Source organism: Citrobacter amalonaticus Y19 (assembly GCF_000981805.1).
GTDB lineage: Bacteria > Pseudomonadota > Gammaproteobacteria > Enterobacterales > Enterobacteriaceae > Citrobacter_A > Citrobacter_A amalonaticus_C.
The window spans coordinates 3280086-3741458 of sequence record NZ_CP011132.1; the positions used below are offsets into that span (position 1 = coordinate 3280086).

Genomic DNA, 461373 nt, shown 5'->3' on the forward strand with positions numbered 1-461373 from the left:
GAGCCCCTCGCGGTCTCTACCGAATATGGCATGAACCTGCAAAACCGCGAATCCATTGGCCAACTCATTAGCGTGTTGCATCGCCGTCATTCTGACATTGTGCGGGCAATTTCGGTGTATGACGAAAATAACAAACTTTTCGTCACCTCCAATTTCCATCTCAATCCGTCGGACATGCAGTTGCCTCCGGGCTCACCGTTCCCGCGCCGACTGAGCGTTGAGCGCCATGGCGATATTTTAATCCTGCGAACGCCGATCGTTTCGGAAAGCTATTCGCTTGACGAATCTCCGGCCACTGACGCGAAAAACGCGGGCAATATGTTGGGATATGTGGCGCTTGAGCTCGATCTCAAGTCGGTTCGCTTGCAACAGTATAAAGAAATCTTCATTTCAACGGTCATGATGCTGTTCTGTATCGGTATTGCGCTGATCTTTGGCTGGCGTCTGATGCGCGACGTGACAGGGCCGATTCGCAACATGGTCAATACGGTTGACCGCATCCGACGTGGGCAACTCGACAGTCGCGTTGAGGGCTTTATGCTCGGCGAACTGGATATGCTGAAAAATGGCATTAACTCGATGGCCATGTCGCTCGCCGCTTATCACGAAGAGATGCAGCACAATATCGATCAGGCCACCTCCGATTTGCGTGAAACGCTCGAGCAGATGGAGATCCAGAACGTCGAGCTGGACCTGGCGAAAAAACGCGCGCAGGAAGCCGCGCGCATCAAGTCTGAGTTTCTGGCCAACATGTCCCATGAGCTGCGCACTCCGCTGAACGGCGTGATCGGCTTTACGCGCCTGACGCTGAAAACCGAGCTGAATACCACCCAGCGCGACCACCTGAATACCATCGAGCGATCGGCAAATAACCTGCTGGCGATCATCAACGACGTACTCGATTTCTCAAAACTGGAAGCCGGTAAACTCATTCTTGAAAGCATTCCTTTTGCACTTCGCAATACGCTCGATGAAGTGGTGACGCTGCTGGCGCATTCATCGCACGACAAAGGGCTGGAGCTGACGCTCAATATTAAGAATGATGTGCCCGATAACGTGATTGGCGACCCGCTGCGTTTACAACAGGTGATCACCAATCTGGTCGGCAATGCGATCAAATTCACCGAGAACGGCAACATCGATATTCTGGTGGAGAAGCGCTCGCTGAGTAACACCAAAGTGCAAATTGAAGTACAGATCCGCGATACCGGCATCGGCATCCCGGAACGCGATCAGTCGCGCCTGTTCCAGGCTTTCCGTCAGGCTGATGCCAGCATTTCCCGTCGCCACGGCGGCACCGGGCTGGGACTGGTGATCACGCAAAAACTGGTTAACGAAATGGGGGGCGATATCTCCTTCCACAGCCAGCCGAATCGCGGCTCAACCTTCTGGTTCCATATCAATCTCGATCTGAATCCAAATGTGATCAACGACGGCCCGGCCACCGCCTGTCTGGCCGGGAAACGCATTGCCTACATCGAGCCGAATGCCGCCGCCGCACAGTGCACGCTGGATATTCTCAGCGAAACGCCGCTGGACGTGGTCTACAGCCCAACGTTTTCCGCGCTGGCCGTTGAACATTACGACTTTATGCTGCTCGGCGTTGCCGTCACCTTCAAAGAGCCGCTGACGATGCAGCACGAGCGACTGATTCAGGCGACCAAAATGGCCGAGTTCCTGATGCTGGCGCTGCCGTGCCACGCTCAGGTGAATGCCGAGAAACTTAAGCAAGACGGCGTGGCCAGTTGTCTGCTAAAACCCCTGACCTCCACGCGTCTGCTGCCAGCACTGGTGGATTTGTGTCGTCAGAACCCCCACGAAAGCCTGCTGACATCAGACGAAAGCAAAATCGCCATGACTGTCATGGCGGTCGATGATAATCCGGCGAACCTGAAGCTGATCGGCGCACTGCTGGACGATCTGGTTCAACACGTTGAGCTGTGTGACAGCGGCCAGCAGGCGGTCGATCGCGCGAAACAAATGCAGTTTGATCTGATCCTGATGGATATTCAGATGCCGGATATGGATGGTATTCGGGCCTGCGAACTGATCCACCAGCTCCCGCATCAGCAACAAACCCCGGTGATCGCCGTCACAGCGCACGCGATGGCAGGTCAGAAAGAGAAATTGCTGAGTGCCGGCATGAATGACTATCTGGCGAAACCGATCGAAGAAGAGAAACTGTATAACCTGCTGCAGCGCTATAAACCTGGCACTACCGCCCCGACACGCCAGCTTAGCGCAGAACCGACTGAACCCGTTTTCAATCCAAATGCCACGCTGGACTGGCAACTGGCGCTGCGTCAGGCTGCAGGGAAACCCGATCTGGCACGCGATATGCTGCAAATGCTGATCGATTTCCTGCCGGAAGTGCGTAATAAAATCGAAGAGCAACTGGTGGGAGAAAACCCGCAAGGCTTAATCGATCTGATTCATAAACTGCATGGCAGTTGCGGCTATAGCGGCGTACCGCGCATGAAGAATCTGTGTCAGTTGCTGGAAAGCCAGTTACGCGAAGGGACGCCAGAAGAGGATCTGGAACCCGAGTTTCTGGAACTGCTTGACGAGATGGATAACGTGGCGCGTGAAGCGCGCAAATGGCTGTTATAAGGCCGGACAGGCATCGCGCCATCCGGCCGACTGTTCGCTTCAGCGTAGCGTCTGTCCCATTTTGAGTGTTGCCGCGACGTTGCGCGCGGTCATGCGCACGTTCTCGGCGGCGTTTTTTAACGCGTCGTCCAGCGTACAGATGGTATAAATCACGCTAAATACGGCATCAAGTCCATGCTCATGGACGATGCCAACATCGGCCGTCAGGCTACCGGCAATACCGATCACCGGTTTGTGGTAGCGCTTCGCCACCTTCGCCACGCCTACCGGCACTTTGCCGTGGATTGTCTGGCTGTCGATGCGCCCTTCTCCGGTAATGACCAAATCGGCGTCGGCAACGCATGCATCCAGTTGCAGCGCATCGGTAACTATCTCAATTCCACGTCGCAGTTGCGCACCGCAAAACGCGTACAACGCCGCCCCCATACCGCCTGCCGCGCCGCCGCCAGCCAGTTCAAGGACATCCACCCCCAGATCGCGGGCGATAATCTGCGCATAATGCGCCAGTGCCGTGTCCAGACGGTCGATAGTTTCTGCCGTTGCCCCTTTCTGTGGGCCAAACACTGCCGAGGCCCCCTCTTTACCGATCAACGGATTGGTCACATCACACGCCACTTCGATACGGCATGCGGCAAGACGCGGATCCAACTGGCTGATATCAATTTTTGCAAGCGCGTCGAGCGCCGCACCGCCCTTACCAATGTCATTGTGCCGGGCATCGAGCAATTCTGCCCCCAGCGCCTGTACCATGCCCGCGCCGCCGTCGTTGGTCGCACTGCCGCCGAGTCCGATAATAATATGGTCTACGCCAGCATCCAGCGCATGACGAATCAACTCCCCGGTTCCCCAGGAGGTTGTTTTTAATGGATCGCGTAACGCGACAGGCACCTGCTCCAGACCGCTGGCCGCCGCCATCTCAATAAAGGCCGTGCGCTCGTCACCGGATAAACCATAAAACGCGGTGACCGGTTCCCCAAGTGGGCCCGTAACATCGACTTCAACAATGCGTCCCGTCGTTGCCTCAACCATGGCTTCGACCGTACCTTCTCCCCCATCAGCAACCGGAAGTTTTACGTAATCCGCATCAGGCCAGATTTCGCGAAAACCTTGCTCAATGGCATTCGCCACCTCAAGAGCACTCAAACTTTCCTTATACGAGTCCGGTGCGATCACTATTTTCATAAGCCGTCCTTACGCATGTTGACTCAGCTAAGCATACACCCGGTTTACCGATAAAAAATAACCGGTCCTTTTGGGACCGGTGTACATCTTAACGAACCATACACGGACGTTTGTTATCGAACGTCCAGTTCGGGATCAGATACTGCATCCCCATCGCGTCATCACGCGCGCCCAATCCATGCTTCTGATACAACTCATGGGCTTTCATCACCTGGTCCATATCCAGCTCAACACCCAGACCCGGTTTCGCCGGAACCTGCACCATGCCGCCTTTAATTTCAAACGGCTCTTTGGTCAGGCGCTGGTTGCCTTCCTGCCAGATCCAGTGGGTATCGATCGCCGTGATCTTGCCCGGTGCCGCCGCCGCGACGTGGGTGAACATCGCCAGTGAAACGTCAAAGTGGTTGTTGGAGTGTGAACCCCAGGTCAGACCGAACTCATGACACATCTGCGCGACGCGCACAGAGCCCTGCATCGTCCAGAAGTGCGGGTCAGCCAGCGGAATATCCACCGACTGCAATGACAACGTATGGCCCATCTGACGCCAGTCGGTGGCGATCATGTTGGTGGCCGTCGGCAGACCGGTAGCACGACGGAACTCCGCCATCACCTCGCGGCCTGAGAAACCCTGCTCAGCACCGCACGGATCTTCCGCGTAGGCCAGCGAACCTTTCAGGTACTTACCGATTTTGATCGCTTCATTCAGTGACCAGGCACCGTTGGGATCCAGCGTGACCCGTGCCTGCGGGAAGCGTTTTGCCAGCGCCACAATCGATTCTGCCTCTTCTTCCCCTGCCAGCACGCCGCCTTTCAGTTTAAAGTCGTTGAAACCGTATTTTTCATACGCGGCTTCAGCCAGACGGACGACCGCATCGGGCGTCATCGCCTCTTCATGACGCAGACGATACCAGTCGCACTTCTCATCCGGTTGGCTCTGATACGGCAGCGGCGTGGCGTTGCGGTTACCGACGAAGAACAGATAGCCGAGCATTTCCACTTCACTACGCTGTTGACCGTCGCCCAGCAGCGAAGCCACGTTAACGCCCAGATGCTGCCCCAACAGATCCAGCAGTGCAGCTTCAATCCCGGTGACGACGTGGATGGTGGTGCGCAGGTCAAACGTTTGCAGGCCGCGACCGCCTGAGTCACGATCGGCAAAGGTATTGCGTACCGCATTCAGCACGTTTTTGTACTCGCCAAGCCGTTGACCCACCACCAGCGGGATCGCATCTTCCAGCGTCTTACGGATTTTTTCGCCACCGGGGATTTCACCGACGCCAGTATGACCCGAATTATCTTTGATAATCACAATATTACGCGTGAAGAATGGCGCGTGCGCACCGCTCAGATTCATCAGCATACTGTCGTGTCCCGCAACCGGGATAATCTGCATGGCCGTAACCACCGGGGTGGTAAATTGTGCGTTCATTGTTGAGTCCTTATACAAAATCAGTGACGGCCGAAAACGGGACGTTTACGGTCAAAAGTCCAGCCGGGGATCAGGTACTGCATCGGGCCTGCGTCATTTCGCGCGCCGCCTGGCAGTTTTTTGTAGGCTTCATGCGCCTTCTGAACCTGATCCCAGTCCAGTTCAACACCCAGTCCAGGGGCGTCGGGAACGGCAATTTTTCCGTTTTTAATCTCAAGAGGATTTTTCGTCAGGCGACAGTCGCCCTCCTGCCAGATCCAGTGCGTGTCGATGGCGGTCGGTTTACCCGGCGCAGCGGCGCCAACGTGGGTAAACATCGCCAGTGAAATATCAAAGTGGTTGTTAGAGTGGCAGCCCCAGGTCAGCCCCCAGTCGTCGCACAACTGTGCTACTCGCACCGCACCGGAAAGTGTCCAGAAATGCGGATCGGCGAGAGGGATGTCGACGGCATTGAGCATCACCGCATGGCCCATTTCGCGCCAGTTAGTGGCGATCATGTTCGTCGCCACCGGCAACCCTGTGGCCCGGCGGAATTCCGCCATCACTTCGCGACCGGAGAATCCCTGCTCTGCGCCACACGGATCTTCTGCATACGTGAGCACATCATTTAGCCCTTTACACAGCGCGATGGCTTCATCAAGCAGCCAGGCTCCGTTTGGATCAACGGTGATACGCGCATCCGGAAAACGCTTTTTCAGCGCACGGGCGGTGTCGATCTCTTGCTCGCCCGGCAGCACGCCGCCTTTGAGTTTGAAATCTTTAAAGCCGTAGCGATCCTGCGAAGCTTCCGCCAGGCGCACCACGGCGTCGCTGTTCAACGCTTCCTGATGGCGCAGGTGATACCAGTCGTGATTGCCCGGCGTGGCCTCCAGATAGGGCAGATCGGTTTTGGTGCGATCGCCGACGTAGAAGAGATAGCCGAGCACGGTCACCGCATCGCGCTGTTTGCCAGGTCCCAACAGTTCGCAGACCGGCACGTTGAGCGCTTTACCCAGCAGATCAAGCAGGGCAGCTTCCAGCGCGGCCACCGCGTTTACGCGCAGTTCGAAAGTCCATGCGCCTTTGCCGAAGGTATCAAAGTCAGCCGCCTGATTGCCTTTGTGTACCTTCTGAACCACATTGTTCAGCCGGGCCACTTCCTGGCCGAGCACCATCGGAATGGCATCCACCAGCGTCTGGTAGATCACCTCACCGCCCGGTGCTTCACCTACGCCGGTGTTGCCGGCGTTATCGGTGAGAACCACGATATTGCGGGTAAAATACGCATTATGCGCGCCGCCAATGTTGAGAAGCATACTGTCATGTCCGGCGACCGGAATGACCTTCATGTCCGTGATAACGGGACTGGATTGCGTCGTCATGATAGTTGTCCTGCGACAGGTTTCAGTTCGATACGTTTAATATCCCCCACCAGCACCAGATAGCTCAGTACCGCCACCAGGGCATGCACGCCCACATAGATCAGCGCGCCGTTAAAGGAGCCTGTCGTGCCGACGATATAGCCAATCGCGATGGGCGTTACGATACCGGAGATGTTGCCGAACATGTTGAACAGACCGCCACTCAGGCCGCTGATCTCTTTCGGTGCGGTATCGGCCATCACCGCCCAGCCCAGCGCGCCGATGCCCTTGCCAAAGAACGCCAACGCCATGAAACCGATGATCATCCACTCAACGTTGACGTAGTTACAGAACACCATCACCATCGACAACAGCATCCCCATCACGATAGGCGTTTTACGCGCAATGTTCAGCGAGCCGGTCCGACGCATCAGCCAGTCGGAGATAATGCCGCCCAGCACTCCGCCGACAAATCCGCACACGGCCGGAACCGAGGCCACGAAGCCCGCTTTCAGGATCGACATGCCGCGAGCCTGCACCAGATAAACCGGGAACCAGGTAATAAAGAAGTAAGTCAGCGCGTTAATGCAGTACTGGCCGATGTATACGCCGATCATCATGCGGGAACCCAGCAACTGCTTGATCTGCCCCCACCTCACGCTAAACGGCTCTTTGGCTTTGGTGTCTTTCTGATCCATGTTGATCAGCGCACCGCCTTCTGCAATATATTCCAGCTCTTTCTTGTTCACGCCCGGATGCTGGTTTGGTTCGTGGATCACTTTCAGCCAGATAAAGCTGATAACAATCCCGAGGCCGCCCATAAAGAAGAACACGTGCGACCAACCCACTTCATGCGTCAGCCAGCCCATGATCGGGGCGAAAATAACGGTGGCAAAGTACTGTGCAGAGTTGAAGATCGCGACTGCCGTTCCCCTCTCCTGCGCCGGGAACCAGGCCGCGACAATACGACTGTTGCCGGGGAAGGACGGTGCTTCCGCCAGACCGACGAGGAAGCGCAGGGTAAACAGCGCAACGATAATGCCGAATCCGCTGAAGATATCGACGAAGCCCTGTAACAGGGTAAACATGGACCAGATGAAGATGGACCAGAAGTAAACACGTTTGGAACCAAAACGGTCCAGCAGCCAGCCGCCCGGGATCTGCCCGATAACGTAGGCCCATGAGAACGCAGAGAAAACGTACCCCATACCGACTGGATCCAGACCAATGTCTTTGGCCATCTCCGAACCGGCAATGGATAAGGTGGCGCGGTCGCCATAGTTGAAGGAGGTGACGATAAACAACATCACCACTATCCAGTAGCGGGCATTTGTGCGTTTTTCCGCACTGCTCGCAGCCTGACTTAATGAACTCATTGTTGCACTCCTGAATTTTCGCGTTAGTCACGCTCACTCTGAACAGCACAACTGGTAGGGGATCAGAGGTGACGTTTCGTGTTTTTTTGCAGCTTTTATTAGGTCGTTCGCCTTGCTAACTGCATTTTTTTATTACTGGCAGGAGAAGTATAAAAAGCACCAGGTTCTTGCTCACCGTGCAAGAACCCAACATTTAGGCAACGTATCACTTATGTTTATGGCAAAAGCCCAGGGTGATGGAAGCGACTTCACGGAAATGAAAACATATAACGGAAATCGCGCGGGGCTTACGTGGAAAAGGCAGGAGTGTGAAACAGGTCGCTTGACCCTATGAAAACGCCCCTAAAAACCCTTCAATAACGAAGGCTTTTAGGGGCGTTTGCCTGAGGCTAACACGATTCAGTATTGGGTAGACTAGAGGCAGGTCGTTCCCGCGCCTGGTGTCACAAAGGAGTCCCTCCCGGTAGGGGGAGGGTTAACTCTCAGGGTAAAAGGGTGCCCCAATGTTCAACCCAGGGATTGGATTCGCTTTCAGGCTCCGGGTGCTCGCTGGCATCAATCAGCAGCATTTCACCCACGCGCTGTGCGCTCTGTTCCTGCAACAGGGCGTCAAACTGTTTACCGCCGTTGCAGAAATTGACGTAGCTGCTGTCACCCAACGCAATCACGCCGTAACGCAGATTGGGCTGAAAACCCAGTTGGTCTTTGATCCCCTGAAACAGCGGCACAATACTGTCAGGTAAGTCGCCCTGCCCGGTCGTGGAGGTGACCACCAGCACGATTTTGTCCTGATATTCCTGCCAGTCCGTCAGTTCAGGATCTTCAAAAACGGTCGCTTTGTGCCCCTGAGCCGTCAGGATCGCTTCGGCCTCTTCGGCAACCAGCAGCGCATTGCCATACATCGTCCCGACAAAAATCCCAATTTCCGCCATGCTTAATTACTCCCTGGATGAAGAACTTATTCCTTCATCCTGACCTGCTGGCTCACTTAACTCAACCCTTTCATTCTCAGGGAGAAGTCCCTGCCAGCCAAAGTGTGATAATGCCTGCATCCAGACCGTATCCAGCCCCGCATGAATCGTCAACGGTTCACCGGTAAACGGATGCGTCAGCGAAAGCTGACTGGCGTGCAGCATCAGCCGGTTGCAGCCAAAGTATTCCGCCGCGCTGCGGTTCTGTCGCAAATCGCCATGCTTGCTGTCGCCAATAATCGGATGGCGCAGGTGCGCCAGATGACGTCTGAGCTGATGTTTGCGTCCTGTTTGTGGATCCAGTTCCACCAGTCCGTAACGCGTCGTCGGATAACGTCCGGTCGCCACGGGCATTTCAACGGTAGCGAGACCGCGGTAATGGGTCACGGCAGGCTGCGGGTCCTTGTTTTCGCGGGCAAACTTATCGGCGATTTTATCCAGTTCTTCCACCAGCGGATAATCGAGTACCGCCTCCTCCATCAACCATCCACGGACAATAGCGTGATAGCGTTTTTGCATCTGATGTTGCTCAAACTGCTGCGCGAGACGGCGTCCGGCTTCGCTGGATAACCCCATCAGCAGCACACCGGATGTCGGTCTGTCGAGGCGATGGGCGGTAAACACATGCTGACCAATCTGGTCACGCACGGTTTGCATCACCACCACTTTTTCGTCGCGATCCAGCCAACTGCGGTGCACCAGCCAGCCGGATGGTTTGTTGACCGCAACCAGCCACTCGTCCTGATACAAAATTTCCAGCATCAGGATTTATCTTGCGCGAAAAGCGCATCCAGTGCCTGCAACGCCGCCAGCAGGATTTCACGCTGCGGATGATCGGCGGTCAGCGCCATTTCGTAGTATGGCGTGACGGCAAACGCCTCGGGCAGCGGTTGCGCGCTGTCCAGTAGATCATGCATACGGGGGATCAGAACCCATTGCAGCCACTCAAGCGGCTCCATCGTATCCATACAAAACGGTTGGGTGCTGGTAAACAGGTGGGTTTCGGGTTCATCCATCCGCCAGTGTTGATGTTCACGCAGCAACGCTTCAAGTGCATGGAGCTGCTGACGCACACGGTCATGAGTCGTCATGAAAGTCACCTCAATGATGAAAAATCTGGCGCGAAGGATACCACCAGTAAAAAAAGAAACAAAAAAAAGGGAGCACTGTAAAAACAGTGCTCCCGGTTCGTTTCGCAGCATTCCAGCTACTTTTCGTGCTCCCTGCTCATCCGTGACAACTTTTCCTGTGGTCTTGCGACCTGTTGTTCATCCTGAACATTTGCATCCTGCACCACACCACCCCGATGTGATTACTTCATCCTGAAGCATCCTGGCCATCCTGACCCACCGACTATCCTGACCGGCTCTCGTTCTCCTTCCTGGAGGTGTCCTTTAACGCGCTCCTGCGTTTTCCACTTCACTTCATCCTGAAGCCTTTCCCTGTAACACCGTCCTGGTGTGTCCTGCCGAAGTGCCATCATCCTGATGTTCACTTCGTTGTGCGACTCCCTGTCGACGTAGATAGAATCGCCTTTTTCACGCCGTCTTACAAGGTGCTTATAGGCAATGCCTTAAGGAAAATTTCATATGAAAGTTGACAGAAAATGATTAACTTGATGATTTATTAGAATATTAGCGTTTTTTGTTTCGCAATGTCTTCATTTATCACCTGGCGATCTCCTACAGGGCTTGTAAGAGATCTCTCACACGCTGATGGGGTAAATGGATTACAGAAGAGGCTTAAGTCGCGTAAGGAAATCCGCAAGAGAAGGCGCCAGAACGGAACGATTACGGGTTCCCAGCGTTTCTTTGATCACTTCACCGGACAGATTGCACAGTGAAATCACCTCCAGTTCATTGTCCAGCGTGGCAATAAAGAGGGTCGGCGACAGTTTCAAACGTTTCTGCGTCACCAGATGACCAATCAGGTTCTCCTGAACCCGTCTGAAATCATCCGCGCTCCAGGTCTGCAACAGCATCAGCGTTTCACTGGCCAACTGCGCGCGCATGTCCCCGGCAAACTGCGTGGTATAAAATGCATGAAGCGCTGGTTGTATCACAATATCGAAGGCACGTTCAACCGCGTTTACATTCTGTTCACCTTCGAACGGCTGCGGTTGCCAGTAAACGGCATCACGGGTGGTAGAAATAATGCACGGCGAAGGCACGCCATATAGTTCTTCACTCATGGGCCAGCTTGCGTGTTTTTCGTGCCATGCGTCGCAGTAGCGCGTCGTAAAGTCCTTCAGGGCCAGGGCTGTCTGTTCGTCCACCGGTTTCTCTCTTCATAAAAGCCAGGATACACTTGTCGCATAGTGTATCTGGTTTATGACGGTGAAACATGTCTTCTTATGAAAACCATCAGGCTCTTGACGGCCTGACGCTCGGTAAATCAACGGATTACCGGGATCTTTACGACCCCAGCCTGCTACAGGGCGTGCCCCGCAGTCTGAATCGCGACCCGCTGGGACTAAAAGCAGACAGTCTGCCGTTTCACGGTGCCGATATCTGGACGCTGTATGAGCTGTCATGGCTGAATGCCAGGGGATTACCGCAGGTGGCGGTAGGCCATGTAGAACTGGATTACACCAGCGTTAATTTGATTGAATCCAAGAGTTTTAAGCTGTACCTGAACAGCTTCAACCAGACGCGGTTTGACTCCTGGGAAGCGGTACAACAGACGCTGGAAAACGATCTGCGCGCCTGTGCCGAAGGGGATGTGACCGTAGCGTTGTACCGTCTCGACGAACTGGAAGGACAACCTGTCGCGCACTTTCACGGCGCCTGCATTGATTTTCAAGACATCGACATCGATAACTACCAGTTCACCACTGACCCTCTGCAGTCCGCCGCCAGTGGGGAAAAAGTGGTGGAAGAGACGCTGGTAAGCCATCTATTGAAATCAAACTGCCTGATCACCCATCAGCCGGACTGGGGCTCCATACAAATTCAGTATCGCGGACGTAAAATTGACAGAGAGAAGTTGCTCCGTTATCTGGTTTCTTTTCGCCATCATAATGAGTTCCACGAGCAGTGCGTGGAACGCATTTTCAATGATCTGCTACGCTTCTGCCAGCCTGAGAAACTGAGCGTTTATGCGCGCTATACGCGCCGTGGCGGTCTGGATATTAATCCATGGCGGAGCAACACCAACTTCGTTCCGGCAACCGGCAGATTAGTTCGACAGTAAATTATTTCACCATTTTGCGTGTCCGATTCCACGCGCAAGGTTGTGAAAGGTCATAAGCCAGGGCTATTGTAATCTACAGGGAATGACGTTTTGCGTCCCATAAGGAGTTTACTTGATTACACATATTAGCCCGCTTGGCTCAATGGACATGTTGTCGCAGCTGGAAGTCGATATGCTTAAACGCACGGCCAGCAGCGACCTGTATCAACTGTTTCGTAACTGTTCGCTTGCCGTTTTAAACTCCGGCAGTCTGACTGACAACAGCAAAGAGCTGCTGTCCCGCTTTGAAAGTTTCGACATTAACGTGCTGCGTCGCGAACGCGGTGTGAAGCTGGAACTGATCAACCCGCCAGAAGATGCTTTCGTCGATGGTCGTATCATCCGTGCGCTGCAGGCAAACCTGTTTGCCGTGCTGCGCGACATTCTGTTCGTTAATGGTCAGATTCATAACGCGGGCCGTTTCCAGCATCTGGATCTCGAAAGCTCCGTGCACATTACTAACCTGGTGTTCTCTATTTTGCGAAATGCCAGAGCGCTGCACGTGGGCGAAGCGCCAAACATGGTTGTCTGCTGGGGCGGCCACTCCATTAATGAAAACGAATACCTGTACGCCAGACGCGTCGGGACGCAGTTAGGTCTGCGCGAGCTGAACATCTGCACCGGCTGCGGACCCGGTGCGATGGAAGCGCCCATGAAAGGCGCGGCGGTGGGTCATGCTCAGCAGCGTTATAAAGACAGCCGTTTTATTGGGATGACCGAACCATCGATTATCGCCGCTGAACCGCCGAACCCGCTGGTTAACGAACTGATCATCATGCCGGACATTGAAAAACGTCTGGAAGCTTTCGTGCGTATCGCCCACGGCATTATCATCTTCCCGGGCGGCGTGGGAACGGCAGAAGAGCTGCTGTATCTGCTGGGGATCCTGATGAACCCGGCGAACAAGGATCAGGTTCTGCCACTCATCCTGACCGGCCCGAAAGAGAGTGCCGACTACTTCCGTGTGCTGGATGAGTTCATCGTGCATACGTTGGGAGAAGCCGCGCGCGCGCATTACCGCATTATCATTGATGACGCGGCTGAAGTGGCGCGCCTGATGAAAAAAGCGATGCCGCTGGTGAAAGAGAATCGTCGTGACACCGGTGATGCCTACAGCTTCAACTGGTCGATTCGTATCACGCCGGATCTGCAAATGCCGTTCGAACCGTCCCACGAGAACATGGCCAACCTGAAGCTGTACCCTGACCAACCGGTTGAGGTGCTGGCGGCAGACCTGCGTCGCGCCTTCTCCGGGATTGTGGCGGGTAACGTCAAGGAAATGGGCATCCGCGCTATTGAAGAGTTTGGTCCATACAAAATCCATGGCGACAGTGAAATGATGCGTCGCATGGACGATCTCCTGCAAGGTTTTGTCGCGCAGCACCGTATGAAGCTACCCGGCACCGCGTACATCCCCTGCTACGAAATCAGCGCCTGACGCGAAACGCGTTTCATGAACCGGGAGCGGCTGATGGCCCTCCCGTTTTTTTATGATTACCAAAGAGATAACGTCTTTGCTTTATTAAGGCTGTTAATACATCATACAAAAATTATCGCAACGCAAACGATTACCCACCTAATGCAACCGCGTTTTATCAGCCGAAATTTAACTTAGTCATCACAAACCACCAGAAATGACGCGTTTTACAACGCAACCTCCGTATCTGCCTTGCGATGCTTTCGGTCGATATGTCGTTAATGCTAGCCTTCGCGCGCGTAAATTCGCTGTGATGATTTTTTAACAGACTAATGATCCAAACATATCCACGTTAGAAGTGGATTATTGCATTTGGGATCGCGATCACTGATAGATTCATTAGTTAAATGTATCTTTCTGCCCGCAAATTACTACGGTTAAAAATTTTATAAAAATCGTCATTGCAAGAATTTCGTTTTACGGTCAGGAATTTTTTCCTGATTTTTAGCTTCCTCCAGGAGAAACAGATGGAAACCATTCAAACCAGCACGATTGCTTCGACTGAAACACGAAGCGCATGGCGCAAGACTGATACCATGTGGATGCTGGGCCTTTATGGCACGGCTATCGGTGCGGGCGTATTGTTCCTGCCAATCAACGCAGGTGTCGGCGGGATGATCCCGCTGATCATCATGGCAATTATCGCCTTCCCGATGACCTTTTTCGCCCACCGTGGTCTGACTCGCTTCGTGCTGTCCGGCAAAAACCCGGGCGAAGACATTACAGAAGTGGTTGAAGAGCACTTTGGCGTCGGTGCAGGTAAGTTGATTACCCTGCTCTACTTCTTCGCGATTTACCCGATCCTGTTGGTTTACAGCGTCGCGATTACCAACACCGTTGAAAGCTTCATGACCCACCAGTTGCAAATGACTGCGCCGCCGCGTGCGATTCTGTCGCTGATTCTGATTGTCGGTATGATGACCATCGTCCGCTTCGGTGAGCAGATGATCGTGAAGGCGATGAGTATCCTGGTGTTCCCGTTTGTTGCGGCGCTGATGCTGCTGGCGGTGTACCTGATCCCTCAGTGGAGCGGTGCGGCGCTGGAAACCTTGTCCTTTGACACTGCCGCGTCAACCGGCAATGGCCTGTGGATGACGCTGTGGCTGGCAATTCCGGTGATGGTTTTCTCCTTCAACCACTCTCCGATCATCTCCTCTTTCGCCGTGGCGAAACGTGAAGAATACGGTCAGGGTGCGGAGAAGAAATGTTCCAAAATTCTGGCTTGCGCGCACATCATGATGGTGCTGACCGTTATGTTCTTCGTCTTCAGCTGCGTACTGAGCCTGACTCCGGCAGACCTGGCGGCGGCAAAAGCACAGAACATCTCAATTCTGTCTTACCTGGCGAACCACTTTAACGTCTCGTTCATCGAATGGATGGCGCCAATCATCGCCATTATCGCTATCACTAAATCCTTCCTCGGCCACTACCTGGGCGCCCGTGAAGGCTTTAACGGTATGGTGATTAAGTCTCTGCGCGGCAAAGGCAAGTCCATCGAAATCAACAAACTGAACAAAATCACTGCGCTGTTCATGCTGGTAACAACCTGGATTGTCGCCACCCTGAACCCGAGCATCCTCGGTATGATTGAAACCCTGGGCGGTCCAATCATCGCGATGATCCTGTTCCTGATGCCGATGTACGCTATCCAGAAAGTACCGGCAATGCGTAAATACAGCGGTCACATCAGCAACGTATTTGTTGTCGTGATGGGTCTGATTGCTATCTCCGCGATTTTCTACTCCCTGTTCAGCTAAGTTGTTTAGCGCCGCTTTCGGGCGGCGCTTCCTCCCTGATATAACCGCAATGGATGCCCTATGATTAGCGTATTCGATATTTTCAAAATCGGCATTGGCCCTTCCAGTTCACATACCGTTGGACCAATGAAAGCCGGCAAACAATTCACGGATGATCTGATTGCCCGCAATATTCTGACGGATGTCACCCGCGTCGTGGTGGATGTGTATGGCTCCCTGTCGCTGACGGGTAAAGGCCACCACACTGATATCGCGATTATCATGGGTCTGGCGGGAAATCTGCCGGATACCGTCGACATCGACGCCATCCCGAGTTTTATCCAGGATGTGAACACCCACGGGCGGCTGCTGCTGGCGAATGGTCAGCATGAGGTCGAATTCCCGGTTGATAAGTGCATGAATTTCCATGCCGATAACCTGTCTCTGCATGAGAACGGGATGCGCATTACCGCGCTGGCGGACGATAACGTCCTCTACAGCCAGACTTACTACTCCATCGGCGGTGGTTTCATCGTTGATGAAGAACATTTCGGTTTAACGAACAGTTCGCCGGTCAACGTGCCGTATCCGTACAAATCGGCTGCCGATCTGCAAAAACACTGCCAGGAAACCGGGCTTTCCCTTTCCGGCCTGATGATGCAAAACGAACTGGCATTGCACAGCAAAGAAGAGCTGGAACAGCACTTTGCTAACGTCTGGGAGGTGATGCGCGGCGGCATTGAGCGCGGCATTACCACCGAGGGCGTGCTGCCAGGAAAACTGCGAGTACCGCGTCGTGCGGCGGCGCTGCGTCGTATGCTGGTGAGCAGCGACAAAACCACCACCGATCCGATGGCGGTGGTTGACTGGATCAACATGTTCGCGCTGGCGGTGAACGAAGAGAACGCCGCTGGCGGACGCGTGGTCACCGCGCCAACGAACGGCGCCTGCGGTATCGTGCCGGCAGTCCTCGCCTACTACGACAAATTCATCCGCGAAGTGAACGCTAACTCGCTGGCGCGCTATATGCTGGTCGCCAGCGCAATTGGCTCACTGTACAAGATGAATGCCTCTATTTCCGGTGCGGAAGTGGGTTGTCAGGGCGAAGTCGGCGTGGCCTGCTCGATGGCGGCGGCCGGACTGGCAGAACTGCTGGGCGGCAGTCCGACGCAGGTGTGTATTGCGGCGGAAATCGGCATGGAACATAACCTCGGTCTGACCTGCGATCCGGTTGCGGGACAGGTTCAGGTACCGTGCATCGAGCGTAACGCGATTGCTTCCGTTAAAGCGGTCAACGCGGCTCGTATGGCGCTGCGTCGTACCAGCGAACCGCGCGTCTGCCTCGATAAAGTCATCGAAACCATGTACGAAACCGGTAAAGACATGAACGCCAAGTATCGCGAAACCTCTCGCGGCGGCCTGGCCATGAAGATTGTCACCTGCGATTAATCGTGCACACAGAGGCCTCATTTTGCGAGGCCTCTTCTTGTTTTGGCCTCCCGCAATAGCCTGCTTCTGTCCTGAATGTTACCCTATACGCTGACTGGTAAGGGAGAACACCGTGGCTGTCCATCTGCTCATCGTCGACGCGCTCAATTTAATTCGCCGGATCCACGCCGTTCAGGGTTCGCCCTGCGCGCAGACCTGCCTGCATGCGCTTGATCAGCTGATTGTCCACAGCCAGCCCACTCACGCCGTGGCGGTGTTTGATGATGAAGCGCGGAGCAGTGGCTGGCGCCATCAGCGCCTTGCGGACTACAAAGCCGGTCGTCCCCCCATGCCTGACGAACTGCACAATGAGATGCCCGCCCTGCGTGACGCCTTCGAACAGCGAGGCGTCGCGTGTTGGGTGTCGAGCGGCAATGAAGCTGATGACCTGGCGGCAACGCTGGCGGTCAAAGTCACGCAAGCGGGCCATCAGGCCACCATCGTGTCGACTGACAAAGGCTATTGCCAGTTGCTCTCCCCAACCTTACGCATTCGTGATTACTTTCAGAAACGCTGGCTGGATGCGCCGTTCATTGAAAAAGAGTTTGGCGTTCAACCGCAACAATTGCCGGATTACTGGGGACTGGCGGGGATCAGCAGTTCAAAAGTGCCAGGCGTCGCTGGCATTGGCCCGAAAAGTGCCACCCAACTGTTGGTGCAGTTTCAGACGCTGGAAGGTCTCTACGCGCATCTGGATGAGGTGCCGGAAAAATGGCGCAAGAAACTGGAAGCTCACCAGGAGATGGCCTTCTTATGCCGTGATATTGCGCGTTTGCAAACCGATTTGCATCTTGACGGTAACCTGCAACAGTTGCGCCTGGCGCGGTAGTGCTGTGGGCCAGATGGCGCAAACCATCCGACCCAGCACACAAACCGCGACGGACTCCCCGCCGCTTATTCTTCAATACGTAATCCGTAGGTTTTAAACTTTTCGAGCACCACGGCGATCTCTTCATCGGATAACACCGGCACCGGATCCACCACCGCCAGCGTCTTCATATAGAGTTGCGCCAGCACTTCCACTTCGTGCGCCAGCCACAGCGCCTTTTGCAGATTCTCCTCACAGGCAATTAAACCGTGATGTTGCAGCAGTGTGGCTTTGCGATTTTTCAGTGCCACGACGACGTGTTCAGAGAGTTCGCGAGTGCCGAAAGTAGCGTAAGGCGCACAGGGAATAGAATTTCCCCCGCCGCGGCAATCATATAATGGATTGCCGGGATCGGCCGGTTGAGAATAGACACCGCAGTACAGTGAATGGCATGGTTATGCACAACCGCATTCGCCTGCGGGCGAGTCTGATACGCCGCCAGATGAAAACGCCATTCGCTGGACGGTAATTTCCCCTCTTCGTATTTGCCGTCGTTATCCACGTAGACAATCATCTGTTCGGTCATTCGCTCATAGGGAATACCGCTCGGGGTAATCAGCATACCGTCCTGATAACGCGCGCTCACATTTCCCGCCGTCCCCTGGTTTAAACCCAGGCGCGTCATTTCAAGACAGGTTTCGATAATTTCTCGAGATAAACGAGTTCTTTCCATCTCAGTTCTCCGGGGTAATCGGTTCAATGACTGATAACGCTCTTTTTGTCGCGTATATTATTTTTGTCTTAAGCGCTTAATTAATTTCATTTCCACTTTTACCGTCTCATGGACGGGACGATCTTCAATGGCGTTGAGCATCATCGCGAAGGCTTTTTCCGCCCAGGCATTCTCATCCTGCTGCATTGACCACACGTTATTAGACAGAAATCCCAGCATGGGATGTTCATCGAACGTGCCGATATTGATCTCGGACGGGATAACGCCAAAACGGTCGCGGATAGCTCTTACCGCCCCTTCCAGCACCGGTAACGACGAGGCGATAAATGCCTGCGGGCATCCCACGTCGTCGATCAGCGTCTGCATAATCTGGTATCCCCCTTCCGGGGTGTTTACCGGTCCTTCACGCACCCAGTCGCGGTGATGAATCCCTTTTTTACTGAGCGCATTCAGGTAGCCCGACAGACGGTCGCTGATACTGGGCAAACCAGCATCGCCAACCAGAAACCAGACTGGCAGCTTTTCTGCATCCAGTAAATTTTGGGTTAATTGCTCGCCGCCAGACATATTGTGACTTTCCACCAACGCGTTATCCGTATATTTAAAATCACGGTCCAGCAATACCATCGGTTTTCTTACCTGACGTAAATGATGCTGCTGGTTTTCTAACGTTGACGGGACAATAAACAGGCCATCAACATTACGGGCAATTAACGCTTTGGTTATTTTGTTTTCGTAATCGACATCATCATAGGTACAGCTAATCATCAGTTGGTAACCAGAGCGGCGACAACGCTGTTCCAGCTTCTCCGCCAGCGTGGCAAAGAAGACGTTAGAAATATTGGGTACGATAAGACCTAGCGTATCGGTTTTATTCAGCTTCAGACTGCGGGCGGAATGGTTAATCACATAACCATATCGCTCAACATATTCATTAATACGCGTTTGCGTTTTGAGGCTGATTCGATACTGTTCAGCTTTTCCATTTAGCACCAGTCTCACGGTTGTCACCGATAAATTCAGGTCGCTGGCTATCTGTTCTACTGTTTTAGCCATATATGTGCCCCAGTCACCGTCCACGCGTCAATTGACAATCATAAAAGCATTTTACACTTTTGTCTTACCGCATCAGTCGGTTAAGCGCACGCTGTTGATCTCACCAGGTAAGCGGGGGCGCAGACGTCGCCCCCCTGCCTGTTTATTTCTTGCCGAAAGGATGTAACAGCTTGTCAATTTCCGGCGTATTGATGTTTTGGGCGCTCACGAATTTCACCGGGATATCGATCTCTTTCGCGACCGTTTGCCCTGACAGCGCCGCATTCAGGGTTTTGATCCCCTGATAACCAATCTGATAAGCGTCCTGGACGACAAAGCCCTGGATAACGCCGGTGTTGAGGAAGTTAATAATGGCTTCGGTGCTGTCGAAACCAATGACTTTCACCTTCCCTTTCAGATTCTGGCTGTCGATAGCGTTAGCGACGCCCAGCGTTGAGCCTTCATTGGTGCCATAGATCCCGGCCAGATCGGGGTTGGCCTGAATCATGTCAATGGTCTTATCCATTGCTTTTTGCGGATCGCCATCACTGTACTGCACGGGCAGCACCTTGATATCCGGATACTTTTCCTTCATGCGGGCAATAAACCCTTCCGAGCGCTCTATCGCCGATGACGTCCCGGCGACGTGCGCGATAATGCCGACTTTACCTTTGTTATTCACCTGCGCCGCCAGCGCATCCGCCGCTTCAGCGCCCGCTTTACGGTTATTGGTCGCCACGAAGCTGACTGGAATATCGGAGTTCACGCCAGAGTCAAAGGTGACAACCTTAATGCCACGCGAATTTGCCGTTTCCACCAGCGGGGCAAGCGCATTCGCATCCAGCGCGGCCAGCAGCAGGCCGTTCGGTTTTTGCGCCATAGCGTTTTCAACCAACTGAATTTGTTCCGCAATCTGGGTTTCGTCCGCAGGTCCGACATAGCTGGTTTTATCACCCAACTCTTTCGCCGCCGCTTCCGTCCCCATTTTCACGGTTTGCCAGAATTCATGCTGGAAACCTTTACTGATGACCGGAAGGTTCAAATCTTTCGCTAACGCGCTGGACGTGATGCACGCCAGCAGGGATAACGCGTAGACAAAATGCCTGGTTTTCATTGTTGTACTCCGTTGTAAGTGTGTCACCCTTAACGTCAGGGTCAGTGTTCCCCGTGACTGCCGGGAGCGTAAATCAACGAATCTTTTTGCGTAACGTATCGAGGTAGACGGCGGCGACGACCACAACCCCCATCGCCACCATTTGCCAGAACTGGGAGACCCCCATCAGGTTCAGGCCGTTTTTCAACACGCTCATAATGAAGGCGCCAATGATGGTGCCGCCGATGGTGCCAATCCCGCCCATCAGGCTGGTGCCACCAATCACCACGGCGGCAATGGCTTCCAGTTCATAACCAACGCCGACCGTTGGCTGACCGGAGTTCAGGCGTGAGGCCAGAATTACCCCGGCAATGCCAGTCAACAGTCCGCAGAAGGCATAGACAAAGATTTTGACGCGCTGGACTTTGATCCCGGAAAGGTGCGCCGCCACTTCATTACTGCCTACGGCATAGACGTAGCGACCAATCACCGTCTTCTTGAGGATGTAACCAGCGACCAGGGCGACAATCACCAGATAGAACACCGGATACGGCAGCACATCGAATAAACGCCCCTGCGCCAGCAATTTAAAGGTGGGGTAATCGGCAAAATAGATGGCGCGACCGTCTGTCATCACCATGTTGATACCCCTGACGGACATCATCAGACCCAGCGTGGCGATGAACGGCGGAATCGTCATTTTGGTTACCAGCAAACCGTTCACGTAGCCGCACAATCCCCCGGCCAACACGCCAGCCAGGATGCAGACTGGCAGCGGCAATCCGAGTGTCGCGCAGATACCCACCGCGACGCCGGAAAACGCCACCACCGAGCCTAAGGAGAGGTCGATCCCTGCCGTAATAATCACAAACGTCACGCCAATGGCCATAATGCCGATAACCGACGTTTGCAGCGCAATCGTCATAATATTTTCGGTGTTAAAGAAAAACGGCGAGCTGACACTGAAGAAGACAACCAAAATAATTAAACTAAACAGCGGCGCAAGGCGCATTAAAAGTTCTTTATTAATTTTTATTTTCTTATTGTTGCTGTCTGAAGAGGTTACAGAGACGGTCATGATTTAATCCTCTAACGTCGCATATTGCATGATTTTTTCTTGGGTGGCGTTATCAGCAGTTAATTCTCCGGTAATACGACCACTGCGCATGACTAAGATACGATCGCACATGCCCAGAACCTCCGGCAGTTCAGAGGAAATCATAATGATCGACTTCCCTTTCGCCACGAGACGATTCATTAATTCATAGATTTCCAGTTTTGCGCCGACATCAATTCCCCGCGTGGGTTCATCAAAAATAAGAATATCGGTATCTTTGCATACCCAGCGGGCAATAATAATTTTTTGCTGATTTCCTCCGCTCAAATTCAGGGCCGCCTGTTCAAGGTGTGGCGTTTTGATTCTGAGCGCCCTGACCTGTTCTTCGCTCGTTTGCTGGCAACGTTTCGAATCAACGTTACCAAAACGGTCGGCGTATTCAGGGTAATTCCCCAACATGATATTGCGCTCAACGGACAAATTAAGCGCCAGCCCCTCTTTTTTGCGGTCTTCGGTTAAATAGCTAATGCCTTGCGCGATGGCGTCAGAAATACTCTTTATCACAATGGCCTTGCCGTTCAGCGTAATGGTTCCGCTGTCGATAGGATCGGCGCCAAAAATGGCCCGCGCCAGTTCCGTACGCCCGGCGCCCATCAGGCCGGCAAAGCCCAGGATCTCTCCCCGATTCAACGTAAAGTCGATGTTATTGAGAACGCCTTTGCGCGTAAGGCCGCGGACTTCCAGCACCGGTTCCTGATGCGCCCGCGCTTCGCGGCGAGGATAGATATTTCCCAGTTCGCGCCCGACCATCATCGCAATCAGGTCGCTTATCTTCACGTTTTCATAATCCACGGTATCGATGTACTGGCCGTCGCGCATAACCGTCGCGCGATCGGCAATCAGCGCCAGTTCTTCCAGACGATGCGAGATGTAGACAATCCCGGTCCCCTGCGCTTTAAGCAACCGGGTCACCTGGAATAAACTTTCTATTTCCGTTTCCGTCAGCGCCGCCGTAGGTTCATCCATAATCAGGATTTTGGCATTGACGGATATCGCTTTCGCGATTTCCACCATCTGCTGTTGTGCCACCGTCAGGTCTGCCACCAGCGTTTCTGGCGAAATATTCAGGTTTAATTTCTGCAAAATCTCGCTTGCCGCCTGTCGCTGTTGTTTTTCATCCAGCCGCCAACGATTATTTTTACAAAACTCTCTGCCGATAAAGATATTTTCTTCCACGGTTAATTCCGGAAAGAGATTAAATTCCTGATGAATAATGGTGATCCCGGCATTCTGCGCGCTGAGTGGGTCGCTGAATGACACAGGACGATCCTCAAATATAATATCCCCTTCATCCGGTTGATAAACACCGGATAAAATTTTCATTAGTGTGGACTTTCCTGCACCATTTTCGCCTAATAGCGCATGCACTTCGCCTTTGCGAAGAGTAAAGTTCACATTACTCAACGCTAATACGCCGGGAAAGCGTTTGGTAATATGATTCATCTGTAAAAATGTTTCGGACATTGCTGCTTTCCTCAATAATCAGAAACTGCAGGCAGTGAATCAGGCGAAGTGCATTCTCAGGGAGCGAGCGTCACCATGAATGTGAATACTTCCTGAAAACACGTATACGTCACGTCGATATGTTGCCAGATATTGCTAACTCGAGTTAGCGATTTGCCCTTTAAAGCTATTTTAGCCACCAAAAATAGCCAAATCATTTGGGTTAAAATTGTGATGCCGGACAGACATTTATTTCTAATTGTCTGATTTTAAATATTTTAATAAAGTTGACTGCCAATTAATTATTTGATGCAGATCGAATTTTAACCACTTCTCGTGAAGCCCCTCACAATCCCATCAGAAAAAAGTTGTGTAAAAAACGCGCCAATATCTAAGCTAACTCGAGTTAGCAATTTAATCTGTTTCAGCCGCCTGCTGCGGTGGCGCTCTTTCATCCGCCTGAGCAGCGCGCCAATACGTGAGATGAGGAACCCCGAATGAAGAAGAAAAACCTGCCGAAAATTGGTATTCGTCCGGTCATTGATGGACGCCGAATGGGCGTTCGTGAATCACTGGAAGCACAGACGATGAACATGGCAAAGGCCACTGCGGCCCTGCTGACAGAGAAGCTGCGCTACGCCTGCGGCACGCCGGTTGAATGCGTTATTGCCGACACCTGTATTGCCGGAATGGCGGAATCCGCCGCCTGTGAGGAAAAGTTCAGTAGTCAAAACGTCGGCCTGACAATCACCGTCACGCCGTGCTGGTGTTACGGCAGCGAAACTATCGATATGGATCCTCTGCGCCCGAAAGCCATCTGGGGCTTTAATGGCACCGAACGCCCGGGCGCGGTCTATCTGGCTGCGGCGCTGGCGGCGCATAGTCAAAAAGGGATCCCTGCATTCTCTATCTACGGCAAGGATGTACAGGATGCCGGCGATACGTCGATCCCGGCCGATGTTGAGGAAAAACTGCTGCGCTTCACCCGGGCAGGACTTGCCGTCGCCAGCATGAAGGGGAAAAGCTACCTCTCTCTGGGCGGGGTGTCGATGGGGATCGCCGGTTCCATCGTCGACCATCACTTCTTTGAGTCCTGGTTGGGGATGAAGGTCCAGTCCGTCGATATGACAGAGTTGCGCCGTCGCATCGATCAAAAAATCTATGACGAAGCGGAACTGGAAATGGCGCTGGCATGGGCGGATAAGCACTTCCGCTATGGCGAAGATAAAAATGCTAAACAGTATCAGCGTAACGCCGAACAAAGCCGGGCGATCCTGCGGGAAAGTCTGCTGATGGCAATGTGCATTCGCGACATGATGCAAGGGAACCCTAAGCTGGCAGAAAAGGGACGCGTGGAAGAGTCACTCGGCTATAACGCGATTGCCGCGGGCTTTCAGGGGCAACGTCACTGGACCGATCAGTATCCCAACGGCGATACCGCCGAAGCGCTGCTGAACAGCTCGTTCGACTGGAACGGCGTGCGTGAACCGTTCGTTGTCGCCACGGAAAACGACAGTCTGAACGGCGTCGCCATGCTGCTTGGACATCAGTTGACCGGCACCGCACAGGTCTTTGCCGATGTGCGGACCTACTGGTCGCCAGAAGCGGTTGAACGTGTGACGGGTCAACCGCTGACCGGACGAGCAGAACACGGCATTATCCATCTGATCAACTCCGGTTCCGCCGCGCTGGATGGCACCTGTAAACAGCGCGACAGCGAAGGAAAACCGACGGTGAAACCACACTGGGAGGTGACACAGCAGGAGGCTGACGCCTGCCTGGCGGCGACCGAGTGGTGTCCGGCGATCCATGAGTATTTCCGCGGCGGCGGCTATTCATCACGCTTCCTGACCGAAGGCGGCGTACCGTTCACCATGACCCGCGTGAACATCATCAAAGGTCTGGGACCGGTACTGCAAATTGCGGAGGGCTGGAGCGTCGAACTGCCGAAAGCGGTGCATGACACCCTCGACAAACGCACCGATTCCAGCTGGCCCACTACCTGGTTTGCCCCCCGCCTCACCGGTAAAGGGCCGTTCTCTGACGTCTATTCCGTGATGGCGAACTGGGGCGCGAACCACGGCGTCCTGACCGTCGGCCACGTCGGCGCTGACTTTATCACCCTCGCCGCCATGCTGCGCATTCCGGTCTGCATGCACAACGTGGAAGAGACGAAAATTTATCGCCCTTCCGCCTGGGCCGCACACGGTATGGACACAGAAGGCCAGGATTACCGCGCCTGTCAGAATTATGGACCGCTGTATAAACGTTAAGGACCGCGTAATTGCCTGATGGCGACGCTGCGGCATCTTATCCGACCTACGGGTAAACAACCTGTAGGCCGGATAAGCGCAGTGCCCTCCGGCAACGGGAGTCATTATGAAAAATGAAATCATCCTGGTTCTCGACTGCGGCGCGACAAACGTGCGGGCCATCGCCGTTGATCGTCAGGGACACATTGTCGCCCGTGCTGCGGTTGCCAATGCCAGCGAAATTGCCGTGGAAAATAGCGCCTGGCATCAGTGGTCGCTGGACGCCATCCTGCAACGTTTCGCACAGTGCTGCCAGACACTATCCGCTGAACTCTCAGGCTTTCAGATCCGCGGCATCACGGTCACCACCTTCGGCGTTGACGGTGCGCTGGTCGATGAACGCGGCGAGTTACTCTACCCAATCATTAGCTGGAAATGCCCACGCACCGCCACGGTGATGGAAAGCATCCGTCGTTTTATGTCGCCACGTCAACTTCAGACCCTTTCCGGCGTCGGCGCATTTAGCTTCAACACCTTGTACAAGCTGATATGGCTAAAAGAAAATCACCCACAACTGCTGGAGCGGGCCCATGCCTGGCTGTTTATCTCCTCACTCATTAATCATCGTCTGACCGGCGAATTCACCACAGACATCACCATGGCTGGCACCAGCCAGATGCTGGATATCCAGCAGCGGGATTTCAGCGCCGATATTTTACAGGCCACTGGACTGCCGCGACGGCTCTTTCCGCGACTCGTGGAAGCAGGTGAGCAGACAGGTTCTCTGCAGCCTGCAATGGCAACGATACTCGGTCTGCCACCGGGCATTCCCGTGCTCTCCGCCGGACACGATACCCAGTTTGCGCTGTTTGGCGCTGGCGCGGAGCAAGACGAACCGGTTCTCTCTTCCGGCACGTGGGAGATCCTGATGGTGCGTAGCGCCAGGGTTGATACATCGTTATTGAGCGGACATGCGGGTTCAACCTGTGAACTGGACAGCCAGTCAGGACTTTATAATCCGGGGATGCAGTGGCTCGCTTCCGGCGTACTTGAGTGGGTGCGCAAACTGCTGTGGACACCCGAGACCCCGTGGCAAACGTTGATTACGCAAGCGCAAGCGATTCCTGCCGGGTCCGATGGCGTGCAGATGCAGTGCGAACTGCTCTCCTCTGCAAACGCAGGCTGGCGAGGCGTTACGCTCAATACCACCCGCGCGCATTTCTATCGTGCGGCACTGGAAGGATTGACGGAGCAACTGCGGCATAACCTGCATACGCTGGAAAAAATTGGTCAGTTCCGCGCGACGGAACTGCTGTTGGTCGGCGGCGGGAGTCGTAATGCGCTGTGGAATCAGATCAAAGCCAACACCCTTGAGATCCCCATCAAGGTGCTGGATGACGCCGAAACCACCGTTGCCGGCGCGGCGATGTACGGCTGGTATGGCGTCGGCGCGTTTTCCAGTCCGCAGCAGGCGAGAGAACAGGTGCGCTACCAGTACCGCTATTTCTATCCCCAAACACAATAAAGGAATATGCATGCTTAAAACGATTTCTCCCCTCATCTCGCCGGATCTGCTTAAAATTCTGGCGCAGATGGGTCATGGCGATGAGATTATTTTCTCAGACGCGCACTTCCCGGCGCACAGCATGGGGCCGCAGGTGATCCGTGCCGATGGTCTCAACGTCAGCGACCTGCTGCGAGCCGTGATCCCGTTATTTGAGCTCGACAACTATGCGCCACCGCTGGTCATGATGGCGGCCGTCGAAGGCGACACGCTCGACCCGAGCGTTGAAACGCGCTATCGCGATGCACTTTCCGCACAGGCACCGTGTCCGGAGATCGCGCGTATCGATCGCTTCGCCTTCTACGAGCGCGCGCAAAAGGCCTTTGCGATTGTCATCACTGGTGAACGAGCAAAGTACGGGAATATTCTTTTAAAAAAAGGGGTAACACCGTAATCTCAATCGCGGTCGGCGCATTTGATTGAGAGGTGATAAGAGATGAAAGCGGCACGTCAGCAGGCGATCGTGGATCTGCTCAGTCAGCATAAAAGCCTGACCACCGAGGCACTGGCCGTTCAGCTCAGTGTCAGTAAAGAGACCATCCGCCGCGATCTCAGCGAACTGCAGATTCAGGGCAAAATACTGCGTAACCACGGGCGTGCGAAAGGGATCCTGCGGGAAAATCCGGACAGCGGCGATCCCTTTCATATTCGCCTGAAGAGCCATTACGCGCATAAAGCCGATATCGCCAGGAAGGCGTTGAGCTGGATTGAAGAAGGCATGGTCATTGCGCTGGATGCCAGCTCTACCTGCTGGTATCTGGCCCGGCAACTGCCGGATATCAATATTCAGGTCTTTACCAACAGCCAGCCCATTTGCCAGGAACTCGGTAAGCGCCAGCATATTCAGCTCATCAGCTCTGGCGGCAGACTCGAGCGCAAGCATGGCTGCTACGTCAACCCGGCACTCATTTCACAGCTCAAATCCCTTGATGTCGATCTGTTCATATTTTCCTGCGAAGGGATTGATCGCCACGGCGCTCTGTGGGATTCCAGCACCTTTAACGCGGATTTCAAATCGGTCCTGTTGAAACGCGCATCGCAGTCGCTATTGCTGATCGACAAGAGTAAATTCAATCGTTCAGGAGAAGCCCGACTCGGGCATCTGGATGACGTAACGCATATTGTGTCGGACAGTGCGTCGATGTAAGCAGGTCATCGCATTCAACGAATAAAATCCAGAACTCGCGCTACCGCGGCAATCCCCCTGGCAATATCATCTATCACATCAGAAACAATCATAAGAATAATTAACCATGAAATTATTACTTAACATATTAAATTAAAATAGTTCATTAATCCAACATCCCTGTAAAATACAAAACAAGAAAAAAACCATTAAAAACACATAAAGATAACCATCTTCTTTTTGATTGATTGCAACCCTGGATCTTGTGGGCTCAACAGAGGTAATAGCCTGGCGCGTGGAGTGGCTGTCGGAAGATGAAATACGCCTTCATCTCCCCGATAAAACGGTTTCCGTCAATATTTCTCTTCGCTGACAAGATGGGATAGATAATTCGGTCATTGTCCCAATGATTAAAACACTTCGCCCTTTCATTCACATCATCAGTTTCAATCAATGAAATTCAGGCAAAAGTTGAGTTTTTACTGGGTAATAGTAACGTGGTACTTATGCATTGATCTGCTGGATACAAGAATGTTTTCACGGATAAGACAGATGTCTGAGCCAACCAGAGCGGTTGGCTCAGACAGAGGATTACTGATCTACAGGACCACAACCGCCAATCATTTTAGAAATAGAAATTGCCGGGTGTAACAAATAATCGTAATCACAATTTTTCTGTTTGTTATAGACACTACCTGTGCAACCAGAAATCACAGAAATAACAATTGCAAGCAGCGAGAATTTAATTACCTTTGACATGTTGTCTCCTTGGTATAAAAAATGATGCCAACCTAACGTTTTTAGCCATTAAGCTTTGGCAATTTAACCTGCCATATCATGGCATTTGACATTACGCTTTATCCTTAACATCAAAAAATCCAGAGTACTACGATTGTTCGCATTCAATACAATGTCAGTTTTGCTGTTTTTAGATCAGATAACAAACCCGACCGGGAAAACGTGTCACTATTATTATCAGCAAGATCTGACGAACGCAATACATGAAAGAAAATTAGGACAATATAAACATTATCGACTTTATCTGTTTTTTGGATAATTATATTACTGTCAGACTAATAACATTCCTTGATGAATACATAAATATCTTACTCCATGGCAACATTCAGTGTTTTGTCCATTAAAAACAACGTAAACCAGCGCTTTTATCTTTAGGATATTGATTATCCATATTAAAGAAAATAATTAGCATTTCAATGATATCAATATTGACGCGTCCTGTTCTCAGGGCTGATCAATGCCGAAGAAAATCAGAAATATAGATGGGGAGAACAGCGCCTGACGGCGCTGTGGTGACGCTACCAATAAGATAAAAGCAGACGCTAGCGCTCGTCGCGACGTCCACCGACCGCTGCCCACAGGCGGCGGACGTGCACCGTCACTTCTTCACGGTCATGATACAACTGACGCGCCTGAATCTGCGCATTCACGCCATGCTCGTCGAGCTGCGCCTGGATATAGGCCAGGTTCTGCGAAACCTCTTCGTAGCGCTTTTTCATCGGCAACTTGAGGTTAAAGATAGTTTCCCGGCACCAGCCGTTGACCAGCCACTGCGCCATCAACGCCGCCACTTTCGCCGGCTTCTCAACCATGTCGCACACCATCCACGAGATGTTGTTGCGGTTGGGGCGATACCTGAAGCCGTCTTCGCGAAGCCAGGTGACCTGCCCGGTATCCATCAGGCTTTGCGCCATCGGGCCGTTATCGACGGAATACACCCACATATTGCGTTTGACCAGCTGATAGGTCCAGCCGCCAGGGCAGGCCCCTAAATCCACCGCGTACATCCCGTTTGCCAGACGCTCATCCCACTCATCTTGCGGAATAAACACGTGCAGCGCTTCTTCCAGCTTCAGCGTCGAACGGCTTGGCGCATCGGACGGGAACTTCAGGCGCGGAATGCCCATATAGTACGGCGAGTTGTTAGTGGCGTAAGAGTAGCCGGTATAACAGCAGCCTGGTGCAATAAAGAAGACGTGCACCACCGGGCGCTTCGGCGTCTCATAATTCGTCAGAACGCCAGCGTCGCGCAGCGCAGCACGTAGCGGTACCGTAAATTTGCGACAGAACTTCATCAGCTCTTTGCTTTCATTCGTATCCGCCACTTCCACGCGCAAATCGCCGCCCTTCTCCACCACGCCCTGCAACATGCCGACAATCGGCGTAATGCGGTCTTCCGGTGGTAAATGCTGGAGCAACTCGCCCACCACAAACCACTGACGAGCAAAAATCAGTGAACTGAACGGCAGCTCGCTGATAATTTTTTCGGCGTCTTCTGCCTGATAGCACTCATAGATGACATAGCCCGCGTTCTCTTTGACGCGAGCAAAACCGAAGCGCTCCCGACGCCCTGCTTTATCGGTAATTTCGGCAGCACACTCTTTTTCAAAGCCCGGGCGACACAACAACACAACCTTATTCATGAACAACGCCCTTACGCTTCAAACGGATGGCACCGATTAACATCAGCACCCAACCTGCCAGGAAGCTCACGCCGCCGACAGGGGTAACAAACGCCCACAGGCGCAGATGAGACAGCGCCAGGCAATACAGGCTACCGCTAAAAAGCACCGTACCTAACGCGAGGAAAACGCTACTCCAGTAAAACCAGATGCTGATCCGGCGTTGCATCGCCACCGCCAGCCCGAAGATCGCCAGCGTATGAAACGCCTGATATTGCAGGCCGGTCTGGATCCAGCCCATTTCAACCACACCAAGGGTTTTGCTCAGGACATGCGCACCGAAAGCACCCAGAGCGACATAAATAAAGCCACTGATAGCGGCAAAAATCAGCATAAAACGGCTGGTCATGGTAATACCCTAAGTAAGTTATTGTTCATAACGAAAGCGGAATTTCTCTTGTTCCGTGGCCGCTTTCGCCAGTATCCACTGACGGAACGCGGCTATTTTACCCAGTTCTGCCTGACTGTCATGACAAACCAGATAAAATGCATTTTTACTGACCAGAACATCATTAAACGGGCAGACCAGTCGCCCCGCTTCAATTTCTGACTGCGCCATCACGTTATTCGCCAGCGCCACGCCCTGTCCGTGGATAGCAGCCTGGAGCACCATCGCGCTATGGCTAAAGATAGGTCCCTGCTGCACGTTGATGTGATTCAACCCCAACTGTCGCGTATAGGTTTGCCAGTCACGACGTGAGGCATCATGCAGCAAAGTATGCGAAGCCAAATCCGCGGGCGATTTCAGGGGTTTATCCCCCGTCAGCAGCAGCGGCGAGCACACCGGCAGCAGATATTCGGCGTACAATTTTTCTACGCGTAGTCCAGGCCAGTTGCCGCGGCCATAAAAAATCGCCACGTCGACGTCGTCCGCCAGTTTATCTTCCTGACGGTCCACCGCCTGGATCCTGACATCAATTCCCGGATAAGCTGAGTTAAAGCTAGAGAGTCGGGGCACCAGCCACTGAATCGCAAAACTGGGCAATAAACTGACCGTCAGCGCCCCCTTTGCACTCCGCGCCTGAAGTTTACGCGTCGCTTCGGTTAATTGCGAAAAAATCTCTTTTATGTCGAGGAAGTAGCTCTGTCCTTCTTCGGTAAGAAGAAGAGAACGGTTGCGTCGACGAAACAGCTTCAGCCCCAAAAAATCCTCAAGTGACTTGATTTGGTGGCTTACTGCGGCCTGCGTCACAAAAAGCTCTTCTGCTGCGCGGGTGAAGCTCAAATGCCGTGCGGCGGCATCAAAAACACGTAATGCGTTCAGAGGTGGAAGTCGTTTTGACATGGCTTTTAAACTTTGATGTTAAAAGAATTTAACAATTAAGCTACACTATGTAACCTATTAGTTTTTTTAATCTGAGCCATTATAATTTGTCCGTTGAGGAACTACCAGCAAATACCTATAGTGGCGGCACTTCCTGAGCCGGAACGAAAAGTTTTATCGGAATGCGTGTTCTGGTGGGCTTTTGGCTTACGGTTGTGATGTTGTGTTGTTGTGTTTGCAATTGGTCTGCGATTCAGACCACGGTAGCAACGCTACCCTTTTTCACTTCCTGTACATTTACCCTGTCTGTCCATAGTGATTAATGTAGCACCGCCAATTTGCGGTGCTTTTTTTTACCTGCTATCTGGCGACTACTGATCCAACTCGACCATCTCTTTCACATCGGTACGATTGATCTGCTGTTTGTTGCCATTAGCGTCTTTGTACGAAATCATCCCGGTTTCATCATCGGTTTTCGGCTTACCGTCCGCGACGATGCTACGCCCGTCATTGGTGTGCATCACGTAGTTCGGACCGGAACAGGCGCTCAGGGCAAAAGTCAGCATACATGCAGAGATAATTGCGGCAGTCTTTTTCATCTTTTTCTCCTAAAAGCTGTTTATGCTATTTAAAACGTACTCCGTAACAGGCATAAATATTTGCCTAACATAATTCAGCATAAGCTACTGGTCTGATTTCGCCACAACATCCAGAGGATTCCTGGTGGCCGCACAATCCTTGAATCAGCGACCAATTTGCGCCACGATCGGATCACTGAATCGAGGAATCCCATGAACGCTTTCAATCCCGCGCTATTTCGCGCGCAATTTCCCGCATTAGCTGACGCGGGCGTCTATCTGGATAGCGCCGCGACGGCCCTCAAACCGCAGGCCGTTATTGAGGCGACCCGACAGTTCTATAGCCTGAGCGCTGGCAACGTCCACCGCAGCCAGTTCGCCGAAGCCCAGCGCCTGACCGCGCGCTATGAGGCCGCGCGGGAGAAAGTGGCGCGTTTGTTGAATGCGCCGGATGATAAAACCATCGTCTGGACCCGTGGCACCACGGAGTCCATCAACATGGTGGCGCAGAGCTATGCCCGTCCTCGCCTGCAACCGGGCGATGAGATTATCGTCAGCGTCGCGGAGCATCATGCGAATCTCGTGCCGTGGCTGATGGTCGCGGAGCAAACCGGGGCGAAAGTGGTCAAGCTGCCGCTCAATACCCAGCACCTGCCTGATGTCGAACGTCTGGCGGAGGTAATCACCCCGCGTAGCCGAATTCTCGCGCTGGGGCAGATGTCGAACGTTACCGGCGGCTGCCCGGACTTAGCCCGTGCCATTACGCTTGCCCATGCCGCTGACATGGTGGTGATGGTGGATGGCGCACAGGGAGCGGTCCATTTCCCGGCGGATGTCCAGGCGCTCGACATCGACTTCTACGCCTTTTCCGGACATAAGCTGTACGGCCCAACCGGTATCGGCGTGCTTTACGGCAAACCAGCGTTGCTGGCAGCCATGTCGCCCTGGCTTGGCGGCGGTAAGATGATCAACGACGTCAGTTTCGAGGGCTTCACTACGCAGGCAGCCCCCTGGAAGCTGGAAGCAGGCACCCCTAACGTCGCTGGCGTGATTGGCATGAGCGCCGCGCTGGAATGGCTGGCCGATGTTGATATCATCCAGGCGGAAAGCTGGAGTCGCGGGCTGGCCACGCTGGCGGAAGAGGCGCTGGCTCAGCGCCCGGGATTCCGTTCGTTTCGCTGTCAGGACTCCAGTCTGCTGGCCTTTGATTTTGCCGGCGTTCACCATAGCGATATGGTCACCCTGCTGGCGGAATATGGCATCGCACTGCGTGCCGGGCAGCACTGTGCGCAGCCGTTGCTGGCTGAACTTGGCGTCACAGGTACGCTACGCGCCTCATTTGCGCCGTATAATACCCAAAGTGATGTGGATGCGCTGGTCAATGCCGTTGATCGCGCGCTGGAAATACTGGTGGATTAATGACTAGCCCAATGTTTGCCGGACACCCGTTTGGCACAACCGTAACCGAAGAGACGTTGCGCCATACCTTTCTCCCGCTGACCCAGTGGGAAGACAAATATCGTCAGTTGATCCTGCTCGGTAAACAGCTTCCGGCATTGCCAGACGACCTCAAAGCGCAGGCCAAAGAGATTGCTGGCTGCGAAAATCGCGTCTGGCTGGGATATACGCGCTCAGAAAAGGGCACGCTGCATTTCTTCGGCGACAGTGAAGGTCGCATCGTGCGCGGACTGCTGGCGGTATTGCTGACCGCTGCGGAAGGGAAAACGGCGGCGGAACTTCTGGCCCGCTCGCCGCTGGCGCTGTTTGATGAGCTGGGATTACGCACGCAGCTCAGCGCGTCGCGCAGTCTGGGGTTAACGGCGCTGAACGAGGCGGTCATTAATGCGGCTCATTCCGCCGGATGACGACGCTGAAGCGTCTTATCCGGCCTACCCCTGACGCGCCGCTTTTGCCATCATCTTTTTCAACGCATGGGATACTGCCACGAAACCGAACGTGGCGGTGACCATCGTTGCCGCGCCGAAACCCGACGCACAGTCCATTCGCTTGGGTCCTTCTGCCGTCGCCTTCATGGCGCACACACTTCCGTCAGACTGCGGATACACCAGCGCTTCGGTTGAAAACACGCAGTCGACGCCGAGTTTGCCTTTGCTGTTTTTCACTACGCCAAAATCGCTTTTCAGTCGTTCGCGCAGTTTTGCCGCCAGCGGATCCTGAATGGTTTTCGCCAGATCGACGACCTGAATTTGTGTCGGATCGATCTGCCCGCCCGCGCCGCCGGTGGTCACTAACGGGATCTTATTGCGTCGACAGTACGCAATCAACGCCGCTTTGGGCCGCACGCTGTCAATAGCATCAATGACATAGCTGAATCCCGCGCTCATGTATTCCGCAACGTTATCCGGCGTAACAAAGTCATCGACCACCGTCACCCGGCACTCGGGGTTGATCAGGCGAATACGCTCGGCCATCACTTCCGCCTTCGCCAGCCCGACATTGTCGCGCAGCGCATGGATCTGGCGGTTGGTGTTCGTCACGCAAACGTCATCCATGTCGATGAGCGTAATCGCGCCGATCCCGGTTCGTGCCAGCGCTTCCGCCGCCCAGGAGCCGACGCCGCCGATCCCAACCACGCAGATATGCGCATCGGCAAACAGCTGTAGCGCTTTTTCACCATACAGACGCGCGGTGCCGCCAAAACGCTGACGCCAGGCATCACTTATTACAACAGACATAACACCTCAAATTCATTAATACCGAGCAGTGTGACTGCCTGATGGCGGCTGCGCCTTATCAGGCCTACTCGAGGATGTAGGCCGGATAAGCGAAGCGCCCTCCGGCGACTAGCCGCTAAACACGTTGCCCGCGCCAGGCGCGCTCTTCAGCACCCATACGCGACCATAGTGATTATACCAGCCCGCACGGTGTCCCGCGTCCGGCCCAATGCCCTGGTAAATGTCGAAGTGCTGGCCTTTAATCGCCCCACCGACATCCAGCGCCACCATCAGACGCAGCTCATACTGGCCGTTAAATTTCCCGTTGTTGTCCAGCAGCGGAACTTCGGCGAGCAGCGTGGTGCCCGCCGGGATAATACTGCGGTCAGACGCCACCGACGCGCGGCCAATCAACGGTACCGCACTGGCTCCTTTCACCGGGGCAAAAGATTGCGGTTTAAAGAAGACGAATGACGGGTTCTGCTCAAGCAACTCACGCACTTGTGCTTCGCTGTGCGTTTCGCCCCAGTGGCGAATTGCCTGCATCGACATATCTTCTTTCTTCACTTCGCCGCGATCGATCAGCACCTTGCCGATACTGCGATAGGCGTGACCGTTTTTCCCGGCATAGCTAAAGAAGTTCAGCGGAGAACCGTCGCCAAAGTCGATATAGCCGCTACCCTGCACGTCCATGATGAAATTATCCATCAGGGAGTTGCTGTACGCCAGGATATAGCTGTCGCTCAGCGCACCAGAGTAGATCTCGGCGCGTGACGGCAGACGACCGCGCTTCGGCGGCATACGATAGATAGGGTACTGGAACTCGCCCTGACGTGTATGACGCGCCTGGATCACCGGCGTGTAGTAACCGGTAAACTGCACGTTGCCGTAGTTGTCAGCGCCTTCCATCTGCCAGGCATCAAGGCCAAACTGGCGCATGGTACGCGTATCGCCACCGGCGCGCAGCCAGTCTTGTACGGCGTTATAAACGTTGCTTTGATTGCCGTACAGGCGCGGAGATGCGCTGCGGATCTGATTGACCTGTTCGGCAAAATCGCCGGCGTTGATCGGCGCGCCGATGGCATCCGGCTGGTTCACCAGTGAGAAAGGCTGGGTAAACTTCCCGTCTTTATACTGCTGTCCGCGATCGGTTGGTTTGGAGGAACAGGCAGCCAGCATTGCCACTACCGCGCCCACGAGAAGGTAACTGACCCAACGTCCTTTCATTGTTCTCTTCTTTTAGCTGTAAATCATGCGCAATGAAGATAACAAACCCGGCCCGCTAATGAAACGAGCACCGCTACCCTGACGCAAATTTTGCACATTAATTAAACTGAAATGCCTTGTTTTTGTTCATTTTCATCCCGAAAACGTGATCCAGGTGAAAAAAGGGTTGCATGAAAATGCGAGCAGAGTATAGTGCGCATCCACGGACGCGGGGTGGAGCAGCCTGGTAGCTCGTCGGGCTCATAACCCGAAGGTCGTCGGTTCAAATCCGGCCCCCGCAACCAATTAAAATTTGATGCAGTAAAGCTTCTGCATAGCAGTTCGAACCACAGGAAAGCTAACGTTTATGTGGTTTGAAATGTACAGCAGAAAGACGGACGCGGGGTGGAGCAGCCTGGTAGCTCGTCGGGCTCATAACCCGAAGGTCGTCGGTTCAAATCCGGCCCCCGCAACCAATCAAATTTAAAGTAGTAAAAGTTTCTGCATAGCAGTTCGAATCACAGGAAATGTGGTTTGAAATGCGCAGCAGAAAGACGGACGCGGGGTGGAGCAGCCTGGTAGCTCGTCGGGCTCATAACCCGAAGGTCGTCGGTTCAAATCCGGCCCCCGCAACCAACATCAAACACCTTAACGGGTGTTTTTTTGTTTCTGTAGTCCAGAAAAAAAGCGCTTTTCAGCGCTTTTTTATTACCCTCTCCTCGCCAGCGTCGCGCCATCGGCGAAGTACGCTTTGATCCCTGCCAGAATCGACTCCGCCACTTCCTGCTGGAAGGTTGCCGTTTTCAGCTTCCGCTCTTCTTCGATATTACTGATAAACGCGGTTTCGACGAGAATCGATGGGATATCCGGCGCTTTCAGCACCGCAAACCCGGCCTGTTCCACCTGATTTTTATGCAGATTGTTAATCCTGCCGAGCTTGTTGAGCACCGCTTTACCAAACTTCAGGCTATCGGCAATGGTCAGCGATTGCACCATATCGAACATGGTGTGGTCGACATAGCGGTCGCCGCTTTTACTTACGCCGCCGATCAAATCCGAGGCGTTCTGCGTCTGCGCCAGATATTTCGCCGCCGTACTGGTTGCCCCTTTGGTCGACAGCGCAAACACGGATGAACCGCTGGGTTGCCGACTGGTGAAGGCGTCCGCATGAATCGAGACAAAGAGATCCGCACGCTGCTTTTGGGCTTTCGCCACGCGCACCTTCAGCGGAATGAAGATATCTTCATTGCGCGTCATGTAGACCTTCATGTTGCCTTCTTTCTCGATTAAGGCTCGCAGCCGCCGGGCTATCTGCAACACCACATCTTTCTCACGCGTGTTGTACTTACCGACGGCACCGGAATCCTCACCGCCATGCCCAGGATCGAGCATGATCACAATCGGGCGATCGCGACCGGCTTTACCCGGCTGCGGGCCACTTTGCGCGGGGGGAACCTGCCTATCAAGATCGCCTTTGTTGTAATCTTCCAGCAGCGCCAGCAGAGGATCCTGCATATCCTGCGCATTGGCCGGATAGAGATCCATCACCAGACGTTCTTTGAAACCCGCCACCGGTGCCAGCGCAAACAACTGGGGTTTTACGTCTTGCTTCAGTTCAAACACCATGCGTACGGTCTGCGGATCGAACTGCCCCACGCGCGCCGACTTGATATAAGGATCGTCGGGACGAATCTGCGCCGCCATACCTTTCAGCACAGAATTCAGGTTCACACCTTCAATATCCACCACCACGCGCTCAGGATTACTCAGCGCAAACTGTTTGTACTTCAGCTGTTGATTCGATTCCACCGTCACACGGGTGTAACTGGATGCTGGCCAAATACGAACCGCAACGACCTGACTGACCGCAGCCAGACCGACCTGACTGACGCTCAATAGCCACATGGCGCCCGCCCCTTGCAGTAAACGACGGCGGCTGATAGGTGGATTGGATCCTGACATGCTTCTCCCGAGCAAAATAAAACGTAATGGTGATGAGATACTAAACGTCTAAATTGACCGGAAACTTTAACGAATGACGCATAATCTGTCATCTATAAAAGGGTAAACATTGTTATTGTATTCACGGTATTACTGAGAAAAAACTTTGTCAGGGTCAAAATTTGCACTTGCACGCGGCAGTAAAACAGAATAAAAATACACTAATTACGAATAATCATGCAATGAGGATATGCCGTGGTGAAGGAGCGTAGAACCGAACTGGTACAGGGATTCCGCCATTCTGTTCCCTATATCAATACCCATCGGGGAAAAACGTTTGTCATTATGCTTGGCGGCGAAGCCATTGAGCATGAAAACTTTTCCAGCATCGTCAACGACATTGGGCTTCTTCACAGCCTCGGCATTCGCCTGGTGGTGGTCTACGGCGCGCGTCCGCAAATCGACGCCAACCTCGTCACCCATCACCATGAACCGATGTATCACAAAAATACCCGCGTCACAGACGCCAAAACGCTGGAGCTGGTAAAGCAGGCGGCGGGCACGTTGCAACTCGATATCACCGCACGCCTGTCGATGAGCCTGAACAACACGCCGCTACAGGGCGCGCATATCAACGTGGTCAGCGGCAACTTTATCATTGCGCAGCCGCTGGGTGTCGATGATGGTGTGGATTACTGCCACAGCGGGCGTATCCGTCGTATCGATGAAGAGGCAATCCATCGTCAACTGGACAGCGGCGCCATCGTGCTGATGGGCCCCGTCGCGGTGTCTGTCACCGGCGAAAGCTTTAACCTGACCTCAGAAGAGATCGCCACACAGTTGGCTATCAAACTGAAAGCCGAAAAGATGATCGGCTTTTGCTCTTCGCAGGGGGTGACCAACGACGACGGCGATATCGTCTCTGAGCTGTTTCCGAACGAAGCGCAGGCGCGCGTAGAAGCACAAGAAGTAAAAGGCGATTACAACTCGGGCACCGTACGCTTCCTGCGTGGCGCGGTGAAAGCCTGCCGCAGCGGTGTGCGTCGCTGCCACCTGATCAGCTATCAGGAAGATGGCGCGCTGTTGCAGGAACTGTTCTCGCGCGACGGTATCGGGACGCAGATTGTGATGGAGAGCGCCGAGCAGATCCGCCGCGCCACCATTAACGATATCGGCGGGATCCTGGAGCTGATCCGCCCGCTGGAGCAGCAGGGGATTCTGGTGCGTCGTTCGCGCGAACAGCTGGAGATGGAGATCGACAAGTTCACCATTATTCAACGCGATAACATGACCATCGCCTGTGCTGCGCTATACCCCTTCCCGGAAGAGAAGATCGGTGAAATGGCCTGCGTGGCTGTCCATCCGGACTACCGCAGTTCTTCAAGGGGAGAAGTGTTGCTGGAGCGGATCGCTGCCCAGGCGAAGCAGATTGGCCTGAGCAAGCTGTTCGTCCTGACGACCCGCAGCATTCACTGGTTCCAGGAGCGCGGCTTCACGCCGGTGGATATCGACCTGCTGCCGGAAAGCAAAAAAGAGATGTACAACTATCAGCGGAAATCCAAAGTGCTGATGGCGGATCTGGGTTAGCGGTTAGTGAATGGCCGGATGGCGGCGTACCGTCATGAGCTCAACGTAGGCCGGATAAGCGCAAGCGCCATCCGGCCCCCGGTCATTTAAACAACGTCGACAGCCCGCTGCGACGTTCGGTTCGGGTGGCAACCGCACTGGCAAGAATGCGTTCATCGGCATATAACGACAGGCGGCGACGGGCACGGGTGACAGCGGTATACACCAGTTCCCGTGTCACCACCGGCGTACGCTGTGTGGGTAATACCAGCGCGGCATGCTCGAACTCCGAGCCCTGCGATTTGTGCACCGTCATTGCCCAGGTGGTTTCATGTTCCGGCAAGCGACTGGGCTGCACAGATTTAATGCTGCCATCCGGCATTGCAAACCAGACCCGTAATCCTTGTCCACGATCGAGCGCCACACCGATATCGCCGTTAAACAATCCCAGCGCGCTGTCGTTGCGGGCAATCATTACGGGCCGCCCTTCATACCAGCGGGAATGGGGCAGACGATGAATTTTACGCTTTTTCTGCATAGCCAGTTCGATGCGTTCATTCAGTCCGCTCACACCAAACGGTCCTTCGCGCAGCGCGCACAGCAGTTGGAACTCATTGAATGCCTGAATGATTAATGCAGGCTCCGCGCGCGTCTGAAGCAACTGCAGGTAGTGTCCGTAACCTGTCAGCGCGTCTTCAAGCATGGCGGTGTAATCTTCACTGCTCTCCAGCGTCCGTTTATCGATATCGCTAAAGCCCTGCTGGAAAACGCGGTTTATCGCAGCCTTATCGCCACGGTTGATCGCCGCAGCCAGTTGTCCAATGCCGGAATCACTGCCAAAACGGTAGCTTTTTTGCAGCAGACAGAGACTGTCCCGCAGCATGGCGGCGTCATTGCCCCTGCCTGCCGGAACGGGCATTCCCGTCAGACGAGTCAGCTGCTGTGCCCGTTCTGGGGTATAGCCCGCGTTCACCCAGGCGCAGATATCGCCCAGCACCGCCCCCGCCTCGACCGAGGCAAGCTGATCGCGATCGCCGAGGAAAATGACGCGCCCGTGCGGCGGCAATGCATCTATCAGTCGCGACATCATCGGCAGGTCAATCATCGACGCCTCATCCACCACCAGCACATCCAGATGCAACGGGTTGCCTGCGTGATGGCGTAAGCGCTGACTGCCCGGCTGCGCGCCCAACAGTCGGTGTAAGGTGCTGGCCTCATCCGGGATGCGTTTCTTTTGTTCATCCGTCAGCGGCAACTGCCGTAGCGCCTTGCCTAAAGACTCTGTCAGACGCGCGGCGGCTTTACCCGTCGGTGCCGCCAGACGAATACGGCAACGCTCGCCTTCCGCCATCTGGATCAGCGCCGCCAGCAGTTTCGCCACGGTCGTCGTTTTCCCGGTCCCCGGTCCGCCGGAAATCACCGAAATGCGGCGGGTCAGCGCCACCGCGGCGGCAACTTTTTGCCAGTTGATTTCGTTTGTCGTCGGGAACAGCGCTTCCAGCGTTTGCGTCAGCAAGACTTCATCCACCGCGATGGGTTGATTCACCTCGCTAAAGAAACGGGCGACCGTGCGTTCGTTGCGCCACATCCGGTTCAGATACAGTCGATCGCCGTGGAGGATCATCGGCGATGGCCGCTCACCACGACTGACGGCATCCGATGCGAGCAGACATTCCGCCCAGTCCGCCGGTGCGCCTGACTCACTCAGCCAGGCTGCCAGCAGAGGCGGCAGATCGGCATGCATCGCCAGTCGGGCGAGCGGTAAACAGATGTGCCCTTCTCCGGCGTCCCGACTGAGTAACGCCGCTGCCAGCGTCACCGCAGGTTCATGTTCGCCGGTCACCGCCAGCGCAAATTGCGCATCCAGAGGGCGCAGTTGCTTCTGCTCTACGGCCTCAAGTAATCGCTTTTGTAGCGTCACGATGCCTCCTCCAGTGCCACGCCGGCAAACATCTCGTCCATCCGGGCAACCAGTTCCTCAGACGGGCGGGTGGTGTAAATTCCCTGCTGCGGCTGTTCGCGGTCCACACCGCGCAGGAACAGATAAATCACGCCGCCAAAATGGCGCTCGTAGTCGTAATCCGCGATGCGATGGCGCAAATACCGGTGCAGCGCGAGGGTATAGAGCTGATACTGCAAATCATAGCGATGCGCCTGCATGGCCGTCGCCATCGCCTGTGGGGTGTAAGCCGAGCTGTTTTCACCCAGCCAGTTCGATTTGTAATCCAGCAGGTAATAGCGTCCGTTGTGACGAAACACCAGATCGATAAAGCCCTTCAGCATCCCGCGAACCTGGGCGAACTCCAGCGGCGGACAGCCTGCTGAGAGCGGGTCATACTGGCGGATCAGCGCATCCAGTTTTTCTGCGATAAGCGGTTGACTAATGGGCAGATAAAACTCCATCTCGACCTGTTTTTCACGCGCAGAAAGCTGGCTCAGACTGATGCCGGTCTCATTAAGCGGCGCATGAAGAATGGCCGTCACCCACGCGGTGATGACCGGTTCCCAACTGGCGTCATAGCCGCCAAGTGTGAGTTTTTCCTGCACCCAGGCAGCCTCTACCGGTTGGGTAAAATCGAGATCTTCAAACAGGCTGTGTAAAAACGTCCCCGGCGACGCGCCACGCGGAAACTGGTGCGGCGTCAGTTCCGGCTCTTCAACTACCTCACCGACGCCTGTCGCATCGATGTCCAGTCGCGGCATGAGATCCTGAGCAATACCGTGACCACGCTGTTGCAGGCCAGAATAACTGGTCACCCGCCAGCTATCGCCCGGCGTTCGTTGTAGCCGTCGGGCATTCAGTGCTGCCCCGCTCGCAGCGGCAATGGGCAACGGTTCCATGCTGGCCGCTTCCGGGATACGACAGACGATGTTCTCATCGCAAACTGCGTCTATCGCCGCACGCAGTCCGGCGGCGTCCATTGGTTCGCCTTTTTGCAGCAGACGCCCCAGCGCGCTCTGATGCACATCGGTATCGCCCTTTTTATCACCCCGACGACGAACCAGAGGTGCGACGCCCAGACTACAGTGCCAGACTGAACGGGTCAGCGCCACGTACAGTAAACGCAGATCCTCCGCCAGCCGTTCGGCTTCCGCCAGCGCCACGCTTTCGTCCGAGTCGCTCAGATCCAGTACCGCTTCAAACGAGCTGCGGTCGTGATAAAACGCCTGATCCTGAACGCGGAAATGCGTGATAAACGGCAGCCAGACCAGCGGATACTCCAGCCCTTTTGACTTGTGGATGGTGACTATCTGCACCAGATGGCTATCGCTTTCCAGACGCATTTGCTGGCTGGAGGCGTTGCTGTCGGGCTCAAGAATATGCTGCGAAAGCCAGCGTACCAGCGCATGCTCGCTTTCCAGTTGCGAAGCCGCCTCCTGCAACAACTCGCTGATGTGCAAAATATCGGTCAGGCGACGTTCGCCGCCCGCCGTTGCCAGCAGGTTTTCCGCGATCTGTCGCGCCGACATCAGCGCGCGCAACATTGGCATCACGCCTCGTTTCTGCCAAATCTGGCGGTAGCCGACAAACTCTTCGACTACCTGATCCCAGGCATTTTCATTGTCGTTGAGCAGGTCAATATCGCGCGCGTTCAACCCCATCATGGAGGTCGCCAGTGCGCTACGTAGCGTATTTTCCTTCTCTGGTGCCATCACCGCCTGTAGCACCCAGAGCATCTCCTGCGCTTCCAGCGTTTCAAACACGCTGTCGCGGTTGGAAAGATACACGGACGGAATCGCCAGTTGTGTCAGGGCATCGCGCACCAGCGCCGCTTCCTGGCGGCTACGCACCAGCACGCTGATATCCGCCGCGCTCACCGGACGCGCGTCGTGACCGCGAATAAGCATTGCCTCTCCGCTCAGCCCGGCCTTCAGCCAGTCGCGGATCTGCGCGGCGCACACCTGCGCCATATAGCTTTGGTAATCCCCTATCCCACAGCTTTCCCCTTCCATCAGCCACATCGTCATCGCGGGCTGAGTTTCGCCATGAAATTCAAAACGCAGCGACTGATTTTTATCGGCGTATTTCACCGGCTGGAACGGGATCTCGCGGAACATAAAGGCATCGTCCATCAGGCTGAACAGTCTGTTGACGCTGTTCACCATACCCGGCGCGGAACGCCAGTTGGTATCGAGGGTATAGTGCGCACTGACCTCACTACGAGCCTTCATATAGGTAAAAATATCCGCGCCGCGAAACGCATAAATCGCCTGCTTCGGGTCGCCTATCAGCAACAGCGCGGTGTCTGGCTGATGCTGCCAGATGCGACGGAAAATACGGTATTGCTGCGGATCGGTATCCTGGAACTCATCGATCATCGCCACCGGGAAGCGGGTTCGAATCGCCGCCGCCAGCGCCTCGCCGCTTTCACTGCGCAGCGCACCATCCAGTCGGCTGAGCATATCGTCAAATCCCAGCTCACCCCGGCGACGTTTTTCTTTCGCCACCGTCTCACGGATCTCCGCCAGCGCACGGGTGATCACCAGATCTCTGAGGGTCAGAGGTTCCGCCAGCAGTTCATCTATCGCGACAAACAGCGGATGCTGCGGCACTGCGCCACCTTCTTTAGTACGATCCTCAAGAAAGCGCTGAGAGAACTTCTCCAGCGCCTCGGGCAACTGGTAGCTTTGCGTCCCGGACTGAGCCCAGGCGCTGATCTTCTCGATCCATTTGCCCTGGTTGCCACGGTTAAATTTACGCCGGTCGATGCCGGAGGCTTCCATCAATCCTTCAAGCTCCCCCACCGCATCGCACCACTGCTGCTTAAGCGCGTTGATTCGCTGCACGATCTGTTGATGGCGGGACGCCAGCGTTTCGTCATCCGGCGGCGGCGCTTTGATAACCGGTGCTTCCCCTTGCAGGTAGCGGTTAATATCTGCCAGCAACGCCTGCGGTCCTTTCCACGTTTCAAACACCACCTGGGCAATTTCACGCGGTAAGGGGTAACAGTGGCGACGCCAGAAATCCGCACAGGCCTGGTAGCGCAGCAGAGATTCATCTTCGATCAACTGTTGCTCAAACAACATGCCGGATTCGAAGGCATTCAGACTCAGCATGCGCTGGCAAAAACCGTGAATGGTGAACACCGCCGCCTCATCCATCTGTCTCTCGGCGAGCAGCAGCCACTGAGCCGCCTGTTTTTTATCGTCGATTTCGTCCAGCAGACGGGCATAAAGGGGATTGTCGGTTGATTCACGCAGACAGGCTACCCGCAGCTCATGAATATTACTGCGGATGCGACCGCGCAACTCGTCGGTGGCGGCCTCGGTAAAGGTCACCACCAGCAGTTCTTCAACGGTCAGGGGACGGGAAAAGGCAGTGGAACCGCCAAGTCCGAGTAGCAGACGCAGATAGAGCGCCGCGATAGTAAAGGTTTTGCCGGTGCCCGCAGAGGCTTCAATCAGGCGCTCGCCCGTAAGGGGCAAGCGCAGGGGATCAAGGGACTCAGCGACATCATTCATTCTGTTCTCTCACCAGGGGCAAAGTTTGCTGCAACGCGCTGACGTTGTCCCACACTTTCCAGCCTTCCGGGTGCACATAGTGCGGCTTCCCGTTTTGACCGCCGGAAATCTGCGACAGTACCGCCATGCCTTGCGGCTCTACCACCGCCTGATGGAAGAAATCAGCAAGTTTTTGCGGCGTCAGCTGTTTTATCTGAGCCACAATTTTATCACGTGAATCGAAGCGCATATTGCCACGATCGAAATCTTTGCTTAATTTCGATGCCTCTTCGCCCAGCGTTTGCGGTGCCTGCAACATCTGCGCGACAACAGCCTGTTTAATCTGAGCGAACTCTTCCGGTTTCATCGACCGCAATTTCTCCTCCGCCGTGGGGAAAAATGCCTTGTAGCGATCCCAGAGATATGACGGCTGTTTATCGCTGCTTTGCAGCAGGAAGCCCATCCCCCACTGGCGTCCGACGCTCATCGGGAAGGCAAACACCGCATATCCTAACTGCTCTTCCGTACGCAGTTGATTGTAGAACCACGGTTGAACAATCTGGCCCAGCATGGCGCTGTAGGCCGAGCTGGCATACTCATCATAGCCGGTGGGGACAAAGACCGCCGCCAGCGCGGAGTCGGTGCTGCTGCCCGCTTTTTCAAAAATGACCGACTGCTTCTTATCCACCAACACATCTTTGTTACGACACCATTCAGAACCGTTCGCGCCAAGCTGCTTCTGGATATCCCGCGCCATCGTCATGACCTGCGCTTCGCTCATGTTGCCAATTGCCAGGAACTCCGGGCGGGCACCCGATTTTAACGCTTCACGGTAGGCCATCACCTCTTTCAGGGTGATCGACGGCAGCAGCGCGCGCCGCTCATCGCGGGAGAAATAGGGCACCTGAGAGATCATCTGCACCGGCATAATCGCCTGCTCGTAAGCTTTCCCTTTTTCTGCGGAATCCATCATCTGGCTATACCAGGATTTCGCCTGCTCAAGCTGCTCGTCGGTGGCGGTGTAGCTGAAATAGCCTTCAAGCAATGCCTGGAAAAGCTGCGGCAGACGCTGCGTGTAGCCGTCAGCATTGAGCATTAAGCCATTGTTGGCGTTGGTTGAAAAACCAATGCCGCCCACTGCCGCCTGATTACTTAACTGGTCGAGCGCAATCCCCGCCAGATAGTCGTTCAGCGCAAACATGACCTGGTTTTTGGCGCTGTCCATCGCCTGCGGATTACGCAGGATGACGCTCACGTCTGCCTTTGGCTCGCTGGCAAAATGCTGGCTCGGGGTGTACACCACGCGCAGATCAGGCTCATCCACAATCAGCGCCGGACGGTCATATTTCTTTTCCGGTTTAATCAGTGTGAAATCGTCAGGAATATAGGGGTTTAGTTCCGGCAGCGACAGCGCAATACCCTGCGCTTTTATCTGCCAGTCGCTAAAGGTCTGCTCGCTGATTTTATTGACCTGATAAGGGGCATCAACAAAGTAAGCGGTCTTGTTGTGCGGCTCTTTCGAACTGATGTACCAGATACGCGCATTTTGCGGCGTCATCATCTCCAGACGCGCCTGAATGGCTTTCGCATCGTATTGATCGGCGATGTTCACCGCATCCAGCGTATGCGCCACCGGCACGCGGATCATGGTATCCGCCAGCCACTCGACGTAGTCCATATCACGGGTGATCGACGGGTAACGGAAGTCGAGATCAAGCACATGCGACAGCTCGTCAAAGTAGCGTTTATCCACGCCCTTATCACGTAACAGATTGAGATAGCTGAAAATAGCCGCAACCACCTCTTCGCGGTTCGCCAGGCCTTTATCGGTCAGCGTGGCGGAAATGGCTAACACACCGCTGTTGCCGTTGACTACCGGATCGGAATCCGCGCGAATGCCTTCCACCAGCCCTTGTTTTTGCAGCCAGTCAGAAAGCGTACCCGGACTACGGTTGCCAATCAGATACGTGATCAGCTCGTCGGTTTTACTGCGAAACTGGGCGCTGTTGTTGTCAATTCGGAACTCAACGCGCAGCACTTTACGCGGCAGCGCAGGAACGTAATGAATGATGACGCCCTTCTGCGCATCAGTGACAACCGGCACGGTAATTTCCGGCTTTTCGATATTCTTGTTTGGCACCCGCCCGAAGGTCTCTGCAGCAATCTTTGCCAGTTCCGGCAAAGGCTTATTGCTGTAGATAACCGCTTTCATCAGGTTGGCGGAGTAATACGTGCTGTGAAAATCGCGTAACGCCTGCTGCACCGGGTTACCCGGTTTGTCGCTTAAGGTTTCCAGATTACCGCCGGAAAAACGTGAGCCAGGGTGCGCCGGGTTGATAGTTTCCGCACTCACCTGCGCCATCCGCATCCCGTCACGGGTGCGCGCCATCGTCAGCTCAGCGTTTACCGCGTTGCGCTCGCGATCGGCATATTTTTTATCCAGCAGCGGTTCGGCAATGGCATCGGCCAGGCGATCAACAGCACCGGTAAGCGCGTCGTTCTCCACTTCCAGATAGAACGCCGTACGGTACGGCGCAGTACTGGCATTGTGGCTGCCGCCGTGCAGTTTCAGGTATTCTGCCAGACTGTCGGCCTGCGGGTATTTTTTCGACCCCATCAGACACATATGTTCAAGGTAATGCGCCAGTCCCTGATGCGCGTCCGGATCTTCCAGCGACCCCACGGGTACCACCAGCGCAGAAAGCGATTTCACCGCCTGCGGGTCGGATACCAGTAATACCACCATGCCATTATCCAGGCGAATAGCCTGATACTGGCGGGTATCTTTGTCGCTTTTACGGATGGTTTCCGCAAGGGGTTGCCAACCGGTGTCTGCCTGACTTAAGGGCGCCCAAAAGGCGACCAACAACAGTAACGCTTTGAACCAGGTGCTGCGGGGCATTCAAGAACCTCATCATTAACTTTCTTTCTGCGCAAAGACGCATTGGATGCTTCTATGAGCAGGGCAACGCATCATAAAGGAAGCATCAAAATTGCGCAATTTTTATACAATCATCACGACTGATTAAATCTGAAAAGCGGAAGCAGGTAACGTTGTGACTGCAAAATAATGGACTCCAGGGTCTCTGAGTCCAGTTGCCGCCACAGGCGCTGATACCAGATATCTTCGCCTTCGCCACGCACGACCATGTTGCCTTCATAAGCCTGCATAAACTTCACGCGGGCTTTTTGTCGCGTATCATCGTCATCTAACATGGCATCATTTGCCGCGTCATAACAGGTTTTTATCCACGCGCCGCCGCTTTCAGGTAGCACCAGCAGCGGTGCTGACATCCCTTCGCGATATCCGTCAATCAGTTGCGCCAGATAACCCAATGCCTGCTCTTGCTCCAGCGGTGGGAAACGCCACTCTCCGTCTTTTCGCAAAAACAGCCGACTTTCACCTTTTCCCCCGCAGGCACAATAGACAAGGTGTTCGAGCCAAAGTTGCACGCCTTGTGAAATGCTGATCAGCGAAGGCCGCCAGCGCAGCAGACCATCTTCCTGCACCTGCGGCAGCCAACCGGTCAACTGTACGCCGTTGCAGTGCAGATCGACCTCCAGGCTTTGGCCCGGCTGACGGCAGGCCACGACCCTGTCTGCCAGCGTCTGCATTTCCTGATGTTGAACTTCCCAGAGGATCTCGCCATAAGCCCCATACGGCAGATCCCCCGCCGCGCGGAAGCGACGGAACAGACGTTCGGCATCCTCCTGTTCGACCAGCGCATTCAGTAACTGCTGGTTGAGCTGATAACGGGTCAGCCCTTCCAGGGTAAACGGTTCGGTATCCGGGATCTCACTCTCTTCGGAGCGGAAATTAACCTGCAAGCGCTGCTGGAAAAATGCCCGTACAGGATGGGCCCAGAAGCGTTGCAGCGTTTCCAGACTCAGCATTTCTGGCATGTCAAAGGCTAACGGCTGCACAAAATCGCTATGGGCCTCTCCGCTGCGGCTTGCCGCCGGTAACCACTCGCTGGCGTAGCTCTGCTGCTCGCCGGGCAGGAAATTTTGCGCATCAAACGGCATACGGGTATGCAGTCGGGCGACATGCGCTTTGACCCGTTTCTCGCTCTCATCGCTGGTCAACGCTTCGTCACCCGGCAAATAGTGGCTTTGTCCAATGTAATCGAGCAGTTCCTGAACCAGCACGGAAGGGAAACGCTCGCTGTTATCCTGAATCGAGCGCCCGATGTAGCTGATGTAAAGCGACTGCTGGGCAGAAATTAAGGCTTCAAGGAACAGATAACGGTCGTCATCACGACGACTGCGATCCCCGCGCATTGGCTTCTGGCTCATGAGATCAAAACCGAGCGGCGCAAGCTGGCGCGGATAGACACCGTCGTTCATTCCCAACAGGCAGACAACTTTGAAGGGAATAGAACGCATCGGCATCAGAGTACAGATGTTCACCGGCCCGGCTAAAAAACGCTGGCTGATCCGCTCCTGATCCAACCGCTGCGCCAGTTCGTCACGCAGCAGCGACAGGGGGACCGCGTCATCATATTCAGCCTTCAATCCTTCATCGATCATCGCCTGCCACTGCTGCTCGATCAGCGTCATGGCCGCCTCGGTTTCAGTGTCAGGCAGGAAAAAGTCGTTGAGCATCTCACGACATACCGGCAGCCACTCTTCCAGCGGACGCGCCTGCGCCAGGCCACGACGCCAGAGATTAAGCTGCATCAGTAATGACGCCAGATGCCCCACCAGCTCGGCGATCAGTCCGCTGGATTCGTCGTAAGGCAGAACGGACTGCCACTCGCCCTGCGCACTTTCCATGGCATAGCCCAGCAGCATGCGCGTGAGGCCAAATTGCCATGTATGCTGCCCCGTTGCCGGAAGCTCCAGTTCCCGCACGTTGTCATCATCAATTCCCCAGCGAATGCCCGACTCATTGACCCACAGCCGCAAATAGCGCAGCCCTTCTTCGTTGATATTGAAGCGCGCCGCCAGCACCGGGACATCCAGCAGCGCCAGCACATCCTCAGAAACAAAGCGACTGTCAGGCAGTGACAGCAGGCTGATGAACGCCTGCAATACCGGATGCGACTGACGCGCCCGGCGGTCGGAAATGGCATAGGGCAGATAACGCTCTGCAGGGGCGCTGCCAAAAACCGCCTGAATAAACGGGCTATAACTGTCGATATCCGCCACCATTACGATGATGTCGCGCGGGGTGAGCGTTGGATCCGCCTCCAGCATCGCCAACAGACGATCGTGGAGAACTTCAACTTCACGCTGCGGGCTATGACAGATGTGGAAGGTGACGCTGGCGTCGTCCGGATCAAGGCGTCGCTTGTTGTCGCTGCGCGAATACTCTTCCAGGCTCACGCCCGCCACGGCGTGGTTTTCCAGCTCAAGGATATCGGCCTGAATGTTATGCAGCAGGTTATCCGGGGTTACGTCGACAAACGCATCGAGCTCCTGACTGTTTTCCAGTTCAGAGAGCAGATAAATATAGTCGCGTCCCAGTTTCCCCCACGAGGCCAGCATCGGGTTACCGACATCCTGTTCGCCATCGCCGTTAAACAAACTTTCGGCATTCGAATTGTCACGGAACAGCGGTAAATGACGATCTTCAAAACTATGTCGCCGTTGACGCGCCAGCAGCTTTGCCAGATACGCCGGATCTTTTATATCGCCCCAGTAGTAGCGGCAGGGATTGGTGAAGAGCAAATGAATGTCGATATGTTTGCCGAGCGCCTGCAATGCCTGTAGATACACGGGCGGCAACGCAGAGATCCCGCAGATAAACACACGGGAAGGGAGTCCTGGCGGGCAGGTGTCGGCGCTTTCCAGGGTCCGGATAAACCGTTGATAGAGATTGGCACGATGCCAGCGCGGCTGCCCCAACGCATCGGTGTATTCCACCAGCGCTTTCCACAGCGGTGCCTGCCAGCATTGCGCCTCGCCCAGCCCCTCGACTGTTCGTCCCGCTTCCCACTGGGTTAGCCATTCTGGTCGGTACACCAGATACTGATCGAAAAGATCCGCTGCGCGTGACGACAACTGGAACAGCTTACGTTTGTCGGTATCGTCCGTCAGATAGTGGCGTAACAACGCGAAGTCGTCATGATCCAGCAGTTGTGGCAGCAACGTCATCAACTTCCAGCTCATACTCTGCTTGTTGAAGGCGCTCTCTTTTGGGATTTCCGGCAGTACGCGGACGAACATATCCCAGATAAAGCTTGCCGGGAGCGGAAACTCTATGTTGGCGGCGATACCAAATTTCTGCGAAAGGGTCATCTGTAACCACTGCGCCATCCCGGTACTCTGCACCAGAATCATTTCTGGCTCAAAGGGATCGTCCAGCCGTTCGCGTTCGACGATAAACTCCATCAATGCTTCCAGCACATCCAGACGGTTTGAGTGGTAGACCCTTAACATAGAGACTCCTGACGACTAACGGTTCGGGCAATGCAGACGCGTCATTTTTCCCTGCCTGCCCTGAGGTGAAGATAGCGTAACGCTGATGCTGACACATCCCGCCTGCGTTGTCTGCATTCGGTTAACCTGCCAGTTAACAGGTGGCGAAAACGAACGCAGTTGCGTCTGTTGCCAGCCCTGCCGCCAGAGCTGAAGATACTGACCTCTGATGAAAAAACTGTTCATCAGCGCGCGCTGATACCCGGAAAGCGCCGTCACCACCATCACCATGAGGACCATCGCCAGTATGACTTCCGGCAAGCTAAACCCACGCTGTCGGCTCAGGGGATCTGGCATAGTGCGACCTCCCTTAGCGGACAGAAATCGCTCCAGCCATGAGGAGAAAAAACGACGCGTTCCTCCTTTTGTTCGCCTTCTCGCCATACGGACGTTCCCTGATAGTTGGCAACAAGCAACGCGCGACCGTCAGCGAGCCTGCGCAGGCAGACAGGGACATTGTCCTCGCCATAATACCGACACGGTTGTTCTGAGCTGACCGACCATTGCTGCATCCTGCCCCACTCCATGGCTGACTGCACGACAGCCTGGCGCTGTAAAGCCTGACTTTCTATCGCTACCCGTGAAGCAAAACTGCTCTGCTGCTGATTAACGCCCTGCAACAAGAGGCTGCCGAGGACCAACAGCAGCAGAACCAGCGCCAGAGAGGAGACGCCCCGCTCGCGATTCATAAATTAAAGCCACTGACGCTGTAGCGCGCGTCAGCCACGGTTTGCGGATCGGCCCGACTGCTGCCGCGCAAATGTAAGGTCAGTTCGGGCGCAAAACCCGCGATATCCTGGCGCGTGACTTCAAATGCCGTAATCTGCACAACGTCAGGATCGGTCATTTTATCCCATCCTTTTCCGCTGCACGTTTTCGCGCCGCGCAGCGTCTCCAGTACCTTGTCATTCAGACGAAATCCGGTTTGTTCAGCCTCTTTTGCCGGCTCACTTTCCCAGATGCCATTCGCATTTGCGTCCCACTGTACGATAACGCACTGGCCAGACTCGGCAATGCTTACCCCTTCGCCGCTACAACTACCGTGACAATAGCCCGCGCGTTGAAGGTGTTTTGCGACGGTATACACGCGCTGCCACACGTCATCTTCCAGCGCGAGCTTGCGGGTCTGCTGCAAAATATCGCGCTGTAACGCCGGTAAAAACCGGGCGGCCCCCAACAACAGTACGCTACTGATTGCCATCGCAATTAACACCTCAAGCAGAGAAAAACCGCGTTCACTCACTGGCAGCCCTGGGTATCGTCGCGCTCGCACAGGCGAATGCGTCCCCAGGGCGAAACCACCACCCGCCACTCCCCTGCCGTATTTTTCAGGCGAATATTCCCCGGCCACGCGGTATTGCGTTGACCATAAAACGCCAGCGAGGCGGTGATCCCGACGAGGTCGACATCGCGCCAGAGCGGCACAAAAACGAGCGCAGAGCGCGGCGTACAGGTATTTCGTGAGGCTGTCGAACTGACAAGACACCATGACGCGTCCTCCCTGATGGCGGTAATGATGTGGTCGCGATTATGCCAGTTGGCGTCCTCCCGTAGCTGCAGCAAGAAATCGCGCAGCTGACAGGCGGTCTGCCAGAGATGTTGCTGTTGCTGCCACTGCTGCCAGCCGTAGAGTCCTGTTGCACTCAGGCTGACAATAATAAGCATCGCGACCAGCGTTTCGATGAGCGTATAGCCCTGTTGTGTATTCATGGCGGCAGTATGACGCGTCGGGAAGTTAAAACGAGGCGAGAATTCAGGTTTTTCGGCGCGTTACGAGGGAAATTTACCCTGTTGCAGCAGGTTGCAACATTTCAGGAATCCACGCCGAAAAACCAAAACTGGGGTAAAAAAAACCGACGCGCAATGGCGTCGGCTATGACAGGATAAGGCCAGTTTAGATAGCAACCGGCGCTTTAATCCCCGGATGCGGGTCGTAGCCTTCGATTTCAAAATCGTCGAAGCGGTAGTCGAAGAGAGAATCGGGTTTACGTTTGATCACTAGCTTCGGCAGCGCGCGCGGCTCGCGAGTCAGTTGCAGGTGCGTCTGCTCCATGTGGTTGCTGTACAGATGCGTGTCACCGCCGGTCCAGACGAAGTCGCCAACCTCCAGATCGCACTGCTGCGCCATCATGTGTACCAGCAGAGCGTAGCTGGCGATGTTAAACGGCAGACCGAGGAACACGTCACAGGAGCGCTGATACAGCTGGCAGGAGAGCTTGCCGTCCGCGACATAGAACTGGAAAAACGCGTGGCACGGTGCCAGCGCCATTTTGTCCAGTTCGCCGACGTTCCACGCCGAAACGATAATACGGCGCGAATCGGGATCATTTTTCAACTGGTTCAGCACGGTCGCGATCTGGTCAATGTGGCGACCGTCCGGCGTCGGCCAGGCACGCCACTGTTTACCGTATACCGGGCCCAGATTGCCGTTTTCATCCGCCCATTCGTCCCAGATGGTGACGTTATTTTCGTGCAGATAGGCCACGTTGGTGTCACCTTGCAGGAACCACAGCAGTTCGTGGATGATGGAGCGCAGGTGGCAACGTTTTGTCGTCACCAGCGGGAATCCTTCCTGCAGGTTAAAACGCATCTGATGACCAAAAATGGAAAGCGTTCCGGTTCCGGTGCGGTCGTTTTTCTGTGTGCCTTCATCCAGCACTTTTTGCATCAGTTCTAAATACTGTTTCATGGTTCCTCAGGAAACGTGTTGCTGTGGGCGACGGCGATAGGCCCACATCATCATGACAACACCAGCGACAATCATCGGAATCGAGAGGATCTGTCCCATGCTGATGTACTGTACCCATTCGCCGGTGAACTGCTGATCCGGCTGACGGAAGAATTCAACGATGATACGAAACGCGCCGTAGCCAATCAAAAACAGTCCGGAGACGGAGCCCATCGGGCGCGGTTTACGAATAAACAGGTTAAGAATGATAAACAACACGACCCCCTCCAGCGCCATCTCATAGAGTTGGGAGGCGTGGCGTGGCAAGGAGCCGTAGGTATCGAATATGGATTGCCATTGCGGGTTGGTTTGCAGCAGCAGAATATCTTCGGTGCGTGACCCTGGGAACAACATGGAATAAGAGAAATTCGGGTCGACACGGCCCCACAGTTCGCCGTTGATAAAGTTGCCCAGACGCCCGGCCCCCAGGCCAAAGGGGATCAGCGGAGCAATGAAATCAGAGACCTGGAAGAAACTGCGCTTCGTGCGTTTGGCGAAAATAATCATCACCAGAATCACGCCAATCAGGCCACCGTGGAAGGACATGCCCCCGTCCCAGACGCGGAACAGGTAGAGCGGATTATCCAGGAACAGCGGGAAGTTATAGAACAGCACGTAGCCAATACGCCCACCGAGGAAGACCCCGAGGAAACCTGCGTAGAGTAAGTTTTCGACTTCAGTCTTCGTCCAGCCACTGCCAGGGCGATTGGCACGGCGCGTCGCCAGCCACATCGCGAAAATGAAGCCCACCAGATACATTAAGCCGTACCAGCGAAGTGCAACGGGCCCAATTGAGAAAATGACCGGATCGAATTCCGGAAAATGCAGATAGCTACTGGTCATCTGTCACCACAAGTTCTTGTTATTCCGCTGAAAAGACTCAGCGAGCGATATGCGCACCCACTGCTTACAGGCGCTCCAAAGGAGCGAATGATAGCATAAGGGGGTTAACGAGGCTGCGCAGAAGATGTAAAAGATCTGTATAGCGCTTTTACATCCCTCCACGGATCAGACCGCCCATCCCGCGACGCTCCATAAACGCCGCCACCTGATGGCGCACTTCCGTTGCCAGTTGCGCCTCAAGGCTACGCTGGGCAAGCGTTTTTGCCTCTTCGTAATCAATGCGGCGCAGCAGGTATTTCACGCGCGCCACAGAGCGACCGTTCATTGAGAGATGGCGGAAACCCAGCCCAATCAGGATGGTCACACACATCGGATCGCCCGCCATTTCGCCACACACGCGCAGGTCGATATCGCTGCGCTCTGCTTCCTGCGCAATCATCGATAGCGCACGTAACATCCCCGGATGCAGGCTGTCGTAGATGCTGGCGACGCGCGTATTATTGCGATCCACCGCCAGCACGTACTGGGTCAGATCGTTCGTGCCGACGGAGATAAAATCAACGCGACTTGCCAGATTCGGCAGCATAAAGACCATCGACGGCACTTCAAGCATGATGCCGATACGCGGTTTCGGGATCGCGTAACCGATCATCTCTTCCACTTCGCGCCCGGCACGTTCAATCAGGCGGCGTGCTTCATCCACCTCGTCGATACTGGTTACCATCGGCAGCAGAATACTCAGATTACCCGTCGCCGCATTGGCGCGCAGCATCGCGCGAACCTGAACCAGGAAGATCTCTGGCTGATCGAGCGTAATGCGGATCCCTCGCCAGCCCAGGCAGGGATTCTCCTCGCTGATTGGCATGTACGGCAACTGTTTGTCCGCGCCAACGTCCAGCGTTCGTAGCGTCACCGGCTTGTCGTTAAACATCTGCAACATACCCTGATACTGCGCCACCTGCTCCTCTTCAGAAGGAAAACCGCTTTGCAGCATAAAGGGTATTTCGGTGCGGTACAGGCCAATCCCGTCGATACGACTGCCCAGTTTTTCTTCATGCTCCGGGCTAAGCCCCGCATTCAGCATGACCTTAACCCGTTCGCCGCTTTTCAGTTGTGCAGGTAAATTGACGTCATCTTCCGCCAGACGGCTGAGTTCGTTCTCTTCACTGATAAGCCGCTGATATTCCTGGATCAATACCGGTTCGGGATCGACCAGCAGCTCACCGCGATAGCCATCGACCACCAGCGTACGCCGGTGCAGCACCGACGGCTGGATATCAGCCCCCATCACGGTGGGAATACCCAACGCACGCACCATGATGGCAGCATGAGAGTTGGCCGCCCCGTCACGGACAACAACCCCTGCCAGTCGGTCCTGCGGCAGTTCCGCCAGCGTCGTGGCGGAGAGTTCGTCAGCGACCAGCACGAAGCGTTCTGGCCAGGCATTTGGCCCTTGTACGGAATCATCAAGATGAAACAACAGGCGCTGGCCCAGCGCACGCAGATCGCCCGCACGCTCTTTGAGGTAGTTGTCACTCAGCGCGGCAAACTGTTCAGCAAACTTTTCGATGATCGTTTTGACCGCCCACTCCGCCACCGAGCCGTTATCAACTTCGGTAAACAGCTCGCGTCGCAGGCGGGCATCGGAAAGCAGGTGCGAATAGAGATCGAATATCGCGGCGGTCTCTTTCTGCGCGCCAGCGGCAAACCGCTTGCTGTAACGGCGAAACTCATTTGCCGCCTCTTCCAGCGCGCCGGTCAGGCGCTCACGCTCCAGCGCAGGATCCAGCGTCGAGGCCTGATACACCTGCTCCATCAGCGGCAGCGTCGCATCCTGCCAGCCTTCTGCTATCGCCACGCCCGGCGCCGCCGGTAATGCACGAATACGCGTCTGGCGATACTGGCCAAACAGAGCGGTAAGCTGAGATTGTGACAGGATTGCCGCCATCTGCGTGGCGAGCGTCACGAGGAAGGATTCTTCGCTTTCATCATACTGGCGCAGTTCGCGCTGCTGTACGACGAGGACACCCAGCAGTTGACGACGCTGAATGATCGGCACCCCGAGGAAGGCACGGAAGCGCTCTTCTTTTACCGAGGGGATGTATTTAAAACTGGGATGTTTTTGCGCATCGGCGAGGTTGATAGGTTCCGCCAGCCTGCCAACCAGGCCGACGATACCTTCATCAAACGCGAGTGCGACAGTTCGACCACGCGGTTTTTTAAGCCCCCGCGTCGCCATGAGGTAATAACAACGCCGGTCATGATCGGCCAGATAAACCGAGCAGACCTCTGTATCCATCGCAAGACAGATGTCAGTAACCAGAATATTCAGCGCTTCATTAAGACGCGGAGCACTGGCCACCTTTTCGACTATTTCGCGCAGGCGGGTGAGCATAATTTGCGTGGCTTAACCTCTTTTACGTCGATAAGCAGGTGTACTTTGCGGCTTCGGCGCCGCTTCCTGAAGCGCCATCACAACACTTGCGAACTCTTTCATCACCCTGCGATAGACATCGCGTTTAAATGAAACCACTTGCCGAACCGGGTACCAGTAACTTACCCAGCGCCAGCCGTCAAACTCAGGAGTGCTGCTGGTTTGCATATTGACTTCCGCGTCCCCGCTCATCAACTGCAAAAGAAACCACTTTTGTTTCTGGCCGATACACACCGGCTTTGTATCCCAACGCACCAAACGTTTTGGTAACTTGTAACGCAACCAGTTGCGAGTAGAGGCAAGGATTCGCACATCTTTACGGCTTAACCCTACTTCTTCAAACAGTTCCCGGTACATCGCCTGTTCTGCTGATTCTCCTGGGTTTATCCCACCCTGTGGGAACTGCCAGGAGTGCTGACCAAACCGCCGGGCCCACATCACCTGCCCCTGACGATTACAAATTACGATACCTACATTTGGGCGGTAGCCATCGTCATCAATCACCGGACTACCTCAATATAAACCTTATATGAGAATGATTGTTTCACACTCCTGACAGACGGTAAACCACTGAGTTAAAGCGGTGTGCATCTAATAACAATTGAATAACCCACAGTTAAAGACAAAGTTATAAACAGACACTCACCCATTTGGGCGATTTTATTCACCTTTTCTGTGGATAGAGTTGTGAAGAAGTACGGAATTACTCCGGGAAAAACCGGTACAGTCTGAATAACCAGCCGTCAGGATGAAAAAAATATTTTCTTATATTCATGAGGTTATCCTGACATTTTGCCTGTTATCAGGCAAAAAGGTGACAAACATCACACTGACGATCCTCAGGCTGATGAAAGATCGAACAGTGCCGACTTTATCCACAGATTGTGCCAATAAGTTAGACACAAATTGTGTGAAAATTCGATTTTCGTCGCACGTCAAGGCTGTAAATGGAAACAGTAGTCGTGGTTTTTCACAGTTATCCCATCTTTCTGTGGATAACATGGTGTAAGATCCTGTTTAAATTCAGTGACCAGAAATGGAAAACCCGTTCTGACGTTGCGCAACACGTTATGCCGGAAACTAAAAATCAATATAAATCATGGCATTGAATATCGCATGTGGAAAACGATAAACTTCTTTCCCACGGTATAAAATCCTTGTTCATTTTTTCACCTAAGGTATGACGCATGTCCGGACTCCATCCTTTACGCTTTCCGCCGGAATCTGAAGCCCTTCTGCTCCAGCAGGCGCAGCAGCTTTCGGGCTATTCGTTAGGTGAACTGGCAGCGCTGGCGGGCATCGTTGCGCCGAAAGATCTCAAACGGGACAAAGGCTGGATCGGCGTGTTGCTGGAACTCTGGCTGGGGGCCAGCGCCGGAAGTAAGCCTGAGCAGGATTTCGCCGCGCTCGGCGTTGAGTTGAAAACCATTCCTGTCGATAGCCTCGGGCGACCGCTCGAAACCACCTTTGTCTGCGTCGCGCCGTTGACGGGAAACAGCGGCGTGACGTGGGAAACCAGCCACGTACGGCATAAGCTGAAGCGAGTCCTGTGGATCCCGGTGGAAGGCGAGCGCAGTATTCCTCTCGCACAACGGCGGGTAGGATCGCCGGTGCTGTGGAGTCCAGATGAAGAAGAAGACCGTCAGTTGCGTCTGGACTGGGAAGAACTAATGGACATGATTGTGCTCGGTCAGGTTGAACGCATCACCGCCCGGCATGGCGAATTTTTACAACTGCGACCGAAGGCGGCAAACGCCAAAGCGCTCACCGAGGCCATCGGTGCCCAGGGCGAGCCAATACTGACGCTGCCGCGGGGTTTTTATCTGAAAAAGAACTTCACGCGCGCCCTGCTGGAACGCCACTTTTTGTTACAACAGCGTTAGACTTTCGCCTGCCGCCCGGGAAGCATATAATTGGCGTTTCTTTTTTGGCAGGACTTTGTTCAATGTTATTTGCATGGATAACCGATCCTAACGCCTGGCTTGCGCTCGGTACGCTGACGCTGCTGGAGATCGTGCTTGGGATCGATAATATTATTTTCCTCTCTCTGGTGGTTGCAAAACTCCCGACAGCACAACGCGCACACGCCCGACGCCTCGGTCTGGCGGCAGCGATGATCATGCGACTGGCGCTGCTGGCCTCCATCGCCTGGGTGACCCGGCTGACCAATCCGCTGTTTGACATGTTTGGGGAAGCCATTTCCGCCCGCGACCTGATCCTTCTGCTCGGTGGATTGTTCCTGATCTGGAAAGCGAGTAAGGAGATCCACGAATCCATTGAAGGTGAAGAAGAAGGGATGAATATGCGCGTCACCTCCTTTCTGGGGGCGATCGTGCAGATCATGCTGCTCGACATCATCTTTAGTCTGGACTCGGTGATCACGGCGGTCGGCTTGTCCGATCACTTGTTCATTATGATGGCGGCGGTGGTGATTGCTGTTGGCGTGATGATGTTTGCAGCGCGTCCTATTGGCGAGTTTGTCGACCGACACCCGTCCGTGAAGATGCTGGCGCTGTCGTTTCTGATTCTGGTGGGTTTCACGCTGATACTGGAAAGCTTCGACGTTCACGTGCCGAAGGGTTACATCTATTTTGCCATGTTCTTCTCGATTGCGGTCGAGAGCCTGAACCTGTTGCGGAACAAAAAAAACCGCTGTAATTGCCTTTTTCGCTCCCTGTGGGGAGCGAAATTCTTTCCTTCTCTCCTCTCAGTTTAAGATTTTCCTGCTTTTCCTGCCCATAACGTCAGGCTATTACTAGACTATTATCAGACGCAGGCCACGTGAGGATAAATGGATGAAAAAATGGGCAGTGATAATTTCCGCAGTTGGACTGGCTTTTGCTGTTTCCGGCTGTAGTAGCGACTATGTGATGGCGACCAAAGATGGTCGGATGATCCTGACCGACGGGAAACCCGAAATTGACGATGATACCGGTCTGGTGAGCTACCACGACCAGCAGGGCAACGCCATGCAAATTAACCGTGACGAGGTTTCTCAGATCATTGAACGTTGAGGGTTGAGGTCAGCCACGCTGCTGGCCTTAACAATTTTTCTTCCCTTTTTCCCTTCCCTCAGCCATTTTTATAATCCTTATGTCGTGATTATAAAAAGGAAACGGCTATGCAATATCACCGTATACCCCACAGCTCGCTTGAAGTTAGTACACTGGGGCTGGGCACAATGACGTTTGGTGAACAAAATAGCGAAGCCGACGCACATGCACAGCTCAACTATGCCGTCGCCAACGGCATTAACCTGATCGACGTGGCCGAAATGTACCCGGTCCCGCCGCGCCCGGAAACCCAGGGGCTCACCGAAACTTACGTCGGAAACTGGCTGGCCAAACAGGGCAACCGTGAAAAACTGATTGTCGCCTCCAAGGTCAGCGGCCCGTCGCGTAATAACGACAACAGCATTCGTCCGAACCAGGCACTGGATCGCAAGAACATCCGCGAAGCGCTGCACGACAGCCTGAAGCGTCTACAGACCGATTATCTGGATCTCTACCAGGTTCACTGGCCGCAGCGCCCGACCAACTGTTTTGGCAAGCTCGGTTATAGCTGGACCGACGCCGCGCCGGTGGTGTCGCTGCTGGATACGCTGGATGCGCTGGCCGAGTTTCAGCGCGCGGGTAAGATTCGCTACATCGGCGTCTCAAATGAAACGGCCTTTGGCGTCATGCGCTATCTGCATCTGGCGGATAAGCATGACCTGCCGCGTATTGTCACCATCCAGAATCCTTACAGCCTGGTCAACCGTAGTTTTGAAGTGGGACTGGCGGAAGTGAGCCAGTATGAAGGCGTCGAACTGCTGGCCTATTCCTGTCTGGGATTTGGCACGCTGACCGGTAAATACCTGAACGGTGCGAAACCGGCCGGGGCGCGCAATACGCTGTTTAGTCGTTTTACCCGCTACAGCGGCGAGCAGACGCAAAAAGCCGTGGCCGCGTATGTGGAGATAGCCAGACGCCATAACCTCGATCCGGCGCAGATGGCGCTGGCATTCGTTCGTCGTCAGCCGTTTGTTGCCAGTACGCTGCTTGGCGCCACCACGATGGAACAGCTGAAAACCAACGTTGAGAGCTTACATCTGCAATTAAGCGAAGAGGTGTTGGCGGAAATTGAAGCGGTGCATCAGGTTTACACCTATCCTGCACCGTAACAGACGCGCGCCGGAGGATATTCCGGCGCGTTGATTATGCCTGACGGCGCTGCCAGATCCACAGCGCCGCAATGGCCAGCGCGAACAGACCGCCAAAACCGATCCCCACGGCAATGACCGGGATCCCTACCCACACCGCCAGCGAGTAGAGCCCCAGCATCAACAGCATCGCGCTGTTCTCACCGAGGTTCTGTACCGCGATAGCATTACCCGCGCCGACGCTCTTCTTACCGCGCTCCTGCAACAGCGCATTCAGCGGTACCACAAAGAAACCACCCAGTACGCCGATCAGCATCAGCAGCGCATAAGCAGGTAGCAGCGCGTGTTGCAGAGAAAAAATCAGCACGACGACGCCAATCAGGATCCCCGCAGGCATGCAGCGCACCACGGTATCCAGCGTCACCAGTCTGGCAGCGGCCCCCGCCCCGGCCACAATACCGATCGCGACCATCGCGTTAAGATAGGTTGGCGTGGCGTTATCGGTAATACCTAACGCCACCGGCACCCACAGCACCAGCAGGAAACGCAGCGTCACCCCCGCGCCCCAGAACAGACTGGTGCCCACCAGCGAGAAACGTGTTTCGCCGTTGCGCCACAGAGAAACACAGGCGCAGAAGAAACTGCGGGTCATTTTCGCCAGATGCCAGGACTGCCCAGGACGCGCGGCGGGCAGTTTGGGAATAGAGAGGTTTGCCACCACGGCACCGGCGTAGGCCAGCGCACAGGCGACCAGTGCAGCAATGACATGCCAGTCGGCCAGCACCCCACCCGCCACCGAGCCAAGCAGGATCGCCGCAATGGTGGATGCTTCCATCAGACCGTTAGCTTTCACCAGCTTATCGCCGGTCGTCAGTTCACCCAGAATACCGTATTTGGCCGGTGAGTAAGCCGCTGCGCCAACCCCCACCAGCGTATAGCCGATAAACGGATTGAAGCCAAAGCAGATGCTTGCCGCCCCCAGCAGTTTCAGGCCGTTGGCGAACATCATCACCCGGCCTTTGGCAAAGCTGTCAGCGACCTGACCCACAAACGGCGCAAACAGGATGTAAGCGCCCACAAACACCATTTGCAGAATCGGCTGACTCCAGTCCGGATAGAACTGCTCCTTCAGCAGCGCCAGCGTGGCAAACAGCAGGGCGTTATCGCCAAACGCCGAGAGAAACTGCGCCGCGATAACCGACATCATTCCTTTCGACCAGACAGAGGTATTGGTATGTACTGACTCAGGCATTTTGTTTTTCCGGATCATCAACCCAGCTTTTCAGCGTCACGAAATCCGGCTTACCGCTGCCGAGTAACGGGAGTTGTTTCAGGTAACGGATATCGCGCGGCACCGCCAGTTCCGGGATGCCGTGCGCGCGGGCGTACTGCTGTAAAACGTCACGCGTCAGTTCGCTGTCGGTGGTAAAGAGCACCAGCGCTTCGCCTTTGCTGGCATCACTCTTGATAGCCGTTGCATGCATTTTCTCCGGCGACACGCCGAGCGCCAGCTGCTCCACCATCTCCAGTGAGACCATCTCGCCGGCAATTTTCGCAAAGCGTTTGGCGCGTCCCTGAATCTGCACGAATCCCTGTTCATCAAAGCGCACGATATCACCGGTGTCATACCAGCCGCGCTCCAGTTCTCCCGCGGCATTTTCCGCCGCCGGCACTTCCAGCACGCCCGGTTTTTCCACGCGCAGGTAACCGTTCATGATGTTTGGCCCTTTCAGTTGCAAACGACCGCCTTCTTCAATGCCGGGGATAGCCAGCAGGCGCGCATCCATGCCGGGCAGGATCCGCCCAACGGTACCGGGCTTCGCTGCCATCGGGACGTTAATCGACACCACCGGCGCGCATTCCGTCACGCCGTAACCTTCGAGAATGCGCAGACCAAACTTGTCCTGCCAGAGCTGTTTTGTACTCTCCTGGAGTTTTTCCGCTCCCGCCACCACATAGCGCAGGCGATAAAAATCATACGGATTGGCAAAGCGCGCATAGTTCCCGAGGAACGTGGAGGTGCCGAACAGCACCGTGCAGTTCCGGTCGTAAACCAGTTCCGGCACAATGCGATAATGCAGCGGACTGGGGTAGAGGAACACGTCAGCGCCGGTGAGCAACGGCGTAAACAGCCCCACCGTCAGGCCGAAGGAGTGAAACAGCGGCAGCGCCGACATAAAGCGGTCATTGGCGGTGAAGTCAGCAATGGTTTTGATCTGCTCGACGTTAGCCAGCAGGCTCTTGTGGCTATGCACCACGCCCTTTGGATGGCCTTCAGAGCCCGAGGTAAAGAGGATCACCGCCGCCTCTTCCGGCTGCTGTTTGACCTGCGCCCGATGCGGCATCAGCAGGTGCGCAAAGATCCACAGCTTGTCTGCCGTGGTCACATCAGCTTTGAGATCTTCCAGATAGACCCAGCGAACCTGCGTCAGTTGCTCCGGCAGGTGCCAGAGTTTGCCTTTATCCAGGAACTGACGGGAGGTAAAAATGGTTTTGATATCCGCGGCGGTGATGGCGCTGGTCAGCCCTTTGACGCCCGCCGTGTAGTTCATCATTGCCGGGATACGACGGCGAGACACCGCGCCGAAAATCACCGCCGCGCTGATGGCTGCATTCGGCAGCATCAGGCCAATTTTTTCGCCTTCAGCGCTGTATTTCTCCAGAATACGCCCGACAAACAGCGTCTTAGTGAGCAACTGTCGGTAGCTTTCCGGCTTGAAGTTGATGTCTTCGATACAGTGTTTACCTGCGCCATAGCGATGCTTCGCCGCCAGCAGCGATTCATACAGCGTTTCGCGTGGGCGCACCGCCATTCGCGCTTCCATCATTTTTTGATGCAGCATTTCGCCCGCAATTTTACGACGATCGCGTGCGCTCGGCGCGTCGGGCATAGGCAGATGGGTTGGCGGTAAAATATGCAGATGGATCTGCGGGAAGAATCGACGTTTCACCAGCCCTTTCAGGCGACTAAAATGGGTGAGCTCAGCCCCTTCAATTCGTACCGGCACCAGCGTCGCGCCGGATTTCGCGGCGACAAATCCGGCACCGTCGTAGATTTTCATTAGCGAGCCGCTTACCGAAATGCGCCCCTCCGGGAAAATCACCACCGGTCGCCCCTGCTCGATCAGACGAACCAGATGTTTAATCGCCATCGGCTTCGTCGGATCGAGCGGCACAAAATCAATCAGCGAGGTTAACCAGCGCATGTACCACTTCTGGCTAATCGAGGTGTAGACCGCAAACACCGGGCGTACCGGTAGAAACAACGCCAGCAGAATACCGTCGATGAAAGAGACGTGGTTGGGGGTGATTAAGACGCGCTCTCCTTGCAACGCCTGCATATCCCCCGTCACGCGTACCCGGTAGAGCACACGGCACAGGTTACGGAAAAAGCCAAATAACATTTCAACTCCCTTTGCGCACGATTCGGTAAAATAATGGTGGCAGATTACACGAACAAGGCAACAGGAGCGACAGTAAAGTCGGGGCGAAAAAAAACCTGCGCATCCGCGCAGGTTGGTGCAAGAGACAGAGTACGAAGAGCGTACCGAATAATCTCACCAATCAATACCTCTGGGATCTTGATTGTGGTCGGTACGTGACCGCTTCGCCAGCGAGAAAACGCAAAGGAATGAAGGGAAATGCAACCAGTTGTGTAAATTATCGCTTACTGTTACAGATTGCGGAAATCGCAAAAAAAAACCTGCGCAACTGGCGCAGGTTGGTGTAATTCGTGTGCTCAACCCGAAAGTTGACTTCACCTATCAATACCTCTGGGATCTCAACTTTATCAAGCCGCCAGGAAACGTCGCCAGCGAACAATCGCAACAGCCCTTCGCAAAGTGTAACTAATGGTTTGCATCTTTCGATTTTTGTCTTAATTCCGAGGGTGTTGCTCACATTTGCCGCGTCGTAACAGGCAATCTGCTTGAACCAGCAGACGTTTTCCGTAACACTGACTGAATGTAAGCGTTTACCCACAATAGGTACTGTCATGGCGACCATAAAGGATGTAGCCCGACTGGCTGGTGTATCAGTCGCCACCGTTTCCCGCGTCATCAACGATTCCCCCAAAGCCAGCGAGGCGTCGCGCCTGGCGGTGACCAGTGCGATGGAGTCACTCAGCTACCATCCCAACGCCAACGCGCGTGCGCTGGCGCAGCAGTCCACCGAGACCATAGGTCTGGTGGTTGGCGATGTTTCCGACCCTTTTTTCGGCGCGATGGTGAAAGCCGTGGAGCAAGTCTCCTATAACACCGGCAATTTTTTACTGATTGGCAACGGCTACCATAATGAACAAAAAGAGCGTCAGGCGATCGAGCAGCTCATTCGTCACCGCTGCGCCGCGCTTGTCGTTCACGCCAAGATGATCCCGGATGCCGATCTGGCGTCATTAATGAAGCAAATTCCCGGCATGGTGCTGATCAACCGGATCCTGCCTGGTTTCGAACAACGCTGCGTGGCGCTGGATGACCGCTACGGCGCCTGGCTGGCGACTCGTCACCTGATCCAACAGGGCCACACTCGCATTGGCTATCTCTGCTCGAATCACTCCATTTCGGATGCGGAAGATCGTCTTAAAGGCTATTACGATGCCCTTGAAGAGAGCCATCTCCCGGTGAACGATCGCCTTGTGACGTTTGGCGAACCGGATGAGAGCGGCGGAGAGCAGGCGATGACCGAACTGCTGGGTCGCGGCAGAAACTTCACTGCAGTAGCCTGTTATAACGACTCCATGGCCGCAGGCGCAATGGGCGTGTTGAATGATAACGGTGTGGACGTCCCGGCGGAGATCTCGCTGATAGGCTTTGATGATGTGCTGGTTTCACGTTACGTTCGCCCGCGACTGACCACCGTGCGTTATCCCATCGTGACGATGGCAACGCAGGCCGCAGAGCTGGCGCTCGCGCTGGCGGAAAAGCGCCCGCTGCCGGATGTCATCCATGTCTTCAGCCCGACGCTGGTCCGCCGCCATTCCGTGACGACGCCAGTGGAGTCGGGCAATGCGCCATCAAACGAGTAATCAGGAACGCGTCATGATAACAATGCTGGATGTTTCCCGTCGTGCCGGTGTCTCGAAAGCCACCGTTTCTCGCGTGCTGAACGGCACCGGTCAGGTTAAAGAGAGTACACGTCAGAAAGTGTTTAAGGCGATGCAAGCGCTGGATTATCGTCCAAACTTTCTGGCTCGCTCGCTGGCGAACCGAACCAGCAACAGCATTGGACTGGTGGTGTCGACCTTTGATGGTTTCTACTTTGGCCGCCTGCTACAGCAGGCCTCACGGCAGACTGAATCTCACGGCAAGCAGTTGATTGTCACCGATGGTCACGATACGCCGGAGCGCGAACAAGAAGCGGTGCAGATGCTGGCTGACCGGCAGTGTGACGCCATCATTCTCTACACCCGCTATATGAGCGAAAAGGCGATTCTGGCGCTGGCGGATTCGATTACGATGCCGTTGATTATCATCAACCGCGACGTCAGCCTCGCCCGCGAACGCGCCATCTTTTTTGAACAGGAAGACGCGGCATTTCAGGCGGTGGACTACCTGATTTCCCAAGGGCACCGCGAGATCGCCTGTATTACCGTGCCGGGACACACGCCGACCGGGAAGTCACGTCTGATGGGCTATCGTAAGGCGCTGGAGAAAAACGGTATCGCCTGGGATCCGGCGAAGGTGAAGTATGGCGATTCCAGCATGACGCGCGGCTATGACGCCTGTAATGAACTGCTTCAGGAAGGAGTGACGTTCAGCGCCCTGTTCGCCTGTAACGACGATATGGCGCTGGGCGCATCGAAAGCCCTGCATCAGGCCGGGCTTAACATTCCGCAGGATGTGTCGCTGTTTGGGTTTGACGATGCGCCGAGTGCAAAATGGCTTGAGCCGGGACTGTCGACGGTTTATCTCCCCATCGACACGATGATCACCACCGCAATCGACCAGGCGATCCGCATGGTCAATGGCGAAGACGTTGAACCGATCCCGCCTTTTACCGGCACGCTGGTCTTGCGCGACTCGGTGACCACCGGCCCCTGGTTTGGCTTAAAATAACTCCAGCGCTAACAGCTCTTCAATGGTCTGGCGACGGCGAATCAGTCGCGCCTGACCGTTGTCAAATAGCACCTCCGGCAGCAGCGGACGGCTGTTGTAATTCGACGACATCGACGCACCGTACGCGCCGGTATCATGCAGTACCAGGTAATCTCCCGGTGCCACCACCGGCAGCGCGCGGGTCTCCACCTTGCCGCCCTCCTGTTGGGTAAAGACGTCGCCCGATTCACACAGCGGTCCTGCGACGACCGTGTCAACCTGCGGTGCATTTTCCAGTGAGCGACCATCCGCCGCCAGCGCGGTAATATGGTGATAACTGCCGTACATCGCCGGGCGCATCAGATCGTTAAAACCCGCATCCACCAGCACGAAATGGCGACTGCCCATCTGCTTCACGCTGCGAACCTGGGTGACCAGCACGCCTGACTGAGCAACGAGAAAACGTCCAGGCTCAATTTCCAGCTTCACATGATGCCCCAGATGACGGGCGATCTGCTCGCGCGCGGCGTTCCACAGGCCAAAATAATGCCGGGTGTCCACCGCCTCTTCGTCATCGTGATAAGGAATCGACAGGCCGCCACCAGCGGAGATCGCCTCCAGATCCTGACCAAAATCAACCACCTGACTCACCATCGCGCCGCACACCTGCTCCAGATGGCCATAGTCAACGCCTGAACCAATGTGCATGTGAATACCGACAAGCTTCAGTTGATGACGCTGCATCACCGCCAGCGCCTGCGGCAAATCGGTATGCCAGATGCCGTGTTTACTGTTTTCGCCGCCGGTATTGGTTTTCTGGCTGTGACCATGACCAAAGCCCGGATTAACGCGCAGCCAGACGCGATGGCCCGGCGAGACGTGCCCAAGCTGATCGAGCATATCGACAGAACCGGCGTTGACCGGAATGCGCAATTCGCTGACGCGGGCCAGCGTAGCGCTATCAATCACATCGGCGGTAAAAACGATGTCATCCGGATGCGTTTGCGGATCGTATCCCGCCGCCAGCGCACGCTCGATTTCGCCTAATGACACGGAGTCCACTTTAACGCCCTGCTCACGCATTAAACGCAAAATATGAATATTGGAGCAGGCCTTCTGCGCGAAGCGCACCACATCAAACTGCTGTAACGCCGCAATCTGGCGACGAACGATCTGTGCGTCGTAAACCCAGACCGGACAGCCAAATTCAGCCGGCAACCTGAGCAGGTTTTCCGCGGTGAGATCGGTATCGGTGCAATACAGTGAATGAGGCATAACGGGCTCCGGACATGACGTTTTTTATCATTACGCCACAGTGCGAAGAGAATAAAAAATATCGTTTTATATCGACTCTATGCAAAAATGATATGGATTGAATCAAACGAGGTGACTATGGCTGCCGTTAACTTACGTCATATTGAAATTTTTCATGCGGTCATGACCGCCGGAAACCTGACCGAAGCCGCGCGGTTGCTGCATACGTCACAGCCCACCGTCAGTCGCGAACTGGCACGCTTTGAAAAAGTGCTGGGATTAACGCTGTTTGAACGCACGCGCGGCCGCCTGCATCCGACAGTTCAGGGGTTACGTCTGTTTGAAGAGGTTCAGCGATCCTGGTACGGGTTGGACAGGATTGTCAGCGCGGCGGAAAGCCTGCGGGAGTTTCGTCAGGGGGAGTTGTCGATTGTCTGTCTGCCGGTCTTTTCGCAGTCGCTGCTGCCTGCATTGATTCAGCCGTTTCTCGCCCGCTATCCTGACGTCAGCCTGAACATCGTGCCGCAGGAATCACCGCTGCTTGAAGAGTGGCTTTCCGCTCAGCGTCACGATCTGGGGTTGACGGAAACACTGCACACGCCAGCGGGCACCGAACGTACAGAACTCTTCTCGCTCGATGAAGTCTGCGTGCTGCCGTCTGGGCATCCGCTGGCGGAAAAGCCGGTATTAACGCCGCAGGATTTTCAGGGGGAGAACTACATCAGCCTGTCGCGCACGGACAGTTACCGGAAGCTGCTGGACACGCTGTTTAATGAGCACGACGTTAAGCGGCGAATGGTCGTGGAGACCCACAGCGCGGCGTCAGTGTGCGCGATGGTACGCGCCGGCGTCGGTCTTTCCGTCGTGAACCCGTTTACCGCGCTGGATTATGCGGCGAGCGGCGTGGTGGTGCGCCGATTCAGTATTTCCGTGCCGTTTACCGTAAGCCTGGTTCGTCCCATCCACCGACCTGCTTCCGCACTGGTCGAGGCCTTCAGCCATCATCTGCAAACCCGCCATCACCTCCTGGTGACGGCGCTGGAGCAGATCCTCGGGCCGGTTACGACAACATAAATGTCACGGCGTCTGCGGCATGGATAGCGGCGGTGTCGAACACCGGAATCGGGCTACGCTCTACCGGTACCAACAGGCCAATCTCCGTGCAGCCAAAAATGACGCCCTCTGCGCCTTGCGCCGCCAGGCTGTCAATCACCTCGACATAGTACTGACGTGAGGTCTCGGTAAAGTGTCCGAGGCAAAGCTCATCAAAGATTATCTGGTTGATCTTCGCCCGCGCATCCGCATCGGGTATCAGGCTCTCAATGGCAAACTGCTGTTCCAGGCGACCGCGATAAAAATCCTGCTCCATGGTATAACGCGTTCCCAGCAGCGCAACCCGGCGCATTCCCTGTGCGGAAATGACGCGACCGGTCGCATCGGCAATATGCAGAAAAGGCAGCGAGCATCGCGATTCAATGGCCTGCGCCACTTTGTGCATCGTGTTGGTACATAAGACGATCCCTTCCGCCCCCGCCTGCTGTAGCCCAATCGCGGCTTGCGCGAGTATGTCCCCGGCTTTGTCCCACTCGCCGCGGCTCTGACACGTTTCGATCTCATGGAAGTCAACGCTGTGCAACAGCAGGCTCGCAGAATGAAGTCCGCCCAGCTGCTGTTTGATCCCTTCGTTAATTAACCGGTAGTACGGGATCGTCGATTCCCAACTCATCCCGCCTAACAAGCCGATCGTCTTCATTACCTGCTCCTTCATCAGTGATTTACAGCAGTGAAGCAAACTTGTGATCAAGTTTCCAGTTCATTCGCTCTGCCATTTTCTTTGTCACGCGCCTGAGTTAGCTTGAATGAAACATTGTTTCAAACAATAGGATCCCGCATGTTTGTTTTCCATAACGAGACGACGCTTGAAGATCTGGGCAATGGCGTCACCCGCCGCATCCTCGCGCATAACGGCAAAATGATGGCTGTCGAGGTTAATTTCGAACAAGGGGCGATTGGCCCGCTGCATCACCATCCGCATGAGCAACTGACCTACGTGTTATCCGGTGAATTTGAATTTACCATCGGTGACGAAAAGCAGGTGGTACGCGCAGGGGATACATTATATAAACAGCCGAATATTATTCACGGCTGCGTCTGCCTGAAGCCGGGAACCCTGCTGGATACCTTTACGCCGGTTCGCGACGATTTTCTCAACGCCTGATTCCATCAATAAAAAACCCTGCGCGAAGGCAGGGTTTTCTCAACCAGCAGCAACGAATTAACGCGCCAGCCAGCCACCGTCAACAGCCACGGTGTAGCCGTTGATGTAATCCGATGCGCTGGATGCCAGGAACACCACCGGCCCCATCAGATCGCTCGGCAGACCCCAACGTCCTGCCGGGATACGGTCGAGGATTTCAGCGCTACGCTGCTCATCGGCACGCAGTTGCTGAGTGTTGTTGGTCGCCATGTAACCCGGTGCAATCGCGTTGACGTTGATCTTGTGCTTCGCCCATTCGTTCGCCATCAGACGGGTCACGCCCATTACGCCACTTTTGGAAGCCGTGTAAGACGGGACGCGGATACCGCCCTGGAAGGAGAGCATGGAAGCGATGTTGATGATTTTGCCGCCGTTACCCTGCGCGATGAAGTGTTTTGCCGCCGCCTGAGACATAAAGAACACGCTTTTGATGTTCAGGTTCATCACGTCATCCCAGTCTTTTTCGCTGAAATTGATCGCGTCTTCACGACGGATCAGGCCCGCGTTGTTAACCAGAATATCGATATGACCAAACTCAGCAACCGCGCGCTCCAGCAGCGCCGGGATCCCGTCGATCTGACGCAGGTCAGCCGTCAGGCTCAAAAAGCGACGGCCCAGTGCGGTCACACGCTCGATGGTTTCGGTCGGTTCAACGATGTTAATCCCGACGATATCGCAGCCCGCTTCCGCCAGACCGAGCGCCATGCCCTGGCCCAGACCGGTGTCACAACCGGTCACGACAGCGACTTTACCTTCGAGAGAGAATGCATTCAAAATCATTGTAAATCCTTAGTTTTTCATACCTGTCACGGACAGGCGTTATGAGCGCCCGCGACTAGCGCAGATCTTTCACCGCAACGTGGTCCATGTCATCAAAGACCTGGTTTTCACCCACCATGCCCCAGATGAAGGTATAGGCTTTGGTGCCCACCCCGGAGTGGATCGACCAGCTTGGCGAAATGACCGCCTGTTCATTGTGCATCACGATATGACGCGTTTCCTGAGGCTGCCCCATCATATGGAAGACGCAGGTGTCTTCTTCCATGTTGAAATAGAAGTACACTTCCATGCGGCGTTCATGGGTATGGCACGGCATGGTGTTCCACAGGTTGCCCGGTGCCAGTTCAGTCAGGCCCATACTCAGTTGGCAGGTTTCCAGCACATCCGGCACGAAATATTTATTGATCGTACGGCGGTTGCTGGTGAGATTGTCACCTAACGTCACAGGCGCAACATCGGCAGGCGTCACTTTTTTGGTTGGGTAGGTGGTATGAGCCGGCGCACAGTTGTAGTAGAACTTGGCTGGCGTCGCGCTATCCACGCTGGCGAAGACCACTTCTTTTGCCCCTTTGCCAACATACAGCGCATCGCGGTGGCCGATTTCATAGCACTGACCGTCGACGGTGATGGTGCCCGCGCCGCCGATGTTGATCACACCCAGTTCGCGACGTTCGAGGAAATAGGTTACGCCAAGCTGCTTACCGACTTCACCGCCGACGGAGACCGTTTTCGCCACCGGCATAATGCCGCCGACGATAATGCGGTCAATGTGGCTGTAAACCATCGTGTATTCGTCAGCCACGAACACTTTCTCAACCAAAAACTCCTTGCGTAGCCCCTGGGTATCCAGTGTTTTGGCGTGCGCGCTGTGAATACTTTGTCTTACGTCCACATTTACCTCCAGTGATGTACTGAGCGGGAATCCCTCAACGGAGAGCGAAACGCTGTTCCGTTTTACGTTATGCGCCCATGATAGTCTTCCGGGGATCCGTTTTCAATTGCAAATAAAACGTCGTTTCACTTTTTCTGCATCTTATTATCAAAAGTGTAATTCCGATCACGATCGATTCATTCCGTGATTAAGTGCAGGGGGAAAATCGTATAGTAAAACAAGGAAATAGGACTTACGCCTGAATCTGCGGCACCACGGTTACCGGACAAACCGCTGTAAGTTCATTCGCTTAGTTCATCTGTCTGGCGCTAAAAACGGAAGGAATGTAAAACAAAACACAGTCATGCCGCCACGATGCATCGCGCGGCATAACAGGGATGGATGTAGAGGGAGGAGAAAAAAGAAGCGTTAATCGCGCTCGATGGCTAATGCCACGCCTTGCCCACCGCCAATGCACAGCGTCGCCAGACCTTTGCGGGCATTGCGTTTGACCATTTCGTGCACCAGTGAAACCAGAATACGACAACCGGAAGCGCCAATCGGGTGTCCAAGGGCGATCGCCCCGCCGTTGACGTTCACCCGGCGCTCGTCCCACTCCAGCATTTTGCCCACGGAAAGCGCCTGGGCGGCAAACGCCTCGTTCGCTTCAATGAGATCCACATCGGCCAGTTGCCAGCCGACCCGTTCCAGACAGCGGCGAGTGGCATAGACGGGGGCGATCCCCATTAGCGCGGGATCCACGCCGACGCTCGCAAAAGCGCGAATGCGCGCCAGCACAGGCAAATTCAGCTCCTGCGCTTTGGACTCGCTCATCATCATCACCGCCGCCGCGCCATCATTAATCGAGGAAGCATTACCCGCAGTCACCGACCCTGACAGTTCGAAGGCGGGATCCAGCCGCGCCAGACCTTCTGCGCTGGCATCAGTTCGCGGCTGCTCGTCGGTGTCAATGATCACGGTTTGCCCATTGCGCTGAGTTGCAACCGGGACAATCTCCGCTTTAAAACGACCGGCATCAATGGCCGCACGCGCCTTTTGCTGCGAACTGAGGGCATAGGCATCCTGCAATTCCCGGCTGATGCCATATTCACGGGCCAGATTCTCGGCGGTCACGCCCATATGGTAATCATTGAAGGCATCCCACAGGCCGTCATGCACCAGGCTGTCAACGAGCTGGCTGTTGCCCAACTGCGCGCCGGTTCGGCTGTCGGTGAGGACATGCGGCGCGCGGCTCATGTTCTCTTGCCCACCGGCAATCACAATGTCCGCTTCGCCGCACTGGATCGCCTGCGTGGCGAGATGCAGCGCTTTCAGCCCGGAGCCACAAACGTCGTTGATGGTGATAGCAGAAACGGTGTTCGGTAATCCCCCTTTGATTGCTGACTGACGCGCCGGGTTTTGCCCCGCCCCCGCCGTCAGCACCTGCCCGAGGATCACTTCATCAACGGCATGCGCATTCACGCCGCTGCCTTCAATCAACGCTTTGACCACCATACTGCCCAGCTCAACGGCAGAATGACGCGCCAGCGTCCCCTGAAAACAACCAATAGGCGTACGCAACGCCCCGACGATTACCACCTCTTTCATTACGACCTCAGCGCAAAATAACACCGCAATAGTAGAGGATTGTTAAAAATAGTTATCTTGATTGTTTAAGAAAAGTGAGTTTTATCACAAAGGAAATCGTGATAACACCCCTCAGTCCGGGACACTACCTTGCTGTAAATGGTATCTCAGCCAGTTCCCCGCCGCGCCGGGGGGTGATTTTTTGTTCCAGAGCAGATCGATCGCAATGGCTTTAGGCCATCCCGGAACATCCAGTTGCACCAGCGGTTTTTCCGCGGCGAACTCCTCCACCAGCGCACAAGGCAGCGCGCACCAGCCAAAACCCTGTACTGCCATACTCAACAACAGCAAATAGTTCGGCGCAGACCACACAGGACCACGGGCAAGTTGAGCGCCGTGATCGATGTAGGTATTGAGGCGCAACTCACGCCAGGTGTGCAACTGATCCCACTGCAGTTTTTTCTCTTTCGCCAGCGGATGGGAAGCGGCGACATAAAGCCCCATCCACGTTTGCATCGGCAGACGCGTCGCACCGATATCGGTAGGATAGTGGTCCCTGGCTTCAATCAAACCGACCTGCGCCCGCTCTTTTTGCAACAGATCGATGACGTCCACATCCTCGCCAATCAGACATTCAAACTCGGTATACGGAAACTGGCGATCAAACTGCACCATCAGTTCCTCCAGCACATCAGGGTGCAGGGTGTCGGAGAGTACAAAGGTCAGACGCGCTTCAGTTTCACCGGCCAGTGAAAGCGCCACCTCATCAAGACGTTCGCTGGCCGACAGAATCGCCTGAACATAGCCAAGCACTTTCTTTCCTTCTTCTGTCAGCACCGGCTGACGCGAGGAACGATCAAACAACTGAACGCCAAGATCGGCTTCAAGATGGGCGATCGCCGTGCTGATGGTGGACTGACTTTTGCGCAGTCTGCGCGCCGCGGCCGAGAAGGAACCACAGGAAACGGTCTCGACAAATGCGGTTAAGGCTTCGGGTGAATAACGCATGGACTATCTACTTTATCGATGGATACTATCTTTTAGATATCACATAAAACGATAAAATACTGCCTATTCCGTTATCCGGGCGTTTTTGAGAAAGGTAAGTTATGCAACACAATGCGGTTCAACGTCGTTCGTTACTGGAGCGTGTCTTCCACGCCGTATGTTTTGAAGGGATCGCCACGGCGATCCTGGCACCGACCACAGCCTGGTTGATGCAGCGTTCGGTGCTGGAAATGGGCGGACTGACGATCCTGCTGGCGACCACGGCGATGATCTGGAACATTATCTACAACGCGCTGTTTGACCGTTTCTGGCCTTCACATCTGGTGAAACGAACGGCGAAAGTGCGTGCGTTTCACGCGCTGGGATTTGAAAGCGGGTTTATCGTCATTGGCGTAAGTATCGTGGCGTACGTGCTGAACGTCAGCCTGATGCAGGCCTTTACGCTGGAGATTGGCTTCTTCCTGTTCTTCCTGCCTTACACCATGTTCTACAACTGGGCTTACGACACGTTACGCGTACGCGTTGTGAAGCGTCGCGAACAGCGTGTGACTGCCTGATAACTCACACATTTGCCGGAATCACCAGGGTTCCGGCAAGGCTCGTTGCCACCCCTTCTCCCGTTCAACCCTCACGCCCACCCGCTCATTTATGGTAAATTGCGCTTCTTTTTGTTTATTTTATAGTTGATACGTTCAAGAAATGTCTAAAATTTGGTCAAAAGAAGAGACGCTCTGGAGCTTTGCGTTATATGGGACTGCCGTGGGTGCAGGAACCCTGTTTCTCCCCATCCAGCTTGGCTCTGCGGGCGCGATAGTATTGTTTGTCACCGCCCTGGTCGCCTGGCCTCTCACATACTGGCCGCATCGGGCCTTATGTCAGTTCATTCTCTCGTCTAAAACCTCCGCGGGAGAAGGGATCACCGGTGCGGTGACGCACTATTACGGTAAGAAGATCGGCAGCCTCATCACCACGCTGTACTTTGTTGCCTTTTTTGTTGTGGTACTGATTTATGCTGTCGCCATCACCAACTCTCTGACAGAGCAGTTAGCCCGCTATCTTGAGATTAATCTGGGCATCCGCATGGGGGTCAGCCTCGGCGTGGTGTTAATCCTGAACCTGATTTTCCTGATGGGCCGCCATGCGACCATTCGGGTGATGGGATTTCTGGTGTTCCCGCTGATCGCTTACTTCTTATTTCTCTCGCTGTATCTGACCGGCAGTTGGCAACCCGCGTTGCTCACCGAGCAAATGGCGTTCGATCAGCACACCTTGCATCAGGTCTGGATATCGATTCCGGTGATGGTTTTTGCTTTTAGCCATACGCCTATTATCTCCACGTTTGCCATCGACAGACGTGAGAAATATGGCGAGCTGGCCATGGGTAAATGCAAAAAAATCATGAAGGTAGCCTATCTGATTATCTGCTTAAGCGTGCTGTTCTTCGTCTTTAGCTGCCTGTTATCGATTCCACCTTCGTACATTGAAGCCGCCAAAAATGAAGGCGTCACGATTCTTTCAGCCTTATCCATGATGCCTGCCGCCCCGGCGTGGCTCTCTGTCTCGGGTATCATCGTCGCCGTGGTGGCGATGTCGAAATCCTTTCTCGGCACCTACTTTGGCGTCATCGAAGGGGCAACCGAGGTGGTCAAAACCGGTCTGCAACAGGTTGGGGTGAAGAAAAGCCGTGCCTTTAACCGCGCGGTGTCCATCATGCTGGTGTCAGCCATTACCTTTATTGTCTGCTGCATCAACCCGAATGCGATCTCGATGATTTACGCCATCAGCGGACCGCTCATCGCCATGATTTTGTTCATTATGCCGACCCTGTCGACATACCTGATCCCGGTGTTAAAACCGCACCGCTCTGCGGGCAATCTGATCACCCTGATTGTCGGCCTGCTCTGCGTATCCGTGATGTTCTTTGGCTAATACGGGAGTAAACGGCTCGTCCGGGCCGTTTACTCACTACTGCGGCATAACAGCGAGGGCGCGCCGACCGTCGTAAAGACCCACCCTTCCTGATAGCGTTTAACCAATAGCGAGAAAGACGCGCGTTCAGAGAGATAGATCGAGGGCAGCGAGCGGTATCCTTTTTTCGCCTCTAAATTATCACTCGGAAACCGCACGAGGTTATTGCTGCTAATAACATAGTTGTCCCGCACCTGGTAATAAGTGAAATAGATAATCCGGCTAATTTTATAATTTTCAGCCTCTGGCGTATGCAAATCACCGGTGATGGTGACTATTCCCTGATTATTCTGCATCTGGTAGGCGACGTCCCCCCGGAACTCCTCATTATTAATTTCCCATACCACGCGCCCCTGGCAATCAATTCCATTTTTGCCTTTATGTGAATACCAGTAGCCTACGCCTGCTAATACCATCACTACAACCAGTAAAATAAGTATTACTATTTTAGTTTTTGTCATTAATTGAGTACCACGTCGTACATTTTGTCTGAGGATTTTCTCTTATATCTAACTGACAGGCGACGGCCGCAATATTTTTCGCGCTGTTCAATCCTGACAGATACACATATTTATGACTTTGACAGATATCCGGGTGTCTCGTCAGGAATGTTGCATAGCGAGTATTTATCGTACCTTTGCCTTTCAATAACAGGGTACAGGATGAAAAGGAGGTGGTATCAATAATCGTATAGGAAGAAAACAGCGATTCTGCCGTCGGATATAACAGGCCAAAAGAGAGGCCAACACCGATCAGCACAACCGACAGTAAAATGGCCCCCACCATTAACACGTTCCTGGAAGGCCACATTTTGGGCGGAACCGCCGTCAGCGCAGGTTCCTCCCCAATCTCGCCCTCACTCTCATGATCAACCGATTCCGTCTCCGTACGTTGAATATCCGCTGTCATTATCATTCCGCGCCGGGCTACAGTTTTAATCAGATCGCGTGGCAATCCGACTTCAGTTAACGCATTTCTGAGCATGAGCACCGTCTGGTATAACGTATTGACGGAGGTGATAGTATTTTTATCCCCCCAGCCCGCCTCTACGAGCTGAGCTTGCGGAATAACAACCCCACAATTTGTAAGGAGATATAAAAGAATGAAACTCGCAGGGTTTTGAAGAATGACCGTTTTTTGTGTATTTTTATTCGTCAGCGTTCTGTCACCCGGGTGAAAGTCAACCAGGTTATTAATTGTGTATAATGTTGTGTGTGTGTACTTCTCAGGCACAGTGTGCATTCTCGCATTTACATGATGAATATCATGCTACAAAAATCTTATACAGAGATCACCAAATATATAATGGATATGTCAGTGCGATCATAAATCAAAAATAAAAATTCTTATAAATCAAGACACTTCAACCTGAAAAGGATCATGTATTCTTAATTAAGACCATTTTAGATGCTTTATCACTCAGCACTCATTATTATTGTTTCACGTTTAAAAAACGGACAAACAGATAAATAGCATTACTTAATAAAAGACATAAGCATTGTTACAATTGTTTCAGACAATTTAACATAAGATCAACTTTTTGCCATTAATGCCATTTAGCGATAAAACTTAAACATTTTTGCAATATAGATTTTCCTGGTGGTTGTTACAAAATTCCTGGGGACGTTTTTTCATGCTTCGTCAGGTGGGCAATAACCCCTATAGAAACCTGAATTGATACAGAGAGAACGCCCTAAAAAAAAACTCAACTAAGAATAATAGCAATAAATAAACTTTAGGATTTACTCTCTATCAAAGTTGCATTTTGTAGAGTATTGACATGTTTTAAAACGGATGAAATTATGAAATCATCTACGGATAGGGAGGCTCTCAATATGGGGCTGGACGTTAAATTAAAGAATTTGACATGCAGCAGTTGCACCTTGCATTGCAAAATAATGCCCGAAAAATCACCCCGCTTACAGTATTGCGCCAATGCTTGCTTTTGCATGTGGCCAGAAGAAAGCATCTATTTTAATAAAGGGGTCATTGAAGGGATTTTAAATAACAATCACAACGCCAGACTTAGCGGTTATATTTTTGTAGATTTCTCTATTAGCTTTTTACGTCTGTTTTTGGATACAGAGTGGATAGAATATCTCGCAAGCACACGCATGGGTATTATTTTGATAAGCGATCGCAACATGCAGTCGCTCGCCAACTACTGGCGTAAAAAAAATCCAGCGATTTCCGCCATCATTTACCACGATGACGGACTGGATGTCGCCAATGAGAAGATCCGGCAGGTGTTTATCGGACGGCATTTGTCGTTCACCAAGGGGAATACGTTGACGCAGATGGAGTTCACCATTCTGGGCCATATGGTTGCAGGCAGTAATCCGCACCAGATCGCTCAACTGTTGGACATGGACATCCGCAGCATCTACGCCTACAAGCAAAGAATTGAAAAAAGAATGGGTGGACGAATCAATTCGTTGTTTATTCACTCGCATCCGGTCTCTGGCGATAAGTCATCTTACCCGCTGTTACTTAAAGAGACGGATGGTACAGCAGTGCATTTGCAAAGACGCAGATGAGTCCGACAACAGGGAACGAAATGGACAAGGTAAAAAAAGTGGGATACTACGAAGAAGAAACGCGCGCGCTGAGTGCGATATTGTTATCGCTCTTTACAGCACGTAATGAGATTGCCTTCGGAGAGTTGGAGCGCTCTCTGCAAAAACTCGCCTTTCCACCTGCCGTGCGCAGGTTATGTGAAGAGGCGTTGCAAAGTCATAGTGAAGACGATACCGATCGAACGAATGCCAGGGCCGTTTGCTGCCTGTTGCATGCGCTGGAATCCATTAGCGGCTATAAGCACGTTGAGCGCTATATTTCCCAGCGGAATCAGGCGGTAGTGTATTGCTAAGACACAGAGTCGGGACAACGTTCCCGGCTATTTTATATAAGAATCCAGAACCTTAAGAACCACGTCCAGATCTTCTTCTCGCTTCTCTTCATCACCCTGATGAACGATATGCTCGGTCAGATGCCCTTTAATCACTTCCCGCATTAATCCATTTACCGCTCCGCGTATCGCGGCGATCTGCTGCAACACAGCGGCACACTCATGGGGTTCGTCAAGCATTTTCTTCAGCGCAACCACCTGCCCCTGAATTTTGCTGGTTCGGGCTTTTAGTTTCTGTTTATCGCGGATGGTATGTGACATTGCAACACCTCGTTAACACAAATCGTTGTGGATTATAGCATTACGCGGCTACTGGAGGGTAGTATTTGGTACTGGGGGGGAGTAGAATCGGGCGAAACAGGCAACTAAGAATCATTATCATGGGTGAATTTTCAACACTTCTTCAGCAAGGTAACGCGTGGTTTTTCATTCCCAGCGCGGTTCTTCTCGGCGTACTGCATGGGCTGGAACCCGGCCACTCAAAAACAATGATGGCGGCATTTATCATCGCCATTAAGGGGACGATCAAACAGGCAGTGATGCTGGGACTGGCGGCAACGCTCTCTCATACCGCCGTGGTCTGGCTGATTGCTCTCGGTGGCATGTATATCAGTCGGGCGTTTACCGCAGAGTCCGTGGAACCCTGGCTGCAGCTGATTTCCGCGTTTATTATTCTGGGCACTGCGACCTGGATGTTCTGGCGGACGTGGCAGGGGGAGCGAAACTGGCTCACCGATATGCAGCATGACGATCGCGACCATCATCATGACCATGACCACCATCACGATCATCATGCTCACGATCATCATGACCATAACGAACACCATGATCATGCGCATCACGATCACGAGCATCATCACGATCACAGCGCTCTGGCGGGACTGTCGGAAGGATCAAAAGCCTGGCAGGACGCCCACGAACGCGCACATGCCAGTGATATTAAGCGCCGTTTTCACGGCAAAGAAGTGACCAATGGGCAAATCTTGCTGTTTGGTCTGACGGGCGGCCTGATCCCCTGTCCGGCGGCGATTACCGTGCTGCTGATTTGTATCCAGTTGAAAGCCTTTACGCTCGGCGCAACGATGGTGCTCTGCTTTAGCCTGGGGCTGGCCATTACGCTGGTAACCGTTGGTGTGGGTGCGGCCGTTAGCGTCCATCAGGTCGCTAAACGCTGGAGTGGATTCAACGCACTGGCAAGGAAAGCCCCCTATTTTTCCAGCCTGCTGATCGGTCTGGTCGGCCTGTATATGGGCATTCATGGCTACATGGGGATTGTTCACGCCTCCTGAAAACGGTTTTCTGACGCACAGCGCTTGTCGCTGTGCTCACTAATCTTTCCAGAAAAACGTCATCCTCCTCGTTGTGAAGCGAGTATTTTCTCAACCTCCCCCCTCCTGCTCGTGCCGCAGAGCACACGTTGCTGGTGAAAATATCGCCGCAGGTCTTCTCTTCCTGGGGCCGAGCCTGCATTTTTTGCCATGAACATGATAAAAATGACGTAACATCAATTGTAGAGTAAAAAGAATTTTCTTGTTTTTTGATGTTGAGCAACCTGTAGTTATTGGAACTCACGGCATTAAGTTTCCAAAAACACATCTGTAATACAATAAAATTCTCATCCCAACCTGTCATCAACAAAACGGTTAGCACGATTAACTATTCATTTTTTCTTATGCATAAAATGTGAATATTCCTGGACTGACAGCGAGTCAGTCGGAAATACGCCTTTCTCCCGGCTAAACACTTCAATATTAATCATCTAATAATATAAAATTCCTAACAAAGCCACCGCCATTTCATTTCCAAATTTCAATAGATTAAACCTATCATCCGCAATCTATCTGTTCGTTTTAAACGATTTTCCTCTTTATGGATATTCTCGGTAATATCCGCACAGACAAATTAACTGATTAACCAGGGTGAACTTAGCCTCGCTAAGAAAATATAAATATTGCCGTTACGATATTCCTGACGCGGGAAACATTCACCGTTTAAGAAAATTACCAATAATTTTATTTATTCCCCCATTCCCGCACAGAGCCATCACGATAAATGTCCCTGAGCATGGAAGAACCCTGTCTCGCAGGGTAAATCAACACGACTGAAAAAAAATGGAGTTTATATTATGACCTTGAATCGTGCCTTCCTATCGGCGCTGGTGGCTTCTGCGCTCTTTTCCACAAATGCACTGGCCTCTGACAATACCATTACGTTTATGGGTGAAGTGAGTGACGAGACCTGTTCAATATCGGTAAATGGCTCTGATGCCTCTCCGGTGGTATTGCTGCCGACCGTGACGGCCACCGAACTGAATGCCAATCAGGTGGCTGGCGCGACGACATTTGATGTTGGCGTGAGCAACTGTACCGGCTCACCTTCCGGCGTGGAGATCTCCACGGTCTTCGTTGGCAACAACATCAGTTCAGTCACCGGAAACCTGGGCAGCACGGGCTCGGCGGTAGATGTGGAGATCCAAATCCTCGACACCAGCGGCGACGAAATTGATTTCCGCAACGCCTTTACCGGTACGGGTGACCTCTCTCTCGCCGCTAACATGGACTCGGCGAGCGCGACCTATAAAGCCCAGTATTTCACTAGTGGTACTGCCTCTACCGGTACCGTACAGGCCTCACTGCAATACGCTGTTTCTTATCAGTAAAAGTCGTTCTGGCGGGAATGTATTCCCGCCATTCACCTTCAGGGAAAATGTTATGCGAACCTCTCATCGCCATCGTCCGTTTATTTCAGGCTGCCTGTTTCTTTTTTTTATCGCATGCTGTAGCCACGTGAATGCCAGTATTACGATGACAGGAACGCGTATCATTTATAATGGCGCCGCGAAATCTACCGATGTGCATCTGAAAAATAAAGATGGCATTCCCTATGTTGTCCAGAGCTGGTTTGATAACGGCAATATGGCCGATGGTCCGGATAAGTCTGCGCAAGTTCCGTTTATTGCCACGCCGCCGGCATTTCGCATTCAGCCTGGAGAAGGGCAAATCATTCGTATTGTTTACACCCAGGGAAAAGAATTACCGCAGGACAGAGAATCACTGGTCTATTTTAATTTCATGCAGATCCCTCCTGCCAATGCCGGACAATCAGCAAGCCAAACCGAAAAACAAAACAGTCTGCTGATTATGTTACGCAATCGGGTCAAACTTTTTTATCGCCCGGCAGGGCTGGTTGGCGATCCGCAAAAAATGCTGGAAAATCTGCAGGTCAAACGGATTAGCGGAAATAAAGAACTGGCGATAAGTATTACAAACAACCAGCCTTATTTCGTCACCGTCTCGGCCCTGCAACCCGGCGGATCGTCGCAAATCCAGCACCCCAAAAATGACATGATTTCGCCCTTTGCCAGCGAAACGTTTCACTTTTCGCGTGCCTCTGACGCTAACGCACAGCGCGTACGCATCACCTTGATCAACGATCAGGGAGCACGCATCAGTGCCGACTATCCGCTATAACGTCGTCGCGCCCCTGGTCGGCCTGGCGCTAGTCCCGGCGACGGCGTACGCGGAATATTACTTTGACCCGGCGCTTTTGCAGGGTTCCGATGTGGGCAAGTCACTGGATCTGGGTCGCTTTAATCAGCAAGATGACGCGCTTTCAACAGGCAACTATGTGCTCGACGTCTATCTCAACAACCAGCTGATTCGTCACCAGGCATCGATCACGCTGGTCAAACCGGAAGGCGACAAGGCGCGGGTTCAGCCCTGCCTGTCACCAGAGCTGATTACCGCCAGCGCCATTCGTACAACGCAAAGTGCGACGCCCTACGCGTGTCTGCCGATCGACAGTCTGGGACAGAAAATCAACTGGGAAGTGGATTTACGCACGTTACGCCTGAACATGGTGATTCCTCAGGCGGGGCTGTTACATTCGCCGAGAGGATTCATTCCGGTATCCGAATGGGATGCTGGTGAAACCGCGCTGTTTCTGCGCCACAACACCAATTTTTATCACACCGAAAACACGGACAGCCATCTGCGCTATGACTATCTGTGGAGCAATATCAACGCTGGGATCAACCTTGGCCTCTGGCAAGTTCGTCATCAGGGTAACCTGCGTTACGCCGATGATCATCAGACAGGCGGCCACTACAAATATAACGCGGTCGCCACCTCGGTACAGCGGCCTTTGCCGCACATGGACAGCATCATTGCCTTCGGTGATAACTACACTAACAGCAGTCTGTTTGGCAGTCTGTCATTCAACGGCATTAAGCTCAGCACCGATCAGCGCATGTGGCCGCAGGGCAAACGGGGTTATGCCCCGGAAGTGCGCGGCGTCGCCACCACCACCTCCCATGTGGTGGTGCGTCAGCAGGGAAAGGTCATCTACGAGACCACTGTCGCGCCCGGTGCCTTCGTGATTAACGATCTGTACAACACCCGCGGTCAGGGCGATCTGACGGTCGATGTCATTGACGCCGGCGGTCAGATATCGCGCTTTACCGTCCCCTACTCCGCCGTACCGGACTCGATTCGTCCCGGTAACTGGAACTACGAACTGGCGATGGGCCACGTTCGTCAGTACTACAGCGTGGAAAATAAGTTTATTGAAGGCGTGTTGCAGCGCGGGATGAGCAACGTGTTGACGGCCAACATGGGGTCGCGACTGGCGGATAATTATCAGGCCATTCTCGCCGGCGGCGTGCTGGCGACTTCCGTCGGCGCATTCGGTCTGAACACGGTTTTTTCCAACGCCCATGTAGAAAATGACGAGAAGCAACAAGGCTGGCGCGTCGAGGCGAGCTACAGTAAAACCTTCACTACCGGAACCAACCTGGTCCTCGCGGCCTATCGCTACTCCACCAGCGGCTATCGCGATTTGCAGGATGTGCTCGGCGTGCGTCGCCAGGAAAAAAACGGCACCGCCTACTACTCCGACACGCTCAATCAGCGGAACAACTTTTCGGCGACCCTCAGCCAGCCGATGGGCGACTGGGGGATGTTGAGCTTTACCGGCAGCACATCGGATTACTACAACAACGCCTCACGCATCACCCAACTACAGCTCGGCTACAGCAATAGCTGGCGGGATATCAGCTTCAATGTCAGCGCCGCACGCCAGCGGAGTACTTATTCCAGCCGCTACTTCAGCAGCGTCAACGATCGCGATTTCGATAACGAGAACCAGCGCAAATACACCGAAAACACGGTGTCGCTGGGGATTTCGATTCCGTTCGACTTTGGCTCCAGCCGTTCGCAGATCAACCTGGACATGAACCGCAGTCGCGACAGCCGGACGGCAACGGTCGGGATGAGTGGGACAACGGGCGAGAAAAGTACCACCTCGTGGGCGCTCTACAGCGGTATTGAGCACAACAATGATAGCGGCGACAGCTCAACGTGGGGCGGCAATATTGAACGCCGCACCTCTGTCGGCGCCTTCCGCGCCTGGGCCTCCCGGGGCGAAAGCTATCAGCAGTATGGGCTGGGGATGTCCGGCACGCTGGTTGCCCATCGCGGCGGGTTGACTGCCGGTCCATATACCAGCGACACCTTCGCACTGGTGGAAGCCCCCGGCGCACGCGGTGCCGAAATTCGTAATGGGCAGGGCGCGACGGTAGACCGTTTCGGCTACGCGATCCTTCCGTCCTTAACGCCCTACCGCTATAACACCATTAGCCTCGACAGCCAGAATATAGCCGATGACGTCGAACTTCAGGGCGGCAGCAAGCGGCTGGTCCCCTATGCCGGCGCAATTTCCCGCGTAACGTTCAAGACCACTCGCGGTAAAGCGACGTTGATTAACACCACCCTGCCCGACGGCAGCCAGCCACCGATGGGTGCGGACGTCACGGACAGCAACGGTGACGACGTGGGCATCATGGGTCAGGGCGGGCAAATCTACGCCCGAATCGCCGCGCAGTCCGGCGTGCTGTTCGTTAAGTGGGGTAAGAATGCCGCCCAGCAGTGCCAGGTCTGGTATCAATTGCCGACGACGCCCGACGCGCCGCTGTATCAACTTACGCTACCTTGCCGCCAGGAGTGATGGCTCATGAAATTATCCTCTTTTCTCCCGCTGCTGTTGGTCGGTGTCGTACTGACGCCGCCGGCATGGTCTGCCTGTAAAAGGGTAACGTCTGCCAACGATCTGTCTCAGGTGGCGAAAGATGCCGGTTATATCGGCGCCAGTTGGGGTGGGGTTGGCGATAGCGAAGTAAGGGGCAAGCTGGGGCTGCCCGGCGTTATCAGCTTAAGCAGCGGCACCGGCTTTCAGAGCGAAGGCACGTTGCTCGCCAGCTCAACGGCCAGTTTTGTGCCTAACGGCCGCACCCAGGGCGTCAACGCCAACCAGATCTATTTCCGCTGCGATGTCGCGGAAATCGGCAAGGTATATGAATATTACGCCACCAACGGCGATGACGCCTCGGGTGGCAGAGAGGCCGTTGCAGGTATTGAAGGCGCTTACTACACCTACGTCAAAAACGTGGCGCTCAGGCTGACCAACCTGAAAACCGGGCAATACTACTCGCGCTACTGGCAAACACGCCTCATCCCTGAAAGCGAGATGTTTAATGACGGAACCTATATTTACATCCCGGGCAGCGCCTTCAGCGATGTTTTCGTTGAGCTTTTTCGGGTTGATGATGCTTCAAAAGGCGTGAACAGTTCAAATCGCTATGGTTATACCTACGCGGGACCGGCAGGCTATATCGCCTTTCACGGCGGCGGTATGAGTTCCGGGCTGTTTGACGGCGCCGACAGCCGAACCAACTACGACGGCTGGGGCGCCATGCAGTGGCCCGGCGGCTGGGCGCTCACCAACCAGAGTTTCTTTGTGCGCGGCGCGGCCTGTCGGATCGACGACTATCCCGCCATTGTCCGCCTGCCGCCGATAAGCGTCGGTGAGCTGAGCGGCGGCGGCACGGCGCAGACACCCTTTAACATAACCGTTGAATGCGAAACCGGCGCGATTTCCAGTACCGCAGTCTCAACAACCAGCAAAGCGAACGTGGCGATGGGCTTTCTGGTAAATAATCAGACGGCGGCAAATGCGGCGAACCAGTTAGGACTCAAAACCGGATCGGGAGCCTGGACCTGGCTGCTCGATAACCATTATGGCACCAGCGGCGTGGCGTCCGGCGTGGGTATTCGCATCTACAGCGAGAAGCTGGGCGGTAGTGCCATCAACCTTCTGCCCAATCTGACGTCAACCGCCACGGGCAACGCCGGGGGATGGTACGGCTATGCCGATTTAACCTCTAAAACCTCAACAAGCGGTTCGACCGAATTTTACAACGGTGAATTCACCGCTTCGCTGGAAGCAATTCCTGGCGAATCCATTACAGCAGGATCGGTTTATGCACAACTTCAGGTGGTGGTTAGCTTTCAGTAGCGCGTTACTGCTGAACGTTCTGCCGTTCTCCACCCACGCGGTGGTGAATAGCGAAGTGACCCGGGTTATTTTTAATGCTGGTGAGAAAAGCACGTCGCTGGCGCTGATCAACTCTCCGCAACAACCAGCCCTGGTTCAGGTCTGGACGGATACAGGCAATCCCTCGAGCCAGCCCAACGAGGAGACGACGCCTGTCATCGCGCTGCCGCCGGTGTTTAAAATGCAGCCCGGTGAGCTGCGCAGCATTACGCTGCAACTGACCGATACCTCCGCCCTGCCGCGCGATCGCGAAGCGCTTTACTGGCTGAATGTGTATCAGATCCCCCCCATGACGCAGACCGATGCGCAGGCGGCACAAAAAGTGGTACTGCCGTTACGCATCCGCATGAAGCTGTTCATCCGCCCACAGGGCATTGGTGCGCTTCGGGAAAGTGACGCAGAAAAGCTGCGCGTGGCGTATGTCGGGCCGCAAAATCAGCTACAGATAACCAACCCTACCCCGTGGCATATCACGCTGGCCGGGATAAGCTGCGAAGCTGGCAGTGCAAGCGGCATCATGATTGCGCCGCTTTCCACGCTGTCGGTCTCGCTACAGGGACATGGGGCGCCGTGTTCGTCGGTTCGCTATGACGCTATCAACGATCACGGCACCTTCTGGCACTACGAAAAAGCCGTCTCGCGACTACCGTAGCGGGCTACCCCCCGTTTAGCGAGTGACGCTTCCCCACACCAGTTGTCCCTTATGGAACGTGGCGTGTCGTGGTGAAATACGCGCAACCGCCTCGGCAGAACAGGAGGCGTCCACCAGCACAAAGCTGGCGTTATCCTGCGCTTTCGGCCAGACACGCTCGCCTTTCTCGTCAAGCGGCAGCACATCGCCTGTCGCGAGGAACAGCGCGCGAGAAAGACTTTGCTCATTGGGACGAATGTAGAGCTGGGCGTAAAGATTGGCCTTCTCCAGCATGTCGCCCAGACCGTAAGGCGACCAGTGGTCGATCACGCTGTCCGTGCCGGTCATCACCCTCACGCCTTTATCGTGTAACTGCTTCAACGGCATATGCAGCGTGCCAATCGGCACCGTTGAGGCGATGGAAATTTGCTGCGCCACCATGCGAGCGGCAATCTCATCAACCTGCTGCTCATTCATCGTCGCCAGCGCAAAAGCGTGGCTGATGGTCAGCTTGCCCTTCAGTTGCGGCGTTTTCTCAACCGTTTCAACCATATACTTCACCGCCGCGACGCCCGCCGGGCTGGTTTCATGCAGATGGATGTCCACGCCCTTGTTATAATCGAGGGCGATCTGAAACATGGTATCGAGGGATTTTTCCATCGCGCCGTCGACGTTAGTCGGATCCAGCCCGCCGACATAGTGCGCGCCGGCCTGCATGGCTTCACGCATCAATGGTTCTGATTTCGATAACAACAAACCATGCTGTGGGAACGCCACGATTTCACACTCGAAGCCCGCTTTACGCCGTGCCAGTACCGCCTGCAAATCCTCAAGATTTTTGAGGCCAGAGACCGGTTCGATATTGCAGTGGCTGCGTGCCACGGTGGTTCCTTTTGACTGCAGCAAGTCGATCAGCTTTTCGGCATGTTCCTGAGTATAAGGCTGCAGTTCTGGCAACAGCTTTTGCTCAAGTTTAATCATGTCCTGAATGGTGGTGCCTGCCGGACGGTTCAGTGAGCGCCACGGCCCGCCGTAGAACGTTTTATCGAGGTGAATGTGCATGTCGCGCGTGGTCGGCAGCATCAGTTTGCCGCCCGCATCGTAATGCGGCAGCGTGGCGTCTGGATGGCTCTTGTTGTCGCGCAGCGCGACAATTTTGCCTGCCTGAATCTCCACGGTTTGCAGCGCCGTACGCGTGTGAACCGCGACCGTGCCCTCATAGTCAAAGCCCGTCTCAAGCAGGACGTTGTCGAGGTAGTAATGGGTATCGTTAATCGTCATGGTGCCTCTGGCGTCACAGGTTGTTGCACCAGAGGTTGCCGCATAGGCGACCGGTGCGCCAGCACTCAATAGCGCGGCGGCGGTGACCATCTTCCCGCTCTGGCTCAAAAACTCACGGCGGCTCTTGTTTTCCTTCATCGTTGCTTCCTGTTATGAATGGACGATATGGGTGCCCGTCTCGCCGCGAATGGCCGCGGGCAAGCACTCAGGCGTAGTGATAATGACGCGTTTGCCGCCGTGCTGGAGAAACGCCAGACTGGCGACAATTTTTGGCAGCATGCTGCCCGGCGGGAAGTGACCTTCCTGCATATAACGGGTCATCGTGGGAATGTCGACCCAGTCCAGCGCCTGCTGTTCGGGTTTGCCAAAGTGAATGCACACCTTCTCAACGCCGGTGGTGATAACCAGAATGTCCGCCTGGATCTCCCGCGCCAGCAGCGCGGTAGAGAGATCTTTATCGATAACCGCATCGACGCTTTGATAATCGCCCTGCTCGCCGCGCACCACCGGGATCCCGCCACCGCCCGCGCCAATAACCACAAAGCCCTTCTGCGTCAGTGCCTTAATGGCTTCCGACTCCACAATGCGCTTCGGTTCAGGTGACGCAACAACCCGACGGTAGCCGCGCCCGGAATCTTCCACAAACCGCCAGTCGGGGTTGACCCGCTGTAATTCATCACGCTGGGCTTCACTAAAGAACGCGCCGATAGGCTTAGTAGGATGGGTAAATCCCGGATCGTTTTTATCCACCTCGACCTGGGTGACGACGGTGACGGCTTTCTGCTCGCCGCGCTTCGCCAGCCGGTTATTCAGCGCCTGCTGGATCAGATAGCCAATTCCACCCTGCGTATCGGCGACACAGTTTGCCAGCGGCGTAAGCGGCAGCCCTTCACGTTCATGAGCGATCTCCGCGCGGCGCAAGTCCAGTCCAACCTGCGGGCCGTTGCCGTGGGTCAGAACAATATTGTAGTCCGATGCCAGCATCTCCAGTACGGTATCGGCAACGGCTTTCACCGCCTCGGCCTGATGTTCAACCGACTGGCTGGCGTTATCTTTGATAATGCTGTTGCCACCAATGGCAACGACCACAAGTTCTTTCATCGTGTAGGTTTCCGGTACAGAGTGTGATGGGATTATTGTGTGTGTTGAGAAAGAATCCCCGGCTCAGAAAGCGCCGGGGAGTGCGTGGTTATGCGCTGTAGCGTTCGCACCAGCTCAGGATTGCTTTTTCGAAGCAGGCAAACGGCGGGTGGACAATCCCGGCGCCAATCATGCCGATACCGGCATCTTTATGCGCGATCGCGGTATTGATCACCGGCAGAATGCCGCTGCTACCGACGCGGGTGATGTCGATCGCCGTCGGTATGCCCATAAAGCCCAGTAACGGGATGGTGACGTTCGGGTTTTCGCCCAACGTGATTTCACGCATCTGACGGGAGAAATCGACCGCTTCTTCCACCGTTCCGCCGACCAGCGCAACAATGGCCGGTGCCGTCGCCATCGCAAAACCGCCGATGCCGTAGGTTTCGGTAATCGCGCTGTCGCCGATATCCAGACCGGAATCTTCCGGCTTGTACCCTGCGAACATGGGGCCAATCACCTGCTGCGCTGGTCCGGTAAACCACTGCCCCGGCAGGCCGCTAACCCGCAGACCAAACTCCACACCGTTACGTGCCATCGTGGTCACCACCGTGCTGTATTCGATGCCGTGCGCCGCGTCCATTGCCGCCTTACACAACGCCATCCACGTCGGGCCGGAGAAGTAATCGCTGCTGGCAACAAAGTCGAACACTTCACGCTGTTGTTCAACCGGGTAACCGGCCTGAATGATGCCCGGCGTCAGCGCCTGAATCAGCAGCGTAGTGCCCGCATTGTTGCGGTTGTGACACTCATCGCCCATATGCAGCGCCTGTGCCAGCATTAAGCGCAGATCGATTTCACCGATAATCTTCATCGCATCGCGCAGCATGGGGCCCTGCACGTCACGCATCCAGTTCAGACGGTCGATCACGCTCTGGTCGTTGGCTCCCATGCGCAGGATCTTCGCCATCTGCTCACTCATGTTGGTGTACGCAATGTTGCCGTAAGTTTTGTTTTCGACAATGTGCATAAACATGGAAGCAGAAGTGACACCCGCCATCGAACCGACGCAGTCATGCTCGTGGCACGGCGAGAAGGTAATCTCACCGGAGGCTGCCAGTTCAGCGGCTTCATCAATATCTTTTGCCAGCCCTTCAAACACCAGTGCGCCGGTGACCGCGCCTTTCATCGCGCCGCACATTTTTTCCCAGCTGACCGGCGGACCGGCGTGGAGAATCGTTTTCGCGGTCATGCCCGGCACCACGTTGATCGCCTGATCGAAACCGACCAGCACCGGATGCGACTGGATAATCCGCTCCAGCGCCTGCTGGTTCGCAGCGGCGATTTTCTCCGCCAGTGGCGAATCGGCAATGCTGTCCAGCGCCTTCACCACCTGCATGTTGCCCTGGCCCGGCGGCGTCCAGTCAAGTTGGGTGACATCGACATGCTGTTTTTTCAGATCGTCGCTAAACATCGCGATACCCACGTTGATGACGTTCAGCGGTTGGGTAAACAGTGACTGGCTCATCAGGCTTCCTCCCCTTTGCAGATAAATTCACGCGCCAACAGACCGGTATTGGTGCTGCTGCTTGCCAGAATCACGCCCGCGTCGCTCAGCATCTGGCGCTGTTTTTCCAGTGACGGGGTATCAAGATCGGTGCCTAACACATAGGCGAGGATCGTAAGCTCACGCCCATCCGCGGCGGCGATCGCTTTCGCCTCTTTGATAGCGTCGAGCGTCGAACCAACCGGATCCTCGTGCGAGCCAAAGCCGAGCACAAAATCCATCACGATCACGCCCACTTGCGGATCGTTAGCCTCCTGCAACAGGCGACTGATACGGTTGGTAGGGTCGATCATTGGGTGTGGCTTACCGTTGGTGAAGTCGTCATCGCCAAAGTCGAGGAAGGTGTGTTTAACGCTGCGATTCAGATCCGCCAGGCGGAAGGCCGGATCGGGCTGAATATTGCTGTAGACATCGCCGTGTTTTTCCATCACCGCAAACATGGTCTCATCACACAGCGTGCCGCCGCAGAACAGACCGCGAATGTACTTCTGTTGTGGCGTCAGACGCGCGCGCACTTCGGCAATCAGCGTCTCGTTCAGCGGATGCAGGTTTAACGATGCTTTCTTCACGCCACTCAGCAATACCGCTTTCAGCGCAGCCTCTTTTGTCCCACGCGCATACTGCAGACCCTGTTCGTCAGCAGGCGGTTCTGCGCGACCAAGGAAACAAGCCACGACGGGCTTACGGCAGGCACGCGCACGCTCCAGTACCTTACGCGCCACTGCCGGGGCAGGCGGTTTTGAGATCAGCGCGATGATTTCCGTTTCCGGGTCTTCTTCCAGCATCGCGATGGCGTCCAGCATCATCAGGCCGCCGATTTTCTCACTCAGATCGCGTCCGCCGGTGCCAATCAGTTGTGAAATGCCGCCGCCAAATTCATGAATGCGTACGCTCAGCTCCTGGCTACCGGTCCCCGAAGCGCCCACAATGCCAATGTTGCCGCGACGGACCGCATTGCCAAAGCACAGCGCGGCGCCATTGATGATCGCCGTCCCGCAGTCCGGCCCCATCATGAGCAGCCCTTTTTCGTGCGCCAGTTGTTTGAGCGACAGTTCGTCTTCAACAGAGACGTTGTCAGAAAACAGCATCACGTGCAGATCGTTTTGCAGCGCCTGACGCGCTTCACGGGCAGCAAACAGGCCGTTAACCGAAATCACCGCCAGGTTGCTGTCCGGAATATGTTTTTTCGCACTGCTCAGCGTGGCATAGCGCGCTTCGTGCGAGCCGCTTTCCGCTTTTTTGGTGAACAACGTTTCAATGGCCGCCAGCGTCTGATCGTTGTCTGCGCCCTCTTTACCGTTGATCACAATCATCAGGTCGCCGTTTTTCGCCTCAGCCAACTCCGGCGTCAACAGCCCCAGATTTTTTAGCACCCCTTTGTTCATCTCGGTCGCCATCGCCACAAACGCCTGCTCGACGCCGTCGAGTTTATTGGCGCGGGTGGAAATGGACATAAGTGACACGGAATCAAAATAGGTATTCTGTTTAATGACTATCTTAACTGACATAATTCCCTCCATATATTTGGCTCAGCGCGCAGGCATCTGCCATGCCATACAGCATGTCGCAGCCGGAACTTGAGCCAATACTTTTAATATTGGCAATAGACTGGATAGAAAAGCAGTTGGGTTCATTAATCATGCGGCTAATAAACCCGGCAATATTTTCGCGATAGCGTTGTTTAAATGCCGCCTCCAGCGTAATCGCGCTAAGCAGCGTGGTATTTTCTCTGCCCGATTGCAGTGCCGAACAAAATGCCTCCTTGTATTTTTCTGCCGGGTGGCCAGCAATAAATAAAATAATGCTCAGGCCAACCAGATAATCGTCTGCTGAGGGCGTCAGGCCAATGCCTAACCCCATCATCCGGATTACGGCGGGCGCAATTTCGGTCCCTTTTCGCATTGCACGTAATAATGTATTTCGTCGATGCTGTAATTCGTGACACATCGCCTGATAAAATGGATTCTCGCCGCGCCAGAGAAATAATGTCTCATTCTCCCGTAACTGTTGATGGATAAGTTCGCTCCACCGTTGCCAGGGAATTTGCCGGAACCTTTCGGGACTCAATAGCAGTGTCGGCATGTGCCAGTCGTGACAGGATGTCGTGTCTATCCATTTATCATCACCAACAGTGATTCCCGAAGGATGAAACTGAACCAACTCACCAGGCCGGAACAGGCCGTCAAAGTGGGTGAGTGCTAACCGGGCGCTGTTGGGCGCGTTGTCATACTCTTCACACAACAGCGTCAGTAGCTGGCGCTGCGCCGGGAAATACAGATTAACTGCCCGGGAAAAGACCTGTTCAACCCGCCCGCTGCCGCGTTCGCAGAGAAAGCCCGCATCCGCAGTTAGCGCTTGCACACACCGCCGTAATGGGGTGTCGATAGCGTTTCTCCTTCATCAGGCTCCTGCGGCAATCAGCAATTGGGCGATCGCCTCAAAGCCTTTTTCCCGCGCCAGTTCCAGCGGCGTTTTGCCGTATTTATCCGTCATATGCGGACTGGCGCCATTTTCCAGCAATAGGGCAACAATCGCCTGCTGTGTGGCGCCGCCGTCATTCAGCACAATGGCTTCCAGTAGCGGCGTCCAGCCAACAAAGTTGGTATGATTCACATTAATCGTCGTCTGCGTGAGTAGCTCGTTGACGATATCAAGATGGCCTTTTTCACAGGCAGGCGTTAATCCCACGCCGCCAAAACGCGTTAATCGATTAAGATCGGGCCTGGCCGGTAAAATTAAACGCAACAGTGTGAGATCGTTATTCAGACAGCTCAATAAAAAAGGATTCAAACAAGTCTGATCCTGCTGATTAATATCCGCACCTGCGCTAATTAACGCAGCAACACAGTCATATTTTTTATGCAGACTCGCCAGAATAATTGCCGTCTGTCCCTGGCGGTTACAGGTATTCACATCCACGCCCTGTTCCAGACAGAAAGTTAATTTTCCTACATCACCCTGCTGCGCAGCCATTAGGTAGTCTGTCATCAGACTGGTATTTGTCATGATCATTCCCCTGATTTTTGTGGCTGTATCTGATGGACTGAGAATAGCAACGAAATTTATAGAAAAGAACCCGCTTAAATTTTATTCGCTATAAGCGGATTAATTATTGAATGGTTTTTAACAATCCGCACAGACTGTGCTGTAGTGCACCCTTTATTTCTTTGCTGTTATTCCCCTTAACTCAATCGGGTTTTCTTTCTATATAGTTGCCGAACGAAACCACGCTATCCAGACGTTTATGACGAGAGGGGATAAAGATGAACGGACTCACCGCAACAGGCATTACTGTCGGCATTTGTGCAGGTCTCTGGCAGATGGTGTCCTCGAGGGTTGGGCTGGCTCCAGGCTGGGAATTACTGGGAACTATCGGCTTTGTCGCGTTTTGCAGCTTCTATGCTGCCGGGGGGAGCAAAGCGGGCTTTGTGAAAAGCCTGTTTGTGAACTACACCGGCGCCGTCTGGGCTTTTCTGGCAGCACTGGCCTCCGGATGGCTGGCGTCCGCGAGCGGGCTTTCTTCGTTCTGGGCAAGTGTGGTTATGACCGTGCCGTTTTCCGCCGTTATCGTCTGGCAGGGGCGTTTCTGGTTAACCTCGTTTATTCCTGGCGGTTTCCTTGGTATGACGCTGTTTTTCGCCACCGGACTGAACTGGACGGTGACGCTACTCGGCTTTTTAGCCGGGAACTGCGTGGGTTTTATCTCGGAGTACACCGGGCGGAAACTGAGTGAATCCACATCGAAAGACAGTGCCTGAGCCCGACTCAGGTATTAAAAGTTATTCAAAAGTGATTGCCCAATGGCAAGCCAAGCCAATACAGTCATCTCCGGGGAGACGCGACAACCGCTGACCAGAACAGGAACCTGTGCATGAATTCAATTTTTACGGAAGAAAACCTGCAGGCTTTTACCACCGCCGCCCGTTTTGGCAGTTTCAGCAAGGCGGCGGAGGAACTGGGCCTGACGACCTCTGCCATCAGCTATACCATCAAACGAATGGAGGCGGGTCTTGATGTGGTGCTGTTTACCCGCAATACCCGCAGCATTGAACTCACCGAGTCGGGACGCTACTTTTTTCGCAAGGCCACCGACCTGCTGAACGATTTTCACGCCATCAAGCGCAGCATTGATACCATTGCGCAGGGCATTGAGGCGCGGGTGCGTATTTGCATCAATCAACTTCTGTATACGCCAAAACATACCGCGCGATTACTCCAGGTGCTGAAGAAGCAGTTTCCGACCTGCCAGATTACGGTCACCACTGAAGTGTATAACGGCGTCTGGGACTCCATCATCAACAACCAGGCCAATATCGCCATCGGCGCGCCCGATACGCTGCTGGACGGCGGCGGTATTGATTACACCGAAATTGGCGCCATTCGCTGGGCATTTGCGATCGCACCGGATCACCCGCTGGCTTTCATGCCTGAGCCGATCGCCGAAAGTCAGTTGCGTCTCTACCCGAACATCATGGTGGAAGATACCGCGCATACCATTAATAAAAAGGTGGGCTGGTTGTTGCATGGTCAGGAATCCATTCTCGTGCCGGATTTCAATACCAAATGCCAGTGTCAGATCCTCGGTGCAGGAATTGGCTTTTTACCGGACTACATGGTGCGTGAAGCGATGGAAGATTCGCTGCTGGTCACGCGACAGATCCATAACCCACGTCAGGACTCGCGAATGCTGCTCGCTACTCAGCATTCCGCCACCGGTCAGGTGACTCAGTGGATCAAAAAGGAGTTTGGACCGCAGGGGATATTAACCGGTATCTATCAGGATTTACTGCATCGGGAAGGGTAAATGTAGCCGGACTGCTCAGGCGCATTGTCCGGCAGGTTTTCAGGCCCGAATATCGTCATACTCGCGCGTTTTATCAAACTCGTGTTTGGCAAACGGACAAAGGGGGATAACTTTGCGATTCTCGCGGCGCATTTTTTCCACCACTTTCGCCACCAGTTGTTTTCCGACGCCTTGTCCTTTCAGACTGGCATCGACATCAGTATGCTCAATAATGCTTAAATGTTCACCGGTCGGAACAAAAACAATTTCAGCGACCTGATTCCCCTGCGCATCATTGACATAGAATTTATTACGGCCTTCCAGTATTTCCATTTTTCCCTCGCTTATTTACGACGATATTGCAGCGCCCCGCTTGGGCAGGTATCGATGACCCTGGTAACCGTTGAAACATCAACCTCATCAGGCATAATCCACGGTTTGCGCTTCAGATCGAAAAGTTTAGCGCTACCGCGAACACAATTTCCGGAGTGCTGGCAAATCGCCGTATTGAAGTAGACATCAATTTTCTCGCCGGTATAGACGCGATAACCCGCATCCTCAAGTTGCTTATCCATGACATTGCCTCTTTTTTGTTTATCCCTTAAGCATAGCGTGTGAATGTCCCCGTTACGATTTTAATGTTAGATGAGTAAATGCTCACCTATCTCTTATTCATAAGTATAAAAAACCAGTTACGGAGATATTTAAGGCTTTATATTATGTATTTAATGATATTTAAGGTTATTTGCTCTAATTGACTATTTGATGCAAGGTCGGCATAATAATTTTTCTAATAAAACGATTTAAAAACCCTTGTTTTCATTAAAAAATACTAATCAAGAAGCGTGATTACATAAAGGGGCATCTGTCTGATGACGGATCTTAAATCAACGTGTTGAAACCGTTTTCTACTCCGTTTTCTCCACGCCGTTGAAAATCAGACAGTGGAAATGACGTATTTATCAGCGGAAGTCATCGACTTACGCCATTTAGGGACAAAATATCAGCAGGAGTCACTACGAAATGAACATGACAAACATAATATATTTATCTGCGCCCACAGGTCGGTGCCTAATAATTAATCTAACTGGTTGAGTTTTTTGACATAAAACCGATATCTCCGCAATACGGCAGTAATCTGTCCAGGATGATTACCTGAGATTCCAGGAAGATTACACCACCGAATTAAACATAGCGGCAGAAACCACTGGTTTTGTTAACAAATCACCTTATTGTCTATATACATATGTAAAACTACAGAACAAAAACAATAGTTTCATAAATCAACCGGCTTACAGTGTTCACATAAGTATATGCAATACTATGTCCAGAATTTTCTACACTTAAGTCGTTACTGTTTATCACTTTCGTACACCGTGAACCTATATGCACTGGATTATTAACGATAATATTGAATTCAGACCAGACAGTAAAAAGTTAATTTCGGTTACTAATCCGGAAATTAACGTCGTTTTGACAACGCCTGCCAGCCGTTGTCTGCTTTTGCTGCTCGAAGCGTCACCGGACGTGGTCACTCAGCAAGAGTTTTTCAAAAAGGTGTGGGAAGATGAAGGTATGCTGGTTCCGGCAAACACCCTTTATCAGAACATCTCTATTGTCCGTCGTGGCCTGCGTGCCGTCGGTGAGACCGACCAAATCCTGGTCGCCACCGTACCGCGCAAAGGGTTTCAAATCGATAAAAGCGTTAGAATCACCCGCGTTGCGGCCGCTCAGGCTACTGAAGCGACCGATACTCTGCAGGGTGAAGATGAACTGGATGTGGAGTACGACACTGACGCCGGGCCAGAGTTGACGCCAGAAGATACTGCCCTTCCCGCCCGTACGGTAACGGTAAGTCAGCGCAGCAGACTGCCCTTCTTCGTTGGCATCATCGCCATGTTAGCGGCATTTTTCATTGGTGCGATCGGCACGAACGTTGTCTGGCACTTTAATGATACGAAGCCTTTCTTCGCTGGCTATACCTTCGTCGAGCAGGACAAAGGTTGCCACTTCTATACCACGGATGACAGCCACGATAACAAAAACAGTTATGCACGCTTTAAGGCGTTGATTCTGGGTTCTGGCCTCGATTGCGAAAAGTATCCCTGGGTGTATTTCCCGCTGTCACAAACGTCTCCCGGATTAGCCGTTCTTGTCTGTCGCAAGAATTACCTGAAATCAGCCGTTCCGGGTTGTATCACACTCTCTTTTCGTGGAGCAGGAAGTGAGTAAAAAAACAATCATGATGATGAGTGCGGTGTTTTTACTCGCGGGTGTGCTCATCGGCGCGATATACAATGTTCTGATGTCTAAACATTACGATAAACAGGAATGTTCGATGTCGTTGGTGGTGTATCATGAAAACGCGCGCGCAAATATTACGCTGAATTACATGTATTCCCTGAAGAATCAGAACGGCATCGTGGCCGTCAGCGGGACCTACATTGAAGATAACAAACTTAAAGGACGAATCAGACGAGATGTCGCCTATAACTGGACAGAAAACCAGGATTCGTACCACTTACACTCAACCCGAATCAATAAGTTCGAAATTATCGAGACGTTACCGGATGCGTTATTAGCCAATATTCTGCCTGATTTCTACGTCTATCCCGATAAAAATGTGAGTTACTCTATTCTCAATCAGGGCAACCACGGATTCTTGTTTACCATCGGAAAACGCCCCCTGTTGTACTGTGCCCGCTAAGCCGGATACCACCGTCAGCTCTGTGCTTAACAGAGCTGACGCGTGTTAAAGAAACATACTCTCTTCCAGTAAATTATCTTTGATTAGCAGCAGATCGTGGACCCTGTGACCACCCAATTTCTTGCACGCGAGATTGCGATAGGTGTATACCCGTTTCGGCGGCAATGCCAGTGACTCGGCAATCAGGTTAATATCTTTACCCTGCAGTGATTCACAAATGATCATTTTCTCGACGCGATTGAGAATATGATTCCTGATAACCTGCCGTTTTTCCATGCTCGCCAGACGCGTAATAATCATCGTCAGCGCCAGCAGAGATTGTCGGGCACTGACAATCATGTCGGCATCAAAGACCAGGGCACTTCGTTCAGAATTCAAAATAATCAATAGCTTACATTTTTTGTTAAGACTGGATATTTGCCTGGCGCAACCTTTGTTGAACAAATTAAGATGCAAAATCACGGTATCGTCGAAAGTGAGTTTGTCTACAGGCAAATGGTGCATGGTTTCTTTCACGATGTCCAGGTTGGCCTCTTTTGCCAACAATACGATGCCGTCCTGCAAATAATTATTATTACTTATGATATATATTGTCATCGCTTTTACTTCCGTATTAATAATCCATTTAGCTTGCCGTTGATTTCCGTTCTGCTATATCATCTGGCGCGACATTAAAACTATATTGGTAACTAATTAAATACTTCAATTAAAAAGTCTTAACTGACATGATTTTCATAACCCATTGAAAATATAGAATTTAGTTTAAATTCTTAAATATTCTTAAATGGACGACAATTCGTCTCTCTGTATTCAGTCTCTTTCTCTATGCTATGTTGTGCTACTGGCGAGCAGGCAGATGGGATGGGAGGGAACAATGACCAGGCGTATCGATTATCTGATTGAGAAATATCATTTCACTGAAATCAACGAGTCGCCGCGCATTACCAGCCAATGGAAGGACGTTCTGGCGGAGTGCCAGCAAGAGAATGCCGGCGTTGAAGAACGACTGCGTATTGCGCTGCTCAATGTCGATTACGTGACCAGCTTCGAACTGCCCTTTCGTTTACTGCTCACCCGCACCCCGCAGCTGATTGATAAACTGCGCAAAGAATTTGCCCTCACCCAAAAAAATGTCCTGATTAATGATAAACGCCGTGGGCAGGTTTACAGCATCAACGCCGATCTCAGTCGCGTCCCCGATGCATTTCGTTATCGTCTGTCGTCGCGTATCCGCCGTATGGATGAGGAAACGATCACCACCGCGCCCTATCAGCAGGTAGCCAGTCAGACAAAGCGTCCCGAAGAACGGCTTCGTCTGGCGCTGGAGAGCGGTTTAGAGGTTAACGCCCTTGATGGGCTGTTCTGGCTGGGGATCCAGCGAATTGCCGCCGATATACAGCGACTCCGCGCATCGGGGATGCCTGTTCAGGCGTCGGATGTCGAGGTGTTCGATTCACTGACCGGGACGCACAGAACCGTAACGGCATACCATCTTTAACCCGTTGTCAGTTCCTGAAAGCGGGATAAAAAGAGCGCTCGCGCCTGCCGTGGCATCAGCGGATTGACGGTCAGTCGCGTCGTGGGCGACACGCCTGCCAGCATCGGCCAGTCATTTCCGGGATCCAGATTGAGGTCGCGCCGCTCGGTCGCCAGCATCATCAGATCCACTTGCTTAATCACCTTGCTCGGCGTGAGAGGAAGATGAAAGCGCTGGCGAATGGCGTTGTCCAGTCGTGCTTCAATCTCTTTGTACTCAGGAAGCAAACGCTTTAGCGGCGAGGGAAGATCCTGGCAATAAGCCTCAGCGGCATCGTGCAACAGCGCTTCAAGCGCGAACTCTGGCGGCGTCAACTGACTGCACAGCACCACGTGCTGGGCAACGCTGTAAAATTCAGGCACATGCCCGGCAAAGCGACAGATGTTCGAAAGGGCGACGGCGATATCTTCAATCGCGATATGCTCCGGTCGAATATCGCTGAAATCAATGTGTTGCCCGGTTAAGGTGGCGATAAATTTCATCCGTTCTCCTGCTTCCTTGCCGTTTTTGCCCGCGTCGGCGGCACCTGGTTCTCCCTGAAGACACTACGTATTTACATTCACGCTGTAAATATCTTTTAACGTTCACCGCACATCGTGCAGAGAGGCCGGTTCATTCAGCGTGACCGCCGTGATAATCCAGCGTCGCACTGCTGTTACTGCCCAGCCCCCTGGAGCGGCGCATTGCCTTATTTCTGGCTCGCCGTCCACTTGGAGGCGGGCGGCGTGTACGTCGCAAAATACTCAACAATTTCCGGCAAGGAATCGGAGAAAAACAGCATATCCACGTAGCTCTGCTTCATAAAACCTTCATCGGCCATCTTCTGTACCATAACCTGCAACGGTTGATAAAAATCGTTCATGTTATAAAACGCGCAGGGCTTGTTATGAATACCCAATTGCCCCCACGTCCACTGCTCAAAAATCTCTTCCAGGGTGCCCGCCCCGCCGGGTAAGGCGATGAAAGCAGAAGACAGCGCCGCCATGCGATCTTTACGCTGGTGCATATTTTCAACGACCTGCAAATCTGTCAGCCCGGTATGCGCAATTTCACGTTCAACCAAAGATACAGGCATCACCCCCGTCACGTGCCCACCGTGTTGCAGAGCAGAATCCGCCACGGCCCCCATCAATCCGACCCGGCCACCGCCATAAACAATCCCCAGTCCAGCCTGAGCCAGAAAGGTTCCGGCTTCGCGAGCAGCCTGCATGTAAACCGGAGAATGGCCTTCAGATGAACCGCAAAAAATACCGATAGACTTCATATCATTTCCTTTAGTAATCAATAAATCTTCAGTCGCGCAATGGGGAAACAGCATAATTCAAAGGGACTCAATACACTATATGGGACTGAAAAAGTGAAAGTACCGACCACATGAGTTCCCGTCATCACCAACAATGAGGCGTCGCGGTAACTATCGGGGTCACGTCACAGAAAATATCGACGGTTGTGGGGGAAGTCCATTTTGTCAGGCAACAAGGCAGGCTATACTGCTTATTCAGACACTTATTTCAGAGGCAGCAGCTGGCGTGAAGGATATGTATTACAGCGATGAAGGGATCAATGCGGTCATCCAGAATGAACTGAATGCGTTCATTAAGGACTACAAAAATATTGTGTATGCATATGCGATCATGAACAAGAAAGATCCCTCGCAAATGCAGATTATCAATAATAATCCTGAGTGGTTTAACATCTATCTCGAAAGAAAATATCAGTTTATTGACCCTGTTATTATCAGGGCATTAAGCAGCGTCGAAGATTTTTTCTGGGAGAACAAGGTCCTGCTGGCGAGCGGTTATAGCCTTACACGCATTTTCAGTGAAAGTTCCGAACACAATATTTTTCAGGGTCAGACGTTTCCCCTGCATGACTATCAGAATAATCTTGTCGTGTTGTCCATCATCAGCCAGAAAGATTCGGGTATTGAGATGGAAACCTGCCGTGCGCATTTCATGCATTTTCTTATTCAGTTACATCAGAAGACACTCGATCTCTACAGTAAAGTTCATCAGAAAAAGAACGTATTTTTGTCGCCGCGTGAACGACAGATTTTGAAATGGGTCAGTGCAGGTAAAACGTATGCGGAAGTCTCGGTAATTTTATCAATTGCAGAGCGAACCGTGAAATTTCATATGGGCAATGCGATGAAAAAGCTGGGCGTGAACAATGCCAGACATGCGGTAAAACTCGGCATGGAGCTCAGATTACTGGATAACTGAACTCCGTGTGGGATTACATACGCCGAAGTTGTTGAAGTATCTCACGGAGCCAGTGGCTGGCCTTGTCTTTGCTGATGATGCTTTCGACCGCGCTTTCACTTGCCGGCATAAAAATATAATAGATAGTTTCACCTTTCTCAGAGAGACCTTTCTGAATCACGTCTATTTTCCAGTTAGCATGACGAAAGATGGCGTACATGCCGCGACTGGCAACGGCGTACATACCCCGGTACTGTTTTTTCATGCAATAGATGATCATCGCGAGGAACAGCGCCTTACTGGCGGGCATCCCGCGAAGGTTTCCGGAATCACGTCTGGCTTTATCTAAAAACAGGCGACTCACTTCGCAGCAGGGAATATCCGTGGGGAGGGAGATATTATCAAAGTACTCATGGAATATTTCGCTGATCATCGTCGGTTGCGTCGCGTCGATAAATCGGGCGCCGCACAGGATCTCTCCCCCATGCATGCCTAAAAGGTAAGTCGTGTTTTCGTTATCAAATTGATCCTTTTCCAGGCCATCACTACATTCCACTTTCCAGTCGAGTCGCTCACGAAATGTTCGGTTTCGCAGCCGGTAGAGTTCAGTGGCAAAACCTGACGGCAACTTATCGCGATCAAGCAAAAAAAACTCAACAAAAGAGTTCATTTATTCATTCCTGATAATAACATTCCGAAATTATTATCCCCTGTCTTTTAGGACAGCTTTTTTTTAGGTCAGCTCTTCCTTATACTTAAAAAATACCTGACTAATAGCGCTCGCGGCGCATACTAGTCAGGCGGTCAAAGACCAACGTAACACCAGGGATAAATCCACCCGAGATTATCTAACATTTAATCTCCCGGGTACAGAATGCAATAAGCACTTAATCAATAAAAAACCATTAAAACACGACGAATATCAAATATTCTTCCTTATTATATTGCCCCTTGTATTTTCAAGGGGTAATATTTAGGGTTGCATTCATTCAAAAATTCAATGCTGTCCAACTCTTGTTTCAGTCCCTTCTTAAAACGGCACTCAATCTGTTCTTATGCCACCTTCGGCAACAAAGCCGCTCAACGCTAACGCCATCGCGACCTTCAGGCAGAAACCTGCAAGTCACCATGAAAGACGAATCTTCTCTGCTGGTGATCCCTGTCCAGGCAAAGCGTGGTAAAAATGATCACAAAATAATTTCTTAATAATTCTTAGCGATGCATCGTTTTTTCCTAACGCTGTTCGCCCCTTTACACAGAAGAAACGCATGCCTCTTCTCTCGCCACAAGTCGGATAACGACGACCTCTGCATTCCCACAGATCATCAGCGGGTTAAAAAAATCCACAGGGTTAAAGGTGATATTCCTTTATCAACGGCGCTGAAGCGTCTGTATTTTCCGTGACGATTTATATATTGACGCATTTCAACCTCAACAGACCCACGATAAGGTTCCTCTCATATTGAGTGACCAATACGTCATCAGATAGCTAAACCTCATTTGCCTGTCCTTTAACATAAAGTGCTATTTTCTCTTTCGGATCCCCGTCAGATCGTTGCAATAATGACTCAGTGGCTGAAATAAATTCTTATTTTACTCGCGTAAAAGAATAGTTTTATTTGCATATATTGCATGGAATGCATCGCATATCACACTTTCTTTAAATATAAGAATTTTACCCTTTATGGTATTTTTACCTGCATATCTTAAAGACTCAATTCAATTCCAGAACTATTGACATCACGTAATATTGACTTTACTTTTCATAAAAGTAATAAATATGACATATTGAATGGTCACGTATCAATTAGTTTTACTTTTTATTATTCCCCCTTAAGGACAGGAAATGAATTCTATTTTCAAAAAATACTTTCCTGGTGCGTCAGGTGTTTACGTGACGCCTTTTCCTCTGTATCACGCCCCCCAGATGCTCTGTATTGTATTCGATTCTTTAATGGAATCTGGTCCGGGAACCGGTTTGCCTGGGCTCATTCAGGTGTCTATTTCACCAACGAGCACCAGGATAATTACCAATAAAACGATGACACTCTCCTGTATGTGGCAAGGGAATACCCATACGTTCTCTGTTCATGGCAGGGGCCTGACGACCAGTAGTTCGGGTATGGAACCTTTGAATACGCCTCTCCCACTGGAAGGACTTTTTTACACGGGTGGTTTCCTGGCATTTTTTGGAAAAATCTCAGGCGTGTATAGAAACTTAGCAAATGAATGAGAACGATTTGGGAGAATTTATATATGAATGCGTATTTAAGAAAACAGATTCATTGTATTAGCTGTGAGACGTCATGTCTTATTTCCCCTGAGAAGAGCGTCTGTTCTCTGTATTGTGAACATATCCCATTCGCAGTATGGCCGGAGGTGAATATTTATTTTAAAAATGGAGTCATTGAGAAGTTTTTAATGAAGTATAAAAACTATTTGCCAAGTGGCTTTATCTTTATCGATTTCTCCTTTGCTAACCTGAGGTATTTTGTTAAACCGGATTGGGTTGATTACCTGATCAGTACAAAAATGCATATCATTCTGATTGCCGATAAAAGAATGAGTTCCTTGGCGAATTACTGGCTTGTCAACCGCCAGGAGATCAGAGGGGTTATTTATTCCTGTGATAAAGAAGAGACTATTGAACAAAAAATCAAGCGATTATTCAGAGGTGAATTGGCCAATCGTCGGAGGGGAGAAACGCTGAATCGGGCGGAGTATTCCCTACTGGCTCATTTTATTGCTGGCAGAGGGTTTAAAGAAATCGTTGAACTTGATCAACTAAAACCCAAAGAAGTTTATGTCAGAAAACTCCGTCTGGAAAATAAATTTGGCTGTCGAACCAATGCGATTTTCTGTCAGATTGCGGGTCAGTAGCTGTCATTCATGATGGCTCAGAAATAGACCACCCAATGACTGGATCTTTGCGTTCCCCTTTTTACATTGGGTACAGTTGTGGTTGTGATTCCCCTTACTCTGTATTGGCTACAGAATGTCATAGGTTACTGGATTTTCTGCTCAACATCGAGACACAGAGCAACCTGACCGGCTTGCAGGCATTCAGGCTGTAACCGTTTACCGGCGAAGAGCTGGGATATAACCCTCCCCCCGACAGCCAGAAGCGGCGTCGGGGGGATTCCATTTGCCGCTTATTCCGATGAATAATCACGCAGAACGTGTGCCACACGGATTCGGTAAAACGAAAATATCGACTCCCGACCTTCCATTTGAGCAGCCCGATGTTTCATGTTGTTTTTCCACACCGCAACGGCTTCTTCACTCTCCCACCACGACAGCGATAAAATCTTTCCTTCCGTACTCAAGCTCCTGAAACGCTCAATCGAGATGAAACCCTCCATATTAACGAGTTCCGTCCTGAGTTCAGCGGCGAGTTGTAAATATCGTTCCTGCTGAGCGGGCACCGCATCCGCTTCAAAAATCACAGCAATCATAGCAACCTCCAACGTTAGCATTTTCGCCACTGTAGAGGGTAATGGCGGGCAATACTTCGCTGGAGAGCCAATTATGAATGATTGGGGATCATGACAGCACATCCGCATCAGCATCCGAATCGAGCTTACTGTAAAACCCTTGCTCCAGTTTTGCTTCCAGTATCGAGCGGACTTCAACCGCCAGTTGTTTATAGAACTCAGACAGTTCGTCGTCCTTACACAGCAGGACAATTTTGCGCCGCTCTTTGCGGTTGTTGATACGGATGATCTTCAGCGAGTCAGTAAACGCGGGAATGGTGGTCATAAACAGCGGCGTGGTCAGCGTCCATCCATAACCGTAAGAAATGAGTTTCAGAATGTCATCAGCATTGTCCATTTCAAACTGTATGGATGGAGACAGATTGTTCCATTTCAGCCAGTTGAGCGTCTGGATGCCGGTCGGCGTATTGGGGGTGTAGGCGATGTAGTCCCTGTTTTTACACAACTCTTCCAGTCGCGTCTCCGGCCAGGCTTTGGGGCAAACACACAGAAACGCTTCCTCAATCAACGGGTACATTCTGACGTTAGGCGGCATCTCAGTATGCAGCATGGTGATGGCCAGGTTAATGCTGCCCATATTCAGCGCGGAAAGCAGTCCCGATGCCGTACCGGTAACCTGAAAAATATGTTTCACCTGCGGTTGCAGAAACTTAAGGATATCCAGGCCGATGGATTTACCAATCGAATCAACGAAACCAATTTTCAGATGTGAAATATGCCCGTGACTGATCGCGTTAATATGTTCCTGCAAATAGACACCGCTATCGATAATCTTTTTCCCCAGCGGATACAGCGCCTGCCCGGCGATTGTCATCTGGATGGGCCGCTGTGAGCGGTTAATCACGTCTGTCTTCAGACCATTTTCCAGATTCGCAATCTGCTGAGAAATCGAGGATTGAGTCAGGTTGAGCTTCTTTGCCGCAGCGGTAAATGAACCGGTCTCAATCACCGCTAAAAACGCCTGTAACTGTTTAAAATCGAAGTTAATATCCTTCATCTCCGCCTCTACTATTACATTTTTTAATAATGAGTATTTATCTTTTCAATGCTTTTTTTTCTTTGAGCCACTTCAAATTATCCGGACTGTCAGCGAATTAAGGTAGCGACACACCTTAATACAGGAAGAGAAACGACGATGCGTGAAGAAAAGGATCTATTAGGAACGTTAATGGTGCCGGATGAAGCCTACTACGGTATTCAAACGCAACGGGCGGTACTGAATTTTTCAGTGTCAGGACAAACGGCCGGGGATATTCCGCATTTCCTGTGGTCAATCGCCGCAATCAAACAAGCAGCGGCTCAGGCAAACGCGCAAATTGGCGCGTTGGATCAGCAGAAAGCAACCGCCATCGTAGCGGCGTCGCAAGAGGTGATGAAGGGCGATTTTGACGCCCATTTCCCGATTGATATTTTTCAGGGCGGCGGCGGCACCTCGACCAACATGAACATGAATGAAGTGGTCGCTAATCGCGCGAATGAACTTCTCACCGGCGCACGGGGGTATGACGCGGTTCATCCGAATACGCACGTCAATATGGGGCAGTCGACTAACGACGTCATTCCTGCGGCAATGAAAATGACCAGCCGCATGAATATTAAACATTTGCTCGTGCAACTGGAAAAACTGGAAGCCGTGTTAGCGGATAAAAGCCGTCTGTTTGCCGACAAGGTGAAGCTAGGCCGCACCTGTCTACAGGATGCCGTGCCGATGACGTTTGGTCAGCAATTTGGCGCGTATCGCACGCAGGTCAGCAGACTCAGGCAAAAGCTGGCCGACGTTAACGAGGAGGCGTTGTATTTACCGCTCGGAGCAACGGCTATCGGCACGGGGTTGTCCACCCATGAGGGATATCTTCCGGCCGTTTATCAGTGGCTGGAAACCCTCACTGGCGAGAAATATCGCCCGGAAGCGGATTTCTTTGATGGTTTGCAACACGGTGATTTTTATATTGAATTTTCCGCACAGCTCAAAAAAATCGCCGCCTTTCTCTCCAAAATGGCGACCGATTTTCGTATTCAGGGTTCAGGGCCGCGCGCAGGCTTTAATGAAATTATCGTCCCTGCCGTACAACCGGGCTCGTCCATCATGCCGGGCAAAATTAACCCGGTCATGCCCGAACTGATAAATCAAATTGCTTATCAGGTCATAGGCAATGACGTCACGGTGACCATGGCCGTTGAAGGCGGCGAGCTTGACCTGAACGTGTGGGAGCCGGTGCTACTGAAGGCGCTCTTCGAATCCTGTTCGTTACTGAGTCGGGGGATACCGTTATTTATCGATAAATGCCTGAAAGATATTGCGATCAATGAAGAAGTGAGTGCTCGCTACGCAGGGGAAAGTACGGCACTGGCCACCGTCGTGGCCACGCTGTTTGGTTATCAGGTGGGATCGCGAATTGCGAAAGTGGCGTACCAACAACAGTGCAGCGTAAGGCAGGTCGTGCTGGCAGAAAAACTGCTGACACCGGAACAGGCGGATTATCTGCTGGATCCGATGAATATGACCGACCCGCAAAAGAGTACGGCAGCGATTAAACGCTATCAAACAGAAATGAATATGTTGTAATCATCTGTTTTCGAAAAATAAGCGTTAACTGCAGGTAATGAATATTCTCTATTCATTACCTCGCCCTCTTGTTGCCGATAAATAAAATATAACAAAGAGCAGGTTAATTATATGGTGATATTACATGTCGTTTTATTGCTGGGAACCATCATGCTTGCCGCCCGCTGGGGCGGAATTGGCGTCGGGTTTGCCGGTGGGATCGGATTAGCGATTTCGGTATTTATCTTTGGCGTTCCGGCGGGATCTCCGCCTGTCGACGTGATGCTTATTATTCTGTCGACCATTGTGGCGCTCTCGGCCATGCAACAGGCCGGTGGAATGGATTATCTCGTCACCCTGACAGAAAAGTTATTACGCCATCACCCCGGCTACCTTAATATTCTCGCCCCTACCGTGACCTTTATTTTGACGATACTTTCCGGCACCGGTTATACCGCGATGTCGGTGATGAACGTGATTCAGGAAGTCGCGAAAGATAACGGTATCAGACCCAGCCAGCCATTAAGTTCGGCGGTTGTGGCGTCACAATTGGGGATTACCGCCTCCCCGATCTCTGCCGCCACGGCGATTATGTACGGCACCGTTGAGGTGATGGGCGTCAGTTTCGGCGATGCGATGCTGGTTATCCTGCCCACCGCGTTATTCGCCATGCTGATTGCGGCCTTTATTGCCAGCAGACAGGGGGCAAAACTGGCCGACGATCCTGTGTGTCAAAAAATCATGCAGGAGAATAAAATTGTACTGAACAAACATACCCACCGCACTATTCCCGCCGGAGCAAAATCCTCGGTTGCCATATTCCTGGCGGGTGTGGTCTTCGTGGTCTGTATGTTGCTGTTTAAATCGCTTATCGGACATACCATCAACTCCCGCGACTTAATCATTATTACGATGTTTGTCGTGTCCACGATCATTATTTTTACCTGTAAAGTGGACATGAAGGATCTGAAAAACTCACCGATATTTAAATCAGGCGCAGAATCGCTGGTGGTCGTGTTAGGGATTGTGTGGTTGAGCAGCACGCTTATCGGCGCCCATATCGATGAGATCAAAATGGAAGCCAGTGACATATTACGCGCCTGGCCGGTCTTATTAGCCGCCGTATTTTTCTGTACCAGCGCGATGTTGTTCAGTCAGGGGGCAACCAGTGCATTACTGATGCCTATCGCCGCGTCTATCGGCATTAGCGCAGATGCCATATTAGCCAGTTTTGTCGCGGTCAGCGCACTCTATATCACGAATATTTATCCGACAACCGCATTTGCAATAGCCACTGATGACACCGGCTCCTTTCTCAGTTCACGCTGGAATGGCTCAAAGATCATTAATCATCCCTTCTTCCTGCCAGGATGTTTGTCGATTATCTTCTCGGTACCGTTTGGCTTTTTACTGGCACAGCTAATTTTGTAATGGCGAATAGAGAATAAACGGCCGTTGGCGGCTTTCTCTTTCAATGTGTCGTGATTAACAATCCACACAGAACAGGTTGACGTTAACCTGTTCTGCTGTTCACTCGCCGTTACTGGTATGTCATCGTAAAAGACAGCATGCCATTCGCCGCCCCGGTGGTGATGCGATCGCCCGTCTGGTAGTAACGCGCCTTAAGCGGTACCGCGAATCCGCCTCCTGTGTTCGATGTCCCAACCGCCACATCTGAGCCCAACCTCATCGGCTGGTTGTCATAAAGCAGTTGGATCCCGACCCCTGTGGCAGCGTTACTCCCGCTGGCCGTATTGATAACGCCTTTCGTTGCGTCATAAATATCGCCTTCCATCCTGACGCTGACTGCGGTTCCGGCATTGCAGGTCATCGGCAGAGTGAATGACTGGGTATACGCCTCTCCTGGCGTCGTACCTTTGCCATTAAAGGCGTTTTTATCAACCTCTTTCATATCGACAGGAATGGATGCCGTGGTCAGTTTGCAGGCTGGCGTGGTCACCGTGAACGCATTGATATTGACGGCGGCATCCGGGGATTGCCAGAGCAGCGAGTTATTCAGCAATACCAACGCCCCAACCGTTCTTGCCGATATAGTACCTGAACCGGTCTCCGTCGCCGTTTTATAAAACGTCACCGTCACGGAACCATTCAATCCGGGGCTTATCATTCCCGCGGTATTTTGACAAAGCCTGGCGGTGTTAACATCGCCTCGAATCGTATTCGTCCCCGTAACGCTGGCACTCCCTCCGGCACACTTTGCCGTTGTAGCGGAAATCGCATAGCCAATACCATCAACGTTGGTTTTATAGACGCGTACCCCATTGACCATCGAATCGAAGGTCCCTGTCGCCTTCACGCCAAATGTTTGATTGGAAATGACCCCTTCCTGTGAATCAAAACAACTGAACGCATTCACTGTCGGCGTCATCATCTGCGTACCAATAACGGCTCCCACCGGCAGATCCCTGGAGATAGTGATATTCTGCGGCGATAATGTTGTTGATGGCGTGACCGTCGAACAATCCCACGCCAGCGCAGTACGTGAAAACAGTCCCAGAGCCACCAACAGTAAACTCACAATAATTCGATTCATCTTACTCTCCACTTACCTGCACTCCGCGGTGACGTTATGTGTTTTGTCGGAAGCCTGCGCAATCTGATAACGTGCCAGACAACTTTCCCCTGCCCAGCTCACCACCACGGAGCCTTTTTCCGGTGCACCGCTAAGCCAGACTCGCTGACGATCGTCAACAATTCCTTCTGGCGTATTGTCGCGGTGGTTAATTTTTGCCGTCGCCCCAAACGGGATCGTTTTGCCCGTCAATTGCAGCATGATGCGGTAGCCGGTAACGGTCGGGAAATCAGCCAGCGCCAGCGCCCCTTTTGTGGGTACGACGGTCTGCGTGTCATTCAACACGTCAGTATTGGCGTTCAGCGCGTCGGTATTTAACGTCAGACTGTTCTGCCGATACGGCGCAACATACGGCACAACGGCAAAACCTTTACTGTCCGTGTAAATGCCACTGTTATTCGCGACTTTCGCCTCTGCCGCATTCTCGGCCTTCACCAACGCCATCGTCTCGCCTAGCGGCTGAGTTGCAGAGACGCCATACGGATGAACCACCAGTCCCCCCATCGCGCCAACCGACACCTGACGGTTATCGCGAGAGTAGTTATAACCAAGCTGATATTCACCATGACGGCCCTTATAATTCGCCGACGCACTGCCCGTCACATCCGACCCCTTACTGTTGTATCCCTGCTGTACGTTCCAGCTCAGATTTCTGTCTTCCAGCGCGGAACCCGACAGCCCCACCTGTGAAGTGGTGTCGCCTTTTTTATTCGTGTTTGCCGATAGCGTCATCCAGCTATTTGGCAAGAAACGTGAGAACGGAATCTGCATCGTAAAAGAGACGATATGATCATTGTCGTTGTGCCAGGGACCACGGGAATAGCTATAGTTCAGGCCATAATTAATATTGTTAATACTGGTGTTGTAACCGAGGCTGACGTTACGTTCGGTATCACCCCCCCAATAGTCCTGGTGCCAGGCCGACAGGTTGAGATTTCCGAAATCACCAAGCTGCTGGTTCAACGTCACCTGTGCTTTACTGCGTTTGTTACGCTGATAACGCCAGTCATTTCCTTCCAGAGCGTTATCGCTCGCCATCCGGTATTTATTCACATCGCCATTCGCTTCCTGAAAATCATGAAAACCGGAAGAGGAATACCGATACCCCATCAGACTCAGCGAGGTGCCTGTGGATGAAAAATCTTTGGCATACTGCGCACGAAGCGAGATACCGCCTTCCGTTTTGCCTGGCAACTGTGTATGGGCAAAGGTGGCGTCAAAAGAGAACGAACCGAAATCACCCAATCCTTTGCCGATACCGACTGCCCCTGCCTGGTAATCTCCCGACGCCAGCATGCCGCCGTAAAGCGTGGTGTCCCACGGCAACCCGTAACTCATGGTGGCCTGAAGAAATTCCGGTTCCTTATCCGTGCTGTTTGACGCACGATATTTCCCCGCGGCCAACGCATACTTAAACTGGCCTTCACGCTGCATGATCGGCACAGCCGAAAATGGCTGAATAAACTGATGCACCGAACCATCTGCTTCACGCACAACCACCGTAAGATCGCCGCTGGCGGCAGTAGGATAGAGATCATCAATCACAAACGGACCAGGCGGAACATAAGACTGCCAGATAATATTCCCGCCCTGACGAATGGTGACTTGTGCGTTACTTTGCGCAATACCGCGGACCACAGGCGCAAATCCCCGTACGCTTTCCGGTAACATGGTGTCATCCGAATAAATTTGCGCGCCGCGGAAATGAACACTGTCGAATACGCCGGCCTGCGTATAACCGTCACCCATACTGAACTGGCTTTTCAGCACTTTGATATCACGCTCCAGTGACGTACTGAGGGTGTTCCAGTGCCCGTCTCCGTCGTTATTGTTATACGTTGAGTAATTACGCAACCGCCAGGGACCGACGTTAATCCCACTGCGCAGGTTCAGATAGCTGTCATTTCGCGAATCTCCCTTGCCATGGCTGTTGGCAGCAGAGAAGTTATAATTCAGGAACAACATATTCAGTCCGTCGTCCCACTGCTCCGGTGAGACTGAACCGCGTGGATCGCGCTGCATATATTCTTGCGGCACCGAAATATCCAGACGCATGCCATCAAACTGAAAATTGAGTTGGCTTCCGGGGAGTAACGCACCAATATTATCGATGGTTGCGGAATCCTCCATACTCATCCAGTCAGGCTGCGCGTTACGCTTCACACCCCATTTCACGAAATCGGCATAGGTTAACGATGGAGCCAGTTCACTCTCTTTACCCAGAAAGCGGATATCACGAGATTCGACATAATTTCCGTTCAGATAGACATCAACGTGATAAACACCGGGAACCTGTCCGTCAGTTTTGCTGAAACGAGAGATATCAATATCACGGGGAATATTTCCTCGGGTTTCAATGAAATCGGGTGAAAAATAATCCTCAGCTAACACGGTTGATGCATGTGTAAACAGATAGACCAGGACTGATAATTTCGTTAACGTTGCAAAACCTGAAACCGCATTGAGCTGGAGCATAAGTACTTAACCTACATTTTAACTTTTTGTTCAGTCGTGACGCCTCCAAAATCATTAATCGCACGCCACGATACGTCTCCACCTGTTATCCCCGATAGTGGTAGCGTGACGGTTTGAAATGGTAATACCATTGGAGGTTTCGTTATCGTTTTACCGTTCACCTTTACTTCATTAAGCGACACACTATAAGGTGTTGGATTATTTACAGTTAACTTCCCACCCTCGCGTGAAAAAATTAACTGTTGGTATGCCAAAGACGGATCGCCTTTTAATCCAGCGGGACGATAAAATAGCTTCATTTTGCTTTTTACGGCGATCAATAATTCATTTTTCGCATCCGGTGACGATGAAGGAATCGCTTTAATATTCAACCAGTAAACACTTTCCCTGTCCGACGGTAAGTTGTTTCCTGCCAGCATGACGCGAACAGAGTTCTGTGAATTAGGATTTAATTTAAACAAGGGTGGCGTCGTGGTAAATTCGCTGCCACTGTCATCACTATTTTCGCTTTTACTCACCCATGACTGGATCAGATACGGTTTATTGTCCGGGTTTTTGACGCTTATTGTGGCCTGACTGGCATTACTATTGTAAATAAGACGAGTACCGCCTATTTCAACCCCACTGATTGCCGCTGTTGAGATAAAGATCATCCCCACAGCAAGCGTTTTATATAATTGCTGAAGCATGAGAGTTCCTGATTGATTACTCAGGGCCACAGGTGGCCCTGCTTTTACTGATAAGTCACCGTGAAGGAGGTTGACGCGTTTGCGGTCCCCGCGCCGACAGTCCCTGTGGCCATATATTTTGCGAAATAGGTCAACGTATTATCGACGTCTTCCAACAACGCCACGCTAGCCGAAGACGAGCCAACCGGGATCAATGTGGCGCTGTCCTGCTCATAAATAGCGACGCCGACATTCGTTGCCGTTTGACCCGTGGTCAACGCCAGAATCGAAGGATTAGCCGTGTTAGTGGTACCGTCAAACCGAATACTGGCGCTGCTCACACTCGCCGGACAGGATTTCAGCACAATATTAAAGCGCTTGGCTGCCGCTGTTGCGCCATTCCCGCCAGAAAATGCCGCCGTTGAGACGGTTCCCAGATCAACAGGCTGCGCAATCGCAGAAGGGTCAACCACACATGCCGTTCCTGTAATCGTTCCGGTAAAGTTAATGACGCCATCGGCTGCATTAGCGGCTTGCAGAGCAGACAGCGATAACATCGCAGATATCAGTGCTATTTTTTTCATAGAGTTAAATCCAGATAGTTAAGTTAATATTTAATTAAAAGCGTTGATGTTAAAAACAATTATTCCTGCATTCACCTCCTCTGCCTATTTTCACTTCCCGACATTAACGCAATAATTTATGTAAAGTCAGACTCATGAACAGACGGTTTGCACATTCTTACTCGCGCGATATTTCGATACAGAGAGACTCGATTACCGAGTTGCAGTTTAAATATTAAGCTGCGACGGTGTGCATAAAATGTCTTCATCGACATGCCCAATAGCTCACCAATCTCATTCGCATCCATTCCTTTTTGCATACAAGCAAGAACTTCACTTTCCCGGAATGAAAGCGTGTATTTCACCCGATAAGCATACCGAGATTCATTAACAAACAGGCACGAGAGGATTTCGTTTATCCGCCGTCTCTTATCAATGAAAGTGATATCTCTCAAATGGCATAACGCATAGTAGTCGAGATCATTGGTGATAAATGCAATGATTTTCCTGTCAGGAGACAAATACTCAGTGCCCCATTGAAAATTGGACTCATTAATATCGACTATAGTGTAATTTTCATCAATCAACTCCGGCGTTAACAACGCACTTATGCCGACAATAAAAAAATAATCATCAGAAAAAACAGAGTCTGATAATTTCATAGAACTTCCTTTTTCGACACTTCCTGCTTGCTGTTTTAACGTCAGTAAATCACCTCATGTTTCGCTGTAAAATTTACAGAAATTCATTCAGCATGACATCACAAAAGTCGTGGATTTCGTCAGAAAACATAAAAACGATCGTTTCTACTATCTTTTTACTTTCAAAAGAACAACGATCCATATTTATCTATTTTTATCAAAACAAAAACCCATAACACACAATAAAAAACAGAATTAAACACTATCTATATGGATAGGTTTGGTTTAATGATCCGAGCATATTTGATAGCTGAAACTTGTAATAAACCAAAACATGGATTTTTCTTAGGAAATATACCAGGTTTAATTAACTCATTTTATTCTGTTGGAACAGGGCTTATTTTACCTGGTTAACACAGGAGCAACATCAGCGGCGCCTTATTATTCTGTCAGGCGCCGCCTACACATGTAGGAAGGGAAATTAAGGTGTGAATTTCTCGATTGCCCGCTCCAGTTCGTCCAGCAATGTCTGGATATGCTCAAACTCAGCAGGCAGTTCGGTAACCGTAATCGCATCCGGGAGTTTATCCTCCAAAGACTGTGCCGCCTTCATTAAGGTCTCAACCCCTAATAGCTGTGCTGTCCCGTTAATGCGATGAATATGATGTTTAACCAGACGATAATCACCAGACGCACTGGCTTGATAAGCCGCCGTTAAATCGCAGCGATTTTCTACCTGCGCCTCTTTTAATGCGCGAAGCATCAATGCCCGATTCCCTTGCGCGAGCATCGCCAGTCTTTCGAGATCAAATACAGTGTCGTGGGTGTCACTCACCCCGGAGAGTAAATGAGAGAGCTGCGACAACGTGATCGGTTTGAAAAGACAGGCATTCATCCCCGCCGACAGACAACGTTCGCGCTCGTGCTCCTGCGCCGTTGCCGTGAGCCCCCAGATAACAAGCGTCGTAGTAAATTTTCTGACCTGGCGGGCAAGCTCAGTACCATCCATAACCGGCATATTGAGATCGGTAATCAACAGGTCATAATTTCCTTGCTGAAGATAACGTAATGCCGTCTCGCCATTGTCGGCTTCATCCGCCATGATACCCAGCGTCATAAGCTGACGTTTCAGGAGTAATCGGCTGAAAGGAAGGTCATCCGCAATTAATACCCGTAATGTTCCTTGAAAGGCTGGCAGAGGCGAGTCAACGTCCGTAACGGTGGGGGTAATATCAAACGACGTCTGGACTGGCAGGCTCAACGTAACGGTCGTCCCCCGATTGACCACACTTTGCAGTTCGATTGTCCCTCCCATTTGTCTCATTAACGCCCGACTGATTGCTAATCCAAGCCCCGAACCACGATGATGTTCTCCCGCTTTTCCCTGGCTAAAGGCGGTGAATAAACGTCGTTGCTCTTCTTCGCTCATCCCCGGCCCGGAATCACTCACCGAAATTACCAGCGTTTGCTCATGCTTCGCCGCTGAAATTCGCACATCACCGCGTTCGGTAAATTTCACCGCATTACCGATAATATTGGTGAGAACCTGCCCCAGTAATTGGGGATCCAGTTGCATCGCTTCACGCGCATCTAAACGAGAATCGTAATGCAGCGCGATCCCTTTTTGCGCCGCCAGCGCGCTGAATAATGCCATTTTTTCTTGCACCAGACCGTCCGGATATTTCCACTGGGGAACCGCCTCTAATAAACCCGATTCGATCTTCTCCAGATCGAGGATCTCGCCAATAAGTTTTAATAACGAACGCGAGGCCTGAGCCGCCTGGTCCACTGAGGCTTTATCTTCCGGGCTAAACTTCGCAGGAGAAAATTGCAGCAGTTCAAGAAATCCCATTATGGCACTGACCGGGGTTCGTATTTCATGACTCATATGAGAAAGAAATTCCCGTTTCTCTTCATTAGCCCTGAGCGCTCTGTTCCGTTCCTCTTTCAGTAAGCGTTGAGAACGTTTTCTGACACGAACTTCCCGCACCAGATAAACTGCCCATAACAAGGTGCTAAGTACCAGTAGCGACGCTAACGTAGCCACCAGATAAAAAGGCCTGTTATATAATTCCCAGGTATCTATTTTGACATCCGGCAGACGAATCCATTTACCGACGATCTGCAGGACCTCTTTTTGTGGAATATCATCCAACGCTTTATCCAGAATTTGCCGTAGCTCCGGTTCAGAACGAGGCACCGCGAAACTAATTGCCGCGGGCTCTTCTCCGGTAAGCGGTATCCAGGAAAGCTGATCGGGATAGTAATGCTCACTCAGATAACGCGCAGTCAGTTGATTCGAGATGGCAGCATCCACTTTTCCTGTTGCCACCAGATTCAATGCCACGCTGGAATTTTCCACCTCTTCCCACACAATGTCTGGATAGTGCGCCTTCAGTTTGGCCAGTAAAGTGTGATCGCCGCTGATGGCGACATGATTGCCGGGTCGCAGCGCATGTTCTTTGTTTTCCTCTTTTCTGATCACGGCCACGAATTGTGTGGTAATAAAGGGGTGAGTAAAAGAGAGATAATTTTCTCGGCTGAGATCATAGGTAGCGGCCTGCACAATATGCCAGTTGCCTTTCTTCATCTCAGCGATCATCTCTTTATTCGATTTGACGACAACGGTCTCAAACTGAATCCCCGTTTGCAGGCCAATCAGATTAAGGACGTCGCCAACAATACCTCGCGTCTGCTGGCTTCCATCAACCATCGTGTAGGGAGCAAACCAGGGATTAATAATCACACGGAGTGTTTTGTGATTATTCAACCACTGCTTTTCGCGTGGCGTCAGGTTCAGAGGCTCAATCAGGAAGGAGAGATTGCCTTTATCAATCATCGACTGAGCAATTTGCCCATGGATGTTTTCATCAATTGCGCTAAGGGTATTGTTCACAATTTCCCGCAACCGTTGCTGCGCGGGTAGAAATAATAAGTAGCTCTTTCTCTGCGGTGCAGGCCAATACTTCACGGTTGTCAGCGCAAGACTGAACTCCTGGGAAAGCCAGGTGCTGGTCGTGAGTGAATCACCGAAAAACCAGGCGTTGCGCCCATTGTTAACGGAATTCAGCGCCTCCTGGTAGTTGCTATAGTTATCGATCTCGGCATCGGGAAAGGACTGGCGGATAAAATCGGCATCCGGATAGTGGTTAACAATCGCCACACTCGTACGTTGCGCGCTCTGCAATGGTGCCATCACGTTGCCCAGGGAGGTCACTAAATTTGGCCAGGAATGAATCAGCGGCTGAGAAACCTGAACACTTGCGTCATGCCAGGACTGGCTCTCCAGCCCGGTTAATACCATATCGACGTCGCCCTTTTTGAGCGCCGCGACAGCATCAGCCTTGCCCGGATACGCCATTACACTTATTCGTGTATTAAGGGAATGTTGAATCAATGCCAGATAATCAGCATTCATTCCCCGATAACGTCCCGTCAGCATTGTCAGAACCAGCGGTGGCTGAACGGGTTCATAAACGGCGACGCTGAGGATTTTTTTCTGTTGCAGCCAGCGTTTGTCATCCTCACTCAGGTAAACCGGCACGGGCGATATGTAATTGAACCCTGATAGTTCAAGCTCAACAGGGGTTTTTTGCTGCGCGTAAACGGTACGCCCGCCTATTGATAAAATAATAAACACCACTATCAGCCAGTTATTCATCATCATGTCAGCTTGTTCTGATGAGCAAAAGAGAGCAGTTCGATTAATGATTTACAGCCGAGTTTTTCCATTAGTCGCGTTTTATAAGTACTGACGGTTTTACCACTAATATGCATCGCCTCACCGATTTGCGAATTGTCCAGACCGTTAAGCACATGTCCCATGACTTTCATCTCTTGTGCCGAAAGGGACTCCAGACGCTGCGAGTCGGTCAGGATTTCGGAGGCTTCTTCGCTGAAAAAGGGAAAATAGGTATACCCATTCTGCGCGGCAGTAATGGCCGCCAGAATGTTATCCATGTTCTGCTTTTTACTGATAAACGCATTCGCCCCCGCCTGCGCGCAGCGCTTGCTGAAATAACGATCGTTTTTCGCTGAAACGACAACTAACACACCGGCGTAATGATTCGCTCTGAGCTTTTCCACCAGCTCCACACCATTGACACCGGGGATCTCAACGTCAATAACCACAATATCCGCTGTCGTTTTTACCAGACTCTTCAGTGCAACCGCGCCGTCTTCATATTCTCCGAGAACAGTAATGTGATCTTTCTCCAGCACGCTGCGAATAGCCATACGCGCCAGCGGATGATCGTCCACGATAATTGCCGTGCGAGAACGCATTCCACTCATAATTACCCCAAAGACCGTGATGCATTAAACACGCTATGTTATTGAGAATAGCGTAAACGATACGGCAGATTACTCTCCACATTAACCTTTGCGGTGAGGCGTCGCTCACTCATACGCGGTCGCGATGACCGTGGCTTTCGCCTACCGCGAAGAATGCCGTTGAATTGACTTTCGTGACAAGTACAGAGGGAGAATTTATCCAGCGCCATTAAAACCAGCCGGAAACAGGCTGGCGGTTGAATGCCCACACTTTCTGCCGCGTTATGCAAGAAACGCATAGCGCGAAACATTCTTGCATTTTCCCCTTATCCCTTCGACTGGTAAGGTCATTACGTTCGGGCCTCTTTTGGCCTGTCGCAACAAACACACATCATCAAAAAAATAACGGGGTTCGCTATGGCGCAACAAGGGGAACAGGCGGCGCTGCCGCTTGCGACAGAAAAAGTCGGACTTAAAGGGTATCTGGCATTTTTTCTGACCATCATTTTCTTTTCCGGCATCTTTTCCGGGACAGACGGTTGGTGGCGTGTTTTTGATTTTACCGTGCTGAACGGTTCATTTGGCCAAATCGCGAATGGTGCTGGACAAGCGTCTGTAACCTTCCGTGGTGCGAGCGGTACTGGCGCAAAAGATGGTTTTCTTTTCGCGCTGGAGCTCGCGCCGTCAGTCATTTTGTCTCTGGGCATTATCTCTATCACCGACGGTCTTGGCGGACTGCGTGCGGCTCAACAACTGATGACGCCCATCCTGAAGCCGCTGTTGGGCATTCCGGGCATTTGCTCGCTGGCGCTCATCGCGAACTTACAAAACACCGATGCGGCGGCGGGTATGACGAAAGAACTGGCGCAGGATGGCGAAATCACCGAGCGTGACAAAGTCATTTTTGCGACATACCAGACCAGCGGCAGCGCGATTATTACTAACTATTTTTCCTCTGGCGTTGCCGTTTTCGCGTTTCTGGGAACGTCTGTTATCGTCCCGCTGGCCGTCATTCTGCTGTTTAAATTTGTCGGAGCCAATCTGCTACGTCTGTGGATCAATTTTGAAGAACGCCGTAACCCAACGCAAGGAGCGCAAGCATGACCACTCAGGTACGCAAAAATGTCATGGACATGTTTATCGACGGTGCCCGCCGTGGCTTTACCATTGCCACCACCAACCTGCTGCCGAACGTGGTCATGGCGTTCGTCATTATCCAGGCGCTGAAAATTACCGGTTTACTTGACTGGGTGGGCCACATTTGCCAGCCGATCATGGCATTCTGGGGACTTCCCGGTGAGGCCGCGACGGTGTTATTAGCGTCGCTAATGAGTATGGGCGGCGCGGTCGGCGTTTCCGCTAGCCTGCTCACGGCGGGAGCATTAAATGGTCACGACGTCACGGTTCTGCTCCCGGCGATATACCTGATGGGTAACCCTGTACAGAACGTGGGGCGCTGCCTCGGTACCGCCGAAGTGAACGCCAAATATTATCCCCACATCATTGCGGTATGTGCCATCAACGCATTACTGTCGATCTGGGTTATGCAGATTATTGTTTAAAAAGGGAATTATCATGCCTGATTTATCCTTCGCAGAGTTTACGTTACTGCAAGGCGCACACCTTTACACCCCTGAAGACCTGGGGATTTGCGACGTGTTTCTCGCCAACGGCAAGATTATTGCCGTCGCACGCGATATCTCGCCTCAGATCGTGCCGAATTGTAAGGTTATCAATCTCAAAGGACGGATCCTGTGTCCTGGCTTTATCGATCAGCATGTTCACCTGATTGGCGGCGGTGGCGAAGCGGGCCCCACAACCCGAACGCCAGAAGTCAGACTGAGCAGGCTGACCGAAGCCGGGGTCACGACCGTCATTGGCTTGCTCGGCACCGACTCCGTGACCCGTCATCCGGAATCACTGCTGGCGAAAACCCGGGCGCTGAATGAAGAAGGGATCACCGCCTGGATGTTAACCGGCGCTTATCATGTCCCTTCACCGACGATCACCGGTTCCGTAGAAAAAGATGTGGCGCTGATCGATCGCGTCATCGGCGTAAAATGCGCCGTCTCCGACCACCGCTCTACCGCCCCTGGCGATTATCAACTGGCGAACATGGCCGCGGAATCCCGCGTGGGTGGCCTGCTGGGCGGAAAACCAGGAGTCAGCGTGTTCCATATGGGCGACAGCAAAAAGGGACTCAAACCGCTGTACGACATTCTGGAAAATAGCGATGTGCCGATGAGTAAGCTGCTTCCCACTCACGTTAACCGCAATGAGGCGCTGTTCGAAGAAGCTCTGGCCTTTGCTCTCAAAGGCGGCACCATCGATATCACCAGTGGTATTCCCGATCCGGTCGCACCGGCTGAGGGCGTGGCTCGGGCAGTGAAAGCCGGCATACCGCTTGCCCGGATAACGGTCAGTTCTGATGGTAACGGTAGCCAACCGTTGTTTGATGACGCCGGAAAACTCACCGGAATTGGCGTGGCGGGCTTCGAGAGTTTGCTTGAAACCGTACAATCGCTCATAAACGATTACGAATTTACCCTGACCGACGCACTGCGTCCGCTGACGACCAGCGTGGCTGCCTTTCTTAACCTTTCCACTAAAGGCGAAATCGCCCCAGGGAAGGATGCCGATCTGCTGGTGATGACACCGGAATTAAGTATTGAGCAGGTTTATGCCCACGGCAAACAGATGGTGGTTGACGGTAAAGCCTGCGTGAAAGGGACCTTCGAGTAAGTGCAATCGGTTGTCAGCCGTGTGAATGCCCGTACAATGGCGCAGACAGACGGCTGACAGGTGATGGTAAATGGATGTGAGTGGTGCAGGTTTGTATAACATTGAAACGAAATGGCTTTATGACTTCCTGACCCTGGAAAAGTGCCGAAACTTCTCCCAGGCAGCGATTATTCGTAATGTCTCGCAACCCGCCTTCAGCCGTCGTATTCGCGCACTGGAAAACGCGGTAGGGGTTGAATTGTTCAATCGTCAGGTCTCGCCGCTACAGCTCTCCGAGCAGGGAAAAATCTTTCACTCTCAGATACGCCATTTGCTACAACAACTGGAAAGCAACCTGGCTGAACTCCGTGGCGGCAGCGATTTCACGCTGCGTAAAATCAAGATTGCTGCGGCTCACTCTCTGTCGCTTGGGTTATTACCCGGTATCGTTAGCCAGATGCCAACCCAGTTTACCTGGTCGGTTGAAGCGATCGATGTCGATCAGGCAGTTGATATGTTGCGGGAAGGGCAAAGTGATTTCATCTTCTCTTATTATGATGAAAACCTGCTCCAGCCTCCGTTTGCCAATATTCCCCTGTTCGAGTCGCAACTGTTTCCCGTCTGCGCAAGCGATGTGAACGGAAAACCGCGATACACGCTAGACCAGCCCTCTTTCCCGCTGCTCAACTATAGCCAGAACTCCTACATGGGGCGGCTTATCAACCGAACGTTAACCCGTCATACCGGGCTGAGTTTCAGCACATTTTTTGTCTCTTCGATGAGTGAGTTGCTTAAGCAGGTTGCGCTGGACGGTTGTGGAATCGCCTGGCTCCCGGAGTATGCGATTCGTCAGGAGATTCGTCATAAACAGCTCATTGTGCTGGACCAGGACGAGTTGATCATTCCTATCCAGGCTTATGCTTACCGGATGGATACGCGGATGACGCCCCTGGCGGAGCGTTTCTGGAAGGAGTTACACCACCTGCACACGGTCCCCTGATCTCCATTCACACGCAGGCAACCTGTTGCACAGGCTCATCCACCTGCGTATCCGGCCATGACTCATACCAGCGAATCGCGGCGTTGACCAGAGACGCAGTTGAATCAATAAACCGGCGCCCAAACTGGTTCTCATGCCCGGCCACAATTAACGGGATCTCGGTGCAGCCCATAATAATTATCTGCGCGCCATGGGAAATCAGTCGTTCAATTTGTGGAAACAGCAACCGTTGCGCTGCGGGTTTATCTCCGCTTTTCAATGCGTAAATGGCCTGCATCACCTGCGCCTGACCGGCCTCTTCTGGCTGAACCAGAGAGAGTCCCTGCGCAGTCATTTTCTTCTGGTATAACCCCGTCGCCAGCGTGGCGTTCGTTGCCAGCAGGCCGACGCGGGTCACGCCGGGAGGAATCTCACTCAGCGTGGCATCCAGAATGCTGATCATTTCCGCCTTTGCCACTGCCCGTAAATCATCAAACCAGTAGTGCGCGGTGTTACAAGGTATGACGATACATTCAGCCCCCGCATCTTCCAGCATGTGCAGATAACGCTCAAGATAATGCAAGGGAGAGGGACCGCCAGAGAGCAGGCAGGCTGTACGATCGGGAATGTCAGGAATGGAGCTCACGATAAGCGGAATATGCTGCTGATCGCAGCTGGCACGGCGCAGTTCAACAAATTTTTCCAGCATATCCGCCGTTGCAGCAGGCCCCATGCCGCCCAGAATCCCAATGGTATGTTTCATTACCCGCACCGCGCTTTCTCTGATATTTCAAATGACACTATCACCCTGATGCATAGGTAAAAAATGCCATTTTCTTAGCAGCTATGCGTAAAAGTTATCACTCGAGAAACGCGAATCTGTTGACACAGACTTCTCACCGCGCCGCCCGGCGGTCTACGACGTGCCGGTTTCTGAGCCTTGCGCCGCTAAACAGTGACTAAACAGCGAACACCCCGTTTCTGTTTTGTAACACCCAACCGTAAATTAGCGATGCCCGCCACAAAATTCACATATCACTCACGTTGATGAAAGGAAGCATATTGCATTTGCACAGTGAGTCGGATAGCGTCTGTAACGTTACACTAAAACGTTACAGAAAACAGAATAAGCGACTTTTTCGTTAAACCAGATGGCCATGTCAGCCTTGCCAGATGGCGTTATCGCGACCTCTACACTGTGAGAAAGGATAATCATGATGAAAACAACACCGTTTCGTTCAGCCAGACGTTTTCTGGCTCTCGCTTGCCTCAGTAGCGCCCTGATTGCAGGTAGTGTGCTGAGCGCTTCAGCACAGGCAGCACTCAATTTTCGTGTTTACTCGTCTCTGCCAGGAGATGACTCCTCTGCACACTACATCTGGTTCAACCGATTCCAGGAAAACCTGAATAAAAACGAGAAGTTAAAAGGACAGATTAAGCTTAATTATTTCGCCAACGCGATGCTGGGAAAAGAAGCCGATGCCACACAGCAGGTCCGTATCGGCGCCATTAACATGATGATTTCAGGCACCTCAATCTGGGCCACTCTGGTCCCTGAAGTGGGCGTGCTGGATCTGGGTTATCTGTTTAAAGACTATGACCAGGTTGGGAAAGCGCTGGACGGCAAAGCCGGTGAGCAGCTTTCTAAGTTGATGATGGATAAAGCGAACGTGATGGTGCTCGGTTATGGCTATAACCTCGGCGCACGTAACGTGTACACCAAGAAGGCGATTGAAAAACCAGAGGATTTAAAGAATCTGAAAATCCGCGTGCTGCCGGTGCCTAACTTTATCGCCACGCTGAATCACATGGGGGCGGTGGCCATTCCCATGCCGGGCGGGGAAGTTTATTCCAGCCTGCAAATGGGTGTGATCGATGGCGTCGAACATGATGCGCCCACCATCTACGCCAGCAAATATTATGAAATCATCAAGAATGGCACGCTGACCCGCCATAGTTATAACCCGCTGATGATTGCCATGAACAAGAAGAGCTTCGAGCAGATCCCGGAATCACTGCGTGCCGACGTGCTGGCCGCCGCGAAAGAAGCCACGGAATACGAACGCCAGCAGGCCAGCCAGAAAGAGCTGGAAGCGATTAAAAACCTGGAGGCCAAAGGCGTCACTTTCCGGGAAACCGATCGGGCGTTCTTCGCGCAGGCCGTACAGCCTGTCTGGAAAACTTTCCTGGATAAATACCCGGATCTGAAACCGATGGTGGACGAGATCAGCGCTGCGGCGCCGAGCGACAAGCAATAAGCCGTGCATCGTCGGCCTGCGGAGTTCTGCGGGTCGTCGATGTTGCCCAAACAAACCATGAAAGGAGTTCACCATGGCAGATATCTCGATGAAAACAAAGGATGAAAATACTTTGTTGACGCTGTTGGGGCGGCTGAGTCGATTTTTGACAACCTTAACGTCGTGGGCCGGGGCGCTGGTGTTGTTTATCAACGTGCTGGTGGTATTCGCGTCGGTTATCTGGCGTTACGCCCTGCATTCACCGATCCACTGGGCGGAAGAAGTGGCGCGCGCGCTGATGATTGCGCTGGTTTTTTTTGGCGTCGCCACCTCGACGGGCAGAGGCGGACACATTGGTGTCGATCTGTTCTTACGCTTCCTGCCTGAAAGCGTTCGCCCTTACGTTATCCATGCCAGCCGCTGGATCCTGTTTCTGGTCTCCGTCGGGCTGGTGATTTCCAGTTATGACCTGGTACAGGCCGCGCGATTGCAAACCACCGAGACGGGGCTGCCACAGACCATCTACGTGATCCCGGTGTTAATCGGCTCTGTCGTCATGATGGTGGCCGCGCTGGAACATGCCCTGCATGAACGCGCCAAAGTGGTGTTACTCAGCGGTGTTGGGATCCTGGTGCTGGCGGCGCTGGGTTATCTGAAACTGTCGCTGATGGCCGATCCTGCCAGCGCTGCGGCGGGCCTGATGCTGATTTGCTTCGTGCTCGGCATTCTGGCCGGTGTGCCAATAGCCTTCACGCTCGGCATGTCCGCAATGGTCTTTTTTATCTGCGACCCCTCCCTGCCGTTTGTCTTTTTCTCTCAACAGGTGGCGGCGGGCGTTGACCACTTTGTTCTGTTGGCGATTCCATTCTTCTTGCTCGCCGGGGCCGCGATGGAAATCAACGGCATGTCCACGCGACTGGTCGAACTGATTGTGCGCGGTATGGGACGGTTTCGCGGCGGTCTGAACATGACAACCGTGCTGTCGATGGCCTTTTTCTCCGGCATCTCCGGTTCCAAACTGGCGGATGTGGCAGCCGTCGGTGGGGTGTTAATGCCAGCGGTACGCCGTGCGAAACAGGACAGTGAAGAAGCTGCCGGGGTATTTGCCGCCTCCGCAGTGATGGCGGAGACCATTCCTCCCTGCGTGAACCTGATTGTGATGGGCTTTGTCGCGAATATTTCCATCGGGGCGTTATTTATCGCCGGCCTGGTGCCTGCGGCCTGCCTGTTGGTGCTGTTAATGGTCGCCGCCAACCGTTTCGGCGGGAAAATTAACGTCAGCGAAGCCTATCCGGTATTACGCCCACGGACTCAGCTTTACCTCGGCGCCGCTGTCGGCCTGGTCATGATCTTCATGATTGGTCGTGGCGTCATGATGGGGATCGCCACCTCCACGGAAATTTCCGCCTTCGCGGTTATCTACGCCATTGTGGTGGGCCGTCTGGCGTTTGGCGAACTGACGCTGAAAGCCACGGTTAAAATGTTCGTTGATATTGCGGCGATGTCCGGCGTCCTGCTGTTCATCGTGGCCTGTGCAACCAGCCTCTCCTATGCCCTGACCATTCAGATGATCCCGCAGCAGATCGCTGAGTTGCTGGTGGGAATTGGTATGGAGCAAGGTGCCTGGCTGTTCCTGATGTTAACCATCGTCATTCTGATCATCTTTGGTGCGGTTCTCGAAGGTGCGCCTGCGCTGATCATATTCGCCCCTATTCTGGTGCCGATTGCGATTCAGCTTGGCTTTAACCCGCTGCACTTTGGCATTGTGATGATTATGGCGATGGGCTTTGGCCTGTTCTCACCACCGATCGGCCTGGGTTTGTACACCACCTGCGCCATTTGCGGGGTGGAAATGAAACATGTCATCAGACCGATGGCGAAATATCTGGCGGTGATTTTTGTCGGCATCATTATTGTCGCCATGGCGCCACCGTTAACCACCTGGCTGCCTGGGCTGGCCGGTTACTGAGTGTTAAGTGCTGTATTTGCCACCTTCAGGTGGCAGGGATATCCACGCGCAAAAAACGGCAAAACGACGTCACGTCATTGCCTGATGCCGTTTAAATATGAATAACGGGAGTATGAAATGGGATTATTAACGGGTAAAAAAGCGTTTATTACGGGTGCAGAGCAAGGCATTGGTAAAGAGAGCGCAAAAAAACTGATTGAGGCGGGATGCGATATCTATATTCATTATTTCAGTGGCGAAGAAGGCCCACGGGAATTAATGGCTCTCGCCGAACAACAGGGCTGTCTGGCGGCCTGTGGTTTCGCCGATTTAACCGATGAAGAAGATGCCGCCCGCTGTGTGGCGCAGGCGGCGGAATTCCTCGGCGGTATCGATATTCTGGTTAATAACGTCGGCGGCATTATTGCCCGCAAATGGCTGGGTGAGATTGAGCCACATTTCTGGCGCACGGTTATCGATGTCAATATGACGACGATGCTGAATGTCACTCAGCAGGCATTACCGTGGCTGAAAGCCGCGCCAGACGGCGCCAGCATCGTCAACCTGGCTTCCCTGGCCGGGCGCTCTGGCGGCCACTCGGGTTCTCTGGTGTATTCCACCACCAAAGGCGCAGTGCTGACCTGGACACGCTCGCTTGCCGCAGAACTTGGCGAACACGGCATCCGTGTCAATGCCGTGGCACCGGGGTTGATTCTGGGCACGCGTTTTCATAATCAACACACCACGCAGGCCTCTGCCGACCAGACCATCCAGGCCATTCCTCTGGGAAGAGCGGGCACGCCGGAAGATGTGGCAAGGGTCATCTGTTTCCTCGCCTCTGAATATGATGGTTTCGTTTCCGGCGCCACCATCGACATTAACGGTGGTATTTACCGGGCATAAAAATGTGGCGGGCAATAATGCCCGCCAGCGTTAAAAAGGTATGACATATGATCAAGTCAGATATTATTCATCCTGATTTATTACAGGCACTGGCACAGTGCGGACATAAGGCGAATATTTTAATCACCGATGCCAATTACTCTTTTTTAACCAATACCTCTGCGCAGGCACGGATTATCTGGCTTAATTTCACTCCGGGAATGATCGGCAGCGTCGTCATTCTGGAAAAAATCCTCGGCTATATTAATGTGGAAAAAGCCACGTTAATGGCAAGCCCGGCGGATTTTGATAATACCGTTGAGCGCGAATACCGCGACATGCTTCCTGAGGCCATCGAGTTTGAGTATGTTGAACGTAACGCGTTTTATTCGCGGGCCAAATCGTCCGACACTATCCTGGTCATCGCGTCCGGTGAAACCCGCCGCTTCGCCAATATCCTGCTGACCGTGGCCCCAACGCTGGTATGACAAAACGAGAAGAACGTGCTGTTCTTCTCGTGTCACGCCGTTACCGTACCGATTGCCGGGAAACCAACGACGGAGGGAACAGAAACTCCTCTGGCGAAATGGCCGGGTTTTCGATCCGGTCAATTAACCGGTCAACCATCACCTCGGCCATCTCCCGAAGCGGCGGCATGATGGAAGTCAGGCCAGGGAAAACCAGCCCGGAGAGTGGGATATTGTCGATACCCACAATTGAAATTTGTTGCGGCACATGGATCCCTGCCTGGTGCAGACCGGCCATCAGCCCTATCCCCAGCGCGTCGTTGATCGCCACGATGCCATCCGGAAATTCCGGCTGTTGGCTGATTTTTAACGCCAGCGCCCGCCCAAGTTCTGTCATTTCCGTGTCGCCATAAGCGGCCATGGCCTGACCTTCAATGATCATCCCTTCCCGATAAAGTCCGTGCTCTTGCACCGCGCGAAGAAAACCTTCGATTTTGTGCGCACGACTGGGCGTCATCCCTTCCACCGTGGCAAATGCGAGGCGACGGCATCCCTGTGCGATCAGATGTTCTGCCGCCATTCGCCCGGCATCAATGTTGTTCATGGATACGCTGTCCAGCGCAAAATGGTCAGACTGAGCGCCAACAGGCATGCGGCCATCATAGTTCACCATCACCATGCCCTGCTCTGCCGCTCGCGCAAAATGCGCTTTTTCAATATCGCAGGCGGCAACGATAATCCCGCGGACACCGTGGGAAAACATATCGTCCAGAAAGGCCTCTTCTTCTTCAATCTGTCGGTAGGTATTACCAATCAGCACCCGGAACTGACGCTTTTTGGCTGCCAGGTCGACTTCACGCGCCAGGGCGGCAAAGCTGGGATTCACTATGGACGGCACCAATAGACCAATCATTTTGGCCTGCCCGGTCTTGAGCTGCTGCGCCACCCGGTTTGGAAAGTAATTCAGCGTCTGCATGCTCTGCTGGATGCGCGCCAGCGTTTCAGCCCGCATTTGATCGGTACGACCGTTGAGCACATTGGATACCGTACTGACGGAAACGCCAGCATGCTTTGCGACATCACGAATATTCGCCATACATCTCCTTTGCGGCAATTGATGAATGGCGGAAGACACTAACCCCGGCATCACCATCTTCTTGAGAATTATGAGCTACAACGGTTTAGTGTAACGTTACAGATATTGCTGTCAATGTAATGTGCTGGCGAAAAGAAGACGGCGTTGAGTGACATACGATGAATAACACGAGAAGTAACAGAAAAGGGGACATCCGCCCCCCAGTGTTCACTTCACTCTTTGGCCCGCTTCATTAACTACGTTCTCGCCATCTTCTTTCGTGAAAGCCCCTTTCTGCGCCTCCGGGAGGATATCCAGAACGACTTCTGAAGGACGGCACAGTTTCGTTCCCAGCGGCGTCACCACAATCGGACGGTTAATCAGGATCGGATGCTGCAACATCACGTCGATGAGCTGGTCGTCAGTATAGTTATCTTCCGCAAGTCCCAGTTCTTCGTAAGGCTCGACGTTTTTACGCAGCAACGCCCGGACGGAAATGCCCATATCCGCAATGAGTTTGACCAGCTCATCGCGTGACGGAGGGGTCTCGAGATAAAGAATCACGGTCGGCTCAGTACCGCTGTTGCGGATCATCTCCAGCGTATTCCGCGACGTGCCGCAGGCCGGGTTGTGATAAATGGTGATGTTGCTCATATCAGTATCTCATTACAACGTGAAAGAGAGACGTAGCGCCAGCGCGACCAGCGTTACAAACAGCACAGGCAGCGTCATGACGATCCCGGTGCGGAAATAGTATCCCCAGGTGATGGTCATGTTCTTCTGTGAAAGGACATGCAGCCAGAGCAGCGTTGCCAGGCTGCCAATAGGCGTGATTTTCGGCCCCAGATCGCAGCCAATCACGTTGGCGTAAATCATCGCCTCTTTGATAACGCCGGTTGCGGTACTGCCATCGATAGAGAGCGCGCCAACCAGCACGGTTGGCATATTGTTCATAATAGAAGAGAGGAATGCCGTCATGAAGCCCGTACCCAACGTCGCAGCCCACAGACCTTTATCTGCCAGCATGTTCAGTACGCCAGAGAGATATTCTGTTAGCCCGGCGTTACGCAGGCCATAGACCACCAGATACATCCCCAGAGAGAAGATGACTATCTGCCAGGGCGCACCGCGCAGCACTTTGCCGGTGTTAATCGCATGACCGCGTTTCGCCACCGCAAACAGGATGACTGCGCCAACAGCCGCAATCGCGCTGACCGGGATACCGAGCGGCTCAAGAACGAAAAAGCCCACCAGCAGAAGAATCAACACTACCCAACCGGTGCGGAACGTAGCCGGATCTTTAATCGCGTTTACCGGTGTTTTCAGGAGAGCCAGGTCGTAAGTCGGCGGAATATCTTTGCGAAAGAACAGATGCAGCATCACCAGCGTGGCAATAATGGCGGCAATATCCACCGGCACCATAACAGACGCATATTCCGTGAATCCCAGACCAAAGAAATCCGCCGAAACGATATTCACCAGGTTCGACACGATAAGCGGCAGGCTGGCTGTGTCGGCAATAAACCCGGCAGCCATGACAAATGCCAGCGTGGTGCCTTTACTGAAACCTAATGCCAACAGCATGGCGATGACAATCGGTGTCAGAATAAGCGCTGCGCCATCGTTGGCGAACAGTGCCGCCACCGCAGCACCGAGCAGAACAATATACGTAAACAGCAAACGACCACGCCCGTTACCCCAGCGTGAAACGTGCAGCGCCGCCCATTCGAAAAAGCCGGATTCATCGAGCAACAGGCTGATGATAATCACGGCAATAAAGGTCGCCGTCGCATTCCAGACGATATTCCACACCACCGGAATATCGCCTATGTGTACAACGCCAGAAATCAACGCCAGTACCGCGCCCAGCGTCGCACTCCAGCCGATCCCTAATCCCTTCGGCTGCCAGATAACCAAAACGAGGGTCAGGACAAAAATAGCGCCTGCCAATAACATACTTCCTCCCTACCATTCACATTCGAAAAATCATATGTATTCAGGTAAATTTTTTAGAGACAAACAGCCTTACCGCTGCCAGAGCAGTTGGCTGATGCCAGTTTGCGAGCGATGGCCTGTACGTCGTCCTGTTGGCTTAACCAGGCCTGCTCAATCACCTGAGCAGCCCAGGACGGAATATGCGGGGATAAGCGGTAATGAACCCATTTCCCCTGTTTGCGATCCAACAACAATCCGCTTTCACGAAGCATCGCCAGATGGCGGGAGATCTTGGGCTGCGACTGTTCCAGCGCGGTGCAGAGGTCGCACACGCACAGTTCTCCCATCTCCCTGAGCAACAACACGATGCCGAGGCGGGTTTCATCGGAGAGATTTTTGAAGAGTTGAATTGATGATAATTGCGGCATAAGTCCTCCTGCTTCTCTCTGGCAGTCTCTCTCTGCATCCATTAAATGTCAAAATTATATTTGGATTTTCATATATGAGATGAATGAGATGGTTGAATATGCAGCCCGACACCATTACCTGCTCTTACGGATCTCCTCCGCTGCACCCGCGCTTCTATTCCATCGGTTGATATTGTTGGCTGGACGGTGTCTGAAATTCAGTACGTGTTGGTATGCAAATCCCTTTGCTTAGCGACAGATCCTGGTTTCCTCTATGCCTAAAAGTAGTCAACATCCTCTGTGGTCATTTTTTCCAGGAGGGACTGGTAAACCGTAAAGGGTTAATGACTGGAAAAAACATCAGAGGTTAACCAATTGAGCCACTGGCGTTCAAAGTCATTGAACGACAATGTCCCCCTTTCGCGACAATTTCTCGACCAGATTTGATATTCACTGGTAGTCCAACGAATACAAATCATCCTTTGACGATCGACCTGTGTTTCCGGGCGAAAACGCCAGGACTGGAGTGGTCCGCGAATGCTTTGAGGTGCAATCCCCGCTTCAGCGTCATAAATCGCGCGTGCTCCCCGGCTTCCTCCACCCTGGTGAATATAAAACTGCAAAGAGAGCACCACTGCCAGCGCCAGTCTGGCGCTTTGTTGCCACTGGAACGAACGGGTGAGACTGTTTTCATCAGACTCAATGCCAGACTGCTGGATATCGTCACACAGTTTGCCAAGAGTCCTTACAGCCTCTGCAATACCTTCAGCCTGACAGAGAATGGCGGCGTGGGTGCTCATTGTATTCTGAATGCATGTTCGTACATCATCACGTTGCAAAGCCTGGGGAGCGGATTTCAGGTGCTTTTGCGCCTCATTAATCACCGACAAGATCTGGTGGCGATCAACGTCCGGGCACTGGATGAGTTGCGGCTGGTGCGCAATATGTTGTGCACAGCGGCGAGCAAAAACCTGGCCGGCATTCAGCGCGGCGCCACCGGGGCGTGTTACACCGTGCGTACCCGCGTTTTCACCCGCAGCGTAACAACCGGTAAGCGATGTTTGCCCCCAAATATCAACATCGATACCGCCGTTCAGGTGCTGGTTGTTGAGGGTGAATTGCAGCGGAGCCTGGCTGATATCCTGCCCATGTAGCTGATAAAGTCGGATGGCGAGCGGGTTCATGCGCTGTAGCCGGATAAGCGGTGTTGCCAGCAGAGCGTCGTTATTTTTCAGGTAGGAAATAACATCGTCATCCAGCGTATTCAGATCAAAGGGAATGCCATCCGCAGCCGGATCGGGTTCAGACAGAAAATCGAGAAAAACGTCGCGCCCTTTTTGGGTTTCTTCATAGACAGCGACATCCAGCAGGCTGGAACCATAGTCCAGCATCCGCTCGGCATGAAACGGCCACTGGTAGCCTTTGCGGAAAATAGCGGAAGCGAGCATGCGGGTGGTGGGGTAATACTCCGCCAGAAAATTGTACTGTCGACCTTCGCTATCCTGCGAGAAGATGCGGGGCATTGCCTGCATGTACGTCCCCGAAAGATTCCACGGAAAACGCGTGCGCGGCGTACCAATACCGAACTGACTTTCAGTCAGATTAACCAGGGTGATCCCCGCGTCCAGCGCCATACCCAGTCCGCTAAAGCAGTTCACCGGATACACGCTTTCCCGATAAAGCTCACCAGGACCACCGGTTGCAAATACCAGGTGCTGACAGCGGATAACGACCATACGCCAGGGGTTCTCCCGACAGGATTTATCGATGGCGACCACCCCCGTCACGCGTCGTGTCTGCCCCTCGCCCGCGGTCAGTATTTTGATTGCCGTTGTATGGTTGAGCAGAGGAATGTTCAGGCGCATCGCTTCCTGCGCCAGAACTTTCACCATCAGCCGCGACGTCCGTGGGCCACAGCTGGTGGCCCGACCGAACTCATCGTGATCGGTTTGATAGCGTAATGTCGCACCGAGCGTATCTTCTGGCAGATCCAACCCAAGGTATTTCAGCACTTCGCAGGTATTCACCGAACCGACGGCTTCAACATAGGCCGTATCTTTATCCATCGCCCCGCCCGCCGAGAGCGCATCGCTCAGCGCCAAAAAGCGATCGCCATTACCGCGTGTATTTGCAGTGTGTAAGGTTTGCTTATCGGAACCTGAGCAGGCTGATGTTCCCCAGAATGCCTTACTGGATGCCACGATGACATCAACATCGCGGCGTTTCAGTTCGACGGCGGCGCGCCAGCCCGCCGCACCGCTGCCCAGCACTAACGTATTGCAGTGATATTCCGGCAACACGTAGTCATCAATGTCCAGACTCCCGCTGGCTTGCGCCAGCGGAGAGTAATGAGGCATTTTTACATCGGTAAGGTTATCAATAATGGCGCTGGACACATTATGCGTCATGATATGACTCCGAGGCGCTGTGACGTGCTGCGGTCGTGTTCACCGTCGCGTCAGCCAGATCATCCAGGTCACGATCGCGCGTTTCTGGTGCAAAGAACGTGGCAATAACGGTTCCCACGGTGAGCAGGCTGAGGTAGATAGCAATCGGCATCCAGGCGGCAATACCGGTTGGGTCGTTGGTGTGAATAACCCAGGTAATGATGGCTGAGCCGATCAGCGGCGCAATTCCGCCTGCGATAACCGCAGAGACTTCTCGTGCCAGGGCAACGCCAATATAACGATGACGCGCGCCAAACAATTCCGGCAGGAAGGCGCCTTGTGCGCCAAACATTCCCCATGCGCCCACCCCCAGAGCGAGCGAGAGAGAGACGATAGTGACGGGTACATTACCGTGGCTGAACGACCACCACACCGGGAAGGTGATCAGCAACTGGAAAATCGCCAGACTACGGTAAACAATTACCCGACCGAAGCGGTCAGTCAGCCATCCTGCAATGGGTACCATAATGGCGCCAACCACCACGGCGGACATCAGGCACAGCGTACCGACTGATTTATCCAGTCCGACAACGCCCACGATATAACTGATAGCCAGTGCCTGATAAATCGAGGAACCGCCGTTTTCGGCCAGACGCAAGCCAATACCGACAAACACATTGCGACGCGAGGTTTTCAACAGATTGCGTAACGGTGAATCGGTCACCTGCTTACGGGCTTCCAGCCGGGCAAACGACGGGGATTCTTTCAGGTGCAAACGGATATAAATCGCCACGGCAATGATCAGGACACTGGCGAGGAAAGGCAGACGCCACAACCAGGATTCAGCAATATTGGTGACATTATGCAGCAGGATGAAATAAACCGCTGATGCCATGAAAGTACCGATCTGAATGCCCAGGAACGGTAATGCAGCATAGTAGCCACGTTTTCCTCGTGGGGCATATTCCGTCATCAATACGGCGGCCCCTGCCTGTTCCGCACCTGCGCCTAAACCTTGCAACAGGCGCAGGGCCACCAGCATGACCGGCGCCCAGACGCCAGCGGTTTCATAGGTGGGAAGCACGCCAATCAGCGTACTGGCGGTCCCCATCAGTAATACGGTCGCTAACAGGACAAATTTTCGTCCAAGCCTGTCGCCTAACGAACCGAAAAGAATGCCGCCAAATGGTCTGACGGCAAAGCCCAGGAAGTAGGTCCCAAAGCTGGCTATCAGGGCAATACCGGGTTCCTGATTCGGGAAAAAGAGTGGTCCAAAAATAATTGCTGAGGCCAGGCTGTACAGCGCAAAGTCGTAATATTCCAGGGCGCTGCCCAGCGAGCAGGTCCATGCCGCGCGGCGGAGATCCTGTGGTGTTACATGTCCTTTCTCAGCCATTTTTTCTGATGATGCTACATCTGGATTCTGTGACTGCATGATGAAGTCTCCTTTCGGGCGGGAGGGAAAAGACCCACTCGAAATTAATGGGTAACGTTTTGTTTTAAATGCAATCCTTCGGGATTAGTCAGGCATGGCGCTATCTGGCAGTAAAGTGAGGCTGCCGTTTATCCCTGAATGCCTGCCCACCCTCAATAGCGTCTTCAGTTGCCGCTGAGCAGGCACCAGCCAGCGCTTCCAGCGTCCGTCCTGTCGCGATGCCTTCACCCGCGTCGATCACTTGTTTGGCGATCTGTACGGCGATGGGGGCTCGTTGCGCGATTTTCTGCGCCAGATTTTGTCCAGCAGTGATTAGCTCTTCCATCGGCGTGACACGACTCACCAGGCCACATGCCAACGCACGCTGAGCATCCAGCGGCTCACCGGTAAACACCATCTCCTTGACCAGAGAGCGCCCCAACAGAGCCGTTAATCGTTGAGTGCCAGACCAGCCCGGAACCGTCGCCAGACCGGTTTCCGGCAGTGCCATGCGAGCCTCTTCGCTGCAAAAACGGATATCGGCAGCGGCAGCCAGTTCCAGGCCGCCGCCATATGCCAGACCCTGTATCATTGCGATAACCGGCTGCGGCAGTTGGGCCAGTGCGTCAAATGCCTGATGTCCCAGGCGAATCCAGCTTCGCCACATGTCCAGGGGAGAGAGCGATGTCCAGCGATGGATATCCGCACCAACACAAAACGCTTTTTCGCAGGCGCTGGCGAGCAGAACCACTCTGATTTCAGCATCCGTTTCAATAGTGCGGCAATGGACTAAAAGCTGCTCGAGCATCTCGGGGGTTAAGGCGTTGAGTTTCGTTGGCCGATTAACCGTTAAGGTTGCCACGAAGCCATCACGATGAAGATCAATTGTGCCGTTACTCATGAGAACCTCCTTGTCTGAAATAGCGAGCGTTCATGGTTTTCAGGTTGGCCGCCAGGCGCAAAGGGGCCTCGCTTTGCGCCTGGATATCGCGCTCAGGGTCCACTCCCGGGGCGATTTCGGTGACAACCAGGCCTTCTGCCGTTAATTCCATTACGCAACGCTCAGTGACATATTGCACCTGTTGCCCGCGAGCCAGTGCGCGTTTACCTGAGAATGTGACGTGTGAAACTTCCTGCACCAGCTTTTTGGCTTTTCCTTCTTTGGCGATATGGAGCTGCCCTCCTTCCAGACTGAGTTGCGCCCCCGCGTTGAAAAAGCCCGAGAAAATAATGCGCTTCGCATGAGAGGTAATATCAATAAACCCGCCACATCCTGCGGTCACGTGCGGTCTTGCAGGCAGATATGAAACGTTAACAGAACCGTCCGCACCGATTTGCAGGAAGGACATCAGCGTCAGATCAAAACCGCCCCCCTGGAAGTAGGTGAACTGTTGTGGGGAAGGAAGAAAGGCTTCGGCATTGGATGCACAACCGAACTGAAATTCCAGCAACGGCACACCGCCAATCGCGCCCTGTTCCAGCAGCCAGGTGACATCACCGTGACGACCTTGCTCAAGTAAAATACGCGGGACGTTGGCGGAAATACCAAAGCCAATATTGACGGCATCACCGGCTTTTAACTCCTCGGCAACGCGCAGGGCAATAACACGCGCAGGACCGTTCTCCATCAGGCTAAAGCTTTCGAGAGGGCGGACGATTTCTCCGCTAATTGCTGGCTCATAAACGGTCTGTGTGGTTTGGGTCTGTTCCGGCGCAACCACGATGTAATCCACCAGCACGCCCGGAATCCGAACGTCTTTTGGCTTCAGACTGCCCGCTGCGACCTGGCGTTTGACCTGGGCAATCACAATCCCGCCGTTATTGCGTACCGCCATGGCCTGTTCCAGCGGGCCAAGGTAGGCGCCTTCGTGTTCATAGCTGAGATTGCCGCGTTCGTCGGCAGTGGTTGCCCGAATAATCGCTACCTGTGGCACGATACTGGGGAAAAAGAGCCACTCGTCGTTGGCAAATGTGATTCGCTCAACGAAGGGGTCCTGCGCCGCTTTTTCATTCATTGCGCCGCCTTGCAACTGCGGATCAACGTAGGTATCCATCCCCGTTTGTGTCAGGACACCTGGACGATGCGCGGCCGCTTCCCGGTGCATGTCAAATAAGATCCCGGAAGGGAGGTTCCAGGCAGGGATCTCATTGTTGTTGATCATTTGCCAGATTGCCGGTGGCGTCATGGATGAAGGGCCTGAGGGATATGATCCCGCAATCACCTTCGCCAACAGACCCGGCTGCGCCAGATGATCGATCCCTTTCACGCCATACATATCGCCCGCAGCAATCGGGTGCAATGTCGTAATTGCCTGTGGATGTCCTTCATTTTTAAATCTTTCGCCAATTGCTGCCAGAACGGCATCCGGGCATCCCATACCGCTGGAAGAGGAAACCGTCACGATAGCGCGATCGGCTATCAGTTCAGAGGCTTCCGCAGCGGAGATTGTTCGTACAGCACACATAACATCTCTCCTTGTTTCGATATAATTAATTAATGATTAAACGCATTAAAACATATAGTTAGTGTTTTTACGTTTATTGGAACGTTCCAATTTATGTGTGATTTGTACGATTCAGAGGAATAAAACACAACACGGGATGTGCAAAATTGTGATCGATTCCGCGATCTCTTTACGATCCTGGTCGGATCGTTTACCTTGCGCCTGAGGAGAATATGGTAAAGTGAGCGCCTTTGATCTGAAGGCAATTTGGGAGCAGGTATGGTAAGGGCGGAGACAGGAAGAAAGCGCGTTACCTTAACGGATGTCGCCCGCGCGGCTGGCGTGTCGAAATCGACAGTCTCGTTGGTACTCAATGATAGCCCTTTGATCAAAAAAGAGACGCAGGAGAAAGTCCAGCAGGCGATGGAGGAACTGGGCTATGTCTATAACCGCTTTGCGGCAAACCTGCGCTCGCAGAAGTCGCTCACCATTGGTGTGGTTATCGACGACCTGACCAACCCGTTCTTCGCCGAATTTACCATGGGACTGGAAACGACCCTGGCAGAACAGGGGTACATCACGGTAATGGCAAATACGTCACAGCGCAGCGATCGACAAAAGCAGGTTCTGGATGCGTTACTGGAACACCACGTTGCGGGGATTGTTCTCTGCCCAGTGAACAGCTCATCGGAAGCCGATCTCCAGCGCTATGCCAATAGTTCAACGCCGTTGCTCATTGCGATGCGCCCTCTGGACTGGCAGCGTTTACCGGCGGATTATGTCGGCGTCGATAGCTATGCCGGCGTAAGAGAAGCAACGGAATACCTCATCCAGCAAGGGCATAAGGTGATCGCATTTATCGGCGGCCCTGCCAATTATTTACGCTATCAGGGCTATCTTGACGCTGTGACAAGCTCTGGTTTACAACCCTGGGGCATTGATGATGCGTCTTTGCGTTGCGAGCCGACACGAGCGAATGGATTTTTGCTGATGCAGCATTTGCTGGATAGTGCAACGCCGCCAACGGCGGTTATTTGTTATAACGATTTAATGGCATTTGGCGCATGTTCTGCGCTGGGCGAACGAGGGTTGTTTGCTGGTAAAGACATCTCTCTGATTGGTTATGACGGCGTTGCTGCCTGTGCCTACAGTAATCCCCCCCTGTCGACCATCGCGGTTGAACCGATGGCCTTAGGAAAACAGGCTGCCCAACAAATTATTCGGCGGATAACGGATCCCACTATTCCTCTCAACCATTACGTGTATCGACCGACTCTCCAGATCAGAGCGTCAACCGGTCCGCGCTGACGTTAAATGGCTGTTGCAGAAATCGCCATACTCTCTTGCCCTTTTTGAAGCAGGTAACGCCGTTCACTATGGCTGGGAATCCCCCATCCCCCACATTCGAGTTGCTACTGAGAGTCGTTTTGTTGCAATCTATTGAATGAAAAGCGCTATAACTGCTGATTTATCAAGGGAAAGTTGAGTTTGGTAAACTTCAGGGGAGTTGAGTCTGGCGCGGCGAAGCACCTGGGCGACTTGCCACAAGCTGTCGCTGACGAAAAAGCGGAGGTGCAGAATCTACAGTCCAGGCTTGAGATTATTGACGTATCGCAAAAGCTCGCCCTCTCTGAAGCAGTAAGCAGTAAGCAGAATTGAAAAACAACGTGACGAACTGAAGCGTGGACTTGTTCGATCAGAGCGGAATACACATCAGAACTAATTTACGATGATCATTAAATCTATAGCAATCTGGCTGCTTATCGTACCACTTGCGGTTTTGAATGGTACATTGCGCGATAAAGTCATAAGCCCCTTAATAGGTGAAGTCTGCGCGTTGCCGTTGAGTGGTGTAACACTATGCCTGCTCATCTTTGTCGTCTGCCGGTTTCTCTTCCCTTTTTTACCCAAAGGCACCCAAAACGATTACCTCATGGCAGGATTAATATGGATGTTGTTGACGGTGTGCTTCGAATCTGCCATGGGCTATTTTTTCATGCATAAGTCATTGCTGGAACTGGTCAAAGCATACGACTTTACGACGGGAAATCTCTGGCTGTTTGTCACGTTGTTTACTGGCATCGCTCCATGGTTAACAGGAAAATTGAGCCATCTTTTTGTTGCCAGTCGCTAGTTCTGGATGTCCTGCTTCGCAGGGTGATCAATCTCCCTGAAACGAAACCGTCGGGCAAACTGTTTAACAGACACCGCAGAGTCCAGTGAGACAGCGCGAGCAGGGTAAACAGCGCTCCTGCCAGAGCGCACACAGACGCCTTTTTATCCGCCTCCCTTTTTTGCCCATTGTCAATTGCTCGACTATGATCGTAAATCATGGTTGTCAGTCATTCGGAGCACATGCGTATGAATATCGTGACATCTTTACAGGATTTTTTTAAATACTCTGAAAGACATCCTCTATTTCATTTGCTACAATCTGTAAATCGTGATTCAGGATTTACTCATGGTTGAACTTCTCCCTCTTTTTAACAGTGGATAGATTGGCAGTTAACCTCAACTGTTTAATTGTCTTTGTATGGAAAAAGCCAGAAACTTTTATCTGCTTCTTTTCACGCCTTGATCTTTGTCATTTAAAAAACGATGTAACCAGAGCCTTTTACTCCGCCAGGGGTCTCCCCTCGCACATGCATAAAATAGCTCAAAGATTAATCAAAATGACACAAAATACAGAACAATCTTATTAAGGAATAAGATAAAAAATGCTTAGCCATCGTATCAGAATTAAGCGGCGAGGATATCCTATTGTTGCCAAACTCATTGATTTTTTATCAATGAATTTTTCATCAATATTATTTTTCTACTTATTTTCGCAACAAGATTTTTACAATGGCATAATCTTTAGCGTTTTGTTTTCAATTGTTTTCCTGCTAATCGGCGAATATACCAGCGTTTATAGTTATCGAATTAAAAGCCTGCATCCTCAGGAGTTTACGCGTCTGGCAGGCACTTGCGTTTTGTCGTTCGGTTTTATGGAAGTACTTCGCGTTTCATTCAGCTACTTCAATGACTTGCATCTTACAGGTCTTTGGGACTTCTCGCTTTTCCCACCGCCCATTTTGCCGTACGCCGTTCCACTTTTGACGCTATTAATTATCAGACTCATATTACTCAGACAATTCCGTCAAAAAACCATGCGCGTCGCGATTGTAGGTATGACCCCAGCTGGCTTAGCCGCCGAAAATGAATTGTTAAAAGAATATAGCAGCGAGAAAATTGATCTTTCCTATTATGACGACCGCGATGAAAGTCGTTTTGGTTATCTCACTCACGCGCCTTATCGTGGAAAAGTAGAGGATCTGCTGGAACGTGCGCGCAAAGGTGAACTGGACGAAATTTATATTGCATTACCGATGGCCGCCGTTCAGCGCATCCGTCATTTTATTGCAATGCTGTCAGATACCACCGTTGATACCTTTATTGTGCCCGATATTTATTCCTACAGCACCCATACCACCGAAGTGCGTATGATTGGTAATATGCAAGCCATCAGTATTCTCAGCTCACCCTTTGATGACGGCGGTGCAATAATTAAGCGAGCGGAAGATTTAATTCTCGGCACCATAATAACGATTCTTATTTCCCCGCTCATGTTAATTATTGCACTGGGGATTAAGCTCACTTCGCGCGGCCCGATTATTTTCAAGCAGGATCGCTACGGTTTAAGCGGTCAAAAAATAACGGTGTATAAATTCCGTTCCATGCGTGTAATGGAAAATGCGGACGTTGTCATCCAGGCCACCAGGCAGGACCCGCGCGTGACGCGCTTTGGCTCTTTCCTGCGCCGTAAATCACTCGACGAGCTGCCGCAGTTTATCAACGTCCTGCAAGGCAGAATGTCGATTGTTGGGCCACGCCCGCACGCCGTCGCCCACAATGAGGAATATCGTAAGATCGTCGATAACTACATGATTCGCCACAAAGTGAAACCGGGCATTACCGGGCTGGCTCAGGTCAGCGGCTATCGTGGCGAGGTGGATACGCTGGATAAGATGGAAAAACGCATCCAGTACGACATCGACTACATCCAGAACTGGTCGCTGTGGCTTGATATCAAAATCATTTTTAAAACCATAACCAAAGGCTTTTCCGGTGAGAACGCCTACTAGCGCGCTGCTGATAGCCGGTCTGGCGGCGGTACCTGCGGCATGGGCTCTGCCCGTACCGAAGTCGCACATCGGCGTGGCCGGTATTGATTTTCAAAGCCAGGTCGCCGTCGATTACGGACAGGTAAGCAACGTTACCTATCAGCCGTGGGCGCAAAACGAAATCAGCTCGTCGTTTTACCACGTCAGCCCGCTGCTGCGCATGATTGGCGAGCGCGATGAAGATCGCTATCTGCTGATGTATTCCGGCGATTACCGAACTTATACGCAAGATAGCGCGGATAGTTACACCAATCATTTCTTCAGGTTTAACGGCCAGTGGCGCTATGGTCAAATGCACGGCCTGAGCTTAGACCTTCAGGATACGCTTGGTCACGAAGAGCGTGGGCGCGGTATTTCGGAAGGTTTTCTTCCGCAGCAGTTTCGTGAGTTTGGCATCAACAAACCGCTGAAAACCCGTTTTCTCAGTAACGAAGTGCGCTACAGCTACGGCGCACCGGAAGGTCGAGGCAAACTGGAAACCGCCCTACTGTACAAGCAGCTGCGCTTTACCGACCTCGATGATGTCCGCAACGCCGACGGTGATTTCTATCAATACATCCGCGATCAGGAGTGGCATGAACCGAGCCTGGTGGTGGAACTGTTTGATATGTACAGCAAGAAAAACCGCTTTCGCTATAGTTTTATTACCAACCAGCGACGCTATGAAACCAGCTCGCTCAAGGATAGCAACGAGTACTACCTGCTCTACGGCTATAAAGGGCAGGTCACCGGTAAAACCAGCATCGATGCCAACGTATCGTGGCTGTATAAGCAGTTTATCAATGAGCCCGATGCCCATGATTTCAACGGGCTGAACTGGGACATCAAAATGGAGTGGAAACCGCTGAAGCAGTCGGCGGTCGCCCTGCACAGCGCCCAGCACATTAAAGATCCTTCCGAAGTGGGCGGCTATGTTCAGGTCACTGAAAACGGGCTGTCATGGACGCATCACTGGTGGGTCGACCGGTTCTCTACCACCGTCGATTACACCTACGTGATGGAGGATTACAAAAAACAGGCGAACAATCGCAAAGACCGCGACGGGGTGGTGACCCTGAGCGCGAGCTATGATTTCCGCCCCTCCATCAATTTCGAACTGAAGTACCAGATGGATACGCTGCGTTCTAACAAGAAGACCGATTCGTTTTTTATTGGGCCAAACTACGATCGGGAAGTGGACAGAACGCTGGGTTACGACAACCAATTGATTATGTTAACGGCCAGGGTACAAATCTAACGTGAAAAATATACTCGCGACGCTTCTTCTTTTTTCCAGTTGCCTGCTCACGGCCTGCAGTACGCCAGTGCCGTTAATGGATACCCCCTCCCAGGACAATCGTTACTGGCTGGGCGAAGGCGATCAAATCAACATTGCCGTTGCCGGTGAGCCGGACATGAGTATGCGCTTTTTGCTCGACAGCAGCGGCACCATTACCTACCCATACATCGGACAGCTGCACCTGCTGGGTAAAACCCCGGAAGACGTGAGCGCAGAGCTGACTCAACGCCTGCGCGGCGACTATCTGCAAAACCCAATGGTGACCGTCACCGTAACGCAATTCCGCAATATCTTTATCCTCGGCGAAGTGGAGAAACCGGATGGCTACCCGTGGCAGCCCGGCCTGACCGTCGAGAAAGCCCTGGCGCTGGGCGGTGGCTTCACCGACCGCGCGGATAAGCACGATCTCAGCATTCGCCGCTCGGGCAGCAATGAACTGCTGGAAAACGTGGACGTTCGCCATTCGCTTCGCCCTGGGGACACCGTCATCGTTGGTATGAGCTTCTTCTGATATGAAACTATCCATGGTTGAGCAAGGAAAAAAGCTGGAAAACGTGGTTGAGTTCTCCAGATACACCCAGCAGATTCGCCGTAAGATCTGGCGTCTGCTGATCGTGATGGCAGTGGCCGCCGTCGTCGCGTTCCCGCTGATTAAGCTGATTCCGTCAAAATACGTGGCAACCTCGGCGGTGATGATCAAGGCGCTGCAGGACGATGCCACGCCGCTCCCGCAGCTGAGCCGCTACGACGCGACCCGCAGCGACTTCTATGAAACGCAGTACGCACTGGTGCAATCCCGCGTGGTGCTGCAAAAGGCGATAACCGAACTGCGGCTGGACAATGAACCGACCGTTAACGGCGGCTTTGATGCCTCGCAGAGCACGGCGGATAACGCCGCGCTGCGCATGGAAAAAACGCTGAAAAATGTGGTGAACAATCTGTCAGTGAGCGGCGTGCGGAACACGCAACTGATTGATATCAGCTACCAGTCACCTTCCGCTGAGATGGCCGCTCGCGTCGCTAACGGCGTGGCGCAGGCCTACATCGACTACTCGGTGGAACAGAAACGTAAAGCGACCGAAGAGGCCCAGCGCTGGAACCAGCAGCAGATGGACCGCGTTCAGCAGCAAATGGTGGCGCAGAAGGCCGCGATTGATGATTACCTGAAAAAGGAAAACATGCTGACCTTCCGCGGTGTGGATGGTTATGAAACCGAAGAGCTGGGGATTATCACCAATCGCCTGGCCGACGCCACCCAGCGCCGTATTGCCGCCCAGTCGCAGTACGACGAGGTGCAAAAAGCGCTCGCCAAACACTCACCGGAAGACATTATCTCGCTGCCGGATTTCTCCGGCCACGCGCAAATTCAGGATCTGCGCATTGCCCTCACCCAGACGCGGCGTAACCTCGCCGAACTGCGTAAACGCTACGGGCCGAAGCATGACAAAATTCTGGAAGCCCAGGCCCAGGTCGGGGCGGTCAATGCCCAAATAGGCCAGGTGATTAGCGAACTGGCGCGCGGCGCGCGTCAGCAGTATCAAGCGGCGGTCGATGACGAAAAACGCTACCAGACGATGCTTGATGGCCAAAAAAGCAACTTCCAGCAGTTGGCGAGTAAACGCGACCAGTACAACACCATGATGACGGCGTTGAATAAAACTCAGGAGCTGTATCAGACGCTTTATCAACGCGCGCACGAACAGGCGCTCTCGGTATCGCTTGATCAGCCCGACGCAGTGATCTCCGACCCGGCCGTCCCGCCGGAACGTCCGGCGAAACCGAACAAACCGATGCTGTGGATTATCATCGTCGTGCTGGTGACGCTGGCCTATCTGGTGTGGATTATCGTCGATGCAGCGCTGAATAATGCGGTCACCCGCATGAGCCAGTTGGCCAAAAATCTCAACCTGACGCCGCTGGGTGAACTGCCCGCGTTCGCGGCGGGCGGCACTCGCCAGCAAAGGGTACAGCGTCTGCTTAGCGATCCGCTGCGCGCCGATCTGGTGCATGCGATTCGCACCCAGCTTCAGCTGAGCGCGCCGTCGCCGCAGGTCATCACCATCGCGTCCAGCGAAGCCGGTGAAGGCCGTTCGCTGGTCGCCGCAGCGCTGGCCGCCTCTTTCAGCATCGACCAGAAAACCCTGCTTATCGATACCGACTTTCTGAACGGCAACGGGCTATCGGCAGCCAACGCGCCGGGCCTGGCCGAGGTGATCCTCGGTAGCAAAACGCTGGATGAGGTGCGGGTAAAACAAAGTGAGCGGCTGGATTTATTGCCGCACGGCCAGCTTAGCGGCTCGGCGCTGCTGTTGCTTACCTCGCCACAGCTGGCCTCGCTTCTCGCCACATTACGCGAGCACTATCAGCGCATCATTATCGACACCTCGGCGGTCAACCAGGCGCAGGATAGCCAGCTAATTGGCCGTCAGTCGGACGGCGTGGTGCTGGTCATTCAATCCGCACGCTTGCAAACCAGCGAGCTACAAGCGGTGCTGGCGACCCTGAAGCGGGAACAAAACGTCGTGACCGGCGCGGTGCTCAACCGGGTCAGTCACGATAGTCTTGAAAGCAAAGAAGGCCAACGCCTGCTTAGCCAACAGGTCGGTGAGCTGATGACGCCGGCGAAATCACGATGAATTTGCTGCGTAGTATTACCACCATTGCCAGCTCGTCGGTCATCTCGCAGTTGATCGGCGCGCTGTCGATCTGGTTTATCTCCCACAAATACGGCATGGCGGAAGTGGGGATTTACTCACTGATCTACAGCATTGTGCTGGTAGGCGCGCAGGTGTGTACCTTTGCGTCGCAACTGCTGATTCCACGCCAGCCGGATGATGAACAGCTAGCGCGGAACGTGGTGTTTTGCGTGGTGCAAAGCGTGATTATCGCCACGCCCTACGCGTTCCTGACCGCGTGGCTGTTCCACCTCGACGTACTGTTCCTCTACCTGTTGACCTTAAGCTACGCGCTGGTACTGGTGGCGGAAAACCTGTCGCTGCGTACCGGCAATTACCGCTTTCTGGTGTTCCAGCGCATGATGGTCTCCGTGGTGGTGATCGCCGCCTTGCTGATCACCTCGCGAACTCAGGCGTTCTACTGGCTGTGGACGGCCTCAATGCTGGTGCTGATTGTCGGCTGCATCGTGCGCACGTTTCGTCTTAGCACGCTGCGCTGGTCACACTGGAGCGTGCGCAGCAACGTGGCGTTCTTTTGCGAACACCGCCAGCACCTGAGCAAAGTGGGCACCGCGGAAGTGCTGGCGATGGTCAACAACAACCTGCCCATTATGCTGATTAACTTCTGGTTCTCGGCGCTGGTCGCTGGGTATTTCTCGGTGGTAATGCGCTTTTGCCTGTCGCCGGTCACCATTGTCGGCAACGCGGTTCGCAACTCAATCTTCTCAAAATGGTCGATGGATTTCCGCAACCACACTTTCAACTATCCGGAATACAAAAAAGTCCGCCGCCTGCTTCTGGCGTTGGCGATCATTTGTACCCTGGGCGTATTGATCTTCTATCCGCTGGTGATGAAACTCGGCTTTAGCCAGGAGTGGATAGCCTCGGTGCCGTCCTCTCGCTACATCCTGCCGTATCTGTTCCTGGCGCTGGCGATTAGCCCGCTCACCGTCATCGAGCTGATTTTTGGCTCCCATTTTTACTTCCTGCGTATTCAGGTCGAGCAGCTCGCCATTACCCTGCTGGCGTTTTTGGTGCTGCCTTACTTCGGCCAAAGCTATCCGATTGCCGTGCTGACCTTCTCGCTGCTGACGCTGCTGCGCTACCTGTTTATCTGGCAACAGATGAACCGCCGCGCCTTTTCTCTTAGCCAACAGATGACGCCGCCATGAGTATCAACAACGCACTCTGGATCCAGATCTACGCCATCGTCACGCTCTGCTTTTGCGGAGTGGTGCAGTACTTCACCGGTATTCTTGCCGTGCTGTGGCTACCGGTGATCATGGCGTTTGTAACGACCGGAATGCTGTTGATGCAAACCCAGCGCACGCCGCTGGCGCTCGACCTGTCGGAAATGATGGTCCTGGTGATTTACCTCTGTTTTCTGGTGCTGGCCCTCATCAGCACATTTTTACAGGGTGGCGTCACCGTCACCATTATCGGGATTAAAAATGAAGTCGGCATGTCGCTGGTACTGTTCTGTCTGTTGCTGGGATTCTGCCGGGAATCGCAAATTTATCGCATCAGCCGCGTGCTGTACTGGATTTTCTACGCCCAGTTTCCGCTGGTCATCTATCAGGTACTGATTGTGCTGCCCCAGCGCGTGGCAATGCGCGGCGAAGATGAAAAGTGGGACTCGGTGGTCGGCACCTTCGGCGGTGACCCGATGGGCGGCGGCAACACGGCGGTGATGGGGATGTTTTGTCTGCTGATTATGCTGATGAAGCTCTCTGAGCTGAAACACGGTGTCACCAGTTGGCGGTCCGCTGCGCTGCATATTGGCCTCGGGTTCTTGCTGTGTATTCTCGGCGAAGTGAAATTCATCATCCTGCTGTCGCCGTTTATGCTGGCGCTGGTCTGGAGCATGCCATCGTGGGTTAACGGCGTGAGCAAAGTGACGATGAAAAACCTGTTGGTCATTTTCGTGGTGATGGGTGGGCTCATCACCCTGGCGATTATGGTTCTCGCCGCCGGTTACTCGTCGGCCTTTGGCGGCGACGCGGGAAAAAGCTCGTTCAGCATCTTCCTCGACTCGCTCGACTACATTTTTGATACCAACTACATCATGGCCGCCACCGGTGAACTGGGCCGTCTGACCACCATTTTCTTCTGGGCACGCCACAGCGACATGTGGGGCATTTCCAGCATGCTGTTTGGCTACGGCCTGAACGCCACCAACAGCGGCAGCGCCGTCTCCGCTGGCTACCTGAACCTTATTTTCCGTCTGGTGCTCGACTCCACTTCGCTGAGCATGCTGTTGTGGGAAGTGGGCATTGTCGGCACTACGTTGTTTATCAGCCTGCTGCTGTGGATTGTGCGCATCACCTGGCCACGCCCAATGCTGGCGCTCAGCCAGCTGGATAAAGAGGATGTGCAGCTGCTGTGCTACGGCCCGGCGTTTACGGTATTTATCATCGCCTGCCTGCTGAGCCTCCCCTACAGCCAGACATTAATGATTATCCCTTTATTACAGTTCCTGTTTTACCTGACGAGCGGCTCGGCACTGGTTATCCGTCGCACCGTCTGTCGTTCTATCCGGAGAGAGTATGAATAACTCGCCTTTTATAACCGCCAGCATTAAGACATTTAATGAGGCAAAGGGCATTGAGAAAACGATCGACAGCATTGACCGCCAGCTGGCGGCCTACCCTCACGAAATCATCGTGGCGGATAGCCTGTCGACCGACAACACTCGCGAACTGGCCAGCGCCAAAGGCGTGATGGTAGTGTCGCTGGTACATCCGGAAGAGCGCTGCTGCGGTGTCGGCCACCAGCTCGGCTATATACACAGCCAGGGCGAGTTTCTGCTGCTGATGGACGGTGACATGGAGCTGGAAGAGGGCTTCATTGACGCGGCGGTGGCGTTTTTACAGGCTAACCCGGAGTACGCTGGCGTGGCCGGTCGGGTGACGATGGACGAAGGCAGCAACTACGAGTTTAAATCCCGTAACCAGCGCATTCATAAAATCTATCCGCTGGGTGATTGCGACCATCTGGGCGGCGGCGGGCTGTATCGCCGTAGCGCCATCGAAAAAATCGGCTATCTGACCCATCGCGGCCTGCACGGCTATGAAGAGGCAGAGCTTGGTCTTCGCTTGCATCACGCAGGCTACAAGCTGCATCGGCTCGATGTCCCTTATTTCAGCCATACCTCACACGTGATGTCGACCTTCACCATGCTGCGCTACCGCTGGCGCAGCCGCTTTCTTAGCGGCCCGGGCGAACTGCTGCGCAGTTCGTGGGGCAAACCGTGGTTTCGCGACGCGCTAAAAATCACCCGTAACGAAGCGGTTTTCACTCTCTACTGGCTGGCGGTACTGGTGGCATTACTGAGCGGGAACCTTGCGTTATTCGGCCTGTCCCTGCTGCCGCTAATGCTGTTTATCTTGTTAAAAACCGTTAAAAACCGCTCGCTGCTGGCTGGCCTGCACAGCGTGCTGAATCTAAGCGCCTTTTCCGCCGGGCTGATTCGCGGCCTGCTCACACCGCTGCCAGACCCGCAGGAACCACCCGAAAATACCGTTGTTAGTCATCAGGATATCGAAAAATGAAAGTGCTCCTCGTCAATAAATTCTTTTTCATCAAAGGTGGCGCGGAGACCGTCTACTTTCAGGAGCGGGACCATTTAAAAGCGGCTGGCGTTCAGGTGATGGATTTCTCCATGCAGCATGAGAAAAACATCCCTTCTGACTATGCAAAATGGTTCGTCAGCAACGTCGACTACCACGGCAACAGCGGAATTGGCGGCAAGATTAAGACCGCCATCGATTTTATTCACAATGCCGAAGCCTGCCGCAAATTCAACAACCTGTTGCTGAGCGAAAAGCCGGATATCGTGCATTTCCACAATATCTATCATCAACTGACGCCGTCGATCATCGCCATCGCCAAACGCTTCGGCTGTAAAACCCTACTCACGGCGCACGACTATAAAATTGTCTGTCCGTCTTACACCATGCTGCGCGACGGGCACGTCTGCGACGCCTGCCTGAAAGGTTCGGTGTGGAATGCCTTCCGCTATCGCTGCCAGGAGGGCTCCGCGGGCAAAAGCCTGCTACTGTCGCTGGAAGCAACCTGGCAGGATATTGCGCGTAACTATCACAAACTGGACGCGATTGTTTCGCCAAGCGCATTTTTGCGTGAACAGGTCATCCGCAAAATCACCGACGTTCCCGTCGACGTCATCGTCAACGGTATTGATGACACTCTGCCGATTGGCGATACCCGCGATGACGGCTACTTCCTGTTCATCGGCCGACTTAGCCGCGAAAAAGGGGTCGCCACCCTTGCCCAGGCACATCAGCAGATGCAGCATCCGCTGCCGTTGAAAATCGCCGGCGATGGCCCGCTATATCAGGATCTGCGCACCCGCTTCCCGCAGGCGGAATTCCTCGGTTATCAGCAGCAGGGCGAAGGGCTCAACGAACTGATTCGCCATGCCCGCGCGGTGATTGTCCCGTCCGAATACTATGAGAACTGCTCGATGTCGGTGCTGGAGGCGATGTCCTTCGCTAAGCCTGTCGTCGGCGGCAACATCGGCGGCATTCCCGAACAGATTCGTGATGGCCAGGAAGGACGCCTGTTTGAGCCGGGTAACGTCGGCGAGCTGGCGGCAATCCTTGATGATTTGGCGCAAGAGCCTGAACTCGCCCACGAGATGGGCCTGCGCGCACGCCAGCGACTGGAAAACAAATACTCTCTGCGAGTGCACATGGACGCGCTGATGGATCTGTATCAAAAACTGTTAAAGGGAAGCGCACATGACTAAGCGCATTACGGTGCTCGGGACACGCGGGATCCCCGACGTGTTAGGCGGCGTAGAGACGCACTGCCAGAATCTCTATCCGGCCATCAAAGCGCAGAACGATGTCGATATCTGCGTTATCGCCCGCTCTCCTTATGTCCCCTATCGCCGCAGTAGCTATAAGGACGTGAAAACGCGGGCCATTTGGGCGCCGAAGAAAAAATCGCTAGAAGCCATCATCCATTCGACGCTTGCCGCCATCGCCTCGCGCTTTGATGGCTCAGACATCGTGCACGTGCACGCCATCGGGCCAGGCCTGGTGGTGCCGCTGCTGCGCCTGATGGGCAAAAAAGTGGTCTTTACCCATCACGGCCCGGACTACGACCGGCAAAAATGGGGCGGTTTTGCCCGTAAAACGCTGATGCTGGGCGAGCGCTGGGCGGTGAAATACGCCAACGAAGTCATTGTTATCTCTGAAGTCATCAACAATTTGATCAAAGAGAAATATGGCCGCGCCGACGCGCATGTCATCCCCAACGGCGCCAATCCGCCGGCATCGGCCAACCCCGATACCCTTGATAAGATCTTAGCGAAATACGGTTTGCGCCGCGGCGAATACGTGGTGGCGGTCAGCCGCTTTGTCGAAGAAAAAGGGCTACACGATCTGATTGCTGGCTGGAAACAGGCCGATGTCAGCTGGCCGCTGGTGCTGGTTGGCGATGCCGATCACCCGACGCCGTACAGCGAAAAACTCAAACATCTGGCGCAGGAAACGCCGGGGGTGATTCTGACCGGGTTTGTCAACGGCACCACGCTGCAGGCGGTGTTCTCACAGGCGCGACTGTTTGCGATGACCTCCTACCACGAAGGGCTACCTATCGCGTTGCTGGAGGCCTTGTCCTACTCGCTACCCGCGGTGGTCAGTGATATTCCCGCCAACCTTGAAGTCGGGCTGGAAGCTGACGCCTATTTCCCGGTCGGTGATGTCGCTGCACTGGCGCAGAAAATTGCCGAGCGTATCGACCTGCCTCGCCAGGATTACCAAAACTACCTGACCCGTTATAACTGGGATACTATTGCTATGCACACCATGCAGGTTTATCAACAGACACTTAATAAATCAACAGGTTAACTTTGGATAATTCTGACAAACAGCAACGCGTTCTGGACAGCTTTTACCGTTCACTGGACCCAAAAACGCTCGATTCTTTGAGCGATGAACAGAGGCATGCGGTGGAAAATGCCGTGCTGGATATCACCCTGGTGACGCCACACAAGGTCGATTTCCGCCGCAGTATTCCGCTGTTCTCCCGACGCTACTATCTGGTGTTCTTGTTCGGTCGCGATTTCCGTCGCCGCCCGCGCGAAGAGTCCACCCTGCGTCGTCTGCTGGTCTCTTTGCTGGTTGTATTGGCACTTATTCTCGGGCTGGGATCGCTGTTTATCACGCTGTATCTGATTAAATCCTGGCTCGGTATCGATATTTTCCAGAACTACCATCTGGGACTTTGGGACTGGATATTAAATCATCGCCAGTCTCTTTAACTTGTAAGGAGTGCACCATGCGCTGCCAGACTCTCGGTTCAGGTAGAATCATTCCGCTCATCTTCGCGCTGGCCTTTGCTTCCTCATCGGCCAACGCGCAAAGCGCTGAGAATCAAACCACCGTACAGCCGAAGGCCATCAGCGGCCCGCTGACCAATCCCGGCACTGGGGTGGCAAGCTTCCACGACGGCTACGGCGAACGCCTGCCCCATTCTCTTTATCCGGATACCGGTATTGAGTATCAGCGCTATTACTGGAGCGACCTCGAACCCGTTGAGGGGCAGTACAATTTTGCGTTGATCGATAGCGCCTTTGCGGTGGCGGCACACCATAATCCCGCCATGAACGTGGGCCTGCGTTTTATGACGCTGGAAGAGCCGGACTCCGGCTCGCGCATTCCTGACTGGCTGATTAAAAAAGGCATTAAAGGTAGCTGGACCGCGGATGGCAAAACCTTCGTTCCCGACCTCGACGACCCGCTGTTCATCAGCTATGCCCAAAAGCTGTTGAATGCCTTTGGCAAACGCTATGACGGCAATCCAGAACTTGCCTACCTCGATATTGGCATGGTGGGTTCGTGGGGCGAGTGGCATAACAGCAACTTCCCGAACGTGAAACCGCTGCTGGAGCGCTACACGCCCGCGCAGCTGAATCGCTATGTGGATATGCACGTTGCCGCCTTCCCAAAAACGCCGAAAATCATGCTCATCAGCGGCGGTGAAACACTCGCCTACGCAGCGAAAAAAGGGGCTGGCTGGCGCGCCGACTGCTGGGGTGACTGGCACAACTTCACCCGTGACTGGAGCCATATGCGCGATGATTATCCGCAGCGCCTCGCCGCCGCGCAGACCTCCTTCCCGGGTTTCAACGACAGCTGGAAAAAAGCGCCGATAAGCCTTGAGATTTGCGGCTACATGGCGGAGTGGCAGTCGGTGCAGCACTACACGCGTGAACAGGTGCAGGCAACTTACGATTGGGCGCTGAAGCATCACGCCAGCACGCTGAATCTGAAATCCCGCGAAGTTCCCGCCCAGTATCGCGACATTGTCGATAAAGCGCTGGAAAAAATCGGCTACCGTTTCCGCGTGGCTTCCCTGACTCACGACGCTCTTGCCCATGCAGGACAACCGCTGAAGCTCACGACTCAATGGACAAACGACGGCGTTGCGCCTGTTTACCTACGCTATCGCGTGGCGTGGCGGCTGCAGGATGCCAGCGACAATACCGTTGAGCAGTCGATGACCGATGATGATATCCGCCAGTGGCTACCCGGCCCGCAGGCCACCCAGTTCACCCTGCCGGTGCCCAAAAACCTCAAGCCCGGTCGTTATCATCTTGATGTTGCGCTCGTTGATGGCAACCAGCAGGCGCGCATCAAGCTCGCGAACGAAGGACTGCGCAGCGACGGCTGGTACCGCCTGTCGATTGTCACTATCCAATAAGGAGACCTGAACATGGCAACCAACATGCAGCGCGCCTGGCAGGAAATTGCCGGTGCTGGCGCCTTAAAATCTAAACTGGTGATCCTGCTCTACCGCATGTCTACGCTGTGGCGCAGCCGCAACCCGCTGGCCAGGCTGCTGGGGCTGCCGTTTGTCATCCTCAATAAGCTGATCGCTGAATGCCTGTTTAGCGTCGAAATCCCGCACCACGCGCGCATTGGCTACGGGCTGAAAATTTTCCATCCACACGCGATAGTGATTGGCCGCGACGTGGTGATTGGCGAGAACTGCACGTTACGCCAGGGGGTGACCATCGGTAATATCACCCACCGCGACGGGCGCGTCAGCGCCAGCCCGGTACTGGGTAACGACGTCGAGTGTGGTGCTAACGCGATGGTGATTGGCAGCGTGACCATTGGTGATGGTGCGACGATTGGCGCAGGTACCGTGGTGACCAAAGATCTGCCTGCGGGGGCAGTTGCCGTTGGCGCGGGTTTTCGCGTGCTGTCATCACGGGTGGACGCATAGCGATCTCCTTCATTGGCAGATTGATTATGCCGGAGGATCGCTAAATGTGAATGGCACGATTATGCTGGAGACTTACAATGAATGAATACCCCATGAAATAACTACATTCATCCTTGTACCCGCTCTTTCTGAATTCCCTTGCTAGCTTGTTATTCAATATCCACATTTTATCGACAGAAAGAGAACACGTTAGTGGTGTAACGCCACCAATAGTAATATGTGGAGCATCCTCTCCATATATTTCCTCAAGTGGATTGAGACCGATTTTCGAGACTATATAAAGATTTTGTATCAGCACGTAAAGATTTCTATAAGATGAATATTACCCTTCCCACTGACTGGACTGATTTTATCATATTTCAATTAGGCATCACCAAAGCGTGTTAATGATATGATCAGTACTTTAACCGATGGCCATGTTTTAATATAATGTTGATATTATAACCATTCTAAGGGAAGTTATTATGCTTCCCTTAATGCACACTTTAAGAAATTTGCAAAACTATTCATATAAGATACATATTCATTTTATTCAATAGGCAAATTGTGCTGTTTTAAGAAAGATAGCTTATCCCAGTAGCCCCTTTGAAATAAAATCTTATTGTTTACTATGTGAAAAAAACCGCAACCTCTCAAACCTAATGGATCACGCCACTCTAAAATTGCCCATTGTCCATCTTCGAAAATGTTTTCAACGATACAAACCATTTCTGGGAAAGAAAAGTCTTGTTCAAACATTTTCTTTATAGCCTCTTTCCCAATAACTGGCTCATTGGCAACCTGATGGTTTATTGCATTATCATCATATAATTCTGAAATAATTTCTAAATCAGCATTATTAAATGCGTCAACCCATTGGCAAACTATTTCTTTTGGCTTCATGTGATTTTCCTCCAAACCTGTAAATATTCCCTTTTCCTTACCGTAGCATCAAAAACTTGTCAAGTTCAACATTAATTTAAAAGATAGCCTAACCAATTAGCGATCAGTAAAGGGAACCCATACGGATTCCTTTTTTTAAGCTGTCTTGATTTTTTCTAACTGGATTGACCCCACAACGCTGGCGAACCTTGCGGACCTTTTCAATTACCCCTCGCGCTTCTGTCTTTGAAAGAACAGCAAGCAACTCCATCGGCTTGATATCTTTGATTGGTCGGTGACCGATATAAGGAAACACATCCTTTTCAAAGGTTCTCAGCATCTCTTCACGGTAGGAAACAGACCAGCGGTCAGCTTCATTGGGGGTACCTCTCAGCAGAGGTACAATTATGCCCCATCCATACCCCCACATTAAGCTTGACCCTGAGGGAGTACTATTGAGTTCAATACACTAATAAATTGCTATAACTGCTGATTTATCAAGGGAAAGTTGAGTTTGGTAGACTTCAGGAGAGTTGAGTTTGGAGCGGGCGAAGGGAATCGAACCCTCGTATAGAGCTTGGGAAGCTCTCGTTCTACCATTGAACTACGCCCGCTTTGGAGTGCGTAAGGCATTATAAACCTTACTTTCTTGTTGGCAAGGGACAGACCGGCTGACTGGCGATTAATTCGCCGTCAGCATTTTGGTTTGCTGCCCTGCGGCGGTAGATAACGCTGCGGATCGATAGCCGTTGCGCGATAACGAATCTGAAAGTGCAACCGCACCGAGGCCGCATCAGTACTGCCCATCGTGGCAATTTTCTGTCCGGCCTTCACGCTTTGCCCGTTATTCACCAGCATCGTGTCATTGTGCGCGTAGGCAGTAATGTAATCTTCACCGTGTTTGATCATGATGAGATTACCGTAACCGCGCAGCTGGTTGCCCACATAGACCACCTTCCCTGCCCCGGCGGCATAAACCGGCGTACCACGGGCAGCGGAAATGTCGATCCCTTTGTTGCCACCTTCCGCCGTGGAGTATGGCAGGACCACCTTACCGCTGGCAGGCCATTGCCAACAACGTTGGCCCACCGGGGGCCAGGACGATTGCGGCACAGAAGAAGACGGTCTGACCGCTGCCGTTTTGCTGGATGCTTTTTTAGTCGATTTCGCCGAGGCCGTTTTCGATCCGCCAAGCTTCAGCTTTTGCCCAACCTCAATGGTATACGGCGGAGAAATGCCGTTCAGACGCGCAAGGTCTTTGACACTGGTACCGGTCGTGCGTGAAATACGGTAAAGGGTATCCCCCCGTTTGACGGTATAAACGGCGCCAGAATAGGATCCAGAATCAGACGATTTGCTCCCCGAGCAGCCTGCGATCAGCAATCCTGCACAAAGCAGCATGGCAATACCCAGGCTATTTTTCTTCAGGCGTCCTGCGCTCAAAACCGTTCCTCGCTACATACACAGACGCCATATGATAGCAGCCATAATCCGGATGCCAAATTTATTGCGTCGGTTAGTATCATCACGGACTGCCAGATAAACCCTATCACTGCCACTTACCGTGTATCACAATGAGTTGATTAAACTCATAATGATACGCAAGACATCCGTTTTCCCCGGTCTGTTATCCCCTTCAACAGGTCATATTATTATCTCCATCACACTTCCCTTCTCTCGCAGCACAACTTTGCGCTTCTGGCGTAATTCTTGCCTGATTTAACGGTTGTTCAGGATCCGAATAGTCAAATCAAGGGGACGTTTATGGATGCGCGGGAAGCAACCGCTACCGGTGAGTCATGTATGCGCGTGGATGCCATTGCTAAAGTGACCGGGCGGGCTCGATATACTGATGATTACATGATGGCGGGCATGTGTTATGCCAAGTACGTTCGCAGCCCGATTGCCCATGGTTACGCCACCAGCATCAACTGTGACGAAGCGAAAAGCCTGCCCGGGGTGTTGGCCGTGTTTACCTGGGAAGATGTACCTGATATTCCATTCGCCACGGCAGGACACGCCTGGACGCTGGATGAAAACAAGCGCGACACCGCCGACCGTTTACTGTTGACCCGTCACGTACGCCATCATGGCGATGCGGTCGCGATTGTCGTGGCAAGAGACGAGTTAACCGCGGAGAAAGCGGCCCTGCTGGTGAAGGTGGAATGGGAAACACTCCCGGTGATTACCACACCAGAGGCCGCCCTGGCGCATGATGCTGTCCCCATTCATCCCGGCGGTAATCTGCTCAATTGCAGTGAAATGACCACCGGGGATGTGCAACAGGCCATTGATGCCGCAGATTATCAACTCCAGGGACATTACCAGACGCCGGTTATTCAACACTGCCATATGGAAAGCGTCACCTCATTTGCCTGGATGGAAGATGACTCACGTATTTCCATCGTCTCCAGTACGCAGATTCCGCACATTGTACGGCGGGTTGTGGGTCAGGCGCTGGATATTCCCTGGTCATGCGTGCGGGTGATCAAACCGTACGTTGGCGGCGGATTTGGCAACAAGCAGGATGTGCTGGAAGAGCCAATGGCCGCGTTCCTGACCCGTAAACTGGGCGGTATACCGGTGAAAGTCTCGCTGAGTCGCGAAGAGTGTTTTCTCGCTTCCCGTACCCGCCATGCGTTCACAATTGATGGACAGATGGGGCTCAATCGCGACGGCACGTTGAAAGGCTATCGTCTGGATGTCCTGTCAAATACCGGTGCTTACGCCTCGCACGGACACTCGATCGCCTCGGCGGGCGGCAACAAAGTGGCCTATCTCTATCCCCGTAGCGCGTATGCTTACCGTTCCACCACCTGCTATACCAATCTCCCTTCCGCTGGCGCGATGCGCGGCTACGGCGCGCCGCAGGTGATCTTTGCCGTGGAATCAATGCTGGATGACGCCGCGACGGCGCTGGGACTCGACCCGGTCGAGGTTCGGTTGCGTAATGCGGCCTGCGAAGGCGATAAGAACCCAATTACCGGCAAACGCATCTACAGCGCGGGACTCCCGGAGTGTCTGCAAAAAGGTCGCGCACTGTTTGAATGGGACGCCCGTCGTGCTGAATGTCAGCACCAGCAGGGCAATATCCGCCGGGGTGTCGGCGTCGCCTGCTTTAGCTACACCTCCAACACCTGGCCGGTTGGTGTGGAGATCGCCGGTGCCCGTCTGCTTATGAATCAGGATGGCACGATCAACGTTCAGAGCGGCGCCACGGAAATCGGTCAGGGGGCGGATACGGTCTTCTCGCAGATGGTGGCGGAAACCCTCGGCGTACCGGTCAGCGATGTACACGTTATTTCGACCCAGGATACCGATATTACCCCGTTCGACCCCGGCGCATTTGCCTCTCGCCAAAGCTATGTCGCCGCACCGGCGCTGCGCAAAGCAGCAATACAACTGCGCGATAAGATCCTTCATCACGCGGCCGACATGCTGCATCAGTCCGTCATGAGCCTGACGCTGACGGCAGGTAGCATCGTCCTTATCGATCGCCCGGACTCTCCATTGCTGTCATTAAAAGAGCTGGCGATGGATGCCTTTTATCACCCGGAACGCGGCGGCCAGCTGTCAGCAGAATGCTCCGTGAAAACCACCACCAATCCACCGGCGTTTGGCTGCACGTTTGTCGATCTGAGCGTTGATATCGCGCTGTGCAAGGTCACAGTCAACCGCATCCTCAATGTCCACGATTCCGGTCATATTCTGAACCCGCAACTGGCGGAAGGACAGGTGCATGGCGGGATGGGGATGGGCATTGGCTGGTCGCTGTTTGAAGAGATGATCATCGATGCGGAAAGTGGCCTGGTGCGAAACCCGAATCTCCTCGATTACAAAATGCCAACCATGCCCGACCTGCCGCAACTGGAAAGCGCATTCGTTGAAACCCAGGAGCCACAATCAGCGTATGGGCATAAATCCCTCGGCGAGCCGCCTATCATCCCGGTTGCTGCAGCCATTCGTAACGCAGTGAAAATGGCCACAGGCGTTGCGATTGATACGCTGCCCCTGACGCCAAAACGGTTGTATGCGGAGTTTCACCAGGCTGGCTTGATTTGAGGATAAGACCATGTTTGACTTTGCTTCTTACCATCGCGCGTCAGGCATTGCCGAGGCTATCAGCCTGCTGGCGCGCTATCCACAGGCGAAACTGCTCGCCGGTGGAACCGACGTTCTGATCCAACTTCATCATCATAATGCGGGTTACCGTCATATCGTCGACATCCATAATCTGCCCGAACTGCGGGGTATTACGCTGACAAAGGAGAAGGGGTTGCGCATCGGTTCCGCCACCACCTTTAGCGAGATTATCGAGAATCCCATCACGCAACGATATCTGCCTGCCCTGTGCGCCGCTGCCGCCTCTATTGCCGGACCGCAAATCCGCAATGTCGCCACCTACGGCGGAAATATCTGCAATGGCGCAACCAGCGCAGACTCGGCAACGCCAACGCTAATTTATGACGCCACACTTGAGATTTACTCGCCGAAGGGGGTGCGTTTCACCAGCATCAACGGCTTTCACACCGGTCCCGGAAAAGTCGCTCTTGAGCAAAATGAAATCCTTGTCGCCTTTCATTTCCCCCCGCAGCCCAGAGCCCATACCGGCAGCGCACATTTTAAATATGCCATGCGCGATGCGATGGACATTTCGACCATTGGCTGTGCGGCACGATGCCAACTGGATAACGGCGGTGTTAACGAACTTCGCCTGGCGTTCGGCGTTGCGGCGCCCACGCCAGTCCGCTGTCAGCATGCGGAGAACGCGGCAAAAAATGCGCCATTGACCCTGCAAACGCTGGACGCGATCGCTGAATCCGTTCTGCAAGACGTCTCCCCGCGCTCTTCCTGGCGGGCCAGTAAGGAATTTCGTCTGCATCTCATCCAGACGATGACCCGGAAAGTGGTTACTGAAGCCGTTGTCGCGGCGGGAGGAAAGCTGCAATGAATGACACTAACCGAATTACGCTGGAATGCGTCGTTAATGGTCACCCTTTTCAGCTCAGCATTCAGGCGGGAATGCCGCTTTCTGAACTCCTGCGCGAACAAGGGTTGCTGAGCGTTAAACAGGGATGCTGTGTCGGTGAATGCGGTGCCTGTACGGTTCTGGTTGACGGTACAGCCATTGACAGTTGCCTGTATCTTGCCGCGTGGGCAGCAGGAAAAGAGATCCGCACACTGGAAGGCGAATCGGCTGGTGGCCAACTCTCGCAAGTCCAGATGGCTTATGCCAGATCCGGTGCCGTGCAGTGCGGTTTTTGCACACCGGGTTTGATTATGGCGACCACCGCGATGCTGGCAAAGCCGCGGGAACAGCCGTTAACCATTCTGGAGATCCGTCGCGGACTTGCGGGAAATCTGTGTCGTTGCACCGGTTATCAGATGATTGTCGATACCGTACAGCGCTGTACTGAGCCGGAATAATTAACGCCCCTCCCTTCAGGTTGCCTCCGGGGAGGTGGCATTCGCCCGCTTGCCCCCCTGATGCAACCTGAACGCGTTGGCGTGTTGAGTTAAACGCTCATCAGTTCGTACTTTTTGATCTTGCGATAAAGCGTCGCAATCCCGATACCTAGCTCATCCGCCACCTGTTTTTTATTGGAGTGGCGGGATAGCGCTTCGCGGATCATCTGCTTTTCCATCTCTTCCAGCGCGGTTCCACCAGTGTCATCAGACAACAACTGCGCCATATGAGCCACCACACCAACCGGTTCTGGCGCTTTACCGTTGTTGATCAGATTTGGCGGTAAGAGCGTACTGTCGATCACCTCACCCGAAGGAACCACGTTGACCAGATACTCCATCAGGTTGCTTAATTCGCGCAGGTTACCTGGCCATTGATGGTGTCTGAGCAGGGTCACAACATCCGGTGCAATACCCGGGTAAACCAACCCTAAGCGGCGAGTATGCAGATGCAGAAAATAGTGCACCAGCAGTTCAATATCGTCCTGTCGCTCACGTAGCGGCGGCAGGGTCAAAGGGATAACGTTCAATCGATAGAACAGATCTTCGCGGAATTTACCTTCGGCGATGAACTGCCCGAGGTTTTGATTGGTGGCTGAAATAATGCGGATATCGACCTGAACCGGACTGCTCGCCCCCAGCGGCAACACCTCTCTCGCTTCAATAGCCCTGAGTAGTTTAGCCTGTAACATCAATGGCATATCGCCAATTTCATCGAGAAAAAGCGTTCCACTGTTCGCCGCCTGAATCAGGCCGGTTTTACCATTGGCGGAAGCGCCGGTGAATGCGCCTTTGACATAGCCAAACAGTTCGCTCTCCAGCAACTGTTCCGGTATCGCCGCGCAGTTAATGGCGATAAACGGTTTATTGCGTCGTTCACTCAGTTTGTGAATGGCGCGCGCGACCACCTCTTTCCCGGTGCCGCTTTCCCCCACAATCATGATGCTGGAGGGACTGGGCGCAATACGACTAATCAGTCGCTTAAGCTGGCGCATGACCCGGCATTCACCAACCAGTTGCTCAATATGCGGCTCATCGGTGGCAATCGACACAGAGGAACTGGTATGCGACTGATGGAAGGCCATCAGGAATAACTGCCGCCCTGCAACATGATGCAACTGACCAATAATCAGTTCACTTTTATCATCCCAGGAGACAATATGTTGCATATGCCCGTGGGTGAAATTACTTTCAAACGTTAATGGCCGGAACCTGACCGACTTTCCCATCATATTATTCTGCACCGCGCCGAGAATTTTTAACGCGGTTTGATTCGCGAATTGTACGCGGTTATCTTCATCAATGACTAACACACCTTGATCCATATTCTCGATCATTGTCGAAAATATTTTACTGATGTTGTCACTCCCACTCTGATCTTCAAGAAGCTTTGAAACAAAAATGGTGGATATATGGCGAACATAATCTGAAAATTCGCGCAGGTTGTCATTGATATGCTCCTGCTGTTCATGCGTTACGGCAATCAAACTGATCACGCCGACACAGCGGTCCTGCATAATGACCGGCGTTCCCAGAAACGCTTTCTCACGACAGTTCTCCTTGCTATCGCAATCTTCGCACAGCGGATCAAAGCGGGAATGCGTCACAACTTTTTCTTTTTTACTTTCCAGTACATAGCGCAACAATCTGGAGTTGCCGCTCAATGGGCGTCCGAGGTATTTACCGTAAGCGCCGGTTCCCGCGACACGGCAGAGGTTGTCATCAACGATCTCAACTTCGAGTTGCAAAACGCTGGCAAGCATTCTGGCGAAACGCTGAATTGTAGGTTGAATCTGCATCAAAACGGACTGCGTTGTTGCAAGCACCATAGTCTTACCTTCCGGAATCACTTAAATGATTGATCATTGAAGACATTGATGGTTCGTAGAATATAAGGATACTAACTCAGACAAAATTTGCTTTGATAAAAACACAGGCTCTTTATCATTTTATAATGAAAATATGCAAGAGAAATCACATTTCCATATCAATATGAGAATCAACGGGGGGAGTTTATCAAACTGGCGGTATTTACTCCCCTCTCTGGTATTATTCCGCCCGTAAATTCATTGACAGATTGCGATATTTATTAAGCCAAACGTTTTCGTATTTTCATAACGAATTACAAATAGCTTTATTCTGTGATCAGGACCACATATTGCCGGATTAATTCCCGTTTATCCGCCGCCGGATTCACTTTGGCACACTTATTGTTAGTCCCTAGTATATCGGTAATGCCGCTTGTCATTACCGCGGATAAGCCACCTTGCCGTCATTCCACTACCAGGATCTTACAATGAAAACTGTTAATGAGCTGATAAAGGATATCAATTCGCTGACCTCACACCTTCACGAGAAGGATTTTTTGCTTACATGGGAGCAGACGCCGGATGAACTGAAACAAGTCCTGGACGTCGCTGCCGCACTGAAAATGCTGCGTGCCGAAAACATCACCACCAAAGTCTTCAATAGTGGATTAGGAATTTCCGTCTTCCGCGATAACTCCACCCGTACCCGTTTCTCCTATGCCTCCGCCCTTAACCTGCTCGGCCTGGCTCAGCAGGATCTGGACGAAGGGAAATCACAGATCGCGCACGGCGAGACCGTCCGCGAAACGGCCAACATGATCTCCTTCTGCGCCGATGCCATTGGTATTCGCGACGACATGTATCTTGGTGCGGGCAATGCCTATATGCGTGAAGTCGGCGCCGCGCTTGATGACGGCTACAAACAGGGCGTACTCCCGCAGCGTCCGGCGTTAGTTAACCTGCAATGCGATATCGACCACCCGACGCAGGCGATGGCGGATCTGGCCTGGCTGCGTGAACACTTCGGCTCTCTGGAAAACCTCAAAGGTAAAAAAATCGCCATGACCTGGGCTTACTCACCCAGTTACGGCAAACCCCTCTCCGTGCCACAGGGCATTATCGGTCTGATGACCCGCTTCGGTATGGACGTCACCCTCGCGCATCCGGAAGGTTATGACCTGATCCCTGACGTGATTGAAGTGGCGAAAAACAACGCGAACGCGTCCGGCGGCAGTTTCCGTCAGGTCACCAGTATGGAAGAAGCCTTCAAAGACGCCGACATCGTCTATCCGAAGTCATGGGCGCCTTACAAAGTGATGGAAGAGCGTACTGAACTTCTGCGGGCCAATGACCACGCGGCCCTGAAAGAGCTGGAAAGACAGTGCCTTGAGCAAAATGCGAAGCATAAAAACTGGCACTGCACTGAAGAAATGATGCAACTCACCCGCGACGGCGAAGCGCTGTATATGCACTGCCTGCCTGCGGATATCAGCGGCGTCTCCTGCAAAGAGGGCGAGGTCACCGACGCCGTATTCGAAAAATACCGCATCGCGACTTACAAAGAAGCCAGTTGGAAGCCCTACATCATCGCCGCGATGATCCTCTCGCGCAAATATCCGAAGCCAGGCGTGCTGCTGGAACAACTGTTGAAAGAAGCGCAACCACGCGTGAAATAACCCCCTGAGCCGACCTGCCGGTCGGCTCTCCTTTCCGGAGGCCAAAAGGATAGGATATGTCCGTTTTCTCATTGAAGATCGATATTGCCGATAACCGCTTTTACAACGGTGAAACGTCGCCCCTTTTTTCGCAAAAGCAGGCCAAAGCCGCTCGCCAGTTCCATCAAAAGATCGACGGCTACCATCCAACGCCGCTCTGCGCGCTGGATGACCTTGCCTGCCTGTTTGGCGTGAAGAAAATCCTCGTCAAAGATGAATCAAAACGCTTTGGACTGAACGCGTTCAAGATGCTCGGCGGGGCCTGGGCCATCGCCTGCCTGCTGTGTGAGAAATATCATCTTGATATTGAGACGCTCTCTTTCGAACAGCTCAAAAACGCCATCGGCGAAAAAATGACGTTTGCCACCACCACCGACGGCAACCACGGTCGCGGTATCGCTTGGGCGGCACAACAGCTCGGACAAAATGCGGTGATTTACATGCCGAAAGGCTCTGCGCAAGAGCGCGTGGACGCCATTCTCAACCTCGGTGCAGAGTGTATCGTCACCGACATGAACTATGACGATACCGTTCGTCTGACCATGCAGCACGCCCAACAAAATGGCTGGGAAGTGGTGCAGGACACCGCCTGGGAAGGCTACACCAAAATTCCCACCTGGATTATGCAGGGATACGCGACGCTGGCCGATGAAGCCGTTGAGCAAATGCGCGCCATGGACGTCACGCCGACCCACGTGCTGTTACAGGCTGGCGTTGGCGCAATGGCGGGCGGCGTGTTGGGCTATCTGGTGGACGTCTATGGCCCGCAAAATCTGCACAGCATCATCGTCGAACCGGACAAAGCGGACTGCATTTATCGTTCCGGCGTGAAAGGCGACATCGTCAACGTCGGTGGGGATATGGCAACCATCATGGCCGGTCTGGCCTGTGGTGAACCCAATCCGCTCGGCTGGGAAATTCTGCGCAACTGCGCCACACAGTTTATCTCCTGTCAGGACAGCGTTGCCGCGCTGGGCATGCGCGTACTGGGCAATCCTTTTGGCAACGACCCGCGCGTGATCTCCGGAGAGTCCGGAGCCGTGGGGTTAGGCGTTCTGGCGGCCGTCCATCATCACCCACAGCGTCAGGCCTTAATGGACAAACTGGCGTTAGATAAAGACGCCGTTGTGCTGGTCATCAGTACCGAAGGCGACACCGATATGAAGCACTACCGCGAAGTGGTCTGGGAAGGCAAACATCCGGTCGCACTGTAATTACCCCCTATTGGACAACGCTCCCCAGGAGATTCGGGAGCGAACACTGGAGAAAAGTCATGGCTAAGCACATTCCCTTTAAACTGATCCTTGAAAAAGCAAACGACTACAAAGAGGACATGACGCGTTTCCTGCGCGACATGGTCGCCATTCCCAGCGAGAGTTGCGATGAAAAACGTGTCATCCATCGTATCAAGCAGGAAATGGAGAAAGTCGGTTTTGATAAAGTCGAGATCGACCCGATGGGCAACATTCTGGGGTACATCGGCCATGGTCCGCGCCTGGTGGCGATGGACGCGCATATCGATACGGTTGGTATTGGCAACATCAAGAACTGGAATTTCGATCCCTACGAAGGGATGGAGACCGACGAACTGATCGGCGGACGCGGCACGTCTGACCAGGAAGGCGGCATGGCGTCCATGGTTTACGCCGGGAAGATCATAAAAGATCTCGGTCTGGAAGATGAGTACACGCTGCTGGTCACCGGTACGGTACAGGAAGAGGACTGCGACGGCCTGTGCTGGCAGTACATCATCGAGCAATCCGGTATCCGCCCGGAATTCGTCGTCAGCACCGAACCAACCGATTGTCAGGTCTACCGTGGACAGCGCGGACGCATGGAAATACGCATTGATGTGCAGGGGATCAGTTGCCACGGTTCCGCCCCGGAACGCGGTGATAACGCCATCTTCAAAATGGGCCCCATCCTCAACGAGTTACAGGAATTGTCACAGAATCTGGCCTGGGACGACTTCCTCGGCAAAGGAACCTTAACCGTTTCCGAAATCTTCTTCACGTCACCCAGCCGCTGCGCCGTGGCGGACAGTTGCGCCGTCTCCATCGACCGTCGTCTGACCTGGGGCGAAACCTGGGAAGGTGCGCTGGAAGAGATTCGCGCCCTGCCGGCGGTGAAAGCAGCCAATGCGGTGGTCTCGATGTACAACTATGACCGCCCCTCCTGGACCGGACTGGTTTACCCCACCGAATGCTACTTCCCGACCTGGAAGGTGGAAGAAGATCACTTCACCGTCAAGGCGCTGGTCAATGCCTATGAAGGACTGTTCGGCAAAGCGCCGGTGGTCGACAAGTGGACCTTCTCCACGAACGGCGTATCGATTATGGGACGTCACGGTATCCCGGTGATCGGTTTTGGTCCGGGTAAAGAACCCGAAGCCCACGCGCCAAACGAAAAAACCTGGAAATCGCATCTGGTGACCTGCGCTGCGATGTACGCGGCCATTCCACTGTCCTGGCTGGCAACGAAATAACAATCCCTCTGCCTCCCCCGGCTTACCGGGGGATTTCTGGAGTGTGCTATGCACGTATTGATTAAAAATGGCCTCGTCGTTAACGCCGACGGACAGGCAAGACAGGACTTACTGATTGAGAACGGTATTGTTCGCCAACTAGATGCGGAGATCGCACCGCCTCCCTCTTGTGAAGTGATTGACGCAGCGGGATGTTACGTTTTTCCCGGCGGCGTGGATGTGCATACACATTTCAATATCGACACAGGCCTCGCCCGTAGCTGTGATGATTTTTTTACCGGCACCCGCGCGGCGGCGTGTGGCGGTACAACAACCATTATCGATCATATGGGATTTGGTCCGACAGGCTGCCACTTGCGCCACCAACTGGAGGTTTACCAGGGGTATGCCGCACATAAAGCGGCGATCGACTACAGTTTCCACGGTGTCATTCAGCACGTCAATCACGCCATCCTCGATGAGATCCCGATGATGGTGGAAGAAGGCATCAGCAGCTTCAAGCTCTATCTAACCTACCAGTACAAACTCAACGATGATGAAACCTTGCAGGCGCTGCGCCGTCTGCACAAGTCCGGCGCGCTAACCACCGTCCACCCGGAAAACGATGCCGCTATCGCCAGTAAACGGGCCGAATTCATTGCCGCTGGCTTAACCTCGCCGCGCTATCACGCCCTGAGCAGACCGCTGGAATGTGAAGCCGAGGCCATCGCCCGGATGATTAACCTTGCGCAGCTTGCAGGTAACGCGCCGTTGTATATCGTTCACCTGTCCAACGGTCTGGGGCTGGACTATTTACGCCTGGCGAAAGCAAATCATCAGTCCGTGTGGATAGAGACCTGTCCGCAGTATCTGCTGCTGGATGAACGCCGTTATGACGCCAAAGACGGCCTGAACTTCATTCTCAGTCCGCCGTTACGCAATGTTCGTGAGCAGGACAAACTCTGGTGCGGCATCAGCGACGGAGCCATCGACGTGGTGGCAACCGACCACTGCACCTTCTCAACAGCACAACGCCTGCAGATCTCAGGCGGTGATTTTAGCCGCTGTCCGAATGGTTTGCCCGGCGTGGAAAACCGCCTGCAACTGCTCTTTTCTGAAGGCGTCATGAGCGGACGAATTACCCCTGAACGTTTTGTCGCGTTGACCAGTGCGATGCCCGCCAGACTGTTCGGTCTGTGGCCGCAAAAGGGGCGACTGGCACCAGGCGCTGATGGCGACGTAGTCATTATCGATCCCCGCCAGAGCCAGGAAATCCATCATGCCCGCCTGCACGATAACGCTGACTATTCGCCCTGGGAGGGTTTCCGCTGTCAGGGAACGATTGTCAGAACGCTGTCGCGTGGCGAAACCGTCTTCAGCGATGGCGTCTTTACAGGGAAAGCAGGCCGGGGCCGCTTTTTACGACGTAAACCGTTTACCCCGTCCTGCGTTTGTGAAACAGACAACTGTGTATGACAAGTGAGGAAAAATGAGGAAGAAAATTGTTCTCGCGCTGGGGGGTAACGCCCTGGGCGACGATCTGGCCGGACAGATGCAGGCCGTCAAAATCACGGCGCAGGCCATTGTGGATCTCATCGCGCAGGGTCATGAAGTTATCGTGACCCACGGTAATGGGCCGCAGGTAGGTATGATAAACCAGGCATTTGAAGCGGCGGCAAAAACAGAAGCGCACTCTCCCATGCTGCCGATGTCCGTCTGCGTGGCATTAAGCCAGGGCTATATCGGTTACGATCTGCAAAACGCGCTGCGCGAAGAATTACTCTCACGCGGGATGCACAAACCTGTCGCCACGCTGGTGACGCAGGTTGAGGTCGACGCCAACGATCCTGCGTTCCTGAATCCCACCAAACCCATCGGTTCATTCTTCACGCAGCAGGAAGCGGAACAGCTTGAGAAACAAGGTTATACGCTCAAAGAAGATGCGGGTCGCGGTTATCGTCGCGTCGTTGCTTCGCCTAAGCCAGTGGACATTATCGAAAAAGAGACCGTCAACGCGCTGGTTGAGGCCGGACAGGTGGTCATTACCGTGGGCGGAGGCGGAATCCCGGTGATTCGTGAGGGCAACCATCTGCGTGGCGCCAGCGCGGTGATCGACAAGGACTGGGCCAGCGCCCGCCTGGCAGAAATGATCGATGCGGATATGCTCATCATCCTGACGGCTGTCGAAAAAGTCGCGATTAACTTTGGCAAAGAAAATGAGCAATGGCTGGATCGTCTGTCGTTGAGTGACGCGGAACGCTTTATCAGCGAGGGGCATTTTGCCAAAGGTTCTATGCTGCCAAAAGTCGAGGCCGCGGCGTCGTTTGCCCGCTCCCGTCCCGGCCGGGAAGCCCTGATTACGGTGCTGAGTAAAGCGAAAGAAGGGATTGAAGGAAAAACCGGAACCGTAATCTGCCAGTAGTCTGGTGCGTTTGCCGGGCGCGCGTCGTTCGCCCGGCCTACCATTGACTCCCCGTAGGCCGGATAAACGCAGTGCCATCCGGCAAACCGTTCTACGCCACTTCAAGTACCTCATTCGTTGACGTCACACCCTGATGCATCAGCATCATTAGCGCTTCCAGTACACCGCCGCCTATCGCTCTTGCCTTATCGGAGACGCTGGTAAAATCGGCTGTCTCGCCACGGGGATCGATATCGCCAATCTTAAAGCCGCCCACCACCGCCAGCCCATCGCTTAACAGACCGCGCACCATACCCGACAGCGGCGCTTTGATTTCGTGCTCCCCAATCCAGGCTATCACCTCTCCCTCTTCCACCAGATCGCCTAATTTCACTCTGGCACGCATAATGCCTGCGGCAGGCGCACGGATCACCCGTCGTGCGGTATGCCCCATGATATTGCCAGGAATACCGGTATTTTCCTGCGCACAACCGGCGTAAATCACCTGTCCCAGCCAGTGTCCGCGATTCGTTTCAATCACCGCATGGCAGTCTTCACCCGCAGTAAATCCCGGCCCCAACGCAAGGGTCACGGGAGCCATCTCTTTGCGCGTGCCCAGATTCTGTTTTGCCAGGATAGCATCCACCACGCAGATGGGTTTCAGTGCGTCAATCAGCGAACCGGCGGGATCAACCAGAATGGGAATGAAGCCGCGTTCGGCTAACGCCGCCGCCTCTGCTGATGAGGTGGCCAACCGGGCCGTCACGCCTTCCACGATCATTTCACCATCAAAGACCGCCTGCGCGAACGCCACGCTGCGGCGAATGACGGTCGGTTTCTCCACTTCAAGCATGATCACTTTAAAACCAGCATGGAACAGACGCAGCGCCACGCCGCTGGCAATATCCCCCGCGCCGCGGATCACCACGCGTTGATGACCGGATGGGTGTGCGGCTCGCATCATCAGTCCGCCCGGGGCATTGTTTTTAACCTGTAGGATCTCCGCCAGCACGCTGATCGCAATTTCCTGCGGCGTTTCCGCACCAATGTTGTAACCAACAGGCGCATGCAGACGAGCAATGTGCTCCTCACCGACGCCCTTTTCCCGTAACTGACGCATGAACAACTGCACTTTTCGACGGCTCGCCAGCAGACCCAACCACGCGACGGGCTGTTCGATCAATTTATCCAGCGCTTCCCGATCCTGATTATTCGTCGCGATGAGCACAAAGTTGTCTGGACGGATCTCCAGCGCATCTACCGCTGCGGAAAAAGAATCGACATGTAACAGTTGTACCGAAGGGGGGAACGCGTCCGGATTGACGCTCTCGCGATAAACATCCGCCACGGCGATATCAAACCCTAACAGCGCCGCACTCTGCGCAATCGCCCGGTTCACATGTCCGCCACCGATTAACACCAGTCGTGGACGCAGGCCGTGGACGCTAATAAAGACCGACATCGCGCCGCCGCAATCCGAGCCGACGGCATCGGCACCGTTGCGGGCCATCCGGCCATGGAACATGCGCGGCTTTCTCTCCTGTAACGCCAGCAGCGCCTCATCGATCACCTTGCGCTCCACCATGCCCCCGCCGATAGTCCCGACGATAGACCCATCCTGATGCACCAGCATCTGTGCCGAATGGCGGGGCGTGGAACCCCGGCTATCGACAATCTGCGCCAGCGCAAAGGGGCGGTTTTGCTCTTCAAGTTTTGCAGCCTCTGTGAAAATATTCATACGAACCTCAATGGATATCCTTTCAGTAACCCGGTGTTTCCCGGCGTCGCTATCTCACAAATCTGCGCGCGATTGCAGGCGTTTCTTGGGCATTTCCCAGCCAGATAGCCTCCACATCACCGTCTGACAACGGCTGGATGAGCTCACGTTCCTCAATAGCATTCTCAGATTGAGAAAAACGATTGAGAAACCAGACTCGTCGACTGGCAGGCGGGGCATTTTTGAATGCCCCCTGTGGATGCTGAACCAGTCGGATAAGCGCCTTCAGCGTTAAGGGGGATCCCTCCGTCAGGCCAGTAATCCCGGCGAACTGCGGCCAGCGATGCACCAGCTCTGCCCCTACGCTTTTCCCCAGAAGGTGTCCACCCATAACGGCAATCACGCAGCAACTGCTTTCAGGTATGCAAGGTTCGTGCTCATCTGGCGCTTTGAGCGGCATTCCGCGGGCACCGTCTGCCTCGACGAGAACCACATCACATTCCGCTCGCCTGGCCAGCGCATCTATGGCGTCTGGCGAGAAGCCACTCGCTTTTCCCAATGGCGCTTTCCATGACTGAAAGCAGGTTATGATGGGTTGCATTAAGGTGTGATATGGCAAGCAAGCGGGTTCCCGGCAGAAAAGGGTTGGCCAGGGCGGATCAGGCAGAAACATATGCGTCGTGGTGGTGATAAATACCCGCCGACCTGATAATTGAAAGCGGCGAGCGAGCCAGAAAAGGGTACTGGTTTTCCCACCCGCGCCGACAACCGAAATAACCGTAGGCCGTTTCTGTGCACCTAAATCAAAGAATAAAGAAGCATGACCCGATATACTCATAAGCCTCTCTGAAGTGACACAACGTCTAATAGACATTATGGAATCGCTATGCCTGTGGTCGACTGTATAATTACTGCTGCTGGGTTATCATCCAGAATGGGAAAATGGAAAATGATGTTACCCTGGCATGGGGGAACAATTCTTGATGCAAGTATCAAAAACGCGCTGCAATTTTGCAACAGAGTGATATTAGTTTCCGGTTATCGCGCAACGGAGATACATAATCGCTATGCGAATCAGCCCAATATTATTATTACGTACAATCCGGATTACGCGCAGGGCTTATTTACGTCAATTAAGGTCGGCGCAGCCGCTGTGTGCAGTGAATACTGCTTCATTACCCACGGTGATATGCCAGAACTGAACCGCGATATCTTTCGTAAAATCTGGGCGTTACGCAACGAGAGCGCCATTATCCCCTGCTATCAGGGTCAGCCGGGGCATCCCATTTTACTCTCTAAAAAATGCCTCTTGCAGGCCATATCACAACCGAATGTCAGCAGCATGCGTCAGGCATTGCTGCGCGGAAAACATAATACCATTGAAATGAACGATTCCCGTATCACTCTGGATATTGATACTCCAGAGGATTTTATCAACGTGCAGAGTCGATACAAATAAATAGCAAGCCTGTAGTTAAACGATTGCGTTCAAATATTCTCCCGATTCATTTTCTCACTTATCATAATGATAAGCGCTCGCCATTTTTGAGAAAATAGAATGTGGCGATGAAATACCTTATTGCAATAACTCTCCCGGCTGATTTTCATTCTCATTTAGCGTTTGTGAAATATTTCACAAAGCAGACTAAAGATTAGAACCATCTCACAAAATTATATTTTTATGGCGCTGTTTTGGCAGAGTGGTGTGAATGTTGCTCTATCTCTCCAAACCGCCGGCTTTATCAGTCCCGGTCAACCAATAACATCTATGAACACGCGTTCCTTCCCGTTGTCTTGCAACGATCTGAAGGAAGCCGAGTAAAGCTAAGGAGAGGGTTATGGGGGATATAATGCGTCCGATTCCGTTTGAGGAACTTTTGACGCGCCTATTTGATGAATATCAGGAGCAGCGCTCGATTTTTGGTATTCCTGAGCAGCAGTTCTATTCACCGGAAAAAGGCAAATCGGTAAGCGTATTCGGTGAAACCTGTGCCACCCCCGTCGGCCCCGCCGCCGGCCCGCACACGCAACTCGCACAAAATATCATCACCTCCTGGCTGACCGGCGGTCGGTTCATTGAACTCAAAACAGTCCAAATTCTCGATCGGCTGGAGCTGGAAAAACCCTGTATCGATGCGGAAGATGAGTGCTTCAATACCGAATGGTCAACGGAATTTACCCTGCTGAAAGCATGGGATGAGTATCTTAAAGCCTGGTTCGCGCTGCATTTGCTGGAACAACTGCTGCAACCTTCCGGCGCTGATAAGTCGTTCATTTTTAATATGAGTGTCGGCTATAACCTTGACGGCATCAAACAACCACCGATGCAGCAGTTCATCGACAACATGATGGACGCGTCGGCGCATCCTAAGTTCGCGCAGTATCGGGACACGCTGCAGCAGTGGCTGCACGATGAGACGTTCCTGGCGCGCCACGGGTTGAACAAACATAGGGAACGTCTCCAGGCGCTACCGGCGCGCATTCCCGCAAAACTGGTGCAGGGCGTCACGCTGTCCACGATGCATGGTTGTCCGCCGCACGAAATAGAAGCCATCTGCCGCTATATGCTGGAAGAGAAAGGGTTAAATACCTTTGTGAAGCTGAATCCGACGCTGCTGGGTTACCCGCGCGCGCGTGAAATTCTGGACCGCTGCGGCTTTGGTTATATCGGCTTAAAAGAGGAGTCATTCGAGCACGATCTCAAACTCACCCAGGCGCTGGAGATGTTGCAGCGGCTGATGACGCTGGCAAAAGAAAAATCGCTGGGTTTTGGCGTCAAACTCACCAATACCCTCGGTACCATTAATAACAAAGGCGCGCTTCCCGGTGAAGAGATGTATATGTCCGGCCGGGCGCTGTTCCCTCTCTCTATCAACGTAGCCGCCGTGCTTTCCCGGGCGTTTGACGGCAAATTGCCCATCTCCTATTCCGGCGGCGCCAGCCAATTGACCATCCGCGATATCTTCGACACTGGCATTCGCCCGATCACAATGGCGACCGACCTGTTAAAACCCGGCGGTTACCTGCGTCTGAGCGCCTGTATGCGCGAGCTGGAATCCTCGGATGCGTGGGAGATGGCGCATGTCGATGTCGCTCGCCTGAATCGGCTGGCTGAAGAGGCCATCACAATGGCCTACACCCAGAAACACTGGAAGCCTGAAGAACGCATCGACGTGGCCGACGGCTTGCCGTTGACCGACTGCTACGTGGCGCCCTGTATTACAGCTTGCGCCATCAAACAAGATATTCCGGAGTATATTCGCCTGCTTGGCGAGCAGCGTTATGCCGACGCGCTGGAGCTGATTTATCAGCGAAATGCCCTCCCCGCGATCACTGGTCATATCTGCGATCATCAATGTCAATACAACTGTACCCGTCTGGACTACGACAGCGCGCTTAACATTCGTGAACTGAAAAAAGTGGCGCTGGAAAAAGGCTGGGAAGAGTACAAACAGCGCTGGCATAAACCCGCAGGCTCGGGGTCACGTCATCCTGTCGCGGTCATCGGCGCGGGTCCTGCCGGGCTTGCCGCCGGTTACTTTCTTGCCCGGGCCGGACATCCGGTGACGCTATTCGAGCGCGAAGCCAATGCGGGTGGCGTGGTAAAAAATATCATTCCCCAGTTCCGTATTCCGGCAGAACTCATCCAGCACGATATCGATTTTGTCGCCGATCACGGCGTGAAGTTCGAATATGGCTGTGCGCCTGATCTGACCGTACAGGGCTTAAAAGATCAGGGATTCCACTATGTTTTGGTCGCAACCGGTACGGACAAAAACAGCGGAGTAAGGCTCGATGGCGACAACCCCAACATCTGGAAATCGCTTCCTTTCCTGCGTGAGTACAACCTGGGAGCCGCATTGACGCTCGGTAAACATGTGGCGATCGTCGGCGCGGGCAACACGGCGATGGACTGTGCCCGTGCGGCACTGCGCGTGCCGGGTGTGGAAAAAGTCACCGTGGTCTACCGTCGTTCGTTGCAGGAGATGCCCGCCTGGCGTGAAGAGTATGAAGAAGCCCTGCACGATGGGGTTGAGTTCCGTTTCCTTAATAATCCGGAACGCTTTGATGCGGATGGTACGCTCACCCTGCGCGTCATGACGCTCGGGGAGGCGGATGAGAAAGGGCGTCGCCGTCCGGTTGAAACCGACGAAACGCTGACCCTGCACATCGATAGCCTGATTACCGCCATTGGTGAACAGCAGGATACGGACGCGCTGAACGCAATGGGCATACCGCTGGATAGCAAAGGCTGGCCTGCGGTGAACAGCAACGGCGAAACCCGCCTCAGCGACGTGTTCATGATTGGCGACGTCCAGCGCGGTCCATCATCCATTGTTGCCGCCATCGGCTCGGCGCGTCGGGCTACGGATACCATCCTCTGGCGGGAAAATATCCGCTCTCACCACGGCGATAAGCGCTGGAATAACGTCAGCGCCACTGAAATCTATCAGCGTAAAGGCGAGATTGCGGTCGCGACGGTCGATAAAAACGACCGTGACGCTTTTGTCGCCCAGGAAGCGGCCCGCTGCCTTGAATGTAACTATGTCTGCAGCAAATGCGTGGATGTCTGTCCGAACCGCGCCAATGTGTCGATTCCTGTTCCTGGCTTCCAGAACCGTTTCCAGACGCTGCACCTGGACGCTTACTGCAACGAATGCGGTAACTGCGCCCAATTCTGCCCGTGGCAGGGCAAGCCATATAAAGACAAAGTCACGCTCTTTAGCCTGCCGCAGGATTTCGACAACAGCAGCAACCCAGGTTTCCTGGTGGAAGACTCTCGGGTCAGGGTCCGGCTGAATAACCAAAGCTGGGTGTTAACCATCCGCAATGATGGGCAGTTCGCCAGCATCCCGCCGGAACTGGATGACATGTGCCGCATCATCAGCTATGTCCACCAGCATCACCATTACCTGTTAGGCCGCGTGGAGGTGTAATCATGTTGATTCTGAAAAATGTCACCGCCGTACAGCTTCATCCGGCCAGCGTGCGCGAAGGCGTGGATATTGCTATCGATAAAGACGCGATCGTTGAAGTGGGCGATGCGCTGACGCAGCGCTACCCGCAGGCGCAATGGAAAGAGATGCACGGGCGAATCGTGATGCCAGGCCTGGTCTGCGCGCATAACCATTTTTACTCCGGTTTATCTCGCGGCATCCAGGCCAATATCGCCCCCAGCCCGGACTTTATCTCAACGCTGAAAAACCTGTGGTGGCGTCTGGACCGGGCTCTGGACGAAGAGTCGCTCTACTACAGCGGGCTGATTTGCTCAATGGAAGCGATTAAGAGCGGATGCTCTGCGGTTATCGATCACCACGCCTCGCCGGGCTACATACAGGGGTCGCTCTCTACGCTACGTTCAGCCTTTTTAAAGGTGGGCCTGCGGGCCATGACCTGCTTTGAAACCACCGACCGTAACGAGGGAATCAAAGAGTTGCAGGCAGGCGTCGAAGAGAATATCCGCTTTGCCCGCCAGATTGACCACGCGCGGGAGACCGGTAACGAGCCGTACCTGGTGGAAGCGCACATTGGCGCGCACGCCCCGTTTACCGTACCCGACGCCGGTCTGGAGATGCTGCGCGAGGCCATCAACGCCACCGGACGCGGGCTGCATATCCATGCGGCGGAAGACAGCTACGATGTCTCTCATAGTCATCACCTGTACGGTAAAGACCTGCTGGTGAGGCTGGCGGAATACGGGCTTATCGACAGTAAAACGTTGGTGGCGCACGGTCTGTACCTGTCTGCGGAAGATATTGCGTTGCTGAATCAGCACGATGCCTTCCTGGTACACAATGCCCGCTCCAACATGAATAACCATGTCGGTTACAACCACCACCTAACCCACATTCGCAATCTGGCGCTGGGGACGGACGGCATCGGCTCCGACATGCTTGAAGAGATGAAATTTGCCTTCTTCAAACATCGCGACGCGGGCGGTCCTCTGTGGCCTGACAGCTTTGCGAAAGCGCTGGCGAACGGCAACGAGCTGTTGCACCGCAACTTTGGGGAAAACTTTGGCCAACTGCAAGCCGGTTATAAGGCCGATTTAACCCTCCTCGACTATTCGTCGCCAACACCGCTGATCGCTGAAAACGTTGCCGGGCATATCGCCTTTGGCCTCGGTTCAGGCAGCGTGCACAGCGTGATGGTGAATGGCGTGATGGTGTATGAAGACCGTCAGTTCACTTTCGATACCGATTCAATTTATGCGCAGGCCCGAAAAGCCGCCGCCAGCATGTGGCGGCGAATGGATGCGCTGGCATAGCCCATACCCTCTCCTGAACGGGAGAGGGAGTGATGAGGAATGATTGATGATTGAACAATTTTTCAGGCCCGACTCCGTTGACCAGGCGCTGGAACTCAAGCGCCGCTATCAGGAGGAGGCCGTCTGGTTTGCCGGGGGCAGCAAACTTAACGCCACGCCAACGCGTACCGATAAGCAGATTGCCATTTCATTGCAGGATCTGGAACTGGAGTGGATCGACTGGGACAATGGCGCATTGCGTATTGGGGCGATGACTCGCCTGCAACCGCTACACGACGCCCGCTATCTCCCGGCGGCACTGCGGGAGGCGATTGGCTTTATCTACTCACGCCATTTACGCAACCAGTCAACCCTCGGCGGTGAGATTGCCGCACAACAGAAAGAGTCCGTGTTACTTCCCGTCCTGCTGGCGCTGGACGCTAAACTGGTTTTTGGCGATGGCGAAACCCTGTCGCTGGAAAGCTATCTCGCCTCCCCGCACGATCGCCTGATCACCGAAGTTATCATTAAAGATCCCTTCCGCCCTTGCGCCACCCGCAAAGTGAGCCGTTCACAGGCCGGACTCACCGTCGTGACGGCGGCGGTCGCGTTAACCGAACACGGGGGGGTTTGCATCGCACTGGACGGCGTGGCGGACAAAGCACAACGCCTGCGTGATGTGGAAACACAAACACGCGAAGGTACGGAACTGGAGCAGGCGGTCGCTAACGCCATATTCCCACAGGATGATATTCGGGGCAGCGCTGCCTATAAGCGCTACATCACCGGCGTGGTCGTGGCCGATCTGTATGCCGACTGCCTGATGGCCGGGGAGGACGTTGTATGATAATTCACTTCACATTGAACGGCACGGTCCGTGAAATGAAGATTAACCCAGGCGAGAACGTACAGAAACTGTTGTTCAACCTCGGGATGCACTCGGTGCGCAACAGCGACGACGGATTCGGCTTCGCCGGTTCAGATGCCATTCTCTACAACGGTCGCATCGTCAATGCCTCATTACTGATTGCCGCGCAGTTGGATCACGCGGAGATCCGCACCAGCGAATCGCTCGGTAAATGGAATTCGCTGAGCCTGGTACAACAGGCGATGGTGGATGTCGGCGTCGTGCAGTCCGGTTATAACGATCCTGCCGCTGCGCTTATCATTAGCGATCTGCTGGCGCGTATCGCACTCCCCACGCGTGAAGAGATTGACGATGCGCTGTCCGGTCTGTTCAGTCGCGACGCGGGCTGGCAGCAATATTATCAGGTGATCGAACTGGCGGTGGCGCGTAAAAACGATCCGCAGGCCCGGATTACCGTCGCCCCCACTTTCCGCGACGATCTCACGGTCATTGGTAAGCCCTGGCCAAAAACCGATGCCGCCAAGATGGTCCAGGCCAAGCCCTGCTATGTGGAAGATCGCATCACCCCTGACGCCTGCGTGATTAAAATGCTGCGCAGTCCGCACGCCCATGCGTTGATTACTCATCTCGACGTCAGCAAAGCCGAAGCGCTCCCCGGCGTGGTTCACGTTATCACCCACCGTAACTGTCCCGATATCTACTATACGCCCGGTGGGCAAAGCGCACCGGAACCCTCCCCGCTCGACCGTCGCATGTTCGGTAAGAAACTGCGCCACGTCGGCGATCGTGTTGCCGCTGTGGTTGCAGAAAGCGAAGAGATAGCGCTGGCCGCGCTGGCGCTTATCGACGTGGAATATGACGTGCTTAAACCGGTATTGTCGATTGACGAAGCGATGGCGGACGATGCACCGGTCGTACACGATGAACCAGTGGTGTATGTCGCTGGCGCGCCGGAGACGCTGGAAGAGGACAACCGCCATGCCGCTCAGCGTGGCGAGCACATGATCATCAACTTCCCGATTGGTTCTCGCCCGCGCAAGAATATCGCCGCCAGCATTCATGGTCATATTGGCGACATGGAGAAAGGGTTTGCCGAAGCGGATGTGATTATTGAGCGCACCTACCATTCCACGCAGGCGCAGCAGTGCCCGGCAGAGCCTCACATCTGCTTTACCCGCATGGACGGCGATCGCCTGATCATTCACGCTTCAACGCAGGTACCGTGGCATCTTCGCCGCCAGGTCGCCCGTCTCGTCGGCATGAAGCAGCACAAGGTCCACGTCATCAAGGAGCGCGTCGGCGGCGGCTTTGGTTCCAAACAGGATATCCTGCTGGAAGAAGTCTGCGCCTGGGCGACCTGCGTGACCGGACGCCCGGTCTATTTCCGCTATACCCGTGAAGAGGAGTTTATTGCCAATACCTCCCGCCACGTTGCAAAAGTCACGGTTAAACTGGGCGCGAAGAACGATGGTCGCCTGACGGCGGTCAAAATGGACTTCCGCGCCAATACCGGCCCTTACGGCAACCATTCGCTGACCGTGCCAAGCAACGGGCCGGCGCTCTCGTTACCGCTGTACCCTTGCGACAACGTCGATTTCCAGGTCACCACGTACTACAGCAACATCTGTCCGACCGGGGCGTATCAGGGCTATGGCGCGCCAAAAGGCACCTTTGCGATGACGATGGCGTTAGCCGAGCTTGCCGAACAGCTGCAAATAGACCAACTGGAGATCATCGAGCGCAACCGGGTTCACGAAGGACAGGAACTGAAAATCCTTGGGGCAATTGGTGAAGGGAAAGCGCCAACGTCTGTTCCTTCCGCCGCCAGCTGCGCACTGGAAGAGATCCTGCGCCAGGGGCGGAAGATGATCGACTGGTCTTCCCCCAAACCGCAGGACGGTGACTGGCATACCGGTCGCGGGGTCGCCATTATTATGCAGAAATCCGGGATCCCGGATATCGATCAGGCCAACTGCATGATCAAACTGGAGTCCGATGGCACCTTCATCGTCCATTCCGGCGGTGCGGACATCGGCACCGGACTGGATACCGTTGTCACCAAGCTGGCGGCGGAAGTGCTGCACTGCGCGCCAGAGGAAGTGCATGTCATCTCCGGCGACACTGACCATGCGCTCTTCGACAAAGGCGCTTACGCCTCATCCGGCACCTGCTTCTCGGGGAATGCGGCACGTAAAGCGGCGGAAAACCTGCGTGAGAAAATCCTCTTTCACGGTGCGCAGATGCTGGGCGAACCCGTTTCTGACGTTCAACTGGCGGCCCCTGGCGTCGTGCGCGGCAAGCAGGGAGAAGTGAGTTACGGTGAAATCGCGCATAGAGCGGAGACGGGGACCGGTTTTGGCACGCTGGTCGCCACGGCCAGTTACATCACCGCAGACTTTGCTTTCCCCTATGGGGCGAACTTCGCCGAAGTCGCGGTGAATACCCGCACCGGCGAAATCCGTCTCGACAAGTTCTATGCGCTGCTGGATTGCGGCACGCCGGTCAACCCGGAACTCGCGCTGGGGCAAATTTACGGGGCGTCAATGCGGGCCATCGGTCATAGCCTGAGCGAAGAGATCCTCTATGATGCCGAAGGCCATCCGCTGACCCGAGATCTGCGCAGTTATGGTGCCCCCAAAATTGGCGATATCCCCAGGGATTTTCGTGCCGTGCTGGTGCCGAGCGACGATAAAGTCGGCCCCTTTGGCGCCAAATCAATCTCTGAGATTGGCGTAAATGGCGCCGCGCCTGCCATTGCCACCGCGATTCATGATGCCTGCGGCGTGTGGTTGCGCGAATGGCATTTCACACCGGAGAAAATACTGACCGCGCTGGAAAAAGTGTAGCGACGTGGGCCGCTCAGGCGGCCCGAGTTCATGACTCAATAATGATTAAATGCCGTCTGCGGAAATGAGATAAGCCGTTCTCAGGGCAACCTGCGCCTCAAATTCGCAGAATTTAATTCTGCTGATTCAGATGATCAAATTTACTTATTAAGGAGTGAAGGGATGTCTGATATATCACGTGCAGGCTCGGATCTGATTTACGAACTGGAGGATCGTCCTCCCTTTCATCAGTCGATTATTGGCGCAATCACCCACCTGCTGGCCATTTTTGTTCCCATGGTAACGCCAGCATTAATTGTCGGCACCGCGCTACAGCTCTCGGCGGAAACCACCGCCTATCTGGTCTCAATGGCGATGATTGCCTCCGGCATCGGCACCTGGCTGCAGGTAAATCGCTATGGCATGGTCGGTTCCGGTTTACTCTCGATTCAGTCGGTCAATTTCTCATTTGTCACGGTGATGATTGCACTGGGCAGCGGGATGAAAAACGACGGATTTCATGAAGAGTTGATCATGTCATCGCTGCTCGGCGTCTCCTTTGTCGGGGCATTTCTGGTGGTGGGTTCGTCTTTCATTCTGCCTTACTTGCGCAGAGTCATCACCCCGACCGTCAGCGGCATTGTGGTTCTGATGATTGGTCTGAGTCTGATTAAAGTCGGGATCATCGATTTTGGCGGCGGCTTTGCGGCGAAAAGCAGCGGCACCTACGGGAATTACGAGAACATTGGCGTCGGGTTGCTGGTGCTGATCGTGGTGATCGGTTTTAACTGCTGTCGCAGTCCGTTACTGAGAATGGGCGGCATTGCGATCGGCCTGGGCGTGGGCTATGTCGTCTCCCTGTGCCTTGGCATGGTGGACTTCAGCAGTATGCGCAATCTGCCGTGGGTCACCATCCCTACTCCCTTTAAGTACGGTTTCCAGTTCAATTTTCATCACTTTCTGGTCGTCGGGACCATTTATCTGCTCAGCGTACTGGAAGCCGTCGGCGACATTACCGCAACCGCAATGGTGTCCAGGCGTCCGATTCAGGGGGATGAATATCAGTCGCGCCTGAAGGGCGGCGTGCTGGCGGATGGACTGGTCTCCGTCATTGCCTCTGCGGTAGGGTCACTCCCTTTGACGACCTTTGCGCAAAACAACGGCGTTATCCAGATGACCGGCGTCGCCTCACGCTATATCGGACGCACCATCGCCGTCATGCTGGTGTTGCTTGGCCTGTTTCCAATGATTGGCGGCTTCTTCACCACCATTCCCTCGGCGGTGCTGGGGGGCGCAATGACGTTGATGTTCTCGATGATCGCGATCGCCGGGATCCGCATCATCATCACCAACGGGCTTAAGCGCCGTGAAACGCTGATTGTCGCCACCTCTTTGGGTCTGGGTCTGGGCGTCTCCTATGACCCGGAAATTTTCAAAATCCTGCCTGCCTCAATTTATGTGTTGGTGGAAAACCCCATCTGCGCAGGCGGTCTGACCGCCATTCTACTGAATATTATTCTCCCTGGAGGTTACCGGCCTGAAGAAGTGCTGCCGGGCATCGCCTCCCCGGAGGAAACGGATTAACGGGAAAGGAGTTTACGATGTCTGGAGAACACACGTTGAAAGCGGTGCGCGGCAGCTTTATTGATGTCACTCGCACCGTCGAAGACCCGGAGGAGATTGCCTCAGCGCTGCGATTTGTGGAAGACGGATTGCTGCTGATTCGCGAGGGAAAAATCGAATGGTTTGGCGAGTGGGAAGAGGGGAAACACCGGATCCCTGACGCCATCCGTATCCGTGACTATCGCGGAAAACTGGTCGTGCCGGGATTCGTTGATACCCATATCCACTACCCCCAGAGCGAAATGGTCGGTGCCTATGGCGAACAGTTACTGGAATGGCTGAATAAACACACCTTCCCGACCGAAAAACGCTACGAGGATCTGGAATACGCCCGCGAGATGTCGGCGTTTTTTATCAAGCAGCTGTTGCGTAATGGCACCACCAGCGCGCTGGTTTTTGGCACGGTCCATCCACAGTCCGTTGACGCGTTGTTCGAAGCCGCAAGCCATATCAATATGCGCATGATCGCCGGCAAAGTGATGATGGATCGTAACGCACCGGATTACCTGCTGGACGACGCCGAGAGCAGCTACCTGCAAAGTAAGGCGTTAATTGAGCGCTGGCATAAAAATGGCCGCCTGCTGTACGCCATCACACCGCGCTTTGCACCGACCTCTTCCCCGCAGCAGATGGCGATGGCGCAGCGTCTGCGTGAGGAATATCCCGATACCTGGGTGCATACCCATCTCTGTGAAAACAAAGACGAAATTGCCTGGGTTAAGGAACTCTATCCTGAACATGACGGCTACCTGGATGTGTATCACCAGTACGGGCTGACCGGCAAAAACTGCGTCTTCGCCCACTGCGTACATCTGGAAGAGAAAGAGTGGGATCGCCTGAGTGAAACCCGCTCCAGCATCGCCTTTTGTCCCACCTCTAACCTCTACCTCGGCAGCGGTTTATTCAACCTGCAAAAAGCCTGGCGCAAGAAGATCAGCGTCGGCATGGGAACCGATATCGGTGCGGGAACCACCTTCAACATGCTGCAAACGCTGAACGAAGCCTACAAAGTGGTGCAATTACAGGGTTACCGACTCTCGGCATACGAAGCATTTTACCTGGCGACGCTCGGCGGCGCGAAAGCACTGGGTCTCGACCCTCTTATTGGCAACTTTATGCCAGGTAAAGAGGCGGACTTCGTGGTGCTGGAACCAACGGCGACGCCGCTGCAGCAACTGCGCTATGACAACTCTACAACCCTGGTCGACAAATTGTTCGTGATGATGACGCTGGGCGACGATCGCTCTATTTACCGCACCTACGTCGATGGGCGTCTGGTGTACGAACGGACCTGACAGAACGCTAACATCCTGCTGAGGACATTATTATGTCTGGAGATATACTGCAAACCCCCGGCGCGTCGAAACCTCGCGGCGCGCTGGATAACTACTTCAAGATTACTGAACGTGGCAGTACCGTGCGTCAGGAGATACTGGCCGGGTTGACCACCTTTCTGGCGATGGTCTATTCGGTCATTGTGGTGCCCGGAATGCTGGGGAAAGCGGGATTCCCACCCGCCGCCGTCTTTGTCGCCACCTGTCTCGTTGCAGGCTTTGGTTCGCTGCTGATGGGACTCTGGGCCAACCTGCCGATGGCGATCGGCTGCGCCATTTCTCTGACCGCCTTTACCGCGTTCAGCCTGGTGCTGGGACAGCACATCTCGATTCCTGTCGCCCTCGGTGCCGTTTTCCTGATGGGGGTGGTTTTTACCGCCATCTCGGTTACCGGAGTCCGGACCTGGATCCTGCGAAACTTACCCATGGGCATCGCACATGGCACAGGGATCGGCATTGGGCTGTTCCTGTTGCTGATCGCGGCAAACGGCGTCGGCATGGTGATTAAAAACCCGCTGGAAGGACTTCCGGTGGCGCTAGGCGCATTCACCTCATTTCCGGTCATCATGAGCCTGCTGGGACTGGCGGTGATCTTCGGTCTGGAGAAATGTCGCGTCCCTGGCGGGATCCTGCTGGTGATTATCGCCATCTCCATTATCGGTTTGATATTTGACCCTGCCGTCAAATATCACGGTCTGGTCGCCATGCCCAGTCTGAGCGGTGAAGACGGTAAGTCTCTGATTTTTAGTCTTGATATTATGGGGGCCTTACAACCCGCGGTGCTGCCCAGCGTACTGGCACTGGTGATGACAGCGGTATTTGATGCCACCGGCACCATCCGCGCCGTCGCCGGACAGGCGAATCTGCTGGATGAGGACAACCAGATAATCAACGGCGGTAAAGCGCTGACCAGCGACTCCATCAGCTCCGTATTTTCCGGGCTGGTCGGCGCGGCACCGGCGGCCGTCTATATTGAATCCGCAGCGGGAACCGCCGCCGGAGGAAAAACGGGACTGACCGCCACCATCGTTGGCTGTTTATTCCTGCTCATTCTGTTCTTATCGCCTCTCTCTTACCTGATCCCAGGCTATGCGACTGCCCCTGCGCTGATGTACGTCGGCTTGCTGATGCTCAGTAACGTCTCAAAACTGGATTTCGATGACTTCATCGATGCGATGGCCGGTCTGGTCTGCGCGGTCTTTATCGTTCTGACCTGTAATATCGTCACCGGCATTATGCTCGGTTTCGTCACGCTGGTTGTGGGTCGCGTTTTTGCCCGGGAATGGCAAAAGCTGAACATCGGTACCGTCATCATTACCGTCGCGCTGGTGGCGTTCTACGCCGGCGGATGGGCAATTTAAGCGATGCTCCGCGCAAACGCGCGGAGCTGTTCTATCGGCCTCGCCCTTCAGGAGAAAACGCATGAGCGCCATAGATTCCCAACTTCCCTCACCGTCGGGGCAAGGCCGCGCCACCGATGAGGTCGATCGTATATTATCGCCCGGTAAGCTGGTCGTACTCGGTTTACAGCATGTGCTGGTCATGTACGCGGGCGCGGTCGCTGTACCGCTGATGATTGGCGACAGGCTCGGACTCAGTAAAGACGCCATCGCGCTGTTAATCAGTTCCGATCTCTTTTGCTGCGGGATCGTTACCCTGCTGCAATGTATTGGCATCGGCCGCTTTATGGGGATTCGCCTGCCCGTGATTATGTCGGTGACGTTTGCCGCCGTGACGCCGATGATTGCGATTGGCATCAATCCGGATATCGGTCTGTTGGGCATTTTTGGCTCAACCATCGCCGCAGGGGTGATAACCACACTCTTAGCGCCGCTTGTCGGTCGCCTGATGCCGTTATTTCCGCCGCTGGTGACGGGCGTGGTGATCACCTCGATTGGTCTGAGCATCATTCAGGTTGGCGTTGACTGGGCAGCCGGCGGGAAAGGTAATCCTGAATATGGGAACCCGGTCTATTTAGGGATTTCGTTTGCGGTCTTAATTTTTATTTTATTAATCACCCGATTTGCTAAAGGCTTCATGTCCAACGTCGCGGTCTTGCTGGGGATCATCTTTGGTTTTGCGCTCTCATGGATGATGAATGAAGTGAATTTGTCAGGCCTGCACGATGCGTCGTGGTTCGCGATTGTCACACCGATGGCCTTCGGGACGCCCGTCTTTGATCCGGTGTCGATTCTGACCATGACCGCCGTGCTAATCATTGTGTTCATTGAATCGATGGGGATGTTCCTGGCGCTCGGCGAAATCGTCGGTCGCAAACTCTCTTCGCAGGATATCATTCGCGGCCTGCGCGTGGATGGCGTCGGGACCATGATTGGCGGCCTGTTTAACAGCTTTCCCCATACCTCATTTTCTCAAAACGTTGGCCTGGTCAGCGTCACGCGCGTGCACAGTCGATGGGTCTGTATCGCCTCCGGCGTCATCTTAATTTTGTTTGGCATGGTGCCTAAAATGGCGGTTCTGGTCGCCTCCATTCCCCAGTTCGTCCTCGGCGGCGCCGGTCTGGTGATGTTTGGCATGGTACTGGCGACCGGGATCCGCATTCTCTCGCGCTGCAATTACACCACGAACCGTTACAACCTCTACATTGTGGCCATCAGTCTGGGCGTGGGCATGACGCCAACGTTATCGCATGACTTTTTCTCTCGCCTGCCAGCCGTTCTCCAGCCGCTGCTGCACAGCGGCATTATGCTGGCCACTTTCAGCGCGGTGGTACTGAATCTGTTTTTCAATGGTTATCACCACCATACCGGGCTGGTACAGGAATCCGTTTCGGATAAAAACCTGAAGGTCAGAACGGTGCGAATGTGGCTGCTGATGCGCAAGCTGAAAAAAAATCAGCAGGATGAATAGCATGAATCTCTTTTTGCGCTGCCTGATAACCCTGCTGCTGCTCATGCTGATGTCGATACCCGCTATTTCAGACGGCATTGCGCTGGGTATCGAAAGTCGCTTCCAGTTCATGCTGTTGTTTTTCTAAAATCGTTCCATGCTTCCGACATCCGTACCGCAAGTTGCGGATGTCGAACTTCGCCGTTAAACGCTCCCTGAGCTAATCATTGCGTCGTGAGATCTCATATACTGGTACGTGCTTAAGAGTAACAGTGAGACATTATGCGACAGGAACACGTCATTTTGCTGGATGCACAGGACTCCCCGTCCGGCACGCTGGAAAAATACAGCGCCCACACCGCCAACACACCATTGCATCTTGCCTTCTCCTCCTGGCTGTTCAATGCAGAGGGACAGCTTTTGGTCACTCGCCGTTCGCTCGTGAAAAAAGCATGGCCGGGTGTATGGACGAACTCGGTTTGCGGCCACCCTCAACAGGATGAAAGCCACGAAGAGGCCGTTGTCCGCCGCTGTCGTCATGAGCTGGGCGTGGAGATCGCCAGCCTGACCCCCGTCTTCCCGACATTCCGCTATCGGGCGATCGATCCCAGTGGGATCGTTGAGAATGAGGTTTGTCCGGTCTATGCGGCACGGGTGACCAGTGAACTGCAGGTCAATCGCGACGAAGTGATGGATTATCAGTGGAGCAGTCTGGAGGATGTTTTACGCGGAACTGACGCGACGCCGTGGGCCTTCAGTCCGTGGATGGTGATGCAGGCTGCTGATGATAATGCGCGCGAGCGGCTGCGAGAATATTGCCGACGTTAATTGACGCCGGATGGCGCTACGCTTATCCGGCCTACGGCAAGCGTAACGCTATCCGATATTTCACCGCTTATTTTACCGGGCGCATCGCCGGGAACAGGATCACATCACGGATGGTGTGGCTGTTGGTGAACAGCATCACCATACGGTCGATACCAATGCCCAGACCCGCCGTCGGCGGCAGACCGTGCTCCAGTGCAGTCACATAGTCTTCGTCGTAGAACATCGCTTCGTCGTCACCGGCTTCTTTCGCGTTCACCTGATCCTGGAAGCGCTGCGCCTGATCTTCTGCATCGTTCAGCTCGCTAAAGCCGTTACCGATCTCACGACCGCCGATGAAGAACTCAAAGCGATCGGTGATTTCCGGATTCTCATCATTACGACGCGCCAGCGGAGAGACTTCTGCCGGGTATTCGGTAATGAAGGTCGGCTGAATCAGATGCGCTTCGGCCACTTCTTCGAAGATTTCAGTCACGATACGGCCCAGACCCCAGCTCTTCTCTACCTTGATACCGAGAGATTCAGCAATCGCTTTGGCGGAGTCAAAGTTATCCAGTTCAGCCATTTCCGTTTCCGGACGGTATTTCTTGATAGCTTCGCGCATGGTCAGTTTTTCGAACGGCTTGCCGAAGTCGAACACTTCATCACCATAAGGCACTTCCGTTTTACCTAACACATCTTGCGCCAGGGTACGGAACAGAGACTCGGTCAGTTCGATCAGATCTTTATAGTCCGCATACGCCATGTAGAGTTCCATCATGGTGAACTCTGGGTTATGACGAACGGAGATCCCTTCGTTACGGAAGTTACGGTTGATTTCGAACACGCGCTCGAAGCCACCGACCACCAGACGCTTCAGGTACAGTTCCGGTGCAATACGCAGGTACATATCCAGATCCAGCGCATTATGATGGGTGATAAACGGACGCGCAGACGCGCCGCCTGGGATCACCTGCATCATCGGGGTCTCAACTTCCATAAAGCCGCGACCAACCATGAACTGACGGATGCCCGCCAGGATCTGAGAACGCACCTTAAAGGTGTTACGGGATTCATCGTTAGAGATGAGATCCAGATAGCGCTGACGGTAACGCGCTTCCTGATCCTGCAAACCGTGAAATTTATCCGGCAGCGGACGCAGCGCTTTGGTCAGCAGACGCAATTCGGTGCAGTGGATAGACAGTTCGCCCGTTTTGGTTTTGAACAGTTTCCCTTTCGCGCCGAGGATGTCGCCGAGGTCCCATTTCTTGAACTGCTCGTTGTAAGTGCCTTCCGGCAGATCGTCACGGGCAACGTACAACTGAATACGACCACCCACGTCCTGCAACGTAACAAAAGACGCTTTACCCATGATACGACGGGTCATCATGCGGCCTGCAACGGACACTTCAATGTTCAGCGCTTCCAGCTCTTCGTTCTCTTTCGCATCAAAGTCAGCGTGCAGTTGGTCTGAGGTGTGATCGCGACGGAAATCGTTCGGGAAGGCGATACCCTGCTCGCGCAGTCCAGCCAGCTTCTCACGGCGCGTTTTCAGTTCGTTGTTAAGATCGGCTACCGCGTCAGCGCCCTGTGCGTGTTGTTCAGACATGTTGGTTCCTCATAACCCTGCTTTCAAACTTGCTTCGATAAATTGATCCAGGCTGCCGTCCAGCACGGCCTGCGTGTTGCGGGTTTCAACCCCGGTACGCAAGTCTTTAATGCGGGAGTCATCAAGGACGTAAGAACGAATCTGGCTTCCCCAGCCGATGTCGGATTTAGTATCTTCCATCGCCTGTTTCTCGGCATTCTTCTTCTGCATTTCCAGTTCATAAAGCTTCGCTTTCATCTGCTTCATGGCCTGGTCTTTGTTCTTGTGCTGGGAGCGGTCGTTCTGGCACTGCGTCACTAACCCGGTCGGAATGTGGGTAATACGCACTGCGGATTCGGTACGGTTAACGTGCTGACCGCCCGCGCCGGATGCACGGTACACATCGATACGCAGGTCTGCCGGGTTGATTTCGATATCAATATCGTCATCCACTTCCGGGTAAACGAATGCAGAGCTAAACGAGGTATGGCGACGACCGCCGGAGTCGAACGGGCTTTTACGCACCAGACGGTGAACGCCGGTTTCCGTACGCAGCCAGCCATAAGCATATTCGCCAGAAATTTTAATGGTCACGGATTTGATCCCGGCCACTTCCCCTTCTGACTCTTCAATAATTTCAGTCTTGAAGCCGCGCGCTTCTGCCCAACGCAGATACATGCGCTCCAGCATGCTTGCCCAGTCCTGCGCTTCAGTACCGCCGGAACCGGCCTGGATATCGAGGTAGCAATCGGCGCTGTCATACTCGCCAGAGAACATGCGACGGAATTCCAGCTGCGCCAGTTTTTCGTCAAGCAGATCGAGTTCCGCGACGGATTCGTTAAAAGTTTCTTCGTCGTCGGCTTCTACAGCCAAGTCCAGCAGGCCGGAAACATCTTCCAGCCCCTGAGTCATTTGGTCGAGGGTGTCGACAATCGCTTCAAGCGAGGAACGTTCTTTGCCCAGCGCCTGCGCGCGTTCGGGGTCGTTCCAGACGTCCGGCTGTTCCAGCTCGGCGTTTACTTCTTCCAGGCGCTCTTTCTTGGCATCATAGTCAAAGATACCCCCTAAGAACGTCAGAGCGCTCCGTGAGGTCCTGAATGCGGTTTTTTACCGGATTAATTTCAAACATGGTCTGATTTCTTTTATTGAGCTTGTCAAAATGCGGTGATAAGAGCGGGATTGTACCCAATCCACGCTCTTTTTTATAGAGAATAGTGACGGGAAATTGGTCAGATCACACGGGCCAGATATTATCGATGATTAACTGCAAACTGCGGTTGCCGCGAAATTCGTTAATATCCAGTTTGTAGGCCAGTTCGACTTCGCGCACACCGTTATCCGGCCAGCAGGCGGTATCAACGTTAAAAGCAATGCCATCCAGCAGCGGTCCCCCGCCAACGGGTTCGACCATCACTTTCAAATGCCGCTCGCCGACCAGGCGTTGCTGAAGCAGGCGAAAATGCCCGTCAAACAACGGTTCCGGGAACATTTGCCCCCACGGACCGGCGTCACGCAGCAACTGCGCGACCTCCATCGTCATCTCCGCCGCGCTCAGCGGGCCGTCAGAGACCACTTCCCCCTGTAATAGCGACGGATCCAGCCATTCGGTAACCAGCTCGCCAAAACGCTGCTGGAAGAGGTCGAATTTCGTCTCTTCCAGCGACAGTCCCGCTGCCATCGCATGACCACCGAATTTAATCATCAGCCCCGGATGCAGCGTATCCAACCGCTCCAGCGCATCACGCATGTGCAGCCCCTGAATGGAACGCCCGGAGCCTTTCAGCGTGCCGTCGCCTGCCGGTGCAAAAGCGATCACCGGGCGGTGAAAACGCTCTTTAATGCGCGAGGCGAGGATCCCAACCACCCCCTGATGCCACTCAGGATGATACATCGCCAGACCGCCAGGCAGCGTCTCGCGACTGCGTTCCAGCTTCTCGCACAGGGTCAGCGCTTCCGCCTGCATCCCCTGCTCAATCTCTTTACGCGTCTGGTTCAGCGCATCCAGCTCATTGGCCAGTACCCGCGCTTCGCCGATGTTATCGCACAGCAGCAGCGCCACGCCGACGGACATATCATCCAGCCGACCTGCGGCGTTCAGACGCGGGCCGAGCGCGAAACCTAAATCACTGGCGGCGAGCTTTTGCGCATCACGATTGGACACTTCCAGCAGCGCTTTGATCCCCGGACGGCATTTCCCGGCGCGAATACGGCTTAAGCCCTGCCAGGTGAGGATCCGGTTATTGGCATCCAGCGGCACCACGTCCGCTACGGTGCCCAGCGCGACCAGATCGAGCAGATCCGCCAGGTTTGGCGGCGTAATGCCTCGTTCATCAAACCAGCCCTTATCGCGCAGGAAGGTGCGCAGGGCGAGCATCAGGTAGAACGCCACGCCCACGCCGGCCAGCGACTTCGACGGAAAATCACAGTCAGTCAGATTCGGGTTAATGATGGCTTCGGCAGCCGGCAGCGTCTCGCCCGGCAGGTGGTGATCGGTAACCACCACCGGGATCCCCAGCGCCCTGGCGTGATCCACGCCGGCATGGGAAGAGATACCGTTATCTACGGTGACGATCAGCTGCGCGCCGCGCGCATGGGCCTGATCGACCACTTCCGGACTTAAGCCGTAACCATCCTCAAAACGGTTTGGCACCAGGTAGCTGATGTTATCGCAGCCCAGCGAGCGCATCCCCAACACGCTCAGGGCGGTACTGGTCGCACCGTCCGCATCGAAGTCGCCAACCACGATGATGCGCGTCCCCTCGCGAAAGGCGTTATAGAGGATTTCGACCGCTTTTTCGACGCCGCTCAGTTGCTGCCAGGGCAGCATACCTTTTACGCTACGCTCGAGATCCTGGGCGCTGCGTACACCACGACTGGCATATAAGCGGCGTAACAGCGGCGAGAGGTCGGCAGGCAGTTCTGCCGACTCATCGACTTCCCGCCGACGAAGTTGTATCTGTTGTTTCACGTGAATTACTTACCACTGGTCTGTTTTTGGTGCTCGTCAAGAAACGCTTTCATCTCTTTCGGCCCCTGATAACCGGGTACGACATAGCCGTTGCTCAGCACAATGGCGGGCGTGCCGCTCACGCCAAACTGTACGCCCAGCGCGTAGTGATCCGCGATATTCACATCGCAGGTTGCTGCTTTCACGCCTTTGCCTGCCATCGCGTCATCAAATGCTTTGGCTTTGTCTTGTGCACACCAGATGGACTTCATATCCTGCTCGGCCTGGCTTTCCAGTCCCTGGCGCGGAAAAGCGAGATAGCGCACGGTAATGCCCAGCGCATTGTAGTCCTTCATCTCTTCATGCAGTTTGTGACAGTAGCCACAGGTGATATCGGTAAAGACGGTGATAACGTGTTTTTCCTGAGGCGCTTTATAGACGATCATTTCATTTTCCAGCGCGTTCAGGTGCTTCATCAGCAGCTGATTGGTCACGTTGACCGGCGTTGCGCCGCTGACGTCGTACATCGGCCCCTGAATGATGTGTTTACCGTCTTCCGTCACGTACAGCACGCCGCTGTTGGTCAGCACCGTTTTCATCCCGGCAATGGGGGCGGGCTGAATATCCGTGCTCTGTACGCCCAGTTTCGTCAGAGACTGGCGGATCGCGGCGTCGTCGGCGTGTGCCAGGCCGGAAAACGCAGTGGCCAGCAGGGTAAACAGCATTAAACCTTTTTTCATAACCTTTCCTGTTCGCTCAGCATTCACGCTCTTGGGTGATGCTGTTGATGAAGTTGACGCAAGCGCGCTGTCGCAACATGCGTATAAATCTGGGTGGTGGAGAGATCGCTGTGACCCAGCAACATCTGCACCACGCGTAAATCGGCGCCATGATTGAGCAAATGCGTGGCAAATGCGTGGCGTAAAACGTGCGGTGACAGCTTTTCACTGTCGATTCCCACTAATACGGCATAGTGCTTAATGCGGTGCCAGAAGGTCTGGCGCGTCATCTGCTGGGCGCGCTGACTGGGAAACAGCACGTCAATCGACACGCCGTTCAGCAGCCACGGACGTCCATGCTCCAGGTACGTCTCCACCCAGTACACCGCCTCTTCGCCCAATGGAACGAGTCGTTCTTTATTGCCCTTACCGATCACCCGAACCACGCCCTGGCGCAGACTGATGTCACTCATCGTCAGCCCGACAAGTTCAGACACACGCAGCCCCGTGGCATACAGGATCTCAAGCATGGCTTTATCGCGTAACTCCAGCGGTTGGTCAACCACTGGTGCCTGTAATAATCTCTCAACTTGCGCTTCACTGAGATCTTTCGGTAAACGCTGGGGCAATTTAGGCGACGCCAGCGTCACTGTTGGATCGTCTGAACGGATCTTCTCACGATAAAGATGCTGGAAAAGCCGCCGCACCGCGCTCAGCAGTCGTGCGGTACTGGTCGCTTTATATCCGCCGTCCATCCGTTCGGCCAGTAATGCCTGCAGATCGTCACTTTGCGCAGTATCCAGCGACACCTGACGGTGGGCGAGCCACTCCACCAACATGGTCAAATCGCGGCGATAGGCGCTCAGCGTATTTTCCGCCAGATTTTTCTCCAGCCAGAGCGCATCAAGGAATTGTTCGATGCGTGCAAGATCCTGTTCCACATCAGCCTCTTTGATTCTGCAACCCGCCATTATGACTCAATGATACGGGTTTCTGGTACACTACGCGCAAAGTCATAGCAAGTATTGAGACGTTTACGCGATGAATATTGGTCTTTTTTACGGTTCCAGCACCTGCTACACCGAGATGGCGGCGGAGAAAATTCGCGACATCATCGGACCGGAACTGGTGACGCTGCATAATCTGAAAGATGATACCCCGGCCCTGATGGAGCAGTACGATGTGCTGATCTTAGGCATTCCCACCTGGGATTTCGGTGAAATTCAGGAGGACTGGGAAGCCGTCTGGGATCAACTGGACGAACTCAACCTCGAAGGCAAAATTGTCGCGCTTTACGGCATGGGCGACCAGTTAGGCTACGGTGAGTGGTTCCTTGACGCACTGGGCATGCTGCATGACAAACTGTCGACCAAAGGGGTCAAATTCGTCGGTTACTGGCCTACCGAAGGCTACGAATTCACCAGCCCAAAACCGGTCATTGCCGAGGGTCAGTTGTTCGTCGGTCTCGCCCTGGATGAAACCAATCAATACGATCTCAGCGATGAGCGTATTCAGGCGTGGTGTGAACAAATTCTCGGTGAAATGGCCGAGCACTATTCCTGATACCGATTCCTGATACCGATTTCCTGCCTCGCCGGGCTGACGGCATATCCCGTCAGCCTTGCCTGCGTATTCCGCTCATCACGCCTATCCCAGCGTCGACGTTTGCATCATCAGGCGGCGTAAATCCCGCCATTCAGCGTCGTCCATACTGTCTGCCGCGAGCCACAAATGCTGGCGTTTACCGGTCTCAGAACGCAAACGCAGCATCATGCCGGTGCTGATCATCCACGGTGCACTGACGATAAGCCAGTCATGCCCCTGCCAGCGGAGCCGTCCGTCCATCAGAAGTTTAACCTCTCCCTGACGGGCGTTAATTCGACGCTGGCTGCGAACACAGTCAAACACAACCAGCGAAAGTAGTATCAACCACAGCGGCGTGTAGCTCAGAGGCCATGGCATTAATAGAATAACCGCCGCCACCAGCCCATGCAGGAGTAGCGATAGCCATTGTGCGCGCCATGAGACGCGGAGATCAGATTGCCACAGGACCACGATCCCGATTCCGTGTCTGAATGAGTCGTACCATCTGCTCCAGTTCAGCATCTGCCGGTTTACCGTGATTCATCAACCAGTTGAATAAATCCGGGTCATCACACTCCAGCAGACGAATAAAAATACGTTTTTCATCATCGCTCAACGTGTCGTACTCATGTTCGAAAAACGGCATGATGGAAATATCGAGTTCACGCATACCGCGTCGGCATGCCCAGTGAATACGTGCTTTATTGTTAATATCCATGTTTTTCTTCCTGTCTCACTCAAATGAACTGCCCGGCTATTGTAACGTGTTTTTCATCCTGTTTTGCGGGAATATCCGTAACCACAAGCGCGATCGCTAATTAAATCCCCAATAACTCAATGGGTTCATGTTTTCTGGATGCCGCCTCGCAATCTATAACATAAGGCACAAATGGGACTATCAAAGCACTTGCATTGGGCACTAGCTCTTTTACCATTAGTCATTATCACTGCGTTAAGCAAATCAGGACATTTTTATGGCATTTACTCCATTTCCACCTCGTCAGCCGTCAGCTTCTGCGCGTTTGCCCGTGACGTTAATGACGTTAGATGACTGGGCGCTGGCCACGATTACCGGGGCTGACAGCGAGAAGTATATCCAGGGTCAGGTGACGGCTGACGTGAGTCTACTGACTGAGCACCAACACGTTCTGGCCGCCCATTGCGACGCTAAAGGCAAAATGTGGAGCAACCTGCGACTGTTCCGCGACGGCGACGGTTTTGCCTGGATTGAGCGTCGTAGTCTGCGTGACGCGCAGGTCACCGAACTGAAAAAGTACGCCGTGTTCTCGAAAGTGACGATTGCCCCGAACGATGAACGCGTGCTGCTGGGCGTGGCGGGTTTCCAGGCGCGTGCCGCACTGGCGAATCTGTTTAGTGAACTGCCTGACGGCGAAAAGCCCGTCACGCGTGAAGGGGCAACCACTCTGTTGTGGTTTGAACATCCGGTGGAACGCTTCCTGTTAATTACTGATGTAACAACAGCGGAAACCGTGACGGAAAAACTGCGGGGCGAAGCCGAACTGAATAACAGCCAGCAGTGGCTGGCGCTGGATATTGAGGCCGGTCTTCCGGTTATCGATTCCGCCAACAGCGCGCAATTCATTCCGCAGGCAACCAATCTTCAGGCGCTGGGAGGGATCAGCTTTAAAAAAGGCTGCTATACCGGGCAAGAGATGGTGGCGCGAGCGAAATTCCGCGGGGCGAACAAACGCGCGTTGTGGTCTCTGGCGGGTAAAGCCAGCCGGGTACCCGAAGCGGGTGAGGATCTTGAGATGCAAATGGGTGAGAACTGGCGTCGTACTGGCACTGTCCTCGCGGCAGTGCAACTGGATGACGGTCAGCTACTGGTACAGGTGGTGATGAACAACGATATGGAAGCCGACAGCGTATTCCGCGTACGCGATGATGCCAACACGTTGCACATCAAACCACTGCCCTATTCACTGGAAGAGTAAGAGAATAACGCCTGATGGCGCTTCGCTTATCAGGCCTACGAAGATATCCCTCTCGCCCCGTAGGCCGGATAAGACGTTTACGTCGCCATCCGGCATCTCTCACCTGATGGTACGTCGCTTATCAGGCCTACGAAGATATCCCTCTCGCCCTGTAGGCCGGATAAGACGTTTACGTCGCCATCCGGCATCTCTCACCTGATGGCACGTCGCTTATCCGGCCTACGAAGATATCCCTCTCGCCCTGTAGACCGGATAAGACGTTTACGTCGCCATCCGGCATCTCTCACCTGATGGCGCTTCGCTTATCAGGGCTGCATAGAGGTACCTGTAGGCCTGATAAAACGTCAAACCATCACATCACGCCTGTCCTACGTACAAGTAGATCGCCAGAAAGTGGCACACGCTGCCGCCCAGCACAAACCCGTGCCAGATAGCATGGTTGTAGGGAATGCGTTTACTGACGTAGAAAATCACCCCCAGTGAATAGACCACGCCGCCGACGGCCAGTAGCGTTACGCCTCCCGCCGCCAGTTTGATTGCCAGTTGATACACCACAATCAGCGACAGCCAGCCCATCGTCAGATAGGTCACCAGCGACAGCACTTTAAACCGGTGGGCTATCGTCAGTTTGAACAAAATACCGAGCAGCGCCAGGCTCCAGATCACAATCATCAGCCCACGCGCCAGGGTTGAATCCAGCCCCACCAGCAGAAACGGCGTATAGGTCCCGGCAATGAGCAGGTAGATAGCGCAGTGGTCGAACTTTTTCAGCCAGATCTTCGCCCGCTGATGGGGAATGGCGTGATACAAGGTCGACGCCAGAAACAGCAGAATCATGCTGCCGCCGTACAGGCTGTAGCTGGTAATCGCCGTTGCGCTGGCGTTCATATCCACCGCCTGCACCAGCAACAACACCAGACCGACGATACCAAACACCAGTCCGATGCCGTGACTGATGCTGTTGGCGATTTCCTCTGCCAGTGAATATCCCTGTGCGATTAATGGCTTCTGGACCATAACTTACTCCGGTGAAACGAACACGTTCGTGATTGCGCTTCTAGCGTAACTGAGAATGGTTCCAGTGAACACCTGTTAGCTAAAATAAATATCGCTATAAGAATAATCGTTATAAATCATAATATTGAAACGTAATTTTCAACTAACAGTTGTTCATTCAATTCAAAGGCATTTAAAATCAATCACATAAAACTGTGACTGATTCGGGTAAATCTCGCCAATCACCCGCTTCAGTTCGTCCAGCGTCATGTTTTCCTGCTGTGCATGTTTTTCCGTCAGTGTGTCGAGCGTGACGGTTGACGTTCCCTGCACCTCAATTGTGCAAAAATAGCCGTCGTCCTCAAAACGTCCTACCCGCAGAATGTCGCCGGTCCTGAAGTGAGATTCAGACTCATCGCGAATGGTGATCGTTTTACGCCCTGCCAGAATGTCGTCCTGGAAACGCTGAAAAAAAGTGATGTCATTTGGCTGCATGTTATTATTCCCTGTAGATATATCTGATGAGTGAGTATTGCCATTGTGAGTATGTTCTCCCACGCTGCCATCGCCAGTCTCAACAACATTGAGATGTTGGTCTACAACTATGTCATCAGAAACCGTGACAAAGTCATGTATATGACCATTCGGGAACTGGCTGAAGCGGCGGGCGTATCGACCACCACCGTGCTGCGTTTCTGTCGCAAGCTTAACTGTGAAGGCTACTCCGAATTTCGCGTACGCTTTAAATTATATTTAGAGCAGAATGAACCGCAACAGGCTAATTTTGGCGCCAGCGAGATTATTAGTTTCTTTAAAGGGGTCAATAACGATGAATTTGATCAATTACTTGAAAAGGCGGTAGACATTATTTTATCGTCCGAGCGGATTATATTTGTCGGTGCCGGTACCTCAGGAGCCTTAGCGAAATATGGCGCGCGTTTTTTCTCAAACGTTGGAAAATTCAGTAATCATATTGACGATCCTTATTTCCCGGTCACTAACGACATGGCGCGTAATGCGCTGGCAATTGTGTTATCAGTTTCTGGCGAAACTGAAGAGCTCCTGCGCTTTGCCAGCCAGTTCAGCCTGCATAACTGCAAGGTGCTCTCGATTACCAGCCATGAACACTCTCGTCTCGCCAAACTGGCGGACTTTAATCTTTCCTGGCATGTGCCGCAAACCCGTATTGCTGGCGTGTACGATATTACCACGCAAATTCCCGTTATTTATATTCTCGAGTCTCTCGGGCGAAAGCTGGCGAAAAAATTAGCGTAAAAAAACAGACTGTTTTTTGGCGGTAACAAATTACCGTTTCGCTATTTTGTTATATCGTGACATTTACCTTCCCTTTGTTAGACTCAAATCAGTTTGTATTAATTTGAGATGACGCAACGATGAAAAAACTCACCTTACCGAAAGATTTTCTCTGGGGCGGCGCGGTTGCTGCACATCAGGTTGAAGGCGGCTGGAACAAAGGCGGCAAAGGCCCCAGCATTTGTGATGTTCTGACCGACGGCGCACATGGCGTACCCCGTGAAATCACCCAGCACGTGGTACCAGGTAAATACTACCCGAACCACGACGCGGTCGATTTTTATGGTCACTACAAAGAAGACATCCAACTGTTTGCCGAAATGGGCTTTAAATGCTTTCGCACGTCCATCGCCTGGACCCGCATCTTCCCACAAGGCGACGAAACGCAACCAAATGAAGAAGGGCTGAAATTCTACGACGACATGTTTGACGAGTTGCTCAAGTACAATATCGAGCCGGTCATTACCCTTTCTCACTTTGAAATGCCGCTGCACCTGGTGCAGCAGTACGGCGGCTGGACTAACCGCAAGGTCGTTGATTTCTTTGTTCGTTTTGCCGAAGTGGTGTTTGAACGCTACAAGCATAAGGTCAAATACTGGATGACCTTCAACGAGATCAACAACCAACGCAACTGGCGTGCGCCGCTGTTTGGCTATTGCTGTTCCGGCGTGGTCTATACCGAGCACGAAAACCCGGAAGAGACCATGTACCAGGTGCTGCACCACCAGTTTGTCGCCAGCGCGTTAGCGGTGAAGGCGGCACGTCGCATCAACCCGGAGATGAAAGTGGGCTGCATGCTGGCGATGGTGGCGTTGTATCCGTTCTCCTGTAAACCAGAGGACGTCATGTTCGCCCAGGAGTCTATGCGTGAGCGCTATGTTTTCACCGACGTTCAACTGCGCGGCTACTACCCTTCCTATGTTCTCAACGAGTGGGAGCGTCGCGGCTTTAACATCAAAATGGAAGATGGCGATACCGCGATTCTGCGTGAAGGCACCTGCGATTACCTTGGTTTCAGCTACTACATGACCAATGCGGTGAAGGCCGAAGGCGGCAGCGGCGATGCCATTTCGGGTTTCGAAGGCAGCGTACCGAACCCACACGTCAAGGCCTCCGACTGGGGCTGGCAGATTGACCCGGTGGGCCTGCGCTATTCACTGTGCGAACTGTATGAGCGCTACCAGAAACCGTTGTTCATTGTGGAAAACGGCTTTGGTGCCATAGATAAAGTGGAAGAAGACGGCAGCATTAACGATGACTACCGCATCGACTATCTGCGCGCCCATATCGAAGAGATGATGAAGGCGGTCACGTATGACGGTGTGGATCTCATGGGCTACACGCCGTGGGGCTGCATCGACTGTGTCTCTTTCACCACCGGCCAGTACAGCAAACGCTACGGTTTTATCTATGTGAACAAACACGACGACGGTACGGGTGATATGTCGCGTTCACGTAAGAAGAGCTTCGACTGGTACAAAACGGTGATCGCCAGCAACGGCGAGGCTCTCTAAGGGATTGCCGGATGGCGCTGCGCTTATCCGGCCTACAGGTTCTGTTTCCGCAGGCCGGATAAGGCGTTTATGCCACTATCCGGCATTCCTTGTCTTACTTTCCGCCTGCCAGTTCCAGAAAACTGCCCGTGACATACGACGCTTTCTCACTCAGCAGCCAGACAATGGCCTGCGCCACCTCTTCCGGTTGACCACCGCGCTGCATGGGTAACATTGACTTCACGCGATCCACCCGCCCAGGCTCGCCGCCGGAGGCGTGGATTTCGGTGTAGATCAGCCCCGGACGCACGCCGTTAACCCGGATCCCCTGCGCCGCCACCTCCAGCGCTAAGCCGGTGGTCAGTGAATCCACGGCTCCTTTTGACGCCGCGTAGTCAACATATTCCCCCGGAGCCCCCAGACGCGACGCCGCTGACGACACGTTCACAATCGCCCCGCCGTGACCGCCGTGTTTGTGCGACATGCGCTTTACCGCTTCGCGACAGCAGAGGAAATACCCCGTCACGTTGGTCGACAGCACGCGGTTAATCCGCTCGGCAGAGAGATTTTCGATGGTACTTTGTTCAAATAAAATTCCGGCATTATTGACCAGCGCCACCAGTGGCTCATTTTCACGATCGATAGATTCAAACATCGCCACGACCTGCGCTTCATCACTGATATCTGCGCGCAGGGTAAACGCGTTTCCCCCGGCGGCGATAATGTCGTTCACCACCCCGGTGGCGGCCCGAATATTGTGATGAAAGTTGACGGCAACCGTGTAACCTTCCAGTGCCAGCAGCAAGGCTGTCGCGCGCCCGATACCGCGACTGCCACCGGTAACCAATGCTATTGCCATGCCCTTTTCCCCCAAAAAGAATAAAGGCGCCGAAGCGCCTTTAAAAGATAGTCGAATCAGCAGATTACTGGTATTCGCTCATCGGTACGCAGGAGCAGAACAGGTTACGATCGCCGTAAACGTCATCAAGACGCTTCACGGTTGGCCAGTACTTGTTCGCCACGCCCGCCGGGAAGACGGCGACTTCACGGCTGTAACCGTGATTCCACTCCGTCACCAGCTCATTCTGGGTGTGCGGTGCGTTAACCAGCGGGTTATCTTCCAGCGACCAGACTCCCGCCTTCACGCTGTCAATTTCCGCGCGAATCGCCAGCATGGCGTTGATAAAGCGATCCAGTTCCACTTTGCTTTCCGATTCCGTCGGTTCAACCATCAGCGTACCCGCGACCGGGAACGACATGGTTGGCGCGTGGAAACCGTAGTCGATCAGACGTTTGGCAATGTCCAGTTCACTAATGCCAGTCTCTTCTTTCAGTGGGCGAATATCGAGAATACACTCATGCGCCACGCGGCCATCGCGACCGGTATACAACACCGGGAACGCGTCTTTCAGCCGACTGGCGATGTAGTTGGCATTCAGAATCGCTACCTGGCTTGCTTGCTTCAACCCTTCCGCGCCCATCATGCGGATATACATCCAACTGATCGGCAGAATCGATGCGCTGCCGAACGGTGCGGCAGAGACCGCGCCCTGACGGGTCAGCATCCCTTCAATCTGCACCACGCTGTGTCCCGGTACAAACGGTGCCAGGTGCGATTTCACACCAATGGGTCCCATACCCGGACCGCCGCCGCCGTGCGGAATGCAGAAGGTTTTATGCAGGTTAAGGTGTGAAACGTCAGCACCGATAAAGCCCGGAGAGGTGATGCCCACCTGAGCGTTCATATTTGCGCCGTCGAGATAAACCTGACCACCGAACTGATGGACTATCTCGCACACTTCGCGGATCGTCTCTTCGTAAACACCGTGGGTGGACGGATAGGTCACCATGATGCAGGAGAGGTTTTCGCCCGCCTGACCGGCTTTGTCACGCAGATCGCCGAGATCGATGTTGCCATTCTTATCACAGGCCACGACCACCACCTGCATACCCGCCATCTGTGCAGAAGCCGGGTTCGTCCCGTGTGCAGAGGCCGGGATCAGGCAGATATCGCGATGCCCTTCGTTGCGGCTTTCGTGGTAATGACGAATCGCCAGCAGTCCGGCGTATTCACCCTGCGCACCGGAGTTTGGCTGCATACAGACGGCATCATAACCAGTCAGTTTAACCAGCCAGTCAGAAAGCTGACCGATCATCTGATGGTAGCCTTCCGCCTGTTCTGGCGGGCAGAACGGATGCAATTCAGCAAATTCCGGCCAAGTGATCGGGATCATTTCCGCTGCCGCGTTCAGCTTCATGGTGCAGGAGCCCAGCGGGATCATCGCCTGATTCAGCGCCAGATCTTTACGCTCAAGCCCGTGCATGTAGCGCATCATTTCGGTTTCGCTGTGGTAGCGATTGAACACCGGGTGGCTCAGGATGGCGTCATCGCGCAGCATACTTTCCTGAATCGAACGACTGTCGTGCGCTACCTCTTTATCCAGCGTGTCGACGTTCAGACCATGGCTATCGCCCAGCAGAACAGTGAACAACTGCACAATATTTTCACGGGTGGTGGTTTCGTCGAGCGTAATGCCTACCGCGCTATGGATATCACTACGCAGGTTGATTTCTGCCGCTTGCGCACGCGCCAATACCGCCGCTTTGTCCGCCACCTCCACGCACAAGGTGTCGAAGTAATGAGCGTGACGCAGTTTCAGCCCTTTCTGTTGCAGGCCGGCCGCCAGAATGTCGGTCAGACGGTGAATACGATTCGCGATGCGTTTCAGGCCAACCGGGCCATGATAAACGGCATACAGACTGGCGATGTTCGCCAGCAGCACCTGAGAGGTACAAATGTTGGAGTTCGCTTTCTCGCGGCGAATATGCTGCTCACGAGTCTGCATCGCCATGCGCAGCGCGGTATTGCCTGCCGCATCTTTCGATACGCCGATAATACGGCCCGGCATGGAGCGTTTAAATTCATCTTTCGCGGCAAAGAATGCCGCGTGTGGGCCGCCGTAGCCCATCGGTACGCCAAAGCGTTGCGCAGAGCCGAAAACAATGTCCGCACCCTGTTTGCCCGGCGCGGTCAGCAGCACCAGGGCCATAAAGTCGGCAGCAACGCTGACAATCACTTTGCGTGACTTCAGTTCGCTAATCAACGCGCTGTAGTCGTGGACTTCACCGGTGGTTCCCACCTGCTGTAACAGCACGCCGAACACATCCTGGTGATCCAGCACTTTCGCCGCATCATCCACAATCACGTCAAAACCAAAGGTTTCTGCACGCGTACGCACAACATCCAGCGTTTGCGGATGCACATCCGCGGCAACGAAGAAACGGTTCGCGTTTTTCAGTTTGCTGACGCGCTTCGCCATCGCCATCGCTTCAGCCGCCGCGGTGGCTTCATCGAGCAGCGAAGCAGAAGCCATGTCCAGACCGGTCAGATCCAGCGTCACCTGCTGGAAGTTCAACAGCGCTTCCAGACGACCCTGAGACACTTCCGGCTGATAAGGCGTATAGGCCGTGTACCAACCTGGGTTTTCCAGCATGTTGCGCAGGATAACGGGCGGCAGCTGCACGGCGGTGTAACCCATGCCAATGTATGACGTGAAGCGCTTGTTACGCCCGGCGATGGCCTTTAATTCTGCCAGCGCAGCATATTCGGTCGCCGCCTCGCCGACCTGCGGTGGGGTCGCGAGCTGAATATCTTTCGGCACAATCTGGCCGATCAACGCATTTAACGACCCGGCGCCAACCGCATTCAGCATCTCTTGCTGCTGCGCGGCGTCCGGTCCGATGTGGCGTTCAATGAAAGCGCCGCTGTTTTCAAGCTGGCTTAACGTCTGTGTCATGGGCGATGGTTCCTGAAACGTGCAGTGAATCGTGATTGTCTGACTGGTTTGCCCGGTGGCGCTCTCGCTTACCGGGCTCATCGACTATGGTCGATACGCAAAATCATTCGCGTTGCAGGAAGGCGGCGACACAGCGAATCCCCAGGAGCTTACATCAGTAAGTGACTGGGGTGAGCGAGGAAGCCAACACACCTGCAGCGTGAAGGATGACGCGTATTTATTCGTCTTCGAGCAGAGCTTCGTACGCTGTCGCATCCAGCAGCGAGTCCAGTTCACTCTCATCGCTGGCTTTGATTTTGAAGATCCAGCCACCGGCATACGGCTCGCTGTTCACCAGTTCCGGGGAGTCGCTCAGCGCGTCGTTAACGGCCACGATCTCGCCGCTGACCGGCGCATAAATGTCAGAAGCGGCTTTGACCGATTCGGCAACCGCGCAGTCGTCGCCCGCGCTAACGGTCGCGCCGACGTCTGGCAGGTCAACAAAAACCATGTCGCCCAACAGTTCCTGAGCGTGTTCGGTGATGCCAACGGTGTAAGAGCCGTCAGCTTCTTTGCGCAGCCATTCGTGTTCTTTGCTGTATTTCAGTTCTGCTGGTACGTTGCTCATCAATCAATCTCCAGAAAAGGATGAATCACGCGACGGCTTTGCCGTTACGCACAAAAACAGGTTTAGTCACTTTTACCGGCATTTCGCGGTTGCGAATCTGCACAATTGCCGTTTCGCCAATGCCTGCTGGCACGCGCGCCAGCGCAATGCTGTAGCCCAGCGTCGGTGAGAAGGTACCGCTGGTAATAACGCCTTCCAGTTGATTACCCTGGGCATCAGTGAAACGTACCGGCAGTTCGTTACGCAGAACGCCTTTTTCAGTCATCACCAGACCAACCAGTTGTTCGTGGCCTTTTTCACGCTGGACTTCCAGCGCCTCACGACCGATAAAGTCGCGATCGGTCGGTTCCCAGGCGATGGTCCAGCCCATATTGGCCGCCAACGGGGTGATCCCCTCATCCATCTCCTGACCATACAGATTCATACCGGCTTCCAGGCGCAGCGTATCGCGCGCGCCCAGACCACACGGTTTCACGCCCGCTTCCACCAGCGCACGCCAGAAATCCGCCGCCTTTTCATTCGGCATCGCAATTTCATAGCCCGCTTCACCGGTGTAACCGGTCGTGGCAATAAACAGGTCACCCGTTTGCACGCCGAAGAACGGTTTCATGCCTTCGACGGCTTTGCGCTGTTCGTCAGTAAACAGGGATGCCGCCTTCGCCTGCGCGTTTGGCCCCTGCACGGCAATCAGCGACAGGTCATCACGTACGGTAATGTCGATGGCATAAGGTTCTGCGTGTTGGGTAATCCAGGAGAGGTCTTTTTCGCGGGTGGCGGAGTTGACAACGAGGCGGAAGAAGTCTTCGGTAAAGTAATAGACAATCAGGTCATCTATCACGCCGCCTGAGGCGTTGAGCATACCGGAATAAAGGGCTTTGCCGGTTTTCGTTAACTTTGCCACGTCGTTCGCCAGCAGATAACGCAAGAACTCCCGGGTGCGACTGCCGCGCAGATCGACGATGGTCATGTGTGACACATCAAACATCCCGGCATCGGTGCGGACCGCATGGTGCTCATCGAGCTGAGAACCATAATGCAGCGGCATCATCCAGCCGTGGAAATCGACCATGCGAGCACCGCATAGCGTGTGTTGTTCGTACAAAGGAGTCTGTTGAGCCATCTTGTCCTCATTGAATAAGCGGGGCTAACTACCCTTTCGCGGCGAAAATTGTCGCCACGAAATCCGGCATCGACGCCACTGCTGGGCCCCGACGCAAACGTTCTCTTTGCCCCTGAACTTACCACCGAAACCCACGCTAAACCATAAAACAAAATTAACCATCACATTAGCTTATGGCCAAAAATCACCAAAATACCGTCAGCATAAAAAACCACAGTTAACGTAAATCACGCAGACAGAAAACTATCATTAATCTATTACAGGCAAAGATAACCACATTAAACGCTAAAAAAATGTCAAAACTGGCGTTATGAGAAAATCACGACATTAGAAAATATAATGCGAAAAGAACAGTGAAATTAGTTTATTTCAAATGAGGGAATCCCCCCGGCGAACACGCCGGGAGAAGGAAATGTGACGGGTTTCAAATTCTTTAAAAGAGGTGAATGCTTAACGAAGCCACTCAGGCAAATCGTTGAGTCCCATTGCCTGACGGAGAAGTTGCGGTTTAACACCCGGAAGGGTATCAGCCAGTTTCAGCCCCATATCACGCAGCAGTTTTTTCGCCGGATGCGTCCCCGCAAACAGCTCGCGGAACCCCTGCATACCTGCCAGCATCATCGCCGCGCTGTGCTTACGGCTGCGCTCATAGCGACGCAAATAGAGGTACTGACCAATGTCTTTACCCTGACGATGCAGACGTTTGAGTTCATCCACCAGTTCCGCTGCATCCATAAACCCGAGGTTCACGCCCTGTCCGGCCAGCGGATGGATGGTATGCGCAGCGTCACCCACCAGCGCCAGCCGATGCGCGGCGAACTGACGCGCATAGCGTCCCGTCAGCGGAAACACCTGGCGTTCGCTCTCCACGCGACACAGCCCCAGACGATTATCAAACGCCATGTTCAGCGCCTGATTAAACTGTTCATCGCTTGCCTGCTGCATCCGCTCAGCTTCTTGTGGCGCAAGCGACCAGACGATGGAGCACAAATGCGGATCGCTAAGCGGCAGGAACGCCAGAATGCCTTCGCCATGAAACGCCTGACGGGCAACGGCACCGTGGGCTTCTTCGGTACGAATGGTCGCGACCAGCGCATGATGGCGATAATCCCAGAAGGTCAATGGAATGTCCGCTTTATTGCGTAGCCACGAGTTTGCCCCATCAGCGCCAATCACCAGACGCGCCGTGAGCATTGCGCCATCCTTCAGCGTCAGGAAGGCTTCATTTTCGCCCCACGCCACCTGCAGTAATTCGGCAGGCGCCATCAGCGTGATATCGGAGGATTGCTGCGCTTTTTGCCACAGCGCGTAATGGATAACCGCGTTCTCCACGATATGGCCCAGATGGCTGTAGCCCATGCTTTGGTCATCAAATTCGATACGACCAAAGCTGTCTTTATCCCACACTTCCATCCCGTGATAGCAACTGGCGCGACGAGCCACAATGTCTGACCAGACGCCCAGTCGGGTAAGCAGTTTTTCACTGGCGGCATTGATCGCCGACACGCGAAGCGCGGGATCGGCATCCGCCGCCAGCGGTTGCGGTTCGCGCTGTTCGAGCACGGCGACACGTAAACCGCTGCCCTGCAGTCCACACGCGACAGCCAGGCCAACCATGCCTCCGCCCACGATTGCTACATCAACACTTTGCACTGTTTACTCCTGGAAATCGGAAACCGCCATCGGGCGTCATGTTCGTATAAATACCGGATGGCGCTTCGCCTGTCCGGTCTGGAGATGATGTTTACCGCGCCACCCAGCCTAACGTTCGCTGCGCAAACGCGTCGCGGGCGGGAGGGCATAATTCCATGGTCATCAGCCCCACGTTGCGCCCGACAACCAGCGGTGCCCAACGGTTGGCAAACAGATGGACCAGACTGTCCGTCACGCTGACCGTGGCCTGGCGATCCCCCTGACGACGATGTTGATAGTGCGCGAGTACGGCATAGTCGCCGATGTCCTTGCCCGTCGCCTGCGCGGTTGTAAGCGTTTCGGCGAGGCTCATGACATCACGCAGTCCAAGGTTGAACCCCTGCCCTGCAATCGGGTGCAGCGTCTGCGCGGCGTTGCCCACCAGCACGGTGCGGTGCGTAAATGCCTTTGCCGCCGTGGTGAGGGAAAGTGGATACGCGCTCCGTTTGCCCGCGTGCGTGATTTTCCCCAACCGCCAGCCGAATGCGGTCTGGAGTTCACGGCAGAAGCGTTCGTCTGACCACCCCAGAATCTCCTCACGTTGATCCAGCGGATGACACCACACCAGCGAACAGCGCCCTTCAGACATCGGCAACATCGCCAACGGTCCATGCGCCGTAAACCGTTCAAACGCACGGCCGTTATGGGCAACCGCAGTTGAGACGTTCGCGATCACCGCCAGTTGCTCATAAGGCTCCTGCTGCCAGTCAACGCCGCAGGCGGTTGCCAGCGCAGAACGCGTCCCATCTGCCGCCACCAGAACGCGTCCGGCGATCGTTTCGCCCGTTTCCAGCGTGACGTTCACCTGTTCCTGGGTACGCGACACGCTGGCAACCCGGTCCGGGCAGTGCAGCGTGACGCCGGGCGCTTTACGCAGCAGGGCAAACAAGCGCAGCCCCACGTCGTGCAGTTCAACCACCTGTCCCAGCGCTGGGATGCGATAATCATCCGCGTCGAGCGTCACAAACCCGGCATGGCCCCGATCGCTGACATGAACCGTATGGATCGCGGTGGCACAATCGGCAATCGCCTGCCATACGCCAATTCGCGCCAGTTGTTGGCAAGTGCCCGCCGCAAGCGCAATCGCCCGGGCATCAAACCCGGGATGACTGTCCGCTTCAGGGGCGGTCGCTTCTATCAGATGAACCGGCAGTGTCCCCTGACTTAACCGGGAAATAGCCAGCGCCAGCGTCGCGCCCACCATGCCACCGCCAACAATGATCACGCTCATTACGTTCTCGCCGCCGCCATTAACGCTTCAATCTCATCCGCCTTTTTGACGACGCCGGCGGTCAGATTTTCGTTGCCGTTTTCCGTAATCAGGATGTCATCCTCAATGCGGATCCCGATCCCCCGATACGCTTGCGGTACATCAGCATCGGGTGCGATGTACAGTCCCGGCTCAACGGTAATCACCATTCCCGGCTTCAGAATGCGGGAACGATCCTGCTCATATTCACCGACATCATGGACATCCAGCCCCAGCCAGTGGCTCAGACCGTGCATGAAAAACGGTCGATGCGCGTTATCGGCGATCAGTTGATCCACTTCGCCCTGCAAAATACCCAGCTTCACCAGCCCGGTAATCATAATACGCACGACTTCACCGGTGACCTCCTGAATCGACGTACCCGGACGGTACAGACGCAGGCTGGTTTCCAGCGATTCCAGCACGATGTCGTAGATCTCACGCTGCGCCGGGGTAAACTTGCCATTCACCGGGAAGGTGCGCGTGATATCGCCCGCATAACCTTTGTATTCACAGCCTGCATCAATCAGCACCAGGGAGCCGTCACGGAGTTCACTTTCGTTTTCGGTGTAATGCAGAATGCAGCCGTTTTCACCGCTGCCCACAATGGTGTTGTAGGACGGATAACGCGCGCCGTGACGAGTAAACTCGTGATGAATTTCGCCTTCCAGATGATACTCAAACATCCCCGGACGGCATTTTTCCATCGCCCGGGTATGCGCCAGTGCCGTAATTTCTCCGGCACGACGCATCACTGCAATCTCTTCTGGCGACTTAAACAGGCGCATTTCATGCACCATCGGCCGCCAGTCGATCAGGGTTGACGGCGATTTCAGGTTCTGGCGCGAACCTTTGCGCAGTTTCTCCAGCGCGGTGAAGACGACCTCATCCGCATACGCATATTCGCCCTGCGCGTGGTAGACCACGTCCAGACCGTTAAGCAACTGAAAAAGCTGTTGATTGATTTCGCTGAAGGCCAGCGCACGATCCACCGCCAGTTTTTCCGGCGCGGCATCTTGTCCCAGACGACGACCAAACCAGATTTCCGCAGTCAGATCGCGAACGCGGTTGAACAACACGCTGTGGTTATGGGTATCGTCGCTTTTAATCAGTACCAGAACGGCTTCCGGTTCGTTAAAACCTGTGAAATACCAAAAATCGCTGCTCTGGCGATACGGGTATTCACTGTCCGCGCTGCGCGTAACTTCCGGCGCGGCAAAAATCAGCGCGGCGCTGCCTGGCTGCATTTGCGCAAGCAGCGCCTGGCGACGACGTTGGTATTCCTGCGGTGTCATGGCGTGGCCTCCATTATCGTTTTACTTTTTAGTGTAGGGTTGGTTTACGCACTTCCGGTGCGGTCGGCGACTGACGGGTAAAAGTGTCGTGACACAGCAGCGCGGCGACACGCACATACTCGATGATCTCTTCGAGCGACATCTCCAGCTCTTCCTGATCTTCATCTTCGTCATAGCCGAGCTGTGCGATATTGCGCAAATCGTCAATGGCTTCACCCGTCTCGCCAGCCACTTTATCGAGCTTCGGCTGCGTAACGCCAAGACCAAGCAGGAAGTGGTTAACCCATCCCGCCAGCGCATCTGCGCGATCGAAGACACTTACGTCATCACCTTCAGGCAGATAAAGCTGAAAAAGGAAACCGTCATCTTCCAGCGCGTCGCTGGTCGCGGAGTGCATTTTACGCAGCGCCTGAGCCAGTTCATGACCGAAGGCCAGCCCTTCATTCGTCAGGTCGTGAAGCAGCGGCTGCCAGGAGCTGTCGTTATTGCCACCGCAAATCATCCCACTGATCAAACCGTGCATTTCCGCCGGGGTCAGTCCGGCCCCTTGTTGGTTCAAATACTGGTTCATTTCACTGTAACCAGGCATTTCGTTCTGTATAGACATAAGCATTCGTCATCAAAGGGAGGATATTCATGGTATGCTACCACTTTGGACCCTGGTGAACCAGAATAGGGCTTGTATCTTCACATCAGGGTAGCTATAGTGTCGCCCCTTCGCAGACTCAGGGTCTGGAAACGAAGGCAGCGCAGTCAATCAGCAGGAAGGTGGCATGTCTGCACAACCCGTCGATATCCAAATTTTTGGCCGTTCACTGCGAGTGAATTGCCCGCCTGAACAACGGGATGCGTTGAATCAGGCTGCGGACGATCTGAATCAGCGGTTGCAAGATCTGAAAGTTCGCACTAGAGTCACAAATACTGAGCAGCTGGTATTCATTGCCGCACTGAATATTAGCTATGAACTGACTCAGGAAAAAGCGAAGACCCGCGACTACGCGGCGAGCATGGAACAACGTATTCGGATGCTCCAACAGACCATTGAACAGGCACTGCTTGATCAGGGTCGCATAACCGAAAAAACGAACCAAAACTTTGAATAACACTTTTCGGTTTACTATGGTAGAGTGACCGTGAAGACAAAATTTCTCTGAGATGTTTGCAAGCGGGCCAGTCCCCTGAGCCGATATTTCATACCACAAGAATGTGGCGATCCATGGTCGGTGAGCACGCTCGGTTCGTCCGAGAAGCCTTAAGACTGTGACGACGCATTCACCTTGAACCAAGGGTTCAAGGGTTACAGCCTGCGGCGGCATCTCGGAGATTCTCCTTCTACCTGGCAACAGCCATGACGTTACTTTCTGAACTCCCTTTATCACGACAAGAAATTCGCCAGATGATTCGGCAACGCCGTCGTGCGCTTACACTCTCGCAACAAATCGCCTTCGGTCAACAGGCCGCGTCACGCATGCTTGCGTATCCACCCGTCGTGATGGCACAGACGGTTGCCGTCTTTCTGTCATTTGATGGCGAACTCGATACCCAGCCGCTAATCGAACAACTCTGGCGGGCGGGAAAGCGCGTCTATCTCCCGGTTCTACACCCGTTCAGCCCCGGTAATTTGCTATTTCTGCACTACCACCCGCGCAGTGAACTGGTCACTAATCGGTTAAAGATTCAGGAGCCTAAACTGGATGTTCGTGATGTCCTGCCGCTTTCGCAACTGGATGTACTGGTTACGCCTTTAGTGGCGTTTGATGAGCAGGGTCAGCGTTTAGGTATGGGCGGCGGATTCTACGATCGCACCTTACAAAACTGGCAACAGCATGGGTTGATACCCGTGGGGTACGCCCACGACTGTCAGCGCGTGGAGAAACTGCCGGTAGAAGAGTGGGATGTTCCCTTACCGGCCGTTGTGACGCCGTCAAAAGTGTGGGCGTGCCAGGCGCTTCTTTGTTGATTGACACCGCTGTTTTTTTGACCTAAATTCCTCGGTAAAGGGTGAGGGAGGCGAACCTCCCTCCTGCTTCCTCTCTGTTAATATGCTGGGTAGGCTATGATTAATAGGATTAGCAGCATGATGACGTATCTCATCATCGTCCCTTTCCTTTTTTAAGCCCCTGCTTCGGTAGGGGCTTTTCCGTTTCAGCCCTATGCTGAAGCCTCTATCGTAAATTCCTTTTTCTGATGCTCAACGCGCCACGATGCCTTTAATTGCCGATTGCGGCAAGACTCGAAAACAGGATGTATGCGTTACAGAAAGGGATGAAGAGAAAACGGAGGGAAAAGGAAGAAATGACGGGCAGACTGAGCGCCTGCCCGTACAGCTGATTAGTACAACAGACGCGCGCGAATAGTACCTGGAATAGCCTTCATCGCTAACAGCGCTTTCTCGGCGACCTCTTCATCCGCTTCAATATCGATAACGACATAGCCCATTTGCGCCGATGTTTGCAGATACTGCGCGGCGATGTTGACGCCCTGCTCGGCAAAAATCTGGTTCAGGGACGTCAGCACGCCGGGACGGTTTTCGTGGATGTGCATCAGACGACGCCCGCCGTGCAGCGGCAGCGACACTTCCGGGAAGTTAACCGCAGAAAGCGTAGAGCCGTTATCGGAATACTTCGCCAGCTTACCCGCGACTTCCAGACCGATGTTCTCCTGCGCTTCCTGGGTGGAGCCCCCAATATGCGGCGTCAGAATCACGTTATCAAAGTCGCACAGCGGCGAGGTAAACGGATCGCTGTTCGTTGCCGGTTCGGTCGGGAATACGTCGATTGCCGCCCCAGCCAGATGTTTGGTCGCCAGTGCATCACACAGCGCGGGAATATCTACCACCGTGCCACGTGCGGCGTTGATCAGCAGCGAACCTGGCTTCATCAGGGCGATCTCTTTTGCGCCCATCATGTTCTTCGTTGAGGCATTTTCCGGTACGTGCAGACTGACCACGTCGCTCATGTTGAGCAGTTCGGAGAGATGCTGAACCTGGGTAGCATTACCCAGCGGCAGTTTGTTCTCAATATCGTAGAAGTAAACGTGCATCCCCAGCGATTCGGCCAGAATACCTAACTGAGTCCCGATGTGGCCGTAGCCAATAATGCCGAGTCTTTTACCACGCGCTTCAAACGAACCGGCGGCCAGTTTATTCCACACGCCACGGTGTGCTTTGGCGTTTGCTTCCGGTACGCCGCGCAGCAGCAGCAGCAGTTCGCCAATCACCAGTTCCGCTACAGAACGGGTGTTGGAGAACGGCGCGTTAAACACCGGAATACCGCGTTTGGCCGCAGCAGTCAGATCAACCTGGTTGGTGCCGATGCAGAAACAGCCGACAGCAACCAGTTTTTCCGCCGCGCTGATCACTTCTTCTGTCAGATGGGTACGGGATCGCAGGCCAATGAAGTGGGCATCACGAATGGACTCTTTCAGCTGTTCAGCATCCAGCGCCCCTTTGTGAAATTCGATGTTGGTATAACCTGCCGCCCGAAGGCTATCCAGCGCCTTTTGATGCACGCCTTCAACCAGCAGAAACTTAATCTTGTCTTTCTCCAGCGATACCTTTGCCATTTCCCGACCCTGTCTTTTTATGCAATCTGATGTTGTGTGTGTGGATTTGCATCCGCCTTTCAACATATCAAAAATAATGATTGCGGCAATATGAACGTTTGCGTCGCCCTGTTGAGGAGCGTTCATTCAGAGGCAAATGCCAGAGGAAAATGCTGGGGATAAGTTTTTCTTTGGAGAGATCAGCAGGGCAAGATTCAAAACGTGATACATGTCACCAAATTTGCCCTGTAAAAAAATTTTAACCGGGGAAGCGCTCCCCCGGTAAGATCATTTCACGATGGTTTTGACGCCGTCAGCGGTCCCGATTAACGCCACATCCGCGCCACGGTTGGCAAACAGGCCGACGGTAACCACGCCAGGAATGGCGTTAATGGCATTTTCCATCGCCACCGGATCGAGGATCTCCATGCCGTGCACATCGAGGATCACGTTGCCGTTATCGGTGACCACGCCCTGGCGATACTCCGGACGCCCCCCCAGCTTAACCAACTGGCGAGCCACTGCGCTACGCGCCATTGGGATAACCTCAACCGGCAGCGGGAAGTTACCCAGGATATCCACTTCTTTGGACGCATCAGCGATACAGATAAATTTCTTCGCCACGGAGGCAATGATCTTTTCACGGGTCAGCGCCGCGCCGCCGCCTTTAATCATCTGCATGTGGCCGTTAATTTCGTCTGCGCCGTCGACGTAGACGCCAAGGCTGTCCACGTCGTTGAGATCAAACACAGGGATGCCGAGGCTTTTGAGTTTTTCGGTTGAGGCATCCGAACTGGAAACGGCACCTTCAATCTGACCTTTCATGGTGCCCAGCGCGTCAATAAAGTGCGCGGCTGTTGAACCGGTACCTACCCCTACAATGGTGCCGGGCTGTACATACTGAAGTGCCGCCCATCCTACTGCTTTTTTCAGTTCATCCTGCGTCATGATCGTCTCGCCTTTGTGGAGAAAAATTCACGCGCATTATAGACCATTGCGCGGAAAAATCTTCCCGACCCGCTCCCAGGCTACGGATTTCGTCTTTACCCAATGCAAATTTATGTCATAGTGCAGGACAAGCAAATATTTCAGGAGTGTGTCAGAGCAATGAAACGTCCGGACTACAGAACACTACAAGCACTGGATGCCGTCATACGAGAACGCGGGTTTGAGCGCGCGGCGCAAAAGCTGTGCATCACCCAATCTGCCGTTTCGCAACGCATCAAGCAGCTTGAGAATATGTTCGGACAACCGCTGCTGGTCCGTACCGTTCCGCCGCGTCCGACGGAGCAGGGACAAAAGCTGCTGGCGCTGCTTCGTCAGGTGGAGTTACTGGAAGAGGAGTGGCTGGGCGATGAGCAAACCGGCTCCACGCCGCTGCTGCTGTCGCTGGCGGTCAACGCCGACAGTCTGGCAACCTGGCTGCTGCCAGCCCTGGCACCGGTACTGGCCGACTCCCCTATTCGTCTCAACTTACAGGTGGAAGATGAAACCCGCACCCAGGAACGCCTGCGTCGCGGTGAAGTGGTAGGGGCGGTGAGTATTCAGCATCAGGCGCTGCCCAGCTGTCTGGTGGATAAGCTCGGCGCGCTCGACTATCTGTTTGTGGGATCCAAAGCGTTTGCCGAACGCTACTTCCCGAACGGCGTCACCCGCTCCGCGCTGCTGAAAGCGCCTGCGGTGGCGTTTGACCATCTGGATGACATGCACCAGGCCTTCCTGCAGCAGAACTTCGATCTCCCGCCGGGCAGCGTCCCGTGTCACATCGTCAACTCTTCTGAAGCCTTTGTGCAACTGGCGCGTCAGGGCACCACCTGCTGTATGATCCCGCACCTGCAGATTGAAAAAGAGCTGCAAAGCGGCGAGCTTATCGATCTCACGCCGGGCCTGTTCCAGCGCCGAATGCTCTACTGGCATCGGTTTGCGCCGGAAAGCCGCATGATGCGCAACGTCACCGACGCGCTACTGGCCTACGGTCACAAGGTGCTGCGTCAGGACTGAGGCGCGCTCACTCCACGCTGTAGAAGTGTCTGAGCTCATCGAACTGCATGGCAAATTCGATGTAGCTCATTAGCGCAGGAGAGTTCAGCTTACGGCTGGGATAAACCAGCCACAGATCGTTTCCCGCCACCGTCCATTCCGGCAGCACCGGTATCAGGTCACCCTTTTCGATTTTATCTTCCAGCATGAATGCCGGCAGCAGCGTGATCCCAGCCCCTGCGATGGCGCTTTCGCGGGCATATACCAGATTATCCGTCAGGTGAACACGATCAGGCAGGTGCTGGTAATCTTCATCATCCCGATGGAATAGCCACTCAGACCAGGCCTTGTGTGCAATACAATGGTGTTCGACCAGTTGACGGGGATGGTTCAGCGGCGCGAAACGTGACAGGTAATCGGGCGAGGCCAGCAGATAGCGCGGACAATGGCCAATCATACGCCCAATCAACGAGGAATCCTGCGGCTTACCGGTGCGCAACGCGACGTCAAAACCGCTGTCCACCAAATCCAGCATCTCATCGGAGATACTGACATCCAGATAAACATCGGGGTAGCGCTGCTGGAACAGCGTGTTCAGGCGCGCCAACAGCGTCGCGCCAATGCCTGCTGGCGATGTGATGCGCAATCGTCCGCTGGGGTTGTCACGCAGCCGCTGAACCGCGTATTCTGCGCGTTCGCTGGCTGCGAGAATTTCCCGACAGTGCACCAGGTAGTGTTCACCGGCGTAGGTCAGGTTCAGTTTGCGAGTGGTACGGTTGATCAGGCGAATGCCGACGTGCTGCTCAAGCTGGCTGATGCGCTGGCTGACGCTCGACTTCGGCAGCCCTGCCTTCTGCGCGGCAACGGTAAAACTGCCGTGTTCGGCGACCAGGGCAAACAGCGCCATATCCTGCAAGTGCTTAAACATCGCATTCACCCTGCGGCGTGGGTCACCCCTGCTCGCCCATCATCTCTTTGACCAGTTCAACGCAGCGCAGAAAACGGCCATCGTAATCCGCCTCTTCAACATGCACAAAGTCGATGTTGTTTTCGCGCAGCATCTCCACCAGCAGCGTCTGAAACTCTTTGCGATCCACGGAGCTACCGAGGCTGCGCAAACCGTCTGCCACCCACGGCGTGTTATTTTCCAGCAGGATCACCAGGTCAAAGCGATATTCATCAATCAACGCCTGTACAAACGGATGCTCCCGCCCTTCGTACTTTTTGCAGAAAGCCTGGGTGGTCACGAAGTCGGTATCGATGAACGCCACTTTATTGGCATATTTCACTGCAAAATCAATATATTGTGCTTGTCCCAACGCGATTTTATCGTAGTCGGAATACTGTAGCGCCATCTCATCACCGCCGAGGTGCGAGAAAACATAGTCGCGGCCATATTCCCATGCACTGGTGGTATTGAAGATATTGGCCAGCTTGTTGACCAGCGTCGACTTCCCGCTCGACTCTCCGCCCAGCACCGCCACGGTACGTACGAAAAACGGCTTCACTTCGGTCGGAATGTATTCCCAGTAGCGGAACGGGTTTTCACGAATTTGCGCGCCGCTGATGCTCATAAAGGTACGTTTGGGATCGACGAGCACCGTTTCGATGCCCAGATGTTCCAGGTACTGCGGCGCATCTGCTTCCTCTGAGGTATAGATCCAGTTCGGCGCGATTCCCTTCTCTGCCATGAACGCCTTAGTGCCTTTGCTCCAGACGTCCCAGCCGTGCGGATACGGCTCCATTCCCTCTTCGTTGAAGGCATGAATGCGGATATTTTTCTGATACTTGAACGTTTGTAACAGCCAGCGCAGGCGATCGGAAACGGTAGGCTGTTGAGACATCGCGCTGTCTTCAAACAGCGCGCGATCACGGGTATCGTCATAGCCCATGATGATATGCAGTTCGTCCACCTGGCTACAGGCGCGCTGAATCAAATAAATATGACCGGTGTGCAGCGGATAAAATTTGCCAAACACCACGCCGATATTTTTCTGCTGGCGGGGAAACTCCAGCCCAAGAAAACGATGCAACGCCTCCAGCTTTTGCGCGCTGGGGCTTTTGATCTTGGCATTGAGGAGCTGGCTGAGATAGCCCTTGGTCATTCCACTGGCATCCGCCACTTGTTGCAGGGTACAGCCCTTTTGCTTAATCGCGGTTTTCAGATATTCAAATGACGACATGGGTAACCTCCGTTTCACTCATTATAAGTCGTCAAATACGTTTAACGCATCCGTCAGCTTCTTAACGCCGAAAACCTGCATCCCTTCTGGCGGTTTTTTCGGCACGTTGGCCGCCGGCACAATCGCGCGACGAAAACCGTGTTTTGCCGCTTCCGAAATACGTTCCTGACCGCTGGGCACGGGGCGAATCTCTCCTGCCAGCCCCACTTCGCCAAACACCACCAGATCCTGTGGCAGCGGTCTGTCGCGCAGACTGGAGACCATCGCCAGTAGCAACGCCAGATCCGCACTGGTTTCCGTGACTTTGACGCCGCCGACCACGTTAACGAACACATCCTGATCCGCCATTTGCAGGCCGCCATGACGGTGTAGCACCGCCAGCAGAATCGCCAGACGGTTCTGCTCCAGACCCACCGCCACCCGTCGCGGGTTCGCCATCATGGAATGATCGACCAGCGCCTGGATCTCCACCAGCAATGGTCGCGTCCCTTCCCAGACCACCATCACCGAACTGCCGGAGGTAACCTCATCGCCGCGGCTCAGGAAGATCGCCGAAGGGTTACTCACTTCGCGCAGCCCCTGCTCGGTCATCGCGAAGACGCCTAACTCATTCACCGCACCAAAACGGTTTTTGTGGCTGCGCAGGGTGCGAAAACGGGAGTCGGCATCGCCATCCAGCAATACCGAGCAGTCGATGCAGTGCTCAAGCACTTTTGGTCCAGCCAGCGAGCCGTCTTTAGTGACGTGACCCACCATGACAATCGCCACACCACGCGTTTTGGCAAAGCGTGTCAGGTAGGCTGCAGTTTCACGCACCTGCGCCACGCTGCCGGGCGATGACTGGATATCCGCCATGTGCATCACCTGAATGGAGTCGATCACCATCAGCTTTGGCTGCTCTTCTTCCGCAATCAGGCAGATCTGCTCAATGCTGGTTTCCGAAAGCATGTTGAGGTTGCTGGTCGGCAGACCGAGACGGTGCGCGCGCATCGCCACCTGCTGCAGCGACTCTTCCCCGGTGACATACAGGGTTTTCATCTGCTCTGCGAGCTTGCACAGCGTCTGCAACAACAGCGTGGATTTACCCGCGCCAGGGTTACCGCCGATCAGAATCGCGCTACCAGGGACGACGCCGCCGCCCAGCACACGGTCGAACTCTTTAAAACCGGTGGAAAAACGCGGCAACTCTTCCAGGCTGATGTCGGAAAGCTTCTGGACTTTTGCGACGCCCGCGTTCCCGGCATAACCACTGAGTCGCTCATTACGCGCCACCGTCGGCGACGCGGCCAGGCGCACCTCCGTGATGGTGTTCCAGGCGTTGCAGGCACTGCATTGCCCCTGCCAGCGCGGATAATCCGCCCCGCATTCATTACATACAAAGGCGCGTTTTGGAGCTTTTGCCACGTTCTACCTCGTTATTTCTGGTTCATGCTGCCGGAGAGAATGCAGAACACCCCCATCAGATCAGCGTGACGGATAGTGATCTCCGTCTTTTCATTGACTTTCGGCTTGGCATGGTACGCGATCCCCAGTCCTGCCGTTTTGATCATCGGCAGATCGTTAGCGCCATCGCCAATCGCCACCGTCTGCGCGATCGGGATTTCATACTCCTGCGCCAGTCGGGTCAGCGTTTTGGCCTTATACTGCGCGTCGACGATATCGCCAGTCACGTTGCCGGTGAATTTACCGTCCATGATCTCCAGTTCGTTCGCTACCGCCGCCGTCAGTCGCAGTTTCTCACGCAGATACTCGGCAAAGAAGGTAAAGCCGCCGGAGGCGATCGCCACTTTCCAGCCCAACGTTTCCAGCTTCAGCACCAGTTGCGTCAGGCCCGGCATCAGCGGCAGGCTTTCACGCACCTGATGCAGAATGTTGGCATCCGCGCCTTTCAGCGTCGCCACACGGCTACGCAGGCTGGCAGTGAAGTCGAGTTCGCCGCGCATCGCGCGTTCGGTCACTTCCGCTACCATGTCACCGGTGCCGGCCAGTTTGGCTATTTCATCAATACACTCGATCTGAATCGCGGTGGAATCCATGTCCATCACCAGCAAACCAGGGGTGCGCAAATGCGGGATTTTCCCCAGCGGCGCGACGTCCAGTTGCGCATCGTGCGCCAGTTTCGTGGCGCGAGGCGTGAGCGACCCGGCCAGACGAATGACCTGATAATCCTCGACGCACCACGCCGCGACAATCACCATCGCCGCCCCCAGTTTACTCTGGTACTGGGTCAGGCGTTGCTTATCCAGCCCGCGTCCGTACAGCAGCCAGCCGCTACGTCCAGCGTGGTAATCGAGTGGCATCACCTCGTCACCACTCAAAGAAAGGGGCAAACCTGGCCATAAAGAGACATCTTCAGGCAAATCGCACCAGGTAATGTTAGGCATTAAAGCTCCTGTAAAATCATTCGGGCCGGAAAGGATCTGGGGAAAATAACGCATGAGGCTACCTTGTAACCATCGCTTCTGGCAACATTAAGCCTCAAATTTTCAGCAGGTGGAATATGGCTCGCGCAAAACTGAAATTCCGACTTCATCGTGCAGTGATTGTATTGTTCTGTCTCGCACTGCTTGTTGCGCTCATGCAGGGTGCGTCCTGGTTCAGTCAAAATCACCAGCGGCAGCGAAATCCGCAGCTTGAAGAGTTGGCCCGTACGCTGGCACATCAGGTGACCCTGAACATCGCGCCGCTGATGCGAACCGAAACGCCCGACGAAAAACGCATCAAGACCATTTTGCAGCAGTTGACGAAAGAAAGCCGCATTCTTGATGCCGGGGTTTATGATGACCAAGGCGGTATGATCGCCCGGGCAGGCGAAAGCGTAAATGTGCGCGACCGTCTGGCGCTGGACGGTAAAAAAGCGGGCGGCTACTTCAACCAGCAGATTGTCGAACCCATTCAGGGGAAAAATGGTCCACTGGGCTATCTGCGCCTGACGCTGGATACCCATACCTTAGCCACCGAAGCCAAACAGGTGGATAACACCACCAACATTTTACGCCTGATGTTACTGCTTTCACTGGCCATCGGCGTGGTGCTGACCCGCACCCTGCTGCAGGGTAAACGTACCCGCTGGCAGCAATCGCCTTTCCTGCTAACCGCCAACAAGTCGGTGCCGGAAGAAGAAGAGAGCGAGAAAAAAGAGTAAATCATTACAGGAAAGGAAAACTGACATGTCGACACTTCGCCTGCTTATTTCTGACTCTTATGACCCCTGGTTCAACCTGGCGGTCGAAGAGTGTATTTTCCGTCAAATGCCCGCCACCCAGCGCGTGCTGTTTTTGTGGCGCAATGCCGATACGGTCGTCATTGGTCGTGCGCAAAACCCGTGGAAAGAGTGTAATACCCGGCGGATGGAAGAGGACAACGTGCGCCTGGCGCGTCGCAGCAGCGGCGGTGGCGCGGTGTTCCACGATCTCGGCAATACCTGTTTCACCTTTATGGCCGGGAAGCCGGAATACGATAAGACCATTTCAACGGCAATTGTCCTGAATGCGCTTAACGCGCTGGGCGTGACGGCAGAAGCCTCCGGGCGTAACGATCTGGTAGTGAAAACAGCGGATGGCGACCGTAAGGTTTCCGGCTCCGCCTATCGCGAAACCAAAGATCGTGGTTTTCACCACGGTACGCTGTTGCTGAATGCGGATCTCAGCCGACTGGCAAATTACCTGAATCCGGATAAAAAGAAACTGGCGGCCAAAGGGATTACCTCTGTTCGTTCGCGAGTCGCGAATCTCACCGAACTGCTGGAGGGGATCACACATGAACAGGTTTGCGCAGCGGTGACCGAAGCCTTTTTCACGCATTACGGTGAACGCGTTACGCCGGAGATTATTTCTCCGGACAACACGCCAGATCTGCCGAACTTCGCCGAAACCTTTGCCCGCCAGAGCAGTTGGGAGTGGAACTTCGGTCAGGCGCCCGCTTTTTCACATCTGCTGGATGAGCGCTTTACCTGGGGAGGCGTTGAACTGCACTTTGACGTTGAGAAAGGACACATCACCCGTGCCCAGGTCTTTACCGACAGCCTCAATCCGGCACCGTTAGAAGCGCTGGCAGGACGTTTGCAGGGCTGTTTGTATCGTGCGGACAGACTGCAACAGGAGTGCGAAGCGCTGCTGGCCGATTTCCCGGAACAGGAAAAAGAGCTACGGGAACTGTCGGTGTGGATTATGAAAGCGGTTCGATAATCTACTGCAAGAATTGCCGGATGGCGGCTGCGCCTTATCCGGCCTACAGCGTTTGTAGGCCCGGTAAGCGTGAGCGCCACCGGGCACAAAACAAAATTACGTTTTATCGCCCAGCAGAACGGATTCCAGTGCGATTTTGATCATATCGTTGAACGTGGTCTGACGTTCAGCAGCCGTGGTCTGCTCGTGAGTACGGATGTGGTCAGACACGGTGCAGATAGTCAGCGCTTTCGCACCGAATTCTGCCGCCACGCCGTAGATACCCGCCGCTTCCATTTCCACGCCCAGGATGCCGTACTTTTCCATGACGTCGAACATTTCGCCGTCCGGAGAGTAGAACAGATCCGCAGAGAACAGGTTGCCGACGCGCGCATCCACACCCAGTGCTTTCGCCGCTTCCACCGCGTCACGTACCATGCCGAAATCAGCAATCGCGGCAAAATCATGGTCTTTGAAACGAATGCGGTTCACTTTGGAATCGGTGCAGGCCCCCATACCGATCACCACGTCACGCAGTTTCACATCGGCACGCACGGCACCGCAGGATCCTACGCGAATGATTTTCTTCACGCCGAAATCGGTGATCAGTTCTTTGGTGTAGATGGAGCAGGACGGGATACCCATACCGTGACCCATCACGGAGATCTTACGGCCTTTGTAAGTCCCGGTGAAACCTAACATGCCGCGAACGTTGTTCACTTCGCGCACATCTTCAAGGAAAGTTTCCGCAATGTGCTTTGCGCGCAGCGGGTCGCCCGGCATCAAAACAACATCAGCGAAATCGCCCATTTCTGCATTAATATGTGGGGTAGCCATCTTCAGTTCCCTTTTAATTTGAGTTTTTTTGCCCGGTGGTGCTTCGCTTACCGGGCCTACGGTTTTGTCGGCCGGGTCAGGCGCAGCCGCCACCCGGCAATGACCTTAGAACATGGCTTTGCCATATTCCATGTCGGACGTACCAAAGTATTTCGCCAGCGTCTGACCGATATCCGCAAAGGTCTCACGGTGACCTAACGAGCCCGGTTTCACTTTCGGGCCGTACACCAGCACCGGAATGTGTTCACGGGTATGGTCAGTTCCGGTCCAGCTCGGGTCGCAGCCGTGGTCAGCGGTCAGGATCAGAATGTCATCTTCACCCACCAGTTCCATCAGTTCTGGCAGACGGCGGTCAAACAACTCCAGACCGGCGGCATAACCGGCGATATCGCGGCGGTGGCCCCAGGAGGAGTCGAAGTCCACGAAGTTGGTGAAGACAATCGTCTTGTCACCCGCTTCTTTCATCTCTTTGACGGTAGCGTCAAACAACGCGTCCAGCCCCGTGGCTTTCACTTTTTTAGTGATGCCGCAGTTGGCGTAGATGTCCGCGATTTTACCGACGGAAACCACGTGGCCGTCTTTCTCTTCGACCAGTTTTTGCAACACGGTCGGCGCGGGCGGTTCAACGGCCAGATCGTGACGGTTGCCGGTACGCTGGAAGTTACCCGCTTTGTCGCCGATAAACGGACGCGCGATCACGCGACCGATGTTGTAGCCACCTTCGGTCAGCTCTTCACGGGCGATTTCACACAGCTCGTAAAGTTTATCCAGGCCAAAGGTCTCTTCGTGGCAGGCAATCTGGAACACAGAGTCCGCGGAGGTATAGAAAATCGGTTTGCCGGTTTTCATGTGCTCTTCACCCAACTGGTCCAGAATCACCGTACCGGAAGAGTGGCAGTTACCGAGATAGCCTGGCAGGTTCGCACGCTTGACCAGCTTATCCAGCAGTTCCTGCGGGAAGCTGTTTTCGTGATCGCTGAAATAGCCCCAGTCGAAAAGCACCGGCACACCGGCGATTTCCCAGTGGCCAGACGGCGTATCTTTACCGGAAGAGAGCTCATGCGCCCAGGCGTATGCGCCAATCACTTCCGCGTTAGCGTCCATACCGGCTGCAATTTTGCCAGTAGACCCTTCATGCGCTTTCACCAGACCCAGGCGGGTAAGGTTCGGCAGATTCAGTGGGCCTTTACGGCCTTTGTCAGCCTCACCTTTGGCACAGGCTTCAGCGATGTGCCCCATGGTGTCGGAACCGACGTCGCCAAAGCGATCCGCGTCTTCCGTCGCACCAATACCAAAGGAGTCCAGCACCATAATAAATGCACGTTTCATCTTGTTCTCCATTCATCTGCGCTGCAAAAAAGCGATCAGATCAGTATATCGCTATTCGGTAATGCGACGATAGACCGTTGGTGTGCTTTCCGGCGCTTTATCGTCAAGTATAATTGCCGCTTTGACGGCTTTCGCCGCTTCCTGCCAGCTGGCTTCATCTTTCGCGTGGATCACCGCCAGCGGACGCTGTCCGTCTACGCTGTCGCCCAGACGAGCCATATCGGTAAAGCCGACGCTGTAATCGATCGTATCCGAAGCCTGGCGACGACCGCCGCCCATCGACACTACCGCCATGCCCAGCGCGCGGGTATCCATCGCGCTGACAAACCCTTCGCTATCAGCGTAAACCGCTTTGCTGAGCATTGCCGTTGGCAGGTATTTCGCGTAGTTCTCAACAAAGTCGGTCGGGCCTTTCTGGGCGGCAACCATACGTCCAAAGACATCAGCCGCTTTACCGTTATCCAGCACCGCCTGCAATTTCGCGCGCGCGTCGGCGTCGTCTTTCGCCAGGTTGCCGGAAATCAGCATTTCAACACACAGCGCCATCGTTACGTCGAACAGGCGTGGGTTGCGGTATTCACCGGTCAGGAACTGCACCGCTTCGCGCACTTCCACCGCATTGCCCGCGCTGGAGGCGAGCACCTGGTTCATGTCGGTCAGCAGTGCGGTTGTGCGCACGCCCGCACCGTTCGCCACGCCAACGATCGCTTCCGCCAGCGCTTCAGAGAGTTCATAGGTCGGCATAAACGCGCCGCTGCCGACTTTCACGTCCATGACCAGCGCATCCAGCCCTTCCGCCAGTTTTTTCGCCAGAATAGAGCCGGTGATGAGCGGAATGGAATCCACCGTCGCGGTGATATCGCGGGTGGCATAAAAACGTTTGTCCGCCGGTGCGAGCGAGCTGGTTTGCCCGATGATCGCCACACCCACGTCCTTAATGATTTCGCGGAAACGGTTGTCGTCCGGGAAGATATCAAAGCCCGGGATCGCCTCCAGTTTGTCGAGCGTACCGCCGGTATGGCCCAGTCCGCGACCGGAAATCATCGGAATGTAGCCGCCGCAGGCCGCCACCATTGGACCAAGCATCAGCGACGTCACATCGCCCACGCCGCCGGTGGAATGTTTATCCACGATAGGGCCATTCAGATTCAGACTCTTCCAGTCCAGGACGGTTCCTGAATCCCGCATTGCCATGGTCAGCGAAACGCGTTCTGGCATAGTCATATCGTGGAAGAAAATGGTCATCGCCAGGGCGGCGATCTGCCCTTCAGAGACAGTGTTGTCACGAATACCGTTGATAAAGAAACGAATTTCTTCATCACTCAGCGCGTGGCCATCACGTTTTTTACGAATAATTTCTTGTGCGAGAAACAAGGGAACCTCCATGGGGAAAAGAGTTTGCAGGCGGTTTTGCCGGATGGCGGCTAACGCCTTATACGGCCTACGGTGATATGTCGTAGGCCTGATAAGCGAAGCGCCATCAGGCACTTAGCACCTTAGTAGCTGCTTGCGCTCTTACCGTCGCCGTGACCCAGCGCTTTCAACAGGCTTGCCAGCAGGCTGGATGCCCCAAAGCGGTAGTGACGGGAATCTGCCCAGTCAGCGCCAAACAGTTCATCCGCAATCGCGAGGAACTGCTGAGCATCTTCTGCGCTACGCACGCCGCCTGCCGGTTTGAAACCCACAGTTTTGGCAACGCCCATATCGCGGATCACTTCCATCATGATGCGTGCGCTTTCCGGCGTGGCGTTCACGGGCACTTTACCGGTAGAGGTTTTGATGAAATCCGCACCGGCTTTAATCGCAATTTCAGACGCTTTACGAATAAGTTGCTCTTCTTTCAGCTCACCGGTTTCGATGATCACTTTCAGCAGCACGTTTGCCGCCGCGCAGGCATCTTTACAAGCTTTAACCAGATCGAAGCCGACCTGCTCATTACCGGCGATCAGCGCGCGGTACGGGAAAACCACATCCACTTCGTCCGCCCCGTAGGCAATCGCCGCACGGGTTTCCGCCAGCGCGATCTCAATGTCGTCGTTGCCGTGCGGGAAGTTGGTAACCGTCGCAATACGGATATCCGGGGTGCCCTGCTCTTTCAGCGTCTTACGTGCAATCGGGATAAAACGCGGATAGATGCAGACTGCAGCGGTGTTGCCGACCGGGGTTTTCGCCTGATGACACAGCGCGATCACTTTTTCATTGGTGTCGTCGTCATTCAGGGTGGTCAGGTCCATCAGTTTCAGTGCACGCAGGCTGCTTGCAGTTAAATCGCTCATAACATTCTCCAACGGCGTTGCCGTATAAAATTCTCACCTTGCGAGTCTGTTAGTATTCTAACATCCACTCGCCATTACACTTCGATATACATCACAGTTAATGAAAACTACGTACAAATTTGCATTACTGTAATGAGATCAACTTCAAATAATAGCCTTTCTCTGTCGATTTCTTCTCCACTCAGGCGCATCAGGATCAAAGTGCCAGCAGCACATCTTTCTACAATGACGTTATGATCTTCGGCCGATAAAGGAATTCCGATGCCTACGCCCCATGAAACCGCGCTGCAACAACGTTGCCAGCAAATCGTCACCAGCACACTCCTCAGTCCAGAGCAGAAACGCCATTTTCTCGCGCTGGAAGCAGAGAACAACCTGCCTTACCCCGCACTGCCCGCCGGGGCGCGCCAGGCGCTGGACGACGGGGTTATCTGCGATATGTTCGAAGGTCACGCGCCGTATAAACCACGCTATGTCCTTCCCGATTACGCCCGTTTTCTGGCTAACGGTTCAGCCTGGCTGGAACTGGAAGGGGCGAAAGATCTGGACGATGCGCTGTCCCTGCTGACCATTCTGTATCACCACGTACCTTCCGTGACATCAATGCCGGTTTACCTGGGGCAACTGGATACGCTGCTGCAACCGTATGTGAAAATTCTAACACAAGAAGCGATCGATATTCGAATAAAACGTTTCTGGCGTTATCTCGACAGAACGCTGCCTGACGCCTTCATGCATGCCAATATTGGCCCCGCCGATACCCCCATCACGCGAGCCATTTTACGCGCCGATGCCGAATTAAAGCAGGTTGCACCTAACCTGACGTTCATTTACGACCCAGAGATCACCCCCGATGATCTGCTGCTGGAAGTGGCAAAAAACATCTGTGAGTGCAGCAAGCCGCATATTTCCAACGGGCCTGTAAATGATAAAATTTTCACAAAAGGTCGCTATGGTATCGTTAGCTGTTACAACTCGCTGCCCCTTGCCGGCGGCGGCAGCACGCTGGTTCGTCTCAATCTGAAAGCCATTGCCGGGCGCAGTACCTCTGTTGATGACTTCTTTAACCGCACGTTGCCGTACTATTGCCAGCAGCAAATCGCCATCATTGATGCGCGATGTGAGTTCCTCTATGACAAATCACATTTCTTTGAGAATAGCTTCCTGGTGCAGGAAGGGTTGATCGATCCGCAACGGTTTGTGCCGATGTTCGGTATGTATGGTCTGGCGGAGGCGGTTAACCTGCTGTGCGAAAAAGCGGGCATGAATGCGCGCTACGGCAAAGATGAGACGGCAAACGATCTGGGTTATCGCATCAGCGCCCAGTTGGCGGATTTTGTCGAAAACACGCCGGTGAAATACGGCTGGCAGCAGCGCGCCATGCTGCACGCCCAGTCGGGGATCAGTTCGGATATCGGCACCACGCCAGGAGCGCGTTTGCCCTATGGTGATGAACCGGATCCGATCACCCATCTACAGACCGTCGCGCCGCATCATGCCCATTATCAGTCCGGGATCAGCGACATTCTGACGCTCGATGAGACCATCAAACGTAACCCGCAGGCGCTGGTGCAACTCTGTCTGGGTGCGTTCAAAGCGGGAATGCGCGAGTTTACCGCCAACGTTAGCGGCAACGATCTGGTCCGCGTCACGGGGTACATGGTGCGCCTGTCCGATCTGGAAAAATACCGCGCCGCTGGCTCGCGGACGAATACCACCTGGCTGGGTGAAGAGGCCGCGCGCAATACACATATTCTGGAACGCCAACCTCGTGTCGTGAGTCATGAACAGCAGATGCGCTTTAGTAAGTAAGGTTATTCCTTTTTCTTGTGTGGACGGGCCGGGCAGTCGTCTGGCCCTGTTTCTGCAAGGGTGCAATCTGCGCTGTAAGAATTGCCACAACCCGTGGACGATGGGGCGCTGCAACGACTGCGGCGAGTGCGTTCCGCAGTGCCCGCATCAGGCGCTGAGTCTCAGTGCCGGGAATGTTGTCTGGCAGGCCGATGTCTGCGAACAGTGTGACACCTGTTTGCAGATGTGCCCGCAACAGGCAACGCCAATGGCGCAGACGATGAGCGTTGACGACGTGCTGCGCCAGATCCACAAAGCATCATTGTTTATTGAGGGGATCACCGTCAGCGGCGGCGAAGCCACGACGCAACTGCCTTTCATGGTGGATTTATTTACGGCGATTAAGGCCGATCCGCAACTCCAGTCGCTGACCTGTCTGGTTGACAGCAATGGGTTGTTGAGCGAAACCGGTTGGGAGAAATTACTGCCAGTTTGCGATGGCGCGATGCTCGATCTCAAAGCCTGGGATAGCGCGCGCCACCTTGCACTCACCGGTCGGGATAACGCGCAGATCAAGCGCAGCATTACGCTGCTGGCACAGCGGGGAAAACTAGCGGAACTGCGTCTGCTGGTGATTCCCGGACAGGTGGATTATTTGCAGCACATCGATTCGCTTGCGATCTTTATTTCGCAATTGGGCAATGTGCCAGTGCGGTTAAATGCGTTTCATGCGCATGGGGTCTTTGGAGAAGCGAGTGAATGGGCGAGCGCTACGCCGAACGACGTGCAGCAACTGGCAACGGCATTACAGCAACGCGGCGTGGATAATCTGATCTTTCCGGCGTTGTATTTATGACCTGCCGGATGGCGGCTGACGCCTTATCCGGCCTACAAAAGCGACATATGCCGACCGTAGGCCTGATAAGCGAAGCGCCATCAGGCATGCAACTACTGGATGGTGGGCCAATCAATCGTATGATCGCTTATACATCAAACAATGTGGTCGTATTGCGATACAGCGCGTCTGCAATCTGTTCCGCAGGTTCCGGGCGTAATTCACACAGCACCCCGAACACTCTCGCCACCTGCTCCGGGCGATTTGGCTGCCCCTGAAAACCACTCAGCGGCATATCCGGCGCATCGGTCTCCAGCAGTAGCGATTCCAGCGGCAATCGCGCCATCACGTCGCGGGTTTTACTGGCGCGCGGATAGGTGATCGTTCCGCCCACCCCAATCTTATAGCCCAGTTGCACAAAACGTTCTGCCTGCTGCAGACTGCCAGCGAAACCGTGCACCACGCCGGTTCGCGGCAGATCCTGACGCTTAAGATGCATTGCCAGCGTGTCATGCGTGCGCCGGGAATGCAGGATCACCGGCAAATCGTAGCGCCTGGCCAGCTGTAGCTGTGCTTCCAGAAACCGTTCCTGCTTCGCGAACTGCGGATCGTCGCGATACCGATCCAGACCGATCTCGCCAATGGCGATCACCTTTGTCGGACGCGTCTCCAGCGCCTGTTGCAGACGCGCAAGATCGTCATCGGTATGTTGCTCAATCACAATGGGATGCAGTCCCAGTGCGGCATACAGCGGGGAAAAACGTTCCGCCAGCGCCCGCACGCGGGCAAAGTTTTCCGCTGCGGTGGCCGGAATAATGATCGTCTCAACGCCCGCTTCGCCAGCGAGTTGCAGGCTGTGGGCTTCATCCCCCGTAAAAGGCGGGAAGTCGAAGTGACAGTGGGTGTCGATAAAGCGAAAACTCACGCCAGATCCTCATTACTGAATGTCGTATCGTTAGCCTGCGGCGCATCGCTCAGCGCCGCTACATGGGTATCGTTGGCTACCGGTGCTGGCGGGACCACCACCGGCGTTGGCGTGACCGTCTGCAGCGGGTGGCGTGATAACGGCGGCTCGGCGGCCAGCAGTTTTCCTACGGTCGCCAGGAAGTAGCGCCCGCACAGTCGCCCAATTTTATAGTCTTCCCGTAGCGCCGGAATGCGACTTCCCAGCGCCATACTTTTCAGCGGTTTCGGCGGGTAGATTTCAAAGATCTTCAGCTTGCCCGGCGGTTTTTCAATGAATCGCTGAATTTCCGTATAGCTGGCTTCATGATGCTGGACCAGATTGACCAGTGGTTGCAGGCTACTTTCGCCCAGCCAGCGCTCCATCCGCCTGAACCACTGCGGGGTGTAATACATTTGCGAAGGCACAGTCCGAATCACCACCAGCGTTTTCGCCCCTTGTTTCACAGCCTCGCGAACCGGGATTGCATCGCTGATCCCGCCATCGAGGTAATTGATCCCCTCCAGGGACACGCCGCTGCGATAGAACCCCGGGATCGCACTGGACGCCCGGATCAAATCGAGCCAGTTCTGAGTATTGGGAGAGAAATAGTTCGGCGTGTAGTCATCACCCCGACAGGCGCACATGTAAAACGATTTCCCCGTTTCGAACAGGCGCGAGGCGGTATCCATCTGCAACGGCATCTGGCTCGCCGTGGACTCCACCAGCCAGTCGAGATCGATCAGATTTCCACCACGCACAAAGCGTACCGGGTCAAAGAATTCCCGTCTGGTGGTATAGCGCATAATGACTTTGCGCCCGTAGCCGGGCTGGTTGCACAGATAGGCCGACAAATTTTGCGCCCCCGCAGAGGTGCCGTAATAGAGATCGAACGGATTAAACTGCGCGCGCATGAACTCGTCCAGCACACCTGCTGTAAAGATGCCACGCTGCCCGCCGCCCTCGCAGACCAACGCCAGGCGACCCGGTTTGAACGTTCTTAATGACAACGGCGCAATATTGCCGAGCGTGACGGGTATACGCTGTCCCAACTCTGCTTTCCTGTTTCTTATTACGTAATGTGCCAAAATAACGCAAATAGGCGGCGGCTAAAACCGAAAAAGCCAGTCCACCGGACTGGCTTGACAGCAAAATCGTTGTACGCTTTACGCGCTAGGGCCGCTTACGCCCTGTAAACAGGCTGACCAGGAAGAGAATAATCCCGACGACGAAGACAATTTTCGCCGCGCCCGCTGCCGTGCCGGCCAGTCCACCAAATCCCAGAGCGGCGGCAATTAACGCGATAACCAGAAATATAATGCCCCAACGAAACATACGCTTCTCCTTTACCATAGTTAATGTCGACCGCTTGATATGAGCGCTCAGGCCACTCATTCACGCTATTGTTTATGTGGTGCTCATGACGTCCTCCGACCCAGGCCGGAGGAGAAAACGAAGACTTATTGCGCTTTCAGATCGTTTTTGACGCTTTTTACGCCATCAACGGCTTTCGCGATGCTCTCAGCGCGCTCGATTTGCGCCTGAGAATCCACGGTGCCGGAAAGCTGGACCACACCATCGGTCGTTTCAACTTTCACTTTGCGGGAAGGAACGATGTCATCCGCCAGCAGTTTCGCTTTGATCTCGCTGGTCGTTGCCGTATCGCCGGCATAGCCTTTCACGGTGTCTGATTTACTGTCGCGAACGTGGAGCTTGTCGCTGACGGAAGTGACGCCTTCAACGCCTTTCGCCACGGTCACGGCCTCTTCCGCCTGCGCCTGGCTTTCGACGAAGCCACTCAGCGTCACCACTTTCTGATCGGTTTTGACGGAAATATCGGTGCTCTTAATGCTTTCATGATCCACCAGTGCCGCTTTCACTTTCGCAGTAATGGCGCTGTCATCCATGAAATTACCGACTTTATTCATAGAGCTATCGACTTTCTGCCCTGCGCTTTCTACACCGGATTGCGCTTTATCCATGGTGGTGTTTTCTGCATACGCAGAACCCGTTGCCACAGCGGAGGTCAACATCACGGCCAGCAGAGTTTTAGAAATCTTCAGTCTTGTCATAGTCATCGATTAATTCCTGTATGGTTTGCTCATAATTTGAGCTCAGGCAACATAAGGTTGCATTGCTGAATGTGGTGAAAAATTCACCCAGCTCAGAAGTCAATGGCAGCGGTCACAATCACAAAAGGTGATGATGATGCGCTGACAGGTGGCTCTCTGAGTCAGTTATTAATATCGTAACTACAATAGACATTAGCTTTAAGCACTTAACTTCACGCATTGAACGGTATTTAAAGCCAATATTTATGTCATCACTTTGTTAAATATAGATCACAATTTTGAAAAAGCGCGGCGAATTGCGCAAAAAACAGGCAGTCATAAGCAAAACAGAGGGATTTAAGAACATTCCGCAACGGGCTAATAAGGCAGGAAAAGTCGCAGGGCGCAGCGGCTGCCGCGCCCTGAAGGAGGGATTAGTGTTCGCGCGTCTTGCGGAACTGAACGTCAGGATAACGCTCTTGCGTCAGATTAAGGTTCACCATCGTTGGTGCGATGTAAGTCAGGTTATCGCCGCCATCAAGCGCCAGTTGAACTTCGTTCTTACGTTTAAACTCTTCGAATTTCTTCGCGTCAGCGCATTCCACCCAGCGAGCGGTCGCCACGTTGACGGACTCATAAATGGCCTCAACGTTGTACTCGCTCTTCAGACGGGCAACCACCACGTCGAACTGCAGCACACCGACCGCGCCCACAATCAGATCGTTGTTGGCGATTGGGCGGAAGACCTGCACCGCGCCCTCTTCGGAGAGCTGAACCAGACCTTTCAGCAACTGTTTTTGCTTCAGCGGATCTTTCAGGCGAATACGACGGAACAGCTCCGGCGCGAAGTTCGGGATACCGGTGAACTTCATCATTTCGCCCTGGGTGAAGGTATCGCCAATCTGGATAGTACCGTGGTTGTGCAGACCGATGATGTCGCCCGGATAAGCCTCTTCCACATGCGAGCGGTCGCCTGCCATGAAGGTCAGCGCATCGGAAATCACCACGTCTTTGCCGATACGGACCTGACGCAGCTTCATGCCCTTTTCGTACTTGCCGGAAACAACGCGCATAAATGCCACGCGGTCACGGTGTTTCGGATCCATGTTGGCCTGAATTTTAAAGACGAAGCCGGTGAACTTCTCTTCTTCCGCTTCCACCACGCGGGTATCGGTCTTGCGCGGCATTGGCGCAGGCGCCCACTCCACCAGACCATCCAGCATGTGGTCAACGCCGAAGTTACCCAGCGCCGTACCGAAGAAGACCGGGGTAATTTCGCCTGCCAGGAACAGTTCTTTATCAAACTCGTTAGAAGCGCCCTTCACCAGTTCCAGTTCGTCGCGCAGCTGCTGTGCCAGATCGTCGCCAACGGCCGCGTCGAGATCCGGGTTATCCAGACCTTTAACAATACGCACTTCCTGGATGGTATGGCCTTTACCCGTCTGATACAGATAGGTTTCATCTTTATAAAGGTGATAAACCCCTTTGAACAACTTGCCGCAGCCAATCGGCCAGGTGATCGGCGCACAGCCGATTCTCAGCTCGTTCTCCACTTCGTCCAACAACTCCATCGGGTCACGGATGTCGCGGTCGAGTTTGTTCATAAAGGTCAGGATCGGCGTATCACGCAGACGGGTGACTTCCATCAGCTTACGGGTACGATCCTCGACGCCTTTCGCGGCATCGATCACCATCAGGCAGCAGTCCACCGCCGTCAGAGTACGATAGGTATCTTCGGAGAAGTCTTCGTGCCCCGGGGTGTCCAGCAGGTTGACCAGACAGTCATGATACGGAAACTGCATGACGGAGGTGGTAATGGAGATCCCACGCTGCTTTTCCATTTCCATCCAGTCCGATTTCGCATGCTGACTGGAACCACGGCCTTTTACCGTACCCGCAGTCTGAATCGCCTGTCCAAACAGTAACACTTTCTCAGTGATGGTCGTTTTACCGGCATCCGGGTGAGAAATAATGGCAAAAGTGCGGCGCTTGGCCACCTCCTGCAAATAAGGAGACAACGTCATAGTTCATTCTTCTTGAGTAAACGCGGCATCGCACCGCGCATGTTGAATACGAAAAATTGCGGCTATTTTACCCATCAGCGGGGGGGAGGCAATCAGTGTTTACACAGGAGTTGCTCCAGTTCGTGTAATGACGATACGGTCCAGGTCGGCTCGATGCCTTCCGGCTGCTCGCGATGATGCGCATTCAGCCAGCAGGTAGAAAGCCCGGCGTTGATGCCGCCGAGAATATCGGACGCGACGGTATCCCCCACCATCAGCACCCGAGCGCGATCGGGATTACCCGCCTTCGCCAGGGCGTAATCAAAAATCTTCGGATCCGGCTTTGCCACGCCCACTTCTTCGGAAATGACCAGCAAATCAAAGTAGTCGCGAAGTCCTGTCCGTTCCAGGCGGATCTGCTGTAATGAGGTGAAACCATTGGTAATAATGCCAATTTTGGCTTTGCCGCGAATCGCATTGAGCAGTGAAACAGCCCCCGGCAGCGGCGCGCAAATTTCGGCCATGGCGTTCATAAAGGCATCATTAAGCGAGCCTGGCTCTACCTTTAACCGTTCAGCCCAGCTCTGGAAACGGGCATGCTGAAGCTGTAATGAGGTGATCGCGCCGTTCTGATAATCCACCCACAGTGGTTTATTTACGGCCTGGTAGTCCTGAAAATCTTCAGCGGTAAAGGTGATGCTGTAATCGAGAAACATCCGCTGTAAGCCAGTAAACGAGTCAAACGTGAACAGCGTTTCGTCGGCATCAAAGAAAATCCAGTCCCACTTCATCATTACACCTTCTTTTACATACTGATTGGCAGTGCCATTATGATGGCGTCCTCACGACCGTCAGCGGTCGGATAATAATTGCGGCGAATCGTTGCCTCGTTAAAGCCTAAGCTTTCATACAATGCGATGGCGGCAACGTTGGAGGCGCGAACCTCCAGCCACAGCGTCAGGACGCCGCGTTTTTCTAACTCATCAATGAGATGTTCCAGCAGCGCTTTGCCAAATCCCCGGCGCTGAAAATCGGGATCCACGGCAATGTTGAACAGCGTAGCTTCATCCAGCACAACCTGCGTAATCGCAAACGCCGCCATTTTCCCGCCTACCGTCAATTGATAGTTGAGATAGCGCTCCCCCTGATTACTGGCAAAAGTCTGTTCGCTCCAGGGAAACGCGTGGGCGCGCTTTTCAATCTGAAACGCGGCGGGTAAATCACTCTGACTGAGGGAAGAAATCGTGTTCATGTGTGCAGATTTGTTGCCATAGTGCGGCACGTGCCGTTGGGTTTGCCCGCAATTCATCAAAAGCCGGCGTTACAACCTGCGCACCTTCCAGTGACAGCGGCGCTTCTGTGCCCAGCCGCCAACTGTTGCAGCGACTGCCCTGTGGCAGCATCGCAACGCGTTCCGGCGTCACCTGCAAGACCTGATCGGGGCTCAGAGTTAATGCGCGCAGAATATCGCTTACCAGAGGTTCCGTCAGCGGCGGCAGTACTTCACCTACCATCACCAGACGGACGTGTGCAGGAATGGAAATCGCGATCTCTCCCTGCAACGCACCGGGGCGACGCAGCGACCACTGGGTTATGCCCAGTTGCTGTAACTGCCAGTCTCGTCGGGTTGTCATAGCGAATCGCTCCTGTATTCAGGGGCGCAAATATAGCAAATTAGTCGAATAGACGCCATCAAACGTCTATAATCGCCCGCTGTATGAATTAAGGAGTTTTCCATGTCTGCTTTTACCCCGGCAAGTGAAGTCTTGCTGCGCCACAGTGATGATTTCGAACAAAGCCGTATTCTGTTTGCCGGAGATTTGCAGGATGACCTGCCCGCGCGTTTTGAATGCGCCGCCAGCCGCGTACATACGCAGCAGTTCCACCACTGGCAGGTGCTGAGCCGCCAGATGGACGACAACGCGCGCTTTAGCCTTGTTGCACAAACGCAAGACGTTGCCGACTGCGACACCTTTATCTACTACTGGCCGAAAAACAAACCGGAAGCCCAGTTCCAGTTGATGAATATTCTGTCACTGCTTCCCGTTGGCACTGACATTTTTGTGGTCGGCGAAAACCGCAGCGGCGTGCGCAGCGCTGAGCAAATGCTGGCCGAATATGCCCCGCTGAACAAAATCGACAGCGCGCGTCGCTGTGGGCTGTATCACGGTCGTCTGGACAAACAGCCAACGTTTGACGCGGAAAAATACTGGGGCGAGTACCACGTTGAAGGGCTGACGATCAAAACCCTGCCGGGCGTATTCAGCCGCGATGGTCTGGATGTAGGTAGTCAGTTACTGCTGTCCACCCTGACGCCGCATACCAAAGGCAAAGTGCTGGATGTCGGCTGCGGCGCAGGCGTACTTTCCGCAGCCCTTGCCAGCCACTCGCCGAAAGTCCGCTTAACCCTCTGCGATGTCGCGGCACCGGCGGTTGAAGCCAGTCGCGCTACGCTTGCGGCAAACGGCATTGAGGGCGAGGTCTTCGCCAGTAACGTCTTCTCCGACGTGACGGGCCGGTTCGATATGATAATCTCCAACCCGCCATTCCATGACGGTATGCAAACCAGCCTTGACGCCGCGCAAACCCTGATTCGCGGTGCCGTGCGTCACTTGAACAGCGGCGGCGAACTGCGCATTGTAGCTAACGCCTTCCTACCGTATCCGCAGGTGCTGGATGAGACCTTCGGCTTCCACGAGGTCATCGCCCAGACCGGACGCTTCAAAGTGTATCGCACGGTCATGACCCGCCAGGCGAAAAAAGCGTGACATCACAATGACGGCCATGCGAATGGCCGTTTTTGCAGCAATCACCGTTATCCCTCGTAATTAACTATTGACGAATAGCTGAAAACCACTAGAATGCGCCTCCGTGGTAGCGATTCTTTTTAAGAATCGATGGTATGCGAAGGTGGCGGAATTGGTAGACGCGCTAGCTTCAGGTGTTAGTGTCCTTACGGACGTGGGGGTTCAAGTCCCCCCCTCGCACCATAAACCACGTTGATATTGCTCGCACTGGGCGAAGGTGGCGGAATTGGTAGACGCGCTAGCTTCAGGTGTTAGTGTTCTTACGGACGTGGGGGTTCAAGTCCCCCCCTCGCACCAACGAGGCGATATCAAAAAGTAAGATGACTGTGCGAAGGTGGCGGAATTGGTAGACGCGCTAGCTTCAGGTGTTAGTGTCCTTACGGACGTGGGGGTTCAAGTCCCCCCCCTCGCACCAATTATCTTACATCCCTTTCTGTCGTATTCCGGCTTTTCATCCCTGATTCCAGTTCATCATCACCAGCATCATTCCGCCGATCAACACAACACATGATGGCAACAGTACGAAGTGTCGTAATTGTTTGTGATAGAGCATCGCCGGTGTCAGCAGCAACCCGAATACAATAATGGTCTTCCATGCCCCGAGGGAAAGATCGGCAAACGCCAGCCCGGCAATCACGATCCCCGGCAGCAACACTCCCCAGCCACTGCCCAGCGCCCGTTGCAACATGGTTTCACCTCTCACATTGATAATGATAACCAATATCATATGATAAGTTTTCTCATTTGTCAGCAACTCATACACCACTTACATGAGCTTTACTTAAGCAATGATGACACGAATTATTTAAGGTGATAAATTGCACAGCGGTAAACATAAAGACACAATAATCTGATCTTAAGCGAGCATCTTCTCGCCCATTATTTGTGTGACCTGAACAGTGTAATTGTTAGATAAATAATGACGTTAAGACATGACTGCACAATCCTGGCAAACTCTGCGCACTAAAAAATACCAACTCTCTCTGCGACTCTTTTTGTTTCTCAACGCTATTTCCGCGTTGTTTGCTGTAGCCTTTCCGATCTATCCCAGTCAAACCCTCTCTATACCTGGGTTCCTTATCCTTGGACTGAGCACTGCGTTGCTGACATGGCATGTAAGGTATGCGAAGAAACGAATCAATCTCCATGCTATTTCAATACTCTTTGGTGGGTTATGGGCCGCGCACATTACGCTGAAATACCAGGCGTTGCAGAACCCTGGCGATTCCTTTCTGCTGATCGCCCTGCTGACCGTGCTTTTTATTGGATCAATTGCTTTTGCCAATAATATCATCGCATTCACCCTCCATTCGCTGCCATCCTTATTGGCCTGTTTATGGCTAAACGGCAACGAACACGGTCTGCGGTTGCTATTTTTTATGGCCCTGCCCATGGCCGGTATCGCGATTCAACATGTGATTCAAAAGCGCTACGACGATTTCGCCCAACAGTTGATGTTCAAACTGCTCGCCGAAAAAGAGACGCTGACCGACCTGAGTATGCTCGATCCGTTAACGGGCCTGTACAATCGGCGGGGACTCCAGCATAAGCTGAAAGTCATACTGGAACTGGATACGCATGAGCATTACGTTTTGCTGATAGACATCGACCATTTCAAAGCCTACAACGATCACTATGGGCATATGATGGGCGATCAGGCGCTGATCCGCGTTTCCGCCGCAATCCGCAACGCCGTGCGTTCACGCGATATTGTCGCCCGTTTTGGCGGTGAAGAATTTATGGTGTTATTGACGGCGAGCGACCCACTGAAGGCCCGCGAGGCAGCAGAACGCATCCGGCAGAATGTTTACGATCTTAAAATTCCCCATATGTTCAATGAGAACGTCGCGACTCACGTCACGATCAGTATCGGTATTGCGCCTCTGGAGGGGAGAGATGTCGAAGGGGCGATTTTTCATGCTGATAAAGCACTTTATAAAGCGAAAGGTCTGGGTCGCAACCACATTTTAGTCAGTGGCGATCCAAGTATCGCCTGACACGCCGTGGCATATTCGTGCGCCGTTGAACGCCAGACTGACAAAGATCTTGCTATCGGTTATGCCTGTCGCTAGGATTAGTAATCATTATCATTTAGATTACTATCTAACTCATGGCCTATCGTTCCGCACCGATTATTGACGATGTCATCTGGCGAACGCATCTCCAGCCGCAGATGCCCTCGCTGGCTGAGGCCGTGCGCGCAACCATAGCCCAGACGCGTGAACATCTGCTGGATTTCATCCGTCTGGATGAACCCGCCCCGCAGAGCGCAATGACACTGGCGCAGTGGCGTCGCCCCAGCGAAATCCGGTCTCTGCTGGCGGTTTACTCCGATCATATTTATCGCAATCATCCCACGCAGTCGCGAGAAAATAAACCGCTGATCTCACTGTGGGCGCAGTGGTATATCGGTCTGATGGTGCCCCCACTGATGCTTGCCCTGCTCACCCAGGAGACGGCAATTGATGTTTCGCCCGAACATGTCCACGTGGAGTTTCACGAAACAGGGCGTGCCGCGTGCTTCTGGATAGACGTGCATCAGGATCATCTGGCGACGCCGCAATCACCGCAGGCGCGCATGGAAACGTTGGTTAAGCAGGCGCTGACTCCGGTCATCCAGGCGCTTGAGGCAACCGGCGAGATCAACGGTAAACTTATCTGGAGCAATACCGGTTATCTGATTAACTGGTATCTCACTGAGATGAAACCGCTGCTGGGTGAAGAATTGCTGAACACGCTGCGGCAGGGCTGTTTTTTTGAAAAGCAGTTGTCCTGTGGTGCTGACAACCCGCTCTGGCGCACGGTCGTCCCTCGCGAGGGGATTCTGGTACGCAGAACATGCTGTCAGCGTTATCGTCTGCCAGACGTTCAGCAGTGCGGTGACTGTACGCTGAAGTAATCAGGGGGCGTTCGCCCCCTGATAATTACAATGCAATCTGTTCGTTTTCCGCGTCTGAACGCTGTGCCTCTTCCGCCTCTTGTTCCAGCAGTTGCTTCTCGTACACTTTAAAGAACGGGAAATAGATGACGGCAGAAACGATAGCCAGAAGAACGACCAGAATCGCAGCGCGATAATCCCAGCCAAGCGCCCACGCCGCACCAACGGGTGCCGGTGCGGTCCATGGAACCACCGAAATCACGCGACCAATCAGATCCAGTTTCATCGCCGCCCAGGCCAGCACGGCATTCACCATCGGTGCCACCAGGAAAGGAATAAAGAACACCGGATTCATGACGATCGGCGTACCGAAAATCACTGGCTCGTTAATGTTAAAGATGCTGGGCACCACGCTCAGTCGGCCTATCGAGCGCAGATGTACGGAACGACTGCGCAAATAGCAAATCACCAGCCCCATTGTTGCGCCCGACCCGCCGATCACGATGAAGAATGTCCAGAAGGCCTCCATGAAAATATGCGGTAACGGCGCGCCCTGCGCCAGCGCAGTCTGGTTCATACCGAGGTTGGTCAGCCAGAACATTTGCAGCATCCCGGAAACGATCGCCGCACCGTGAATACCGGCAAACCACAACAAATGGCCAATCAGTACCGCCAGTAAAATCGCTGGCAGAGAATCGGCTGCCGATACCAGCGGTTTAAAAACAGACATAATAGCCTGCGGGATGAGCATGTCGAACTGTGACTGAATCAGCAGGCTGAGTGGGTACAATGTCAGCACCACCACCAGTACCGGGATCAGCAGATCGAATGAGTTTTTGATCATCGGCGGAACCTGATCGGGTAAACGAATGCCGATGTTATGTGCCTTCAGAAAGCGCATCATTTCAACGCAATAAATCGCCACCAGAATCGCCGTAAAAATCCCTGTTCCGCCGAGGCTGTCTACAGGCAAAGTGCCTTTTGTTTTAGGCGCGGCGACCAGTAAGAACGCCATGATAGAGAGCATGGCGCACATGAACGGATCCAACTGATGTGACTTCGCGTAATGTTTGCCCAGGTTATAGGCAATAGCGGCACAAATGTAGATCGACATGATCCCCATCGTCATATCAAAAGGGGTCAGGATCTGCCCTTCAAACTGTTTCGCCATATCCAGCCAGGCCCGGGCAAATCCCCACGTGGTATCCGGCGAAAACGGAGGATAGGCAAATACCAACAGAAACGATCCGACAATCATAAATGGCATCGCGGAAATAAAGCCGTCACGGATAGACATAACATGACGTTGTGAAGAAATGCGCCCGGCTATCGGGCTGACATAGTTTTCGACAAACCGGAAAATCACATTAAAGACTGCATGGTTGGTAGATTTCATAAGTGGCTCTTTTTATGTGATACAGAGGAAGTGACAACTCCAGTATTAATCGCTCTTTCACAGACTGCAACCGGTTACGGTAACCGGTTTCCGTGATTGTGAAGAGGATCGAAAAATCACTCATGTTGCTGGTTTGTTACACTAAAACATTTAGTGTACAGAACGACGTATGCCAAATTACACCTGCCGTTTTCTGAAGCGTCGGGGACTGAAGAAAGGGTATCAGGAGAATCGAATGCGTCTGCCACGCGACGGGGACTCCGTGCCGGGGTTTGCCCTTTCGGGCTGGAAACCCCGTTGCTGGTTTACTGTGACTGACTTCAGCATGTGCGTCAGTCATCGTCCGTTCTTTGCTTTCGCGGCGGCTAAAGCAAAATATCCGCTGCATGCAGTAAACCGGCGTCAGAATTGACGCCCAGTTTCGACATCACATTAAACTTGTGCGCCCGGATGGTCTTAATATTCCGCGCCAGTTCAATCGCAATTTGCGGCATTGAGTAACCATTAGACATAAAGCGCAAAATCTCACGCTCAGTTGGGCTCAGCATGCGACTCTGATTGAGATACCAGAGATTGCTGTTACTTTCGCTGATCCGCCGCGTGCCGCTCAATGCGGTAAATAACGCATCCTGTAGCGCAGGGAGCGAGTTTTCTTTACTCAGCACACCATCTAACGGGGAGGGTGACAGCGCGCTGATTAAACGCGCTTCAACATCATCTTCCGCAATAACCAGACGACGCATCCCAGGATAATTTTCGGCCAGTTCGATCAGGCTCATTAGCCCCACTCGCCTGGCTTTTCGGATCGAGGAGAGAGAAAAAATAACGGCAGAAAAAACTGTCGTACTCATCGCCTGTTGAAAATCATCCAGTGTCAAATAAAGATGCAGTTTATATTGGTTATCTGAGGCTACGTTAAATAGATTCTGAATACCAATACCACTCATGACACATTTTTCTATGAGTGCGACATTTCGCGTACGTTTTCTATTTTCCATTCCGCTGACTCTCCATATACTGAAGGTAAATTCAGCTCTCTGACTCCCTGAGAACTGTTAATCCATGCGTACAATTCCGCATTACTGTGTAGTGATAATCGACGCATGGCGCTGTTTTTCTGGGCACTGATGGTTTTATTACTTTTCTTAAGTAACGCTGCAATCTGATTGATCCCCCAACCTTTCCCCAGCAGGCGCAATACTTTTCGCTCTGATAGCGTCAACAGGATAGCGTGAGAACTAAATGCCAGATGTTCTAACAGGGGTGGCGACAGCAACGTTTTGCTGATTCGGTCAGGACTGTTATGCCCAGAACGGATGGTGCTTACCAGACTCTCAATCGGTTCGATATCAGACAGCAGCGTACTAGAGGGACGCATCAGCAATTCGACCGCCTGCGCGTAATACGCGCGCGACACCAAGAAAACCCAGTGGATATCGCGATATTGAGAAAGGAGTGTATAGAATCGCTCACAGACAGTGCGAGGGTGTTGACACTCACCGGTTAAATCCACGATCGCCAACTCTGCTCGCCGTAGCTGTAGTGGCGTGAGTTCTTCTACACCCCCGCAAGAAGTAAGCTCATACTCTGGCAAATGCAGTCGCATAACTCCGTGGAATCCCGCCTGTATAACAGGGACCTTACTGATGACAATTCCGTTTTTGCAGCATCCTGGCAACATATATCCTCCACATTCATATGAATTTATCTACTATTAAATGGATCGCGTTTGTATTAATACATACAAAAATGCAATGCACAAAAATAGAATAATAGACAATATGAATTGTTTATCCTTGGTGTTTTTCTTTAATTTCGCAAGGGGTGGTTATACAACTTTCAGAGGGTATAACACAAGTCGATATTGTTAATATGGTCGTTATACTCCTGAACGGGACATTAAACATTCTTATTTTATATAGGATTTTTCTATTCATCCAAATTTGGACAAATTATTTATTCTTAATTAATTCCCGATATGCCTTCGGAGACAACATTAAATGCTTTTTAAAGAAACGGGAAAAATAAGTTACATCACTGAATCCCAGATAATCGGAGATCTGGCTTACGGTCATGCTGGTATATTGCAGGCTGCGTTTGGCTTCAAGCAGCAACCGCTGATGCAAAACGTTTAATGCGCTGCAATGATGAAATTCACGGCATAACTGATTCAGATAATTTGCAGAGAGGCCGATTCGTTGCGCGTATTCTGTAAGAGGAAGATGCTCACGATAGTGGCTCTCAATCTGCCGGGCAAAAAGACGTAGCGCGCTACGCCGGCGCGCCAGGGCGTCATTCGATTGCAAAATAGGCTGACTCTGCCGACGAAGCCAGACCAGCAGCGCACTCAACAACGAAAACAACATCATTTCCCGCGCCTCATTATCCGTCTGATACTCCTTCTGCAAGGCGGAAAAAAGCGTACGGATGTGACTGCGGGACTGAGCCACCGGTACGCACTGCGGGCTATTCAGCAAAGGGAGCGGCTGTGGAAACTGAGACTCCAGACGGCCAATCAGCGGCAGCGCCAGAGAAAGAACGTAGCCCTGGGTTCCGGGGGAAAAGCGAAAGCCGTGGACACAAAGCGCAGGGACGACCTGAATACAAGCATCGCGCCTCACCGTTGTCTGCCCCTCGATTTCAATCGTTGCCTCACCCCGATGCAAGTAAAGCAACTGGACTATTTCAGCATGTTGATGCACCCGAATATGCCATTCATACAAACTGCTACGCTGATGAATCGACTCACAGTGCAGCAGATCGGGGGTTGGCCATCCCTGTTGTTCACCATACAGTTTAAAAACGGGAATAACGTCAGCCAGTTGCATCATTTTTCCTCATCATTCACCGACTGTCTCGTAAGGCAGTCCGACGTAGTTTTCCGCAATCGTCGTCAGTCCGGCCTTCGAGCCCAGATGGTACTGGCGATCCGCCTCCTGCATCTTGCGCTCAAAGTCGCTTTTGTTCTGGAAATCATGCAGCAGGTGGGTCATAAACCAACTGAATCTCTCTCCTTTCCACACCCGGTTAAGGGCCAGACGGGAATAGGTCGCCAGCAGGTCACTGCGCCCGTGTTGATAGTACTGCATCAATATACGCCATAAATAATTCACGTCGGACGCGGCAAGATTCAATCCCTTTGCGCCTGTCGGCGGAACGATATGCGCCGCATCACCGACCAGAAAGAGCCTGCCATATTGCATGGGTTCCACCACGTAACTGCGTAACGGTGCAATGCTCTTTTCAAGTGAGTGACCAGTCACTAACTTTGTGGCGAGATCATCAGGCAGCCGCCGTTTCAGCTCGCCCCAGAAGCGGTCATCGCTCCAGGATTCCACCCGCTCGCTGAGCGGAACCTGCAAATAGTAGCGACTTCTTGTTAGTGAGCGCTGACTACAAAGTGCAAAACCGCGCTCATGATGCGCATAAATCAACTCCGGATTGACTGGCGGTGTATCGGCAAGCAACCCCAACCAGCCAAAAGGCCAGATACTTTCATACTCGCGGATAAGATCACGCGGGATACTTTGTCGTGAAATACCGTGGAATCCATCACACCCAGCAATGAAATCACACTCAATGCGGCACTTCTCCCCCTTTTTCTCAAACGTGACTGAGGGGTGGTCACTTTTGGCATCGTGAATATCAACCTGCTGGACGCCATAAATCGTGGGCGCACCACACTCGCTACGTGCCTGCATCAGGTCTCGTGTCACTTCCGTCTGCCCGTAGACCATTACGCTTTTGCCGCCGGTTAATTCGCTCAGCGCGACGGGAATGCGTTTGCCATCAAAAATAAACTCAACGCCATGATGTACCAGACCTTCGCTGTCCATACGCTGCGCCACGCCAGCTTCCCGCAAGAGCGAGACCGTCCCACTCTCAAGGATCCCCGCCCGGATACGCCCCAGCACATACTCCGGCGTCTGACGTTCAATGATGAGTGTGCGGATCCCCGCCTTATGCAACAACTGACCCAACAGCAGCCCGGAAGGTCCTGCTCCAATAATTGCGACCTGAGTTTTCATCACATTCCTCGTCTGCATGGTTGATTATTTGTTTAATCAATGTTGAATAAAAGTTTCAAATTGCATTTTTGATAAGCAGTCACAGAAAAAGAAGGTTCAAATGCGGGCAAAAATTGCACTTTTCACCGATTTGGCAAAACTGTGGAGCGGTTCAAATTCTGGTAACCATATGGCCGGTTCTTTTTTCAACAGAAAGATTGATCTCAGCCGGAGCCAAAAAATGCGCGCTTCGTGATACAAAGGAGTCATTCGACAGTACGCAACGCGTCTTTTCAGCCAGGGCGAGTCATGCAAGAAGAGCAGTCATTACAGCGAACGGTTACACGGTTATGCATTCAGTGTGGGCTTTTTTTACTGCAACACGGCGCGGAGAGCGCATTGGTTGATGAACTTTCTACCCGACTCGGGCTGGCATTGGGGATGGACAGCGTCGAAAGCGCAATCTCCTCCAACGCTATCGTTCTGACCACCATTAAAGACGGGCAATGCCTGACCTCCACGCGAAAAAACCAGGATCGCGGCATTAATATGCACGTGGTCACCGAGGTTCAGCACATCGTCATTCTCGCCGAACACAAACTACTGGATTACAAAGACGTCGAGAAACGTTTCAGTCAGGTCAGACCCTTGCGCTATCCGCGCTGGCTGGTCGCGCTGATGGTCGGCCTCTCCTGCGCCTGCTTCTGTAAGCTCAATAACGGTGGTTGGGATGGCGCGGTGATTACCTTTTTCGCCAGTATGGTGGCGATGTATATTCGCCAGTTACTGGCGCATCGTCATTTGCATCCGCAGATCAACTTTTGCGTTACCGCGTTTGTCGCGACCACCATTTCCGGTCTGATGCTGCATCTTCCCACCTTTAGCCAGACGCCCACAGTGGCAATGGCCGCCAGCGTCCTGCTGCTGGTTCCCGGCTTTCCGCTGATCAATGCGGTGGCAGATATGTTTAAAGGACACATTAATACCGGTCTGGCGCGCTGGGCTATCGCCAGCCTGCTGACGCTCGCGACCTGCGTGGGCGTGGTCATGGCACTAACGCTTTGGGGGCTTCGCGGATGGGTATAATCGATTTCATTCTCGCGCTGATGCAGGACATGTTGCTTTCCGCAATCCCCGCGGTCGGGTTCGCAATGGTCTTTAATGTCCCGCACCGCGCGCTGCCCTGGTGTGCGCTGCTTGGCGCACTCGGTCACGGTTCGCGGATGGTGATGATGACCGCCGGATTTAATATTGAATGGTCCACGTTTGTCGCCTCGCTGCTCGTCGGTAGCATTGGCATTCAGTGGTCGCGCTGGTATCTGGCGCATCCCAAAGTGTTTACCGTTGCGGCGGTGATCCCAATGTTCCCGGGAATTTCAGCCTACACGGCGATGATTTCGGCGGTGAAAATCAGCCACTTCGGCTACAGCGAACCGTTGATGATTACGCTGCTGACCAATTTCCTGAAAGCCTCGTCGATTGTGGGCGCGCTTTCGATCGGACTCTCCGTGCCTGGCCTGTGGTTTTACCGTAAACGTCCGCGCGTTTAATCGCTGCGGCAGGCGCATCCCTGCCGCTCCTCCTCATCGGTGTGTTACTATAGAAGCAGTGTCCCTTCCCGGTTGCAGTCGGTATTGAGAAACGTTATGTCATCCAGAATTTTGACCCCGGACGTCATTGGTATTGACGCCTTATTACACGATCATCAGACGGTGCTGGCGAAGTCAGAAGGCGGCGCGGTGGCGGTGTTTGCCAATAACGCCCCGGCCTTTTACGCGCTGACCCCCGCTCGTCTGGCACAACTGCTGGCGCTCGAAGAAAAGCTCGCCCGACCGGGGAGCGATGTGACGCTGGATGCGCAGTTTTATGAAGAACCGCAACCTGTGCCGGTCGCCGTACCGCTGGGAAAATTCGCCATGTACCCCGCCTGGCAGCCGGATGCCGACTTTCAGCGCCAGGCCGCGCTGTGGGGCGTGGCGTTAAGAGAGCCGGTCACCGCCGAAGAACTGGCCTCATTCGTGGCCTACTGGCAAGCGGAAGGCAAAGTTTTTCATCACGTGCAATGGCAACAAAAACTGGCGCGCAGCGTCCAGATCGGCCGCGCGAGCAACGGTGGCCTGCCAAAGCGCGATGTAAACACGGTCAGCGAACCAGATAATCAAATTCCACCGGGTTTTAGAGGTTAACCATGAAAAACGTTGGCGATCTGATGAAACGTCTGCAAAAAATGATGCCAGCCCATATCGAACCCGCGTTCAAAACGGGTGAAGAGCTACTGGCCTGGCAGAAGGAGCAAGGTGAAATTCGCGCCGCTGCGCTGGCTCGCGAAAATCGGGCAATGAAAATGCAGCGCACCTTTAACCGTTCTGGCATCCGTCCATTACATCAGAACTGCTCATTCGATAACTATCATGTTGAATGCGAAGGCCAGATGAATGCGCTGAGCAAAGCGCGCCAGTATGTGGAAGAGTTCGATGGCAACATCGCCAGTTTTATCTTCTCCGGCAAACCAGGGACGGGGAAAAACCACCTCGCCGCGGCAATCTGCAACGAACTGCTGCTGCGCGGAAAGTCGGTGCTGATTATCACCGTGGCGGACATCATGTCGGCGATGAAAGAGACGTTCAGCAATCGCCAGACCAGCGAAGAACAGTTGCTGAACGATCTCAGCAATGTTGATCTGCTGGTCATTGATGAGATCGGCGTGCAAACCGAATCGCGCTATGAAAAGGTCATCATCAACCAGATCGTCGATCGTCGTTCCTCCTCAAAACGTCCGACCGGCATGCTCACCAACAGCAATATGGAAGAAATGACCAAACTGCTGGGTGAGCGCGTGATGGATCGCATGCGACTGGGCAACAGCCTGTGGGTGATCTTCAACTGGGACAGTTTCCGCAGCCGGGTAACCGGCAAAGAGTATTAAGACCATTCTTAGACTGAGCGGCGCTATACTTCGACGAAGGTCTATACACGAGTAATCATAATGAAAACGACAAAACGTTTGCTGTGCTGCGCGATCGCGGCCAGCGCCTGCTTCGCAGCCAATACTTTCGCCGCCTCCTGGCAAGACTCTCTTTCCAGTGCTGCCAGTGAACTGAGCAAGCAGAGTACCACTTCGTCGCAAAACGGCACGTCGCTCTCTTCCCTGACCAGCCTGCTCAATGGCGGCAACCAGGCGCTGAGTGCGAACAACATGAATAACGCGGCCGGGATTTTACAGTACTGCGCGAAGCAGAAGCTGGCTTCCGTTACCGATGCGGAAAATGTGAAAAATCAGGTACTGGATAAACTGGGTCTCGGCGCAACCGAGCAAAAACAGGACACCAACTATCTGGATGGTATTCAGGGTCTGCTCAACACCAAAGATGGTCAGCAGCTTAACCTGAACAATATCGGCAGTACGCCACTCGCAGAAAAAGTGAAAACCAAAGCCTGCGACCTGGTGCTCAAACAGGGTATGAACTTTATTTCCTGATTTCCGACGCCGCGTTTTGGCCGTTTTCCGCCAGACGCGGCGCTTCTTGCCCCTTTTCGCCCTTCTCTTTTGCCCATCCCAGGGATGACGGGAAGTGACGACGATCAAAAAAAGTCTCTTTCTAAACCAATTCTGAATAACAACGTAATTAAATGTCACTAGAATTGCAGCTAAGTGACAACCCCATTACATTGTACGTTCTGTAAACGCTGAGCTGCCAGTCGAACGCCTGGTTTAGAGCCTTATCGCAAGGCTATTTGTGAGGATCGTCCGTTGTCTGAGTTACTCTCCATCGCGCTGTTTCTTGCCTCTGTACTGATTTATGCCTGGAAAGCGGGTCGCAACACCTGGTGGTTTGTCGCCACCCTGGCGGTGCTGGGACTTTTTGTGGTTCTGAATATCACACTCCTCGCCAGCGACTATTTCACAGGTGATGGCATTAACGATGCAGTACTCTACACGTTGACGAACAGTCTGACGGGGGCCGGTGTCGGCAAATACATTCTGCCGGGCATCGGCATTGCGCTGGCGCTCGTGGCGGTCTTTGGTACGCTGGGCTGGGTGCTGCGTCGTCGCCGTCATCATCCTCACCATTTTGGTTACAGCCTGCTGGCGCTGCTGTTGGCGCTGGGTTCCGTCGATGCCAGTCCGGCATTTCGTCAGATAAGCGAACTGGTCAAATCCCAGACTCGCGACGGCGATCCCGATTTCGCGGCCTACTATAAAGAACCGGCGAAAAGCATCCCCAACCCGAAGCTGAATCTGGTGTATATCTACGGTGAAAGCCTGGAGCGTACCTATTTCGACAACGAGGCCTTCCCGGAACTCACGCCGGAACTCGGCGCGTTGAAAAACGAAGGGATGGATTTCAGCCACACCCAGCAGTTACCGGGGACAGACTACACCATCGCCGGGATGGTCGCCTCCCAGTGCGGCATTCCCCTGTTCGCGCCGTTTGAAGGCAATGCGTCAGCATCGGTCTCCAGTTTCTTCCCACAGAATCTCTGTCTTGGGGATATCCTGAAAAACTCCGGCTACCAGAACCACTTTGTGCAGGGCGCAAACCTGCGTTTTGCCGGGAAAGACGTGTTCCTGAAGTCCCACGGTTTCGATTATCTGTATGGTGCCGAAGAGTTAAAAAGCGTCGTCGCCGATCCAAATTACCGCAACGACTGGGGCTTCTATGACGATACGGTACTGGATGAAGCGTGGAAGAAGTTCGAAGCACTCTCTCGCTCCGGCCAGCGTTTTTCACTGTTTACCCTGACTGTCGATACCCATCATCCGGACGGCTTTATCTCGCGCGCCTGTCAGCGCAAACGCTATGATTTTGACGGCAAACCCAACCAGTCCTTTAGCGCCGTCAGCTGTAGCCAGGAAAACATCGCGGCGTTTATCAATAAAATCAAAGCCTCGCCGTGGTTTAAAGATACCGTCATTGTGGTTTCTTCGGACCATCTGGCGATGAACAACAGCGCATGGAAATACCTCAACAAACAGGATCGCAACAACCTGTTCTTCGTGATACGTGGCGACAAGCCGCAGCAGGAGACGCTGGCGGTCAAACGTAACACCATGGATAACGGCGCGACGGTGCTGGATATTCTCGGCGGCGATAACTATATCGGTCTGGGGCGCAGTAGCCTGTCGGGTCAGTCGATGTCGGAAGTATTCCTCAACAGCAAAGAAAAGATCCTCGCCATGAAGCCGGACATCATTCGCCTGTGGAACTTCCCGAAAGAGATGAAAGATTTCACCGTCGACCGGGATAAAAATATGATCGCTTTCTCCGGCAGCCATTTCCGTCTGCCGTTGCTGTTACGGATATCAGATAAGCGCGTCGAACCCCTCCCGGAAAGCGAATACTCTGCCCCGCTGCGCTTCCAGCTTGCCGATTTTGCCCCGCGCGATAACTTTGTCTGGGTCGATCGCTGCTACAAGATGGGCCAGTTGTGGTCACCGGAACTGGCCCTCTCAACCGACTGGTGCGTCTCACAAGGTCAGCTTGGCGGAGAGCAAATCGTCCAGCATGTTGATAAAGCACAGTGGAAAGGCAAAACGGCCTTTAAAGACACAGTGATCGACATGGAACGTTATAAAGGCAATGTCGATACCCTGAAAATCGTCGATAACGACATCCGTTATAAGGCCGACAGTTTTGTCTTCAACGTGGCGGGCGCGCCGGAAGAGGTGAAGCAGTTTAGCGGGATTTCTCGTCCGGAATCCTGGGGACGCTGGTCCAACGCGCAGTTGGCGGAAGAAGTGAAGATCGAGTACAAACAGCCGCTGCCGAAAAAATTCGACCTGGTGATCACCGCGAAAGCCTTTGGCGACAATGCTAATCGTCCGATTCCGGTACGCGTTGGCAAGGAAGAGCAGACGCTGGTGTTAAGCCACGATGTCACCACCACCACGTTGCATTTCGATAACCCGACGGATGCGGATACACTGGTGATTATCCCGCCCGATCCGGTCTCGACCAACGAAGGCAACATCCTCGGCCACTCGCCGCGTCAACTGGGGATCGGGATGGTGGAAATCAAAGTGGTCAGCGCCCAGGGCTGACCACCGGTGATAAAAAAAACAGCGCCCAACACAACTCCGGGCGCTGCATGGCAATCGTCAGAACGTAATCACCCCTTTGATCAACGCCCGATTGTTAATCACATCGCGTTCGAAGATCTCCGCAAGCTGGCTAAACGGATAGCGATGCGTAAGCATCATTTCAGCGTTCAGTTTGCCTTCCGCCATCAGCCGTCCCACCTTCGCAAAATCCTCCGGCGTGGCGTTACGACTCCCCATCATGGTGGTCTCTTTCTTGTGAAACTCCGGGTCAGAGAACTGTAAATCGCCTTTGAACAGCCCGACAAAGACAATGGTGCCGCCGTGGCGGATCAGGTTAACGGTATTGTTCATGGCATGCTGGTTGCCCGTCGCATCGAGCACTTTCTGCGCCAGCGAACCGCCAAATTGCGCACGCAGCTGAGCCTCAAAATCTTCAGTTGAGGGATCCACCACCGGCAGGCCGAGACGGGAAGCCACATGTTCGCGACGAGCGCTACTGGTATCGGCCACCACCACCTGCGCACCATCGGCCCTCGCAATCGCCGCCGCCCCGATCCCAATCGGCCCGGCCCCGACGACCAACACCTGATCACCCGGTGCGATCGCTGCCCGACGCACCGCATGAGCGCTGATCGCGTAAGGCTCGATCAACGCTGCCGCCTGAGGATCAATCCCCTCCGCCTGCAACAGATTAGTCGCCGGAACGCTGAGATACTCGCTAAACCCCCCATCCTGATGCACGCCGATCACAGAGATCTTCTCGCAGCAGTTCGTTCGGCCCCCCAGACACGCCGGACACTGCTGGCACGCAACATAGGGAATTACCGCCACCTGCTGACCCACGTTAAACTGCGTCACCTTCTCGCCGAGCGTCACAATATCCCCACATATTTCATGGCCTAATACGCGTGGATAACTAAAAAAAGGTTGATTACCTCCCCAGGCATGAATATCGGTTCCACATATACCGACAGACTTAATTTTTATTAATGCTTCATGTTTTTCCGGAATCGGAATGTCACGTTTCTCATGAATTAATTTTCTGGGTTCCTGGCAAATCAACATATTCATTGTGGACATCGTTATGCGCTCCTGTTTCTTTGTTGCTCCAGATATTGATGAAAATAGAAATAGCCGCGTAACGAGAAAGCTAATTTGTGAAACCCTGCGCATTAAAATGTTTTAAATCGGGTTTTAATGCAGTCAAAAGGAGATCCCGATGAGCCGTTCGCAAAATTTACGTCACAATGTCATTAACCAGGTGATCGATGATATGGCGCGCGGTCATCTTCCTTCCCCGCTGCCGTCGCAAAGCGCATTGGCCGAAATGTACAACATCAGTCGCACCACGGTGCGCCACATGCTCAATCACCTCAGCGAGTGCGGCGTATTGACTCTGGTCGGCAACGACCACGTCATCACCCGTAGCCCCGAACATGATGATGGTTTTGCCTGTACGACCGCCTCCATGGCGGAGCAGAACCGTATTTTTGAGCAGGCGTTTTATACGATGATTAACCAGCGCCAGCTTCGCGCCGGCGAGACGTTTTCTGAACTTCAACTGGCCCGGATGGCGGGCGTCAGCCCGGTAGTGGTGCGAGAATACCTTTTAAAATTTGGACGTTACAATCTTATCCAGAGCGAAAAGCGCGGTCAGTGGAGCATGAAAAAGTTCGATCAATCCTATGCCGAACAGCTTTTTGAGCTGCGTGAAATGCTGGAAACCCATGCGCTACAGCACTTTCTCAATCTGCCGGATGACGATCCGCGCTGGCTGCAGGCCAAAATGCTGCTGGAACGCCACCGCATGCTGCGCGACAGCGTCGGTAGCAACTTCCGCATGTTCTCCCTGTTAGACCGTGATTTTCACGCGCTGCTGCTCTCTGCCGCCGACAATATATTTTTTAATCAATCACTTGAGATAATCTCGGTTATCTTCCATTTCCATTACCAATGGGATGAACGCGATCTTAAGCAACGCAATATCATCGCCATTGATGAGCACATGACTATCCTCAGCGCGCTGATTTGCCGCAGCGATCTCGATGCGCTTCTTGCGCTGCACAACCACCTGAATACGGCGAAGCAATCGATGATTCGCTCCATCCGACAAGAAAATGAATGAATTAAAAACACATTAAAAACAACAAACCTTTAGCAAGAGCACGATTTTATACAACACATACAGCACCATGATGACTTTCTGCTTACTTTCTGATTAGGCAGGATTCATTCTGAATTTTTCCGCCAGTACAAAAGTTGGTTTTATTCGTTGATCCCTGGGAGCAAGTAGAAAATGAACAAGATAATAGCCGTGCTGATTACTGTTTGTACTTTTTTTCTGCCATTCACCATTCAGGCTAAACCGCTTTCTATTAAAGTCGCCTACGAAAATAATCCAGGCGAACCATTAGATGTGGTAATGCGCTACTGGGCTGAGATTCTGAATAAAAAAAGTGATGGAGAAATAACGCTGGTTCTCTATCCCAGCTCACAGCTAGGGTCAAAACAAGATGTGACTGAACAAGCCATGATGGGAATGAACGTCATCACGCTCACCGATGTGGCTTTTCTTGCCGATTACGAACCTGATTTAGGTATTTTGTTTGGACCTTATTTGACCGATGACCCGCAGAAACTCTTCAAAATTTATGAGAGCGACTGGTTTCGTCAAAAAAATGAAGACCTGAAGAAAAAAGGGATTCATGTGGTGATGAACAATTATCTGTACGGCACTCGCCAGATTATTTCTAAAAAACCGATTCGCAAGGTGGAAGATCTTGCGGGAATGAAAATCCGCGTACCGAATAACGTGATGCAAATTAAAGCTATTCAGGCAATGGGTGCAACCCCGACGCCGATGCCGCTGGGTGAAGTTTACCCTGCGCTGACTCAGGGCGTTATTGATGGTGTCGAAAACCCGATTTCCGTTCTGCAAGGGCAAAAATTGTTTGAGCAGGCGAAATATCTGTCGATGGTAAATTACCTGACCAACACCTCGGTATGGATTGGCGGCGAAGCCTTTTTCAGTACGCTTTCTCCTGAGCAACTGGAATTGATTCATTCAACGGGTTATGAAGCCGGCCTTTACAGCCAGAAATTAACGATTGAACGCGACGCCGAAATGCTGAAGAGCATGGAAGCGGAAGGCGTCGAAGTTATTTACCCGGATACCGAAGCATTCCGCCAGAAAGCACGCGAAGTTTACTCGCAATTCCCGGAGTGGACGCCGGGCTTGTATGAAACCATTCAACAGCAACTGCAATAAATACAGGCACAGATCGCCCGAAGCCTTTCCTCTCAAGGCCAGGGCGACTCTCTGAAGGAGGATTAATGCGTTTCTTTGGCAAGCTTGTAGAACTGAGCGCAGCACTGGCTTTGTTTATCCTGGTGGTAATGACCATTGCCGCCGTATTCATGCGCTATTTTGTAGGACAGCCCATTCAATGGACTGAAGAAATGTCCGGACTGCTGATGATTTGGGTGGTGATGCTGGGCGGTGTGGTGGCTGAACGTGACCGGGCGCATCTGACTATTCCTTTTGTCGTCGATATGCTCCCGCATAACGTTAAACGCATTATTGCCTCGCTGGTTGCCCTGCTTTCCATTGGGTTGCTGGTTTATATGGCCTGGCTGGGTTACCGACTGGCGGAAATGGCGCAGTATAAGGTCACGCAAATATTGAAAGTTTCCTGGTTCTGGATTGATATCGCTGTTCCCGTCGGTACTCTGGCAACGGCAATTTATACGCTCTACTGGTTAATAAACGATTTTAAACAGGTAGATGTCGGCGAGGAAAAACAATGAGCTGGTTATTGATTATTCCACTGATGATCGTGTGCTTATTTCTGAATATTCGTGTGTATCTGGCAATGTTTATCGGCATTATTGCCTATTTCCTCTTTTTTTCCACGGTTCCGATTGAAATTGCGGTCCAGCGGTTGATTGCGCCGACCCAAAGCCCCTCCTTGCTGGCGATACCCTTTTTTATCCTGTTGGGTACGCTGATGAGTTATACCGGTATTGCAGAACGTATCCTGCAAGTGGCGAATATTCTGGTGGGTAAAATGCGGGGCGGACTCGGTGTCGCCAATATTCTGGTCAGTACGATGATGGGGGGGGTCAGCGCCTCAAACCTGGCCGACGCGGCGATGCTGTCGCGCATGATGGTTCCCGAGATGGAACGGAAAGGCTACAACCGTGCCTTTGCTGCTGCGATCACCGCCGGGGGATCCCTCGTCACCCCAATTATCCCGCCGGGGATTGCCCTGATTATTTATGGCCTGGTGGCAGACGTCTCCATCGGAAAGATGTTCATGGCCGGTCTGATTCCGGGTCTGCTCTGTGCGGTGCTGTTAATGTTTACGGTTTATCTGGTTGCCCGTAAAACGAACGCGAAGCCCTCACGCGACACCTGGCCTACCGGTAAGGAAGCCCTCTTCTCTATTGGACAGGCCTGGCCCGCGCTGTTTTTGATTTTTGCCGTCGTCGGAGGGATTCGCGCCAACATCTTCACCCCAACAGAAGCCGGTGCGGCAGCCGTACTCATTGTGTTGATCATCGGTTTCTTCATTTATCGTCAAATGACCCTTGGTCACGTCGTGAAAGCGCTGGGGGAAACGGCGCGGGCAACGGCATCGGTCATGTTAGTCATCATGGCAAGTGCCGCTCTCGGTTGGATCTTCTCAATGGAACATGCCGGCGTCGCGGTGGCGAACTTTGTCACGACGCTGACAGAAAACAAATACATGTTCCTGTTAATCATCAATATTCTTTTGCTGACACTGGGGATGTTTCTTGAAGGGAATGCCATTCTGCTGATCCTGGTTCCATTGCTTAAACCTGTCGTGGCGCATTTTGGTATTGACCCGGTACACTTCGGTATCATCATGATTTTCAACCTTTCTATCGGCGCCTTCACGCCTCCGGTTGGCACCGTCATGTTACTGGTCTGCAATATTACTCAGGTTTCAGTCGGACAGTTTTTCCGTCAATCTCTGCCGCTGCTGGGCACCTTGTTACTCATGCTGTTGCTGGTGACCTACATACCGGCCATTTCCTTATTACTCGTCTGACCCGTTAACAGCGTAAAGTCCCCGCTAGCGGGGACTTTTCCCTGCGACCGGACACCGCGTTATACTGCCCTCACTGTCACCTTAATCCCGGTATCGTTATGCACATCACCTTCCGCCCAACCACACTGGCAGATGCTGACGCCCTGTCCGCCATTGAACGCTCAGCAGGACAGCGCTTTTTAGATGTGCCTGAGCTGGCGTGGATCGCAGACGATCACATCGTCAGCGCGGATCAGCATCGGGACTATGCCGGTAAGGGGATGAGTTGGCTGGCGCTGGCTGACGATCGACCCGTTGGATTTCTGCTGGGCGAAGCAATGGGATCGTCGCTGTATATTGCCGAATTTTCACTGCATTTGACGTGGCAGGGTAAGGGCATTGGCCGTCAGTTAATCGACACCGTCGCGCAGTGGGCGCGCGAGCAGGGCTTTACCTCTCTGACGCTCACCACGTTTCGCCATGTCGACTGGAACGCGCCGCTGTATCAACATCTGGGATTTGAAATACTGGAAGATGGCGCGTTGCCGGCAGCATTACGCCAGAAGCGAGAGGAAGAGACGGCGCATGGCATCGCGTTTGAATCACGTTGTGCCATGCGCCTGATGCTTAATTAAAACGTTTCCCAGTTATCCCCGGTCTCCGCCACAGCGGCTTTACGCGGTTGAACCGTTGTAGAAACGGGCTTAACGCTGGCAACGTCACGCGCACGCCGTTGTTCCTGCTGGATGTGGAACACGGCGACGGCCTGAGTCAGACGACTGGCCTGCTCTTCCAGCGCGGCGGCGGCGGCGGCGGACTCTTCCACCAGCGAGGCGTTCTGCTGGGTGACGCGATCCATTTCCGCTACGGCCAGACCCACCTGGTCAATCCCACGACTTTGCTCATCGGAAGCCGATGCGATTTCACCCATGATGTCGGTCACGCGGGTAACCGCATTCACGATCTCATCCATAGTTTCACCGGCGCTTTCGACCAGCGTAGAACCGACATCAACACGGCTGACGGAGTCTTCAATCAGGCTTTTGATCTCTCGCGCGGCCTGCGCACTGCGCTGGGCGAGGTTGCGCACTTCACCAGCAACCACCGCAAAGCCGCGCCCTTGCTCACCGGCACGGGCCGCTTCTACCGCCGCGTTCAGCGCCAGAATGTTGGTCTGGAAGGCAATGCCGTCGATCACGCTGATAATGTCAGCAATTTTCTGCGAACTGGAGGCGATATCACGCATGGTTTGCACCACGTTATCGACCACTTTCCCGCCTTTCTGCGCCGTTTCGGACGCGCTCAGCGCCAGATGGCTGGCCTGACGGGCGTTTTCGGCGTTCTGCTTAACGGTGGCCGTCAGCTCTTCCATGCTCGCCGCCGTCTCTTCCAGAGACGCCGCCTGCTGCTCGGTACGGGAAGAGAGATCGTTGTTACCCATCGCGATTTCGCTGGCGCCGCTGTAAATGGCGTTCGCGCCGTTACGCACGTCGCCCACGGTACGCACCAGCTCACCCTGCATGTGGCGCAGGCTTTCCGCCAGTTGGCCCATTTCATTGGTGCCTTCCACATCAATACGCTTCACCAGATCGCCACTGGCAATATGACGAATGCTCGCAATCAGGCGATTCATTGGTGCGATCAGCGACAGCTTGATACCAAACCAGACGGCAATAATAACCACCAGCACCGCCAACAGCACGCTGCCCAGAATCCACATTGCCTGGCTGTAGGAGCGGTTGTTGTCCCCTACCGCCAGGTCATACAGACGGTCGTTCTGTTGCAGATAGTTCACATACTGCTTCTCAAAACCGTCCTGATATCCCTGGGTCGGCTGATCGAAAAACTCGTTGATCTTCCCGGCGCCCAGCAACTGGATCAGTTCAGCTAACGCGTTGTGATAGATGTCATAATTGCGTTTGATCTCCGCCGATGCCGCTTCGCTTTGACGCGGGTCGCGCGGCAGCGCTTCGTAATCCGCCCAGTTTTTTTCCGCCTGTTTCAGGGAGGTGCTGGCAATCTGCATCAGATCCGCAACGGTCGCGCCGCTACCAATATTGCTCTGATCCATCATGTAGCGGATACCCGCACGGTTAAGGGTGTTACGCGTTTGCAGCAGCGCTACCCAACTGCCATTCAGCGTGGACTGCTGCTGACGAATAGTTTGCAGCACGGTGAAGTTCTCTTTGTCATTTTTCAATGCATTAAAGAACAATCCGCCTGAAGTGAGTTGTAAAAGGCCAAATAAAGCCAGAACCAACAGTAGGCTGGTCACAATCTTGATACGTTTTAACATGTTTTCTCTTTCCGCTAGACAGATACTCTGGTTGTCGGCCCGGAATGAGAAAACTTTATGTAATCGCGAGGGGTATCACAGGAAATTTGTTCGATTAACTGGCAAAAAATGCGATTACCCTCTACCCGAACGGGAATCAGGCGAGGATGCCTCGCCCATTCTGCCTTATCTCAGCGCGGAAATGTCCTCAAACAGAGAGCGGGTGATCGTCACGCCTTCCAGCAGCGATTTCTCCCGCGTACTGAAGCGTCTTTCTCCCGGCAGTCGCGCCCCCTGCGCCTGCATCGCGGCAAACAGGGTTTCTGCCCGCTCCAGATGGAGATGCGCCTCATCCCCGAGGAATCGGGACGGATCAAGCGCCAGAATCAGCTCGCCGCCGTACGGCAAACCACCCGCCCCTTCATCCCAGGCCAGCGATTCCGCGCTGGTCATGTCACCGATGAGCGGCCCTGCCAGCAGTTCAACCATTGCCGCGAACGCCGAGCCTTTGTGGCCGCCAAAGGTCAGCATGGCGCCGTTTAATACCGCCTGCGGATCGGTTGACGGTTGCCCCTCGCTGTCGATGCCCCACCCTTCCGGGATCGCTTTTCCGGAACGCTGATGCAACTGGATCTCGCCGCGCGCCGCTGCGCTGGTTGCCATATCAAAAAGGTAAGGCGGTTTGCCTTTACGCGGCCAGCCAAAGGCGATGGGGTTCGTGCCAAACAGCGGACGCGTACCGCCTGCCGGGGCGACCCAGGCGTGGCTTGGCGTACAGGCGTAACCCACCAGTCCGGCGTCCGTCAGCGGTTCAATATCCGCAAACAACGCGGAAAAGTGAACGCAGCGGTTGATCGCCAGCGCCGCAATTCCGCATGTGCTGGCTTTACTGATGAGCAACGGCAGCGCCTGTTCATAGGCCACCAGCGAGAACGCGCCGCCAGCGTCCGCCTTGACGATAGCGGGCGCCTGATCGGAAATCTGCGGACGTGCATCAGCGGAGACTTTTCCTTTACGCAGGGTCTCGACGATCCCCAGCAATCGCCATAACCCGTGAGACGCGCAGCCGTCACGCTCGCCCGCCGTCACGTTACGCGCGATGGCATCCGCATGTTCCGCGCTAAAGCCGTTGATGCTTAACACCTCACGCGCCAGCGTGTAAGCCTCAGATAAAGTGAGGTTTACTGTTTCCATGTTGTTCTCCTTATGATGTTGTCGGCAATAAGCGTAGTCGGTATTCGCCATTCGTTGACGAATTTTTCTTTGTGATCTCAGTCACATAATATTCGCCGTTCTGCGATCCTCTTTACCGCTTACTGACACTTCTGACCGCTTAACTCACCATTTGACCGCTCACTTATTTACCGTACTTTACGCGCGCGACTCTCTGGCAAGATCGTCACCAGCATAGCAGTCCCATTACCTCTTCAAACGCAACCCAAACCAAACGGCTTCGGCCAATTATTAATCTTATAAAACCAGGTTTTACTATGGATACGAAAAAGATATTCAAGCACATACCCTGGGTGATCCTCGGGATCATCGGGGCATTCTGCCTCTCGGTTGTCGCCTTACGCCGGGGTGAACACGTCAGCGCCCTGTGGATCGTGGTCGCTTCCGTGTCGGTATATCTGGTGGCTTACCGCTACTACAGCCTCTACATCGCCCAGAAGGTGATGAAGCTCGACCCTACACGCTCGACACCTGCGGTCATCAATAACGATGGCCTGAACTACGTTCCAACCAACCGCTACGTCCTGTTCGGACACCACTTTGCCGCCATCGCGGGCGCCGGTCCGCTGGTCGGTCCGGTACTGGCCGCGCAGATGGGCTACCTGCCAGGTACCCTGTGGCTGCTGGCGGGCGTCGTGCTGGCGGGTGCGGTTCAGGACTTCATGGTGCTGTTTATCTCTTCTCGCCGTAACGGCGCGTCGCTTGGCGAGATGATTAAAGAAGAGATGGGCTCCGTACCTGGGACAATTGCCCTGTTTGGCTGCTTCTTAATCATGATCATCATCCTCGCGGTACTGGCGCTGATCGTCGTAAAAGCGCTGGCCGAAAGTCCGTGGGGGGTCTTCACCGTTTGCTCCACCGTGCCTATCGCGCTGTTCATGGGGATCTACATGCGCTTCCTGCGTCCAGGGCGTGTGGGTGAAGTGTCGGTAATTGGTATTGTTCTGCTGGTAGCATCTATTTACTTCGGCGGCGTGATTGCTCACGACCCATACTGGGGTCCGGCGCTGACCTTTAAAGACACCACCATTACCTTTGCACTGGTAGGCTATGCGTTTGTGTCTGCGCTGCTGCCGGTATGGCTGATCCTCGCCCCGCGCGACTATCTGGCCACCTTCCTGAAAATCGGTGTTATCGTCGGTCTGGCGCTGGGTATCGTATTCCTCAACCCTGAGCTGAAAATGCCGGCCATGACCCAGTACATCGACGGTACCGGCCCGCTGTGGAAAGGTGCACTGTTCCCGTTCCTGTTCATTACCATTGCCTGTGGCGCTGTCTCTGGCTTCCACGCGCTGATCTCTTCCGGTACGACCCCGAAACTGCTGGCCTGTGAAACTGACGCCCGCTTCATCGGTTACGGTGCGATGCTGATGGAATCCTTCGTAGCGATCATGGCGCTGGTTGCGGCTTCTATTATCGAACCGGGTCTCTACTTTGCAATGAACACCCCACCGGCAGGCCTGGGCATTACCATGCCGAACCTGCATGAGATGGGTGGTGAGAACGCGCCGCTGATTATGGCGCAACTGAAAGACGTGACCGCGCATGCGGCGGCAACCGTCAGCTCCTGGGGCTTCGTGATTTCACCTGAGCAGATCCTGCAAACGGCGAAAGACATTGGCGAACCGTCCGTTCTGAACCGTGCCGGTGGTGCACCGACGCTGGCGGTTGGTATCGCGCACGTGTTCCACAAAGTCATGCCGATGGCTGACATGGGCTTCTGGTACCACTTCGGTATTCTGTTTGAAGCACTGTTCATCCTGACCGCACTGGATGCCGGTACGCGTTCCGGCCGATTCATGCTGCAAGACCTGCTGGGTAACTTCGTCCCGTTCCTGAAGAAAACCGACTCTCTGGTTGCCGGTATCGTCGGTACGGCGGGTTGTGTGGGACTGTGGGGCTACCTGCTGTATCAGGGCGTGGTCGATCCGCTGGGCGGCGTTAAGAGCCTGTGGCCGCTGTTCGGTATCTCTAACCAGATGCTGGCAGCCGTGGCGCTGGTTCTGGGTACCGTGGTACTGATTAAAATGCAGCGCACCAAATACATCTGGGTGACCGTTATCCCGGCTGTCTGGCTGCTTATCTGCACCACCTGGGCGCTGGGTCTGAAACTGTTCAGCACCAACCCGCAGATGGAAGGCTTCTTCTATATGGCTAGCCAGTACAAAGAGAAGATTGCCAACGGCGGCGAACTGACCGCACAGCAGATTGCCAACATGAATCACATTGTTGTGAACAACTACACTAACGCAGGCCTGAGTATTCTGTTCCTGGTGGTGGTGTACAGCATCATCTTCTACGGTTTCAAAACCTGGATGAATGTGCGCAACGTGGACAAACGTACCGATAAAGAAACCCCGTACGTTCCGATTCCTGAAGGCGGCGTGAAGACCTCTTCACATCACTAAGCTGATGCCGGGTAACGCTTCGCTTACCCGGCCTACAGAATGCTGTAAGCGTAGGCCGGATAAGGCGAAAGCCGCCATCCGGCTTTAATCATTCACGAGGCGGCACAATGTTTGGTAACTTAGGTCAGGCAAAAAAATATCTCGGCCAGGCGGCAAAGATGTTGATTGGTATTCCAGACTACGACAACTACGTCGAGCATATGCAAACCAACCATCCGGACAAGCCGTACATGAGCTATGAAGAATTCTTCCGCGAGCGCCAGCAGGCGCGCTACGGCGGCGACGGTAAAGGCGGCATGCGCTGCTGTTAGAAGGAGAAGTGAATGACCCCGATTGCAGTCACCCTACTCACCGGTTTTCTTGGCGCAGGTAAAACCACTCTGCTGCGCCACATCCTCAACGAAGAGCACGGCTACAAAATTGCCGTTATCGAAAACGAATTTGGCGAAGTGTCCGTTGACGATCAGCTGATTGGCGATCGCGCCACGCAGATCAAAACCCTGACCAACGGCTGTATCTGCTGTACGCGTTCGAACGAACTGGAGGATGCGCTGTTAGACCTGCTCGACAACCTCGATAAGGGCAATATCAGCTTCGATCGTCTGGTGATTGAATGCACCGGCATGGCCGACCCCGGCCCGATTATTCAGACCTTTTTCTCCCATGAAATCATTTGCCAGCGCTATCTGCTGGATGGCGTTATTGCGCTGGTCGATGCGGTCCATGCCGACGATCAGATGAACCAGTTCACCATCGCCCAGTCGCAGGTCGGCTATGCCGATCGCATCCTGCTGACCAAAACCGACGTCGCTGGCGAAAGCGAGAAACTGCGGGAACGTCTGGCGCGCATCAACGCCCGCGCGCCGGTTTATACCGTGACACATGGCGATATCGACCTCTCCCTGCTGTTCGACACCAACGGCTTTATGCTGGAAGAGAATGTCGTCAGCGCCAAACCGCGCTTCCACTTCATCGGCGACAAGCAGAACGATATCTCTTCCATAGTGGTGGAACTGGATTACCCGGTGGATATCAGCGATGTCTCCCGCGTGATGGAAAACCTGCTGCTGGAGTCCGCAGAAAAACTGCTGCGTTACAAAGGGATGCTGTGGATTGAAGGCGAACCGAACCGGCTGCTGTTCCAGGGCGTCCAGCGCCTCTATAGCGCCGACTGGGATCGCCCGTGGGGCGATGAACCGCCGCACAGCACGCTGGTGTTTATCGGCATTCAGTTGCCTGAAGACGAGATCAGAGCCGCGTTCGCGGGGCTTAAGAAGTAAATTTTATTGCCCGATGGCGCTTCGCTTATCGGGCCTACGATTCTCCCCTTATGCCACCGTCCGGCACGCATTCACCCCACTTACTCCGTAATCACAAACCGCGTTGCCGCAAAGCAGTTGAGCACGCGGTGGACCAGAAACACCATCGTGAGCGTTGCCAGTAGCGCGACGGTCACTGAGGTGATGCGATACAGATCGCTGAACACTAAGTCGCTGTCCGGGTGCAGGTTCTGGCCGAACATAATGCCGATGGTGGTGATGCTGGCGAAGCCAACGCCCGCGCCCACTTTTTCCATCACGTGCAGACGGGCGCTGAAGGCCAGCCCGAGGCCAATTAGCGGCATCATCAGTAGCATGTGGTTACTGAAATCATAAATAAGTAACTGCACCACCAGAATGTAAAGACAGGCCAGCACCACGCCGACGACGCGCCAGATAGAACTCAGGACCGCGCCGCGATAATGCATAGGAAACAGAATCAAAATCCCCGTCATCAGCGCCGACAGCGAATCGCTCAGATCGCAGACCTGAAAGATGACAAAAATCATCGTCGCGACACTCCCGGAAAGCAGCGATTCGTGGCGAATGCGGGCGTCATCTTTCTCAATGCGCGGCGGCGGTTTGCGTGGTTCCACGTCGGGAATGAGATAGTGCAGCAGCGCGCTTAGCGCCACCGCCATCACGCAGGCTTCCATGTTGGAAAACATCAGCGTGTGCCAGTTCGTGGTGGGATAGCTCATAAAGTTGAGCATCGTGCTCTGGCAGACCACGCCCATTGATCCCAGTAGAAACAACGGTCCCTTGCTCATAAAGCGAAAACGCATCACGTACAGGCCAAACACCACCAGCGTCATGATCACCGGCCACTGCGAGAGATAACCGACAATCAGTACCATTTCGACGCAGTTCACCGCCGCACTGAATACAAACTGCTTCGCCACATGGCGGTTAAATATCGGCACTAGCGACATCAGCATCAGTGGATAAACCACGAAGAAAACGCCGTACTGCACGTTGTAAAAGGTCGAGATACTCAGCGCGATCGTCCCGGCAACGGCTATCCGCAGCGTCTGGCGAAAATCATTGGCCGTATAGACGATGTTGTCATGTGGCGTAAACACGCGCGCCAGCGTGTTAATAGACATAATGCAGCCAGCTAACCAGATGGATTTGCGCCCCCGCAAAGGTGCGGGCAAACGGCCCTTCACTGTTGTACAACTGCACCGTAGCGCGGGCACCGGTCGGCAACGGTTTGTCCAGCGGCTCACTCAGAGTCACGTGAATACGCATCCGCCGGGCATCGCGCACCCAGCGCGTGGATTGCTCCGGCTGCGACAACTGGCCGTTGACCTCTTCTTGTCCGGCGAGGATCCCCGCATCGCTGCTGGTGACGCGTGCACGGAACACTTTGCCCGGCATGGCATCAAATACCACGGCGGCATCGGTGTTCACGCGGGTATGGCGCAGGCTCTTCTCGCGAAAATCAGCCACGATATCCGTCTGATTGCTGACCAGCGCCAGCAGTGGCGTGGCGGCAGTGGCATAAAGTCCGGCGTTAAGCTGGAGATTACTCACCGTCCCGTCCGTCTCCGCATACACTTTTGTCCATGCCAGATTCAGCTGCGCTTCTTCCAGCGCATTGCGATATTTTTGCAGCGTCACGTTATGGTTATCTTCACGCTCGCCGCGCTGGATCAGCAGATTCTGGATGTTGGCATGCAGGGCGGTTACCGACTGCTCGCTGGTCTGCCAGGTCGTCCGCACCTTGTCGAGATCCGCCTGCGACACGTTCTGCATCGTGCTTAACCGCTGATAGCGATCGAACGTCAGTTTGTCATTACGCGCAGTGTATTCGGCAGTACGCAGGTTAGCGCGGGCAGAAGCAATCTGCGCATCCAGTTGCTGATTGCTCAGTCTGGCCTGCGCAAAGGCGATTTGCGCGGCTTCAACTTTATTGATAAATGGCGTGGGATCCAGCTCATAAAGCAGATCGCCTTTTTTAACCGGGCTGTTGTTACGCACATAGACGTGCGAGACGTAGCCGGAAACGCGCGACGAAACCGGTGTAACGGTGCGCATCACCGTGGAGTCCGGCGTCAGCGGGATCCAGATATCGGCAACGATAAACCAGGCGAATATAGCCAGGAAAGCGGCAATACTCACCCTTACCCAACGGGCAAACTTCTGTTCTGGGGTCATCATAGTTTTTAGTGTTGATTATCTTCTTCGCGGATTGTCCGCAAATTGCAGGCGATTAAATTTAAGGTGGCACTGAATGAAGCGAGATCCGCTTCAGGAATGGCACGTGTGACGCGATGTTGATAGGCCTCAATCACCCGGTTCAGCGCTTCCAGCCGGGCACGACCTTCCGCGGTCAGCATGAGCAGGCGGATGCGTTTGTCATATGGCGATGTGGAACGCACCAGATAGCCCTGATTTTCCAGTTGCGTGAGCGTGCGCATCAGCGGCGGCAGTTCAATGCCCTGCACCTCCGCCAGTTCGCTGACCGAGACGTTATCACCCAACTGATGCAGTTGCATCAGCACCGTCCAACTGGACTGAGTCAGGCCCGTATCGGTAATAGCCGCATCAATAATGGCACGCCATTGACGCACTACCATCGCCATACGCATCCCCATCGGGCGACGGGCAAACCGCTCATCTTCAGTCATGTGTCTTTCCTCTCATAGCGAAAGGGAAAGTAATACTTATCAGGGTAAGTATCAAGAAACATGCGGTCAGGAAGCATAAATTGATAAATTTGCTGAATGTGAAAAAGGCCGGATGCTGATAACGTCCGGCCTCTGTCTTTTCAACAATGCACTAGTTGATCTGATCCCGGCGTAACCCCAGATCCTTGAGCCGTTCATCACTCATCTGTAGCAGGATCCGTCGGGTTTGCACCTGCAGCCGCCATTTTTTAAACGCTCGCCAGATCAGGACAAAGCCAATAAACGGCTGCTTTGCTTTGTTTTCATGAAATTCCATGCTCCACCCCCTCTCATACCAGAGCCTTTATTCTGGCGGTTTTCGGGTGGTTCAATACAGATTCAAAAACAGCTTTTATTTAACATACAGATTCGCTAAAACAGTCTCTGCACCGCACATTTTGCACCTGTCTGTACTGATTTTTATATCTGTATGGCATCTTCGAGGGATACAGCATGACGCGTTACCAACATCTGGCCAATCTGCTGGCCGAGCGTATTGAACAAGGGCTGTATCGTCACGGAGAAAAACTGCCGTCGGTGCGCAGTCTGAGTCAGGAGCACGGTGTCAGTATCAGCACCGTGCAGCAGGCGTATCAGGTACTGGAATCACTGCAACTCATTACGCCGCAGCCCCGTTCAGGTTACTTCGTCGCGCCGCAAAAAGCGCAGCCGCCAGTTCCCCCGATGTCGCGTCCGGTACAGCGTCCGGTTGAGATAACCCAATGGGATCAGGTGCTGAATATGCTGGAAGGCCATCACGATCCATCGGTTATCCCACTGAGCAGTGGTATTCCGGATGTCAGCCAACCCAGTCTGAAGCCTCTCTGGCGCGAGCTCAGTCGCGTGGCGCAACACAATCTGAGTGCGATTCTGGGCTACGATGAACTGGCTGGCAGCCTCGCACTACGCCAACAAATCGCGAGGCTAATGCTCGATGGCGGCTCAGTTGTTAACGCCGATGATCTGGTGATTACCAGCGGCAGCCAAAGCGGCATGTCACTGGCACTGCTGGCCGTCTGCCAGGCTGGAGACATTGTGGCCGTGGAATCCCCGGCGTATTACGGCACCATGCAATTGCTGCGCGGCTTAGGGATCAAAGTGATTGAGATCCCGACGGATCCGGATACCGGCATCAGTATTGAAGCGCTGGAGCTGGCACTGGAACAATGGCCCATCAAAGGGGTGATCCTGGTTCCGAATTGCAATAATCCGCTGGGATTTATCATGCCGGATGCGCGCAAGCGCGCCGTACTGGCGCTTGCCCAACGCCACGACATTGTGATTTTTGAGGATGATGTGTATGGCGAGCTGGCGACAGAGTATCCCCGTCCCAGAACCCTTCATTCCTGGGATATCGACGGTCGGGTTATCCTTTGCAGTTCATTCACCAAATCGGTCGCCCCCGGTCTGCGCGTCGGCTGGGTCGCACCGGGTCGTTATCATGACAAACTGCTGCACATGAAGTACGCCGTCATTGGCACTAACGTTCCCGCCACACAGCTGGCCGCGGCAGCGTTTGTCCGGGAAGGTCACTATCACCGCCACGTCCGGCGAATGCGGCAGATTTATCAGCGTAATATGGAGATATATACCTGCTGGGCGCGAGAATATTTTCCCTGTGGGATCTGCGTTACGCGACCAAAAGGCGGTTTTATGTTGTGGGTCGAACTCCCGGAGCAGGTCGATATGGTTTGTGTCGCCAGACAGCTCTGTCGCCTGAAAATTCAGGTCGCGCCGGGCTCACTGTTTTCCGCATCCGGGAAATACCGCAATTGCGTGCGCATAAACTGCGCGCTCCCGCCCAACGAAAAGCATCGGGACGTGATGCAGAAACTGGGCGAGGCGTTAAAGGTGGCGATGGAGGAGGTTGCGGCACCAGGGACCGTTATCCTGTGATATAACACATCATCACTTTGTCGGAGGCGCTGACCGTGACCCACACCCGAGATATTCCGCAATCGTTCTGGCGCGATGAACGGCTGACGTGGCTGGAACTGCGCAGCACCTGGCGCAGTCATCAGGCGTATAAGCGTCATCATCATCCGCAACTCTCTGTTGGGGCCATTCTGGAAGGTGAAACCTGCTGCGTCAGCCACGGCACAGAATATCGCCTGCAGGTGGGCGATCTGATTGTGATCCCGCCACTGGTGCCCCACAGCTGTAATCCGGTCGATGGACAGTTTCGCAGCTACCATATGCTCTACCTGGACGCCGACTGGTGTCTTGCTCAGTTGCCAGAACCGACGCCCAACACGCTTTTCGCACCGAATCCGGTTATCCGCAACCCACTCCACTTTCAACGCTTTCTGGATCTTGTTGCGTTAATGGAGAAGCGGCAAACCGCACCGCTTGTCGATGCCGCCCGCCTCCTGTTGCGCACACTCCCCTTGCAGCCAGGAAATCCGCAGCGTCCGCGCGCGACCAGTCAGTTTCTGAAAGAGCGACTGCAACGCAATTTGCTTTCTCCTCCGTCGCTGGATGACATCGCACAAGAGTTTGGCATGCGTAAAGAGACGCTGATCCGCACCTTTAAGCAGGACACCGGCCTGACGCCGGGCAGCTATCTGAACATCGCACGGATTGATTTTGCCAGGACGCGACTGCGCGCCGGAGACGACATCGCCGACGTCGGCTATCAAAGCGGCTTTGCCGACCAGAGCCATTTCCACCGCACCTTTGTCAGCTATACCGCCGCCACGCCGCGCCAGTATGCGCGGGGACGATCAATATCAGACAATAATTAGCGTTTCGCCAGGCGTAGCGTGAACTCAGGTTTGCACACTGAGGTCACTATGGAACCGTTGTCTGTACTCTTTCCCCCTGCGTTTCCCGCACTGGCGCTGGCGCACTTTGTGGCGCTGCTCAGTCCCGGACCGGATTTCTTTTTACTGGTGGGTTACGCCGTTCGCTATCGGCTGCGCGGCAGTGCCGGACTGTGCCTGGGGATCGCCGCCGGTAATGGCCTCTATATCCTGCTGGCGATTGCCGGCTGGGGGATCCTCCGACAACTCCCCCAGCTCTTCACGCTGATCGCGCTGTTGGGCGCACTCTATTTGCTGTGGATTGGCAGCCTGCTGCTACGCAGTCGTCCACAAACGCTGACGGGCGCAGATGCCCAGTCCACGTGTCCAGGGTTGGGTAAGCAGGTGCTGCTGGGACTAGGCTCGTCGCTGCTCAACCCGAAAAATGCCCTGTTCTATCTGGCGCTGATGACCGCCCTGCTTGGCCCGTCAGTGACGCTGTTGCAGCAGGCCGTCAGCGGCGTCTGGATGACCAGCGTCGTGCTAGGCTGGGATCTGTTGATTGTGATGGGAATTGGCCTGCCGTTTGTCCAGCGACGGCTCAGTCACGGGATCGTGTGGATCGAACGCATTGCCGGGGCCGTGCTGATCGCCTTTGGCTGCGGGATCGTCTGGCGTTTTCTCTTCCCGTAGACCATTGGCGCAGGGAATGTTTTCAGCTCAATCTATTGACTAACATCAAATTATAATGACACTTAAGGTGTATATTTTCCGTTCAACTTACTTTTCCCGAGGTGTGATGTGCTGATAACCATCTGTAATCGATACACATTCTGACACAGGTCAGAATGTGTTCCCTCTGTCTGTGGTTCTCCATGGACAGCGCTTTTGATTACATGAAATTCAGTACATCCGCGGTCTGCTGTTCTCTATTTTCTGCCTGATGTCCCTGTGACAGTATTGAATTTCGTTGTTCCCGTTAAGGGGTTCTCCACATGGAGTTCGTTTTGTATGCAATGGATTATTGAGTTTTTCAAGCGGCACGCCACGACGCTGTTCTTTCCGATGGCGCTGATTCTGTATGATTTTGCCGCCTATTTGTCGACGGATCTGATTCAGCCAGGCATCATCAACGTCGTGCGAGAGTTTGATGCCGATGTCAGTCTGGCACCGGCGGCGGTCAGTCTTTATCTCGCGGGTGGGATGGTGCTGCAATGGTTACTTGGGCCGCTTTCCGACAGGATCGGTCGTCGTCCGGTACTGGTCACCGGGGCGCTCATTTTTGCCCTCGCCTGTACCGCCACGCTATTCACCACCTCAATGACACAGTTCCTGGTGGCGCGCGTGGTACAGGGCACCAGCATCTGCTTTATCGCGACGGTCGGCTATGTCACGGTACAGGAGGCGTTCGGACAGACGAAAGCCATCAAGCTGATGGCGATCATCACCTCTATCGTACTGGTGGCACCCATCATCGGCCCGCTTTCCGGCGCGGCGCTGATGCACTTCGTCCACTGGAAGGTGCTGTTTGCCATTATTGCGGTGATGGGCTTTATCGCCTTTATCGGCCTGTTGCTGGCGATGCCGGAAACGGTCCAGCGTGGCGTAGTGCCGTTTAGTGCAATCGGCGTTATACGTGATTTCCGCGATGTCTTTCGCAACCGCGTTTTCCTCTTTGGGGTCGCCACGATCTCGCTGAGCTACATCCCGATGATGAGCTGGGTCGCCGTTTCCCCGGTGATCCTGATCGACGCAGGCGGCATGACGTCCTCACAGTTCGCCTGGGTACAGGTCCCGGTGTTCGGTGCGGTAATCGTCGCCAACATGGTCATTGCACGTTTTGTGAAAGATCCGACCGACCCGCGCTTTATCTGGCGTGCGATACCCATTCAGCTCAGCGGCCTGTTTGTCCTGATTGCCGGTAACCTTTTCTGGCCCCACGTGTGGCTGTGGTCGGTACTGGGCACCAGCCTGTATGCATTTGGTATCGGGCTTATTTTCCCGACGCTGTTTCGCTTCACGCTGTTTACCAACAACCTGCCGAAAGGAACCGTGTCGGCCTCGCTGAACATGGTTATCCTGGCGGTCATGGCCGTTTCCGTCGAAATCGGGCGTGGACTGTGGTTTAACGGCGGCAGGATCCCGTTTCACCTGCTGGGGGTGATTGCGGGAGTGGCGGTGGTATTCACGTTGAAAGGGTTGTTAACGCGGGTGCGTCAGTATCACGCAACGGAACTGGCAACAGAGAAGTAAAATCAGGCCCCGCCATGCGGGGCCGTTTTTTTAAGCAATACGGGCAAATCCGGCTTCTAGGTCAGCAATCAAATCGCCAACATCTTCCAGACCGATATGCACCCTCACCAGCGTTCCGCTGAAATCGACATCCCCGGCCGGGCGAATGCTGTTCAGCTCTTCCGGCTGGTTTGCCAGAATCAGCGACTCAAACCCGCCCCATGAGTAAGCCATGTGGAACAGCGAGAAGTTATCGAGGAAGTTCGCTAACTGTTCATCCGTCAGTCGCTGTTTCAGTACAAACGAGAACAAACCGGAGCTGCCGCTGAAATCACGCGTGAAGTATTCGTGCCCCGGACACTCCGGCAGCGCCGGATGGTTCACCCGCGCCACTTCCGCTCGTGCCGACAGCCAGCGTGCAATCTGGATGCTGCTCTCCTGATGCTGCTTCAGGCGTACCGACAGCGTGCGCAGGCCGCGACTGCCGTTATACGCGGTATCCGCATCCAGCGTTTGCCCCATCAGATACGAGTTCTCGCGCAATTGATCCCAGCAACGGGCGTTGGACACCGCCGTTCCCAGCATGCCGTCCGAGTGACCGATCGTGTACTTGGTGCCTGCCTGAATCGAGATATCCACCCCAAAGTCCAGCGCCTTAAACAGCACGCCCGCCGCCCAGGTGTTGTCGATCATAATGACAATCTCCGGGTTCACTGCGCGGATCGCTTTCACCATTCCCGGCACATCCTGCACTTCCATGGTGATCGAACTCGGTGATTCAAGAAACACCACTTTGGTTTCCGGGCGGATCAGATCGACAATCCCGGCGCCAATCATTGGATCGTAGTACGTTGTTTCGACGTTGAATTTACTCAGGATCTTATTGCAGAAATCCTGTGTCGGTTCATACGCCGCCCCGGTCATCAGCAGATGATCGCCGCGCTGCACAAACGCGAGGATCGCGTTTGTCACCGCCGCCGCGCCGCACGGGTAGAGCGCGCAGCCAACGCCGCCTTCCAGTTCACTCATCGCCTTCTGGAACGCGAAGTGGGTGTAAGTGCCGCGACGACCATAAAACAGCTCGCCGTTTGCGCGATTAGCGGTGGCGAATTTTTTGTCCTTCACGGTATCAAACACCAGCGAAGAAGCGCGCTGGATAACCGGGTTTACCGCGCCCTGGGTATAGCGTTTATCGCGTCCGGCGATGATCAACTGGGTTTCGAGTTTCACTGAATCTTTCATAACCTTTTTTATCCTTAATTCTGCGTTAAACCTCGGCTACCGTAGCCGTCGCATTTATCTCAGCATTCACCGATTTTTTCCCGGAGAAGCGTTCTACAATTTGTGCCGCATTCAAATCATGAATCACGTTAATCAGCGTCGCTGGCGCATCAGTAATGGTGCCCAGCACCACTAGCATCGGAATGGTTTCCATCGGCAGCCCCAGCGTGGTGACGATAAAGATCTCCCCGAGGAACGCCCCACCCGGCACGCCGCCAACGATGATCGCGGACAGCACGGCGATCAGCATGGTCAGGAAGAAGGTTTCCGTGGTGAACGGAATCCCCAGCACCGAGTAGATAAAGACGATCTTCAGCGCCGCGATCATCGCCACGCCGCCTTTGTTCAGGTTGACCAGTAGCGGGATCGAGACATCGACAATTTCCGGGTTAATCCCCATCGCTTTGCCCGCGCGCAGGGTCACCGGCAGCGTTCCCAGCGAAGAGCAGGTGCCCAGCGCCGTCACGGAAGGCTCAATGGCGTGACGCCAGAAGGCCTTCACCGCCGGTACGCCGCCGCCAATGTAAGAGTAAAGAATAGAACCCAAAATGTAGTAACCCAGCGTGGCAACCATGAACAGACCAATCGCCCGGGCAAAGGTAAGCAGCAGTCCGGAATCCTGACTGGCCATCGTGGCGGCAAAGTAGCAGCCAAGCCCCAGCGGCGCGACCTTCATGATGATCGATACGATCTTCATAATGACGGTGTTGGCATCTTCCAGCAGCGAAGCAATGCGTTTACCCGCCTGTTCTGACTGACCAATCGCGATCCCTGCAATAATCGCCATCACGATCAGCGCGAGAATATTCGACTTAGAAAACAGGCCAATAAAGTCGTTAGTGGTGATCATGCTGACAAAATCCATCTTGCCGCTGCCCGCCTGCACGGACTGCGAAAGATCGATGGTGACCCCCTGCGCCGGGTTGTACCACAGGGCTAACGCCACGATCCCGGCCGCCGGAATAAACGCCATTGCGATGGAAACGATAAAGATAATCGCCATAATTCGCCCTAAGCGTTTCAGGTCGGTCATGCTGGCGATGGAGGACATTACGCTGATTCCCACCAGCGGAACGATAATCATAAATAACAGGTTCAGGAAAATCTGACCTATCGGCTGGAGTTTACTGGCAAACGCGGGGGCATAAATCCCTAATAAACCACCAGCCACCAGAGCAAGTAATAAAATAATTGACGATTTGTAGGGTTCGAGTCGTGTCCACATAATCGGTACCTTTTATAAGAATGGAATTAAATGAGAGTAAATTCACAATTTGGCGACGTTCTGTTTTTGCCTCCTTATTATTTGTGACGCAACTCACTTAAGTTGTTATTTTTTCATTTTGTGCGTAGGTCGTTTCCTGTGATTCAATAGTTACATGTTTCAAAACCCAATGTAACGGTCTATTCGTACCGTTTTTGCAAATCACTTGTGAGTAAAAGGAAACAATGAGCACACCCATTTCTCTCAAGCATTTAGAGTTTTTTGTCCGGATTGTGGACTGCGGAGGATTATCTGAGGCTGCGGTGCAACTGAATGTGTCGCCGTCGGCGGTCAGTAAAAGTCTGGCGGCAATGGAAGATACGCTGGGGACAACATTAATTAAGCGCACAACCCGCAGTATTACACTGACCGACGCCGGGCAATATTTGTTTAACCGGGCTAATAAATTACTGAAAGAGTTTGATGAAACGCTAAATACCACCTCCGGTTATTATCACAATCCACAGGGCGAATTACGCATTACCTGCTCGATTGCCTTCGGCTATTCCCGGCTGGTCAATCTGGTGGACAAATATCGCACCCAGTACCCGGATGTGAATCTGTATATCGATCTCAACGATAACTTCGTCAATCTGAACGACTCGGATTTCGATATCGCCCTGCGCATCTCCACCGCGCCACCACAAAACTATGCCACGCGCAAACTGGTGCCGATTCGCTGGGCGTACTGCGCCTCTCCCGGTTACCTCGCAAAGAAAGGGATGCCGCTGCGGCGTACCGATCTGGTGAATCATGACTGTCTGGTTTACCCCGGCCTGACCCCGGTTCTGAAGGTTGCCGACGAGCAGGATCGCCTGCATCAGTTGAAACTGCATATGCCTATCCAGGCCAACAGCAGCCTGGTGTTGCTGAAATCGGTGCTGGAAGATCAGGGCGTGGCCTATCTGCCCACCTATCTGATTGGCGATCATATCCAGAAAGAGGAGATCACCCCGCTGATGCTCGACGGCACCATCGCCTGCGAAACGCACACCCTTTATGCGCTCTATTTCCCCAGCAAATACAGCAACCCGAAGGTGCGTTCATTTATTGATTTTCTGGTCGTGGAGTTAGGGACGCTACCGGCGTGGGACAACTGGATCCCCGACTGATCCCCGCTTGTTTTTGCACGATCCCCCCGTCTGGCTCTATCCTTAACCCTATGAATAAAATCGCTGAACTCAAACGCGCCAAACTGTTGGCGCTCTCGTTACTGCTGATCGCTGCCACCACGTTCGTCGTCACCCTCTTCCTGCCGCCCGGCTTTTGGGTCAGCGGGATCAAAGCCATTGCCGAGGCGGCGATGGTCGGGGCGCTGGCGGACTGGTTTGCGGTGGTGGCGTTGTTTCGCCGCGTTCCTCTCCCGTTCATTTCGCGGCACACGGCGATTATTCCCCGCAATAAGGACCGGATCGGCGAGAATCTGGGTCAGTTCGTGCAGGAGAAATTCCTCGACACTCAGTCCCTGGTCGCGCTAATCCGCCGCCATGAGCCCGCGCTACTGATTGGTAACTGGTTCAGCCAGCCGGAAAACGCACAGCGAGTCGGGCAGCATCTGTTGCAGATCATGAGCGGCTTTCTGGAACTGACTGACGATGCCCGTATTCAGCGCCTGCTAAAACGTGCGGTACATAAGGCGATTGATAAGGTCGATCTTTCCGGCACCAGCGCCCTGATGCTGGAAAGCATGACCAAAAACGATCGCCATCAGGCGCTGCTCGACACGCTGATCGCCCAGTTGATAGCCCTCCTCCAGCGCGACAGTTCCAGGACCTTTATCGCCCGGCAGATTGTCCACTGGCTGGAGACCGAGCATCCGCTGAAGGCCCGAATTCTGCCCACCGAGTGGCTGGGCGAACACAGTGCGGAGCTGGTGTCAGAGGCGGTGAACTCGCTGCTTGATGACATCACTCACGATCGCGCCCATCAGATTCGCCACGCCTTCGATCGCGCCACCTTTAAACTCATCGATAAACTGAAAAACGATCCCGAGATGGCGAACCGGGCGGAAAGCATCAAGGATTACCTGAAAGAAGATGAGGCCTTTAACCGCTATCTCGGCGAGCTGTGGGCGGATTTACGCCAGTGGTTGAAGCAGGATATCAACGCCGAGGATTCCCGGGTGAAACAGCGAATCGCCCATGCCGGGCAGTGGTTTGGCGAAACGCTGATCGCCGACGATGCGCTACGCGCCTCGCTCAACGGCCATCTGGAGCAGGCCGCCCATCGGGTGGCGCCGGAGTTTGCCGCCTTCCTGACCCGCCACATTAGCGACACGGTGAAAAGCTGGGATGCCCGCGATATGTCACGGCAGATTGAACTTAACATCGGTAAAGATTTGCAGTTTATCCGCGTCAACGGCACGCTGGTGGGAGGGACTATCGGGCTGGTGTTATATCTGTTGTCGCAAATCCCCTCACTGCTGCCCGCACTGTCCACTTTTTAAGGAGAAAAAATGGCTGACATTACCCTGTCCCCGGCGGAACGCGACGGTCTGCGCGAGGCGCTCAGAGACTACTGCCGCGATCATTTCGAACTGGAACTGGAACAGTTCGACGCCGAGTTTTTTATTGATTTTATTAGCGAAAAATTGGGCCCGGCGTACTACAACGCGGGCATTGAGGAGGCGATTCGCACCCATCTTGCCTGGAGCGAACGCATCCAGGAAGAGATGGATCTGAAGAAAATTTTATAGTGCCTTATCTGGCGGGAGATCAATAATCCCACAACAATGACATGGTTATAATGCGAACACTTTTAACATCTCCCGTGTCACGGGGAAGGAAAATCCATGTCGCTTATCACCGATCTGCCCGCCATTTTCGACCAGTTCTCTGAAGCCCGCCAGAAAGGCTTCCTCACCGTGATGGATCTCAAAGAGCAGGGAATCCCGCTGGTGGGAACCTATTGCACCTTCATGCCGCAGGAGATCCCGATGGCGGCGGGGGCGGTGGTGGTCTCGCTATGCTCAACGTCCGATGAAACCATCGAAGAGGCCGAAAAAGATCTGCCGCGCAACCTCTGCCCCTTGATCAAAAGCAGCTACGGCTTCGGCAAAACCGATAAATGCCCCTATTTCTACTTTTCTGATCTGGTGGTGGGTGAAACCACCTGTGATGGCAAAAAGAAAATGTACGAGTATATGGCGGAGTTCAAAGCCGTTCACGTCATGCAGTTGCCAAACAGCAGCCAGGATGCCGCCTCCCGCGCGCTGTGGAAAGCAGAAATTCTGCGCCTGCAACAGGCCGTGGAAGCGCGCTTTGGAACGCCGGTAACCGAAACGGCGCTGCGCGAAGCCATTATCCTCAAAAACCGTGAACGTCGCGCACTGGCGAATTTCTATCGTCTCGGGCAGCTTAATCCCCCCGCGTTGAGCGGCAGCGATATCCTGAAAGTGGTGTACGGTGCCACCTTCCGCTTTGATAAAGAAGCCCTTATTGACGAACTGAACAGCATGACCGAACGGGTGCGCCAGGCGTGGCAGGACGGTAAGCGACTGGACGCCCGTCCGCGCATTCTGATCACCGGTTGCCCGATTGGCGGCGCGGCAGAAAAAGTGGTGCGCGCCATTGAAGACAACGGCGGTTGGGTGGTGGGATACGAAAACTGCACCGGCGCGAAGGCAACCGAGCAGTGCGTTGCGGAAACTGGCGACGTGTATGACGCGCTCACCGACAAGTATCTCGCCATCGGCTGTTCGTGCATCTCTCCAAACGATCAGCGCCTGACGCTGCTTAGCCAGATGGTGGAAGAGTACCAGGCAGACGGCGTGGTGGATGTGATTTTGCAGGCCTGTCATACCTATGCCGTTGAGTCACTGGCCATTAAGCGTCATGTTCGCCAACAGCACAACCTTCCCTATATCGCCATTGAAACTGACTACTCCACGTCGGATATCGGCCAGCTCAGCACCCGCGTCGCGGCCTTTATTGAAATGCTGTAAGGAGCAGGCGTGACGTATTCGATAGGGATTGATTCCGGCTCGACGGCGACCAAAGGTATCTTACTGGCAGACGGCGTGATTCAGCGCCGTTTCCTGTGCCCGACGCCATTCCGCCCGGCCGACGCCATCCGCGAGGCCTGGGACGTTCTCGCACAAGATCTGGAAACGCGGCCATACCTGACCTTAACCGGCTATGGCCGCCAGTTGGTTGATTTTGCCGACAAGCAGGTGACCGAAATCTCCTGTCACGGACTGGGCGCACGACTACTCGCTCCCGCCACCCGCACGGTCATTGATATTGGCGGACAGGACAGCAAGGTTATCCAACTGGATGACGACGGTAACCTCACCGACTTCCTGATGAATGACAAATGTGCAGCGGGCACCGGACGTTTTCTGGAAGTGATTTCGCGTACCCTGGGCGCCAGCGTGGAGCAACTCGACGCCATTACCGCCGGGGTTGCTCCGCACGCCATCAGCAGCATGTGCACCGTTTTTGCCGAATCCGAAGTGATTAGCCTGCGCTCTGCGGGTATCGCCCCGGAAGCGATCCTCGCAGGCGTGATCAACGCAATGGCGCGGCGCAGCGCCAACTTCATCGGCCGACTCTCGTCACAAGGACCGCTGCTGTTTACCGGCGGCGTCAGCCACTGCACGGCCTTTGCCCACATGCTGGAAGGCCATGTCGGCATCCCGGTACACACTCACCCGGACGCGCAGTTTGCGGGTGCCATTGGCGCGGCGCTGATTGGTCAACGGCAGAGAAAACACGGATGACGGAGTATCTGTTTTTGTTCCATTCGACGGTGGGCGTGATTCAGACCCGCAAAGCGTTGCAGGCCGCTGGTATGACCTTTCGGGTCGCTGACATCCCCCGCCAGCTGCGCGGGGGCTGTGGGCTGTGCGTCTACCTGCATTGCCAGCCCGGAGAAGAAGAACGGTGGGTGATCCCCGGTCATACCGAATCTATTTACCGCCTTGAGCAGGGCGACTGGCACTGCGTGGCAACCTTCGATGCGCCAGCACGCTAACCCGCTACACCGCGATAAATTTCGTCATGCAATTATCGCGCGTTTAAGGATTCATTAAGATTAATCCTTATACTTTCTCCCTTAATGTCTTTGATTTTATTTAAGGAAGAATAATGAGATTGTCCGCCCGATACCTGAACTCACCTCTGCGAGTCATGCTTCTTCTTGCTCTACTCATTGCGGGAATGAGTTATGTCATGTCGGGTGGAGCCGCACCCGACAACGACAATAACTCCCTTGCAGATTATCGCGCGACGATAGACGGGGAACGAATCGACGGCGTGAAGAAAAATGTCTCCTCACTCACCTGGTCCGATAAAAGTGATACGTTGTTCAGCACGATCAATAAACCTGCCGCGATTATTGAATTGACCAAACAGGGTCAATTGCTGCGTACCATCCCACTCGATTTTATTCGCGATCTGGAAACCATCGAGTACATTGGTGACGACATGTTTGTCATCAGCGATGAACATGACTATTCCATTTACGTTATTACTATCAATGCACAGTCGCAGGTAAACATCCTCAAAAAGTTAAAGCTTGATCTGTATGAAACCCCGACCAACGACGGCTTTGAGGGACTCGCCTGGTCACGAGAGAAAGAGACATTCTGGTTTTTCAAAGAGAAGAGACCGATTGGGATCTATAAAGTAACGGGGCTGCTCAATAATGACCATTTAACCATTAGCAAAGACAGTGCGCTGCAACAACAGCTTGATATCAAGGATATTTCAGGCGCGGAATTTAATACCCAAAAGAACAGCCTGCTGATCCTGTCTCACGAATCCCGCGTGCTCAAAGAGGTCAAAACCGACGGCGACGTTATCGGCGTCATGACGCTAACCGAAGGCCACCATGGGTTGGCGCACACCATCCAGCAGGCAGAAGGGATAGCGATAGATAACCAGGGTTCGCTGTTTATCGTGGCAGAGCCCAATCTGTTTTACCGCTTCACGTCTGAAGTCGCACAATAAATTCCCCGTCACCTTACCCATTTGTTATAAATTTGTTACTCTCGCATTTCGCACACGACAAATAACAATGGGTACGGCATGAGCCAGCAACCGCACATCGCAGACCGGTATTCACTCAGCACCGCCCTTTTCGGGATGATGGTCCTCGCGCTGGGCATGGGGATTGGCCGTTTTCTCTATACCCCGATGCTGCCGGTGCTGCTGGCCGAGGGGCGCTTCACGTTTTCCGAACTGTCGTGGATAGCCAGCGTCAACTATGCGGGATACCTGGTCGGCAGCCTGCTGTTCTCCTTCGGACTTTTTCATCTGCCAGGCCGTTTACGCCCTATGCTGTTGAGTTCAGCGGTGGCGACCGGCGGACTGATCCTCTCGATGGCGCTATTCTCTGCCCCCATGGCGGTGATGCTGGTGCGCTTTCTGGCGGGCGTCGCCAGCGCCGGGATGCTGATCTTTGGCTCCACGCTGGTGCTGCAACATACCCGCAATCCTTTTGTCATTGCCTCACTGTTTTCTGGCGTCGGCGTCGGGATTGCGCTGGGTAATGAGTACGTGATTGCAGGACTGCACTTTGCGCTCTCTTCCCACGCGCTGTGGATCGGGGCGGCGGTCTTCTCCGCCGTGCTGGCGATTCTGCTGGCGCTGCTGCTTCCGTCCCACGCTCACGCGCTGCCTGGCGCAACACAGGTAAAAAATGAGCCGCAGCCGATGCGCTGGTGGCTGCTGGCGCTGCTCTACGGCCTGGCCGGATTCGGTTACATCATCGTCGCGACCTACTTGCCACTGATGGCGAAAGATGCGGGGTCTCCGCTGCTGACGGTCCATCTGTGGACGCTGGTTGGCGTCTCGATTGTGCCGGGCTGCTTCGCCTGGCTGTGGGCCGCAAAACGCTGGGGCGTACTGCAATGTCTGACGGCGAACCTGGTGATTCAGGCCGCCTGTGTGCTCCTGACGCTTGCCAGCGGCTCCCCGCTGTTGCTGGTACTGAGCAGCGTGGGATTTGGCGCGACGTTCATGGGGACCACATCGCTGGTTATGACCCTCGCACGCCAGCTTATTGTGCCGGGAAACCTCAATCTGCTGGGGTTTGTCACACTGACCTACGGCATCGGGCAGATCCTGGGGCCGTTGTTAACCACGCTGTTGGGCAGCGGCACGCAGGCCATTACCGATGCCACGCTGTGTGGTGCGCTGGCGTTATTTATCGCCGCGACCATCAGCGCTTTGCAGTTCTATAAACAAAAGCGGTTGTTGTCGTGTCGCATCAACGACATGCGCTAACGCGCCATAATGCAGTGACCGTCATACACGCCATGGCGCGCCAGAGGGGTAAAAACATCATCCTGTAAAACCTGCCCGCACTTATTTGCCACCGCCTTCATGGGCGGTGCGATGAAGCATAAGCGCTTCGGCAATAATATCCTGTTTGCTTTTACGCGTTTCTAAAGCCAGTGTCCGAACATAGTCCCAAAGCGGGGTTTCAACACGGGCGCTTAACAGCACCATCTCTTTAGAACGGGTTCCTCTGGCTTTACGGATATCGGGATAATCGCGGGAAGGCATCGTCAGCTCCTGAAGGCTATTTCGTCTTAACTGGGGAGGAATATGCAGTTGGCCGAATAACAAGTCAACGCACAGTATTTCAGCAGGCGGGTGATGGAAATGTTAAGAAAACGTCTAAAAATGGAACGTCGTTTCAAGTGAAAGATGACCTGTAGCAGGCTAATGATGTCAGGGTTTATTGACATGCGAGGATTAATTCAGTGTATTTCGGCCCTCATTCCCCCGGTAAAACATTCATCGCAATTATTGAAAATTCCTATCCGCCAATACGTTACTTCTGAGATAAATGTTTACATTGAGGACAATAACTGGCTTTTTTAGAGAGAGTTACGACGTTCTCTTTCAATTATTTTCGCTAACGCAGCACATCCTTTTTGTCATCCGACGTCTTACCACCGCCACCGCAAACGCAAAATAAGTAAACAAGTCGTAAATAAGGACATTTTTTAACGACGCAAATTAAGTGTGTATTAATTGATATTCATCAATTTTGAAGAGCTGAATTTGCCAGCTTTTGGTAAGAATCTGATGAAGTGCACAAATACCCACTGTTTTTGTACACTAATTTTTACGTCACAAGGTCATCGTGTAATCAGAGGGTGATATTGACTTCGCGTTTCATCGCCAGACCTCCAGTACGACCGAACCAAAATTATTCCAGTACATCCCTGAAATATCATTCGCAAAGACCACTAACTCACCGCTGCGAGGCGCAATCCAGCCGTTATTTAGTCGGGCACCGTCACCAATCACAAACATGGTATCGGTTGATTTATCGATAGTGCCAATTAAGGTAAACCAGGTCGCCGGATCGTGGCGGCACCGCAGCCAGATTCGGGCAAAATTCAGATAGTCGACGGTGTAACCGTTCGCATCACAGCAATGGCTCATATCGCACCACTTACCGGTGACACAAAAAAAATACCTGACGCCCTGCTCAACAAACAGATCCGTCTCAGCCCATTTATCGCGTGAGCGAATTTGGGTTCGCTTCACTCGTCGTGAAGCCAGCGGCGGAACGTACATTCGATCAACCATACATCATCACCTTTGCGCAAACACCGTTATGCAGGTACAGAAAGCCGCTCGTGTAAAACGATGACGAACCGGAGGGAAGTAACACTAATTTTTATGAACTCTGTGCTCGCGCTCCATAACAGGAAAGTCGTAGTCAGCGCGTGCAGTTTCATACCTTTCATTGACCTGGCGCGATCGCGCCTACAGATGCTCCGTCCATTTACTGAACCGCGACTGGGGTTGCCCCCTGGCGTTGATGGCACGACCATCCGGCAACCAGCGCTCGGGGTCGTGGGCCAGACGACCGTGGACATAGCGTTGTCGCAGGGCGCAGGCGCCATCGGGGTAGAACTGTTCACTCTGTTGATGACGCAGACCGTCCTGCCACTGTTCGCGCATCTGCATCTGCCCGGACGGATAAAAGCAACGGCACTCACCGTGCAATTGCCCTTCCCGCCAGTGCTCCTCACGGATCAACACGCCCTCTTCGCTGAAGTAGCGCGCCACGCCCTGCAACCTGCCGTGATGATATTCCTGTTGCATTGCCAGTTGACCGTTGGGGTGCCAGCTTTCGGTGACGCCGTGCAAAACACCCTGCTGATAATTCATCGCCATCAGCCGACGCCCATGATCCTCAATATGCATCTCGCCACAGAGTTGGCCGTCCGTCAGGCCAGCCTGTAGCCGGGTGGTGTCCTGCTGATAGTCCAGGCGCTCACTCATTAGTTGATCTTCACCATCCCACCCTTGAGCGTCAGCATCCCGCCGCCCTCCACGGTCTGCATCGCGCTGGCTTTGCTGGTCAGCGTGGCTTTCGCCTCCTGGCTAATCGTTGCGGCTTTCTGGGTGAGCGAACTCTTCGCTTCGCTGGCGATACTGGTAGCATCAAGATTCAGGCTCGCGGCCGCACTGGCTTTCAGATCCGCCCCGCTCTTCAACGTCAGCGTTTTACCGCTCTCCAGCGTCAGCGTGCCGCTGACCTTAATGGTCAGATTGCCATCGACGTTCAGCGTGTAGTTACCTTTGACCTTGTGCGTCTCATTGCCCTCAATCGCGTGTTCCTGATCGCCCTTCACCATCACGCTGCGCTTATCTTTGACCGTCAGCGTTTCGCTCCCCTTCTCAATGTTGACTGTCCGGTTACCCTGTTTCAGCGTGACCGTTTCATTGCCCTCTTCAACGGTGCGCGTGCGGTCGTTTTTCACGCTCTGAATGTCATCGTGACCGACTGTCGTTTTACTGTCGTTCAGCACGATAAGCTGGAAGTCCTTTTGCGCCTGCATCGCCAGCAGTTCGGCGTCTTTTTTGTCGTCAAAGCGCAGCTCATTAAACCCTTTTTCACTTTTTGTTTTAATCCCGGACTGGGTCTGATTCGCCGGAAGCGGATAGGGCAGCGCGTTGACGCCGTTATAGACGCAGCCGGTGACGAGCGGTTTGTCCGGCTCGCCGTCGATAAAGCTCACCACGACCTCCTGACCAACGCGCGGGATAAACTGTGTACCAAAGCCGTTGCCGCTCCAGGCGGTCGCCACCCGCAGCCAGCAGGAGCTGGTCTCATCACATTGGCCTTCCCGATCCCACGGGAACTGCACTTTTACCCTGCCGAGTTTATCGGTCCAGATCTCCTCGCCGTTTTTACCCACTACCGTTGCCGTTTGCGTGTGCATAAACGGTTTCGGCGTGCTGCTTTGCGGTCGATAGAGCGTGGCTTTCGGGATGGCGGTAAAGCGGTTGCGGTAACGTTCACCGTCGTAGTCATGGCTGACGGCGATGACCAGCCAGTCGCCATTCAACGCTTTGTCATCGTGATCGGTTAAGGTGAACCCGTGTCCGGCCACCAACGCCGCGCAGTCGCTTTCGCCTACCAGTTGTTTCGCCTGTGACGTCAGGGCATTGACCTTCCACGCCGCCAGCGCGTCGCCGTCGGCTTTGACGCTAAACCGCCCCGGATGCTGATAATGCACGCCGCCTTTCTTCTCACCCGCCTGCGAAAAGAGCGCGGCCTTCGGCTGCTCGTAGTTGAAATCGCTGGTCTGAAACCCTTGCGCGGTAGCTTGCAGGCGCAATGCCGCCGAACGAATCGCCCCGGTTTCCCGCTCACCGCTCTGCGCCGCCAGATACTTCACCTTTTTCTCGCCGGGGGTTGGCGGAAACGCGCTGTTGTCATCCGCCAGCACCAGCGTGTGTTTTCCCGCGACATGGGTGAAGAACCAGAAGATCCCCTCCTGTTCCAGCAGTCGCGACACAAAATTAAAATCGCTCTCGTTGTATTGCAGGCAGTACTCGCGCTTTGCCGGTTTGGCGTTGAGCTGAAATTTATAGTCAGTAAAGCCACCGTCCTTAAACACCTTCTCGACAATCTCCTGCGCGCTGAGGTTTTGAAAGACGCGATTATGGCTGGAGAGCGTCAGCCACCACAGCCAGGGACGCAGCACAAACTGATAGCGGTCGGCATTGCGCGTCGCGGGGAGTTGATGAATCTCGGCAATCAGCCCGTCATAGTCGGCGTTGTTGATGGTGGCGGTAAGATGGGTCGCCAGCGCGGTATCAAGCGTTAACGGCGCAGAGGTGGTTACGGTAACCGTGGCGGTGGTCAGTCCGTTAAGTTGAGATTCAGTATAAACGGTCGCGGCAGTCAGGTCGGTAAACGCCGGGGCGGTGAGTTTGATAAGGGGGGTGTCAGACATCGGGAAATTCCTTTTATTTTTTGCCGATAGCGGATTGCCGGGTGGCGGCTACGCCTTACCCGGCCTACAAAAGCAGTTGACGTTTTTATTCCGGTGATACTGTGCTTACACTGTGCTGTATTCTTTCAAAATAAACCCCTTGCCCTCACAAAGAGTCCATTTTTCACTCCGTGTCGGTTCAAGTATTTTCTTAATGCTGTGATCCGAAGAGATAAATCCCAGGCGATCATAAAAATTCCCGCCAGACATATCCGTAAGCATTAATTTTCCCATATACCCAAAATCGGATGAAAAATTGACGGCATGCTGAATCAGCGCCAGCCCGACTCCCTTTGTACACGGATGAGTGCAAACATCTTCAACTTTAAAGCATTTTTCATCTTTGTTGTCAGACAAAATCATCAGCCCTACCACACCAGCCACGCCCTCATAGTCAGTGACGATAAATTTTGTTCCTGCCGTTTTATATTCATCAGCAATCCGTTGCGCACTTTCTATTCTTTCTTTTGATACCGTTTTTGCCTTTAATAAAATATCCATCGCGGCAATAAAAGACCTGGCGCTGGTATCATAGGCATCCGGATCAACACGACTAATTCGCATTTTGAGACCTCCCGTCTATCTATCGCCCATCATCACTTCCCCAACCACCAGGTTTTCCACATCCCTGGCCCCTGCGCCCTGGCATTTCTCCATAACGCGCGCGATCAACCCCTCATCCATAGTTAACCGCTCCCCCGTCGCCACTAAATACCGCTGCGCTAATTTCTCCAGCTTCGCCAGCACAATGCCCTGCAATATTTCTTCATCTAAAGCGCGATAGGCCACCGTGGTCATTCGCGCTAAAAACGCCGGACGAAAATGACGTAACAGCGCCTCTCGCAATTCTTCGTTAAACCGCTCGCTATTTAATTCAGAAACTGGCGTCTCCAGAATCAGTTCCGCCCCGATATTGCTGGTCGCCAGCATCACTGTATTTTTAAAATCAACAATCAGCCCGGTGCCGTCTTCCATTAGCCCTTTGTCGAAAACGTTATAGAACGCCTCCAGCACATCCGGATGCGCCTTTTCGATCTCATCCAACAGCACCACCGAATAGGGGCGACGGCGCACGGCTTCGGTTAATGCCCCACCGCTGCCGTAGCCGACGTAACCCGGCGGTGCGCCTTTGAGCTGGCTGACGGTGTGTGCTTCCTGATACTCGGAAAGATTAATGGTGATGAGGTTACGTTCACCGCCGTACAGGGCGTCGGCCAGCGCATACGCGGTTTCGGTTTTGCCGACGCCGGTTGGCCCCACCAGCAGGAACACGCCGACCGGCTTCTGCGGGTCGGTCAGGCCGCTGCGATACGCGCGCAAGCGCTGAACGATGGTTTCCAGCGCCGCCTGTTGCCCCATCACCCGTTCACTCATCCGCTCGACCAGCGTACGCAGGGCGTGGGCTTCATCGGTCAGCATCTGCCCGAGCGGGATCCCCGTCCAGCCGCTAATCACGGCGGCGACGGTGGCGGCATCCACGCAATCGGCCACCAGTGGCACTTCCTCGCGCAGCTGTGCGGCAGCGGTTTCCAGCTTGCCAATCAGCGCCGCGCATTCCACCAGTTGCTGCTCCAGTTCTTCATCATCTTCATCGAGCCGTTCGCTCAGATTCAGCATCCGCTGACGGGCGGCGAGCAGTTCGCCGACCCGCTGGCGCTCATCCTGCCAGCGCCCTTCCACTTCCCGCGCCTGAATCTGGAGTTTCTCCGCCTGCACCGCCAGCTCGCACAGCCGGTCGTGATGATCGACACCCACCAGCAGTTCGCGATTCAGCCGCAATCCCTCTTCATCGATCGCCGCCCGTTGCTGGCGGATCTCTTCGAGCGCGGGCGGCACATCATGCTGCGCCAGCGCCACGCGCGCGCAGGCAGTGTCGAGCACGCTGATGGCTTTGTCCGGCAGTTGTCGTCCGGAGATGTAGCGCTGCGACAGGCGCACCGCTTCGCGGATCGCACTGTCGAGGATCTGTACGCCATGATGCGCTTCCAGCTTATCGGCGACCGCCCGCAGCATCACCACCGCGCGATGCTCGTCCGGTTCTTCAATCTGGATACGCTGAAAGCGCCGGTCCAGCGCCGGATCCTTCTCGAAATATTTTTTGTACTCCTGCCAGGTCGTCGCCGCGATAGTGCGCAACTCCCCTCTCGCCAGTGCCGGTTTCAGCAGGTTGGCGGCGTCGCTGCCGCCCTCTGTACCGCCCGCGCCAATCAGCGTGTGGGCTTCGTCGATAAACAAAATGATCGGCTGCGGGGATTTTTTGACCGCATCGATCACCCCTTTCAGCCGCTGCTCAAATTCGCCCTTTACGCCCGCGCCGGCCTGTAGCAAGCCAAGATCGAGCGCCAGTAGCGCCACGTCGCGCAGCGGCGGCGGCACGTTGCCTTCAGCGATGCGTCGCGCCAACCCCTCGGCAACGGCGGTTTTCCCCACGCCTGGCGCGCCGACCAAAATCGGGTTGTTCTGCCGACGACGCAGCAGAATGTCGATACACTGGCGGATCTCGTTGTCACGACCGATGATCGGGTCGATCCGTCCCTCGCGCGCATCGCGGGTCAGGTCGTGGGTAAACTGATCCAGTACGCCGCTGTCATGGTCTGGGCGATCGTCAGACTGCGGCGCATTTTGTTCCTCCACGGAAAGTCGACACCAGTTCCGCCACTGGTTTTCCAGCGTCATGGCCTGGATGCCGAGCAACAACGGCATCCCCTGCGCCAGTTGGCTACGCAGTCGTTCGCGGGTCAATAATGCCAGCAGCAATAACGCCGAACGCACCTGCGTAAGACGTTGGAAGGTCGCCAGCAGAATCGCCCCTTCCAGCAGTTCCACTAACTGGACGGAAAAGACCGGCATGCGCGTACAGCCGGTTTTAAACTGCGCCTGCGTGCGCTGAATCTCTTCACGCAGCCTGTCCGCAGGGATCGCCGCTTCGCTAAGGCAACAGGCCAGATCGCCCTGTTCCTCATCCAGCAGAGCCAGCAGCAGATGTTCCGGCTCAACAAACCAGTGTCCCTGCGCCCGGCTCCGCTCAGCCGCCTGCTCCAGCGCGCGAAAGCAATTCGGGTTCAGTCGCTGTACCAACGCTTTTAAATCCATGTTCATCCTCCCTGAAAAACAGACGACAGCAACACGGCGGCGCTTTGCGCCCCTGTAGCTGTGCGGTACGCCCCAGGCGCGGAGGCCGCGCGCGGGACAGATGCGTGTCGAGCGTCAACGTCCCACGCATCACCAGTTCCAGTGAAATCGCGGCGCCAAACCAGAGGCGTCCGGCCAGGCTCAGCGTGGTGAAGCCTTCGCCACCGGGTAAAAATGAGCGCCACTGCGCGGCATTGCTGGCGATCAAATGGATCCGGATGCCCGCGTGTTGATGCCAGGCATGGCGGCCTGCCACGCTGTTGCGCCCCAGCCGACAGCCGGTGCGGCTCTGCGCGTCGGCGGGCAGCGCCTGCCAGCGCCCCACAAACTCCTCCACCGACACGGTGATGTTCATCATCGCCGCCGCCAGTGCAACAAATCCTGCGCCACTGCGCCTGCGGTTTGCCAACAGACCACTTTGGATCAGCGATAACGGCACCTGCGCCGGACGCGCCCTGGTCAAAAAACCAGACAGCGCCTGTATGAGCTCGCCCCCTGCCGCCTGCTCTCGTCGGGCATACGGCGTCGCCAGCCGATATACGCTCCGGCTCCGGCAGTCGTGTTCAATCATCCGCTGCTCAAACAGGTTGAGGAAATCCTGTGCCGCCTGCGGCAACGCCTCCAGTCCGTCGTAGGGTAAAACGCCGTCCGCGCCGCCCAGACCGAGGCTTCGCACCTGTACGCGCGCCCCCTGTAAACGGCCAATCTCCGCCGGGGCAAAGGTCAGCCCCAGCTCACCGCGAAGTTCAGGCGACACGCCGCTCAGTTCGAGCAACCGGACGCATTGTTCCAGCGAAAAGCGCCAGGGTTCGCGCCGTAGCTGCGCTATCACACTATCGGCAGGGTGGGATCGGTATCGCGCCATAGCGGGATCTCCTCGCTGTCATCCTGCAACACGGTATGCACAAAGCAATTCGCCGTAGCGTTACGCGCCAGAAAACGGGCGATAATCGCGGCAAAAAGCAGGCGACTGCTGGCGGTGAACGCCTGAGGATCCAGCGTCAGCGTGACCCGAATGCCGTTACGCCAGCCACGCCACGCATCGCGGCCAGAATGCTCGCTGACCCGCTCACAGCGCATCGCACGGATGCCGTCGATCTGCTGCCAGACCGCCGCCGATTCTCCCGAAGAGGCATACAAAGAGAGCATCTCTTTCAGTGACGCCAGTGACTCCTCGCTTTCGGTCAGCGACACATGATTGAGCACCAGTGAGGAAACCAACTTCCAGCGTGCGTTCCGCTGCCTTACGGACTGACCCGGATTCGTCGGCGTGCCCAACAAACACACCTGCGCTATCGGCCCCGGAAACTCAAAGGCCAGCGGGGTTCCTGCCGCCAGCGACGGCGCGCGCTCACCGTTGGTGCACAGAAGCGTTGCCGTCAGCGTGGACGATTCATCGGCGGCAAAGGGATCAAAACGACTGTCCACCAGCGTCAGCCAGAGATCGTTCTCCTGACGATAATGTCGCCGCGCATGCCAGAACCAGCGGGCATCAGCATGCTGCTGCGCGCCGTAATAGGCCGGCACCGGCCAGGCGTCATCACGTCGGCTCATCCACAGTTGCACAACGCGGTAGATTTGCATCTCTTTGTCGTAGAGATCGGCAACCAGCCGGTATTCGCTGTGTGTGTGCCCGACGGGCAGCGGTTCCGAGGTTCGCGTAAACAGATTCACCACCGGTACGCAGTCGAGACGCACATCGTCCCGCGTCAGATGCAGCGCCATGTCCGGAGCGCGACGAAAAGGAATGCAGAGCGTTATCGTGTCGCCGTCCTGATCCTGCGGGATCGGCAAATCGAAATACATCAGCGCCTGCGGGCAGTGCATCCAGGCGCTCAACGCCAGCCCGCTGGACTCAACGCCCGGCTCGCTCGCCAGCAGGTGTTCCGCATTTTCGAGCCCTACGGGTTGTGGGCGCTCTGGGCCTATCGAGTGGGCATAGAGCAGGTCGAAAAGCGCGGCGTTAATCTGCGAAGCCCCCGCAAGGTAAATGCGCAGCGTGCGCATCGCCAACGTGGAAAACTGCCAGGGCGATAAACAACGAAGGCGAATCGACAATGCGCCCCGCGCCTGGCTTAACCCGCACGCCTGACGAGCCGCGCTCGCGTCGAGCCAGGTGAGGTCATCGATCACGACCGGCCACAGCGTATGCTGCAATGCAGTGCGCCACCAGACCGTTTCGCCCTCTGCCGTCAGTGCGTACAGCGGCGTACCGGCGGGCAGCGTGTAGCCCTGGGTCAGATCGCCCGCCAGCGGATCGGGCGTAAAGCGGGCGGTGGCAAATGAGGGATAGGGTCGCAGCAGATGCGGGGTGAGCAGTTCCAGAAGCGATTCGCTCAGTTCGCTAAACCCCTCGTCCAGTCGCTGGTTCAGGCGCGCGCTTTGCAGCGCGAACCCTTCCAGCAGCCGTTCAACGTGCGGGTCAGGACAGTCAAATTCGCTTAACCGCAGGCGGGCGGCGATCTTCGGATGCTGGCGGGAAAATTCACCGCTGGCGGCACGCAACCACCGGAGTTCCTGCAAAAAATCCTCCAGCAACCTGTCGTCCATCGTTCTCTCCTGTTGGCGTTACCACCAACGACCATTTCGATATGCCAGGTCCAGCGCCAGCAGCGCATCGTCATCCCTCAGTTGCGCTTCGAGATGAAGTGCCAGCGTGGTGTGGCGCGCCTCTTTGACACTCACCGTCAACGCTTTAATACGGGGTTCAAGATGCAAAATCGTGCGTCTGAGCTGGCGACAAAACCAGTCGAGCACCCGATCATCATCCGCATGGATGCCGTGCCATTCGGGCACGCCCCAGGCGAGCAGCGCGGGGAGTGACGCGGCGTCTTTCGGCGCACGGCTGTTGAACAACCTGCGCAGTTCCCGGTAGACCGACTCGCGAGGTGAGAGAGTCTCATCCGCCAGCCTGTCGAGTAGTGCAACCGGTATGGAGGCGCTCATCATCAGCTCCCTTTCTTATTCATCGTCATATCCCAGACCGAAGAGCTGGTTCCCTGCTGAGTCCCCTCCGATTTCTGCGCGGTAATTTCCCATTTGATTTTGGTGAAATTCAGCGACATCGTTTCGACCGGTTTTCCGCCGGACCCGCCGCTTACGCTCAGGTGAGAAATGATGACATTGGTCAGGGTGTAGACGATAAAAGGCAGCATTTTGCCGTCATCATTGCGGCACAGCGTCAGCTTTGCTTCTTTGATCATTTTGCCGCTACAGCAGTATTCGTTGAGCACCGGGGTGGCGAGATCGACAAACTTGGTCAGCGACATCTCCCCTACGTGCGCGCGCCCGGAGGTGCGCTCGGTGTTGCTGACATCGTTGGTCACCTGCATCGCCACGTTGTGGCTGAAGGACATGATCTCAATCTGATCGGTAAAGCCATCAGCCTGACTTTCACCCTTGATATCGTCCAGTTTTAAAAAAATAGCATCCATGATTTATCTCCTTTTAATCAGGCAACTGCCGGTGGCGGCAGCTCAGCAACCAGACGAATTGAAGTGGTCAACTCTTCCAGTTGGAAATGTGGGCGCAGAAAAACGACGGCCCGATAAACACCCGGCTTACCGGGAACGTCACTGACGTCAACCCGCGCTTCGCGTAGCGGGTAACGGGCTTTGATCTCCTGCGGCGCGCTGTCGCGCAGCAGAACGTAGTCGGCAATCCAGTTATTGAGATAGCTTTCCACCTCGTCGCGGCTCATAAAACTGCCGACTTTGTCGCGCATAATGACCTTGAGATAGTGAGCGAAGCGGGAGGCGGCAAGGATGTAAGGCAGCATCGCGGAAATGCGCGCGTTGGCGTTAGCTTCCGGCGTGTTGTAGATCCTCGCCTGATTCGTGGTTTGCCCGCCAAAAAAAGCGCCCGTGTTGCTGTTCTTCTTGTGGCACAGGGCAACAAACCCCAGATCGTTCAGCTCTTTCTCCCGGCGATCGGTAATGGCAATCTCCGTTGGGCAGCGCAAACTGATATCACCGGAAGGCGTGCTGAAGGTATGCGCCGGAAGATCTTCCACCAGCCCGCCGCCTTCCGCACCGCGAATCGCCGCGCACCAGCCGTACAACGCAAAGGCATCGGTGATTCGGTTTGCCAGCTTCCACGCCGCGTTGCCCCACAGGTACTTACTGGCATCCAGACCGTTGACGTCCTCAACAAAGTTGACCCCTTCCACGGGTACGGTATCCGGGCCATAGGGCAAGCGCTGCAATACATGGGGTAACACCAGCGTCACATAGCGGGACTCATCGCTTTCACGAAATGCCCGCCATTTGATCAGCTCAGCACTTTCGAAGATCTTCGCCAGATCGCGCGGCACGCCCAGCTCAGCAAACGATCCCATATCAAACAGACGTGGACTGGCCGCAGCAATAAAGGGAGCATGCGCCGCCGCCGCGACCTGCGAAATTTTCTCCAGCAGCGCCACGTCCTGCGGATGGCGACCAAATTCATAATCGCCGACCAGCACGCTATACGGGTTGCCGCCAAAGGTGCCGTATTCATCTTCATACAGCTTTTTGAACAACGTGCTTTGATCGAACTCCACCGCTTTTTCGAGGTCGTTTTGCAGCTCTTTACGCGAGACATTGAGCAGGCGCAGCTTGAGTCGGGAACTGGTCTCGGTGTTCATCACAAACTGATGAAGCCCGCGCCAGGACGCCTCCAGCCGCTGCATGTCCGGATGATGTAGCACCTCATTAAGCTGAGCGCTGATGAGCGCGTCAATTTGTGCGATACGATGGTTGATCATGGCGACCGTGTCGCTTTCCACCGCCATGCCTTCATCAAGGATCTGCGTCGCCAGTTCTTCCAGCATGTCGCGGGCGTAGGTCTGCTGCAGTTCATCGCGCGCCATGCGCCCTTCCTGAATGATGCGATCCAATACGCTCAGCGTGACCGTTTGCCCGCCCGTTTCAGCCTGTTCCTGAACCGTTTCCATTGTTCGTTCCTCTTCGGTTACGCGTTTTCTGCCGGTTTGTCTTCCGTTATTGGCCGTAACGCCTGAAGTTCAGCGTTGTCATTGACCACCTGCTGGAGCAGAGCATCCAGATCGTCGTTACCATCCAGTTTGGTCAGCAGATCGCGCAGGCGCTGGCGAGCCAGAAACAGACGCTGAAGGGGTTTCACTTGATCAATAATGTTAAGCGGAGAGAAATCGTCGATGGTTTTGAAATGAAGCTCGATGTTGAATTTGCTGTCATCATTCGCCAGCCGATTTTCCACCTGGAGCGCCAGGCGAGGTGCGATCGACGCGAGCACATCATCAAAGTTATCACGATCGATATCGACAAACCGCCGGTCACGTAGCTTTTCAGGCGGAGAGGCTGGCTGGCCGGATAAATCGGCTAAAATACCGACAACAAGAGGCAATTCCTTTTTTTCTATTGCTCCACCCGTTTCCACGTCATAGGTAATTTGTACCCGTGGAGGTCTAATTCGACTGAGTTTATGTTGAATACTCTCTGCCATAACTTGTCCTTTTTCACAATAAGAATCCCTGGTGCAACCTTGCGTGCACCTTTATTTGAAAACGTTATTTCAGAAAATCAATCGCCATTATAAAAAACACAATGGAAAATAAATATCAACCAATTTTTGTTTTCAGGATAGGAATCTTCCTAGTTGATCAATATCACATATATCGAATAATAACGTTATTATTCAACACCATATAAAAAAGTAGATGATGGGGTGAATATTCCATATGGTATATTCACTCTACGGGCATACTCTATTTTCACCTGTTTATTTAATGATTAACGCCGAATAATGATTTAAATCAACTAAACAAACCTCACCATTAATTATTTTCTTAAGGAGGATATAAAAGGAATTTATATGACTAACGGCAGAAGCCATTTGGCCAGAATAATATTTATTACTTGTTTAGCATTACTTAATAATGGCTGTTCATTCTGGTCAAATCAGGTGGAATTAAAGACGGTGGTCATTGATACCGTCGCGGACGCTAATGATAACACCCCTGTCGCCGTGGATATTGTCGCCATTGCCGATGCCTCGCTTGTGCCTGTGGTACAGACGCTGTCGGCAACGCAGTGGTTTAACGCCAGAGCGCAACTGCAGCGCGACTACCCTGGCGGTTTACAGGTGTGGTCTCTGGAGCTGGTTCCCGGCTCCCGCTTTATCGCTGATGACAATCCGCTGAGCGGTGTCCCGGCAGAAGCCACGCTGCTGTTCGCCCGCTATCGCAGCGAAGGCGAGCACCGCCTGCGACTGGACAATATCACCGCCCTGCATCTGCGACTGATGACGGACGAGGCGGTACTGGCTCCTGAACAAGGAAAGTAATATGACGACAATTCCGGCAATGGTCTGCTGGTATGAAGGGATGGCGATGCTGCCGCAGCATTTCCAGTTACAGTCGCTGCGCCATGACGCCCTCGCCGCCGCGCTTGCAGGTCATGCTAACCCGTGGTTCTGGGGTGTAACCCATCTGGAGGTTGACGATGCCGCGCTTTGCGCCGGCACTCTGCGACTCTTACGCCTGACGGCGATCATGCCCGATGGCTTACCCATTGACTACGATGTCCAACGCGATCCGCCGCTGGAATTTGACTGCGCTCGCCTGCTTCCGGCCGCCGCTGACAGCGAACACACGCTCTGGCTGGCGCTACCGTCGGCAAACCGCGGTGGTCAGTGGCAGCCGTTTACCACGCGCTTTCGTTCCGTCACCAGCGCGCCGCTGCCCGATTTAACCAGCGGAGAGTTTCCCGAATCCATTGCCAGCTGGCGGCCCGCACCGCGTCTGGTCAGTCGGGATGAACGCGCCGATCTCCTCTGCCTGCCGCTGATTCAGGTGGTCTACACCGAAGGGGGATTTCGCCGCAACGACTGGTTTCCCCCGTCGCCGCAGGTGATTGAGGGCAGCACGCTCTGCCGACAGACTCGTGAGCTTTGTTTGCTGGCCAGAGAAAAGATCCTGTTTCTCAGCCGTGAAGCGCAACTTGCCAGGCAGAACGACAAGACTCACAACTGGCTCTGGCTGACGCTTTGCCTGCAAAGTATTCAGGGCGTGCTACCGCTGCTGGAATGTCTGGTAAACAGCGGGAAGCCCCATCCGGCGGATCTGTTTCGCGCGCTGTGTTTGTTCTGCGGTCAGACCGCTATCCTGACGCCGGATAAACCCTTACCCTGGCTACCCGGTTTCGACTACGAAAATATGCAGCCCGGATTTACCGCGCTGTTTACGCTGCTGCGCACGCAACTGGCACATATCCACCGCCGCCGACTGCGGCTGAATTTTACTGCCGGGGAAGACGACTTCTCCCTGGCGCTGCCTGACGGGATACGCGCGGGCGAGCAGGTAGTGATAGGTATCCTGATGCCTGACGGCAGCCCGCTGTCGGCGGCTGACTGGTTACAGGCGTCGCTGATTGCCTGCCAGCCGTTTCTGCCGATCTTACGCCGCCAGCGCATGCACGGCATGTCCGTCGCACCGCTTGCGGCACAACAGCGAACGGAGTGGGAAACCGACAGCACCATCGCACTGTTTACCCTCACACTCACCACGCAATGGTTTGAACACGACGCCCCGCTGGTCATTGCCCCACTGCATGAGACCAGCGTCAGGCCTGAGCGGATCATGCTCTATCGGCAGGAGGCGCAACATCATGCCGATGGCGACTGACATGCCCGCAAGCCGTCTGTTTGATACGGTTTTTACCCGCTGGCTGGCGCAATTTGAACGCTGGAAAACCAGCACGCTGGCACCGGAAATACTGTATCAACAGGCGTTCGACTGGAGTAATCAGGCCGTCGCGGACTACGCGCAGCGCCTGAACCGGGAGTTAGGCAGCCCGTTTCAGGCGCAGATCGATGCCGCCGTGTATGCACTGGTCGCGCTGATTGATGAAACCGTACTCTACACGCCATGGCCTGCGCACCTTCAGTGGCAGGCGTGTCCGCTGGAATATCACCTCTGGCAAACGCATCGTGCGGGGGATGAAATTCCACAACGCATTCAGCGCCTGCTCAGTGAACGTCAACCGGGCCAGCGCGATGTCGCCGCACTCTATTTACGCTGCCTGACGCTGGGCTTTGGCGCCAACCGCGACGCGTTCAATGAAACGGCGCATCAGGAGACCTGCCGGTTACTGTGGCATTTTGCTTTTCAGCAGGCCCCCCAGGACGATGACATTGCCGCACGCCTGAATGCCGACTCGCTGGGGACGCCGCTGCAACTGCCTCCCCGCCGCCGTCTTCCCGATCACTCCCGACTGCATCTGGTCGCGCTGATCGTGCTGCTGGCGCTGTTATTGCTGAGCCAACATCTGTGGCTGGGCCTCGAAGAGGCCATTGGCGTGAATACGCTACCGACCTTTTCCGCAACGCAGCTTTGCGCGGAGGAGACGCCATGATGCAGCCGTGGCTGTCGCTTGCGATCGTTGTGCTGGTACTGCTGGCGATCACGCTCTGGTGCGTCTGGTGGCAATGGCAATATCGCAACGACACCTTTATCCGCGCGCAAAAGGAGATCCAGCGCGCCAATGGCGGACAGGATCCTTACGACAGCACCCGGATCCTGATGCTGGGTAACGAGGAGGACAACCGTCTGCTGTGCCGCACCTGGTCATTAACCGACGGTACAGAGTCCTGGTTCGGGCAGTGGTGGTTTGATGCGCAGTGCAGCCTGCTGTGCGTGTCACATTCACTGCAAACCACGGAGAAAAAACGGCTTATCCGACAGAACGACTGGCAAAAGATGGTGGCGGCACTGGTGAAAAGTCGCCCTCAGCGCCCGCTGGATGCGCTGATCCTGACGCTTCCGCTCGCGGATTTACAGGAGGATGCATACGCTTATCTGTCAGAACGCTGCCAGCAGATCCAACAGGTGTGCGGCCTCAGCCTGCCTGTTTATCTGTTAATCAGCGGTATGGAGGCGCAGGATGGCGTGCGGACGCTGCTGCGCCAGCTCCCGCCCCAGGCTCAGGGAAGCGCCATCGGGAGTGCGATTTCGTGTCCCCGGGAGGCCGTCTGGAAACCGCAGTGGATTGACGATGCGCTGGAGAACACCCGCTTCTCACTACGCCAGGCGATCACTGAACTCGGCGCGCTCAGTGGCAGCACGCCAGCATCGCTGTTTCGCCTGCCGGAGTTTTTTCCGTCGCTGGCACCGGCGCTGCACGCCGGTTTCGACAAGCTTCTGAGCAGCAATGCCCGCGATGAACCGCCGCTACTGCGTGGGATCTGGTTTGTCGCACATCACATGGTGGGCGAAAAGCCGCAAATGGCGTTCTGCCAGTCTCTTCTGCACGACAAAATCATCGCGGAACGGGGGCTGGCGCTGCCGGTGCGCCGCCTGCTACGGCTTAATCTGCGTCGTCATTTTATTGTCCTCGCGGGATACAGCGCGCTGTGCATCGTCTGGCTGGTCGTGATGCTCTGGCGCTGGCCGTCTCAGCATGCCAACGCACTGTTGCTGCATAACCAGTTGCAGAGCCTCGCGACGCAAATTGCCCCCAGCGATACCCCAGGTGAACGTGCTGCCGCGCGATACTGGCGGATGGTGAATGACGTCCCGCAGTGGCATTTCCGCTCGCTCATCTGGCCGGGATCGCTGTTCAGCCGGACTGACAGCAAACTGAGCGAGACCTTTCATAACGTCACGCTGAGCAGCCTGCTGGCACCGGCGATGAACAACATCTGTCTGCAACATCAGAGCGCGACGCGCGGCGATGGCCTGCGCGAGCGGGACGATCTGCTGGCGGAAGATCGTTACCGGCAGATCCTGTATTTACTCGAGCAGACGAAACAGATGGAGACCCGCTATCTGCCGTTGCTGCAACTGACACAGGTCAAACGCCCCACGGTGCAGACGCTGGCCGAAGTCTCTTCCACCGTCTGGGGGAGCAACGTGGAAGTGGCTGCCCTGCCCGCCACGTCTGAGCTTAATGAGATGCTCGCCACACTCCCCGTTAGCCAGATGAACCTGCCCGATGCCAGCGAACTGACCCAGCGCAACAGCGAACAGTTTACCCGCGAGACCCGGCGCTGGCTGGCGCAAATCTACGATAACGCCAGTCTGGAGACCTATGCCGGGCAGCTTGACGAACTGCTGCTGACCTTCAGCAGTGACGAGGAGATCAACGCGGATGTCGTGCGCCTGCTGATGCGGCAGATCAGTCGGCTGCAAAACGCCCTGACCACGCTCAATAGTCTCAGTCAGGACGCGGCGCACTCCCCTGCGCGGATTGCCCTGGACACCTTGCTGACTCAGGCGCAGGCGCTGCGCCTGCTCGACCGGACGACCATTCACGATCTGCTCAACGATGAGAAACAACTCCGTCAGCGGTTGATGCTCCAGATTGACCGCTCCCCACTGCATTTTTCCACGCTGACCGCGCAATCCACAGAGGGCGAGTTTCATGTCTCCCCCGACATTCTGGCGCTGCAAAAAAGTTTACGCGATCTGCTGAATCAACCGTTCTGGCAGCGAGGCGCGGGGCTGCCGCTTCCTCAGAGCCCCGGCTATCCTGGTGATCCGCAGCTTCAGCAGGCTGCAACGCTGTTTGCCGGCTATCAACGCTATAGCGAACAGCTCCCTGACAGCCTCTGGCGCCCCCGGCTCAATGAACTGGCGCAGAATGCCGTCGAACGCGCCATTCGTCAGACGCTCTATCGCGGCGTCCCCACCACTGCACCGGCGCGAGAGCTCGACACCGGGAACGCCGATCGCGTCATCGCGGCGCTGACGCAGATCAATCGCCCGGCCCTCGCCAGCGCGTTGCGCCAGCAGGTTGCCGCACAGATCATTGCGCGGGTAAACGATGAAGGCGGCGCACGCCTGCCCGACATCCGCCCGCCGTCGGTCAGCGCTGCGACACCGGAGCAGGCGCAAGCGAGCGGACAGCAGGTGATGGGCTGGGCCGCCGCCCAGACGGAGCAGATTTCCGCAACGCTCACCCGCTACCAGCAACCGATAGAATGGCTCAGCACGCAGCGTCCGTGGCTGAGCGCCGCGCAAAATCAGCAAATCGCCCGCTGGGTCAGTTCGCAGGAGACATTAATGCGTCTGCAACAGCAGGATCCCACCAGCGCACCGGCACAACTGCAAACCCTTGCCGCAACGTTACCCACATTAACCGCCCAAAATTGTCAGAGCGAACTGGCCTCGTTTCGTGCAGCGGGTCAGCAGGATTTTTACAGCGCCTCGCTGAACGCGTTGCTCAGCGCCTCGGTGCAAAATTGTCAGCAGCTACGCCAGCAGGGCAGCGTCGGTGTGGTGCAGAACATCTTCACGTTGTATAACAACTGGCTTGCCGGGCGTTTCCCTTTCACGGCGCGGCCCCATGCCCCGGATGCGGATGTGGATCGGGTTCGCGAACTGGCGTCGCTGCTGGCGAAACTGCCGCCGGAAACGCTCGCAGACCAACCCGCGCTGATTCGCCAGCTAGCCGCCGCACAGCCGTTGCTTTCCGCGCTGGTCTCGCCAGACGGCGTGGTGGTACGGGTGAACTGGCGGATGCAGCGCAATCAGGAAGCCGGTGCGGATCAAATTGTCGACTGGCAGTTAAGCGGGAATCAGCAGACCCTGACCTGGCCCGGTGGCGACAGCGCCGATCTGCACTGGCGCAGCGGCGATAACCTGACGTTCAGCCTGCGCTGGGCGGCAAATTCCGCGTGGCGTCCCGTGCAGGATGCCGCTGTCGTCGGCCTGAGCGTGGCGGGTGGCACCGCGCGCTGGCGCTGGCAAGGGGCATGGGCGCTGCTGCGCATGACAGACCAGCAGCGTGTCGGCGGCGCACTGGCGCAGCCTGTGCCGCTTCGTTTTTCACTGCCGGTGAGCGACGGACAACAGCGCTCGCGTACAACCGTCAATATCCAGTTTGCGTTACTGAATGCGCAAGACAATGCACCGCTGCCCTGGGTCATCCTGACTGAACAGGGATTTTCGGGAGAACATCAATGGAACAGATAGACGCGTTACTCATTCCCATTAGTCCGGACAGCCCTTGTGGGGAGTCCATCCGCTATTCGCCCGAGTTCGATCAACTGGTCAGCGCGCGCCAGGAGGACGATGAGTCATTGCCCACTGGCGTCTGGCAAAGCGCCCCCCGACGCGCCGACTGGGAGGACGTCGCCAGACTGGCCAGCCATCTGACCACCACGCGAAGTAAAGATCTGGTGGTAATGGCCTGGCTTGGTGATGCCTGGATCCGCTTGCACGGACTGTCGGCCTTGCCGCGCGCGCTGGCGCTGCTGACGTTGGCGCTGGAACATTACCCGGGAGAGTTGCATCCGCAGATTAGAGACGGGGATTATGATTATCGCGCCGCCCCGCTCAGTTGGGTGGCGCAGCATTATGCCGCGCTGGTTGCCGATACCCCACTGTTCGAGGTCAACGGCGAACGCATTACGCTCAACCAGTGGCAGCAGGGTCATCATCCCAGCCCACCGTTCAGCGAGGCCAGCCGCCCTGTTGCCGAGGCGCTGGCGACCAGTCTGCAATGGCTGCAGCGCCTGAACGCAGTCTGCCAGCACTGGCCGGATGCGTCCGCGCCCTCTTTTCACGTACTGGAACAACGAATCAAAACTTGCCAACAGGCGCTGGGCAACGCACCACCTGAAAACACGCAGATGGCGGCCGTCAATGAACCGCCGACGGTATCGTCCCCCGTCACTTTCGCCAGCCGCGAGGAGGCCTATCGGATGCTTCGCCAGGTTGCCAGCTATCTGCAACGCACGGAACCACACAGCCCGGTACCTTATCTGCTTGAGCGCGCCTGGGCCTGGGGACACACGCCTTTACCTGAGTTACTTCAGGAATTAATCAGCGGTGATGAATCCGCCCGCCGACTCTGGCGGCAACTGGGGGTGCTACCATGAGTTGTCCCGCCGTTTGTACCGGAGCCCTGATGCAGTGCTCGTTCGGCATTGCGCCCTCGACGCTGAACGTCCTGCCTGTCAACCGTACGCTGGTCAATAGCCTGCCGATGGCAAACATTATGGATAACCGACCGTTCGTCAACATTCTGCCCTTTGGCATGTGCAGCAGTATAGCGAATCCCACGGTGGCGGCGGCCACCGCCGCGGCGCTGGGCGTGCTTACCCCCATGCCGTGTATTCCCGCGACCGTTGCGCCGTGGGCGCCCGGTTCGCCAACGGTCATGGCCGGCAACGCCCCGGCACTGAATGCGCAGTCCAGACTTATGTGCGCCTGGGGCGGAGTGATTCAAATTAGTTTTCCGGGACAGATGACGACGGTGGTGAGTTAAACACGCGGACGGCGAAGTGCGGGTTAGCCCATGTGCTTACCCGCACTTCATCACGCCGGTTACCGGTAGTTGACCTTCATATTTTTCGACAAGGGTTCAATGACCGTGGAGACCAGAATAAAACACAGAACACAGAACCCGGTCATCGCCATGAACACCGCATCCCAGTTGTAAGCATCCAGAATAATGCCCACAATCAGCGGCATACACATTCCGCCTAGCTGTCCGCCCATGTTGATCACGCTATAAGCGATCGGGTAAATGTCTTTATTCGCCCGTCCCATCGCGTAGACCGAGTAAGCCGAATAGCCCAGCGACAGCATCAGCCCCAACAGGAACAGCATCAGCGACAGAACGATTTTGCTTTCCGGCGCATAAACCAGCGAGTACATGGTGAAAATCGTCGCCCCGGCACTGAGCAACATCAGCGGTTTACGACGCTTGTTCAGTACCCGGTCAGAAAGAACGCCGCCAATAAAGTTGCCCATTACCGTCCCGAGGAACGGGGCCGCTGCCAGTGCAGCAGAACTCGTCAGATCGAATCCGCGCTCGGTGATCAGATACTTGGGCAGCCAGGACATCAGCACGCTGACGATCCCCACCATCGAGAAGTACCCCAGCGCGACGCCGTAAATATCCCAGCAGCGGAAGACCTGCTTCGAACAGGACAGTTCTTCCACCTGTTTTGTGCGAATCAGCTTGTCGAGCCAGCAATAATTGAACTCTGGCGCGACCGGTGCAGCGGTTTCCTGGGTCGTCGCCGGAAGCTGTTCTTCGCGGATATAAGCGACTTCTTGCTCATTAACGAAGCGGCTTTCTTCCGGCTTATTGCGAACCATCAGATACCAGAAGATCGCCAGCAGCATGCCAGGAATAGCGAAGAAGACAAAGATATAACGCCATCCCCAGACGGTGATTATCCATGCGCACAGCGGTGGAACAATCAGCGGACCAAACTTGGATCCCGCCAGAAACAGCCCGGTCGCCGTCCCTTTCTCCTTCGACGGGAACCACTGGTTAATGGTCACCGTCGAGCCAATGACCACCGGCGACTCACAGACGCCCACCATAAAACGCAGGATCTTCAGCAGGAAAATGTTATTCACCACCCCCATCAACCCCGTGAACACGGAGGTTAATAACATCCCCATCGCAAAAGCATTACGCATCCCGAATTTCTTAATTAAATACCCGGCTGGGATCTGAAAAAATGCATATCCGGCAAAGAACAGGCTGATTAACAACCCGGCCATGGTATTCGATATTTGAAACTCTTCCTGTATAAACGGAATAGCAAAGCCGATATTCGCGCGGTCGGCGTTTGCCACGGTGTAGGTAACAAAGATAAAACTCATGACCCACCATCTGTAATGGGTCATCTTCGGTTTCCCGATATTATTATTCATCATGTTTGTTTCCGTTTCAGAGGTCAGATTTTTTCGCTGCAAAAATCAAATTCACTGTAGGTTCGGGCACGCGAAAGACTGCTCAACAATGTCGGCTCGATCGTGCTGCGGATAAGGTTTGCGATATCCAGCAGGTCAGGCAGGGAAATACCGGTATCGAGCCCCATTCGGTTAAACATATTCACCGCATCTTCGGTGGCAGCATTGCCGGCGGCGCCTGGCGCGAAAGGACACCCGCCCAGTCCACCGACGGCGGTCTCAAAGCGCGTGATGCCTGACTGGACGCCAGCAAACATGCAGGCCAGCGCCATGCCGTGGGTGTTATGCAAATGCAAACCAATGTCCATTTTGGGGAATTTCTGCTGGATCCCGCGCAGGACGGACAACGTCTGGGTCGGGTTGGCGACGCCGATGGTATCGCACAGGGTGATCGCCGAAATCCCGAGGTCATCCGCAAATTTGATCATATCCATCAACGTTTCACGGCTCGTCTCGCCAATGAACGGGCAGCCAAATACCGTCGCCAGCGACAGCGTGATGGTCATGTCCGTAAAGGTGTGGCGAATGTTATAGAGATCCTCCAGCGATTCGGCATGCGTGCGGTTAATATTGGCCTTGTTATGCGCCGGGCTGACCGACACGACATAGTTAATATTTTTAATGCCCGCCTCACTGGCAAGATTGGCTCCCTTTACGTTCGGTACTAACACGGAGGGAATAATATGTGGATGCGCGGTCAGAACATGCTGAATAACCTCACGGGCATCACGCATTTGTGGGATCGCTTTCGGGCTGACCATCGAGGTGATTTCCATTGCCCCAATACCCGCCTCGACCAGACGATCGATAATTTTTATTTTTAAATCGGTGGGGATAAACGTTTTGATATTCTGAAAGCCGTCTCTCGGTCCCACTTCCGTAATCTGGATAAATGTCGACATGGTGAAATCCCTTACAGAATGCCTGAACGAATGAGCTGCTCAATTTTTTCATCTGAATAGTTCAGACGTTCTTTAAGCACTTCGTAATTGTGTTGACCGAGCGTGGGCGCAGGCATTCTGATGGTTGCCTTGTTATGCGTGAATTTAACCTGATTGCCGGTCATGGTAATTTTCCCGGCGACGGGGTGCTCAATATCGACAAACATTTCGCGGGCACCGGCAATATGCGGATCCTGCGTCACGCGGTCGATGGTATTGATCGGTGCAGAAGGGATCCCGGCATCCAACAGCAACGTCACGATGGTGTCGATATCTAAATCGCGGGTCCAGCATTCGATTATTTCTTTCAGTTCGGCGTGGTGGGCGACACGGTCGAGGTTGGATTTAAATTTCTCATCCTCCAGTGCGCTGATTTGCAAGACGTGTTTCAGCAGACCGTATAATTTGTCGTTACCGCAGGCAATAATGACGTAGCCATCACGCGCCTGGAAAGAGTCATACGGATAAATCGCTTCATAGCGGTTACCAATACGCGTCGGAATACGTCCGGTATTAAGGTAAATAATGTTGATAATTTCCAGTGACGACACCATCGAGTCAACCAGCGCAATATCCACTTTTTCACCGACGCCGGTTTTCAGGCGATTAACGTAAGCGGCAAGTACGCCGATGGCGCAGCTCATTCCGCCAACCACATCGGCAATGGCTGTCCCGGTGCGGGTGGGCGGCGTATCAGGCCAACCGGTGGTGCTCATCAGTCCACTCATGGCCTGGCCGATAATGTCGTAGCCCGCGCGTTTCGAATACGGTCCGGTATGACCAAAGCCGGAAACCGCGCCGTAAATAATTGCCGGATTCACCTTGCGTAAATCCTCATAGCCGAGTCCCAGCTTTTCCATCACGCCCGGACGATAATTTTCCAGCACCACATCGCTGTCGCGGACTAAATCGAGGAATATCTGCCGACCTTCTTCCGATTTAAGATTCAGCGTCATCCCGCGCTTATTGCGGTTTAAATTCATGAAATAGGCACTTTCGCCATTAATCTGCGGCGCGTTGGCCCGTGAATCATCCCCTTTTCCCGGTAATTCGATTTTAATGACATCTGCGCCGAAATCCGCCAGCATCATCCCGCAATAGGGGCCAGCCAGTACCCGGGTTAAATCCAGAACGCGAACCCCGCTTAATACACCAGACTGTTTACTCATTCTTTCCCTCACTTTTTATTGGACAGTGCAACAAGGCTTCTCGCCTGTAGCCTGTGCAATCCAATATGCGTGCCAGAAATGAATGAAACAGAAACTAACATCATAACCAGATGATATTAATGATCTTATTAAACGTTGTTATTTATCTGATAGAGGAAGAAACGCCTTTCAATTTTGAAATCTATAACAGTTGTGATATTGATTTGTGATAGCCACAAATTTTATATGGTGATTTATGTCACATAAAACATTACCCAATCTGGCCCTGATTACCCCCTATCCGGCACTGGCCGCCGTGGTGACTGAACAATGCGCCGGTATTTTTAATTGCCATGTCTTTCACGGCAGTCTGGAAAAAGCGGCGGGGATCGCCCGCAATCTCGATCCTGATTTTTATGACATCATTATCAGTCGTGGCGGTACGGCGGACTATATCGATCGCGTGACTAAAATTCCCGTGGTGCGTATTCTCACCTCCGCGCTGGATTTACTTAAATCACTCACGCCACTGAAAAAACATCCGCATAAAATCGCCTTTTTTAATTATCAGAACTATTTATCGGACGTAAATCTGGTGGCGACGGCGCTGGAAGTGGAGATTGAAGAATTTATCTTTCTATCGCACGCCGATATGGTCGATAAACTCAAAAAATGCCGCGCGAGAAATTTCCAGACCGTCGCGGGAGGATTACCGGTCTCAGACACGGCGGAGCACTATGCGATGCAGGGGATCCTGATCGAAAATGGTCTGGAATCGGTGAATAGCGCCCTGCGCGAAGCGATGGCTATCGTTGAAACGACCCACCGCAAGCAGCAGGATATGGCACGACTGGAGATTATCCTCTCCTCGATTACGGAAGGGATCATCGTCACCAATGAAAATAACGAGATTCAGATCTTCAATAAATCCGCAGAAAACATATTTGGCCTGATGGCCACGCAGGTAATTGGTAAACCGGTGGATACCGTCATCAAAAATACGCGGATTAATCAGGTACTGCTGACAAAATCTGCCGAAATTCGGGAGATTATGGATCTGGACAACACCTCGATCATTACCAGTCGGGTGCCGATATTTCGTGGCACGCAGTGTATCGGGGTAGTGTGTTCGTTTACCGATACGCCGCAAATTCAAAAAGTGGAACGAATTATTCGCGGCAAGCTGATGAAAAAAGGCTTCACCGCCCGTTACCGGTTTGAGCATATTCTCACGCAAAATAAACACATGGAGTCGGTGATTCATCTGGCAAAAATTTATGCCAATACCCACTCCCCGGTGATGATTTATGGAGAATCCGGCACCGGCAAAGAGTTATTCGCGCAAAGTATTCATAACCAGAGTAAACGCCACCGGGGCCCTTTTGTCGCCATTAACTGCGCCGCCATCCCGGAAACCCTGCTGGAAAGCGAACTGTTTGGTTATGAAGGCGGCTCCTTTACCGGTGCACGGCGCGAAGGAAAAGAAGGTCTGATCGAACTGGCGCACCAGGGAACCTTATTTCTCGATGAAATTGGCGAACTGCCGCTGCCCATTCAGAGCCGTTTATTACGCGTCTTACAGGAATACGAAATCATGCGCGTGGGGGGAAAGGACATTATCCCTGTCGATGTGCGGATTATTGGCGCTACCAACCGCTCGCTGGAGAAAATGGCGGAAGAAGGCTCGTTTCGCGGCGACCTCTATTACCGTCTGAATGTCTTACCGCTAATGGTGCCTCCGCTGCGGGAACGAGAGGGCGACGTCCGTTTTCTGGCTGATCACTTCCTCGAAAAATCGGGCTGTGGGCATAAGCTGGCGCAATTCATCGCCCTGTTTTCCACCTACAACTGGCCGGGAAACGTGCGTGAACTGAATTTTATTATTGAACGACTGGCGCTGTTATCCGCCGGATTCCCCGACGCTTCGCTGTTTGAAATATTAAATCTGACCGGCTTTAACGCGCTTAAATCCTTCAACTCGTCATCGGCGACCGGGACGATCGTCGCGGATCTGAGTAAGGGACAACTGAAAGCCGTAATTAAAGATCTTGAGCGACAGATTATTGCGTTCTACATGGATCTTTTTGAACAGGATCAGGAGAAAGTCGCCACCCATCTGGGGATCAGCAAAATGAGTTTATGGCGCAAGTATAATCAGAACGTTCTCGATGCGGGGGAGTAATGATATGTTCCAGGATAATTTCTGAAGCATCGGGCAACCCTGCACTTCTTCGGCCAAAAACGTGCATTACGCAAGCGTGTCCGGCATTGCTTTTCCCCAACGAAAATAGTACGGTCACACAAGAAAAATTCTCCGTGGACGATGAAAAATTATGCCAATAATTCAGTCTGTTGAACGTGCTTTGCAGATCCTCGACCTGTTTAATGAACAGGCGACGGAACTCAAAATCACCGAGATAAGCAAACTGATGGGATTGAGCAAAAGTACCCTCCACTCGCTTCTCAAGACGCTTCAGCTGCATGGCTATATCGATCAGAATCCGGAAAACGGGAAATACCGCCTGGGAATGAAACTGGTCGAGCGTGGCCACTTTGTTGTTGGCACGATGGATATTCGCCAGAAGGCGAAAAGCTGGTTGACCCGCCTGTCGCAGGAAACGGGACAGACCACGCATCTGGGCATTCTCGATGGCAGCGAAGGCGTCTACATAGAGAAAATTGAAGGCAAGCAGGCTGCCATCGCCTATTCGCGCATTGGTCGCCGTTTGCCTGTTCACGCCACGGCCATCGGCAAGGTATTGCTCGCCTGGCTGGATGATGAAGAACTTGCCGCAGTGTTAGAGGGGTATCAGTTCAACGGCTTTACCCCCGCCACCATTACCGATCGCGCCTCGCTGCTTGCCGCGCTGAAAGAAACCCGTCACAACCGGTATGCACTGGATAACGAAGAGAATGAGCCAGGCGTACGCTGCGTCGCGGTACCGGTCTGGAATCATGAATCGCGGGTTATCGCGGCTCTGAGCCTCTCAACCCTCACCTCTCGCGTTAGCGACAATGAGCTGGCAACCTGCCGTCAGAAACTGATGGATGCCGGGCTGGGGCTGTCGATAACGCTGGGCTACCGTCAACCCTAGACCGGCGTTCCGCTAGGCTTTTGGTTGATAAGAGAACGTGTCGAAATCGGCGTAGCAGCCGTCGCCGCTGATATCCTCACAGTGCAAACCGACAAATGCCCCGGTAAAGAAGCCTCTGCCGCCAATATAGTCATCCGAAAGTTTCCACGCCTCAAACGTTAACGGAATGGTCTGCCAGTGGTCACCATCGAATGAATAGCTATAGCGGTATTCCAGATTGTCCACATCCACGCGCAGCCAGACGTTTTCCGCATTCTCCGGCACCAGAATCGGATTATCGTAAAGATGCCAGTGCGCCACGTTGTGGTCGAGTTGAATAATCTTCAGCGTCCGCCCGCGCCCCTCTTCCCAGTCCATAAAACAGTATGTCCAGTTTTTACTGTTGTAATAACAGGTTAGCCCCGCGCTTTGTTGGAAGTAGTGAGGGGAAAAAGCCATCTGCGTTTCAGCACGGAAACAGAAATGCTGCCAGCGGCGGGCGACCGTTGACTGGGTAAAGGTGGAATTCAGTGAATCGTTGCCGTACAGACGTAAAAATCCGGGTCTGGCGGTAAGCGATCCAAGCTGGTCATCAAATGGGATACGCAGGGTCTGCAATTCCGGGTCGAGCCTTTCACTGTCAAAATCCGTCCGCCACGCCCCCGTTCCGGCGGCAGCCTGCTCCGCCATCCGCGGCCCCGGTACCGTCAGCGCCGCATGTTTGCCCCCTTCAACATAAGGCCAGCCGTCACGCCACTCGATACGCGCAATCCCAGTCTCACGACCGAGCGGACAGTATCCCCGCCCACCCGCCGCTAATCGCGGGATACCCGGAAGATGCAGCGGGCGGCTGGTCAGGTATGCCAGATACCATTCGCCGGTATGGATTTCCAGTAGTGAACCATGACCACTCTTCTGTAACGGATTTTCCGGCAGATGCCAACTGGTCATCATCGTCACATCAGGATGCAGCTCGTAGGGCCCCTCAATATTTTTCGCCCGCAATACCACTACGGCATGTTCGTAGCTGGTACCGCCTTCCGCTACCACCAGATAGTAGTAGCCCTCGCGACGATAAATATGCGCCCCTTCGGTATAACCCAACGGAGTACCAGTAAAGAGCGTTGAACGGTGCGGCGAAAGGGTTTGTGTGTCAGCGAAAAACTCTTGCAGCACAATGGTGTTATGGGGATTACTGTGATGGCGTGGCCCCCACGGACGATAGATGTAATACTTTCTGCCATCCGCGTCATGGAAGAGTGAAGGGTCAAACCCGCCGTTACCCATTGGAACGGGAGCGCTCCACGGCCCTTCAACAGACGGCGCGGTGACCAGGAAGTTGCGGCCATTTTTCCATGGCGAATCAACGATTTTAACGTCGGTATATAGCAGCCAGAATTTGCCATCGGCATAGCTCAGGCAAGGTGCCCAGATGCCGCCAGAGTCCGGGTTGCCTTTCATATCCAGTAGCGCCACGCTGTCGAGCGGCGTGCTGACCAGAGACCAGTTTTTCAGGTCGCGAGAATGATAAATACGCACGCCGGGAAACCATTCAAAGGTTGAGGTGGCGATATAGTAATCCTCCCCCACGCGGCACATAGACGGGTCCGGGTTGAAGCCGGTCAGGATCGGGTTTTCAATCTGATACATGGTTCTCTCCTCAGTTCACCGCTACAGCGGCATCGGCAGGATTTTTCTCAGGCTGCACGGCGCGCTGACGTTGCAGTTGCTGGCTGATCTCTTCCACACGCTTGCTGCTCAGTTTGTAGAACGAAAGCAGCGTAAACATACCGACGTAAAGCACGACCGGTACGATGCAGAAAAGGATTTTGATGGTCGTCAGGACGTTATCTGGCTGCACGGCGTTGCCTGCCGAGTAGCTGGAGAAGGCAAGGATCCAGCCCACCAGCGCGCCGCCAATGGCCAGACCGATTTTCAGGCTGAAGAGATAGGTCGAGAATACCAGGCCATCAAGGCGACGCCCGCTTCGGCTCTCTTCGTAATCCACCACATCAGAGGCCATCAACCATTGCAGTGGGGTGGTGGTGTTAAAGACAAACAGGAACAAAATATTCAGCGCAAATATCAGCGCGATATTGTCCGATGGAATAAAGAAAATACTCAGGCTGATCAGTGAGTAAATGCCGATAATCCACTTAAACGACGTGACGCGGTCAAAGCGACCGAGCAGACGAGACGAACAGAGGGAGCCAAACATGGTCGCCAGGCTGCCATAGAGCAGAAACTGCGTTGCCAGTTCAGGATGGTCCATTACGTATTTGACAAAATAGAGCGTTGCGCCACCGCGAACGACGTTCGAACCGGTTGCCATCATTTTAAAGACGCACATAATTCGCCACTGGCTATTGCCCATCAGCAATTTAAGGTCTTTCTTAACAGAGGATTCAGGTTGAATCTCGAACGTATAACGTTCTTTGGTCGTAAAGAAGCACACAAACAGCAGTATTACGCCGCAAATACCTAGTACACACATCGCGCCAAAATAGCCGACCTGTTCATCACCCTTGCCGATAATTTTCACCAACGGTAAAGCAATGCCGCTAATGGCTAATGAACCGGCAGCGGCAAGGAAAAAACGCCACGACTGTAAAGCATGACGCTCTTTTGGATCAGCGGTAATGGCGCCGGGCATCGCACAATAAGGGACATTAACGAAGGTATAAACCAGCGTCAGTAAAATATAGGTGACAGAAGCATAAATAATTTTACCCTGAGCGGAGAAATCAGGCGTATAAAACGTCAATACACAGACGATGCCAAACGGGATCGCCCCCCACAACAGATAGGGACGAAACTGGCCGTAGCGGGTACGCGTTCGGTCGACCATTAACCCCATTAATGGATCGGTTATCGCATCCAGCACGCGCGAAATCAGGAATAATGTGCCCATCACGCCTGCCGACAGGCCAAAAACATCCGTATAGAAATAGGCCAGTAAAAACATCGTGGCCTGCCAGACAAAGCCACAGGCGGTGTCCCCTAGTCCATAACCAATTTTATCTTTCATTGTTAACTGCATTTCTACCTCCAGATCATATGAGAGAAATACGTTCCGAATGACCGGGACCTACAAAATTAAATATCTGAACGTGAACTTTGTGAGGAATACACCCTTTATCCGTGTGCTTATCAGATGATGCTTACGAGGAAGATTGTAGAGAGGGATTAGATGAAGCAACAATTGTCATATTTGCTTTAGTGATTATGTATTTTAACTTCTGTGATAACGATTCACTTTCCCAGAAAATGAAAAAAAGTCATCCTCCCGTGCAGGATAATATATTTAAGACTCATGTTATCAGTCGCCGAAAATAGTTCTTCGGCGACTCAATAAATTAATGTTAATTATTCAAAGTCCAAGCGCTTTTTTTCCGGCGTTAATCACCTCAATAATTTTATCAGTATCGTAGATGCACCCTTTCCAGGTGCCACCACTGACGGCCTGCAGCGCCGCCCACAGTCGCGTATCGTCAGGCAGATAGTCATGAGCCTTCAGGTCGGGATGTAACTCGCGCTCCGCCAGTACCGTCGCCCCCTCTTCCGGCGTCAGTCGCGCTTGCGCGCTGCCGATAAAGTTCACGCTGCCTTTCAATGACAAGCGATCGACTACGATTTCAATCACATCACCCGTGCGCAGTTTGCCGATCGGCCCTCCCGCCAGCGCTTCTGGCGCAACGTGTCCCAGGCAAGCACCGGTCGATACGCCGGAAAAACGGGCATCGGTAATGAGCGATACGCTTTTCCCCCAGGAGATATGCTTCAGCGCCGAGGTGAGCTGGTAAGTCTCCTCCATGCCGGTGCCGGATGGCCCGCCGCCGATGATCACCATGATATCGCCCTGCTGGATCTGGCCCTGTTTGATGGCTTTGATCGCCGCTTCTTCCGAGACGAATACGCGTGCCTCGCCCGTATGGCGATACACACCGTCCTCATCCACCACTGACGGATCAATAGCCGTCGCTTTAATAACCGAACCTTCTGGCGCGATATTGCCCACCGGGAAAGCCACCGTGGAGGTCATCCCTTTCGCCTTTGCCCCTTCCGGCGACAGGATCACATCATCCGGCTCCACGCCGTCCCGATCGCGCAGGCACTGGCGGAATTTCGCACGTCGTTCAGAGTGCTCCCACCAGACGAGGTTTTCACCGAGCGTCTGCCCGGTCACCGTCATCACATCTTCATGCAGTAGCCCCAGTCGACGCAGGTGCAGCATCACCTCCGGTACACCGCCCGCCAGGAATGCGCGCACCGTCGGGTGATAATCCGGCCCGTTGGGCAGCACGCTGACCAGGCGCGGCACCTTGCGGTTGATGGCGCTCCACTGCGCCACATCCGGCAGGCGACATCTGGCTGCATGGGCAATAGCCGGTATATGCAGCAGCAAATTCGTCGAGCCGCCAAAAGCCGCATGCACCACCATCGCATTCTCTATCGCTTTATCGGTGAGGATGTCACGGGCGGTAATCCCCTTCTCATCCAGCGCCATCACGGCCCGTGCCGACTGACGCGCAATCTCCAGCCACACGTCCTGACCCGATGGTGCCAGCGCCGAGTGCGGAAGCGCCAGCCCTAACGCTTCTGCCACCACCTGTGAGGTCCCCGCGGTACCCAGGAACTGGCATCCGCCGCCGGGCGACGCGCAAGCGCGACAACCCAGTTCGGACGCCTCTTTCAAACTCAGCTCATTATTGGCGTAACGCGCCCCGATGGTTTGTACCTTTCCGGCATCTTCACCGAAGGTAGGCGGTAATGTCGCCCCACCCGGCACGAGGATCACCGGCAGATCGTGCATTGACGCCAGCGCAATCATCGTCGCGGGCAACCCTTTATCGCAGGTTGCCACGCCAATGACCGCTCGCCGTGTCGGCAGTGAACGAATCAACCGGCGAAAGACAATCGCCGCGTCGTTACGATAAGGCAGCGAATCGAACATGCCGTGCGTGCCCTGCGAGCGACCATCACACGGGTCGCTGACAAACGCCGCGAACGGAATGCCACTCAGGCGGGTGATCTCTTTCGCCGCCGCCGACATTTGCAGGCCAATCTCCCAGTGCCCGGTGTGATAACCGAGTGCGATGGGACGACCGTCAGAGTGGCGAATCCCCCCCTGCGTGCCAATCAATAGCACTTCTCTGCCAGTAAGCTTGTTAGCATCCCAGCCCATTCCGGCGTTCTGCGTCATGCCGAAAAGATTGCCGCTGGGCGATTCCAGTAACATCTGCGGTGTTAGCGGCAGCGCCCCCTGGGGGCCGGCTGCGTGGGTTTTCACCGCATAGAACTGTTCATCCTGCGGCGTAAAAATGGTGTTGATAGACATCTTCTCACTCTCCCGAGCAACGGGGTTCAGGCGCTCCATTGCTGTTCTACATTATAGAACAACGTTCTTATTTATAAATTCACTGTAATGCAGGCCGTGCGTAGAGGTAAATCAGAGAGAGGAGCAGGCTGTGTATTTTTTAGCCTTGATCACAAAATGGTGAGCAACACGATGTAACAACCAGGGGATCGCAACGAAACAGTCGGATAACAAATGGCTATCCGACCGTTGATGTCTGTTTATTAATAAATCCCAAAAACTAATACCCGGCCGGTTCGACAGGATGGCTGTCACCCGGTATATGGGGGGATTTCACAAAGACGCCTTTCCACGGCACATCCCCGTTGTTCACCAGAAAATGCGCTTCACCGGGATCGCAGTGCAGAACATCCCCCGAGCCTAACGTGTAGGGCTCACCGTTCAGGTACAGCGTCACTTCGCCTGCCAGGGTATAAAAAATTTCACAGGCTTCGATGTGCTGATGATTGGGAAAAGACTGACCGGGCTGGAGCATGACGACGCCCATGTCGCATACCGGACCGCGAATGAGGTATTTCGGCCCACTGTCGCCAAAACGGTACTCATGCTGCGCTTCATTCGATTTAATCATGACGATCTCCTGTTATAAACCCGGCGCTTTCCACAACGAGGTGGTCAACCCGTGATCGACCAGACCTAACTGCTCCTGATATACCGCCTGCCATTTCTCACGCGATTCCTGATAAAGCGCATGCTTTTCTTTGTCCGGCACATGCTCTCGCTCCCAGCGCACCAGTCGCTCGCCGGTTTCGGCCATGGATGACCAGATCCCTGCCCCGACGCCGGCGGCAATCGCGCAGCCCAGCGCCGTTGCCTCTTTGACCACCGGAACGTTGACCGTCAGCCCTGACACGTCTGCCAGAATCTGGCTCCAGAGTTTGCCTTTCGAGCCTCCCCCGGCAAACACCAGCGACGTGGGATGGATCCCGGTAAAATCAGCGATTTGCTGCAAGTTGCAGGTCGATACAATGGCCGCATTCTCTTCCAGCGCGCGGAACAGCGTGGCCTTATTGCATTTTTCCGGATCGATAGACAGGTTGATGAACGAAGGGGCAGCGTGATACCAGCTTTTGAAACGCATCCGGTCAGAGAAAATCGGCATCACCCCCCATGCGCCTGCCGGTACCCGGGAAGCCATCTCCTCCAGAAGCGTGTAGGCGTCGATACCCAGACGCTCGGCTATCAGCTTTTCTTCGGCGCAGAACGCATCGCGGAACCAGCGCATCGTCAGGCCGGTAAAAAAGCTGATGGATTCGGTTTGTACCATCCCCGGAATGACGTGCGGATTAATACGCACGTTCATCTCAGGATCGACAATCGGCGCGGGTAAATTCACTACCTGCTGCCAGAATGTTCCGCCCAGGACGGCGGTTTGCGCCGGACGTACGACCCCAAGGCCGAGGCAGCCCAACTGAACATCCCCGCCGCCCACCACCACCGGCGTGCCTGCTTTCAGCCCGCACTGGGCAGCAGCCTGCGCCGTCACCCTTCCCAGCAACGTCCCGGTCTCTTTTACCGGTGAGAGAATATCCGACCGCAGTCCGGCCATCTGTAGCAATGACGGCTTCCAGTCGCGCGTTTTGAGATCCAACAGGCCCGTGGTTCCGGCATTGGAAGGATCCACCGCCAGCTCGCCGCTGAGCATGTAGGCCATCCAGTCGCTGATCATCGTTACCGTCGAGGCGCGACGATAGATATCCGAACGATGATGTGCCAGCCAGAGCAGACGCGGGATGGCGCTCAACGCCAGCGTCTGACCGGTGCTGCGATAGACCTCGCTTTCGAAGGTGTAGTCGTGGATCTCCTTAAGCTCGCTGACTTCCCGTGCCGCTCTGGCATCGACGTTGGCACAGGCCCAGACGGGCGTTCCCTCTGCGTCATAGACCACAATGCCTTCGCGCATCGAACAGGCGGAGACGGCGGCAATCGCTTCCGGCGCAATCCCGGCGTTATGTAATGCCTGACGGATGCATTCACAGGTCAGCTGCCAGTTTTTCCCCAGATCAAACTCCATTGAGCCGGGAACATCCGGTACGGCAAGGTGCCGCCATTCCGCTTGTCCCGCCGCGATTTGTTTGCCTTCCAGGTCGAAAATCACAGCGCGGACGCTTCCGGTTCCGGCGTCCAGTGCCATCAGGTAATGTGCTGATTCAGAGAGGGTACAGAGTCGGGCCATCGTTTTTGTCCTCGGCTTATTATATCTGTCAGGTCGTCAATGCTTTCTCCATGGTACAAACGGAAATTCTGTTACTCCCCCGCCGCGCGCCTGCACGGCAGATACGCATTACTGCCCGCTGACAATGGCGGCGGCAGTTTCCTGGTCGGTGACCAGTGCGTTGATATAACCCCCTTTCATCGCTGCCGCGATCGCTTCTGCTTTATTCACTCCCCCGGCGACGCCGATCACGGTCGGGATCGTCTTCAGGGTATTGAGGGTTAATCCGATCAGTTCATCGTGGATCTTCATCTCCGGGATCACCTGCCCTTCGCCATCGAAGAAGTACCCCAGAATGTCGCCCACCGCCCCTTTACGGCCAATCATCAGTTGTTCACCCTTAGTGATATAGCCTGAGCGAATAATGGTGGCCTCATCTTTCTGGTTGATTGCGCCGATACCGACAATCGCCGCATCGGCAGCCTGGGCGGCCAGCAGGACATCCTGGACGCTGTTTTCATTTTTTAACGTCTGGGCAATCTCCGCAGAGGAAGCCCGAAGCGGCGCCGGAATAATACTGACCGGACAGGCCGCGTTGAGTTGCCCAATCCCGGTCATGTAAGGTCCCACGCCACCCGACAGCGTCACCAGGCGAATTTGCTGAGCAGAGATAAACCCACTCAACCGTTTTAAGGTATTCATGGTCGCCTCGCCGAAGCCTGCCGCCAGAATCTGCTGCGGCTGAAGTGACTCCATCAGCATATGCGCGGCGCCGATACCCAGGCGAACGCACGCATCCGCGCCGGGGAGTCCCGGGATGACCCGCACATTGTTCAGGTCAAAACGGCGACGTAATTCGGTTTCATATTCCAGACAACCTTCAAAGCGAGAATTAATCTGCACGCGAATAATCCCGGACTGATGCCCCTTCTCCAGCAGCCGCGACACCTTAAGCCGCGTCAGCCCCAGCCTGTTGCTGATGTCGCTCTGCGTCATACCGTCGTGGTAATAGAACCACGCAATGCGCGCCACCAGCTCTTCTTCACACATCCCTTGCTCGGAAATCATCGGGTCATTAATAGTCATCATTCTGTCTTCACTTTGAACATATCGAATTTCTGAACACAATTGTTCATTCATTGGTCGTTAATAACTGTGATTAAACCCACATTTCAGTGGCTTTCAATTGAACAAATTTAATTTTGATGATCATTTTAGCATAAAACGTGATCTATTCGTCGGTTTTATGAGCAGTTAGGTCATAAGGTTATGAACAATTCGAATCGCACAATACATTTGTTCAACCTGATTCTACCCAGGCCGAACGGAGGTGGCATGCAAATGAGTCAAGAAAAGATCGCTCCGCTGCTCAGCGCTCAGTCTGTGAGCAAGCAGTATTCCGGAGTCAAGGTACTGAAAGGTATTGACTTTGCTTTGCACAAAGGTGAAGTCCATGCGCTCCTGGGAGGGAATGGCGCCGGGAAATCCACGCTGATGAAAATCATCGCCGGGATTACTCCCGCGGACAGCGGCATTATTGAGATTGAAGGATCCCGCTGTACAAAACTGACGCCCATCCTGGCGCATCAGTTAGGGGTCTACCTTGTGCCGCAGGAGCCGCTGCTCTTCCCCAGCCTGACGGTAAAAGAGAACATTCTCTTTGGTCTGCCCAAACACCAGAACTCAACGCAAAAAATGAGCGCAATGCTGGCCGCGCTGGGCTGCCAGTTTGATATCAACAGCCCGGCGGGTTCACTGGATGTCGCCGACCGACAAATGGTTGAAATCATGCGTGGGTTGATGCGTGATTCGCGAATTTTGATTCTCGATGAACCCACCGCCTCACTGACGCCTGCGGAAACCGATCGCTTGTTTAGTCGTCTGCGTGAATTGTTGAGCACCGGCGTGGGGATCGTCTTTATCTCCCACAAGCTGCCAGAGATACGCCAGATAGCGGATTACATTAGCGTGATGCGGGACGGCACCATTGCGCTCTCCGGGAAAACGGCGGATCTGACCACTGACGAGATTATCCAGGCCATCACGCCCGCCTCACGCACAAATGCGCTGAGTGCGACACAGAAACTGTGGCTGGAACTGCCCGGTAACCGTCCGCAGCACGATGCGGGCACGCCGGTGCTGAGCCTCGAGAATCTGACCGGCGAAGGGTTTATGAACGTCAGCTTCGAGGTCCGCGCCGGGGAAATTTTAGGCCTGGCCGGTCTGGTCGGCGCCGGGCGCACCGAGCTTGCCGAAACGCTTTACGGGCTACGGCCTCTGCGAGCCGGAAGCGTGGTGCTCGGCGACAAAGATATCTCCACGCTTTCCACCCGCGAACGTCTGCAACACGGTCTGGTGTATCTGCCGGAGGATCGGCAATCGTCAGGGCTGAATCTGGATGCCTCGCTGGCGTGGAATGTTTGCGCGTTAACCCACAACCACAGCGGTTTCTGGGCAAATCCGGCAAAAGACAGCGCCACGCTCGAACGCTATCGCCGCGCGCTCAATATCAAGCTCAACGATCCCGAACAGCCTGCGCGTACGCTCTCCGGTGGTAATCAGCAAAAAATTCTGATCGCCAAATGCCTCGAAGCCTCGCCGCAGGTGCTGATTGTCGATGAGCCGACGCGCGGTGTGGACGTCTCTGCCCGTAACGATATCTATCAGTTGCTCCGCAGTATTGCGGCGCAGAATGTCGCGGTGCTGTTCATCTCGTCTGACCTGGAGGAGATAGAACAGATGGCCGATCGCGTTTACGTCATGCACCAAGGGGAAACGGGCGACGATGCCCTGCAAGGCGATGAGATTAATGTCGACACCATCATGCACGTGGCGTTTGGCGACCGTACGTCAGGGACAACACCACATTCCGGGGAGGCGCCATGCTGAAATTTATCCAGAATAACCGCGAGGCAACCGCACTGTTAGCCGTGCTGCTGCTGTTCGTGATGCCAGGGATGATTGACAGCCAGTACCTCAGCGTTCAGACGCTGACGATGATCTTCAGCAGCGCCCAAATCCTCATGCTGCTGGCGATGGGCGCAACGCTGGTGATGCTGACCCGCAACATCGACGTGTCGGTCGGATCGATAACCGGGATGTGCGCCGTGCTGCTGGGACTGCTGTTGAACGCGGGATATCCCTTGCCTGTAGCCTGCGTCGCGACGCTATTGCTGGGACTGCTGGCAGGATTTATCAATGGCGTGCTGGTCGCCTGGCTGAAAATCCCGGCGATTGTCGCCACGCTGGGCACGCTGGGCCTGTATCGCGGCGTCATGCTGCTCTGGACGGGCGGTAAATGGATTGAAGGACTACCGGCACAGCTTAAGCAACTCTCGGCTCCGGTTTTCCTTGGGATCTCCGCCATCGGCTGGCTGACCCTGCTGCTGATGCTGCTGATGGCCTGGCTGCTGGCAAAAACCGCCTTTGGACGCTGTTTTTATGCCACCGGGGATAATTTACAGGGCGCGCGGCAACTGGGCGTGCGTACCGAAGCCATCCGTATTCTGGCCTTCTCGCTCAATGGCTGCATGGCGGCGCTGGCCGGGATCGTCTTTGCCTCGCAGATTGGCTTTATCCCTAATCAAACGGGAACCGGGCTGGAAATGAAAGCCATTGCCGCCTGCGTGCTGGGGGGAATCAGCCTGCTGGGCGGTTCCGGCACGATCGTTGGCGCCGTGCTCGGTGCCTATTTCCTGACGCAAATCGACAGCGTGCTGGTCCTGCTGCGCATTCCGGCGTGGTGGAATGATTTTATTGCCGGTCTGGTTCTGCTGGCGGTGCTGGTATTTGACGGCCGGCTGCGCTGTGCGTTGGAACGTAATATCCGTCGGCAAAAATATGCCCGCTTCACTCCGCCGCCCCAGCCGCGTCCGTCGGCAAAAAGCGCAGCGGATACCGTGCGCACCGCCAAAAAACGTGAGGTAGCCTGATGACTCGTTTACACCGTTACGGCTGGGAACTGGCGCTCGCCGCGCTGCTGGTGATTGAAATTCTGGGATTCGGCGCCCTGAACCCGCGTCTGCTGGATCTGAACGTACTGCTGTTCAGCACCAGCGACTTTATCTGCATTGGCATTGTTGCTCTGCCCTTAACCATGGTGATCGTCAGCGGCGGGATCGATATCTCCTTTGGCTCCACGATGGGGCTGTGCGCCATCGCGCTGGGCGTGATGTTCCAGGGCGGCATCCCGCTGCCGCTGGCCATTATCCTGACGCTCGCATTGGGCGCGCTATGCGGACTGATCAATGCCGGGCTGATTATCTACACGGGTGTGAACCCGCTGGTTATCACGCTGGGGACGTTGTACCTGTTCGGCGGCAGTGCGCTGTTGCTTTCGGGGATGGCTGGGGCGACCGGTTACGAAGGTATCGGCGGCTTCCCGCAGGGCTTCACCGATTTTGCCAACCTCGATGTGTTGGGCCTGCCCGTACCACTGATCTTCTTTCTCGTCAGCGTGCTCTTTTTCTGGTTACTGATGCACCGAACTCACGCCGGACGAAATGTCTTCCTGATTGGGCAGAGCCCCCGCGTGGCGCTGTATAGCGCTATCCCGGTGAACCGGACGCTGTACGCGCTGTACGCGATGACCGGTTTTGCCTCGGCGGTCGCCGCGGTGCTGCTGGTCTCTTACTTTGGCTCTGCGCGTTCCGATCTGGGCGCCTCCTTCCTGATGCCCGCCATCACGGCGGTCGTCCTCGGCGGCGCCAATATCTACGGCGGTTCAGGGTCAATTCTCGGTACCGCCATCGCCGCGCTGTTAGTGGGCTATCTGCAACAGGGGTTGCAGATGGCTGGCGTGCCCAATCAGGTATCCAGCGCCCTCTCCGGCGCATTACTTATTGTCGTTGTCGTAGGTCGTTCTGTCAGCCTGCATCGTCAGCAAATTAAAGACTGGCTGGCGCGTCGTCGCGCTATCCGGCAGGCCTGAAACCCACATTGCCCTAAAGGAAAAGTACATGACTATTCAGAGCATTAAAAAAATTGCCGTAATCAGTACCCTTAGCCTGGCGGCGTTCACCCTCAACGCTTATGCCGCAGAGCGAATCGCGTTTATCCCGAAACTGGTTGGCGTGGGATTCTTTACCAGTGGCGGTAACGGCGCCCTGGAGGCGGGCAAAGAGCTGGGCGTCGATGTCACCTATGACGGCCCGACGGAGCCCAGCGTGTCCGGTCAGGTTCAGCTCATCAATAACTTTGTTAACCAAGGGTATAACGCCATTGTGGTTTCCGCCGTGTCGCCGGATGGCTTATGTCCGGCGTTGAAACGCGCCATGCAGCGCGGCGTGAAGGTGCTGACCTGGGATTCTGACACCAAACCGGAATGCCGTTCGTACTACATCAACCAGGGCACGCCCGCGCAGTTAGGCGGCATGCTGGTCGATATGGCCGCAAACCAGGTCAAAAAAGAGAAAGCCAAAGTGGCCTTCTTCTACTCCAGTCCGACCGTGACCGATCAGAACCAGTGGGTGAAAGAGGCAAAAGACAAAATCGCTAAAGATCATCCGGGCTGGGAAGTTGTCACCACCCAGTTTGGCTATAACGACGCCACCAAATCACTGCAAACCGCAGAAGGCATTATTAAGGCGTATGCCGATCTTGACGCCATCATCGCGCCGGATGCCAACGCCCTTCCCGCCGCGGCTCAGGCTGCTGAGAACCTGAAAAACACCAGCGTGGCGATTGTCGGTTTCAGTACGCCAAACGTGATGCGCCCTTATGTTGAACGCGGCACGGTGAAAGAGTTTGGCCTCTGGGACGTGGTCCAGCAGGGCAAGATCTCCGTGTACGTGGCTGACGCATTGCTGAAAAAAGGCGACATGAATACTGGCGACAAGCTGGACATTCCGGGCGTGGGCCAGGTCGAGGTCTCGCCGAACAGCGTACAGGGCTACAGCTATGAGGCGAAAGGCAACGGCATTGTGCTTCTGCCTGAACGCGTGGTGTTCACCAAAGAGAACATCGACAAATACGATTTCTGAGTTTCATTCCTTAACCGTGGAGTAAAAAATGGCTGATTTAGATGACATCAAAGATGGTAAGGATTTCCATACCGATACGCCGCAACGCAATACCCCGTTCACACTTAAGGGATGCGGCGCACTTGACTGGGGGATGCAGTCCCGACTGTCGCGCATTTTTAATCCTGAGACGGGAAGAACGGTCATGCTCGCGTTTGACCATGGCTATTTTCAGGGGCCGACGACAGGGCTGGAGCGTATTGATATCAATATCGCCCCTCTGTTCCCGCTCGCCGATGTGCTGATGTGCACACGCGGCATCCTGCGCAGTGTCGTGCCACCCGCCACTAACAAGCCGGTGGTACTGCGTGCCTCGGGCGCTAACTCTATTCTGACCGAGCTAAGCAATGAGGCGGTCGCGCTTTCCATCGATGATGCCGTTCGTCTCAACAGTTGCGCCGTGGCGGCACAGGTGTATATCGGCAGTGAGTACGAGCACCAGTCGATCAAAAATATCATTCAGTTGATCGATGCGGGCATCAAAGTCGGCATGCCAACGATGGCAGTGACCGGCGTGGGGAAAGACATGGTGCGCGATCAGCGCTACTTCTCGCTCGCCACCCGTATCGCCGCAGAGATGGGGGCGCAGATCATCAAGACCTACTATGTCGATAAAGGTTTTGAGCGCATCGCCGCAGGTTGCCCGGTCCCGATTGTTATCGCCGGCGGTAAAAAATTACCAGAACGTGAAGCGCTTGAGATGTGCTGGCAGGCCATCGACCAGGGGGCATCCGGTGTGGATATGGGACGTAACATCTTCCAGTCCGATCACCCTGTTGCCATGATGAAAGCCGTCCATGCGGTGGTGCATCGTAATGAAACCGCTGACCGCGCGTATGAACTCTATCTGAGCGAGAAAAACTGACCGAACGTGGGTCCGCCTGGCGGACCCACACGGCTTAAGGAGAACAGTATGCATGTCACTCTGGTGGAGATTAACGTCCACGAAGATAAAGTCGCCGAATTTATCGACGTATTTCGCCTCAATCATCTGGGGTCTGTGCGTGAAGAAGGGAATCTGCGTTTTGATGTGTTGCAGGATCCGGAGGTTGAGAGCCGCTTTTATATTTATGAAGCCTATAAGGATGAAGCCGCCGTGGCGTTCCATAAAACAACGCCCCACTACCTCGCCTGCGTTGAAAAACTGGAATCGCTGATGAGCTGCCCACGAAAAAAACGCGTCTTCAATGGATTGATGCCATAAGGATCTCAAAAATGAACCGTCCCTTTTCCGGTTTGAATCGCGCAGAGTGCATCTCGTTGATGAAGCGCTACCCGTTAAGCATCGGTATTCTTGCCGGCCAGTGGCTCAAACTCGGTGAGTACCAGCAAACGCTTCGCGCGCTTGAACAACCTGTTCTTCACCTGGATCTGATGGACGGCCATTTTTGCCCTCAGTTCACCGTCGGTCCCTGGGCAATCGCGCAACTGCCACAACAGATGATTAAGGATGTTCACCTGATGGTGGATAATCCCTGGCCCGTCGTGCAGGCAAGCGTAAAGGCGGGCGCGCACTGCGTCACGTTGCAGGTGGAAAATACGCCGCATCTGCACCATATGCTCCATTGGCTGGGTGAGCAAACGGCTGACGTCTCCGGTGGTACGATGCCGGTGTTGCGGGGGATTAGCCTGTGCCCCGCAACACCACTGGAACACATTCTGCCGGTCATTGAAGACGTTGAAATAATACAAATTCTGGCGGTCAATCCTGGCTACGGTAGCAAGCTCAGCAGGCAAGCTTTGCTGAGGCGCATCGCCCAGGTTGTCGCATTACTCAATGCATCCGGCAAGCGAGATTCCATTCTGCTGGCCGTTGACGGTTCACTAACCCTGGAAGAACTCCCGGAGATCATTGCCAGTGGCGTCGATCGCGTGGTATCCGGCAGCGCCCTCTTCAGAAACGATGCTCTGGCGGAAAACACTACACGCTGGCTAACGACGATACATTCAGCGAAGGGGTGTTGAGGGGGTAGCTACTGGGTGGGGCGTTTCTGGATATTACCTTGATGAATTCGTTGAAGTTTGTCGGCGTGGATGAGGAATGGTTATTGTTGAAAGAGAAATCTTATGTGGCGCGGACTTAGGGCATAAAAACTGCTTTTGAGGACGTTATTTTATTTTTGGTGCGAAGGCTGGACTGACAATGGCCTTCAGCACATCTGACTCCTGTCTGTTGATGCAACACTTTCTCGCTATTTCAGTAAGACTGAACAAATCCATTAGTCTTACTTATCATATGCACAAAATTAATAATGTTATTTACAAAATCTTACTAATGCCTTATTTTCTCGTTCAATTTTCATACAACCCTCCCTTAAGGACAAGCAATGGGCAGGAAGCCAGTACGCGGATTTTCCGTCGTCACGCGCCTCTTCTGTATCACCATTCTGGCGGTAGCGTGCGTGCGTGCCACAGCGGCTCCGCTCTCTCCGGCCGACCGCGATACCATTCAACAGCAGCAACAACAGTTGCTTGAGCAGAACCAGCGTCAGCGTGATGAACTGGAGCGCAGCACACCGCTACCCCACCCGTCCGCGCCTGTCGTGCCACCGACCACTGAAGGTCCGTGCTTTACCATCTCCCGTATTGAAGTGCGCGATGCCACCCTTCTCTCTCCACGCGACGCCGCCACCGTTACCGCACCCTGGCTGAATCAGTGCCTGGACATGACCCGGCTGACGCAGGTCACTAACGCCGTCTCCGACTGGTATATCAGCCGGGGATACATCACCAGTCGCGCGTTTCTGACCGAACAGGACCTCTCCTCCGGCGTGCTGACCCTCACTGTGCTGGAAGGCCGTTTACAGCAAATCCGCCTGGAAGGCGTACCGCAGCGAACGCTCGCCATGACGTTTCCCGGGATGGAAGGAAAAATCCTTAACCTGCGCGACATCGAGCAGGGTATGGAGCAATTAAACCGCGTGCGACAGGTTCCGGTGGAAATTGAAATCCAGCCGGGCGAGTCGCAGGGCTGGTCAGTTGTCAATCTCACAGCAACGCCGGAATTTCCGCTTAGCGGTTCGGTAAGCTTTGATAACAGCGGGCAGAAAAGCACCGGTACCGGCCAGTTCAGCGGCGCCATGACCGGCAATAACCTGCTTGGGCTGGCGGATAAATGGTTTATCAGCGGTGGGCGCAGCAGCGATTTTTCAAACTCGCATGATGCGCAGAATTTTGCCGCGGGTGTCAGCGTGCCGTATGGCTACGGCCTGCTCGATTACAGCTACAGCTGGAGCAATTACCTCAACACCATAGATAACAATGGCTGGCCGTGGCGCTCAACCGGCGACAGCGAAACGCACCGGCTTATCGGCTCATGGGTGGTGTTTCGCAACGGCGATATAAAAACCGGTCTTACCACCGGCATCACCCACCGTATCAGTCGCAATTATCTTGACGACGTGCTGCTGGAGTCCAGTAGCCGCAAGCTCTCCAGCGTGATGCTCGGCATCAATCACACGCAAAAAATGTTCGGTGGCGTGGCGACCCTCAACCCATCTTTTACCCACGGCGTACCGTGGCTGGGCGCGGAAGACGATCACGACAAATATGGCGATGTGCCGAAAGCGGAGTTCCGCAAATGGAGCCTCAACGGCAGCTTCCAGCGACCTGTCGCAGCCGATCTCTGGTGGCTCAGCAGCGTTTACTTTCAGTGGTCACCGGACCGGCTATACGGAGCTGAACAACTCACTCTGGGTGGAGAAAGCTCTGTCCGCGGTTTTAAAGAACAGTATCTCTCCGGCAACAATGGCGGTTATCTGCGAAATGAGCTGAATTACTCGCTGTTTACCCTGCCGTGGATGGGGCAAATCAGCGCGATGGCGGCGCTGGATGGCGGCTGGCTGAAACAGGACGACCAGGATCCGTACGCCAGCGGCACGCTGTGGGGCGCGGCAGTCGGGCTGACCAGCGCCAATCGCTGGTTTTCGACACAGTTTACCGTGGGAACTCCTGTGAAATACCCGGACTGGCTGGCCCCGGATCATCTCATTATTTATTACCGCATGGCGGTGGCGTTTTAAGGGACAAAAACGATGGATAACAATCAGACCCGTTTTTCTCAGCGTGTACTGAGCTGGCTGCTGAGTACCCTGCTGGCAACGCAACCGCTGCTGCCCGCGGTGGCAGCGACCGTCACCCCTACCGGTAACACAACGATGGACAAGGCCGGAAACGGTGTACCGGTGGTGAATATTGCCACGCCCAACGGCGCGGGGATCTCGCATAACAAATACAACGACTATAACGTCGGCAAAGAGGGGTTAATCCTCAATAACGCCACCGGTAAGCTGAACCAGACGCAACTGGGCGGGCTCATTCAGAGTAACCCGAACCTGAAAGTCGGACAGGAAGCGAAAGGCATTATCAACGAAGTCACCGGCGCTAACCGTTCACAGCTTCAGGGTTATACCGAAGTGGCGGGCAAAGCGGCGAACCTGATGGTTGCCAACCCTTACGGCATTACCTGTAACGGCTGCGGTTTTATCAACACTCCTCAGGCGACACTCACCACGGGTAAACCGGTGATGAACGCCGACGGCAGTCTGCAGGCGCTGGAGGTCACTAAAGGCTCCATCACCATCAATGGCGCGGGTCTGGACGGAAGCCAGTCAGATGCCGTGTCCATCATTGCCCGCGCAACGGAAGTGAACGCCGCGCTGCACGCGAAAGACCTGACGATCACCACCGGGGCTAACCGCGTCACAGCGGATGGCCGCGTCAGCGCGCTGAAAGGTGAAGGCGAGGTGCCGAAAGTCGCCATTGATACCGGTGCACTCGGCGGGATGTACGCCAACCGTATCCGCCTGACCTCCACCGAAAGCGGTGTCGGGGTGAACCTCGGCAACCTCAACGCCCGCAGCGGCGACATGACCCTAAACAGTGCCGGTAAACTGGTCCTGAAAGACAGCCTTGCCAGCGGCAACACAACGGTCAGCGGGACGGAGGTCACACTGTCCGGTGATAACAAAGCCGGTGGCAATCTTAACGTTACCGGGACAACCGCTCTGACGCTGAATCAGTCCCGCCTGGTGGCGGATAAAAATCTGGCGTTGTCCTCGTCCGGGCAGATTACCCAGAACGGCGGAGAACTGACCGCCGGACAGAACGCCACGCTCAGTGCACAACGTCTGAACCAGACCTCGGGGGCAGTGAATGCCGCCGGAAATGTCACCCTCACCACCACGGGTGACGCCACGCTGAAAGGCCGTACCGTTGCCGGGAAAACACTTACTGTCAGCACCGGCAGCCTGAACAACGGCGGCACACTGGCCGCCGGGTCAGATGCTGTAGTGAATACCGGCACACTGACAAACAGCGGTACAGTCCAGGGCAACAGTCTGAAGGTCACAGCCACCGACCTGACCAGCACCGGCAATCTCAAAAGTGCCTCAGCGCTGAATATCAACGCCCGTGACATTACGCTGTCCGGAGAGACCGTTGCGGATGGCTCCGTGATCGTGAAAGGCAACCGTCTGACAACCACCTCCACCGCACAGACCCAGGGCAACAGCATCAGCGTGGAGGTACAGAACGCGCAGCTTGACGGGATACAGGCCGCCAGAGACAGCTTCACGCTGAAGGCCAGTGACAGTCTGACTCACAGTGGAAAATCCTCAGCCTCCACGCTGAACACCGAGAGCGGCAGCCTCAGCAACAGCGGTACACTGACCGCCTCCGCGCTTGCGATCAACAGCACCACGGTAGTCAACAGCGGCCTGATCCACGGTGAACGGACGCTCGCCCTGGTCTCCCGTCTGCTGGACAACCACGAGAACGGTGTGGTGTACAGTCCGGCCGCGCTCTCCCTTTCAATACCTGAGCTGAAAAACGCCGGGATTATCACCAGTGATGCCGCGTTGTCCCTGTCAGGTTCTCAACTGACCAACAGCGGAGAGGTAAGCGGTGCTTCACTCGATGTTGATTACAGCACGCTGAATAACAGCGCGGGTGGTCTGCTGCTGGCACAGGGGGCGAACCGCATCACGGCGCAGTCACTGTCGAATGCTGGCAGCATCGCAGGTGACACGCTGACGCTGAGTGCAGACCGTCTCACCAGTTCTGGCCTGTTACAGGGTGATACCACCCTGTCGCTGACTGGCGGAATACTGGATTTACTGGCAGGCTCCCGCACGCTCACGGGCGGGGATCTCACACTTTCAGGCACCACGCTGGCTACCGCAGGGCAGACACAGGGGCAGAACGTCAGCGTTAATGTCCGTGACTGGCAAAACAGCGGTAGCGTGCTTGCAACCGGCAACCTTACCGCTTCGGCAGCCGGGATGCTCAGCAATACCGGCGATCTGATGAGTCAGGGCGACATCACGCTGAATGCAGCCACAACCGACAACCGGGGCAGTCTGCTTTCTGCTGGCGACCTTTCCCTTTCGGGTCATTCTCTGGATAACCGCGGTACTGTCCAGGGTAATCATGTCACGGTTCGTCAGGACAGTATCACCAACAGCGGAACGCTCACTGGGATCGCCGCACTCACGCTGGCCTCACGACTGGAGATGGCGGCACCATTGCTGACGCTGGCAAATAACAGTGGTGGAAAGTTACTCACAACCGGTGAGCTGAACATCACCGCAGGCAGCACCAGTAACGCGGGCCAGTGGCAGGGACAGCGGATACTGATTGACGCCGGAACACTGACTAACAGCGGTGCAATTCAGGCGTCAGAGCGGTTGGATGCGCAAATCAGCAACCGCCTCACCGGCCTGTCCGGCAGCAAAATCACCTCAAACGGAGAGTTGGCCTTATCGGCACTGACGCTGAGTAACAGTGGACAATGGATTGCGCAAAACCTGACGCTGGATGCGGATTCGCTGACGAACAGCGGTGAGATAACCGGCGTGGATGCGCTTGCGGTCACCCTGAACCAGACTCTGAACAACCAGGCCAGCGGTAAACTGCTGAGTGCCGGTCATCTGACGCTCAACGCGAGCGATATCACGAACGGCGGGCAACTCCAGGGTCAGACGACCTCTGTCACCACGGGGCAACTGACCAACAGCGGGCGACTTCAGGGTGAAGCGCTGACGCTGGCAGTCTCCGGGGGACTGAGCAACCGTTCCGGTGGCGTCTTACTGAGCCAGAATGCACTGAATGTCACCTCAGCGACACTGAACAACCAGGGCACAATACAGGGCGGTGGCGAGTCTTCCGTGCAGGCCACCACCCGCCTGCAGAACGACGGCAAAATCCTCTCCGGCAGTAAACTCACGCTCACTGCACCAGAACTGGCGAACAACAGCAGCGGACTGGTACAGGCCGTCACGCTGTTGCTGGATGTGGTGAACGCCGTGAATGGCGGACGCGTACTTGCGACCGGCAGTGCTGAACTGCAAGGCACATCGTTTAATAACAGCGGCACGCTTCAGGGCGCGGACCTGCTGATGAATTACAGGAACACGACCAACAGCGGAACGATTCTGGGGGCAACGACTCTCACCGTTAAGGGAGACTCGCTGGCGCAGACCGACGCCGGTCGTCTGTACAGCGCAGGTAATCTGTTGCTCGACGTGCGGGACTTCAGCGGTAGTGGTCAGGTGGTGGCGCTCGGTGATACGACACTGAAACTGACTACAGCGCTCGCTAACACCGGCACGCTGGCGGCCGGAAGAACGCTTTCCGTCACCTCACAGAACGCCGTTACCAACAACGGTGTGATGCAGGGGAATGCGATTACGCTCAGTGCCGGTGGCGCATTTACCAATAACAAAACGCTCACCATCGGTAACGGCAGCAGTAGCTTCAGCGCACAGAGTCTGTTGCTGAATGCCTCCGGCTCGCTCCAGGCGGGTGGAGATGTACAGCTGACTTCGCGTGGCGATATCACCGCAAACGGTTTTACTGGTACTGCTGGTAGTCTGACGATGACAGCCGCAGGGACGCTGCTCAATACTGCACTAATTTACGCGGGTAACAACCTGAAGCTGTTTGCTGACCGCATTCATAACACGTATGGCGATATCCTGGCCGGAAACAGCCTGTGGATGCAGAAGAATGCCTCCGGCACTGCGAATACCGAAATCATCAACCGTTCGGGCACCATAGAGACCACACGTGGTGATATCACCATTAATACGGGGCATTTGCTGAATCAGCGGGATGGATTACAGGTAACAGAAACGAATATTAGTGGTGGGCAAACTATTCCGGGAATAGGGGATGCCACTTTGTCTGTGGATATCAGTCTGCTGCCGGAGGGCACCTACGGAATACTGAAGAAAATCCGTGACTACGAAACAGGCCCCTGTGGTACACATAGTGCCTGTAACTACTTCCACGTTATGCAGTATTACTACGCAGCATTTGAGGATGTTGCTGATCAGAAATTTATAACCAGCCAGACTGGGGTGACCGTCACCAGCAACGGTGGATCTGCCCGTATTGCTTCCGGGAAAAATTTGGTGATCGAAGCTGAAAACCTGAGTAATCAGGCCAGTAATATTTTTGCGAACCAGGATATTACCCTGACAGGAAATGTGCTCAATAACCAGAGCTGGCAGTCCGGTATATCAACGGAGTACCTTGTTTACAGCTATGACTCTGGGTATCTGGGTTATGCTACCGATACAGTGGATAACCTCCCGGAACAATATTCAGAGGATCCGGAAACAGGACGGGACAACCGATTACCGGAAAGTACCAAACTGACTTATATCCTGAAAGGCCATGAGACTGAGCTGGCGGAAGGCGAGAATTTCCGTTCAGTTATCCAGGCTGGCGGAAAAGTGAAGGTTAACTTTGCCAGTAATATCAGTAACACTACAACTACCGCAAATGCAGGGGGTATCAGTAATACCATTGATACACCATCATTAAACCCTCTCAGTTCACAGGCAACAGGTGCGGGAGAACAAACGCAATCGCTTACCGATGCAGGCACTGTTACGGTGAATTCTCCCGAGTGGCGCGATGAAGTCTCCGGCGCATTGCAGAACATCAGCGGCGGTAAATCGCTGGATAATGCGCAGGGTAGCGGCGGTGATACCAGTGCGTATCCGCTCCCTTCCGGGAATAACGGTTATTTTGTTACGTCCACCAGTCCCGACAGCCCATATCTGATCACCGTGAACCCGAAACTGGACGGGCTGGGGCAACTGGATCAAAGCCTGTATAGCGATCTTTATGCGTTGCTGGGCATGAAACCCGGCCAGGCGCCGCACGAAACGAACCTGGTGTATACCGATGAACAACAGTTCCTCGGCTCATCATACTTTCTTGATCGCCTGGGTCTGAAGCCGGAGAAGGATTACCGCTTCCTCGGGGATGCGGCCTTTGATACCCGGTATGTATCAAATGCGATGCTGAACCTGACCGGTTCACGTTATATCAATGGCATGGGTTCTGATCTCGAACAGATGCAGTACCTGATGGACAGTGCCGCCAGCCAGCAGAAGAATCTCGGACTGCAGTTCGGCGTGGCGCTGACCGCTGAGCAGGTGGCACAACTCACGGGCAGTATTCTGTGGTGGGAATCTGCGACCATCAATGGTCAGACCGTGATGGTGCCAAAGCTGTACCTTTCCCCGAAAGATATCACCCTTCATAACGGCAGCGTTATCAGCGGGAACAACGTGCAGCTTGCGGGCGGCAATATCACCAACAGCGCAGGCAGCATCACTGCACTGAACGGTCTCTCGCTCGACAGTGCCGGCAATATCGACAACCTGAATGCGGGGCTGATTAGCGCGGGCGGCAGCCTGGACCTGAGCGCCATCGGGGATATCAACAATATTGGCTCTGCTATCAGCGGTAAGACGGTGGCGCTCGAGAGTATCAGTGGCAGCATTAACAATGTGACCCGGACTCAGCAGTGGAGCGCTGGCAGTGATGGTCGTTATGGCAGTGTGCATGTCAGCGGCACGGACACCGGTCCGGTGGCGACCATTACCGCCACAGACGCTCTTTCACTGGATGCAGGGAAAAACATTAACATTACCGGGGCAAATGTCTCATCCGGTGGAACCCTCGGGATGTCTGCGGGTAATGATATCAACATTGCCGCAAACCAGATAAGCGGGAGCAAAAGTCAGTCCGGTTTCTGGCGCACTGAAGACAACAGTTCATCATCCACCACCTCACAGGGCAGCAATATCAGCTCTGGCGGAAACCTGGTGATGGTCGCAGACAATAACCTGAATGTCACCGCATCAGACATCAGTGCGAAAGACAGTGCCCTGCTTTCTGCGGGTAACGACCTGAACCTGAACGCAGCCCGTGAAGGTGAGTCTCACCGCAACGGCAACAATGAAAGCCACGAAAGCCACGCAGCGGTGTCCACGGTAACAGCAGGTAATAATCTGACACTTGCTGCTGGTCGGGATATCACAAGCCAGGCCGCCGGTATTGCAGCGGAAAACAACGTCGCCATACAGGCCGGGCGTGATGTGAACCTGATGGCGGAGTCTGCCAGCGCCGGCGACAGCTATACGTCGAAGAAAAAGAAAGCGATTAACGAGTCCGTTCGCCAGCAGGGAACGGAAATCACGTCCGGTGGAGACACCACCATTGTGGCCGGGCGGGACGTGACCGCACAGGCGGCAGATGTATATGCCAACGGAAACGCAGCCGTGGTGGCCGGACGGGATATCACCCTCACCACTGCCACCGAAAGTGACTATGAGTACCGGGAGAAGAAGAAAACCTCCGGTGGCATGTTCAGTAAAAAGACCACCCACACCATCCACGAGGAAAGCCACACTCGCGAGAAAGGCACACAGTTTTCTGGGGAAAACGTGGTACTCAGCGCAGGTAATAACCTGACGGTACAGGGGGCATCCGTTGCCGCTGAACGCGACGTGGCACTGAAGGCCGGCAACAACGTGACCGTGGAAGCTGCCACCAACACCGACACGTATTACGACATGAAGAAGACGAAGAAATCCGGCATCTTCTCCAGTGGTTCGGGTCTCGGTGTAACCATTGGTTCGCAGTCGTCAAAAACCACCCGCCAGGGTGCGGAGACCACGCAGAGCGATGCACGAAGCATGGTGGGCACCTCCGGCGGTAACGTCATTATCAGCGCCGGAAATCAGGTCACGTTAAGCGCCGCCGACGTCATTGCCGGACGGGCAAAGGACGACACGTCCCGTGCCACCGGGCATATCGATATCACCGGCAGTGACATTGCCATTATCCCCGGACGGGATACGGTCACCGAATCGGTGAAACAGGAGACAAAATCCTCCGGCATCACCGTCAGCGTGAAAGCGCCGTTTGAGGACACGGTACGCAATGTACGCGACATCGTGCGCGGGAAAGACGGCAGCGGTAACAGCACCGTTGATAAGGTGAAGTCACTGGGTGCGGAAGGTGCCGCCCTGGCCCTTGATGGTCCGGGACAGATGGTCGCTGTCTCCGCAGGCAGCAGCAAGTCGTCCTCTGAATCACACTACCAGGGCGAATTTAACAGCGGAAGCCAGCTTGCAGCAGCAGGCAATATTCAGATGACCGCCACCGGCAAGCAGGGTGGCAACAGCGGCAATATCCTGATTGCAGGCAGTCAGGTGAATGCCGGTGAAGCGGTGATACTGGATGCGAAGCGTGATGTGAACATCACCACCTCCACGGATACCGAAACCTACAGCAACAGCAGCAAATCCAGTGGCTGGAACATCAGCTCAGAAATGCCGACCGCAGGCAGTGCCACCCGGGCCACCACCGGGGGCGGCAAACACGGCAGCCAGCTTCTGCCGGGCGGGATGAGTCAGTCTGAAAGCAACAGCAGCGGCACGCGCACGACGGAAAACGCATCCGTCATTCAGGGTTCGGATATTTACATCAACAGCCGGGAAGGCAGCGTGAACATCAGTGGCAGCCATCTGACGGCCACAGAAGACCTGATGCTGTCAGCGGTAAAAGGCGACATTAACGTGACCGCCGGACGTGACACGTCTCACAATGAAAACAGCGGCAGCAGCAAAACCATCGGTACGCTGGGGGGAGACGGTTACAGCGCCACGGCAGGCTACAGTCGTGAGACACACAGCAGCCGTGATGACGCGACCACTGAAAGCGGACAACGCAGTCAGTTAACGAGCACAAACGGCAACATTATTGCCCAGGCCGGAGGCGATCTGTCCCTTTCTGGTACAGATGTCAGCGCCGGTAAATCGGTTTCACTCAGCGGTGAAAATGTCCTGTTTGACGTGAGCCGCGACACCCGTGACGGGGAAGCCCACAGCAGCAGTTCACAGTACGGGGTGACCGCCTCTGCCGGTGGCTGGGCTGTTGATGCGGCGAAGGCAGCTGAAACGGCTGCCCGCAGCGCGGAAAACGGCGACGATGCCCGACTCACTGCCATTAAGGCGGGTCAGGCGGGCACCACCGCCGCACAGGGTATGATGACAGACTCGGCTGTTGTGAAGGGCAAGGTTTCTGTCACGGCAGGTTCTTCCTCACAGGACAGCCGGTATCACAGCACTGACACACAGGGCACCACCATCAATGCCGGTGAGAACGTCATTATTAACGCCCGTAACGATATCGCCGGTCAGGGCGTACAGATTGGCGGGAAACAGGTGGTACTGGATGCAGGGCAGGATATTCTGCTGACCGCCTCACAGAACACGCACAACAGCCAGAGTAAAAACAGCGGCAACCAGGTCAGCGCCGGCGTGGGCGTCAGCCTCATCGGTTCACAGAACGGTATCAGTATTGAGCTGGGGGCCTCACAGCAGAAGGGTAAGGAAAACAGCCAGTCACAGAGCAACACCAACAGCGTTATCCGTGCCGAAGAGCAACTGACCGTGAACAGCGGACGCGACACCACCCTGAAAGGGGCTGAGCTGGAAGGCAACCGTGTGGTGGTGAACACCGGGCGCGACCTGACCATCAGCAGCGTCCAGGATACCGCCTCTTACGACAGCAAACAGTCCTCATCCGGCGCGGGCCTGAGCCTGTGCGTTCCTCCGCTGTGCTATGGCGCGTCTTCCGGTAACGTCAACACCTCGGGCGAAAACGTCACCCAGAGTGGTAAGAGCGTCACTGACCAGAGCGGTATCTATGCCGGAAAAGGTGGTTTTGATATCACGGTCGGAAACCATACCCAACTTGATGGCGCGGTGATTGCGTCCACGGCAACGGACGACAAAAACAAACTGGATACGGGAACGCTTGGCTGGAGCGATATTCACAACGAGAGCAAAACCTCCGGTGACAGCCACACCGTGGCGATTTCGGGCAGTGCGGGCGGCAGCGGAAGTGGTGAAAACCGCAACGTGGCTCCGGCCATCGGTACCGGTCATGCAGAAGAGAGCAGCAGCGGCACCACGTCGTCGGCCATCAGTAACGGCACCCTCATCATCCGCGACAAGGATAACCAGACGCAGGATATTGCTGACCTGAGTCGTGACACCGACAACGCCCACCACGGAGTGGATGTAAACGGTGATGTACAGAAGGTGAAGGATAACCTGGCGGTACAGAGCGAAGGTGCGGCGCTGGCAACCTCTGTGCTGGATGTGTACGGCAAGTATGCAGAGAAGAAGGCGAAGGAATCCAACGCCGCGCTGGAAGCGAAGCTGACTGCGGAAGGGAAAATGCAGGGTGAAACGGCACAGGAGCGGGAAGCTTTTCTGAAAACGCAGCCGGGTTACCAGAGTACCGATTACGGTCCGGGGAGTGAGTTCTGGACGAAGGGCAGCGCAGCGGCGGGCCTGCTGGCCGGTGCGCTCGGTGGCAACCTGAAAGCAGGTGCGGCAGCCGGTGCGGCTCCCCTGCTCGCCGAACTGGTCAGTAAACAGGATGACCCGACTCTCCGTGCAGTTCTGCACGGTATCGTGGCGGCAGCACTGACGCAGGCGAGTGGTGGCAGCGGCTCTGACGGTATGAAGGCCGGAGCCATTGGGGCCATCACGGCCTCAGCGATGACGGACCATCTGGTGAGCGCACTGTACGGTAAGGATGTCAGCCAACTCACCGCCGATGAAAAACGTCTGGTCAGCAGTCTGGTGACTATAGCGGGTGGTCTGGCAGGGGCTGCTGTGACAGATGGTGATCTGTCGATGGCTGCGCTTGCGTCCAACACCGCGAAGGTGGAAGTTGAGAATAACTCGCTCAGCGAAGATCAGATCAATGGATTTGCAGCAAAGGCCAAAGGCTGTGAGGCCCGTGGCGACTGTCAGCAGATTGTGAAAGAAATGGAAGATCTTAGTCTCAATCAGCAAAAGGAAATGATTGCGATCTGCTCTGTTAATCCTAAAGCCTGCAAAGAGAAGTACGGGGATATCCCGGCTAATGGGATGCTGGTACGCCAAGCCCTTGATCAGCTTTTTGATGCAGATGTGCCGTCAGAAATGAAGAATGATATTTCGTCATTCTGGGCACAACAGATGGAGGCTGAAGGTGTCGTTACCAGTACCGAGTTTGCGAGCCAGCTGGAAAACCGGTATGGCATGGACAAACAGCAGTCCGAGATCCTTGCAATGGCGGTGTTGGGTGCAGTGACCGGGGGAATGGGGAAAGCTGGCGCTTCAACATCAGGTAAAACAATATCGGCCAAGCCTGAGTGGTTGCAGAATGTTCAGGCTGGTAATAAGTTTAACGCGGAACAGTCTAAAAATTATCCGTATAATGAACTGTATGTAAACAAACCCAACGGAAACGGCTATTATCGTGTAGATTCGTATAACCCGGCAACAGGTGAGATAGTGTCGCGTAAGTTCACACAATTTGCTGATATTACAGAGGCTACGGCGACCAGTTACATTAGGGAAGCTGTGAATAAATACCCGGCAGGTGCATCTATAGCGCAAGTGCCATCCAGTGGAGCGTTAGGTGGTAAGCAATTACAGGGTTCAAATATTCTGGAAATTCCTCCGCAAATTAAACCAATTCCACAATCTGTTCTTGACTCAGCTAAGCAATCTAACGTGATAATCCGTGATACTAACGGAAAGGTATACAAATGAGGCATAATATTTTTTATTGCAAAAAATGGTCTATTGGTTACAAAGAACCAATAACCCCATTGACTGAACATGAGGCCCAGAAACTGCATTCTCGCGGCCTTCCATATACAGTGCTTATTGATTCGGATAAAGAGCCAACGTGTTTTTTAGAAGTGATAAAAAACAAAAAATGGTAGGGGTTGGTTTTTTGGATGAGCAGCAAAAAGAGTATCTAATGTACCAGTTTCAGTTGGTAGAAAGTGGAAAGCTTTTTCTATCAATGGCTGTTTATCGAGAGTTTGCTGAACATGATGGCGAAGGTGCAGGTATATTAAATGTATCGCATGGCACTACATATATCTTTAACGAAGATGGTAGTGCTGTGGTAAGAGAAGAACAGTTTAATCCCTATAAACTCGAAGAGAGTCAAACAACAGTCGATGTGACAGGGAATTATGACATATTCCCTGAGTTTGGGGAGTATGATTCTTTGATCCGTAAGGAACGATAAGTAATATACATCTTTAAAATGGCCTCTGGTTATTGTAGAGGCTTTTTTATTCCAAGGATCGATAGCCTTCTTAACCAGAAATCCTGAATCCGCCCCGGCTGAATCTTTTACAATGGCCTGCTTCTTACCTCAAAATCCTCCTCCTTGAATCGCCATGAAAAAAATAGAAAGGTTGGTAAGGTTCCGCGGAATTCGCATTGACGATCAGGTATCGATTGTGCTGACGTTTCTCCGGCTTGTAGGGACTGGCGGTCAACTGTGTCAGGTTGTGGAGTGCTGAGTCAGTCCTAAGCTCAGCCAGAGTAAACCCGGTGCAGGGAACTGGTCAATCAAGCCCTCCGATCTTCGCCGGGGCGGTAGCGTGTTCAGGCGAAAAAGGCGCGTCGGGGCCAAAAGTTGTCACGCCGGAAGTGCTGCAGGCAAGAACGGCCGTAACTGAAGGAAAGCACAGGGAAAAATCGCCCCACTACAATCTGCGTCAGAGAGAGCTGTTGTTGAGAATAACTCGCTGAGTGGTGATCGGGCCCGCGAAGCGGCAAAACAGGCTGCTGAATCCCTGAAAAATCAGGTCAGGGAAAAGTTGGGTAAGCCTTCGGCGCAGCCATACAGTTCGCGGGTGTTCTGGGTGGTGATAACGATGCAGTCCGGCATCACCCGGATCTTAATCGGTATCCCGTCGGTAAATCCCGCCAGCGCTACCCATCGCCACGCAAAAATATCGCGTTACGAGATGACCGGCCAGGTTCACAGAACGGTATCAGTATTGAGCTGGGGCCTCACAGCAGAAGGGTAAAGAAAACAGCCAGTCACAGAGCAACACCAACAGCGTTATCCGTGCCGAAGAGCAACTGACCGTGAACAGCGGACGCGACACCACCCTGAAAGGGGCTGAGCTGGAAGGCAACCGTGTGGTGGTGAACACCGGGCGCGACCTGACCATCAGCAGCGTCCAGGATACCGCCTCTTACGACAGCAAACAGTCCTCATCCGGCGCGGGCCTGAGCCTGTGCGTTCCTCCGCTGTGCTATGGCGCGTCTTCCGGTAACGTCAACACCTCGGGCGAAAACGTCACCCAGAGTGGTAAGAGCGTCACTGACCAGAGCGGTATCTATGCCGGAAAAGGTGGTTTTGATATCACGGTCGGAAACCACACCCAGCTTGATGGCGCGGTGATTGCGTCCACGGCAACGGACGACAAAAACAAACTGGATACGGGAACGCTTGGCTGGAGCGATATTCACAACGAGAGCAAAACCTCCGGTGACAGCCACACCGTGGCGATTTCGGGCAGTGCGGGCGGCAGCGGAAGTGGTGAAAACCGCAACGTGGCTCCGGCCATCGGTACCGGTCATGCAGAAGAGAGCAGCAGCGGCACCACGTCGTCGGCCATCAGTAACGGCACCCTCATCATCCGCGACAAGGCTAACCAGACGCAGGATATTGCTGACCTGAGTCGTGACACCGACAACGCCCACCACGGAGTGGATGTAAACGGTGATGTACAGAAGGTGAAGGATAACCTGGCGGTACAGAGCGAAGGTGCGGCGCTGGCAACCTCTGTGCTGGATGTGTACGGCAAGTATGCAGAGAAGAAGGCGAAGGAATCCAACGCCGCGCTGGAAGCGAAGCTGACTGCGGAAGGGAAAATGCAGGGTGAAACGGCACAGGAGCGGGAAGCTTTCCTGAAAACGCAGCCGGGTTACCAGAGTACCGATTACGGTCCGGGGAGTGAGTTCTGGACGAAGGGCAGCGCGGCGGCGGGCCTGCTGGCCGGTGCGCTCGGTGGCAATCTGAAAGCCGGTGCGGCAGCCGGTGCGGCTCCCCTGCTCGCCGAACTGGTCAGTAAACAGGATGACCCGACTCTCCGTGCAGTTCTGCACGGTATCGTGGCGGCAGCACTGACGCAGGCGAGTGGTGGCAGCGGCTCTGACGGTATGAAGGCCGGAGCCATTGGGGCTGTCACGGCCTCAGCGATGACGGACCATCTGGTAAGCGCACTTTACGGTAAGGACGTCAGCCAACTCACCGCCGATGAAAAACGTCTGGTGAGCAGTCTGGTGACGATTGCGGGTGGACTTGCAGGAGCAGCGGTCACTGACGGCGATCTGTCGATGGCTGCTCTGGCGTCCAACACAGCGAAGGTGGAAGTCACCAATAATAGTCTTGCCGGAGATAAGTCCAGAGAATCGGTCAAACAAAGTGCTGAATGGTGGAAAGAACAGTCAGGGACAGGCTGGGTGATAATATCGCTTCGCAGCTTGCAAATGGGTTGGTTAATTTAGCCGCTGAAACTGGTGATCTGGCGATGCTGGGCGGCGATACAGCGTTTGATGTGATAGCGGCGCTGGCGACCTGCGCAACAGGAGACAGTTACTGTAGTCAGGCACAGAGTGACATTGCAAAAAAAGATGCAGCGGCGGCTAACGTGCTGAATGGCATCATGAATGGTGATGCCTGGGAAGGGATTAAATTCACACTAATAAAGGCGGCCAGTGGAGATCAGAATGCACTGGAGAATATTGCCGGGATAATATCTGGCGTTTTGATGCCAGCGAAGGTTCTACCAGGAGGGAGCACAACCGGTAAAGTAACCGTTAAACCTGTTACACCTAAGGCGGGAGCCGGTGGAAACTGGAATGTACTGGATGAAATCGCGGACCCAGATGTGGTTAAACAAGCAACACCAACAGGTTGTGGTGGTGCTTGCGGTGAAATGCTACTGAAAGACAGGAATATCTTTGTTGATCAAACTCAGATTGGAACGGGTCTGAAAAGCCCTGAACAGCTAGCTAGAGATTTAACCAAGAATAGTGAAGGTAGCTGGAGTGGAGGATTTGTTGGTTTTGAAGCATATGATGCTCTGAACCAAACAGGTTCATGGAGTGCAATGATGTGGGATCAGGGGAGTAAAATTGGGCATTGGGTTGTTGTGAAAGGTACAGATAGTAAAGGAAATGTATCTATCTATGATCCATGGAAAGGAACCAGTTATAAAATGACAGACAAAGAATTTAAGGGGACCTGGAATGGAAATGCAGTCTTCAACCAATAGCTCGTTATATATAGATAATATTTTATATTCTAAAGAGGATAGGACTGTTGTTTTGTATTTTAACTGCATTAACAATAAAGAGGTCTTCTCTGCAGAAGTGAAAAAAGTTGGGGAGATTAAAGTAGTCAGTTCCGACAAATTGCATTCGTTCTTAATGAAATTTATGCCTTATAAATCTTCAATTTTTAATGAGTTACATAAAATAATATGGGATTACATCGAAGGTCGTGAAGTGACCTTCCCGACTCAGTTAGTTCCCTAGATATCAGCAAGCTCTGGCTCGATTCTGGTGATGTGATTGTTGTGCCTGGTGATCTTCACCGGGGCGGTAGCGTGTTCAGGCGAAAAAATCGAGTCGGAGCAAAAAGTTGTCGCGCCGGAGGTACAGCAGGAAAAAACGACGGTAACTGACGGAAAGTACAGGGAAAAATCGTCTCCACCACCACAATGCACGTCAGAGAGAGCTGTTGTTGAGAATAACTCGCTGAGTGGTGATCGGGCCCGCGAAGCGGCAAAACAGGCTGCTGAATCCCTGAAAAATCAGGTCAGGGAAAAGTTGGGTAAGCCTTCGGCGCAGCCATACAGTTCGCGGGTGTTCTGGGTGGTGATAACGATGCAGTCCGGCATCACCCGGATCTTAATCGGCATCCCGTCGGTAAATCCCGCCAGCGCTACGCATTGCCACGCAAAAATATCGCGTTACGAGATGACCGGCCAGGTTCACAGAACGGTATCAGTATTGAGCTGGGCGCCTCACAGCAGAAGGATAAGGAAAACAGCCAGTCACAGAGCAACAGCAACAGCGTTATCCGTGCCGAAGAGCAACTGACCGTGAACAGCGGACGCGACACCACCCTGAAAGGGGCAGAGCTTGCAGGCAACCGTGTGGTGGTGAACACCGGGCGCGACCTGACCATCAGCAGCGTCCAGGATACCGCCTCTTACGACAGCAAACAGTCCTCATCCGGCGCGGGCCTGAGCCTGTGCGTTCCTCCGCTGTGCTATGGCGCGTCTTCCGGTAACGTCAACACCTCGGGCGAAAACATCACCCAGAGTGGTAAGAGCGTCACTGACCAGAGCGGTATTTATGCCGGAAAAGGCGGTTTTGATATCACGGTCGGAAACCACACCCAGCTTGATGGCGCGGTGATTGCGTCCACGGCAACGGACGACAAAAACAAACTGGATACGGGAACGCTTGGCTGGAGCGATATTCACAATGAGAGCAAAACCTCCGGTGACAGCTACACCGTGGCGATTTCGGGCAGTGCGGGCGGCAGCGGAAGTGGTGAAAACCGCAACGTGGCTCCGGCCATCGGTACCGGTCATGCAGAAGAGAGCAGCAGCGGCACCACGTCGTCAGCCATCAGTAACGGCACCCTCATCATCCGCGACAAGGATAACCAGACGCAGGATATTGCTGACCTGAGTCGTGACACCGACAACGCCCACCATGGTGTGGATGTAAACGGTGATGTACAGAAGGTGAAGGATAACCTGGCGGTACAGAGCGAAGGTGCGGCGCTGGCGACCTCTGTGCTGGATGTGTACGGTAAGTATGCGGAGCAGAAGGCGAAGGAATCCAACGCCGCACTGGAAGCCCGGCTGACTGCGGAAGGTAAAATGCAGGGTGAAACGGCACAGGAGCGGGAAGCGTTCCTGAAAACGCAGCCGGGTTACCAGAGTACCGATTACGGTCCGGGGAGTGAGTTCTGGACGAAGGGCAGCGCGGCGGCAGGACTACTGGCCGGTGCGCTCGGTGGCAACCTGAAAGCAGGCGCGGCAGCCGGTGCGGCTCCCCTGCTCGCCGAACTGGTCAGTAAACAGGATGACCCGACTCTCCGTGCAGTCCTGCACGGTATCGTGGCGGCAGCACTGACGCAGGCGAGTGGTGGCAGCGGCTCTGACGGTATGAAGGCCGGAGCCATTGGGGCCATCACGGCCTCAGCGATGACGGACCATCTGGTGAGCGCACTGTACGGTAAGGACGTCAGCCAACTCACCGCCGATGAAAAACGTCTGGTAAGCAGCCTGGTGACGATTGCGGGTGGACTTGCAGGAGCAGCGGTCACTGACGGCGATCTGTCGATGGCTGTTCTTGCGTCCAACACTGCGAAGGTGGAAGTTGAGAATAACTCGCTGAGTGGTGATCGGGCTCGCGAAGCTGCAAAACAGGCTGCTGAATCCCTGAAAAATCAGGTAAGAGACAAGCTGGGTGAAGGTACAACCTCTTCCATCGCGAACGGTATCATCAATGCCCTCGCAGATACTGGTGATGCTGCATTAGGCTCGGCGGACTACGCCGCTGATGCGGCTATGGCGCTGGCTTCCTGTGCTGTGGGTGACAGCTACTGCACTAAGGCCATGAGTGACCTGGCCGGGAAGAATCAAGCGATGGCAGATAATGTAGCTGCTCTGATGCAAAGTGAAACCTGGTCAGCGGTTGCGGATATGGTTAAACAGGCGGCTGGCGGAAATCAGGCGGCGCTGGAAGCCACTGGCGGAATGCTGGCGAGCATTATATTGCCGGGCAAGAAACTTTCGAATGTCAACGTAAATAGTGGGTATAAAATTTCCAATGGCGCTACCAAAATAATAGAGAAAGCGGACTTGGAACATCCAATCGTTCAGTCCCGTATCAATGTTCAGAATGGTAACTCAAAGCAAGGTTGGGAACACGTTGTTCAACGCCATTTCTCAGATAAAAATGCAAGTCAATTTACGATCAGTCAGTCTGAGGTCAAAAATATTCTACAAAGTAAGGAGGTTTCGAGCGTACCAATTAGTCGAGTGATTGAAAGCGCTGATGGACCACGCTACGAACGAGTTATCACCTTAGATAAAAGCATTGGCATTGATAAATTTAGTGGAAAACCAACGAATACTATGACCATCTTAACAGATGAAAAAGGTAATCTGATCACAACAACTCCGGGAAGGATAAAATGAAATTAATAAACTCCAGAACAGAAAATTTGATTCGAGAGAGATTACTAAAGTTTGAAAGCATCATTTTAAAAAATGATGCAATAAATGATTTACTAGCCCATCAATTTTCGCAGATTGATAGTGTTTACTGCCTGAATCAAGTGATCGAACAGGGCGAGGACATATACACACTACTCGTTAATAATCAATATATTATTGAGTTTGAACTATCAAGAATCGATGGTGTAATTAGCAAAATAAATATACAATCGTTGAACCAGTATAAAAAAGAAGTTAAAGACAAATCATCAAGATTAACACTTAGTATTGCAATGGATTTAAGTAATAAAACATAGGTACGTGCAGTCCTGAACGGTATTGTGGCAGCGGCTCTGACGGTATGAAGGCAGGGGCCATTGGAGCCATCAGCGCATCGGCGATGACGGACCATCTGGTGAGCGCACTGTACGGTAAGGATGTCAGCCAACTCACCGCCGATGAAAAACGTCTGGTGAGCAGTCTGGTGACGATTGCGGGTGGACTTCAGCGAAGGTGGAAGTTGAGAATAATTCCTTACGTGACAAGCTCAATCCGCCGATAAAAATTATTGACATCAATCAATTAGGGCCGAAGGTTCTTGATGAGAATGGTGATCCACTTGTAGGTGGCGGTGGGATTGGGAAATTAATACCAAGAAATGCTACGAACTTAAAAGGAGGACCTTTAGAAAGAGCAAGCCAGGTAAGTGGTAGATTCAGCATTGAAAATGGCCCAGTTAACGGAACCGTTTATCGTGCAGATAACAAAGGAAATATCACAAGTTATGCAACTTATGACGCAAACGGAATGATCATTAAAAGGGTCGATGTAACCGGGACTGCTCATGGTGGAATATAGATACCCCGCATGTTATAGAGTATGGCAGAAATATACTACCAAATGGACAGGTCAGGGTTCAGTCCCCACCATCCAAATCTCTCCCCAGACCTATAAGGCCGGATGAATTGCCATGAAAACAATAGCATTGATAGAACCGCCACATGACTTAAAAAAATATGAGGAATGGAAATCTCAGTGGTTGGATGTTGATTCCATTGGCATCGCTAATTACATCAGTGAATGTTGTCACCCAGAGGACTTTCTTATTTGCAGTCAATTATTAATACCTAGCTTTATTGAAGTTGAAAACAGCATTCTCATTAAAGAGAGATATCAGGAAGAAAACTTTCTTGCATGGAAGAAATATTTCTCTGGAGAGATGCCGAAAGTTGAAAAAATGTTAAACAACATTACTATGTATGATGTTTTTTTGCATACTGGAAACGATGTCTCAAATGTAATATTTGAGCAAATATGTAACATGATGAAGATTTCATGGGGATTGATTTTAAAAGAATTATTCCCATGCAGACAATTTATAATTGAAGTTTATTTATCTACACAAGATGATGGTCCTTCAATAACATTTTACCAAAAAAATGACATTGTGAATAATTAAAATTCAAACGATGGTGGTTAAAAACATGTACCTTGTTGCTAACATACGGCAAACTCACATTGATAGATCGGGATTCGCATTTCCGGGATTGATAGAAAAATATCGGTAGTTACAACGCAAAAAAGCTAAAGATTATGCTCAGGCTAATCGTGCTCAAAAGATGTTTGATGCGTTAGGGATCAAGAATATAGAGGTGAAAACTGTCAAAGAATAGCGAAATAAAATTGGCTAAGATTGTTGCAGATCTGGCTATCTTTTTAGAGTTTACTAATGAAGACTCGCTCGATCCTGATTTGGCTGTAGAAGCGATGGAACAGGTGGCTGCAGAACTTCAATTACTGGATGATAAGGACAAAGAGAATCTGACCGCTATATTTATTGATTTATCGCATGAGTATAAGGGGGAACAATCAGAATATGTCAAGGAATTACCAGAATTTTTAGGGTTGGTATAACTGAGAAATTGAATCTGTGTGAATATTATTTATTTGATTATAAAAAGGAGGCTCAGACAGTTAATTTCTTAGCCGTCTGAGTCTCTTGGCTGTCAACCTGCACCATCGCAGGCTTCTGAAGGGCGCAAGACATAACGCTGATTAGCATGGTTCATCCTCCTGAACTGTGCATAATCCTCTGCATTATGTTGAACAGCTGCAGGCAATTTATCAGGTAGGTGGGTTCTTCACCGTGGCGGTAGTGTGCTCGAGGCGAAAAAGGCACGTCGGGGCAAAAAGTTGTCGCACCGGAAGTACGGCAGATAAAAACGAAGATAACATACTGAAAGTAAAGTGAAAAATCAACTTCATCTCTGCAATCCACGTAGGAGAGAGTTGTTGCTGAGAATAATGGCCTGGTACATCTTCTAGTCGCGGTGGAAGTAAATAAGCCGGGAACAGTTGATTCCTGGACAAAAGAACAGCAGGTAGCGATCAAAGAAGTATATAGCGGGGGTACACCTGTATCATGTCAGACAGTAGTGACTGCAATGGGTAGTGCAACAGTCTGGCCATTTTTACCAGAGATTATGGTTTGTGGCAGAAATACAGTCAGAATATAGCGATTGCTGCCGATAAATAACATCGGACTTCTGTAAAACAGCCTACAGATAGTCGTTGAAAAGGTCATTTTTGCTTAAAGGGAAATTTTATGAAACTTTTATTACCCCTGGTGCTTCTGGTGAGCACGATGGGGATCGCACAAGCAGAGTCGCTGCCCGGAAGCCTGATGCACTGCGACAGTCGCTTCTTCTCTGAACTGTACAACCAACGGGCAGCTTTCAAGCAAGCCGCACCTATGACGACAGATAAAGCCCAGCACGCCTGGTATGCTTCAAAAGACGGTAGCGAAGCTACCTGGTTTGCCCACCCGGTTAAAGCTGGACAGTTGACGATTTCGGGCTACTGGCAACAAAAAAGCGACCTGGAAGAGATGGGGAAATATTATTTCTGGGGACTGATTTTTGATGAGTCGCCCGAAGCCGTGATGCAGGCTCTTTCTCAAGTTAACTGGCACAAAAATGATGACGTCTATATGACAAACCCGATGATTAAACTGTCTGGCACCGGTGACTGGCAGGTGAACTCAGGGGCCGCCAGTGGCATTGCGCCAGCGAAAGGCAGTGTAGAACGACTCGTATTGCTGGATGCATTTAACGGTAAATCCCGTTTGCTCTGCTCCGTTCAGGGGAACGTCACGGATGCCGATCTGCTACCGCTGCGCCCGGATCTGCAAGGAGCGGCAAAATGAAGCGTCTCCTCTTTTGCGTGACGCTGGCATTGCTGGCAGGTTGCACCAGCCAGAACAAATCTCAGGCGCCTCAATTTACACCTCAGCCCGCCGGGCTGGTGAAATTGCTGGAAGATGATACCGGCGGCACGTATGCCGACATGCGTACCGTTTCCAGTTACCAGGGTAATACGCAATTGCGCCGTTTTTATCTGATCAATAACTACATCGGCCCACGCCAAATGCAATCTAACCCGCCGGTTTATATTGCCAGCTCGTCAGTCATCAATGTCGTGAACTGTGAGACGAAACAGCGCGCACAGTTTGAACGTATCTACCTTTCTCAATACTGGGCGAAGGGAGATGTTATTGCGAAGCGTGCGCCAATTGGTCAGTGGGAGCCTTATCCGGAAGAGTCACTGCTTGGCATCATCGCCACCAGCGTCTGTCAGATTAAAGCCGCGACGTTAAAACCTGAACCACCCAGAGATACCCGTATCCCGCTTCTGGGGGATTTTAACTAAAACTTAGCGCTATCGCTGCGTATCGTAGCCATCCTGCATTACGCAGCGTAAATTATGACACCATACGGGGAACAAAGGACACAGAGGAAGAAAAGGATGAGATTGATTTTAAGGGATTTTTTCATCATAAATGGGACAGCTAAAATTGCGAGAATGCGGTATTTTATTTATAACTTGGTTATTCTCGTGATTGTATTCTCTCTGCCCTTTCTTCCGGAATTATTTAACGTCGAGTTCAACTTCAATTACTTCATATTCACAATGGCTTTCGTCGTCATTTTTTCTTTTATCTCCATCAACCTTTGCGCTAAAAGATTCAGAGATATAGGCATATCCACCCCCTATAATCTCGCCATTATTTACACATTTGTCGATCTTCTGTTTACCCTTAAATACAATAATTTTGCATGCGACGCTCTCTCGTACGCGGTGATGGCTTTAATTTGTATCATCCCCTCAGGATACATGAACAAAAGTACTGACTAAACCTCTCTTCTGGCTTGTGCTTTCAGCTTTTTCTAATTACCCGCATCATAAACTCGACTCTTCATGGACTCTGTGTAAGCTCGCGGGAAACTGTAACGTTGTGACCTGCCCCCACGATTAGATACAACACTCAGTTAGTAACGTCGGAATCTTCATTCTCAGAATGACCCTTTCTCCAGCCCGCTGCAAATTCAGACGGTGTCTGATAATTCAGCGTGGAGTGCGGGCGGCATTCGTTATAATCCTGCCGCCAGTCATTAATAATTTTCCTGGCATGAACGATATCGCTGAACCAGTGCTCATTCAAACATTCATCGCGAAATCGTCCGTTAAAGCTCTCAATAAATCCGTTCTGCGTTGGCTTGCCCGGCTGGATTAAGCGCAACTCAACACCATGCTCAAAGGCCCATTGATCCAGTGCACGGCAAGTGAACTCCGGCCCCTGGTCAGTTCTTATCGTCGCCGGATAGCCTCGAAACAGTGCAATGCTGTCCAGAATACGCGTGACCTGAACGCCTGAAATCCCAAAGGCAACAGTGACCGTCAGGCATTCCTTTGTGAAATCATCGACGCAGGTAAGACACTTGATCCTGCGACCGGTGGAAAGTGCGTCCATGACGAAATCCATCGACCAGGTCAGATTGGGCGCCGCCGGACGGAGCAGCGGCAGACGTTCTGTTGCCAGCCCTTTACGACGTCTTCTGCGTTTTACGCCCAGGCCACTGAGGTGATAAAGCCGGTACACGCGCTTATGATTAACATGAAGCCCTTCACGGCGCAGCAACTGCCAAATACGACGGTAGCCAAAACGCCTGCGCTCCAGTGCCAGCTCAGTGATGCGCCCTGATAAATGCGCATCAGCAGCCGGACGGTGAGCCTCATAGCGGCAGGTCGACAGGGATAAACCTGTAAGCCTGCAGGCACGACGTTGCGACAGACCGGTCGCATCACACATCAACATCACGGCTTCCCGCTTCTGGTCTGTCGTCAGTACTTTCGCCCAAGAGCCACCTGAAGCGCCTCTTTATCCAGCATGGCTTCGGCAAGCAGCTTCTTGAGTCTGGCGTTCTCTTCCTCAAGCGACTTCAGGCGCTTAACTTCAGGCACCTCCATACCGCCATACTTCTTACGCCAGATGTAAAACGTGGCATCGGAAATGGCATGCTTGCGGCAGAGTTCACGGGCGGGTACCCCAGCTTCGGCTTCGCGGAGAATACTGATGATCTGTTCGTCGGAAAAACGCTTCTTCATGGGGATGTCCTCATGTGGCTTATGAAGACATTACTAACATCGGGGTGTACTAATCAACGGGGAGCAGGTCAGTTGCGGCGATCTCGCATTGACGAGTTGGTGCCGATTGTGCTGACGTTTTCCGGCACGCAGGGACAGGCGATCAAAGAGGTCAGGACAAAATAAAAAGCGATTATGACTCTGTACAGGAGCAGAGCGGTATCTATGCCGGGAAAGGCGGCTTTGATGTCACCGTGGGAAATCATACCCAGTTAGATGGTGCAGTGATTGCATCCACCGCGACAGAAGACAAAAACTAACTGGATAGCCTCTGGGATTGCAAGTGGACTGGCGGGTAACAGCACAGAATCAGCAGGGACCGGTGCACAGACGGGTAAGAACGCAGCCGAAAATAACTCGCTCAGTGACTTAACCGAAGCCGCATCGCAGAGTAAGACACCTCGGCAAGTCACGAAAGAACGCGTTGAAGCAGAAAATGAGCGCTATAAGAAGGAAAACTGTGCCGGGATGAGCGCGGAAGCGTGCTCGGTGAAGACGTACACTCAGTGTCAGGAAGAACTGAAAGATATCCTGTCAACGGGCGCAGATTTTATGCCGGTGGTCGGGACCATCAAAAGCTGGCGTGTGCACCGGGAAAACCTCAACACGTTCTTCGGCTATCCACCGGATATCCGCAAAAGCTATCTACACCACGAATGCTATCGAATCGTTGAACAGTGTAATCCGTGCCGCGATTAAGAAACGCAAAGTGTTCCCGACCGGCGACTCGGTACGTAAGGTTATTTATCTGGCAATCAAGGACGCGTCAAAAAAATGGAGTATGCCGTTCCAGAACTGGCTGCTGGCAATGAGTCGTTTTATTATCGAGTTCGGTGACCGCCTGAGCGATCACCTTTAACGAGTGGGCAGTTACACAGAATTACGGACAGGCTCGATTAAGTTTAACATCTCCACCAATATCGGTTACCGTCCGTGTTCTTGCTCGCTATCTTTTTTCTGTTCTTTCGGGTAATCAACTTTTGATGCCATTATCCTGAATCCGGTTAAATGTGGTCCACAATTAATCCCGGCGATCTACCTATCTGCGGAGTTGTATTACCTGCGCCAGCATGACTGGCGCTAATTTCCTTCATGCCTCTCCGTTATTCCCCGGAAGATGATTTTTGATATACCTTTTTCCCCATCATACTAACCTCGTAATTACATTCACTTATATCCCATTCTGGCGCAGGTGTGTTTTTTCCGTCGGTAATATCCATTATCATAACCGGCTGTATATAATACCCACCAGTCAGAGTATAAGCCTCATATGAATGACCGGCTTTAGGGATAAAAGAACGATATGAAGAGTGAACCTGCTGACTATATGTACTCTGACTCGTGGTGCGGTATCCAATTTGAAGATATTGCTCTGATTGTATGCTATACTCCATAACATCTACCATTATTAATGGAGAGCCTTCTGGTGAAGATTTAATGCCTTCAACCTTTTTTGATTTTGTGGATTTGACACCAAGAATATTAACGCCGGTCACTAATGATTTAGAATCGACTTCCTGAAGACAATTTCCAACTTTCTTGAAAAATTTCAAAGACAAGGGGTCAACATTATTAGCAATTCTTATCTTCGCAGAGTCATTTCCTGCATAGTCAGAAAGTGGCGACAGTGAAATGACACAACCAGATAAAAGTAAAGAGCATGGTACTATGTATAGAGTTTTAGTTAGGTTTCGCATAAATAATTCCCTTATATGCATAATCGAGACCGGTTCTGGCATACAGTCTTGAAAGGTTCAGATTTACCGGTTTTGAGATGAGTTCGAATCCTTATATTAAATAATGAGAGAACTCTCATGTTTTATACTACCAATCCCATCATCAAACGCAAAGCCTGTTTGCCTAATCTGGCTGAAGAACTTACAAACGTATCCAGAGTCTGCCGAATCATTGGTTCTTCACGCTGGTACTGGCATAGCGACCGGCAACAGAATCTTCTGTTGGTCAATCCTCTTGAAATGAGACACTGATCAGCTTTGTCCATATCCGTTCCGCTTTGAAGTGGAAAACAATTGTCTACATACTTTTGTTTGTCAGCATTACTCTTAATTTCGAACATTATCGGATCAATATAAGTGATTAACGAAATGGTAATGAATGACACAGGTAACCAGTAAGTTCAACTTGCCAATACCATGTGATGACGGTGATGCCCACATTTCCCACCCTTTTAAGGAGTGGACTGAAAAGAAAAACAAGATCTGTCGATACCTCAAGGAGTTTATATGCTTTCTGCACGTTCTCTGCTTGTTGCTTCATTTTCTTTGCTCGCCACTGCCGCCGCAGCGCAAACACAGTTCGCCTGGGTGGGTACCTACAATCCTAATGGCGAAGGGCTATATCGTTTTTCAGTTGATCCACAAACTGGCGCACTCAGTGATAAAACGCTGGTCAGTACGTTGCCTAATGCCGCACAGCTTACCATCTCCGCAGACGGGAGGACGCTTTATGCTGCCAGTGAAGTTGAGAAAGGCGTCGTACAGGTATGGCGTATCAATGACAAAGGTGAACTAAGTGAGCTTAATCAGACAGCTTCTGGCGGTGCCGGACCTGTTTATCTTTCACTGACACCAGACGAGAAACACCTGTTGGTAGCGAACTATGTCAGTGGTTCGATTTCCGTATTGCCGGTTAAAGCGGATGGTAGTCTGGGTGAAGCAAGTGATAAATATCAGGATGAAGGTCCGGCTGGCGCAGAAAGGCCAGAGGGCGCCGTTGAAGGCAGTTTTGCCATCAGCGACCATAACGGTCCGCATGCTCATATGATTGCCGCAGACCCCAGCGGGAAATATGTTTATTCTACCGACCTGGGACTGGATCGCATCTATCAATACCGGTTTGACGCAACAAGCGGCAAACTCACGCCAAACAACCCGCCGTTTGTGTCTGCTTCTTCGGATGGTGCCGGCCCACGTCACTTTGTATTTACACCTAAAGGCGATGGACTGTGGCTGATTAACGAAGAGGCCTCCACGCTAACTTACTATCAGTTGAATACTGCCACTGGTACGTTGCGGGAGGGTAAAACAGTGTCAGCATTACCGGATGGCTATAAAGGCACAAGTTTTGCCGCTGGTCTGGTATTAAGCCAGGACGGGAAACAGTTGTATGTTGCCAACCGTTTGCACAACAGCATTGGCCACTTTACTGTGGCGGCTGACGGTGCACTGACACATCAGCAGGATATCTGGACGCGCGGCGACTATCCGCGCACCCTGACGCTTGATGCACAGGGCCGCTGGCTGTATGTGATGAACCAACGTAGCGACAATATTACTCGTTTTAGCGTATCGGCGAACGATGGCAAGTTAACCTTTGTGGAGGACTACACTGCGGTGGGTAGTCCATCACAAATGGTCATATCGTCAAAGCCATAAATCTCAGGGAGCAGATTTTTCTGGTTATTCATGCGAGATCGCGCATGAAGGAAGAATCCCCCTCCAGACTCACGTCTGGAGGGGGAATGCACTGTTGCAACTAGCGAATTTATCAAATAGGTGGATGTAATGGATAGAACAACTGTAATGGCGTATTTTTCTATCTATGGAGAAAAATTCGATACGGAGGATGTTACTATTCGCCTGGATATTTCTCCGACTGAAACCAAGGTGAAGGGAGTCATTCCTGAAGGAAAAAAACGGCCAAGTATTGAAACTAGTTGGAAAATTTGCACTAAGGAGGAGGTTTCATTAGATCTCAATGATCAACTTTATTATCTTGTTGATTTATTAGAGGACAAAGTAAAACTACTTTGTGACATTAAATCTTCACTGGATGTTAACTTTGTTTTCTCATTTATAGTGAAAATAGAAAATGGTGAGAAGCCAGCAATGCACTTTTCCTCAGATAGCTTGAATTTTATTAGTAGCATAGGAGCAGAGATCGATATAGACCTCTACATTTACAGCTAAACACACCATTTTTCGTGGGTTACCATATGATAGTGGTGCGGTAGACCAGTGTGCCACGGCAAAGTCGTAGCGTTTGTGGGCGTAAGCGGTTGTAAAAAAAGTAGATTGAACAACCGTGTTCATCACAACAGGTCACATCGGTGGCGTCAGCCCGGTGCCATTCGAAAAGACCTCGCCGTGTGGACAGAAACTGTCTACGGATGTGGGGTCAGTCAGTCCACAGAGCCTATTAACAAAAACAACTATGACAATGAGATATAAGTCCTCTTCTTTCGAGCCTTACCCCCTCACAAATTGCCTTTTCTCATGGCATCCGGCCCCTTCCCCCATTACAATCATCGTTTGTTTTTTTACGAGCTGCATAGCAGTCTTCAGAGGGTAGATATGACGATGAAAAACGACAAGGCATGGATTGGAGACCTGCTAGGCGGGCCGCTGATGAGCAGGGAAAGTCGAATCATCGCTGAGCTCATGCTTACCGCTCCCAATGAACAAACCTGGCAAGAGCAGATCGTGGGTCATAACATTCTCCAAGCTTCCTCTGCCAATACGGCGAAGCGCTATGCCACAACGATAAAACTACGCCTGAATACGCTTGATAAAGCGGCGTGGTCACTTATTGCGGATGGGAGTGAACGCGAGCGTCAGCAATTGCTGTTTGTAGCCTTGGTACTCCATTCACCGGTTGTTAAAGACTTCCTGGCTGAAGTGGTAAACGACCTGCGTAGACAGTTTAAAGAAAAGCTCCCTATGGATAGCTGGGATGAGTTTGTAACCAGCCATCTTCGCCAGCAGCCCGTACTCACCAGTTACTCAGATTCATCCATCAAAAAAATGGGTAACAACCTGGTCAAAGCGCTGGCTGAAGCGGGTTATCTGGATACGCCGCGCCGACGCAATCTACAGTCAGTCTTTCTTTTACCAGAAACCCAGGCAACCTTGCAGCGCCTCGGGCAACAAGAATTGGTTTCTATTCTGGAGGGGCAACGGTGATCGATCCCGTGCTTGAATACCGCCTGTCACAGGTTCAGAGCCGCATTAGCGAAGAGCGCTTTCTCAAAAACAACGGCTCAGGTAATGAGATTGGGTTCTGGATTTTTGATTATCCTGCTCAGAATGAGCTACAGGTACGTGAACACCTGAAGTATCTGTTGCGTAATCTGGAAAAAGACCACAAGTTCGTGCATCTCAATATCTTCCAGATCATTATCGACATGCTCACTGAACGTGGCCTATTAGAGCGCGTCTGTCAGCAGGAAGTTAAAATAGGTACAGAATCACTGAAGAAACAACTCGTTGGCTTATTGAATCAGAAAAAGATCGCGGATTACATAGCAAAAAAAGTCGATCTTCAGAATCAAGAATTTGTCATCCTGACAGGCATGGGTAATGCCTGGCCGCTGGTTCGTGGCCATGAGCTGATGAGCGCCTTGCAGGACGTGATGGGTTTTACCCCTCTGTTGATGTTTTATCCAGGAACCTATAGCGGACACGATCTCTCCCCATTGGCGGGCATTGATTCCCGAAATTATTATCGCGCCTTCAGGCTGGTACCCGAAAGCGGGCCTGCGGCGACATTGAATCCTCGTTAAAGAGCACAGCAATGAATATTGAACAGATCTTTGAGAAACGTCTGGACCGAAATATTAATGGCGTTGTGAAAGCCGAACAGACGGACGATGCCAGTGCCTGGATTGAGCTTGATGAATACGTCATCACCCGGGAACTGGAAGGACATCTTCGCCATTTCTTTGAATCTTATGTTCCGGCAACCGGCCCGGAGCGCATACGCATGGAAAACAAAATTGGCGTATGGGTTTCAGGGTTCTTTGGCTCAGGTAAATCACACTTTATCAAGATTCTGTCGTATCTATTGTCTAACCGCAAAGTCAGCCATAACGGTACAGAACGTAATGCATACTCCTTCTTTGAAGACAAAATCAAAGATGCTCTGTTCCTCGCTGATATCAACAAAGCGGTCCATCATCCGACGGAAGTGATTCTGTTCAATATTGATTCTCGTGCTAACGTCGATGACAAAGAAGACGCCATCCTTAAAGTCTTCCTGAAGGTGTTTAACGAACGGGTTGGCTACTGCGCTGATTTTCCGCACATCGCCCATCTGGAGCGCGAGCTGGCTAAACGCGGCCAATACGACGCATTTAAGACCGCATTCTCCACTATCACTGGTTCAAGCTGGGAAAAAGAGCGCGATTCCTACTATTTCATCAGCGATGAAATGGCAGAAGCCCTAAGCCAGGCCACCGGCCAAAGCATTGACGCCTCGCGTCAATGGGTGGAACAGCTGGATAAGAACTTCCCATTAGATATCAATAATTTTTGCCAGTGGGTCAAGGAGTGGCTGGATGAAAACGGCAAAAACATCCTCTTCATGGTGGATGAGGTCGGCCAGTTCATCGGTAAAAATACGCAGATGATGTTGAAGCTACAGACTATCACTGAAAACCTGGGTGTGATCTGCGGTGGACGCGCATGGGTTATTGTTACCTCCCAGGCAGATATCAATGCGGCTATTGGCGGCATGAGCAGCCGCGACGGACAAGATTTTTCTAAAATCCAGGGCCGTTTCTCTACCCGTCTACAGCTTTCCAGCTCCAACACTTCCGAAGTTATCCAAAAACGTCTGTTGGTGAAAACCGATGCTGCAAAACCCGCGCTGGCTAAAGTCTGGCAGGAAAAAGCCGACATTCTACGTAACCAGCTTGCCTTTGATCCCACAACAACAGCTTCTTTGCGCCCCTACACCAGTGAAGAAGAGTTTATTGATAACTATCCGTTTATCCCTTGGCATTACCAGATTCTGCAGAAGGTTTTTGAATCTATCCGTACCAAAGGTGCCGCCGGTAAACAGTTAGCTATGGGTGAGCGCTCACAGTTAGAAGCCTTCCAGACTGCGGCGCAGCAAATCGCTCCACAAGGACTGGATTCTCTGGTTCCCTTCTGGCGTTTTTATGCCGCGATTGAGAGCTTCCTCGAACCGGCCGTCAGCCGCACCATCACTCAGGCCTGTCAGAATGGCATTCTTGATGAGTTCGATGGCAACTTATTGAAAACGCTGTTTCTGATCCGCTATGTCGATGTGCTGAAAAGTACACTCGATAATCTGGTCACCCTTTCCATTGATAAAATCGATGCTGATAAAGTCGATCTGCGCCGTCGCGTTGAAACAAGCCTGAACAAGCTGGAACGGGAAATGTTGATTGCACGTGTCGAAGACAAGTACGTGTTCCTGACCAACGAAGAAAAAGAGATCGAGAACGAGATCCGCAATGTTGAAGTCGACTTCTCTGCGATCAACAAAAAACTGGCTTCGATCATCTTTGATGACATTCTGAAAAACCGCAAATATCGCTATCCGGCAAATAAGCAGGACTTCGACATCAGCCGCTTCCTGAACGGACACCCGTTAGACGGCGCAATGCTTAACGATCTGGTGGTAAAAATTCTTACCCCCAAAGATCCGACCTATACGTTCTATAACAGCGATGCCGCCTGCCGTCCTTATACTTCGGAAGGTGATGGCTGTATTTTGATTCGCCTCCCAGAGGAGGGGCGCACCTGGACCGACATTGATTTAGTCGTTCAGACCGAAAAATTCCTCAAGGACAACGCCGGACAACGCCCGGAACAGGCCAGCCTGCTTTCAGAAAAAGCCCGCGAGAACAGCGTTCGCGAAAAAATGCTGCGCGTCCAGCTAGAGTCGCTTATTGCCGAAGCAGACGTCTGGGCGATTGGCGAGCGTTTACCGAAGAAATCTTCGACGCCGTCCAGCATCGTGGATGAAGCCTGCCGCTATGTGATTGAAAACACGTTTGCCAAGCTAAAAATGCTGAAGCCGTTCAACGGCGATATCGCACGTGAAATCCATGCGCTGCTTACAGTAGAGAATGATACAGAGCTGGATCTAGGCGAGCTGGAGGAATCTAATCCTGAGGCGATGCGGGAAGTGGAAACCTGGGTCAGTATGAACATCGAGTACAATAAACCGGTCTATTTACGCGATGTCCTGAACCACTTTGCTCGTCGACCTTATGGATGGCCAGAAGAAGAAGTGAAGCTGTTGGTTGCTCGCCTGGCACGTAAAGGCAAATTCAGCTTTAGCCAGCAGAATAACAATATCGAGCGTAAGCAGGTGTGGGAACTGTTCAATAACAGTCGTCGCCACAGCGAGCTGCGTCTGCACAAAATTCGTCGTCACGACGAATCACAAATTCGCAAAGCCGCACAACTTATGGCGGATATTGCCCAACAGCCGTTTAGCGAACGTGAAGAACCCGCACTGGTCGAACATATCCGTCAGGTCTTCGACGACTGGAAGCAAGAGCTGAATGTCTTCAGAGCGAAAGCGGAAGGTGGAAACAATCCAAGCAAAAATGAGATTGACTCAGGTCTGCGTCTGCTGAATTCCATTCTTAGCGAAAAAGAAGAGTTTGCTCTGATTGAGAAGGTCACCACCCAGGCAAACGAATTGCTGGATTTCAGTGAAGATCGCGAAGATTTGGTCGATTTCTACCGCAAGCAGTTCTCCACCTGGCAAAAGCTGGGGGCTGCGCTGAACGGAAGCTTTAAATCCAACCGCAGCGCGCTGGAAAAAGACGCTGCGGCGGTAAAAGCGTTAGGTGAGCTGGAAAACATCTGGCAGATGCCGGAGCCTTACAAGCATCTGAATCGCATCACGCCGCTGATTGAACAGGTTCAGAACGTTAACCAGCAGTTAGTTGAACAGCACCGCCAGCACGCCCTGCAACGTATTGACGCCCGCATCGAAGAGAGTCGTCAACGCTTGCAGGAAGCGCATGCCACATCGGAGCTGCAAAACAGCGTTCTGCTGCCAATGCAAAAAGCCAGAAAGCGCGCTGAGGTCAGCCAGTCGATTCCGGAAATTCTGGCGGAACAGCAAGAGACGAAGGCGCTGCAAACGGATGCCGAGAAGAAGATTAACCAGTGGATTGACGAGCTGCGTAAAAAGCAAGAAGCCCAGCTGCGAGCAGCGAATGAAGCTACACGCGCTGCAGAATCACAACAGACCTATGTTGTGGCAGAAAAACCCGTTATCCAACCGGTACCGAAAAAAACGTATCTGGTGAATGTCGCCAGCGAGATGCGCAAAGCCACCGGTGGTGAAGTGCTGGAAACCGCTGAGCAGGTTGAAAAAGCGCTTGATACGCTTCGTGCTGCCCTGCTGGCAGCCATTGAGGCAGGTGACCGGATTCGTCTTCAGTAACCCCCATTTCAGGGCAGCGCTCTGCTGCCCTTTGCAGGATTTTCTATGAATACTAATAACATCAAAAAATACGCTCCACAGGCTCGTAATCAGTTCCGCGATGCGGTGATCCAGAAGCTAACCACGCTGGGGATTTCCGCCGATAAAAAAGGCAATCTGCAGATTGCAGATGCCGGGATCGTTGGCGAGACCGTGCGCTATGGTCAGTTCGACTACCCCAAGTCCACCCTCACCCGCCGCGATCGTCTGGTCAAACGCGCCCGCGAGCAGGGCTTTGACGTGCTGGTTGAGCACTGTGCCTACACCTGGTTCAACCGCTTATGTGCCATTCGCTATATGGAGATCCAGGGTTACCTTGACCACGGCTTCCGTATGCTCTCGCACCCGGATAACCCGACCGGTTTTGAAGTATTGGACCATGTGCCGGAAGTGGCAGAAGCCCTGCTGCCGGAGAAAAAGACACAGCTGGTCGAGATGAAGCTCTCTGGTAACCAGGACGAAACGCTATACCGTGAACTACTGCTAGCCCAGTGCCACGCCCTGCACCGCGCGATGCCGTTCCTGTTTGAAGCAGTCGATGATGAAGCTGAACTGCTGCTGCCAGATAACCTGACCCGTACTGACTCTATTCTGCGCGGTCTGGTAGACGGTATTCCGGAAGAAGATTGGCAAGAAGTTGAGGTTATCGGCTGGTTGTATCAGTTCTATATTTCTGAGAAAAAAGATGCCGTTATTGGCAAGGTGGTAAAGAGCGAAGATATTCCTGCCGCCACCCAGCTGTTCACCCCAAACTGGATTGTACAGTATCTGGTGCAGAACTCCGTCGGCCGCCAGTGGTTGCAGACCTACCCGGATTCCCCGCTGAAAGGCAAAATGGACTACTACATTGAGCCAGCTGAACAGACGCCAGAAGTACAGGCACAACTGGCAGTCATTACGCCTGCCAGCATTGAACCGGAAGGCATCAAGGTGCTCGACCCGGCCTGCGGCTCCGGGCATATTTTGATTGAAGCCTACAATGTACTTAAAAATATCTATGAAGAGCGTGGCTATCGCGCTCGCGATATTCCACAACTGATTCTGGAAAATAATATTTTTGGTCTCGATATAGACGACCGTGCCGCCCAGCTTTCCGGTTTTGCATTATTAATGATGGCTAGACAGGATGACCGCCGGATATTCACCCGCGACGTACGCCTGAATATTGTCTCCCTGCAGGAGAGCCTGCATCTGGATATTGCTAAGCTGTGGCAACAGCTGAACTTCCACCAGCAGAACCAGACCGGCAGCATGGGCGATATGTTTGCCGAAAATACCGCATTAACTCACACCGACAGCGCGGAATATCAGCTGCTGATGCGCACGCTGAAACGCTTTGTAAACGCCAAAACGCTGGGCTCACTGATTCAGGTCCCGCAGGAGGAAGAAGCGGAACTGAAGGCGTTTCTCGATGCACTATATTGCCTGGAACAAGAAGGAGATTTCCAGCAGAAGGCCGCAGCGAAAGCGTTTATTCCGTATATTCAACAGGCGTGGATACTGGCGCAGCGGTATGATGCGGTGGTAGCGAATCCGCCGTATATGGGTAATGGTGGAATGAATAGTGATTTGAAAACATTTGCTAAGACTTACTTCCCTGATAGTAAATCAGATCTCTTTTCAATGTTTATGCAACGTGCTTTTTCTTTTCTAAAAGACAATGGGTTTAATGCACAAATAAATATGCAGTCATGGATGTTTTTATCAAGCTATGAAACTTTACGTAGCTGGTTATTGGATAACAAAACATTTATCACGATGGCGCATCTAGGTGCTCGTGCATTTTCTCAGATTTCTGGAGAAGTTGTTCAGACAACTGCTTGGGTAATTAAAAACAATAATATCGATTCATATCAATCGATATATCTCAGATTAATTAACGGCAATGAACAAGAAAAAAGAGAAAAATTAATATCAAAAAAAATAAATTTAAAAACATTAAACAAAGTGATTTTAAAAATATCCCTGGATCTCCTATTGCTTACTGGGTTACCAAAGAATTATTACAGACTTTCAGAAACTCAATCCCACTTTCTGAAAAACTTACTACTCGCTTAGGCATGTCAACAGCCAACAATGATAATTTCTTACGGTATTGGCATGAGGTCTCTATAAATAATATAGGATTTGACTGTAAAGACAGAGAAGAAGCAAGTAAGTCATTAAAAAAATGGTTCCCTTATGCTAAAGGCGGTAGCTATCGAAAATGGTACGGCAACCATGAGTATGTAGTTAATTGGGAATCTGACGGAAAAGAAATAAGAAATTTCGGGACTGACGATGGAAAAATCCGATCGCACAACTATAATTTAGAGTATATTTTTAAAAAAGGGATTACTTGGTCTGATGTTGCTTCAGGTGACAATGCTTTTAGATTGCTTCCACAAGGATTTCTCTTTGATGGTAGAGGCTCATCTGGTTTTTGTAAATCAGATGAGCAATCAACTATTCTGAGTTTATTAAACTCCAATTTAGCAAATTCAATAATAAAGATAATCAACCCTACAATAGCAGTTAATGTCGGTGAAATAGCCAAAGTCCCATTTCATCAAAAATTACATGATATCAAACCCGAAATTGACGGTTTAGCCAATGAACTTATTACGTTACACAAAAGAGACTGGGACGAGCAGGAGCTATCATGGGATTTTGCTAAGAGTGTAATTACTGAAGAAAGGCATAATTCATTAAAAATAGCTATTGACAACCTCTACAATAAAAACATAGTAGAAATAAGTCTCTGTCACAATTTGGAAAACCAACTAAATACAAAAATAAACAGTTTGTATGGATTAAATAATGAAATTGAAAACTCTGTAACTATAGAGAACATAACATTATTTAAGAATTTACACTATAAATTGTCAAGAATTGAAAATGAACAATTATTGTTTATCTCAAAAACAATTATGGATTTATTGTCCTATACCATCGGCTGCATGATAGGCCGCTACTCTCTCGATCGCGAAGGCCTGGTCTACGCTCATGAAGGCAATAAAGGCTTTGCCGAACTTGTCGCTGAAGGCGCGTACAAAACCTTCCCGGCGGATAATGACGGCATCCTACCGCTAATGGATGACGAGTGGTTTGACGATGACGTCACCTCTCGCGTCAAAGAGTTTGTCCGCACCGTTTGGGGCGAAGAACACTTGCAGGAAAACCTCGATTTTATAGCCGAAAGTCTCTGTTTATACGCGGTCAAGCCGAAAAAAGGTGAATCTGCGCTGGATACCATCCGTCGCTATCTTTCCATCCAGTTCTGGAAAGATCATATGAAGATGTATAAAAAGCGCCCAATCTACTGGCTGTTCAGCTCCGGCAAAGAGAAAGCGTTTGAGTGCCTGGTTTATCTGCATCGCTACAACGACGCGACGCTGGCGAGAATGCGTACCGAATATGTTGTACCACTGCTGGCGCGCTATCAGGCTAATATCGATCGCCTGAATGAACAGGTCGATGGTGCCTCCGGCGGAGAAGCGACGCGTCTGAAGCGCGATCGCGACAATCTGAGCAAGAAATTCAACGAACTGCGCAGCTTCGACGATCGCTTACGCCACTATGCTGATATGAGAATCAGTATTGATCTCGACGATGGCGTTAAGGTTAACTACGGTAAGTTTGGCGATCTGCTGGCAGATGTGAAAGCCATTACCGGCAATGCGCCTGAGGTGATTTAATCAAATAACTTACCTTCCCACACCACCGGGCTTTAGCCTGGTGGTGGTCTCGATATGGGAAACCGACCTTATTCAGGCATCCGTCACCTCCAGTTCATGATAAAATGCGGATTTGTGTCAGAACGAGGAACAGGGTTTCCAGGCGTTCAGACATCTTAAAATTTACCGAATCAACATGGGATTGTGACCTTGCAAAATCAGGAATTTATTGCCGGCCTTAAAGCAAAATTCGCCGAACATCGCATCGTTTTCTGGCACGATCCCGATAAGCGTTTCCTCGAAGAGCTGGGCAACCTCGAACTGGAGAACGTCACGCTGCTCGATATGACCGACCAGTCGCAGCTGGCGGTAAAAAAGCGCATTGAAATTGATGAGCCTGAACAGCAGTTTTTGCTGTGGTTTCCCCACGATGTGCCCCCAAAAGAGTTCGACTGGCTGCTGGATATTCGTCTTTACAGTACGGAGTTCCACGCCGATTTCGCCGCCATCACGTTGAATACGTTAGGTATTCCTCAGCTTGGCCTACGCGAGCATATCCAACGTAGGAAGGCATTTTTCAGCACGAAGCGTCTTGCTGCCCTAAAAGGCCTGGTAACTGAGCAGGAAAACGAAGCCTCCCTTAATAAGAAGATGGTTGCGGTCATCGCTGGCGTAAAAACAGCAAAAACGGAAGAGATTCTATTCAGCCTGATTACCCAATACGTTAATCAGCAAAAAGATGACGACAGCGACCTGGAAAACACGCTGGCAATGCTGAAACGCCACGACCTGGAAGGCGTGCTGTGGGACATTCTGAATCAGGAAATGGGCTATCAGGCCGAACATCCGACCCTGGAAAACCTGATCCTCAAGCTGTTCTGTACCGATCTCTCTGCGCAGGCTGATCCGCAAAAACGCGAATGGCTGGAAAAGAACGTGCTGACCACGCCGTCAGGCAGAGCCTCCGCGCTGGCCTTTATGGTCACCTGGCGTGCCGACCGTCGCTACAAAGACGCCTATGATTATTGTGCGCAACAGATGCAGGATGCGCTGCGACCAGAAGACCAGTACCGTCTCAGCTCGCCGTATGATCTGCACGAGTGCGAAACCACGCTGAGCATTGAACAAACCGTTATTCATGCGCTGGTGACGCAACTTCTGGAAGAGAGCACCACGCTTGACCGTGAAGCCTTCAAAAAGCTTCTGTCCGAACGCCAGAGCAAATACTGGTGCCAGACGCGTCAGGAATACTACGCTATTTATGATGCGCTTCGTCAGGCTGAACGGCTGCTGAATCTGCGCAATCGTCATATTGATGGTTTCCACTATCAGGACAGCGCAACGTTCTGGAAAGCGTACTGCGAAGAGCTGTTCCGCTTTGACCAGGCCTACCGCCTGTTTAACGAATACGCGCTGTTGGTTCACAGCAAAGGCGCAATGATCCTGAAAAGCCTGGATGACTATATCGAAGCGCTGTATTCCAACTGGTATCTGGCAGAATTAAGCCGGAGCTGGAATAAGGTTCTGGAAGCCGAAAACCGTATGCAGGAGTGGCGTATTGCGGGCGTTCCACGACAGCAGAACTTCTACAATGAGGTGGTTAAGCCGCAGTTTAATAATCCACAAATCAAGCGCGTGTTCGTGATTATCTCCGATGCGTTGCGTTATGAAGTGGCAGAAGAGCTGGGCAACCAGATCAATACCGAAAAACGCTTTACTGCCGAACTGCGTTCCCAGTTAGGGGTGTTACCCAGCTATACCCAGCTGGGAATGGCGGCATTATTGCCTCATGACGAGATGTGCTACCAGGCAGGTAATGGCGACATCGTCTATGCGGACGGGTTGTCTACTTCAGGTACGCCTAATCGCGATACCATTCTCAAGAAATATAAAGGGATGGCAGTAAAATCGGACGATCTTCTGAAATGGAAAAATCAGGAAGGACGGGATCTTATTCGCGATTATGAAGTCATTTATATCTGGCATAACACCATTGATGCCATGGGCGACAGTGCATCGACGGAGGAGAAGACCTTCGAAGCGTGTCGCAACGCGGTGGTTGAACTGAAGGATTTAGTGACCCGTGTGATAAACCGTCTCCACGGTACACGCATTATCGTCACAGCGGACCACGGTTTCCTGTTCCAGCAACAGCCCCTTTCCGGTCAGGATAAAACCACGCTGCAGATCAAGCCAGACAATACGATTAAAAACCACAAACGCTTTATTATCGGCCATCAGCTTCCTGCCGATGATTTTTGCTGGAAAGGAAAAGTGGCGGATACCGCAAGCGTCAGCGATAACAGCGAGTTCCTGATCCCGAAAGGGATCCAGCGTTTCCATTTCTCGGGCGGCGCGCGGTTTGTGCACGGTGGTGCCATGTTGCAGGAAGTCTGCGTTCCCGTATTGCAGGTGAAAGCGCTGCAGAAAACCGCTGCCGAGAAGCAACCTCAGCGTCGTCCGGTAGATATCGTGAATTACCATCCGCTGATCAAACTCGTCAATAACATTGATAAAGTCAGCCTGCTGCAAACCCATCCGGTAGGTGAGTTATACGAACCGCGTACTCTGAACATCTTCATCGTCGACAACGCCAATAATGTGGTATCCGGTAAAGAGCGAATCTGCTTTGACAGCGATAACAACACAATGGAAAAACGCGTGCGTGACGTTACGCTGAAGCTGATTGGCGCGAATTTCAATCGTCGTAATGAATACTGGCTGATACTGGAAGATGCGCAAACGGAAACGGGTTACCAGAAGTACCCTGTGATTATCGATCTGGCATTTCAGGATGATTTCTTTTAAGTGAGGCGATATGCAAACCCATCATGACTTACCCGTTCCAGCCGTTTCCGAAGGGGAACTCGTCGCAGAAGGTTACGATCTGGACGCCTTGCTGAATCAGCATTTTCGTGGTCGGGTGGTGCGTAAAGATCTAACCAAGCAGCTCAAGGAAGGGGCTAACGTCCCGGTCTATGTGCTGGAGTATCTGCTCGGTATGTACTGCGCTTCCGACGATGACCAGATCGTCGAGCAAGGGTTGCAGAACGTTAAGCGCATTCTGGCTGATAACTACGTCCGCCCTGATGAAGCAGAGAAGGTGAAATCGCTCATTCGTGAGCGAGGCTCCTACAAGATCATCGATAAAGTGTCGGTAAAGCTCAATCAGAAGAAAGACGTTTACGAAGCCCAGCTCTCCAACCTCGGCATTAAAGATGCACTGGTTCCGCCGCAGATGGTCAAGGACAACGAGAAGCTGTTGACCGGTGGCATCTGGTGCATGATCACCGTGAACTACTTCTTTGAGGAAGGACAGAAAACGTCCCCCTTCTCTCTGATGACGCTCAAACCTATCCAGATGCCCAATATGGACATGGAAGAGGTATTTACCGCACGTACGCACTTCAACCGCGACCAGTGGATTGACGTCCTGCTACGTTCCGTGGGTATGGAACCTGCCAACATTGAGCAGCGAACTAAATGGCACCTGATCACCCGCATGATCCCTTTCGTGGAAAATAACTATAACGTCTGCGAACTGGGCCCGCGCGGTACCGGTAAAAGCCACGTCTATAAAGAGTGTTCGCCAAACTCACTGCTAGTTTCCGGCGGACAAACCACGGTAGCAAACCTGTTTTACAACATGGCTAGCCGCCAGATTGGCCTGGTCGGCATGTGGGATGTGGTCGCGTTTGATGAAGTGGCAGGGATCACTTTCAAAGACAAAGACGGCGTGCAAATCATGAAGGATTACATGGCGTCTGGCTCGTTTTCACGCGGCAGAGATTCAATTGAAGGCAAAGCGTCGATGGTGTTCGTCGGCAACATCAATCAGAGCGTTGAGACGTTAGTCAAAACCAGCCATCTGTTAGCCCCCTTCCCTGCTGCGATGATCGACACGGCGTTTTTCGATCGCTTCCATGCCTATATACCCGGCTGGGAAATCCCGAAAATGCGCCCTGAATTCTTTACCAATCGCTACGGACTTATCACGGATTACCTCGCCGAATACATGCGGGAAATGCGTAAGCGCAGCTTCTCCGACGCAATCGATAAGTTCTACAAGCTGGGTAATAACCTCAACCAGCGCGACGTTATCGCAGTAAGGCGCACGGTTTCTGGTCTATTGAAACTTCTTCATCCCAATGGCTCTTACAGCAAAGAGGACGTCCGGGTTTGTCTGACCTACGCAATGGAAGCCCGTCGGCGTGTCAAAGAACAGCTTAAAAAGCTGGGCGGACTGGAATTTTTCGATGTGAATTTCAGTTACATCGATAATGAGACGCTGGAAGAATTCTTCGTCAGCGTGCCAGAACAGGGCGGCAGTGAATTAATTCCTGCTGGCATGCCAAAGCCAGGCGTAGTGCATTTAGTGACGCAAGCGGAAAGTGGCATGACGGGTCTGTATCGCTTCGAAACTCAGATGACCGCAGGCAATGGTAAGCATAGCGTTTCCGGTCTGGGATCAAGTACCTCGGCTAAGGAAGCTATCCGGGTTGGATTTGACTATTTCAAAGGCAACCTCAGCCGCGTTAGCGCAACAGCGAAATTTTCTGAACATGAGTACCACCTGCACGTAGTCGAATTGCACAATACTGGACCAAGTACCGCGACCAGCCTTGCAGCACTTATTGCGCTGTGTTCCGTTTTACTTGCGAAACCCGTTCAGGAACAAATGGTCGTCTTAGGTAGCATGACGCTCGGTGGAGTAATCAACCCTGTTCAGGATCTGGCGGCTAGCTTACAACTTGCTTTCGATAGCGGCGCGAAAAAAGTCCTTCTGCCGATGTCTTCCGCGGTAGATATCCCGACGGTGCCAGCCGAGTTGTTTACCAAATTCCAGGTCAGTTTTTACTCTGAACCTGTAGATGCGGTGTATAAGGCGCTGGGAGTAAACTAAATATATCGAGGAGTGGGTCACACTCCTCAGTTAAATAATCCGTAAGTCTTTTTTTGTTTATTTTTTTGAACTATATTATTCACCTTGTTTTTATCTGGAATGATGTACGGTTAGAAAATAATGAAACTAATTGCAAATGGATTGAATAAACAGTTTTTTAGATCTTTTTTACCTCCTCCGGATTGCGAAATTGACGGTGTCGTTGCAGCAATAGCCTATGGTGATGATAAAACAGCCCTTCTTGATCACTGCCTAAAAAACCATCACCGATTAGATATCTGGATGCGCTATGATCATACTGTTCCTGTTGCACCTTCTTTTTTATCAAAACTGCTTATTAATACTAAAAAAAATATCTTTTGTAAGTTGGTACCCGACTGCCTTCACAGCAAAATCATTTGGTGGAAAGGCTATGGTGCATATATTGGCTCAGCAAACCTAACCGATCGCGCGTGGAATTCTAACATTGAAGCTGGTATTTTCTTTAGTGAAAGTGATTTGTACAACTCGGATTTAATCTTACAAATAGAAGAATTTTTCGATAATTTAGCATCTCTTGATTGTTGTATTGACCTCAGCCAAGAAATAATTGATGAACAAAGACAGTTACAAAAATTAAAGAAAGAGAAAGATAAAAAAGAAGAAGAAATTATAAGAAAGCGCATTGTGCCAGTATGGGGCGGCGTCAGTAATTATGAAAAACCGAAGGCAAATGATAAAAGAAAAGATAGCTTTCATAAAGAATGGGACAGCACACTTACTGTAATACGAAACATATCCAGCCAGATAAATGACTTCAGACCGTATTGGATCTTAGAGGATACACCTATTTTCTGGCAAACCGATCAGTTTTTACATGCGTATTATTACAATCAGGTTCATCAAAGTGATAACACATATCCTTTTGAGGATTATCATCAGACAAACAGTAAAGATCCCCAAGCTGCACTAATGAATATGTTATCATGGTGGAAGAGCCTCTCTGCGCCCCCATCGAATGAAGATACCAACTTGGGAATTTACGCACCTTATATTCGTGAACACTTATCAAAAAACAATATTAATTCATTGACTCAGGATAATTTCCATAAAATATTCTCCTATACGCATGCAACGATGGACCATGTGATAAAAATGAGTGCTGAGACATTTGGTCATTCAGCCAAAACTTCCTTAAATAAGGAAGAACGTGCCATTTTGTTCACAAAATGGCTCATGGATCAGACCAATCAAAAAGGTATGAATATTGCTGAATTACTCAATTATGTCCTCTACGGTGGAAAACCTTCATTAATGTGGGAAAGGATCTACCGGGCAGGAAAAGATGAAGAGTACAAATTCCAGCATTACGGTATTAACTCTATTGCTGAAGTGGTCGGTTGGGCAAGACCAGAAGATACGCCCCCCAGAAATGGTAGAACGAATAAAGCGTTACGTGCATTAGGCTATCCAGTCCGCGTAAATATTTGAATACTTACTTTCACACTCTGGTAAGCAAAACCCAGAAATTCATGCCCACCCGAAGAAGCAGTTCAAAGGCGTGCTCAGTTTACTGAAACACGCCTCACAATGACCAAGCGTGTCAAATAAAAAAGTTTGCATCGCCACACACTCTCTAATCAGCTAGGATCACTCTTCATATTACCTTGAACCAAGATGATTTTCCCATTTAAGCACGCTTTGCTTTAGTTACTTCAAGGCATTTATGTGATTTTATGGAAGAAATTTACTCTCATACTGCAAGTTTCTCTGAAACTAATTTGTCACATAAACCTCTTTTCTTACATGGATCTTTGCAAAATAAACGGGCTAACACCCTTCATCCTATTCGCATCCAGATAATCCGCCCACCACTGCAACATCAACCTCCTCTCCCCCAGATGCTCCGCCTTATGGATATAAGCCACACGCACAGAGTTACGCTCCTGATGGCTCATCTGCCTTTCTACCGCATCCCTCGACCACAATCCCGACTCAATCAACGAACTACACGCCATTGTCCTAAAACCATGCCCACACACTTCCGTTTTCGTGCCATAACCCATCACTCGCAGAGCTTTATTCACCGTATTCTCACTCATGGGTTTACGAGGATCGTGATCGCCAACGAAGATCAGCTCTCGATTCCCGCTCATACTTTTGATCTTTTCCAAAACCGCTAAGGCCTGACGCGATAAGGGAACAAGATGTGGAGTCCGCATCTTCGAACCACGCTGAGAATGTTTAACACCTTCCAGCGGTTCACGCTCTCCGGGAATCGTCCACATAGCCGTTTCAAAATCCACTTCTGACCAGCGCGCAAAACGCAGTTCGCTTGAACGAATGAAAACTAACAGCGTGAGTTCCACAGCCAGCCGAGTTAATGGTCTTCCAGTATATGTATCAATACGATGAAGCAATTCAGGAATACGACAGAGGTCTAGCGCAGCGCGATGCTGCCGTTTAGCAGTAGCTATCGCTCCAGCAATATCTTGTGCGGGGTTGTAATCGATTAAACCGTTCTGTACCGCAAAGCGCATTATTGCCGTTGTTCGCTGTTGAAGACGCGCAGCTACTTCAAGACGTCCTGACTTCTCCACAGCTTTAATTGGAACCAGTAAATCGCGAGTACCAATATCTACTATATTTCGTTTCCCTACTGCGGCAAATAAATTGTCTTCCAGACTTTTCAACACCCTAGCACTATGCGATGCCGACCACTTCTGATTGCTGGCGTGCCAGTCTCTGGCAACCACTTCAAACGTTATCGCCTCTTGCTCCTGCTCTACCTTAACGACCTTCTTGTTCTCACTGGGATCGACGCCATTCGCTAATAGCTTACGGGCCTCATCCCGCCGCGCCCTGGCATCTGCCAGCGAGACTTCAGGGTATTTCCCAAGCGCAAGCATCTTCTCCTTACCGCCAAAACGATAACGCAGCCGCCAGTATTTGGAACCGTTAGGGTGAACCAGCAAACCATGCCTTCACCGTCAGTAAGCTTATATGCTTTTGCTTCAGGCTTAGCCGAACGAACCTTCACATCACTCAGAGCCATGATGAGTATCCTTTCAAGGGTTCTGTGTGGGTACAAACATTATCGAACCGGGATATACCCGCAGTTGTACCCGCATTAGTAAGTTGATGTAGATTGAATCAGGTTGACTTCTGTTGAAAGGAAAATCGAGGAAAGCCTTGCGGATACTGGATTTCAGGCACAAAAAAAGACGTCCGTTGACGTCTATTGATGTTCCGATGGTGCGAAGGCCGGACTCGAACCGGCACGTATTTCTACGGTTGATTTTGAATCAAAGAACACCTGGTAATTAAATCTCCAAAAATCAGCGTTTTCGCGTTCCGACAGTAAGACCTTTTTCAAATAACGAAAAAGGCACTGGTTATGAAAAACGCACAGACACAAGCTCTACCCACGCTCATCGCCGCGATTCTTTCTACCAAAGGCGGTGTGGCAAAAACGACCGATACGGCCAATCTTGGCGGCTACCTGGCCGATCAGGGATTAAAAATCCTGATGATTGACGCCGATATCCGGCAGCCCACACTCAGCAGCTATTACCCTCTCGATAACGAAGCCCCCGGCGGGATTTACGAGCTTATAGCGCAAAATGAGCTGGATCCAGACATCATCATCTCGCACACCGCCGTTCCCAATCTGGATATCATTATCTCCAACGATCCTCGTGGTGAACTGATGAGCCTACTTCAGGCTGCGCCGGATGGCGTGATCCGCCTGCGCCATCTGGTTCGTCAGATCCCTGGCTATGACATCATCCTGATCGACACCATCGGCGCACGTACCATCGCGCTGGAAATGGTTCTACTGGCGAGCGATCTCATTATCTCCCCGGTTCTGCCGGAGATGCTTTCCGCACGCGAGTTTCTGCGCGGCACGCTGCAAATGTATCAGGATCTCCAGCCCTTTACTCGCTATGGCATTCCTCTGCCGCCATTAAAAGCCGTTATTAACAAGCTCGATCACACCAACGACGCCCGCGAAATCCATCACAACCTGCTTCAGGTTTTACGTCATAAGCTGAAAGAACAGGAACTGCTGGTACCCACTGAAATCCTGATGACGCCCGTTTATGCCAGTGTGGCCTACCGCCGTGCGGCATCGCTGGGACTACCGGTACACCGGCTGGATAACTCGCGATCCAGAGGGAGAATAACGCCTTGCGCAGCAGAAACCATGAAGATGCTGGCCGAAGAGTTGTTCCCGCAGTTTCTCGCCTTGCCACATAGAAAAGTGGAGGGCATCGCATGAAACGGAAAATCTGGCGAGCATTCTGCTCGTATTACGCGCAGTCCCCTTTTGAAAAGGACGATGAAGCGATCGTTTTCTTCGAGGCCGCTGACCGGGAGGAAGCTCGGGAAACGCTACCGGTTTTAATGTCGCTACTCTGGCATATCCCGCCGGAAAAAGTGGACTGCTACAACCTTGAAGATGAAGACGAACTGCGTGATAAAGCTGGTTTGCTAACCGCCCCCAGAGACTGGCCGCTGTTTGAAATCGGCTGGTCTAAAAACCGTCCACTCTATTCCAGCGATTTACCGCTATTACTGCTTCCGCCTCATCAGCAAAGCCGTTTATGGAATGCCTTTCTGGCCTGTCAGGAGGGCAATCATGATGAGTAAGCGCAAACGCCAGCAGCCCCCTCATTCTGTTGAAGCTGAACAATCGGTACTCGGTGGGCTGATGCTGGATAACGGTCGTTGGGATGATGTCGCTACGCAAATTTCCGCACAGGACTTTTTCATCTCTGCGCACCGCACCATCTACACCCACATGCAGACGCTGGTTGAGCAGGGTAAACCTATCGACCTGATCACGTTAAGTGAATCGCTGGAACAACAGGATTATCTCGCTCAGGTGGGCGGCTTTGCCTACCTGGCAGAGCTATCGAAAAACACGCCGAGCGCGGCAAATATCGGCCCCTACGCGGAATACATCGCCAGCTACGGCGAACTGCGTCAGCTTCTGTTGCTGGGCAATGAGTTAACTGAAATGGCAGGGCATACACGTAGCAATGTAGCCAATGTACTGGCTTTCGCCGAACAAAAGCTGTTTGCGATCGCCCAATCGCATCAGGATGGCGGCCTGATTGACATCAATGACTGTTTTGACCATGTTCTGGCTGGTATCGCTCAGCGCTACGAGGCCGAACGGGGCACTCTCAGCGGCACGCCTTCCGGATTGGAACAACTGGATGCGCTAACCTGCGGTTTCCAGCCTGCCGATCTGATCATCGCTGCCGCTCGCCCCGCCGTTGGGAAAACGGCATTTGCTCTGACGTTGTGCGTGAATGCGCTGATGCTACGTCCCGCGAAGCCGGTGCAAATTTACAGTATGGAAATGTCGGCAGAACAGCTACTGCTCCGGCTGGTATCCCTGCTCGGGCGCGTCTCGCAAACCCGGCTGCGTAGCGGCGATCTGAGCGATGACGACTGGCAGCGGATTGGTACCAGCGCCACCATCCTGATGAAAGAGTGGAAAGATCGTTTACTGCTCGATGATTCTGGGATCCTTACCCCATCTCTGTTGCGCAGCCGGGCAAGACGATCGCTGCGCCAGTTCGGTTCCCCGTCGCTGATCGTTGTCGATTATCTGCAGCTGATGCGCAGCGGTGGTGAGGAAAACCGTAACCAGGAGATCTCTACCATCTCCCGCTCACTGAAAGCCCTGGCGAAGGAACTGAATTGCCCGGTACTGGCACTGTCGCAGCTTAACCGGGCGCTGGAATCACGCCTTAATAAGCGCCCCTGCAACGCCGATCTGCGCGATTCGGGCTCTATCGAACAGGATGCCGACGTCATCTTATTTCTCTACCGCGACGAACTGTACGATCCGAACACGCTGGATCGCGGCATTGCCGAAGTCATTGTCAGCAAACAGCGCAACGGCCCGGTAGGTACGGTGCGCACACGCTTTATCAGCGCTCAGACCCGCTTTGAATCACTCAGCCAGCAGGGAGCGGCATTATGAACAGTAAACTCACCTCACCGGAACTCCAGTCACGCCTGTTACAGGGCAATTTTGGCAAGGAAAGAGCACCTGATGAGCGTTTTGCCGATCCACAAATAGAAACCTCGATGATCGTCACGCTGGAACAGCTTCACCCTTATGATCTCAACCCCCGGCTGATGCGTAACCCCAGCTATGACGACATTAAGGCGTCGATCCGGCAGCGCGGGCTGGACACGCCGCCGCCGATCACTCGTCGTCCAGGTCAGGACTGGTTCATCATCGCCAACGGCGGCAATACCCGCCTGTCGATCCTCAATGAGCTGTGGCGTGAAACGCATGATGAACGGTTCTGGCGCATTCAGTGCCTGTACAAACCGTGGGGTGGCACTCCGGAGCAGCCAGTGCTGGGCGAACTGCGCTGCCTGATAGGTCATCTGGCGGAAAACGATCTGCATGGAAAGCTGAGTTTTATTGAACGGGCGCTGGGGATCAATAAAGCGCGTGAACTGTATCAGCAGGTAGAAGAATGCGAACTTTCGCAGCGCGAACTGGCAGAACATCTAAGGAATGACGGCTATCCCATCAATCAGTCGCATATCAGCCGGATGGAACAAGCACTGGAATACCTGTTGCCCTGCATCCCTGAAGTGTTATACGCCGGAATGGGCCGCCCTCAGGTCGAAAAGCTGTTATCACTACGCTCAGCGGCATTGCAGCGCTGGCAGCGTCATACTGGCGATGACGGAAATAACGAAAACTTCGATGACCTCTTCTCCTCCGCGCTGTCGCTGTTTAATGAACAGCCTGAAGCCTTTGTGGTTGAGCAGGTGCAGGATGAGTTGCTGGGTCTGATGAGTCAGGCGCTTAATGTTGATTACAACCTGTTATTGCTGGATGTCGATCCTTCTGAACAAAAACGCCAGGCGGTGCTTGGCCCCACACCAGAACCGCCACCTTACGTACCACCGGAGGAACCTGAACCGCGCCCTGCCCTACGCAGACGTAAACCAGAGCCGGAAGGTGAAAATAATGGGTCGCCAGCCTCCGTACCTGAGCGAGATGAAGGATCCGCGCATTTATGTGAAGGCAATGAACCGGTCACGGATATCTGGCGCATCTCATCACTATTTGACACCGTGGAATCCTTACAGGCGATAAGCGATCGCCTGGCGTGGGATCTGGCGGAATGCTACGCCATCGATGACCTGATCATCCGGGACGATGATGAAAAAGGGATCGGTTACCAGCTCAGAGCAATTACGTCTGACCATCCCATGTATTCCCGACCGCAGCCCCGCGCCTGCCAGGCGCTACTGACGGCACTAAGCGATCGTCCGTTAACGGATGAACAATCGGCATCGTTGACACCAGCCCTCTTTTTTCAGCGTGAACAGGATGATTTTTTCTTTAGCGATCTTTTTCTTATCAAAGCATTCCGGCTAATCCGTATAGTCCGCCGGATCAGAGAATTGCAGCAGGAGGCTCGCCATGATGCCGACAATTAATCAGGCTGTTTTATCTCAGGTTATTCAGGAGTTGAAGGACGGCAACGTGCGCTATTGCGAAGCGCTGGGCTTCGACCGCGACGAGCTGAACGAACTGAACACTCTGACATTTGAAGAGCTGATGCATCTGGGGAATACCTCGGCGCAGTTTTTGAAAATTACCATTAACCATGATGTTCTGCGCAAAATGCTGGTCCAGGTGCGCCAGGAGCAGAAATTTCAGCAGTTTGTTGGTCAGGCTGTTCAACTGGGGGGGTCTATCGCCTTAATCAGCCACTATTTCGGTATTTCGACTGCTGAAATCAGCGCTCGCCGTCGGCTGATGGGGATCCATATCCGTCAGGGACGAAATCAGGCACCGGATGAAGCGGAAGAAGCCGCCCTGTGGAAGCGATGGCAGGAAATCAAAGTGGATAACCTGGATTCTACGCAGGCGCTGGAAGCCATGATGCAACTGGCTCAGGAACGCTCGCTCTCGTTAACTGTGGTCTGGAATCTCATCCGCCAGTGGGAAAAAAGTTGAAGAACCAATGGGGAACATCATGACACCGTATATCCAGGCGCTTATCAATACCACCGGCGACAAACTTCAGCAACGGATGCTCAAGGATCCAACAACAGCCTCTGACAGCCTGCTGTTTATGGGCAATCAGCATGACACGGTGCCTCGCCGTTTATTGCAGGATCCGTTGTTATCTCCCAGAGACAAATTCGCCTGGCAGGTGATCCGAATGCAGGCACAGGAAAACGGTGGTGCGGTGTTCCCCTCTTACAGTGAATTGCAGGTGCAGTTGTCAAACCGCCCGCTGGATGAAAAAGCCTCACGCAGCACTGTCAGCCGGGCGCTGCTGATGCTGAGACTGACGCGCTGGCTCAGCCTGTGCCACAAGGCGCGGGATCGCGTTTCCGGGAGGATTATGGGCAATATCTACGCCCTGCACGATGAGCCGCTGACCGTGCTGGACGCTCTGCGATTTGATGCCAGCTATCTTCACTTGCTGGATCAGTGTTCACGATATGAAAACAAGACCATCCGCGCCACCGCGCAAAGCATTTTGTACGACGTTCGCCAGGACACCAGCCTGCGCTATTTATCGTCGCGCATAGATCTGCTGGAAGAACGCGCTCGCTGGCAACAGCGCCAGTCCTCTGAGAAGACTAAGCCCGAAACGCCCGGTCTCAATGTGGTACCGGGTGAAATTCGGCCTGGTACCGAATCGGGACTAAGCCGAAAACCGGGGCCTGACGGCCTGGTCTCAGATCAGGACCCGGCCTCTGTACGTACAGTACTTACAGATAATGGTAATAGTACTACCCCGCGCGCGAACGACTCGCCACCATGTTGGCCACCAGAAATCCCGCTGACGCAGCCCGAAAAACAGCTTGTTTTGCAGGCGATGCAGAACCTGCCACCCGCATTGCGCCAGGACGTGCTTGATGATGCAGCCCGGCGTGTCTCCCGTGGCGGCGTGCAAAACCCGCTTGCTTATCTGCTGGCAACGCTCCGAAAAGCACAGAGTGGCGAGTTTAATCAGTATCGGCGGGATAAACCTGTGGTGTCGGAGTTTGTACCGCCTGTGGTTTCAGAGCCGGAAGTACCAGCAGAACCGCGTAAAAAACGGGATATCAGTAAGTTGGTAGCGGAGATCCGGCGCAGTGTCTGGGGAAGAGTTGATGTCAGTGTCATCACATAGATAGCTATCAATACAGCGCAAATTAATAGACATTATAGTGATGCCACTGGCATCACATATACACCTATTGATCATCTTACAATCAATAGGTAACAGCGACAAATCAACGTAATTGCATAATCTCTTCTGGTGTACCTTCAAAAATAAACGGATTAAGGAACACTCGTCCCCATAAAAATTTGCGATCCACTTCGCTCAATGAAGCCGCATTGCATATCTCCTCCCAGTTCTCATGAACCGTCCGGATGCAGTGTGTGATAATTTCAATGGCTTCCTGTTCGCTCAGCAGAAATTTGGCAGCCGCTGACAGGCAAACCGCGAGATTACTCATTCGGTTTTCACCCATAATCAGCATTGCCTGCGTTGCTTCATTCCCGGAACGGCCCTGGGGACAAATATCATAAGCAGGCGTCAGGCACAGTTTTTCACCGTCCCAAAATGCTGCATGGTTCCTGGCGTGATCATCCGTGTTACCACAAATAATATTAAAAGCCAGACGCCCGAACAGTTCCCGTAATGTTTCTTTAGGCGCATCGAAGCGCTGGCGAATTATATCCGTCAAATCCTCATAACTCGCATATCTTGCCATCATCTCATCAAGGCCAAAGATAGTCAGCGCAGAGACCATCAGACGGCGCTGCCATCCTGCATCACTTCGAATACGATCAAAGCGCTCAATAAGAATGACGTCTTTACCTGCGGTATGACGATAGAGAACAGGCGCAACGTTCAACCCGGCACACGCAGCCAGTCGCATAGCGACATATTCAGCTTTAACGACATTATAGGTGTCTGTGGAGGAAGAAAATTTTGCGATAAATTTATGCTCACCGGATTCTATCATTGCCTTTGGTCGCGCTCCCCCCAGTGAACTCCCATGAAATAGTGCTTGTTCAAGCTCCGGAGTTAACGGTACGCCACTTTCAACCATTGATGCTGCCTGCATCAATTCTTCAAGAGATGCACTTTGAGACGCGCGCGGTACATACTCCGTAGCGGACCGCTGGAAGTCGAGCCCCCCAATTCTGTCTGAGCCAGACTCAAGCAAATAGGTCAGTTCGTCCAGCCTGTCAGGGTCAGCATCCCTTCCCTGGGCGCCCATTAGTCGATTAAGGATAACCCGGCGTCCCCAAGCATCCGGGGCCGCATCACGTAATGCACTGGCCTGCTGTAGCCCTGGTGCGGGAAAAATTGCGCCCTGGGATAGCGGGAGTTCCGGCTCATAGACAGGGATCGCATCTTCCCGTTCCAGATAACTGCGCCCGTAGTTGAAAATGAATCTGTTGTCATCGCGGGTTAATGCACCTGCGACAATCGGTTTAGTTGCACCAGGCAACCAGATCCATACATATGCCCGGTCGGGACGGTTATCAGAAGTCATCATCTATCACCTTCCTGGAGTGATGCACTGAGCGCGGCATCAGTGATAAGGTTTTCTCAACGTTCGCGGTATGTAACGTCATAGATACATGGTCAGGTGTAAAAAGCGGAACACCTACTATGGTAGCCAGTTCAAATACCGCGCCAATTGCACACCCCATGTCTCCTTCTTCAGCACGATAAACGAGTCCACGAGATACACCAGCACGTTCCGCCAGCTCTTCAACGGTGAGTTTGCGTTCAATACGCGCCGTACGAAGCATCAACCCCAACAGCCGTGCAGCATCACGGCTGTAGCGGGAGTAAGTTCGAGTGGATGGTTTTGCCATTACACACCTCTTTGTTCCATAAATAGAGCATTTCATGTAAGTATATCCTTTTTATAGAACAATCGAAATCATTTGCTTCAGTACCCCATTCGATTTGTTCCATAAACAGATTCTTAACTTACACTACGCTCCATTAATGGAACACGTCGCTTGATGCCAGCTATTGAGTATCGCAACTGGCATCAGGCGTCTGATATTAGCTAACAGCTAAACAAATACACTTCCCGACGTGTTCCAGAACAGACGGCGGTGGTGGCGACACAGTTGAAGAGGTTGCTGGATTCCTGCTCATATGTTTATAAAAACCGGTCTTATCGACATATATGCAGCCTATAACCTCTTCACCCACACAACAAAAGGACACTTAAAAGTGCCTCTTGAATAGGCAATAGATTGATGCCAGTGGCATCAAAATTTTCATCAAACAGTCTTCCCGCCTGCGTTTTCGCTTTCCCAATGCTCATAACCCCTCACGCCATTACTCTGCGCTGGAATTAACGCTGGGTTGGAACGCTTTACCAAGCGTCGTGTTTTAACCAAGAACAATCTATCTCAAAAATAATAAATATTGAGGTAGTTATGAATGATGATCTATACTATCTCAAATTCATAAAATTTTGAGATAGTTAAATGCCAATCAAAAGACCTCCAGCACTTGTTCCGTTTTCCCAACTCACCGGAGCGGATCTGGAAGCCCACCAGCACTACAGCCGCGTGACGGACGATAAAGGCCGCTATCTTCCGTTTGACGAATTTTGCCGCCGCACAGCCAGGGGAGAAAATGTCTCTATCGCCTGGACGCTTACGCGGCGAGCGCGTGACTCAGCCATGCAACGGATCAATTATCGCAACGAAGCAGACGAGCAGGCTGGTTTCGTTCTCACACCTAACATCATGTCAGTGTGTGAGCAGGTGGATAAATATGCCACAAGGCTGGCGCTTAAAGAGCTTACCGCCAGGCTTCGGGGGCGGGTAAAGAATTAACGGCACTGAGCATGGAAGAACCGATCACCTCATCACAGTTGGAAGGCGCGAACACTACCACGCTTGTGGCGCGAAACATGCTGGAAAGTGGTAGAGCACCCCGCACCGAAGATGAACACATGATCGCCGGCAATGCGCGGTTGATGGCCGAGATCCCGGAACTTATCCAGGAGCCATTAACGCCAGACCTGATCCGCCGCTTCCATGCAGTTGGAATGGGCGGGATAAACGACGACAAATACCGTCCTGGCGAATTTCGCGATACTAATGATGTCGTGATCGCCGACTATGACGGTAACATTGTCCACCAGCCACCCACTGCCGCCAACCTGCCGGAACGCTTGCAAATGGTGTGTGATTTTGTGAATAGCACTGAACCCTATGTTCACCCGCTGGTAAAGGCCTGTATTCTTCACTTCATGATCGCCCACGAACACCCTTTCAGAGACGGTAACGGGCGTACAAGTCGTGGGCTGTTTTACTGGTACATGCTGAAATCAGAGTATGATGTGTTTAAATACGTGTCGATCAGTCAGTTGCTGCATGCCGCTCCGGCTAAATATGCCCATAGTTACCAGTACACTGAAACCGATGGCATGGATCTGACCTACTACCTTGAATATCAGACCAGTATTATCCATCGGGCAATGACAAGGCTCTTACGGCATGTAGACGAGCTGGTTACGCGTGCTGCCCAAATTGACCATTTTTTGTATAAATCTGGCATCCTATCCCGGCTAACCGGACGGCAAGTCACACTACTCAACATCATTCTGGCAGAGCCTGATAGGAAATATTCCGCAGCAGGCATAGCTGAGGCGCTGGGTGTGTCGGATAACACTGCGCGTAATGATCTGCGTACCCTGGTGCGTGAAAATCTCTTAACCGAGATATCAGAAAACGGCCAGAAAACAGTTTACAAGGTATCCCGCGATCTGAGCTAACGCCAACAAATATCATATCAAAACCTATCAATCGGCCAATAGACAAGAGAGTGATGTCAGTGGCATCACCCTCTTGCCATTTCGCGCTAAAAACTGTTTTCCTCATATACATAACCGTCTGTTAGACACTCCAGAATTCCCACATTCCCGCTCAGTCACTACCGGGAATGTGGGATTAAATTGCAGTTTCTGAAATTTCATTTCTCGTAGTGATGAAAAATAACTGCCAACGATTTATTATCATTGTCTTCACCGTTGAAAAGTAAGAATATCCAATCAGGAATTAAGGATAAAATAAAGGAGATAAAATCATGCCGGGAGTAGATTCAATTGGGAAAGCATTAATCATCTTGTTGGAAACTTTTTTGGGAAATCGAAGAAACGTTAAGGAGGCACATCAAAATCTGTTAGATGAATATAATAAAGAAAATCATAACCTTCGATTGATAGAGTACTGGTTCTGCACGTTTACCGGATGGAAATATGCAAAATATCGCGATATTTGCTTCATAATGAACTCGTCAGATCCTTCAAAAATGCTTTACCTGGCAAGGGGGATTAACTACATAGCGCGTACTGTAGATTTTTTTGATAACGGTGAGTGCAGGTTAACGGATAAATACAATGCAAAGGGAGGCAGAACATTTACGTTCCTGGTTATATGTTTTTGCATCATCACCTGTGTTTTAATCGGCTTTTTAACGTCATCCATCCTGTTTTTAATAGCACATCATGGAAACTCACTACTCGTAACACAAAACATTATCATCATAATATTTTGTGCGTTATTCATTCCAGCTTTTATATTTTTCATTCACGCGGTAATAACGGAATTTTTCGCTTTTGAAAAAGCAGCCATATTTACTAAATCCTACAATGACGAAAGAGAGGCATCAAATAATAACTAGCAGTATAAAAGCATTGCCTATCGATTAGCAAATAATTGATAGGCAACAGCCTGATGCCACTGGCATCACATCAATACCTATCAATTCACCATCAACCGATAGGCAAAAGGGTGATGCCAGTGGCATCAAAACCCCTTCCAGAAATCTTCCCGACCGCGTTTTTGTTTTCCCGTTGCCCACAAAACCTCACGCCGCCACTCTTCGCATACCCTCACCCGCACAGGAAACACAGATGTCGGACTACACCTTCAACATGGGTCCCCTGCGCAGTGCGATCCAAATTCAGCTTCATACCCATAACGCGACCCGTTTATGGACCGGGCGTCGGGCGACGGAAAACGGCCCCGCCCCCATTATCGGCATGCCGCGTTTTATCGAGATCCTCAATCAGATCCGTATTGCGACAGAACATGATGATCCCTACGCTGACCTGTGGATGCTGCGCATGGAAGAGAAACTGATACATTCACGCAAAACCATGCACATGATGCTGGAGCAGGCAGAATCATTGTTCAGCAAACTCCCGGACAGCATCAACATTGAAAGCTGCCTCAACGTGCAGCCTGCCCGTTTCCCGCTTTTTATCAATGCTCCGCTGGCGTACCTGGGCATCTATTTGCTGACTGATTTCGACCAGCTCGCCCGTCAGCTTCTGCTGGCCGCACATATCGCCGTCATATCCCGCCGGGAAATGCACCACCGGTTAAACAATGCCGCGTCAGTGATCCGCAGCACGTTCAGTCTGGCGCAGAAATTTCGCGGTTCGGAACTGACCCGTAAAGACTTCACTGAAGATACACCGCAGGCCAGAGCAGTCATCGAACGTCTGGGCGTACTACCGGAAGCAATACTGAACGGCCAACTGCGTTCGTCGTACTCACCGCCGCTATCAACCACCACACGAATCACCAGCACCGGAGACAACCACGATGAATAATCCCACTACCGGTTATCTGCCGCTGGCTGATGAAGACTATAAAATGATGGCTTACATCTCCTCCCTAAAAGGCCTTTTAAAACCTTTTAAGGGTAAGGGGGAGTTTGAGCTGCTGGAGAACAATGCCCGGCAAGTGCGGGAGATGATGGAGCCACTGATGCGACAACTGATCCAGAGCGCAAAGAATTATCCCGTCCGGCAGCTTCCGTTGATCTTCACCATCGGTCCGGCACCTTCCGGCGCAAATTTTCTGCGCTGGCGTAACCAGCAAAATAATAAGACCGGCACCCCGGCATTTTGCCACCTGATAGGCGATCCAAAAGTTCCACGACGAGCCAGAGACACGCTACTGGAAATTGAGAGGGACCGTATCGTATTCAATATGCAGATGTCGGTACTGACGTTTATTATCCGCCAGGCGCGAGAATGTCAGGAAAAAATGGAACAGGTGGAGAAGCTACACCGGGGGCAGCATCCTCCAGAGGAAAATGATTAACGCAGGGTTCTGTTTTTCCCGCGACGTGCGATGCCATCATGGTTAACATTCACCCGCACTCTCTCCCAACAGCGTGATTTGTTTTGCTGATTCGCGCCGTGACGGATGCCATGCCTTCACGCAAAACAGACTTTACACCTTTTTCAGCACCACTCCGGACGGATAGCCAGACGCAACCGTCTCGCTATCCGCCCGGACCTTCTGCATTTTTCCGGCGCCCACCGGATAACAACGGGATCCGTTTGTGCGCAAGCGCCAGTTATTGCGATTCACACTGCACTCAGGAATCGCGCGTGATTTCACGCGGGCAGTGATAACTTCAGCCCGCTGCACCTGAACACCTCCGCGCGGAATACGCTATTTAAGGTGCAGCAAACAGAATATCGCCTCGCCATTTCTTCTCGCCTTCGCTTAAATCGCCGTTGCTTATCCGGTAGCCGGAACCTGCTCAAGCTACCCGTCGCAAGGCGTTGGTTCCAATTCCTTTTAATTGCGCAGCATCACCCCAGCGCATCCCTTTTACCCCGATGCACTCTGCATATCACCAGCGCCGCGTTCAGCTACGCGGGAGGATCCTATGAACGAGAAAACCTATTTCAATCTTTATACCAGCGGTCTGGGCTACGTTAACCGTGTTCGCACCGTTACGCCAAAACGTGGTGAGCCCTTTTTATGCTGTGATATTGCGGCACTATGCGGGGCGGCCGATGCCGTGGAGTATGTCCGCTTTGACTGTAAAGTCACCGGCAACGAGGCGCGTAAACTGATTGCCCGCTGTGAGCAGGCCGTTAATGAAAAGCGCAAGGTGCTGATTCACTTCCGGTTGGGCGACTTATACATCGATATGTTCACCTACAGCAAAGGCGATCGTAAAGGCGAAACGGGCGTCAGCCTGAAAGCCCGGTTGCTTTATATTGGTCTGGTTAAAATCGACGGTGAAATCGTCTGGCAGGCCAGCAATCAGGAAGAAGAACCTCACACTGATGCAGCCTGATTCTTCACCATGACGCCCTTACGGGCGTCATTACCGTAAACCCTCATCAGCCGTAAAACAATTTCACCTGTTACATCCTGCCAGTCGCCGTATGCTCGCAGCCGGGTTAATTGAATTATTAACTGTGCGGGGATACAGGGAAACGTATATCAACTCATTCTGCCCCCTCTTACCCTGATCGTGAACATTGATGGAACCGTACCGCTATTTCTGCGGGAGACAGCGTCTTATCAAATAGAAAACGATAAAGGGGACTCACCATGAACAGAAAACACCGTCCTTTCTGATGCCTGCTCTCTGCTCTGTATTTCAGTGGCCTGCCGGGAGGTATTACCTATTTATCTGCAATCCTCCCCCGGACTCATAAATTAATGCGTTAATGGAATACTCATGATGAAAAAAGTAATCACGACTCTTGCTCTGGCATCAGTCATTTATTCAGGTTGTGCTGCGGCGGCTGTTATTTATGATAAGGACGATAATAAGATCGAGCTTAAAGGCTCATTGCGTCTGATGATGGATGGCAGCACCGCCAGATCGCGTGAAGACGGGACGAATCAATATAAACTTGACGATGAAGCTTCACGCATTGGGTTTCTTTTTGAACGAAAAATTGATGAAAAACTCAAAGCGCTGGTGTATTACGAATGGGGAAACGACACTCAGGCAACGGAAGGAAAAGACGATTTCAATTTAACCAATCGCCAGTCGTATGGCGGCATTCACTATGATGGTTTTGGCGAGTTTGATTTCGGACGTGTGACGGTGCCGTTCGATGCGGTTCATCAGTCTGATTTCACTTATGAATACGCGAACAATGGCCCTCTGTACTACGCTGATAAAAAGACTAAGCGGGTTGCCGGTGGCGATAACAACTACATCAAACGCATTTCCAATACCCTTAAATATACCAGCGATAAATATAATGGCGTCTGGTTTGGCGCATCCTATACCTTACAGGATGAAACCGCCGTCAATGATATCGATTACGCCTGGTCATCGGCCATTTTCTACGACACACCATTTAATCTTTACCTGCGGGCAGGCTATGCCCAACAAAAAAGTAATGGCTCGACCGACGCTAATATGGAATCAGGTTATTTCGATATCCCCGCATCCAAAGAAGATACCTGGGGCCTGAGTGCAAAGTATCTAATTCCGGTCTGGAACCTGTCATTTGCTGTCGATTATGGTGGTGAAACCATCGAAAATTGCAATATGGGAGAAACCGAAAACTACACGCCTTACGGTGGAACCACACACGCCAAACTTTTCGGGGCAGGAACCAAATGGAGCTTTAATGACAAGCAGTCGGTCTATGCCATGTGGGCCATTCGGGACGGCGATGCTGCTGCCGATAATTATCAGGAAACCCGAACCGTATTAGGCACCGATTATAAATTTAATCCATCATTTCTTCTCTGGCTGGAATACAGCCACCAGAGCAATCTTTCAGATATTGAGGACGACATCAGCACCGATGATAAATCTGCACTCGGGCTACGTTATTACTTCTGATTTATGACGATATAAAACTGCCAGAGCCGCTGAATAATCCTTGTCTTGATTTTTGCCAGTGACTTTTTTGGCCTGCCATGCAGGCCCTTTTTTTGAGAGCAGAAACAGAATTGTTGATTGTTTATTTCCCTGCCATTACGCACTCTCAGGCGATATTTCAACAGGTATAACGATCATGGCGCGGATAATCGGATTTCTGATGACAATACTGATGCTGTGCGGTTGCATAACGCCCAGGCAGCCCGCCACTCTGCCGCCACAACCCAAAACGCCACCCACCCCGGAAGTGGTGCGTTACGATCGCTATCTGCTGATTAACACCCGTCCGGATGAAGCCCAGCGCAATCCGCTGCACCAGATTATCAACATCAGCCTCCCGCCAAATCTGAAACTCACCGTGGGCGATGCATTTATCTGGCTGCTAAAACAGAGTGGCTACCGGCTTTGCAGCAATGACCGTCCAACAGAGTTTCTGGCAGGTAAACCGCTGCCGCTCTCGCAATATCGGCTCGGTCCGCTACGACTGGAAGACGCAATGAACATACTGGCAGGGCCAGGCTGGCAAACGCAGACCGATACGCTTAACCGTGAAATCTGTTTTCGCCTGGACACGCCGGGCACAGGAGCCAGCCATGGGTAAACGTCGGACTTATCTGGTTGCAGCCTGCATTCTGGTGCTGATAGCCGCAGCGACATTCTGGCTCGTCAGCCACCTGAACCACCTGGCGCTGGTACAACAACAAACACAACACCAGATAGCGCAGTTGCGCGACCTGTCACAGCAACATAACGATGACGGCGAGCTTCAGGCCGCAGTGAAAAATATCAACACGCGCACCGAAACCCTGACCCGGCAACTTACTGATGCCTGCGCAGAACAAGAGCAGAAATTCAAATCACTCAACGAACAACTCAGCGCCCAGGAAAACCGCATCCAGACCCTGAGTAGCGATTATCAACACCTGCAGCAACAGTTCGCCACGCGCAGCCGCGCCACGGCCAAAGCCCACTCACCACGCCCCAGGGCCGCAACGGCCCCTTTTTCCCTGATGGGAACAGAATTTCGTGCCGGGCAGCCGTTCGCCGTGATTGCGCCTCCCGGTTATCACTCGTTTGCACAACTGCAACTTGTGGCTCCCGGTGACAATGTGCAGGGCTGGCAATTGCAACAACTGGACGGAGGCCATGCCACCTTCAGTAAAAACGGCCAGCGCCTGACGCTCAATAGCGGAGGATAGACACCAGTGCGCAGATATATATTGGCTCTTTTAGCTCTGCCCACCGCAATCTGTGCCAGCCCGCAGCAAACCCATATTGAAGAGCAAAACATTACCCACACACAGGCACAGCAGTGGGGGTTAACCGACACTGAATGGCAGCATTACCAGCAACTGCATCAGGGTGAGCGTGGCCTCTGGTCGCCGGGACTCGATCCCCTCACCACGCTGGGCGTTGAAGCCAACAACGATACCGAACGCCAGCGCTATGCAGAACTACTGGCCCGTAAGGAGCATCAACGTGTAGAAAAAGAGCTGGCGTTTCAGCGGGCTTACAATTCAGCCTGGAAACAACTTTACCCATCGCTGACGCCCGTTCGTAGCATCAGCCAGCCACGGCTGGCGCTGTTCGTCAGTGAACAATGCCCGGCCTGCGAGACGCTGGCGCAAAAACTCATCAATAACGACAGGGCGCTGGATATCTGGCTGGTCAACAGCCATAACGATGATGCCAACCTGCAACGCTGGGCACAGCGCCAGCATATTGATATGCGCAAGGTCGAACGCCGACAGATTACGCTTAACCATGATGGTGGCCGCTGGCAACGCATGGGTGGCACCTCGCTGCCGTTGCTGCTGGAACAACAGGGGGAGCAATGGCATCCCGTTGTTGCACCCTGATAGGCGGTATCTGGTTCAGCGGTTATGTCTTCGCCGTTCCACCGTTATATGAGCAAATTGCAAAGCAGCAGCAGGTTCCGGCAGAACTACTCTACGCCGTGGCCCGCACCGAAAGCGGCACCCGACTGCCGCAAGGGCTGCATCCGTGGCCATGGACGCTTAATGTCGCCGGAACTGGCTACCGCTATGTCAGCCAGGAGGCGGCCTGTCGGGCATTAATGGATTTCGCCCACAGCCGCAGTCTGAAACACATCGATGCCGGGCTGGGACAGATAAACCTCGGCTGGAACGGCCAGTGGTTTGGCTCCCTGTGTGCCAGCTTCGATCCGTCTGTCAACCTCACCGTTACTGCCCTGCTGTTGCGCCAGTACTACAATGCCGCGCCCGGAAGCTGGCTGGATGCCGCCGCCCGCTATCACCATCCTGCCGGAGGCAAACCCGCAGCCGACTACCGTCAAAAAATCAGCCTGCAAATCCGCTTACTCTCCCGGTCAGGAACATCGCCATGAAATATCTGGGTCTGGTCATATTACTGTACAGTGCCACGGTTTCTGCCACGCCGTCAGTTCCCATGCTGGCGCTCGATGAGTCCCGTTTACTGCCGGTTGTCACCCATGCCCTTCATCCGGGCCAGCAGCCCCGACTGGCGCTTAGCCTGCCGGGCATGACGCCGCTGTTTTTGATGGGTGACGATCCGCAATCCACAGAATGGCTGCGCCAGCAGCGTGAAACCTTAAAGACCCTGAAAGCGACCGGACTGGTGATCAACGTCGCTACACTGGCGCGGCTGAATGCGCTTCGTGCCATCGCCCCGGAACTGACACTGCTGCCCGTCAGCGCCGATGACATGGCGAAACACCTGCCGATCAGCGCTTATCCGGTGCTAATCACCGACAAGGGGCTGGCGCAATGAGCAGTTCAGCGCGGCTGGATTTTATCCTGCGCCCGGCGGTGGAGCTTTACAGCGCCAGCGCAGCCCTGCTGGCCGCACTGCTTTGCGCGGTTGAGCCACAGGCTTTGCTGCTTTCCCCATCCGCTGGCGGACTGCTGGCAATCTCACTGCTTGCGCTGAGCTTTTTACGGCTGCGGCAGGGATTACGCATCCTGCGCTTTCGCCACCGCGTGCGTCATCTTCCGCTCTGGACACTCCCGGCCAGCCGCATCCCTCTGCTACCCGACGCCTTGTTTCTCGGGCGCGGCTTTCGCTGGCTGCCCACGCATACCCAGCGGCTGTATCTGTGCCGTCTGCCGCAATGTGAACACTGGCTACGAACGAGCGGCTCTTCTGCCAGCGGCGGTGATCCATTGCTGCACGGCGTGGAGCTGCGTGAAGGACCTGTCACGCTGCCGCTGCGCGACCGTCCGGGGCATACGCTGGTGCTTGGCACTACCCGTGTCGGTAAAACCCGGCTGGCAGAACTGTTGATCGCCCAGGATATTCACCGTGGCGATACGGTGATCGTTTTCGACCCGAAGGGTGATGCTGACCTGCTGCGCCGAGTCTGGGCAGAGGCACACCGCAGCGGGCGGGAAAGCGTCTTTTGGTTATTTCATCTCGGCTGGCCGGAGATCTCCGCTCGCTACAATGCTGTAGGGCGTTTTGGCCGTATCTCGGAAGTGGCCAGCCGCATCGCCGGGCAACTCTCCACCGAAGGCAATTCCGCCGCCTTCCGCGAGTTCGCCTGGCGCTTCGTCAACATCATCACCCGCGCCCTGGTGGCGCTGGGCCAGCGCCCGGACTATGCCCGTATCGCCCGTCACGTCATCAACATCGACGAACTGTTCATCGACTACGCCCGCGTCTTTCTGCCGGGCTATGACCGTCAGGCATGGGACAACGTGGTCCGTATTGCCGGTGGCATCACCGAAAAAAACACTCCGCGCAACCTTCAGGGGCGAGACAGCTATGTTGTCGCGCTGGAGCAGTATCTCACTACCATCAGATTGCATGATCCGATCCTCGACGGCCTGCGCTCTGCCGTTCGCTACGATAAAACCTATTTCGATAAAATCGTTGCCTCACTGCTGCCGCTACTGGAAAAACTGACCACCGGGAAAATCGCCCAGTTGCTGGCCCCGGACTATGGCGACCTCAACGATCCACGCCCGGTATTTGACTGGCAACAGGCCATCCGTCAACGGGCGATTGTCTACGTTGGACTGGACGCGCTGTCTGACACGGAAATTGCTGCCGCTGTCGGCAACTCAATGTTTGCCGATCTGGTCAGCGTCGCCGGGCATATCTACAAACACGGCGTAATGGACGGTTTACCGCAGACGGAAGAGAAAGCGGCCATCAATCTGCACTGCGACGAGTTCAGCGAATTGATGGGCGATGAGTTTATCCCCCTTATTAATAAAGGCGGCGGCGCAGGCATACAGGTCACAGCCTACACCCAGACACTCTCCGATATCGAAGCCCATATCGGCGACCGCGCCAAAGCGGGTCAGGTGGTCGGCAACTTCAACAGTCTGATCATGATGCGGGTACGGGAAACCGCCACCGCCGAACTGCTGACCAAACAACTGCCGCAGGTGAATGTGCTCAGCAACAGCGTCAGTTCCGGCGTCACCGACAGCGCCGACGCCCAGGGGGGTATTCGTTTTTCCAGCAACACGCAGGATCGGGTGAACAGCGAGCAGGTGCCGTTGCTGGAACCTGCGTCACTGGTTCAACTGCCGAAGGGCCAGGCGTTCGCCCTACTGGAAGGCGGGCAGATCTGGAAACTACGCATTCCTCTGCCGGATACTGTTCATGACCCACTGATGCCGGAAAACATCGCCCAAATCACCCGCTACATGGAAAACCAATATGGTAATGCCCCCGTGTGGTGGAAGCGCCCTGCAGAGGTTGCAACAGAAAAAAATGACCTTATTACATGGCTGAATGACAGCTGCACGCAATCAACGGAGGAAACCACTGATGACACCCCGGACCCGCCGACAGCTCGTGAGCGTTGAAGTGATATGTCCTGCCCAGACGCTACCGCTTCCTCTGCAACAGGCGGTGGATGCACTGACACAGGGAGAAACGCCCGACCAGATTATCGCCCGGATGAATTTGCAGGGCTTTCAGGCATGGCGCGAAGATATGCCACCGCAGGATGACCACGATATTTTTCAGATACGGCTCGATGAAGCCCATCAGGCACGCTTCCTCTGCCGCTACGTCACCCTACCACTGCACTGATGCCTGAACATTCACCCCCCCCAGTACGCCGTCCCGGCCTTCTCGGCTGGATCGCATTACTGCCCGGTATGCTGGCCGGTTTTTTCCTCGGCGCATGGGTGCTGGCGATTGTACTGGAATGGCTGGGGGATGCGTTTTTCTGGCGGAACGCCTGCGCCAGCCACAGTGAACAGGTATTGCAGGCGACATGGCAATGGTGGAAAGCGTTTGCTGGCGCACCAGTGTGGCTGGTGCATGATCTGACGCTTATCGGCGATACGTTGCAGCAAGGGATTGCAGTGCTGGTTCATTCGCTCAACGAGCAACGTGGGATGTTCTGCACGGAAACCGTCACTGCAGTGATCCGCTGCGCATTACTGTCTGCAGCCAACGTCACCCTCACCTTTCTGCTGCGGCTGGCAATTCTGTTGCAGGCGCTGTCGCTGTTTGTGCTCACCGTTACCATTGGCCTTATCGACGGGCTGGTCAGGCGCGACTTACGACGATTCGGCGCAGGCCATGAGTCCGGGTTTGTGTATCACCATGCCAGACGTATGATTTCATCCTGCTTGATAGCAACGGGACTAATGTGGCTGGCGGCGCCTATTTTTCTTGTACCAGAGTATGTGTTGATACCAGGAGCTATTCTGATTGGGCTAGCGGTATCGGTGTCGAGTGGGGCTTTCAAAAAGTATATATGATCGCCCCCTCATCAATAAATCATTCAGATGGGTTATTATATTGGGCCTGTAGTAGATTATTTAATAACTTACATTCCTCAGGGCGGGGAATCAACTTCGCAAAAGCAATAAAGAACAGGAACAAAATTGCAGCAACAAAGTATAATACTAAGTGCCCCCAAACAGGAATTTGCTCATGCCTGTATATAGACAGAACCAAAGACAAAACAGCAAGTAATAAAAACTGCAATGAGAACCAGCCATAAATGGCGTTCTCAACCCAAAAAGAGAATCCTTTCTTAAATATAAGAGTTCCTTTTTCAATCATTAAAAAGGACTTGAATTTCTTGAAAAAGTCAACCGGTATTGAATCCCTATTTTCTACTAATAGCGGCAAAATAATTTTTTGTCTGCCAACATCCGCAATACCCGTCATGCGATACCCAATTATCCTTGTAATTTCATCTTCTACACAAATGTTGACCTCATCCGATAGTTTGTGACTATCCAATAAATGCTGCAATTCATTTAATTTAGAGTTCCTGACCTCATTAACAAATTCGATAATTCCTCGTATTTTCCAGATAACAAGAGCCAATGGTCCTGCAATAAAAATAAAGAGAAGAATTTGTTTTATCTGCAATGCTCCACTTGCCACAGCAGCAGTGATCCATCCATTCACGATATCCAGTATTTTATCCATAACCTATCCCCAAAAATTGAAACTGTATATGAGGATAAAACAGCACAACATAAACCTGGTAATCGTATTTTCAATTTCAGGCTGAAATCCACTTGCTGAAGGCTCATGGTACTCAACAAACCTGAGCCAATAAAAAGCAGCTTATGCAAGTAATCACGACACTTTTCGTCAGCCTTTTGATAGCCTGTCCGGTCTTCGCCGCCCCCCTCACCGAGCGCGAAGAGCTAACCCTGTCTCTCAACCAACTTAGCCAAATAGAAGCCTCGCTCCAGCGTGCGCAGCAAAGCGCCAGAACCAGCATCAACGAGCGGTACTACTTCGATTACCCGCGTATCCACGCAGATATCACCACCCTGCGTAGCGGGATTACACATTACCTGACACCCGTCCGCGCCCAGCCACGCGACATGACAGCGCTGGCCGGGCAGTACCGTGAAGAGAAAACCACGCCATGACCCCTGAACAAATCAGCGCCTTCCAGGCCGCCAGCCTTGTGAAGCCCGATGCTGTCAGCTTGGCGATGCTCGGCCTGTTCAGCGCGTTCCTGCTGCTTTGGGTGGCCTGGGCGTTGAATGATGCTTACCGGGGCGTGGCAACTGCGCGGATAACCTGGCGGGCGCTGGGCAGTATCGGCGGGAGAACCATCTTACTGCTGCTGGTCAGTTTCTGGCTGGTACTGAGCTAGTCGCTTCAGGAGGTGAAATGAAAAAGCGCATTATCAAAGGGTTGCTGTGGTTCCCCGCTCTGCCTGCATACGCCGATCTACCGGAAATGGAAGATCCCTCACGCGGTCAGGGAGACGGTATTATGGAAACGCTGCAAAACTATGGCTATGACATTGTGATCCTGATGACGCTGGGCATCTGCGCCGTGGGTTTTCTGGTCGTCGCCAACAACTGCATCTCCACCTATTCCGAAATCCAGACCGGGCGCAAGCAGTGGAAGGATTTAGGCTCGATGGCGGGCGTCGGCGCGGTATTGCTGGTGATCACTATCTGGTTGCTCAACCAGGCCTCGGACATCCTGTAAATCATGAGCACCATCCCCTTTCTCCCTGAACGGCTGAACCGCGAGCCTGCAGTGTTTCGCGGCCTGACGGTCAGCGAACTGCTGATCGCTCTGCTGAGTGGGCTGGTTATCGGCGCTTTAGCAGGAATACTTCCCGCCGTGCTGTGGCGAAACTGGAGCTTTATCCCAGGCAGCGCCCTGCCCGGCGGCGCACTGGCGATCCTAAGCGGTGGACGCTGGCTGGCGCGGCTCAAACGTGGGCGGCCAGAAAGCTGGCTATACCGGGTGCTGGAACTGAAACTGGCCCGCTTTGGCATCGGCGCACAGCGCTTTGTACTAAACGATGGCGTCTGGTCGATTCGCCGGAGTCGGAGATGAGCACCTTTAAACACGCGCTGGCGGCGCGGGATGCGCATATCCGCACCCTGCATATCGCACTGGTTGCGTTGTTCCTGCTGGCGCTGGGAATGGGGATCGGCTGGTACAGCGCCCCTCGCCAACTTACCATTTATCTGCCACCTGATTTACGCGCCGCCAGCCAGCGCCCATGGTGGGAAGTGCCCCCTGCCACGGTATATGCCTTCGCCTTTACGGTATTCCAGCAAATCAATCGTTGGCCGACCAGCGGCGAGACGGATTATCCACATAATCTCAGCGTCCTGCGGGCCTATCTGACCCCCGGTTGCTACAGCCAGATTGACCAGGAATTCCACCAACGCCAGCAAGACGGCGAACTGCGTGACCGGGTGCGTGGCATCTATGAAATTCCGGGGCGGGGATTCAGCGACCAACGGGTAAAGATCCTCGATCGCGATAACTGGATCGTCACGCTCGATCTCACCGTCGATGAGTATTATCACTCTGAACCCGTCAAGCGGGCGATGGTGCGTTACCCGATCAGGGTGCTGCGTTACGACATCGACCAGCAGAAAAATCCGTGGGGGCTGGCGCTGGACTGCTTTTCCTCTCCACCGCAAAAACTGGAGGCGGCTAAACCATGAACCTCCGTCCGCTGTCGATCATGCTGTTTGCCCTGCCCCTGCACGCTGTCGAACTGGTAACATGGGAGCGCATCCCGTTGCCTGTGGAACTCAACATCGGGCAGGAACGCATTGTGTTTGTCGATCGCAATGTACGGGTAGGATATCCCGCAACGCTGGATGGCAAACTGCGTATTCAGAGCAGCAACAGTACTGTCTACCTGCTGGCCAGTGAACCTTTTGCCACCACCCGACTACAGCTTCAGGACACGGAAAACGGCGAACTGATTTTACTGGATGTTTCTGCCAGCAAAGGCGGGCATATCCGCGAGCCACTGCGCATTGTGCGCGAAGAGAAACAGACCACCGACACAAAGCCCGTCCCTGCACCACAACCTGAACCCTCCACGCCGCTTCCGGTTGCACTGACCCGTTATGCCGCGCAGATGTTGTATGCACCGTTACGCACGGTAGAGCCACTGCCGGGCGTCCAGCCCGAAGGTGTGCGGCTGGCGAAAACCATCACCACGTTACTGCCTGCGCTTCCTGTCAGCGCCACGCCAGTTAATGGCTGGCGACTGGATCAATACCACCTGGCGGCTATTCGCCTGCAAAACAAAAGCGCAACCCGGCTGGAGCTCGATCCACAACAGCTTCAGGGGCGGTTTTACGCTGTCGCCTTCCAGCACCGCTGGTTGGGGCCTGCGGGCAGTGCGCAAGACACCACCGTGCTCTATCTTATTACCCGTAACCAGCGCACTGAACAGGCCGTGCTGCCGGAACCCGCGCCGGAGAAGAAGAAATGAAACTCCAGTCAAATCCCCTGCTGCGGATCCTGACACCGCTGATTATCCTGGCAGGCAGCGCTTTGCTGTTTAACACCTGTCGGGACAGTAAAAATGCGCCGAATAAACAGGCCGCACCTGACGCAACGCTTAGCCAGAATGAGCTTCAGGCGCTGGGGATTGAGGGCGATACCCCCGCCGACACTGTCGCCACGCTGGTCGGCCAGATGAAACTCTGGCGTAAGGAGCTTGAAACCGTTAAAGCCAGCAACGCCGCGCTGTTGCAGGAAAATAAGCAATTGCGCGAGCGCGAGCAGAATACAGACAGCCGCATCGGCGAGGCAATTAACCGCCAGCAGGCCAGCGCGTCGCAGCAACAAAATGAGATGCTCAGCGCTTTACAAACGCAGATCCAACAGCTTAAAGGCAATCGGACAGCCGACAATTCGCTGGCCGGGCTGGGTATTGATGAAGCACAAACCCCTTCCGGTGAGCCACTGCGCTGGGTAGCCCCCGCTGACGCCCTGCCGACGGATAAAAATGGCCGTCCGCTGCAACCCACACTGGCTTTTCCTTCCACCGTACCGGATGCTACGCCGCCGCCAGCAACAACCCCTGTCGCCGTCAAACCGGTCTACACCCTGCCGCAGAACAGCACGCTGATCGGCTCGGTGGCAATGACTGCACTGCTGGGCCGCATACCGCTTAACGGCAGCGTGACTGACCCTTACCCGTTCAAGGTGCTGATTGGCCGCGATAACCTGACCGCCAATAGCATCGATCTACCCGACGTTGAAGGCGCAGTTATTTCCGGTAGTGCCACCGGGGACTGGACGCTTTCCTGCGTTCGCGGCACGTTGACGTCAATCACCTTTATCTTCCGCGACGGCACAGTGCGCACGCTGCCTGAAGAGGGAGAAAAAGCCGGGAATGGTACAGAAGGCAATATCGGCTGGTTGTCCGATCCCCACGGCCTGCCCTGCATCCCCGGCGAACGTAAATCCAATGCCGCAGAATACATAGGTTCACAGTTCCTGCTGGCCGGATCGTCTGCCGCCGCCCAGGCACTGGCGAATAACCAGACCACATCCACCGTGGAAGATGGCTCCATTACCACCGCTCTGACGGGCGACAGCGGGCAGTACGTGCTCGGGCAGGCGCTGGGCGGTGGCCTTAAAGAAAGCGCCGACTGGTTTAAGCAGCGTTACGGCCAGATGTTTGACGCCATCTACGTGCCGCCCGGTAAGGCTGTTGCCATTCATATCACCCGTCAGTTAGCCATTGATTATGATCCTAACGGGCGGCGCGTTAACTACCGCACAGCAGGAGAGCATTCAGGAGATCTGGACTGATGCGTAAGCTGATACTGCTGTTACCACTGCTGCTGGCCGCCTGTAGCAGCCAGGAAACCCTGCTGCCGGTTGACGAGAACACCACGATGCTGAATATCTGGGGTGGGCAGAATGGCAGCGCCCAGGCGCTGTATGATGCGCGTTCGGTGCTGCGCCGTCCGCTGGATGACGCCACAGTGACGGCACAACAGCAGGCCGCACGCAACAACGGAAATTCCACCAAAGCGCTGTTTCAGCGATTACCCAACCCGGATCTGGAACTGTATGTCTTCCCCCATCTTGCGGGCAGCGAAGGCGTCCCGGTGCCGGGTTACACCACTATTTTCCCCTTCTACAACCGGGTGCAGTACGCCCTGCCCGATGAGCGGACCGATCCGCTGTGACCGTCCGCAGCGGTACGCTGACTGAAAAAACGGTAGACAGCCTGTACCAGAAAGGCGCGTCATTCGTCGATTTTCTACCGTGGGTGGAATATCAGCCACAAAGTAAAACACTGCTGCTGGATGACGGGCGCTCGGTCGGTGTAGTGTATGACATCACACCGTTTGGCACAGAAGGCCGCGCCCCGGCGAAGCTGGAAGAACTGCGCGATATCCTGAAAGATGCGATCCAGGACAGTTTTACGGAATATGATCGCCATCCGTGGGTGGTGCAGTTTTACTGTCAGGACGAGGACGATACCGAAAACTGGCTGGCCGCGTTGCGCAATTATGCCGCCCCGGAAGCACAAGGCTCTGATTTTACCCGCGCCTGGCTTGAGGAGATGGAACACCATCTGCACGCTGTTTCCCGCCCGGAAGGCTACTTCTTTGACGATGCAGTGAGCCATACCCGCTGGCGCGGCCAGCAACGTCACACCCGAATGGTGGTCTATCGCTGGCTGCCCGCAAAATCACGCGACCCACTGGAAGATGCCCCGGAAGACGCACTCAATACCGTCTGCGAACGGATGGTTTCTGCGCTGTCAGGCGCGGGTATTTCCGCCCACCGGCTGGAAAGTGAGGCCATCCGCCACTGGCTGCTACGCTGGTTCAATTCCGCTCCGCAGATGACCGACACCCCGCAGCAGTTCTGGCAACAGATGGCGCAGCAGGACGACGTGTCAGAGCTGCAGGATTTTGCCGAAAGCCTGCTATGCAGCGAACCGCGCTCGCAGGCCGCACAGGGGGCATGGCTGTTCGACCAGCGTCCGCATAAGGTCATTGTGCTGGACCGACTACGCAAACCGCCGACTGTCGGCCATATGACCGGATAGTGCGCTCGCGGTGACGGCGTTAATGCGCTGTTTGACCTGCTACCAGAAGGGGTAATTATGGCGCTGACCATTGTCGTCTGGCCGCAAGACAGGCTGGAGGAGCATTTAAGTCGCCTCAGCGACCGCGCCATCGGCGAGAATGTCGAATCGGAGTACGCTAAAAAAGATTGTCAGGAAGTGCGCCACTGGCTGAAAGACGGGCACAAGCTCTACCGCAGTGCGCTGGCGTTTTACCTCTCCGCTCCGGACAACAACGAACTGACAAAACGCGTGCGTAGCCTGAACAGCCTGCTGCTGAACGCGGGAATGGTTCCGGTGCAGGAGAACGACGAAATCGCCCCGCTCAGTTCCTGGCTACGCTGGCTGCCGATGTGCTTCGATCCGTCGCGGGATAAACGCCAGCTCTATACCCGATTCAGCTTTGTGCAGCACCTCGCCAACTTGCTGCCGCTGTTTGGCCGCGAGAGCGGCACCGGGCATCCGGGCGTTAGCTACTTTAACCGGGGTGGAGGGATGCTGTGCTGGGATCCGCTCAATCGCGAAGATCGCACCCAGAACGGGCACCTGCTGTTGCTCGGCCCGACTGGCGCAGGCAAATCCGCCACGCTGAACGCCAAAATCGCGCAACTGATGGCGCTCCACCGCCCACGTCTGTTTATTGTCGAAGCAGGCAACTCGTTTGGTCTGATGGCTGATTACGCCCGTGAGCACGGCCTTACGGTGCATAAAATCAGCCTGAAACCCGGCGCAGGCATCACGCTGCCACTGTTTGCTGATGCGTGGAAGCTGGCTGAGAGCGATACCACTTCAACAGAGCCGGACGATGAAGATGCTGATGACGCAGGCAATGAACAGCGCGACCTGCTGGGTGAAATGGAGATCACCGCCCGCTTAATGATCACCGGCGGCGAGTTGAAAGAAGATGCCCGACTCACCCGCTCTGACCGGGCGCTGATCCGTGAAGCCATTCTCCACGCCGCCCGACTCACGGCCCACGAGCGACGTCAGACATTGACTCAGGATATCCGTGATGCGCTGTTTACGCTGGCACAGGATGCTGCGCTACCGGAATCGCGCCGCAACCGGCTGTGGGAGATGGGTGAAGCGATGACAATGTTCTGTTCCGGATTTGAAGGCGAATTGTTCAACCGTGAGGGTGAGGCGTGGCCGGAAGCAGATATCACCCTGGTAGATCTGGCGATGTTTGCCCGTGAGGGTTATGAAGCGCAACTGGCGATCGCCTATATCTCGCTGATTAACCATATCAACAACCTGGGCGAACGTGACCAGCATCTGGCACGGCCCATCGTCAATATCACCGACGAAGCGCATATCATCACCGTCAATCCACTGCTGGCACGATTTCTGACCAAAGGTTCGAAGATGTGGCGCAAGCTGGGGATCTGGCTGTGGCTGGCAACTCAGAACCTGAGCGACTTTCCGGATGATTCGAAAAAATTGCTCAATATGATCGAGTGGTGGGAGCTACTGGTGATGCCGCCGGAAGAAGTCGAACAGGTTAGCCGCTTTAAATCCCTGACGCAGGAGCAGCGCCAGCTTCTGCTCAGTGCCACTAAAGCGCCAGGGAAATACACCGAAGGCGTGGTGCTTTCGCCTCGCGTTGAGGCGCTGTTCCGCGTGGTTCCCCCTGCCCTGTGGCTGGCGCTGGGGATGACGGAGAAACATGAAAAGGCGGAGCGGATGCGGATTATGAAGGAGTTTGGATGTAGTGAGCTGGAAGCGGCGATAAGGGTGGCGGAAAAAGATGCTATCAATAGCCCAGCGTTCACGAATAACATCCGTTCATGAATCATGAACAAAACACCATCGTGAACAAAATTTTTTCCTGCTTATCGCACCGGTTGCATTCACAATGAACCAAATCCTCAGCCGCCACTCACCATTACGTCCCAGAAGTCGTTCATTATCTGCTCAATCTCTGTCATATCGTCGGCATCAGATTGCCGCACTATCGCATCCGTCAGACGTTCCCGGTCAAGACGCATCAGCTCAGCTAACGATGAGTGCTCGCTAATTGTCGCAATATCGCTACCCAATAAAACAGCCCCCATGCGCACGATATCCCAGTCCAGACTTTCACCGTTAACAGGAGGCTCATAGATACGCTCATCTTCGATAGCCCCATATTCACGGATAATTTTGTAGAGATCCGTCGCATCTTTAGCATTCCCATGCCCACGATCGCGCCAGGCAAAGAGCTTTAACAGCGCCAGCCCTGGCAGAGAGCAAAACGGTAGGTTTTCGCCATTATCCAGTTGCACCATTACGGTATGGGAAAATACCTCAGCAAATCCATCGATGGCCATAATGATCTCGCGCTCCGGCGGCCAGGCAATGTGATTCCCTTCCGCAATGCCCCCAAAAGGAATAATATCCAGCTCAATTCCTTCGGCAATCATACGATGGGCATTATCCCGGACTGCCTGTGCGCCTTCGGCAAGAAAAGCATTTTTTAGCGCATCAAACATCGGCCAGCCATCCACAAAAACAGCGATATCAATATCGCGGGTTCGGCGGCCAGCGCTCCTGCCATGAACGTTGTGGAGCAAAATTTCACGCGCTGTTGCACCTGCAATAAAAAATGGGATCTCTTGCGCAATACAAATTCTGTTGATTCGGCTCAATAACATTTCAGTAGCTGAAAAGATCGGATTCACTAAGGTGAAGATATTTGTCATTGATTATCCTTGCTGTTTCCCGATTTCTGTCATCACCGCTCGCCAGTAACTCGGCTACACACAACATCGCTTCAGCTTTGCGGTTTAATTTAAAACTTGTCCCCCAAAAACAAGACACCAACTGTAATTTTTTGCCCGGCCCTGCTCTTAACTTCAATTGCTGCCGTCTTAATGGCAATCGATATGGTGTAAAAAGTATTCCGTTTTCCGGTATAAGGTAGCCTTCACTTAATTTTGCAGCAGCCACTTCCCCCCCCCAATACTCAGGGGGCCTGAGCACGATGTCATCCCAGGAGTCAGGTGACGTTGACCAGATGTGATCCAGCTTTGGTCGCAGGGAAGTAGCATAATCCCGCAGCCAAAGTACCAACAGTTCTTCTTCATTCATCAAACGCCGTCCCTTCTGCGATTTGCGGAAATAACGCTGCGCTTCAAGGTAATCGAAGGCCTTGCTGACCATCCCCAGCGAGATACCCGCTTTCTCTGCCAGGACTCGGTAAGTATCGTTTAGGGCTTCCGGGTTGGAGAGGAGAACGAAAAGAAGCTTCATCACCCCTTCTGCAAAACGGCTGCTGGCAACAACGGGTTTCTTCTCATAGCGGCCTTCAATCAACAGGTACAACCCTGGAACCTGGATGCGGGCATTTCCCGCCGTATCGATGAAGTTAATCTCTCTGTCAGCACAATATTCCGCAAGTGCAGATGTCAGACGGTTGCACACCAGTAATGCAGGAAACTCCACTGGAAAACGGGCCATCTGTTCATGGGCGGCCATCAGCGACGCTTTACGGTGGATATACTTGACTTCGAGGGCAAATTTCGCCGTTTCACCACCTGGCCCTGTCAGAGTGGCCCAGCCATCATGTATTTTGTTGCTGTGTTCATACTGCAACTGGAAACCTTTTGGCAGGTTCTCTACCACACCTGACAAGAGCTGTTCTTCTTTCATCCGTTCACACCTTTGAGTTTGTTCATGAATCATGAACAAATAGATATTATGAACAAGATAAAAGAGAATCAATACAAATTCTCAAAAAGATAGTGCTCAGCAACATAATCCTTTACTCAGCCTATCCTGCGGTGTTTTCCATTTCAGCAACCTTTCCACCGCCGAATCCCCTGACAAAAACTGCCGGGCCAGTTGCAGACGTTCAATAACCTGTGCCTTCAGCTTCTCATCAAGATCCGCGGTATCGCGTTCGGCTTCGCGAAAAAATTGTTCCTGCCGCTTGTCTACATCCCATTGGGCCATAATGGATTTCAGTTCGGTTAAGCTGGCACGATACGCCTCTTCCTCCTGTCTGATTCGCTCCCGCTCCTGATATCTCTTTTTATCCAACTCCCACTGAATGTGCCGTTCTTCGGCTTTGACTCTGGCTTCTTCTCGCTGTTTTTTAATCAGCGGAACCGCATCGTGCATCGCCGCAATCATCTTCGGGATCTGGCTTATTAACCCGCACTGTTGAGTTTGCCGAAACTGAAGCAGCCATTCTGCTGATGAATAAGGCGAGTAGAGCTGCAACAAGAATCGTCCGGTCGGCAAAGAGTGCTTTAAAACATAGCGAAATGACGATGGCTCTCTTCCTTTTGTCCATCGCGCCATTTTCTCATCGCGAACATAGCGACCTTTAACTTCCTTCGCTGGAGTGTACTCCACCATCTCTGCAAGATTAAAAGCAAAATACATATCCCCAACACAGATAATGCTTGGTGTGTAGGGCCGCCATGGATTGTCAATCCGGTATCCAGGCCCTTTGGGATCTTCCTTTAATTCAATATCTGCGCGATACAGTGATTCCCCCGGGGCATCCAGTGTAACGTGATATCCCTGCTTTCCCAGGGCATCAAAGAACCGGCTCAAAAAGTCTATTGCGCTGTCAAACCCGGTATCAGAAACATTCAGATCCAGCAGCTTCTTTTTCATGGGTTTGTAGTAACCGTCTCTGGTAACAGCGGAAGCAGGGAGGTACGTTTTGAGATCATTGATCAATCCGTAGCCGTTTCCGGTAATCGGAAGTCGCTTTCGTGTTTTTGATGACGTCGATGTTGATAACGGAACTGTCGGAGACTGCATTGAGAGGGTGTTTTTATTGTGGGTCTTTCCCACCTTGCTCTGTTTAAGTGCCGGTAAGGCAGGAATTGCCGGAGCGGTCCCTTTTGCCAGCGCTTTCCAGTAGCCAGCCAGCGGTCGGGGGATCCGCAGAGCGCTGCACCGTTTTGCCAGTAATTCACTGCTGATGCCATAAAGGGAAGCTATGCGTTCTGCTGGTTCACGCCAGACCAGATCGTACAACGTTTCCCGGTCTTCGGGTAAGGTTTGAGTAGGCACGGATTGATGACTCCCTGACATTGTGTTGTCCCTGTTCGGGCAACATTATCAGAGAATTTAATTGGCAAATGATTGAATCAAATCACTTTTGCCATAGTAAGATTTGTAAGAAAAAATCATGTTTAGCTATGCTGGAGAAATCAGCAAAGTACTTCCAGGGTTATTCTTTTTGAAGCGATGATATTGCAGGATCAATTCAGCAAGATCGTCATTAACAGCATAAAAATATGCTTCAGGAACATCAAGAGCCGCTGCTAACTTGCAAGCAAGTTTAAAATCAGGGGCATGTACCTCATTTTCATAAGAGCTAATCCGCGCACTCGCCGATTCCTCATCTAAACCAGCACGAACACCAAGCTCTGCCTGCGTCCAACCAGCACTAACCCTTGAAACTTTTAGTCGTTTACCAATCATGACAGCGGTCCAACTCCTGTATGCCTTCAGGAATTATCACCCTCTGGATCAGTCCGCTCTTCAGGACTTACCTTATAAATTCATGCATTACTTGAATTTAGATTAAATAAAGAGCAACATTAAAGGATTCCTTTATCTATTAGCGTTTAGCAGGGGATAACGATGGAAAAAACAACAGCTGCAAACTGGCATCCCGCTGACATCATTGCCGCGCTACACAAACGTGGCACCAGCCTGGCGGCGCTTTCGCGACAAGCAGGGCTGGCCTCTTCCACGCTAGCGAATACCTTGACCCGTCCGTGGCCGAAAGGAGAGTGGCTGATTGCCCGCGCACTTCATCTTCATCCATCGGCTATCTGGCCGGGGCGTTATGCCGGGCAGGAGGATTTACGTCTACCAAAGCAGCCGCTACCAAACACCAGACATGCTGCACCTCTTTGTTCACGTCCAGAAAAAGATTAATGCCTTATAAATACCGCCTGGCAGGCGCAGTATCATACAAAGTTAACCAGAAAGATTTAACGCAAAGGCGGCAGCACCAGGGTCTGAAAAGGAAGCCATTACCACGCCACCAATCTGAAGTTTCGGTTGATGGTGCATACGAGTATTCGTAACTACCACCGAGAGGTCATGATAATGAGAGGGAGTAAATCCATACGTCTGCTGTTATTAACCTGCTATAGCGCAATTATTTTTCCGGCCGGAGCGCATAGCTATCTGTCTGATAAGGCTGTCGCCACCGCGCCGGAATTAACCTTTGCCACCTGGAATATAATGGCATCGAGGTTAAACAAAACGTCCAGTCTGGCGGCAGCTATCCCGTCTCTGCACAGCGATATTATCGCGTTGCAGGAAGTGGATTTTAATACACAACGATCCGCAAAAAATGCAGGTGAAAGCCAACCCATAGACCAGGCAGCCTTGCTCGCCAAAGCGGGAAATATGCATTACGCTGAGTGTAAATCTATCGATTTTGAAGGTGGACAATACGGCACCGCATTACTGTCGCGATGGAAAATAGACAAAACCGAGCAAATCAAACTCAGTAGCGCTGAAGGGAAAGAGCAACGTACCGCCTGCGTTAACTACATCACAGTTCCTGGCATGCCGGCACAGCTTGCCGTTATTATCACTCATCCGGATCAGGATCGTGACAATACACTGCGTCTGGCACAGGTGCGGGAACTGATGGCGCTGGTAGACAACACGGGGAAAAATGCCATTCCTGTCTTACTGGGGGATTTAAATCTGGTCCCTTCTTCACCGGAATATCGGGAATTAACCTATCAAATGAATGATACGCTATCCCCCGAAGGTAACTTTACTTATCCCGCCTGGAATCCAAATCGTCGCATCGATTATGTGCTGACATCAACGGCTCAGAAATGGGATGTTTTGCAAAGAAACGTTCCTGAAGCCGATAAGCCCTGGAATAATATTAACTGGGGACAGCTTTCAGATCATCTGCCTCTGGCCATTCGCCTGAAATTAAATCATCTGTAGAAAACTACCCCGATGTCACCATCGGGGTATCACAATTAAAACGATAACCCATACAAGAAACCAGTACTGTTATCCACGCAGGCACTCACCTTTTTCCCCAGGGTATAGGCAGTAAAGGCCACTTTGGCAATATCAGTTCCATCGCCCTGATAACTTGACCACTGGTCATGTTCACTAAGAACAGTCATATAATAGGTATTATTGATTCTGACATTCACATTGGAATTTATAGTTGCCCCATCATAAATCACGCTACTGACATATTTATCAAGCGTTGCATCAGCAATATATTCGGTTGCCTTACCGCTTTTAGTACATTGGGTCGCTAAATCACTTGCGTTATTTGCCGCCAGCGTTGTCAATGGCAGAGATAAAACGACCAGCAACAGAGCTAATTTTTTCATGATATTCTCCATATATTAAAATACTGCGGTAAGATAAACCGGCAAAACGTTGATTCCGGATACAGTGCCAAATGAAGGTGAATCTGTAATAAAACCTTTGGTATTAAACTCATTCAGCATATTTTCTGGTTTATCGGAGGTCACAACTCTGAATGCAGGCATCGCGGTATTATTTCCCACGACATAAGACGGATCGCCACGTTCATCTTTGCTGTCTTTTTTATCCTGCCAGGTGGAGAGCAAATCGGCAAGCCGATAACAACACCGCCCGGTGGTTCCATCATAGATGGCATAGCTCGCTTTCACGTAGATTGAATCATCATAAACATCTTCCATAGCCGCGACCGGATTTATTGCCGGATTTGCCAGAAGGAGATCGGGTACAGCATTAAAGATCCCGGTTACGGCTTTGCCTGCCGCCTGGTTGTATAGATCCTGCAAGATACCCCCCTGCGTTTTCAGGCCAATTTCTACTCCGGAAAGTGTGGTGTTTTCGGGCGACATCCAGCTACTGAGTGACTGAGTGATATCTATCCCTTTCTGTGAGAAATCCTTATAAGTATTCGATTTGTAAGATGGCATAGAGTAAAAACAACAGGGAACCTGTTGATCCGAGAATACCTTCTGCCAGTCGCTGTAAAACGGGAAATAATTTACGTTAAATTTGAAAACAGTGAAATCTTTGGCATGTAGCTGTTTGCCATTCCCCTGCCCATGATAGAAATCCCTGGTGTCTTCATTAATCATTTTGAGTAATAATGGCACTGATTTCGGTTCTTTAATTTCCAGAAACACAGTTAGATTTAAATAATTATTGTAATAAAAATCATAGAAATCTTTGACAGACAGTAGTCGATAACTTGTTGGTTTATCTCCGGGGTGATGAAGAAGATATAACTCTTTGACAGTGTTATAGGGCATATCAGAGATTTTTGGATTATACCCTTCCCCTGTAAAGGGATCGAATCGCTTCTCTCCCTCAGGGGCGTAGCTATAAATATCGGTTAAACGCCCCAGTCCTGCATCATGAAATAATACCGGAACCTGATCTTTCGTCAGTCGAACATCCGTCTCAATCACCGCCGTCCCGGTAATATTTGATCGAATGAATGCGACTTCCGAATTTTCGGGAAAACCCGGCTCCCAGCTTCCCCGATGAATAACCACTACCGGAGTCGATTGTGAAACATCCTGCATGGTTGAGATAACGCGCGGTGGGTCATATTTAGTTGGATAAGCGCACCAACCCAGTGGATTATAAAATAACAACACCATTACTGATAAAAAACGGGTAGAAATATCCATAGCTGTGTTCCTCTGAGTCAGCTAATATATGATGATACTTTCTACAACTTTTGCCTGATCTTTATAGGGTTAATAAACAATTAGTAATGAGAGGGCCGTCACACAAGTATAGAGTTTTCTTTTTATTTAATGTCGCACCATGTCATTGTGTATTAATTAGTGAATAAGCATTAATAGTTCATTAAAATATTCATTTCTGTGAATGAAAAACATGAGCAAACTAAAATCTGGAATGTTTTAATTTGCTCATTCAATTGTATGCAGCGTCAGGCAAAACTTTTGCGTTATACCGGAGCTACATTGGTATACCATGGAGGTCTGATGTCCGGGCGCATTCTATTTCCCTTTCTACTGTGCGTATTCAGTTTCGCACATGCTATCTCGACGCCTGAAATCGCCGCTTCCGCTCTGTCGCCGGAGTGCGTGAAGTATCGGGTGGTCGGCATCTGCTACTGGTTATACTGCACGCCGTTCGGCTGTTCAGTTCGAACGTCAGTAAAAGTGCGCCATTACCGCCCGGACCTGGTGGTGTCAGCCTACAGCATCACCGGGAAAAATCCGTGGATGGAGATGTCACCGCTAAGTTCACCACTGCCCGGGATTGCTGAACAGGGTGGCGATACCAATCCTCGTGCCGTCGGCCAGCACAGCAAAGTACGCTTTAAAAATGCTGATGCTATCGGATTTCCTGCCGGTGATGCGCTGGCGAATTTCTTCGCTCAGTTCGGCTACGTCTGCGCCCCGTCGTCACAACCTTTTCTTCCCTATTTTCTCAGCACACTGGATGCACTCGCCTGGCGAAGCGGTGTGCCGGAGATGTTGTACCCGGAAGCACTGACTCCAGGGCTGCGTGAAGTCAGTAAAGATGGCGATATGTGGGGCAATATTTACCCACGAGCCGGTGCGCTTAGCCAGACGCACGACTACAAGGCCGGTGCCGTCATCGCCCAGCGAACGGCTGACCTGGTGACACGTAGCGGCCAATCGCACGTCTATATTCCATTGACTAAATCAGCACATGATGGCTACTGGCCGCCAGATCCAGTGATCGAAGGCGACAGCAATAACCATCAGTGGCAAATGCTCGCACCAAAAAAATCCACCTCCTGCGCCATCTTCCCGGACGGCACTGCCACCGACACTTACGCCGATAAGTTGTCAGAAGATGGCGCATATGTCTGGACCCTCTGGCGACCCTATAAATGCTGTCCGCGTCGCGGACAGACCTTTCTCGGCAGCAGCGGAGGTTAATAATGCGCCCGGCATTCTGTCTTTTGTTTGTCACTTTTCTGGCCCCGGCGGCTGACAACTATCAATACAAGCAACAGGGGGCGATCAGCGACTGGATGTATTATCGCATCGGCGGTGGCGCAGCCATTCCCCCTTCGGCCACCCGCCGTAACACCTTCCCACTCACAGCAGGCGTAAGCTGGAACAGCGATATGATGTGCGGCAATTTCGATATCGATACCACAGTGCGTAACCAGCTTAATGGCGTCACCGACGGCTTTCAGCAACTAATGGGCGAAGTTATCGAAAGCGCGACCAGCGCAGTCGCCAGTCTGCCTGCAATGGTTATCCAGCGGGCCAATCCGCAACTCTATGACCTGCTGACCAACGGCGTGCTTCAGGGTCGGCTCGATTTCGATAAATCACTATTAAGCTGCCAGAAAATGGCTGAGAAGATGACCGATTATGCGATCGGCCCAGCCTGGACGCAGAGCGCTCAGGCGGAGAACTATCAGGGAATTGCGGCCAGTGAAAAAGACGCAGTTCGCGCCGACCAGAGAGCCGCCGAAGAAGCGGCAGAAAAAGGTAAGCGCTGGGTCGGCGGCGAACATCGCGGCGGCAAAGGCCAGCCGCCGATCAAACTGGTGCGTGATACGACAGTCGCTGGCTACAACCTGCTCAATAATCGCAGTGCGACCAGCACCAGTGCCGTCTCAGGCGATGACTGCCAGGGAGAGTTGTGTCAGGTATGGAGTAAACCCGAGGACGCAGCGCAGTGGCTGACGCGAGTGGTCGGCGAGCAGACGATCAATGTTGCCCCGGATAACGATCAATCCGGCGAGCAGAATCAGCAAAGCGGTGCTCAGTCTGGCGTTGGGCTGACTCCCCTGATTCAGGAAGAGCAGGAGAAGATTCAGCCGTTAATCATTGATATGGTCAACCGCAATCAGCCAGTTAACGACGATACTCTGGCACAGGCCAGCGGCGGCGCACTGCGGCTGACACGCGGGGTGATCGAGGCATTACGCGATGATCCTGATTCAGCCGTGCTCATCCAGCGACTCTCCGGCGAGCTGGCACTCTCACGCGTAATGGAACAGGCGCTGATGGCCCGGCGCACACTGCTGGCTGGAATGCGTGAACCCAATATCTCCGCCGAAAAAGAGGCGCAGTCTGCACTGAACCAGACAACCGCGCAACTCGACCAGGAACTGTCGCAGCTTAAGCTGGAACTGGATATGCGCCAGGCACTGGCAGATAACGCCGCACTCACCATCCTCGAACGCCAAACTATGCGGGCGAAAACCAAAGGTCAGGCCGTCGGCGTAGAGGACGATACCGACAAACGTGTGGACGATCTGAATAAACCCGCGAGTGGAGAGACGCAATGAAGCGGTTGATACTTTCCTGCCTGATGCTGATAACCTGCCTGGCGGCAGTATTTTGCTGCTCAAAAAGTAATGCACCGGGGGTTTACCACAGCGAGCTACTCCTCTGGCGCATGATGCTTTATGGACTGACCTGTGCTGTGGGCTGGCACCTGCACCAACGCTTTCCATTACAGCGCCCGACGATCCGCCGTATCGCGCTGGTATTTATGGTACTGGTTTTACTCAATGAGATCGTCCCGGAGGTTTCCCAGTGACCACCAACAGCTACCTGGAGTATTTTCTGACGCTACTTGCCTGGGTCGTCAATAACGGGCTGTGGGCTGCAATCAGCGACACCGGACTGTTCGCACTGCCGCTGCTGATTAAGCTGCTGGCACTGTGGCTACAGGCGAGAAGCCAGGGAGCCGATGAAGGCAACAAAGCAGCGCTGTCCCTGGTATGGACCGAGCACCTCATGTATACCTCACTGCTGGTGATTATGTTCACCTGCATGCCGCTACTGAATATCGATCTCGATACCATCAAATACGATAACACGCGCTCGAAACAGTGCGGCTGGTCGGTGCCGCAGCCTGCCGACACTGGCTACCAGCCGATCATTAACGAGCTGGGCGGCAAAACTGCTGCTGTTCCGGTCTGGTGGTATTTCATTCATGTCATAAGCAAAGGCATCACCAGCGCGACAGTCGCTACCTTACCCTGCCAGCCCGATCTACGACAGATCCGCTTTGAGGTTCAACATACCCGGATTAAAGATCCAGCGCTGGCCCAGGAACTGCGGGATTTTGTCGAGGAATGTTACGCCCCGGCCCGCGCCCGCCTGAAATTCCGCGCTGGAGAAATGGATGATACGACCAGTGATGATACTGCCTGGGTCGGATCATCTTACCTTCTCAATACACTTGGTTATTACGATACAGACCATGCGGTTGCTCCGCACAGTGACTGGCCGTACAACGCCTCCCGCGACGCTGGACTTGCCGACACGGGCGCGGGAGGTTATCCCACCTGTAAACAGTGGTGGTCTGACGACACCATCGGGCTGAAGGCACGGCTCCTACAACTCCCGGCGCCGGATATCTGGACGGCATTTCAAAAAATCGGCCAGCCACAGGCGACCTACGAAGAAGCAGTTCTGCGCTCGCTGGTTAGCGAACGCAACATGCAGGTCTCACAGAATGGGCGTGTTTATCCCGGCTATGGTGGCAATGTCGATGGCACGCTAACCAATGCTGCTACCCGGCTGGCATCCAGCGCCGGAAATATTCTCGGCAGCATAGTGGCATTCCCGGCATTCGACAGCGTGCGTCAGGCGCTACCGATGGTGCAGGCGCTGCTGCAAATGGCGCTGGTGATCTGCATTCCGCTGGTCACGCTCTGCTCAGCATGGGATGTAAAAGCGGTGATGACCCTAACGTTTGTGCAGTTCGCTCTGTTTTTTATGACCTTCTGGTGGGAGCTAGCTCGGTGGCTTGATAGCTGGCTGCTGGATGTGCTCTACAACAGCGATACCCACAGTAGCTGGAATCTGGCCGGGATCCAGAATACTCAGGATGATGTAATTATTAACCTGGTGATGGGGTCAATGTTTCTGGTGCTACCAACGTTCTGGCTGGGGGCAATGACGTGGGCTGGAGTTCGGATTGGCATGGTGGTGAACGGAGCGCTGGCAGGCGGGGTTAAGGTGGCGCAGGATGGTGGGGGGAAGGCTGGGGGGATAATTGGGAGGTAATTTACCCGCTAAATAGAAAATCCAACATGTAAATATGAAATCAAAAATTATTCATAAAATAAATATTTACACGTATTGGTTCAATGCCAATTGAAAACTATTTATTTAACATTTCACGATCTATAATGCACGCAAATCTAACTTAAACACCATGGAAATTGAGTTATTAAAATGCAACAGTTAAATAATTACGCAGATAATAGGCTGGTGAGCGGTTGTGTATATTGTGGTGGTATTCCAGAAACAAGAGAGCATGTTCCATCTAAAGTATTCCTAGATGCACCGCTTCCTGAAAATCTACCGGTAGTAGGAGCTTGCAGGAAATGTAACAACGATTTTTCTTCAGATGAGGAATATGTTGCATGCCTTCTTGAGGCCGCCATAGCAGGAAGTGCATCTCCCTCAGATATACGAAGAGAGAAAGTTTCTGGAATTTTAGAACGAACACCAAAACTTCAAAAAAAGTTAGAATCGGCGAAATACATAAAAGATGGAGAAACCTATTTCTCAGTTGAGGGTGAAAGGATAAAAAGAATCATAATAAAACTAGCACAAGGACATGCCGCTTACGAATTGAGTTTAATATGCAAAAATGAACCTAGCTCAGTTTGGTGGCATCCTATATCCTTAATGGATAAGGAATTACTAGATGATTTTGAATCAGACCGTTTTGCTTATCTTCTCAGTGAACTTGGCAGTAGAAATTCTCAAAGAATACTTGTTGTAGATACTAAAATGGTTTCTCAAGAAAATAAAGAGCTACATATTCCTATTTTCATTAATCCTTGGATAGATGTACAAGAAGGACGATATCGATACTTTGTAGATGACTCATCAGGTGATATCGTAGTAAGATTTGTTATAGGTGAATATCTGGCATGTGAGGTTATATGGCCAGACAACACAAACACATCAGAAATGTTAATATAATTTGCTTATAAAAAAGAGTGTGATGAATATCAAACCCATCACACTCACTAGTAATCAAATCAAGGTAACGCTACACTAATGTAATCCACACCTATTCTTGCGCCATACTGAGATGCTATAGCCTGATACCGCTCTGCATATCCGGATCGAAGTTGAGATTTCATCTTAATATTAAGATTAACTTTTTCTATTTCACCATCTTTATTTCTCAATACTACAGCCGTAGCTTTCCTTTTATTCACTTCATTCCCTTCCTGACTGTGATTAAGTATTATCATATAGTCAATAACTGGCAACCCCTTATCCTCATTAAAGATTGAGAAATATTTTCTCTTATTATTGTCATAGGCATAAATATATTTTGAATGATGCGCGCATGGTAATGCTTTATCAGGTCTAACAGGAAAAAGCTGAAGTGCTTTTATCAATCGGTGAGGACGTAGACGTTCATGGTGAGGATCATTACCTTGCGTTGGTACCATATCGCAGGCAGCGGAAACACATAAGTACCAATTATCATTATCAATATCCCAAAAAACAGTTCCAGTTGATATGTGTTTCTCCTCATAATTTCTAGAGGAAAGATTCATATTCAATGCATGATACATATCCTGAAAAGTGATATTTTGGTTTGTGGGAAGTTTCATTTCACGAGCACAATACTTCAATGAATCACGCTCTCCCCCTGCATTAAAGTCTTGTTTATATGTATCAAAAACAGAGTTAATAAACCCTCGCAACTTATCATTCTTTCTTAATTTTATATACAATTCTTCAGCAAGATTACCAAAAATAACATCAATATTGTCATCTTTCAGCACGCCATCTTCAGCCTTTATTATTTCATTAAGCCATGCAGCCTGCCCATATATATCATTTGCCAGATGTATATTAAATGATAAAGCTTCTGCCTCTATTTTATTTTGAATTTCTGATTTTAAAAGTTGATAATAAGATGGCCGCCACTCACACAACGACTCATTCAGTGTTGCCCATATGTTTTCCGCATCATTTTCATAAGAGTCCTGACCTTTATGATACAATGCAATAAAAATATTCCCTGCCTGTAACCATTTAACACCATTAACATCACCATTGACATGATGATATAGCTGTTCATTTGGTAATATATTAGCTGACTGAACATAATATTCACATACCAAACGGTACAGAAAATCTCTGTCATCCTTAACCGTTAGGGTATTATCTCTATTCAATAATTGTTTTAAGTTCCCTATTGTCTTATTGGACGTAATATACTGTGTGATTTCATCTTTCGATAAAGAATACCCGACATTTGCCTTTATATCTGGAAGGACGGTATTCTCCCAGTAATCTGTCACCTCATCATTATCATATTCAATTAAAAGAGAGTTGATATCATATGCCCCCCTTAACATAGATGCTATTTGCAACCAAACAATATCCATTTTCTCTCTAGTATACACGACGACCATATTTAAATGTTCAGAATCTTTTAATTCATTGAGAATTGAGAGAGTTTTATCTGGGGAGTCATGTTCCAAATGATAATCAATTATTATAAGATCTGATTTGCGAATCCGTTCAACATCGAAATTAACAACACAATTGTCGATGTCACAAATCATTTTTTTATTTTGAAAAAAACTTTCTAATAGAGCTGCTCTTTTTGAAGAATCAATATTTTTTTCGGTAAATGTTTTTTGACCACTTAGCGCCTTAACAGAATCCGAATACGTGATAAACTCATCATCGATCATCATAACAGAACGAATTGCATTATCACAGAATGTGCTACTTACAAGTTCATTGTATGTATTAGTAGTCATATCACATCTCCAACCCATTAAACTTTATAATAAAATTAGCGCCATCGCGAATCAAATAAACACCACCATCTTTTACATCCGAATACCATATTTGATGATGGGCAACTGCTAAATTTTCACGACATAAATATAAGCCAACCCCATGGCCATTTGTTCTCTTACTGTAAAAGAGTTCAAAAAGCTTTGGTATATCATCTTCATCCACAGCGGGCCCCGAATTAGCCAATATGACTAGGTCATCAACCAGATCAATGTGAATAACCCTTTTGTCTGCTAAATTTACCCAATATAATGCATTATTTATGAGATTTATAAAAACAGGATAAATTCTCGATGGCAAATCGACGATTGTGATGTTTTTAAAAGCATCTCCAAATTTTAAATCGACACGTTGCCGTTCAAATCTATCACCAAAGAACTTAATAATATGATCATGTATATTTTTCCCCGAAATCCTCTGGCGAGACTGATAGCCAGATATTTTTAATGGAGAGAGAAATCTAATTTGCTGAGTCAATGACTTATGTGCATTATAAGCTAACTCATAACCAGGATGTTCCTTTGCAACATATGGAAGTGCATTTAATCCACGAGTAACTAAAGCATCCATCTCCTCTAACTCATGCGAGAGAATTTCGACACTAATCCCCAATTGAGCCAAAGCATTTAAGCTTTTTGTTTTTCCTCAAAATAGACTTTTTCTTCTTCTGACATAGAAAATGCTGAGTCAAGATTTATTCCATCATATAATCTATCCAATCCTTTTAAAATAGATTCATATTTAAAAGACAAAAAATCCGTCAACTCTATATATACGCTGTCAAGATTATTCAGCACTTGTTCTATGTTCGAATTATCGTCTATTTCATCAACCAAACTTATACACCTACTATAATAAATAGAGCGATCATCTTTTATTTCTGCACTCCACTTAGATAATAGATTGTTATTTTTCTCGTTGATACTGGTAACAAACTTAGTAAGTTTTGAATTAATCATTCCTTGATTTTTTTCAAGGTGACGTTTTGCAAGTTGTGATGGCTCAAGCTTATTCAACTCGGAGTCTAACTTATTAACAATCAGTTTCATTTGTAGTACATATGCAGAAAATTCGTTGTACTTATCTCTATAATCACGATACTTTTCTTCATATATACCGAGCTTTGGAGGTTTAACCGGAGTTTTTATTTCAGTTCGCACTAAATCTAAAATGCTCAGCTCTTCATCAAGTTTTCTTATTTTATTAAGATCAATGTTTTCGCTTTTTTCTAAGGAATTTTTTAAAGATATTATGCTATTCAGAGAATCATCTAAAATAGGTTTTTGTTTTTTTAATGCTTCCGAAAAACTCTTTTGCGTCGACTTTCTAGCCTGTTGCTGTGCAGCCTTTCTTAACTCCCGTTCTTTTTTCACTTGTGCGAGAAGTTCTTTTCTTTCTTCGGATTCGCGACCAAAAAATTTATCAGCTAAATCGGTAAGTAAATCAGCGACTATAGTTTTTAACTCTCTTGCCGCCTGATTCCTAATAAACCCCTCCCTACCAGACTTATCTTTTAGTTCTCTATTTTCATCCTGTGCGATTCCTATATAACCAAAGAGCCGTCTGTTAGACCAGAAATAGCGACCAGCATTTAATGAGCGTCTCTCTTCAATCTGAAAGAAATCATTATCAACACGACCATATGGGAGAACACGAAGATTATCTCTAAAGACCATTAAGCCTGCATATTTTTTTGCCTTTGCTAAAAGATTTGCGTGCTCTCTTGCTGAGTGGGTTGTATTTTCAAAATTAAATTCAAATGTTCCAAAACAAAGTTCAAAAGGACCAACACCAGAGTATTCACTAACATTTATATTAGGTTGGATTATAACATCCCCCTTATCTTCACCAAAGGCTGTCACTCGCCCCCTGAACCATCCTTTAGAGTCAATACTGCCCACGACAGTATGCTCAAGAGCATTAAAGTCATGTCGACCAAAGACATCCGTTTGGCTTAGAATTTGATGATAGCTACCATTTTTCCTAATTGTAAAAATCCCGTAAGAAAAGGAATCATCTTTGCATAAATAGGGGTTAACAAATGCCCGGAGTGTATCAACTAAACTTTGCTCAATATCAGCCAATTCAATATTGTCCTTAGCCATATCTCCTGTATTAGTTAACAATGATAATTCTCTACCCAGCTCTAATAAAAATAGAGCTGTCCCATGTTTTTCTCCATCGAGTTTCTCTACTTTATTCAAGAAATCATTCCAGGAAGAATATATATCAGAAAAAACAACATCCTCTGAGCAAAAATTTAAAATCTTTTCCTGTGTTGTTGTAATATCCTTGTTATTGGATAACTCTATTTCATCTAATGAAAAACGCTCCCAAGCCCTACGTCTTAATTGTTCATTTTCACTAATATTACAAATACCTTCAAAATAAACATTTTTTTTCAACTGTTCTATCAGTTGAACCAATACTCCTGATGCTTCGTCAAGTGAAGTGAACTCAGCCGAAGGTACTGTTACATCTTCAAATGATAGATATGGATTTTCAAATAAACGCCAATCAATTAAAAGTGCAGTAAAACCAGTATCAATTTTTTTTGTAATCAAATAAGTTACAGGCGATAAAAATGCAGCAGACAAACGGCCTATTCCTTTCTCACCTTGCGTTTTTCTGAGTGCTAAACCAAATCGATCTTTTTCACTAAGAGCTTTCTTCTTTGCTTTTGATTCAGTTCCAACAATGAGCCAGTTGTCTACAAGTTGTTCCAAGGACATACCGCAACCATTGTCAATCAGCGCACCGCATGGGCGAACTCCATCGATTGTATATAGCGCAACATCCCGAGCATAAGCGTCATAAGAATTTTTCCATAACTCACTAACCGCTGTAGGGCAATCTGCAATCTGCCCTTTCCCCAAATGCTCGATAGTTCTAGCCCTAGCTTTAAACGTCAAAGTTCTTGTTTGCATGCAATATCATCCTCCTGACTCTGATGCCTTATAATATTGACGCATGAATTAAGTAATACCTTTCCCATTAATATAGGAACAGCATTCCCCACTTGTTTCCCCTGACTAATTATCCCACCAGAAAATATATAGTCATCGGGAAATGTTTGAAATCTAGCAGCATGTCTGATAGAAATCCCATGATTCTCCCAAGGATGAAGAAAACGTCCTTTGGATGGATTAAAGCAGCCTGTTGTTATTGTTGGGCCGGGCTGAGCTAGGCGTATTCTTCCATAAACATCTTTATGGCCACCATAGCCAGCAGCATGACAAGGAAGTCTAAAATCAATATCCTCACGACTACCATTAATAGGAGTCTGCGAAAACCTATCAATCATATATTCAGCATGGTTCATATGTATGTTTGATGAGTCATCACTACAAGTATCACTTCTCTTCTTATAGAAGATTAGATTTGCCGTTGACTCTGCACCGATTTTATTTTCTATTTTTCTAATAATATCTAAGGATGGTCTTTCAAAAACTTCAGATGAATTTTTCCACTGTGGTTCTTTATCTTTGAAATGAGTGCTAACTGGCGGCCATGTAACTTCACCTATATTAACATCACTGCGAAGCCCCAAAATGAAAACCCTATTCCTATTCTGAGGAACACCATAATCTTTAGCATTTAATTTGACAGGGCCAATTATTTTATAATTATTACATTCAGCCAATGATTTAAACTTATTTAAATACCCCTTGTGTTTTTCCCACAAAAGACCAGGAACATTTTCCACTAAAAATAATTTAGGTTTAAAAACCTTCACAAAATCAAAGTATCTAATCAATAAATTATTTCGGGGATCGTCAACCCCAGAATTTTTTATCCTATGTGAAGAAAACCCTTGGCAGGGCGGCCCCCCAATAATAATATCGAGTTCACCTTCAAGTAAAGACAGGTCTTCCATCATAGATATAGGTGATATAGACATAATATCCTGATTGAGGAGCTTTATATTATTTTCTCTTTTTCTTATTAAATTATCTCTATATGTATCACACGCATCTTTGTCCAATTCAATTGCTGATAAAACATCAATACCCAATTCCAAAGCAGCCAAAGAGAAGCCTCCGGCCCCTGAAAAAAGATCTATGGCTTTAATTTTACTCAATTTAGTGACCACTCTAATAATTATCAACAATTAATGACCGATTTTACAGGATACTTGTGCTTACCACAAACAAAAGAAGATTACTAGATATGGGTAAAATATCCGGCATTTCGCATTCAGAGTGAAGCGCTAGTCCATACGACAATTTGATACTAAAGCAATTTTACGTTTAGCCCCTCGATTGAGGATTCTCATATCTAACAATAAGAGCTACCATCACAGATGTTCACTCGCAACCAGAGCCTTCAGGTTGCCACCTTCCCGGTGAGGCTCGCCTTTTCGTCCGCTCCGTATCATCCTCGCGGACAGCGCTCAGCGCCTGATACATCCTCTACCCCACCAATGCAGGGAAACTCTCCCTGTCGGGCGGTGTTTCCCTGTTTTTTCTACTGGAGAAACACCATGCCAACTTCATCCACCACGAAAGCAACATCTTTATCGTTGTCTGTCTCATCTGAGGCCTGGGAAAAAGTAGTCAGTTTTCCACCCGATCCCTCTCAGGAAGACGACCGCCTCGAAAACCTGATTGTCGCGACCATGCTGACATTCAAAAGCGCTGGTGCAGCTCGTAAAAGTATCAATTTCGGTCTGTATTGTCTGCCCGCTGACGGCAGCAGCAATGTACCGCTGATGACGCCGCTACGCTTAACGCTTGAAGATAACCACCTGCTGGTTACTGCTCTTCATACCTGCTGATTGCCTCAGCATCCTTAACTCCCCTCGCCGGGCGATTCCCGACAGGGAGCGCTGTACCCGGCTTATTTATCATGAGGTTACGCTTATGAACAGAAGCATCGATCTTTACCAAAAAGTCACTGACGAAATCATCGCCGCGCTGGAAAAGGGCGTGATCCCCTGGGTTCGCCCGTGGCGGGAAGGGGAACCGGTGGTGCCAATGAATGCCTTATCCGGGCGGCTGTATCATGGCATCAATATTCCTTTGCTCTGGAACAGTGCGGAACGACAGGGATATGAGAGCGATCGCTGGCTGACCTTCACACAGATTCGCAATGCGGGCGGTAGCATCCGCAAAGGCGAAAAATCTACACTGGCAGTGTTTTATCTGCCCCAGCAGCGAGAGGTAGTGGACAGCCAGGGAGTCGTCGTTATGGATATTGACGGCAACCCTAAAATCACGACTTATGCCGTCGTGCGTGAATTCCGGCTGTTCAACATTCAGCAATGTGATGGTCTGCCAGACGCTTTTTCGCAGCCGGTCGTGATGGTCGATGATCCCATCACCGCCGCTGAACAGGTTGGTCGACAAAGCGGAGTGGTGATCACCCACCGACGCCAGAATCGTGCGTATTACTCACCGGGACGCGACTGCATCGTCATGCCCCATCCTGAACAGTTCGATTTACGTGACGATTATTATGGCACGCTGCTGCACGAACTGACGCACGCTACCGGGCACGCCTCACGGCTGAACCGGGACGGCATCACCGCCGGAAAGCATTCCTTTGGCGATCCAGTGTACAGTTTTGAAGAGCTTGTCGCCGAAATGGGTTCAGCATTCCTGTGCGCCCATGTCGGTATCCAGGCAAAACTACAGCATGACAGCTACATCGCATCGTGGCTTAAGATATTGCAACAGGATAAACGTGCTATTTTTCGGGCCAGTGGCCTGGCGCGCAATGCCTGCGAATATCTGCTTGAACGGGCGCAACAGCCGCTGGCGCTGAGCGCATGACCTGTATATCAACGGTGGAGCATCCCTGCTCTGCCGTTTTTCTTCGCCCGATGAAATTTGCGCAACGAATAAATAATTTCCTCCCAAAAACAACGGCACAAAAAGGCAAAATATAAAAGGTTAAGGGGAAGAGATTGAAGGGGGAACGGGCTTACCCGAAAAGGGGGCTTCCCTTCGTTTTTCGATTTGCAGATGCGCTGGTATTCCTCTCCCTAAAGGGCTGTCGCAAACGGCATTCATATCGGCTTAGTCGGTTTGTACTCGTTTATCCCGGTCACTTACTGATGTAAGTACCTGAGGATTTTCTGCATCAATACCTTCCTGCAACTCAAAATCAATCAGGGACAAAGGGCCATCATGCGGATATGGCTGATGTGCAAGAAACAAATCACCACACCATCCACTGGCGAACTGATTGCCACTGAGGGCTGGCTGCAACCTGAATCTGCGCAAACGTTGTTGGCTGACGCATCCCGCCGACAGCTTATCCAGTTTATTCGCCAGAGTACCGCGCTCCCCGCTTCGCTGTTTGAAAGCTTCTGGCTGACGCCACTCCATCGTTTTGCAGAACTGGCGCAGTCGTTTCCTGCGTCGGAAAATCACCACCACTCCCATGCGGGAGGCCTGCTCGATCACAGCCTCGAAGCCGCCTGTTATGCCGCACGGCTGCGGCAGAGTTATCTTTTCCCCCCTGATGCTGCACCAGAAGATCAGGCCGCACAGTCTGAACGCTGGACAACGGTCATCATTTACGCCGCGCTGTTGCACGATATGGGTAAGCTCGTCACCGATATCGAAGTGGAAGATGCCAGCGGGCAGCGATGGTATCCATGGCATGGGCCACTAAGTGATCGCTATCGGTTCCGTTATCTGCCGCAACGTGATTATCTGCGCCATCCGGCTGCGGCAGCTATCCTGCTGACTCAACTTCTGCCGCCGAAAAGCCTCGACTGGCTCGCCGCTGACGCGGTTGCATTATCCACGCTCCTTCACTGCCTGAACGGACAATATCAATATGCCGGGCTGGCGGGTGAACTGGTGCAAAAAGCCGACCGGGCGTCGGTGGCGTTTTATCTCGGTGGCGATCCGGTTAAGGCTATCCATCGTCCACAAACCTCACTGCCGCAGCAAATCATCGCTGCACTGCGTGACCTGCTGACGCATGAATTTCGGCTTAATAACCCGAACGGCGGTTCCGACGGCTGGCTGACAGACGAGGCGCTTTGGCTGGTCAGTAAGAACACCGCCGACGCCATTCGTGGCTGGCTGCTGCGCCAGGGCATTGATGCAGTGCCACAGCATAACGTGCGGCTGTTTGACGAGATGCAGTCACACCAGTTGCTTATACCCTGCGAAGACAAAGCCATCTGGCGTTGCCGGATTGAGGCCAGCGGCGGCTGGAGCAGCGAACTCACCCTGTTACGTTTTTCACCCTCGCTGATTTGGGAAAACCCACAGCAACAACCTGTACTTTTCACTGGCAGCGTTACGCCTGTGGCGGAATCTATCAACAATACAATCTCAGAGGTTGTGGCGAATGTTACACCTGAGCCTCTGCCTTCCATTTCTGAGCCAGACGAAACCCCACTGTCTGGCGAAGCATTCTGGCAATGGCTGGTCAATAACCTTCAGGCGCAACACCTGGAAGTCAACGAACCTAACGCCAGAGTCCACACTGTCGCCGGAACGGCATTCCTGGTGACACCCGGTATTTTCAAACTCTGGCTGGATAGCTGCGGCCAGAATGTTCCTGCGGAGCGCTGGCGGGAGGTGCAGAAAGCTTTTCAGGATCTGAATCTTCATCGAAAACGAAAAAATGGACTGAACATCTGGCAATGCGCAGTTGTCGGCCCACGCCGTAGTTCACGCCTGAAGGGATATTTGCTTGACGATCCCACACAACTTTTTGGAGATGACGTTCCTTTTAACAACCCTCATCTCTTACTCAGTGAAGGAGAAAGTGAGAATGACCTTTGAAAAGCTCCTGGAAGAGTATTTTTTTGCCCGACTATTGCGCCCTGACACCCAGGATTGTTATCGCACGGCAGTGAAACAGTTTAACCACTGGCGCAATGTCCTGCCTACTGAAGTCACACCCCATATGGTGCTGGAATGGCGCAGCTATCTGCTAAACGTGAGGTGTATCAAACCCGTGAGCTGGAACCACTATATGCGCCACCTGCGGGCACTGTATAACTTTGCGATTGAACAGGGACTGCTCACTCAATTCACCAACCCGTTCCAGAAAACCTCATTACGGGAATCACGCAAGAAAAAGAAAACCCTGAGCCGGGAGCAAATCCTGAATTCCCGTAAGGTGCTGAACCATTTCATTGAACGGGAGAAGGCACAGCGTGGCTACCGATCTCCCCTCTGCCCCGCCTGGTTCTGGCTGGCGATGATAGAAACGTTCAATTACACCGCTATCCGGCTCAATCAGCTTCTGCATCTGCGCGTCCGGGATATCGACCTTAGGGACAACACACTGTTTATCCGCAGCGAAGGCAGCAAAAGCCACGATGAACATATCGTTCCTGTCGCTTCGCGGCTGCGACCTTATCTGGAGCATTTATTGTTGCAGGCGAAAATACAAGGGATGCGGGGAGACGACCAACTGTTCAATATTAATCGCTTTAGCCAGTGGACCCGTCGCCAGGGCAAGACGATGACGGAGAACCAGATAAGCTATTTCTTCGCGAAACTGAGCGATGCCTGCCACAGTCGTTTTTCATCGCACCGCTACCGCCACACCGTCGCGACTGAGCTGATGCAAAAACCAGAGCAGAATTTGTATGTCACGCAGAAATTACTCGGCCACCGGGATATTAAAGTGACACTCAGCTATATCGAACATAATGTCGAGATGCTCAGAAGTTGCGTTGAGAGAGATTGACAAAACAGGGAGTGAGTGAAAGGATCCGACCTGAGGCTTTATAAACAAAAAAGCCAGAAACCCGACGCTTTTATTAGAACTGTCGATTTCCGGTCTTATTGTGTAACGCTCTGATTATTGTGAGTTTTACGATTACCATTATCGTTTTTGGTGCCGAAGGCCGGACTCGAACCGGCACGTATTTCTACGGTTGATTTTGAATCAACTGCGTCTACCGATTTCGCCACTTCGGCACTGAAGAGGTACGCGGAAAACGTTGTGGATTATACCTGTAGCACGCAACCATGCAAGCGCTAGCGTGTGTCTTCTCCGTTAAGTGTCGAAAAAATCAGCATGCTTCTCCCTATTCCTCTTCTCAATCCCCTCTTCTGCAAAGCGACGCCGTTTTCCATGCTCTACACTTTCCTGTTCAACACCACACTGAGGGAAACACGATGTCGATGATAAAAAGCTATGCCGCAAAAGAGGCGGGCAGCGAACTCGAACTCTTTGAATACGATGCGGGCGAACTCAAGCCTGAAGATGTCGAGGTGCAGGTCGATTACTGCGGTATTTGCCATTCCGATTTGTCGATGATCGACAACGAGTGGGGATTCTCTCAGTATCCGCTGGTTGCCGGGCATGAGGTGATTGGTCGCGTGGCCGCTCTCGGCAGTGCGGCGCAGGGGAAAGGGCTGACGATCGGCCAGCGCGTGGGGATTGGCTGGACGGCGCGAAGCTGTGGGCATTGCGATGCGTGTATCAGCGGCAATCAGATCAACTGTCTGGAAGGCGCGGTGCCCACCATTCTCAATCGCGGCGGCTTTGCCGAGAAGCTGCGCGCAGACTGGCAGTGGGTGATCCCGCTCGCGGAAAACATCGATATTGAATCCGCCGGTCCGCTGCTGTGCGGCGGTATTACGGTGTTTAAACCGCTGCTGATGCACCACATCACCGCCACCAGCCGCGTCGGGGTGATTGGTATTGGCGGACTGGGGCATATCGCGATTAAGTTGCTGCATGCGATGGGGTGTGAAGTCACCGCGTTCAGCTCTAACCCGGCGAAAGAGAAAGAAGTGCTGGCGATGGGTGCCGATAAAGTGGTGAACAGCCGCGATCCGCAGGCATTAACCGCGCTGGCGGGCCAGTTCGATCTCATCATCAACACCGTCAATGTCGATCTCGACTGGCAGCCTTACTTTGAAGCGCTGGCCTACGGCGGCAACTTCCACACCGTCGGCGCGGTGCTGAAACCGTTGCCGGTACCCGCATTCACGCTGATTGCCGGCGATCGCAGCATCTCCGGTTCGGCGACCGGTACGCCATATGAGCTGCGTAAGCTGATGAAGTTTGCCGGGCGCCGCAAGGTCTCGCCGACCACCGAACTGTTCCCGATGTCGCAAATCAACGAGGCTATTCAGCACGTGCGTGACGGCAAAGCCCGCTACCGCGTGGTGCTAAAAGCCGATTTCTGACGGTCTGGCTCAGCGCCTCCTTGCTCAGAGTGAGGCGCTGAGTCGCTCCCGCGCCTGGCGAAACGCCAGCACCGCCTGCTGGCACTGCGCCGTCACATTCTCAATGTCATGATTAATGTCGATACGCGCAATATCGGTTTCCTCCGCCAGCGGACATTCCAGTGCCTCAAACTGACTTTTCAACAGGCCGACCGGCATAAAGTGCCCTGCCCGACGCTGCATCCGCGCCAGGATAATGTCGTAGTCGCCATCCAGCCAGAGAAAATGCACGTTAGGACTGCCTTTGCGTAAAAAATCGCGATACTGTTTTTTTAATGATGAGCACACAATAAAACCCGTCTCATTTTTTTTATACAGGCTATAGGAAGCATCATTTAATCGCGCTAACCACGGTAATCGGTCTTCATCGGTTAACGGTATTCCCTGAGACATTTTATCAATGTTTTTGGCAGGATGGAGATCATCGCCATCAATGAACTTCGCCGATAATAATGCGGCCACCTTACTGCCAATTAACGATTTACCACTTCCTGAAACGCCCATCAAAATATAGCTTTCCCCGGCCATGTAAAACCCTCTGCGTCATATTCCATGGCGCGATACTACGCCTGCACAATCGACAATTTCACGTTTTTTTATTTCCATAGATAAGAATTATAAAGCGCATCACGTTATGCGTAACATTGTAGTGTAACAATTTTCCAGCGTGATGCCGATCACAAATAAGGACAATGAAAACCGCTTAAATGCACCGGAGATGAAGACCTGACCCAGTGAGGCATTTATGGAAGTGAAAACTCAATCCTGCGTTGTCGCGGGTAAGCGTTCTGTTGCCGTAACACAGCAGAATATCGAATGGAATAACAAAGGCACGCTCGTAAAAATAACCCGCGGAGGAATTTGCGGCTCCGACTTACATTATTATCAGGAAGGCAAAGTCGGTAATTTCACCGTCAAAGCGCCGATGATTTTAGGCCATGAAGTTATTGGCAAAGTGGTCCATAGCGATTCAGAAACATTACGCGAAGGACAATCAATTGCCATTAATCCGTCTAAACCGTGCGGCCATTGTAAATATTGCCTTCAGCATGAAGAAAACCAGTGTACTGAAATGCGCTTTTTTGGCAGCGCAATGTATTTTCCACACGTCGACGGCGGCTTTACCCAGTTTAAAACGGTCGATACCGCCCAGTGCATTCCTTACCCGGAACAGGCAGATGAAAAGGTCATGGCCTTTGCTGAACCGCTGGCGGTGGCCATCCATGCCGCACATGAGGCTGGCGACCTGCAGGGTAAGAAAGTGTTTATCTCTGGCGTCGGTCCCATCGGCTGCCTGATCGTCAGCGCGGTGAAAACGTTGGGCGCGGCGGAAGTGGTCTGTGCCGATGTCAGCCCTCGTTCGCTGTCGCTAGCTCAGCAAATGGGCGCGGATACGCTGGTAAATCCTCAGCATGACTCCATCGACCAGTGGAAAACGGAAAAAGGCTATTTCGATATCAGCTTTGAGGTCTCGGGCCATCCCTCCTCCATCACCACCTGTCTGGAAGTCACCCGTGCAAAAGGGGTGATGGTGCAGGTCGGGATGGGCGGTGCCGTTCCGGACTTCCCGATGATGATGCTGATCGGCAAAGAGATCGCCCTGAAAGGCTCTTTCCGCTTTACCACCGAATTTAACACCGCGGTCTCCTGGCTGGCGCATAACGTTATCGATCCGCTGCCGCTACTGAGCGCGGAATATCCGTTTACCGACCTGGAACAGGCGCTGATTTTCGCCAGCGACAAAACCCAGGCGGCGAAAGTTCAGCTCGTCTTTGAGAATGAAAAATAAGGAGCAATATCATGAACGATCTTTTTTCACTGGCAGGTAAAAATATTCTGATCACCGGCTCCGCCCAGGGGATCGGTTATTTGCTGGCTACGGGTCTTGGCAAGTATGGCGCGCAGATTATCGTTAACGATATTACGTCGGAACGGGCAGAAGCCGCCGTCGCAAAACTGCAACAGGAAGGGATCCGCGCCGTTGCCGCCCCTTTTAACGTGACGCATAAACAGGATATCGACGCCGCGATTGACCATATCGAAAAGGATATTGGCCCGATTGATGTGCTGGTCAATAACGCCGGGATCCAGCGTCGCCACCCGTTTACCGAATTTCCGGAGCAGGAGTGGAACGATGTGATTGCGGTCAACCAGACCGCCGTGTTCCTCGTCTCCCAGGCGGTAACCCGTCGGATGGTAGAGCGCCAGGCCGGGAAAGTGATCAACATCTGCTCGATGCAGAGCGAACTGGGTCGCGATACCATCACGCCGTACGCCGCATCGAAAGGTGCCGTGAAGATGCTGACTCGCGGGATGTGCGTTGAGCTGGCGCGCCATAACATCCAGGTTAACGGCATCGCGCCGGGGTACTTCAAAACGGAGATGACCAAAGCGCTGGTTGAAGATGAAGCCTTCACCTCATGGCTGTGCAAACGTACGCCTGCCGCCCGCTGGGGCGATCCGCAGGAACTGATTGGCGCAGCGGTATTCCTCTCCTCCAAAGCCTCGGACTTCGTCAACGGGCACCTGCTGTTCGTCGATGGCGGCATGCTGGTCGCTGTATAACGTCTGAACAACCCTACGCAGCGCGCAAGCGCTGCCTTTTTGGCACAGATAAGAGATAAGATTATGCCATTAATCATAATTGCGGCAGGCGTCGCGCTGCTTCTGGTCCTGATGATTGGCTTTAAAGTCAATGGCTTCATCGCCCTGGTCCTGGTCGCAGCCGTCGTGGGATTCGCCGAAGGGATGGACGCACAGGCAGTTTTACATTCCATTCAAAACGGGATCGGCGGCACGCTCGGCGGGCTGGCGATGATCCTCGGTTTTGGCGCAATGTTGGGGAAATTGATTTCTGATACCGGGGCCGCGCAACGCATCGCCACCACCCTGATCGGTACGTTTGGTAAAAAGCGCGTGCAGTGGGCGCTGGTCGTCACCGGACTGGTCGTCGGGCTGGCGATGTTCTTCGAGGTCGGCTTTGTTCTGCTGCTGCCGCTGGTATTTACGGTGGTGGCCTCTTCAGGTTTGCCGCTGCTGTATGTCGGCGTGCCGATGGTCGCCGCCCTCTCGGTGACCCACTGTTTCCTGCCACCGCATCCGGGACCAACCGCCATTGCGACGATTTTTGAAGCCAACCTCGGCACCACGTTGCTGTACGGGTTCATTATCACCATTCCAACCGTCATTGTCGCAGGCCCGCTGTTTTCAAAATTGCTGACCCGCTTTGAAAAAGCGCCGCCGGAAGGGTTGTTTAACCCGCATCTGTTCACCGAAGAGGAGATGCCCTCCTTCTGGAACAGTATCTTTGCGGCGGTGATCCCCGTCATACTGATGGCTGTTGCCGCAGTCTGTGAAATTACGCTGCCAAAAACCAACTCAGTGCGGGTATTCTTTGAGTTTATCGGTAACCCTGCGGTCGCGCTGTTTATCGCTATCGTACTGGCGATTTTCACCCTCGGTCGACGCAATGGACGCACGATTGAACAGATCATGGATATCGTCGGTGATTCTATCGGCGCCATCGCTATGATTGTGTTTATCATCGCCGGCGGCGGCGCGTTTAAGCAGGTTCTGGTAGACAGCGGCGTGGGCCAGTATATTTCGCACCTGATGACCGGCACCTCGCTGTCGCCGCTGCTGATGTGCTGGACGGTGGCCGCGTTACTGCGTATCGCGCTGGGGTCGGCGACCGTCGCCGCGATCACGACCGCAGGCGTGGTGTTGCCGATCATTAACGTCACCCATGCCGATCCGGCGTTGATGGTGCTGGCAACCGGGGCTGGCAGCGTGATCGCTTCGCACGTTAATGACCCTGGATTCTGGCTGTTTAAGGGTTACTTTAACCTCAGCGTCGGTGAAACGCTGCGGACGTGGACCGTGATGGAAACCCTGATTTCAATTATGGGACTGCTGGGCGTGCTGGCGCTAAACGCCGTTCTGCATTAAGGCGGGATTAACCACCGGGGGGCGATATCGCCGCCGCCCCCCGGTAGCGGAGAGAAGATGAGGAACCACAGAATTTCTTTGCAGGACATCGCCACGCTTGCGGGCGTGACCAAAATGACGGTGAGCCGCTATATCCGCTCGCCGAAAAAAGTCGCAAAGGAAACCGGCGAGCGTATCGCGCAGATCATGGAGGAGATTAACTACATCCCAAACCGTGCGCCTGCGATGCTGTTGAACGCGCAAAGCTACACGCTTGGCGTGTTAATTCCTTCCTTTCAGAACCAGCTGTTCGCCGACATTCTTGCCGGTATTGAATCCGTGACGTCTGACCACAACTACCAGACGCTGATTGCCAACTACAACTACGATCGCGAGTCAGAAGAAGAGTCGGTTATTAACCTGCTCTCCTACAATATCGACGGCATCATTCTTTCCGAGAAATATCACACCTTACGTACGGTAAAATTCCTGCGTTCGGCCGCGATTCCTATCATTGAGCTGATGGATATCCAGGGCGATCGTCTGGATATGGAAGTCGGGTTTGATAACCGTCAGGCGGCGTTTGACATGGTCAGCACCATGCTGGATAAACGCCAGCGGCGCAAAATTCTCTATCTCGGCTCGAAAGACGATATTCGTGATGAACAGCGTTATTGCGGTTACTGCGACGCGATGACGCAGCGAGACCTGACGCCTCTGCGCGTTAATCCGCGGGCGATCTCGTCGATTCACCTGGGCACGCAACTGATGCGCGACGCGCTCGTCGCCCACCCGGATTTAGACGGTGTTTTTTGCACCAATGATGATATTGCAATGGGCGCGCTGCTGTTCTGTCGGGAACGCGAACTGTCCGTGCCGGAGCAAATCTCCATTGCGGGCTTCCACGGTCTGGAGATGGGCCGACAGATGATCCCAAGCCTTGCCAGCGTCATCACGCCCCGTTTTGATATTGGCCGCATGGCGGCGCAGATGTTGCTGAGCAAAATCAAGAACAACGACCACAACCACAATACGATCGACTTGGGATACCAGATTTACCACGGCAATACGCTATAAGTGATTTTCTCTCCCCTGCGCATATTCTCTTTCACCCACATTGCCTATACTCGACGCAGGATAAATGGAGGAAATCTAATGAGCTCACCCCTGCTGATTGCCCGCACGCCAGACACTGAACTGTTTTTACTCCCCGGTATGGCGAACCGCCACGGACTGATTACCGGGGCGACCGGTACCGGGAAAACCGTCACGCTGCAAAAACTGGCCGAATCGCTGTCGGAAATCGGCGTACCGGTCTTTATGGCCGATGTGAAAGGTGACTTAACGGGCGTCGCCGCCGAGGGACAAGCTTCCGAGAAACTGCTCGCCAGACTGAAAAATATCGGCATGACCGACTGGCAACCCCACAGCAACCCGGTGGTGCTATGGGATATCTTCGGTGAAAAAGGCCATCCGGTTCGCGCCACGGTCTCTGACCTCGGGCCGCTGCTGCTGGCGCGTCTGCTGAATCTCAACGAGGTGCAGTCCGGCGTACTGAACATTATCTTCCGCATTGCCGATGACCAGGGTCTGTTGCTGTTGGATTTCAAAGACCTGCGGGCCATCACGCAATACATCGGCGATAACGCCAAATCCTTCCAGAATCAGTATGGCAACATCAGCAGCGCCTCGGTTGGGGCTATCCAGCGCGGGCTGCTGACGCTTGAACAGCAAGGGGCAACGCACTTCTTTGGCGAGCCGATGCTCGACATCAAAGACTGGATGCGCACCGATGCCACTGGCAAAGGAGTCATCAATATTCTCAGCGCCGAGAAGCTCTACCAGATGCCAAAACTCTACGCCGCCAGCCTGCTGTGGATGCTCTCCGAGCTTTACGAGCAACTGCCGGAAGCCGGCGATCTGGAAAAACCGAAGCTGGTCTTCTTCTTCGATGAAGCGCATCTGCTGTTCAATGACGCCCCGCGGGTGCTGCTGGATAAAATCGAACAGGTGATCCGTCTGATCCGCTCAAAAGGCGTTGGCGTCTGGTTTGTTTCGCAGAACCCGGCGGATATTCCGGATAACGTACTCGGCCAATTGGGCAACCGCGTTCAGCACGCCCTGCGCGCCTTCACGCCGAAAGATCAGAAAGCAGTGAAAACCGCCGCACAGACCATGCGCGCCAATCCGGCGTTTGATACGGAGAAAGCGATTCAGGAACTGGGCACCGGTGAAGCGCTGGTCTCGTTCCTTGATGCGAAAGGCAGCCCGTCGGTAGTCGAACGGGCGATGGTGATCGCCCCGTGCTCACGAATGGGGCCGGTGACGGATGATGAGCGCAACGGACTGATCAACCACTCTGCGGTTTATGGCAAATATGAAGACGACCTGGACCGCGAATCCGCATTTGAAATGCTGCAAAAAGGCGTCCAGGCGACGACCGAAGCGCAAAGTAGCCCGGCGACGAAGGGCAAAGAGGTGGCGGTTGACGACGGGATCCTCGGCGGCCTGAAGGATATTCTCTTCGGCAGCACCGGACCGCGCGGCGGCAAGCGTGATGGCGTGGTGCAGAGCGTCGCGAAAAGCGCAGCGCGCCAGGTCACCAATCAAATCATTCGCGGAATGTTAGGCAGTTTAATGGGCGGCAGAAAGCGTTAACAAGACAAAGCCCCCTGTCCATGGACAGAGGGCTTTTTTTGAATCCCATCACAATCATCGCATTCCCCTTTTCCCTTTTACCCGACGACGGCTAAATTAGTAACTCATCCGACCACATAACAATAATTTTACATACTGGACAATCTTATGAGCTATCCGTCGCTGTTCGCCCCGCTTGATCTCGGCTTTACTCAGCTTAAAAACCGCGTGCTGATGGGCTCGATGCACACCGGGCTGGAAGAGTATCCCGATGGGGCTGAACGCCTGGCGGCCTTCTACGCCGAACGCGCCCGGCATGGCGTCGCGCTGATTGTCACCGGCGGCATTGCCCCCGCGCAGTCGGGTGTGGGGATGGAGGGCGGCGCTACGCTCAATGATGCCCGGCAGGTGCCACATCACCGCATCATTACCGATGCTGTTCACAACGAAGGCGGGAAAATAGCGCTACAGATCCTGCACACCGGGCGCTACAGCTATCAGCCGAAACTGGTGGCCCCGTCAGCGATTCAGGCCCCTATCAACCGATTTACCCCGCACGCCCTGAGCCACGAAGAAATTCTGCAACTGATTGAGGACTTCGCCCACTGTGCCCAACTGGCGCGGGAAGCGGGCTACGACGGCGTGGAGGTAATGGGTTCAGAAGGCTATTTGATTAACGAGTTTCTCGCCCTGCGCACCAACCAGCGCGACGATGAATGGGGCGGTGATTATGTCAGGCGTATGCGCTTTGCCGTTGACGTCGTGCGCGCCGTGCGTCAGCGAGTGGGGAACGACTTTATTATTATCTACCGCCTGTCGATGCTCGATCTGGTGGAAAATGGCGGCACCTTTGCAGAAACCGTGCAACTGGCACAGGCCATCGAAGCCGCAGGCGCGACCCTTATCAACACCGGAATTGGCTGGCACGAAGCGCGCATTCCCACCATCGCCACGCCGGTGCCGCGCGGTGCCTTTAGTTGGGTCACCCGTAAACTGAAAGGCCACGTTTCGCTGCCGCTGGTCACCACTAACCGCATTAACGATCCGCAGGTTGCCGACGAGATTCTGGCGCGCGGTGATGCCGACATGGTGTCGATGGCGCGCCCGTTCCTCGCGGATGCTGAACTGTTATCGAAAGCACAATCGGGGCGTGCCGATGAGATTAATACCTGCATCGGCTGTAATCAGGCGTGTCTGGATCAGATCTTCGTAGGTAAAGTGACCTCATGCCTGGTGAATCCCCGCGCCTGTCATGAAACCAAAATGCCCGTTGTTGCAGCTACTGCGCTTAAAAATCTGGCCGTCGTCGGTGCGGGTCCGGCGGGCCTTGCCTTTGCCATCAATGCGGCGGCACGTGGCCATCATGTCACCCTGTTTGATACGCTGGGCGAGATCGGCGGACAGTTTACTATCGCCAGACAGATCCCCGGTAAAGAGGAGTTTTATGAAACGCTCCGCTATTACCGCCGGATGATCGACGTCACTGGTGTGACCCTGAAACTGAATCATTATGCGGTGGCTGACGATCTGCTGGCATTCGATGAGGTGATCCTCGCCAGCGGGATCGAGCCGCGCAGGCCACCGATCGACGGCATCGATCATCCGAAAGTCTTAACCTATCTCGACGTGCTGCGTGACAAAGCCACTGTCGGTAACCGGGTGGCAATTGTGGGCTGCGGCGGGATTGGCTTTGATACCGCAATGTATCTGAGCCAGCCCGGTGAACCGACCAGCCAGAGCATTGCCGATTTCTGTGTGGAATGGGGTATCGACACCAGCCTGCAACAGGCCGGTGGATTGCGCCCGGAAGGCCCGCATCTGGCTCGCAGCCCACGCCAGATTACGATGCTTCAGCGTAAAGCCAGCAAACCCGGAGAGGGGCTGGGGAAAACCACCGGCTGGATCCATCGCACTACGCTGCTTTCACGCGGCGTGAAGATGATCCCGGCAGTCAGCTATCAGAAGATCGACGATGCTGGCCTGCACGTGTTGATCGGTGGCGATGCGCGAACGCTGGAGGTCGATAACATCATTATTTGTGCCGGTCAGGAGCCACGCCGTGAACTGGCCGAACCGCTGCAGGCGGCGGGAAAAACCGTGCACGTCATCGGCGGTTGTGATGTGGCGATGGAACTGGATGCTCGCCGGGCCATTGCCCAGGGCACCCGTCTGGCGCTGGGAATTTAATGTGCCTGATGGCGCTACGCTTATCAGGCCTACGCAAGAGTAAGATGTTGTAGGCCGGATAAGGCACAGCCGCCATCCGGCAATACGTTAGCGACGGCGGCCGACTTTCACCGCTTTGAGCACCACAAACTTATTGTTGGTCGCGACGGTGGCGCAGTTGCCGAAGATCTTCTTCAGCTTGTGGAAGTAGTCGAGATGACGGTTGGCGACGATATACAGCTCGCCGTTGATCTTCAGGCAGCGACGGGCATGGTGGAACATTTCCCAGGCAATATTATCCGTCAGCGCATGCTTCTGATGGAACGGCGGGTTGCACAGTACGGCAGTAAAGCGGAAAGGCTCAACCCCGGACAGCGCGTTGTTAATCATAAACTCGCAGCGATCGATGGCCTCAGGGAGGTTGGTTTCCACATTCAGGCGGCTGGACGCGACCGCCATCGGAGATTCATCGACAAAAACCACGTTAGCCTGTGGATTTTTTTCCAGCAGCGTCAGGCCAATGACGCCGTTGCCACAGCCGAGATCGACAATCTCCCCTTCCAGGTTCTCTGGCAGGTTTTGCATAAAGAAGCGCGCGCCAATATCCAGCCCGGTGCGGGAGAAGACGTTGGCATGGTTGTGGACGGTCCAGTCGGTGCCTTCCAGTTTCCAGCTCAGCGTCTCCGGCGCATCGGCCAGAGCCGGTTCGCTGAAGGTACAGTTGATGAGACGCGCCTTTTTCCACGCCAGCGTGGTGGTCGTTGGACCCAGCACTTTCTCAAACAGCTCCAGCGTGGAGTTATGGATGTCACGCGCCTTCGCGCCAGCAATGATCCGGGTTTGCGGGGTCACCACTTTTCGCAGCGCACGCAGCTGTTGTTCGAGCAGCGCCAGCGTTTTTGGCACTTTGATGAGTACCACACCCGGCGCCTGCGGATACTCCGCCGTGCTGTCGAGAAACTTGACGCTGGATTCCGCGATATCGTTATGACGCAAGTTTTCCCGCGTTGCCAGTTCGCTTAAATAAGAGTCACCAATGCTGTACGGAGACTGCTCAGCCAGCGCACAGCTCAGCGCACCGAAGGTATCATTCAGGATCAGCACCGGGCCGCGAATCTCCGTATCGTCCAACTGTTGCAGCAGATACTCATCCGCCGCTTCCCACGCCAACAGTGGGTTAACGTCGTCCGTTTCCGGGAAACGTTTTAGTGTCAGTGAACGGAAACCGTTGTCTGTGTGGCTCATCGGCCCTCCTGAATGGTAAAATTTCGGCGTATCCCTTAAAAGGGTGCGTGAGTATACAACAATTTTGTTAATTGGCGTGGACTGAGATGAACGAACTGAACTACCTCCAGGGCTACCCGGAGAACCTGCTTTCACAGGTGCGCACGCTGATTGCCGAGCAGCGGCTGGGCGCGGTGCTGGAAAAGCGCTATCCGGGAACGCATGATTTCGCGACGGATAAAGCGCTCTGGCAATACACCCAGGATCTGAAAAGTCAGTTTCTGCGTAATGCCCCACCGATCAACAAAGTGATGTATGACAATAAAATCCATGTACTGAAAAATGCGCTCGGTCTGCATACGGCTGTCTCTCGCGTGCAGGGCGGCAAGCTGAAAGCGAAAGCCGAGATCCGCGTCGCCACCGTGTTTCGCAACGCGCCGGAACCCTTTTTACGGATGATCGTCGTACACGAACTGGCCCATCTGAAGGAAAAAGAGCACAACAAAGCGTTTTATCAGCTTTGCTGCCACATGGAACCGCACTATCACCAACTGGAATTTGATACGCGCCTGTGGTTGACGCAGTTGTCGTTAAAGGAAACTGCGCAGTAGCGCACTGGCTTTGTCATAAAGGCGTGCTAAATTGACGAAAGAATCCCTTTATGGAGCCTGAAGGCATTTATGATACGTTTCGCAGTGATTGGCACAAACTGGATCACCCGTCAGTTTGTGGATGCCGCCCATGAGACCGGCAGATATAAGTTAACCGCAGTTTATTCCCGCAGCCTCGAACAGGCGCAAACCTTCGCCAATGATTACCTCGTCGAGCATCTGTTTACCTCGCTTGACGCCATGGCGCAAAGCGATGCGATTGACGCGGTGTACATTGCCAGCCCGAACTCGCTGCACTTTCCCCAGACCCAACTGTTTCTGAGTCATAAAAAGCATGTGATCTGCGAGAAACCGCTGGCGTCGAATCTGGCCGAAGTAGAAGCTGCCATCGCCTGTGCGCGGGAAAACCAGGTGGTGCTGTATGAAGCCTTTAAAACCGCCAGTCTGCCTAACTTTCTGCTGCTGCAACAGTCGCTGCCGAAAGTCGGTAAGGTGCGCAAAGCGTTCCTTAATTACTGCCAGTACTCTTCGCGCTATCAGCGCTATCTCGACGGCGAAAACCCGAACACCTTTAACCCGGCCTTCTCCAACGGTTCGATCATGGATATCGGTTTCTACTGCCTGGCCTCCGCCGTGGCGCTGTGGGGAGAACCGCATAGCGTACAAGCCTCCGCCAGCCTGCTGGAGAGCGGCGTCGATGCCCATGGCGTGGTGATGATGGACTACGGTGATTTCAGCGTCACCCTCCAGCATTCCAAAGTGAGCGACTCCGTTATCGACAGCGAAATCCAGGGCGAAGCCGGATCGCTGGTGATCGAAAAAATCTCCGAATGCCAGAAGGTCTGCTTTGTTCCACGCGGCGGAAAAACCCAGGACCTTACCCAACCACAGCACATCAATACTATGCTGTATGAGGCACAGGCGTTTGCAGAACTGGTGGACGCCAATGAAGTGAATCATCCTGGATTGTCGAACAGTCGCATCACGGCAAAATTGCTGACCGAGATCCGTCGCCAGACCGGCGTCATCTTCTCGGCAGACGACGTCAGCCGTGCCGCCACTGCGTAAAACATTGTAAAACAGATGTTACAGGCCATTGACGGAATGCGTGGCCTGTCATATTTTGTTACCTGCAAAGGGGAGTAACTTCATTGTCGGTCGATCGTCATTACGATGTGTGAGAAACCACATCCGGTCACCGGGCAACGTAAAAGGAATGCGTTAACGCATTCTTTTTTGTTGTAAGTGAGACCTTGCCGGAAGGCGAGGTCTATGCATAAAAAAGCAGCGGCTGGCGTCTTCTGACGTTGGCCTTTTTTTATGCGTAAGGAATGTTTATGAATACTGTCGGCACACCGTTGTTATGGGGCGGATTCGCTGTTGTTGTGGTGATTATGCTGGCTATCGACCTCTTTTTGCAGGGGCGTCGTGGCGTACATACGATGACCATGAAGCAAGCGGCCGCCTGGTCCCTGGTCTGGGTCACGCTCTCGTTACTGTTTAACGCTGCGTTCTGGTGGTATCTGGTACAAACCGAAGGCCGCGCCGTCGCCGATCCGCAGGCGCTGGCGTTCCTCACCGGTTATCTGATTGAAAAATCCCTCGCCGTCGATAACGTCTTTGTCTGGCTGATGCTGTTCAGCTACTTCTCGGTACCGCCTGCATTGCAGCGTCGGGTACTGGTGTACGGCGTGTTGGGCGCAATCATCCTGCGTACGGTAATGATTTTTGCCGGCACCTGGCTTATCACCCAGTTCGACTGGATCCTGTACCTGTTTGGCGCATTCCTCCTGTTTACCGGGGTGAAAATGGCGCTGGCGAAAGAGGACGATTCAGGAATCGGCGACAGGCCGCTGGTGCGCTGGCTGCGCGGACATCTGCGGATGACCGAAACCATCGAAAACGAACATTTCTTCGTGCGTAAAAAGGGTCTGCTGTATGCCACGCCACTGCTGCTGGTGTTGATTCTGGTGGAACTGAGCGACGTTATTTTTGCGGTCGACAGTATTCCCGCCATCTTTGCTGTCACCACCGACCCGTTCATCGTGTTGACCTCAAACCTGTTCGCGATCCTCGGTCTGCGTGCGATGTACTTCCTGCTGTCAGGGGTTGCTGAGCGATTCTCCATGCTGAAATACGGTCTGGCGGTGATCCTGGTGTTTATCGGCATTAAGATGCTGATTGTCGACTTCTACCATATCCCGATTGCGATCTCGCTCGGCGTGGTGTTTGGCATCCTGGTCGTGACGTTACTGATCAATGCCTGGGTCAACTATCAGCATGATAAGAAACAGCAGGCGTAATTCTGTCGAGCCGGGCGGCGCTAGCGCGTCCCCGGCCAATAGACAATCCGCTGTCTACATTTTGTAGAACATGTCACATCATTGTTAATGTTAAGTTATAAAATATGATCACAGCATAAAATCCAGCATATTTCGCTTCCCGAAGCTTTATCTTTCCTTATACTCAACCAGGCAAACACTTTGTTACATCCAGAAAGAGACGTCCATAGAACGTCCAAAGGATGAGCAACAACACAATGAAAGGATGAAGAAATGACTACGCAACGTTCCGCGGGGCTGCTGCAGCGTTTGGCTCAAGGAAGCCTGGTAAAACAAATTTTGGTGGGTCTCGTACTGGGGATCTTACTGGCATGGATTTCAAAACCGGCAGCGGTTGCCGTGGGTTTGCTCGGCACACTGTTCGTCGGCGCGTTAAAAGCCGTTGCCCCAGTGTTGGTGCTGATGCTGGTGATGGCGTCAATCGCTAACCATCAGCACGGGCAAAAAACCAGTATTCGCCCGATTCTGTTTCTCTATCTGTTGGGGACGTTTTCTGCCGCGCTTGCCGCGGTGGTTTTCAGTTTTGCCTTCCCTTCAACGCTGCATCTGACCACCAGCGCAAATGATATTGTGCCGCCGTCGGGCATCGTGGAAGTCCTGCGCGGTCTACTGATGAGCATGGTCTCCAACCCCATTGATGCACTGCTGAATGCCAACTATATCGGCATTCTGGTGTGGGCGGTCGGCCTCGGTTTTGCTCTGCGTCACGGCAACGACACCACCAAAAATCTGGTCAATGACATGTCGAACGCTGTCACTTTTATGGTGAAACTGGTGATCCGTTTTGCCCCGATCGGTATTTTTGGTCTGGTCTCTTCCACGCTGGCGACCACCGGTTTCGAGACACTGTGGGGCTATGCGCAACTGTTGGTCGTGCTGGTCGGCTGTATGGCGCTGGTCGCGCTGGTCATCAACCCGCTGCTGGTGTTCTGGAAAATTCGTCGCAACCCGTATCCGCTGGTCTTTGCCTGCCTGCGTGAAAGCGGCGTCTACGCCTTCTTCACCCGCAGTTCTGCGGCGAATATTCCGGTGAATATGGCGCTGTGTGAAAAGCTGAATCTGGATCGCGATACTTATTCCGTATCTATCCCGCTGGGCGCAACCATCAATATGGCGGGCGCGGCGATCACCATTACGGTGTTAACGCTGGCTGCGGTGAATACGTTGGGGATCCCGGTGGATCTGCCCACCGCGCTGCTGCTGAGCGTCGTCGCCTCTCTGTGTGCCTGTGGCGCATCGGGCGTCGCGGGCGGCTCACTGCTGCTGATACCGCTGGCATGTAATATGTTTGGTATCCCTAACGATATCGCCATGCAGGTGGTTGCCGTTGGCTTTATCATCGGCGTGTTGCAGGATTCCTGTGAAACCGCGCTGAACTCGTCAACTGACGTCCTGTTTACCGCTGCGGCCTGCCAGGCTGAAGACGAACGTCTGGCGAATAATCCTCTGCGCAGCTAAGCGCCTGCCCCTTCCGTCATCTGGCGGAAGGGGTCTCTTCCTGCACGCTTTTCTCAATTTTGAACGGATCAATTCCCCGGCGTTTCATGCGCCAGAAGCGGATAATGTTCAGCCCGTTCATCACCAGAAAACTGCCTTCAATCAGCGTACCGCCAATCGATCCCAGCCAGAAGTTATGCACCACCCAGCAGGCTGTCGCACACCACATCACACAGCGCACCGTTAATCCCTTACAGCGGAACAGCGCCCAGGTACTGGCGAGCGTACCGATGATGGGCAGAATTTCCATCGCGTGCTGTAGCTTCGCCAGCCCAAGCACCAGTGTGAGGATAATGAACAGCGCCATTACCCACAGTTTACGGGTGCGCATGGAAACCAGGGTGCGCACGGTATTGAGTTCCGCGCTCATCCCGGCGGGCCAGGCGCCCATCAGAAAGAAGTGTACGCCTATCGTGGCGCTATAAACGGCAAGCTGGAGTCGGAAACGGCGCTCATCGCGGTTGAAAAACGTGGTAATGCCAATCAGAAACGCGAGTACACCTACGCCCTGAGCCAGCCAATACGCGGTCATGGGGGGTCCTTGTCAGGAAATACAAAAACAAACGACGCTTCATCATATGAAACGTCGTTTTTAAAATCCAGACTCTCGTGATTACCCGAAAGATCCCGCGCCACAGCAAGGTGCCCGGTTCAGTCATCCCTGCTGCGGTGCGTAAGATAATGGGTAATTACAATGTTACGCCGCTTTTGAAGATAGCCAGTTCGCGGAAATCATTGCGTTCGTTGCAGGTCTGCTTGCCGTTAGCAAAATCGACAATGGTATCCACGAACTCATTCAGCAGTTGTGGCATCGCTTTGCCGTGGATCAGTTGGCCTGCATCAAAGTCGATCCAGTGCTTTTTCTTCGCGGCCAGTTCGCTGTTAGTGGCGATTTTCACCGTCGGCACAAACCCGCCGTAAGGAGTACCGCGACCGGTGCTGAATAACACCATATGACAACCGGCACCCGCCAGCGCACTGGTAGCAACCGCATCATTACCCGGCGCACTCAGCAGATTCAGTCCGTGAGTTTTCAGACGCTCGCCGTAGCGCAGTACGTCAACCACCTGACTGGAGCCCGCTTTCTGCGTGCAGCCCAGCGACTTATCTTCCAGCGTGGTGATCCCACCGGCTTTGTTACCCGGCGAGGGGTTCTCGTAAATCGGCTGGTTGTGGGCAATAAAGTACTGCTTGAAGTCATTGACCATGGTAACCAGTTTGCCGAACGTCTCTTCGTCGCGGCAGTGACTCATCAGCAATTGCTCCGCACCGAACATCTCCGGCACTTCGGTCAGAACGGTGGTCCCGCCGTTGGCAATCATATAGTCAGAGAAGCGGCCAAGCATCGGGTTGGCGGTGATCCCGGAAAGGCCGTCAGAACCACCACACTCCAGACCAAACTTCAGCTCGCTCAGTTTCCCCGGCTCGCGCTTGTCGTGACGCATCACATCGTAAAGCTGATGGAGATGCTCAAGCCCGGCCTCCACTTCATCGTCCTGATGCTGACAAATCATAAAATGCACACGTTCAGGATCGAACTCGCCCAGCGTTTCGCGGAAGGCATCCACCTGGTTATTTTCGCACCCCAGGCCAATCACCAGCACCGCACCCGCATTCGGATGACGTACCATGTTTTGCAGCATGGTACGGGTATTGATGTGATCGTCGCCAAGCTGTGAGCAGCCGTAGGTGTGGCTGAACAGGAAGACACCGTCGGTGCCCTCGGCATCATGAGTCTCTTTCAGGAAACGGTTCTGGATCTGGCGCGCAATTCCGTTGACGCAGCCAACGGTTGGCAGGATCCAGAGTTCGTTTCGTACCCCGACGTCCCCGTTAGCACGACGATAAATCTGCACGTCGCGATCAGCAGGTTGGGCAGGAAGATCCTGAAAATCAGGTTGATAGCTATACTCATCCAAATCGCTGAGATTGGTGCGAGTATTGTGGGCGTGAATATGTTCACCCGCCGCAATGTCCGCCAGCGCATGGCCGATAGGCTGGCCATACTTGATCACGTACGCCCCTTTCCTGATGTCACCCAAGGCAAATTTATGTCCGCGAGCGACATCCTGGCGAAGCGTTACGCTGTGGTTGTCCACCGTGATTTCCGTTCCCTGCGCCAAATCAGCCAGCGCGACCGCAACGTTATCCTGCTCATGGATTTTGATGTATTGCATATCAACCCCGGGCCTTAGTTCAGTTCAATGGCGAAGTAATCACGCGCATTGTTAAAGCAAATATTTTTCACCATCTCACCCAGCAGTTGAATATCCGCCGGGGCTTCACCGGCCTGCACCCAGCGACCGATCATCTGGCACAGAATGCGGCGGAAGTATTCATGACGGGTATACGAGAGGAAGCTGCGGCTGTCGGTTAACATGCCGACAAAGCGGCTTAACAGACCCAGTTGCGCCAGTTGCGTCATCTGACGTTCCATGCCGTCTTTCTGATCGTTGAACCACCAGCCGGAACCGAACTGCATTTTTCCTGGCATCCCTTCCCCCTGGAAGTTGCCGATCATCGTGCCCAGCACCTCGTTATCGCGTGGATTCAGGCAGTAGAGGATGGTTTTCGGCAACAGGTTCTCTTCATTCTGCTTGCTGAGCAGTTTTGACAGCTCTTCAGCCATCGGACGGTCGTTGATAGAGTCAAAGCCCACATCCGGCCCCAGCAGTTTGAACTGACGCAGGTTGTTATTGCGCAGGGCGCCAATGTGGTACTGCTGTACCCAACCACGACGCGAATATTCCGCGCCCAGGAACACCAACACCGCAGTTTTGAACTGTGCCACTTCATGCTCGCTCAGCGTCTCGCCCGCCAGGCGGCGTGCCAGAATGCTATCCAGTTCAGCGTCACTGGACTCTGCGAACAGCACCACATCCAGCGCGTGGTCGGACACTTTACAGCCGTGCGCGGCGAAGTGGTCAAGGCGTTTGGTCAGCGCGCTTTGCAGATCGCTAAAGCGACGGATGTCGGTGTCAGAGACTTCACCCAGTTTTGCCATGTAATCGTTGAAGGTCGCCTGCTCAATATTGAAGGCTTTATCCGGACGCCAACTCGGTAACACTTTCACCAGGAAGCTGCTGTCTTTTGCGACCGTGGCGTGATGTTCCAGCGAATCAATTGGATCGTCAGTGGTACCGACCATTTTCACGTTCATCTGCTGCATGATGCCGCGCGCGGAGAATTTATCCTGCGCCAGCAGTTCGTTGCACTGATTCCAGATCTCGTCCGCCGTTGATGGAGAGAGCAATTTGCCCGTCACGCCAAACGGACGACGCAGTTCAAGGTGTGTCCAGTGGTATAACGGGTTGCCGATAGTATGCGGAACCGTCGCCGCCCACGCGTCAAACTTCTCGCGATCGGAGGCGTCGCCGGTACACAGGCGCTCAGCGACACCGTTGGTCCGCATGGCGCGCCATTTGTAATGGTCGCCCTTCAGCCAGATGTCATACAGGTTATTGAATCGGTAGTCTTCGGCGATTTGCTGCGGCGGCAGATGGCAGTGGTAATCGAAGATAGGCTGGTCTTTGGCGTAATCATGATACAGACGGCGGGCAAATTCAGTATCAAGTAGAAAATCTTCTGTCATAAACGGGGTCATTTTCGTCTTCCTCTCAACGAGTGCGTCTGATTGCTTATGTAGCGATGCTGACAAAGTTATCACACCAATTTCCAGGGGCTGTAGATATTTTCGTGAGATAGATCAATAAATGCTGACAAATTATTTACCCTCAAAGAGGTAAACACCGTCCCAGGCCGCGCCAGCTCTGGTATCGCCGAATCGAAATAATAACCATGCTAAGATTCACACTTTTGTGATGGCACTCACCTTTTAAAGTTGTATGACAAGTTATCTTTCTGCCGTCGCGATACATAAGCAGACGGAATGCAAAATTACCGATGATTCATCATCGGATTGACCGGTACGGAAACCGAATTAGCAAAATTTATTTATGGCAACGTTCGGGCGTACCGGCTTTTTTTTGGTTACCCCGTCGTAAACAGCATCCTCTGCCCCAGGCAGGAAGATGACCGCGCTCCTTGCGGAAATAACAAAACGATGAGGTTTTACATGCGTAAAATTAAAGGGTTACGTTGGTACATGATTGCACTGGTGACGCTTGGCACCGTGCTGGGTTACCTGACGCGTAACACTGTGGCGGCTGCTGCGCCAACTCTGATGGAAGAGTTGCACATCTCCACCCAACAGTACTCCTATATCATCGCAGCCTATTCTGCTGCTTACACTGTCATGCAACCTGTTGCCGGCTATGTGCTGGATATACTGGGTACCAAAATAGGCTACGCGATGTTTGCCGTGCTATGGGCCGTTTTCTGTGGCGCAACCGCGCTGGCAGGAAGCTGGGGTGGCCTGGCGCTGGCGCGTGGTGCGGTCGGTGCGGCAGAAGCCGCGATGATCCCGGCAGGCCTGAAAGCCAGTTCCGAATGGTTCCCGGCGAAAGAGCGCTCCATTGCGGTCGGCTACTTTAACGTCGGTTCCTCTATCGGTGCGATGATTGCTCCGCCGCTGGTTGTCTGGGCGATCGTGATGCACAGTTGGCAGATGGCGTTCATCATCTCTGGCGTCCTGAGCTTCATCTGGGCCATGTCCTGGCTTATCTTCTATAAGCACCCGCGTGACCAGAAAAAACTGACGGACGAAGAGCGCGACTACATTATTAATGGTCAGGAAGCGCAGCACAAAAACAGCACCCAAAAGAAAATGTCACTCGTGCAGATCCTGCGTAACCGCCAGTTCTGGGGTATCGCTCTGCCGCGTTTCCTTGCTGAGCCAGCCTGGGGGACATTTAACGCCTGGATCCCGCTGTTCATGTTCAAAGTCTATGGCTTTAACCTGAAAGAAATTGCGATGTTCGCCTGGATGCCGATGCTGTTTGCCGACCTCGGTTGCATCGTGGGCGGTTACCTGCCGCCGCTGTTCCAGCGCTGGTTTGGCGTCAACCTGATTGTCTCACGTAAAATGGTCGTCACCCTCGGCGCCGTACTGATGATTGGCCCAGGGATGATCGGTCTGTTCACCAGCCCATACATCGCCATCATGCTGCTGTGTATTGGTGGTTTTGCTCACCAGGCCCTGTCCGGTGCGCTGATTACCCTCTCTTCTGACGTCTTCGGTCGTAATGAAGTGGCAACGGCGAACGGTCTGACCGGGATGTCTGCCTGGCTCGCAAGCACGCTGTTTGCCCTGGTAGTCGGTGCGCTGGCAGACACCATCGGCTTCAGCCCGCTGTTTGCGGTACTGGCCGTGTTCGACCTGCTCGGTGCGCTGGTTATCTGGACCGTGCTGCAAAACAAACCGGCCAGTGACGTTGATTCCGATACGCAGTTCAATAAGCCGGCAGCGCAGAGTTAGCCTGCCGACGAATAATACATAAGCAAACCAGGCCGCCTGCAGGCACTCGCAGGCGGCTTTTTCGTTTCTGCGTATAGAGCCAACCTCGCGAAAGTGGTATAACAAATACAGTCTGCCGTATCATGCCTGGAGTGCATATGGAAATCACCGAACCACGACGTTTGTATCAACAACTTGCCGCTGATTTAAAAGAGCGCATCGAACAGGGCGTTTACCTGGTGGGCGATAAATTGCCTGCAGAGCGTTTTATTGCCGATGAAAAAAACGTCAGCCGTACCGTGGTTCGTGAAGCCATCATCATGCTGGAAGTCGAAGGATTCGTTGAGGTTCGTAAAGGTTCCGGGATCCACGTAATTTCCAACCAGCCACGCCACCAGCAGGCCACTGACGAGTCACTGGAGTTTGCCAACTACGGTCCTTTTGAGCTGCTACAGGCGCGTCAGCTTATCGAAAGCAACATTGCGGAGTTCGCCGCAACCCAGGTCACCAAGCAAGACATCATGAAGCTGATGGCTATCCAGGAACAGGCGCGCAACGAAAAATGTTTCCGCGACTCCGAATGGGATCTGCAATTCCACATTCAGGTTGCGTTAGCCACCCAGAATTCAGCGCTGGCCGCTATCGTGGAAAAAATGTGGACTCAGCGCAGTCACAACCCGTACTGGAAGAAACTGCACGAACACATTGATGCGCGTACCGTGGATAACTGGTGTGACGACCACGATCAAATCCTTAAAGCGTTGATCCGCAAAGACCCACATGCGGCAAAACTGGCGATGTGGCAGCATCTCGAGAACACAAAAATCATGCTGTTTAATGAAACCAGCGACGATTTTGAATTTAATGCTGACCGTTACCTGTTTGCCGAAAACCCGGTGGTTCATCTTGATACGGTGGCAAACGCAACAAAATAATATTTCTTGATTCGACAGGCGCGCCGCGGCGCCTGTCAGTAAGCGAAAGGTATAAAGTGTCAGCCTGTGTAAATCCTCTCGCCACCCTCTCCTGCGATCAGCAGAATCACACTTCACGGACGTGTAATTTCTATAACGGACTACGTTGACCTTTGTTACAATTAGATGCAATTCGAATTTATGTTTGTTAGTGCTTGCTTAATTCATAACTTTTAACAGGGAATAGTTCAGGCCGCGGCTTTGCGCCGTCCGCACACCATGCAAAACATTAACAATGATGCGGCGTAGCAAACTGTTGATCCCGGCGTGACGTTAACCAATTCGACCTGGAATACTGAATGGAACTTTTGACTCAATTACTGCATGCCCTGTGGGCGCAGGATTTTGAAACACTGGCCAATCCTTCCATGATTGGCATGCTGTATTTTGTTTTATTTATGATTCTGTTTCTGGAAAACGGGTTGCTGCCAGCCGCCTTTTTACCCGGCGACAGCCTGCTGGTGTTAGTGGGTGTTCTGATTGCTAAAGGCGCAATGGGCTTTCCGCAAACCATTCTGTTACTGACCGCGGCGGCAAGCCTCGGTTGCTGGCTGAGCTATATTCAGGGTCGATGGCTGGGCAATACCCGCATTGTACAAAACTGGTTATCACACCTGCCCGCCCACTATCACCAACGCGCTCACCATTTGTTCCATAAGCATGGTCTTTCCGCCCTGCTTATTGGCCGTTTTATCGCGTTTGTTCGCACCTTGCTGCCTACTATCGCGGGTTTATCCGGCCTGAATAATGCCCGCTTTCAATTTTTCAACTGGATGAGCGGGTTGCTGTGGGTGCTGATTTTAACCAGCCTGGGTTATCTGCTGGGGAAAACGCCGGTATTCCTGAAGTATGAAGATCAGTTGATGTCGTGCCTGATGCTGTTACCCGTTGTGCTGCTGGTTTTTGGCCTGGGCGGTTCACTGGTCGTCCTGTGGAAAAAGAAATACGGGAATCGAGGGTAAGGAATGCTAAAACCGCGCATAACGCTTAAACAACTGGCCTGGAGCACCGCCTTTCTGCTGGTGTTAAGCGCCACGTTGTTGGTCTGGTCAGCGATTCGTCAACAAGAATCCACGCTGGCGATCCGTGCCGTCCACCAGGGGGCCAGCGTGCCGGACGGCTTCTCGATCTGGCATCATCTCGACGCTAACGGCATTCGTTTTAAAAGCATTACACCGAAGAATGACACTCTGCTCATCACTTTCGATTCCAGCGCCCAGAGTGCCGCCGCCAAAGCGGTGCTCGACAAAACGTTGCCACACGGCTACATCATCGCTCAGCAGGATGATAACAGTCAGGCCGTCCAGTGGTTGTCACGTTTACGCGATACCCCACATCGGGTAGGGTAATCTCCAGGAATCCGAATCATATCACCCACTTTGGTGATTTCAGCGATTAATGTCTATGATTAATGAGGCGGTGGGGTCACCCTGTCGCTTTATCACTGGATCATCGTTTCTGAATTCATGGGGACGAGTCACAATGGAAGGTTCAAGAATGAAATACCGCATCGCTTTCGCTATTTCCCTTTTCGCGCTCAGTGCCGGCAGTTATGCCAACACCCTCTGTCAGGAGAAAGAGCAGGATATTCAACGGGAAATCAGCTACGCCGAAAAACACAATAACCAGAACCGTATCAATGGGCTGAAAAAAGCGCTCAGCGAAGTCAGAGCCCACTGTACTGACAGCAAGCTGCGTGCCGATCATCAGGAAAAAATTGCTGAGCAGAAAGAAGTGATCGCCGAACGTCAGCGCGATCTCGCCGAAGCGAAGCAAAAAGGCGATGCGGACAAAATTGCCAAACGCGAGCGCAAGCTGGCGGAAGCCCGGGCTGAACTGAAAGAGCTCGAAGCTCGCGACTACTAAGCATCAGACCACTTACTCACCTGGAGAATACTATGTCGAAAGAAAACACATCGGAACATCTGCGCGCTGAGTTGAAATCCCTGGCCGATACGCTGGAAGAGGTGCTGAACTCCTCTGGTGATAAATCGAAAGAAGAGCTGAGTAAGATCCGCAGCAAAGCCGAACGCGCGCTGAAAGAGAGCCGCTATCGCCTCGGTGAAACGGGCGATGCTATTGCCAAACAGACCCGTGAAGCCGCTGCGCGTGCTGACGACTATGTGCGCGAAAATCCGTGGACCGGTGTCGGGATCGGCGCGGCAGTGGGCGTCGTGCTGGGCGTTTTGCTGTCGCGTCGTTAATGATGGCGGATCCTCATCACGCACAAGGGCCCGGGAAAAGCGTTCTGGGTATCGGGCAGCGGATTGTCACTATCCTTGTTGAGATGGTGGAAACCCGGTTGCGTCTGGCAGTGGTCGAGCTGGAAGAAGAAAAGGCTAACCTCTTTCAGCTCCTGCTGATGCTGGGACTCACCATGCTCTTCGCGGCATTTGGTTTGATGAGCCTGATGGTGTTAATCATCTGGGCCGTCGACCCGCAGTATCGGCTCAATGCGATGATTGCCACCACGGTCGTTCTGCTGGCTCTGGCACTGATTGGCGGAATATGGACGCTGCGCAAAGCGCGGCGCTCCACATTGTTACGCCATACCCGCCATGAACTGGCGAATGACCGGCAATTGCTCGAGGAGGAGAGTCGTGAGCGGTAAAGTCGAACGTGCACAGCGTAAGGCCCGACTGCTTCGAGAGATCCAACAGCAACGGCTGGATCTTTCAGCCAGTCGTCGTGACTGGCTGGAAGCCACAGGCGCTTACGATCGTGGCTGGAACACGCTGCTGAGTTTGCGCTCCTGGGCGCTGGTCGGCAGCAGCGTGATGGCGGTCTGGACGATTCGCCATCCTAACCTGCTCGTGCGTTGGGCAAGGCGTGGGTTCGGTCTCTGGAGCGCATGGCGACTGGTCAAAAAGACGCTGCGCTCGCCTGTCGCCTGATGGCGCTTCGCTTATCAGGCCTACGCACGCTCACACTCAATATGTAGGCCGGATAAGGCATCGCCGCCATCCGGCAACGGCAATACCGCTCCACCACAAAATCAAAATTTTTGAAGATTATTGACAGTTTTCCTTGCTAACAATTCTCATTCTTCCCGCTTATGATTCTCTCCATCGACAGCAATGACGCGGAACACCGCGAAATTGCACTAAAAAACAAAATCAGCAGTCTGTGTGGTTTCCTGGAGAGAAGAATGAAAAAATTAGAAGATGTTGGTGTACTGGTAGCACGTATTCTGATGCCAATCCTGTTTATTACCGCAGGTTGGGGAAAAATCACCGGTTACGCAGGTACCCAACAATATATGGAAGCGATGGGCGTTCCGGGATTCCTGCTGCCACTGACCATTTTGCTCGAGTTTGGCGGCGGTCTGGCGATTCTGTTCGGTTTCCTGACCCGTACCACCGCGCTGTTTACCGCAGGCTTCACGCTGCTGACCGCGTTTATCTTCCACAGTAACTTTGCGGAAGGTGTTAACTCACTGATGTTCATGAAAAACCTGACCATTGCTGGCGGCTTCCTGCTGCTGGGTATTACCGGTCCGGGCGCATTCAGTATCGACCGCGTACTGAACAAAAAGTGGTAAGCGCTCTATAATGAATGAAAAAGAACGAGGGGATTTTCTCCTCGTTTTTGCTATCTGAGGGAAAGAAATCATGGGACAACTGATCGACGGCGTCTGGCATGACACCTGGTATGACACCAAATCTACCGGGGGCAAATTTCAACGTTCTGTATCGGCATTCCGTAACTGGCTCACGACGGATGGCACACCAGGCCCTTCCGGCGAAGGCGGTTTTGCTGCGGAAAAAGACCGCTATCATCTGTATGTTTCACTCGCCTGTCCGTGGGCGCACCGTACGTTAATCCTGCGTAAGCTCAAGGGGCTGGAGCCGTTTATCTCCGTCTCGGTGGTGAACCCATTGATGCTGGAAAACGGCTGGACCTTTGACGATGATTTCCCGGCGGCCACGGGCGATACCTTATATCAGCATGAGTTTCTGTATCAGCTTTACCTGCACGCCGATCCCCATTACAGCGGTCGCGTCACCGTGCCAGTGCTGTGGGATAAAAAGAACCATACGATTGTCAGCAATGAATCCGCTGAAATCATTCGCATGTTCAATACGGCGTTTGATGCGCTGGGCGCAAAAGCCGGGGACTACTATCCTCCCGAACTGCGCAATAAGATCGACGAACTGAACGGCTGGATTTATGACAACGTTAACAATGGCGTCTATAAAGCTGGCTTTGCCACCAGCCAGCAGGCCTATGACGACGCGGTAGAAAACGTCTTTACCGCGCTGGCGCGACTGGAGCAGCTCCTCGGTCAGCATCGCTATCTGACGGGCAATCAGCTCACAGAGGCAGATATTCGTTTGTGGACAACGCTCGTCCGCTTTGATCCGGTGTATGTCACACATTTCAAATGCGACAAGCATCGCATCAGCGACTATCTCAACCTGTATGGTTTCCTGCGTGATATTTATCAGATACCGGGCATCGCGGAAACGGTCAATTTTGACCATATTCGCAATCACTATTTCCGCAGTCATAAGACGATTAATCCGACGGGCATTATCTCCATTGGCCCGTGGCAGGATCTCGACGAACCGCACGGGCGTGACAGCCGTTTTCGCTGAGTGAATCCAGGCACCCTTCAGGGTGCCTCCGTGCGCTGAAAAAGAAGGAAAAAACGGGGTTTTTCCTTCTTTTTGGTTATCAGCCGAAAATCCATGAATTGATTTTCCTGGTTTTTAATTAGGTGATCTCTGCTTGTCCGGTATCAGGATGAGATTTGTCATCACTCTCCAGGCACCCTTCAGGGTGCCTTATTAATTCACTATTCAAATATTTACCACCTAATCATTCGCAACTATTCTTATTTTGATTGCTTTTAAAACAAGTGATTGTCACAAGGTTGAGGCGAAAATGGACTGGTATATAAACGTTTTACGCAATTACGTCGGTTTCGGTGGCCGGGCCCGCCGCAAAGAGTTCTGGATGTTCATTCTGGTCAACATCATCTTCGCGTTCGTACTGGGCGTCCTGGATAAGATGTTTGGCTGGCAGCGCGCCGGAGGAGAAGGAATACTGACGACGATTTACGCGATCCTCGTCTTTTTACCCAGTTGGGCCGTTCAGTTCCGGCGTCTGCACGATACCGATCGCACCGCCTGGTGGCTGTTATTGTTAGTGATTCCCGTCATCGGCTGGCTGGTGATCATCCTCTTTAGCTGTCAGGACGGCACGCCCGGCGAAAACCGCTTCGGGCCTGACCCTAAACAAAACGAAATACGTTGATCATATTCGGGACAATCGGTTTGCCCCGAAGAGGGTAATCCTGAAGCAAAGCGTCGCTTATTTCCTGGCAAACAGTTTTGGAATTTCGCGCAAACACCAGGCTTTGGCTTCGCCCATACTGTCTCGCCGCCAGGCCATAATGATGTCAATCTCGCTGGTCGATTCCGGACTGACCACGCGCAGTCGCCCTTGTGCAATATCCTCTTCCACCAGCGGATACGGCATCGTCGCCACCCCTAATCCTGCCAGTAACGCCTGACGCTTATCTTCAATGGTACTGACGGTGAGGCGCGCTTGTTTATCCAGCAACTGTACCGTTAATACCGGACGTTCACGTGCGGTATCCGCGACCGCGACGCCGCGATACTTCACTCGCGTTACTTCCGACAGCGGTTCCGGCTCCTGATGAATCGGGTGATCCGGTGCGGCAACATAGACGTTCATCAGGGTATAAAGCTTGCGGGAGTTAATTTCAGACGACGAGCGAAAGTGCATGTCCGGGGCCACCACGATATCCGCTCTGCCCTGTTCCAGCCGCTCCCATGCCCCAGCCAGCACTTCGGTGATCACCGAAAGCTGCGTATTGGCTTTGAGGGCCAGTTTATCAATAAGCGGGAAAAAGGCCGGGGTCGGCACCAGTGCCTCAGTCACAATCGTCAGATGCGTCTCCCACCCTCGCGCCAGCGCCTCGGCGTCCGTGGTGAGCTTATCTGCCGCCTCCAGCAACACACGCCCTCTTTCCAGCAGCATGCGCCCAACGTTAGTGAATTTTGTTCGATGTCCGGAGCGGTCAAACAACACCACATCCAGCTCTTCTTCCAGTTTCTGCATGGTGTAGCTGAGCGCAGACGGCACGCGTCCCAGTTCATCTGCCGCTGCAGCAAAGCTACCGCGGCGATCTATCGCGTCCATTACGCGTAATGCCTCAAGCGTTAATGCCCTTTCTTTGGCCATATCGTTCTCATTCAGGAAATTTGAACATACCGGGCAGAATATCTGGCTAACAATGCAGCGTCCAGCCCCTTAACATAAAAGGAAGTAAAGAGAGGTCAAGAACTATGATTACTACCCGGACAGCCAAACAATGCGGACAAGCAGACTACGGATGGCTGCAGGCCCGTTACACCTTCTCCTTTGGACACTATTTCGACCCTAAACTGCTGGGCTACGCGTCGCTGCGCGTGCTCAATCAGGAAGTACTGGCGCCCGGCGCGTCCTTCCAGCCGCGCACCTGGCCAAAGGTGGACGTGCTCAATCTGATTCTCGAGGGCGTTGCTGAGTACCGTGACAGTGAAGGCAACAATGTGCAGGCCCAGGCGGGTGAAGCATTACTGCTCGCGGCTCAGCCAGGCATCAGCTACAGCGAGCATAATGTCGGCAAAGACAAACCGCTTACGCGTATGCAGCTGTGGCTCGACGCCTGCCCTGAGCGCGAGAATGCCCTGGTGCAGAAGATGAAACTGACAAAGGCTAAACAGCAGCTGATCGCGTCACCCGACGGCGAGAACGGCAGCCTGCAGTTGCGCCAGCAGGCGTGGGTACACCAGATCGAGCTGAATCAGGGCGAGTCGCTGAGTTTTCAGCTCCACGGCCCGCGCGCCTATTTGCAGTCGATCCACGGTACCTTCCACGCCGTGACCCACGATGAAGCGCGGGAAGCGCTGACCTGTGGCGACGGAGCCTTTATTCGTGATGAAGCTAACATAACGCTCGTTGCCGATACGCCGTTGCGTGCTTTGCTGATAGATTTGCCGGTGTGATGAGTAACGGAGTTACCTATGAGTAAGAAAGCGAAAAAAGAGATCCCGACCGTGAAATCCGACGTTGCGCAGACGCCTCCCGCCCCTCGTGCTTTTGGCTACGAGGAGATGTTGACTGAGCTGGAAGCGATTGTTTCCGATGCCGAAGTTCGGTTAGCCGAAGAGGACGAAACCGCCTGAGGCCCGTTGCCGGATGACGGCGCAAGCGCCTTATCCGGCCTACAAACATGTTTTACCGTAGGCCCGATAAGCGAAGCGCCATCGGTTAATGCGCTTTACGGGCCATGATCTCGATAATCTGCTTATCCGTTTGCTGCATTGAATGACATGCCAGCGCACACAGGTTGGCAATAGACTGTTCCACGTTGTGCGCCACAATCCCCTCGTTACCCGTGACCGCCGTATCATCCAGCGCCATCAACACGGCTTTCCACGCCGCAGACGCACTGGTGGACACTTTCATCGCGCAACTGTTGGATGCCCCGTCGCAAATCATTCCGCTGACATCACCAATCATGCTGCTGATCGCCATCGAAATCGTGCGGTAGCGTCCTTCGTCCACCAGCCAGGCCATCCCTGCCGCGGCGCCCATCGCGGCGGTCGTTGCCGCGCATAGCGCCGACAGACGCGGAAGCTGATGATGTATATAGATTGCGCTCAGATGGGAAAGCATCAGCGCGCGCGCCAGTTTCTCGTCATCCGCGCCAAAGTGCTCGGCGACAACCATCACCGGTACCGTGGCGGTGATCCCCTGATTGCCGGAACCGGAATTGCTCATGGCGGGCAGCGTTGCCCCGCCCATGCGCGCATCCGACGCCGCGCTGGTCCGGATGAGAATAGCCGTCGAAAGATCGTTTGCCAGCAAACCGCGCGCGCACTGCTTTTCCATCGTCGCGCCAATGTGCAGTCCCCAGTTTCCCCGCAGCCCCTCCTGCGACAACGCGCCGTTGAGCCGGGCGGCGTCGAGAATAAAACGGATGGCGTCAAAGGGTACCGTATTCACAAACGCCAGAATCTCTTCCAGCGAGGTCTCAGAAAGCACCGCCAGCGGCGATTCCTGCGCCTCACCGCTGGCGTTCGCTTGCTGAGAAAACGTCACGCCGTTATGCGTTTCGATACGCACAATGTGGGTATGACCGCCCACAATGGTGACGCACGCCCAGCCGTCATGGCTATAGACCTTCGCCCGGGAAAACAGGATATCGTCACAAGGTTGCTGCAACATCACCGATACCTTGCCGGCGTCCAGCATCGCCTTCGCATCGGCAATCGCCTGCGCGGAAGCATCTTTCAACACCTCCAGTCCGGCATTCGCATTCCCGCCCAGCGCCCCCAGCGCAGCGGCGATGGGCAGCCCAACCATGCCGGTTCCCGGCACCGTCACTCCCAGTCCGTTTTTCATCAGATTGGGCGAGACCCAGGCATCGATTCGCTCCACCACGCCACGCAGTTCAGAGGCCGCCACCGCCGCAGCCAGCGCGAGGGAAATCGGTTCCGTACAGCCCAGCGCCGGTTTCACCTCCTCCTGTACTGCGCGGATGAAACGCGACCACAACGGATTTTTTATCGTCTCAGACATAACAACAACCTTCAGGATAAATCAGGAAAAAGCCAGGAACGGAGATACGCACAGCAGCAAACCGGTGACGATAATCAGATACAGCGACGCCCCTTTGTATTTGTGCAGTGCAGGCACTTTGTAGACCAGCCAGGCGGGGATCAAACATCCCACCATGCCGAAAATAGGGCTACAAATCGACATAAAACTCAGAACCGGCGCGTTGAGCACGATAGCGCTCCAGGCCAGTACAATGGCAAACAGCATGATGCCGCGCTGCACCAGCGTTTCATTGATCTTCTCGGCAGGCAGTTTGCGGCGCAGGATGTTCATCGCAATCCCCTGCGTGGCTTCGCGGAAACCTAAGTAGACGCCAAAGAACGCAGTCATCACGGCGAAAATGTTCAGGATGACGCTCACCACTTTCACCCAACCGGCGCCTGCGCCGCTGATGAACTGTGCGGCAATCGCCAGCGCGGAAATATTCTGCTCATAGGCTTTCACTGCTTCATCGTGTCCCATTGCCAGCGTAAAGGAGACGGCGTAGAAGAAGACGGTGACAAACAAAATGCCGAAAGCAATATTCATAGCGCGTAGCGCTTTATGACGTGCTACCTCGACGGATTTCTCACGGGAGCGGTAGGAGATCACCATCGGGCTCAGGGTCTGGATAAACAGGATCGAAGTCAGGGTAAACGGCAGCGTGATAATTGCGTTCTTCACCAGCAACCCCATCGGTGGCAACGCGCCAATGTTGTACAGATGCCACATGCCAACCATCGACACACCCAGCGCCGCCACGACCAGCAGTTTGGTCAGCACCATACCGGTAGAAATTTTGAACAGCATCTTCTCACCGCGCGAAGAGATAGCAACGAGAATGCAGATCAGCACCAGGCCATAGAAGGGATTTTCGGACAGAAGTCCTTCTGTCACGCCAAAAGTATGCAGATAGGAGGCGCTGTCGTTGGTGATGGCCGTGGAATAGACAAACATCCAGATAACCAGCATCACAAAGTACAGCGCGCCTAACAGAATGCCCCAGTTTTTCCCCAGATACCCGCTGATGACGCTGGGATAATCTTTGCATTCCGGGGATTCCGCCAGCGTATTAATAAACAGCCGCTGGAACAGGTACATGGCGGGATAACCGATAATCGATGAGAGCAAAAAGACCCACAGTCCCATCAAACCGACCTGAACCGGGAGAAAAACAATCCCTGCGCCAATCGCCATCCCGATACTCATAATGACCCAACCGGTGTCGGTGCTGTCGAATTTAATCGCTTCCTGCCACTCACTCTCTGTCATGCCAGCCCGACGCGCTGGAGCGCTGGCGTCGAGAATGACACTACTGTTCGTTGCCGTTTCCATAAAATTCTCGCTCATTATATAGGGTACATTTTTATTTTTTGTCGTGCCGCATCAAGGCGATACGCGGTACGGGATATGCAGGCGAGTCGTTAGAATGGAAAAAAGCATACGCTCAGGCTCAGAGAAAAACGTCACAAAATAACCCTGATATTTTCGATGAGTTAAGAAAATTTTTCCCTTTCAATAACGAATAATGGTTTTTATTTCTCAATTTGAAGGCGATCACAACAAAAAAGCACACCGAAGTGTGCTTTTAGATGGCTGACAATGGATGAAATGCCCGATGGCGCAAGCTTATCGGACCTACGAACGATGAATGTGTAGGCCGGATAAGGCGACAGCCGTCATCCGGCAAGCTTTCTGGCGCTCGCTAACTGCACACCACTTTGATAGCCAGGCCGCCGCGCGAGGTTTCGCGGTACTTATCGTTCATGTCCTTACCCGTCTCGTACATGGTCTCGATGACCTTATCCAGCGAGACACGCGGCTCAGAGGTGCGGCGCAGTGCCATGCGTGCGGCGTTAACCGCTTTAACCGCGTTGATCGCATTGCGTTCAATACACGGGATCTGCACCTGCCCGGCCACCGGATCGCAGGTTAAGCCAAGGTTGTGCTCCATCGCGATTTCCGCCGCGATGCAAACCTGCGCCGGACTGCCGCCCAGCAGCTCAGTCAACCCCGCCGCGGCCATTGAACTGGCCACGCCGATTTCCCCCTGACAGCCGACTTCCGCCCCGGAAATGGACGCATTCATTTTGTACAGCGCCCCGATAGCTCCGGCCGCCAGCAGGTAGCGGGCAATGGAGTTGGCATTCAGCGGGCGACGGAATTTATCGTAATAGGCCAGCACCGCCGGAATAATGCCGCATGCGCCGTTGGTTGGCGCCGTCACCACGCGCCCGCCTGCCGCGTTCTCTTCACTGACAGCGAGCGCAAACATGTTGATCCAGTCGATGACGTTCATCGGGTCGCTGGAGAGACTGTCACTGGAGACCAGCAGACGGCGTAGCGCCACTGCGCGACGCGGCACATTCAGCGGACCGGGTAAAACCCCTTCGGTATTCATCCCGCGTTCAATGCCACCCTGCATCACATCCCAGATCTGAGCGAACCCGGCATCAATTTCCGCCTTACTGCGCAGCGCCAGTTCGTTTTGCATCATCAATCCGGAGACCGAAAGGCCGTTGTGCTCGCACAGTTTCAGCAATTCTCTGGCGGAATGAAAATCATAAGGGACCGGCGTTTCCACGTCGTGCGCCTGACCAAAGCGCTCTTCCTCCACGATAAACCCGCCGCCAATCGAGTAGTAGGTTTTACTCACCAGCGTTTCCTGGTTATCCCAGGCGGTGATCCGCATTCCGTTCTCGTGCCGGGGCAGCGCTTCTTCATGAAAAACAATGCTGTCGGCAACCGGGAAATCAACGACATGCCTCCCTTCAGCGACCGGCAAGCGGCCAGTACGGGTCACCTCGCCAATAAACGCCGGGATGGCGTCAATGTTGACGCTTTGCGGGCTGTTGCCGGCAAGCCCCATCATAATGGCGGTATCGGTCGCATGGCCTTTTCCTGTCAGCGATAGCGAACCATACAGATCAACCGATATGCGCGTCGTGCGCGATAAGCATCCACTGCTGACCAGTTGATCGATAAAACGTTTTCCTGCATTCATCGGCCCTACGGTATGGGAACTGGAAGGACCAATGCCAGGTTTGAAAATATCGAATGCGCTAATCATTTTTATACCCTCGGACTCGTTCAGTGGAGACCAGGTTTTCATACGCATAGTGAATCGGGGCGATCCGCAGACCGCCCCGATAACGTTACATCGCCTGGGTGAAAGTACGCGAAATGACGTCCTGCTGCTGCTCACGGGTAAGCGCGTTGAAGCGCACAGCGTAGCCGGAGACGCGGATCGTCAGGTTCGGATAGTTTTCCGGATGTTCAATGGCATCCAGTAACATCTCCTTGTTCATTACGTTAACGTTCAGGTGCTGCCCACCTTCCACGTGCGCTTCATGGTGGAAGTAACCATCCAGCAGCCCGACCAGGTTGGTTTTCCGCACCGGATCCTCTTTGCCAAGTGCCGCAGGCACAATCGAGAAGGTGTACGAAATCCCGTCTTTCGCGTAGGTGAACGGCAGTTTCGCAACCGAGGTCAGCGAAGCGACAGCGCCTTTGCGATCACGCCCGTGCATCGGGTTAGCGCCCGGTGCGAATGGCGTTCCGGCGCGACGTCCGTCCGGGGTATTCCCGGTTTTCTGCCCATACACCACGTTGGAGGTGATGGTCAGAATCGACTGCGTCGGTACCGCATTCCGGTAGGTCGGCAACACTTTAATTTTCTTCATAAAGCGTTCAACCAGATCGCAGGCGATGCTGTCCACGCGCTCGTCGTTATTCCCGTATTGCGGATATTCCCCTTCAATCACGAAATCGACCGCCAGCCCGTTATGATCACGAACCGGTTTCACCGTCGCGTACTTGATTGCAGAGAGCGAATCCGCCGCCACCGACAGCCCGGCAATGCCGCACGCCATCGTGCGATAGACGTCGCGATCGTGCAGCGCCATCAGCGACGCTTCGTAGCTGTACTTGTCGTGCATGTAATGGATGATGTTCAGCGCGCTGATGTACTGCACCGCCAGCCAGTCCATAAAGTGATCCAGACTGTCCATCACGGTGTCGTAGTCCAGCACGTCGTCCAGCAGCGGTGCAGTCTTCGGCCCCACCTGGATTTTCAGCTTCTCATCCACGCCGCCGTTGATCGCGTACAGCAGGGTTTTGGCGAGGTTGGCACGTGCCCCGAAGAACTGCATCTGCTTACCGATCACCATCGGGCTCACGCAGCAGGCGATCGCGTAGTCGTCGCTGTTGAAGTCGGTACGCATCAGATCGTCGTTTTCATATTGCAGCGACGAGGTAACGATAGAGACCTGTGCGGCATACTTTTTAAACGCAATCGGTAGCGCTTCTGACCACAGTACGGTGAGGTTTGGCTCCGGCGCCGGCCCCATCGTGTGCAGCGTATGCAGGTAACGGAAGGCGTTTTTGGTCACCAGCGTGCGACCATCCAGCCCCATCCCGCCGATCACTTCGGTCGCCCAGATCGGATCGCCGGAGAACAGCGTGTCAAATTCCGGCGTACGCAGGAAACGCACCATGCGGATCTTCATGATGAAGTGGTCGATCAACTCCTGCGCCTGTTGCTCTGTCAGGATCCCGGCCTTGAAGTCGCGCTCAATGTAGATATCGAGGAACGATGCGGTACGGCCCAGCGACATCGCGCCGCCGTTTTGCGATTTCACTGCCGCCAGATAGGCAAAGTAGACCCACTGTACCGCTTCCTGTGCGTTACGCGCCGGGCGTGAGATATCGCAACCATATTTCGCCGCCATCTCCTGCATTTGCAGCAGCGCGCGACGGTGCTCCGCCAGTTCTTCACGCAGGCGAATCGTGGCTTCCAGATTCTGCCCCCACTCCAGATTTGACTGAAGATCGGCAAACTGCAGTTCACGCTCACGCACCAGATAGCGGATGCCGTACAGCGCCACGCGACGGTAATCGCCGATAATACGCCCACGGCCGTAGCCGTCCGGCAAACCGGTCAACACACCGGATTTACGGCAGCGCAGCATGTCCGGAGAATAGGCGTCAAAAACGCCCTGGTTGTGGGTTTTACGCAGTTCGGTGAACAGGTATTCGAAGTTCGGATCCATTTCACGACCATAAGCATCGAACGAGCTTTTGATCATGTTGACGCCGCCAAACGGATGCAGCGCGCGCTTCAGCGGTTTATCCGTTTGCAGACCGACGATCTTCTCCAGTTCCTGCTCAATGTAACCCGCATCGTGCGCGGTAATGGTGGTCGCAATGTTGGTATCGAAATCGACCGGCGCATGGGTCGCGTTTTCGATACGAATGCCGGTCATCACCTTTTCCCACAATGCGGTGGTTGCAGGTGTTGCGTCCGCGAGGAAGGATTCATCCCCTTCATAAGGCGTATAGTTGTGCTGAATAAAATCACGGACATTAATTTCTTCTTTCCAGTCCGTCCCTTTAAAGCCAAGCCATGCTTCGGCATACAGCATATCGCTGGTATCGATATCTACCTTCATGAAAAATAATCTCTCTACAGAACTACAAATAAATTAGGCGTATTCCATGGCAGCATTAATGCGGCCTAATTGAATCGCATCGAGTGCAATCATTTTTTCTTCGTTCGTTGGGATCACGGCGCAAATAACCCGGGCATCAGGGGTGGAAATAATGCGTTCGCCATGAGAATTCGACAGGTTATTTCGGTCGCTGTCGATATTCACCCCCAGTACCGCCAGATGTTCAACCACCAGGCGGCGAATTAATACCGAGTTCTCACCAATACCGCCGGTAAAAATAATGCCGTCCAGACGGTGTAACGACGCGGCATGACCGGCAATATGACGGGCAATACGGTGAACAAACGTTTTAATCGCCAGTTGTGCGCGCTCATGCCCTTCATGCCAGGCTTTTTCCAGCACCCTTAAGTCAGACGACAGGCCAGAAATCCCGAGTAAGCCGGACTCTTTATTCACCACCCGTTCCAGATCGCTCAGGGTCTGTTGGGTTTCGCTGGCGACCCACGCCATTGCGCCGAAGTCCACGTCGCCGCTTCGCGTGCCCATCATCAGCCCTTCCAGCGGCGTCATCCCCATTGAGGTATCGACGCTGTGCCCATCACGAACGGCACAGATTGACGCGCCGTTGCCGAGGTGGGCAATCACCAGGCCGGAGTCCTGTTCGGACAGCGCAAGCAGCTCATGAGCACGTTGAGAAACATAGCGGTGCGACGTTCCATGAAAACCATAGCGCCGCACGCCCAGTTCTTCGAAATACTTCCACGGCAGACCATACAGGTAAGCCTCTGGCGCCATAGTCTGGTGGAAGCTGGTATCAAATACTGCCACCTGGGTGACGCCGGGGAACAGATGCTGTGCGGATTCAATCCCGCTCAGGTTCGCGTAATTATGTAACGGTGCCAGGGGTGAAACACGGCGAATATTGTCAATGACCTCATCGGTAATAATGGCTGACTCGGTAAAGATATTTCCGCCGTGGGCAATGCGGTGACCAATTAAAGCCACGCTGTCATTTAAATTACGTTTTTCCAGTTCAAAAGCAATCGCCTTTAATGCGCCTTCGTAGCTGTGGTGAGCCAGTGTGACTGGCTCACCTCCATTTACCGATAAGAACGCATTTTCCGAATTAATACCATCCGCAATACCTGCCATTAATACATCGCAGTTATTTGCATCCAGTACTGAAAATTTAATTGAAGACGATCCACAATTAATAACCAGAACTATCGGAAATTCATTCATTTCACTACTCCGCTCATCCTGAGCTTAAGGATTAAAACAGTTTGTACACGATGTTCAGAATGGTCAGCATACCGATGACGGTGACAAACACGTTGTCCAGACGACCACGGTATTTCGCCAGCGACGGAGCCTTACGAATGGCATACATCGGCAGCAGGCACAGCAGCGAGGCAATAATCGGCGCACCCATCGCTTCAATCAGGTCCAGAATGTTCGGGTTGGCGTAGGCGACAACCCAGGTGGATCCCATGATAAAGATCATGCTGATGGTGTTGAGCTTGCCGGAAGAGACCTTCGTTTTATCGCCTTTATAACCGAACTTCAGCACCAGACCGTTCAGCCCTTCCAGCGTTCCCAGGTAGTGACCGAAGAAGGATTTGAAGATGGCAACCAGCGCAATAATGGAGGCGCCATATTCCAGCACGGTGGCAAACGTCGATTTCGTACCGGACAGGGAAGCGAAATGGTTTGCCAGATAAGAGAGCACCGGAATGTTTTGCGCTTTCGCATCCGCCATGTTTGCCGGAGAGAGCGTGAACAGGCAGCTAAAGGCGAAGAACATCACCACGGCCACCATCAGCATGCTGGCGCGACCGATGATTTTGGAACATTTCTGCTCGGTGTATTCACGACCAAAATCTTTCTCGTATTCTTCACGTTTAGAGACCACGAAAGACGAAACGATCGGCGAGAAGTTGAACGAGAACACCATGATGGAGATCCCCAGCCACACGGTGACCAGAATGCCATCGTGACCGGTTAACGCGATATTACTGATATCAACCTGATCGATTACCGCAGAGTTCCAGTAAGGGATCAGCGACAGCGAGATCAGCACCAGGCTGGCAATGAACGGCCATACCAGGTAGCTCATCACTTTAACCATCAGATCCTTACCAAACCAGATAACGAACGCCATCAGCAGCAGCAGGAACAGGGCCACAAAGCCGCGGTTCAGCGCCGGCATCTGCAACTGGTTTTCCCAGAACGTCATGAACGTGTTGGTAATGGTGACGCCATAAATCCACAGCAGCGGACAAATCGCGAAGAAATAGAGGAACGTGATAACCACGCCGCCCGTCTTACCAAAGTGCTCTTCTACCGTTTCCGTGATGTTTCCGGACGGGTTTGAGCCGGACAGACACAGACGCGCCAGTGCGCGGTGGCAATAAAAAGCAATGGGGTACGCCAGTACCAACATCAAAAGAATGGGGATTAAGCCGCCAAATCCTGCGCGGATGGGGAAGAACAACACCCCGGCGCCGATGGCAGTACCAAATAAACCCAGTGTCCAGGTGGTGTCCGATTTACGCCAGGACGACTGTTTTGTCTGGCTGGATACAATGCTGTCAGTAGTACTCATATCCTATCCTCAACGAAGAGATTAATAGCCGGATTTACGCGTCAGCTAAACCCGTAATTTGCGATACACGAGAAAGATCGATATTGCCGCCAGAAATAATGCTGACTGTTTTTCTGTTCTGGATATAGCCATCTAATTTCCCGCTTAATAAAGCAGCACATGCCAGTGCACCTGCACCTTCTGTCACTACTTTGTTGCGTTGAATTAAAGCAATCATGCTGTTACGAATTTCGTCTTCGCTGACCAGGACAATGTCATCCACTAATTCACGCACAATTTCGTAAGTTAATTTACCCGGGCGGGAAACATCACAACCATCCGCCAGGGTGCCGGTCGTTCGGTGCGTGGTTATTTCTCCAGCCTGATAAGACGCCGCCATGCCGTGTACGTTTTCAGACTGCACGCCAATCACTTTAATGGTCGGGTTAATAGATTTAATGGCGATAGCAATACCGGCAATTAAACCACCACCGCCGATAGGAACAATCACGTTATCGACGTCATACAGGTCTTCCATAATTTCCAGACCGATGGTGCCCTGGCCGGCAATCACTTTCGGATCGTCATACGGCGGAATAAAAATACGTCCTTCCATTTCGACAATCTCACTGACCTTGGCGATGGTGTCGTTAAAGTTATCGCCGTGCAGCACTACTTCCGCCGAGTAGTCGCAGGTGGCGGCCACTTTCGACTTCGGCGCGCCCTTCGGCATCACCACTTTGCCATCAATACCCAGCATCGCGCAGGAGAGGGAAACCCCTTGTGCGTGGTTGCCCGCTGAACAGGCGACAACGCCTTTGCGTCTTTCTGCATCCGTCAATGAACTGAGTTTGTTAAATGCGCCGCGAATTTTAAATGAGCCAGTGCGCTGCATGTTTTCAAATTTAAGGAATATTTCCCCTTTGCACCGCTCACTAAAATAGTTTGAGCGAGGCATGCCTGTTTTATATATTTTCCCCGCCAGTCGTTTTTTTGCTTCGAGGATATCTTCAATGGCAACCGGGAGATCGTAAGTAATGTGCATTGTAACCTCTTACCTGATAGTAAAGTAATAGATAGCCGTAACCAACGCCTGATATTAAGAACGATGGTATGA

At 53.2% G+C, this 461373-nt stretch carries 399 protein-coding genes, 8 tRNA genes, 1 other RNA gene and 12 pseudogenes (1 of these 420 cut by a window edge); 236 read left to right on the forward strand and 184 right to left on the reverse strand.

Annotation, left to right across the window (positions count from 1 at the left end; all coding sequences use genetic code 11):
* Positions 1-2610, forward strand: the 3' portion of a protein-coding gene (gene barA / locus F384_RS15095; RefSeq protein WP_046486525.1) for a two-component sensor histidine kinase BarA. The gene continues 147 nt to the left of window position 1, outside the view; 2610 of the gene's 2757 nt are visible here — the last part of the coding sequence; the start codon falls outside the window, past its left edge; the stop codon is at positions 2608-2610.
* Between the two features lie 39 nt (positions 2611-2649).
* Here the strand turns inward: barA and F384_RS15100 are convergent, their stop codons facing one another.
* From F384_RS15100 to F384_RS15130, 7 genes are all read right to left on the reverse strand, one after another.
* Positions 2650-3792 (reverse strand): glycerate kinase, encoded by a 1143-nt coding sequence (locus F384_RS15100; protein WP_046486526.1) that lies wholly within the window; start codon positions 3790-3792, stop codon positions 2650-2652.
* Positions 3793-3880: 88 nt separating this feature from the next.
* Positions 3881-5221, reverse strand: coding sequence for a glucarate dehydratase (gene gudD / locus F384_RS15105; RefSeq protein WP_046486527.1), 1341 nt, complete (start codon positions 5219-5221; stop codon positions 3881-3883).
* 20 nt (positions 5222-5241) lie between these two features.
* On the reverse strand, positions 5242-6582 hold the full coding sequence (locus tag F384_RS15110; protein ID WP_046486528.1) for an enolase C-terminal domain-like protein: 1341 nt from the start codon (positions 6580-6582) through the stop codon (positions 5242-5244).
* The gene (gene gudP / locus F384_RS15115; RefSeq protein ID WP_046486529.1) at positions 6579-7937 is read right to left on the reverse strand and encodes a galactarate/glucarate/glycerate transporter GudP; all 1359 of its coding nucleotides are present in this window, start codon (positions 7935-7937) and stop codon (positions 6579-6581) included. The genes F384_RS15110 and gudP overlap by 4 nt, the downstream gene beginning before the upstream one ends.
* A gap of 482 nt (positions 7938-8419) precedes the next feature.
* Positions 8420-8869, reverse strand: coding sequence for a flavodoxin (locus F384_RS15120; protein WP_046486530.1), 450 nt, complete (start codon positions 8867-8869; stop codon positions 8420-8422).
* Between the two features lie 6 nt (positions 8870-8875).
* A complete protein-coding gene (gene truC, locus F384_RS15125; protein ID WP_046486531.1) occupies positions 8876-9670 on the reverse strand; it encodes a tRNA pseudouridine(65) synthase TruC in 795 nt (264 codons plus the stop codon).
* Positions 9670-9999, reverse strand: a complete 330-nt coding sequence (locus F384_RS15130) for a YqcC family protein (protein WP_046498210.1) — start codon at positions 9997-9999, stop codon at positions 9670-9672. Before F384_RS15130 ends, truC begins: the two co-directional genes overlap by 1 nt.
* Here F384_RS15130 and F384_RS29945 point away from each other — a divergent pair.
* Positions 9998-10234: a hypothetical protein gene (locus F384_RS29945; protein ID WP_155404009.1), complete on the forward strand. Its 237-nt coding sequence runs from the start codon at positions 9998-10000 to the stop codon at positions 10232-10234. The two genes, F384_RS15130 and F384_RS29945, sit on opposite strands and share 2 nt — an antisense overlap.
* 403 nt (positions 10235-10637) lie before the next feature.
* Here F384_RS29945 and syd read toward each other — a convergent pair whose 3' ends face one another.
* Positions 10638-11183 (reverse strand): SecY-interacting protein, encoded by a 546-nt coding sequence (gene syd, locus F384_RS15135; protein WP_046486532.1) that lies wholly within the window; start codon positions 11181-11183, stop codon positions 10638-10640.
* Between the two features lie 68 nt (positions 11184-11251).
* Here syd and queF point away from each other — a divergent pair, with 68 nt between their 5' ends.
* From queF to xni, 5 genes are all read left to right on the forward strand, one after another.
* On the forward strand, positions 11252-12100 hold the full coding sequence (gene queF / locus F384_RS15140; RefSeq protein ID WP_046486533.1) for an NADPH-dependent 7-cyano-7-deazaguanine reductase QueF: 849 nt from the start codon (positions 11252-11254) through the stop codon (positions 12098-12100).
* Positions 12101-12212: 112 nt separating this feature from the next.
* Complete coding sequence (gene ppnN, locus F384_RS15145; RefSeq protein WP_046486534.1) at positions 12213-13577, forward strand: nucleotide 5'-monophosphate nucleosidase PpnN; 1365 nt, start codon at positions 12213-12215, stop codon at positions 13575-13577.
* A gap of 506 nt (positions 13578-14083) precedes the next feature.
* Positions 14084-15373, forward strand: a complete 1290-nt coding sequence (locus tag F384_RS15150; protein WP_046486535.1) for an HAAAP family serine/threonine permease — start codon at positions 14084-14086, stop codon at positions 15371-15373.
* 60 nt (positions 15374-15433) lie between these two features.
* Positions 15434-16801 carry an L-serine ammonia-lyase II gene (sdaB, locus tag F384_RS15155; RefSeq protein WP_046486537.1) on the forward strand — a complete coding sequence of 456 codons (1368 nt, stop codon included), beginning with the start codon at positions 15434-15436 and terminating at the stop codon, positions 16799-16801.
* 112 nt (positions 16802-16913) lie between these two features.
* Complete coding sequence (gene xni / locus F384_RS15160) at positions 16914-17669, forward strand: flap endonuclease Xni (protein WP_046486539.1); 756 nt, start codon at positions 16914-16916, stop codon at positions 17667-17669.
* Positions 17670-17734: 65 nt separating this feature from the next.
* On the opposite strand, the pseudogene fucA reads toward xni, so the two are convergent.
* From fucA to F384_RS15185, 5 genes and pseudogenes are all read right to left on the reverse strand, one after another.
* Positions 17735-18381: pseudogene (gene fucA / locus F384_RS30795) on the reverse strand (L-fuculose-phosphate aldolase).
* Between the two features lie 57 nt (positions 18382-18438).
* Entirely contained in the window at positions 18439-19437 is a 999-nt protein-coding gene (locus tag F384_RS15170) for a LacI family DNA-binding transcriptional regulator (RefSeq protein WP_046486540.1), read from the reverse strand.
* Between the two features lie 142 nt (positions 19438-19579).
* Positions 19580-20530, reverse strand: a complete 951-nt coding sequence (locus tag F384_RS15175; RefSeq protein ID WP_046486542.1) for an ABC transporter substrate-binding protein — start codon at positions 20528-20530, stop codon at positions 19580-19582.
* A 73-nt stretch (positions 20531-20603) separates the two neighbouring features.
* Positions 20604-21587, reverse strand: coding sequence for an ABC transporter permease (locus F384_RS15180; RefSeq protein WP_046486544.1), 984 nt, complete (start codon positions 21585-21587; stop codon positions 20604-20606).
* A gap of 3 nt (positions 21588-21590) precedes the next feature.
* Positions 21591-23090, reverse strand: coding sequence for a sugar ABC transporter ATP-binding protein (locus F384_RS15185; RefSeq protein WP_046486546.1), 1500 nt, complete (start codon positions 23088-23090; stop codon positions 21591-21593).
* Positions 23091-23566: 476 nt separating this feature from the next.
* Between F384_RS15185 and fucI the strand changes: the two genes are divergently transcribed.
* From fucI to fucR, 4 genes are all read left to right on the forward strand, one after another.
* On the forward strand, positions 23567-25342 hold the full coding sequence (fucI, locus tag F384_RS15190; protein WP_046486549.1) for an L-fucose isomerase: 1776 nt from the start codon (positions 23567-23569) through the stop codon (positions 25340-25342).
* Between the two features lie 106 nt (positions 25343-25448).
* Entirely contained in the window at positions 25449-26846 is a 1398-nt protein-coding gene (gene fucK / locus F384_RS15195; RefSeq protein ID WP_046486554.1) for an L-fuculokinase, read from the forward strand.
* 10 nt (positions 26847-26856) lie between these two features.
* The gene (fucU, locus tag F384_RS15200) at positions 26857-27279 is read left to right on the forward strand and encodes an L-fucose mutarotase (protein WP_046486558.1); all 423 of its coding nucleotides are present in this window, start codon (positions 26857-26859) and stop codon (positions 27277-27279) included.
* A gap of 42 nt (positions 27280-27321) precedes the next feature.
* Positions 27322-28032, forward strand: a complete 711-nt coding sequence (fucR, locus tag F384_RS15205; protein WP_046486561.1) for an L-fucose operon activator — start codon at positions 27322-27324, stop codon at positions 28030-28032.
* A 570-nt stretch (positions 28033-28602) separates the two neighbouring features.
* On the opposite strand, the gene F384_RS15210 is transcribed toward fucR, so the two are convergent.
* The 5 genes from F384_RS15210 to F384_RS15230 all read right to left on the reverse strand — a co-directional run bounded on the left by F384_RS15210 (position 28603) and on the right by F384_RS15230 (position 32354).
* The gene (locus F384_RS15210; protein ID WP_046486564.1) at positions 28603-28770 is read right to left on the reverse strand and encodes a YhfL family protein; all 168 of its coding nucleotides are present in this window, start codon (positions 28768-28770) and stop codon (positions 28603-28605) included.
* 581 nt (positions 28771-29351) lie between these two features.
* The gene (gene rlmM / locus F384_RS15215) at positions 29352-30452 is read right to left on the reverse strand and encodes a 23S rRNA (cytidine(2498)-2'-O)-methyltransferase RlmM (protein ID WP_046486569.1); all 1101 of its coding nucleotides are present in this window, start codon (positions 30450-30452) and stop codon (positions 29352-29354) included.
* The gene (locus F384_RS15220) at positions 30445-30840 is read right to left on the reverse strand and encodes a DUF423 domain-containing protein (RefSeq protein WP_046486574.1); all 396 of its coding nucleotides are present in this window, start codon (positions 30838-30840) and stop codon (positions 30445-30447) included. The genes rlmM and F384_RS15220 overlap by 8 nt, the downstream gene beginning before the upstream one ends.
* Positions 30841-30858: 18 nt before the next feature.
* The gene (gene gcvA, locus F384_RS15225; protein ID WP_046486577.1) at positions 30859-31776 is read right to left on the reverse strand and encodes a glycine cleavage system transcriptional regulator GcvA; all 918 of its coding nucleotides are present in this window, start codon (positions 31774-31776) and stop codon (positions 30859-30861) included.
* A gap of 350 nt (positions 31777-32126) precedes the next feature.
* Positions 32127-32354: a YgdI/YgdR family lipoprotein gene (locus tag F384_RS15230; RefSeq protein WP_042322452.1), complete on the reverse strand. Its 228-nt coding sequence runs from the start codon at positions 32352-32354 to the stop codon at positions 32127-32129.
* Between the two features lie 192 nt (positions 32355-32546).
* Between F384_RS15230 and csdA the strand changes: the two genes are divergently transcribed.
* Entirely contained in the window at positions 32547-33752 is a 1206-nt protein-coding gene (gene csdA, locus F384_RS15235) for a cysteine desulfurase CsdA (RefSeq protein ID WP_046486580.1), read from the forward strand.
* Positions 33752-34198 carry a cysteine desulfurase sulfur acceptor subunit CsdE gene (gene csdE, locus F384_RS15240; protein WP_046486582.1) on the forward strand — a complete coding sequence of 149 codons (447 nt, stop codon included), beginning with the start codon at positions 33752-33754 and terminating at the stop codon, positions 34196-34198. Before csdA ends, csdE begins: the two co-directional genes overlap by 1 nt.
* Positions 34199-34222: 24 nt before the next feature.
* Here csdE and tcdA read toward each other — a convergent pair whose 3' ends face one another.
* Together tcdA and mltA are read right to left on the reverse strand one after the other, a co-directional pair.
* Positions 34223-35029, reverse strand: coding sequence for a tRNA cyclic N6-threonylcarbamoyladenosine(37) synthase TcdA (gene tcdA / locus F384_RS15245; protein ID WP_046486585.1), 807 nt, complete (start codon positions 35027-35029; stop codon positions 34223-34225).
* Positions 35030-35137: 108 nt separating this feature from the next.
* Positions 35138-36235 carry a murein transglycosylase A gene (gene mltA / locus F384_RS15250; protein ID WP_046486588.1) on the reverse strand — a complete coding sequence of 366 codons (1098 nt, stop codon included), beginning with the start codon at positions 36233-36235 and terminating at the stop codon, positions 35138-35140.
* Positions 36236-36442: 207 nt separating this feature from the next.
* Here mltA and F384_RS15255 point away from each other — a divergent pair.
* The 3 genes from F384_RS15255 to F384_RS15265 all read left to right on the forward strand — a co-directional run bounded on the left by F384_RS15255 (position 36443) and on the right by F384_RS15265 (position 36850).
* Positions 36443-36519: transfer RNA gene (locus tag F384_RS15255), tRNA-Met, on the forward strand.
* Positions 36520-36613: 94 nt separating this feature from the next.
* A tRNA-Met gene (locus tag F384_RS15260) sits at positions 36614-36690 on the forward strand.
* Between the two features lie 83 nt (positions 36691-36773).
* Positions 36774-36850: transfer RNA gene (locus tag F384_RS15265), tRNA-Met, on the forward strand.
* Between the two features lie 72 nt (positions 36851-36922).
* On the opposite strand, the gene amiC is transcribed toward F384_RS15265, so the two are convergent.
* Entirely contained in the window at positions 36923-38176 is a 1254-nt protein-coding gene (amiC, locus tag F384_RS15270; protein WP_046486591.1) for an N-acetylmuramoyl-L-alanine amidase AmiC, read from the reverse strand.
* A 234-nt stretch (positions 38177-38410) separates the two neighbouring features.
* Here amiC and argA point away from each other — a divergent pair, with 234 nt between their 5' ends.
* The gene (gene argA, locus F384_RS15275; protein ID WP_046486594.1) at positions 38411-39742 is read left to right on the forward strand and encodes an amino-acid N-acetyltransferase; all 1332 of its coding nucleotides are present in this window, start codon (positions 38411-38413) and stop codon (positions 39740-39742) included.
* Positions 39743-39824: 82 nt separating this feature from the next.
* Here the strand turns inward: argA and recD are convergent, their stop codons facing one another.
* The 12 genes from recD to rppH all read right to left on the reverse strand — a co-directional run bounded on the left by recD (position 39825) and on the right by rppH (position 58095).
* Entirely contained in the window at positions 39825-41642 is a 1818-nt protein-coding gene (recD, locus tag F384_RS15280) for an exodeoxyribonuclease V subunit alpha (RefSeq protein WP_046486596.1), read from the reverse strand.
* A complete protein-coding gene (gene recB, locus F384_RS15285) occupies positions 41639-45184 on the reverse strand; it encodes an exodeoxyribonuclease V subunit beta (RefSeq protein ID WP_046486599.1) in 3546 nt (1181 codons plus the stop codon). The genes recD and recB overlap by 4 nt, the downstream gene beginning before the upstream one ends.
* Positions 45177-48065: a pitrilysin gene (gene ptrA, locus F384_RS15290; RefSeq protein WP_046486602.1), complete on the reverse strand. Its 2889-nt coding sequence runs from the start codon at positions 48063-48065 to the stop codon at positions 45177-45179. The genes recB and ptrA overlap by 8 nt, the downstream gene beginning before the upstream one ends.
* A 113-nt stretch (positions 48066-48178) precedes the next feature.
* Positions 48179-51547: an exodeoxyribonuclease V subunit gamma gene (recC, locus tag F384_RS15295; protein ID WP_046486605.1), complete on the reverse strand. Its 3369-nt coding sequence runs from the start codon at positions 51545-51547 to the stop codon at positions 48179-48181.
* A gap of 15 nt (positions 51548-51562) precedes the next feature.
* Positions 51563-51883, reverse strand: a complete 321-nt coding sequence (locus tag F384_RS15300; protein WP_046486608.1) for a prepilin-type N-terminal cleavage/methylation domain-containing protein — start codon at positions 51881-51883, stop codon at positions 51563-51565.
* Entirely contained in the window at positions 51868-52275 is a 408-nt protein-coding gene (locus F384_RS15305; protein ID WP_046486611.1) for a DUF2509 family protein, read from the reverse strand. Before F384_RS15305 ends, F384_RS15300 begins: the two co-directional genes overlap by 16 nt.
* Positions 52272-52835 carry a prepilin peptidase-dependent protein gene (locus F384_RS15310; protein WP_046498213.1) on the reverse strand — a complete coding sequence of 188 codons (564 nt, stop codon included), beginning with the start codon at positions 52833-52835 and terminating at the stop codon, positions 52272-52274. The genes F384_RS15305 and F384_RS15310 overlap by 4 nt, the downstream gene beginning before the upstream one ends.
* Positions 52826-53296 carry a prepilin peptidase-dependent protein gene (locus F384_RS15315; protein ID WP_046486614.1) on the reverse strand — a complete coding sequence of 157 codons (471 nt, stop codon included), beginning with the start codon at positions 53294-53296 and terminating at the stop codon, positions 52826-52828. The genes F384_RS15310 and F384_RS15315 overlap by 10 nt, the downstream gene beginning before the upstream one ends.
* Positions 53297-53480: 184 nt before the next feature.
* The gene (thyA, locus tag F384_RS15320; protein WP_046486617.1) at positions 53481-54275 is read right to left on the reverse strand and encodes a thymidylate synthase; all 795 of its coding nucleotides are present in this window, start codon (positions 54273-54275) and stop codon (positions 53481-53483) included.
* 6 nt (positions 54276-54281) lie between these two features.
* Complete coding sequence (gene lgt, locus F384_RS15325) at positions 54282-55157, reverse strand: prolipoprotein diacylglyceryl transferase (protein ID WP_046486620.1); 876 nt, start codon at positions 55155-55157, stop codon at positions 54282-54284.
* 148 nt (positions 55158-55305) lie between these two features.
* Positions 55306-57552 carry a phosphoenolpyruvate--protein phosphotransferase gene (gene ptsP / locus F384_RS15330; protein ID WP_046486623.1) on the reverse strand — a complete coding sequence of 749 codons (2247 nt, stop codon included), beginning with the start codon at positions 57550-57552 and terminating at the stop codon, positions 55306-55308.
* Positions 57553-57564: 12 nt separating this feature from the next.
* Positions 57565-58095 carry an RNA pyrophosphohydrolase gene (rppH, locus tag F384_RS15335; RefSeq protein ID WP_046486626.1) on the reverse strand — a complete coding sequence of 177 codons (531 nt, stop codon included), beginning with the start codon at positions 58093-58095 and terminating at the stop codon, positions 57565-57567.
* Between the two features lie 683 nt (positions 58096-58778).
* On the opposite strand from rppH, the gene mutH reads away from it, so the two are divergent.
* The 4 genes from mutH to F384_RS15355 all read left to right on the forward strand — a co-directional run bounded on the left by mutH (position 58779) and on the right by F384_RS15355 (position 61753).
* Complete coding sequence (gene mutH / locus F384_RS15340; RefSeq protein ID WP_046486629.1) at positions 58779-59474, forward strand: DNA mismatch repair endonuclease MutH; 696 nt, start codon at positions 58779-58781, stop codon at positions 59472-59474.
* Positions 59475-59536: 62 nt separating this feature from the next.
* Positions 59537-60307, forward strand: a complete 771-nt coding sequence (locus F384_RS15345; protein ID WP_080949956.1) for a TerC family protein — start codon at positions 59537-59539, stop codon at positions 60305-60307.
* Positions 60308-60386: 79 nt separating this feature from the next.
* Positions 60387-60605, forward strand: coding sequence for a lipoprotein YgdR (gene ygdR, locus F384_RS15350; RefSeq protein WP_046486633.1), 219 nt, complete (start codon positions 60387-60389; stop codon positions 60603-60605).
* A 107-nt stretch (positions 60606-60712) separates the two neighbouring features.
* Positions 60713-61753, forward strand: coding sequence for an NADP(H)-dependent aldo-keto reductase (locus tag F384_RS15355; protein ID WP_046486635.1), 1041 nt, complete (start codon positions 60713-60715; stop codon positions 61751-61753).
* A 34-nt stretch (positions 61754-61787) separates the two neighbouring features.
* Here the strand turns inward: F384_RS15355 and lplT are convergent, their stop codons facing one another.
* Together lplT and aas are read right to left on the reverse strand one after the other, a co-directional pair.
* Positions 61788-62984 carry a lysophospholipid transporter LplT gene (gene lplT, locus F384_RS15360; protein WP_046486637.1) on the reverse strand — a complete coding sequence of 399 codons (1197 nt, stop codon included), beginning with the start codon at positions 62982-62984 and terminating at the stop codon, positions 61788-61790.
* Positions 62977-65136, reverse strand: a complete 2160-nt coding sequence (gene aas, locus F384_RS15365) for a bifunctional acyl-ACP--phospholipid O-acyltransferase/long-chain-fatty-acid--ACP ligase (RefSeq protein ID WP_046486639.1) — start codon at positions 65134-65136, stop codon at positions 62977-62979. The genes lplT and aas overlap by 8 nt, the downstream gene beginning before the upstream one ends.
* Positions 65137-65317: 181 nt before the next feature.
* Here aas and F384_RS30430 point away from each other — a divergent pair, with 181 nt between their 5' ends.
* From F384_RS30430 to F384_RS15380, 3 genes are all read left to right on the forward strand, one after another.
* Positions 65318-65584 (forward strand): hypothetical protein, encoded by a 267-nt coding sequence (locus tag F384_RS30430; protein ID WP_226991595.1) that lies wholly within the window; start codon positions 65318-65320, stop codon positions 65582-65584.
* 142 nt (positions 65585-65726) lie between these two features.
* Entirely contained in the window at positions 65727-66755 is a 1029-nt protein-coding gene (gene galR / locus F384_RS15375) for an HTH-type transcriptional regulator GalR (protein ID WP_046486644.1), read from the forward strand.
* Positions 66756-66768: 13 nt separating this feature from the next.
* Positions 66769-67785, forward strand: coding sequence for a LacI family DNA-binding transcriptional regulator (locus tag F384_RS15380; protein WP_046486646.1), 1017 nt, complete (start codon positions 66769-66771; stop codon positions 67783-67785).
* On the opposite strand, the gene lysA is transcribed toward F384_RS15380, so the two are convergent.
* Positions 67777-69039 carry a diaminopimelate decarboxylase gene (gene lysA / locus F384_RS15385; protein ID WP_046486648.1) on the reverse strand — a complete coding sequence of 421 codons (1263 nt, stop codon included), beginning with the start codon at positions 69037-69039 and terminating at the stop codon, positions 67777-67779. The genes F384_RS15380 and lysA overlap by 9 nt on opposite strands.
* 117 nt (positions 69040-69156) lie before the next feature.
* Between lysA and F384_RS15390 the strand changes: the two genes are divergently transcribed.
* Entirely contained in the window at positions 69157-70092 is a 936-nt protein-coding gene (locus F384_RS15390) for a LysR family transcriptional regulator (RefSeq protein ID WP_046486651.1), read from the forward strand.
* Here the strand turns inward: F384_RS15390 and F384_RS15395 are convergent.
* On the reverse strand, positions 70079-70771 hold the full coding sequence (locus tag F384_RS15395) for an aspartate/glutamate racemase (protein ID WP_046486652.1): 693 nt from the start codon (positions 70769-70771) through the stop codon (positions 70079-70081). The two genes, F384_RS15390 and F384_RS15395, sit on opposite strands and share 14 nt — an antisense overlap.
* Positions 70772-70909: 138 nt before the next feature.
* Between F384_RS15395 and F384_RS15400 the strand changes: the two genes are divergently transcribed.
* On the forward strand, positions 70910-71236 hold the full coding sequence (locus F384_RS15400) for a cupin domain-containing protein (protein WP_046486654.1): 327 nt from the start codon (positions 70910-70912) through the stop codon (positions 71234-71236).
* Between the two features lie 57 nt (positions 71237-71293).
* Here the strand turns inward: F384_RS15400 and kduD are convergent, their stop codons facing one another.
* The 4 genes from kduD to F384_RS15420 all read right to left on the reverse strand — a co-directional run bounded on the left by kduD (position 71294) and on the right by F384_RS15420 (position 75521).
* Positions 71294-72055, reverse strand: a complete 762-nt coding sequence (gene kduD / locus F384_RS15405; protein ID WP_046486656.1) for a 2-dehydro-3-deoxy-D-gluconate 5-dehydrogenase KduD — start codon at positions 72053-72055, stop codon at positions 71294-71296.
* 55 nt (positions 72056-72110) lie between these two features.
* A complete protein-coding gene (gene kduI, locus F384_RS15410; protein ID WP_042288966.1) occupies positions 72111-72947 on the reverse strand; it encodes a 5-dehydro-4-deoxy-D-glucuronate isomerase in 837 nt (278 codons plus the stop codon).
* A gap of 408 nt (positions 72948-73355) precedes the next feature.
* Positions 73356-74534, reverse strand: coding sequence for an acetyl-CoA C-acetyltransferase (locus F384_RS15415; protein WP_046486661.1), 1179 nt, complete (start codon positions 74532-74534; stop codon positions 73356-73358).
* Positions 74535-74645: 111 nt separating this feature from the next.
* The gene (locus tag F384_RS15420) at positions 74646-75521 is read right to left on the reverse strand and encodes a LysR family transcriptional regulator (RefSeq protein ID WP_046486664.1); all 876 of its coding nucleotides are present in this window, start codon (positions 75519-75521) and stop codon (positions 74646-74648) included.
* A gap of 101 nt (positions 75522-75622) precedes the next feature.
* Between F384_RS15420 and F384_RS15425 the strand changes: the two genes are divergently transcribed.
* Both F384_RS15425 and F384_RS15430 read left to right on the forward strand, forming a co-directional pair.
* Positions 75623-76078, forward strand: a complete 456-nt coding sequence (locus F384_RS15425) for a multidrug/biocide efflux PACE transporter (RefSeq protein ID WP_046486668.1) — start codon at positions 75623-75625, stop codon at positions 76076-76078.
* Between the two features lie 142 nt (positions 76079-76220).
* Positions 76221-77450 carry an amino acid permease gene (locus F384_RS15430; protein ID WP_046486670.1) on the forward strand — a complete coding sequence of 410 codons (1230 nt, stop codon included), beginning with the start codon at positions 76221-76223 and terminating at the stop codon, positions 77448-77450.
* 29 nt (positions 77451-77479) lie between these two features.
* Here F384_RS15430 and F384_RS15435 read toward each other — a convergent pair whose 3' ends face one another.
* Positions 77480-77950, reverse strand: coding sequence for a hypothetical protein (locus F384_RS15435; RefSeq protein ID WP_155404010.1), 471 nt, complete (start codon positions 77948-77950; stop codon positions 77480-77482).
* A complete protein-coding gene (locus F384_RS29060; protein ID WP_162200247.1) occupies positions 77937-78722 on the reverse strand; it encodes a winged helix-turn-helix domain-containing protein in 786 nt (261 codons plus the stop codon). Before F384_RS29060 ends, F384_RS15435 begins: the two co-directional genes overlap by 14 nt.
* Positions 78723-79324: 602 nt before the next feature.
* Between F384_RS29060 and F384_RS15445 the strand changes: the two genes are divergently transcribed.
* Both F384_RS15445 and F384_RS15450 read left to right on the forward strand, forming a co-directional pair.
* Positions 79325-80026, forward strand: a complete 702-nt coding sequence (locus tag F384_RS15445) for a helix-turn-helix transcriptional regulator (RefSeq protein WP_046498219.1) — start codon at positions 79325-79327, stop codon at positions 80024-80026.
* 20 nt (positions 80027-80046) lie between these two features.
* Positions 80047-80358, forward strand: coding sequence for a hypothetical protein (locus tag F384_RS15450; protein ID WP_046486677.1), 312 nt, complete (start codon positions 80047-80049; stop codon positions 80356-80358).
* Between the two features lie 27 nt (positions 80359-80385).
* Here F384_RS15450 and rcnR read toward each other — a convergent pair whose 3' ends face one another.
* A complete protein-coding gene (rcnR, locus tag F384_RS15455) occupies positions 80386-80658 on the reverse strand; it encodes a Ni(II)/Co(II)-binding transcriptional repressor RcnR (protein WP_042322371.1) in 273 nt (90 codons plus the stop codon).
* Positions 80659-80777: 119 nt separating this feature from the next.
* Between rcnR and F384_RS15460 the strand changes: the two genes are divergently transcribed.
* From F384_RS15460 to F384_RS15485, 6 genes are all read left to right on the forward strand, one after another.
* On the forward strand, positions 80778-81686 hold the full coding sequence (locus tag F384_RS15460) for a nickel/cobalt efflux protein RcnA (RefSeq protein WP_046486679.1): 909 nt from the start codon (positions 80778-80780) through the stop codon (positions 81684-81686).
* Between the two features lie 836 nt (positions 81687-82522).
* Entirely contained in the window at positions 82523-83056 is a 534-nt protein-coding gene (locus tag F384_RS15465; RefSeq protein ID WP_046486680.1) for a fimbrial protein, read from the forward strand.
* 52 nt (positions 83057-83108) lie between these two features.
* Positions 83109-83867, forward strand: coding sequence for a fimbria/pilus periplasmic chaperone (locus tag F384_RS15470; protein ID WP_052746938.1), 759 nt, complete (start codon positions 83109-83111; stop codon positions 83865-83867).
* Complete coding sequence (locus F384_RS15475; protein ID WP_046486682.1) at positions 83848-86400, forward strand: fimbrial outer membrane usher protein; 2553 nt, start codon at positions 83848-83850, stop codon at positions 86398-86400. Before F384_RS15470 ends, F384_RS15475 begins: the two co-directional genes overlap by 20 nt.
* A gap of 6 nt (positions 86401-86406) precedes the next feature.
* Complete coding sequence (stbD, locus tag F384_RS15480) at positions 86407-87747, forward strand: fimbrial usher protein StbD (RefSeq protein WP_046486686.1); 1341 nt, start codon at positions 86407-86409, stop codon at positions 87745-87747.
* A complete protein-coding gene (locus F384_RS15485; protein WP_046486690.1) occupies positions 87713-88438 on the forward strand; it encodes a fimbria/pilus periplasmic chaperone in 726 nt (241 codons plus the stop codon). The genes stbD and F384_RS15485 overlap by 35 nt, the downstream gene beginning before the upstream one ends.
* Before the next feature lie 15 nt (positions 88439-88453).
* Here F384_RS15485 and F384_RS15490 read toward each other — a convergent pair whose 3' ends face one another.
* The 6 genes from F384_RS15490 to F384_RS15515 all read right to left on the reverse strand — a co-directional run bounded on the left by F384_RS15490 (position 88454) and on the right by F384_RS15515 (position 95351).
* Positions 88454-89836, reverse strand: coding sequence for an amidohydrolase family protein (locus F384_RS15490; protein ID WP_046486693.1), 1383 nt, complete (start codon positions 89834-89836; stop codon positions 88454-88456).
* 12 nt (positions 89837-89848) lie between these two features.
* The gene (locus F384_RS15495) at positions 89849-90799 is read right to left on the reverse strand and encodes a carbamate kinase family protein (protein WP_046486696.1); all 951 of its coding nucleotides are present in this window, start codon (positions 90797-90799) and stop codon (positions 89849-89851) included.
* An 88-nt stretch (positions 90800-90887) separates the two neighbouring features.
* Entirely contained in the window at positions 90888-92306 is a 1419-nt protein-coding gene (locus tag F384_RS15500) for a DUF1116 domain-containing protein (protein ID WP_046486698.1), read from the reverse strand.
* Positions 92306-93853, reverse strand: coding sequence for an acyl-CoA synthetase FdrA (fdrA, locus tag F384_RS15505; protein WP_046486701.1), 1548 nt, complete (start codon positions 93851-93853; stop codon positions 92306-92308). The genes F384_RS15500 and fdrA overlap by 1 nt, the downstream gene beginning before the upstream one ends.
* Positions 93843-94706, reverse strand: coding sequence for a DUF2877 domain-containing protein (locus tag F384_RS15510; RefSeq protein ID WP_046486702.1), 864 nt, complete (start codon positions 94704-94706; stop codon positions 93843-93845). The genes fdrA and F384_RS15510 overlap by 11 nt, the downstream gene beginning before the upstream one ends.
* Before the next feature lie 39 nt (positions 94707-94745).
* Complete coding sequence (locus tag F384_RS15515; protein WP_046486705.1) at positions 94746-95351, reverse strand: ankyrin repeat domain-containing protein; 606 nt, start codon at positions 95349-95351, stop codon at positions 94746-94748.
* A 257-nt stretch (positions 95352-95608) separates the two neighbouring features.
* Here F384_RS15515 and F384_RS15520 point away from each other — a divergent pair, with 257 nt between their 5' ends.
* Positions 95609-96103 carry a DUF1097 domain-containing protein gene (locus tag F384_RS15520; protein WP_046486707.1) on the forward strand — a complete coding sequence of 165 codons (495 nt, stop codon included), beginning with the start codon at positions 95609-95611 and terminating at the stop codon, positions 96101-96103.
* A gap of 113 nt (positions 96104-96216) precedes the next feature.
* Positions 96217-97149 carry a LysR substrate-binding domain-containing protein gene (locus tag F384_RS15525; RefSeq protein WP_046486709.1) on the forward strand — a complete coding sequence of 311 codons (933 nt, stop codon included), beginning with the start codon at positions 96217-96219 and terminating at the stop codon, positions 97147-97149.
* Between the two features lie 39 nt (positions 97150-97188).
* Here F384_RS15525 and F384_RS15530 read toward each other — a convergent pair whose 3' ends face one another.
* Together F384_RS15530 and yjdI are read right to left on the reverse strand one after the other, a co-directional pair.
* On the reverse strand, positions 97189-97461 hold the full coding sequence (locus F384_RS15530; protein WP_046486711.1) for a GNAT family N-acetyltransferase: 273 nt from the start codon (positions 97459-97461) through the stop codon (positions 97189-97191).
* An 11-nt stretch (positions 97462-97472) separates the two neighbouring features.
* A complete protein-coding gene (gene yjdI, locus F384_RS15535) occupies positions 97473-97703 on the reverse strand; it encodes a 4Fe-4S mono-cluster protein YjdI (protein ID WP_046486714.1) in 231 nt (76 codons plus the stop codon).
* Between the two features lie 811 nt (positions 97704-98514).
* On the opposite strand from yjdI, the gene F384_RS15540 reads away from it, so the two are divergent.
* Together F384_RS15540 and F384_RS15545 are read left to right on the forward strand one after the other, a co-directional pair.
* Positions 98515-99360 carry a winged helix-turn-helix domain-containing protein gene (locus F384_RS15540; protein WP_046486716.1) on the forward strand — a complete coding sequence of 282 codons (846 nt, stop codon included), beginning with the start codon at positions 98515-98517 and terminating at the stop codon, positions 99358-99360.
* Positions 99353-99835: a hypothetical protein gene (locus tag F384_RS15545; RefSeq protein ID WP_080949959.1), complete on the forward strand. Its 483-nt coding sequence runs from the start codon at positions 99353-99355 to the stop codon at positions 99833-99835. Before F384_RS15540 ends, F384_RS15545 begins: the two co-directional genes overlap by 8 nt.
* A gap of 45 nt (positions 99836-99880) precedes the next feature.
* Here the strand turns inward: F384_RS15545 and F384_RS15550 are convergent, their stop codons facing one another.
* Positions 99881-100432: a hypothetical protein gene (locus F384_RS15550; RefSeq protein ID WP_046486719.1), complete on the reverse strand. Its 552-nt coding sequence runs from the start codon at positions 100430-100432 to the stop codon at positions 99881-99883.
* A gap of 277 nt (positions 100433-100709) precedes the next feature.
* Between F384_RS15550 and F384_RS15555 the strand changes: the two genes are divergently transcribed.
* Complete coding sequence (locus F384_RS15555) at positions 100710-101333, forward strand: hypothetical protein (protein WP_046486722.1); 624 nt, start codon at positions 100710-100712, stop codon at positions 101331-101333.
* Here F384_RS15555 and F384_RS15560 read toward each other — a convergent pair.
* Together F384_RS15560 and F384_RS15565 are read right to left on the reverse strand one after the other, a co-directional pair.
* Entirely contained in the window at positions 101330-101854 is a 525-nt protein-coding gene (locus F384_RS15560; protein ID WP_046486724.1) for a hypothetical protein, read from the reverse strand. The genes F384_RS15555 and F384_RS15560 overlap by 4 nt on opposite strands.
* A 206-nt stretch (positions 101855-102060) precedes the next feature.
* Positions 102061-102636 (reverse strand): TIGR00730 family Rossman fold protein, encoded by a 576-nt coding sequence (locus tag F384_RS15565; protein ID WP_046486727.1) that lies wholly within the window; start codon positions 102634-102636, stop codon positions 102061-102063.
* Between the two features lie 274 nt (positions 102637-102910).
* Between F384_RS15565 and F384_RS15570 the strand changes: the two genes are divergently transcribed.
* Positions 102911-103594: a LuxR family transcriptional regulator gene (locus F384_RS15570; RefSeq protein WP_046486729.1), complete on the forward strand. Its 684-nt coding sequence runs from the start codon at positions 102911-102913 to the stop codon at positions 103592-103594.
* A 13-nt stretch (positions 103595-103607) separates the two neighbouring features.
* Here the strand turns inward: F384_RS15570 and F384_RS15575 are convergent, their stop codons facing one another.
* Positions 103608-104243 (reverse strand): acyl-homoserine-lactone synthase, encoded by a 636-nt coding sequence (locus F384_RS15575; protein ID WP_046486731.1) that lies wholly within the window; start codon positions 104241-104243, stop codon positions 103608-103610.
* Positions 104244-105419: 1176 nt separating this feature from the next.
* Between F384_RS15575 and F384_RS28270 the strand changes: the two genes are divergently transcribed.
* Together F384_RS28270 and F384_RS15585 are read left to right on the forward strand one after the other, a co-directional pair.
* Positions 105420-105806 carry a hypothetical protein gene (locus F384_RS28270; protein ID WP_046486733.1) on the forward strand — a complete coding sequence of 129 codons (387 nt, stop codon included), beginning with the start codon at positions 105420-105422 and terminating at the stop codon, positions 105804-105806.
* A gap of 188 nt (positions 105807-105994) precedes the next feature.
* Positions 105995-106453, forward strand: a complete 459-nt coding sequence (locus tag F384_RS15585) for a hypothetical protein (protein WP_052746940.1) — start codon at positions 105995-105997, stop codon at positions 106451-106453.
* A 272-nt stretch (positions 106454-106725) separates the two neighbouring features.
* Here F384_RS15585 and F384_RS15590 read toward each other — a convergent pair whose 3' ends face one another.
* Together F384_RS15590 and F384_RS15595 are read right to left on the reverse strand one after the other, a co-directional pair.
* A complete protein-coding gene (locus F384_RS15590) occupies positions 106726-107028 on the reverse strand; it encodes an antibiotic biosynthesis monooxygenase family protein (protein ID WP_046498233.1) in 303 nt (100 codons plus the stop codon).
* A gap of 88 nt (positions 107029-107116) precedes the next feature.
* Complete coding sequence (locus F384_RS15595; RefSeq protein ID WP_046486735.1) at positions 107117-108064, reverse strand: LysR family transcriptional regulator; 948 nt, start codon at positions 108062-108064, stop codon at positions 107117-107119.
* Between the two features lie 138 nt (positions 108065-108202).
* Here F384_RS15595 and F384_RS15600 point away from each other — a divergent pair, with 138 nt between their 5' ends.
* Together F384_RS15600 and F384_RS15605 are read left to right on the forward strand one after the other, a co-directional pair.
* Positions 108203-109633: an aspartate ammonia-lyase gene (locus tag F384_RS15600; protein WP_046486737.1), complete on the forward strand. Its 1431-nt coding sequence runs from the start codon at positions 108203-108205 to the stop codon at positions 109631-109633.
* A 111-nt stretch (positions 109634-109744) separates the two neighbouring features.
* Positions 109745-111043 (forward strand): anaerobic C4-dicarboxylate transporter, encoded by a 1299-nt coding sequence (locus tag F384_RS15605; RefSeq protein WP_046486739.1) that lies wholly within the window; start codon positions 109745-109747, stop codon positions 111041-111043.
* A 109-nt stretch (positions 111044-111152) separates the two neighbouring features.
* Here the strand turns inward: F384_RS15605 and F384_RS15610 are convergent, their stop codons facing one another.
* The 7 genes from F384_RS15610 to evgA form a co-directional block, all read right to left on the reverse strand.
* Positions 111153-112166, reverse strand: a complete 1014-nt coding sequence (locus tag F384_RS15610; RefSeq protein ID WP_046486742.1) for a fimbrial protein — start codon at positions 112164-112166, stop codon at positions 111153-111155.
* 12 nt (positions 112167-112178) lie between these two features.
* A complete protein-coding gene (locus F384_RS15615) occupies positions 112179-114680 on the reverse strand; it encodes a fimbria/pilus outer membrane usher protein (protein ID WP_046486746.1) in 2502 nt (833 codons plus the stop codon).
* 11 nt (positions 114681-114691) lie between these two features.
* Positions 114692-115369: a molecular chaperone gene (locus F384_RS15620; protein WP_046486749.1), complete on the reverse strand. Its 678-nt coding sequence runs from the start codon at positions 115367-115369 to the stop codon at positions 114692-114694.
* A 44-nt stretch (positions 115370-115413) separates the two neighbouring features.
* Positions 115414-115932, reverse strand: coding sequence for a fimbrial protein (locus F384_RS15625; protein WP_046486751.1), 519 nt, complete (start codon positions 115930-115932; stop codon positions 115414-115416).
* A gap of 116 nt (positions 115933-116048) precedes the next feature.
* Positions 116049-116573 (reverse strand): helix-turn-helix transcriptional regulator, encoded by a 525-nt coding sequence (locus F384_RS15630; RefSeq protein WP_046486753.1) that lies wholly within the window; start codon positions 116571-116573, stop codon positions 116049-116051.
* 460 nt (positions 116574-117033) lie between these two features.
* Entirely contained in the window at positions 117034-120219 is a 3186-nt protein-coding gene (locus tag F384_RS15635; RefSeq protein ID WP_226991596.1) for an ATP-binding protein, read from the reverse strand.
* Entirely contained in the window at positions 120216-120845 is a 630-nt protein-coding gene (gene evgA / locus F384_RS15640; protein ID WP_046486757.1) for an acid-sensing system DNA-binding response regulator EvgA, read from the reverse strand. The genes F384_RS15635 and evgA overlap by 4 nt, the downstream gene beginning before the upstream one ends.
* Before the next feature lie 396 nt (positions 120846-121241).
* Here evgA and F384_RS15645 point away from each other — a divergent pair, with 396 nt between their 5' ends.
* The 4 genes from F384_RS15645 (at position 121242) to hypT (ending at position 124545) form a co-directional block, all read left to right on the forward strand.
* Positions 121242-121928: a nucleoside recognition domain-containing protein gene (locus F384_RS15645; protein ID WP_046486760.1), complete on the forward strand. Its 687-nt coding sequence runs from the start codon at positions 121242-121244 to the stop codon at positions 121926-121928.
* Positions 121925-122386, forward strand: a complete 462-nt coding sequence (locus F384_RS15650) for a YjiG family protein (protein ID WP_046486764.1) — start codon at positions 121925-121927, stop codon at positions 122384-122386. Before F384_RS15645 ends, F384_RS15650 begins: the two co-directional genes overlap by 4 nt.
* 13 nt (positions 122387-122399) lie before the next feature.
* Positions 122400-123566 (forward strand): beta-aspartyl-peptidase, encoded by a 1167-nt coding sequence (iadA, locus tag F384_RS15655; RefSeq protein ID WP_046486767.1) that lies wholly within the window; start codon positions 122400-122402, stop codon positions 123564-123566.
* Between the two features lie 70 nt (positions 123567-123636).
* Positions 123637-124545: a hypochlorite stress DNA-binding transcriptional regulator HypT gene (hypT, locus tag F384_RS15660; RefSeq protein ID WP_046486770.1), complete on the forward strand. Its 909-nt coding sequence runs from the start codon at positions 123637-123639 to the stop codon at positions 124543-124545.
* Positions 124546-124552: 7 nt separating this feature from the next.
* Here hypT and F384_RS15665 read toward each other — a convergent pair whose 3' ends face one another.
* The gene (locus F384_RS15665) at positions 124553-125287 is read right to left on the reverse strand and encodes an aspartate/glutamate racemase family protein (protein ID WP_046486776.1); all 735 of its coding nucleotides are present in this window, start codon (positions 125285-125287) and stop codon (positions 124553-124555) included.
* 451 nt (positions 125288-125738) lie between these two features.
* Between F384_RS15665 and F384_RS15670 the strand changes: the two genes are divergently transcribed.
* From F384_RS15670 to F384_RS15685, 4 genes are all read left to right on the forward strand, one after another.
* Positions 125739-126782 (forward strand): TRAP transporter substrate-binding protein, encoded by a 1044-nt coding sequence (locus F384_RS15670; protein ID WP_052746941.1) that lies wholly within the window; start codon positions 125739-125741, stop codon positions 126780-126782.
* A 73-nt stretch (positions 126783-126855) separates the two neighbouring features.
* Positions 126856-128730 carry a TRAP transporter large permease subunit gene (locus tag F384_RS15675; RefSeq protein ID WP_046486785.1) on the forward strand — a complete coding sequence of 625 codons (1875 nt, stop codon included), beginning with the start codon at positions 126856-126858 and terminating at the stop codon, positions 128728-128730.
* A gap of 117 nt (positions 128731-128847) precedes the next feature.
* Complete coding sequence (locus tag F384_RS15680; RefSeq protein WP_046486789.1) at positions 128848-129612, forward strand: SDR family NAD(P)-dependent oxidoreductase; 765 nt, start codon at positions 128848-128850, stop codon at positions 129610-129612.
* A gap of 47 nt (positions 129613-129659) precedes the next feature.
* The gene (locus F384_RS15685; protein ID WP_046486792.1) at positions 129660-130079 is read left to right on the forward strand and encodes an RbsD/FucU family protein; all 420 of its coding nucleotides are present in this window, start codon (positions 129660-129662) and stop codon (positions 130077-130079) included.
* A gap of 40 nt (positions 130080-130119) precedes the next feature.
* Here the strand turns inward: F384_RS15685 and F384_RS15690 are convergent, their stop codons facing one another.
* From F384_RS15690 to F384_RS15725, 8 genes are all read right to left on the reverse strand, one after another.
* Positions 130120-131154, reverse strand: coding sequence for a LacI family DNA-binding transcriptional regulator (locus F384_RS15690; protein WP_046486796.1), 1035 nt, complete (start codon positions 131152-131154; stop codon positions 130120-130122).
* Positions 131155-131361: 207 nt separating this feature from the next.
* Positions 131362-131787 (reverse strand): glutaredoxin-dependent arsenate reductase, encoded by a 426-nt coding sequence (arsC, locus tag F384_RS15695; RefSeq protein WP_046486799.1) that lies wholly within the window; start codon positions 131785-131787, stop codon positions 131362-131364.
* Between the two features lie 12 nt (positions 131788-131799).
* Positions 131800-133089, reverse strand: coding sequence for an arsenite efflux transporter membrane subunit ArsB (gene arsB, locus F384_RS15700; protein WP_046486803.1), 1290 nt, complete (start codon positions 133087-133089; stop codon positions 131800-131802).
* A gap of 53 nt (positions 133090-133142) precedes the next feature.
* Positions 133143-133496 carry an As(III)-sensing metalloregulatory transcriptional repressor ArsR gene (gene arsR / locus F384_RS15705; RefSeq protein WP_046486807.1) on the reverse strand — a complete coding sequence of 118 codons (354 nt, stop codon included), beginning with the start codon at positions 133494-133496 and terminating at the stop codon, positions 133143-133145.
* Positions 133497-133816: 320 nt separating this feature from the next.
* On the reverse strand, positions 133817-135883 hold the full coding sequence (locus F384_RS15710; RefSeq protein WP_046486810.1) for an FAD-binding protein: 2067 nt from the start codon (positions 135881-135883) through the stop codon (positions 133817-133819).
* Entirely contained in the window at positions 135873-137297 is a 1425-nt protein-coding gene (locus F384_RS15715; protein WP_080949960.1) for an MFS transporter, read from the reverse strand. Before F384_RS15715 ends, F384_RS15710 begins: the two co-directional genes overlap by 11 nt.
* 100 nt (positions 137298-137397) lie before the next feature.
* Positions 137398-138177 (reverse strand): enoyl-CoA hydratase/isomerase family protein, encoded by a 780-nt coding sequence (locus F384_RS15720; protein ID WP_046486811.1) that lies wholly within the window; start codon positions 138175-138177, stop codon positions 137398-137400.
* Positions 138170-139741, reverse strand: coding sequence for an acyl CoA:acetate/3-ketoacid CoA transferase (locus tag F384_RS15725; protein ID WP_046486817.1), 1572 nt, complete (start codon positions 139739-139741; stop codon positions 138170-138172). Before F384_RS15725 ends, F384_RS15720 begins: the two co-directional genes overlap by 8 nt.
* 258 nt (positions 139742-139999) lie before the next feature.
* On the opposite strand from F384_RS15725, the gene F384_RS15730 reads away from it, so the two are divergent.
* The 14 genes from F384_RS15730 (at position 140000) to F384_RS15795 (ending at position 156096) form a co-directional block, all read left to right on the forward strand.
* On the forward strand, positions 140000-141028 hold the full coding sequence (locus F384_RS15730) for a LacI family DNA-binding transcriptional regulator (RefSeq protein ID WP_046486821.1): 1029 nt from the start codon (positions 140000-140002) through the stop codon (positions 141026-141028).
* 421 nt (positions 141029-141449) lie between these two features.
* Positions 141450-141854 (forward strand): hypothetical protein, encoded by a 405-nt coding sequence (locus F384_RS15735; RefSeq protein ID WP_046486826.1) that lies wholly within the window; start codon positions 141450-141452, stop codon positions 141852-141854.
* Between the two features lie 583 nt (positions 141855-142437).
* Positions 142438-143844 (forward strand): undecaprenyl-phosphate glucose phosphotransferase, encoded by a 1407-nt coding sequence (locus F384_RS15740; RefSeq protein WP_046486829.1) that lies wholly within the window; start codon positions 142438-142440, stop codon positions 143842-143844.
* Complete coding sequence (locus F384_RS15745) at positions 143828-145120, forward strand: outer membrane beta-barrel protein (RefSeq protein ID WP_226991597.1); 1293 nt, start codon at positions 143828-143830, stop codon at positions 145118-145120. Before F384_RS15740 ends, F384_RS15745 begins: the two co-directional genes overlap by 17 nt.
* 1 nt (position 145121) lies before the next feature.
* Positions 145122-145673, forward strand: coding sequence for a polysaccharide biosynthesis/export family protein (locus tag F384_RS15750; RefSeq protein ID WP_413541459.1), 552 nt, complete (start codon positions 145122-145124; stop codon positions 145671-145673).
* Between the two features lie 13 nt (positions 145674-145686).
* Complete coding sequence (locus F384_RS15755; RefSeq protein ID WP_226991598.1) at positions 145687-147798, forward strand: GumC family protein; 2112 nt, start codon at positions 145687-145689, stop codon at positions 147796-147798.
* Positions 147795-149009 carry a lipopolysaccharide biosynthesis protein gene (locus F384_RS15760; RefSeq protein WP_046486835.1) on the forward strand — a complete coding sequence of 405 codons (1215 nt, stop codon included), beginning with the start codon at positions 147795-147797 and terminating at the stop codon, positions 149007-149009. The genes F384_RS15755 and F384_RS15760 overlap by 4 nt, the downstream gene beginning before the upstream one ends.
* Complete coding sequence (locus F384_RS15765; RefSeq protein ID WP_046486837.1) at positions 149006-150391, forward strand: hypothetical protein; 1386 nt, start codon at positions 149006-149008, stop codon at positions 150389-150391. The genes F384_RS15760 and F384_RS15765 overlap by 4 nt, the downstream gene beginning before the upstream one ends.
* Positions 150384-151388 (forward strand): glycosyltransferase family 2 protein, encoded by a 1005-nt coding sequence (locus F384_RS15770; protein ID WP_046486840.1) that lies wholly within the window; start codon positions 150384-150386, stop codon positions 151386-151388. The genes F384_RS15765 and F384_RS15770 overlap by 8 nt, the downstream gene beginning before the upstream one ends.
* A complete protein-coding gene (locus F384_RS15775; RefSeq protein WP_046486844.1) occupies positions 151385-152605 on the forward strand; it encodes a glycosyltransferase family 4 protein in 1221 nt (406 codons plus the stop codon). The genes F384_RS15770 and F384_RS15775 overlap by 4 nt, the downstream gene beginning before the upstream one ends.
* Positions 152598-153713, forward strand: a complete 1116-nt coding sequence (locus F384_RS15780) for a glycosyltransferase family 4 protein (RefSeq protein ID WP_046486846.1) — start codon at positions 152598-152600, stop codon at positions 153711-153713. Before F384_RS15775 ends, F384_RS15780 begins: the two co-directional genes overlap by 8 nt.
* A gap of 2 nt (positions 153714-153715) precedes the next feature.
* Positions 153716-154126: a hypothetical protein gene (locus F384_RS15785; protein WP_046486848.1), complete on the forward strand. Its 411-nt coding sequence runs from the start codon at positions 153716-153718 to the stop codon at positions 154124-154126.
* A gap of 17 nt (positions 154127-154143) precedes the next feature.
* Positions 154144-155568 (forward strand): DUF4832 domain-containing protein, encoded by a 1425-nt coding sequence (locus F384_RS15790; RefSeq protein WP_052746942.1) that lies wholly within the window; start codon positions 154144-154146, stop codon positions 155566-155568.
* A gap of 12 nt (positions 155569-155580) precedes the next feature.
* A complete protein-coding gene (locus F384_RS15795; RefSeq protein ID WP_046486851.1) occupies positions 155581-156096 on the forward strand; it encodes a serine acetyltransferase in 516 nt (171 codons plus the stop codon).
* A 528-nt stretch (positions 156097-156624) separates the two neighbouring features.
* On the opposite strand, the gene F384_RS15800 is transcribed toward F384_RS15795, so the two are convergent.
* The 4 genes and pseudogenes from F384_RS15800 to actS form a co-directional block, all read right to left on the reverse strand.
* Complete coding sequence (locus F384_RS15800) at positions 156625-156978, reverse strand: ester cyclase (protein WP_046486853.1); 354 nt, start codon at positions 156976-156978, stop codon at positions 156625-156627.
* A 169-nt stretch (positions 156979-157147) separates the two neighbouring features.
* Positions 157148-157327 (reverse strand): annotated as a pseudogene (locus tag F384_RS15805) (phage integrase central domain-containing protein); the annotation flags it as partial.
* A 170-nt stretch (positions 157328-157497) separates the two neighbouring features.
* Positions 157498-157571 (reverse strand) — tRNA-Gly (locus F384_RS15810).
* Between the two features lie 79 nt (positions 157572-157650).
* A complete protein-coding gene (actS, locus tag F384_RS15815; RefSeq protein ID WP_046486860.1) occupies positions 157651-158400 on the reverse strand; it encodes an amidase activator ActS in 750 nt (249 codons plus the stop codon).
* 321 nt (positions 158401-158721) lie between these two features.
* Between actS and xdhA the strand changes: the two genes are divergently transcribed.
* Genes xdhA through xdhC form a run of 3 tightly spaced genes read left to right on the forward strand, consistent with a single transcriptional unit; the run spans position 158722 to position 162384 of the window.
* Complete coding sequence (xdhA, locus tag F384_RS15820; protein ID WP_046486865.1) at positions 158722-161019, forward strand: xanthine dehydrogenase molybdenum-binding subunit XdhA; 2298 nt, start codon at positions 158722-158724, stop codon at positions 161017-161019.
* Between the two features lie 10 nt (positions 161020-161029).
* Entirely contained in the window at positions 161030-161908 is an 879-nt protein-coding gene (gene xdhB, locus F384_RS15825; RefSeq protein ID WP_046486868.1) for a xanthine dehydrogenase FAD-binding subunit XdhB, read from the forward strand.
* The gene (gene xdhC, locus F384_RS15830; RefSeq protein WP_046486872.1) at positions 161905-162384 is read left to right on the forward strand and encodes a xanthine dehydrogenase iron sulfur-binding subunit XdhC; all 480 of its coding nucleotides are present in this window, start codon (positions 161905-161907) and stop codon (positions 162382-162384) included. The genes xdhB and xdhC overlap by 4 nt, the downstream gene beginning before the upstream one ends.
* Before the next feature lie 89 nt (positions 162385-162473).
* Here the strand turns inward: xdhC and F384_RS15835 are convergent, their stop codons facing one another.
* Entirely contained in the window at positions 162474-164252 is a 1779-nt protein-coding gene (locus tag F384_RS15835) for a sigma-54 interaction domain-containing protein (RefSeq protein ID WP_046486875.1), read from the reverse strand.
* 467 nt (positions 164253-164719) lie between these two features.
* On the opposite strand from F384_RS15835, the gene ygeW reads away from it, so the two are divergent.
* Genes ygeW through arcC form a run of 5 tightly spaced genes read left to right on the forward strand, consistent with a single transcriptional unit; the run spans position 164720 to position 170832 of the window.
* On the forward strand, positions 164720-165907 hold the full coding sequence (gene ygeW / locus F384_RS15840; RefSeq protein WP_046486879.1) for a knotted carbamoyltransferase YgeW: 1188 nt from the start codon (positions 164720-164722) through the stop codon (positions 165905-165907).
* A 56-nt stretch (positions 165908-165963) separates the two neighbouring features.
* Positions 165964-167160, forward strand: a complete 1197-nt coding sequence (gene dpaL / locus F384_RS15845) for a diaminopropionate ammonia-lyase (RefSeq protein ID WP_046486882.1) — start codon at positions 165964-165966, stop codon at positions 167158-167160.
* A gap of 59 nt (positions 167161-167219) precedes the next feature.
* Positions 167220-168431, forward strand: coding sequence for a YgeY family selenium metabolism-linked hydrolase (locus tag F384_RS15850; RefSeq protein ID WP_046486885.1), 1212 nt, complete (start codon positions 167220-167222; stop codon positions 168429-168431).
* Positions 168432-168479: 48 nt separating this feature from the next.
* Positions 168480-169886: a dihydropyrimidinase gene (gene hydA, locus F384_RS15855; protein ID WP_046486888.1), complete on the forward strand. Its 1407-nt coding sequence runs from the start codon at positions 168480-168482 to the stop codon at positions 169884-169886.
* A gap of 13 nt (positions 169887-169899) precedes the next feature.
* Positions 169900-170832, forward strand: a complete 933-nt coding sequence (gene arcC / locus F384_RS15860) for a carbamate kinase (RefSeq protein ID WP_046486891.1) — start codon at positions 169900-169902, stop codon at positions 170830-170832.
* 91 nt (positions 170833-170923) lie between these two features.
* Here arcC and yqeB read toward each other — a convergent pair whose 3' ends face one another.
* Both yqeB and yqeC read right to left on the reverse strand, forming a co-directional pair.
* Positions 170924-172549 carry a selenium-dependent molybdenum cofactor biosynthesis protein YqeB gene (gene yqeB, locus F384_RS15865; protein ID WP_046486894.1) on the reverse strand — a complete coding sequence of 542 codons (1626 nt, stop codon included), beginning with the start codon at positions 172547-172549 and terminating at the stop codon, positions 170924-170926.
* 49 nt (positions 172550-172598) lie between these two features.
* The gene (yqeC, locus tag F384_RS15870; protein ID WP_046486897.1) at positions 172599-173366 is read right to left on the reverse strand and encodes a selenium cofactor biosynthesis protein YqeC; all 768 of its coding nucleotides are present in this window, start codon (positions 173364-173366) and stop codon (positions 172599-172601) included.
* Positions 173367-173414: 48 nt separating this feature from the next.
* On the opposite strand from yqeC, the gene mocA reads away from it, so the two are divergent.
* The 11 genes from mocA to idi all read left to right on the forward strand — a co-directional run bounded on the left by mocA (position 173415) and on the right by idi (position 189103).
* Positions 173415-173987 (forward strand): molybdenum cofactor cytidylyltransferase, encoded by a 573-nt coding sequence (gene mocA / locus F384_RS15875; protein WP_046486900.1) that lies wholly within the window; start codon positions 173415-173417, stop codon positions 173985-173987.
* A 379-nt stretch (positions 173988-174366) separates the two neighbouring features.
* The gene (gene ygfK / locus F384_RS15880; protein WP_046486903.1) at positions 174367-177465 is read left to right on the forward strand and encodes a putative selenate reductase subunit YgfK; all 3099 of its coding nucleotides are present in this window, start codon (positions 174367-174369) and stop codon (positions 177463-177465) included.
* A 2-nt stretch (positions 177466-177467) separates the two neighbouring features.
* Positions 177468-178796 carry a putative aminohydrolase SsnA gene (gene ssnA, locus F384_RS15885; protein WP_046486906.1) on the forward strand — a complete coding sequence of 443 codons (1329 nt, stop codon included), beginning with the start codon at positions 177468-177470 and terminating at the stop codon, positions 178794-178796.
* A 46-nt stretch (positions 178797-178842) separates the two neighbouring features.
* A complete protein-coding gene (ygfM, locus tag F384_RS15890) occupies positions 178843-179622 on the forward strand; it encodes a molybdopterin-dependent oxidoreductase FAD-binding subunit (RefSeq protein WP_046486909.1) in 780 nt (259 codons plus the stop codon).
* Positions 179619-182489 (forward strand): molybdopterin-dependent oxidoreductase Mo/Fe-S-binding subunit, encoded by a 2871-nt coding sequence (locus F384_RS15895; RefSeq protein ID WP_046486913.1) that lies wholly within the window; start codon positions 179619-179621, stop codon positions 182487-182489. The genes ygfM and F384_RS15895 overlap by 4 nt, the downstream gene beginning before the upstream one ends.
* A gap of 162 nt (positions 182490-182651) precedes the next feature.
* On the forward strand, positions 182652-184052 hold the full coding sequence (locus F384_RS15900; protein ID WP_046486917.1) for a nucleobase:cation symporter-2 family protein: 1401 nt from the start codon (positions 182652-182654) through the stop codon (positions 184050-184052).
* Between the two features lie 17 nt (positions 184053-184069).
* Positions 184070-185386 (forward strand): guanine deaminase, encoded by a 1317-nt coding sequence (guaD, locus tag F384_RS15905; RefSeq protein ID WP_046486919.1) that lies wholly within the window; start codon positions 184070-184072, stop codon positions 185384-185386.
* A gap of 32 nt (positions 185387-185418) precedes the next feature.
* Positions 185419-186786 (forward strand): guanine/hypoxanthine transporter GhxQ, encoded by a 1368-nt coding sequence (ghxQ, locus tag F384_RS15910; RefSeq protein ID WP_046486921.1) that lies wholly within the window; start codon positions 185419-185421, stop codon positions 186784-186786.
* Between the two features lie 61 nt (positions 186787-186847).
* Entirely contained in the window at positions 186848-188296 is a 1449-nt protein-coding gene (locus F384_RS15915; protein ID WP_046486924.1) for a nucleobase:cation symporter-2 family protein, read from the forward strand.
* 1 nt (position 188297) lies between these two features.
* A complete protein-coding gene (locus tag F384_RS30435; protein ID WP_226991599.1) occupies positions 188298-188423 on the forward strand; it encodes a hypothetical protein in 126 nt (41 codons plus the stop codon).
* A gap of 134 nt (positions 188424-188557) precedes the next feature.
* Entirely contained in the window at positions 188558-189103 is a 546-nt protein-coding gene (gene idi / locus F384_RS15920; RefSeq protein ID WP_046486926.1) for an isopentenyl-diphosphate Delta-isomerase, read from the forward strand.
* Between the two features lie 67 nt (positions 189104-189170).
* Here the strand turns inward: idi and lysS are convergent, their stop codons facing one another.
* The 5 genes from lysS to xerD form a co-directional block, all read right to left on the reverse strand.
* Complete coding sequence (gene lysS / locus F384_RS15925; RefSeq protein WP_046486929.1) at positions 189171-190688, reverse strand: lysine--tRNA ligase; 1518 nt, start codon at positions 190686-190688, stop codon at positions 189171-189173.
* 9 nt (positions 190689-190697) lie between these two features.
* A protein-coding gene (gene prfB / locus F384_RS15930) for a peptide chain release factor 2 (protein ID WP_155404011.1) occupies positions 190698-191796 on the reverse strand; the annotation gives its coding sequence in 2 pieces (ribosomal slippage) (positions 190698-191720 and positions 191722-191796; 1098 coding nt in all).
* Positions 191797-191901: 105 nt separating this feature from the next.
* Positions 191902-193635 (reverse strand): single-stranded-DNA-specific exonuclease RecJ, encoded by a 1734-nt coding sequence (recJ, locus tag F384_RS15935; protein ID WP_046486934.1) that lies wholly within the window; start codon positions 193633-193635, stop codon positions 191902-191904.
* Positions 193636-193640: 5 nt separating this feature from the next.
* Positions 193641-194354, reverse strand: coding sequence for a bifunctional protein-disulfide isomerase/oxidoreductase DsbC (dsbC, locus tag F384_RS15940; RefSeq protein WP_046486937.1), 714 nt, complete (start codon positions 194352-194354; stop codon positions 193641-193643).
* A gap of 23 nt (positions 194355-194377) precedes the next feature.
* On the reverse strand, positions 194378-195274 hold the full coding sequence (xerD, locus tag F384_RS15945; RefSeq protein ID WP_046498264.1) for a site-specific tyrosine recombinase XerD: 897 nt from the start codon (positions 195272-195274) through the stop codon (positions 194378-194380).
* 100 nt (positions 195275-195374) lie between these two features.
* Here xerD and fldB point away from each other — a divergent pair, with 100 nt between their 5' ends.
* Positions 195375-195896: a flavodoxin FldB gene (fldB, locus tag F384_RS15950; RefSeq protein ID WP_046486940.1), complete on the forward strand. Its 522-nt coding sequence runs from the start codon at positions 195375-195377 to the stop codon at positions 195894-195896.
* Positions 195897-195980: 84 nt separating this feature from the next.
* On the opposite strand, the gene F384_RS15955 is transcribed toward fldB, so the two are convergent.
* On the reverse strand, positions 195981-196388 hold the full coding sequence (locus F384_RS15955; protein ID WP_046486944.1) for a protein YgfX: 408 nt from the start codon (positions 196386-196388) through the stop codon (positions 195981-195983).
* A complete protein-coding gene (gene sdhE / locus F384_RS15960; RefSeq protein ID WP_042322123.1) occupies positions 196369-196635 on the reverse strand; it encodes an FAD assembly factor SdhE in 267 nt (88 codons plus the stop codon). Before sdhE ends, F384_RS15955 begins: the two co-directional genes overlap by 20 nt.
* 256 nt (positions 196636-196891) lie before the next feature.
* On the opposite strand from sdhE, the gene ygfZ reads away from it, so the two are divergent.
* Positions 196892-197872 (forward strand): tRNA-modifying protein YgfZ, encoded by a 981-nt coding sequence (gene ygfZ, locus F384_RS15965; protein WP_046486952.1) that lies wholly within the window; start codon positions 196892-196894, stop codon positions 197870-197872.
* Positions 197873-198229: 357 nt separating this feature from the next.
* On the opposite strand, the gene trhA is transcribed toward ygfZ, so the two are convergent.
* Both trhA and yqfB read right to left on the reverse strand, forming a co-directional pair.
* A complete protein-coding gene (gene trhA, locus F384_RS15970) occupies positions 198230-198889 on the reverse strand; it encodes a PAQR family membrane homeostasis protein TrhA (RefSeq protein ID WP_046486956.1) in 660 nt (219 codons plus the stop codon).
* A 162-nt stretch (positions 198890-199051) separates the two neighbouring features.
* The gene (gene yqfB, locus F384_RS15975) at positions 199052-199363 is read right to left on the reverse strand and encodes a N(4)-acetylcytidine aminohydrolase (protein WP_046486963.1); all 312 of its coding nucleotides are present in this window, start codon (positions 199361-199363) and stop codon (positions 199052-199054) included.
* 51 nt (positions 199364-199414) lie between these two features.
* Here yqfB and F384_RS15980 point away from each other — a divergent pair, with 51 nt between their 5' ends.
* A complete protein-coding gene (locus F384_RS15980; RefSeq protein WP_046486968.1) occupies positions 199415-200143 on the forward strand; it encodes a MurR/RpiR family transcriptional regulator in 729 nt (242 codons plus the stop codon).
* A gap of 119 nt (positions 200144-200262) precedes the next feature.
* The gene (bglA, locus tag F384_RS15985; protein ID WP_046486973.1) at positions 200263-201696 is read left to right on the forward strand and encodes a 6-phospho-beta-glucosidase BglA; all 1434 of its coding nucleotides are present in this window, start codon (positions 200263-200265) and stop codon (positions 201694-201696) included.
* 94 nt (positions 201697-201790) lie between these two features.
* On the opposite strand, the gene F384_RS15990 is transcribed toward bglA, so the two are convergent.
* The 8 genes from F384_RS15990 to F384_RS16025 form a co-directional block, all read right to left on the reverse strand.
* Positions 201791-202534, reverse strand: a complete 744-nt coding sequence (locus F384_RS15990) for an SDR family oxidoreductase (protein ID WP_046486975.1) — start codon at positions 202532-202534, stop codon at positions 201791-201793.
* A 64-nt stretch (positions 202535-202598) separates the two neighbouring features.
* Entirely contained in the window at positions 202599-205472 is a 2874-nt protein-coding gene (gcvP, locus tag F384_RS15995) for an aminomethyl-transferring glycine dehydrogenase (protein ID WP_046486978.1), read from the reverse strand.
* 217 nt (positions 205473-205689) lie between these two features.
* The gene (gene gcvH, locus F384_RS16000) at positions 205690-206079 is read right to left on the reverse strand and encodes a glycine cleavage system protein GcvH (RefSeq protein WP_046486980.1); all 390 of its coding nucleotides are present in this window, start codon (positions 206077-206079) and stop codon (positions 205690-205692) included.
* 25 nt (positions 206080-206104) lie between these two features.
* A complete protein-coding gene (gene gcvT, locus F384_RS16005; RefSeq protein ID WP_046486981.1) occupies positions 206105-207199 on the reverse strand; it encodes a glycine cleavage system aminomethyltransferase GcvT in 1095 nt (364 codons plus the stop codon).
* Positions 207200-207649: 450 nt separating this feature from the next.
* On the reverse strand, positions 207650-208852 hold the full coding sequence (ubiI, locus tag F384_RS16010; RefSeq protein ID WP_046486985.1) for an FAD-dependent 2-octaprenylphenol hydroxylase: 1203 nt from the start codon (positions 208850-208852) through the stop codon (positions 207650-207652).
* A gap of 91 nt (positions 208853-208943) precedes the next feature.
* Positions 208944-210122 (reverse strand): 2-octaprenyl-6-methoxyphenyl hydroxylase, encoded by a 1179-nt coding sequence (ubiH, locus tag F384_RS16015; RefSeq protein ID WP_046486988.1) that lies wholly within the window; start codon positions 210120-210122, stop codon positions 208944-208946.
* Complete coding sequence (gene pepP, locus F384_RS16020) at positions 210122-211435, reverse strand: Xaa-Pro aminopeptidase (RefSeq protein ID WP_046486991.1); 1314 nt, start codon at positions 211433-211435, stop codon at positions 210122-210124. Before pepP ends, ubiH begins: the two co-directional genes overlap by 1 nt.
* 28 nt (positions 211436-211463) lie before the next feature.
* Positions 211464-212042: a YecA family protein gene (locus F384_RS16025; protein ID WP_155404012.1), complete on the reverse strand. Its 579-nt coding sequence runs from the start codon at positions 212040-212042 to the stop codon at positions 211464-211466.
* Positions 212043-212208: 166 nt separating this feature from the next.
* Between F384_RS16025 and zapA the strand changes: the two genes are divergently transcribed.
* The 3 genes from zapA (at position 212209) to F384_RS16035 (ending at position 213395) form a co-directional block, all read left to right on the forward strand.
* The gene (gene zapA, locus F384_RS16030) at positions 212209-212538 is read left to right on the forward strand and encodes a cell division protein ZapA (protein WP_046486997.1); all 330 of its coding nucleotides are present in this window, start codon (positions 212209-212211) and stop codon (positions 212536-212538) included.
* Positions 212539-212579: 41 nt separating this feature from the next.
* Positions 212580-212763: non-coding RNA, 6S RNA (gene ssrS / locus F384_RS28275), on the forward strand.
* A 20-nt stretch (positions 212764-212783) separates the two neighbouring features.
* A complete protein-coding gene (locus F384_RS16035; protein ID WP_046486999.1) occupies positions 212784-213395 on the forward strand; it encodes a 5-formyltetrahydrofolate cyclo-ligase in 612 nt (203 codons plus the stop codon).
* A gap of 371 nt (positions 213396-213766) precedes the next feature.
* Here the strand turns inward: F384_RS16035 and serA are convergent, their stop codons facing one another.
* On the reverse strand, positions 213767-214999 hold the full coding sequence (gene serA / locus F384_RS16040; RefSeq protein ID WP_046487001.1) for a phosphoglycerate dehydrogenase: 1233 nt from the start codon (positions 214997-214999) through the stop codon (positions 213767-213769).
* Between the two features lie 267 nt (positions 215000-215266).
* Positions 215267-215926, reverse strand: coding sequence for a ribose-5-phosphate isomerase RpiA (gene rpiA, locus F384_RS16045; RefSeq protein ID WP_046487003.1), 660 nt, complete (start codon positions 215924-215926; stop codon positions 215267-215269).
* A 159-nt stretch (positions 215927-216085) separates the two neighbouring features.
* Here rpiA and argP point away from each other — a divergent pair, with 159 nt between their 5' ends.
* Positions 216086-216979 carry a DNA-binding transcriptional regulator ArgP gene (argP, locus tag F384_RS16050; protein ID WP_042322080.1) on the forward strand — a complete coding sequence of 298 codons (894 nt, stop codon included), beginning with the start codon at positions 216086-216088 and terminating at the stop codon, positions 216977-216979.
* Between the two features lie 7 nt (positions 216980-216986).
* Here the strand turns inward: argP and F384_RS16055 are convergent, their stop codons facing one another.
* The 4 genes from F384_RS16055 to serB are packed head-to-tail and all read right to left on the reverse strand — an operon-like array spanning position 216987 to position 221525.
* The gene (locus tag F384_RS16055) at positions 216987-217886 is read right to left on the reverse strand and encodes a LysR family transcriptional regulator (RefSeq protein WP_046487006.1); all 900 of its coding nucleotides are present in this window, start codon (positions 217884-217886) and stop codon (positions 216987-216989) included.
* A gap of 22 nt (positions 217887-217908) precedes the next feature.
* Entirely contained in the window at positions 217909-219141 is a 1233-nt protein-coding gene (gene nadR / locus F384_RS16060) for a multifunctional transcriptional regulator/nicotinamide-nucleotide adenylyltransferase/ribosylnicotinamide kinase NadR (protein WP_046487008.1), read from the reverse strand.
* Positions 219142-219162: 21 nt separating this feature from the next.
* Complete coding sequence (gene radA / locus F384_RS16065) at positions 219163-220545, reverse strand: DNA repair protein RadA (RefSeq protein ID WP_046487010.1); 1383 nt, start codon at positions 220543-220545, stop codon at positions 219163-219165.
* An 11-nt stretch (positions 220546-220556) separates the two neighbouring features.
* A complete protein-coding gene (gene serB / locus F384_RS16070; protein ID WP_046487012.1) occupies positions 220557-221525 on the reverse strand; it encodes a phosphoserine phosphatase in 969 nt (322 codons plus the stop codon).
* 116 nt (positions 221526-221641) lie between these two features.
* On the opposite strand from serB, the gene F384_RS16075 reads away from it, so the two are divergent.
* Positions 221642-222286 carry a YtjB family periplasmic protein gene (locus F384_RS16075; protein ID WP_046487013.1) on the forward strand — a complete coding sequence of 215 codons (645 nt, stop codon included), beginning with the start codon at positions 221642-221644 and terminating at the stop codon, positions 222284-222286.
* Between the two features lie 25 nt (positions 222287-222311).
* The gene (gene lplA / locus F384_RS16080) at positions 222312-223328 is read left to right on the forward strand and encodes a lipoate--protein ligase LplA (protein ID WP_046487014.1); all 1017 of its coding nucleotides are present in this window, start codon (positions 222312-222314) and stop codon (positions 223326-223328) included.
* Between the two features lie 96 nt (positions 223329-223424).
* Here the strand turns inward: lplA and deoD are convergent, their stop codons facing one another.
* The 4 genes from deoD to deoC form a co-directional block, all read right to left on the reverse strand.
* The gene (gene deoD, locus F384_RS16085) at positions 223425-224144 is read right to left on the reverse strand and encodes a purine-nucleoside phosphorylase (RefSeq protein ID WP_046498271.1); all 720 of its coding nucleotides are present in this window, start codon (positions 224142-224144) and stop codon (positions 223425-223427) included.
* 105 nt (positions 224145-224249) lie between these two features.
* Complete coding sequence (deoB, locus tag F384_RS16090; RefSeq protein WP_046487016.1) at positions 224250-225473, reverse strand: phosphopentomutase; 1224 nt, start codon at positions 225471-225473, stop codon at positions 224250-224252.
* 51 nt (positions 225474-225524) lie between these two features.
* A complete protein-coding gene (deoA, locus tag F384_RS16095) occupies positions 225525-226847 on the reverse strand; it encodes a thymidine phosphorylase (protein WP_046487019.1) in 1323 nt (440 codons plus the stop codon).
* A 122-nt stretch (positions 226848-226969) separates the two neighbouring features.
* Entirely contained in the window at positions 226970-227749 is a 780-nt protein-coding gene (gene deoC / locus F384_RS16100; RefSeq protein ID WP_046487021.1) for a deoxyribose-phosphate aldolase, read from the reverse strand.
* Positions 227750-228010: 261 nt separating this feature from the next.
* Between deoC and F384_RS16105 the strand changes: the two genes are divergently transcribed.
* Together F384_RS16105 and F384_RS16110 are read left to right on the forward strand one after the other, a co-directional pair.
* Positions 228011-229561: a YjjI family glycine radical enzyme gene (locus F384_RS16105; protein WP_046487023.1), complete on the forward strand. Its 1551-nt coding sequence runs from the start codon at positions 228011-228013 to the stop codon at positions 229559-229561.
* Complete coding sequence (locus F384_RS16110) at positions 229533-230396, forward strand: YjjW family glycine radical enzyme activase (protein WP_046487026.1); 864 nt, start codon at positions 229533-229535, stop codon at positions 230394-230396. The genes F384_RS16105 and F384_RS16110 overlap by 29 nt, the downstream gene beginning before the upstream one ends.
* Before the next feature lie 127 nt (positions 230397-230523).
* On the opposite strand, the gene F384_RS16115 is transcribed toward F384_RS16110, so the two are convergent.
* The 8 genes from F384_RS16115 to F384_RS16145 all read right to left on the reverse strand — a co-directional run bounded on the left by F384_RS16115 (position 230524) and on the right by F384_RS16145 (position 237006).
* The gene (locus F384_RS16115) at positions 230524-231300 is read right to left on the reverse strand and encodes a metal-dependent hydrolase (RefSeq protein WP_046487028.1); all 777 of its coding nucleotides are present in this window, start codon (positions 231298-231300) and stop codon (positions 230524-230526) included.
* Positions 231297-232370 (reverse strand): patatin family protein, encoded by a 1074-nt coding sequence (locus F384_RS16120; RefSeq protein ID WP_046487030.1) that lies wholly within the window; start codon positions 232368-232370, stop codon positions 231297-231299. The genes F384_RS16115 and F384_RS16120 overlap by 4 nt, the downstream gene beginning before the upstream one ends.
* A 121-nt stretch (positions 232371-232491) precedes the next feature.
* Positions 232492-232653, reverse strand: coding sequence for a DUF1328 domain-containing protein (locus F384_RS28000; protein ID WP_003019081.1), 162 nt, complete (start codon positions 232651-232653; stop codon positions 232492-232494).
* 125 nt (positions 232654-232778) lie between these two features.
* Positions 232779-233396: a molecular chaperone OsmY gene (osmY, locus tag F384_RS16125; RefSeq protein WP_046487032.1), complete on the reverse strand. Its 618-nt coding sequence runs from the start codon at positions 233394-233396 to the stop codon at positions 232779-232781.
* 407 nt (positions 233397-233803) lie between these two features.
* Positions 233804-235393, reverse strand: coding sequence for a peptide chain release factor 3 (gene prfC, locus F384_RS16130; RefSeq protein ID WP_046487035.1), 1590 nt, complete (start codon positions 235391-235393; stop codon positions 233804-233806).
* 92 nt (positions 235394-235485) lie between these two features.
* Positions 235486-236163: a pyrimidine 5'-nucleotidase gene (gene yjjG, locus F384_RS16135; RefSeq protein ID WP_046498275.1), complete on the reverse strand. Its 678-nt coding sequence runs from the start codon at positions 236161-236163 to the stop codon at positions 235486-235488.
* A 14-nt stretch (positions 236164-236177) separates the two neighbouring features.
* A complete protein-coding gene (gene rimI, locus F384_RS16140; protein WP_046487037.1) occupies positions 236178-236624 on the reverse strand; it encodes a ribosomal protein S18-alanine N-acetyltransferase in 447 nt (148 codons plus the stop codon).
* Positions 236593-237006 (reverse strand): DNA polymerase III subunit psi, encoded by a 414-nt coding sequence (locus tag F384_RS16145; RefSeq protein WP_046487040.1) that lies wholly within the window; start codon positions 237004-237006, stop codon positions 236593-236595. The genes rimI and F384_RS16145 overlap by 32 nt, the downstream gene beginning before the upstream one ends.
* A 102-nt stretch (positions 237007-237108) precedes the next feature.
* On the opposite strand from F384_RS16145, the gene rsmC reads away from it, so the two are divergent.
* From rsmC to F384_RS16165, 4 genes are all read left to right on the forward strand, one after another.
* On the forward strand, positions 237109-238140 hold the full coding sequence (rsmC, locus tag F384_RS16150; RefSeq protein WP_046487043.1) for a 16S rRNA (guanine(1207)-N(2))-methyltransferase RsmC: 1032 nt from the start codon (positions 237109-237111) through the stop codon (positions 238138-238140).
* Between the two features lie 136 nt (positions 238141-238276).
* Positions 238277-238362 (forward strand) — tRNA-Leu (locus tag F384_RS16155).
* 28 nt (positions 238363-238390) lie between these two features.
* Positions 238391-238476 (forward strand) — tRNA-Leu (locus F384_RS16160).
* Positions 238477-238507: 31 nt separating this feature from the next.
* Positions 238508-238594 (forward strand) — tRNA-Leu (locus F384_RS16165).
* A 36-nt stretch (positions 238595-238630) separates the two neighbouring features.
* On the opposite strand, the gene F384_RS16170 is transcribed toward F384_RS16165, so the two are convergent.
* Entirely contained in the window at positions 238631-238867 is a 237-nt protein-coding gene (locus tag F384_RS16170; RefSeq protein WP_080950076.1) for a DUF1435 domain-containing protein, read from the reverse strand.
* Positions 238868-239111: 244 nt separating this feature from the next.
* Here F384_RS16170 and F384_RS16175 point away from each other — a divergent pair, with 244 nt between their 5' ends.
* Complete coding sequence (locus tag F384_RS16175) at positions 239112-240176, forward strand: GGDEF domain-containing protein (RefSeq protein ID WP_046487052.1); 1065 nt, start codon at positions 239112-239114, stop codon at positions 240174-240176.
* Positions 240177-240289: 113 nt separating this feature from the next.
* Positions 240290-241078 carry a siderophore-iron reductase FhuF gene (gene fhuF, locus F384_RS16180; RefSeq protein WP_046487056.1) on the forward strand — a complete coding sequence of 263 codons (789 nt, stop codon included), beginning with the start codon at positions 240290-240292 and terminating at the stop codon, positions 241076-241078.
* A gap of 25 nt (positions 241079-241103) precedes the next feature.
* Here the strand turns inward: fhuF and F384_RS16185 are convergent, their stop codons facing one another.
* The 5 genes from F384_RS16185 to pobA form a co-directional block, all read right to left on the reverse strand.
* Positions 241104-242453 carry a PTS sugar transporter subunit IIC gene (locus tag F384_RS16185; protein WP_046487063.1) on the reverse strand — a complete coding sequence of 450 codons (1350 nt, stop codon included), beginning with the start codon at positions 242451-242453 and terminating at the stop codon, positions 241104-241106.
* Positions 242454-242818: 365 nt separating this feature from the next.
* Positions 242819-243451, reverse strand: coding sequence for a DNA-binding transcriptional activator BglJ (gene bglJ, locus F384_RS16190; protein WP_052746943.1), 633 nt, complete (start codon positions 243449-243451; stop codon positions 242819-242821).
* A complete protein-coding gene (locus tag F384_RS16195) occupies positions 243412-244134 on the reverse strand; it encodes a helix-turn-helix transcriptional regulator (protein WP_046487073.1) in 723 nt (240 codons plus the stop codon). Before F384_RS16195 ends, bglJ begins: the two co-directional genes overlap by 40 nt.
* A 271-nt stretch (positions 244135-244405) precedes the next feature.
* Entirely contained in the window at positions 244406-245281 is an 876-nt protein-coding gene (locus tag F384_RS16200) for a helix-turn-helix domain-containing protein (protein WP_046487074.1), read from the reverse strand.
* A gap of 12 nt (positions 245282-245293) precedes the next feature.
* Entirely contained in the window at positions 245294-246481 is a 1188-nt protein-coding gene (pobA, locus tag F384_RS16205; protein ID WP_046487077.1) for a 4-hydroxybenzoate 3-monooxygenase, read from the reverse strand.
* A gap of 288 nt (positions 246482-246769) precedes the next feature.
* Here pobA and F384_RS16210 point away from each other — a divergent pair, with 288 nt between their 5' ends.
* The 6 genes from F384_RS16210 (at position 246770) to opgB (ending at position 252503) form a co-directional block, all read left to right on the forward strand.
* Entirely contained in the window at positions 246770-247546 is a 777-nt protein-coding gene (locus tag F384_RS16210; protein WP_046487080.1) for a threonine/serine ThrE exporter family protein, read from the forward strand.
* Positions 247537-248010: a threonine/serine exporter gene (locus F384_RS16215; protein WP_046487083.1), complete on the forward strand. Its 474-nt coding sequence runs from the start codon at positions 247537-247539 to the stop codon at positions 248008-248010. The genes F384_RS16210 and F384_RS16215 overlap by 10 nt, the downstream gene beginning before the upstream one ends.
* 96 nt (positions 248011-248106) lie before the next feature.
* Entirely contained in the window at positions 248107-248646 is a 540-nt protein-coding gene (gene dnaT / locus F384_RS16220; RefSeq protein WP_046487087.1) for a primosomal protein DnaT, read from the forward strand.
* 2 nt (positions 248647-248648) lie between these two features.
* Complete coding sequence (gene dnaC, locus F384_RS16225; RefSeq protein WP_042321989.1) at positions 248649-249386, forward strand: DNA replication protein DnaC; 738 nt, start codon at positions 248649-248651, stop codon at positions 249384-249386.
* 57 nt (positions 249387-249443) lie between these two features.
* On the forward strand, positions 249444-249938 hold the full coding sequence (locus F384_RS16230; RefSeq protein WP_155404013.1) for a DUF2501 domain-containing protein: 495 nt from the start codon (positions 249444-249446) through the stop codon (positions 249936-249938).
* Positions 249939-250211: 273 nt separating this feature from the next.
* Positions 250212-252503, forward strand: a complete 2292-nt coding sequence (gene opgB / locus F384_RS16235; protein ID WP_046487093.1) for a phosphatidylglycerol--membrane-oligosaccharide glycerophosphotransferase — start codon at positions 250212-250214, stop codon at positions 252501-252503.
* Positions 252504-252560: 57 nt separating this feature from the next.
* Here opgB and F384_RS16240 read toward each other — a convergent pair whose 3' ends face one another.
* Positions 252561-253583, reverse strand: a complete 1023-nt coding sequence (locus F384_RS16240) for a zinc-binding alcohol dehydrogenase family protein (RefSeq protein ID WP_046487095.1) — start codon at positions 253581-253583, stop codon at positions 252561-252563.
* A gap of 139 nt (positions 253584-253722) precedes the next feature.
* Between F384_RS16240 and F384_RS16245 the strand changes: the two genes are divergently transcribed.
* From F384_RS16245 to F384_RS16265, 5 genes are all read left to right on the forward strand, one after another.
* Entirely contained in the window at positions 253723-254628 is a 906-nt protein-coding gene (locus F384_RS16245) for a GntR family transcriptional regulator (RefSeq protein ID WP_046487098.1), read from the forward strand.
* Positions 254629-254799: 171 nt separating this feature from the next.
* Complete coding sequence (locus F384_RS16250) at positions 254800-255771, forward strand: C4-dicarboxylate TRAP transporter substrate-binding protein (protein WP_046487101.1); 972 nt, start codon at positions 254800-254802, stop codon at positions 255769-255771.
* Between the two features lie 65 nt (positions 255772-255836).
* Positions 255837-256310, forward strand: a complete 474-nt coding sequence (locus F384_RS16255; protein WP_046487103.1) for a TRAP transporter small permease — start codon at positions 255837-255839, stop codon at positions 256308-256310.
* Positions 256307-257578: a TRAP transporter large permease gene (locus F384_RS16260; RefSeq protein ID WP_046487106.1), complete on the forward strand. Its 1272-nt coding sequence runs from the start codon at positions 256307-256309 to the stop codon at positions 257576-257578. Before F384_RS16255 ends, F384_RS16260 begins: the two co-directional genes overlap by 4 nt.
* 98 nt (positions 257579-257676) lie before the next feature.
* A complete protein-coding gene (locus F384_RS16265) occupies positions 257677-258192 on the forward strand; it encodes a GNAT family N-acetyltransferase (RefSeq protein ID WP_046487108.1) in 516 nt (171 codons plus the stop codon).
* Here F384_RS16265 and tsr read toward each other — a convergent pair.
* Positions 258189-259853 (reverse strand): methyl-accepting chemotaxis protein, encoded by a 1665-nt coding sequence (gene tsr, locus F384_RS16270; RefSeq protein ID WP_046487111.1) that lies wholly within the window; start codon positions 259851-259853, stop codon positions 258189-258191. The genes F384_RS16265 and tsr overlap by 4 nt on opposite strands.
* 165 nt (positions 259854-260018) lie before the next feature.
* Positions 260019-261026: an Ldh family oxidoreductase gene (locus F384_RS16275; protein ID WP_046487113.1), complete on the reverse strand. Its 1008-nt coding sequence runs from the start codon at positions 261024-261026 to the stop codon at positions 260019-260021.
* 296 nt (positions 261027-261322) lie between these two features.
* On the opposite strand from F384_RS16275, the gene btsT reads away from it, so the two are divergent.
* The 3 genes from btsT to yjiA all read left to right on the forward strand — a co-directional run bounded on the left by btsT (position 261323) and on the right by yjiA (position 264753).
* On the forward strand, positions 261323-263473 hold the full coding sequence (gene btsT, locus F384_RS16280) for a pyruvate/proton symporter BtsT (protein WP_046487117.1): 2151 nt from the start codon (positions 261323-261325) through the stop codon (positions 263471-263473).
* Between the two features lie 107 nt (positions 263474-263580).
* Positions 263581-263784, forward strand: coding sequence for a YbdD/YjiX family protein (locus F384_RS16285; RefSeq protein ID WP_024130742.1), 204 nt, complete (start codon positions 263581-263583; stop codon positions 263782-263784).
* A gap of 12 nt (positions 263785-263796) precedes the next feature.
* Positions 263797-264753 carry a GTPase gene (yjiA, locus tag F384_RS16290; protein ID WP_046487124.1) on the forward strand — a complete coding sequence of 319 codons (957 nt, stop codon included), beginning with the start codon at positions 263797-263799 and terminating at the stop codon, positions 264751-264753.
* 80 nt (positions 264754-264833) lie between these two features.
* Here the strand turns inward: yjiA and F384_RS16295 are convergent, their stop codons facing one another.
* The 4 genes from F384_RS16295 to F384_RS28280 all read right to left on the reverse strand — a co-directional run bounded on the left by F384_RS16295 (position 264834) and on the right by F384_RS28280 (position 267741).
* On the reverse strand, positions 264834-265898 hold the full coding sequence (locus F384_RS16295) for a DUF2955 domain-containing protein (RefSeq protein ID WP_046487127.1): 1065 nt from the start codon (positions 265896-265898) through the stop codon (positions 264834-264836).
* The gene (locus tag F384_RS16300; protein WP_046487131.1) at positions 265888-266955 is read right to left on the reverse strand and encodes an HlyD family secretion protein; all 1068 of its coding nucleotides are present in this window, start codon (positions 266953-266955) and stop codon (positions 265888-265890) included. Before F384_RS16300 ends, F384_RS16295 begins: the two co-directional genes overlap by 11 nt.
* Before the next feature lie 5 nt (positions 266956-266960).
* A complete protein-coding gene (locus F384_RS16305) occupies positions 266961-267425 on the reverse strand; it encodes a MarR family transcriptional regulator (protein WP_046487134.1) in 465 nt (154 codons plus the stop codon).
* A 151-nt stretch (positions 267426-267576) separates the two neighbouring features.
* On the reverse strand, positions 267577-267741 hold the full coding sequence (locus F384_RS28280) for a DUF1127 domain-containing protein (RefSeq protein WP_071162393.1): 165 nt from the start codon (positions 267739-267741) through the stop codon (positions 267577-267579).
* Between the two features lie 176 nt (positions 267742-267917).
* On the opposite strand from F384_RS28280, the gene F384_RS16310 reads away from it, so the two are divergent.
* The 4 genes from F384_RS16310 to mdtM all read left to right on the forward strand — a co-directional run bounded on the left by F384_RS16310 (position 267918) and on the right by mdtM (position 272458).
* On the forward strand, positions 267918-269360 hold the full coding sequence (locus F384_RS16310) for a PLP-dependent aminotransferase family protein (protein WP_046487138.1): 1443 nt from the start codon (positions 267918-267920) through the stop codon (positions 269358-269360).
* A gap of 35 nt (positions 269361-269395) precedes the next feature.
* Positions 269396-270208, forward strand: a complete 813-nt coding sequence (locus F384_RS16315) for a helix-turn-helix domain-containing protein (protein WP_046498279.1) — start codon at positions 269396-269398, stop codon at positions 270206-270208.
* A gap of 48 nt (positions 270209-270256) precedes the next feature.
* On the forward strand, positions 270257-270898 hold the full coding sequence (locus F384_RS16320; protein ID WP_046487140.1) for a LysE family translocator: 642 nt from the start codon (positions 270257-270259) through the stop codon (positions 270896-270898).
* Between the two features lie 327 nt (positions 270899-271225).
* Positions 271226-272458 (forward strand): multidrug efflux MFS transporter MdtM, encoded by a 1233-nt coding sequence (gene mdtM, locus F384_RS16325; protein WP_162200267.1) that lies wholly within the window; start codon positions 271226-271228, stop codon positions 272456-272458.
* A 30-nt stretch (positions 272459-272488) separates the two neighbouring features.
* On the opposite strand, the gene metC is transcribed toward mdtM, so the two are convergent.
* Complete coding sequence (metC, locus tag F384_RS16330) at positions 272489-273679, reverse strand: cystathionine beta-lyase (RefSeq protein WP_046487145.1); 1191 nt, start codon at positions 273677-273679, stop codon at positions 272489-272491.
* A gap of 25 nt (positions 273680-273704) precedes the next feature.
* On the reverse strand, positions 273705-274943 hold the full coding sequence (locus F384_RS16335; RefSeq protein WP_046487148.1) for a dicarboxylate/amino acid:cation symporter: 1239 nt from the start codon (positions 274941-274943) through the stop codon (positions 273705-273707).
* Positions 274944-275167: 224 nt separating this feature from the next.
* Here F384_RS16335 and F384_RS16340 point away from each other — a divergent pair, with 224 nt between their 5' ends.
* The 8 genes from F384_RS16340 to F384_RS16375 all read left to right on the forward strand — a co-directional run bounded on the left by F384_RS16340 (position 275168) and on the right by F384_RS16375 (position 282211).
* Entirely contained in the window at positions 275168-276094 is a 927-nt protein-coding gene (locus F384_RS16340) for a LysR family transcriptional regulator (RefSeq protein ID WP_046487152.1), read from the forward strand.
* Between the two features lie 50 nt (positions 276095-276144).
* The gene (locus F384_RS16345; RefSeq protein ID WP_046487154.1) at positions 276145-277428 is read left to right on the forward strand and encodes a DUF445 domain-containing protein; all 1284 of its coding nucleotides are present in this window, start codon (positions 276145-276147) and stop codon (positions 277426-277428) included.
* Positions 277429-277437: 9 nt separating this feature from the next.
* On the forward strand, positions 277438-277677 hold the full coding sequence (locus F384_RS16350) for a DUF2164 domain-containing protein (RefSeq protein WP_046487156.1): 240 nt from the start codon (positions 277438-277440) through the stop codon (positions 277675-277677).
* Positions 277678-277773: 96 nt separating this feature from the next.
* On the forward strand, positions 277774-278925 hold the full coding sequence (locus F384_RS16355) for a double-cubane-cluster-containing anaerobic reductase (RefSeq protein WP_046487159.1): 1152 nt from the start codon (positions 277774-277776) through the stop codon (positions 278923-278925).
* A gap of 9 nt (positions 278926-278934) precedes the next feature.
* Complete coding sequence (gene yjiL / locus F384_RS16360; RefSeq protein ID WP_046487162.1) at positions 278935-279702, forward strand: putative 2-hydroxyacyl-CoA dehydratase activator YjiL; 768 nt, start codon at positions 278935-278937, stop codon at positions 279700-279702.
* Complete coding sequence (locus tag F384_RS16365; protein WP_046487165.1) at positions 279699-279956, forward strand: DUF3343 domain-containing protein; 258 nt, start codon at positions 279699-279701, stop codon at positions 279954-279956. The genes yjiL and F384_RS16365 overlap by 4 nt, the downstream gene beginning before the upstream one ends.
* A gap of 197 nt (positions 279957-280153) precedes the next feature.
* Positions 280154-280933, forward strand: coding sequence for an SdiA-regulated domain-containing protein (locus F384_RS16370; protein ID WP_226991600.1), 780 nt, complete (start codon positions 280154-280156; stop codon positions 280931-280933).
* 78 nt (positions 280934-281011) lie between these two features.
* On the forward strand, positions 281012-282211 hold the full coding sequence (locus F384_RS16375; protein ID WP_046487172.1) for an MFS transporter: 1200 nt from the start codon (positions 281012-281014) through the stop codon (positions 282209-282211).
* Between the two features lie 81 nt (positions 282212-282292).
* Here F384_RS16375 and F384_RS16380 read toward each other — a convergent pair whose 3' ends face one another.
* From F384_RS16380 to tssB, 12 genes are all read right to left on the reverse strand, one after another.
* Positions 282293-282493, reverse strand: a complete 201-nt coding sequence (locus F384_RS16380; RefSeq protein ID WP_046487175.1) for a hypothetical protein — start codon at positions 282491-282493, stop codon at positions 282293-282295.
* A gap of 618 nt (positions 282494-283111) precedes the next feature.
* Positions 283112-283531, reverse strand: a complete 420-nt coding sequence (locus F384_RS16385; protein WP_046487177.1) for a hypothetical protein — start codon at positions 283529-283531, stop codon at positions 283112-283114.
* A gap of 180 nt (positions 283532-283711) precedes the next feature.
* Entirely contained in the window at positions 283712-284233 is a 522-nt protein-coding gene (locus F384_RS16390) for a toxin-antitoxin system YwqK family antitoxin (RefSeq protein ID WP_046487184.1), read from the reverse strand.
* Positions 284233-286197, reverse strand: coding sequence for a type VI secretion system Vgr family protein (locus tag F384_RS16395; protein ID WP_052746945.1), 1965 nt, complete (start codon positions 286195-286197; stop codon positions 284233-284235). Before F384_RS16395 ends, F384_RS16390 begins: the two co-directional genes overlap by 1 nt.
* 105 nt (positions 286198-286302) lie before the next feature.
* A complete protein-coding gene (locus F384_RS16400; RefSeq protein WP_046487186.1) occupies positions 286303-286800 on the reverse strand; it encodes a GNAT family N-acetyltransferase in 498 nt (165 codons plus the stop codon).
* A gap of 15 nt (positions 286801-286815) precedes the next feature.
* Entirely contained in the window at positions 286816-289329 is a 2514-nt protein-coding gene (gene tssH / locus F384_RS16405) for a type VI secretion system ATPase TssH (RefSeq protein ID WP_046487190.1), read from the reverse strand.
* Complete coding sequence (locus F384_RS16410) at positions 289262-290233, reverse strand: type VI secretion system baseplate subunit TssG (protein ID WP_080949964.1); 972 nt, start codon at positions 290231-290233, stop codon at positions 289262-289264. Before F384_RS16410 ends, tssH begins: the two co-directional genes overlap by 68 nt.
* Entirely contained in the window at positions 290197-291918 is a 1722-nt protein-coding gene (gene tssF / locus F384_RS16415; protein WP_046487193.1) for a type VI secretion system baseplate subunit TssF, read from the reverse strand. Before tssF ends, F384_RS16410 begins: the two co-directional genes overlap by 37 nt.
* A gap of 18 nt (positions 291919-291936) precedes the next feature.
* On the reverse strand, positions 291937-292317 hold the full coding sequence (gene tssE / locus F384_RS16420; RefSeq protein ID WP_046487196.1) for a type VI secretion system baseplate subunit TssE: 381 nt from the start codon (positions 292315-292317) through the stop codon (positions 291937-291939).
* A complete protein-coding gene (locus F384_RS16425) occupies positions 292317-292802 on the reverse strand; it encodes an Hcp family type VI secretion system effector (RefSeq protein ID WP_046487199.1) in 486 nt (161 codons plus the stop codon). Before F384_RS16425 ends, tssE begins: the two co-directional genes overlap by 1 nt.
* A gap of 17 nt (positions 292803-292819) precedes the next feature.
* Complete coding sequence (tssC, locus tag F384_RS16430; protein WP_046487201.1) at positions 292820-294301, reverse strand: type VI secretion system contractile sheath large subunit; 1482 nt, start codon at positions 294299-294301, stop codon at positions 292820-292822.
* Positions 294302-294318: 17 nt separating this feature from the next.
* Positions 294319-294831, reverse strand: coding sequence for a type VI secretion system contractile sheath small subunit (gene tssB / locus F384_RS16435; protein ID WP_046487203.1), 513 nt, complete (start codon positions 294829-294831; stop codon positions 294319-294321).
* Positions 294832-295290: 459 nt separating this feature from the next.
* Between tssB and F384_RS16440 the strand changes: the two genes are divergently transcribed.
* The 6 genes from F384_RS16440 to F384_RS16465 are packed head-to-tail and all read left to right on the forward strand — an operon-like array spanning position 295291 to position 302597.
* A complete protein-coding gene (locus F384_RS16440; protein WP_226991601.1) occupies positions 295291-295671 on the forward strand; it encodes a T6SS protein Cts2N in 381 nt (126 codons plus the stop codon).
* Between the two features lies 1 nt (position 295672).
* Complete coding sequence (gene tssK, locus F384_RS16445) at positions 295673-297010, forward strand: type VI secretion system baseplate subunit TssK (protein WP_046487205.1); 1338 nt, start codon at positions 295673-295675, stop codon at positions 297008-297010.
* Positions 296994-297740: a DotU family type IV/VI secretion system protein gene (locus F384_RS16450; RefSeq protein WP_046487208.1), complete on the forward strand. Its 747-nt coding sequence runs from the start codon at positions 296994-296996 to the stop codon at positions 297738-297740. Before tssK ends, F384_RS16450 begins: the two co-directional genes overlap by 17 nt.
* The gene (locus F384_RS16455) at positions 297737-301300 is read left to right on the forward strand and encodes a type VI secretion protein IcmF/TssM N-terminal domain-containing protein (protein ID WP_046487213.1); all 3564 of its coding nucleotides are present in this window, start codon (positions 297737-297739) and stop codon (positions 301298-301300) included. The genes F384_RS16450 and F384_RS16455 overlap by 4 nt, the downstream gene beginning before the upstream one ends.
* Positions 301288-302208 (forward strand): type VI secretion system protein TssA, encoded by a 921-nt coding sequence (gene tssA / locus F384_RS16460; RefSeq protein ID WP_046487218.1) that lies wholly within the window; start codon positions 301288-301290, stop codon positions 302206-302208. Before F384_RS16455 ends, tssA begins: the two co-directional genes overlap by 13 nt.
* A complete protein-coding gene (locus F384_RS16465; protein ID WP_046487223.1) occupies positions 302205-302597 on the forward strand; it encodes a DUF4280 domain-containing protein in 393 nt (130 codons plus the stop codon). Before tssA ends, F384_RS16465 begins: the two co-directional genes overlap by 4 nt.
* 59 nt (positions 302598-302656) lie before the next feature.
* On the opposite strand, the gene F384_RS16470 is transcribed toward F384_RS16465, so the two are convergent.
* Genes F384_RS16470 through F384_RS16480 form a run of 3 tightly spaced genes read right to left on the reverse strand, consistent with a single transcriptional unit; the run spans position 302657 to position 306152 of the window.
* On the reverse strand, positions 302657-304006 hold the full coding sequence (locus F384_RS16470) for an MFS transporter (RefSeq protein WP_046487227.1): 1350 nt from the start codon (positions 304004-304006) through the stop codon (positions 302657-302659).
* Between the two features lie 20 nt (positions 304007-304026).
* Complete coding sequence (locus F384_RS16475) at positions 304027-304944, reverse strand: hydroxymethylglutaryl-CoA lyase (RefSeq protein ID WP_046487233.1); 918 nt, start codon at positions 304942-304944, stop codon at positions 304027-304029.
* Between the two features lie 11 nt (positions 304945-304955).
* Positions 304956-306152 (reverse strand): CaiB/BaiF CoA transferase family protein, encoded by a 1197-nt coding sequence (locus F384_RS16480; protein WP_046487238.1) that lies wholly within the window; start codon positions 306150-306152, stop codon positions 304956-304958.
* A 235-nt stretch (positions 306153-306387) separates the two neighbouring features.
* Between F384_RS16480 and F384_RS16485 the strand changes: the two genes are divergently transcribed.
* Together F384_RS16485 and F384_RS16490 are read left to right on the forward strand one after the other, a co-directional pair.
* A complete protein-coding gene (locus F384_RS16485) occupies positions 306388-308313 on the forward strand; it encodes a sigma-54-dependent Fis family transcriptional regulator (protein ID WP_046487242.1) in 1926 nt (641 codons plus the stop codon).
* A 151-nt stretch (positions 308314-308464) separates the two neighbouring features.
* Positions 308465-309226, forward strand: coding sequence for an IclR family transcriptional regulator (locus F384_RS16490; protein ID WP_046487244.1), 762 nt, complete (start codon positions 308465-308467; stop codon positions 309224-309226).
* A gap of 12 nt (positions 309227-309238) precedes the next feature.
* Here F384_RS16490 and F384_RS16495 read toward each other — a convergent pair whose 3' ends face one another.
* The 6 genes from F384_RS16495 to lsrR all read right to left on the reverse strand — a co-directional run bounded on the left by F384_RS16495 (position 309239) and on the right by lsrR (position 317823).
* Positions 309239-310855: a glycoside hydrolase family 43 protein gene (locus tag F384_RS16495; RefSeq protein WP_046487247.1), complete on the reverse strand. Its 1617-nt coding sequence runs from the start codon at positions 310853-310855 to the stop codon at positions 309239-309241.
* Positions 310856-310865: 10 nt separating this feature from the next.
* Positions 310866-312245: a glycoside-pentoside-hexuronide (GPH):cation symporter gene (locus F384_RS16500; RefSeq protein ID WP_046487250.1), complete on the reverse strand. Its 1380-nt coding sequence runs from the start codon at positions 312243-312245 to the stop codon at positions 310866-310868.
* Positions 312246-312575: 330 nt separating this feature from the next.
* Positions 312576-314543, reverse strand: a complete 1968-nt coding sequence (locus tag F384_RS16505) for a YjhG/YagF family D-xylonate dehydratase (protein WP_046487254.1) — start codon at positions 314541-314543, stop codon at positions 312576-312578.
* Between the two features lie 259 nt (positions 314544-314802).
* On the reverse strand, positions 314803-315153 hold the full coding sequence (locus F384_RS16510; RefSeq protein ID WP_046487256.1) for a cupin domain-containing protein: 351 nt from the start codon (positions 315151-315153) through the stop codon (positions 314803-314805).
* Positions 315154-315165: 12 nt separating this feature from the next.
* The gene (gene lsrK / locus F384_RS16515; RefSeq protein WP_046487259.1) at positions 315166-316758 is read right to left on the reverse strand and encodes an autoinducer-2 kinase; all 1593 of its coding nucleotides are present in this window, start codon (positions 316756-316758) and stop codon (positions 315166-315168) included.
* Between the two features lie 108 nt (positions 316759-316866).
* Positions 316867-317823 (reverse strand): transcriptional regulator LsrR, encoded by a 957-nt coding sequence (lsrR, locus tag F384_RS16520; protein WP_046498293.1) that lies wholly within the window; start codon positions 317821-317823, stop codon positions 316867-316869.
* Between the two features lie 249 nt (positions 317824-318072).
* Here lsrR and lsrA point away from each other — a divergent pair, with 249 nt between their 5' ends.
* The 10 genes from lsrA (at position 318073) to F384_RS16570 (ending at position 338168) form a co-directional block, all read left to right on the forward strand.
* Positions 318073-319626, forward strand: coding sequence for an autoinducer 2 ABC transporter ATP-binding protein LsrA (gene lsrA, locus F384_RS16525; protein ID WP_046487262.1), 1554 nt, complete (start codon positions 318073-318075; stop codon positions 319624-319626).
* Positions 319620-320669, forward strand: a complete 1050-nt coding sequence (lsrC, locus tag F384_RS16530; protein WP_046487265.1) for an autoinducer 2 ABC transporter permease LsrC — start codon at positions 319620-319622, stop codon at positions 320667-320669. Before lsrA ends, lsrC begins: the two co-directional genes overlap by 7 nt.
* On the forward strand, positions 320669-321667 hold the full coding sequence (gene lsrD / locus F384_RS16535; protein WP_046487268.1) for an autoinducer 2 ABC transporter permease LsrD: 999 nt from the start codon (positions 320669-320671) through the stop codon (positions 321665-321667). The genes lsrC and lsrD overlap by 1 nt, the downstream gene beginning before the upstream one ends.
* Positions 321668-321695: 28 nt before the next feature.
* A complete protein-coding gene (gene lsrB / locus F384_RS16540; protein ID WP_000155278.1) occupies positions 321696-322718 on the forward strand; it encodes an autoinducer 2 ABC transporter substrate-binding protein LsrB in 1023 nt (340 codons plus the stop codon).
* A gap of 28 nt (positions 322719-322746) precedes the next feature.
* Positions 322747-323622, forward strand: a complete 876-nt coding sequence (gene lsrF, locus F384_RS16545; RefSeq protein ID WP_046487278.1) for a 3-hydroxy-5-phosphonooxypentane-2,4-dione thiolase — start codon at positions 322747-322749, stop codon at positions 323620-323622.
* Positions 323623-323670: 48 nt separating this feature from the next.
* Positions 323671-323961 carry a (4S)-4-hydroxy-5-phosphonooxypentane-2,3-dione isomerase gene (lsrG, locus tag F384_RS16550; RefSeq protein ID WP_046487280.1) on the forward strand — a complete coding sequence of 97 codons (291 nt, stop codon included), beginning with the start codon at positions 323671-323673 and terminating at the stop codon, positions 323959-323961.
* Between the two features lie 11 nt (positions 323962-323972).
* Entirely contained in the window at positions 323973-324722 is a 750-nt protein-coding gene (locus F384_RS16555; protein WP_046487282.1) for an epimerase, read from the forward strand.
* A 362-nt stretch (positions 324723-325084) separates the two neighbouring features.
* Positions 325085-326779 carry a ShlB/FhaC/HecB family hemolysin secretion/activation protein gene (locus F384_RS16560; protein ID WP_046487283.1) on the forward strand — a complete coding sequence of 565 codons (1695 nt, stop codon included), beginning with the start codon at positions 325085-325087 and terminating at the stop codon, positions 326777-326779.
* 12 nt (positions 326780-326791) lie between these two features.
* A complete protein-coding gene (locus tag F384_RS16565) occupies positions 326792-337678 on the forward strand; it encodes a hemagglutinin repeat-containing protein (RefSeq protein WP_052746947.1) in 10887 nt (3628 codons plus the stop codon).
* Between the two features lie 139 nt (positions 337679-337817).
* Positions 337818-338168, forward strand: a complete 351-nt coding sequence (locus F384_RS16570; RefSeq protein WP_052746948.1) for a hypothetical protein — start codon at positions 337818-337820, stop codon at positions 338166-338168.
* A gap of 564 nt (positions 338169-338732) precedes the next feature.
* Here F384_RS16570 and F384_RS30800 read toward each other — a convergent pair.
* Positions 338733-338885, reverse strand: coding sequence for a SymE family type I addiction module toxin (locus F384_RS30800; protein ID WP_080950078.1), 153 nt, complete (start codon positions 338883-338885; stop codon positions 338733-338735).
* Positions 338886-338995: 110 nt separating this feature from the next.
* Here F384_RS30800 and F384_RS30805 point away from each other — a divergent pair.
* From F384_RS30805 to F384_RS28285, 3 genes and pseudogenes are all read left to right on the forward strand, one after another.
* A pseudogene (locus F384_RS30805) lies at positions 338996-339094 on the forward strand (hemagglutinin repeat-containing protein); the annotation flags it as partial.
* Positions 339095-339337: 243 nt separating this feature from the next.
* Positions 339338-340450 carry a VENN motif pre-toxin domain-containing protein gene (locus tag F384_RS30810; protein ID WP_413541470.1) on the forward strand — a complete coding sequence of 371 codons (1113 nt, stop codon included), beginning with the start codon at positions 339338-339340 and terminating at the stop codon, positions 340448-340450.
* Complete coding sequence (locus tag F384_RS28285) at positions 340438-341220, forward strand: cysteine peptidase family C39 domain-containing protein (protein ID WP_226991602.1); 783 nt, start codon at positions 340438-340440, stop codon at positions 341218-341220. Before F384_RS30810 ends, F384_RS28285 begins: the two co-directional genes overlap by 13 nt.
* A gap of 540 nt (positions 341221-341760) precedes the next feature.
* On the opposite strand, the gene F384_RS30815 is transcribed toward F384_RS28285, so the two are convergent.
* On the reverse strand, positions 341761-341913 hold the full coding sequence (locus F384_RS30815) for a SymE family type I addiction module toxin (RefSeq protein ID WP_413541471.1): 153 nt from the start codon (positions 341911-341913) through the stop codon (positions 341761-341763).
* Between F384_RS30815 and F384_RS16590 the strand changes: the two genes are divergently transcribed.
* From F384_RS16590 to F384_RS16620, 8 genes are all read left to right on the forward strand, one after another.
* Entirely contained in the window at positions 341899-344169 is a 2271-nt protein-coding gene (locus tag F384_RS16590) for a hemagglutinin repeat-containing protein (RefSeq protein WP_052746950.1), read from the forward strand. The genes F384_RS30815 and F384_RS16590 overlap by 15 nt on opposite strands.
* Complete coding sequence (locus F384_RS16595) at positions 344166-344504, forward strand: hypothetical protein (protein WP_046487290.1); 339 nt, start codon at positions 344166-344168, stop codon at positions 344502-344504. Before F384_RS16590 ends, F384_RS16595 begins: the two co-directional genes overlap by 4 nt.
* Positions 344505-344548: 44 nt before the next feature.
* A complete protein-coding gene (locus tag F384_RS30445) occupies positions 344549-344749 on the forward strand; it encodes a VENN motif pre-toxin domain-containing protein (protein WP_046487293.1) in 201 nt (66 codons plus the stop codon).
* Entirely contained in the window at positions 344701-345045 is a 345-nt protein-coding gene (locus F384_RS29095) for a polymorphic toxin type 24 domain-containing protein (protein ID WP_155404014.1), read from the forward strand. Before F384_RS30445 ends, F384_RS29095 begins: the two co-directional genes overlap by 49 nt.
* Positions 345046-345157: 112 nt before the next feature.
* Positions 345158-345646, forward strand: a complete 489-nt coding sequence (locus F384_RS16605; RefSeq protein WP_046487295.1) for a hypothetical protein — start codon at positions 345158-345160, stop codon at positions 345644-345646.
* A 224-nt stretch (positions 345647-345870) separates the two neighbouring features.
* Entirely contained in the window at positions 345871-346101 is a 231-nt protein-coding gene (locus tag F384_RS16610) for a hypothetical protein (RefSeq protein WP_226991603.1), read from the forward strand.
* A gap of 691 nt (positions 346102-346792) precedes the next feature.
* Complete coding sequence (locus tag F384_RS16615) at positions 346793-347392, forward strand: hypothetical protein (protein ID WP_046487300.1); 600 nt, start codon at positions 346793-346795, stop codon at positions 347390-347392.
* Entirely contained in the window at positions 347389-347895 is a 507-nt protein-coding gene (locus F384_RS16620; RefSeq protein WP_226991604.1) for a surface-adhesin E family protein, read from the forward strand. The genes F384_RS16615 and F384_RS16620 overlap by 4 nt, the downstream gene beginning before the upstream one ends.
* 616 nt (positions 347896-348511) lie before the next feature.
* Here F384_RS16620 and F384_RS16630 read toward each other — a convergent pair.
* Positions 348512-349632 (reverse strand): IS3-like element ISSen4 family transposase gene (locus tag F384_RS16630; protein ID WP_096147877.1). Its coding sequence is split into 2 segments (ribosomal slippage): positions 348512-349374 and positions 349374-349632, totalling 1122 coding nucleotides; the frame shifts between segments, so codons are not numbered across the junction.
* Between the two features lie 267 nt (positions 349633-349899).
* Between F384_RS16630 and F384_RS30455 the strand changes: the two are divergent.
* Together F384_RS30455 and F384_RS29960 are read left to right on the forward strand one after the other, a co-directional pair.
* Positions 349900-350028, forward strand: a pseudogene (locus F384_RS30455) (VENN motif pre-toxin domain-containing protein); the annotation flags it as partial.
* Positions 350029-350268: 240 nt separating this feature from the next.
* A pseudogene (locus F384_RS29960) lies at positions 350269-350530 on the forward strand (transposase); the annotation flags it as partial.
* Between the two features lie 244 nt (positions 350531-350774).
* Here the strand turns inward: F384_RS29960 and F384_RS16650 are convergent.
* Complete coding sequence (locus tag F384_RS16650; RefSeq protein ID WP_046487307.1) at positions 350775-351368, reverse strand: hypothetical protein; 594 nt, start codon at positions 351366-351368, stop codon at positions 350775-350777.
* Positions 351369-351485: 117 nt separating this feature from the next.
* Between F384_RS16650 and F384_RS30460 the strand changes: the two are divergent.
* The 10 genes and pseudogenes from F384_RS30460 to F384_RS16695 all read left to right on the forward strand — a co-directional run.
* Positions 351486-351593: pseudogene (locus F384_RS30460) on the forward strand (IS481 family transposase); the annotation flags it as partial.
* 321 nt (positions 351594-351914) lie between these two features.
* The gene (locus F384_RS16655) at positions 351915-353066 is read left to right on the forward strand and encodes a lactonase family protein (protein WP_046487310.1); all 1152 of its coding nucleotides are present in this window, start codon (positions 351915-351917) and stop codon (positions 353064-353066) included.
* Between the two features lie 129 nt (positions 353067-353195).
* Positions 353196-353600: a DUF4279 domain-containing protein gene (locus F384_RS16660; protein WP_046487311.1), complete on the forward strand. Its 405-nt coding sequence runs from the start codon at positions 353196-353198 to the stop codon at positions 353598-353600.
* 390 nt (positions 353601-353990) lie between these two features.
* The gene (locus F384_RS16665; RefSeq protein ID WP_080721708.1) at positions 353991-354593 is read left to right on the forward strand and encodes a DUF1819 family protein; all 603 of its coding nucleotides are present in this window, start codon (positions 353991-353993) and stop codon (positions 354591-354593) included.
* Positions 354590-355192: a DUF1788 domain-containing protein gene (locus F384_RS16670; RefSeq protein ID WP_046487313.1), complete on the forward strand. Its 603-nt coding sequence runs from the start codon at positions 354590-354592 to the stop codon at positions 355190-355192. Before F384_RS16665 ends, F384_RS16670 begins: the two co-directional genes overlap by 4 nt.
* Before the next feature lie 11 nt (positions 355193-355203).
* On the forward strand, positions 355204-358845 hold the full coding sequence (gene brxC / locus F384_RS16675; RefSeq protein ID WP_046487315.1) for a BREX system P-loop protein BrxC: 3642 nt from the start codon (positions 355204-355206) through the stop codon (positions 358843-358845).
* Positions 358846-358890: 45 nt separating this feature from the next.
* Positions 358891-362561, forward strand: a pseudogene (gene pglX / locus F384_RS16680) (BREX-1 system adenine-specific DNA-methyltransferase PglX).
* 189 nt (positions 362562-362750) lie between these two features.
* The gene (gene pglZ, locus F384_RS16685) at positions 362751-365348 is read left to right on the forward strand and encodes a BREX-1 system phosphatase PglZ type A (protein ID WP_046487317.1); all 2598 of its coding nucleotides are present in this window, start codon (positions 362751-362753) and stop codon (positions 365346-365348) included.
* Between the two features lie 10 nt (positions 365349-365358).
* Positions 365359-367443, forward strand: a complete 2085-nt coding sequence (brxL, locus tag F384_RS16690) for a protease Lon-related BREX system protein BrxL (RefSeq protein WP_001193068.1) — start codon at positions 365359-365361, stop codon at positions 367441-367443.
* A gap of 120 nt (positions 367444-367563) precedes the next feature.
* On the forward strand, positions 367564-368913 hold the full coding sequence (locus F384_RS16695) for a phospholipase D-like domain-containing protein (protein WP_046487346.1): 1350 nt from the start codon (positions 367564-367566) through the stop codon (positions 368911-368913).
* A 311-nt stretch (positions 368914-369224) separates the two neighbouring features.
* Here F384_RS16695 and F384_RS16700 read toward each other — a convergent pair.
* Positions 369225-370477 (reverse strand): annotated as a pseudogene (locus F384_RS16700) (tyrosine-type recombinase/integrase).
* A gap of 342 nt (positions 370478-370819) precedes the next feature.
* Between F384_RS16700 and F384_RS16705 the strand changes: the two are divergent.
* Genes F384_RS16705 through F384_RS16730 form a run of 6 tightly spaced genes read left to right on the forward strand, consistent with a single transcriptional unit; the run spans position 370820 to position 376604 of the window.
* The gene (locus F384_RS16705; protein ID WP_046487349.1) at positions 370820-371704 is read left to right on the forward strand and encodes a ParA family protein; all 885 of its coding nucleotides are present in this window, start codon (positions 370820-370822) and stop codon (positions 371702-371704) included.
* Positions 371701-372075, forward strand: coding sequence for a hypothetical protein (locus F384_RS16710; RefSeq protein WP_046487352.1), 375 nt, complete (start codon positions 371701-371703; stop codon positions 372073-372075). Before F384_RS16705 ends, F384_RS16710 begins: the two co-directional genes overlap by 4 nt.
* Positions 372068-373423, forward strand: a complete 1356-nt coding sequence (gene dnaB / locus F384_RS16715; RefSeq protein ID WP_046498314.1) for a replicative DNA helicase — start codon at positions 372068-372070, stop codon at positions 373421-373423. Before F384_RS16710 ends, dnaB begins: the two co-directional genes overlap by 8 nt.
* Positions 373420-374910 (forward strand): ParB family protein, encoded by a 1491-nt coding sequence (locus F384_RS16720; RefSeq protein ID WP_046487353.1) that lies wholly within the window; start codon positions 373420-373422, stop codon positions 374908-374910. Before dnaB ends, F384_RS16720 begins: the two co-directional genes overlap by 4 nt.
* Positions 374894-375433 (forward strand): DUF2857 domain-containing protein, encoded by a 540-nt coding sequence (locus tag F384_RS16725; RefSeq protein WP_046487356.1) that lies wholly within the window; start codon positions 374894-374896, stop codon positions 375431-375433. The genes F384_RS16720 and F384_RS16725 overlap by 17 nt, the downstream gene beginning before the upstream one ends.
* A 19-nt stretch (positions 375434-375452) precedes the next feature.
* Positions 375453-376604: an STY4528 family pathogenicity island replication protein gene (locus F384_RS16730; protein WP_046487359.1), complete on the forward strand. Its 1152-nt coding sequence runs from the start codon at positions 375453-375455 to the stop codon at positions 376602-376604.
* A 103-nt stretch (positions 376605-376707) separates the two neighbouring features.
* On the opposite strand, the gene F384_RS16735 is transcribed toward F384_RS16730, so the two are convergent.
* Both F384_RS16735 and F384_RS16740 read right to left on the reverse strand, forming a co-directional pair.
* Entirely contained in the window at positions 376708-377985 is a 1278-nt protein-coding gene (locus tag F384_RS16735) for a type II toxin-antitoxin system HipA family toxin (RefSeq protein ID WP_046498318.1), read from the reverse strand.
* Positions 377975-378313 carry a helix-turn-helix transcriptional regulator gene (locus F384_RS16740; protein WP_046487361.1) on the reverse strand — a complete coding sequence of 113 codons (339 nt, stop codon included), beginning with the start codon at positions 378311-378313 and terminating at the stop codon, positions 377975-377977. The genes F384_RS16735 and F384_RS16740 overlap by 11 nt, the downstream gene beginning before the upstream one ends.
* A gap of 630 nt (positions 378314-378943) precedes the next feature.
* Here F384_RS16740 and F384_RS16745 point away from each other — a divergent pair.
* The 4 genes and pseudogenes from F384_RS16745 to F384_RS16760 all read left to right on the forward strand — a co-directional run bounded on the left by F384_RS16745 (position 378944) and on the right by F384_RS16760 (position 382582).
* Positions 378944-380241: pseudogene (locus F384_RS16745) on the forward strand (Fic family protein).
* 311 nt (positions 380242-380552) lie between these two features.
* Positions 380553-381149 (forward strand): hypothetical protein, encoded by a 597-nt coding sequence (locus tag F384_RS16750; protein WP_046487364.1) that lies wholly within the window; start codon positions 380553-380555, stop codon positions 381147-381149.
* Positions 381150-381381: 232 nt separating this feature from the next.
* Complete coding sequence (locus tag F384_RS16755) at positions 381382-382086, forward strand: PFL_4669 family integrating conjugative element protein (RefSeq protein ID WP_046487366.1); 705 nt, start codon at positions 381382-381384, stop codon at positions 382084-382086.
* Positions 382079-382582 carry a DUF3158 family protein gene (locus tag F384_RS16760; protein ID WP_046487369.1) on the forward strand — a complete coding sequence of 168 codons (504 nt, stop codon included), beginning with the start codon at positions 382079-382081 and terminating at the stop codon, positions 382580-382582. Before F384_RS16755 ends, F384_RS16760 begins: the two co-directional genes overlap by 8 nt.
* Positions 382583-382714: 132 nt before the next feature.
* Here the strand turns inward: F384_RS16760 and F384_RS16765 are convergent, their stop codons facing one another.
* Positions 382715-382915 (reverse strand): hypothetical protein, encoded by a 201-nt coding sequence (locus F384_RS16765; RefSeq protein ID WP_046487372.1) that lies wholly within the window; start codon positions 382913-382915, stop codon positions 382715-382717.
* A gap of 244 nt (positions 382916-383159) precedes the next feature.
* Between F384_RS16765 and F384_RS16770 the strand changes: the two genes are divergently transcribed.
* The 10 genes from F384_RS16770 to F384_RS16815 all read left to right on the forward strand — a co-directional run bounded on the left by F384_RS16770 (position 383160) and on the right by F384_RS16815 (position 390862).
* The gene (locus F384_RS16770; RefSeq protein ID WP_046487374.1) at positions 383160-383576 is read left to right on the forward strand and encodes an STY4534 family ICE replication protein; all 417 of its coding nucleotides are present in this window, start codon (positions 383160-383162) and stop codon (positions 383574-383576) included.
* Positions 383577-383966: 390 nt separating this feature from the next.
* Entirely contained in the window at positions 383967-385094 is a 1128-nt protein-coding gene (locus F384_RS16775; protein ID WP_046487377.1) for a porin, read from the forward strand.
* 175 nt (positions 385095-385269) lie between these two features.
* Positions 385270-385734, forward strand: a complete 465-nt coding sequence (locus tag F384_RS16780; RefSeq protein ID WP_046487379.1) for a PilL N-terminal domain-containing protein — start codon at positions 385270-385272, stop codon at positions 385732-385734.
* Entirely contained in the window at positions 385727-386332 is a 606-nt protein-coding gene (locus F384_RS16785) for a hypothetical protein (RefSeq protein WP_046487381.1), read from the forward strand. Before F384_RS16780 ends, F384_RS16785 begins: the two co-directional genes overlap by 8 nt.
* Positions 386333-386338: 6 nt before the next feature.
* Positions 386339-386992, forward strand: a complete 654-nt coding sequence (locus F384_RS16790; protein ID WP_046487383.1) for a TIGR03759 family integrating conjugative element protein — start codon at positions 386339-386341, stop codon at positions 386990-386992.
* The gene (locus tag F384_RS16795) at positions 386968-387501 is read left to right on the forward strand and encodes a transglycosylase SLT domain-containing protein (protein ID WP_046487386.1); all 534 of its coding nucleotides are present in this window, start codon (positions 386968-386970) and stop codon (positions 387499-387501) included. Before F384_RS16790 ends, F384_RS16795 begins: the two co-directional genes overlap by 25 nt.
* Positions 387498-387905 carry an integrating conjugative element protein gene (locus F384_RS16800; protein WP_052746952.1) on the forward strand — a complete coding sequence of 136 codons (408 nt, stop codon included), beginning with the start codon at positions 387498-387500 and terminating at the stop codon, positions 387903-387905. The genes F384_RS16795 and F384_RS16800 overlap by 4 nt, the downstream gene beginning before the upstream one ends.
* Positions 387902-389953, forward strand: a complete 2052-nt coding sequence (gene traD / locus F384_RS16805) for a type IV conjugative transfer system coupling protein TraD (protein WP_046487389.1) — start codon at positions 387902-387904, stop codon at positions 389951-389953. The genes F384_RS16800 and traD overlap by 4 nt, the downstream gene beginning before the upstream one ends.
* Positions 389916-390182 carry a hypothetical protein gene (locus F384_RS29110; protein WP_080949966.1) on the forward strand — a complete coding sequence of 89 codons (267 nt, stop codon included), beginning with the start codon at positions 389916-389918 and terminating at the stop codon, positions 390180-390182. Before traD ends, F384_RS29110 begins: the two co-directional genes overlap by 38 nt.
* A complete protein-coding gene (locus F384_RS16815) occupies positions 390182-390862 on the forward strand; it encodes a TIGR03747 family integrating conjugative element membrane protein (protein ID WP_046487391.1) in 681 nt (226 codons plus the stop codon). The genes F384_RS29110 and F384_RS16815 overlap by 1 nt, the downstream gene beginning before the upstream one ends.
* A gap of 19 nt (positions 390863-390881) precedes the next feature.
* Here F384_RS16815 and F384_RS16820 read toward each other — a convergent pair whose 3' ends face one another.
* On the reverse strand, positions 390882-391544 hold the full coding sequence (locus F384_RS16820; RefSeq protein WP_046487395.1) for a hypothetical protein: 663 nt from the start codon (positions 391542-391544) through the stop codon (positions 390882-390884).
* A 143-nt stretch (positions 391545-391687) separates the two neighbouring features.
* Here F384_RS16820 and F384_RS16825 point away from each other — a divergent pair, with 143 nt between their 5' ends.
* From F384_RS16825 to F384_RS16865, 9 genes and pseudogenes are all read left to right on the forward strand, one after another.
* A complete protein-coding gene (locus F384_RS16825; protein ID WP_046487398.1) occupies positions 391688-391999 on the forward strand; it encodes an RAQPRD family integrative conjugative element protein in 312 nt (103 codons plus the stop codon).
* A complete protein-coding gene (locus F384_RS16830) occupies positions 391996-392229 on the forward strand; it encodes a TIGR03758 family integrating conjugative element protein (protein ID WP_046487401.1) in 234 nt (77 codons plus the stop codon). Before F384_RS16825 ends, F384_RS16830 begins: the two co-directional genes overlap by 4 nt.
* A 17-nt stretch (positions 392230-392246) precedes the next feature.
* A complete protein-coding gene (locus F384_RS16835) occupies positions 392247-392573 on the forward strand; it encodes a TIGR03745 family integrating conjugative element membrane protein (protein ID WP_046487404.1) in 327 nt (108 codons plus the stop codon).
* Positions 392574-392576: 3 nt separating this feature from the next.
* Positions 392577-392930: a TIGR03750 family conjugal transfer protein gene (locus F384_RS16840; RefSeq protein WP_046487407.1), complete on the forward strand. Its 354-nt coding sequence runs from the start codon at positions 392577-392579 to the stop codon at positions 392928-392930.
* Complete coding sequence (locus tag F384_RS16845) at positions 392927-393553, forward strand: PFL_4703 family integrating conjugative element protein (protein WP_046487410.1); 627 nt, start codon at positions 392927-392929, stop codon at positions 393551-393553. The genes F384_RS16840 and F384_RS16845 overlap by 4 nt, the downstream gene beginning before the upstream one ends.
* Positions 393550-394338 carry a TIGR03749 family integrating conjugative element protein gene (locus F384_RS16850; RefSeq protein ID WP_046487413.1) on the forward strand — a complete coding sequence of 263 codons (789 nt, stop codon included), beginning with the start codon at positions 393550-393552 and terminating at the stop codon, positions 394336-394338. The genes F384_RS16845 and F384_RS16850 overlap by 4 nt, the downstream gene beginning before the upstream one ends.
* A complete protein-coding gene (locus tag F384_RS16855) occupies positions 394335-395669 on the forward strand; it encodes a TIGR03752 family integrating conjugative element protein (RefSeq protein ID WP_046487417.1) in 1335 nt (444 codons plus the stop codon). Before F384_RS16850 ends, F384_RS16855 begins: the two co-directional genes overlap by 4 nt.
* Positions 395669-396052: a TIGR03751 family conjugal transfer lipoprotein gene (locus tag F384_RS16860; RefSeq protein WP_046487419.1), complete on the forward strand. Its 384-nt coding sequence runs from the start codon at positions 395669-395671 to the stop codon at positions 396050-396052. Before F384_RS16855 ends, F384_RS16860 begins: the two co-directional genes overlap by 1 nt.
* Positions 396049-398733: pseudogene (locus F384_RS16865) on the forward strand (conjugative transfer ATPase). Before F384_RS16860 ends, F384_RS16865 begins: the two are co-directional and overlap by 4 nt.
* A gap of 77 nt (positions 398734-398810) precedes the next feature.
* Here the strand turns inward: F384_RS16865 and F384_RS16870 are convergent.
* The 4 genes and pseudogenes from F384_RS16870 to F384_RS16885 form a co-directional block, all read right to left on the reverse strand.
* Complete coding sequence (locus F384_RS16870) at positions 398811-399623, reverse strand: nucleotidyl transferase AbiEii/AbiGii toxin family protein (RefSeq protein WP_046487422.1); 813 nt, start codon at positions 399621-399623, stop codon at positions 398811-398813.
* Complete coding sequence (locus tag F384_RS16875; RefSeq protein WP_046487424.1) at positions 399577-400572, reverse strand: type IV toxin-antitoxin system AbiEi family antitoxin; 996 nt, start codon at positions 400570-400572, stop codon at positions 399577-399579. Before F384_RS16875 ends, F384_RS16870 begins: the two co-directional genes overlap by 47 nt.
* Before the next feature lie 96 nt (positions 400573-400668).
* On the reverse strand, positions 400669-401973 hold the full coding sequence (locus F384_RS16880; protein ID WP_046487426.1) for a hypothetical protein: 1305 nt from the start codon (positions 401971-401973) through the stop codon (positions 400669-400671).
* 105 nt (positions 401974-402078) lie between these two features.
* Positions 402079-402446, reverse strand: a pseudogene (locus F384_RS16885) (helix-turn-helix transcriptional regulator).
* A gap of 82 nt (positions 402447-402528) precedes the next feature.
* Here F384_RS16885 and F384_RS16890 point away from each other — a divergent pair.
* Complete coding sequence (locus F384_RS16890; protein WP_046487433.1) at positions 402529-402828, forward strand: helix-turn-helix domain-containing protein; 300 nt, start codon at positions 402529-402531, stop codon at positions 402826-402828.
* 129 nt (positions 402829-402957) lie between these two features.
* Positions 402958-403869: an endonuclease/exonuclease/phosphatase family protein gene (locus F384_RS16895; RefSeq protein WP_080949967.1), complete on the forward strand. Its 912-nt coding sequence runs from the start codon at positions 402958-402960 to the stop codon at positions 403867-403869.
* Between the two features lie 35 nt (positions 403870-403904).
* Here the strand turns inward: F384_RS16895 and F384_RS16900 are convergent, their stop codons facing one another.
* The gene (locus F384_RS16900) at positions 403905-404273 is read right to left on the reverse strand and encodes a hypothetical protein (protein ID WP_046487439.1); all 369 of its coding nucleotides are present in this window, start codon (positions 404271-404273) and stop codon (positions 403905-403907) included.
* Positions 404274-404288: 15 nt separating this feature from the next.
* Positions 404289-405578: a glycerophosphodiester phosphodiesterase family protein gene (locus tag F384_RS16905; protein WP_046487443.1), complete on the reverse strand. Its 1290-nt coding sequence runs from the start codon at positions 405576-405578 to the stop codon at positions 404289-404291.
* Between the two features lie 321 nt (positions 405579-405899).
* Between F384_RS16905 and F384_RS16910 the strand changes: the two genes are divergently transcribed.
* From F384_RS16910 to F384_RS29965, 5 genes are all read left to right on the forward strand, one after another.
* Complete coding sequence (locus tag F384_RS16910) at positions 405900-406829, forward strand: TIGR03756 family integrating conjugative element protein (protein ID WP_080949968.1); 930 nt, start codon at positions 405900-405902, stop codon at positions 406827-406829.
* Between the two features lie 2 nt (positions 406830-406831).
* A complete protein-coding gene (locus tag F384_RS16915) occupies positions 406832-408199 on the forward strand; it encodes an integrating conjugative element protein (RefSeq protein WP_046487448.1) in 1368 nt (455 codons plus the stop codon).
* The gene (locus F384_RS16920) at positions 408196-408453 is read left to right on the forward strand and encodes a hypothetical protein (RefSeq protein WP_046487453.1); all 258 of its coding nucleotides are present in this window, start codon (positions 408196-408198) and stop codon (positions 408451-408453) included. The genes F384_RS16915 and F384_RS16920 overlap by 4 nt, the downstream gene beginning before the upstream one ends.
* A complete protein-coding gene (locus tag F384_RS16925) occupies positions 408450-409931 on the forward strand; it encodes a conjugal transfer protein TraG N-terminal domain-containing protein (RefSeq protein ID WP_046487458.1) in 1482 nt (493 codons plus the stop codon). Before F384_RS16920 ends, F384_RS16925 begins: the two co-directional genes overlap by 4 nt.
* Before the next feature lie 171 nt (positions 409932-410102).
* Positions 410103-410861 carry a hypothetical protein gene (locus tag F384_RS29965; RefSeq protein ID WP_155404016.1) on the forward strand — a complete coding sequence of 253 codons (759 nt, stop codon included), beginning with the start codon at positions 410103-410105 and terminating at the stop codon, positions 410859-410861.
* Between the two features lie 59 nt (positions 410862-410920).
* Here the strand turns inward: F384_RS29965 and F384_RS16930 are convergent, their stop codons facing one another.
* The 3 genes and pseudogenes from F384_RS16930 to F384_RS16940 form a co-directional block, all read right to left on the reverse strand.
* Entirely contained in the window at positions 410921-412672 is a 1752-nt protein-coding gene (locus F384_RS16930) for a response regulator receiver domain (protein WP_046487464.1), read from the reverse strand.
* Position 412673: 1 nt separating this feature from the next.
* A pseudogene (locus F384_RS30465) lies at positions 412674-415639 on the reverse strand (ATP-binding protein).
* On the reverse strand, positions 415621-416784 hold the full coding sequence (locus F384_RS16940; protein WP_046498332.1) for a DNA cytosine methyltransferase: 1164 nt from the start codon (positions 416782-416784) through the stop codon (positions 415621-415623). The pseudogene F384_RS30465 and the gene F384_RS16940 overlap by 19 nt, the downstream one beginning before the upstream one ends.
* Positions 416785-417195: 411 nt before the next feature.
* Between F384_RS16940 and F384_RS16945 the strand changes: the two genes are divergently transcribed.
* The 4 genes from F384_RS16945 (at position 417196) to F384_RS16960 (ending at position 421379) form a co-directional block, all read left to right on the forward strand.
* Positions 417196-417489, forward strand: coding sequence for a hypothetical protein (locus F384_RS16945; protein WP_046487470.1), 294 nt, complete (start codon positions 417196-417198; stop codon positions 417487-417489).
* Positions 417490-417574: 85 nt separating this feature from the next.
* Positions 417575-418486, forward strand: coding sequence for an ArdC family protein (locus F384_RS16950; protein WP_046487476.1), 912 nt, complete (start codon positions 417575-417577; stop codon positions 418484-418486).
* Between the two features lie 357 nt (positions 418487-418843).
* Positions 418844-420463: a MobH family relaxase gene (gene mobH / locus F384_RS16955; RefSeq protein ID WP_046487478.1), complete on the forward strand. Its 1620-nt coding sequence runs from the start codon at positions 418844-418846 to the stop codon at positions 420461-420463.
* Positions 420453-421379: a tyrosine-type recombinase/integrase gene (locus F384_RS16960; RefSeq protein ID WP_046487481.1), complete on the forward strand. Its 927-nt coding sequence runs from the start codon at positions 420453-420455 to the stop codon at positions 421377-421379. Before mobH ends, F384_RS16960 begins: the two co-directional genes overlap by 11 nt.
* Before the next feature lie 148 nt (positions 421380-421527).
* On the opposite strand, the gene F384_RS16965 is transcribed toward F384_RS16960, so the two are convergent.
* Positions 421528-421612 (reverse strand) — tRNA-Leu (locus tag F384_RS16965).
* A gap of 201 nt (positions 421613-421813) precedes the next feature.
* Between F384_RS16965 and ahr the strand changes: the two genes are divergently transcribed.
* On the forward strand, positions 421814-422833 hold the full coding sequence (gene ahr, locus F384_RS16970; protein ID WP_046487483.1) for an NADPH-dependent aldehyde reductase Ahr: 1020 nt from the start codon (positions 421814-421816) through the stop codon (positions 422831-422833).
* Positions 422834-422857: 24 nt separating this feature from the next.
* Here ahr and idnK read toward each other — a convergent pair whose 3' ends face one another.
* Positions 422858-423400, reverse strand: coding sequence for a gluconokinase (idnK, locus tag F384_RS16975; protein ID WP_046487486.1), 543 nt, complete (start codon positions 423398-423400; stop codon positions 422858-422860).
* A 217-nt stretch (positions 423401-423617) separates the two neighbouring features.
* Between idnK and idnD the strand changes: the two genes are divergently transcribed.
* The 6 genes from idnD to F384_RS17005 all read left to right on the forward strand — a co-directional run bounded on the left by idnD (position 423618) and on the right by F384_RS17005 (position 431623).
* The gene (gene idnD, locus F384_RS16980; RefSeq protein WP_046487490.1) at positions 423618-424661 is read left to right on the forward strand and encodes an L-idonate 5-dehydrogenase; all 1044 of its coding nucleotides are present in this window, start codon (positions 423618-423620) and stop codon (positions 424659-424661) included.
* Between the two features lie 11 nt (positions 424662-424672).
* Positions 424673-425437: a gluconate 5-dehydrogenase gene (idnO, locus tag F384_RS16985; RefSeq protein WP_044327256.1), complete on the forward strand. Its 765-nt coding sequence runs from the start codon at positions 424673-424675 to the stop codon at positions 425435-425437.
* 63 nt (positions 425438-425500) lie between these two features.
* A complete protein-coding gene (idnT, locus tag F384_RS16990) occupies positions 425501-426820 on the forward strand; it encodes a gnt-II system L-idonate transporter (protein WP_046487499.1) in 1320 nt (439 codons plus the stop codon).
* Between the two features lie 57 nt (positions 426821-426877).
* Positions 426878-427876 (forward strand): DNA-binding transcriptional regulator IdnR, encoded by a 999-nt coding sequence (idnR, locus tag F384_RS16995; protein ID WP_046487502.1) that lies wholly within the window; start codon positions 426878-426880, stop codon positions 427874-427876.
* 78 nt (positions 427877-427954) lie between these two features.
* Positions 427955-429457 (forward strand): helicase HerA-like C-terminal domain-containing protein, encoded by a 1503-nt coding sequence (locus F384_RS17000; RefSeq protein WP_046487504.1) that lies wholly within the window; start codon positions 427955-427957, stop codon positions 429455-429457.
* 147 nt (positions 429458-429604) lie between these two features.
* Positions 429605-431623: an FAD-dependent oxidoreductase gene (locus F384_RS17005; protein WP_046487506.1), complete on the forward strand. Its 2019-nt coding sequence runs from the start codon at positions 429605-429607 to the stop codon at positions 431621-431623.
* Positions 431624-431710: 87 nt separating this feature from the next.
* Here F384_RS17005 and rlmG read toward each other — a convergent pair whose 3' ends face one another.
* A complete protein-coding gene (gene rlmG, locus F384_RS17010) occupies positions 431711-432847 on the reverse strand; it encodes a 23S rRNA (guanine(1835)-N(2))-methyltransferase RlmG (protein WP_046487508.1) in 1137 nt (378 codons plus the stop codon).
* Between the two features lie 86 nt (positions 432848-432933).
* Between rlmG and F384_RS17015 the strand changes: the two genes are divergently transcribed.
* The 4 genes from F384_RS17015 (at position 432934) to sstT (ending at position 437237) form a co-directional block, all read left to right on the forward strand.
* A complete protein-coding gene (locus tag F384_RS17015) occupies positions 432934-433437 on the forward strand; it encodes a M48 family metallopeptidase (protein ID WP_042325262.1) in 504 nt (167 codons plus the stop codon).
* Between the two features lie 69 nt (positions 433438-433506).
* Positions 433507-434505, forward strand: a complete 999-nt coding sequence (locus F384_RS17020; protein WP_046487511.1) for a Gfo/Idh/MocA family protein — start codon at positions 433507-433509, stop codon at positions 434503-434505.
* A gap of 269 nt (positions 434506-434774) precedes the next feature.
* Entirely contained in the window at positions 434775-435740 is a 966-nt protein-coding gene (locus F384_RS17025) for a TerC family protein (protein ID WP_046487513.1), read from the forward strand.
* Between the two features lie 252 nt (positions 435741-435992).
* Positions 435993-437237: a serine/threonine transporter SstT gene (gene sstT / locus F384_RS17030; protein ID WP_046487514.1), complete on the forward strand. Its 1245-nt coding sequence runs from the start codon at positions 435993-435995 to the stop codon at positions 437235-437237.
* Between the two features lie 16 nt (positions 437238-437253).
* Here sstT and F384_RS17035 read toward each other — a convergent pair whose 3' ends face one another.
* The 3 genes from F384_RS17035 to uxaC all read right to left on the reverse strand — a co-directional run bounded on the left by F384_RS17035 (position 437254) and on the right by uxaC (position 440880).
* The gene (locus F384_RS17035) at positions 437254-437808 is read right to left on the reverse strand and encodes a YgjV family protein (RefSeq protein ID WP_046487516.1); all 555 of its coding nucleotides are present in this window, start codon (positions 437806-437808) and stop codon (positions 437254-437256) included.
* Between the two features lie 157 nt (positions 437809-437965).
* Positions 437966-439453 (reverse strand): UxaA family hydrolase, encoded by a 1488-nt coding sequence (locus tag F384_RS17040; protein WP_046487518.1) that lies wholly within the window; start codon positions 439451-439453, stop codon positions 437966-437968.
* Positions 439454-439467: 14 nt separating this feature from the next.
* Positions 439468-440880, reverse strand: a complete 1413-nt coding sequence (uxaC, locus tag F384_RS17045) for a glucuronate isomerase (protein WP_046487521.1) — start codon at positions 440878-440880, stop codon at positions 439468-439470.
* A 471-nt stretch (positions 440881-441351) separates the two neighbouring features.
* Between uxaC and exuT the strand changes: the two genes are divergently transcribed.
* The 11 genes from exuT to F384_RS17100 all read left to right on the forward strand — a co-directional run bounded on the left by exuT (position 441352) and on the right by F384_RS17100 (position 448865).
* Positions 441352-442653, forward strand: coding sequence for a hexuronate transporter ExuT (gene exuT, locus F384_RS17050; protein ID WP_046498338.1), 1302 nt, complete (start codon positions 441352-441354; stop codon positions 442651-442653).
* Between the two features lie 137 nt (positions 442654-442790).
* The gene (gene exuR / locus F384_RS17055) at positions 442791-443567 is read left to right on the forward strand and encodes a transcriptional regulator ExuR (RefSeq protein WP_046487524.1); all 777 of its coding nucleotides are present in this window, start codon (positions 442791-442793) and stop codon (positions 443565-443567) included.
* A gap of 338 nt (positions 443568-443905) precedes the next feature.
* Positions 443906-444568, forward strand: coding sequence for a DedA family general envelope maintenance protein YqjA (yqjA, locus tag F384_RS17060; RefSeq protein ID WP_042998225.1), 663 nt, complete (start codon positions 443906-443908; stop codon positions 444566-444568).
* Positions 444569-444571: 3 nt separating this feature from the next.
* Positions 444572-444955, forward strand: coding sequence for an EnvZ/OmpR regulon moderator MzrA (gene mzrA, locus F384_RS17065; protein WP_046487527.1), 384 nt, complete (start codon positions 444572-444574; stop codon positions 444953-444955).
* Between the two features lie 148 nt (positions 444956-445103).
* Positions 445104-445472, forward strand: coding sequence for a DUF1090 domain-containing protein (locus F384_RS17070; RefSeq protein WP_046487530.1), 369 nt, complete (start codon positions 445104-445106; stop codon positions 445470-445472).
* Between the two features lie 32 nt (positions 445473-445504).
* Entirely contained in the window at positions 445505-445810 is a 306-nt protein-coding gene (locus F384_RS17075) for a DUF883 family protein (protein WP_042325238.1), read from the forward strand.
* Between the two features lie 2 nt (positions 445811-445812).
* Positions 445813-446217, forward strand: coding sequence for a phage holin family protein (locus F384_RS17080; RefSeq protein WP_042325334.1), 405 nt, complete (start codon positions 445813-445815; stop codon positions 446215-446217).
* On the forward strand, positions 446207-446500 hold the full coding sequence (locus tag F384_RS17085; RefSeq protein WP_046487533.1) for a YqjK-like family protein: 294 nt from the start codon (positions 446207-446209) through the stop codon (positions 446498-446500). Before F384_RS17080 ends, F384_RS17085 begins: the two co-directional genes overlap by 11 nt.
* A gap of 254 nt (positions 446501-446754) precedes the next feature.
* Entirely contained in the window at positions 446755-447147 is a 393-nt protein-coding gene (locus F384_RS17090) for a DoxX family protein (protein ID WP_040073926.1), read from the forward strand.
* A gap of 70 nt (positions 447148-447217) precedes the next feature.
* Positions 447218-448204, forward strand: coding sequence for a glutathione S-transferase family protein (locus F384_RS17095; protein ID WP_046487540.1), 987 nt, complete (start codon positions 447218-447220; stop codon positions 448202-448204).
* A 289-nt stretch (positions 448205-448493) separates the two neighbouring features.
* A complete protein-coding gene (locus F384_RS17100) occupies positions 448494-448865 on the forward strand; it encodes a DUF805 domain-containing protein (RefSeq protein WP_046487541.1) in 372 nt (123 codons plus the stop codon).
* 57 nt (positions 448866-448922) lie between these two features.
* Here the strand turns inward: F384_RS17100 and yhaJ are convergent, their stop codons facing one another.
* A complete protein-coding gene (gene yhaJ, locus F384_RS17105) occupies positions 448923-449819 on the reverse strand; it encodes a DNA-binding transcriptional regulator YhaJ (protein WP_046487542.1) in 897 nt (298 codons plus the stop codon).
* A 104-nt stretch (positions 449820-449923) separates the two neighbouring features.
* On the opposite strand from yhaJ, the gene F384_RS17110 reads away from it, so the two are divergent.
* Together F384_RS17110 and F384_RS30180 are read left to right on the forward strand one after the other, a co-directional pair.
* Positions 449924-450625 carry a pirin family protein gene (locus F384_RS17110; protein ID WP_046487543.1) on the forward strand — a complete coding sequence of 234 codons (702 nt, stop codon included), beginning with the start codon at positions 449924-449926 and terminating at the stop codon, positions 450623-450625.
* A gap of 18 nt (positions 450626-450643) precedes the next feature.
* Positions 450644-450805 (forward strand): hypothetical protein, encoded by a 162-nt coding sequence (locus F384_RS30180; RefSeq protein ID WP_052746953.1) that lies wholly within the window; start codon positions 450644-450646, stop codon positions 450803-450805.
* A gap of 85 nt (positions 450806-450890) precedes the next feature.
* Here F384_RS30180 and F384_RS17115 read toward each other — a convergent pair whose 3' ends face one another.
* The 7 genes from F384_RS17115 to tdcB all read right to left on the reverse strand — a co-directional run bounded on the left by F384_RS17115 (position 450891) and on the right by tdcB (position 461301).
* Positions 450891-452204: a serine dehydratase subunit alpha family protein gene (locus F384_RS17115; RefSeq protein ID WP_046487545.1), complete on the reverse strand. Its 1314-nt coding sequence runs from the start codon at positions 452202-452204 to the stop codon at positions 450891-450893.
* A 21-nt stretch (positions 452205-452225) separates the two neighbouring features.
* Positions 452226-453557: an amino acid permease gene (locus F384_RS17120; protein WP_046487547.1), complete on the reverse strand. Its 1332-nt coding sequence runs from the start codon at positions 453555-453557 to the stop codon at positions 452226-452228.
* A gap of 370 nt (positions 453558-453927) precedes the next feature.
* Positions 453928-455292: an L-serine ammonia-lyase gene (gene tdcG / locus F384_RS17125; protein ID WP_046498345.1), complete on the reverse strand. Its 1365-nt coding sequence runs from the start codon at positions 455290-455292 to the stop codon at positions 453928-453930.
* Positions 455293-455377: 85 nt separating this feature from the next.
* Positions 455378-457672 (reverse strand): 2-ketobutyrate formate-lyase/pyruvate formate-lyase, encoded by a 2295-nt coding sequence (gene tdcE / locus F384_RS17130; protein WP_046487549.1) that lies wholly within the window; start codon positions 457670-457672, stop codon positions 455378-455380.
* Between the two features lie 33 nt (positions 457673-457705).
* Positions 457706-458914, reverse strand: a complete 1209-nt coding sequence (tdcD, locus tag F384_RS17135; protein ID WP_046487551.1) for a propionate kinase — start codon at positions 458912-458914, stop codon at positions 457706-457708.
* A 31-nt stretch (positions 458915-458945) separates the two neighbouring features.
* Positions 458946-460277, reverse strand: a complete 1332-nt coding sequence (gene tdcC / locus F384_RS17140) for a threonine/serine transporter TdcC (RefSeq protein ID WP_046487554.1) — start codon at positions 460275-460277, stop codon at positions 458946-458948.
* A gap of 34 nt (positions 460278-460311) precedes the next feature.
* Positions 460312-461301: a bifunctional threonine ammonia-lyase/L-serine ammonia-lyase TdcB gene (gene tdcB, locus F384_RS17145; RefSeq protein ID WP_046487559.1), complete on the reverse strand. Its 990-nt coding sequence runs from the start codon at positions 461299-461301 to the stop codon at positions 460312-460314.
* Positions 461302-461373 lie beyond the last annotated feature (72 nt).

Excerpts from the sequence above, each read along its gene's own strand:
- bglA (WP_046486973.1), top strand. The coding sequence starts at position 200,263 with ATGAAAAAACTCACCTTACCGAAAGATTTTCTCTGGGGCGGCGCGGTT.
- F384_RS16335 (WP_046487148.1), bottom strand. The coding sequence starts at position 274,943 with ATGTGGACACGACTCGAACCCTACAAATCGTCAATTATTTTATTACTT.
- yjiA (WP_046487124.1), top strand. The coding sequence starts at position 263,797 with ATGACCCCGATTGCAGTCACCCTACTCACCGGTTTTCTTGGCGCAGGT.
- lsrC (WP_046487265.1), top strand. The coding sequence starts at position 319,620 with ATGCTGAAATTTATCCAGAATAACCGCGAGGCAACCGCACTGTTAGCC.
- F384_RS16795 (WP_046487386.1), top strand. The coding sequence starts at position 386,968 with ATGGCATCCCGTTGTTGCACCCTGATAGGCGGTATCTGGTTCAGCGGT.
- hydA (WP_046486888.1), top strand. The coding sequence starts at position 168,480 with ATGCACGTATTGATTAAAAATGGCCTCGTCGTTAACGCCGACGGACAG.
- F384_RS15615 (WP_046486746.1), bottom strand. The coding sequence starts at position 114,680 with ATGCTCCAGCTCAATGCGGTTTCAGGTTTTGCAACGTTAACGAAATTA.
- F384_RS16195 (WP_046487073.1), bottom strand. The coding sequence starts at position 244,134 with ATGTTGCCAGGATGCTGCAAAAACGGAATTGTCATCAGTAAGGTCCCT.
- recC (WP_046486605.1), bottom strand. The coding sequence starts at position 51,547 with ATGTTAAGGGTCTACCACTCAAACCGTCTGGATGTGCTGGAAGCATTG.
- F384_RS15120 (WP_046486530.1), bottom strand. The coding sequence starts at position 8,869 with ATGGCGGAAATTGGGATTTTTGTCGGGACGATGTATGGCAATGCGCTG.
- F384_RS16410 (WP_080949964.1), bottom strand. The coding sequence starts at position 290,233 with ATGGCGCGATACCGATCCCACCCTGCCGATAGTGTGATAGCGCAGCTA.
- F384_RS15620 (WP_046486749.1), bottom strand. The coding sequence starts at position 115,369 with ATGCTTCAGCAATTATATAAAACGCTTGCTGTGGGGATGATCTTTATC.
- F384_RS16950 (WP_046487476.1), top strand. The coding sequence starts at position 417,575 with ATGAACAGAAGCATCGATCTTTACCAAAAAGTCACTGACGAAATCATC.
- dpaL (WP_046486882.1), top strand. The coding sequence starts at position 165,964 with ATGTCCGTTTTCTCATTGAAGATCGATATTGCCGATAACCGCTTTTAC.
- F384_RS15380 (WP_046486646.1), top strand. The coding sequence starts at position 66,769 with ATGATAACAATGCTGGATGTTTCCCGTCGTGCCGGTGTCTCGAAAGCC.
- F384_RS16345 (WP_046487154.1), top strand. The coding sequence starts at position 276,145 with ATGAATAAAATCGCTGAACTCAAACGCGCCAAACTGTTGGCGCTCTCG.
- F384_RS16490 (WP_046487244.1), top strand. The coding sequence starts at position 308,465 with ATGCCAATAATTCAGTCTGTTGAACGTGCTTTGCAGATCCTCGACCTG.
- F384_RS16370 (WP_226991600.1), top strand. The coding sequence starts at position 280,154 with ATGTCGGGTGGAGCCGCACCCGACAACGACAATAACTCCCTTGCAGAT.
- tssE (WP_046487196.1), bottom strand. The coding sequence starts at position 292,317 with ATGATGAGCGCCTCCATACCGGTTGCACTACTCGACAGGCTGGCGGAT.
- F384_RS16785 (WP_046487381.1), top strand. The coding sequence starts at position 385,727 with ATGGGTAAACGTCGGACTTATCTGGTTGCAGCCTGCATTCTGGTGCTG.
- iadA (WP_046486767.1), top strand. The coding sequence starts at position 122,400 with ATGCCTGATTTATCCTTCGCAGAGTTTACGTTACTGCAAGGCGCACAC.
- mltA (WP_046486588.1), bottom strand. The coding sequence starts at position 36,235 with ATGAAAGGACGTTGGGTCAGTTACCTTCTCGTGGGCGCGGTAGTGGCA.
- F384_RS16750 (WP_046487364.1), top strand. The coding sequence starts at position 380,553 with ATGCCGGGAGTAGATTCAATTGGGAAAGCATTAATCATCTTGTTGGAA.
- F384_RS15230 (WP_042322452.1), bottom strand. The coding sequence starts at position 32,354 with ATGAAAAAGACTGCCGCAATTATCTCTGCATGTATGCTGACTTTTGCC.
- F384_RS15915 (WP_046486924.1), top strand. The coding sequence starts at position 186,848 with ATGAGCGCCATAGATTCCCAACTTCCCTCACCGTCGGGGCAAGGCCGC.
- thyA (WP_046486617.1), bottom strand. The coding sequence starts at position 54,275 with ATGAAACAGTATTTAGAACTGATGCAAAAAGTGCTGGATGAAGGCACA.
- F384_RS16110 (WP_046487026.1), top strand. The coding sequence starts at position 229,533 with ATGAACAGCAGATGCGCTTTAGTAAGTAAGGTTATTCCTTTTTCTTGT.
- F384_RS15980 (WP_046486968.1), top strand. The coding sequence starts at position 199,415 with ATGTTCTCCCACGCTGCCATCGCCAGTCTCAACAACATTGAGATGTTG.
- F384_RS15560 (WP_046486724.1), bottom strand. The coding sequence starts at position 101,854 with ATGAAATTTATCGCCACCTTAACCGGGCAACACATTGATTTCAGCGAT.
- F384_RS15100 (WP_046486526.1), bottom strand. The coding sequence starts at position 3,792 with ATGAAAATAGTGATCGCACCGGACTCGTATAAGGAAAGTTTGAGTGCT.
- F384_RS17075 (WP_042325238.1), top strand. The coding sequence starts at position 445,505 with ATGTCGAAAGAAAACACATCGGAACATCTGCGCGCTGAGTTGAAATCC.
- F384_RS16300 (WP_046487131.1), bottom strand. The coding sequence starts at position 266,955 with ATGATGACCCCAGAACAGAAGTTTGCCCGTTGGGTAAGGGTGAGTATT.
- F384_RS16860 (WP_046487419.1), top strand. The coding sequence starts at position 395,669 with ATGCGTAAGCTGATACTGCTGTTACCACTGCTGCTGGCCGCCTGTAGC.
- F384_RS15610 (WP_046486742.1), bottom strand. The coding sequence starts at position 112,166 with ATGAATCGAATTATTGTGAGTTTACTGTTGGTGGCTCTGGGACTGTTT.
- F384_RS15685 (WP_046486792.1), top strand. The coding sequence starts at position 129,660 with ATGATCAAGTCAGATATTATTCATCCTGATTTATTACAGGCACTGGCA.
- dsbC (WP_046486937.1), bottom strand. The coding sequence starts at position 194,354 with ATGAAAAAAGGTTTAATGCTGTTTACCCTGCTGGCCACTGCGTTTTCC.
- evgA (WP_046486757.1), bottom strand. The coding sequence starts at position 120,845 with ATGAGTGGAATGCGTTCTCGCACGGCAATTATCGTGGACGATCATCCG.
- exuR (WP_046487524.1), top strand. The coding sequence starts at position 442,791 with ATGGAAATCACCGAACCACGACGTTTGTATCAACAACTTGCCGCTGAT.
- F384_RS15210 (WP_046486564.1), bottom strand. The coding sequence starts at position 28,770 with ATGTCAAAGGTAATTAAATTCTCGCTGCTTGCAATTGTTATTTCTGTG.
- F384_RS16775 (WP_046487377.1), top strand. The coding sequence starts at position 383,967 with ATGATGAAAAAAGTAATCACGACTCTTGCTCTGGCATCAGTCATTTAT.
- yhaJ (WP_046487542.1), bottom strand. The coding sequence starts at position 449,819 with ATGGCCAAAGAAAGGGCATTAACGCTTGAGGCATTACGCGTAATGGAC.
- fucI (WP_046486549.1), top strand. The coding sequence starts at position 23,567 with ATGAAGAAGAAAAACCTGCCGAAAATTGGTATTCGTCCGGTCATTGAT.
- F384_RS16755 (WP_046487366.1), top strand. The coding sequence starts at position 381,382 with ATGTCGGACTACACCTTCAACATGGGTCCCCTGCGCAGTGCGATCCAA.
- F384_RS28280 (WP_071162393.1), bottom strand. The coding sequence starts at position 267,741 with ATGGAATTTCATGAAAACAAAGCAAAGCAGCCGTTTATTGGCTTTGTC.
- F384_RS15635 (WP_226991596.1), bottom strand. The coding sequence starts at position 120,219 with ATGATGATGAATAACTGGCTGATAGTGGTGTTTATTATTTTATCAATA.
- F384_RS17080 (WP_042325334.1), top strand. The coding sequence starts at position 445,813 with ATGGCGGATCCTCATCACGCACAAGGGCCCGGGAAAAGCGTTCTGGGT.
- F384_RS16740 (WP_046487361.1), bottom strand. The coding sequence starts at position 378,313 with ATGGCAAAACCATCCACTCGAACTTACTCCCGCTACAGCCGTGATGCT.
- F384_RS17005 (WP_046487506.1), top strand. The coding sequence starts at position 429,605 with ATGAGCTATCCGTCGCTGTTCGCCCCGCTTGATCTCGGCTTTACTCAG.
- F384_RS16660 (WP_046487311.1), top strand. The coding sequence starts at position 353,196 with ATGGATAGAACAACTGTAATGGCGTATTTTTCTATCTATGGAGAAAAA.
- fdrA (WP_046486701.1), bottom strand. The coding sequence starts at position 93,853 with ATGTCAGTTAAGATAGTCATTAAACAGAATACCTATTTTGATTCCGTG.
- rsmC (WP_046487043.1), top strand. The coding sequence starts at position 237,109 with ATGTCTGCTTTTACCCCGGCAAGTGAAGTCTTGCTGCGCCACAGTGAT.
- F384_RS28000 (WP_003019081.1), bottom strand. The coding sequence starts at position 232,653 with ATGTTTCGTTGGGGCATTATATTTCTGGTTATCGCGTTAATTGCCGCC.
- F384_RS16285 (WP_024130742.1), top strand. The coding sequence starts at position 263,581 with ATGTTTGGTAACTTAGGTCAGGCAAAAAAATATCTCGGCCAGGCGGCA.
- F384_RS15585 (WP_052746940.1), top strand. The coding sequence starts at position 105,995 with ATGAAGTATAAAAACTATTTGCCAAGTGGCTTTATCTTTATCGATTTC.
- yjdI (WP_046486714.1), bottom strand. The coding sequence starts at position 97,703 with ATGGATAAGCAACTTGAGGATGCGGGTTATCGCGTCTATACCGGCGAG.
- F384_RS15730 (WP_046486821.1), top strand. The coding sequence starts at position 140,000 with ATGGTAAGGGCGGAGACAGGAAGAAAGCGCGTTACCTTAACGGATGTC.
- F384_RS15470 (WP_052746938.1), top strand. The coding sequence starts at position 83,109 with ATGCGAACCTCTCATCGCCATCGTCCGTTTATTTCAGGCTGCCTGTTT.
- argP (WP_042322080.1), top strand. The coding sequence starts at position 216,086 with ATGAAACGTCCGGACTACAGAACACTACAAGCACTGGATGCCGTCATA.
- F384_RS15540 (WP_046486716.1), top strand. The coding sequence starts at position 98,515 with ATGCACTGGATTATTAACGATAATATTGAATTCAGACCAGACAGTAAA.
- kduD (WP_046486656.1), bottom strand. The coding sequence starts at position 72,055 with ATGATTTTGAATGCATTCTCTCTCGAAGGTAAAGTCGCTGTCGTGACC.
- F384_RS16930 (WP_046487464.1), bottom strand. The coding sequence starts at position 412,672 with ATGACTACTAATACATACAATGAACTTGTAAGTAGCACATTCTGTGAT.
- idnK (WP_046487486.1), bottom strand. The coding sequence starts at position 423,400 with ATGGCCGGGGAAAGCTATATTTTGATGGGCGTTTCAGGAAGTGGTAAA.
- gcvA (WP_046486577.1), bottom strand. The coding sequence starts at position 31,776 with ATGTCAAAACGACTTCCACCTCTGAACGCATTACGTGTTTTTGATGCC.
- F384_RS16825 (WP_046487398.1), top strand. The coding sequence starts at position 391,688 with ATGCAAGTAATCACGACACTTTTCGTCAGCCTTTTGATAGCCTGTCCG.
- F384_RS15130 (WP_046498210.1), bottom strand. The coding sequence starts at position 9,999 with ATGACGACTCATGACCGTGTGCGTCAGCAGCTCCATGCACTTGAAGCG.
- F384_RS16875 (WP_046487424.1), bottom strand. The coding sequence starts at position 400,572 with ATGAAAGAAGAACAGCTCTTGTCAGGTGTGGTAGAGAACCTGCCAAAA.
- deoC (WP_046487021.1), bottom strand. The coding sequence starts at position 227,749 with ATGAGCGATTTAACTGCAAGCAGCCTGCGTGCACTGAAACTGATGGAC.
- F384_RS16815 (WP_046487391.1), top strand. The coding sequence starts at position 390,182 with ATGCCTGAACATTCACCCCCCCCAGTACGCCGTCCCGGCCTTCTCGGC.
- F384_RS15220 (WP_046486574.1), bottom strand. The coding sequence starts at position 30,840 with ATGACCAGCCGTTTTATGCTGATTTTTGCCGCTATCAGTGGCTTTATT.
- F384_RS15765 (WP_046486837.1), top strand. The coding sequence starts at position 149,006 with ATGAGTATCAACAACGCACTCTGGATCCAGATCTACGCCATCGTCACG.
- F384_RS15445 (WP_046498219.1), top strand. The coding sequence starts at position 79,325 with ATGGGGCTGGACGTTAAATTAAAGAATTTGACATGCAGCAGTTGCACC.
- F384_RS30180 (WP_052746953.1), top strand. The coding sequence starts at position 450,644 with ATGAGTAAGAAAGCGAAAAAAGAGATCCCGACCGTGAAATCCGACGTT.
- tssC (WP_046487201.1), bottom strand. The coding sequence starts at position 294,301 with ATGGAAACGGTTCAGGAACAGGCTGAAACGGGCGGGCAAACGGTCACG.
- F384_RS15895 (WP_046486913.1), top strand. The coding sequence starts at position 179,619 with ATGATAATTCACTTCACATTGAACGGCACGGTCCGTGAAATGAAGATT.
- rimI (WP_046487037.1), bottom strand. The coding sequence starts at position 236,624 with ATGAACACGATTTCTTCCCTCAGTCAGAGTGATTTACCCGCCGCGTTT.
- F384_RS15515 (WP_046486705.1), bottom strand. The coding sequence starts at position 95,351 with ATGACAAATACCAGTCTGATGACAGACTACCTAATGGCTGCGCAGCAG.
- lysA (WP_046486648.1), bottom strand. The coding sequence starts at position 69,039 with ATGCCTCATTCACTGTATTGCACCGATACCGATCTCACCGCGGAAAAC.
- idnR (WP_046487502.1), top strand. The coding sequence starts at position 426,878 with ATGAGGAACCACAGAATTTCTTTGCAGGACATCGCCACGCTTGCGGGC.
- F384_RS16870 (WP_046487422.1), bottom strand. The coding sequence starts at position 399,623 with ATGACAAATATCTTCACCTTAGTGAATCCGATCTTTTCAGCTACTGAA.
- F384_RS16210 (WP_046487080.1), top strand. The coding sequence starts at position 246,770 with ATGCAAGAAGAGCAGTCATTACAGCGAACGGTTACACGGTTATGCATT.
- F384_RS16375 (WP_046487172.1), top strand. The coding sequence starts at position 281,012 with ATGAGCCAGCAACCGCACATCGCAGACCGGTATTCACTCAGCACCGCC.
- F384_RS16390 (WP_046487184.1), bottom strand. The coding sequence starts at position 284,233 with ATGAGTGAGCGCCTGGACTATCAGCAGGACACCACCCGGCTACAGGCT.
- ygfK (WP_046486903.1), top strand. The coding sequence starts at position 174,367 with ATGGGGGATATAATGCGTCCGATTCCGTTTGAGGAACTTTTGACGCGC.
- F384_RS16845 (WP_046487410.1), top strand. The coding sequence starts at position 392,927 with ATGAGCACCTTTAAACACGCGCTGGCGGCGCGGGATGCGCATATCCGC.
- rcnR (WP_042322371.1), bottom strand. The coding sequence starts at position 80,658 with ATGTCACATACCATCCGCGATAAACAGAAACTAAAAGCCCGAACCAGC.
- F384_RS15430 (WP_046486670.1), top strand. The coding sequence starts at position 76,221 with ATGTCTAAAATTTGGTCAAAAGAAGAGACGCTCTGGAGCTTTGCGTTA.
- F384_RS15650 (WP_046486764.1), top strand. The coding sequence starts at position 121,925 with ATGACCACTCAGGTACGCAAAAATGTCATGGACATGTTTATCGACGGT.
- stbD (WP_046486686.1), top strand. The coding sequence starts at position 86,407 with ATGAAATTATCCTCTTTTCTCCCGCTGCTGTTGGTCGGTGTCGTACTG.
- yqeC (WP_046486897.1), bottom strand. The coding sequence starts at position 173,366 with ATGAGTATATCGGGTCATGCTTCTTTATTCTTTGATTTAGGTGCACAG.
- F384_RS16565 (WP_052746947.1), top strand. The coding sequence starts at position 326,792 with ATGGATAACAATCAGACCCGTTTTTCTCAGCGTGTACTGAGCTGGCTG.
- lsrG (WP_046487280.1), top strand. The coding sequence starts at position 323,671 with ATGCATGTCACTCTGGTGGAGATTAACGTCCACGAAGATAAAGTCGCC.
- F384_RS15530 (WP_046486711.1), bottom strand. The coding sequence starts at position 97,461 with ATGGAAATACTGGAAGGCCGTAATAAATTCTATGTCAATGATGCGCAG.
- F384_RS16215 (WP_046487083.1), top strand. The coding sequence starts at position 247,537 with ATGGGTATAATCGATTTCATTCTCGCGCTGATGCAGGACATGTTGCTT.
- F384_RS16780 (WP_046487379.1), top strand. The coding sequence starts at position 385,270 with ATGGCGCGGATAATCGGATTTCTGATGACAATACTGATGCTGTGCGGT.
- metC (WP_046487145.1), bottom strand. The coding sequence starts at position 273,679 with ATGAAAGATTCAGTGAAACTCGAAACCCAGTTGATCATCGCCGGACGC.
- F384_RS15495 (WP_046486696.1), bottom strand. The coding sequence starts at position 90,799 with ATGAAAGAACTTGTGGTCGTTGCCATTGGTGGCAACAGCATTATCAAA.
- F384_RS29965 (WP_155404016.1), top strand. The coding sequence starts at position 410,103 with ATGCAACAGTTAAATAATTACGCAGATAATAGGCTGGTGAGCGGTTGT.
- F384_RS16835 (WP_046487404.1), top strand. The coding sequence starts at position 392,247 with ATGAAAAAGCGCATTATCAAAGGGTTGCTGTGGTTCCCCGCTCTGCCT.
- F384_RS15665 (WP_046486776.1), bottom strand. The coding sequence starts at position 125,287 with ATGAAACATACCATTGGGATTCTGGGCGGCATGGGGCCTGCTGCAACG.
- F384_RS16305 (WP_046487134.1), bottom strand. The coding sequence starts at position 267,425 with ATGACTGAAGATGAGCGGTTTGCCCGTCGCCCGATGGGGATGCGTATG.
- F384_RS16250 (WP_046487101.1), top strand. The coding sequence starts at position 254,800 with ATGAACAAGATAATAGCCGTGCTGATTACTGTTTGTACTTTTTTTCTG.
- F384_RS16240 (WP_046487095.1), bottom strand. The coding sequence starts at position 253,583 with ATGTCCACAATGAATATGTTGATTTGCCAGGAACCCAGAAAATTAATT.
- F384_RS16340 (WP_046487152.1), top strand. The coding sequence starts at position 275,168 with ATGAGCACACCCATTTCTCTCAAGCATTTAGAGTTTTTTGTCCGGATT.
- F384_RS17020 (WP_046487511.1), top strand. The coding sequence starts at position 433,507 with ATGATACGTTTCGCAGTGATTGGCACAAACTGGATCACCCGTCAGTTT.
- F384_RS16025 (WP_155404012.1), bottom strand. The coding sequence starts at position 212,042 with ATGTCTATACAGAACGAAATGCCTGGTTACAGTGAAATGAACCAGTAT.
- F384_RS16770 (WP_046487374.1), top strand. The coding sequence starts at position 383,160 with ATGAACGAGAAAACCTATTTCAATCTTTATACCAGCGGTCTGGGCTAC.
- ahr (WP_046487483.1), top strand. The coding sequence starts at position 421,814 with ATGTCGATGATAAAAAGCTATGCCGCAAAAGAGGCGGGCAGCGAACTC.
- F384_RS16055 (WP_046487006.1), bottom strand. The coding sequence starts at position 217,886 with ATGTTTAAGCACTTGCAGGATATGGCGCTGTTTGCCCTGGTCGCCGAA.
- F384_RS15770 (WP_046486840.1), top strand. The coding sequence starts at position 150,384 with ATGAATAACTCGCCTTTTATAACCGCCAGCATTAAGACATTTAATGAG.
- F384_RS28270 (WP_046486733.1), top strand. The coding sequence starts at position 105,420 with ATGAATTCTATTTTCAAAAAATACTTTCCTGGTGCGTCAGGTGTTTAC.
- F384_RS15110 (WP_046486528.1), bottom strand. The coding sequence starts at position 6,582 with ATGACGACGCAATCCAGTCCCGTTATCACGGACATGAAGGTCATTCCG.
- lsrD (WP_046487268.1), top strand. The coding sequence starts at position 320,669 with ATGACTCGTTTACACCGTTACGGCTGGGAACTGGCGCTCGCCGCGCTG.
- F384_RS16595 (WP_046487290.1), top strand. The coding sequence starts at position 344,166 with ATGAAATTAATAAACTCCAGAACAGAAAATTTGATTCGAGAGAGATTA.
- F384_RS16620 (WP_226991604.1), top strand. The coding sequence starts at position 347,389 with ATGAAGCGTCTCCTCTTTTGCGTGACGCTGGCATTGCTGGCAGGTTGC.
- F384_RS16385 (WP_046487177.1), bottom strand. The coding sequence starts at position 283,531 with ATGGTTGATCGAATGTACGTTCCGCCGCTGGCTTCACGACGAGTGAAG.
- sdhE (WP_042322123.1), bottom strand. The coding sequence starts at position 196,635 with ATGGATATTAACAATAAAGCACGTATTCACTGGGCATGCCGACGCGGT.
- lsrK (WP_046487259.1), bottom strand. The coding sequence starts at position 316,758 with ATGGCCCGACTCTGTACCCTCTCTGAATCAGCACATTACCTGATGGCA.
- idnD (WP_046487490.1), top strand. The coding sequence starts at position 423,618 with ATGGAAGTGAAAACTCAATCCTGCGTTGTCGCGGGTAAGCGTTCTGTT.
- F384_RS15520 (WP_046486707.1), top strand. The coding sequence starts at position 95,609 with ATGAACGGACTCACCGCAACAGGCATTACTGTCGGCATTTGTGCAGGT.
- F384_RS15395 (WP_046486652.1), bottom strand. The coding sequence starts at position 70,771 with ATGAAGACGATCGGCTTGTTAGGCGGGATGAGTTGGGAATCGACGATC.
- pobA (WP_046487077.1), bottom strand. The coding sequence starts at position 246,481 with ATGAAAACTCAGGTCGCAATTATTGGAGCAGGACCTTCCGGGCTGCTG.
- F384_RS17100 (WP_046487541.1), top strand. The coding sequence starts at position 448,494 with ATGGACTGGTATATAAACGTTTTACGCAATTACGTCGGTTTCGGTGGC.
- F384_RS16275 (WP_046487113.1), bottom strand. The coding sequence starts at position 261,026 with ATGGAAACAGTAAACCTCACTTTATCTGAGGCTTACACGCTGGCGCGT.
- csdE (WP_046486582.1), top strand. The coding sequence starts at position 33,752 with ATGACTAGCCCAATGTTTGCCGGACACCCGTTTGGCACAACCGTAACC.
- F384_RS15485 (WP_046486690.1), top strand. The coding sequence starts at position 87,713 with ATGCACAACTTCAGGTGGTGGTTAGCTTTCAGTAGCGCGTTACTGCTG.
- F384_RS15670 (WP_052746941.1), top strand. The coding sequence starts at position 125,739 with ATGATGAAAACAACACCGTTTCGTTCAGCCAGACGTTTTCTGGCTCTC.
- idnT (WP_046487499.1), top strand. The coding sequence starts at position 425,501 with ATGCCATTAATCATAATTGCGGCAGGCGTCGCGCTGCTTCTGGTCCTG.
- F384_RS16735 (WP_046498318.1), bottom strand. The coding sequence starts at position 377,985 with ATGACTTCTGATAACCGTCCCGACCGGGCATATGTATGGATCTGGTTG.
- serA (WP_046487001.1), bottom strand. The coding sequence starts at position 214,999 with ATGGCAAAGGTATCGCTGGAGAAAGACAAGATTAAGTTTCTGCTGGTT.
- F384_RS15355 (WP_046486635.1), top strand. The coding sequence starts at position 60,713 with ATGCAATATCACCGTATACCCCACAGCTCGCTTGAAGTTAGTACACTG.
- F384_RS16820 (WP_046487395.1), bottom strand. The coding sequence starts at position 391,544 with ATGGATAAAATACTGGATATCGTGAATGGATGGATCACTGCTGCTGTG.
- tssB (WP_046487203.1), bottom strand. The coding sequence starts at position 294,831 with ATGGCAGAGAGTATTCAACATAAACTCAGTCGAATTAGACCTCCACGG.
- F384_RS15345 (WP_080949956.1), top strand. The coding sequence starts at position 59,537 with ATGTTATTTGCATGGATAACCGATCCTAACGCCTGGCTTGCGCTCGGT.
- F384_RS16175 (WP_046487052.1), top strand. The coding sequence starts at position 239,112 with ATGACTGCACAATCCTGGCAAACTCTGCGCACTAAAAAATACCAACTC.
- ygdR (WP_046486633.1), top strand. The coding sequence starts at position 60,387 with ATGAAAAAATGGGCAGTGATAATTTCCGCAGTTGGACTGGCTTTTGCT.
- F384_RS15550 (WP_046486719.1), bottom strand. The coding sequence starts at position 100,432 with ATGACAATATATATCATAAGTAATAATAATTATTTGCAGGACGGCATC.
- sstT (WP_046487514.1), top strand. The coding sequence starts at position 435,993 with ATGACTACGCAACGTTCCGCGGGGCTGCTGCAGCGTTTGGCTCAAGGA.
- tdcB (WP_046487559.1), bottom strand. The coding sequence starts at position 461,301 with ATGCACATTACTTACGATCTCCCGGTTGCCATTGAAGATATCCTCGAA.
- F384_RS17035 (WP_046487516.1), bottom strand. The coding sequence starts at position 437,808 with ATGACCGCGTATTGGCTGGCTCAGGGCGTAGGTGTACTCGCGTTTCTG.
- F384_RS16255 (WP_046487103.1), top strand. The coding sequence starts at position 255,837 with ATGCGTTTCTTTGGCAAGCTTGTAGAACTGAGCGCAGCACTGGCTTTG.
- F384_RS15150 (WP_046486535.1), top strand. The coding sequence starts at position 14,084 with ATGGAAACCATTCAAACCAGCACGATTGCTTCGACTGAAACACGAAGC.
- F384_RS15420 (WP_046486664.1), bottom strand. The coding sequence starts at position 75,521 with ATGCGTTATTCACCCGAAGCCTTAACCGCATTTGTCGAGACCGTTTCC.
- F384_RS16185 (WP_046487063.1), bottom strand. The coding sequence starts at position 242,453 with ATGAAATCTACCAACCATGCAGTCTTTAATGTGATTTTCCGGTTTGTC.
- ygfM (WP_046486909.1), top strand. The coding sequence starts at position 178,843 with ATGATTGAACAATTTTTCAGGCCCGACTCCGTTGACCAGGCGCTGGAA.
- yjjG (WP_046498275.1), bottom strand. The coding sequence starts at position 236,163 with ATGAAGTGGGACTGGATTTTCTTTGATGCCGACGAAACGCTGTTCACG.
- mutH (WP_046486629.1), top strand. The coding sequence starts at position 58,779 with ATGTCCGGACTCCATCCTTTACGCTTTCCGCCGGAATCTGAAGCCCTT.
- F384_RS16265 (WP_046487108.1), top strand. The coding sequence starts at position 257,677 with ATGCACATCACCTTCCGCCCAACCACACTGGCAGATGCTGACGCCCTG.
- F384_RS15625 (WP_046486751.1), bottom strand. The coding sequence starts at position 115,932 with ATGAAAAAAATAGCACTGATATCTGCGATGTTATCGCTGTCTGCTCTG.
- tssF (WP_046487193.1), bottom strand. The coding sequence starts at position 291,918 with ATGGACGACAGGTTGCTGGAGGATTTTTTGCAGGAACTCCGGTGGTTG.
- F384_RS17110 (WP_046487543.1), top strand. The coding sequence starts at position 449,924 with ATGATTACTACCCGGACAGCCAAACAATGCGGACAAGCAGACTACGGA.
- osmY (WP_046487032.1), bottom strand. The coding sequence starts at position 233,396 with ATGACTATGACAAGACTGAAGATTTCTAAAACTCTGCTGGCCGTGATG.
- deoB (WP_046487016.1), bottom strand. The coding sequence starts at position 225,473 with ATGAAACGTGCATTTATTATGGTGCTGGACTCCTTTGGTATTGGTGCG.
- amiC (WP_046486591.1), bottom strand. The coding sequence starts at position 38,176 with ATGTCAGGATCCAATCCACCTATCAGCCGCCGTCGTTTACTGCAAGGG.
- F384_RS15435 (WP_155404010.1), bottom strand. The coding sequence starts at position 77,950 with ATGACAAAAACTAAAATAGTAATACTTATTTTACTGGTTGTAGTGATG.
- F384_RS15645 (WP_046486760.1), top strand. The coding sequence starts at position 121,242 with ATGGCGCAACAAGGGGAACAGGCGGCGCTGCCGCTTGCGACAGAAAAA.
- F384_RS15305 (WP_046486611.1), bottom strand. The coding sequence starts at position 52,275 with ATGAATCGCGAGCGGGGCGTCTCCTCTCTGGCGCTGGTTCTGCTGCTG.
- fhuF (WP_046487056.1), top strand. The coding sequence starts at position 240,290 with ATGGCCTATCGTTCCGCACCGATTATTGACGATGTCATCTGGCGAACG.
- F384_RS16855 (WP_046487417.1), top strand. The coding sequence starts at position 394,335 with ATGAAACTCCAGTCAAATCCCCTGCTGCGGATCCTGACACCGCTGATT.
- rlmM (WP_046486569.1), bottom strand. The coding sequence starts at position 30,452 with ATGAATAAGGTTGTGTTGTTGTGTCGCCCGGGCTTTGAAAAAGAGTGT.
- F384_RS15680 (WP_046486789.1), top strand. The coding sequence starts at position 128,848 with ATGGGATTATTAACGGGTAAAAAAGCGTTTATTACGGGTGCAGAGCAA.
- brxL (WP_001193068.1), top strand. The coding sequence starts at position 365,359 with ATGCAAACCCATCATGACTTACCCGTTCCAGCCGTTTCCGAAGGGGAA.
- F384_RS16960 (WP_046487481.1), top strand. The coding sequence starts at position 420,453 with ATGACCTTTGAAAAGCTCCTGGAAGAGTATTTTTTTGCCCGACTATTG.
- F384_RS16665 (WP_080721708.1), top strand. The coding sequence starts at position 353,991 with ATGAAAAACGACAAGGCATGGATTGGAGACCTGCTAGGCGGGCCGCTG.
- lgt (WP_046486620.1), bottom strand. The coding sequence starts at position 55,157 with ATGACCAGTAGCTATCTGCATTTTCCGGAATTCGATCCGGTCATTTTC.
- F384_RS16605 (WP_046487295.1), top strand. The coding sequence starts at position 345,158 with ATGAAAACAATAGCATTGATAGAACCGCCACATGACTTAAAAAAATAT.
- F384_RS15590 (WP_046498233.1), bottom strand. The coding sequence starts at position 107,028 with ATGATTGCTGTGATTTTTGAAGCGGATGCGGTGCCCGCTCAGCAGGAA.
- F384_RS15175 (WP_046486542.1), bottom strand. The coding sequence starts at position 20,530 with ATGAAAACCAGGCATTTTGTCTACGCGTTATCCCTGCTGGCGTGCATC.
- tdcE (WP_046487549.1), bottom strand. The coding sequence starts at position 457,672 with ATGAAGGTAGATATCGATACCAGCGATATGCTGTATGCCGAAGCATGG.
- ubiH (WP_046486988.1), bottom strand. The coding sequence starts at position 210,122 with ATGAGCGTGATCATTGTTGGCGGTGGCATGGTGGGCGCGACGCTGGCG.
- idnO (WP_044327256.1), top strand. The coding sequence starts at position 424,673 with ATGAACGATCTTTTTTCACTGGCAGGTAAAAATATTCTGATCACCGGC.
- gcvT (WP_046486981.1), bottom strand. The coding sequence starts at position 207,199 with ATGGCTCAACAGACTCCTTTGTACGAACAACACACGCTATGCGGTGCT.
- F384_RS16260 (WP_046487106.1), top strand. The coding sequence starts at position 256,307 with ATGAGCTGGTTATTGATTATTCCACTGATGATCGTGTGCTTATTTCTG.
- F384_RS15720 (WP_046486811.1), bottom strand. The coding sequence starts at position 138,177 with ATGAGTAACGGCACAATTGATCTTCATCGTGATGGCTTCGTGGCAACC.
- trhA (WP_046486956.1), bottom strand. The coding sequence starts at position 198,889 with ATGGTCCAGAAGCCATTAATCGCACAGGGATATTCACTGGCAGAGGAA.
- ghxQ (WP_046486921.1), top strand. The coding sequence starts at position 185,419 with ATGTCTGGAGATATACTGCAAACCCCCGGCGCGTCGAAACCTCGCGGC.
- xdhB (WP_046486868.1), top strand. The coding sequence starts at position 161,030 with ATGTTTGACTTTGCTTCTTACCATCGCGCGTCAGGCATTGCCGAGGCT.
- lplA (WP_046487014.1), top strand. The coding sequence starts at position 222,312 with ATGTCGACACTTCGCCTGCTTATTTCTGACTCTTATGACCCCTGGTTC.
- F384_RS15715 (WP_080949960.1), bottom strand. The coding sequence starts at position 137,297 with ATGCAGTCACAGAATCCAGATGTAGCATCATCAGAAAAAATGGCTGAG.
- lysS (WP_046486929.1), bottom strand. The coding sequence starts at position 190,688 with ATGTCTGAACAACACGCACAGGGCGCTGACGCGGTAGCCGATCTTAAC.
- F384_RS17120 (WP_046487547.1), bottom strand. The coding sequence starts at position 453,557 with ATGGAAACGGCAACGAACAGTAGTGTCATTCTCGACGCCAGCGCTCCA.
- F384_RS15555 (WP_046486722.1), top strand. The coding sequence starts at position 100,710 with ATGACCAGGCGTATCGATTATCTGATTGAGAAATATCATTTCACTGAA.
- gudP (WP_046486529.1), bottom strand. The coding sequence starts at position 7,937 with ATGAGTTCATTAAGTCAGGCTGCGAGCAGTGCGGAAAAACGCACAAAT.
- F384_RS17070 (WP_046487530.1), top strand. The coding sequence starts at position 445,104 with ATGAAATACCGCATCGCTTTCGCTATTTCCCTTTTCGCGCTCAGTGCC.
- F384_RS16555 (WP_046487282.1), top strand. The coding sequence starts at position 323,973 with ATGAACCGTCCCTTTTCCGGTTTGAATCGCGCAGAGTGCATCTCGTTG.
- F384_RS16725 (WP_046487356.1), top strand. The coding sequence starts at position 374,894 with ATGATGCCGACAATTAATCAGGCTGTTTTATCTCAGGTTATTCAGGAG.
- gudD (WP_046486527.1), bottom strand. The coding sequence starts at position 5,221 with ATGAACGCACAATTTACCACCCCGGTGGTTACGGCCATGCAGATTATC.
- F384_RS16890 (WP_046487433.1), top strand. The coding sequence starts at position 402,529 with ATGGAAAAAACAACAGCTGCAAACTGGCATCCCGCTGACATCATTGCC.
- F384_RS16720 (WP_046487353.1), top strand. The coding sequence starts at position 373,420 with ATGAACAGTAAACTCACCTCACCGGAACTCCAGTCACGCCTGTTACAG.
- F384_RS16465 (WP_046487223.1), top strand. The coding sequence starts at position 302,205 with ATGAGTTGTCCCGCCGTTTGTACCGGAGCCCTGATGCAGTGCTCGTTC.
- F384_RS17000 (WP_046487504.1), top strand. The coding sequence starts at position 427,955 with ATGAGCTCACCCCTGCTGATTGCCCGCACGCCAGACACTGAACTGTTT.
- brxC (WP_046487315.1), top strand. The coding sequence starts at position 355,204 with ATGAATATTGAACAGATCTTTGAGAAACGTCTGGACCGAAATATTAAT.
- F384_RS15570 (WP_046486729.1), top strand. The coding sequence starts at position 102,911 with ATGTATTACAGCGATGAAGGGATCAATGCGGTCATCCAGAATGAACTG.
- F384_RS15990 (WP_046486975.1), bottom strand. The coding sequence starts at position 202,534 with ATGGCAATAGCATTGGTTACCGGTGGCAGTCGCGGTATCGGGCGCGCG.
- tdcG (WP_046498345.1), bottom strand. The coding sequence starts at position 455,292 with ATGATTAGCGCATTCGATATTTTCAAACCTGGCATTGGTCCTTCCAGT.
- F384_RS17095 (WP_046487540.1), top strand. The coding sequence starts at position 447,218 with ATGGGACAACTGATCGACGGCGTCTGGCATGACACCTGGTATGACACC.
- F384_RS15630 (WP_046486753.1), bottom strand. The coding sequence starts at position 116,573 with ATGAAATTATCAGACTCTGTTTTTTCTGATGATTATTTTTTTATTGTC.
- fucR (WP_046486561.1), top strand. The coding sequence starts at position 27,322 with ATGAAAGCGGCACGTCAGCAGGCGATCGTGGATCTGCTCAGTCAGCAT.
- F384_RS15740 (WP_046486829.1), top strand. The coding sequence starts at position 142,438 with ATGCTTAGCCATCGTATCAGAATTAAGCGGCGAGGATATCCTATTGTT.
- F384_RS15800 (WP_046486853.1), bottom strand. The coding sequence starts at position 156,978 with ATGAAGCCAAAAGAAATAGTTTGCCAATGGGTTGACGCATTTAATAAT.
- F384_RS16615 (WP_046487300.1), top strand. The coding sequence starts at position 346,793 with ATGAAACTTTTATTACCCCTGGTGCTTCTGGTGAGCACGATGGGGATC.
- deoD (WP_046498271.1), bottom strand. The coding sequence starts at position 224,144 with ATGGCTACCCCACATATTAATGCAGAAATGGGCGATTTCGCTGATGTT.
- F384_RS16695 (WP_046487346.1), top strand. The coding sequence starts at position 367,564 with ATGAAACTAATTGCAAATGGATTGAATAAACAGTTTTTTAGATCTTTT.
- prfC (WP_046487035.1), bottom strand. The coding sequence starts at position 235,393 with ATGACGTTGTCTCCTTATTTGCAGGAGGTGGCCAAGCGCCGCACTTTT.
- aas (WP_046486639.1), bottom strand. The coding sequence starts at position 65,136 with ATGTTATTTGGCTTTTTCCGTAACCTGTGCCGTGTGCTCTACCGGGTA.
- serB (WP_046487012.1), bottom strand. The coding sequence starts at position 221,525 with ATGCCTAACATTACCTGGTGCGATTTGCCTGAAGATGTCTCTTTATGG.
- idi (WP_046486926.1), top strand. The coding sequence starts at position 188,558 with ATGCGACAGGAACACGTCATTTTGCTGGATGCACAGGACTCCCCGTCC.
- recB (WP_046486599.1), bottom strand. The coding sequence starts at position 45,184 with ATGAATGATGTCGCTGAGTCCCTTGATCCCCTGCGCTTGCCCCTTACG.
- F384_RS15465 (WP_046486680.1), top strand. The coding sequence starts at position 82,523 with ATGACCTTGAATCGTGCCTTCCTATCGGCGCTGGTGGCTTCTGCGCTC.
- F384_RS16495 (WP_046487247.1), bottom strand. The coding sequence starts at position 310,855 with ATGTATCAGATTGAAAACCCGATCCTGACCGGCTTCAACCCGGACCCG.
- F384_RS16455 (WP_046487213.1), top strand. The coding sequence starts at position 297,737 with ATGATGCAGCCGTGGCTGTCGCTTGCGATCGTTGTGCTGGTACTGCTG.
- F384_RS16425 (WP_046487199.1), bottom strand. The coding sequence starts at position 292,802 with ATGGATGCTATTTTTTTAAAACTGGACGATATCAAGGGTGAAAGTCAG.
- tssA (WP_046487218.1), top strand. The coding sequence starts at position 301,288 with ATGGAACAGATAGACGCGTTACTCATTCCCATTAGTCCGGACAGCCCT.
- F384_RS16245 (WP_046487098.1), top strand. The coding sequence starts at position 253,723 with ATGAGCCGTTCGCAAAATTTACGTCACAATGTCATTAACCAGGTGATC.
- ptrA (WP_046486602.1), bottom strand. The coding sequence starts at position 48,065 with ATGCCCCGCAGCACCTGGTTCAAAGCGTTACTGTTGTTGGTCGCCTTT.
- lsrB (WP_000155278.1), top strand. The coding sequence starts at position 321,696 with ATGACTATTCAGAGCATTAAAAAAATTGCCGTAATCAGTACCCTTAGC.
- F384_RS16450 (WP_046487208.1), top strand. The coding sequence starts at position 296,994 with ATGCCGATGGCGACTGACATGCCCGCAAGCCGTCTGTTTGATACGGTT.
- F384_RS15565 (WP_046486727.1), bottom strand. The coding sequence starts at position 102,636 with ATGAAGTCTATCGGTATTTTTTGCGGTTCATCTGAAGGCCATTCTCCG.
- F384_RS16075 (WP_046487013.1), top strand. The coding sequence starts at position 221,642 with ATGGCTCGCGCAAAACTGAAATTCCGACTTCATCGTGCAGTGATTGTA.
- F384_RS15415 (WP_046486661.1), bottom strand. The coding sequence starts at position 74,534 with ATGAAAGAGGTGGTAATCGTCGGGGCGTTGCGTACGCCTATTGGTTGT.
- F384_RS15835 (WP_046486875.1), bottom strand. The coding sequence starts at position 164,252 with ATGGTGCTTGCAACAACGCAGTCCGTTTTGATGCAGATTCAACCTACA.
- traD (WP_046487389.1), top strand. The coding sequence starts at position 387,902 with ATGAGCAGTTCAGCGCGGCTGGATTTTATCCTGCGCCCGGCGGTGGAG.
- F384_RS15575 (WP_046486731.1), bottom strand. The coding sequence starts at position 104,243 with ATGAACTCTTTTGTTGAGTTTTTTTTGCTTGATCGCGATAAGTTGCCG.
- dnaB (WP_046498314.1), top strand. The coding sequence starts at position 372,068 with ATGAGTAAGCGCAAACGCCAGCAGCCCCCTCATTCTGTTGAAGCTGAA.
- F384_RS16355 (WP_046487159.1), top strand. The coding sequence starts at position 277,774 with ATGTCGCTTATCACCGATCTGCCCGCCATTTTCGACCAGTTCTCTGAA.
- lsrR (WP_046498293.1), bottom strand. The coding sequence starts at position 317,823 with ATGACTATTAATGACCCGATGATTTCCGAGCAAGGGATGTGTGAAGAA.
- F384_RS15425 (WP_046486668.1), top strand. The coding sequence starts at position 75,623 with ATGCAACACAATGCGGTTCAACGTCGTTCGTTACTGGAGCGTGTCTTC.
- F384_RS16475 (WP_046487233.1), bottom strand. The coding sequence starts at position 304,944 with ATGTCGACATTTATCCAGATTACGGAAGTGGGACCGAGAGACGGCTTT.
- F384_RS16710 (WP_046487352.1), top strand. The coding sequence starts at position 371,701 with ATGAAACGGAAAATCTGGCGAGCATTCTGCTCGTATTACGCGCAGTCC.
- F384_RS17040 (WP_046487518.1), bottom strand. The coding sequence starts at position 439,453 with ATGCAATACATCAAAATCCATGAGCAGGATAACGTTGCGGTCGCGCTG.
- hypT (WP_046486770.1), top strand. The coding sequence starts at position 123,637 with ATGGATGTGAGTGGTGCAGGTTTGTATAACATTGAAACGAAATGGCTT.
- mobH (WP_046487478.1), top strand. The coding sequence starts at position 418,844 with ATGCGGATATGGCTGATGTGCAAGAAACAAATCACCACACCATCCACT.
- pepP (WP_046486991.1), bottom strand. The coding sequence starts at position 211,435 with ATGACACCGCAGGAATACCAACGTCGTCGCCAGGCGCTGCTTGCGCAA.
- F384_RS16350 (WP_046487156.1), top strand. The coding sequence starts at position 277,438 with ATGGCTGACATTACCCTGTCCCCGGCGGAACGCGACGGTCTGCGCGAG.
- F384_RS16760 (WP_046487369.1), top strand. The coding sequence starts at position 382,079 with ATGAATAATCCCACTACCGGTTATCTGCCGCTGGCTGATGAAGACTAT.
- F384_RS16510 (WP_046487256.1), bottom strand. The coding sequence starts at position 315,153 with ATGATTAAATCGAATGAAGCGCAGCATGAGTACCGTTTTGGCGACAGT.
- ygfZ (WP_046486952.1), top strand. The coding sequence starts at position 196,892 with ATGGCATTTACTCCATTTCCACCTCGTCAGCCGTCAGCTTCTGCGCGT.
- zapA (WP_046486997.1), top strand. The coding sequence starts at position 212,209 with ATGTCTGCACAACCCGTCGATATCCAAATTTTTGGCCGTTCACTGCGA.
- dnaT (WP_046487087.1), top strand. The coding sequence starts at position 248,107 with ATGTCATCCAGAATTTTGACCCCGGACGTCATTGGTATTGACGCCTTA.
- F384_RS17025 (WP_046487513.1), top strand. The coding sequence starts at position 434,775 with ATGAATACTGTCGGCACACCGTTGTTATGGGGCGGATTCGCTGTTGTT.
- F384_RS15185 (WP_046486546.1), bottom strand. The coding sequence starts at position 23,090 with ATGTCCGAAACATTTTTACAGATGAATCATATTACCAAACGCTTTCCC.
- tsr (WP_046487111.1), bottom strand. The coding sequence starts at position 259,853 with ATGTTAAAACGTATCAAGATTGTGACCAGCCTACTGTTGGTTCTGGCT.
- F384_RS16505 (WP_046487254.1), bottom strand. The coding sequence starts at position 314,543 with ATGTCTATCAACACCATTTTTACGCCGCAGGATGAACAGTTCTATGCG.
- arsC (WP_046486799.1), bottom strand. The coding sequence starts at position 131,787 with ATGAGCAACATCACCATTTATCACAACCCGGCCTGCGGCACGTCGCGG.
- mocA (WP_046486900.1), top strand. The coding sequence starts at position 173,415 with ATGCCTGTGGTCGACTGTATAATTACTGCTGCTGGGTTATCATCCAGA.
- uxaC (WP_046487521.1), bottom strand. The coding sequence starts at position 440,880 with ATGACCCCGTTTATGACAGAAGATTTTCTACTTGATACTGAATTTGCC.
- F384_RS16035 (WP_046486999.1), top strand. The coding sequence starts at position 212,784 with ATGACGTTACTTTCTGAACTCCCTTTATCACGACAAGAAATTCGCCAG.
- yqjA (WP_042998225.1), top strand. The coding sequence starts at position 443,906 with ATGGAACTTTTGACTCAATTACTGCATGCCCTGTGGGCGCAGGATTTT.
- dnaC (WP_042321989.1), top strand. The coding sequence starts at position 248,649 with ATGAAAAACGTTGGCGATCTGATGAAACGTCTGCAAAAAATGATGCCA.
- F384_RS30435 (WP_226991599.1), top strand. The coding sequence starts at position 188,298 with ATGAATCTCTTTTTGCGCTGCCTGATAACCCTGCTGCTGCTCATGCTG.
- F384_RS16310 (WP_046487138.1), top strand. The coding sequence starts at position 267,918 with ATGACGCGTTACCAACATCTGGCCAATCTGCTGGCCGAGCGTATTGAA.
- F384_RS15600 (WP_046486737.1), top strand. The coding sequence starts at position 108,203 with ATGCGTGAAGAAAAGGATCTATTAGGAACGTTAATGGTGCCGGATGAA.
- F384_RS15725 (WP_046486817.1), bottom strand. The coding sequence starts at position 139,741 with ATGTGTGCTGTACGAACAATCTCCGCTGCGGAAGCCTCTGAACTGATA.
- F384_RS16800 (WP_052746952.1), top strand. The coding sequence starts at position 387,498 with ATGAAATATCTGGGTCTGGTCATATTACTGTACAGTGCCACGGTTTCT.
- rlmG (WP_046487508.1), bottom strand. The coding sequence starts at position 432,847 with ATGAGCCACACAGACAACGGTTTCCGTTCACTGACACTAAAACGTTTC.
- F384_RS16945 (WP_046487470.1), top strand. The coding sequence starts at position 417,196 with ATGCCAACTTCATCCACCACGAAAGCAACATCTTTATCGTTGTCTGTC.
- xdhA (WP_046486865.1), top strand. The coding sequence starts at position 158,722 with ATGGATGCGCGGGAAGCAACCGCTACCGGTGAGTCATGTATGCGCGTG.
- tssK (WP_046487205.1), top strand. The coding sequence starts at position 295,673 with ATGACGACAATTCCGGCAATGGTCTGCTGGTATGAAGGGATGGCGATG.
- lsrA (WP_046487262.1), top strand. The coding sequence starts at position 318,073 with ATGCAAATGAGTCAAGAAAAGATCGCTCCGCTGCTCAGCGCTCAGTCT.
- F384_RS16395 (WP_052746945.1), bottom strand. The coding sequence starts at position 286,197 with ATGTCTGACACCCCCCTTATCAAACTCACCGCCCCGGCGTTTACCGAC.
- F384_RS15460 (WP_046486679.1), top strand. The coding sequence starts at position 80,778 with ATGGGTGAATTTTCAACACTTCTTCAGCAAGGTAACGCGTGGTTTTTC.
- F384_RS15790 (WP_052746942.1), top strand. The coding sequence starts at position 154,144 with ATGCGCTGCCAGACTCTCGGTTCAGGTAGAATCATTCCGCTCATCTTC.
- F384_RS16840 (WP_046487407.1), top strand. The coding sequence starts at position 392,577 with ATGAGCACCATCCCCTTTCTCCCTGAACGGCTGAACCGCGAGCCTGCA.
- F384_RS15710 (WP_046486810.1), bottom strand. The coding sequence starts at position 135,883 with ATGACGCATAATGTGTCCAGCGCCATTATTGATAACCTTACCGATGTA.
- F384_RS15900 (WP_046486917.1), top strand. The coding sequence starts at position 182,652 with ATGTCTGATATATCACGTGCAGGCTCGGATCTGATTTACGAACTGGAG.
- F384_RS16170 (WP_080950076.1), bottom strand. The coding sequence starts at position 238,867 with ATGTTGCAACGGGCGCTGGGCAGTGGCTGGGGAGTGTTGCTGCCGGGG.
- F384_RS16485 (WP_046487242.1), top strand. The coding sequence starts at position 306,388 with ATGTCACATAAAACATTACCCAATCTGGCCCTGATTACCCCCTATCCG.
- F384_RS15605 (WP_046486739.1), top strand. The coding sequence starts at position 109,745 with ATGGTGATATTACATGTCGTTTTATTGCTGGGAACCATCATGCTTGCC.
- F384_RS15490 (WP_046486693.1), bottom strand. The coding sequence starts at position 89,836 with ATGAAGGAAAACAAGAGCCGCCGTGAGTTTTTGAGCCAGAGCGGGAAG.
- exuT (WP_046498338.1), top strand. The coding sequence starts at position 441,352 with ATGCGTAAAATTAAAGGGTTACGTTGGTACATGATTGCACTGGTGACG.
- F384_RS16480 (WP_046487238.1), bottom strand. The coding sequence starts at position 306,152 with ATGAGTAAACAGTCTGGTGTATTAAGCGGGGTTCGCGTTCTGGATTTA.
- tcdA (WP_046486585.1), bottom strand. The coding sequence starts at position 35,029 with ATGTCTGTTGTAATAAGTGATGCCTGGCGTCAGCGTTTTGGCGGCACC.
- arcC (WP_046486891.1), top strand. The coding sequence starts at position 169,900 with ATGAGGAAGAAAATTGTTCTCGCGCTGGGGGGTAACGCCCTGGGCGAC.
- F384_RS16850 (WP_046487413.1), top strand. The coding sequence starts at position 393,550 with ATGAACCTCCGTCCGCTGTCGATCATGCTGTTTGCCCTGCCCCTGCAC.
- F384_RS16365 (WP_046487165.1), top strand. The coding sequence starts at position 279,699 with ATGACGGAGTATCTGTTTTTGTTCCATTCGACGGTGGGCGTGATTCAG.
- yqfB (WP_046486963.1), bottom strand. The coding sequence starts at position 199,363 with ATGCAGCCAAATGACATCACTTTTTTTCAGCGTTTCCAGGACGACATT.
- queF (WP_046486533.1), top strand. The coding sequence starts at position 11,252 with ATGTCTTCTTATGAAAACCATCAGGCTCTTGACGGCCTGACGCTCGGT.
- F384_RS16830 (WP_046487401.1), top strand. The coding sequence starts at position 391,996 with ATGACCCCTGAACAAATCAGCGCCTTCCAGGCCGCCAGCCTTGTGAAG.
- F384_RS16500 (WP_046487250.1), bottom strand. The coding sequence starts at position 312,245 with ATGCAGTTAACAATGAAAGATAAAATTGGTTATGGACTAGGGGACACC.
- bglJ (WP_052746943.1), bottom strand. The coding sequence starts at position 243,451 with ATGGAAAATAGAAAACGTACGCGAAATGTCGCACTCATAGAAAAATGT.
- F384_RS15450 (WP_046486677.1), top strand. The coding sequence starts at position 80,047 with ATGGACAAGGTAAAAAAAGTGGGATACTACGAAGAAGAAACGCGCGCG.
- F384_RS15315 (WP_046486614.1), bottom strand. The coding sequence starts at position 53,296 with ATGAATACACAACAGGGCTATACGCTCATCGAAACGCTGGTCGCGATG.
- F384_RS15690 (WP_046486796.1), bottom strand. The coding sequence starts at position 131,154 with ATGGCGAATATTCGTGATGTCGCAAAGCATGCTGGCGTTTCCGTCAGT.
- F384_RS29945 (WP_155404009.1), top strand. The coding sequence starts at position 9,998 with ATGAAAGTCACCTCAATGATGAAAAATCTGGCGCGAAGGATACCACCA.
- gcvH (WP_046486980.1), bottom strand. The coding sequence starts at position 206,079 with ATGAGCAACGTACCAGCAGAACTGAAATACAGCAAAGAACACGAATGG.
- F384_RS15500 (WP_046486698.1), bottom strand. The coding sequence starts at position 92,306 with ATGAGCCAGTCACTGTTTACCCAACCGCTGAACGTCATCAACGTGGGT.
- csdA (WP_046486580.1), top strand. The coding sequence starts at position 32,547 with ATGAACGCTTTCAATCCCGCGCTATTTCGCGCGCAATTTCCCGCATTA.
- tdcD (WP_046487551.1), bottom strand. The coding sequence starts at position 458,914 with ATGAATGAATTTCCGATAGTTCTGGTTATTAATTGTGGATCGTCTTCA.
- F384_RS16655 (WP_046487310.1), top strand. The coding sequence starts at position 351,915 with ATGCTTTCTGCACGTTCTCTGCTTGTTGCTTCATTTTCTTTGCTCGCC.
- F384_RS15780 (WP_046486846.1), top strand. The coding sequence starts at position 152,598 with ATGACTAAGCGCATTACGGTGCTCGGGACACGCGGGATCCCCGACGTG.
- fldB (WP_046486940.1), top strand. The coding sequence starts at position 195,375 with ATGAATATTGGTCTTTTTTACGGTTCCAGCACCTGCTACACCGAGATG.
- F384_RS16145 (WP_046487040.1), bottom strand. The coding sequence starts at position 237,006 with ATGACAACCCGACGAGACTGGCAGTTACAGCAACTGGGCATAACCCAG.
- F384_RS16730 (WP_046487359.1), top strand. The coding sequence starts at position 375,453 with ATGACACCGTATATCCAGGCGCTTATCAATACCACCGGCGACAAACTT.
- mzrA (WP_046487527.1), top strand. The coding sequence starts at position 444,572 with ATGCTAAAACCGCGCATAACGCTTAAACAACTGGCCTGGAGCACCGCC.
- ygeW (WP_046486879.1), top strand. The coding sequence starts at position 164,720 with ATGAAAACTGTTAATGAGCTGATAAAGGATATCAATTCGCTGACCTCA.
- nadR (WP_046487008.1), bottom strand. The coding sequence starts at position 219,141 with ATGTCGTCATTTGAATATCTGAAAACCGCGATTAAGCAAAAGGGCTGT.
- rpiA (WP_046487003.1), bottom strand. The coding sequence starts at position 215,926 with ATGACGCAGGATGAACTGAAAAAAGCAGTAGGATGGGCGGCACTTCAG.
- F384_RS16380 (WP_046487175.1), bottom strand. The coding sequence starts at position 282,493 with ATGCCTTCCCGCGATTATCCCGATATCCGTAAAGCCAGAGGAACCCGT.
- F384_RS16560 (WP_046487283.1), top strand. The coding sequence starts at position 325,085 with ATGGGCAGGAAGCCAGTACGCGGATTTTCCGTCGTCACGCGCCTCTTC.
- F384_RS15675 (WP_046486785.1), top strand. The coding sequence starts at position 126,856 with ATGGCAGATATCTCGATGAAAACAAAGGATGAAAATACTTTGTTGACG.
- F384_RS16200 (WP_046487074.1), bottom strand. The coding sequence starts at position 245,281 with ATGCAACTGGCTGACGTTATTCCCGTTTTTAAACTGTATGGTGAACAA.
- F384_RS15735 (WP_046486826.1), top strand. The coding sequence starts at position 141,450 with ATGATCATTAAATCTATAGCAATCTGGCTGCTTATCGTACCACTTGCG.
- tssH (WP_046487190.1), bottom strand. The coding sequence starts at position 289,329 with ATGGATTTAAAAGCGTTGGTACAGCGACTGAACCCGAATTGCTTTCGC.
- tdcC (WP_046487554.1), bottom strand. The coding sequence starts at position 460,277 with ATGAGTACTACTGACAGCATTGTATCCAGCCAGACAAAACAGTCGTCC.
- F384_RS16895 (WP_080949967.1), top strand. The coding sequence starts at position 402,958 with ATGGTGCATACGAGTATTCGTAACTACCACCGAGAGGTCATGATAATG.
- F384_RS15760 (WP_046486835.1), top strand. The coding sequence starts at position 147,795 with ATGAATTTGCTGCGTAGTATTACCACCATTGCCAGCTCGTCGGTCATC.
- F384_RS16880 (WP_046487426.1), bottom strand. The coding sequence starts at position 401,973 with ATGTCAGGGAGTCATCAATCCGTGCCTACTCAAACCTTACCCGAAGAC.
- F384_RS17090 (WP_040073926.1), top strand. The coding sequence starts at position 446,755 with ATGAAAAAATTAGAAGATGTTGGTGTACTGGTAGCACGTATTCTGATG.
- F384_RS30445 (WP_046487293.1), top strand. The coding sequence starts at position 344,549 with ATGAAGGCAGGGGCCATTGGAGCCATCAGCGCATCGGCGATGACGGAC.
- yqeB (WP_046486894.1), bottom strand. The coding sequence starts at position 172,549 with ATGAATATTTTCACAGAGGCTGCAAAACTTGAAGAGCAAAACCGCCCC.
- F384_RS15525 (WP_046486709.1), top strand. The coding sequence starts at position 96,217 with ATGAATTCAATTTTTACGGAAGAAAACCTGCAGGCTTTTACCACCGCC.
- xdhC (WP_046486872.1), top strand. The coding sequence starts at position 161,905 with ATGAATGACACTAACCGAATTACGCTGGAATGCGTCGTTAATGGTCAC.
- F384_RS16705 (WP_046487349.1), top strand. The coding sequence starts at position 370,820 with ATGAAAAACGCACAGACACAAGCTCTACCCACGCTCATCGCCGCGATT.
- F384_RS15400 (WP_046486654.1), top strand. The coding sequence starts at position 70,910 with ATGTTTGTTTTCCATAACGAGACGACGCTTGAAGATCTGGGCAATGGC.
- fucU (WP_046486558.1), top strand. The coding sequence starts at position 26,857 with ATGCTTAAAACGATTTCTCCCCTCATCTCGCCGGATCTGCTTAAAATT.
- F384_RS15850 (WP_046486885.1), top strand. The coding sequence starts at position 167,220 with ATGGCTAAGCACATTCCCTTTAAACTGATCCTTGAAAAAGCAAACGAC.
- F384_RS29110 (WP_080949966.1), top strand. The coding sequence starts at position 389,916 with ATGACACCCCGGACCCGCCGACAGCTCGTGAGCGTTGAAGTGATATGT.
- lsrF (WP_046487278.1), top strand. The coding sequence starts at position 322,747 with ATGGCTGATTTAGATGACATCAAAGATGGTAAGGATTTCCATACCGAT.
- F384_RS16295 (WP_046487127.1), bottom strand. The coding sequence starts at position 265,898 with ATGTCTATTAACACGCTGGCGCGCGTGTTTACGCCACATGACAACATC.
- F384_RS17015 (WP_042325262.1), top strand. The coding sequence starts at position 432,934 with ATGAACGAACTGAACTACCTCCAGGGCTACCCGGAGAACCTGCTTTCA.
- F384_RS16915 (WP_046487448.1), top strand. The coding sequence starts at position 406,832 with ATGCGCCCGGCATTCTGTCTTTTGTTTGTCACTTTTCTGGCCCCGGCG.
- F384_RS16320 (WP_046487140.1), top strand. The coding sequence starts at position 270,257 with ATGGAACCGTTGTCTGTACTCTTTCCCCCTGCGTTTCCCGCACTGGCG.
- btsT (WP_046487117.1), top strand. The coding sequence starts at position 261,323 with ATGGATACGAAAAAGATATTCAAGCACATACCCTGGGTGATCCTCGGG.
- F384_RS16910 (WP_080949968.1), top strand. The coding sequence starts at position 405,900 with ATGTCCGGGCGCATTCTATTTCCCTTTCTACTGTGCGTATTCAGTTTC.
- arsR (WP_046486807.1), bottom strand. The coding sequence starts at position 133,496 with ATGCCGCAATTATCATCAATTCAACTCTTCAAAAATCTCTCCGATGAA.
- F384_RS15170 (WP_046486540.1), bottom strand. The coding sequence starts at position 19,437 with ATGGCTAAAACAGTAGAACAGATAGCCAGCGACCTGAATTTATCGGTG.
- ptsP (WP_046486623.1), bottom strand. The coding sequence starts at position 57,552 with ATGCTCACCCGCCTGCGCGAAATAGTCGAAAAGGTGGCCAGTGCTCCG.
- gcvP (WP_046486978.1), bottom strand. The coding sequence starts at position 205,472 with ATGACACAGACGTTAAGCCAGCTTGAAAACAGCGGCGCTTTCATTGAA.
- sdaB (WP_046486537.1), top strand. The coding sequence starts at position 15,434 with ATGATTAGCGTATTCGATATTTTCAAAATCGGCATTGGCCCTTCCAGT.
- F384_RS16920 (WP_046487453.1), top strand. The coding sequence starts at position 408,196 with ATGAAGCGGTTGATACTTTCCTGCCTGATGCTGATAACCTGCCTGGCG.
- F384_RS15180 (WP_046486544.1), bottom strand. The coding sequence starts at position 21,587 with ATGACCGTCTCTGTAACCTCTTCAGACAGCAACAATAAGAAAATAAAA.
- truC (WP_046486531.1), bottom strand. The coding sequence starts at position 9,670 with ATGCTGGAAATTTTGTATCAGGACGAGTGGCTGGTTGCGGTCAACAAA.
- F384_RS15755 (WP_226991598.1), top strand. The coding sequence starts at position 145,687 with ATGGTTGAGCAAGGAAAAAAGCTGGAAAACGTGGTTGAGTTCTCCAGA.
- F384_RS17115 (WP_046487545.1), bottom strand. The coding sequence starts at position 452,204 with ATGTCTGAGACGATAAAAAATCCGTTGTGGTCGCGTTTCATCCGCGCA.
- F384_RS15775 (WP_046486844.1), top strand. The coding sequence starts at position 151,385 with ATGAAAGTGCTCCTCGTCAATAAATTCTTTTTCATCAAAGGTGGCGCG.
- F384_RS16400 (WP_046487186.1), bottom strand. The coding sequence starts at position 286,800 with ATGCGAATTAGTCGTGTTGATCCGGATGCCTATGATACCAGCGCCAGG.
- galR (WP_046486644.1), top strand. The coding sequence starts at position 65,727 with ATGGCGACCATAAAGGATGTAGCCCGACTGGCTGGTGTATCAGTCGCC.
- F384_RS16900 (WP_046487439.1), bottom strand. The coding sequence starts at position 404,273 with ATGAAAAAATTAGCTCTGTTGCTGGTCGTTTTATCTCTGCCATTGACA.
- guaD (WP_046486919.1), top strand. The coding sequence starts at position 184,070 with ATGTCTGGAGAACACACGTTGAAAGCGGTGCGCGGCAGCTTTATTGAT.
- F384_RS15595 (WP_046486735.1), bottom strand. The coding sequence starts at position 108,064 with ATGAAGGATATTAACTTCGATTTTAAACAGTTACAGGCGTTTTTAGCG.
- F384_RS16105 (WP_046487023.1), top strand. The coding sequence starts at position 228,011 with ATGCCTACGCCCCATGAAACCGCGCTGCAACAACGTTGCCAGCAAATC.
- fucK (WP_046486554.1), top strand. The coding sequence starts at position 25,449 with ATGAAAAATGAAATCATCCTGGTTCTCGACTGCGGCGCGACAAACGTG.
- F384_RS15390 (WP_046486651.1), top strand. The coding sequence starts at position 69,157 with ATGGCTGCCGTTAACTTACGTCATATTGAAATTTTTCATGCGGTCATG.
- F384_RS15795 (WP_046486851.1), top strand. The coding sequence starts at position 155,581 with ATGGCAACCAACATGCAGCGCGCCTGGCAGGAAATTGCCGGTGCTGGC.
- F384_RS16470 (WP_046487227.1), bottom strand. The coding sequence starts at position 304,006 with ATGATGAATAATAATATCGGGAAACCGAAGATGACCCATTACAGATGG.
- F384_RS15300 (WP_046486608.1), bottom strand. The coding sequence starts at position 51,883 with ATGCCAGATCCCCTGAGCCGACAGCGTGGGTTTAGCTTGCCGGAAGTC.
- ssnA (WP_046486906.1), top strand. The coding sequence starts at position 177,468 with ATGTTGATTCTGAAAAATGTCACCGCCGTACAGCTTCATCCGGCCAGC.
- lplT (WP_046486637.1), bottom strand. The coding sequence starts at position 62,984 with ATGCCTGAGTCAGTACATACCAATACCTCTGTCTGGTCGAAAGGAATG.
- arsB (WP_046486803.1), bottom strand. The coding sequence starts at position 133,089 with ATGTTATTGGCAGGCGCTATTTTTGTCCTGACCCTCGTTTTGGTTATC.
- F384_RS16905 (WP_046487443.1), bottom strand. The coding sequence starts at position 405,578 with ATGGATATTTCTACCCGTTTTTTATCAGTAATGGTGTTGTTATTTTAT.
- F384_RS16650 (WP_046487307.1), bottom strand. The coding sequence starts at position 351,368 with ATGCGAAACCTAACTAAAACTCTATACATAGTACCATGCTCTTTACTT.